This window comes from Kitasatospora sp. NPDC038210 (assembly GCF_055600605.1).
Genome location: NZ_JBVJYK010000002.1, coordinates 1 through 457562, shown reverse-complemented (window position 1 = coordinate 457562; position 457562 = coordinate 1). Strand labels below are relative to the sequence as shown.

Here is a 457562-nt window from a genome sequence, read left to right as displayed (position 1 = left end):
GCCGGCCTCGGTGAGGCGGCCGGTGAGCCGGAGGCGGGCGAGGCCGCCGTCCGGGTAGACGTTGATGCGCACGTGGGTCACCGGGCGGCCGGTGTCGAGCCGGAAGCGGTGCCGGGTGTCGGGCTGGAGCCGGGTGCGCGGCAACAGCTCGAACCACTCGCCGTCGGCCGGGTCGGCCCCGGTCGAGGCGTCGAAGCCGATCAGGTCGGCCCAGCCGGGGGCGTTGGCGACGAAGTGGGACGTGTCCACCTCGGCGGCCAGGACCTCGCCGCCCCCGGCCAGGGCGATCTGCACCCAGTCGTTGGCCTTGTCGCGCCGACGCCGGGTCTCCCAACCGTCGCCCATGACGGAGGCGCGGCCGGGAGCGTTCAGGTTGTGCGGGGAGGAGAAGTAACGGTCGGACGCCGCCTCGGCCACGCCGCCGTACTCCTGGGCGGCCAGGTCGAAGGTGAGGCCGTCCAGCTCGCGCGGATCGGGCAGCACCTCGCCGTGCACGCGCAGCCGGGCGACGCCGCCGTCCGGGAAGATGTTCAGCCGTACGTGGGTGTAGCGGGCGTCGTCCTCGACGGCGAACTCGTGCGCGGTGTTCCCGCGCAGCGGGGTGCGCGGCACGATCGTGGTCCACCGGGCGGCCTGCAGCTCCTCCGGCGAGGGGTGGCCGGGGACGGACACGGCCTCGACCGAGCCGGATTCCGGGTAGTTGCCGGTGAAGTGGGCGGTGTCCACGATCACGCCGCGGATCGCACCGGCGACGCCGAGCCGGACGATCGCCCAGTCGTGGTCCTGGTCGGTGGGGTGCGGCTGCTCGGCGGAGACGCCGCGGCGGCGCTTGGACTCCCAGCCGTCCATGATCTGGCCCTTGTGGCCGAAGGTGTGCGGGCGGAACTCGGCCGGCTTGGCGACCAGCAGGTTCTCGGCGTCCGCGAAGGTGTCCTCGTTGGTGGCGACGACGCCCGCGCCGAGCAGTCGGGAGGCCAGGTCGACCAGCTCGGTGAACGGAGTGCTCGGGGTGTCGGCAGTGGTCACTGACTCTCCTTCAGGAGCGATCGGACGGGGTGGCGGTGGGCGCGGCGGTGCGGTCGTTGACAGGAGCGGCGGCCGGGGCCGCGGGCCGGGCGAGCTGCCGGCCGAAGGGGCGGGCCGCGGTGTCCACCTCGCGGCCGCGCAGCCAGGTGGTGCGCACCGCGCCGGTGAGGGTCCGGCCCGCGTACGGGGTCACCGGGTTTCGGTGGTGCAACCCGCTCGCCCGGACGGCGAACTCGCCGTCGGGGTCGAAGGCGACCAGGTCGGCGTCGTGGCCGGGTGCGATGGCGCCCTTGGTGCCGGTGAGGCCGGCCAGTTCGGCCGGTCCGGCGGACATCCAGCGCACGACGTCGGACAGGGTGTGACCGCGGCGGCGGGCCTCGGTCCAGACGGCCGGCAGGCCGAGTTGCAGCGAGGCGATGCCGCCCCAGGCGGCCGCGAAGTCCCCGCTGCCGCCGTACTCGGGCAGCAGCTTGAGGTCGGGGGTGGACGGCGAGTGGTCGGAGACGACGGCGATGAACTCGCCGTTCGCCAGGGCCTCCCAGAGGGCGTCCCGGTTGGACTCGTCGCGGATCGGCGGGCAGCACTTGAAGGCGGTGTCGCCGTCGGGCACCTGCTCGGCCGCGAGGGTCAGGTAGTGCGGGCAGGTCTCGGCGGTCACCCGGACGCCGTCCCCGCGCGCCCGGCGCAGCAGGGGCAGCACGGCGGCGGAGGAGACGTGCAGGATGTGCACCCGGGCGCCGGTGCGCCGGGCGGTGTCGAGCAGGTGGGCGACGGCCGCGGTCTCGGCGTCGGCGGGGCGGGAGGCCAGGAAGTCCCGGTAGTGGACGCCGGGTTGCTGCGGGGCGGCGGCGAGGACGGTCGGGTCCTCGGCGTGGATGATCGCCAGCGCCCCGATCCGGGCCTGCTCGGCCAGCGCGGCCTCCAGGTCGGCGGCCTCGACGTGCGGGAACTCGTCCACCCCGGAGGGGGCGAGGAAGCTCTTGAAGCCGAACACGCCCTCGCGGTGCAGGGGTTCGAGGTCGGCGACGTTGCCGGGGACGGCCCCGCCCCAGAAGCCCAGGTCGACCCAGGCCTGGCCCTCGGCGGTCTTCCGCTTGACCGTCAGTCCCTCCACCGTGGTGGTGGGCGGGATCGAGTTGAGCGGCATGTCGATGATCGTGGTGACGCCGCCGGCCGCCGCGGCCCGGGTGGCGGTGGCGAAGCCCTCCCACTCGGTGCGGCCGGGCTCGTTGACGTGCACGTGGGTGTCGACCAGGCCGGGCAGCAGGGCGGTGTCGCCGAGGTCGGCGAGCTCGCGGTCGCCGGCCGGGAGCGAGCCGTGCGCGGCGACCTGCTCGATCTTCCCGTCCCGGATCAGCACGTCCGCGGGGCGCTCGCCGTCGGGCAGGACCGCCCGTCGGGAGCGGATCACCGTCGGCTGACTGAAAGGCATGGGAGACCTCCGGGACCAAGGAGTCGGGGGTGGTGGTTGGGGGGCGCTTCGCAACGGTTCGCCGGGAAGGGTTCGCGGGAGGGGCGAAGGAGGGGGCGAGGGAGGAGGCGGGGATTGCGGGGAGCCTAGGCCCGCCTTCAACAAAACGTCAATGGATGAACCTACGAGGGTTCAGCGCGGCAGCAGCACACCGGCCAACCGCTCCCCCGCGACCTCGGCCAGCTCGGCGGCCCTGGCCATGCTGTCCCCGGGCTGTTCGGCCAGGTCGGTCAGCGCGATCGCGGCGGCGAAACCGGCCGCCCGCCACTGCGGCTCGGCGAGTTCCAGCCGGCCCGCCACGGCAGCCACCCGAACCCCCGCCCGGGCGGCCGCCGCGGCAACCCCGGCGGGGGCCTTGCCGTGGAGCGTCTGCGCGTCCAGGCAACCCTCGCCGGTCACGACGAGGCGTGCCCCACGCACGGCCTCGTCGAAGCCCAGCAGGTCGAGCAGCAGCTCGATGCCGGGTCGCATGGTGGCGCCGAGCAGGGCGAGGGCGGCGAAGCCCACCCCGCCCGCGGCGCCGGCGCCGGGGGCCTCCCGGACGTCCCGTCCGGTGGCTTCGGCGACGAGGTCGGCGAACCGGGTCAGTCCTTCCTCCAGGACCACCAGGTCGTCGCCGTCCGCGCCCTTCTGCGGGCCGTAGACGGCGGTGGCGCCGCGCGGCCCGAGCAGCGGGTTGTCCACGTCGCAGGCCACCACGATCTCGACACCGCGCAGCGCGTCGGCCAGCGGGCCGAGCTCGATCTCCGCGAGCCTGCGCAACGCGGCACCGCCGGGCGGGAGTTCGGCGCCGTCGGCGTCCCGCAGGCGCACCCCGAGCGCCTGCACCATGCCCGCACCGCCGTCCGTACAGGCGCTGCCGCCGAGCCCCAGCACGATCCGCTTGACGCCGAGCGAGACGGCCCGGGCGATCAGCTGGCCGACCCCGAAGGACCCGGCCGCGAGCGGGGCGGTCCGGCCGCCGGGCAGCCGGGCGAGGCCGGAGGCCTGCGCCAGTTCGACGACGGCGGTGTCGCCCCGGACGGCGAGCGCGGCGTCCACCGGCAGACCGGTCGGACCGGCCACCTTGGCCGGGACGCGGTCGAAGCCGGCCGCGAGCGCGGCGGCCAGGGTGCCCTCGCCGCCGTCGGCGACGGGCAGCTCGCGCACCTCGGTGCCGGGCGCGGCGCGGCGGATGCCGGCGGCGATCCGGGCGGCCACCTCGGCGCCCTCCAGGCTGCCCTTGAACTTGTCGGGAGCGACGACCACATGGCCCTGGCGGGGGGTGGGGGGCATGGTGCGGTCCTCGCTTCCGTACGGGTGTGGCGGTGGTACTGCGACGTGCGTCAAGCATGTGCCCGGAGGCCTGGGGGTGCGAGCCCCTCGGCCGGACCGGTGTGAACGGGCCCTGCCCGGACCGGTGTGAACGGGCCCGGCGTGAACGGGCCCTGCCCCGGGAGGGTGCGGCCCCCTCCCCGCCGTTCCCCCCGTCCCGCTTCCGACGTACGGGGGGCTCCCCTCGGCGGGGAGGGGGCCGGGCGACGCGCAGGCACGACCGAAGTGCCCCCTGGTGGGAGTGCGCATCACCGGCTGGATCGACCGGCGGGCGGGCGGATGAGCCCCAGCCCGCACGCCGGTCGGGTTCGACCTCCTGGCGGCGCGGGCACGACCGGATGGGTACACGCCGCCAGGAGGAGTTCGGGACGGGGGCTCCGCGCGGGAGCCCCCGAGGGTGTTACGCGACCTCGCGGCCGGAGAGCCGCTCGACGCCGCGCAGCAGCGCCGAGTGGTCGAGCGAGCCGTCGCCGTTGGCCCGGGCGGAGGCGACCAGCTGGGCCACCACGGCGCCGACCGGCAGCGCGGCGCCCACGGCGCGGGCGGCGTCGGTGACGATGCCCATGTCCTTGTGGTGCAGGTCGATCCGGAAGCCCGGGGCGAACTCGCGGTTCAGCATGTTCGCCTTCTTGCGGTTGAGCACGGTCGATCCGGCCAGGCCGCCGCCGAGCACGTCCAGCGCGGCCTGCAGGTCGACGCCGGCGTTCTCCAGGAAGACCACGGCCTCGGCCAGCACCTGGATGTTGACGGCGACGATCAGCTGGTTGGCGGCCTTGACGGTCTGGCCGGCGCCGGCCGGGCCGACGTGGATCACCGTGGTGCCCAGCGCGTCGAACAGCGGCTTGGCCTCGGCGAAGTCCTCGGCGGCACCGCCGACCATGATCGACAGGACGGCCTCGACGGCACCGGCCTCGCCGCCGGAGACCGGGGCGTCCAGCGTGCGGACGCCCTTCTCCTTGGCGGCCGCCTCGACCTTGATCGAGGTCTGCGGGGTGATCGAGGACATGTCGATCACCAGGGTGCCGGGCTTGGCGTTCTCCAGCACACCGCCCTCGCCCAGGATGACCTGCTCGACGTGCGGGTCGGCCGGGACCATGGTGATGACGACCTCGGCGTCCCGCACCGCGTCCGCGATGGAGGCGGCGCCGTGGCCGCCGGCCGCGACCAGGGCGTCGATCTGCGGCTGGGTGAGGTTGAAGCCGGTGACGTGGTGGCCGGCCTTGACCAGGTTGGCGGCCATCGGGCTGCCCATGATGCCGAGGCCGATGAAGGCGATCTTGCGGCTCATCGCGTCGAGTTCCTTACGTGTGCGGGGTTGGAGGGTGGGTCGGCGGCGCGTCGCGTCGCGGCTCGGCGAGCGTTACCCGGCGGCGCGCAGCTCGCGCGGCAGCCACCCGAAGCTGTCGGCGCTGACGCCGGCGGAGGGGCGGTACTCCAGGCCGATCGGGCCGGTGTAGCCGGCGGCGGTGAGCCGGGCGAACAGGTCCTCGAAGTCCAGGCCGCCGGTGCCGGGCTCGTTGCGGCCCGGGTTGTCGGCGATCTGCACGTGGCCGATGCGGTCGGCGTACGTGTCGATGACCTGCGCCAGGTCCTCGCCGTTCTTGGCCAGGTGGTAGAGGTCGCACAGGAACCGGGCGTTGCCCAGGCCGGTGGCGGCATTGACCTTGTCGACGACCTCGACCGCCGCGGCGGCGGAGACCAGCGGGTAGTCCGGGGACTCGGCCCCGTTCAGGGCCTCGATCAGCAGGACCGCGCCGATCCCGTGCGCCGCCCGGGCGGCGAGCACCAGGTTCTCCAGCGCGAGGGCGTCCTGTTCGGCCGCCTCGACGCCCTTCACCCGGTTGCCGTACAGCGCGTTGAGCGCCTTGGTGCCGAGCGAGCCGGCGATCCCGGCGGCGACCGGGACGTTGGCCCGGAAGCGGTCCCGCTCGGACGGTACGGAGACCGTCCCGCGGGCGCCCCTGCCCAGGTCGTCCAGGAAGTTGAGGCCGGTGAGCCGCACCCCGGCGTCGGTGAACGCCTTGCGGAGCGCGTCGATCTCGGCCTCCGAGGGGTCGTGCTCCTCGCCGAAGGGCCACCAGAGCTCGGCGGCGGTGAAGCCGGCCGCGGCGGCCGCGGCGGGGCGCTCCAGGAGGGGCAGCTCGCCGAACAGGATCGACAGGTTGACCGTGAAGTGGTGCTTGGCAGCGGCCGTCACGTCAATCACCTCTCATCTCTCTTCCGTCATCCGCAACTTCCACGATCCGGAAGAGGGATTCTGTGTGGTGGAAGCATCTCCGGACGGCGAAGCGAGTGTCAAGGGCGTCGCAACAATTTGTTGAAGACGCTCGGAGCGCACTCCGCCACCCCGGACCCGGCTGTTCGATCACCCAGCCCCTGCCCGCCCGCACCCCCGCTCGATACAGTGATCCCGTGCGATTGATGGTGGAGTTCACGACAGAACCGTTCGAACTGGACACGTTCCCGGAGCACGCCGCGGCGGCCCGCAAGGCGGTCGACGACGCCGGCCTGGCCGTGTCGGTCGGCCCCTTCGGGACCGGCGCCGAGGGCGAGGCCGACCAGGTCCTCGCCGCGGTGACCAAGCTGCTCCGGGAGACCCTGGACGCGGGCGCGACCCGCATCTCGGTCCAGGTCAGCGTCCTGGACGAGGAGGGCGGTACGCCGTGACCGAGCACGTCGAACACCCGCTCGCCGCGGCGATAAAGCCGCTGCTGGACGCGGTCGGCGCGTCGCCCGTCCCACTGGACGAGGCGAAGCCCGAGGACGTCGTCCTGGAGTGGGAGGGCACGCCGGCACTGGCCGTCCGGCTGCCCCATCTCAGCAGCGCGCTGGACCGGCTGCTGGCCGAAATGACCCGCCAGTTCGACGGCCGCCCGCTGGCCGAGCTGGACCGGCTGGAGAAGCAGCGGGTCGTCGCCCTGCTGGAGGAGCGCGGCGCCTTCACCGTCCGCCACGGCGTCGAGACGGTCGCCTCGGCCCTGGGCGTCAGCCGCTTCACGGTGTACAACTACCTGAACCGCCAGGACGGCTCGAAGTCCTCCTGACGAGCTCCCCGAAGCCCCTCGCGGGGGCTTCCGAACGGGTGACCCCGTCGGTGCGGCCAGTCTGGACCGGCCCGCGACGGGGCACACTTGGCGAATCGCACACGAAAGGGCCCGGCACGGCTGGCCGGTTCAAAACGTAACCACCAACCGTTCAACAAAGTGTTGACGGCCGGGTGGGGTCGATCTAGCTTTTCCGGGTGGCACCACTCTTCAGGAGGTCCACCCGTGACCAACCACCCCCACGCCCTTGACGCCCTGGCCGCGGCCGACGCCGCCGAGCTGGAAGCGATCCTGCTGGAGGTATGCTCCAGCCCCCGCTGGGCCGCCGCCGTGGCGGAGGCCCAGCCCTGGTCCGACCGCGGGGCCCTGCTCGCCGCCAACGCGGCGGCCATGGCGTCGCTGACGGCCGAGGACCTGCGCGACGCGATGGCCGGCCACGCCCGGATCGGCACGCCCAAGCCGGGCGACGCCACCTCCGAGCGCGAACAGGCCGGGATCCAGGGCGTGGACCAAGCGGTCCTCGACGAACTGCGCGAGGCCAACGCCGCCTACGAGGCGAAGTTCGGCCACGTGTTCCTGATCTGCGCCACCGGCCGCACCGCGACCGGCATGCTCGCCGCCCTGCGCGAGCGCCACCCCAACGACGCCGCCACCGAGGCGGAGATCGTCCGCGGGGAGCTGCGCAAGATCAACGACATCCGGCTCAACCGTCTGATCGACACCGCCTGATCGACACCGCCTCATCGGCACCCCCGATCGACACCGCCCGATCGACACCGGCCCGACAGCTCCTGATCGTCCGTCAGCCCGTGTCACTCCCGCACCCGGACAGGCCGGCATGTCACAAGGAAACTGACGCGCCATCACCTCTGCCATCAGTAAGGTCACTTCACCCATGACTGGCATCTCCACCCACGTGCTCGACACCAGCCTCGGCCGCCCGGCCGAGGGTGTCCCGGTCGAGCTCGCACTGCACACCGAGGGTGGCTGGCAGGTGCTCGGCACCTCCGCCACGGACTCCGACGGCCGGGTCAAGGACCTCCCGGCCGTGGAGGCGGGCTCGGTCGTCCGGCTGCTCTTCGACACCGGCGCCTACTACGCGCTCAAGTCCGCGGAGCCGCCGTTCTTCCCCGAGGTCTCGATCGTCTTCACGGTCGCGCCCGAACAGCACCACTACCACGTGCCGCTGCTGCTCAACCCGTTCGGATACTCGGTCTACCGCGGAAGCTAGTAGACCGACCTGGAAGCTCTAGGAGCCACGTCATGGCCCACGTGCTCGGTCAGAACCAGTACGGCAAGGCGGAGAACCGCATCGTCCGGATCTCCCGCGACTCCACCCGGCACGAGATCAAGGACCTGAACGTCTCGGTCTCCCTCCAGGGTGAGTTCGAGGACGTCCACCTCACCGGGTCCAACGCCAACTGCCTCCCCACCGACACCACCAAGAACACCGTCTACGCCTTCGCCAAGGAGTACGGCATCGAGTCGGCCGAGGCCTTCGGCATCGTCCTGGCACGCCACTTCGTCGACGACACCGAGCGCGGCGTCGTCCACGGCGCCCGGATCCGGATCGAGGAGTACTCCTGGGACCGGATCAAGACGCCGGACAGCTCGGCCCGCTTCATCGGCTCGGAGGAGGTCGGCCACTCCTTCGTCCGCAGCGGCCAGGAGGTCCGCACCACCGAGATCTCCTACGACGGCGAGACCGTCCGGGTCATCTCCGGCCTCAAGGACCTCGTGGTGATGAACTCCACCAACTCGGAGTTCTGGGGCTACATCAAGGACAAGTACACCACCCTGCAGGAGGCGTACGACCGCATCCTCGCCACCCAGGTCACCGCCCGCTGGAAGTACGGCTACAGCGGCAGGGAGGGCGAGGCCCAGCCCAACTGGAACCGCTCCTACGCCCACGTGAAGCGGCACATGCTGGAGGCGTTCGCCGAGACCTACTCCTACTCGCTGCAGCAGACCCTGCACGCGATGGGCACCCGGGTCCTCAACAACCGCGCCGAGGTGGACGAGGTACGCCTCGAACTGCCCAACAAGCACCACTTCCTCGTCGACCTGGAGCCCTTCGGCCTCAAGAACGAGAACGAGGTCTACTACGCCGCGGACCGCATGTACGGCCTGATCGAGGGCACCGTGCACCGCGAGGGCGTCGTCCCGGTCATCCCGGTCGTCTGACCTCCTCCACCCGTGGACACCGCCCGGAATCGCCGCACCCTCCGGCCCTCGCAGGCCGGTCGAGCCCGGGCGGGCAGGTCCGCGCGCACCACCCGCACCACCCGTTTCTCCACCCGCACCACCAGTTTCTCCACCCCCACCCACCGGAGTTCGTGTCTGCCTCGCGGCGGCCGGCCCGGGGCACTGGAGAAGCACCCCGAGGAATCCTTGCTCCGCCGTCCCGTCCTCGGGGGGTCTCCAGCGCCGCGGGCGCGCCGGGAGCCACGGGCACAAGAGGGGCTCGACATGGCACCCAGCAACACCAGCAGTACAGACGGCGGTTCCACCCCTGCAAGAACCCACGGCCCGGAGGACTCACCGGCACACCTCGCCGGTGATCCCTCCGGCCACGGGCCCCACCCCGTGGACGAGTTGCTGCCCCCGGTGAAGCTGGTCTCCACCGGCCTCCAGCACGTCGCCGCGATGTACGCGGGAGTCGTCGCACCCCCGCTCATCGTCGGCGCCGGCGTCGGGCTCTCCCCCGCCGAACTCGCCCTGCTCATCTCGGCCAGCCTGTTCACCGCCGGACTGGCCACCCTCCTCCAGACGCTCGGCGTCTGGAAGATCGGCGCGCGGCTGCCGTTCGTGAACGGCGTCTCCTTCGCGGGGGTCGCGCCCATGATCGCCATAGCGAAGGAGCACGGACCGAAGGACGCCCTCCCGGTGATCTTCGGAGCGGTGATCGTCGCGGGGGTCCTGTGCTTCCTCGCGGCGCCGTACTTCTGCAAGCTCATCCGGTTCTTCCCCCCGGTCGTCCAGGGCACCGTGATCACCCTCATCGGGGTGTCCCTGCTCCCGGTGGCGGTCAACTGGGCGCGCGGCGGCTCGCCGAGCGCCCCCGGGTACGGCTCCATGCGGGCCATCGGCCTCGCCGCGACCACCCTCGTCGCGGTGGTGCTCTGCAACCGGCTGCTGCGCGGCTTCTGGCAGCAGCTGTCCCTGCTCATCGGCCTGGCGTTCGGCACCCTGATCGCCCTCCCGCTGGGACTGGCCGACTTCGGCGCGGTCCGGGACGCGAAGGTCTTCGCGCTCCCCTCCCCGTTCCACTTCGGCGCGCCGATGTTCGACGCTGCCGCGATCGCCTCGCTCTGCATCGTCATGGTGGTCTCGATGACCGAGTCCACCGCCGACATGCTCGCGCTCGGCAAGATCGTCGACCGCGAGGCCGACGAGCCCACCCTCGCCGCCGGCCTGCGGGCCGACGGCCTGGCCACCGCGCTCAGCCCCGTCTTCAACGGCTTCGCCGCCAGCGCCTTCGCCCAGAACATCGGGCTGGTGGCGCTGACGAAGATCCGCAGCCGCTTCGTGGTCGCGGCCGGAGGCGGCATCCTCGTCCTGCTGGGGCTGTTCCCCGTGCTGGGCTCGGTCGTCTCCCTGGTGCCGCAGCCCGTCCTCGGCGGCGCCGGGATCGTGCTCTTCGGCACGGTCGCGGCGAGCGGCATCCGCACCCTCGCGGAGGCGGGCATGGAGTCCAGCTCCCACACCATCCTGGTGTCGGTCTCCCTCGGCGTCGGCATCATCCCGATCGCGGTGCCGACGTTCTACGACTCCTTCCCGGAGGCCGTCCGGACCCTGATGCACTCGGGGATCTCGGCCGGCTGCGTGATGGCCGTCCTGCTCAACCTGCTCTTCCACCACGTCGGAACCACCCGCCGGTCCAGATCCGGCCAGGCCTCCGGCGCGACGGTGCCGACGGCGACACCGTCCTGACCGGCCCGGGAGGGGCGCGTGCCACCCGCACACGCCCGACGCGCACCCCTCCCGGCCCTCCCCCCTAGGAGTGACACCATGGCAGTCCAGCCCCCACCCGCCGACCAGCGGATCGTGATCGAGAACGTCGCGATCGCCACCGTGGACGCGAACGACACCGAGTACGCCCGCGGGCACGTGGTCATCCTCGGCAACACGATCGAGGCGGTCGGCTCCGGCCCCGCCCCCGCGTGGCTGGACAACGTGGTGCGCCGGATCAACGGCGAGGGCCACCTGGTCACACCCGGCCTGGTCAACACCCACCACCACTTCTACCAGTGGATCACCCGCGGCCTCGCCCAGGACGACATCCTGTTCGACTGGCTGGTCGCCCTCTACCCGACCTGGGCCCGGATCGACGACAAGCTCGTCCACGCCGCCAGCCAGGGCTCCGCCGCCGCCCTGCTCAAGTCCGGCTGCACCACCGCCTCTGACCACCACTACGTGTTCCCCAGGGACGGCGGCGACATCCTCGGCGCCTCGATCGAGGCCGTCCAGGAGCTCGGCCTGCGCTTCACCGCGCTGCGCGGCTCGATGGACCGCAGCAAGAAGGACGGCGGCCTGCCGCCGGACCACGCCGTCGAGGAGCTGGACGACATCCTGGCCGCCTCCGAGGCCGCCGTCGACCGGTACCACGACTCCTCCTTCGGCTCGATGCTGCACGTCGCCATCGCGCCCTGCTCGCCCTTCTCGGTCTCCACCGACCTGCTCCGCCAGTCCGCCGAACTCGCCCGCCGCAAGGGCGTCCGGCTGCACACCCACGGCTCGGAGACCGCCGAGGAGGAGCAGTTCTGCAAGGAGCTGTTCGGCATGGGCCCGACCGACTACTTCGAGTCGGTCGGCTGGCTCGGCGAGGACGTCTGGATGGCGCACTGCGTCCACATGAACGACTCCGACATCGCCAAGTTCGCCGAGACCGGCACCGGCGTCGCCCACTGCCCGTCCTCCAACGCCCGCCTCGCCGCCGGCATCGCCCGCGTACCCGACATGCTCCGGGCCGGCGTCCCGGTCGGCCTCGGCGTGGACGGCACCGCCTCCAACGAGTCCGGCGAACTCGGCACCGAACTGCGCAACGCGCTGCTCATCAACCGGCTGCACGGCTCCCCCAAGGCCCTCACCGGGCGGCAGGCGCTGCGCCTCGGCACCATGGGCGGCGCCCGGGTGCTCGGCCGGCAGGACGAGATCGGCTCGATCGAGGTCGGCAAGCTCGCCGACCTGGCGCTCTGGAAGATCGACGGGGTCATGCACTCCTCCATCGCCGACCCGGTCGCCGCCCTCACCTTCGGCGCGCTGCCGCCCCTGTCGGTGCTGTTCGTCAACGGCAACGCGGTGGTCGAGAAGGGACAGCTGACCACCGTCAACGAGGACCGCATCGCCCGCGACTGCGCCCGTGCCGCCAGGGAGCTCGCGGCCCGGCCGGTCTGACGCACCCTCGGACTCCGGGGCGCCCAGGGACGGTGCGCACCCGGACTCCGCGCACCCCGCCGCGGGTGCGCGGACCGCGGCCCCGGACCCACGGCGAGGGTCCGGGGCCGCGGCGCGCCCGGCCCGGCCGGCTCCCACCCCCGTGGGGAACCGGCCGGACGGTCTCAGGAGGGCTCCGGAGCGCTCCCGGGGTCACTGGACTACGGTCGGCCGCTCCCCGCTCCCCGCTCGCCGCTCCTCGCTCCCCGCTCCTCGCTCCTCGCTCCGACTTCGGGTCCGGGTCCGGCTCAAGCTCCGGCCCCGGCCCGGCTCCGGGTCCGTGTCCGGGTGACGGCCGGGAGCGCGGCACCCGCGAGGGCGAACACAGCCGCCAGGACCGCCCAGCCGACCGCACCGTGGTCCACCACCGTCAGGCCGACCACCACCGGACCGAGCACGTGCGCCGCCGCCTGGCCGCTCATGAAGACGCCCTGGTACTCGCCGTGGGACCGCGGATCGGCCAGGTCCAGGCTCAGCGTCCAGCCGCCGGCCGAGGTGAGCAGCTCGCCGAGGCTGTGGACCAGGGCGCCGAGCAGGATCGCCGCCGTGGCCACCGCCGCCGGGCCGAGCTGCGCCGCCGCGTACAGCAGGCAGCCGCCCGCCAGCAGCAGCGCACCCCGCAGACAGGCCCGCGCCGCCGACGGGACGTCCACGACGCCCCGGCTCGCCCGCACCTGGAACACCACCACCAGCAGGCAGTTGACCACGTTGACGGCGGCCACGACGGCCGCGGGCGCATCCGTCGCGAGGACGGTCCAGAGCGGTATCCCCACGCTGAGCAGCGCGAGCTGCAGCTCCAGGACGGCGTGCAGCGCGGCCACGAGCAGGTAGCGGCGGTCGCGCAGGGCTGCGCCCCGGGTCCGCACCGGAGCGCCGGCGCCGGCGTCCCGACCGTCCGTCACGTCGGCGACGGGCAGCCCCGCCAGGAGCACCGCGGCACCGAGGAAGCTGACCGCGTCCAGGACCATCACGGTCACGTACCCCGCGTAGCTGTCCGCCTGCAGGGCCAGGGCCGCGCCGCCCGAACCGACCACCAGACCGGCGTTCATCACCGACCGCAGCAGCGCCCGCGAGTGGACCTGCCGCTCCGCCGGGAGCACCCGGGCGATCAGCGCGCTGCGCACCGCCGCCGCGCCGCGCTCCAGCAGCGTCGCCACGCAGGCGAGCGCGACGAAGGCGGCGAAGGAGTGCACGAAGGCGTAGCCGAGGACGGCGACGGCCTCCAGCGGCCCGACCACGAGCAGCAGCCGCTTGCTGCCGACCCGGTCGGCGAGCCGCCCCGCGGGCACCCCGGCGAACACCCCGCAGACGCCGGCCGCGGCGAGCCCGAGCGCCGTCCGGCCCGGGGTCAGGCCGACGGAACGGGTCAGGAACAGCACGCTGACCGTCACGAACAAACCGTTGCCGATGTTGGTCACCAGGCTCATCAGGGCGAGTCGGCGCACCAGCGGGTCATGACGGAGGAGGCGTCCGGAACTGGCCGGACGCGCGGCGGTCGTAGTCATGGCAGAAGGAGACCGGGGTTCCCGAAGCCGCGGAACTCTTTTACCGTTGCGGTCAATGTTCGAGTTCCGCTTGGGCGTCGACGACCTCGCCGCCACCTGGTTCGGCTACTCCGCCCTGCAGGAGGCGGTGTTGAGCATGCGCGCACGCCTCTGGCCGGGCCGCTACCCGGAGCAGCAGCCGTGGATCGCGGGCTGGCAGGAGCGCTACCAGACGCTGGACACCGCACTGTTGGAGTCGATGATCGCGCCGGTCGGCTTCGTGCCCGACTTCCTCACGCCACGTCCGCTCGGCCCCCGCCCGGACTTCGCGACGGAGGTGGAGCGGCTGGCGGCCACGCCCGCGGAGGTGGTGCGGGCCGACGTGCTGGAGGCGTACCGGGGCGGCGGGAATCCGAGCCCGCTGCCGCCGGTGCTGACCTCGCTGATCGACGACCCGGCGGCCCTGGCCGTCCGGCTGGCCGAGGCGCTGGACGACTACTGGACGCACTGCCTCGCCCCCGCCTGGTGGCCGCGCGCCCGGTCGGTGCTGGAGGCGGACATCGCCTACCGGGGGCGGATGCTCTCGGAGCGCGGGGCGGAGGGGCTGTTCGCGGACCTCGACGCCCGGCTGACCTGGCACGCCGGGGTGCTGCGACTCGTCGACCCGCACCCGGCCGTGAAGGCGGTGGGCACCACCGTGGACGTCGCGGGGCGGGGGCTGGTGCTGATCCCCACGCTGTTCGGGCTCGGCGCGCAGACCGACGTCACCCAGGCGGGGCCGCCACTGGTCTGCTACCCGGCCCGCGGCAAGGCGACGATGGCGGAGGGGCTGGGTGCGCAGCTGCCGTCGGCGCGGGCGGGCGCGGCGCTGGTGCGGCTCATCGGGGCGCCGCGGGCGCGGCTGCTGGTGATGCTGGAGACCCCGGCGAGCACGACGGAGCTGGCGCAGCGGCTCGGGGTCACCCCGGGTGCGGTCAGCCGCCACCTGGGCGCGCTCGCCGCGGCGGGCCTGCTGGACCGCACCCGGCACGGCCACCGCGTCCTGTACCGGCGCAGCCGGCTGGGCAACGCGCTGGTGGCTGGCGGGGACGGGTGACAGGGGCCGGCGAACAGGGTTCAGCTGACAACTTTCATCATCTGTCAGCTGTCATTCGTCGGTCGTCATCCGTCGGTCGTCGGTCGTCGGTCGTCGGTCGTCGGCTGAAGGCTGTCGGCCGCCGACTGCTCCGTCTCCGCCCCCCGCCGCCGTCAGGCCGAGCGCCCGATCGTCGCCAGGTAGGCGCGCCAGCCGCCGTGATGGGTGATCTCGCGGTGCACCCCGCGCTCGACCTCCCCCCGGGCGAGCAGCATGGAGAAGCAGGCGGAGCCGTCCGCCAACGTGATGACGCCCAGCTCCAGTTCGCGCGGCTCGCCGGGCAGGATGACGTCCCGCAGCCGCTCCAGGCTGACGTCGTACAGCTCACCCTCGATGGCGGTGTCGACGTTCGGGTCGGGCAGCAGCCCCGGGCAGACGTCCGTGCCGCCGCTGTGGTCGATGGAGAAGAAGCGGTAGCCGGGTGCGGTCCGTACGGGCCCGATCAGCGCGTCGGCGACCTTGGCGTGGAACGGGCCGCCGACCATCGCCTGGCCGTTGAAGAAGATGCGCGGCATGGGTGGACTCCTCGTGGGAAAGGCCGTTCCGTACGGCGACGAGAGGACAGGTGGATTCGTCGCCGTACGGAACGGAGTAACGGGCCGCCGGAGTGCTACAGCCTGGCAGGCGTCGGCGCCGGCGGCGGCGGACTACGTTGGTCTCAGCCCAGCAGGGGCAGCGCGGGGAGGGTCAGGAAGTCCGCGAACTCCTCGGCCAGGGCGACCTGTTCGAAGAGCTTGGCGGCCTCGCGCCAGCGGCCGGCGCTGTAGGCGTCCTCGCCCAGCTCGGCGAGGAGTTCGGCGAGCTCCGTGGCGACGAGCGCGCGGACCAGCTCGGCGGTGGCCTTCTCGCCGGTGTCGGACAGCACGACCCCGTTGTGGATCCACTGCCAGATCTGCGAGCGGGAGATCTCGGCGGTGGCGGCGTCCTCCATCATGTTGAAGATGGCGACCGCGCCCAGCCCGCGCAGCCAGGCCTCGATGTAGCGGATGCCGACCTGGACGGCGTTGTGCAGCCCCGCGTGGGTGCAGGTGCCACCGGCGCCGGCGATGTCGAGCAGCTGGGCGGCGGTGACCGGCTCGGACGGGCCGGGGTCGTCCTTCTGGTCGGGCCGCTCGCCGAGGACCGCGTCGAAGGAGGCGCGGGCGACGGGCACCAGGTCGGGGTGGGCGACCCAGGACCCGTCGAAGCCGTTGCCGGCCTCGCGGTCCTTGTCGGCCTTGACCTTCTCCAGTGCGGCCGCGTTGACCTCGGGGTCCTTGCGGCTGGGGATGAACGCGGCCATGCCGCCGATCGCGTGGGCGCCGCGCCGGTGGCAGGTCTGCACCAGCAGGCGGGTGTAGGCGGCCATGAACGGCGAGGCCATGGTGACGCTGTTGCGGTCCGGCAGGATGTAGTGCTCACCGGCGTCGCGGAAGTTCTTGACGATCGAGAACAGGTAGTCCCAGCGGCCGGCGTTGAGGCCGGCGGCGTGCTCGCGCAGCTCGTAGAGGATCTCGTCCATCTCGAAGGCGGCGGTGATGGTCTCGATCAGGACGGTGGCGCGGATGGTGCCGTGCGGGATGCCGAGTTCGGCCTGGGCGTGGGTGAACACGTCGTTCCAGAGCCGGGCCTCCAGGTGGCTCTCGGTCTTCGGCAGGTAGAAGTACGGCCCGGAGTTGGGGTCGTCGGCGCCCTTGGCGAGCAGCCGGGCGGCGTTGTGGAAGAAGTACAGGCCGAAGTCGAGGAAGGCGCCGGCGACCGGGGTGCCGTCCACCAGCAGGTGGTTCTCGTCCAGGTGCCAGCCGCGCGGGCGGACCACGACGGTGGCGAGCTCGGCGGCGGGCTTGAGGGTGTAGGCCTTGCCGGCCGGGGTGGTGAAGTCGATCCGGCCCTCGTAGGCGTCGATCAGGTTGATCTGGCCGCTGACCACGTTCTCCCAGGTCGGGGAGGTGGCGTCCTCGAAGTCGGCGAGCCAGACCCGGGCCCCGGAGTTGAGGGCGTTGATGACCATCTTGCGGTCGGTCGGGCCGGTGATCTCGACCCGGCGGTCCTGGAGCGCGCGCGGCGCCTCGGCGACCTTCCAGTCCGCGGCCCGGATGTCGGCGGTCCCGGGGAGGAAGTCCAGCGTGCCGGCCGCCGCGATCTCGGCGCGTCGGGTCTTGCGCCTGGCCAGGAGTTCCTGCCGGCGGCCCTCGAAGGTGCGGTGGAGGCCGACGACGAAGGCCACGGCCTCCGGAGTGAGCACCTCCTCCGCCCGATGGACGCGCGGACCGGCGACAGTGACGACCGGAGCGGCGGGGGAGGTGCCGACGGGCCCCTGATCTGCAGCCATGAGCAGGACACTCCTAAGACGGTTGAGCCTGGCGAAGGGAGCTCCGGTGGGAACTTCCTCGGGTACTTCCTCGATCGATTCCCGCCTGTCGGCGAGATCGATTCTGTAAGGTGGAGACTAGTTTCCGCGATACAGAATTTCAACGGTTTGTTGAAGAGGTCGCCGGGACTCTACTCCTCCCCGACAGCGAAGGGAACGCCGGTGGTTGCGACCCCCGACACAGCATCGACGACGGGCGCCGACCGCGCGAGCGGCGGCGTGCAGTCCGTCGAACGCGCCTTCCAACTCCTGGAGGCGCTGGCCGACTCGGGCGGCGTGGCCACGCTCAGCGAGCTCTCCACCAGTTCCGGCCTCCCGATGCCGACCATCCACCGCCTGGTTCGTACCCTCGTGCAGCAGGGCTATGTCCGCCAGGACACCGCCCGCCGCTACACCCTCGGCCCCCGGCTGATCCGCCTCGGCGAGACCGCCGGCCGCCTGCTCGGCAGCTGGGCCCGCCCCTACCTGGCCGAACTCATGGAGGCCACCGGCGAGACCGCGAACCTGGCGGTACTGGAGGGCGGCGAGGTGGTGTACGTCGGACAGGTGCAGTCGCGGCGCTCGATGCGGATGTTCACCGAGGTCGGACGGCGGGTGCAGCCGCACTGCACCGGCGTCGGCAAGGCGCTGCTCGCCCAGCTCCCCGAGGAGGAGGCGCGCGCCGTACTCGGCCCCAACCCGCTGCCGGCGCACACGGAGTACACGGTCACCGACCCGCAGGAGCTGATGCGCCAGCTCGCCGAGGCGCGCGAGCGCGGCTACGTCGTCGACGACCAGGAGCAGGAGATCGGCGTCCGCTGCATCGCGCTCGCCGTCCCGGGCGCCCCGACGCCCACCGCCCTCTCGGTCTCCGGGCCGGAGGCACGCATCCGGGCGCTGGAGGAGCAGGCCGGCGCCGCCTCGCTGGTTCCGGTGATGCACCAGATCGCCACCCGGCTCGGGCAAGTCCTGGCACCCTGACCCTCCGTCAACCCGCCTGGGGGTCAGGCGAGTCGGGACGATCTCGGCGGGCGGGGAAGGACCGGTGCGGCGGGCGGGGAAGGACCGGCGCGGCGGGCGGGGCTGGGTCGTCTCGCAGGACGGGGCGACCGTTGCGGAGCGGGCAGGACGACCGCCGCCCCGCAGGGCAGGGCGACGGCCGGGCGTCCTCCGTTCGAGCGCACGGCGGGCGGGGCGGGTCGGGTCGCGCCAGGTCACGGCAGCGGCTCGGCCACCCTGGTGCCGACGCGGCCCGCGACGGTGCCGGCCGCCGGAGCACGAGAGCAGGGTGACCGGGATGAGACACCGGGATGTTCGGGGTGGCGCGGACCCGCGGCGCGGCGCGAGGGCCGGGGGGTTCGGCGGGGTCGGGGGCTTCGGCCGGGTCGGGCTGGTCGCGGTCGTGACGGCGAGCTGCGCGGCGACGGTGCTGATCACCGGCCCGTCCTGGGCGCTGCGTCGGCCTGAGCCACGCCCGGCGGTGGATGTCGTCACGCCGAACGCGCCGAACGCGCCGGTCGTGCCGGTCGTGCCCGTCGTGCCGGTCGCACCCGGCGGGTCCGCCGGCCCCGGGGCGTCGACGCTGCCGGCCCTGGTCGCCCAGCCGTCCCACTCCCGCCTGCAGGTCGTCCGGCTCGACCCGGAGGCGGCAGCGCCCGACGGCACCACGACGATCCACGCCTTCGTCGCCAACCGGGGCCCGGAGACCACCGCCTCCCCGTTCACGGTCGTGGTCACCCTGCCGCCGGGGGTGACCCCGGAGGGCCCGTTCTTCCCCGAGGACTGCGAGGTGTTCCAGGGCGGCCACCGGGTGCGCTGCGTCTTCGGCCCGGGCCTGAAGGAGGGGCGCAGCGCGACCGCCCTCGTCCCGGTCCGGCTGGACCCCGACCTGCCCGTGGGCACCCTGAGCGGCGGCTGGGTCGCGGTGCGCAGCGCGGACGACCAGGACGAGAGCAACCACCGGCAGCCGTTCGACATCACGGTCGTCAAGCCGGCCGACGGCTCCTGAACCGCGTCGTCCCACCGGTCACCGGCCGCCGGTGAGCGGCTGCCGGCTTCCGGTGACCGGTGGGACGTCCTACCCGACTACCGGTAGACGCGGACGTAGTCGGCGGCCATGGTGATCGGAGCGGTCCCCTGCGGCGCGGGGTGGTACTGGCCCGCGCACACCGAGAGGTTGAGGATCAGGTACGCCGACCAGTTGGCGCCGACGCCCTTGCCGTCCGAGAAGACCTTCGCGCCGTTGACGTACCAGTCCACCGAGTTGGCGCCGTAGTAGGTGCCGATGGTCACCCACTGGTCCTTCGCGACGGCGCTCGCGTCGGTGTAGTACTTCGCGTTGCCGGGGTTGACGTGGTTGGTCAGCTCCAGCAGGTTCGGGTTGTCGGGGTGGTACTCGAAGGAGTCGACCTCGCCGTTGCCGTTCTTCCAGGTCCACAGGGCGGGCCAGGCGCCGGTGCCGGCGGGCAGCTTGACCCGGGTCTCGGCGTAGTCGCCGGTCTTGACCTGGAAGCCCTCGCCGGAGCCCTCGGTGGTCAGGAAGCCGGTGTTCCAGGACTGCTTGCCGTTCTCCAGGACCGGGCCGCCGGAGGTGGCGGTGAAGGTGGCGACCCCGTTCGCGACGCTGACGTTGTTCTTGTTCAGCCAGTCCAGCTTGTTGTCGTCCGGGTTGTGGTTCCCGTACTTGTAGGCGGTGCTCTTGTCGCCGACCCAGCGCTGGCCCCAGGAAATGGCGCTGTTGAACTCGTCGGACCAGGTCAGCGACTTGCCGGCGACCGGGGAGGACGGCGCGGGGGTGGTCGGGCTCGCCGTGGCGCTCGGGGTCGGCGCGGGGGTCGCGGTGGCGCTCGGGGTCGGCGTGGCGCTCGGGGTCGGCGCCGGGGTGGCCGTCGGGGCCGGGGCCGGGGCCGGGGTGGCCGTCGGGGCCGGGGCCGGGGCCGGGGTGGCGGTGGCCGAGACCACCAGCTGCTGCGAGGGCAGGTTGTGCCAGACGCCGCCGAGGTCCTGCCAGAAGCCGAACTGGGTGTACGTCCCGGCCGGCAGGGTGCGCGTGCCGCTGGTGAAGTTCACGCCGCTCGGGCAGATCTGCACGTTGGAGGCGTTGCCGGGGAAGTCGAGGTTGGTGCCGCGCGCGTCGCGCACGCCCACGCCCACGGTCTTGGCGGTGAAGCAGGCCGAGGAGTGCAGGCCGAGCGAGGCGGTGGCGGCCTTGCCCGCGACCATGGTGGCGGGGGCGAGCCGGTCCTGGGTGACGGTCGGCGCGGTGGCCGCCTGGGCACCGGTGACGGACGGCATGCCGAGCAGGCCGGCGCCGCTGATGGCGAGCGCCCCGGTGGCGGCGAAGGCCGCGTTGCGGCCGCGGTGGGAGGGGCGGGCGTGACGCGGTGCACGGCGCCGGGCAGCAGGCTTGGGCATGAGGTGACCTCTGCGACGCCTGCGAGGTTAGCTGTCGGGTTCGGGCTGCAGTTGCCCGGCCGCCTGTGGAGCGGCTTCACCCCTAGCCTCGACCCGTACGCGCGAGCGCACGGGTCGGGCGCCGACCTTGGTTTCCCCGCTCCCGTCCGCTTTGGTGCTCGGTGACCCGCCGACGGGTGGACGGGACTCGGCGTCCCGGCGGCGGGGTCCGCCAGGGGCGGACGACCGTTGCAGGCTAGGCAGGCCGTACGTGAACGGACAACTCCGGCGGACGGGTTGTCGCGCAGCTCACAGTGGTGTCGATCAACGACGCTGTGTGGCGGCGGAGTTGATCAGTTCACGTGGCCTGGAACGATGCCCGGCGGGGTGGCTCTGCGGGTGTCCGGCCGGGCGTTCCGGTTGCGCGCTCCGGTTGCCCGTTCCGGTCGGGCGTTCAGCCGAGCCAGGCGTCCACCTGGCTCTCGGCCTCCGGCGCCCACCCGAGCTCCAGGTGGTCGAGGCCGCTCAGCAACCGGGTGCCGCCGACCGTCGCGATGCCGGTGGTGTCCAGGGCGCTCGCCGTGAACACGATGCCGTCGCTGGGCCCGCGGTTCTCGTTGAGCACGCCCGGGATGTGCGCCGACCCGCCGGCCAGCAGGTAGGTGCGCACCGCGGCCGGGATCCCGGCCTGCTGGAGCGGGGCGATCAGGGAGCCCGCGTCGATCGCCGCCTGGATGCCCTGTCCGGAGGTGTAGAACCCCTGGCCGCCGTAGTAGGTGGTCCACCAGTCCTGGGCGCTGCCGTCCACTCCGTACCTGCCGTCCCAGCGGGCGAGCAGCTGGCGCTGGCCCGGGTAGCAGTCGTACCCGCCGGCCGGCAGCACGCCGAGGCAGGGTTGCGCGGTGTACGTGCCGTAGCAGGTCATGTACAGGTGCGGGGACGGCGCGTTGGCGGTGCCGCCGCAGGCCGGCCACGTCGCCAGGTCGAACGACCAGCCGTGGGCGTAGACGTAGTCGAGCCCGCCGTTCGGCCCGCCGAGGGTGACCAGACGGCGCACGTCGCCCGCGTACGCCCGCCCCCAGGACGGCCGCACCGAGGACACGTACGCCCTGGCGGCGACCTCGCCCTTGCTCCAGGCGACCACGTCGACCTGCGGGGCCCCGAGGCGGGCCCGGATCAGCGCGATCGCGTCGCCGACGGCCTGCGCCTGGAGCAGGTTGTCACCGTGTTTGTGGGCGAAGCCGATGGCGAAGACCCGGTGGCCGGTGCCGGCGAGGTACTGGGCGAGGCCGGTGGACGGGCACGTCGCGGCGCCGCAGGTGCCGCTCTCCCCCGGGTTCGCCCAGGCGCGGTCGGCGTTGTCGTTGGCGCCGTGGACCAACAGGACGGGCGTGGCCCGGCTGCCGGTGTCCCAGCCGGTGGCGGAGTAGAGCAGGAAGCGGCCGGAGGAGGGCTCAGCGGTACCGAAGTACGTCCGGCGGGCTCCGTCCTGGTCGCCGCGGCCGTCGGACGGGAACTGCTCGGTGCGGAAGCCGGGGGTGGTGTCGAGGTAGCGCTCGACCTCGGCCCAGCCGTTGCCGGGGGCGGGGAAGGCGGCTTCCAGGGTGAGGGCCGCGGTGGCGGTCCCCGCTCGGGCGGGGGCGGTCTCCGCTCGGGCGGGTGCGGTCTCCGCTCGGGCGGGTGCGGGGGTGGAGGTGCCGAGGAGGAGGGCGGCGAGGGCCAGTAGGACGGCGGTGAGCGTGGTGGGGGTGCGTCTCACGCGGGCGTGTCTCGCGCTGGTACCGGTCGTGGGGGTGCGTCTCATGGCCGGACGGTAGGACCGGTGCGCGACGGGTGCCCATGTGCCGGTCGCACACCCGGTGGGCAGCGCGGTGGCGATCCGTACCGTGGCAAAGCGATGACCGTGTGCACCCGGTCGGATAAATTGGAGGTCCGACATCTTACGCAGTGCACAACACCACCACACCGGAAACGAGGAGCCGCCCCACCATGACCGCGTCCCTGCCCGCCTTCGCCGGCCGTACCTACGTCTTCCGGGCCGACAACGGCGCGGCCTTCCGCAACACCTACTCGGCCGACGGCACGCGGCTGCGCTGGGAGGGCCTCGGCGAGTCCGCGGGCCAGTGGGAGGACGTGCGTCTGCACGTCGCGGAGGTCGCGCCGGAGATCTACTTCGTCAGCTGGACGGAGCAGAGCGGGATCACCGTCAGCCACGTGATGGACCTCAACGAGCTGACGGTCCGGGCGTTCTGGACCTTCGAGGGCGAGGGCGGACGGGTCGGGCAGCTGCACACCGGGACGCTGGAGCGCGTGGCCTGAACCGCGGGACGACCGAACCCCCGGGGCCTGCGTTCAGGCCCTGGGGGTTCGGTCGTTCGGACGGTCCTCAGGCGGTCGGGTTCGGGACCCTGAGGTGCTGGGACAGCCACTCCAGCGAGGACGGCAGCAGTGCGCTCCAGGTCTCGAAGTTGTGGCCGCCGTTCTCCAACATGCTGTACGAGACGTTCATCGGGCTCCGCGCGGCGTCGACGAAGGCCTCGGTCTCCCGCCGGTAGTCGCCGTCGCCCTTCTTGGTCCCGGCCAGCAGCAGGGACACGTTCGGCTGGGGCAGGTTCTTCAGCCGCCACATCAGGTTGGCCTCGTCGCGGCGCTGCTTGCTGCCGCCGAAGAGGTCACCGGTGGTCGGGTCGTCGGCGGCGTCGTAGTAGGCCGAGAGGGCGACTGCCGTCGGGAAGACGTCCGGGTGGCGCATGGCCAACTTGAGCGCGCAGTAGCCGCCGGTCGAGTTGCCCATGAAGGCCCAGGCCTGCGGGTCCGAGGAGACCCGGAAGCTGGCCTGGATCGCCGCAGGCACGTCCTTGGTGAAGTACGTGTCGGACTGCGGGCCGTTCGGGACGTCCTCGCACTCGGTGTCCTGCGGCAGCGCGGGCGAGGGGCGCATCAGGACCATGACGGTCGGCTGCATCCGGCCCTCCTGCAGCAGCTTGAGCGCCGCGCCCGGGTAGTTGAACCGAGTGATCAGGTTCTCGGCGATTCCTGGGAATCCGGTGCTGACGATGACGGCCGGGAACTGCTTGTGCGCGTACTCCGGCTGGAAGTACTGCGGGGGCAGGTAGACGTAGCCCTCGGTCGACAGCCGGCTGACCGCGCCGTCGATCCGGACCTTGCGGATCTCGCCCGACTGGCCGGGCTCACGGCCCATCGCGCCACCGCCCTTGACCGAGGCGTGGCCGATCGTCTCCACCAGGAGGCGCCCGGAGGCGTCCGCCTTGTTGTGGATCACCACCGGGCCGGTGTCGCCGGTGCCGAGCAGGTCGTCCCAACTGCTGTAGAAGGCGAAGTAGTTGTTCGCCACCAGGCCCAGGGCCGAGAGCACCGCGAGCTGGGTGACGAGCAGTGCGCCGATCCGGCCGATCACCGCCTGCCAGGTCTTCCTGGCCAGCCTCGGCCACAGCCAGACCGTGCCCCCCATCGCCACGACGGCTATCAATACGGTCAGCGCCAACATCTTGTGGCTCGTCAGACCCATGTCCTGCTTGCTCCCACGCCTCGAACTCCAGTCCCCTCCGCTGGGGACATCCGAGGAGGTCACCCCGGTTCCCCCGCCGGGGCGCGATCACCAACCCTAGCGCCAGCTGGGAGAAGCCTGATGACGGCTGGGAGGTTGCGGGGAACGGCCGGACTTCAGGTTTCAGATGACAGACAACAGATGACAGATTTCGAAATCTGTCATCTGTCATCTGTTGTCTGAAACCCTTCTGGCACCTCTCCCCCCGCCCGCCCCGCGTCGAGGCCCGCACGGGCTCAGGACACCCGCTCCCAGAGCCGCAGCCCCGCCGTGAGCTCGCGCATGCACCGTGCGCCCAGGTCGTGCGGGGACCCGGGGCCGGTGGCGGGGGCGTCGGAGGAGGCCCACTGCTCCAGCGCCACTCGGATCGCCGCGGTCGCGGCGGCGGCGGCCAGCCGGATCTCCAGCGGGTCGGTGCCCTCCGGGCAGCGCTCGGCGAGGACGGACCGCAGGCGCGCCTCCGAGCCGGCGTGGACGCGCTGCCAGGCGCCTTCCAGACGCGGGTCGCGGAGCAGACTGCGGGTCCACCGCATCATCTCGGCGCCCGCGTCGTCGGCCGGCGTCAGCGAAGCGACCGCTGCACTCTCCAGCGCCTGACGCAGCGGCAGGTCGGCGGAACTCTCGGCGAGTTGCTCGACCCACTGCCGTCCGCCCGCGGCGAGCAGCGGGGCGACGGCGTCCTCCTTGACCGAGAAGTACCGATAGAAGGTGCGCAGCGAGATGCCCGCGGCGAGGGCGATCTCCTCGGCGGTGGTGGCGTCCGCCCCCTTGTCGGCGAACAGTGCGGCGGCGGTGCGGGCGATCTCCAGCCGGGTGGCGTCACGGCGGCGCTGATTCAGGGTCGGGCGTCCGGTCACGGGGTCAGCCTACGCGGCCGAGTGCCACTGTGGCGCATCATGCCCGCATGACACTTCGAGACTTGTTGGCACGACGTGCCACTTGGGCGTACCGTGCCTCTTGAGGTCGAGAGACCACGAACGAACGGAGTACCACCATGGAGCGCTTCAGCGGACGGAACGTCCTGATCACCGGCGGCGGCTCGGGCATCGGCCAGGCGACCGTGCACCGGATCCTCGCCGAGGGCGGGAAGGTCGTCGCCGTCGACGTCAACGAGGACGGCCTGAAGAAGTCCCTGGACCGCGCGACCGCCGACGGCACCGCGGACCGCCTGACCCTCCGGGTCCTGGACATCTCCGACGAGGCAGCCGTCGTCGCGGGCGTCGGCGCGGCGGTCGCCGAGCTGGGCGGCCTGGACGTCCTGGTCAACGCGGCCGGCATCCTCCGCGCGTCGCACACCCACGAGACGACCCTGGACTTCTGGAACAAGCTCCTCGCGGTGAACCTGACCGGCACCTTCCTGATGACCCGCGAGGCGCTGCCCGCGCTGCTCGCCGGCGGCAAGGGCGTGGTGGTCAACTTCAGCTCCACCTCCGCGACTTTCGCCCACCCCTACATGGCCGCGTACGCCGCGACCAAGGGCGGCATCCAGTCCTTCACGCACGCCATCGCCTCGGAGTACTCGAAGCAGGGCCTGCGCGCGGTCTGCGTCGCCCCGGGCAGCATCGACAGCGGCATGACCAACAACCCCGGCCTGCCCGCCGACACCGACCTCAGCCTGCTCGCCAAGCTCTCCCCCGCCCTCGGCCAGGGCTTCGCGGGCCCGGAGACGGTGGCCGGTGTGATCGCCATGCTCGCCTCCGACGACGGCGCCTTCGTCACCGGCACCGAGCTCCGCATCGACGGCGGCACCCACATGTGACCGCCGCCCCCGAACCGCGGGGTCTGTGCCGGCCCCCGTACGGCACAGGCCCCGCTCGTGTTCGGCCCCCTGTCTCGGGCGGCGTGCCGCGGCTCAGTGGAGGGGCTTGGCCAGGACGATCTGAGCGGCTGCGGCTGCGGCAGCGGCAGTGGTTGCGGCTGCGGCTGCGGAAGGGGCTTCGGCTTCGGCTTCGGCTTCGGCTTCGGCTTCGGCAGAAGCCTCGGCCGGCGTCAGGGGCATGAAGCCGTGGCGTCGGTACAGGGCGAGGGCGGGGGCGTCGGCCGGAAGGACGGCGAGACGGAGGACGCGCCAGAGCGGCCAGTCGGCGGTCGTGAGGGTTCGCAGCGTCACCATGGTCAGCACCGCAGGCAGCGCGTCCGGTGTCCGTCAGCCCGTTCCGGCACGGGCGTGACGGCCCCCGGGGATCGCTCCGTCGCCGGCGTCCCGGCGTGCGGCCAGGGCGTTGCCCAGCGCGGCGACGGCGGCCCCGAGCAGGACGAAGGCCGCCGCCGTCAGGACGCAGGCCCCGGACACCCGACGGTAGCCGCCGTGCCGGCCGGGGTCGAGGAACACGTACGGGTACCAGTCGATCGCGTAGCCGCGCAGCAGCGCATAGGTCAGGTACACCAGCGGGAACGCCATCCAGCCGAGCGCCGCGACCGGGCGGATGCGCCGGGTGGGCGGGTCGACCAACCAGTCGGCGAGCACGACGAGCGGCAGCACGCGGTGCACCACGTCGCTCACCCACGGGATCGTCTGCTGCTCCGGATACGTCGCGAGGTGCGTGCCGTAGAACAGCCCGGCGACCACCAGGTAGAGCACGACCGCCCCGCGCACCTCGTCCGGCACCGGGCGGCGTCCGGTCAGGCCCGCCCAGCCGCCGTATCCCAGGACGGCGGTGCCGGCGAGGGCGCTGAGGTTGGTGAAGTAGCTGAAGAAGTTCACCACCCCGGGGGAGTCGGTCGCCGCACGGTAGCCGGAGAAGCAGAGGGCGACGGCGACGAGGGCCGCCACGGCGAGCCGGGCGGGTGCGAGCCACGAGTGGGCCGGTTGTGCGGGCATCGTCGGGACCGCCTCTCTGGGGGCGCCCCTCATCCGGCTGGAGGGCTATTCGGATTCAAACCCGGGCGGGAGGAGTCGGCCACAGGAGCGCGGGCGAGCGGCGCGCCTCCTGCCCGGGTCTGCCGAGGTCACGGCGTGCGCCAGTCCGCGGCGAAGGCGGCCGCCGGGTTGGCGGTGAGGAGCAGCTCGGGCAGCTCGGGACCGAAGGTGCGGGCGAGGCGCGGGGCGAGGTCGGTGAGCAGACGGGTCGGGCCGCCTGCCTGTCGTGCGGTACGGGTCGTGGTGTCGGCGCCCAGCAGCAGCTGGCCGGCGTGCCCCGCCTCGACCAGGTCGGCGATCACGTCGAAGGCCTGCAGGTCGGCCGGGTGGCCGGAACGCGAGGGACTGTCCAGCGCGAGGTGGACGCCCTCGGCGGCGAGACTGCGGTACACGGCGCGGTCGGGGAAGCGGGTGAGGTGCCCGAGGATGATCCGGTCGGGCCGGACTCCGTTCCGGCTGCTGAGCCGGAACAGGACCTCGTGCGGATCTCCGTCGGGTTCGAGGTGGACGGCGATCGGCGCGCCGGTGGCGTGGTGGGCCTCGGCGGCTGCGGCCATCGTCCCGCGGGTGTGCGGGGTGGCGGGGCCGGCGTCGTCGGCGACCTTGATCAGCCCGGCCCGGACGGCGCGGGATGCGGTGGATGCGGTGGATGCCGTGGATGCCGTGGATGCCGTGGATGCGCCGGGCATGGCGGGCACGCCGGATGCACCGGGCACGCCGACGGTGTCCGGGGACGGCTCGGCGCCCGGCAGTCCGGTGGTGAGCTCGGCGACGAACCGTGCGGCGAGGTCGTCGGGGGCGGGGTCGGTGCCCGGCGGGTAGTGCACCGCCTGGTGCGCGCCCGTGGCGGCGACGACGTGGACGCCGGTCCTGCGGGACAGGGCGGCGAGGGCGGCCGCGCCCCGGCCCATGCCGAACGGGGTCCACTGCACGAAGGCCCGGCCGCCGACGGCCGCGTAGGCGCGCAGGACGTCCTCGGCGGCAGCCGGATCGTCCAGTTCCTGTCCGGGGAGCAGCGGGCTGCGGATGAACAGGTGGTCGTGCGAGTCGGTGATGCCGAGGCGGGCGGGATCGAGGTCGCCGAGGACGGTACGGACGGTGCGGCTCATGCTTCGTCCTCGGGGGTCTCGGGGGCGGGCGCCGGGTCGGCGGCGGCTTCCGCGAAGGTGGCGGTCGCGACGCGCAGGCCGGCCAGGGCCTTGGGGAGCCCGACGTAGGGGGCGAGGTGGAGGATGACCTCGGTGACCTCCTCCCTCGTCATGCCGATCCGCAGGCCGTAGCGGACGTGGTCGGCGAGCTGGGGATCCACGCCGCCGAGGGCGGTGAGGGCGGCCAGGTTGGCGATCTGCCGGTCGCGCAGGGCGAGTCCGAGACGCTGGTAGGTGCCGCCGAAGAGGCTGGTGACGATCCAGTCGGGGAAGCCCGGGGCGAGCGCGTCCAGGCCCCGGAGGGTGGCGGCGGCGCCCGGGCCGGCGAGTTCGGCGAGCAGGGCGTAGCCGGCTTCCCGGTCGAGTGGCGCGGGGGTGAGCGGGGCATTGGTGAGCGGGGCATTGGTGAGCGGGGCGGAAGTCATCGGGGTGTCCTGGCCTTTCACCAGTGGCGACCGGTCGGCAGCCGGTCGAGTTCGGGGCGGGAGAGGTGCAGCACCTGGTAGCGGATGCCGGGCGCGTCCTGCGGGGCCGGGCCGCGCCACAGGGCGAGGCGGAGCAGTTCCCAGCGGCTCGGGTCCACGGCGACGGCGGCGGTGTGCAGGGCGGGGTCCGCGGGGAGTTCGGCGAGGGCCCGCTCGACGGCCTCGGCCGGGTCGACGGCTTCCGGCAGCCGTACGGTGTCGCGGGTGGCGGTGGTCGGGTCGGCCTCCCCCGCGACGCCCGCTCCGCCGCGCGCCAGCCCCGATCCGAGCCAGTGGTGGACGACCGGGCGGCCGAAGTCGGCGCTCAGACCACGGAAGCCCGGGCCCCAGAGGAAGCCGTTCATGCCCTCGGCGGTGCGCCAGAGGTAGAACGGCGCGTACTGGTTGACCGCGGAACCGTCCCGGCCGCGCTCGCGGACCAGGTACGCCTTGAGGCCGAGGCCCGGGTGGGCGTCGAGCAGGTGGCCCTTGTCGGCGACGCGCTTGCGGATGATGCCCATGTCGTAGTCGGCGGGGAGGGTGATCTCGTACTGCATGGCGTGCACGGCGGGGCTCCTCGGGGTCGGTGGGGCGACGTCGGGCCGTCGGCCGGGTGCGTTCGGTCGGTCCGGTTCGGCCCGCTCATGGGGGCTCGGCCGGCTCATGGGGCTCGGCCCGTGCCGTCAGGCCGTCCGGTGTGCCACCAGCAGGCCGAGGGCGCCGCGGACGGCCTGGTCGAAGGGCTCGGCGCTGTCGGCGGCGCGCGCCAGCACGTAGCCGCCCTGGACGACGGCGACCACGGCGGCGGCGGTGTCGGCCGGGTCGACCCCGGGGGCGAACTCGCCGCCCGCCTGGCCTTCGGCCACCAGATCGGCGATCCGGCCGCGCAGCCAGTCGAAGGTCTCCTCGACGGGGGCGCGCAGCTGCGGGTCGGCGATCACGTCCGGGTCCTGGGCCATCCGGCCGATCCGGCATCCGCGCAGGACGTCGCGGTCACGGCGCAGGTACGAGGCGATCCGGTCGTAGGCGCTGCCGGGGGCGGCGAGGTCGGCCTCGGCGATGCCCCGGATCTCCCCGGCGCTTCGGCGCAGGGCGACGGCGGCGAGGTCGGGCTTGCCGGTGAAGTGGTGGTACATGCTGCCCTGGCCGATGCCGGAGCGCTGCTGGATGGCCTTCGGACTGGTGCCGACGTAGCCGCGCTCCCAGAGGAGGGCCTGGGTGCTCTCGATGAGGCGGTCCTGAGTGCTCATGCAGGCACTGTACATACCAGTAGGTACAAACAGCCAGCCCTCTTCCGGATCTGGCTTCCGGCTCGTTCCGAACAACAGGCTTCCGACTTTCGGCTTCCGGCTCCCGACTTCCGAGACGAACCTCCGCGACGAGCCCCGGCGGCTCCTCGGGCGGGCTTCCCGGGCGACTTCCGGGGCGATTCCCGGAAGCGCCTTCGGCCGCCGAACGATTGAGGGCCGTGCGCCGCCCCCCGGCGGCCACGGCCCCTCGACCGTTCGTCATCCCCCGTACCACCGAGGGGCATTCCGGCCCGGCCGGTGGCGCGCGTCACGTCACGCACGGTTGTCGGCATCACGCCCCGCAGGGGGTGCACGGCGCGCTGCGCGGGCGGACGGCGGAGCGTCAGCCGAGGGCGCTCGCGCCGGATCGCGGGAGCCACCCCGCCCGCGGGCAGCTCCAGTTGCTCGCGCCGCGCTCCACTGGCGTGCGCACCGACGGTCCTCCGCCCGGACGGGCAGCGGCCGGAATCGGGCCGAAGCCTTGATCGATCGGGGGCGGCTGGCAAGATGTCCGGCATGAACTACCTCGCCGCGGATGACCGCTATGCCTCGATGACCTACCGGAAGGCCGGGCGCAGCGGCGTCCAGCTGCCCGCCGTCTCGCTCGGGCTCTGGCACAACTTCGGTGACGCCCAGCCGCTGGAGGTGCAGCGGGCCGTGCTGCGCCGGGCCTTCGACCGGGGCGTCACGCACTTCGACCTGGCGAACAACTACGGCCCGCCGTACGGCAGCGCCGAGCGCAACTTCGGCTACCTGTTCGCCCAGGACTTCCGGCCGTACCGGGACGAGCTGTTCATCGCGACCAAGGCAGGCTGGGACATGTGGCCCGGCCCGTACGGCAACGGCGGCAGCCGCAAGTACCTGCTGGCCAGCCTCGACCAGTCCCTGGAGCGGATGGGGCTGGACTACGTCGACGTCTTCTACTCGCACCGCTACGATCCGGACACCCCGATCGAGGAGACGATGGGGGCGCTGGACAGCGCGGTGCGCTCGGGGAAGGCGCTGTACGCGGCGATCTCCAACTACCCGGCGGAGCAGCACCGGGAGGCGGTCGCGATCCTGCGGGAGCTGGGGACGCCGGTGCTGATGAACCAGTCGGCGTACTCGATCCTCAACCGGTCCGTCGAGGAGGGCGGCGTGCTGGACGCGGTGGGCGACACCCAGACCAGCCTGATCGCCTACTCGCCGCTGGCCCAGGGGCTGTTGACGGACCGCTACCTCACCGGTGACGTGCCGGCGGGCTCGCGGATGTCGGTCGGGAAGTTCCTGACCGAGGAGGCGCTGACCGGGCAGAAGCTGGAGCAGCTGCGGGCGCTGAACAAGATCGCCGAGGGGCGCGGGCAGTCGCTGGCACAGCTGGCGCTGTGCTGGGTGCTGCGGGACCCGCGGGTGGTGTCGGTGATCATCGGCGCCAGCAGCGTGGCCCAGCTGGACCAGAACCTCGACGCACTCGCCGGTGGGCCGCTGACGGCGGAGGAGCTGGCGGAGATCGACCGGCTGAGCCGGTGAACCGCCCGGAGGTCCGGTCGCCGGCCGCTGCGGCGGCGAGCGGCAGCTGACGGCGAGCGGGCAACAGATGACAGCTGACAGATTTCAACATCTGTCAGCTGTCATCTGTTCTCTGTTCTCTGTCATCTGTCATCTGTTCTCTGTTCTCTGTCATCTGTTCTCTGTTCTCTGTCATCTGTCCGTGATGACGTGCCCGAGGCGCCGATGAGTTCGGCATCCTTCAGGGTGAGCCCGGCGAGCGCAAGTGCGCCATGGAAGCCGGCCAGGCCGCGCACCCACCGGACGCCGATGACGATTCCACGATGCGGGACAATGCGCCGCATTCCGCACAGGCGCCCGGGTGCGGAGGACGCGGGCCTGGCGACGACGCGCGCCGGAAGCGGCAGCGCTCCACAGCAGCCGAAGCGGAAGCGGAACGTTGCCACATCATGGGATCCGCTGCTCGTCGATGCCATTCCATTCGCAACGTCATCGACACATTCCCGCAGCCCTGGCTGCCCTACGCTGAGACTCCCTCCGGCGGCCCGCCGGAGTTCCGAATCGAAACGCGAGGTGTCATGGCCGAGGCCGCCACCGCCGTCCAGAGTCCGCCGGCCGGTGCGCAGGCCGTTCAGCGCGCGCTCGGGCTGCTGCACTGCTTCCACGACAACGGCCCCGACCTGAGCGCCTCCGACCTGGCCCGCCGCATGGGACTCTCGGTGTCCACCGCGCACCGGCTGGCCCGTACGCTGGTCAGCGCCGCCTTCCTGGAACAGAACGAGCGGACCGCCCGCTACCGGCTCGGCCCGGCCGTCGCCGAGCTCGGCCAACTCACCTTCCACCAACGCGGATTGCACCTGGCCGTGCCGGAACTGGAGGTGCTCTCCCGGCGCACCGGCGCGACGGCCGACCTCGCGATCCGCAGCGGCCCGCACGCGGTGATCCTGGTCGGCGGGTCCGTCCGCCCGGACACCGGACTGGGCCTGCGCCGCCCACTGCACTCCACGGCACTCGGCAAGGTCCTGCTGGCCTGGCCGCGCCCGGGCGAGGCGGCGGCGTACGCGCTCGGGCCGCTGCAGCCCTTCACCCACCGCACGATCACGGAACCGGCGCTCCTGGAGGAGGAGTTGGCGAAGGTCCGGGTGACGGGGCACGCGCTCAACGACGGCGAATCGGCCGCCGGGGTGCGGACGGTGGCCGTCCCGGTCCTGGACCGCGCCGGACGCGCCCGCTTCGCGCTGGCGGTCCGCTCGACCCCGGCACACCTCACCGACGACCGGCTGGACTGGTTCCTGGGCCACGCCCGCACCTGCGCCGACGCCCTCGCGGTACTCCTGCTGCCGCCCGATCAGCGCGCCTGACCCATCGTCATCACTCGTGCAGCGACGGGCCCCCGTCCGTTTCGAGGACACGGGCGGCCCGCCGCTGCGGTCGGCGGTCAGCGGCCACAGGTCAGCCGTCAGACACCGGCCGGGGTGTACTTGTAGCCGACCCGGCGGACCGTAACGATCGTGTCGCGGTAGGCCGGTCCGAGCTTGCGACGCAGTCGGGCGACGTGCACGTCGACCGTCCGGCCGTCCCCGACATGGCCGTAGCCCCAGACCGCGGAGACCAGGTGGTCGCGGGTGTGCACTCGCTGCGGGTGTTCGGTGAGGTGGGCCAGCAGCTCGAACTCCAGGTAGGTGAGGTCGAGCAGCTGCCCGTCGACGTGGGCGTTGCGTCGCTCGGTGTCGACGCTGACGCCCTTCCCGGCCGGACGACCCTGCCGGACGCCCGCCGACGCGGGGGCCCCGGACGACCCTGCGGTCCCGGGCGTGCCGCCAGTGACAGCAGTGACAGCAGCGGCACCGACTCCGGGCAGGCCGGCAGTCCCGACCGGCCCAGTCGCCGCCACCGGACTCTCGGCCGGCACCAGCACCAGGTACCCGACCATCGGGCTCCCGTTCGCGCCGCCGAACTGCGTGCCGAACTGAGTGCCGTACTGGGCGAGCAGCCCCTGCGGCAGCACACCCTGCGGCAGGGCGGCGACGACGGCCGCCCCCTCCGGCAGCGCGGCGAGCAGCGCCGGCGGGGCCGGCGGGACGACCGCCCCCGACTGCGGCGCGGCGGCCGTCGGGGCCGCCGCCGAACGCGCCGAGCCGGTGTGCGACGGGCGGACGGCCGCGGGCCACCGGTCGCCGACCGAGCCGGGAACAGCCGGAGGAACGGACGGAGCGGAGGGAACGGAGGAAACGGACGGGCCGGAGGGGACGGTCGGCACCGTGCGGACCGCGCGCAGGTGCGGGGTCGCGGTGGGCAGGGGGAGGGTGGCCGTGGAGGAAGGAGACATGGTGTGCCGCTCATTTCGCGCGTGACGGACGGGGTGGAGTCGTCTGCGCGTCGACCGGGCGTACTGCCGGGGCTGGACCGGACGGAACCGGGTCAGCGGGCGGAGAGCCGGGACGCGCTGGGCGAACCCGGACACGTCTGATCGAACAGGTGCGGCTGCCGGGACGGCCAGAAGGGCTCCAGGTCGTGGCGACCCCGTCGGCTGTCCTCGGCGCGGCTCGCGCGCCCGTTCCACCGTCCGGTCCGTCGACCGCCCGCGCACATCGCGGTGGCCGCAACACTCGTTCGGGTACGGCCGACGGCGGCGGGTGCAGGTCTGGGGCAGACGATGTTCACTGGTGGTCTCTCCGCTGGGCGGGTCCGGTTGGTCGGCCGCGGCACGCCGGAGGGCGGTCCGCTACGGCCTGGTCGACGGGATCGACGGTGCGCCGGGCGGTGGCTGGTGGGCCGGGAGCGCCGGGGACGTACCGGGACGGGACAGGCCGGTCAGCGACAACACGCGCTGCAGATCAGCGCGTGGTCGATGTAGCGGCGGACGGTGAGCACCGGACCGGCAGCGCCCGAACGGGCGGAGCCGGGCATGAGGGGCCCGGACAAGACGCTGACGGTGCGTCGTCGGCCGACGGTCGTCATGCTGCCCTCCCCCTCGTTCTGTGCGCGGTCCGCACCGCTGCCGGTGCGCACCGGCGGTGCCTCGCCGGATCGTCGAAGGCCGTCCGCCGATCGGCCACGCCCGTGTGAACGGAGCGTGTCCGGGGCTCCCGACGGCACGGCCGGGCGGCCTTCGTCCACAGAGCCTTCCACGGCCGGGCGGGTCTAGGCAACCTTCCGCACACCGCCCGTCCGGAATGCGGACGACGGAATGAGACACCGGTCGAGGCGGGGTGCCCGCGAACGCCGTCGCCCGAGGCTCCCTCAGAGTCGGTCGGCAGCACGGGCCGACCCCCTACGACGCGGCACGGACGGGCCGAGCCCGCAGGTCAGGCGAGCGAGCCACCGTTCCGAGGGAGCCGACCACGGGAGCCACCGGGCCGAGGGAGCTAGCGGGCCGAGGGAGCCAGCGGGCCCGAGCTGCCCGGTGCTGCCCGGTGCTGCCCGGTCAGACCCGCGCGGGAGCGTGGCGCCGGCGCGCCGCCGCGTGCTCGACCAGCGCGACGAGCAGTTCCTTCCCGTCCTCGCGCAGCCGCACGTCGCAGAGCACCACCGGGATGTCCGGGTCGAGGTCGAGCGCGTCCCGCACCTCGTCCGGCGCGAACCGATCGGTGCCGTCGAAGCAGTTCACCGCGACCACGAACGGGATGCCGCGCTGCTCGAAGAAGTCGACGGACGGGAAGCAGTCGGCCAGCCGCCGGGTGTCCGCGATGACCACGGCGCCGAGCGCGCCGCGCGCCAACTCGTCCCAGACGAACCAGAACCGGTCCTGCCCGGGGGTGCCGAACAGGTAGAGCGCGAGACCGGGGCGCAGGTCGATCCGGCCGAAGTCCATCGCCACCGTGGTGGTGCTCTTCGCCTCCACGCCCGAGGTGTCGTCCACCGGGCGGCCCAGCTCGCTGAGCTCCTCCTCGGTGCGCAACGGCCGGATCTCGCTGACCGAACCGACCAGGGTGGTCTTGCCCGCGCCGAAGCCGCCCGCGACCAGGATCTTCACCGCGACGGCCGGACCGCCGCGCCACCGCGGGTCGTTGGGGCTCACCGGGTGGGACACGGCACCGTCCGGGCGGAGGTGGTGGTCAGAGCGCACGGAGTCCATTGATCACGTCTCGCAGCAGGCGCTCGTCCGGCAGCTCGGCGAGCGGAACGGGTCGGGTGACGCTGATCAGGTCGGCGTCGTAGAGGTCGCCGAGCAGCACGCGCACCACGCTGACCGGCAGGTCGGTGAAGGAGCCGAGTTCGGCGACGGAGAGCGGCTCGTTGCGGCACAGGGCCAGCAGCGTCTGGTGTTCCGGGTCGAGGACGTGCGCGGGCACGGCCCCCGCGTCCGGCCCGGGCTCGGCGGCGGTGATCAGCGAGATCAGGTCGAACAGGCCCTCCTCGACCGGCCGGGTGCGACCGCGCGTCATCGAGTAGAGCCGCACCACCGGGCCGGCCTCGTCGTCGAACCAGCGGTCGTCGACCGGGGTGCGCGGACGGAAGAGGTCGACCTCGGGTCCGTCCGGGTCCACCTGCTCCACGTCCGCCGGAGCGTCCGTGCCCGGGGGCGCCCCCGCACCCGGGGACGCGTCCGCGCCGGACGGCCCGTCCGCGCCCACCGGCACGTCCGGGCCGTCTGGCACGTCGGCCTTCGGATCCGCCATCGGCCCGCTCATCTCCCCGGCGGGGCGGTTTCGGTGCGCGGCTCGGCGGCCATGTGCTCGCCGACCCGCTTGACCAGCAGGGCCATCTCGTAGGCGATCTGGCCGATGTCGGCCTCGGCGTCGCTCAGCACGGCGAGGCAGCTGCCGTCGCCCGCGGCCGTGATGAACAGGAACGCCTCGTCCAGCTCGACCATGGTCTGCCGGACGCCGCCGACCTTGAAGTGCCCGCCGGCCCCCTTGGCCAGGCTGTGGAACCCGGCCGCGACGGCGGCCAGGTGCTCGGCGTCCTCGCGGTCGAGCTCCCGGGAGGCGCCGGTGGCCAGGCCGTCGCTGGAGAGGATCACCGCGTGCCGCAGGGCCGCGACGCGCCCCACGAGGTCGTCCAGGAGCCAGTTGAGGTCCCCGGACGGCTGCGTCGAAGTGGTCATGAATCAGTTCCTTCCGCTGGAGCGGGTGGTGCAGGTGATGCAGGTCGTACTGGTGGTACAGGCCGCACGGGTGGTACCGGTCGCACGGCCGGTGCCGGTCGTAGGGGTGGTACCGGCTGTGCCGATGAATCGGGTGTGCCGGGTTGTCCGGGCAGTACGGGTGAGCCGGTGCCCGGGCCGCGACGGACCGGCGGTCCGGACTGCGGCCGACGGGCGAGCGGGGCCAGCCCGGTGTCCGTGGGGGCGGTCAGCGCCGCCGGGGCGGGTGCCGGGGCGATCGCCCGGCGGGACGGGTCCGGCGGCTGCCAGGGCAGTACGGCTGCCACCCGGTCGCGGGACGATCCCCCGCGGCCCTTCGACGCCTTCTCGCGGCCCTCCGACGTGCCGTCGCGGTCCTTCGAGGCACCGTCGCGGCCCTCCGTCGAGGCGTCGCGGTCCTTGGCGGCACCGGCACGGCCCACCGGGGCGGTCGCGCCGCGCCCGCGGGTGAAGCCGCGCTGGAACGAGGCGAAGGTCGCCCGGGCCTCCTCGGGAGAGCGCTCCCGCACGTCCGCGGCGTCCGGAACGGATCCGGAGTCCCCGGTCGTACCGTCCCGCCCGTCGGCGCTGCGGAATCGTTCCTTCAGCTGCTCCGTGCGCTGCTCCCTGAGCTGCGGCGCCAGGTTCGCCTGCCGGACCCGACGCGGCAGGCCGCCCGCCGTCCGCGGCGCGGCGTCGGCCGAGGGCACCTCGGCGCCGACAGCGGGGCCGGTGGCACCGGTGGCACCGGTGGCACCGGTGGTCCCGGCAACCTCAGCCGTCCCGGTCGTCCCCGCAGCCGCGGCCGTGCCGACAGCGCCGGTCCCGGCGGTTTCAGCGGCTTCGGCAGCTTCGGCGGCCTCGGCGGCCTCGGCGGCCTCGGCGGCCGCGAAGGCCTCCTCGGCCGCGGCCACCACCAGGTCGTCCCGCCGGTGTCGCCCCGTCCCCGGCGCCTCCCCGGCGTCCGCCCCGGGCCCGGGGACCAGGACCGGTCCGCCCTTGCCCCGCGAGGCCCGGCGCGGCAGACCGCCCGCCGTACGCCCCGCCTCGGGCACGGAGGGCCGCGGACCGCCCGTCCCCCGGTGCCGACCGCCCGCTCCGGCACCCGTACCGACACTGGATCCGACACTGGATCCGGCACTGGCACCGGCTCCGACAGCGGTGGACGAGCCGGACGCGGAGCCCGTCGAGGCCCCGGAGGAACGCCCGGCCAGGGTCCCGGTCGAAGCCCCCGCGCCCGGCCCCGGCACCGCGACGAGGTCCCGCTGCCCGCGACGGCCGCCACCGCCGGCCGGGCGCCGCCCGGCCGAGTTCGGCTCCGCCAGCCCGTCCGGCGCCTCCGCGAGGAGTTCGCGCGGGATGAGCACCACCGCCGTCGTCCCGCCGTACGGGGACGGCCGCAGGTGCACCCGGATGCCGTGCCGCCGGGCCAGCCGACTCACCACGAAGAGGCCGAGCCGGTCGGTGTCGGCGAGGTCGAACTCCTGCTCAACGGCGAGGCGTTCGTTGATCTCGGCGAGCAGCTGCTCGCTCAGCCCGAGCCCGCGGTCGTCGATCTCCAGGGCGAAGCCGTGCGCCACCACCTCGCCCTGGACGGTGACCTGGGTGGTCGGAGGGGAGAACACCGCGGCGTTCTCGACGAGTTCGGCGACCAGGTGGGTGACGTCCGCGACGGCACTGCCGAGCAGTCCGGTGCCGGGGAACGGCCGGACGGTCACCCGGGCGTAGTCCTCGACCTCGCCGACCGCCGCCCGGACCACGTCCACCATCCGGACCGGCTTGCGCCAGGCGCGCCCGGGCGAGCCGCCGGCCAGGATGATCAGGCCCTCGGCGTGCCGGCGCATGCGGGTGGTGAGGTGGTCGACCTTGAAGAGGTCCGCCAGCTCCGCAGGGTCCTCGGTGCGGCGCTCCATGGTGTCGAGCAGGGTGAGCTGGCGGTGCAGCAGCACCTGGCTGCGCCGGGCCAGGTTGACGAACACCGCCGAGACGCCGCGCCGCAGGTCCGCCTGCTCGACGGCGGCCTCGACTGCGGCGCGCTGCACCGCGTTGAAGGCCTGGCCGACCTGCCCGATCTCGGCGTCCCCGAAGTGCAGCTCGGGCGCCTCGGTGGCCACGTCCACCGGCTCGCCGCGGCGCAGCCGCAGCATGACGGAGGGCAGTCGGGTGCCGGCCAGCTCGTTCGCCGCGTTGCGCAGTCCGATCAGCTCACGGGCCAGGCCCCGGCCGATCCGGAACGAGATCAGCACCGACAGCACGACCGCCACCAGGCCGACCGCACCGGCGATGCCGCCGCGCCAGAGCATCCCGATCGCGGCGGACCGGGCGCGGTCGTCCAGTCCGGCGGCGATCCGGGTGTTGATCTGGGAGAGGTCGCCGAGCGCCCGGTCCGCGGTCTCCCGCCAGGAGTCGCTGTTGAGCGCCTGGACGACCCGGTCGGGGCCGCCGGCACCGACGAAGTCGGCCTCGGCCCGGGCCAGGGCGCTCCAGGCCTCGCCGCCGCGGAGGGCCGCGTAGTCGGACTGGTCGGCGGGTTCGAGCTCGGCGATGTAGACGGTGAACAGCGCCTGCTGGTTGTGCAGGGCGTCCAGCGCGATCTGGTACTGCTCGGCGGTGGGCTTGGTGACGCTGGTGCGCAGCCCCTCCATCGCCGCGTCCTCCTGCGCCAGGTACTCGCGGGCGCGTGAAAGCTCGATCAGGATGGTTCCCTGACGCGGGAGTTGCCCGCTCTGCCGGGCGACGTACGCGGAGCGGAAGCCGAACACCGGCTTGACCAGGTCGCTGTACTGGTCCAGCGCGAACTCCCAGTTGAGCGCCAGACGGCCGACCTGGGAGCGCAGCGGCCCCATCTGGTCGGCGGCCGCGATGATCTGCACGAAGCGGCCGCGCTGGGCGGTGGAGAGCTTGTTCCCGGAGCCGTCCTTCTTCTGCCGCAGCACGGTGAGGCTGCGGTCGGTGGCGGCCTTGGCGTGCTCGTAGGCGTCCCGGGCGACGGGTGAGCGCGGGTCGGCCAGGCGCTGGACGGCGGCGCGGCGCTCGTTCTGCAGGTCGGCGGCGTACTGGTCGACCGGGCCCGAGAACTCCTTGTACGTACGACTGTTCCTCAGCTGGCTCCAGACGTCCCCGGTGGTGGCGAGGGTGGCGTACACCCACAGGGCGGTGAGCGCCACGATGGGCACCAGGAGCAGCGCGATGATCTTCGCGCGGATCGAGCTGCTGCGCAGACGCATGGAGTCCTCGGTCGGGAAGTGCCAGGCGCGGACGGGGAGGGTGGGAGCCGTGGAAGCGGTGGGCGCGGCGGGAGGGGAGCGGCTCGGCGGGAAACGGTGGGGAACGGTACGGGGAACGGTGAGGAGGGTGCGGAAGGGGCTCCCGGCCACGGGTCTGCGCGACTCTACTACGCCCTGACCACTCGTTCGAGGGGCGAACCACTCCACTTCTCCACCTTGCCCCGCACACGTCAAAAACCGGTCCCAATCACCCCCTCTTCGTGTCCGGATCATCCGCAGACGTCCGTCTTTTCCGGTCGGTCCGCACGCCGCTCCCCCGCCCCGCACCCTCGCCGGCTCCTCCCCGAGTCCTTCCTGGGTCCTTTCTGGATCTTCCCTGAGTCCTCCGCCGACCCTCCTCCGCCCCCCTCCCGGCCTCCCCGATCACGACACCATCCGAGCGGACCCGTGCCGATCTCGTCGCGTCACCGGTGCAACCCTGGGCAGTGACGGAGCGATCCGATAGTTTCGCTCCACCCGCACAACCGGGCGCCGCCGCCCAGGCGGCCGGAGGACGGGCGGGCCGGGCCGGCAGGAGCCGCCGGGACACGCGAACTGGGGAGGACCGTGCGCGAGTTCACCACCCCCGCCGCGGCCGTACCCGAGGTCGCCGGAGGACTCGCCGACTCCCTGTACGACACCGCCGAACGCACCCCCAACCTGGTCCAACTGTCCTGGCGGGCCGCCGACGGGCAGTGGCAGGACGTCACCGCCCGGGAGTTCCGGGACCAGGTGCTCGCCCTGGCCAAGGGACTGCTCACGCACGGCGTGCGCTACGGCGACCGGGTCGCCCTGATGTCCCGCACCCGCTACGAGTGGACGCTCTTCGACTACGCGCTCTGGTCGATCGGCGCGATCACCGTCCCGGTCTACCCCACCGCCGCCCCCGAGCAGGTCCGCTGGATCCTCGCCGAGACGCAGGCGGTGGCCTGTCTGGTCGAGGACGAGGACGCCGCGATGACCGTCGGCGCCGTCTGCGACGCACTGCCCGACCTCACCGGCATCTGGCAGCTGGACCGCGACTGCGTCGCCGCGATCACCGAGGACGGCCGCGGCGTGCCCGACTCCCTGGTGCACCGCCAGCGCCTGGGCGTCGCCGCCGGGAACATCGCCACCGTCGTCTACACCTCGGGCACCACCGGCCGCCCCAAGGGCTGCCTGCTCACCCACGCCAACCTGGCCTCCGAAGCCGACGCACTGCTCGCCGGCTGGGGGGACGTCCTGCGCGACACCGGCGGCAACCAGCCCGGCACCCTGCTGTTCCTGCCGCTCGCCCACGTCTACGGGCGGGCCGTGCAGATCGCCGCACTCCGCGGCGGCTTCCGGATCGGCCACGTCCCCGAGGTCTCCACCGACGCGCTGCTGCCCGCGCTGGACACCTTCCGGCCGACCTTCCTGCACGCCGTCCCGTACGTCTTCGAGAAGATCTTCCAGCAGGCACGGCGCACCGCCGAGGACTCCGGGCGCGGCGAACTCTTCGAACAGGCCCGGCAGGTGGCCGTCGACTGGGCCGCCGCCCGGGAGCAGAAGGCCTTCGGGCGCGGCCCCGGACCGAGCACCGCCCTGCGACTGCGCCACCTCGCCTACGAGCGGACCGTCTACCCGAGACTGCGCGCGGCACTCGGCGGCCGGGTGCGCAGCGTGATGTGCGGCGGCTCCTCGCTGCGGCGCGAGCTGGGCCTGTTCTTCACCGGCGCCGGCCTCCAGCTGTACGAGGGGTACGGTCTGACCGAGACCTCCGCGGCGATCACCGCCAACCCCACCGGGCGGCAGAAGCTCGGCACCGTCGGGCAGCCGGTGCCGGGGGCCACGGTGGCGATCGCCGACGACGGCGAGGTGTGGGTACGCGGCGGATCGGTGTTCGGCGGCTACCTCAACCACCCGCAGTGCACCGCCGAGTCACTGGTCGACGGCTGGTTCGCCACCGGCGACCTGGGCCGGCTGGACGAGGACGGCTACCTCACCATCACCGGCCGCAAGAAGGACCTGATCGTCACCAGCAGCGGCAAGAACCTCGCACCGTCGATCCTGGAGGAGCGGGTCGAGGCGCATCCACTGGTCTCCCAGTGCCTGGTGGTGGGCGACGACCGCCCGTACGTGGCCGCGCTGATCACGCTCGACCCGGCGGCCCTGGCGCACTGGCTGAAGTCCCACGGCCGGGAGCAGCTGGACGCCTGGGCGGTGCTCGCGGACGAGGAGCTGCACACCGAAGTCCAGCGCGCGGTGGCGGCGGCCAACACGGCGGTGTCGCGGGCCGAGTCGATCCGCGCGTTCCGGCTACTGCCACGCGAGTTCAGCCAGGAGCAGGGGCTGCTGACGCCCTCGCTCAAGCTGCGCAGGGGCGCCATCGCGGAGTACTACGCGGAGGACATAGAGGAGCTGTACCTCTCCTGATCGGCGTGTCCGCGCGGGGTTCCGGCGGATTCTGACAGTCCGTCTTGTCGCTTGCGGCGGCGACTCGGTGGCGGACCGGTTCACCTGCCGTTCCCTTGACGGGCCGATTGGTCCAGTCCATTGTTTCTCTTCGGTCCGAGTGCGACGTACCACCACCCCCTTTGCGCACGCCCCCTTGCTCACGCTCACTCCTGCTCGTGCTCACTCCTGCTCACGTCTGCTCCTGCTCACGTCTGCTCCTGCTCACGTCCGCTCTTGCTCACGCCCTCCCCACGGGCGTCCCCCACTCGCTGGAGTCCTCACGTGTCGATGTCCACGCGCCCTTCTGCGCGCTTGTCCGCGCGCCTGTCCGCACTCGCCGCCTCCGTCGCGCTGCTCACCGCCTTCGCCGTGCCGGCAGCCTCCGCCGACGGCGCGACGGCGCCCGCCACGCGCGCCGCAGCAGGCGCGACTGCGGCGACAGTCAACCTGGCGACCGACCCCGGGTTCGAGGCGCCCGCCCCGAACCTCGCCGACTGGGGCAGCATCCCCGGCTGGAGCTGCACCGGCGGCCCCGCCGAAGCGGCCGTCACCACCACCGCCCCGCACTCCGGTGCCTCCGCACTGACCGTCACCCCGGCGGACGCCGACTCCACCGGCGAGTGCGTCCAGACCGTCGCGGTCCGGCCGGACACCACCTACACCGCCTCCGCCTGGGTCCGCGGCGACTTCGTCCACCTGGGCGTCACCGGCACCGGCAGGGACCTCCCGCCCGCGTGGACGGAGAGCACCGGCGGCGGCTGGCAGCGGCTGACCACGCGGTTCACCACCGGTCCCGCCGCGCGCAGCGTCCGGCTGTACGTCCACGGCTGGTACCAGCAGGGCCCCTTCTCGGTGGACGACGTCCGGGTGGACGGCCCCGCGCCCGCCCCGGCGGTGGCGGCGAGCTCGGTCCCGACCAGCGACAAGGTCGTCTTCTTCACCGTGGACGACGGCTGGCAGCGCACCCCCGAGGCGGAGCAGTTCATCGCCGACCACCGGCTGCCCATCACCGCCTTCCCGCTGCCGATGCCGGCCGGCACCGCCCCGGCCTTCTTCAAGCGGGTCACCGCCGTAGCCGGCTCCTCGGTCCAGGACCACACGGTCTCCCACTCCGACCTCAGCAAGCTCCCCCTGGACCAGCAGCAGGTCGAGGTCTGCGACGCCCGGGACACCATGACCCGCCTCTTCGGCACCACGCCGGTGGTCTTCCGCCCGCCGTTCTTCGCCTGGAACGCCGACACCCTGCAGGCCGCCGCCAACTGCGGCATCCGCACCGTGCTCACCGCCGACGCCGACTTCAGCTGGGGCGCCGCCAACATCTGGCACCCGGGCCCGCTCCAGCCGGGCGACGTCATCATCATGCACTGGACCGACACCCTGGCCACCGACCTGCAGCGCGCCCTCGCCGCCGCCGACGCCGCCGGCCTCAAGCCGGCCGGCCTGGTCGACTACCTGCGCTGACCCGCCGCCCCCCATTGCCCGCCCTGGCCGCCGCACCGCCGCTTCCCCACCGGGGAGCTGCGGTGCGGCGGCGCGGGCGGCACGGGCGGCACGGTTCGAGGAAGTGACTGGTGATCATGTCCGTTGACAGTGCACCCGCGGCATGGCTCTAATGGGGGCGTGCAGCGCGGCGCCGGCCAAAGAGCAGTGGGCCGGCCGGTGGCCGAGCGAGCACCTTTCCGAAGGGACGACGCGCGATGAGCACGCTCTCCGTTTCCCTGATCTGACGCCGGGCGGTCACCCCGCGGTGTCCGCGTGCGCGATGCGCCGCCCCTTACTGTCACCGCGGTGGTGCCGCGACTCCTCTTCACTTCCGGAGACTTCACCACACACGCATGCCAATGTCCTTCAATCTGAATGTCATCGAAGAGTTCCGCGCCAACGGCGGGCGGGTCGGCGGCCCGTTCGAGGGCGGCGACCTGCTGTTGCTGACCACCACCGGGGCCCGCTCCGGGCGGCCGCACACCGTGCCGCTCGGGTACGTCCGGGCGGAGGGGCTGCTCCTGGTCGTCGCCTCGGCCGCCGGAGCGCCGGAGCACCCGCAGTGGTACCGCAACCTGCTGACCCACCCCGTGGTCCGGGTCGAACTCGGCACCGACACCTTCGACGCGGTCGCCGTGCCCGCCGAGGGCGCCCGGCGGGAGCGGCTGTTCGCCGCCGCCGTCCGGAAGGCTCCGGGGTACGGCGACTACCAGGCCCACACCGAAAGGGAGTTGCCGGTCGTCGTCCTGGAACGGGAGCGGCCCGGAGCCGCACCGACCGGCGAGGCACCGGTCGTGCGTACCCTCGCCGACAAGCTGCTGGAGGCGCACGGCTGGCTCCGCGCCCAGCTGCACCACGTCCGGGAGGAGGCGCGCGCCCACGTCCCCGGCCTACCGGCCGGACTCGGGCTGCAGCTGCGGCAGCACTGCCTGGCGTTCTGCGACGGGCTGGCCCATCACCACACCGGCGAGGACACCGCGGTCTTCCCCGCCCTCGCCCGCAGCCACCCGGAGCTGGCCGACGTGCTCGCGCGGCTCGACGAGCAGCACAGGGCGATCGGACGGATCAGGGACGAGCTGGTGGCGCTGCTGGCCGGGATCGAGGTCAGCGAACCGGAGCGGCTCCGCACCGAACTGGACCGGATGTCGGCCGAGCTGGAGGCGCACCTCGACCACGAGGAGGCCGAGCTGCTGCCGGCCCTCGCCGGCATCCCCTTCCCCCCGACCGGACCCGCCCGCGCCGGGAGCGCTCCGGACAGGTAACCGAAGCGCTGCTGCCGCCGTCCCCTCCCCGTGCCTCCGGAGGGGGCGGCGGCAGCCGCTGCGCTGCGGTGGTCGAACGGCTCCCGACGAGCCGTTACGACTGCGAGAAGACCGGCAGGTAGCCGCCGGCCTGGCCGGAGGCCTTGGGGTGGTAGCTCTCGTCGATCGGCAGGGTGGTGCTGTTCAGCCAGGTGGTCAGGCTGCCGCAGATCTCGTGGTTGGTGAAGATGTTGCGGACGTCACCGAACGCGAAGCCGGCATTGGCGGCGCGCTTGGCGAGGACGCCGTCCAGAGTGTCGGCGGCGCCGTTGATGGCGGCGCGCTTGGTGTCGCCGATGCCGAAGACGCAGTCGCCGCCGACCTTGTAGATGTGCGGGTAGCCCATCACCACGACGTGGGCGTTGGGCGCCTTGGCCTTGATCGCGGAGTACACGGCGTCGAGCTGGCCCGGCAGGGTGTTGAGGGCGTAGTTCTTGGCCGTGTTGACGGCGTTGAGGCAGGAGCTGTCGGAGCCCAGGACACAGGTCTGCATCGTGTCCGCGAAGCCGGCGTCGTTGCCGCCCACCGAGATGCTGACCAGCGTGGTGCCGGCGTCCAGGGCCGAGATCTGGCTGTTGAGGATGTCACCGGTCCTGGCGCCCGAGCAGGCGACGAACTTGAAGGAGGACGGCGAGTGCGCGTTCTTCCACAGGTACGCGTACGCGTTGGTGCTGCGCTTGCAGCTACCGCTGTCGCTCAGGTAGCTGCCGGCGCCGACACCGGAGGAGTACGAGTCGCCGAGGGCCACGTAGTTCACACCGGCCGCGTTGGCGGACGAGGCGGCGAAGAGCGTCGTCATGGTGAGGCCTGCCGCAATCGCGGCAATGGACAGGGCACGGGCAGGGCGGGGCATGACACCTCCAGGGTGGGGGTGGAGAGTGGGGGGCGTGGCGTGGGTCACAGAAGTGATACCAGGCGGTAGGGGAACCCGGAAGCGCTCATGCCAAGGATATTGACGGAGCGTCTGATAGCTCAGAGGTGAACTGCCGCCAACAGTCCGTGAGTTCGCACTGGTCAGTGCGGGTGGGTTTTGACGCGCGTAGCGTTTTGCGCGCGGACCGGCAACTTGCGGAAGTTCAGGGCGCGGTAAACCTGGAGTCGATGTCCGACCACCGTTGAGTCAGTTTCGACCCGGTCGGCAGTCCGGGCGAGAGCGCGCCGACGGGCGCGCGGGGACCGCGGCGGGCGTGGGAAGGCCGCAGGCGCGAGCGGACGGGCGGACGGGCGGACGGGCGGACGCCGACAAGCCGACAAGCCGACGAGCCGACGGGCGGGCCGACACGCTGACGGACCGACGAGCGCGAGCGGGCCCTGGACGAACGCTGCCGTGAGTCGCGTTCAGAACCGGGCGCCGGGCGCGGGCCACGGGACGACGGACACCGCTCGGGCCCCGGGCGCGACGGTCTAGCGACCCGGGTACACGGTGCCCGGCGAGACCGTGCAGCCCCCGACCGGCAGCTCCTCGATCGCCTCGTTCGCAGCCTCGGGCACGCCGAGCCAGCGGACGGCGGTGGCGACCGCCGCCCGGGCCTGGCGCAGCCCGGGCGCGCCCCAGCCCAGCAGCTCGACGGCGAGCCCGGGCGCGACCAGCAGCCGCCGGTAGTGGCGGCCCGAGGCCGGGTCGGCGACGCTCGGACCGACCGCCCTCAGTGCCGCCGCCATCCGGACCCGCGCGCACTCGTGCCCGCCGTTCGCCGAACCGACCCGGTCGTAGAGGTACCCGAGGTAGTACGGCCGGCCGATCACCGCCTGCGCCTCCTCGGCGGCCTCCCTGGCCAGGGCGGCCGCGGGGTCCCCGGCGTCCTCCGGTTCCAGCGAGCCGCCGGGAAGCGAGCAGATCCCGTCCCTGGGGTTCACCAGGGTCAGTACCCGCCCGTCCGGGGCGAACAGCCACCCCCAGGACTGCTTGACCGGCAGTCCGTCCGGCACCTGCTCGCCCGGCCGCCACGGCCAGCCCGCCGTGGGGCGGCGCCGGACCTTCCCGAGCAGCTCGGCGATCTCCGCGCTGTACTCGATCGGGCTCATGCTCTCGCCTCGCGGCGCTCGACGGGGGCGTCGGACCACCGGGTGGAGGCCTCGACCCTGCCCGGGGTCACGCCCCCGCCCGAGGCCGCGGCCCCACCCGAGGCGCTGACCTCGCCGGAGGCCTTGCGCTCACCCGGGGCATTGACCTCACCGGAGCCATCGCCGGAGACACCACCGGAGCCGGCGGCGGTGGCGTGCGGCTGCGCGCGTCCTCCGGCGCCGAGCTCGCTCCGCTCGCTCATGCGTCCCCCTCTCGCTGTCGGGCTCGCCGGACCGGCGGTGCGCGGAGAGGACCTGCAGGGCGCGGTACGGAGCGGAGCGGCCGGAGCGTCGGCGTGGGGTACCGCACGCTCCTGCTGTTGATCTTCTCCGAATCTTCCCCGAACAGGCGGTCGATGAACAGTCCCCAGCGCCGCATGGTGGACGCGGAGGCGGTGAACACCCCTGATCATCCCAGCGGCCCACCTCCTCCCCGGGGGCCGGGGAAGCCGGGCAGCGGGAACCCCGGCCGCGGGTCCACGCCCGGCGGGAAGGGCAGCCCGCGGGCGGCGTCGTCCGCGAGCTCGTCGAACACCTCGTGCGCGGTCATCGGCCGCAGCCGCCCGTCGGCCAGCGCCCAGCCGCGAACCGGCGGCCGGACTCCGGTGTCACCGGTCGGCGGGCCCGCCGGGCCGCCGGTCGGCGGGTCGGCCTGGCTGCCCGCCGACGGATCGCCGTGCAGCAGCAGCGCCCCCTCGCCACCGGAGGCCACGCCCGCCGCCAGGGTGACGCAGAACGCCTCGGCGTCCCGCCCGGCGGGGTACAGCTGCCCGTCCTCGACGCAGACGTCCACCGCCGAGGTGAGCTCCTCGCCGTCCTCGGGGCCGTGGCAGCGCAGCGTCAGCAGGTGGCAGCCCTCCCCCGCGCCCTCGGCCAGCGCCAAGTACACCGACGTCACGTACCTCATCACCGCCGCCATCCGGCGCTGCCCGTCCGGATCGTCGCCGACGGCGTCCAGCAGGGCCAGACAGGCCACGGACATCCGCACCCGCGCCCGGTGGTCGTCCATCAGCACCGGCAGCAGCTCGGCCAACCGCTCGCCCGCGTAGACGAACGGCTCCCCGGCAAGCTCGGGATCGCCCGCGTAGGCGACCCGGGCCGTGGGCATCCGGGGGTCGAGGCCGAACGCCTCGCAGTAGTCCTCGAAGTCGTCCGCCTCCAGGACCCTCAGGTGCACCTCCAGACCCTGCCGGTACAGGGCCGTCAGCTGCTCCTCCGCCCGCCGCAGGTAGCCCTGGTGGTCGAGCCCGCCGAACAGCCCGTACCGCGCGAGCCCGGCGAAGTCCCCGGCCCGGACGGCCAGCGCCAGCGCGACCGGCTGCGGGGGCGCACCCCGGGCCCGCCCGCCGCGCCGGGCCCGCGCACCGCCCCCTCCCGCGCGCCCACCGGGCGGCCGCCCACCCGGCGGCGCCGCCCCACCGGGCCCGCCGCCAGGAACACCACCGGGCGCCTCACCGGCACCGCTCCCCGGCTTCCGCCCCGCCAGCACCAGCACCCGTCGGCGCCCCCGCGATGTCCGCACGCCCGCAGCGCCCACCACGCCGCGCAGCAACTCCCGCACAGCAGCCATGGCTCCTCCTGTTTCCTCACCTGCTCGATCTCCGACAGCGCCGACCGCTCCGAACGACGGAGCCGTCGACGTCGAGGAACATACACACAGCCACTGACAACTCACCCCGAGTAATCGAACAGGGGGCCCGCGAGACCCGGGAGGCCCCGCGCAGGCGAGGACGGGGGCGGGCGGAACAAGCGCGCCGACCCGTCCACACCCCCGCGGGACGGGACCCCCGGTGCCCGTGAGACGCACGCCTCCACGGATCCGGGTGGGATTGTCAGTGCCGACGGTTAGGGTCGGGGACCATGCGACTGCTGCATACCTCCGACTGGCATCTCGGGCGTTCGTTCCACCGGGAGAGCCTGCACGACGCCCAACGGGCCTTCCTGGACCACCTGGTGGACGTGGTCCGGGCCGAGGACGTGGACGCCGTGCTGGTCGCGGGCGACGTCTACGACCGGGCGCTGCCCGGGCTGGAGGCGGTCGCGATGTTCGACGAGGTGCTGCACCGCCTGGCGGATCTCGGCGTGCCGACGGTGTTCATCAGCGGCAACCACGACTCGGCCCGTCGCCTGGGCGTCGGCGCAGGGCTGATCGGGCGGGCCGGGATCCATCTGCGGACGGATCCCGGCGAGTGCGCCACGCCCGTGGTGCTGGCGGACGAGCACGGGCCGGTGGCCGTGTACGGGCTGCCGTACCTGGAGCCCACGCTGGTGCGCGAGCGGTTCGGGCTGGCGAAGGGCGGGCACGCCGCGGTGATCGGGGCCGCCATGGACGAGGTGCGGGCCGACCTGGCGGCGCGCCCGGCCGGTACCCGCGCGGTGGTGCTCGCGCACGCGTTCGTCACCGGCGGCGCGCCGAGCGACAGCGAGCGGGACATCGCGGTCGGCGGTGTGGCCGCGGTGCCCGCCTCGGTGTTCGAGGGGGTGCACTACGTCGCGCTCGGCCACCTGCACGGCTGCCAGACCCTCGCCCCGCACCTGCGCTACAGCGGCTCCCCGCTCGCCTACTCCTTCTCCGAGGTGCACCAGCGCAAGAGCATGTGGCTGGTCGACCTCGCGGCCGACGGCTCGGTGGCCGCCGAGCGCGTGCCCTGCCCCGAGCCGCGCCGGCTCGCAACCCTGCGCGACAGCCTGGACGCGCTGCTCACCGGCGAGCAGTACGCCGAGCACGAGCAGTCCTGGGTGCAGGCCACGCTCACCGACGCCGTCCGCCCGAGCGAGCCGATGGAGAAGCTGCGCCGCCGCTTCCCGCACACCCTGCAGCTGCTCTTCGACCCGGACGAGGCCGACGCCGGGGCCTCCCCGTCGTACGCGGCGCGGGTGAGCGGCCGGGACGACCTGGAGATCGCCGAGGGCTTCCTGCGGCACGTCCGCCCCGGGGCCGAGCCGGAGCCGGACGAGCTGGGCTGGCTGCGCGAGGGCTTCGAGCGCGTCCGGCAGACCACCGACCGGAAGGCGGACCTGCCCCGATGAGGCTGCACCGGCTCACCGTCACCGCCTTCGGCCCGTTCGCGGGCTCCGAGACGGTCGACTTCGACGCGCTCGCCGCCGGCGGGCTGTTCCTGTTGCGCGGCGCGACGGGCGCGGGCAAGAGCAGCGTGCTGGACGCCGTCTGCTTCGCGCTGTACGGCGAGACTCCGGGCGCCCGGCGCGCCAACCGGCTGCGCAGCGACCACGCCGACCCCAAGCGGCTCACCGAGGTGCAGCTGGAGCTGACCCTCGGCGGTCGGCGGCTGCAGATCACCCGTCTGCCGGAGCAGCAGCGGCCGAAGAAGGTCGGCACCGGCACCACCGTCGAACGGGCGCAGACCCTGCTGCGCGAGTGGGTCGCCGACACGGGCGACGGCACGCCGGGCTGGCGGGGGCTCAGCAAGTCGCACCAGGAGGTCGGGGAGGAGGTCCTCGGGCTGATCGGCCTGAACCGGGAGCAGTTCTGCCAGGTGGTGCTGCTGCCGCAGGGCGACTTCGCCCGCTTCCTCAAGGCCGACTCGGAGGAGCGCGGCAAGCTGCTGCGGCGGCTGTTCGACACCGAGCGGTACCGGCACGTCGAGGACTGGCTGGCCGAGCAGCGGCGGGCCCAGGAGGCGGCGGTCCAGGCCGGGCGGCGCCGGCTGCGCGACCTCGCCAGCAAGGCCGAACAGGCGGCGGGCCCGGGCGCCGAGCCCGCGGAGGACTGGGTCCCGGCCGAGGACGGTGACACCGGGCTCACCGCCGGGGTGCTCGGCTGGGCGGCGGTCCTGCGCAGCGGCGCGGCCGAACGGCTCGCCGTCGCGGAGTCGGCGCTCGCGGGCGCCGGGGCGGCGCAGCGCACCGCCCAGCGGCACCGCGAGGCCGCCGAGGAGCTGGCCGGGCGGCAGCGCCGGCACCGGGAGGCGCGGGAGCTGGCCGGGCGGCTGGCCCGGTTCGAGCCCGAGGCGGCGCTGGACCGGCAGCGGCTGGCCGCGGCGCAGGAGGCCGTCGGGGTGGAGGCCGCGCTGCGGCTGCGGGAGAGCGCGGCCGAGGCGCTGCGGCGCGCGCAGACGGCGGAGCTCCGGCACCGGGAGGTGCTGGCCGCCGCGCCCGGCGGTGAGGGCCGGCGGCTCGACGGGGCCGGCGCCGCCGAGCTGGCCGAGGCCGAGCTGCGGCTGCGGGCCGAGGTGGTCCGGCTGGAGGCGGCCCGGGCGGACGAACTGCGCTGTGCCGAGCTCGCACGCGAGCAGGGATCGTTGACGGCGGACCGGACCGCCGCCGAGGCGCTGGCCGAGGAGGCCGAGGACTGGCTGGCCGAGTTCGAGGGCGAGCTGAGCCGCCTGGAGGAGCAGCACACCCGGGCCCGGGAGGCGACCGCCAGGGTCGAGCAACTGGACGTACAGCGCGCCGAGTCGACCATCCGACTGGACGCGGCCCGGGAACGCGACGGCCTGCGGGCCGAGATCACGGCGGCCGAGCTGCGGGTCGTCGAGCTGCGCACCGCCGCGCTGGACGCCCGTGAGCACAGCCTGGACCTGCGGGACCGGCGGCTGGCGGGCATGGCCGCCGAACTCGCCGAGCAGCTGCGCAGCGGTGAGGCCTGCCGGGTCTGCGGCTCCCCCGAACATCCGGCGCCGGCCGAGGCGGCGCCCGGCAGCCGGGTCGCCGCCGAGGACGAGGAGCGGGCCCGCCGCGCCCAGGCCGTCGCCGAGCAGGCCTGGACGGTGGCGGACCAGGCGCTCACCGCGCTGCGGGTGCGCGAGGCCACCGCCGCGGGAGCGGCCGGGCCGGAGGGCTCGGACGCGCTCGCACGGGCCCTCGCCGAGCTGGAGCGCGAGCACCGCGAGGCGCGGCACACGGCGGAGGCGCTCGGCCGGGTCGAGCAGGAGATCGCCCGGCTCTCCCAGGACCGCGCCCGCCGTGACGCCGAGCTGCACGAGGCCAAGGAGCGCGCCGCCGTCCTCACCGACCGGCTGCTGAAGCTCGACACCGAACGGGACGCGCTGACCGCCCGGGTGGCGGCCGCCCGCGGTGAGGCGGCCTCCGTCGCCGACCGGGCAGCTGCCCTGACCCGGACCACCGAGCAGGTCGCCGCCACGGCCGCCGCCGCCCGCGCCCGCACGGAGGCCGCGGCCCGGCTCGACGAGGCCGAGGGCGAGCTGGGCGGGGCCGCCGCCGCGGCGGGCTTCCCGGACGCCCGGGCGGCACTGGCGGTGCTGCTGCCGCGGGACGAACGCGAGCGGCTGGAGGCCCGGCTGGAGCGGCACCGCGCGGAGACCGCCGCCGTCCGGCGCGAGCTGGACCTGCCGGAGCTCGCCGAAGCCGCGGCCCGTCCACCGGTCGACCTGCCCGCCGTCGCGGCCGCGCTCCGCGCCGCCACCGACCGGCTCGGACAGGCGCACGCCGCCCGCGCGGCGGCCCACGAACGGTGCGGGGCTCTGGCCGCGATCGGTCGGCAGCTGGCCGGGCTCGCCGCCGAGCTGGCGCCGGCCCTGGACCGGTACGGGCGGATCAACCGGCTCGCCACGCTGACCGCCGGCACCTCCGCCGAGAACCGGCTGCGGATGCGCCTGGAGTCGTACGTGCTGGCGGCCCGGCTGGAACAGGTCGCGGCGGCGGCCAGCGACCGGCTGGTCCGGATGTCCGGCGGCCGCTACACCCTGGTGCACAACGACGGCCGGGGCGCCGGCACCAAACGCTCGGGTCTGGCCCTGCGGGTGGTGGACGCCTGGACGGGCACCGAGCGGGACACCGCGACCCTCTCCGGGGGCGAGAGCTTCTTCGCCTCGCTCTCCCTCGCCCTGGGCCTGGCCGACGTGGTGACCGACGAGGCGGGCGGCATGCCGCTGGACACCCTGTTCATCGACGAGGGCTTCGGCACCCTCGACGAGCAGTCCCTGGAGGAGGTGATGGACGTCCTCGACGGCCTGCGCGAGCGGGACCGCGCAGTCGGCATCGTCAGCCACGTCGCCGACCTGCGCAGCCGTGTCCCGGCCCAGCTGCTGGTCCGCAAGGGGCGGCGCGGCTCGACGCTGGCCCTGGCCGGACGGGAGGACGCGTAGGGGCAGCCACCACCCGGCCACGGACGGACCACCGGGACGGCCGCCGGGCGGGCCTCGGACCGGCCGCCGGACGGGCCTCGGGACGGGCCTCGGACGGGCCTCGGACCGGCCGGGATCAGCCCGAGCAGGCGATCCGCTGCGCCTGCTGCCAGGCGCACACCGGGCAGAGCGTGCTGCCCGGCTGATCGGCGGGCAACTCGGTCGGTTCGCCGCACAGCACGCAGTCGGCGCGCGGCCCGGACGCCGCCGGGTCGTGCCCGAGCGCCGCCTCCGTGCTGCCGCCGTCGGAGGCGAGTTCGCAGACCGCCGTGGGATCGTTCGTCGTGCTGTCGCTCATGCCGCCTTCCTACTCCGCCACTCCGCCCCGGGGCAAGACCACCCGGCCCGCTCCCGGCTCCCGGCTTCACGTGGTTGCGGTCGAGGTCTGGCTCGCAGGCGCGTTGGCGGTCGAGGTCGTGGCCGACTCGATCATGGCGGCGACGCCGTCCAGCAGTGGCTTCAGCCCGAAGGCGAACAACGCGTCCAGGTCCAGGTCGTAGTCGTTGCCGAGGCTGCCGGCCATCAACGGCGATCCCCTGGACATAGCTGTAGAGCAGGACGTGCAGGTCGAGCACGGTCGCGGCGTCGTGGCCGTCGAGCGCCGCGAGCGCGACGTTCCACTCACGGACGATCCGCCGCGTCGAGGGCACCCGCTCGCCCGGCGCGAGCGTGCCCTCGGCGATCCGCCCGGCGATCTCGTCGGCGATCCGCAGGCGCAGCGGGCGGTCGTCGCCGAGCGGATGGCGGCGCTGTGCTGGGAGACCCCGAGGCTGCTGAAGGCGCTGACCGAGGCACCCGACCTCTACTGCGACACGATGACGCAGATCCGGATGGACCGCTGGTCGCAGGGTCGGGTCGTCCTCCTCGGGGACGCGGGCTACTGCGCCTCCCCGTGGTCGGGCCAGGGCACCAGCCTCGCCCTGGTCGGTACTCGACCAGGACCTGGCGACCGAGAACCCGGGCGGTCCGGCCGCCGAGGAGTCGGTGGAGCGGGCCAAGAACGCGATCTCGCTGGACGGCTGACCAGGACGGGCGGCGGCGACAGGCAGGGCGCTCAGGGCGCGGATGGCGGCGGGCGGGTGACAGCGGGCAAGTGGAAGCGAACAGATTTCAGCGAACAGATTTCAGCGAACGTTTGCTGAAATCTGTTCGCTGAACCCTGTCACCTGTCACCTGTCACCTGTCCGCCGTCCGCCGCAACCCGTTCGCCGACGCCCTCCACAGCCGTCGGCCCGCCGACCGGGCGTTCCCGGCCGGTGGTTACCGTGTCCGACATGGCCACCGATCTCCGCCGACGCCTACTCGCCGCCCACGCCACCGCCCCGTCGTACGCCGAGGTGGGAGCCACCCGGGGCGGGCGCCTGCCGGCCGGGTACGCGCACCTGCGGCGCCGCGTGCACCTCGGGCACGGGGCGGAGGTGCTGCAGCGGGCCGGGCGCTACGTGCTCGACTGGGGCACCCAGTTGGGCACCGGCTTCGCGGTCCACCCCGGCGGCCCGGCCCGGCCCGGGGCGACGGTCCTGCTGCGGCTGAGTCTGCCCGGGCGCCGGTGGCCACGGCTGGTGATCCCCTGCCGGGTGGTGTGGACGGTGGACGAGCCGGACCGGGTCGGGTTCGCGTACGGCACGCTCCCCGGGCACCCGGAGTGCGGCGAGGAGGCGTTCCTGGTGTCGATGGACGCCGACGGCGAGGTGTGGTTCGAAGTCACCGCGTTCTCCCGGCTCTCCGCCTGGTACGCCCGCCTGGGCCGCCCGGTCGCGCTGCTCTGCCAGCACCTGGCGATCGAGCGCTACCTCACGGTCGTGGCCGCACACGTCAGCCGCTAGCCGGGAAGCCACCGGAAGTCGACCCACCCGACCACAGCCCCCCGGCCCCGCACGGCCCCGCCCCGGCACAGCACGGGCCGGGGCGAGCCGGGCCGCGGTCAGCCCAGGAAGGACAGCCGGACGGTCCGGCGCGGATTGTCCCCGTTGGTGTCGATGAGCACCACCGACTGCCAGACGCCGAGCGCCAGTTGGCCGCCGAGCACCGGCAGGGTGGCGTGCGGGGCCACCAGTCCGGGCACCACGTGGTCCCGGCCATGACCCGGGCTGCCGTGCCGGTGGCGCCAGCGGTCGTCGGCCGGGAGCAGCTCGCGCAGGGTGGCGAGGAAGTCGTCGTCGCTGCCGGAGCCGGTCTCCAGGACGGCGATCCCCGCGGTGGCGTGCGGCACGAAGACGTTGAGCAGGCCGTCGCGTCCGGCAGCCCGCTCGTCCAGGAACGCGGCGCAGCGGTCGGTGATGTCGAGGGCGACCTCGCGGCTGCCGGTGGTGATCTCGAAGGTGGTGGTCCGGAACCAGCCGGTCGGGGTGGAGTTGTTGTCGTGGTTGTCCGCCATGGCGCCATCCTGGCCCAGCTCAGGTGGCCGGGCGTACTGCCTCGCCGACTCGGCTTGCCAGGGAGGCAAACTCGCATAGGGTGAAAGGTTCAGACCACCTCACGGCACGCCGGACCCCGCCACCGCCCAGCGCCGTGGACCCAGCACGCATCCGCCCACGCCCCTGCGCGGACCCGCCGGGACCTGCCCCCGTGGCACACTCATGAGCGCCACTCGTAGACCCCCGGACACGCCGAAGACCCGATGGACCGGAAGTCCACCGGGCCTGTTCCCGCCCAGGACGGTACGACGACCGGCCGACGCCCGACGCGGCGACCGGGGACGAACCCCTAGCCGCGCCCGCCGAAGAGGCTGCGACGCAGCCGACGCAGCGGCGTCAGCAGCGAGATCCTGGTGTGGCGACGACGGGTCGTCGGGGCCTCGGCGCCGCGCGGCGTCAGCTCCCTTATCAGCCCGAGCGCCTCGGCGGTGTCCACCGCCGGGAGTGCGGGCGCGCCGAGCACGGCCAGGTGTCGCTCGATCCGGCGGCCGGTCGTGCCGACGCCGCACTGGATCGCCGGCACACGGGGCCGAGTCCGCACTTGCATGTGTTCCATCAGTTTTCCCACCCCTACGAGGCGCCAGGGCCGTGAGGCGAAGACTATCCGTGACGGACGGCCTTCGCGCAACCGTCCTTGGCGTTGTGCCACCGTATCGTGCGGCGTCAACTGACGATGCACCAGGGGCCGCCCGGCCGGTCACGACTAGGCATCAATGATGGTGCACGACCCGCCGTTCGTCAGCAGGGCAGAGAGGTGCGGCCCCGCGCCCGTGTGCGCGGCACGCGCCCGGCGCACCGGGGCGCTTTCGTGACGTCCGACACAGCCGCGGTCGAGGCGCCCGCGCACACCCCCCGGGGGCCCGCAATGTGGACCCCCCATATAGGGGACAGCAGTCAGGTCGACAAAGTGATCTTCGGGACGCCGACCGCCACCGAGTGTGACGCCCCGCTGCCACCCGCGATCACCGATCGCCACCGGGGGCCCTCCGCTGTCCACGACCTGCCGTACGCGTGATGTCATGAAGTGGCCGACTTCATGAAGTGAACACATTCGGGGGATTGACTCCCGCCGAACCTCCAAGCAATATCTGTTGCACACGTCGGTGCCCGCACCGCACCCAGGCGTGTGTTCGAGTGATGAAGAACTCCGGCTCCCGCGAGCCACTGCCCGGCCGCCTCGACGCTGCGGTGGCCAGGCTCGCGCGGTGCCCGGACCGGCGGTCGGCCGTAGAGGGTCGGCCGGGCCGCCACCTGACTGCCGGTGCCGCCCCGTGAGGGGCCCGGCACCGGCGGTCCCGGGTCCCACCCCTCAGATCGTCGACAAATCCCCCGGACCCGCCCAGGCCTCAGCCCCGGCCCTGGCCCTGCCGCCCCGCTGCCGCCGCCCCGCCGCCCCCACCACCGGGCCCGGCCCCCGGTGAGGCCGCCGGATCCCGGGGCGAGCCCCCGTACCGGACGTCCACGCAGGTCGCGCCCGGTGGATCGGTAGACTCGGCCAGCGTGTCCCTCCTCCTCAGCATCGTGCTCCCGGTCCACGGCGTGGAGCGGTACCTGCCGCGCTGCCTCGACTCGATCCTCGGCGACACCCCCGCCCTGGAATCCCGCTTCGAGGTCATCGCGGTCGACGACCTCTCCCCCGACGGCTCCGGCGCGATCCTGGACGCCTACGCGGCCCGCGACCACCGGCTGCGGGTGCTGCACCTCACCGAGAACCAGGGCCTCGGCGGTGCCCGCACCGCCGCCCTGCCGCAGGCCCGCGGCGAGTACGTCTGGTTCCTCGACAGCGACGACTGGGTGCCCGAGCGGACCGTCAGCGTGATCCTCGACGAGCTGGCGCAGGAGCGCCGCCGGGAGACCCCCGCCGACGTGCTGATCACCGACTTCACCCACGTCTATCCGGACGGCGGGACGGAGTCCAACCCCTGGCGCCACGTGCTGACCGGCTCCCCGCTGGTCGAGGGCTGCACCCTGGCCGAGCACCCGGCGCTGTTCCAGACCGTGATGTCGGTCTGGAACAAAGTGTTCCGCCGCGCGTACCTGGACGGCCTCGGCGTCTCCTTCGGCCGCGGCTACTACGAGGACATCTCGGTCACCTACCCGGCGCTGCTCGCCGCCGAGCGGCTGCGCTACGTCGACCGCCCGTGCTACAACTACCGGCGCGGCCGGGACGGCGCGATCACCGCCACCGCCTCCCCCAAGCACGCCGACGTCTTCGCCCAGTACGACGCGATCTTCGCCTTCCTGGACCGCCCGGACCGCCCCGGCCGGCCCGTCCCGGAGTCGCTGCGCACCCTGGTCTTCGACCGCACCGTCCGCCAGGCGCTGAACGTCTACGACACCCCCGGGCTGGTCCCGCCCGGCCTGCGCAAGGAGTTCTTCCAGCGGATCGCCCGGCACTTCGACCGCCACCGCCCGGCCGGTTACCACTACCCCGGCGGGGTGCGCGGCGTGCAGTACCGGCTGGCCGCGCGCGGCGCCCGGATCGCCTACGCCGAGCTGCGCCGCACCGGCCGGCTTCCGCGCGAACTCAAGCGCGGGGCACGGGCGGTGGCGCCCGCGGTGAAGAAGGGGGTGCGCAGTGGCGCCCGGTTCACGGCGTACAACGCCTTCCGCCGGCTGCCGCTGGACGAGCACCTGGCGGTCTACGCCGCGTACTGGCACCGGGGTTACGCGTGCAGCCCGGCGGCGATCTACGAGAAGGCGAAGGAACTCGCGCCGCGGATCCGGGGCGTGTGGGTGGTGGAGAACCGCCGGCAGGCCGCCACGCTGCCGCCCGGGGTGCCGTACGTGATCGTCAACACCCCCGCGTACCTCAAGACGATGGCGACCGCCAAGTACTTCGTCAACAACGTCAACTTCCCGCGCACGATGGTCAAGCGGCCGGGCTCGGTGCACGTGCAGACCCAGCACGGCACCCCGCTCAAGGCCATGGGCATGGACCTGCGCGACCGCCCGGCGGCGGCGGAGGGGATGGACTTCGACCTGCTCCAGGAGGCCGTCGACCGCTGGGACTTCCTGGTCTCCCCCAACCCGCACACCAGCGAGCACTTCGCCCGCGCCTTCCCCGGCCGGTACGAGATGCTGGACACCGGCTACCCGCGCAACGACCGGCTGGCCGACGCCGCCCCGGACGAGGTGCGCGCGATGCGCGAGCGCCTGGGGCTGCGCCCGGGCACCCGGGCGGTGCTGTACGCGCCGACCCACCGCGGCGGCAAGGGCGGCTACGTGCCGCTGCTCGACGTGGCCGAGCTGGCCCGCCGGCTGGGCCCGGACTTCACGCTGCTGGTGCGCACGCACTACTTCCACACCGGCGGGCCGGGCGACCTGACGGCCGACGGGCAGGCGGCCGAGATCGTTGACGTCTCGTCGCACCCGACCGTCGAGGACCTCTACCTCGCGGCGGACGTACTGGTGACGGACTACTCGTCGATGATGTTCGACTACGCGGTGCTGGACCGGCCGGTGGTGATCTTCGCCCCGGACTGGGCGGAGTACAAGCGGGAGCGCGGCGTCTACTTCGACCTGTTCGCGGAGCCGCCGGGCGCGGTCACGGAGACCGCGGACGAGTTGGCGCGGGCGCTGCTGGCGGGCGATCCGGCACCCGGGGCGCGGGCGCGGTTCCGCGCGAGGTTCTGCGTCTGGGACGACGGCGGGGCGGCGGAGCGGGTGGTGCGCCGGGTGTTCCCGGTGAACGGCGGGCGGTAGCCGGGCGGCAGGCGGGCGGCAGGGCCCGCGGCGGGAGGCGGCGGACCCGACGACCGGGGCCGGGCGCCGAACGGGGCCGGGCGCCGCCGGTACGGCGCCCGGCCCCGTTCGGTGCGGGCTCAGCGCTGGCGGGCGGCCAGGAACTCCTCGAAGGTCAGGACGCCGTCGTGGTTGGTGTCCATGCTGTGGATCAGGGCCTCGGCCATCGAGAGGGTGACGTCGTGGTCGCCCATCTCGTTCGCGGCCAGCGCGTACTCGGCCGCCGTGATCTTGCCGTCGCCGTCCTTGTCGAAGCGGTCGAAAAAGGCCTTGATCGCCTCGGTGGTCTCCATCGTGCCCTCCTGGGTACTGCGGGGTGTTGCTCTGTTCGGACGGCCGTACCCTACCCGCCCGTGGTGCGCACCACGGGCGGCGGGAGTGGACGGGCGCGGGGGTGGGTGTCGTAGTCTGCGGATCTGATCGTGGCCCGGGCACCTCCCGGGCGGTAGTTCGTCCAGGGAGGGAATCGTGCTCGACCTCGTCACCAAGCTGGTGCTGAAACCGGTTTCGCGGGGAATCTGGCGGCCGGTCATCGAGGGGGTCGAGAACGTCCCGCGCAAGGGCGGGGTGATCCTGGCCAGCAACCACCTGTCGTTCATCGACAGCGTGGTGATCCCGCTGACCTCCCCGCGCCGGGTCCACTTCCTCGCCAAGGCCGAGTACTTCACCGGCACCGGGCTCAAGGGCAGGCTCTCCAAGGGCTTCTTCGAGGCGATCGGCGCGGTGCCGGTCGAGCGCGGCACCTACCGTTCCGCTCAGGCGTCGCTGGAGTCGGCGCTGGAGATCCTGGAGGACGGCAAGGCCTTCGGCATCTACCCCGAGGGCACCCGCTCCCTGGACGGCCGCCTCTACCGGGGGAAGACGGGCGTCGCCTGGCTCGCGCTCACCGCGGGCGTCCCGGTGGTGCCGGTGGCGCTGGAGGGGCCGGAGCAGATCCTGCCGGTGGGCAAGCGGGTGCCGCGGCTGAAGAAGGTGACGGTCCGCTTCGGCGAGCCGCTGCACTTCGACGAGCTGCACGGGCAGGCCCGCTCGTTGAAGGCGCGTCGGCAGGTGACCGACGAGGTGATGGCGGCGATCCAGCGGCTCTCCGGCCAGGAGGTCGCGGAGAGCTACAACGAGGTCCCGAAGGCGGCCTAGCCGACGGCGGGCCCGACGGGCGCCGCCCCCGAGGGACCCGGTCCGGCCGGCGGGTTCAGCCCGACGGGATCAGGCCCGACGGAGGGCGGCCTCCGTGAGCAGCGCCTTGCCCGCCGGCGGCACCTCCCCCGACAGGACGTCCTCCACCGGACCGGACTCCACAAGACCGACCCCCTCCGGCCGGGCCGCCGCCTCCGGCGCTTCCCGGCGCAGCAGGGCCGCGTACCGGCCGTCCAGCTCCACCAGCTCCTCGTGGTTGCCGAGTTCCACCACCACCCCGTGGTCCAGGACGGCGATCTGGTCGGCGGCGCGGACGGTGGAGAGCCGGTGCGCGATGGTGATGGTGGTGCGGCCGGCCGCGAGGGTGTCCACGGCCTGCTGGACGGCGCTTTCGGTGCGGTTGTCGAGCGCGCTGGTGGCCTCGTCGAGGATGAGCACCGGCGGGTTGCGCAGGATCGTCCGGGCGAGTGCGAGGCGCTGCTTCTCGCCGCCGGAGAAGCGGTAGCCGCGCTCGCCGACCAGGGTGTCGTAGCCGTCCGGCAGGGCGGCGATGGTGTCGTGGACCTGTGCGGCCCGGGCGGCCTCGACCAGTTCGGCGTCGGTGGCGCCCGGCTTGGCGAAGCGCAGGTTGTCGGCGACCGAGGCGTGGAAGAGGTAGGTCTCCTGGGAGACCACGCCGACCGCGCGGGCCAGGGTGTCGAAGGAGAGCTCGCGGACGTCGACGCCGTCCAGGGTGACCCGGCCGCCGGTGACGTCGTACAGCCGCGGGACGAGGTAGCTGAGGGTGGTCTTGCCCGAGCCGGTCTCGCCGACCACGGCCAGTGAGCTCCCGGCGGGGACCGTGAGGTCGAGGCCGGCGAGGGTCGGGCGCTCCTGCGCGGGGTCGTAGCGGAAGTCGACGCCCTCGAAGCGGACCTCGCCGCGGGGGGCGGCGAGCGTGACCGGGTCGGCCGGTTCGGCGATCTCCACCGGAAGGTCGAGGTACTCGAAGATGCGCTGGAAGAGCGCGAGCGAGGTCTGGACGTCCACGCCGGTGGACAGCAGGCTCACGGTGGGGCGGAAGAGGCCCTGCTGGAGGGTGACGAAGGCGACCAGGGTGCCGACCGAGACGATCGGCGCTCCGGCGGCGGAGGTCAGTCCGGCGGCCCAGTAGATCAGTGCGGGCATGGCGGCCATCACGATCTGGATGGTGTTCATCCGCCAGCGCCCGGCCATGCTGGCCCGGACCTCCAGGTCGGCGAGCCGGTCGGACTGCTGGGTGAACTCGCGGGCGAGCGAGTCGGAGCGGCCCATCGTGCGGCCGAGCAGGATGCCGCTGACCGAGAGCGACTCCTGGACGGCCGAGCTCATCGCGGCCAGCTGCCTCTGCCGCTCGGTGGTGATCTTCTTCCGCTCCTGGCCGACCCGGCGGCTGATCCAGACGAACAGCGGGAGCAGGAGGAGGGAGACGACGGTGAGCCGCCAGTCGAGGGCGACCATGGCCACGACGGAGGCGACCACCGCGGTGAGGTTGGAGACCAGGCTGGTCGCGGTGGACGTCACCGTGGACTGCATGCCGCCGATGTCGTTGGCGATCCGGGACTGCACCTCGCCGGTGCGGGTGCGGGTGAAGAAGGCCAGCGACTGCCGCTGCAGGTGCCCGTAGACGGCGGTGCGCAGGTCGTGCATGACGCGCTGGCCGACGGTGGTGGAGATCAGCGTCTGCAGGACGTTGAAGATGCTGTTCACCACGGCGGTGAGGATCATCCCGAGCGCGAGCAGGCTGAGCAGGCCGGTGCGGCCCTGCGGGATGGCGGTGTCCAGGACGGCCCTCAGCAGGAACGGCGAGACGACCGAGACCACCGCGGAGGCGGCGACCAGCAGCCCTACGGTGGCGAGACGGCCGCGGTAGGGGCGGAAGAGGGCGAGGATGCGCCGCCACGGGGCCGGCGGGCGGGAATCGCCCTCGGCGCGCGCGGGCGGCGTCCAGTCGATGGCGGCTTGCCTCAAGGGCGGGCCTCCCTGGGTCGGTCGGACCGGCGCCGGGACGAGCGCCCGGACGGGCGGTCGGACGCGCGGTGTGACGGGTGGACGGGATGGATATAGCGAGGATAGCTCATAGTTAGACAAGCTAATAGTGAGATTCGCTCCATTCCCGTCGGGCCCGAGTCGCACGGCCGACCGCCCGGGGCGCCGGCGTCAGTCGGTGCGGTACGTGCGCGCCGCCTTCGAGGAGAGGCCGCCCAGTCCGCCGGGCGGCAGCAACCGGGCGATCGCCACCGCGACCTTGTACCGCTTGCCCGGCACGGACAGCGACCGGCCGCGGGCCAGGTCGCGCATCGCCTCGTCCACCACCCGCTCGGCGGAGAGCCAGGACCAGGACGGGATGTTGCCGGTGCCCATGCCCGCGCGCTCGTGGAACTCCGTCCGGGTGAAGCCCGGGCACAGCGCCATCATCCGCACGCCCGTACCGCCCAGGTCGCGCAGCACGCCCTGGGTGAAGCTGACCACCCACGCCTTGCTCGCCCCGTAGGTGCCGCGCGGCAGGAAGGCCGCCACCGAGGCGACGTTGACGATCGCACCGCGGCGGCGCTCGCGCATCCCGGGCAGTGCGGCCGTGGTCAGCCGCAGGATCGCCTCGATGTGCACCTTCACCATGTCCAGCTCGTCCTGCAGCGGGACGGCCCCGAAGGCGCCCTTGTTGCCGAAGCCGGCGTTGTTGACCAGGAGGTCCACCGGGCGGGCGGGGTCGGCGAGGCGGGCCTCGACGGCGCCGATGCCCTCGTCGGTCGCGAGGTCGGCGATCAGCACCTCCGCCTCGACGCCGTACTTCCCGTGCAGGTCGGCGGCGGCGCGCTGCAGGCGCTCGGCGTCCCTCGCCACCAGGACGAGCTGGTAGCCGCTGCGGGCGAGCCGGCGGGCGAACGCGGCTCCGATGCCGGCGGTCGCGCCGGTGATCAAGGCTGTGGTCATGCCCCCGACCGTACCGACTCGCCGCAGTCGAGCCCACACCGAGTGCAACGTCCCAGCTCACAGGACTGCGGATGCAGGTGCCCGATCGTGCACGTAGTGTCGGACAGGGGCACCGCCCGACCGGACGGTGAAAGCCAGACGAGGAGGCACATCTGATGCTTACTCAGTTCCGGACCGAAACCGCCTCGGCGTCACGCACCGCGACGTCGTCCGAGGCCGACACCCTAGCCAGCCTGATGGTGGAGGACGAGGCCGTCGTGTCCGACGCGCCCACGTATCTGCCCGAGGCCGCTGGTGGCCTGCTGTTGCTCGGCCTGCTCCTGCTGTCCCCGAAGGGACCCAAGGAGAAGCCGACCCGGTAGCCACGCTCCGTCCGCAGGGCCCCGTCCCCACGGGGCCCCGCGCCCACGCCCGACCTCCTGAAGGAGGACCTCACCACCATGCCATTCGCCGAGACCCCTCTCCGTGACGAGTACGCCGCGGCGGTCGAGCGGGTGGCGGGCCGTACCCTCGACGCCCTCCGGGGCGGCGGGGGTACGGCCGCGCTCGCGGACCCGGACACCGTCGTCCCCCGCCCGCTGCTGGCCGCGGTCCGCGTGCTCGGCGCGGACCTCTTCGCCCCGCAGCTGCTCACCGGAGCCGAGCCCGACGGACCCACCGCCGCGCTGCTCGCCGAGGCCCGGCGGGCGTTCCCCGCGCCGGTACCGGCCTCCCCCGAGGCCGCGCAGGCCATCGCGTGGCAGGACTGGGCCGCCGGCCGGGTGCTCGCCCGCACGCCGTACGCGGACACCGCGCCTGGTTCCGTACCGGGTTCGGCGTCGGATCACGTGCCGGATCACGTCCCGGGTTCCGCGTCGGATCACGTGCCGGGTCCTGCTCCGGACCACGTGCCCGACCCGCTGCCCGGACCGGCGGAGCTGGGCTGGCAGGCCTGGTCCGTCCGGATGGCACAACTGTCCGTGCTCGCACTGCCGGGGTTGGACGGCCCGGTCCACGACGCCGCCCGCACGGACCACCTGGCACTCGCCCGCGGCGCCGTCCGCGCCATGCTCCGGCGCGACTTCACCACCGCCGTACGGCTCGCCCGCTGGCTCGCCTGGGCCGGCGCCGAGGACCGGCCACCGCACCTGGAGGTCGCGCCGATCCTGGACCGGATCCGCCTCGTCGGCATCGGCGCCGTCCGCACCCGGCTCGAACTCGCCATCGCCGAGCGCCTGTCGGAGGGGAACCCGAGATGACCACCGACACCGAGGTGCTCGCCACCGCCCAGCAGCTCGGCACCCGCGCGCTGTCCTGGCTGCACACCTGCTACCAGGGCGGCTGGGGCAGGATCGCCGACAACACCATCATCGACCTCGCCGAACCGAACGACGTCTACAAGCCGCTCTGCGAGGCCGCGATGGCCTCCTCCCTGGTGCTGCGCGACGGCGTCGCCGGACCGCAGGACGCCCGCGCCGCGCGCGACATGCTCGACGGCGCCTGGCAGCAACTGCGCGAGGGCGACATGCTCTACGAGCGGCAGCTGCGGCACGTCACGGTCACCGACCCGCTGGAGACGTACGCCCACTTCGCCCGGGTCGGCTACCGGCACGCCGCACTGGAGGAGCTGCTCGAATCGATCAGCCGGCTGCGGGCCGTCCACGCGGTCGAGATCCAGGGCAGCCGACAGCTCGCGGTGGCGAACGCGCGGCGGGTCATCGGGCTCAGCCACCGGCCGGACTGGGCCGAACTCGCCGCCCGCACCTGGCTCGGCGCGCTCCCCGAACCGTGGACCATCGCCTGGTCGATCGCCTACCAGGTCACCCACACCGTCTTCCACCTCACCGACTGGGGCGCGCGGCCCGAGGACCTGCCCGAACCGATGCGCGACTACCTGCGCGCGTGGCTGCCGGTCTGGCTCGACATCTGGATGGAGATCGGTCAGTGGGACCTCGTCGGCGAGCTGCTGATCGTCGACGCGTGCATCGGCCGTCCCATGCTGGGGAGTTCCGGCTGGGAGGCCTTGGCCGCGGTGCAGCGGGCGGACGGCCTGGTCCCGCGGGACGCCGAACCGGTCGAAGAGGAGCCCGAGTCGGCGATCCGGGCACACGAACACACCGCCGTGGTGGCGGTCGTCGCCGCGACGGTCCTGCTCTCCCGGGCGCTCGGCGGCGCCGGTGCGGCCGCCGGGTGAACGAGCTCGACACGGCCGCCCGGGCTGCGGTCCGGGCGGCCGCGCCGTACGCCACCGCCGTCACGGTGGCCGTGGCACGCGAGGATCGGGACCAGGTGCGCTGCCACGGGCACCTCGGGCACGAGCGGTCGGCCCCGTGCACGCCGGACACCGTCTTCGAACTCGGCTCGGTCAGCAAGACGTTCACCGCACTGCTGCTCGCCGAGCTGGCCGCCCACGGTGAACTCGCCCTGGACGACCCGGTGGAGCACCTCCTGCCGCCCGACTGGCGCCCGGTGACGGTCCGTTCGCCCGAGCCGATCCGGCTGCTGCACCTGGCCACCCACACCTCCGGGCTGCCCCGGCTGCCGCCCGGGCTGCTCGCAGGAGCCGTCCCGAACTGGTCCGGCAACCCGTACGCCGCGTTCGGCGAGGAGAAGCTGCGCGCCGCACTGCCGCGAACCACCGTACGGAGCAGGCCCGGTAGCCGGTACCGGTACTCCAACTACGGCGTCGGACTCCTCGGCCGGGTGCTCGCCGAGACGGGCGGACTGCCGTACGGGGACCTGCTCGCCGAACGCGTCTGCCGGCCCCTGGGCCTCGCCGACACCGACTGCTCCCCGGACGCGCCGGACCGGGCGGTCGGGTACCGGAACGGCCGGGCGACACCGCCGTGGAGCATCCCCGGCCTGCCCGGGGCCGGCGCCGTCCGGTCGAGCGGAACCGACCTGCTGCGCTACCTCCGGGCACACCTCGACGGACCGCAACCCGGTGACGGGGGAAGCGCGTTGAAGGAAGCCCTGGACGAGGTCCAGCGGGCCCGGCTGCGGCGGCCGCATTCCTCCGACGAGCTGTGCCTGGTGTGGAACCGCCGCCGCTCGGGCCGGCGCGAGCTGTACTTCCACACCGGCGCGACCCGGGGCTTCACGGCCTTCGTGGGCTTCTCCCGGGAGACGGCGAGCGCGGTCGCGGCGCTGGCCAACACCGGGCCGACCCTGGACGGCCGGTTCGTGCAGGCCGCGTACGAGGTGCTGCGGACGGCGGCCGGCTGCCGGGCCGGTCACTGACGGACCACAGGCCCGGGCCGGCGATCCGGAGGGCGTCGCTAGACCACCACCGCCTTGGCGCGGTCGGCGGCGATGCGCACGGCGAGACCGGCCAGGACGGTGCCCATCACGTAGCGCTGGACCCGCAGCCAGGCCGGACGGCGGTTGAGGAAGGTGGCGATGCTGCCCGCGCTCATCGCGATCAGGCCGTTGACGGTGATCGCGACAAGGATCTGGGTCAGGCCCAGCAGCAGGCTCTGCAGGGCGACATGACCCCGCTCCGGCGCCACGAACTGGGGCAGCAGCGAGATGTACATGATGGCGATCTTGGGATTGAGCAGGCAGGTCAGGAAGCCCATCGTGAAGAGGCGGCGCGGCGGGTCCGGCGGCAGCTGCTGCGGGGCGAAGACCGCCGTACCACCGGGCTTGACCGCCTTCCAGGCCAGCCAGAGCAGGTAGCCGGCGCCGGCCAGCTTGATCGCGGTGTAGAGCGCGGGAACCACCGAGAACACCGCGGCCACCCCCGCCGTCACCGCGACGAGGTACACCAGGAAGCCGGTGCCGACCCCCAGCAGCGAGATCAGCCCGGCGCGACGGCCCTGGGCTATCGAGCGTGAGACCAGGTAGATCATGTTGGGCCCCGGCGACAGCACCATGCCCAGCGCCACGGCGGCGATCCCGAGCACGGCGTGGCCGTCCACGGCGGTAGTCAACGCGTCCATGGAGGGAGGCTAGGACGGGTGACCGACTCGATGCAATGATGGCTTTGCGCTCGGTGCAATGTGCCCCGAGGACGGTGCGGCCCATGGGCACGGCGCAGCCTGGGGGCGCCGCGCTCGGGTGGGGCCCGGGAGCAGGGCGCACCGGTACGGCACACGGAGGGCCCGCCACCGATGGACGACTACCGCCTGATCGCCGACCGGGTCGCCGCCGACATCGCCGACGGGCGGCTGCGGCCGGGACAGCAGCTGCCCACCCAGCGTGCGTTCGCGCGCAGCCGGGGCATCGCCGCCTCGACGGCCGGACGGGTCTACCGGGAACTGGCCCGACGCGGGCTGACCGTCGGGGAGGTCGGGCGCGGGACCTTCGTCCGGGCCGGACGGGGGGCGGACGGCGCGCGGATCGCTCTCGCCGAACCCGCCGCCGGGCCCCTGGACCTGGAACTCAACTACCCCGTCGTACCCGGACAGGCCGAGCTGCTGGCGGACGGACTGGCTCCACTGCTCCGCGCGGACGCACTCGGGGACGCCCTGCGGCCGATCGGCGCGGCCGGAACGGGCGCGGCCCGGCGGGCCCTCGCCGGCCTGCTCTCGACCGGCTCCTGGGAGGTCGACGCCGCGGACCTGCTGTTCGCGGGCAACGGGCGGCAGGCCATCGCGGGGGCGCTCTCCGCGCTGGTGCCGCCCGGGCAGCGGCTGGGGGTGGAGGCGCTCACGTATCCGGTGGTCAAGGCGGTGGCCGAGCGGCTGGGCATCCGGCTGGTGCCGCTGACCACGGACGAGGACGGGCTGGTGCCGGACGCCGTCGCGGCCGCCCACCGGGCCGCGCCGCTGCGCGCCGTGTACCTGCAGCCCCGGCTGCAGAACCCGCTCGGCACGAGCATGCCGCACGAGCGGGCGGCGGGGCTCGTGGAGGAGCTGCGGCGGCTCGACCTGCCGGTGGTCGAGGACGCCGTCTGGTCGTTCCTGCGGCCCGACCTGACGCCGTTGGCCGCGCTGGCGCCGGAGCGCACCGTGCTGGTGGACAGCCTCTCCAAGCGGCTGGCCCCCGGGCTGACCAGCGGGTTCGCGGCCGTCCCGGCTGCGCTGCGGGAACGGATGGCGGGCGCGCTGCGCTCGGGTGGGTGGACGCCGAGCGGGTTCGCGCTGGAGGCGGCGGTGCGCTGGATCGGGGACGGCTCACTGGCCGCGGTCGAGGCGGCGAAGCGGGCTGACGCGGCGGCCCGGCAGCTGCTGGCGCGCGAGGCGCTGACGGGGCAACGCCTGCGGGCCGACCCCTGCTCGTACTACCTGTGGTGGGAGTTGCCGGGGGCCTGGCGGGCAGAGGCCTTCGTCGCGGCGGCGGCACGCGCCGGGATCTCGGTCACGCCCGCGACGGCGTTCGCGGTGGATCCGCGGCGCTCGCCGTCCGCCGTCAGGGTCGCGCTCGCCTCGCCGCCGCTGCCGGTCCTGGCACGGGCGCTTGAGACGCTGGCGCGGATCGCGGCGGAGGGGGAGGGCGGACGGTGACGGCGTGACGGGCGACGGGCAACAGGCAACAGGCAACAGGCAACAGGCAACAGGCAACAGGCAACAGGCAACAGCGAACGACGAACAGCTGACAGATTTCATCATCTGTCAGCTGTCGCCTGTCGTCTGTTACCTGCTATCCGTTACGAGCCGTCGACTGCCGACGGTCAGCTTCCCGAGCCGTTGTGGCTCCCCCGGGCCGCGGTGTCCGCCGCGCCCCCGGCGCCGACGGCGCGCAGGCGGCTGCCGGCGGTGGCGGCGAGCTGGGGGGCGAGCCGGGCGACGTCCCGGGAGCCCACCACCGCGATCAGGCTCGGCAGCAGCCAACGGACCGGCTGCATCCCGCGCAACCAGGCCTGCGCGTAGACGTGGGCGGACCGGCGCGCGATCCCGGCGACGATCCGGTCCACCGCGGGCTCCAGCGGGTACGTCTTGTTCGCCGGCCACGGCAGCCGCGACCGCATCTGCTTCAGCACGGCGTCCTCGTCGGCCCCCCGCACCATGTCGGTGTCGGTCCAGCTCAGGTACCCGACGCCGACCTTCACCCCCTGGTAGGCGACCTCGCCGCGGAGCGAGTGGGCGAAGGCCTCCACCCCGGACTTGCTGGCGCAGTACGCACTCATCAGCGGGGCCGGCGTCAGCGCGGCGAGCGAGGCGATCTGCAGCAGGTAGCCGTGGCTCTCGATGAGCGCCGGCAGGAACGCCCGCGCGGTGGCGACGCTGCCGAGCAGGTTCACCTCGATGACCCGGCTGAACGCCCGGTGGTCGCTGTCCGCCAGCGGTCCGCCGATGGCGATCCCGGCGTTGGCGACGACGGTGTCGATCCGGCCGTAGTGCTCCTTGATCCGGCGGGCGGTGTCGTCGAGCGCGTCGAGGTCGGTGACGTCGACGTCCCAGCTGGTCGCGTGCGGCCCGCACTGGGCGGCGACGGCCTTGAGCTCCTCCGGCTCCAGGCCCAGCAGGGCGACCTTGGCCCCGCGCCGGGCGAGCTTGCGGGCCAGCGACGCGCCGACCCCCCGGGCGGCCCCGGTCACGACGACGACCTGCGCGGACAGCGGCGGGATGGCGTTCATGCGACGGCGGTCCTCTCGTCGGTGGAGTCAACAGCAGGATCAACGGTGGAGTCGGCAGTCGCGACTGCTGCGGCTGCGGCCGGAGCGGGCGCGGCGCCGGCAGTCGCGACTGCGGCGGGCGCGCCGACCAGGTGCTCGGCGGCCATCCGATGGATCTCGCCGGCGACCTCTGCCGGGCGTTCCAGCGGCGACATGTGCCCGACTCCGGGCAGCAGCAACAGCCCCTGCGGGTCCTTGAGCCCGGCGATCATCCGGTGCGCGTGCACCGGCGGGGTCAGCCGGTCGTCGGTGCCGACCACCACCGCCGTGGGCGCGGTCAGCTGGGCGAGCCCGGCGCGGACGTCCAGCCGGTCGAGCACCGCGGCCCAGTTGGCGCGGACCGCGGTCGGGCAGGCGTGCACGATCCGGGCCGTCGCCTCGACCTGCCCGGCGGGCGAACCCGAGCCCATGGTCGCATACTTGAGCGCCACCCGGCTGACCGGCGAAACCGGTCCGAGCGGCATCCGGGAGCGCAGCAGCTGCCGGTGCAGGAAGCGGCGCAGGCCCGGGGAACGCACGCCCGGGGGAAGGACGGTGAGTTCGGCCACCAGCTCGCTCGGCCCGGTGGAGATCAGGACGGCGGCGGCGGTGCGCTCGGCGACCTCGGGGCGGCCACCGGCGGCCATGATGGTCATGCCGCCCATGCTGTGCCCGGCCAGGACGGCCCGCTCCCCCGCCGGAACGGTCCGGGCCAGCACGGCGGACAGGTCCTCGGCGAGCGCCCGGGTCGAGTAGCGGGCCCGGCTCGGCGGGATCTCGCTGTGCCCGTGGCCGCGCTGGTCGTAGGCCACCACCCGGTAGCGGTCGGAGAGTTCGCGGATCACCGGGGCCCAGAAGGCGGTCGAGCATGTCCAGCCGTGCGCCAGCACCACGGTGGGCGCGCCGGGTTGGCCGTGCACCTCGACGTGCAGTCGGATGCCGTCGGCCGAGCGGACTGTCAACTCCTCGGCAGGCGTCGGGTGTTCGTACTCGGCGGGCATGACGGCGGCGCTCACGCGGAGACCTCCTGGACGGTGCGGGCGGCGGCCGGCGCCGCGCGCATGATCAGCTCGTACTCGCCGAGGTCCACCTTGCGGGTGGCGCGACGGAAGGAGGCGGTGGAGCCGGGCCACAGCACGGTGTTCCTGCCGCTCGGGTCGAGGTACCAGCTGCGACAGCCGCCGGTGGTCCAGACGGTGCGGTCCATCCGGTGCTGCAGTTCGAGGTTCCACTGCCGCTGGGCGCGTACCGTCGGCTGCATCGCGGCGGCGCCGATCGAGCCGAGCGTCGTCAACGCGTCGATCATGTAGTTCAGTTGGGACTCGATCATGAGGATCATCGAGCTGTTGCCGAGGCCGGTGTTGGGCCCGATGACGAAGAAGAGATTCGGGAAGCCGCGCACGGTCGAGCCGCGCAGCGCCTCCATGCCGTCCTTCCACTCCTCGGCCAGGCTGGTGCCGTCGACGCCGAACACCCGGGCCCCGATGGGCATGTCGGTGACGTGGAAGCCGGTGCCGAAGACGATGGCGTCCACCTCGTGCTCGCTGCCGTCGGCCGCGACCAGCGTGGAGCCGCGCACCTCGCGCAGGCCGGAGGCGACGACCTCGGTGTTGGCGGCGGCGAGTGCCGGGTAGTAGGTGTTGCTGAGCAGGATGCGCTTGCAGCCGATCCGGTAGTCCGGGGTGAGCTTGGCGCGCAGCGCCGGGTCCGGGATGCTCTGCGCGATGTGCCGCTCGGCGAGCTGCTGGACCATGCGCAGCAGCCCGGGGCGGCGGACGAAGGCGTCGACCTGGAGCTCACGGAGGGCGAACAGGGTGCCGCGGCGGATCTTCGCCGTGAGCGGCAGGCGGCCGTGCAGCCACTTCTCCAGCTGGGTGATCTCACGGTCACGGCGCGGCAGGACCCAGGCCGGGGTGCGCTGGAAGACGGTCAGCTTGCCGACCTCGGGCTGGATCGACGGGATGATCTGGGCGGCGGAGGCGCCGGTGCCGACCATGGCGACGCGCTTGCCGGTCAGGTCGAAGTCGTGGTCCCAGCGGGAGGAGTGGAACACCTTGCCGGTGAAGCCGCTCAGCCCGGGCAGGTCGGGGATCTGCGGGTCGGCGAGCGGTCCGGCGGCGGAGACGACGGCGTCGGCGGTCCACTGCCCGGCCGAGGTGGTGATCCGCCAGCGGGCCCCGTCGCTCTCCCAACGCGCCTCCAGCACTTCGGCGTTGAACCGCAGGTGGGGTCGGAGCCCGAAGACGGTGGCGACCTTCTCCAGGTAGGCGCGGATGTCCGGCTGACCGGAGAAGCTGCGCGGCCAGTCGGGGTTGGGGGCGAAGGAGAAGGAGTAGAGGTGCGAGGGCACGTCGCAGGCGCAGCCGGGGTAGCTGTTGTCGCGCCAGGTGCCGCCGACGGAGTCCGCGCGCTCCAGGACCACGAAGTCGGTGATCCCGGCGCGGCGCAGCCGGACCGCGGCGCCGAGGCCTCCGAAGCCGGAGCCGATCACCGCCACCCGGACGTGCGGCACGGCCTCCTCCGCCGCGCGGGCCCCGGTCCCGGACGACCCCTCGGCCGTACGGGGCGCGCCGGGCGTGCCGTTGACGCCGGACGCGCCGGACGCGCCGGAGCGGGGGCGCTTGCTGCTGGATGCCATGCGGCCTCCTCCTGAGGGTGGGGCGGTGATCGTCGCACTCTCCCGGGGCCTGCCCCGGAACCCTTCCAATCGCGCCAGTAATCACTGGCATGATTGGCAGGGTAGCCCTTGCTGACACCGGATGGAAGAAGCGCGACGACTCCGGTTCCGGGAGCCTTCCCAGCCGACGGACCTATGCTGATCGCCGTGGACAAGGTCAGAGCTGCTGCGGGCGACAGAAAACGCCAGTACCGGGTGGAGGAACTGGCCGAAGCGGCCGGCATCACCACCCGCACCCTGCGCTTCTACCGTGAGCGCAAACTGCTCCAGGCACCCCGCAAGGAGGGCCGGATCGCCTGGTACGGCGAGGAGCACCTGGCCCGGCTACGGATGATCGGCGAACTGCTGGAACGCGGCCACACCCTGGGCGGCATCGCCGAACTGATCGGCGCCGGCGAGAGCGGGCGGGACGTCGCCGAGCTGATCGGCCTGGAGGCGGCGATCGTCGCGCCGTGGTCGGACGAGACCCCGGTGCGCCTCGACTGGGAGGAACTCAAGGCCGCATTCGGCGACCAGCTCACCGAGGAGAACACCGCCGAGTCGATCGAGCAGGGCTACATCACCGTCGAGGAGGACGGCATCACCCACGTCAGCCGTCGGCTGATGGACGCCACCACCGAGCTGGTGGCGGAGGGAGTGCCGCTCTCGGCGGTGCTGGACGCCAGCCGACGCACCCGGGAGCACGTGGACGCCATCGCCGAGATCTTCATCGAGGTGGTCACCGAGCACCTGCTCAGCGCACTGGCCGCCGACACCCCGCTGCCACCCGGCGAGGCGGTCCGGCTCACCGAGCGCATCCTGCGGGTACGACCGCTGGCCCGCACCGTGGCCGACGCCCAGTTCACCCTCGCGATGGACCGCCGGGTGCACGCCGAGTACGACGAACTCCTGCGCCAGCGGCGGGAGAACGGATCCGAGACGTGACGAGCCGCCGCGACCCGGGGGCGTGACCGGTCCGTTGCGGTTCGAGGCGTAGGCGGGTGGCCGTACGGGCAGGGATTCCCGCACCCAGCCCGCCCGTTGGAGGTGCCGCAATGCCCAGACCCCTCAGCCGCCGCGCCGCGCTCGGCCTCGCCGCCGGGCTCGCCCCGGGCCTGGCGCTCACCGGCTGCGGACCGAACTCCTCGTCCCCGACGGCCGGTTCCTCCGTCGGTGGCGGCACCCGGACCGTCCGGCACGCGCGCGGCGAGAGCATCGTCCCCGCACGGGCCGAGCGGGTCGTGGCACTGGACACGGACGCCCTCGACTCGGCGGTCACCCTCGGCCTCGCCCCGGTCGGCGCCACCACCGTGAGTGCGGGCGCGCCGTTCCCGAGCTACCTCCCCGCCGATCGGCTGGCCGGGACGAAGGTCGTCGGCACGATCGGCCAGCCCAGCCTGGAGACGATCGCGGCACTGCGACCGGACCTCATCCTCAGCAACCAGGTCCGCGACGACAAGCGGTATGACGAACTGTCCAAGATCGCGCCGACCGTCCTCTCCAAGACCACCGGCCCGACCTGGAAGGAGAACGTCCGCCTGCACGCGGAGGCGTTGGGCCGCCAGAGCGAGGCCGCGGCGGCGGACGCGGCCTACCAGGCGAAGCTGCGGGACCTGGTCACCGCGCTGGGCGGGCCGGCCAGGGCCGGGGCCACCCGGGTCGAGATAGCCCGCTTCCTGGCGGGCGCGCCCACCAGGCTGTACCTCAACGACACCTTCGTCGGCTCGCTGTTCAAGGACCTCGGGCTCGGCCGACCAGCCAACCAGGACAAGCCCGGCTTCTCGATGGAGATCAGCCCCGAGCAGGTGGACCAGGCGGCCGCGGACGTCGTCTTCTACTCGGCGTACGGGGACGCGGCCAAGTCCGACCAGGGGAAGATCACCGAGGGCGCGCTGTGGAAGAACCTGGACGCCGTCCGCAACGGGCGGGTGTTCCGGGTGGACGACAACCTGTGGATGCTCGGCATCGGGTACACCGGGGCCGGTCTGATCCTGGACGAGATCCGCAAGGACCTGGCGCCGACGGGTGGATGAGGGGCGGCAGGCAACAGGTGACAGCTGACAGATGTTGAAATCTGTCAGCTGTTCGCCGTCATCCGTCAGCCGTCAGCCGTCACCAGTCCGCCACCCGCGGACGGTCGAGTCCTCCCGTGCACCGCGGCCGACCGGACGCGCTACCCCTCGTCGTCGTCCGACGCGCCCGGCGCCAGGGCCGGGGACGGGAAGACCCGGCGCGCCTCGCCGCCGGACCACCAGACGCCGATCGCGAAGACGGCAGTCGCCTCCAGCAGCCCGGCCCGGTCGAGGCTCCCGCAGTGCACGGGCACGCAGTCCATCGAGGACACCAGATCGGCGACCAGTGCGGCGGTGGCCGGGTCCTCGGCGCAGTACGGGACCCCGAGCGGCGCGCCGCCCTCGAAGGCCGGCCGCGGCAGGGTCCAGATGCTCTCGTGGCAGATCCCGAACACCTTGGCCACCCGGGCCGCCGGAGCCGCGGCGGCGAGCCGCACGGCGACGGAGTCCGCGGCGCCCGTCGTGGTCAGGCGGGGGCCGTCCGCGCCCGGGGCCATCGGCACGGTGCAGTCCAGGAGGGTCCGCCCGACCAGGTCGGCTGCCAGCGGCCCGACCACCGGCACCGCCGCAGCGGCCGGCACCGCCACCAGGACGGCCTCGCCGAACCTCGCCGCCCGCGCCAGGTCGCCACCCTCCGACGCACCCGTCTCGGCGGCCAATCGGCGAGCCGCCCCCGGGTCGCGCCCGCCCACCACCACCTCGTGCCCGGCTCGCACCCAGGCCCCGCCGAGGGCCGCCGCCATGGCGCCCGTTCCGAGAATGCCGATCCTCATGTCCACTCCTCGCTTCGTCGCCCGACCGGGGTCGGCGCGAACTGCTGTGCCCGGCACGCTAGGCGGGCCGATGCACACCACCCGGTAGGCATCGACCCGGGCAGGATGGCCGTATGGACACCACGGGCCGGCGCAACGAGGACGGCATGAACAGCAACGACGGCGACGACCTGGGCGGTGCCGTCTTCGCCGCCGACTGCCGTGCCCGGCTGGCCTTCGAGGTGATCGCAAACCGCTGGGACAGCGTGGTCGTCCACGTCCTCGGCGAGCGGGGTCCGATGCGCCCGCGGGCGCTGCTCGACCGGATCGGCGGGATCAGCCCGAAGGTGCTCAACGAGGCGCTGCGGCGGCTGGAGTACAACGGCCTGGTGGAGCACCGGCGTTACGCCGAGGCGCCGCCGCGGGTCGACTACGCCCTCACGGTGGCGGGCACGGCCCTGCTCGCTCCGATCCGCGCACTCGGCGCCTGGGCCGCCGAACACGGCGACGCCGTCCTCGCCGCCCAGGAGTCGCACGACGCGCGCCGCAGTCGACGCAGCCGAACGAACTGACGTGGCGTCATATCGCGTGCATGCGGCGGGGGCGCCGGTGGTCCGCACACCGGTTCCCCCGCCGCCTACGACCCCTCCGGCCGGCACCCACGGCCCGGCAGGGCCTCGTTCGGACGCGTCCCCGGGGCCGGGCCGGCCGGCTCGGCCCCGGGGACGGCTCGCTCGCCCCGGCTCAGTTGACGTTGACCGCCGTCCAGGTGGCGGCGACCGCGTTGTACTCCGCGCCGCCCGAGCCGTACAGGTCCGCCGCCGCGCTGAGGGTGGCCGCACGGGCGCCCGCGTAGTCGGTGGTGGAGGTGAAGTACGTGGTCAGCGCGCGGTACCAGATCTGCGCCGCCTTGTCCCGGCCGATGCCGGCGAGCGTCGAGTTGTCGTACGTCGGGCTGTTGTAGTCGAACCCGTTGATGCTCTTCGCTCCGCTGCCCTCGGCCAGCAGGTAGAAGAAGTGGTTCGCCACGCCGGACGAGAAGTGGACGTCCAGGTTGCCGACGTTGGCGTCCCAGTAGTCGGCGGACTGGCCGTCCTTGCTCGGCTGGTCCATGTAGCGCAGCGGGCTGCCGTTGCCGTTCAGGTTGATCAGTTCGCCGATCCAGTAGTTCGGCGGGTTGGAGGGCAGGTTGGCGGACCACTCGACCATCGTGCCCATGATGTCCGAGGTGGCCTCGTTGAGACCGCCGGACTCGCCGTCGTAGTTGAGGTTGGCGGTCGCGGCGGTCACGCCGTGGGTCATCTCGTGGCCGGCCACGTCGATTTCGGTGAGCGGGGCGGCGTCGCCGCTGCCGTCGCCGTACGACATGCAGAAGCAGTCGTCGCTCCAGAACGCGTTGACGTAGTTGGAGCCGTAGTGCACCCGGCTGAGGGCGCCGACGCCGTCGTTGCGGATGCCGTTGCGGCCGAAGGCGCTCTTGTAGAAGTCCCAGGTGGTGGCGGCACCGAACTGGGCGTCCACGGCAGCGGATTCGCGGTTGCCGGCGGTGCCGTCACCGAAGCTGTTGCTGGTGTTCGCGAACAGCGAGCCGCTGCCCGAGGTGCCGTTGCTCATGTCGGTGGTGGACTGGCCGCCGCGGGTGTCGTCCTTGAGCTGGTACTGCCCGCCGCTCTGCGCGGTGGTCAGCGGGACCTGGCCGACGAAGACGCCCTTGCCGCTACCGGCCGCCGTCTGCACCTTCTCGTGGGTGGAGAGCACCCGGCCGCTGGCGGCGTCGGTGACCAGGACCTGGCTGCTCGGGGTGCCGTCGGCGCGCACGCCCTCGACGGTGGTGCGGTAGGCGAGGCGGGGGCTGCCGTCGGTGGCCCAGACGACCAGCTGGGGCGTGCCCGTCTGGTGGACGCCGGCGAGCGGGGACTGGTCGGCGTCGAGGGTCACCCCGACGGTGGCCTTGACCGCGCCAGTGGCCTGCGCGGCGGCCTGGTCGGCCGGGACCGCCGGGGTCACGCTCGGCAGGTCGATCCGGGCGGAGACCGCCTTGGAGACCGACTTCACGTCACCGTCGGCCTTCTGGTGGACGACCAGGTCACCGCCGATCACCGGCAGGCCGGCGTAGGTGCGCTCGAAGCGCAGGTGGCGGGTGCCGTCCTTGTCCAACACGGCGTCCTTGGCGACCAGTTGTTCCTTGGCGCCCAGGCCGAGCACCTTGGCGAGCGGGCCGGACTGGCCGCTCGCCACCGCGAGCACAGTGGCGTGCTGCCGGGCGGCCTGGGCCGGCGACGAGTCGACGGGGGCGGCCTGGGCGGCGGTGCTCACCTGGATCACACCGGTCAGGAGGGCGGTGGCCGAGAGTACGGCGACAGCCGCGAGCTTTCGCTTCACGTACGAGTCCTTCCGGGATACCGCGTCTGGGCGCGGTCGCACCACGTCCCGGGGGCCGGGTCGGCACCTGTGGGGCGGAACGGGCGCTGACGTGCTGAGATCCCGTGCAGTCGGGCGGCTCGCCACCAAGGGGTGGGGGTGGGGCTGCCGCCGGGGGATGCCAGAAGCATGACAATCCATCAGGAGAAATGACAGGTCCGCCTCAGGAGTTGGCCAGGTCCCGCCATGTGGTGAAGAGTGTGGAGTCGACGGCCGGACCGGGAGAGTTCACAGCAACGCGCATGCCGTTCCCGTCCGAACCATGTCCGACCGCCAGCGCCGACGACCGCCCGCCCGCCGGAGCGATGGTCGGCGGGCGGATCCGGTCGACCGGCAATCGACTTTTACATCTGTGTAGAAGATTCCACACGCCCCTCGGCCCCGGACTGGCGAGGTTCCGCCATTCCCTCGCCCTTGCCCGGATCACCAGGAGCTGCTACCGATCCTCGAACCGTCGCCGCTACTGGAGGCGCCACTCCTGCGCGGTGTTGCCGGGGGTACAGGCCACCATGGTGATCGCGTTGCCCACGCCGTTGTCGGTCATGCAGACCGAGTTCATGTAGTCGGCCAGCGTGTACGAGCCCGGGGTGGAGCCGTTGCGGACGGTCCAGTTGGTGAGGAAGCTGAACCCGTTGCTCAACACGACCCTCCCGTCCGTGGTCTGGACGAGCTGCGGGCCGCCGTTGTTGCAGGCGTTGAACAGGATCCACGAACCGGGGTTGGTCGAGCGCACCCAGCCGTACTGCGCGGCGCCGCCGAGCACGATCGGGTTGTCGCCGTTCAGGTTGTCGTTGCGCATCCCGATCGGCCGCTCGTGCTTCACGCTGACGATGGTGCTCCAGCTGTTGCCGCCGCAGGACGCGGGGCGGCTCGGGCTCTGCGGCGGCGCCGCGGTGGTGCCGCCGCCCGAGGTCTGGGCCGGCGGCTGCGGGTTCTGGTTGGCGGGCGGGGCGGGCGGGTTGCCGCCGGCGGCACCGCCCGGCTGGTTCGCCTGACCGCCCGCGCCACCCGAGCCGGAGCCGGACCCTGCCCCGGACCCGCCCGAGGCCGCGCCGCCGCCGGAGGACGCACCCGCACCGCCGTTCCGACCGCCGCCCGACGCACCACCGCCACCGGCCTGACCCGGAGCCGGAACGGGGGCCTGCTGCTGGTCGGCGGCACCCGGGGCCGGCTGGTCCGGGTTCGGGGCGGCCGTCGGGGTGTCGGTCGGCGGCGGGGTGGCGGGCGCGGTGCCGGTCGCCGCGGCCGGGGTGCCGGTGACCGGGTTCGCGGGGACGGTGACCACGACGGTCGGCTGGGCGGCGGGCGGCACGGTGGCGTCGGAGCCGCCGGGACTGCGGTCGATCAGCAGGGCGGTGGCGGTGCCCGCCGAGATGATGACGGGGATGATCACGGGCACCAGCAGGGTCCGGCGGGACCTTCGCCGGCCGGGCTCGGTCTGCGCCTCGGGCTGCGGCTGCGGCTGCGGCTGCGGCTGCGGCTGCACCTTAGCGACCTCGGCGGGCGCGGGGGTGTCACCGGCGGCGGGATCCACCACGGCCCCGGGCTCGGCCTTGCCCGCTTCGGATCCGCCTGCAACAGGTCCACCCGGCTCGGTTCTGCCCGCCTCGGGTTCCGTCGATCCGGCCTCAGCCTTCGCCGCCGGACCCGCGCCGGGCCGGAGGGCGATCGTCGGGCTGTCGGCTGCCGCGGACCCCTTCCCGGTCCCACCGCCCGCCGCTCCTGCCGCCCCGACCCCGCCGCCCTCGCCGCGCCCGGCACCGTCGCCGCCGAGTGCCGCGCGCACCGCAGCCGCCATCTCGGCGGCGTCCGCGAACCGCTCCTCGGGCTTCTTCGCCAGCGCCCTGGCGACCAGCGCCCGAACCGCCGCCGGGAAGGCCTCCGGCAGCTCCGGCACCGGTTGGTTGACGTGCTTGAGCGCGATCTGCAGCGGCCCGTCCCCGGAGTACGGCGGCGCTCCGACCAGCAGTTCGTAGCAGACCACGCCGATCGAGTAGAGGTCGGTGGCCGGCCCCAGGGACGATCCCTCGGCCTGCTCCGGGGACATGTAGAGCGCGGTGCCGATGATCGCGAACGGGGCGGTGAGCTTGGTGCTGGCGATCGCCCGGGCGATGCCGAAGTCGGTGATGGCGACCCGGCCGTCGGTGCGCAGCATGAGGTTGGACGGCTTGATGTCCCGGTGCACGATGTCCCGCTGGTGCGCGGCGTGCAGCGCGTCCAGGGCGCCGGCCACCAGGTCGAGCGCCCGCTCGACGGTCATCGGGCCGGTGTCCGCCAGCACCCGGTCCAGCGGGCGGCCGTCGATCAGCTCCATGACGATGTACGCGCAGCGTTCGTCACCGTCCGCGCCGCTCTCGCCGTAGTCGTGCACGTCGACGACGCCCGGGTGGTCGATCGCGGCGACCAGCTGGGCCTCCCGGCGGAAGCGCTGGGTGGCGGTGCTGTCCTCGAACAGCTCCGAGCGCAGGATCTTGACCGCCACCCGTCGCGCCAGCACGGTGTCCTCGGCCCGCCAGACCGAGCCCATCGCGCCGCCGCCGATCCGCTCGACCAGCCTGTACCGCCCGCCGAGCACGGTGCCCACCCCGCTCATGCCGCTGTCCCCCCGTGTGTCGTGACCCGCCCCGCCGGGTCGCCGGCACACAGTGTGCCAGAGCGTGTCGTGTCCTCAGCAGAGCGGATGCGGCCAGGAATTGAGCACGACTGTCGCCCGTCCGTCAGGCCTTCCGGATGTACCGGGCGTGATCGGACACCTCCAGGACGGCGGCGATGACCGCCCTGGGCCGGTCGGCGTGGACGGCGTGGCCGGACTCGCGCACCACGATGTGCGTTCCCCTGGTGGCGCGGGACGCGATCTGCGCCTGCACGGCGGTCCACCGGGAGCGCATCCTCCCCGGCAGCCCCTCGGTCGCACTCAACACGGCCACCGGCACCTCGGGCAGTCGCGCGGAGGCGCGGCGCCGCCGGATCTCCGGGACGACGACGGTGGTCAGCCGGTTCTCGGCGAGGACGGTCCACCGCTGGTGGTGGTGCGCGACCACAGCCGCCTCGGCCCGGGCGAGCGGATTTGCAGGTCCGTGCGACGAGTTCACCGGTGCCGCACCCGCCAGTGCCGCACGGAGCATCCCCAGCCGGTTCAGCGCGGTCTCGGCGACGCGGACGGCCGGCGGCTGGAACTCCTCGTGCGCCGGATCCACCAGCACCAGCCCGGCCACCAGCTCCGGCTGCTGCCAGGCCAGGAGTTGGGCCAGTTGGCCGCCCCAGCTGTGCCCGACCAGGACCACCGGACCGGCGTCCAGGCGGCGCACCAGCGTGGCGAGGTCAGCGAGTTGACCGTCCAGCGTCGGTGTCACGATCCCGGCCCGGCCGGTGCTGCGGCAGGGGTCGCTGGCGCCGATCCCGGCCCGGTCGTACGCCACCACCCGACCGTGCCGGGCGAGTTCGGGCAGGACGGGCGTCCAGGTGAGCGACGAGGTGCCACAGCCCGCGATGAGGACCACCGGGACACCGGCCCCTTGCCCGGCCTCCACCCAGCGCAACGCCCGTCCGTCGCAGTCGAGTTCGCCCGGCCGCACCCCGCCGGGCGTGCACTCGGCGAATGCCCGCACGATGGCTTCCTGGACGCCGCGCAGGCCCGTCCCCCCGGTTCGCGTCCCCCACTTGCCTTGCATGCTGTGCACGTACGGCCCCCTGGATCCATCACTCGGCCCCGTTCCCCCGATGCCCGCGTCCGCTCCCCCGACACCCTCGCGACCCGGCCCGACTTGCCGTCAGGTACCCGACGTTGTCCGGCCGGTGACTCAGGTGTCCGAACTCCGTCCGTCCGGACCATGAACCGCAAACCAACAGATCGAGCGCGGACCGCGCCGTCGGACCGCGCCCGCAGGCGGGGACGACCGGGCGGGGGCGGCCCGGCGAGGGCAGCCGGACTGACAGTCCAGCAGCCCGGTGGCCGGGTGGCCGGTGCCCGGTGGCCCGGCCTCAGGCCGGCAGGACGCGCTTCAGCAGGCCGAGCAGCGCCTCCCAGTGCCGTTCGTCGGCGACCGCGTCGTAGCGGGTGGTGTCGGCCTGGGTGTAGCCGTGCGGGGCGCCGGTGTAGACCTCGGCCCGGTAGCGGACACCGGCCGCGGTGAGGGCCTCGGCGAGCCGGTCGATCTGCTCCGGCGGCAGCGCCTCGTCCTGGTCCGCGTGGCCGAAGTACAGCTCGGCGGTGATCCGTTCGGCGCCCAGGTGCGGGCTGTCGGGGCGCTCGGTGGCGAGGTTGCCGCCGTGGAAGCCGGCCGCGAGGGCGATCCGGTCGGGGTGGCTGGCGGCCGTGCGCAGGGCGAGGAGGGCGCCTCGGCAGTAGCCGGTGAGGCCGACCGGGCCGTCCTGGACCAGCGGCGACCCGGCGAGCCAGCGCAGGTAGGCGTCCGCGTCGCGCTCGGTCACGTCGGGGGTGAGGGTGGCGAGCAAGGGGCCGAGCCGGTCGAAGACCGGGTCGTCGCTCTCAACGTCGATGAGTTCCGGCAGTTCGACGACCGGGGCGCGGCCGTTCCGGTAGTAGGCGTTGGGGACGAGCACGGTGTACCCGGCCGCGGCGAGGCGGTCGGCCATGCGCTTCAGGTGCGGCCGGAGCCCGAAGGCGTCCATGTAGAGGATGACGCCCGGGTGGGCCCGGCCGTCATCGGGATGGGCGAGGTAGGCGTCGGCGGTCCCGTCCGCCGTCCGGATGTCCACGAGGGTTCCGCGCACGGTCATGGTGAGGGTGCTCCTTCCGTTGGTGTGGCAGCGTATCCGGCGGGCGCGGCCCGGCCCGAACGAGCCTCCGGGAACGGCCCCACCCCGGTCCGGCGTTGGGCGGGCATGGGGCTGATCGTGGGTGTGGTGGCGACGGTGGCGGCGTTACTGGGGCTGGCCGCACTGGCGGTGTGGCAGATCCGGGACGAGGCGTCGCCGCGTCCGCGGCAGCGCGGCCCCGGGGTCGCGGGGTTGGGCGCCGGCGGGCTGGACGAGTTGCACGCGCTGTTCAGCCCGGGGAAGCGGATCCAGGTCGAGCAGAAGAAGGAGCGGCTCGCTCTGCGGGACGACGCGCAGGCCGGATCGCCCCCGCACTTCGGCGTGGACCTGGACCGGGGCGTGGCGGTGCTGCGCGGCGCGGCCGGAGAAGGCCTGTTCGGCCCCGCACCGCGCGGCGGGGCAGGGGAGTCCGCCCCCGGCCCGGCACCGCGCGACTGGAGCGGAACGGGCCCGGCCGGTCAGGCCCCCCAGGTGCGGGAGCAGAGCACCAGCCGGTAGCCGTCCGGGTCGGCCACCGTCACGCCGAACTCCTCCCAGTACGGGTTGTGGGCCTCGACCCGGGTGCCGCCGGCCGCCTCCAGCCGGGTGACCAGGGCCTCGTCCACCGGCGCGCCGAGGTAGACGACGAACAGGTCGTCCACCGTCGGGGTGGGCTCCAGCGGCCGCTCCGGGTCGTGGGTCAGCTCGAAGTGCCAGGCGCCACCGGGCGGGCCGACCATCAGCAGGTCGTGCTCGCCGGAGACCCGCTCGGTGGTGCGCCACAGCACGTCGAGCCCGAGGCCGCCGACGTAGAAGCGTTCGGCTGCCGCGAGGTCGCGCGAGGGGCGGGCGATCCGGACCCGCACGGTGGAATCGATCATGCGGGTGACCATAGCCGACGGCACTGACAACGAACCACGTTCCCCCGTACCGCTGTGGACGGTGCGTCAGCTTTCCGGCGGCCCGGCTCGCCTCCGTTCGCGGTCGGGGTCGCTGCCGCCGTTCGCGGTCGGGGTCGCCACAGCCGTGCGCAGCCGGAACCGCCGCCGTTCGCGGTCAGAGCCTCCGCAGCCGCTCCTCGTCGGAGGTGCGCGGGCAGGTCAGACAGGCGACGGCCTCGGGCCCGACCGCGTAGTAGAGGCAGCAGCCGAGCCGGGTGCGGGTGTGGTGGGTGCGCCCGTCGGGGGCGTGCAGGCGGCGGAAGTCGGCGGCGCCCGGCAGCGGCTGGGTGCCGCCGGGCAGGACGGCCCCGGCGGCGGTGACGGCGGTGTCCTCGTCGCCGAGCATCCGGCCCAGGTACCAGACGGCGGAGGCGAGGTCGTCCGTCACCATGCCCCAGAGCGCCCGGTCGTGGCGCCGGGTCGGCCCGGCGAAGGCCGCGAGCAGCGGCTCGACGTGCGCGACCACGGCGGCCCGCAGTTCGGCGCGGAGCTCGTCGTCACCGGGGAGGGTCACGTGGCCGCGCGGGCGCAGCGCGAGCGCACCGGTGGGAGCGTGCAGCCAGAGGTCGGCGGGGTCGACGACCGGCACCCTCCGGGTGAGGTGCCAGGGGCCGGCGACGATCAGGCAGGCCGACCAGACGTAGTGGTGCAGCAGCCGGGAAGCGGTCACGTGCGACCGCGGGGCGCGGCCGTGCTCGGCCGCGATGCGCGACTCCTCGCCGGCCAGGACGGCGGCCAGCGCCCGTTCGTCGGTGGCGATCCGGGCTCCGGAGTACCAGCCGTCGGCGGCGCGCGGAGCCGGTTCGACGGCGTCGAGCAGCCGCAGGTCCAGCACCGGACACAGCTCCAGCAGCCGCCGGTAGTCACCGACGAGCGCGGCGGACGCGGTGGACCCACCAGCCGCGACGGACCCACCAGCCGCGGCGGACGCGGTGGACGCGGCGGACCTACCGGACACGACGGACGCGCCGGGCGGCAGGGCGCCGCGAGGCGCGACGGGCAGGGGTGTTCCGGGAACCATCGGCACTCCCGAGATCGATTCCGTATGATCGATTAAGGTGAGGCTCACCTTACAATGCCTCATGTCGTCCGGCGACCAGGGGCGATCGGAGGCGATCACGGGCCGCCACCCCACTCGGCCGACCGGTCGACGGGGGCGGCCGACGGGCCGGTCGACACATCGGGCCAGTCGAGGGCGAATCACCCAAACCCTTGACGAACTTAGGTAAACCTAACCTAAGATATCGCTTCGTGCTGAGAACCGACCCGCCCGCCTCCACAGTCCCGCCGACGCCTCGCGCCTCGGCGGCCCGGCAGCTCCTGGTGCTGCTCGCCGGCGTGTGCGCGCTCGTGCTGTGTGCGGCCCTGAGCCTTGCGCTGGGCTCCCGATCCATCCCGCTGTCGACCGTCGTCGACGCCCTCACCGGCGCCGCCCACGGCGGTGACGCCGACGTGGTGACGGGCCTTCGGGTCCCGCGCACGCTCATCGGACTGGCCGTCGGGGCGGCGCTCGGTGTCGCCGGGGCGGTCGCCCAGGGCGTCACCCGCAACCCGCTGGCCTCCCCGGTCACCCTCGGCATCAACGCGGGCGCGAGCCTCGCCGTCGTCGCCGCGATCTACACGCTGGGCCTCTCCCGCCCGGTCGAGTACCTCTGGTTCGCCTTCGCCGGAGCGGCCGTCGCCGCCGTCGCCGCGTACGCGATGTCCCGGCGCGGCGGGGACCTCGACCCGGTCCGGCTCGCGCTCGGCGGCACCGTGCTCACGGTGGTGCTCACCTCCTGGACCTCGGCGCTGATGCTGGCCAGTCACCGCACGCTGGACGAGGCCCGCTTCTGGCTGGCCGGATCGATCGCCGGACGGCACCTGGACACCCTCACCCCCGTCCTGCCCTTCCTCGCACTCGGCCTGATCGGTTCCCTCGCCATCTCCCCCGCGCTCAACGCGCTGGCCCTCGGCGACGAGACCGCGCAGTCGCTGGGCGTGCCGGTGGCCCGGATCCGGGTGGCCGGCGGGCTCGCCGTCGTCCTGCTCGCGGGTAGTGCGGTGGCGGTCGCCGGACCAGTGGCGTTCATCGGACTGGCCGCCCCGCACCTGGTCCGTCCGCTGCTCGGCAACGACCACCGCCGGCTGCTGCCCGGCTGCCTGATCGCCGGTCCGCTGCTGCTGCTCACCGCCGACGTGCTCGGTCGGCTGGTGGTCCGCCCGTCCGAGATCGAGGTCGGCATCGTGACCGCGTTCCTCGGCGCGCCGCTGCTCGCGGTGCTGGCCCGGAAGGTGGCCCGGTGACCGCGCTCGCCCTCCCCGCCCGGGCCCTGGCCCGCCGCCGGACCCGTACCGCCGCCTGGTCGCTGGTCGCCGCCGCGCTGCTGGTGCTGCTGACCGGGATCGCGCTCGGCACCGGGCAGCTCGACATCCCCGTGTGGGACGCCCTGCGCGCGCTCGTCGGCCAGGGCGAGCCCGGCAACGTCCTGGTGGTGCAGCAGTTCCGCGCGCCCCGCGTCGTCTCCGCCCTGATCGCGGGCGCCGGGCTGGCGGTGGCCGGCTCGATGCTGCAGCGGCTGTTCCGCAACCCGCTGGCCGCCCCCGACACCATCGGCATCACCGGCGGCGCCTCCTTCGGCGCCGTCCTGATGCTGGCCACCGGCGCCTCCCAGCAGCTGATCCCGCTGGCCGCGGTCGGCGGCGGGCTGCTCGCGGCGCTGCTGCTCGGCGGCTTCGCCTGGCGCTCGAAGATGGCCGTCACCCGCCTGGTGCTGGTCGGCCTGGCGGTGCAGCAGGGCCTCGCCGCCGCCGTGAACCTGATGATCGTACGGTTCCCGGCCGAGCTTGCCTCCTCGGCACTGCAGTGGACCACCGGCTCGCTCTACGGCCGCAACTGGACCGAGGTGTGGATCGGCGGCTCCGCCATCGGGCTGACCGCGGTCGGCGTCCTGCTCAGCCAGCGGCGGGTCGCCGTGCTCGACCTCGGCGACGACTCGGCCGGCGGCCTCGGCCTCACCCCGGCGCGCGACCGGCTCACGCTGCTGCTGCTCACCATCACCCTCGCCTCGCTGGCCGCCGCCCTCACCGGGCCGGTCGCCTTCGTCGCGCTCGCCGTCCCGCACCTGGTCCGGCTGCTCGCCGGACCGCCCACCCTCGGCACCCTCGGTCTCACCGCGCTCACCGGCGCCGTGCTGCTGCTCTCCGCCGACCTCCTGGTGCTCCACGTGATCCCCGTCCACGGCCTGCCGGTCGGTGCCGTCACCGCCACCCTCGGCGCGCCCTGGCTCCTGGTGCTGATGATCCGCCAGAGCCGGCTTCCCCAGAGGAGCAGCTGATGACCTCCGCCGAGACGTCCGCCGAGACCGCGACCGCGACTGCCGCCACCCCTGCCGCGGCTGCCGGCCGGACCCCTCCGGCAGCCCCCGGCGCAACCGCGAACCGGCTCGCCACCCGGGGCCTCGGGCTGCGCTACGGCGACCGGACCATCGTCGAGGGGCTCGACCTCGAACTGCCCGGCGACGCCGTCACCGCGATCGTCGGACCGAACGCCTGCGGCAAGTCGACGCTGCTGCGCGGGCTCGTCCGACTGCTCGACCCGGCCGCCGGCACCGTCACCCTGGACGGCGCCGACATCCACCGGATGCCCGCCCGGGCGCTCGCCAAGCGGATGGGCCTGCTGCCGCAGCAGCCGGTCACCCCGGAGGCGGTCACCGTCGAGGCGCTGGTCCGGCTCGGACGGTACCCGCACCAGCGGGTGCTCAGCCCGTGGTCCAAGGCCGACCAGGCCGCCGTCGAGGACGCGCTGGAACGCACCGGCACCGCCGAGCTGCGCGACCGGCAGGTCGACCGGCTCTCCGGCGGGCAGCGCCAGCGGGTCTGGATCGCGCTCGCGCTCGCCCAGGAGACCGACCTGCTGCTGCTCGACGAGCCGACCACCTTCCTGGACCTGCGCCACCAGCTCGACGTGCTCGACCTGGTCGCCGACCTGCACGCCGAGGCCGGACGCACCGTCGTGATGGTGCTGCACGACCTCGGACAGGCCGCCCGGTACGCCGACCACCTGGTGGTGCTCAAGGACGGACGGCTCGCGGCCGCCGGTCCGCCGTCGGAGGTGCTGACCGCCGAGCTGGTGGAGGCCGTCTTCCAGGTGCCCTGCCGGGTCGTGCCCGATCCGGAGACCGGCACGCCGCTGGTCGTGCCGCGGGCACGGGTGCGCGGCTCCGTTGCCGCTGACGGCGCGGGTGCCAGTGCCGCTGCCGCTGTCGCTTTCGATGGCGGTGCCGGTGCCGGTGCCGTCGGCTGTACAGCTGCCACCGCCGTCTGAACTTCCCACCCCCGTAAGCCTGTTCGACCCGATCCAAGGAACCCTGATGAACCGCCGACTCCCCGTCGCCGTCCTCGCCGTCGCCCTCTCGACCGCCCTGCTCGCCGCCTGCGGCAGCAGCGGGGACGGTGTCAAGTCGGGCGGCGACTCCGCGTCCGCCGCCTCGGCCGGCACCGCCGCCGGCTTCCCGCGCAGCGTCAAGCACGCGGCGGGCACGGCCGAGCTCAAGAGCCGGCCGAAGCGCGTCGTCGTCCTCGACAGCGGCGAGCTGGACGACGTCACGCTGCTCGGCATCACGCCGGTCGGCGCGGTGTCCCCGCACATGAAGACCGAGGGCGGGTTCCCGAACTACCTCAAGGACAAGATCAAGGACACCAAGGACGTCGGCCCGATGAACGAGCCGAACCTGGAGCTGATCGCCTCCCTCAAGCCCGACCTGATCCTCTCCTCCAAGGTCCGGCACGCCAAGGTGTACTCCCAGCTGAACGCCATCGCCCCGACCGTCCTGGCCGAGACCACCGGGTTCCCGTGGAAGGAGAACCTGGCGCTGTACGCCCAGGCGCTCGGCAAGGAGGACGAGGCCAAGAAGGCGCTCGCCGACTACGAGGCGCGGGCGAAGAAGCTCGGCGAGGAGATCCGGACCAAGTCCAACGGGACCATGCCGACCGCGTCGGTGGTCCGCTTCGTGGCCGGCCCGACCCGCCTGTACGCCAAGTCCTCCTACAGCGGTGTGGTGCTCAAGGACGTCGGCCTGACCCGCCCGGCCGCGCAGGACGTGGACCAGAACATCATCGAGGTCAGCGCCGAGCAGATCAACCAGGCGGACGCCGACCTGGTGTTCGTCACCACCGCCGACGACCCGACCAAGACCAAGGAGAGCGAGGTCCAGCAGACCCCGGTCTGGCAGGGCCTGAACGCCGTCAAGAACAACAAGGTGTTCAACGTCCCGGACGAGACCTGGATGTCCGGCATCGGTGTCCAGGCCGCCGACGCGATGCTCGTCGACATCGCCAAGGCCGCGGGCGTGGACGCGCCCAAGTAGCCGTCCCGGTCGTCATCCGGCGAATGTCCGCCCGCGCCCCGGCCCCATGTCGGCGAACGGATGACAACCGACCACTGACGGCCGACAGCTGACAACTGACAGATTTCGAAAGTTGTCCGCTGTCAGCCGTCCGCCCCCAGCCTCCGCCATCCCCTGAGGACACCCATGCGGCTCTACCTGCTCGCCCTGAACCCCACCGACTCGGTCACCACCGGATTCCTCCCCGCCGCCGCCCGGCTCGGGCTCGACGTCACCGTCCTCACCGACTGCGCCGAACCCCACCGGCAGGCCTACGCCGCGCTCCCCTTCTCCGCACCGGAGATCCTGGAGTGCGACGTCCGCGACTTCCGCGCCGTGGTCAGCCTGATCTCCCGCCTCACCCTGTCCTCCCCGGGCCACGCACCCGACGCGGTCTTCAGCAACAGCGACCACCTGCAGACCCAGACCGCCCTGGCCGCCGAGTACTTCGGCCTCCCCGCCAAGGACTGGAAGGCCGCGCTGCGCGCCAAGGACAAGGGCCAGCTGCGCCGCCACCTCACACTGACCGGCCAGGACACCGTCTGGTCAGCCGAGTTGGCGCCGGGACAGGACCCTGCCGAGCTGGACCCCCCGTTCCCCTGCGTGGTCAAGCCCCGGGAGGGCGTGGCCAGCGAGGACGTCACCCTGGTCACCGACACCGCGGAACTCCTCGCCCGCTGCAAGGAGATCCAGCACCGCAGGGCCGGCGCCACCCTGGTGGTCGAGGAGTTCCTGGACGGGCAGCTGTACACCCTGGAGACCCTCGGCGACGGCCACCGTCGCCACGTCCTCGGCGGTTTCCGCACCCGGATCTCCCCGCCGCCGGACTTCATCGAGGAACTGCTCACCTTCGTCCCGGCCCACCCGCGGCCCGTGGTCGACCAGGTGATCGCCCAACTCGACGCGCTCGGCGTCGGGTTCGGTGTCTGCCACACCGAGTTCGTGCTGCAGCCGGACGGCCGCGCTCGGATCATCGAGGTCAACTACCGTGCCATCGGCGACCAGTGCGACCTGATGCTCGCCGAGATCCTCGACATCCCGCTCTTCGAGCTCGTCCTGGGCGTCCACCTCGGCCACGAGCTGCCCGCCGACCTGACGGAAAGGTGCGCCGCCACCCTCCGCCGGGCCCGCAACGAGCTGGTCTGCGCCGACCGCGCCGGTGTCCTCACCACCGCCCCCGGCCCGTACGACGAGGAGCGCGACGGCGTCCGGCTCGCCTACCGACCGCTGCGCCCGCTCGGCGAACGTCACGAGCTCTACCGCACCAACCGCGACTACCTGGGCGTCATCTGGGCCGTCGGCGCCGACCAGGGCGCCGTGGACACCGCAGTCGCCCGCTTCCTCGCCGCCAACCGCTGGGAAATCACCCCATGACCCCCGCAGACCGGCCGACAGCCGAGGCGCGCACCGCAGCCACCACGGCCACGGCCATTGCCGCCACCGCCACCGCCACCGCCACCGCCACCGAGCAGCTCACCCTGCGGGTGCTGTCCGCCCTGCTGCGCGAGGACGTCCTCGGCCTGCGCAGCCGAGGCACCGTCGAGACCCGTCCGGACGGCCCCTGGCTGACCGTCCCCGAAGCTCGGCTCGCCCTGCCGGTGGCCCCGGAGGGCTTCCAGTGCGAGTACGCCGCCCGGCTGCCGGCGCTGGAGCTCGACGGACGTCGGATCACCGGCCCGGACACCGTCGTGGCGGCGCTCGCCGAACTGGCCGAGGCCGAGGACCGGCCCGGCTGGGCGGCCTTCGCCGAGGAGTGCCGCCAGACCCTCGCCACCATGGAGCTGCACGAGCGGGTCCGCACCGAGGTGCACGACCGGCTGACCGACCTGTACGGCCCCGACCCGGCCGACTGGACCGGCCTCGCCGCCGCTCTCGCCCACGACACCCTGGCCGCCCACATCGACCATCCGGTCTACCCGACGGCACGCGGCCGCTCCGGGCTCTCCGAGCCCCAACTGCGCGCTCATGCGCCAGAGTTCCACCCGGCCTTCGAACTGCGCTGGCTGGCCGTGCCGACCGACGCGCTGACCGTCCACGGCGAACAGCCCCTGCCCAGCTGGTGGCCCACTCCGGCCTGGCTCGGCCTCGCCGACCGGTGCCCCGGCGACGGCTGGGCCACCCTGCCGGTCCACCCGCTCACCGTCGGCGCGCCGCTGGACGAGGCGCTGGCGGCCACCGGCCTGACCGACCGTGCGGTGCTCGCCGACCGGCCGTACCTGACCGTCGTCCCGACCCTGTCCATGCGCACCGTCGCCGTCGCCGACGACCCCGGGTGCCACCTCAAGCTCCCGCTCGCCACCGCCACCCTGGGCCGGCTCAACCGCCGCACCATCAAGCCCGGGACACTGCTCGACGGCGCGGCCGGCCAGCGGCTGGTCGAGGCCGTCCTGGAGCGCGAGCCGCGGTTCGCCGGCCGGATCCTGCACGCCGACGAGCAGACCTGGGCGCACGCCGGACACGAGCTGCTGGCCGTCCTGCTGCGCCGCTACCCGGCGGGGCTGGAGCGGGCCGCCACCGTCCCGCTGGCCGCCCTGCTGGCCCCCGCGCCCGACGGCCGCCTGGTCATCGACCACCTCGCCGACCGCTACCACGATGGCTCCGTCCTGGCCTGCTACGACGCCCTGCTGGAGCTGCTGCTGGACTGGCAGACCACGCTGTTCGGCTACGGCATCGCCCTGGAGTCGCACCAGCAGAACACCTCGCTGGTGCTCGACGGCAACGGTCTGCGGCTGCTCTACAAGGACGACGACGGCCCTCGCGTGCACACCGCCCGGATGACCGCCGCGCTCGGCGAACTCGCCCCTTCGGTGGACGAGTTCGACGATGCGCGGATCTTCTGCGAGGACGACCGGGCCCTGGTCGACCTCTTCGCCACCATCACCGGCCACCTGTGCACCGGCTCCGTCGCCTTCGGTCTCGCCGACCACGGCAGGGCCGAACTCACGGACGTCCTCACACTGTTGCGCAAGCGCACGGCGGAGGCCGTGGAGCGGCTGGGACCGGTGGGCGAGCCGCTTCGGACGGCCCTGCTGGACGCCGAGCGCCTTCCGGTCAAGGCCATGGTCACCGCCGGGACGCTGCTCAGCAAGCAGCGCTCGGGCGCCGCCGACATCAACAAGCACTACACCACCGGCCCGAACTACCTGCGCGACGCCGCACGCAGCCCCGCGCACACTCCCGCACTCAGTCCCGCACTCAGTCCCGCGCCCAGCTCCGCACACAGTCCCGCACACGAGCCAGGACACGGCACCGCGCACGGCGACGGGACCGCCCGATGACCGTGGAGGCGCTCCCGCAGCACTCGCAGCCCGCGGCCGCGCACCCCGAAGGGCTCGGTCGGCGCCAGGTGCACGCCGTCGCGGCCTGCTACTTCGTCGCCTCCTTCGCCGCGCTCGGCCTGCCGCCGTACCTCACCGCGATCCTGCCCGGTCTCGGCGACCCGCAGGCCCGGTGGGCGGGCGTCCTGTACATCGTGCCGACGGTGTTCAGCGGGCTCGGCGCGCCGCTGTGGGGCCGACTGGCCGACCGCTTCGGCCGCAAGCGGCTGCTGCTGCGCGCCCAACTCGGGCTGACCGTCTCCTTCCTGCTCGCCGGCGCCGCCGACAGCCTGCCCGCCTTCACCCTCGCACTGGTCCTCCAGGGCTTCCTCGGCGGCACCTTCGCGGCCACCAACGGCTACCTGGCAGCCGCACTCGACGGCAGTCGGCTCTCCCGTGCGCTCACCCTGATGCAGGGCAGCGCACGGGCGGCCCTGGTGGCCGCGCCGATCCTGGTCGGGGCGCTCTCCCCGTGGATCGACCCGCACCGCCAGTACCTGGTGATGGCCGTACTCCCGCTCACCGCAGCGGTGTTCCTCTCGCTGCTGCCCGAGCCGACGCTCCCCGAGGCACCCGAAGCTGCCGCGGGCCGGGCGCCCGCGAAGGCCGCCTCGGCGCCGCTCCTGACGCTCTACGCCTTCGAGTTCGTCTTCGTCTTCGCGACGGTCATCTCCTTCCCCTACCTCATCGCCCTCGCCGAGCAGCGCCTGCCCGGCGTGGACGGCACCACCACCGGCGCGCTCTTCGCCCTGCCGCACCTGTGCTACCTGGTGTTCGCCTCCCGCACCCACCGGGCGTTCGACTCCCGTCCGCACACCGGCATCGCGCTCGGCTTCGGCTTCGTCGCGCTCGGTCTGGCCGGGCACGCCGTCGCCTACTCCCTGCCCGTGTTCATCGCCGTCCGGCTGCTGCTCGGGGCCGGGCTCACCCTGGGCCTCGTCTGCCTCGCCGTGCTCGCCGCCGACGCCGCCAAGGGGCGCCCGCCCGGCCGGATGTTCGGCACCCTCGAACTCGTCTCGAAGGGTGGCGCCGTCGCCGCCGGCGCCGTCGCCGCGCTGGCCAACGGGCGGTTCGGTGCCGCCGCCCCCGTGGTGGCCGGAACCGCCGCCGCCCTGCTGGCCGCCGTCGTGGCCGCCGCCCTCACCCTCCCGTCCCTCCGCCAGCGCTGGAGTCGCCGATGACCGCCGAGCAGATGACCACCGCGCAGCCGACCAGCGCGCAGCCGACCACCGGGCAGACGACCACCGGACAGACGACGGGCGCGCAGACCACTGCCGTACGGACGTCTGCCGTACGGGCGCCTGCCGGCCGGCCGGCCCGCGAGCCGAACCCGCGCGAGCCCGTGAACCACGAACTTCCCACCTCCGACGAGGTGGTGGCCCACACCCTGCTGAACTGCCTGCTGCGCGAGGTCTCCGGCCCCGAGCACCAGACCGCCGCCGACGGCGGCCGCCTGCTGCTGCGCCTGCCCCGCCGCGGCGCCCTGCTGCGGGTCGCCCTGCGCCGCACCTCGCTGCTCGGCGCGCACCGCTTCACGGGGCCGGTCGAGGTCGAACGGGACGGCGACTGGGCCGTGTTGGGCTGGCCGGAGCTGGCCGGGTACGTCCGGGACGAACTGGAGCTGCGCACCGGCACGGTCAACGAGGAGTTCCTCGCCCAGGTGGCGTCCAGCCACGACGGCGTCCGCCAGGGTCTGGAGCGCCGCCCGGCCGCCGGAGCCGACCGCTACCTGGAGTCCGAGCAGGCCCTGCTGTTCGGCCACCGCTTCCACCCGGCCCCCAAGTCCCGTTCCGCCGCCCGCGGCGACTGGCGCCGCTACGCCCCGGAGTCCCGCGCCGGCTTCCGGCTGCGCCACCTCGCGGTCCGTGCCGAGCTGCTGGCCGAGGAGTCGCTGGACGGGAGCGCCACCGCCCTGCTCGACGGTCTCGGCGAGGTGCCGGACGGCTACCGACTGCTGCCCGCCCACCCCTGGCAGTACCAACTCATCGGCGACCACCCGCTGTTGCGCAACGCCATGGTCAGGGCCGACGTCCTCGACCTCGGCCCGCGCGGCGAGCGCTTCACCGCCACCGCCTCGGTGCGCACCCTGCACGGCGCCGGCGCCTTCCTGAAGTTCAGCCTCAACGTGCGCATCACCAACTGCCTGCGAAAGAACGCCGCTTACGAACTCACCGGCGCCGTCGCGCTCACCCGGCTGCTCGCACCGGCACTCGCCGACCTCGCCCGGCGCTTCCCCGACACGGCGATGCTCCGCGAACCGGCCTTCCGCACCCTCGCCCTGCCCGGCACCGACGGCCACCCCGACCGGGCGCTGTACGAGGGCTTCGGCCTGATCGTCCGCGAGGGCTTCGCCGGCGTGCTGCGCCCCGGCGCCACCCCGCTGCTCGCGGCCGCCGTCGCCGACGAACACCCGACGAGCTCCGCGCACATCTCCCGCCTGCTGGAAGCCGGTTCGGGCGGCAGCGCGGACGGCGCGGCGGCGCTCGACTGGTGGCGCGCCTACCTGCAGCTGCTCGTCCCGCCGGTCCTCGCCGCCTACTTCGACCACGGCGTGGTGCTGGAGCCCCACCTGCAGAACGTGCTCGTCGGCGTGGACGCCACCGGACACCCCGTCCAGGTGCTCTTCCGCGACCTGGAGGGCACCAAGCTCGTCCCCGAGCACAACGCCGACATCCTCGCCGCCCTCCCGCCCGAGGTGGCCGGCCCGATGACGTACGACGCCGAGCGCGGCTGGGATCGCGTGGTCTACTGCCTGCTGGTCAACCACGTCTCCGAGCTGCTCGCCGCCCTCGCGGACCGCCACCCCGAGCTGGAGTGCGCGCTGTGGCAGGCCGTCCGGGACACCCTGGAGGAGTACGCCGCCACCCACGGCTGCCCGCCCCGGCTGCGCGCCCTGCTCGCCGGTGTCCCGCTGCCCGCCAAGGCCAACCTGCTGACCCGCTGGGAGCGCAAGGCCGACCGCGAGGCCGGCTACGTCCGGCTGCCCTCCCCGCTGGCCGGCTCCGTCCTCGCCGAGGCCGCCCGCATGCCCGTCCGCCTTCCCGCCGGGAGCACCGCCCGATGACCGAGACCGTCCGCAACCACGTCGCCGCCCTCGCGTCCGACGAACTACCCGCCTACGTCTACGACCTGGCCGCGCTGCACGAGCACGCCGCCGCCGTCCGGGCCGCGCTGCCCGAGCGGGTCGAGCTGTACTACGCCGCCAAGGCCAACCCGGAGACGCCACTGCTCACCGCGCTGCGCGACGCGGTCGACGGCTACGAGGTCTCCAGCGGCGGCGAGTTGGCGCACGTTCGGGCCGCCGTACCGGACGCGCCGCTGGCCTTCGGCGGGCCGGGAAAGACCCCGGCCGAGGTCGCCGCCGCGGTGGCGGCCGGGGTGCACCGCTGGCACGTGGAGAGCGAGCAGGAGCTGCACCGGCTCGCCGCCGTGCTCGCGGAGCAGCCGGGGGCGGTCGTGGACGTGCTGCTGCGGGTCAACCTGGCGGTCACCACGGACGCGCTCGACGCGGTGCCGCTCGCGATGGGCGGACGGCCCACGCCGTTCGGCCTGGACCCGGAGCAGGCCGAGGAGTGCGTCCGCCTGCTCACCGGCCACGGCTCGCTGGGGCAGCAGCTGCGCCTTCGCGGCGTGCACGCCCACCTGGCGAGCGGCCTCGACGCGGCGGAGCAGCTGTCGGTCGCTGCGCAGATCGTCGCATGGTCGGCCGCGCTCGCCGAACGGCACGGCTTCCCGCTCGACGAGGTCAACATCGGCGGCGGGATGGCCGTGGACTACGAGGACCCGGCCGCGCGCTTCGACTGGAAGGCCTTCGGCGAGGGGCTGGCCGGACTGCTCGACGCCCACCCCGCACTCACCCTGCGGATCGAGCCGGGCCGGGCGCTGACCGCCCACTGCGGCTGGTACGCGACCGAGGTGCTGGACGTGAAGCGGAGCCACGGCGAGGACTTCGCGGTGGTCCGCGGCGGCACCCACCACCTGCGCACCCCGGTGACCCGGGGGCACTCCCAGCCCTTCGCGGTGCTCCCGGTGGACCTGTGGCCACACCCGTGGCCGCGCCCCGCCGTGACCACCGGCCGCGCCACCCTGGCCGGGCAGCTCTGCACCCCGAAGGACGTCCTCGCCCGCGCGGCCGACGGCGCGGCCGGGCTGCGGGCGGCGGACCGCGTGCTGTTCGCCATGGCGGGCGCGTACGCCTGGAACATCTCGCACCACGAGTTCCTGATGCACCCTCGCCCGGGCTTCCACTACCTGGGCGGGTGACCAAGGACAACGAACAGATGACAGATGACAGCTGACAGATTTCGAAATCTGTCAGCTGTCGGTTGTCATCTGTCGACTGTCGACTGCTCCACGCCCCCGTCCGCCGCCGCCCCCTTCCCGCTCTCGTGGGAGAGTGGTACTCGGCGAAGGGAGCGCGAACGTGCTGATGGACAAGGTGGCGGAGATACTCGCCGAGGCATCGGCCGAGGCGGTGGAGCCGCGCTTCCGGGCGCTGGCCGCCGGCGAGGTGATGGAGAAGGCGCCCGGCGAGGTCGTGACGATCGCCGACCGCGAGGCCGAGGCCATCATCGCCCGCCGCCTGCACGAGCTGCTACCGGTCCCCGTGGTCGGCGAGGAGGCCGTCGCCGCCGACCCCTCGCTCGCCCGGGCGCTCCACGACGAACCCGCCGCCTGGCTGGTCGACCCGGTCGACGGCACCGCCAACTTCGTCGCCGGCCGCCCCGAGTACGCCGTGATGTGCTCCCTCGTCCGCAGCGGCCGCACCGTGGCCTCCTGGATCTGGCAGCCCGCCACCGCCACCGCCTACCGCGCCGAACTGGGCTCCGGCGCCTGGCGCGACGGCGAACGCCTCACCCGCCCGCCGGCACCGCGGGACGCCGCCGAGCTGCGCGGTTCGGTGAAGAGCCGCTTCCTCGACCCCGAGCACCGCCGCCGCCTGCTGGCCAACGCCACGGCCTTCGGCGAGGTCTCCCCCGGCCGGCACGCCGCCGGGATCGAGTACCCCGACGTGATCGAGGGCCGCTTCGACTTCCTCCTCTACTGGCGCACCCTCCCCTGGGACCACGCCCCCGGCTCCCTCCTCGTCACCGAGGCCGGCGGCGTCTCCGCCCGCCTGGACGGCACCCCGTACCGCCCCGAGGCCCCCGGCTGCGAGGACGGCCTCCTGGTCGCAGCCGACCCCCACACCTGGAAGCTGGCCCACGAGGTCCTCCTGGGCACCTGACCCGCCCGGCGCGCCCGGCCTCCGCCCGTACAGGCCGGCGCGACGCCCGCACGGACCCGCGCGACGCCCGCACGGGCCGGCACAACGCCCGCACGGGCCCGCGCGACGCTTCGTACGGCGCCCGGGGGCGCCGCGCTAGCCCGCCCGCTCCCCCGCCACCTTGCGGCCCGCCCCCACCACCTCGCACAGCAGCGTCCCGACCTCCCCCACCGTCGTGTGCGGGTTCAGCAGCGTCAGCTTCAACCGCACCCGCCCCGGACCGTCCCCCGGCAACTCGGTACGCCCGACCACCGCCCGCCCGCTGCGCAGCAGCAGCCGCCGCAGCCGACCGTTCGTCTCGTCCAGCGCCGCCCCGTCCGTCACGCCCGGCGGACGGTAGCGGAAGAGGACGGTGGTGAGCACGGGGTCGGCGTGCAGTTCCAGGGAGGAGTCGGCACGGACGGCGTCGGCGGCGGCGCAGGCGAGGTCGTGACAGGCGTCGACGAGGCGGCCGAGGCCGTCGCGACCGAGGGTGCGCAGGGTGACGGCGAGTTTGAAGGCGTCGGCCCGGCGGGTGGTGCGCAGGGAGCGGCCGAGCAGGCTCGGGTAGCCGGCCTGCTCGTCGTCGACCGGGTTGAGGTACTCGGCGCGGCGGGCGAGCGAGACGTACGTCTCGGCGCGACGCACCAGGAAGACCCCGGCGGCGGCCGGCTGCCAGCCGAGCTTGTGCCAGTCGAGGGAGACCGAGTCGGCGCGGGCGATGCCGTCGAGCAGCGGGGCCAGCCGGTCGGAGAGCAGCGCCCCGCCGCCGTACGCGGCGTCGACGTGCAGCCAGGCACCGTAGCGGCGGGCGAGGTCGGCGGCGGCGGTCAGCGGGTCGACGGCTCCGGTGTCGGTGGTTCCGGCGGTGGCGACGACGGCGATCGGGGTCCGCCCGGCCCAGCTGGCCTCCGCCAGGGACCGCTCCAAATCCTCCTCCCGCATCCGGAGTTGCCGGTCGACGGGCACGGTGAGGACGGCCCGCTCGCCGAGCCCGAGGAGTGCGGCGGCGCGCTGGACGGAGAAGTGCGCGGCCTCGGAGGCGAGGATGCACGGCCGGACGCCCTCCGGGATCCCGTCCAACTCCACGATGCCGTCGAGCTTCTGGTCGCGCGCCAGCATGAGCCCCATCAGGTTGGACTCGGTGCCGCCGGAGGTGAGGACCCCGGCGGAGCGCTGCGGGTCGTAGCCGACCAGCTCGGCGAGTTCGGCGAGCAGCGCGGTCTCCAGTGCCGTGGCGGCGGGGGCCTGGTCCCAGGAGTCCTGCGACGGGTTGAGGGCGCTCACCGCGAGGTCGGCCGCGGCGGCGACGGCGAGCGGCGGGCAGTGCAGGTGGGCGGCGCAGGCCGGGTCGGCGGGGTCGGCGGCTCCGTAGGCGAGGAGTTCGGTGAGCCGGGCGAGCGCGCCGCGGCCGGCGGTGGTGACCAGGGCGTCGGCCACCAGGGCGGCGATCTCGGCGGGGCTGCCGGCCGGCAGCGGTCCGGAGCGCATGGCGATGCCCGTGTCGAGGGCGTCGAGGACGGTGGCCAGCAGTGGCCCGAGCGCCCCGGGCCCGGCTGCGCCGCCGGCCAGGGCGTCGGACGCGACCTCGCCTCCCGGCATGCCGATCGGTCCGGGCCCGGGGCCGCTCACCGCTCCGCCCGCCACGCACCACCGGCAGCCGACCCAGCTGCCGACGCCGACGGCGGGGCAGCGGCCCCGGACACGGACCCGGGCTCGGACCCGGACCCGGACCCGCGCTCGGACCCGGACACGGACGCGATCGCGTCGGCGAGCCGCTCCAGCACGGCCGCCACCTGCTCGTCCGTGACGGTGAGCGGCGGGAGCAGCCGCAGGACCGCGTCGTGGCGTCCGCCGAGTTCGACGATCAGACCGCGCGCCAGGCACGCCTCCCGCACCCGTACGGCGAGCGCCGGATCGGCCGGCCGGGCCCCGCAGGCGTCGGGCTCGGCCGTCGGGTCGACCAGTTCGACGCCGAGCATCAGCCCCCGGCCGCGCACGTCGCCGATCACCGGCAGTTCGCCCGCGAGGTCGCGCAGCCGGGCCGCCATCCGGTCGCCGACGACGGCCGCCCGCTCGGCCAGCCCGTGCGCCGCGACGTAGCGGAGGGTCGCCGCCCCGGCGGCCATGGCGAGGGTGTTGCCGCGGAAGGTGCCGGTGTGGGCGCCGGGGCGCCAGCCGTCGTAGTCCTCCCGGTAGACGACGACGGCGAGCGGCAGGCTGCCGCCGATGGCCTTGGAGAGCACCATCGCGTCCGGGACGATGCCGCTGTGCTCGATCGCCCACATCGCACCGGTGCGGCCGACCCCGGTCTGCACCTCGTCCACGATCAGCGGGATGCCGCGTTCGGCGGTGATCCGGCGCATCGCGCGCAGCCAGCCGTCGGGCGCGGGGACGACGCCGCCCTCGCCCTGGACGGCCTCCAGGACCATCGCGGCAGGGGGCACCACGCCGCCCGACGGGTCGTCCAGCAATCGCTCGACGTAGGTGGCGGCGAGATCGGCACCCGCGTCGCCGCCGACCCCGAACGGGCAGCGGTAGCCGTACGGGTAGGGCAGCCGGACGACCTCGCCGCCGCTCGGCAGCGGCTCCTTGACGGCGACGTTGCCGGTGAGCGCGAGGGCGCCGGCGGTCATGCCGTGGTACCCGCCGGTGAAGGCGAGCGCGCCGGTGCGGCCGGTCGCGGTCTGCATCAGTTTGAGCGCGGCCTCGATGGCGTCCGTGCCGGCCGGGCCGCAGAAGTGCACCCGGGCGCGGCTCGCGAACCCGGCCGGGAGGCTGTCGAACAGCGCGCTGGTGAAGTCGTCCTTCTCCGCGGTGGCGAGGTCGAGCAGGTGCAGCGGGGCGCCGCTGTCGAGGGTGCGGCGGATGGCCTCCAGCACCACCGGGTGGTTGTGGCCGAGGGCCAGCGTGCCGGCACCGGAGAGGCAGTCCAGGTAGCGCCGCCCGTCGGCGCCCTCGACGGTCATGCCGTTGGCGCGGACCGGGACGATCGGGAAGGAGCGGGCGTACGTTCTGGCGGCGGACTCGCGGACGCGCTGGCGCCGCAGGATGGCCTCACCGGCGGCCGGGGCCGGGGTTCCGGAGGCGGCCTGGGCAGGTACGGCAGCGAGCGACACGACAGACCCCCAGGAGAAGTTAGGTAAGCCTAACTTTATCGCCCCTAACCTGGCGGAATGCCCGCAGGGCACCGAGAACCACCCGAGTGGGTGAACTTTCCCCGATACCGCTCCACACCCTCCATCGAGCCCCCGGTCCTTCCAACGAGCGTCGCGCCGAAAGGTCACGCGCCCCGTTCCCTGAATCGCTGCCGCCCGTCGCGCGTCCCCGTCGCCCGTCTCCGGCTACCGCCAGCGCCACCGCCAGCGCCACCGCCGTCACGGCTTCGCCTTCCAGCGGTAGCACAGCTCCGGCCGCCCGACGTTGCCGTACTGCGGCTCCCGCACCGCCCGCCCGGTGTCCACCAGGTGCTCCAGGTAGCGCCGCGCGGTGATCCGCGAGACCCCGGCGGCGGTTCCGGCGGCCGCCGCCGACAGCCCGGTCGCGGCCTCCCTGAGCACCGAGGCGACGGTGTCCAGGGTGGGCGCGCTCAGCCCCTTCGGCAGCGCGCTGCGCTCGGGAGTCCGGAGCAGGGCGAGCGCCTGGTCGACCTCGTCCTGCCCGGTGGCCTCACCGGTGCGCCCGAGGCTGTCGCGGTACCGGGCATAGCGCTCCAGCCGGTCGTGCAGGGCGGCGGCACTGAACGGTTTCAGCAGGTACTGCACGACCCCGGCCGAGACCGCCTGCCGGACCATCGCGAGGTCGCGCGCCGAGGTCACCGCGATGACGTCGGTGGTGTGGCCGGCGGCGCGCAGCGTGCGGCACAGCTGCAGCCCGTGGCCGTCGGGCAGGTAGAGGTCGAGGAGGGTGAGGTCGACAGGGGTCCCGGCGGCGCGGGCCCGGTCCAGGAAGCGCAACGCGTCGGCGCAGCTGTGGACGGTGCCGACCGCGCGGAAGCCGGGTTCGCGCTCGACGTACAGGGTGTGCGCGGCGGCCGCCACCGGGTCGTCCTCGACGACCAGCACGGAGATCCCCGCGGGATCCGCTCCACGGTACGTGGTCATGCCAGGGCCTCCTCGGGCTCGCGGCCTCCCGGCTCCCGCCGCTCTCCGCGATCCACCGGCTCCCCCGGTTCTCCGCGTTCCCCCGGCTCCTGACGGTCCTGCGGCCGACCTGCCAGCGGCAGCCGGACCGTCAGCACCGCGCCGCGCTCGCGCCCGACCTCGACGGTGCCCCCGTTGCGCCGGGCGGCCTGGGCCACCAGCGCCAGGCCGAGGCCGTGCCCGCGGCCGTCCTGCTTGGTGCTCCACCCGCGCCGGAACACGTCCTCGACGGCCGAGGGGTCGATGCCCGCGCCGGTGTCGGCGACCCGCAGCAGCAGACAGTCGCCGTCCCCGCTCACGCCGGAGCCCGTACCCACGCCGGAGCCCGTACCCACGCCGGAGCCCGCACCCGCACCGGAGCCCGCGCCCGCACGGGAAACCGCAGCGGCGCCGGCGCCCGGGGCTCCGCCACGCTCGATCCGCGCCGTGACGGTCACCTCCGGCGGGGCGGTGCTCTGCGCGGCCCCGGCGATGGCGGCGTCCACGGCGTTGTCGACCAGGTTGCCGAGCACGGTGATCAGGTCCCGGGCGGAGAGCCCGGGCGGGAGCACCCCGTCGTCGATCCTGCTGTCCTCGGCGAGGGTCAACTCCACGCCCCGCTCGGCGGCCTGGGCGGCCTTGCCGAGCAGCAGCGCGGCCAGTACCGGCTCGCTCACCGCCGCGACCACCCGGTCGGTGAGCTGCTGGGCCAGTTCGAGTTCGGCGGTGGCGAACTCCACCGCCTGTTCGTGGCGGCCGAGTTCGATCAGCGAGACGACCGCGTGCAGCCGGTTGGCGGCCTCGTGCGCCTGGGCGCCGAGCGCCTCGGTGAAACCGCGCACGGAGTCCAACTCGCCGCTGAGCGCCTGAAGTTCGGTGTGATCCCGGAGGGTGACCACCCGGCCGAGGCCGGTGCCGATGATGGAGGTGTTGAGCACCACGACCCGTTCCGCGGTCAGGTGCACCTCGTCCCGGGCCGGCTCCTCGCCCAGGACGGTCGCCACCAGCGCCTCGGGCAGGTCCAGCTCCGCCATCGGTCGTCCGTCCAAGTCACCGGTCAGGCCCAGTAGTTCGCGGGCGGCGTCGTTGCACAGCACGACCCGGTGCGAGCGGTCGAGCAGGACCAGCCCCTCGCGCACCGAGTGCAGCGTGGCCTGGTGGTACTCGTACAGGTGGCTGAGTTCGTCCGGCCCCATGCCGTGAGTGTGCCGCCGCAGCCTGGAGTTGGCGAGGTAGGTGCCGGCGCCGCCGAGCGCGAGCGCGGCCACCGCCACCCCGACCAGGGCCATCAGCGGACCGCTGAGCTGTGCGGAGATCGACTCGACGGTGCGGCCCGCGCTGACCAGTGCGACCACCCGGTGCCGGTCGTCCCACACCGGCGTGACCACCCGCACCGACGGGCCGAGCGTGCCGGTGTACGTCTCGCTGCGGGTCTGCCCGGCGAGCGCCCAGTCGATGTGCCCGAGGTAGCGCTTGCCGATCTGCTCGGGCAGCGGGTGGGTCCAGCGCACGCCGTCGGTGTCCATGACGGTGATGAAGGAGACCCCGGTGTCCGTCCGCACCTGCTCGACGTACGGCTGGAGCACCGCGGTCGGGTCCGGGCCGGTGACGGCGGACCGGACGGACGGCGAGTCGGCGACGGCGCGGGCGACCGCGGTCACCTCGCGGCGGGCCGCGTCCTCGTTCCGGTCGGCGGTGAAGAGGTACGCCAGCACCGCGCCGCCCGCGACCACGGCGGCGACGATCACCACCTGGACGACGAACAGCTGCCCGGCCAGACTGCGGACCAGCCGCCGGGGCAGTCGGCGGGGCAGCCGGCGGGGCAGCCGCCGCGGCAGTCGGCGGGCGGGGCCGTACGGCCGGAGCGGACCGAGCGCGGGGAACCGGGGGAGCCGACGGCGCGAGGTCGTGGGGGCGGTGCGCTCGGACATGCCAGCCAGTGTGCACCACGGGCGGCGCCTGCGACCCGGGTGCGTCGACCGTGAACTCTATGAACGCAAACGTGACCCCCGTCACGCTCCGGCCCATAGTCGGAGCGGCCCACCACCCGGGGCCGCCAGGACTGCAGGGCGAAGGAGCCGCAGATGTCGATCGCTGGAGCCGCAACGGCGGGGGGACCCAGACGCAAGGACCGGACCCACTACCTCTACCTCGCCGTGATCGCCGCGGTGATCGCGGGCGTGGTGGTCGGGCTGGCCGCCCCCGGCTTCGCCGTGGAGCTCAAGCCGGTCGGCACCGGCTTCGTCAACCTGATCAAGATGATGATCAGCCCGGTGATCTTCTGCACCATCGTGCTGGGCATCGGCTCGGTGACCAAGGCGGCGAAGGTCGGCAAGGTCGGCGGCCTGGCGCTCGGCTACTTCCTCGCCATGTCGACCGTCGCGCTGGCCATCGGCCTGGTCGTCGGCAACCTGCTGGAGCCCGGCGGCGGCCTGCACCTGACCGCCGCGCTCGCCAAGTCCGGCCACGCCCAGGCGGCGGCCGGCGGCGCCCAGTCGACCACCGACTTCCTGCTCGGGATGATCCCCGACACCATGTTCTCCGCCCTCACCCAGGGCAAGGTGCTGCAGACCCTGCTGGTCGCCCTGCTCGCCGGCTTCGCCCTGCAGGCGATGGGACCGGCCGGCGCCCCGGTGCTGCGCGGGATCGAGCACGTGCAGCGGCTGGTCTTCCGGGTCATGGCGATGATCATGTGGGTCGCACCGGTCGGCGCCTTCGGGGCGATGGCGGCCGTGGTGGGGGCCACCGGCACGGCCGCGCTGAAGAGCCTCGCCGTCATCATGATCGGCTTCTACCTGACCTGCGCGCTGTTCGTCGTGGTGGTGCTGGGCACGCTGCTGCGCCTGGTCGCCGGGGTCAACGTGTTCGCGCTGCTGAAGTACCTCGGCCGCGAGTTCCTGCTCATCCTCTCCACCTCCTCCTCCGAGAGCGCCCTGCCCCGCCTGATCGCCAAGATGGAGCACCTGGGCGTCAGCCGCCCCGTCGTCGGCATCACCGTGCCGACCGGCTACAGCTTCAACCTCGACGGCACCGCGATCTACCTGACCATGGCCTCGATCTTCATCTCCGAGGCGATGGACAAGCCGATGTCGATCGGCGAGCAGCTCTCGCTGCTGGTGTTCATGGTGATCGCGAGCAAGGGCGCGGCCGGCGTCACCGGTGCGGGCCTGGCCACCCTCGCGGGCGGCCTGCAGTCGCACAAGCCCGCGCTGGTGGACGGGGTCGGCCTGATCGTCGGCATCGACCGCTTCATGTCCGAGGCCCGGGCACTCACCAACTTCGCGGGCAACGCCGTCGCGACCGTCCTCATCGGCCACTGGACCGGCGAGCTCGACGCCGAGCGCGCCCGCCGGGTGCTGGCCGGTGAGGTGCCGTTCGACGAACTGACCCTGGTCGACGGCCACGGCGCCGGGAGCCCGGCGGCCGAGGGCGAACCCGCGAACGCCCCCGAGGCGGTCCCCGCCCGGGGAGCCGAACCCGCCGCCGTCTGACGGCGGCCGCCCCACTCCCCCGGTCCGGCGCCACCCACCAACCCCCGGAAACGGCGCCGGGCCGGGGGCCTTCCGCTCCGTGCGGCTCGGCCCCAATGCGGCCGGAACGCGGCTCCGACGGGCCCGACCGTCCTCAGAGCTCCTGCGAGCCGCCGATCCCCCAGGTCACCCCGCTGGCCGGATCCTCCAGCGCGACGTGCAGGTGGTGCAGCCCGGCCGACGGCTCCTGCCAGGTGAAGCAGCGCATCCGGGCCACCAGCGCGTTCACCTCACCCGACTCCGGCCCGTCCGCCCCGGCCATCGCGGCCAGTGCCCGCCACAGCCCCAGCCGACCGTGCGCACAGCCCTGCGTCCGACCGACGGCCGCGGCCCGCACCAGCGCCGGGTAGACCAGCGCGAACGGCAGGTACCCGCCGGCCACCCGTCGCCCCCGGGCCAGCTGGGCCGCCGCCAGCGGGGCCTGGCCGCGGACACAGACCGCCTCCGCCCACGGCGCCAGTGCGCCCAGCTCGGCCAGCGCCCGGGTGACCCGCCGACCGGCGGGCCGGCCGTCCGCCCGTGTCCCCGGCGCCGGGAGCTCCACCACACCGAGGCCCTCCCGGCTGGGCGGCAGGGTCAGCAGCGCGCTCCGCGCACCACCGCCGGGCAGGTACTCCCGCACCCGCGCCGACTCCTCCCACCCCGAGGCCTCCCAGGGCTCCAGCCGCATCGGCACGCCCTCCGGATCGGGCTCGGCCCCGTACGAGAGGTCCTCGCCGAGCAGCACCCGGGTGTGCGCGACCAGCCGGCGCACCGGGGGCGGGCCGAGGAGCGGGGCCAGGCGCAGCCAGGAGTGCCGGGTCGCCAGCACCTCCCAGAGCGGACCGGCGTCGTGGTCGGCCACCCCGGCGACCGTCCCCTCGCCGCCGTCCCGGTCGAACAGCCGGACGGCCAGCTCGGGAGGCGCCGCGTAGGCGATCAGGTGGCCGAGCGGCGCCGTCAGGGCTGCCGCGGTCTCCTCCCCGGCTTCGACCACGGCGGCGGCCCGGCCCTGCCGGTAGGCGGCGAGCAGCTCGTGCCAGCGGCCGTCCTCGGCCAGGGCGCGCAGGCGGTGGTCCTCGTACGTGATCACGATTTTCAGCGTACGGGCCGGGGCTGCGCATCAGCTGACTTGCCGTCAGTTCGGTGCGTCGGGCCACCGCACGGCGGGGCGGGAGCGGCGGGCAGGGCGGCGGCGGACGGCGGTGGCGGGCGGCGGTGGCGGGCGGCGGTGGCGGGGGCCGCTTCATCCGCACCCCCGCTCGCGCTCCCGTTCGACCACGGCACGCAGCCGCCCGTGCGCGCGACGGCGGGTGACCGCCAGGGTGCTGCGATGCAGCCCCAGCAGCTCGGCGGCCTCGTCGACGCTGTAGCCGTCGAGGTCGACCAGCGCCACCGCGCGGGCCTGCTTGGCGGTCAGGAAGCCCAGCAGCCGGACCACCTCCCAGCGCGCCTGCAACTCGGCCATCCCGCCGGCCCGGGGACCGGACGCGGCGCGGTCCCGCCCGGCCGCGTCCCCCGGCTCCGGCACCTCGGGCACCGGGACCCTCCGCCGCTCCCGGCGCCACTGGTCGCGCAGGATGTTCACCATCGTGGTGAACGCGTAGGCGTACGGCTGCGGATGGCCGAGGAAGCGCTCAGGCCGGCGGGCGATCCGCAGGTAGGCGTCGTGGACGACGTCCCCGGCGGCGACCGGACTTCCGGTGAGCGACACGGCCGCCCGTTGGAGCCGGGGCAGCAGATCGGTGAACACCCGGTTGAACTCCGCCGGTTGCCCGCCGCTCCCGCACGGACCGAAGCCCTTCGCCGGCCCGCCGCCGGCCCGTCGACCGCTGCAATCCGCCATACCGCCCTCCCCGGACACCGGCACCCCGAGCGCCCGATCGGGCCTGGCCACAGTCCGATCCGACCGCTTGTGACACAGATCACATCATAGTTCGTCGTCTCACTGTTCGCAGTCATTCGTGTGCAACACGTCACCAGCCGTACGGGGAACGGGACTTCGCCTCCACCCGGACAACCCGGACGGCCGGGGCGCTCCGCCCGACGAGAACCGTTCAGCAAGGAGAACCACCGTGCGAGGTTGCATCGCCAGGAAGATCGCCACGTTCGGGATGGCCACCGCGGCCGCCCTCGGCACGCTCGGAATCGCCGCCCCGCCGGCCGCGGCGGCGCCCGCCCCGGACCAGACCATCACGCCGGGCTCCGTCCCGGCGTCGAACACCATCGCCGCCGCGCCCTACCACTGCGTCATCACCGCGAACTACGGCTGGCGCTGGGAGGGCTACTGCCACGTCTACTCCGGCCAGCTGCGCACCATCACCTACTGCGCCAACGGCACGCACACCACCGGTCTGTGGATCGGCGCGCGGCCGGAGGCCTGGGCCGTCTGGGGCAACTGCCCGGGGTCCAGCTGGACGAAGATCGTCTTCCAGTGGCGCGGCTGATCGGCGCACCCCGGTACGGGCGACCGCCCGCGGAGTGAGGGCGGCGGACGGCGGGTGACAGCGAACGGGTGACAGATGACAACTTTCAACATCTGTTCGCTGTCATCTGTCATCTGTCCGCCGTCGGCTGCCACCCGCCGTCCGCACGCCCGACTCACCCGGACCCCACCGGCGCCGCGTCCGCGATGAGCCGGGCCGCGCGCAGGCGGCCCGCGTGCTCGACCAGGTTGATCAGCACCTCCTTCCCCGACGACCGGCGGCGCGCGTCGCAGAGCAGCACGGGCGTACCGGCGTCCAGGTCCAGCGCGCGGGCGACCTCGGCCGGGCCGAACTCCCGGGCTCCGGCGAAACGATTCACCGCCACCACGAACGGGATGCCCCGGTGCTCGAAGAAGTCGACGGCCGGGAAGCAGTCGGTCAGGCGGCGGGTGTCGGCGAGCACCACCGCACCCAGGGCCCCCTGCGCCAGTTCGTCCCAGAGGAACCAGAACCGGTCCTGCCCCGGGGTGCCGAAGAGGTAGACCGCCAGACCCTCCCGAATGGTGATCCGCCCGAAGTCCATCGCCACCGTCGTGGTGCTCTTGCGCTCCACGCCGTCGAGGTCGTCCACCCCGCGCCCGGCCTCGGTCAGCCTCTCCTCGGTGCGCAGCGGCCGGATCTCGCTGACGGCACCGACCAGTGTCGTCTTGCCGGCTCCGAAGCCGCCCGCCACCAGGATCTTGAGCGCGAGCACGGTGTCGTCCGGGTCCCCCGCCGCGCACGGCCCGTTCGGGCCGGACGGGCGGGACAAGCGGGACGGGCGGTGCGAGCCGGGCGGGTTGGACGTGCGGGACCGTTCGGTCCGGTGGTCAGAGTGCGCGGAGTCCATGGATGACCTCCTGGAGGATGCGCTCGTCGGGGAGCAGGGCGGGCGGGACGGGACGCTTGACCCGGATGAGCCCGGCCGCCAGCAGGTCGCCGAGCAGTACCCGCACGACACCCACCGGCAGGTCGAGTTCGGCGGCGAGCTCGGCCACGGACAGCGGGGTGCCCCGGCACAGCGCGAGGATGCGTGCCTGTTCGGGGCCGGCCGGCGGCTCGGGCGCGTCCGGGGCGAGCGCCGGATCGGGCAGGTCGCTGACGACCACGGCGATCAGGTCGAGCTGCTGCTGGCCGGCCCCGGTGCGCCCCCGGGTCATGGTGTACGGACGGACCAGCGGGCCGGCCTCGTCGTCGTACCAGCGGGCCCGGTGGGCGGCGGCGAGCGGGTTGCGGGGGTGCGGGCCGGGGTCGGCCCGCGGGTGTTCGGGACGTAGCCCGGCCGGCGTCCCCCCGGGGGACGGTCGGGGCACCCGGCTCACCAGCCGTCCGCCGCGCGCGGCGGGGTGCTCAGGTGCTCGCCGACCCGGCGGACCAGTCTGGACATCTCGAAGGCGATCAGCCCGAGGTTGGCCCGGGCGGTGGCGAAGACGGCCAGGCAGGTGCCCTCCCCGGCCGCCGCGACCAGCAGGTAGCCGCCCTCCAACTCGACCATGGTCTGGCGGACTTCACCCGCGTCGAAGTGCCGGCCGGCGCCCTTGGCCAGGCTGTGGAAGCCGGAGGCGACGGCGGCCAGGTGCTCGCCGTCCTCGCGCGGCAGTCCGGCCGAGGTGCCCATGGCCAGTCCGTCGGCGGAGAGCATCACGGCGAAGCGGACCTCGGGCGCTCGCTTGACCAACTCGTCCAGGAGCCAGTTCAGTTCTCCTGCGCGGTGGGTGGTGCCGATCACGGTCGCTCTCCTTCGGGTCGGGGTGGGGACAGGGGGCCGCGCGGGTCCGGTGGCGGGGGGAGGTCGGCGGGCTGCCGGGCGGCGGGTCGGTCGGTGGACGGGTCGTGCGGTCCGCCGCCGGCGTGCAGGCCGCGTGCCCACCCGTTCCGGAAGGCCGCCATCGTCGCCCGCGCCGCCTCGGGGCTACGGCCCGCACGGCTACGGCCCTCGGAGGTGCCGGCCGCGGGGCCCGCCCCCGGTGCCGGGGCAGGATCTGCGGTGCCGGCGGAGGCCCTGCGACGGGTGCGCGGTCCCGGTCCCGCCGGGGCCTCGCGCAGCTGCGGTGCGAGGCTCGCCTGGCGGGTCCGGCGCGGCAACTCCTCGGGCCCCGGGTCGAGTCGGCGATCGCCGGAACCCTGAGCCGAACCCGAACCCGAACCCGAACCCGAACCCGGCACCGTCACCGAACCCGGCACCGTCACCGAACGCGGGCCCGGGACCGGCGCCGAACGCGGAGCCGGGCGGTACGACTGCGGCGGCCCGGACTGCGGACGGACGGCGGCACCCGGGCCCTCGTCCGCAGCCGGGCCGACCGCCCGGGCACTCGATGCCCGGAAGGGGGTGCGGCGCACCGGCCCGGGGTCGTTCCCCCGGTCGCCGAACGGCAGCAGCGCCCCACCCTCCGGCGGCGGCCCACCCACCGCCGGAAGTCCTTCGTTGCCCGCGTCGCGCGGGCGGCACCCGTCCGCCGACCCGGGCTCCCGCGTCGGACCGGGCTGCCCCGCCGGCCCGAACTCCCGCACCGACCCGAACTCCCTTGCAGGCCAGCCGGGTTGTGCCCGTCCTCCCGGAGCGTCCTCGTCGGCATCGAGCAGCACGACGTCCGACTCGGGCACCGGATCGTACGGCTGCGACAGCCCGTCCGCGACCCCGTCGGCCAGCAGCACGGTGGGCAGCAGGACCACCGCGGTGGTGCCGCCGTACGCGGAGGTCACCAGCGAGACCTTGACGTCCTGCCGCCCGGCGAGCCGGCTGACCACGAACAGCCCGAGCCGGTCACTGTCGAAGAGGTCCGTCTGCTCGGCCGCGGCGATCCGGCGGTTGGCGGCGCACAGGGCCTCCGGGCCCATCCCGAGGCCACGGTCCTCGATCTCCAACGCGTAGCCGGCGCCGACCCGTTCGCCCCGGATGTGCACCCGGGTGTGCGGCGGTGAGAAGCCGGTGGCATTCTCGACCAGCTCGGCGACCAGGTGGGTGAGGTCCGCGACGGCGTGCCCGGCGACGGCGGCGCGCGGCAGCGGGTGCACCTCGACCCGGGCGTACTCCTCGACCTCCGAGACGGCCGCGCGCACCACGTCCACCAGCGGGACGGGCCTGCGCCAGGCCCGTCCGGGGGCGGCGCCGGAGAGGATGATCAGCCCCTCGGCGTGCCGGCGCATGCGGGTGGTGAGGTGGTCCAGCCGGAACAGGTCGGCCAGCTCGGACGGGTCCTCGGTGCGGCGCTCCATGGCGTCCAGCAGGGTGAGTTGGCGGTGCACCAGGACCTGGCTGCGGCGCGCGAGGTTGACGAACACGCCGGAGACCCCGGACAGCACCTCGGCCCGCTCGACCGCCGCGGTGACGGCCGCCCGCTGGACGGTGCCAAGCGCCCGGTGCACCTGGCCGATCTCGTCGTCCCGGCCCGCCGGCCGCGGCGCCTCGACCTCGATGTCCACCTCCTCGCCTGCCCGCAACTTCCGCATGGTGGAGGGGAGTTTGCTGCCTGCCAGCTCAAGTGCCGAGTTGCGCAGGTCGTTCAGCTCGGTCACCAGGCCGCGCCCGATCTGCACCGAGATCACCAGCGAGGCGACCACGCCGACCAGGCCGAGCAGCACGGCCGTCCCTGCCGGGGTGAACAGGCCCAGGGCGTACGGGTTCCGACGCTCGGCGGCGACCTGCCCGGCCTGGTCCTCGACGGCGCGCAGGCCGCTCGCGACGTTCCCGGCGACCATCGCCCACCGGTCCGCCGGCACCGCGGTGACGGCCGACCGGCTGTCGGCGGCGGACCGCACCTCCTCCTCGTAGTCGACCAGCTCGCGGTGGTCCCGGCCGCCGGTGACGGCGAGCAGCGCGGCCCGGCCGGCGGGGCTCAGGTCCGCTGCCACTTCCGCCTCGAACTCCCGCCGGGCGAACGCCGTGCCGGAGAACTCGCGCAGCCGGTCGTCGTCGAGCGTGCCGGAGAGCTGCGCCGCGCGCAGCAACGCGTCCTCGCGGGCCAGCAGTTCGCGGGAGCGGGCGAGTTCGAGCAGCACCCGCGCGTCGGCGTCGGACGGGTGGTCCTGCCGCGGTGCGACGGCCCCGGCCACGGCGAGCGCCCGGTCCACCGCCTCGCCGTACGCGGCGTACGCCTCGGGCCAGCCGACGCTCCGGGCCAGCACCCGGCCGCGCAGCTCGGGCAGGTCCGCGAGGGCGCCGGCGAGATCGTCCAGCCGGGCGGTGGCGTCGGCGCCGAGGCCCTGGGCGTCGGCGCGGTCGTAGCCCCGGTCGGGGTGCCGGGGATCGGGGAACAGCGGGGTGACCGCCCGGTCGGTGGCGGCCGAGGCGTCGCGCAGGGTGCTCTCCCGGGCGGCGGTGGGGACGGTCCCCGGGGAGGCCAGCAGTTGCCCGGCGGCGGTGCGTTCGGCCTGCAGTCCGGCGACCGTGCCGGCGACGGGGGTGAGCACGGCGCGCTGGGCGTCGCGCTGGCGCAGCAGGTCCCGGACTCCCTGGGCGGCGGTGACGGTGGCGAACCCCCACAGGGCGATGATCGAGACGACCGGGACCATCAGCAGGGCGATGATCCGGGCGCGGACCGTCCGGGGGCGCAGCCAGCCCGACCGGGAGCCGAGGCGCGCCGGGCGTGCGGCCGGCCCGACGTCGGCACCCCGGCGGGCACCGGGGGCGGCGCCGCGGTCTTCGCGCATGTGTGAGGAGCCTTTCGGGCTGTGGCTGTGGCTGCGGCTGCGGCTGTCGCTGAGGCTGCGAGGGTTCAGGGCCAGAGGGCCAGGGGCCAGGAGGCCAGGGGCGACGGTGGGGGCGGACCGGTGCGCTCAGCCGGCGCGTTCGGCGGCCGGACCGCGCAGCGCCGGCGCAGCCCGAGGGCGGCGCCGGCCGTCAGGTGCGACAGGGCGGGGGTCAGCCAGCCGAGGCTGAGGGGGGTTGAGGGTGCCCATGGGACCTCCGGTCGACCGGTCGGGCCCGGGGCGGTACGCGGTGCGCCCGGGCTCCCCGGGCCGGGCGGACTCCATGCGATCGGCGGCGAGGGGGCGTCGGGTCCGCGGGTGTCGTCAGGCCCGCGGGACCGGTCCCGTCATATGCCGGCCGCACGTGCGCTTTCGGCCTGGGGTGCGTGGGACGCTATCGAGGGGCCGGAAACGGCTACCCGAAGATCTGAAAAACAGCCCGCAGGCGACGGGCGGTGTGTTCGAATGTCCCGGTCGTGTGCCCGGACGACGGGCTGCGCCGGCCCCCGTCAGCCTCCGGCCGTCACCCGGATCCGCATCGGGCTCGCCGCCCGCAGCGTGATCCCCTGGGCGATCGCGACCCGCCGGTCCACGGCCTCCACGTCGAAGTCCCGCAGCAGCACCCCAAGGGTCAGCACCGACTCCAGCATCGAGAAGTGCTGCCCGATGCACGCCCGCGGCCCGCCCCCGAACGGGAACCAGGCGTAGCGGTGCCGGGCCTTCTCCTCCTCCGGCAGGAAGCGGTCCGGGTCGAAGCGCTCCGGGTCCGTCCAGTGGTCGGGGTGCCGGTGGGTGACCAGCGGCGCCACGATGACCTGCGCCCCCGCCGGGATGACGTACCCGTCGATGACGGTCTCCTCGACCGCCCTGCGGCCGACCAGCGCAGCCGCCGGGTAGAGCCGCATCGCCTCCTTCAGCACGCGGGTGATGTACGGCAGCGCCTCCAGGTCCGCCGCCGTCGGCGCCCGCCCGGCCAGGACGGTCCGGGCCTCCTCCCGGGCGAGCTTCCGGTGCTCCGGGTGCTTGGCCAGCAGGTGCAGCGCGAAGGCCAGCGAGGTGGCCGTGGTCTCGTGTCCGGCGAGCAGGAACACCAGCACCTGGTCCCGGAGTTCGGCCGGATCCAGCCGCTCCCCGTCCTCGCCGCGCGCCCGTCCGAGCAGCGTGAGCAGGTCGTCCGCGTCCTCGTGGCCGCCGCCGCGCGCGGCGCGCTCGGCGATGATCCGGTCGCAGACCTCGTACAGCGCCCCCTGGGCCGCCAGCCCGCGCCGGTTCCCCGGCGTCGGCCAGTTGCGCGGGAGGCGGACCGGGGCGAAGCCGCGCTCCTTGACGTACTCGCCGAGCAGGGGGAAGTTGCGGTGGACCACGGCCACCGCCTCCTCCACGTCCGCACCGAAGAGGATCCGCGCGACCGCCCGCAACGCGAACCGGGACGTCTCCTCCGCCGCGTCCACCACGCCGTCCGGCGCCGCCCGCCAGCGCTCGGTGAGCGACTGCGCCTCCTGCGCGACCGCGCCCGCGTACCCGTCCACCCGACGACGGGTGAACAGCGGCTGGACCAGTCGGCGCTGGCGCTGGTACTCGCCGTCCTGGCTGGTCAGCAGCCCGTTGCCGACGCTGGTCCGCAGCTCGTCGTAGAAGGCGTTCTCCTTGCGGAAGTTGGCTGCCTCGCCGCCCAGCACCTGCTGGACCCCGTCCGGGGAGAACACCGCGTAGAAGTCGGCCCGCAGCCCGGGCGGGCCGACCCGGAGCCGCACCACGTCGCCGTGGTCGCGGCGGGCCGCCAGGTAGGTGCGCAGCGGCTGGCGGGTGAGGTCGAACAGCGATCCGACCAGTGGATTGCCGACCGGGCCGGGTACGGCAGTTCTGGTGGCCATGGACGACTCCTTCTGCACGGGAATGCGCACCTTCGACTTTACTGACGAGTAGTCATTTCCGGAAGGTGCGCGTCCCGTCCCCCGCCCACGGGCCTATTCGTACTCGGTGCCGCCCTTGCGCGTCAGGTAGGCGTCGCTGACCACCTTGGCGATCGCCCGGCCGCCGAGCACCGGGCTCCAGCGCTCGGTCACCGGCCGCACCACGACCCCCTCGCGCAGGTGGAGTTCACGCCCGGAGAAGGTCTCCCTGCCCCGGGCGTGGCCCAGCACGGTCTCCGGGTCGAACGGCCCGCGCCACACCTCGGGCGCCAACGGCAGCTCGCCGTCCAGCAGTTCGGGCGCGGACAGCCAGACCAGCTGCCCGTCCACCACGGCCGACACGTCGAACGCCGCGTACCCGGGCCGGTCGGTGCGCGCGGAGGCGCCGTAGCCGAGGTCCTGCACGCCCTCGCCGAAGACCTCGCCGAAGACGCCGACCCGCTCGGCCCCGAGCCGCTCCGCCAACCGGGCCGCCACCGCCGGGATGTCGTACGCCCGCACCGCCCGCCAGTAGAGGTTGCGCTCGTCCTCGACCAGCGCCAGCCCCTGCGCGCCGATCCCCTTGGAGGAAACCTGCACCTCGCCCGTCCCGGCGGTGTACGTGACCAGGCAGCAGCTGCCGTGCAGCTTCTCGGTCAGCACCACCGGCTCGCCGGGCTCGAAGATCCCGGGGTAGCGCTTGAGGTTCTCGATGTCCACCCAGGGCAGCAGGTCCGGGGCGCCGACCACCTCGCCGCTCATCGACGTGGGCACCGGCGGCTGCCACTTGACCACCCCGAGCAGGCCGGCGAAGTCCTCGCCCTGCTCGGCCGCGGCGGCCAGGTCGGTGTCGGCGAGCGCGGCGGGCCGGCAGACGATGCCCTGGGACAGTTCACCGCGCAGCCGTACCGCCTTCACCCGGTTCGCCCCGGAGCCGGCCAGCTTGCCGGTCAGCCCCAGTTCGGCGATCAACTCTTCGGGGAGGACGGACTGTTCGGGGATGTAGACGGCGTAGTCTCCGGTCCGGTACACGCCCCTGGCGACCACCGCGCGGTAGAGGCCGACCTGTGCGAGCTCCAGGGCATCGGCGTTCGGGTGCTCCAGGACGGTCAGCTTCTCGGCGGTGACGCGCAGCATGGACATGGACGGACTCCTCCCCTTGGCTCGACCGTGGCGGCACACTTCCGCCGCCCGGTCGCAGGTACGAACGTACGGACGGCGACCACTCTGACCGCTCGCACCGCCCCGACGCGACGCATTTTCCGCAGGCCCGGGCACCCGGCTCACACCCGACGCGGCACCCGACGCGGCACCCGACGCGGCACCCGCCCCGCCGTACCCCGGCGGCCCCGACCCCACCCCTGGACGCACCCCCGGACATGCCTGCGCGCACCGCGGGTACACCCGTTTGAGCCATCGCACAGCAGGCCCGAGGCCCGCACCAGCCCCCGCCTGTGCGAAGCAACAGAGGATTTATCGCTCGCATTTGCGGCACTATGATCGCCGTAATGGCCGCAGCTGCGGTCAGTCCCTCGCGCCCAGTCCGGCGCGCGCCCCGGAGGGGAAGCCCCGATGAGCACCCGTACGACCGGCACCACCCGCAGACTCGCCGTCGCCGCCGCAGCGGCCCTCGTCCTCAGCCTCGGGGTCACCGCCTGCGGCAGCGACGGCGGCAAGTCCTCCGGCTCCGCGGCCTCGAACTCTGCCTCCTCGTCCGGCTCCGCGGCCCCCGCGGCCGGTGGCAGCGTGCCGAAGGCGAGCGGCACCGTCACCGTCTTCGCCGCCGCCTCGCTCAAGGAGACCTTCACCGAGCTGGGCAAGAGTTTCGAGGCCGCCAACCCGGGCAGCAAGGTCACCTTCAACTTCGGCGGCAGCTCCAGCCTCGCCACCAGCATCAACTCCGGTGCCCCGGCCGACGTGTTCGCCGCCGCCAGCCCGGCCACCATGAAGACCGTGACCGACGCGGGCGGTGCGAGCGGCCAGCCGGCCGTCTTCGTGAAGAACACGCTCACCATCGCCGTCCCCAAGGGCAACCCCAAGCACGTCGCGGGCCTCAAGGACCTCACCGCCTCCGGCGTGAAGGTCGCCCTCTGCGCGAAGGAGGTGCCCTGCGGCGCCGCCGCGCAGACCGCGCTCAAGGCCGCCGGGGTCGACCTCACCCCGGTCACCCTGGAGCAGGACGTCAAGGGCGCGCTCACCAAGGTCGAACTCGGCGAGGTCGACGCCTCTCTGGTGTACAAGACCGATGTGCAGGCCGACGCTGCCAAGATCGACGGTGTGGACTTCCCCGAGGCCGACAAGGCCGTGAACGACTACCCGATCGCCGCGCTCGCCAAGGCGCCCAACAAGGACGGCGCAGCCGCGTTCGTCGCCTACGTCCAGTCGCCCGAGGCCAAGCAGGTGCTGACCGCGGCGGGCTTCCAGGCACCGTGAGCGACCGCACCACCGGTTCCGGGGAGCGCCCGTCGGGCCGGCCCAACCACGACCGGACCGCCGACGGCGCGGCAGGCCCCGCGAAGGCCCTGCCGCGCCGCCCCCGGCGCCGGTCGCGGACGCAGCGCGTCCCGGTCACCCTGCTGCTCCCGGCGCTGCTCGGGCTGGCGTTCCTGATCCTCCCGCTGGTCGGCCTGCTCGTCCGGGCGCCGTGGAGCGCCCTGTCCGACGAGCTGACCAGCCCCGCCGTCTGGGACGCGCTGCGCCTGTCGCTGATCAGCGCGACGGCGGCCACCGCCGTGTCGCTGGTCCTCGGCGTGCCGCTGGCCTGGCTGCTCGCCCGCACCGAGCTGCCGGGCCGGCGGGTGATCCGGGCGCTGGTCACCCTGCCGCTGGTGCTGCCGCCCGTGGTCGGCGGTGTGGCGCTGCTGCTGGTGCTCGGCCGGCGCGGCATCGTCGGCACCTGGCTGGACTCCGCCTTCGGCCTCACGCTGCCCTTCACCACCACCGGGGTGGTGATCGCCGAGGCCTTCGTGGCGATGCCGTTCCTGGTGATCAGCGTGGAGGGCGCGCTGCGGGCCGCCGACCCCCGCTACGAGGAGGCCGCCGCGACCCTCGGCGCCTCGCGGCTGACCGCGTTCCGGCGGGTCACCCTGCCGATGATCGCACCGGGGATCGCCGCCGGTTCCGTCCTGGCCTGGGCCCGGGCGCTCGGCGAGTTCGGCGCGACGATCACCTTCGCGGGCAACTTCCCGGGCCGCACCCAGACCATGCCGCTGGCCGTCTACCTGGCCATGGAGTCGGACCCGCAGGCCGCGATCGCGCTGTCGCTGGTGCTGCTGGCGGTCTCCGTCGCCGTCCTGGTCGGCCTGCGCGACCGCTGGCTGTCGACCCCGTGACGCCGCCGGCCCCCGCCCGCGTCTCCCCGGACGCCCACGACTCCGCGGACACCCGCGACTCCTCGGACGCGCGCGTCTCCCCGGACGCCCGCTCGACTGCCCGATCGAACGTCTGGACGCCGCCCCGATGAGCACCGAACGCCTCCCGAGCACCGCCCTCGACGCCCGACTGCGGGTCGAACGTGCCGCGTTCACCCTCGACCTCGCCCTCACCGCCGCCCCCGGCGAGGTGATCGCGCTGCTCGGGCCCAACGGCGCCGGCAAGTCCACCGCACTGCGCGCCCTGGCCGGCCTGCTCCCGCTCACCGGCGGCCACCTGCGCCTGGACGGCCGCACCCTGGAGGACCCGGCCGAGCGCGTGCACACCGCGGCCGAGGAACGGCCGGTCGGCGTGGTGTTCCAGGACTACCTGCTCTTCCCGCACCTCAGCGCGCTCGACAACGTCGCCTTCGGGCCGCGCTGCCAGGGCCGCTCCAAGCGGGACGCCCGGGCCGAAGCCGCCGCCTGGCTGGAGCGGATGGGTCTGGCCGACCACGCCTCCGTCCGCCCGGGCAAGCTCTCCGGCGGCCAGGCGCAGCGGGTGGCGCTGGCCCGGGCCCTCGCCGTCCGCCCCCGGCTGCTCCTGCTGGACGAGCCGCTGGCCGCCCTGGACGCCCGCACCCGCCTGGACGTGCGGTCCCGACTGCGGCGGCACCTGGCCGAGTTCGAGGCCGTCGCGGTGCTGGTGACCCACGACCCGCTGGACGCGATGGTGCTCGCCGACCGGCTGGTGGTGATCGAGGACGGGTACGAGGTGCAGTCCGGCAGCCCGGCGGAGGTCGCCCGGCGGCCGCGCACCGACTACATCGCCCGCCTGGTCGGGCTGAACCTGTACCAGGGCCGGTCCGAGGGCACGCACGTGACGCTCCCGGACGGCACCGTGCTGGTCACCACCGAGGAGCTGGACGGCCCGGCGTTCGTCGCGTTCCCGCCGTCCGCGGTGACCCTCCACCGGGAGCGGCCGCAGTCCAGCGCGCGCAACCTGTGGCAGGCCGAGGTCACCGGCCTGGACCTGCACGGCGACCGGGTCCGCACCGAGCTGGCCGGCCGCCTGCCGATGGCCGCCGACCTCACCCCGGCCGCCGTCGCGGAGCTGGAGCTTTCGCCGGGGGTCACGGTCTGGGCCTCGGTCAAGGCCACCCAGACCCACGCCTATCCGGCCTGAACCGGGGCCGGTCGGGAGGCCCGACCGCCGGCCCCTGCCTCCTGCCTCCTGCCGGTCCCGGGGCTACTCGGACGGCTCGACGAACCCCGACTCGTACGCGGCGATCACCGCCTGGGTGCGGTCGCGCGCGCCGAGCTTCGCCAGCACGCTGCTGACGTGCGTCTTCACCGTCTGCACGCCGAGGAACAGCTGCTCCGCGATCTCCCCGTTGCTGAGGCCCCGGGCGACCAGCCGCAGCACCTCCGCCTCGCGCTCGGTCAGCGCCGCCCGCTCCATGGCGGCTCGGGCGGCCGGGTTGCCGTGCCCGGCGGCGAGGCGGCGGATCGCGGCCGGGAACAGCAGCGACTCGCCGGCCGCGACCAGCCGTACCGCGTGGGCGATCTCGGACGGGCGGGAGCGCTTGAGCAGGAAGCCGTCGGCGCCCGCGCGCAGCGCCTGGTAGACGTAGTCGTCGTTCTCGAAGGTGGTCACGACCAGGATCCGCGGCCGCCGCTCCCCCGGGGCCCCGGGGCGCAGCAGCTCGCGGGTGGCCGCCAGGCCGTCCATCACCGGCATCCGGACGTCCATCAGCACGACGTCCGGGCGCAGTGTCCGGGCCATCGCCACCGCCTCGGCGCCGTCGGCGGCCTCACCGACCACCCGGAGGTCCCCCTGCGCCTCCAGGACGGCCCGCAGCCCGAACCGGACCAGCTCCTCGTCGTCGGCGAGCAGAATGTCCGTCATCACCGCACCACCCTCCCCACGGTCCCCGTGCCGCCTCCCGCCGGACCCGTCTCCGGCAAGATCATCCGTCACGACCCCAAGCGTAGGGGCAGCCGGACGGCCAGCACCCACTCCCCGCTCCCGTCGGCCGCCGCCCCCGCCGTGGCCTCGCCGCCGAGCAGCATGGCGCGCTCGCGGATGCCGCGCAGGCCCTTGCCGCCCTTGCGCCCCCCGCCCGCCCGGCGCAGCACGCCCCCGGCGCCGCCCGCACCACCGGCCCCGCTCGCCCCGCCCGCACCGCCCGCTCCGCCCGCACCGTTCGGTGCCCGGTTGGTGCAGCGCAGCTCCAACTGCCCGTCCCGGACGGCGATCCGGACGCTGAGCGGCGCGCCGGGCGCGTACTTGAGCGCATTGGTGACGCCCTCCTGGACGATCCGGTAGGACTCGCGGGCGAGCACCCCGGGGAGCGTTCCGGCCGGTACGTCGATCCACGCCTCGACCGGACTGCCGGCCGCGCGGGCGGTGTCGAAGAGCACCGGCAGCTGCTCGATCCCAGGCTGCTCGGTGGCCGTGCCGTTCACCCCGGGCGGGGTCTCCCGCAGCAGGACGAGGGTGCGTTCGAGGTCGTCCATGGCCCGGCGCCCGGTCTCCTCGATGACTTCCAGCGCCTTGGCGACGAACGCCGGGTCCCCGACCTCGCGCGCCGCGCCGGCCTGAAGGACCGTCACCGTCAGTGCATGGCCGATGGAATCGTGCAGCTCGCGGGCCAACCGGTTGCGCTCCAGCAGCCGTTCGGCCCGCAGCTCGGCCTCCGCCAGCCGCTCCGCCGGTGACGGACCCAGCAGTCGGACAGCCATGGCGAGTTGGAGGCGTCCGGCAGCCACCACCAGCCAGCCGTAGGCGAACAGCGCCACCGGCAGGAGCAGGAGGTAGCTCGGCCCCTGCGGCCCCGCCAGCAGGCCGCCGCCTTCGTTGACGCCGACCACGGTCGTCATCCCGACGGCCGAGCCGAGCGCGACCCGGCCGATCAGCCAGAGGGCGGTGCGCCACCGGTCGGCCCAGCCGCGGGAGGAGTCGGCGGCGATGTCCTCCTCGCGGTCGGGCACCAGCAGCAGCCGGGCCTGGACCCCCTCCGCCCGCCGCGTCGCCGGGATGAGGGCGACCAGCATCAGCAGGACGGCGTCCACGGCGACGCACTCCGCCACGATCCGGGGGAGCGTCAGCCCCACCGCCCCCGGATAGATCAACAGGACGACGCCCATGAAGATCCATCCGACCAGGAGGTGCAGCAGGCGCGCGTAGGTGGCACCGGCCAGCAGCGGCGCGAGGATCCTGGGCACAGCGATCTTGGTCACCGCGCCATCCTGCCAGTTCAGCAGCGGTTCCCGGCTCCCGCCCCGGGTGTGAACCGGCTCCCTCCCGAGAGGGAGCCGGCTCCACTCCGCTGCGGGATCCGCCGCTCCGGCCCGATCCGGTCGAATGTGACCACCGGCCGGAACCACTGGCCGGGACCACCGGCCGGGACCACCGGCCGCAGCACGCCACCGAACGAGCCGAAGGGAGCACGGCAGTGATCGAGATCCAGGGCCTGACCAAGGAGTACGACGGCCGACGTGTCGTCGAGGACCTGTCCTTCGAGGTCCGCCCCGGTGTGGTGACCGGCTTCCTCGGCCCGAACGGCGCGGGCAAGAGCACCACCATGCGCCTGGTCCTCGGCCTGGACCGGCCCACCGCCGGGCACGCCCTGATCGACGGCCGTCCGTACACCGAACTGGCCGACCCACTGCGGCAGGTCGGCGCCCTGCTGGACGCCCAGGCCCTGCACGGCGGCCGGACGGCGCGCGGTCACCTGCGCTGGCTCGCCGCGAGCAACGGCCTGCCGGAGCGCCGCGTCGGCGAGGTGCTCGCGCAGGTCGGCCTGACGGACGCCGCCGGGCAACGGATCCGACGCTTCTCCCTGGGCATGCGCCAGCGCCTCGGAGTGGCGGCCGCACTGCTCGGCGATCCGGCGGTGCTGCTGCTGGACGAGCCGGTGAACGGCCTCGACCCCGAGGGCATCCGCTGGATCCGCACCACGCTGCGCGAACTCGCCGCCGAGGGCAGGGCGGTGCTGGTCTCCTCCCACCTGATGAGCGAAATGGCCCTCACCGCGGATCACTTGGTGGTGATCGGCCGCGGCCGGCTGCTGGCGGACGCAGCCACCTCCGACTTCATCGACCGGCACGGCCGCACCCGGATCCGGGTGCGTGCCGTGGACCCGACCAAGCTGGTCGCCCTGTTCGCCGACCCCGACCACGGCCTCGACGCCACCCAAGTCGACGGCGGCGCCTGGGAGGTGACCGGCGCCGAGCCCGAGCGGATCGCGGCGCTCGCCGCCGCCCGGGGTGTGGTGCTGTACGAGATCGCGGTCCGACAGGACTCGCTGGAGGACGCGTTCATGCGGATGACCGCCGACAGCGTCGAGTACCGCGCGGAGGTGGCGGCATGAGCACCGGCCACCCGGTCCGCCCGACCCTCCCGGTCCTGCGCGCCGAGCGCATCAAGTTCACCACCCTGCCCTCGCTCTGGCTCACCCCGCTGCTCGCCCTGCTGCTCAGTGCCGGAATCACCACGGCCGTGGGCGCCTGGCTCGGCGGCGCGGACCCCAGCATCGTCGACGACCCCGGCGTGGGCGTCTTCTACGGGCTCAACTTCGGCCATGTCGCGCTGGCCTGCTTCGGCATCCTGCTGATCGGCCAGGAGTTCAACACCCGCATGATCGAAGTCTCGCTCACGGCCGTCCCCCGCCGCGCCCGGCTGTACGGCGCGAAGCTCACGCTCGGCGCGCTGGTCGGCCTCGTCGTCGGCGCGGCCGGCACCGCGGGCGCCTTCGCGGGGTACGCGGCGACCGTCCCCGGCGCCTGGCACGGCCCCGCGTTCACCCGGGCCGCCGTCGCCGGGGTGCTGTACCCGCCGCTGCTGGTGGTGTTCTGCCTCGGGCTGACCACGCTGTTCGGCAACCTCACCGCCGCCATGGGCCTGGTCACCCCGACCGTCTTCCTGGTCTCGCCGGCCCTCGGCGGCCTGCCCGGCGCCCGGGTACTTGCGCAGTTCCTGCCCGACCGCGCCGGCCAGTACGCCCTGCACTACGTCGACGACCCGCACGTCGTGTACGGGCACTGGACCGGACTGCTGATCATGGCGCTCTGGGCCGCCGCAGCCTCGTACGCCGGACTGCGCGCCCTGCGCCGCACCAAGTGACCACGGACGAAGGGACGATGGGCATGAACCCCGGACCGACCGCCAACGCCCTGCGCGCCGAACGGATCAAGTTCACCACCCTGCCCTCGCAGTGGGCGGCCCCGCTGGTGGCTCTGGTGCTGACCGTCGGCATCACCGCGGCGGTCAACGCCGCCTACGGGGTGAAGGACCACACCCCCGGCGAGGACCCGGCCGGCGGGATCTACTACGGGCTCCTGTTCGGCCACGTCGCCGTGGCCTGCTTCGGAATCCTGCTGATCGGGCAGGAGTTCAACACCCGCATGATCAGCGGCTCGCTCACCGCCGTCCCGCGACGCGGCCGGCTGTACGGCGCCAAGCTCGCGATCGGCGCCGGGCTCGGCCTGCTGCTCGGGCTGCTCTCGACGGCGGGCTCGTTCCTGGCCGTCGACGCCACCGTCGGCCTGGACCTCTCCACCCCGGGCCTGACCCGCAGCTTCCTGGCCGGTGTGCTCTACCACCCCATGATGGTGCTGATCTGCCTGGGACTGACCACGATGCTGGGCAACCTCAGCGCCGCGCTCGGCCTGCTGACCCCGATGGTCTTCCTCGGCACGACCTGGCTGGCCGCCATCCCGGGCGTCCGCGAGGTCGGCCAGTTCCTGCCCGACCGGGCCGGCCTGTACGCGATGCGCACCCAGCCGGAGCCGGGCGTCCACTACGGCTACTGGACCGGGCTGCTGATCATGGCGCTCTGGACCACCCTGGCCGTGTACGGAGGCCTGCGGGCACTGCGCCGGCACGAGGCCTCCGGCGGGTAGCCCGGGCGGCAGCCGCCGGCGGACCGATGACAGGTTTCAGGTGACAGCGGACAAATAACAGCGGACAGATGACAGATTTCGAAATCTGTCATCTGTCCGCTGTTCGCAGGAACGCGCCGCTCTCACCGCAACGCCGGATGCTCCGCGATCACCGTGCAGCTGCCCGGGGCGATCTCCGTGAAGCCCGCGTCCCGGACCACCGGCAGCCCGCTGCGGACGAGCTCCTCCCACCGCTCCGGCCCGGCCGTGCGCACCGCCAGCGCGAAGCCGGACTCGGCCCACACCTTGCGCTGCGCCTCGTCCAGCCGCCACCACGCGAGCTGCGCGGCGTGGCCGGTCTGCGCCATCGTCTTGCCCGCGCTCATCTCCAGCTCCGGGTTGAGCCACAGCACCGGCAGTCCCGCCTCGGGCACGCCGACCTCGGCCGTCTCCTCCAGGTCCGTCCCGGAGACCTGCAGCTTGGCGAGCTCCTTGGGCCAGCCGTCCAGCGGAACCGGCGGGAACACCCGCACCTCCGCCTCCCGCCCCCGCACGGTGACGCCCGGCAGCTCGCCCGCCCGACGCCACTCCCCGCCCCGGGCCCGCCGGACCACCTTGCGGATCCGGGCGTCCTCCCAGGCCGCGACCCGCTCGGCCCACTCGCCGTCCACCGCGGTCACCCGCGGGTCGGCCAGCAGGGTGAGCACCGCACGGGCCGAGGTCTCCAGCGCGTCCGTCCGCCCCGGCGGCGTGGCCCGCTCCACCCGGACGACCAGCGGGAGCACGTACTGCGGGCGCGCGTCACGCTCCTCCGGGGCCGGGGAGTCGCCCGAGCCCGGGTCGGCGGGCGAGGGCGGGGTGGACGAGGCGGGCGAGGACGCGGCGGCCGGGGCATCGAACGGAGAAGTCACCCGTCCAGCATGCCAGCCCCGCTCGGCCCGGTCCGGCCCGCCCCGTCCGCTCCGGCCCGCCCCCACGCCCGGCCTCGCCCGACCGCGCGCGCAGGCCCTCCCGACCCACCGCTCGGCCTCGCCCGACCCCGCGCAGCCCTGCCGGACCCCTGGTCAGCGCAGCCGCTGCCGCAGCTCGTCGACGGCGGCCCTGATACCCGCGCTGTAGACGTCCTCGGGCAGTGCGTCCAGGCTGCGCACCGCCCGCTCCAGCTGCTCGCGGGCGAGGTCGGGCTCGCCGAGCTTGAGGTGGTCCGAGGCCAGGTTGAGGTGCAGTGAGGGATAGAAGGCGCGGACCTGGAGGGCCGGTTCGTAGGTCTGGGCGCGCTCGGCGGTCAACGAGTCGGCGGCGGCCAGCGCCCGCCGGTCCCACTCCAGCTCGGCCCTCGGATCGTCCTGCAGATCGGCCAGATAGTGCGCCAGCACGCAGCGGTGGAAGACGTCCTGCTCCCCCAGCTCGTCCCAGAGCGCCTCGAAACCGGCCCGCGCCTCGGCCGTCCGACCACGCTGCGCCGCCCGCACACCGTCCAGGCCGAGCGCGATCCGGTCCAGCGCCGACTCGTCCCCACCGGCCGGAGACTCGTCCGCCCGGCCGGAACCCTCCGGGGCCACATCGCGCATACCAGACACATCGGACATGCCCGCAGCCTAGCCGCCCACCCACCGGACCGCGCCGCCCGGCCGAGGACCCCGGCCGAGAACCCCGGCCGGCAGCCCTCGACCGACGACCCCGGCGGACAGCCCCGGCCCGGCCCGTGCCCCGACCTCAGCCCGGGCCAGGCCCGGACGCCCGGTCAGCGCCGGTAGCCGCGCTGCGGGTCCCGCTCCTCCGCGTCCTCGTACATCAGGAACCAGCCCTCCGGGTGCGTGGCCGCCAGCAGCACCTCGGTCCGCTGTTCCGCGCCGAGCTCCGGGTCGCCGTCGTCGGGCCCGTAGACGCCGAACAGTTCGTCGTTGCAGCCGTCCCAGTCGTAGTCGTAGAGGTCGGCCGGCAGGTCGCCCATCATGTCGGCCACCGACTCGGGCTGGGCGCCGAGCAGCGCCCTGGCGTCCACCAGCGCCATCCGCAGCGCGATCTCCTCGGCGAGGCAGCGCGGCAGCGGCCACTCGCCGAGCGCGAGGTCGTCGGCCAGGTCGTCGAAGGCCCGGGCCATCGCGCGGCGCCAGCCCCGGTGCATCCCCCAGGTGCGCTGGGGCAGCCGGGCGAAGACCGTCCAGTCGATGTCCTCGCCGTCGGCGACCGCCTCGTCCCCGTGCTCGTCGAGGTCGTCGTAGGCGGCGTCGGCCAACCCGAGCAGCTGGGCGTGGAGCAGGCAGGCGGTGCGCGGGGTGAGCGTCCAGTCCGCGCCCGCGCCGCCGTCCTCGTCGTCGCCGTCCAGCGGGAACAGCTCGGCGAAGTCCGGTGTGAAGTCCTCGGTCACGCTGATCTCCAGCGTGCCGCCCATCGCCTCGACCCCGGGGATGGCGGCCACCAGCCGGTCCGGGTGCAGCAGCGCGCCGAGCGCCGCATTGGCGTCCTCGGCGACCTCGCGCAGCAGCTCACGGCGCTGGCCCGCCGGGTCGATACCCTCGAAGTCCAGCTCCTCGACGGCCCTGATCGCGGCCGCGCGCAACGCCGGCCAGTCGGTGATCCGCAGGCCCAGCACCACCGTCGCCTCGATCTCCTGCGCGCCGGAGTCCTCCGCCGCGCCCGGCCCCTGTGGATGATCGCTTCGCTCGCCCATGGGGCTACGGTACGGCCTTTCGGCCGCCCGATCACCGGTCCGGACCAGCTTCCGGAAGCCTTCTCGGCCACCTACCGGCCCGGCCTCTGTCACCCGGACACCCGACATGGGCAGGATGAGTCCCATGGCTGACATCAACGAGTACGGCGGCGGGCAGGGCCCGAACGCCGATGTCCTGGTCGTGACCACCAATGACGTCCCCGGATTCCGCGTCGATCACGTGATCGGCGAGGTCTTCGGACTGACCGTGCGCAGCCGCCACGTCGGCAGCCAGATCGGTGCCGGACTGAAGTCACTGGTCGGCGGGGAGCTGCGCGGTCTGACGAAGACCCTGGTCGAGAGCCGCAACGAGGCGATGCAGCGGCTGGTGGAGCAGACCAGGGCGCGCGGCGGCAACGCCGTCCTGATGATGCGCTTCGACGTCACGGAGGCCGCGGACGTCGGCACCGAGGTCTGCGCCTACGGCACCGCCGCCGTGATCTCCCCGACCAGCTGACACCCGGAGGCTCCGCCCACGGGACCAGCGGGGACCAGCGGGGGCAACGGGACCAGCGGAGCCAGCGGGGCCAGCGGGGCCGCCAGCAGAGGCAGCACGAACCGCGGCAACGGCGGGAACAGGCGCCGGGCCCCCGATGTTTCACGGGCGTGACTGTTTACGGTACAACGATCTCGGGCGCAGCGGCCCCTGCTGCAGAGGCCGACGGCGCTACGAACGCAAGCGCGACGGACGGCCTCGCTACGGACGGAAGCGCGACGTTCGGAAGCACGACGGACGGCACGCCGCAGCGCGTGGACGTCCTGGTGGTGGGCGCGGGGCAGGCGGGACTGTCCGCCGCCTACCACCTGCGCCGCCGCGGCTTCGCCCCGTACCGGCCCGGCACCGACGGCGGCTTCGTCGTGCTCGATGCCAACGCCGAGCCCGGCGGCGCCTGGGCGCACCGCTCGCCGTCCCTGCGGATGGCCACCGTGCACGGATTCCACGACCTCCCGGACGCCGAACTCCCGCCGGTCGACCCCGAGAGCCCCGCGCGCGCCGTGGTGCCGGGGTACTTCGCGGCGTACGAGGCGCGGCACGCGCTCCCGGTCGTACGCCCGGTCGTGGTGCGCGCCGTACGCGCCGAGTCCGAGCGTCCCGACTCCCGCCTGCGGGTGGAGACCGACCGCGGCACCTGGTCCACCCGCGCGCTGATCAACGCCTCGGGCACCTGGACCCGCCCCTTCCTCCCGCACTACCCGGGCCACTACGCCGGCCCGCAACTCCACTACGCCGACTACCGCGGGCCCGAGGCGTTCGCGGGCAAGCGCGTCCTGGTGGTGGGCGGCGGCGCCTCGGCGATCCAGGTGCTGTCCGAGGTGGCGGCGGTCGGCGAGACGGTCTGGGTCACCCGCTCCGAACCCGTCTACCACGACGGGCCGTTCACTCCCGAGTACGGGCGCGCGGTGGTCGCCATGGTGGAGGAGCGGGTCCGGCAGGGCCTGCCGGTGCGCAGCGTGGTGAGCGTGACCGGGCTCGGCCCGTCCGTCGCCTACCGGCGCGCCGAGGAACTGGGCGCGCTGCACCGGAGGCCGATGTTCGACCGCCTCACCGAGCACGGGGTCGCCTGGGGCGACGAGGAGCTGACGGTGGACGCGATCGTCTGGGCCACCGGCTTCCGGCCCGAGGTCGGGCACCTCGCCCCGCTCGGACTGCGCTCCCCGGGCGGCGGCATCGCGCTCACCGGCACCCGCGCCACCGCCGATCCACGCGTCCACCTGGTCGGATACGGCCCGTCCGCCAGCACCGTCGGTGCCAACCGGGCCGGGCGCGCCGCGGTCAACGACCTGGTCAAGCTGCTCGGCGACCCGGCGCGGCAGCCCGCCCCGGCCGCAGTCTGACGGCGCCCTGATCGTCCTCGGCCGCCTCGACCACCCCTGGCCGCCCCGACCGCACTCAACCGTTCGCGACCGCGCTCAACCGTTCACGACCGCACGCGACCGCAGGCCGCCGCCGGGCCGCGCACCGGATGGGCGTGGCCCGGCGGCCCCGGCTCAGCGGTCGTAGTCGACCGTCACCCGGTCGGTGAGCGGGCGGGCCTGGCAGGTGAGGACGTAGCCGGCGGCCAGTTCCTTCTCCTCCAGGGCGAAGTTGCGGCGCATCTCCACCTCGCCCTCGGTGACCAGGGCGCGGCAGGTGCCGCAGACCCCGCCCTTGCAGGCGAACGGCAGATCGGGGCGGGAGCGCTGGGCGCCGTCCAGGATCGTGCGGTCGCGCGGGAGGGAGAGGGTGCTGCCGCGGCCGTCGAGGACGACGGTGACCTCGCTGTGCTCCCCGCCCGGCTCGGCGTCGGACGCGGTGTCCGCCCTGTCCCAGTCCTCGTCGCGCTCCGGGAGCGGCTCGTCCTCCGCGTGGAACAGCTCCTGGTGCACCCGCTCTCCCGGGACGTCCAGCTCGGCGAGCAGCTCCTTCGCCCCGGTGACCATGCCGAACGGGCCGCACAGCCACCAGTGCCCGATGCCGTCGACGTCCACCAGCGCCGCCAGCAGCGCCCGCACCCGCTCCGGGTCCAGGCGGCCGCTGAGCAGCTCGGCGTCCCTGGTCTCCCGGGAGAGCACGTGGACCAGCTGGAAGCGGCCGAGGTAGCGGTCCTTCAGGTCGGCCAGCTCGTCCGCGAACATCACGGTGTCGCTGCGCCGGTTGCCGTAGAGCAGGGTGACGGTGGAGCGGCGGTCGGCGGCCAGCACGGAGCCGGCGATCGACAGCATCGGGGTGATGCCGGAGCCCGCCGCGAGCAGCACGTGGTCGGCGGGGACGCCGAGTTCGGGGGTGAAGAGGCCCGACGGCGTCAGCACCTCCACCTCCTCGCCGGGCCGCGCCTCGCGCACCAGCCAGCGCGAGAACAGCCCGCCCGGCACCTCCCGGACGGCGATCCGCAGCGGGCCGCCGACGGGGGAGCAGATCGAGTACGAGCGGCGCTCGTCCGTGCCGTCCACCAGCTTGCGCAGCGTCAGGGTCTGCCCGGGGCGGAAGGCGAACTCCTCCGCCAGCTCGTCCGGCACCTCGAAGGTCACCGCCACGGCGTCCTCGCAGAGCCGCTCCACCCGGTCGATCCGCAGCCGGTGGAAGGTGGGGCGGCGGGCCGGGCGGATGCCGGTCGCCCGGGTGTCGGCGGCGGCGGACGGGACGGCGGCGGGCATTCAGATCTCCTTGACGCGTTCGAAGGGCTCCCGGCAGGCGCGGCAGCGCCAGAGCGCCTTGCAGGCGGTGGAGCCGAAGCGGGACAGCTCCTCCGTCTCCGTTCCGCCGCACTGCGGGCACGGCACGGGGGGCGCGGCGGTGACCGCTCCGGCGCCCGTACGGGTCGGGCCGAGGACGAGCGCGACCGGTCCGGCCGCGGCGACGGCGGACGTCGGACGCGGCGGGGCGATGCCCGCCTCGGCGAGCTTGCGGCGGCCCTCGGCGGTGATCAGGTCGGTGGACCACGGCGGGTCCAGCCGCAGCCGCACCCGGACGTCCGGGTAGCCGGCCGCGCGCAGCCGACGGTCCACGTCGCCGGCCATCTCGGCGACGGCGGGACAGCCCGAGTAGGTCGGGGTCAGCCAGGCCGTGACCGCGCCGGTGGCGTCGTCCACCTCGACGTCGGCGAGGACGCCGAGGTCGGCCAGGGTGAGCATGGGCAGCTCCGGGTCCGGGACGGCCGAGGCGACCGCCCGGGCCAGGTCGCGGGTGGTGCCCGCGACCCCGGTACCCGTCGTGCCGGTCCTGGCAGTCGGGCCGGTCGTGCCGGTCATGCCGGTCATGCCGGTCATGCCGGTCATGCCGGTCATGCCGATGGCTCCCGTCACCACGTCGCCCCCGGGTGTGCGCGGGCCACCACCTGCAGTTCGGCGAGCAGCGGGCCGAGGGCCTCGGTGTGCACGCCGTCGCGGCCGGCCAGGCCGAGGACGGTGGCCAGCGGCGCCACGTCCGGCACGGTCAGCCCGGCCTCGGCGAGCACGGCGGCGAGCGAGCGCAGCACCGGTTCGCGCAGGGTCGCCGGGTCGACGCCCACCCGCAGCTCCACCGGGTGGGCCGTGAACAGCTCCTCCAGCAGCGGCCAGACGGCGTCCAGCCCGGCCTGCATCCGCTCGGCGGAGTACGGCGTTCCGTCGCCCAGGCGCAGCGTCCAGGCGGTGGCGTACTCACGGTGGTACGCCAGCTCCTTGACGCCCCGGGCGGCCACCGCCGCGAGCACCGGGTCGGGGTGCGCGCTCAGCGCCTCGTACAGGGCGCCGCGGGCGGTGGCGAAGAGCAGCAGCCGGGCGATCGAGTGCGCGAAGTCGCCGTTCGGCGTCTCCACCAGCCGGACGTTGCGGAACTCGTGCTCCTCGCGCCAGTACGCCAGGTCGTCCTCGCTGCGGCCGGTCCCGTCCGCCTGGCCGGCCCGGGTCAGCAGCAGGCGGGACTGGCCGAGCAGGTCGAGGCCCAGGTTGGCGAGCGCGACCTCCTCCTCCAGCTCGGGCGCCCGGGTGCACCACTCGATCAGCCGCTGGGAGAGGATCAGGGCGTCGTCGCCGAGCATCTGGCAGTAGGCGGCCAGGTCCGCGCCGTCCGTCCCGGCGGGCAGGGTGGTGTCCACGCCGAGCAGCGGGTCGGCGAAGCCCGTCCCGTACGCCCAGCGGCCCTCGCCCTCGGGGCCGGGGGTCGCCTCGGCAAGGCTGAGGTAGACGTGGTCGTCGTGACCGTCGTGACTGCCGTGGCCGTCGTGGCCGGTGCCGGTCGCGGTGTGCCCCGGTGCGGCGGTGTGGTCCTGCATGGCGGTTCCCCCGTCAGATGTGCGGGACATCCTCGGGGATGTCGTAGAACGTCGGGTGGCGGTAGACCTTGTCGCCGCTGGGCTCGAAGAAGGGGTCGCGCTCGTCCGGGGTGGAGGCGGTGATCGCGTCCGAGCGGACCACCCAGAGGCTGACGCCCTCGTTGCGGCGGGTGTACAGGTCGCGGGCGGCGAGCAGGGCCATCCGGTCGTCGGCGGCGTGCAGCGAGCCCACGTGGACGTGGTTCAGGCCGCGCCGGGGACGCACGAACACCTCGTACAGCGGCCAGCCGGCCTTGGACCCGGTCGTGGGCGCGGCCTCGGACTCGGCCTTGGGCTCGGTCACTTTCCGTTCTCCTGTTCGGTGGCGTGCTGTCCGGCGCCGTCAGGCGCGGCGACGTGCTGTTCGACGGGCTGTTCCGCAGTGGGCTGTTCCGCGGCGCGCTTTTCGGCGTAGGCGACGGCGGCCTCGCGGACCCAGGCGCCCTCCTCGTGGGCGGCGCGGCGGCGATCGATCCGCTGGGCGTTGCAGGGGCCCTGGCCGCGGATGACCCGGTTCAGCTCGGACCAGTCCGGCTCGCCGAAGTCCCAGCCGCCGCGCTCCTCGTTCCGGCGCAGCTCGGGGTCGGGGAGCGTGACGCCCAGGTGCTCGGCCTGCGGGACGGTCATGTCGACGAAGCGTTGGCGCAGGTCGTCGTTGGTGTGGCGCTTGATCCGCCAGGCCATCGAGCGCGCGGTGTTCGGCGAGTCCGCGTCCGAAGGGCCGAACATCATCAGCGACGGCCACCACCAGCGGTCCACGGCGTCCTGGACCATCCGGCGCTGGGCCTCGGTGCCGCGCATCAGCGTCATCAGGAGTTCGTAGCCCTGGCGCTGGTGGAAGGACTCCTCCTTGCAGATCCGCACCATCGCACGGGCGTACGGACCGTAGCTGCAGCGGCAGAGCGGCACCTGGTTGCAGATCGCCGCGCCGTCCACCAGCCACCCGATCACACCGACGTCGGCGAAGGTGAGGGTCGGGTAGTTGAAGATCGAGGAGTACTTCTGGCGGCCGGAGATCAGCTTCTCGGTGAGCTCGGCGCGGTCGACGCCGAGGGTCTCGGCGGCGGCGTAGAGGTAGAGGCCGTGGCCGGCCTCGTCCTGGGCCTTGGCGAGCAGGATGGCCTTGCGGCGCAGCGACGGGGCCCGGGTGAGCCAGTTGCCCTCGGGCTGCATGCCGATGATCTCGGAGTGGGCGTGCTGGGCGATCTGGCGGATCAGGGTGGCCCGGTAGGCGTCGGGCATCCAGTCCCTGGGCTCGATCCGTTGCTCGGCGGCGACGACCGCCTCGAACCGGTCCTCCGGCGCCTGCACGGGGCCCGCCTCGGCCACCTCTGCTGTCACCACGGTCCCCTCTCGTGTCCTGCGCCGTCGGCCCGCCCGGAGCTCGGGCACCAACCGACTGACCGTTCGGTCGGTACCATTCTGCGCGGCGGGGCGGAGAGATGGCAAGGCACGAAACAGATAACAGCTGACAGATTTCGAAATCTGTCAGCTGTTATCTGTTACCTGCTACCTGTCACGCGGTTCCCGTGACCTGGTGCTCGCCGTCGGCCGCGCTCCGTCACCCCGGCCGCGCTCCGTCACTCCGGCCGCGCTCCGCGCTCCGCCCTCCACTCCGCCGTCCGCTCACCCCTCCGCGCGATCACGCAGTCGCGGCAGCGGTACGGCGAGCAGCGCCGCCAGCAGGGCGATCCGGGGGGCGAGCTGGTCCAGCCGGATGTGCTCGTGCCGGGCATGGGCCCCGGCACCCACCGCACCGAAGCCGTCCAGGGTCGGCAGCCCGCGCGATCCCGGCAGGTTGGTGTCGCCTGCCCCGCCCGCCGGAGCGCCGTCCAACTGCTGCCCGAGCACCGCGGCGAGCGAACGCACGTGCCGCAGCAGCGGGTTGCCGGTCCGCTCGGGCCACGCCGGACGGCTGGACAACACCTCCGTCCGGACCCGGGCACCCGGGCGCAGCGCGGTGAGCCGGGCGAGGTGGTCGAGCGTGCGGCGCTGAGCCTCGGCGGTGGAGAACCGCAGGCCCAGTTCGGCCTCGGCCCGGCCCGCGACCACGTTGGCACGCGAACCACCGCTGATCCGACCGGCGTTGAGTTCCGTACCGGGCTGGCCCGCGAGGCCGCGGACGAGCACGAGCTGGTCCACCAGCTCGTCGACCGCCGACACCCCGTCGTGGGCGTCGTTGCCCGCGTGCGCCTCGCGACCGGTCACGGTGAGCCGGACCCTGGTGCTGCCGCGCCGCGCGGTCTTCAACCGACCGTCCGGGTGCGGCGGTTCCAGGCCCAGCACCGCTGCTGCTCCGCGCAGTTGGCGTTCGACCAGGCGACGCCCGTCCGGGCTGCCAACCTCCTCGTCGGAGACCACCACCAGGCGCACGGTCCGGTGCGGCCGCTCGCCCAGGTCCGCGAGCAGCGCCAACGCACCCTCCAGGATGGCGAGTCCGCCCTTCATGTCGACCACGCCGGGGCCGGTGAGCCGACCGTCCTGCTCGGCGACGGGCCAGTCCGCCAACGTGCCGACCGGCCAGACGGTGTCGTGATGGCCGACGATCAGCAGGTGCGGAAGGGACTCGTCCCGGCCCTCCCACTCCAGGACGAGGTGGTCACCGGCCGGACCGGGTTCGCGGCGGGCGGTCGCACCGGTGGCGCGGAAACCGGCGGCCAACTCCTCGGCGAGGGCGTCGAGTCGGGGCGCGTCCCCGCTGGGTGATTCGATCCGGGCCAGGTCCGCGCAGCGACGTCGGACGGCGCCGGCGAGCGTACGGGCGCGGGTGCTGAGCGCCTGCGGCAGACCGGGCAGCGCCGCCGTGACCGGGGCTTTGGCGGCGGGGGTCGCGGGGGCGACGGGGGCTGCAGTGGCCGGGTTCGCAGCGGCGGCAGTGGCCGGCTTCGCAGTGGCCGATGCCGGGGGTGCGACGGCTGTGACAGTCACGGCAGTGGCACTGGCTGCCGCCACAACTGTGGCTGTGGCTGCTGCGGCGAGGGCTTCGCCGTCGGCAGCGGCCGGAACGGGGAGCTGGTTGCTGTCGGGTTCCGCGGCGGCCTCCGGTGCGGCGGGCGGCCCGACGATCTGGGGACTCAACGCTCGCCTCCGCGGCCGCCGCCGGTATTCAGCGGTCGGGCCGGCCGACCGCCCCCGCCCGGGTACCCGGCCCGGCCGGAAAGCACCGTTCTGCCCGTATGGTCGGCGGCCCGCCGGAACGGCCCGTCTGGCCCAAGTGCGGTGGAACGGCTGGGCGGCGTGCTTGGCATTGCGTCCTCCTCGCTCGATCCGGTGGCCCCGGTCCGCCCGGAGCCCCGTGGACGGCGGCCTCCTCACGGCGGCACGGTGGCCGGGCCGTCGCAGGGAAGCCGAGATGTGAGCCTAGAAGAACCGTTCGGTTTCCTGCGAGGTGGCCCTGCTCCCAGCGTGCCGGTTCCGGGCCCAGCCTCGGACACCCGTCGGGGAACGGCGGCGGGCGCACGGCGCGCGGGCCTGGATCGGCGCGCGGGCGCGGTCGCCGGATCGCGCCCATCTCCACCATGGACCCGCCGCCCGAGTTCGGCAGCGCAAACCGCCAAGGCACGGCATTTCCACGCCGGATGGGTGACAGCGGCTCAGCATGCGGTACGAACCGGGAGCACGCGACGGCTCAGGGAAGCCCGCCCGGCCTCCCGGCCCGACTCCACCGGAACGTCCGGGGAACACCCGCGTGAACACCGGCCGATGCGGTGCCCCGACGAGCCCCGCCGTGCGCCGCCACCGAGTGCCACGAACACCGCGAACGCCCATGAGCTCCATGAATGCCATGAAAGCCGCGAACAGTCATGAGCACCATGAAAGCCGTGAGCGTCATGAAAGCCATGAACACCGTGAATGGTCGTGAATGCCACGAACGCCACCGAGCACCGCACCGCCGCCGTGCCCAACCGCTCCGGACCGCGCGGCCGCCGCCCTCAGGCGCCGTCCCCGACCAGCCCGGCATCGCGTGCCAGCAGCGCGGCCTGGACCCGGTTGCCGACGCCGAGCCCGGTCAGGATCCGGCTGACGTGTGCCTTGACGGTGCTCTCACGCATCCCCAGCACGCCCGCGATCTCGGCGTTGGAGAGCCCGTCGGCGAGTTCGCGCAGCACGTCGGTCTCACGCGGGGTGAGGCCGGCGACCCGGCTGCGGGCGGCGACCGACCTGGGAGCGCCGACGCGGTGGTAGCGGTCGATCAGGCGTCGCGCAGCCGTCGGGTGCAGCATCCCCTGGCCGCCGGCCACGACGTGCACGGCCCGGGCGATCTCGGCGGGCGGAGTGTCCTTGAGCAGGAAGCCGTCGGCCCCGGCGGCGAGCGCTTGGTACACGTACTCGTCCAGGTCGAAGGTGGTGAGCGCGATGACCCGCGGGGCGTCGGGCAGTTCGCGCAGGCGACGGGTGGCGGCGATGCCGTCGAGCCGGGGCATCCGGATGTCCATCAACGCCACGTCGATCCGCCGGCTCCCGGCGAGTTCGACGGCCTGGAGCCCGTCGGCGGCCTCGGCGACCACGGTGAGCGCCGGGTCCTGGGCGAGCAGGTCGACCAGGCCGAGGCGGACCAGGGCGTCGTCGTCGACCACCATCGTTCGGATCACGCGGCCCCCTTCGGCTGCTGCGTCGGTTGCCGGAGCTGTTCGGACTGCGCTCCCCGCTCGGACCGCTTCGGCAACCACGGCCGGTTCGGTCGGTCCGGCTGGTCCGGCGGGTCCGGGTCCGGGAGCGAACCGTCGGTACGGGCGGGAGCCGGTTCGGGAGCCGCGTCGGGCACCCGTTCGGGCACCGTCTGCCGCAGGCCGCCCGACCTGGGTGACCGGGCGGGCAGGCGGGCGGAGAGCCGGAAGCCGCCCTCCCCGTCCGGGCCCGCGTCGAGCTGACCGCCGAGCGCGCCGACCCGCTCGCTCAGCCCCACCAGGCCGTACCCGCCGCCGCTCCCCGGACCGTCCGGTGGCACCCCGCCTGGGCCGTTGCGGACCTCGACGACCGTGGCCGGCTCCCCGTAGCCGACCCGGACGGTGACCGACGCGGCCGGCGCGTGCTTGCGGGCGTTGGTCAGGGCCTCCTGGACCAGCCGGTGCACGGCCAGCCGGTGGGTCGTCGGGACGGACCCCGGGTCTCCGGCCAGGGCCAGTTCGACCTGCTGCCCGGCCTGGGTCGCCTCGCCGACGAGCTCGGTGAGGTCCCGCAGGGCCGGCCCCGGGACGGGCGCGGCCGTGCTCAGCGGCACGGGCCCGCCCCCGGCGGCGGGGCGGGCCGGAGCGTCGGCGCGCAGCGCTCCCAGGACGTCGCGCAGGTCGTCGAGCGAGCGGGCGGCGGTGGTGCGCAGCAGTTCGAGCCGGTCGGCGAGCCGGTCCGGGTCGGCCGCGACGGTCCCGGCCCTGGACTGGTCGCGCAGCACTCCGGCGTGCAGCACCAGCAGGCTGAGACGGTGGGCCAGCACGTCGTGCATCTCCCGGGCGATCCGGGCGCGTTCGGCGGCCCGGGCCTGTCCGGCGCGCAGCTCGCGCTCGCGGCGCAACGCGTCGACCTGCTCGTGCAGGGTACGGATCAGCACCCGCCTGCCGTGCAGCCACAGGCCGACCGCCAGGGTGGCGGCCTGGACGAGGAGTTGGGAGCCGAACGCACCGGCCCAGCCGGCCGGCGAGTCCGCGTCGGACGCGCTGACCACGGCGATGACCGCGCCCCCGACCGACGCCGGCCCCGTCCGGCCGAGGTAGGCGAGGTGGAAGACGCTGAACATGCCGGGGAAGGCCCGGTCGAACAGCCCTGCGGTGAGCACCGGCAGGACCGCGGAGGCGACCGGGTGGCAGCGGGCGAAGAGGAGGGAGAGCGAGGCCAGCGCGGCCACGACCGTACGCGGTACGCGCAGCGGGCCCTCCGCGCTCAGCCACTGGACCAAGGCCTCCTCTACGGTCAGGGCGAGCAGGCCGAGCAGCAGCGACGTCTCGATCCAGGGCCGGTGGTCCGGGCCGTACCAGCCGAGCGGACTCCTGCGCATCGGGCTTCCCCCTTCCTCGTTCCGACGTCCTGCCGGCCGTCCGCCGCTCGGACGCGAGCACGGTCTCGGGTGTGCGCCACGGCCTCTGACGTGACCACCGGCCCGGGCGTGAACCCGGGCTCGATGCTAGGCGCGCCCGGCTCCGGGTTGCCTCTGTCTTCCGGCCAACCGCACCCTCGACTTTCGTCGGGGGTGCGCGTCGCCGACCGGCCGATCCGCCGCACTCCCGCCCTTCCTACCGTCGAAGACATGACGAACGACCAGCTCCGGCTTCACCCCGACTCGTCGCCCTCAAACCACGGTTGGCCCTCCGGTGGGGACGGCCTGCTGTTCCTCTCCGAGGCCCTGCGCACGTTCCACGACACCGGCGCGCTGGCCCCGAGCGGCCCGGAACTGGTGAACGCGCTGGTGGTGCCGGTCACCAGCCGCCCGAACCACCCGATCTCGGTGCTCGAAGTCGGCGCCGGAACGGGTGTGGTGACCCGCCGTCTGGTCCGAGCGCTGCGCCCGGGCGACCGGTTGCACGTCGTCGAGGCGAACCCGCGGTTCGCCGGCAGGCTCCGGGGCGACCCGGTGCTGGCCGCCCGCCACCCAGGGATCGGGCTGCGGCTCTCGGCCTGCCGGGTCGAGGAGTTGGCACACCGCCGCCCCTCGGCGTCGGCATCGGCACCGACGGGGACGGAGGCGGGGGCGGGCCCGGCGGATCCGGAGGAGCGGTACGACGCGATCGTGTCCGGGCTGCCGTTCACCAACTTCCGCCCCGCGCAGGTCCGCGAGATCCTCGACCTCTACCTGCGCCTGCTGACGCCCGGCGGTGAGCTGACGTACTTCGGGTACCTCGGCACCACGACGGCACGCACCCTCGCCTCGGGCCCGCGTCGGGGCGCCCGCCACCGGACGGTGGTGCGGCTGCTGCGGCAGTTCGAGGCGGCGTACGGGCTGGGCGAGCGCACGGTGTGGCGCAATCTGCCGCCTGCCCGCGCCCACCTCCTCCGCTCCCCGGACCGACGGGCGGGGCATCCCCGACCGCTCGATGATGGACCGGGCACAGGACCGGGGCCGGGCCCGGCTCCGGCCAGGCCGTACGGCGACCGATCCGGGGTGTGCGACAAGCCTTAACAGATGACAATCGACAGATTTCAACTTTCAGATAACAGACGACAGCGAACAGATTTTGAAATCTGTTCGCCGTCGTGCCACAGTGGCACCTGGGCCACCCTGCCCCACCACCCCTCCGGGAGTACGCATGTCCTCCACCACCCGCCCCGCACAGCACCGCCTCGGCACCACCGGGCCCGTCACCTCGACCCTCGGCCTCGGCTGCATGGGCATGTCCGACCTGTACGGCCCGGCCGACGAGGCCGAGAGCATCGCCACCATCCACGCCGCCCTCGACGCCGGGATCACCCTCCTCGACACCGGCGACTTCTACGGCATGGGCCACAACGAGCTGCTGATCCACGAGGCCCTGCGCGGCCGCGACCGCGAGAGCGTGCAGATCAGCGTGAAGTTCGGTGCACAGCGCGACCCCGACGGCCAGTGGCTCGGCTACGACGCCAGCCCCGCCGCCACCAAGACCGCGCTGACCTACACCCTGCGCCGCCTGCGCACCGACCACGTCGACGTCTACCGGCCGGCCCGCCTCGACCCGAAGGTCCCGATCGAGGAGACCGTCGGCGCCATCGCCGACCTGGTGAAGGGCGGCTACGTCCGGCACATCGGCCTCTCCGAGGTCGGCGCCGACACCCTGCGCCGCGCCGCCGCCGTCCACCCGATCAGCGACCTGCAGATCGAGTACTCCCTGCTCAGCCGCTCGATCGAGGCCGCCGTGCTCCCCGCCGCCCGCGAGCTGGGCATCGGCGTCACCGCGTACGGCGTGCTCTCCCGCGGCCTGCTCAGCGGCCACTGGAACCCGGACCGCGACCTCGCCGGCACCGACTTCCGCAGCCACAGCCCGCGCTTCCAGGGCGACAACCTGGCCCACAACCTGGCGCTGGTCGAGGCGCTGCGCACGATCGCCGCCGCGAAGGACGCGAGCGTGGCCCAGGTCGCCATCGCCTGGGTGGCATCGCGCGGGCAGGACGTCGTCCCGCTGGTCGGCGCCCGCCGCCGGGAGCGCCTGACCGAGGCCCTCGGCTCCCTCGACCTCACCCTGACCGAGGCCGACCTCGCCGCCATCGAGGCGGCCGTCCCCGCCGGCTCCGCCGCAGGTGACCGGTACGCTGCCGCCCAGATGGCCCACCTGGACAGCGAGCGCTGACCGGCCCGGGCCGGAACAGCGACAGCGACAGCGACAGCGACAGCCGCGAACGACCGCACCGCCGGACCACAGCACCACAGCACCACCGCACCACCGCACCACCGCACCGCCGGACCACCGCACCACCGCACCACCGCACCAACCGGACGACCCTAAGGACGGACCTCCCCCGTGACCACGGACACCACACTCACCGCCGAGCAGATCCTCATCGCGGCGGAGGACGTCCTCCGGCGGTTCGGCCCGGCCAAGGCCACCGTCGTGGACGTCGCCCGGATCCTCGGCGTCAGCCACAGCAGCGTCTACCGCCACTTCCCGAGCAAGGCCGCGCTGCGCGAGGCGGTCACCCAGCGCTGGCTCGACCAGGCGCACCACCGACTCGCGGCCATCTCCACCGAGGGCGGCTCCGCCGCCGAGCGCCTGCACCGCTGGCTGACGACACTGTTCGCGGCCAAGCGGAAGAAGGCGCTCGACGACCCGGAGCTGTTCGCCACGTACATGGTGCTGGTCGAGGAGAACAGCGGCACCGTCGACGCGCACATCGACACCCTGGTCAAGCAGATCGCTCAGATCGTCCAGGACGGCATCGACGGCAAGGAGTTCAAGCTGGCCCACATCCTGAACACCGCCCGCGCCGTCTTCGACGCCACCGCCCCGTTCCACGACCCGGCCTACGCGGCCACCTGGTCGGCGCCGGAGGCCGACGACCGCTTCGAGGCCGTCTGGAAGCTCGTCCTCGGCGGCCTCAGGGCCAAGTGACGCACCACCCCGAACGACCAGGGCGCCGACGCCCGGAGGGATATCCGGTCGCCGGCGCCTCGGCCGTCCGGCAGACTGCCCGCACAATCGATCTCACTCGGAGGACGACATGCGTGCGGCCGGCCCGGTCCTGGACAGCCTGCAGGGGCTCGCCCTCGGCGATGCCTTCGGCGACCGCTGGTTCTCGGTCCCGGTGGACGAGGCGCCCGCCGCCCTCGCCGCGCGGCTGCCCCGCCCCGCCCCCTGGCACTGGACCGACGACACCGCGATGGCTCTCGTGCTGGTCCGCCACCTGGCCGCCCACGGCGAGGTCCGACAGGACGCGCTGGCCGGGGAGTTCGCCGCCGAGTACGCCCGCGAGTACGGCCGCAAGTACGGCCCGTCGATGCACCGGGTGCTGCGCGGGATCGGGGCGGGCGGGGACTGGCGCGCCATCACCGCGGGCCAGTTCGAGGGCCAGGGATCGTACGGGAACGGTGCCGCGATGCGGGTCGCCCCGCTGGGCGCCTGGTTCGCCGACGACCTGGACGCGGTGGCCCGGCAGGCCGAACTGCAGGCGCTCACCACGCACTTCCACCCGGAGGCGGTCGTCGGCTCGGTGGCAGTCGCCCTCGCGGCCGCGTTCGCCGTGCGGAGCCGGGACGGGACCCCGCCCGGCCGGGCCGAGTTGCTGACCGAGGTCGCCGGACGGCTGCCGGACAGCGACGTCCGCTCCGGCCTGCGGATCGCCGCCCGGCTGCCCGAGCACACCAGTGTCCGGCACGCCGCCGGCGTGCTCGGCTCCGGGGCCCTGATCTCCGCCCCGGACACCGTCCCGTTCGCCCTGTGGTCCTCCGCCGGGCACCCGGACTCGCTGCCCGAGGCCCTCTGGCACACCCTGGAGGGCTGGGGCGACCAGGACACCACCTGCGCGATCGCCGCCGGTGTGGTCGCCGCCCGTACCGGGCTCGCCGACGTCCCGGCCGCCTGGCTGGACGCCCGCGAGGCGCTGCCGGCCTGGGTCACGGGCACCGCGGACGGGCCGGACGCGTCAGGCGACCAGCAGGGCCGCCGGCCGAGCGGTCAGCGCCGCACGATGCGCAGCAGCACCCCGTAGAGGAACAGCAGCACCACCGCGCCGCCGATCGCCGACACCCAGGTCGTCAGGTCGAGGAAGCTCACCTTCACCGACCCGTGCATCCAGTGCGAGACGATCCAGGTGCCGACGTAGGAGCCGGCGATGCCGATCAGGGTGGTCCCGATCAGACCGCGCTCGCCCTTCCCCGGCATCGCCATCCTGGCCAAGGTCCCCGACACCAGGCCCAGCACGATCCACGCCATCCAGCTCATCAGTCGCCCCTCGCGTCATCGGCGTGACGGCCCCGTCGAGACACCGGGTCCGGTCCGAAGGACGCCGGAGGGGACTGCTTGGTTTCCGGTACCCGCGACGACCGACCCGAACCGGCCACCGGACGACCCCGCGCCGGAACGCCGCCCCGCCCGTTCTTCGGGCGGACGACGGCGGCTTGAAGACAGGCCCTAGCGGCGCGAGTTGCCGAACAGCAGCCGGTAGCCGATCAGCAGCACCAGGGCTCCGCCGATCGCCGACGCCCAGGTCGCACCGTCGAAGAAGTGCGCATTGATCGACCGGTGCATGAAGTGCGAGGCGATCCAGCCGCCGACGAAGGATCCGGCGATGCCGATCAGGGTGGTCACGATCAGGCCGCCCGGGTCCTTCCCCGGCAGCAGCAGCTTGGCCAGCGCACCCGCCACCAGGCCCAGCACGATCCACGCGACGATGCTCATCCGTCTTCCTTCCCGTCCCGGCGTGACGTCCCCGTTCCGTCCGCTCTGCCCCGAAGGACGCCGCCTCCGGCCGCGCGGTTCCGACGGTGCGGGGCGCTACGCCCGGGACCGGCCATCGCCCTTCCCCGCCCCACCCTGCGTGGTGTCCTTCCTGCGGGCCGCCCGCGCCGGAATACTGCGGCCATGCGCATCCTGATCGCCACCGCCGGGTCCCGCGGTGACGTGGCCCCCTTCACCGGGCTCGGGGTCCGTCTGCGGGCGGCCGGCCACCGGGTGGCCGTCGCCACCCACACCACCTTCGCCGAGTCCGTGCGAGCGGCCGGACTGGAGTTCCGGGCGTTGCCGGTCGACCCGCGCGCCGAACTCGCCTCCGAACAGGGGCGGCGACTGCTGGAGGCCGGCAGCGGACCGCGGGCCGTCCTCCAACTCCTGCGACTTGGCCGGAAGTTCATGCCCGCACTCGGCGACGGCATCGCCGAGGCCGTCGCGCTCGGCACCGACCTCCTGCTGACCACCAGCACCACCAGCGCGCTCGGTCAGGTCGTCGCCGAGGCCGCCGACGTCCCCACCATCGGACTGTTCCTCCAACCACTCGCCCCCACCAGGGAGTTCGCGCCCGCGGTCACGGGCGCCCGGTCGCTCTCCCGACCCGGCAACCTGCTCGCCGGGCACGCCGTCCAGGCCGCGACCGACCAGTTGTTCGTCCCGGCCGTACGCGGGCTGCGCCGTCGGCTCGGGCTGCCGTCGCTCGGCATCGCCCGGGCCCGGCTCAACCACCCCGTCCTGCACGGCTTCTCGCCGACGGTCGTCCCCCGCCCGACCGACTGGCACCCCTGGCTGGACGTGGCGGGCTACTGGTGGCCGGCCGCACAGCCGGACTGGCACCCCCCGGCCAGGCTCCTCGACTTCCTCGCCGCAGGTCCGCCGCCGGTCTTCGTCGGCTTCGGCAGCCTGGTCGTCCCGGATCCCGAACGGCTCACCGCCACCGTCCTCGCGGCGGCTCGCAGCGCCCGGGTGCGGCTCCTCCTGCAGGCGGGCTGGAGCGGCCTGGCAGCCGAGGACTCGGACACCGTGCTGACCATCGGCGACACCCCGCACGACTGGCTGTTCCCCCGCACCGCCGCGGTGGTCCACCACGCCGGCGCCGGCACCACGGCCGCCACCCTCCGTTCCGGGACGCCCACCGTGCCCGTCCCCGCCCAGCTGGACGCCCCCTTCTGGTCCGCTCGGCTCGCCGCCCTCGGGGTCTCCCCCGGCTCCGTACCCCTCCGGGCCCTCACCCCCGACCGGCTCGCCGCCGCCCTCCGCCGCGCCCTGGACACCCCGCACCACCGCGCCCGCGCCCGCGCCGTCGCCGCCACCCTCGCCGCCGAGGACGGCGCCGCAAAGGTCCTCGCCGCCGTCGAGCGGGCGGCAGCAGGCTCGTGACGAGCGGCAGGCGGCAGGCGGCACGCGGCACGTGGCACGCGGCAGATGACAACGAACAACGATCAGCAAACAGCGAACAGCTGACAGATTTCGAAATCTGTCAGCTGTTCGCCGCCACCCGTCCGTCCGCCCGCCGCCCTCAGGCCTCAGCCCCGGGCTCGGACCCAACCCCGGCCTCAGCCCCGGCCCCGGCCCGCCGACCGAGATTGAGGAGCACATAGAGGCTCGCCGCAGCCACGAGGCCCACGGCCCAGCCGTAGTCGGCGAGCGGCTTGAGGAAGGGGATGAGGCCGTCCGCCGGGAACGGGCCCTGTGCGACACCGTGGGCGTCCACCGTGGAGTAGGAGCCCCCGACGGCCAGCAGGCCGCCCACCAGCAGGGCCACCACGGCCCGCCAGTTCCACCCCGCCGCGTACCAGTACGCCCCACCCGGCCGGTACAGCTCGGCGAGCCGGAGGCGGGTGCCGCGCAGCAGCCAGTAGTCCGCGATCAGGACGCCGGCGACGGTGCCCAGCAGCCCGCCGACCACGCCCAGCCAGGTGTAGATGTAGACGTGCGGGTCGGCGATCAGCCGCCACGGGAAGATCGCGATCCCGACCACGCCCGTGATCAGCGCCCCGGTGCGGAAGTTCACGAACCGCGGCAGCAGGTTGGTGAGGTCGTAGGCCGGCGAGACGACGTTGGCGGCGATGTTCACCGACAGCGTCGCGACCAGGACGGTCAACAGCGCGAAAAGGATGCCCGCCGGGTTCTCCATCTTCGCGGCGAGCTGGATCGGGTCCCACACCGGTTCGCCGTACACGGCCTGGGAGCCCGAGGTGACCAGCACGGACAGGAGCGCGAAGAGCGTCATCGTGGTCGGCAGGCCGAGCGCCTGCCCGCGGATCTGCGCCCGCTGACTGCCGCCGAAGCGGGTGAAGTCCGGGATGTTGAGCGCCAGGGTGGACCAGAACCCGATCATGCCCATCAGCGCCGGGAAGAAGACCCTCCAGAACTCGCGGCCCCACCCCAGCGCGGACGGCTGGTCGAGCAGCGGCCCGAACCCGCCCGCCTTGACGGTGATCCACCCCAGCAGCGCGAGCGCGCCGACGATGACGAACGGCGCCGCCCAGTTCTCGAAGCGCCGCAGTGCCTCCATCCCTCGGGCGATGATGAGCATCTCGATCACCCAGAACACCAGGAAGGACAGCCACTGCGTCCACGGGTACCCACCCAACTCCCCTGCGGTCCGCCACGATTCACCGAACAGCTTGCCCGCGAGCAGGAAGATTCCCTCCCCGCCGATCCAGGTCTGGATGCCGAACCAGGCGCAGGCGACGGCCGCCCGGAGGAGCGCGGGCAGGTTGGCACCGCGCAGCCCGAACGAGGCCCGGGCGAACACCGGGAACGGGATGCCGTACTTGGTGCCGGCATGCCCGGTGAGCAGCATCGGCACCAGCACGATCAGGTTGGCGAGTGCGATGGTCAGCACCGCCTGCTTCCAGTCCATGCCGATCGCGACCAGGCCCGAGGCCAGGGTCCACGAAGGGATGTTGTGGGCCATGCCGACCCAGAGCGCGAGGAAGTTGTACGTGGACCAGGTGCGCCGCGCCACCGGGACCGGTCGCAGATCGTCGCTGGTGAAGCCGTTGTCGGGCAACTCCCCTGCGGCCGGGTCGAGTTCGACCCGCCCGTCGGGGTGCTGCCACTGCCGTCCGTCGCCGGTCGCGGTGTGGGCCATGGGCAACTCCCGTCTGCTGCACCTGGATTCACAGGCAGGTCACAAGTGGGGGATGACGTCCGTCCCGTAGGCGTCGATGGTGCTCTCGATCGCGTCGTGCATGGCGTAGACGGCGAACTGGTCGACGCCGAGCGAGCGGAGTTCCGCCAGGCGCTCGCGCTGCACCTCGGCCGGGCCGATCAGGCAGAAGCGGTCCACGATCTCGTCCGGGACGAAGGCCGTGTCCGGGTTCCCGGCCCGGCCGTGGTGGCTGTAGTCGTAGCCCTGGCGGCCCTTGATGTAGTCGGTGAGCGCCTCCGGCACCAGATCGGAGTGCTCGCCGTAGTGGTCGACCAGGTCGGCGACGTGGTTGCCGACCATCCCGCCGAACCAGCGACACTGCTCCCGCGCGTGGGCGAGGGCGGCGGGCGAGTCGTCGGCGGTGACGTAGGCGGGGGCGGCGACACAGATGGTGACCGAGTCCGGGTCCCGGCCCGCCTCGACGGCGGACGCCCGCACCGCCTTGATCATGAACTCGGTGAGGTAGGGGTCGGCCAACTGCAGGATGAAACCGTCGGCCTGACGTCCGGTCAGCGCGAGTGCCTTGGGCCCGTAGGCGCCCATCCAGATCGGCAGCGAGGCGCCCTCGCCGACCCACGGCAGGTGCATCTCGGTGCCGTCCACCTCGACGGTCCGCCCCTCCGCCAACTCCTTGATGGCGTGCATGGCTTCGGAGAGCCGGGCGAGCGTGGCCGGGTGGCGTCCGGCGACCCGCATGGCGGAGTCACCCCGGCCGATCCCGCAGACCGTACGGTTGCCGAACATGTCGTTGAGAGTGCCGAACAGGGAGGCGGTGACCTCCCAGGTGCGGGTCGAGGGGTTGGTGACCATCGGGCCGACGGTCAGGCGCTCGGTCTCGGCGAGGATGCGGCTGTAGATGACGAACGGCTCCTGCCACAGCACGCAGGAGTCGAAGGTCCAGCCGTGGCTGAACCCGGCCCGTTCGGCGCGGATCATCCGGTCGATGAGCAGGCGGGCGGGCGGGTCGGTCTGCAGGACGAGGCCGATGTCCATGACTTGCTCCAATGACAAGGGTGGGACCGCCGCCCGACCGCCGGTCGGGCCCGGGCGGCGGCTGGTCGACAAGAGGACGTGCGGTTGCGGAAGGACGTGCAGGAACGGAAGGACGTGCGGGAACGGCAGGACGTGCGGGAACGGAAGGGAGCGGACCTGCGAAGGGCGCGGACCCGCGAACGCAGCGGACGTACGAAGGGAGCGGACGTCCGCACGGCGCAGGGCCGCGGATCAGAGCAGGTACTGGCAGGTGTCGCGGCGCAGGAAGGTCCCGTGCCCGGCCCGGCCGAGCCAGGTGTCCCCGTCCAGCACGACGGTGCCCCGCGAGAGCACCGTCCGTGCCCGGCCGGTGAGTTGGCGGCCCTCGTACGCGGAGTAGTCCACGTTCATGTGGTGGGTCGCGGCGGAGACGGTCTGCACCGCCGTGGGGTCGTAGACGACGAGGTCGGCGTCGGCGCCCGGCGCGATGGTGCCCTTGCGCGGGTGCAGCCCGAACATCCGGGCGGGCGTGGTGCAGGCGATCTCGATCCAGCGGCGCCGGGTGATGCGCCCGTCCACGACGGCCTGGTGGAGCAGGTCCATCCGGTTCTCCACGCCCGGTAGGCCGTTGGGGATCTTCGAGAAGTCGCCGCGCCCGAGCTCCTTCTGTCCGACGAAGCAGAACGGGCAGTGGTCGGTGGAGACCACCTGGAGGTCGTTGGTGCGCAGCCCGCGCCAGAGCGCTTCCTGGTGCTCGCGCGGTCGCAGCGGTGTGCTGCACACGTACTTGGCGCCCTCGAAGCCGTCCGCGCCCTCCTCGGCGAGGTTGTCGGTGGAGAGGAAGAGGTACTGCGGGCAGGTCTCGCCGAAGACGTTGAGCCCCTCGTCGCGGGCCCGGGCGAGCTCGGCGAGGGCGGCGGCCGCGGAGACGTGCACCACGTAGAGCGGACTGCCGGCGACCTGGGCGAGCTTGATCGCCCGGTGGGTAGCCTCGGCCTCCAGCAGTTCGCGGCGCACCTCGCCGTGGTAGCGCGGGGCGGTGCGTCCGGCGGCGAGCGCCTGTTCGACCAGGACGTCGATGGCGATGCCGTTCTCGGCGTGCATCATGATCAGCCCGCCGTTGGCGGCGCCGCGCTGCATGGCGCGCAGGATGCGGCCGTCGTCGCTGTAGAAGACGCCGGGGTAGGCCATGAAGAGCTTGAAGGAGGTGGACTCGCCGGAGTCGACGAGGGCGTCCATCTCCTTGAGCACGCCGTCGTTGACGTCGGAGACGATGGTGTGGAAGGCGTAGTCGACGGCGCAGTTGCCGTCGGCCTTGGCGTGCCAGCTGTCCAGGCCCTCGCGCAGCGAGCCGCCGACCGGTTGGACGGCGAAGTCGACGATGGTGGTGGTGCCGCCCCAGGCCGCGGCCCGGGTGCCGGTCTCGAAGGTGTCGGAGGCCGCGGTGCCGCCGAACGGCAGCTCCATGTGGGTGTGGGCGTCGACACCGCCCGGGATGACGTAGTGGCCGGTGGCGTCGATGACGGTGTCGGCGGTCCAGGCCTCGGCGGCGGAGCTGCCGGTGGCGGCGAGGGCGGCGACGCGCTCGCCCTCGATCAGGACGTCGGCGTGGAGTTCGTCGGTGGCCGTGATGACGAGGCCGCCGCGGACGACGGTGCGCTGCTGCGGGTCGCGGGTGGTCATCGCGCTGCTCCTCAGGCCTCGGCGAGCGGTCCGTAGGCGTCGGGGCGGCGGTCGCGGTAGAACGCCCACTGCTGTCGGACCTGTTCGATCAGGCCGAGGTCGAGGTCGCGCACGACGAGTTCCTCCTCCTTGTCGGAGGCGACGTCGCCGACGAACTGGCCGCGCGGGTCGACGAAGTAGGACGTGCCGTAGAAGTCGTTGTCGCCGTACTCCTCGGTGCCGACCCGGTTGATGGCGGCGACGAAGTACTCGTTGGCGACGGCGGCGGCGGGCTGTTCGAGCTGCCAGAGGTAGGCGGACAGCCCGCGGCTGGTGGCGGAGGGGTTGTAGACGATCTGCGCGCCGGCCAGGCCCAGCGCGCGCCAGCCCTCCGGGAAGTGGCGGTCGTAGCAGATGTAGACGCCGACCTTGCCGACGGCGGTGTCGAACACCGGCCAGCCGAGGTTGCCGGGCTTGAAGTAGTACTTCTCCCAGAAGCCCTTGACCTGCGGGATGTGGTGCTTGCGGTACTTGCCGAGGTAGCTGCCGTCGGCGTCGATCACGGCGGCGGTGTTGAAGTAGACGCCGGTCTGCTCCTCCTCGTAGACCGGAACCACGATCACCAGCCCGAGTTCGCGGGCGAGGTCCTGCATCCGGCGTACGGTCGGCCCGTCCGGGACGGCCTCGGCCCACCGGTAGTGCTCGGGTTCCTGGACCTGACAGAAGTACGGGGAGTTGAAGACCTCCTGGAAGCCGATGATCTGCGCTCCCTGGGCGGCGGCCTCGCGGGCGTACCGCTCGTGGAGGGCGATCATGCTCTCCTGGTCACCGGTCCAACGCGTCTGGACGAGGGCGGCACGGACGATCTGCGACATGGGGAACCTCCGCAACTCCGCGGCCCGGCCGTACGGTCGGGCCCGCGGTGAGATGGTTGACGGGGCGGGTCTCACCTGCGGGTCCGCTCGGGGATCCGCAGGGGTCTACGTGCGTAGAAAGCGATCTGTTGACGGTAGGCCGGGCCTTGGTGGCCTGACAATACGTCGGCGGAAACGCGTCTGGGGCGATCTCGTTGTGCGGACACGCGGGCGGCCGTGGGTGGGATGAAAAGCTCATCTACCCCGTCCGTAGCCTCCTTACTCATTCGAGCCGCCGCGTTCCCGCCGACCGCCGCGGCGGCGGTCGGCGAGCGGGCGGCCGAAGACCGGCGAACGGAAGACCGAAGACCGACGGACGGACGGCGGAAGGCCGACGGGGAGACCGCGGAAGAGCGGCGGACAGCGCACGGCGGAAGATCGACGGACGTTCGGCGCGGCTTGACTTCGTCCGGTTCGCTCGGCAAGGATCCCGGGCATGGACTCCGGCACCACTCTGGTCTGCCGCCTGCACGTCGATCTGCGACGCCAGGCGAGTTCCATCTGTGCCCGTTGACCTCGCACTCCCCCGCCGGTCCCGCCCTGTGACGTCTGCCAGGGCCCACGCCGCGCACCCGCACCCGCAGTCCTGACCTTCCCGCCCGCACCCCGGCGCACCCCGTGCGTACCGGGCCGCTCCGTCGGCCCGCGCCCGCCGACCAGCGCCGCCCACGGGCACACCCCGCCGACGTTCCCGCGCACCCGAGGACGCCTTGATGAGCCTGCACACCGGCCCGGCCCCCGTCTCCGAGCCCCCGACGACCACGCCCCCCGCGGTGGACGCCCGCGCCCCGCTCAGCCCCGGCACCCTGCGGACCATCGTCCGCGAGCTGGCCGAGCAGCCCGACCGGTGGATCCACCACGTCCGCCTCGCCACCGAGGAGCGCTGGTACCGGCGCCTGGTGGCCGAGGACGACCACGAGGTGTGGCTGATCAGCTGGCTCCCCGGCCAGTCCACCGGCTTCCACGACCACGGCGGCTCCCGCGGCGCGTTCACCGTCGCCCTCGGCGAGTTGGAGGAGCTGTCCCTCGGCGGTCCGGACCAGGGCCTGCTGATCCGCCGGGTGCCGGCCGGCACCGCGCGCGCCTTCGGCCCCGAGTACGTGCACGACGTGCGCAACACCGCGTCCGGCCCGGCCGTCACCCTGCACGCCTACTCGCCCCCGCTGGGCTCGATGGCGCACTACGACCTGCGGGCCGGAGGGCTCGTGCGCACGTCGGAGGAAGGACCGGAGCAATGGTGACCACGATCGACGACCTGGTGGAGCGGGCCCGCGAGGGCGTCCACCGTCCGCGCGCCCGGGAGGCGTACCAGGCGCAGCTGGACGGCGCACTGCTGGTGGACATCCGCCCGGCGGCGCAGCGGGCGGCCGAGGGGGAGATCCCGGGTTCGCTGATCATCGAACGCAACGTGCTGGAGTGGCGGCTCGACCCGACGGGCAGTCACCGGATCCCCGAGGCCGCGGGCTACGACATCGAGGTGATCGTGGTCTGCTCGGAGGGCTACGCCTCCAGCCTGGCCGCCGCCTCGCTCCGTGAACTGGGCCTGCACCGGGCGACCGACCTGGACGGCGGGTTCGTCGGCTGGGCGGCGGCCGGTCTGCCGACCCGTCCGGGCGCCTGACCCGGGACCACCGCGGCTGCCGGGACTCCCCGGGGCCCCGGGCTCCCCGGGCTCCCGACTGCGGACGGGAGCCCGGGACCCGGCCACGGTGTCGGTCCTGGCTCTGGCCCCCCACGCCGGACTCGGCCTCAGGCTCGGCCGCACGGCACGCGCCCGACGGTAAATCAGAGACAGGAGATGATGCAGGTCATAGTCTGATCGGAGTTTCCGCCGGTCCGAACCTGGGCAGCCACGCGGGCGGAGGATTGCCCGGGGCGGTTGGTACGACAAGCGCCACCGGCACCGATCCGCACCGCCGTTTGTCGACAAACCGCCAACAACCGAAAGACCGACCGACACAGGCGCCGCCTCCTCCGGGCGCCCTGACGAGGAAACACCCCGTGATCAGATTCGAGGGCGCCGGAAAGCGCCACCCCGACGGCACAGTCGCCGTCGAGGGCCTGGACCTTGAGGTCCCGACCGGTCGGATAACCGTCCTGGTCGGACCGTCCGGCTGCGGCAAGACCACCCTGCTGCGCATGGTCAACCGGATGGTCGAGCCCACCTCGGGCCGCGTACTGCTGGACGGCACCGACGTCGCCGAGCTGGAGCCCGCCAAACTGCGGCGCGGCATCGGCTACGTGATCCAGCAGGCCGGGCTGTTCCCGCACCGCAAGGTGATCGACAACATCGCCACCGTCCCCTACCTGCTCGGCTGGGACCGCAAGAAGGCCCGCGCGCGGGCCGCCGAACTGCTCGAACTGGTCGGGCTCGCACCCGAGACCGCCAAGCGGTACCCGTTCCAGCTGTCCGGCGGGCAGCAGCAGCGGGTCGGCGTGGCGCGCGCCCTGGCCGCCGACCCGCCGGTGCTGCTGATGGACGAACCGTTCAGCGCCGTCGACCCGGTCGTGCGTGCCGGGCTCCAGGAGGAGCTGCTGCGGCTGCAGTCCGAGCTGCACAAGACGGTGCTGTTCGTCACCCATGACATCGAGGAGGCCGTCCGGCTCGGCGACCAGGTGGTGGTGCTGCGCGAACGCGGCCGGATCGCGCAGCTGGCCGACCCGCACACGCTGCTCACCACCCCCGCCGACGACGGCGTGGCCGCTTTCCTCGGCCGTGACCGCGGCCTGCGCGGCCTCGGCCTGCGCCCCGCGCACGCCGTCGTGCTGCGCCCCCTGGGCAACGGGCTCAAGGACGGCTCAGGGGCCGGCGTCACGAACGGCGCAGGAGGAGGCGTCACGAACGGCTCCGGTGGCGGACTCAGGTACGGGGGCTGGGAGTTGGCGCTGGACGACGAGCGCCGCCCGATCGGCTGGATCGACCGCGCCGCGGTCACCGCCGAGCTGCACCCGGCCGCCGGATTCCGCCCGGACACCGACACCCTGCGCACCGCGCTGGACGCCGCCGTCCTCTCCCCCGCCGGGGTCGCGGTCGCGCTGGACGCCGAGGGCCGCGCCACCGGCACCGCGAGCCGCGAGGCCGTCCTCGCCGCGCTCCGGCCGGGCGCCGACGGCGCCGTCCGCACCGACGGGCCCCACGCCGCACCCCCCTCGAACAGCAGCAACGGGGACGGCGGCGGAAAGGACGGCGCCACCGGGAACGGCGGCCACGCACACGGCACCACCGGGAACGGCACCACCGGGAACGGCGACGGTCAGGACGGGGCCTCCGGTGGACGATGAACCGATCGTCCGCTGGTACTGGATCGGCGACCACCTCGGCTACCTCGGCCACCTGCTCGCCGACCACGCCGTGATCGCCCTCGTCCCCGTGCTCATCGGCCTGCTGCTGGCCGTCCCGCTCGGCCTCGCCTGCACCCGCTTCCCCCGGCTCTACCAGCCGCTGTCCGCCGTGTTCAACATCGTCTACGCACTGCCCTCACTGGCCGTGTTCGTGGTGCTGATCCCGTACACCGGGCTCGCCACCCAGGCGACGGTGATGATCCCGCTCACCTTCTACGCCCTCGCCGTCCTGCTGCCGACCACCGTGGACGGGCTGCGCGCCGTCCCGGACGCCGTCCGGCAGGCCGCCACCGCGATGGGGTACGGGCCGTGGCACCGGCTGACCTCGGTCGAACTGCCCGCCGCCGTCCCGTACCTGATCGCCGGACTGCGGGTCGCGGCGGTGTCCAGCATCTCGCTGGCGAGCGTCGGGGCGCTGGTCGGGCGCGGCGGGCTCGGCTACCTGTTCATCGACGGCTTCCAGCGCACCTTCCCGACCCCGATCGTGGCCGGCATCGCGCTGATCGCCGTCCTCGCGCTGGCCGTCGACCTGGTGCTGGTGGGGGCCCGGCGGGTGCTCGCACCCTGGGCCGTCCGGGAGAAGGGGGCGGGCTCGTGAACTGGCTCGACTGGCTGGGCGACTTCTTCACCTCCCCGGACCACCGCAGCGGCCCGGACGCGATCGTGCACCGGGTCTACGAACACCTGCTGCTCTCCGGCGAGGCCGTGCTGTTCGCGGCGCTGCTCGCCGTCCCGCTCGGGCTGCTGATCGGTTACACCGGGCGCGGTGTCACCGTGGTGACCGCGCTGGCCGGGGCCGCCCGCGCCCTGCCCACCCTCGGGCTGGTGACGCTGGCGGTGCTGCTCGCCGGGGTCGGCGACACCGCGGTCCTGATCCCGCTGGTCGCGCTCGCCGCGCCGCCGCTGCTGGTGGCCGCCGTCGAGGGGGTGCGCGGCACCGACCCGGACGTCCGGGACGCCGCGCGCGGCATCGGCCTGACCCACCCCCAGGTGCTGACGCAGGTCTGCCTGCCCTCGGCCGCGCCGACCCTGCTGGCGGGCTTCCGCACCGCGACCGTCCAGGTGATCGCGACCGCCACGGTCGCCGCCTACGTCGGGCTGGGCGGGCTCGGCCGCTACGTCATCGACGGGCTGGCGACCCGCAAGTACGCCGTGACCGTGGGCGGGGCGCTGCTGGTGGTGCTGCTCGCGGTCGGCGCCCAGTTGTTCTTCGCCCTGCTCGCCCGGTTCGCGCTCCCGCCCGGGGTGCGCGCCCAGCAGCGGGCCGGCTGAACCACCTCTCCCCATCCTCCCGGAAGGACATCTGTCACCATGTCGACAATGAAGCGAAGCCGACGTGCGGTCGTGATCGGCACGCTCGCCGCGCTCGCGCTCGGCGCCACCGCCTGCGGTTCCTCCGGCGGCGACCCGCTCGGCGGGGGTTCCAGCGCCTCGGCGGCATCAGGCGCCCCGGCGGCGGGCGGTTCGGGCGGCGGCTCCGGTTCGACGGTGGTCGTCGGCTCCGCGAACTTCCCCGAGAACGTGCTGCTCGGCTCGATCTACTCGCAGGCCCTCAAGGCCAAGGGCGTCAAGGTCGAGGAGAAGTTCAACATCGGCAGCCGCGAGGTGCTCTACGGCCAGCTGCAGAGCGGCAACCTCACCGTCCTGCCCGAGTACAACGGTGCGCTGCTCGCCTACCTGGACGCCAAGGCCACCGCCGTCACCACCCAGGACGTGAACGCGGCGCTCGCCAAGACACTGCCCGCCTCGCTGGGGATCCTCGACTCCTCCCCCGCCGAGGACAAGGACTCGCTCAGCGTCTCTCAGGAGACCGCCACCAAGTACAACCTCAAGAGCATCGACGACCTGGCCGCCAAGGCCGGCGAGTTCACCATCGGCGGCCCGCCGGAGTTCAAGTCCCGCCGCGAGCAGCAGTTCAAGGACGTCTACGCGCTGACGTTCAAGGAGTGGAAGCCCACCGCCGACACCACCGCGAACGCGCTCAAGGACGGCGGCGTCCAGGTCGGCAACGTGTTCACCACCGACCCGAAGATCGTCCAGTACAAGCTCGTTCCGCTGGCCGACCCGAAGAACGTCTTCGGCGCACAGAACATCACCCCGCTGGTCAACAAGGCCGGCGTGGACGCCACCGCGACGGCGGCGCTCGACGCGGTGTCGGCCAAGCTCGACACCGCGGGGCTGACGGCGCTGATGAAGCGGGTCGCGGTGGACAAGGAGGACCCGTCGACGGTGGCCAAGGACTGGCTGAAGTCCAACGGCCTGGGCTGACGACCGGCCCGGCCCGGCCGACCGCCCGCCCGCACGCCCGCCCGCACGACGGGCCGGTACGAACGAACATCCCGCACGACGAACGGCGGCCCGGGGACTCGCTCCCCGGGCCGCCGTCCGCCGTTCCCGGCGCCCCCGCCCGCACTCCCCGGGGACCTTCCCTTCCGCGCCGCGAACATGACAGTCTGGGCGCCATGCGCACTCGACTCCTCGCCGCCACCCTCACGGCACTCGCCGCGGTGAGCCTCGCTGCCTGCTCCAGCTCCGGATCGAGCTCGGGCAAGGCCACCTCCGCGGCCGGCTCCCCCACCGCCACCGCCGCCTCCACCACTTCGGCCGCCGCACCCTCGGACGCCGCCACGACGCCGGCGGCCCCCGTCCCCGGCACGGCCGCCCCCACGGCCGACGGCTCGGCGGGCACGCCCGCCGCGCCCGCCGACGCCGGCGCCTCGGGAGCCCCCGCACCGGCCAAGCCCGCCCCGCCCGCCGACGCCGGGCTGCCCACCAAGCCGGGCGCCGACCTGACCGGCAAGCTGGTCGCCGCACTGGACGCGATCGACCCGGCGATCGTCGGCGGCAAGCCGGACCAGGCCGTGGACCGGGCGCGCAACCAGTGCCAGTCGATGTACCAGTTCCCCAAGGACAAGGGGAAGCTGGTCGAGCTGGCCAACCAGCGCTTCACTTCGCCCGACCACCCGCAGGGCTTCGGGCCGGACACCGCCGCCAAGATCAACGACGCGCTGCGCGCCACGCTCTGCCCCGCCACGCGCTGACCCACGCGTCACACCACCCCCGCTCGCGGCGCCCGCGCCGCGACGCCCCGAACCGCCCGGTGTCCTGAGCGCCGGGCCGCCGTGGCCGCGCCCCACCCACCGGGTGCGCGGCCACGGTCCCCTTCCGCCCGGTGACGCTCCCCCGGGCGGCCCCTCCATCCCGGCCGCCAATCCGCGCCCTACGCCCGCGCGGGCCGTATGCTGACGAACTGTCAGGTCTCTTGACAGACCAGTGGTCTAGTCCAAACATAAGCATGTCGATCCGACCGGGATGCACTGTGGGGGTGTGACCACCGGCGGCTGAGGCACTGCCCTGCCCTGTTCCGCTCCACCCCCGCTCCGTACGGCCGCGTGCACACGCACCGCCGCCCGCCTCCACGCGAGTCGGTGGGCCGCCGCACGCCCGCACACCGCACGCTCCCGAACTCCGCCCCGTCCCGCTCCACCCCGCTCCACCCGGTCCCGAACCGGAACGCACCGCACCGCACCCGATCCGATCCCCGGGCCAGGGCTCACCCGGCCGCTCCCCACACGGCCGCCCGCGATCGATCGCACCTCCCCAACGTCCAGCCCCACCAAGTCTGTTGGAGAATCCATGCGTCTTCGCAGAACGATCCAGGCCGCCCTGACGGCCTGCGCCACCCTGGCCGCCTCGGCCGGCCTGGTCGCGGTCGGAACGGCCTCCGCCCAGGCCGCCACCCCGCTCCCCAGCCGGGTCTTCGCCCCCTACTTCGAAGCCTGGACCGGCCAGAGCCCGGCCCAGCTGGCCGCGCAGTCCGGCGCCAAGCACCTGACCATGGCGTTCCTGCAGGCCGCCACCAAGGGCTCGTGCACGCCGTACTGGAACGGCGACTCCTCCATGCCGGTCTCCTCCTCGACCTTCGGCGCCGACATCGCCACCATCCGCGCCAACGGCGGAGACGTGATCCCGTCCTTCGGCGGCTACACCGCCGACAACACCGGCACCGAACTGGCCGACAGCTGCACCGACGTCAACCAGATCGCGGCCGCTTTCGAGAACGTCATCACGACTTACGACATCAGCCGGATCGACCTCGACATCGAGGACAACTCGCTGACCAACACCGCCGGGATCGACCGCCGCAACAAGGCGATCAAGCTGGTGCAGGACTGGGCCGCCACCAAGGGGCGGAGCATCCAGTTCTCCTACACCCTTCCGACCACCACCGGCGGGCTCGCCGACAGCGGCCTCGCGGTGCTGCGCAACGCGGTCAGCAACAACGCGCGGATCGACGTCGTCAACATGATGACCTTCGACTACTACGACGGCGCCACCCACGACATGGCGGCCGACACCCAGACCTCCGCGCAGGGCCTCTACAACCAGCTGGCCAGGCTCTATCCGTCCAAGACCCCCGCCCAGCTGTGGGGTTCGATCGGGATCACCGAGATGCTCGGCATCGACGACTACGGGGCGGCCGAGACCTTCACCGTGGCCAACGCCACCACCGTGTACAACTGGGCGGTCTCCAAGGGCATCAACACCCTGTCCTTCTGGGCCCTGCAGCGCGACAACGGCGGCTGCCCCGGGACGGCCGGGAGCGACTCCTGCTCCGGGATCAACCAGAACACCTGGGACTTCACCCACATCTTCGCGCCGTTCACCAGCGGCTCGACGGTGAGCAACGACTTCTCGGTCTCCGTCAGCCCTAACTCCGGTACGGTCAGCGCCGGTTCGTCCACCTCGGCGACCATCGCGACGGCCGTGACGGCGGGCTCGGCGCAGAGCGTCAGCCTCTCGGCCAGCGGCGCACCGGCCGGCGTCACCGCCACCGTCACCCCCGGCAGCGTCACCGCCGGGAACAACGCCACGCTCAACATCTCCACCACCTCGTCGGTGGCGCCCGGCAGTTACCCGATCACCGTGACCGGCTCGGCGGCCTCCGGCAGTCACACCGGCGTCTTCACGCTGAACGTCACCGGCACCCAGCCCGGCAATGACTTCTCGGTCGCGGTGAACCCGAACTCCGGTACGGTCAGTGCCGGTTCGTCGGCATCGGCGACCATCGCGACGGCCGTGACGGCGGGCTCGGCGCAGAGCGTCAGCCTCTCGGCCAGCGGCGCACCGGCCGGCGTCACCGCCACCGTCACCCCCGGCAGCGTCACCGCCGGGAACAACGCCACGCTCAACATCTCCACCACCTCGGCCGCGGCGGCGGGCACCTACCCGCTGACCGTGACCGCCACCGCGCCGTCCGGCACCCACACCACGACCTACTCGCTGACGGTCACCGGGACCACCCCGACGACCGGCGTGGTCAACGGTGACCTGGAGAGCGGCACGCTCGCTCCGTGGACCTGCCAGAGCGGCGGCGCCGTGGTCTCCACGCCGGCCCACTCCGGCACCCACGCGCTGCAGGCCGCGGCCACCGCGAGCCAGACCGGCCAGTGCTCCCAGACCGTCACGCTGAAGCCCAACACGAGCTACACGCTGACCGGCTGGGTGCAGGGCAACTACGCCTACGTCGGGGTCAGCGGCGGCGCCAGCGCCGCCACCTGGGCCAACTCCGCCGGCTGGACCAAGCTGTCCGTCCCCTTCACCACCGGCACGTCCGGCACCGTCACCGTGTACCTGCACGGCTGGTACGGCCAGGGCAACGTGTTCGGGGACGACTTCTCGATCGCGTAGCGGGTGGCACCGGACGGATGACGGCCGGCGGACGCCGAATGACGGCCCACGAATGACAGCCCACGAATGACGGCCGCCGAACGACGGCCGACAAGTAACAGATGACGGATGACAGCTGACAGATTTCAACATCTGTCAGCTGTCATCCGTTCGTCCTCTCCCGCCCGGCTTCGCCTCAGGCCCCCGCCGCCCGCATCCGCGCCGGCCGGCACAGCGCCAGGTACGCCGTGCTCGCCAGCAGCCCGCAGACCAGGACCACCACGGCCAGCAGCACCGCGGACGGCCGCCCGCCGAGGCTGCTCAACGGGGCGACCACCGCGCCGACCAGGAAGTTGCCCGTCCCGAGCAGCGCCGACGCGGTGCCCGCGACCTGCGGCTCGACCAGGCCGAGCGCCTGCGCGGCGGTGTTCGGCAGGAGCACCCCCAGGCTGCCCATCATCACGAACAGGGGCGCACAGAACCCGACCAGCCCGAAGTCCCACACCGTCGTCAGCAGCACCAGCGCCGCCCCGGCGGCGACCGCCACCGCGAGGCTGCCCAGCATCAGCGCCCGCGCCGTGCAGCGCGGCGCCAGCACCCGCCCGTTCACCTGCGTCATCACCACGATCGCCACCGAGTTCAGCCCGAACAGCAGGCTGTAGGTCTGCGGCGAGACCTGGTAGACGTGCTGGAGCACCGTCGAGGACCCGCTGATGTAACCGAACAGCGCACCGAAGGCGAGGGAGCTGGTCAGCGCCAGCCCGAGGAACGGCAGGTTGCGCAGCAACCGCCCCATCACCCGCAGGGTCGCGCCCACCCCGCCGGCTTCCCTGGTCTCCGGCGGCAGCGTCTCGCGCAGCGCGCCGAACGCGGCCAGGGTGAGCAGCAGGCCGAGCGCGGTGAGCGTGCCGAAGGTGCCGCGCCACGAGGTGAACCGCAGCAGCTGCGCGCCGATGATCGGGGCGAGGATCGGCGCCAGTCCCGATATCAGCGCGATCGAGGCGAGGAAGCGCAGCAGCGCGACGCCCTGGAAGCGGTCCCGGGAGACGGCGCGCCCGATGACCAGCCCGGCCGATCCCGCCGCGCCCTGGACGAAGCGAGCGGCGATCAGGACCGACAGGTTCGGCGCGAGCGCGCACACCACGCTGGACAGGGTGTAGACGACGAGTCCGGCGAGCAGCGGCGGGCGGCGCCCGAAGCGGTCACTGAGCGGTCCGAAGAGCATCTGCCCGGCCGCGACCCCGAACATCGAGAAGGTGAGGGTCAGCTGGACGGCGGCCGGTTCGGCCACCAGGTCGTCGGCGATCGCGGGCAGGCCGGGGAGGTAGAGGTCGGTGGTGAGCGGTCCCAGTGCGGTGAGGCCGCCCAGGACGGCGATCGTGGCCCAACCGGTGCCGGCCTGGCCGGTGGCGGGTGTGGTGACGGCAGCGGTCGACGTGTCATCGGTGGGGCCGACGGTCGGGCCGGGCATGGCTCTCCTCACGGACGGGGCGACGGGGGTCGTTCGCGCTCCGTCCTATCGCAGCCCGGTCCGGTTCCGACAGCAGGGGGCGCACCCGAGTGCGGTCGCCGCTCCCGCACACCGACGTACCGTACACGCACGAGGGCGACCCGCCCGCACCTCTCGGTGCCCGGCGGGCCGCTTGGTGGTCCGTCTGTTTCCCCGGCCCGACCGGCCGTTCCGCGGCCTCCGGGCCGGTCGACGCCCCGTACCCTGCCGGCGCTCAGGCCCGGTGGCTGCTCAGGCCCGGTCGGAGCTCGGCGCTCGGCGCCCGGTGGGGGTGCTCAGTGCTTGGCGGCGTGCTCGGCGCGAAGGGCTGCCTGCACCGCCGCGCCGTCCTGCCAGGCGTAGAGCTGGTTGCCGGTCAGCGTCACGTTGTAGTGCCCGCAGGTGCCGCTGGCCTTGGCCGCGACGCCCTCCGGGAACCAGCCGGCCTTGAGCGTCATCGGCACCGGGTGCGCGGACTTGCCCGGCAGCCCGGTGGTGCAGCCGACGGGCAGCCGGCCCTCCGGGAGGGTGGCGCGCAGCAGGCGGTCGTCGCCCGTGGTGGACATCAGGTACTTCACGCCGGAGGCGTTGTCGGGCAGCCAGGCCGGCATCGAGCGGCCGTCGGCCTTGGCCTGGGTGCCGGTCTCGTACGAGGCCTGCTCCTGGTGGCGGCCGTCGTACCAGTCGGACACCCTCGGACCCACTGCCACGGCCGCCACGGCCACGGCCATGCCGGTACCCGCGACTCCCAGCGCGACCTTGCTCACGATGCCCTTCATGCCCGACTGTCCTCTCCGTGTCCGTGTCCGTGGCCGGTGCTCTCGGCCGGTGTCCGTGCCCGGTTCCGTCGCCCCGCGTCCGCCGTCGGCAGCCATGTGGATCCGCTCGGATCCGCGCCGCCGGCCCGGCCGACGCACTGCGCCATCCGGTGCAACCATCGTGGCCCGTGCCGCTCCGGCGGAGCGTCACCACCAAGTCGCGATCTTGTCTCCAACCCACGGGGTACCGTCTCCACCTTCAGGCGTATGCCGTCCGGCAGAGGCGCTGAGCTCCGGAAACCCGGCACGTGCCGGTCCGGCGCTCAGGTTGGCACACCCGGGTCGAGCGCCGCCCGAGCCCCGATCGAGCTTCGCTCAAGCCCGGCACCCCCGCAGCCGGGCCTGCTGCACCCGGGGCATCGGGCCCCGGGCGTCAGGTCGCCGTCGGGTCCGGCCGCGTTCGGCCGGGTCCCGCGGATCGCCGCGGACCTGCGGATCGGCGCGGGTCGGCGCGGGCCCAGCGGTCCGCGCCGCGGGGTCGGACGACCACGGGTCGGACCGCCACGGGTCGGACCGCCACGGGTCAGACCGTCACGGGCACCGGGCGGGCGACCGGGAAGGGGCGTCCGTCGAGGGTCCAGTGCGGGTCGATCGGGCGCAGCAGGGAGGCGTACACCTGGGCGGCGACGTCCGGGTGGCGGATCTCCCCGGCGGGCGGTCCGGCCGGAATGCCGTGCCCGGCGCAGGCGACCCAGGCCGTCCGCTCCTCGACCGTGCGGCCGCCGTGGCCACCGGCGTCGACGTGGCCGTGGTCGGTGACGACGATGACGGTCCACTGCTCCTCGGCGTACGTGGCGCGTCCGCGGACGGCGTCCAGGAGGCGGCCGAGGCGCTCATCGGCTGCGCGCATGGCGGCGCGGTACCCCTCGCCGCAGCCGAGGAAGTGGGCGGTCTCGTCGACGGCGCCGAGGTAGACGAAGGAGGCCTCGGGGTCGGCGGTGCCGAGGACGTGGACGGCCTCCCGGGTGACCTCCTCGTCCACGACCTCCCAGGCCTCGGGGGTGTCCTCGGCCGGGGCGATGTAGGAGAGCCGGCCGGGGGCGCGGAAGAGCGGGCCGCCGGACTCGTTGATCATCAGCGGGTCCCAGCCGGCCGCGACGAAGGTGCGGCGGCGGTCGCCGCGGTTGAGGCGCGTGGCGAAGTCGGGGAACACGTCGAGCCGGTTGCCGGCCAGGTGGTTGCCCCAGACGCCGTGCTTGGCGGGCTCGACGCCGGTGACGATGGTGGCCCAGCACGGGCCGGACATGGTCGGCGTGGTGTCCGCCACGGTGACCGGCACCAGGAACCCGGCCTCGGCGACCTCCTGGAGGCGCGGCATCGGCACCTGCGCGAGGTAGTCGTGGCGGACGCCGTCGATCCCGACGACGAGCACCCGGGGGCGGGGCCACTGGACAGCGGACATGGCGGGGGTTCCTTTCGGTCGTGCACGCGCTCGGCCGCGCCCGTCAGGGGCCGCCGCCGACCGCGCCATGCTTCACCGGCCGCCGTACCGTCCGGCGTCGCACCGTCGAACGGCAGGTGTCCGCCGGGTGTCGGGAGATCGCCGATCGGCCGTCCGACGGCCGTCCCGACCGTTCCGGGGCGGAGGACCGTCCGGATCGCCCCGGGGCCGGAAGGCCGTCCGGACCGCCCCGGGACCGGAGGACCGGCCGGACCGCCCCGGGACCGGAGGACCGGCCGGACCGGCCTGCGGTCAGGCGACCGCGCGGACGAAGCGGCGGTCGGTCGCCGCGAGTTCGGCGGCCGGGCCGGCGGCACGCAGCACGACGTCCAGGACGCGCTCCGGGTCGGCGGCGTAGCAGTGCGCGAACCACGGCAGGTTGGCCTCGACCACGGCCCACCGCTCGGCCGGGTCGTACGGGTCGGCGATCGGGCCGACGTCCAGGGCGACCGCCCCGGGCAGGGTGTCGCCGACGGCCGCGAGCAGCCGGCGGGCGAAGGCGACGGCCTCGGAGGTGGTCGGCGCCGGGTCGAGCCATCCGAAGCGGGCGTAGCGGCTGCCGGTGAGCACCTCGCCGTCGCGGACGAACAGCCGGTACTCGGCGGCGAACGTCACCGGCTCGCTGACCAGCACGGGCGTGTCCGGGCCGATCCGCTCCCCGGTGCGCGGCAGCCGGGAGCCGTCCGGGTAGACGGCGGGCGGCAGCGACTTGTCGGCCGGCGGCTTGACGAACGCCGGGTGGCGCAGCGTCCAGGCCTCGGCGAGCGTGGTCAGCTCGATCCGGCGGCGGGTGAACTCCTCGGGGAGCCGGGCGAGCCAGTCGTCCTCGGGTTCGAGCAGGGCCAGGCCCAGCGGCGCGGCGATCCGGGCGGCGGCGAGCGGCCCGCCGTACCAGTGCACGGGCCGCCCGGCGAGCCGCCGGACCGTCTCCGGGCCGTGCAGGACGGCGGTGGTGAGACCGCGTCGGGCGGCCGCCTCGACGAGCAGGGCGGTGGTGCTGGTCGGCTGGGCCGAGGTGAGCAGGACGCGGTCGCCCGCCCCCGCGGCGGTCGGCCCCGTCACGGCGCGGGCCGGAACTCGTGGACCACCTCGATGCGGCCGACGACGTGCCGGTTGAACTCGTCCAGCTCCTCGGCGGGCACCCAGAGTTCGAGGATCGTCCGGCCGCCGGCCTGCCGCACGGGGTAGCGGGCCAGGAACCCGGTCTCGACCTCGAAGCGGGTGACGTAGCCGACGCCCGAGGCGGGGACGTTCCAGTCCCGGGCGATCCGGATCGCGTAGTCCTCGTCGAGGACGGGGTAGAAGATCGGCTGGTCGGGCAGGCGGGCCGGCCAGGCACGCCAGTCGGCGGCCTCGACCAGCGCCAGCTCCTGGGGCCCGGTGGGGCGCCAGAGGGTGGTGGTCCGGGGTGTCCGGGCGTGCTGACTGGTCATGGCAGGGAACGGTAGCCGGGTCGTCGCGGGCCCGGCCACCGGATTTCTCCTGCTCAGGCGGGGTGGACGGCCGGTCAGCGGTACGCGGGCTCGCCGGTGATGGCCTCGCCGAGGACGAGGGTGTGGATCTCGCTGGTCCCCTCGTAGGTGAGCACCGACTCCAGGTTGTTGGCGTGCCGCAGCACCGGGTACTCCGTGGTGATGCCGTTCGCCCCGAGGACGGTCCGGGCGCTGCGGGCGATCTCCAGTGCGGCGCGGACGTTGTTGAGCTTGCCGAAGCTGACGTGCGGCGCGCGGGCCGCTCCGTCCTCCTTGAGCCGGCCGATCCGCAGCGCCACCAGATAGGCCTTCTCGACCTCCAGCATCATCTCGACCAGCTTCTGCTGGGTCAGCTGGAAGCCGGCGATCGGACGGTCGAACTGGATCCGGCTCTTGGCGTAGTCCAGCGCGGCGGTGTAGCAGTCGCGGGCGGCGCCGACGGTGCCCCAGAGGATGCCGTAGCGGGCCTCGTTGAGGGAGGAGAGCGGCCCGCGCAGGCCGACCACCCCGGGGAGCACGGCGTCCGCGGGCAGGACCACCTCGTCGAAGGCGAGCTCGCTGGTCACGGAGGCGCGCAGGGAGAGCTTGCCGTGCACGTCGGTGGTGGTCAGGCCGCGGGTGCCGCGCTCGACCAGGAAGCCGCGCACGCCCTCCTCCGTCTGCGCCCAGACCACGGCGACGTCGGCGATGCTGCCGTTGGTGATCCACATCTTGCTGCCGGACAGCACCCAGTCGCCGCCCTCGCCGCCCTTGCGGACCGCCCGGGTGCGCATGTTCGCCGGGTCCGACCCGAAGTCCGGCTCGGTGAGCCCGAAGCAGCCGATCAGCTCGCCGGCGGCCATGCCGGGCAGCCAGCGCTGCTTCTGCTCCTCGGAGCCGAAGGCGTGGATCGAGCGCATGGCGAGCGAGCCCTGGACGGAGACGAAGCTGCGCAGCCCCGAGTCCGCCGCCTCCAGCTCCATGCAGGCCACGCCGTAGGCCACCGCGCCGGCGCCCGCGCAGCCGTAGCCGTCGAGGTGCATGCCGAGCACGCCGAGGGCGCCGAGTTCGGGGGCGAGTTCACGTGCCGGGAAGACGCCGCGCTCGAACCAGTCGCCGATGTGCGGGCGGATCCGCTCCTCGGTGAACCGGCGGACGGTGTCGCGGATCAGCCGCTCCTCGTCGGTGAGGAGGTCGCCGACGGCGAGCAGGTCGGACGGGTCGATCCGGGTCGGCTTCGTCATCGAAGCTCCTTGTGGTCTCGGCGGAGTACCGGTCTCGGCGCCCGGTCCCGGCGTGGGTCTGCGGAGTACCGGCGAGTATTCCGCACGTGGCCGGGCCGTGGTGGGTGCGAGCGAGTGAGGAAAGCGACATGGACGGCTTCGTGGCCGACGACGCGTACGCGATCGGCCTGGTGACGGCGGAGGAGCTGCCCGGCGTGGCGGCGGAGCCGGCCGCGCTGCTGGTGGACACCGTGCACGCCGGCGCCTCGCTGGGCTTCCTCGCACCGCTGGCTCACCCCACCCCGCACAGCCGGAGCACCGCCGTCGTCGCCGCGCCCGCGACGACCACCAGCGGGAACGGCGCCCGGCGCACGGCGAGCACCCCGGCGACCAGCACCCCCGCCGGGCGGGCCCACCCCGCGAAGCCGTGCCCCTGGGTCAGCGCCCCGGTCGCCACCAGGGCGACCAGCAGCACCGCCGCGGCGACCGCCAGCAGGTGCCGCAGCCGGTCGGAGAGGGTGAGCCGACCACCGAGCAGCGGCCCGGCGAGCCGGAAGGCGTACGTCCCGACGGTCAGCAACAGCACGGCGTAGAGCGGCATCATCGGACCGCCTCCTTCATCGTCATCGGCGGATCCGCCCGGACCACCCGGCCGGCCGGCACGGGAGCCTTCCCCTCGGACGCCTCGCCCGCAGGTGGCTTCCCGTGGGATGCCTCGCCCGCGGACGCCTCGTCCGTGGGCACCTTCCCGTCGGAGGGGTCCACCGCGCCCGGCCGGCCGGCGAACAGCAGCCCGACGAGGGCGAGTAGCACCGGCAGCCCGCCCGGTACGAACGGTGTGACCGCGACCGCCACCACCGCGCCCACGACCGCGGCCGTACGGGTGCGGCGGTCCGTGAGCGAGGGCAGCACCAGCGCGAGCAGCACCGCGGGGAAGGCGGCGTCCAGGCCCAGGGCGTCGGTGTCGCCGATCAGCCCGCCCGCGACGGCACCGAGCAGCACCGAGACGTTCCACACCGCGTACAGGGCGGTCCCGCAGAGCCAGAACACGGCCCTGCGCCGCCGCGGCCCGCCCTGCTGCAGGACGAAGGCGGCGGTCTCGTCGGTGATCAGCTGCGCACCGACCAGCCGGCGCCACCACGGGCCGTCGAGGACGTCGGCGACGGTGAAGCCGAAGGGCAGCAGCCTGGCGTTGAGCACCAGGCCGGTGGCGACGGCCGCGAGCACGCCGCCGCCGGACAGCACCACGCCGACCGCCGCGAACTGGGAGCCGCCCGCGAACACCAGGACGGAGAGCACGATCGGCACCCACAGGGGCAGACCGCCGGAGACGCTGATCGCGCCGAAGGAAGCGCCGACGAGGGCGTCGGCCAGGCAGACCAGGGCGATGTCACGAAGAGTGGCACGCTCCAGTGTTCGGAGTAGCGAACGCATGTCCATTAGAGTGAACCCGCCCCCCTGGGTTCGTCAAGGCGAACGATGGGACCGACAAGCCGAACGCCGGTCGATCCGAGCATGCCCGCAGGCCCGGGCGGTCGTGGCAGCATGAACGGCACCGGTCGTACGGGCCATACGGGTCGTACCGGCGGTCCGGCAGGTCCGGCAGGTCCGGCGGCCCGGCGGTCCGGCAGGTCCGGCGGGCAGTGAAGGAGCCAGAGGAGAGCGTGAGTGGCGAGCATGAGTGACCAGACCACCCCGGCCGTCGCCGCCGGCGGCTCCGGAACCGAGCTGATCGGCCAGATCGCCGCCTCCATCCGGCGCGAGCGCGAGCGCAGCGGGCTGTCGATGGCCGAACTGGCCCGGCGCGCGGGGATCGCCAAGTCGACGCTCTCCCAGCTGGAGTCGGGCGCGGGCAACCCCAGCGTGGAGACGCTCTGGGCACTCGGGGTCGCACTGAACGTGCCGTTCAGCCGCCTGGTCGACCCGCCGCGCCCCGCGGTCAAGGTGATCCGGGCCGGCGAGGGCCCGGTGACCCACTCCGAGCGCGCCGACTACGCCGCCACCGTGCTCTCCTCCTGCCCGCCCAACGCCCGGCGCGACATCTACCGGATCGAGGCGCAGCCGGGCGAGACCAGGGCCTCCGACCCGCACATGCCCGGCACCGTCGAGCATGTGATGATCGGCTCCGGACGCGCCCTGGTCGGGCCGACGGAGGCGCCGGTCGAGCTGGGCCCGGGCGACTACGTGAGCTACCCTGGCGACTCCCCGCACGTCTTCCGCGCCCTGGCTCCGGACACCCTGGCGGTGATCGTGATGGAGCACACCTGACGCAGCATCAGCCGGCGCCCCGGCCGGCTGGCCTCACTTCAACAGGCCGTCCAGGAAGGGGTTTCCGAACACCCGGTGCGGGTCGTGCCGGTCCAGGACGGCGACCGCCTCGTCCCAGCCCGGCCCGCCGCCGGCCCGCAGGCCGGCGGGGATGACCCGGTCGATCATGTCGCGGTCCGACCAGGCGGCGTCGGCGGTGTAGGCCCAGCCCTTGGACCACTCGACCCGCAGGCCCGCCCGGGTGCCGTCGAAGGTGCGCAGCAGCCACTGCTCCAGGTCCCGGGCGAAGCGCTCCAGTCCGGGCGTGCCGGGGAAGGCGAGGACGTCGAGCCAGACGGCGGTGTCCCACTCCGGGCGGTCGGCGCGCGGGCGCAGCGCGGACAGCAGCGGGGGCCGGGCGCCGGGGACGCCGGAGTACGCCGGGTCGTCCAGGCCGGTGACCCTGATCTCCACCGCGCCGTTCACCGGGTACTCGCCCCGGGCCTGGTACTCGGCGAGCAACTGCCGGTAGTACGCGGCGAATTCGCTGACCACCCACTGCAGGTCGGCGCGCCGGGCGAGGACCGCGTAGCCGTTGGCGGTGACCCGCAGGGTGGTGGGGCGGACGTACTGCAGCAGGGTGCGCGAGGGGCCCCAGAGGTCGGAGCGCAATCCGCCCGCGAGCAGGTGGGTGAGGACGTCGCCGGTGAGCAGACTGCGGATCAGCCCACCGGAGAGCAGGACGTCCGTGACGTCGCCGGTGAGACCCACCTTCGCCACGAGGTACTGGAGTTGGCCGAACAGTGGGGCCGATCCCCAGGCACCGGCGACGATCTGCCCGGCGAGCCGGGCCACCGGCTCCGGAACGTTGTCCGAGAAGGGGAAGTTGTAGGGGTGGTCGACGGCGAGCGCACCGAGCGGCTCGGTCGGGGCGACGCTCCAGGTCTTGAGCCAGGGGTAGTCGGTGTAGGCGAACCAGATCGCCTCGGCCCGGCCGTCGCGCTCCACGAACTCGGCGAAGGTCCGCGGGCCGCCACCGCCCAGCAGTCCGCCGAGCAGCCCTCCGAGCAGCCCGCCGCCTCCGCCCGCCCCGGTGCCCCCGGCGGAACCGGCGGAACCTCCGGCTCCCGGCGGGGCGAAGAGCTCGCTCGCCGGGATGTCGAGCCGGCTGACGCAGCGCAGCGGCCGGTCGGCACCCGCCCTGAGGACGACCTCGGTGAGGAAGGCGCGGCCCAGGTGCACCAGGAACGCGGCGCTGTCGGCCTCGGAGCGGTCGAAGGTGCGCAGCGCGTAGCGGCCGGTGGCGGGGTCGAGGACGACGGCGGTGAGCCGGACGACCTGGTTGCTCACCGAGCCGTAGCCGTGCCCGTCCGCCCGCACCTCCCCCGCCGCCGGGACGGCGGTGCCGTGGCCGCCGATGGCGAGCACCCCGCCCACGGTGATCTCGCCGGGGGCCGGACAGGCGGTCAGGCCGAGGCCGCGGTCGGCCAGGTGGGCGAGCAGGGCCTCCATGGTGGTGCCGGTCTGCACCCGCACGGTGGTGGGCGAGTCCGCGGTGACGGCGGTGAGGTGCCGGCTGGTGTCCACGAGCAGGACCCGGGCGCTCTCCGGGGTCCGGTCGGCGACCGTGAGCGGTGCCCAGGTGTGCCGGTAGCCGGTGGCCCGCAGGCGCCAGCCGTTGGCGTGCGCCCAGTCCGCGAGGACCGGGACCTCCTCGGGGGTGCGGGGCGCGCAGGTCCACAGCTGGTCCGTGCGGACCTCGCCGGACCAGTTCTCGAAGACCCGCTGGTAGAGCTCGGTGCCGGCGGGGAGTCCGGGCGGTACGGGCGCGGCGGCCCGGGCGCTGTCCGGCCCGACGGTGCCGCGCAGTATCCAGGCCGCGCCGCCGAGCGCGGCCGAGGCCCCGAGCAGCTGCCGGCGGGTGAGGCCGCTCCCGGCGCCGCTCCCCCGGTGCGGTGCACCACCGCTTCTGCCCGCCGCGGCCGCCCCGCCCGCTGTGCCCGCCGTGCCCGCCGTGCCGTGTCCGCTGGTCATCCGTCCGTCCGCCCCTCGTGCTGGTCCCCCCGGGCCGAGCTACGGCTGTCCGGGCCGGGCCGACCGTCGGTTCGGCCCGGGGAGGAGCGTACGAAGCACCGTGCGCCGGTTTGAAGCGTCCACCCGGTGACTCACTCGTTCGAGTGAGTTCGGCCCGATCGGCCCGGGGCCTCGGCGCGGGGCGTACGGGGGCGGCGACAGGAAGGCGGAACCGGCCGAGAACCCGACCGGTCGTGTCGGAAATACCCGGGCCCCGCTCGCGGCTGTCGTGATCGGAGATCCGTTCCGGGCCGACCGGCCCGTACAGGAGGTGCAGCGCGCGATGGGTGACGAGCAGGCGAAGCCGCGGGAGTACCGGGTCGAGCACGACTCGATGGGCGAGGTGCGGGTGCCGGCCGCCGCGAAGTGGCAGGCGCAGACGCAGCGGGCGGTGGAGAACTTCCCGGTGTCCGGCCAGCGGCTGGAGCGCGCGCACATCGCCGCGCTGGCCCGGATCAAGGCGGCCGCGGCCCGGGTGAACGCCCGCCTGGGGGTGCTGGACGAGGAGACGGCGGAGGCGATCGTGGCGGCGGCCGAGGAGGTCGCGGAGGGGCGCTGGGACGACGAGTTCCCGGTGGACGTGTTCCAGACCGGCTCCGGCACGTCGTCCAACATGAACACCAACGAGGTGATCGCCACCCTGGCCGGCGAGCGGCTGGACCGGCCCGTCCACCCGAACGACCACGTCAACGCGAGCCAGTCGTCCAACGACGTCTTTCCCTCCTCGATCCACATCGCCGCCACCGCCGCCGTGACGCACGACCTGATCCCGGCGCTGGAGCACCTGGCGGAGGCGCTGGAGCGCAAGTCCGTCGAGTTCGCCGAGGTGGTCAAGTCGGGCCGCACGCACCTGATGGACGCCACGCCCGTCACACTGGGCCAGGAGTTCGGCGGCTACGCGGCGCAGGTGCGGCACGGGCGGGAGCGGCTGCTGGCCACGCTCCCCCGGGTGGCCGAACTCCCGCTCGGCGGAACGGCGGTGGGCACCGGCATCAACACCCCGCCCGGCTTCCCGGCCGCGGTCATCGCGGAGGTGGCCCGCGTCACCGACCTGCCGCTGACCGAGGCCCGGGACCACTTCGAGGCGCAGGGCGCGCGGGACGCCCTGGTCGAGCTGAGCGGCCAACTGCGCACGGTGGCGGTCGGGTTCACGAAGATCGCGAACGACCTGCGGTGGATGGGCTCCGGCCCGCGCACCGGGCTCGGCGAGATCAACCTGCCGGACCTGCAGCCCGGTTCGTCGATCATGCCGGGCAAGGTGAACCCGGTGCTGCCCGAGGTGGTGCTGATGGTCGCCGCCCAGGTGGTCGGCAATGACGCGACGGTGACGCTGGCCGGCGCGAGCGGCAACTTCGAGCTGAACGTGATGCTCCCGGTGATCGCCCGCAACGTGCTGGAGTCGGTCCGGCTGCTGGCAAACAGCGCCCGGCTGCTGGCGGACCGGACGGTGGACGGCATCACCGCCAACGTCGAACGGGCCCGGGAGTACGCGGAGTCCTCGCCGTCGGTGGTGACCCCGCTGAACCGGTACATCGGGTACGAGGAGGCCGCGAAGGTCGCCAAGCAGTCGCTGGCCGAGCGCAAGACCATCCGTCAGGTGGTGCTGGAGCGCGGCTACGTCGAGCAGGGCAAGCTCACCGAGGAGCAGTTGGACGAGGCGCTGGACGTGCTGCGGATGACGCGCCCGTAGCCGCCCCGGAACACCCGGTCGCCCGGGGACGGCCCCGAGGTGCGCGGGAGGTGCGTGGGACGTGCGCCGGGGCGCGGCGGGAGGGTGCTCCCGCCGCGCCCCGGACGAGGGGCTGCGGGGAAGATCAGCCCCTGGTTCCGCCGGCCCGACCGGCCCGGCCGAGCCGCATCGCCGCTCCGTTCGCCGTGATCGTGGCCATCGAGATCGCCGCGAGTCCGAGCAGGAACATCACTGCACCGACGATGATGCAGGTGACGATGTTCTTGCCCCGGGCGACCGATCCGGAGATGACCCAGGGGGAGATGATCGTCCAGGCGCCGAGCGCCGTGGCCGCCCAGGCCCTCGCGTGGGTGCGTTCGTAGGCCGTGCCGTAGCCGGCCATCAGCACCGTGTAGGCCAGTCCGACGATCAGGCAGGTCACGGTCAGGGTGCTGAACGCGGTGAAGCCGACGATCCACGGCGATGCCGCCAGGAAGAGGCCGGCCAGTACGGCCAGGGCTTCGACGCCCTGGGCCCGGGGGGTCGAGGTGACCCGCTCGTAGTGTTCTCTCAGTTCGACGATGTCCGGATGGTGCTCCATGCCCGTCGGGATATGGGTTGCCACCGATACCACCTCCTGTGGTCCGGAATCTGCGGGGTGCATTGTCCTCCGTCACCCGGAAGGCGCATGCCCCGTACCCATTCTGTCCCTTCTCTACTGTTTTGCACCCGATAGTCCGGAATGACCGATAACCATCCGATCACGCCGGTGACCTGCGTCTCAACCAGGCGGGGCGTCATTGCCTATGCAACTCGTTGCATAGCAGGATGCGGGGCATGGCACTGGAGCACGCGATCCTCGTCTCGCTGCTGGAGCGGCCCGGCTCCGGCTACGAGCTGGCCCGGCGCTTCGACCGCTCCATCGGACGCTTCTGGACCGCCACCCACCAGCAGATCTACCGGGTACTGCGGCGCATGGAGGCGGACGGCTGGGTGGCCGCGGAGGAGGTCGCCCAGGACGGGCGCCCGGACAAGAAGGTCTACTCGGCCGCCGAGGCCGGGCGGGCCGCACTGGCCGGCTGGCTGCGGGAACCGGTCGAGCCGGAGACCGTCCGGCACGAACTCGCGGTCAAGATCCGGGCCGCCGCCTTCGACGACCCGGCGGCGCTGATCTCCGAGGTCGAACGCCACCGCGAGGGGCACGCCGCCCTGCTCGCCCGCTACCTGCACGGCGAGCAACGGGACTTCCCCGACCTCGACGCGCTCGACGCCCGCCGGGAGCTGCAGCACGTGGTGCTGCGCGGCGGCATCGAGTACGAGCGGATGACCCTCGCCTGGCTCGACGACGTGCTCGCCACCCTGCGCCGCCTCGCCGCCGACCGGCCGTCCTGACCCGTCGGCGCCGGACCCTCCACCCGCTTCACACACCCTCGACCCCAGGGAGCCCTCGATGCTCTTCAACCCGCGCACCTACGACCCCGCACAGTTCGACGAGCCGACCCGCCGGCTGCTGCGCGCGACCGTGGACTGGTTCGAGTCCCGCGGCAAGAAGGCGCTGATCGACACCTACATCGACCGCAGCTGGTACGCCGACTTCCTCGAATTCGCCGCGAAGGAAGGCCTGTTCGCGGAGTTCCTGACCCCGTCCGCGGCCGACCCGGACAAGCGCTGGGACACCGCGCGGATCGCCGAGCTGAACGAGATCCTCGGCTTCTACGGCCTCGGCTACTGGTACACCTGGCAGGTCACCATCCTGGGCCTCGGCCCGGTCTGGCAGAGCGAGAACGAGGCCGTCCGGGCCCGCGCCGCCAAGCTCCTGGCGGAGGGCCACGTCATGGCGTTCGGCCTCTCCGAGCGCACCCACGGCGCCGACATCTACTCCACCGACATGATCCTCACCCCGGACGGCGAGGGCGGCTTCACCGCGACCGGCTCCAAGTACTACATCGGCAACGGCAACGTGGCCGGCCTGGTCTCGGTGTTCGGCCGCCGCTCGGACGTCGAGGGCCCCGAGGGCTACGTCTTCTTCGCCGCCGACAGCCGCCACGAGGCGTACCACCTGGTCAAGAACGTGGTGAACGCGCAGATGTACGTCAGCGAGTTCCGCCTGGAGGACTACCCGGTGCGCGCCGAGGACGTGCTGCACACCGGCCAGGCCGCCTTCGACGCCGCCCTGAACACCGTCAACGTCGGCAAGTTCAACCTCTGCACCGCCTCCGTCGGCATCTGCGAGCACGCGATGTACGAGGCCGTCACGCACGCCCACAACCGGGTGCTGTACGGCCGCAAGGTCACCGACTTCCCGCACGTCAAGCGGGAGCTGACGGACGCGTACGTCCGCCTGGCCGGGATGAAGCTGTTCAGCGCGCGGGCCGTGGACTACTTCCGCACCGCCTCCCCCGAGGACCGCCGGTACCTGCTGTTCAACCCGATGACCAAGATGAAGGTCACCACCGAGGGCGAGAAGGTCATCGACCTGATGTGGGACGTCATCGCGGCCAAGGGCTTCGAGGCGGACACCTACTTCGACAAGGCGGCGAAGGACATCCGCGGCCTGCCGAAGCTGGAGGGCACCGTCCACGTCAACCTGGCGCTGATCCTCAAGTTCATGGGCAACTACCTGTTCGCCCCGGCCGACTACGCCCCGGTGCCGACCCGCCTGGACGCGGCCGACGACGCCTTCCTGTTCCGCCAGGGCCCGGCCCGCGGCCTCGGCGCGATCCGCTTCCACGACTGGCGCGCCGCCTACGACCGCCACGCGCAGCTGCCCAACGTCGCCCGCTTCCGCGAGCAGGCCGACGGCTTCTGCGAGTTGCTGCTCAGCCACGCGCCGAGCAAGGAGCAGCAGGCGGACCTGGACTTCCTGCTGGAGATCGGCCAGCTGTTCGCGCTGATCGTCTACGGCCAGCTGGTGCTGGAGCAGGCCGAGGCGACCGGCCTGGACGCGGACGTCCTGGACCAGCTCTTCGACGCCCTGGTCCGCGACTTCTCCGCGCACGCCACCGAACTGCACGGCAAGGCCTCCACCACCGAGGAGCAGGCCGCCTGGGCGCTGGCGAACGTGCGCCGACCGGTGTCCGACGCGGCGCGGGCCGCGCGGGTGTGGGAGCAGGTCGCGGCGCTCTCGGGCGCGTACGAGATGCAGCCGTAACGACGGCGGGAGCGCCCCGAGGAAGCGCGACTGCGGGAGCGCTACTGAGAGAACGCTGCTGCGGGAGCGCAACTGAGAGAACGCGACTGCGGCAGCAGTCATGGGAAGGACCCCGGGGGTGCCGGTCGGCGGACCGGCACCCCCGGTTCGGAGTCGGCGGGTCCGCCCCGCGGGTCGCCCCGTCCGGGAGGCTCAGCGCTCGCCCCGGGGCCTCGTCCCGGGCCTCGTCCCGGGCCTCGTCTTGGCCACCCGCCCGGTCGTCGCTGTCTCAGCCGTCGCCGAGGCCCATGTCTCGGGCCCGGGCGACCGCCTCGGCGCGGGTGGCGACGTGCAGCTTCTCGAAGATGTGCGTGATGTGGTTGCGCACGGTCTTCTCCGCGACCACCAGCTCCCGGGCGATCCGCCGGTTGTCGAGCCCGCGCGCCACCAGGTCCAGCACCTCCGCCTCGCGGGCGGTGAGGTCCGGGAAGAGCTGCCCCGCCTCGCGCATCCGGGCCCCCGCCAACAGGGCCGTGATCCGTCCGGCCACCTCGCCGCCGAACACGGCACCGCCCGCGGCGACCGTCCGCACGGCGTGCAGCACCTCCTCCCGCCCGGCCCCCTTGACCAGGTAGCCGCGCGCGCCCGCCTGGAGCGCGGCGAGCAGGTTGCCGTCGTCGTCCGACATCGTCAGCATCAGCACCGGCGGCGGCGCCTCCTGGGTGGCGAGCCGGCGGACGGCCTCCAGCCCGGACCCGTCGGGCAGCGAGAGGTCCATGATCACCACGCTCGGGCGGTGCCGGGCGACCGCCTCCGGCACGTCGGCGACCCGCTCGGCCTCGGCCACCACGAGGACGCCCGCGGCGCTCTCCAGTGCCGCCTTGAGCCCCTCCCGGAAGAGGGGGTGATCGTCGACGATCAGTACACGGACAGGCGGTGCGCCGCCCGGGCCCGAGGGTGCCAACGGCTGTTCTTCATCCACACGGCCGACACTACCAGCAGCAAATCGGCTACTTTCCGTGACATGCTCGGAAGTCGTCCGCGTGGCGGGCGGTGCGGGAACCGATCCGGCACCGGAACCGAGGACCGGGGGCAGGATCCGAGACCACTGCCTCAGGCGCCCGGGACACCGGGCCGTCGAGACTGGAACCCGGCTCGGTTCGCGCCGCCGGTCGGCTCGCCGACCGGGAATCCGTACCGCCGGGGGGTTCGCACCACCGGAGTCCGCCCCACCGGCCCAGCCCGACTGCGAGGTGGTGCCATGACCACGGTGACCTCCGTCCGGCGCCGTACACCGGCCCAACGGCAGCTGACCGCCGCCGCGTTCGCCACGGCGCTCTGCGTCGTCGCCTCGACGGTGTGGATCTGCTACGTGCTCGTCCACCTCGGCGATCCGGGCGTGCACCAACCGCGCGACGAACTCGGCAACCTGATCTACGCCCTCCCGACCGCGGGGGCGGGCATGCTGCTGCACGCCCACCGCCCCGGCAACCCGCTCGGCTGGGTGCTGCTCGTCTACGCGTTGACCGAGATCCTGCCGGACGCCGCGGCCGCACCCGTCTCGGTCGAGATCGCCGACCCGGGCATCGTCGGCGCCGTCGCCGCCTTCGCCGCGCTCTGCAGTTCGGTGAACGTGACGATCTTCTACGTGTTCCCGCTCTGGCTGCCCGACGGCCGCCTGACGACCCGGCGCTGGTGGTGGTACATCGGCGCCGTCGCGCTGTTCGTGGTCCCGGAGATGTCCCAACGGCTCGACCGCCCCATGCAGTTCGGGCGGCCCAATCCGCTGGCCGGCAACCCGCCCGCGCACTTCTTCGGCGTCGTGACCGACGCCCTCGGCGGACGCGACCTGCTGGTCAGCGAATGCCTGATCGGGATCGTGACCGTCGTCCTGCTGACCCGTCTGCTGCGTCCGCGCCACCGGGCGGGCGACGAGGGCGAGATGCGTCGGCACCGGCTGCGGGTGGCGGCGATGCTCGGCGCCTACCTGCTCTGGGCCGGCATGCAGGACCTGTACTCGCGGAACTTCGAGGAGCACTACTGGCTCAGCTACTCGCTGTTCGCCGCCGCGGGACTGGTCTGGGCGGTCGCGGTGGCCGTCCTGGTCATCCGGGACCACGGCTGGCGGCTCGACCGGGCGGCCCGCAGCGTCCTGATCGGGCTGCTGCTGGGCACCGGGGTCACCGGGCTGTTCGTGGTGGCCGCCGCCGTGCTCTCCACCTGGCTGCTGCCGGGGCGCGGCGGGGCGGCGCTGCTGCTGATCGCCCTGGTGTACGCGCTCGGCGCGGCCCTGCCCCGGGCGGCGCGGCGGGTCGTCGCCCTGGTGGACCGGCTGTACTACGGCGAGCGCGCGCAGCCGTACCAGGTGCTTCGGACGCTCGCGGGGCGGGTGCGCCAGGTCGTCGACCCGGCGCGACTGCCGGAGGCGCTGTGCGCGACGGTCGCCGAGGAACTGCGGCTGCCCGGGGTCACCCTCGCCGTCACCACCCGGGCCGGTCGGCGCACCCTGGCCACCGCCGGACGCCTGGACGGGCGCAGCCAGGACTTCGCACTGGTCCACAACGGGCTGCCGATCGGCGATTTGACCGTCGGACTGCGCGCCGGCGAGGAACGGCTGGAGGCCAGCGACATCGACATCCTGCGCTCGCTCGCCGACCAGGCCTCGCCCGCCGTCGCCTCGCTGCGGCTCCAGGAGGACCTGCAGGCCAGTCGGGAGCAGATCGTGGCCGCGCGGGAGGAGGAGCGGCGGTGGCTGCGGCGGGACATCCACGACGGGCTCGGTCCGGCGCTGGCCGGGTTGCGGCTGCGGGTGGACAACGCGGCCACCTCGGCGGCCGACGGGCTCGCGGACACGCTGCGCGGGGTCTCCGACGGCCTGGGCCTGACGATCAAGGAGGTCCGCCGGATCACCGACCGGCTCGGACCGGCGCCGCTCGGCGAGTTCGGGCTGACCCGGGCGGTCCGGCAGCTGGCGGACACCTTCGGCGGGGCCGGGTTGACCGTGACGGCGGAGCTCTCGCCGGACCCGCTGCCGGAGCTTCCGGCCGCGGTGGAGGTCGCGGCGTACCGGATCACGGCGGAGGCCCTGAACAACGTGCTGCGGCACGCCCGGGCACGGACGGCGCGGATCACGCTGCGGGCGGACGAGGAGGCGCTGACGCTGACCGTGCAGGACGACGGGGTGGGGTACCGGACGGACGGCGGCTCCCCGGCCGACAGCAGCGGGGTGGGCCTGCGGTCGATGGCGGACCGGGCGGCGGAGATCGGCGGGCACTGCACCGTCCGCGCACTTCCGCCGAACGGGGGCACCCAGGTGCTGGCGGTGCTGCCGCGCTCGGCGGCGGACCGGTGACGGGCGGTGACGGGCGGTGCCGGGCCAGCGGTGCCGGGGGGCGGTGCCGGGGGCGGGCGAGGAGGTGCAGACATCCCGCGAACAGGTAACGCCGAACAGGTAACGCCGAACAGGTAGCACCGAACAGATGACAGGGAACAGATGACAGATTTCGAAGTCTGTCATCTGTTCCCTGTCATCTGTTGTTCGTTGTCCGTCGGTCGCCGCCCGTCGGATGTCAGCCCCGACGAGTCACCCGAGAGCGAGCCGGGTCAGGCGTCCGGTCCGGGCGGGGTGGGCGGCACTCCGCAGTTGCCGAGCTTGCAGCCGATGCCACCACCGCCGTCCGGTGTCACGACGGGAGACAGGGCGGAACGGCGACGGGATGCCGAGGCGGAGGCGGAGGCGGAACACGCGCTGCGCAGCGCCATGGCCGCCGCGATCAGGCCTGCCAGCACGCCGGCCGCGCAGATCGCCGTGGTCGTGGTGTTGGTTGCCATGAGGAGGTACTCCCGATTCTTCCGAGTGACCGGTCGTGGTCGATCGATCACGTTCAACTCTGCGGACGAACACGCCCCGAGCGCATGGGCTTGATGTCCCATTCCGGTCCCGACTCGGCGCCGGGGGCACCGATCCGGCCCAGCACGACGGTCACCGGTTCGCGCGATCCGGCCCGCAGGCCGTACCGCTCCTGCGCCCTGACGTAGACCAGGTCGCCGGTGCGCACGGGCACCTCGCCGAGCTCGCCGAGGAAGGCACCGGCCCCGGACAGGACCAGCAGGAAGGCGTCGGCCGCACGGTCCTCGTACGGCCCGCAGAGGCCGCCGGGGTCGAGGTCCACGACGCCCACGTCGACCTGTCGCCAGGCCTCGGCGGACTCCGGGCCCGAGCGCTGGGCCGGGATGGCGCCCCGCGACGGGGTGGGACGGACGGTGAGCACGGTGGTCGGCGCGCCCCGGACGGCCGTGAGTCGGCAACTGCTGCCGGGCCGGTGGTGCATCGCCTCGCCCGGGGAGAGGATCCGGCCGGCCGCATCCAGCCGGCCGGAGAGCACCACGGTCACCGACTCGGCCGACTTGAAGGGGAGTTGGTCGACCCGGACGCCGGGCGGCAGGGTCTCGACGGTCAGCCCGGCGCGGACCGCGGGCCGCTGGTCCGGGTCGATCAGCCGCCGGAGGACGGGCGCCGTGCGGGGGACGGCGGCGGGTACGACGATCACGAGAGGTCTCCTCGGACGGAGGACGTACGGTCCGGGACGGGCAGGAGGGTCAGGGCCGGTCACGGCGGGTGGCGCGGCGGCGGGCCGGGACGGCCCCGGTGCCGGCACCGCGCCGGGGAACGGCGAGGGTGAGGCAGAGCAGTTCGGCGCCGAGCGGACCGGCTTCGAGCTGCAGCGTGCGGCCCCGGCGGGCCAGCAGCAGATCGCCTTCCGAGGCCAGGTGGTCGGGCTCGTCGGAGAGCCGGCCGACGACGGCGGCGCCGCGCAGCACGTGCAGGACGGTCTCGGCGTCGGGCCGGCCGGTCAGCACGTGGTGGGCGCCCGGGCTCAGCCGCAGGTGGTCGAAGGCCTCGCAGGCACTGGTGAGCATCGAGCGGCGGGCCAGGGAGCGGATCCGGACGCGTTCGCCGTTCGGGCCGAGGACGACCATGGCGGCGCCGGTGTCGGTGGTGACGATCATGCGGGTTCATCTCCGCTGGTGGAGGTGCGGATGCCGGCGGGAACGGTCAGGACGGCGTGGAAGTACTCCATCCCGGCGGTGCCGGCGGTGAGGACGGTCCGGGTGCCGAGCGGGAGGACGACGGCGGTGCCCTCGACCAGCGGGATGCCGGCGTCGCGCGGCTCGGGGTCGTACGGCTCGGGGTCGTGGTCCTCCGGCGAGGCGTCCCGCCGTACCGCGTACTCGGGCGGTTCGGCGAGGCCGGATCCGGCGGTGACGTAGAGCGCGTGCTCGACGCCGTCCGCGGCCACCTCGATGCTGTGGCCCGGTTCGAGCCGCTGCAGGCCGACGCCGCGCAGCGGTCCCGCGAGCAGGCGGCCGGGGTCCACGGCGCCGCGTCGGCGGAGATCGGTGATGACGGTGCCCGGCATGTCGGGCGCTCCTTCCGGTCACCGGCGGACCCTTCGGTCCGCCTCTGCGACCCACGGTGCGCCGCCCGCTGTCCCGCCCACACGGGGGTCGCGTCCCGTCCCGCTCCCGACCGCATCCCGGCCCGGTCCCGGCGCCCGCCCGGCCCGATCCCGACCCCGGCCCGGCGCGATCCCGGTCGGATCCCGGGCTGCTCCTGCCCCGTCCCGGGTCGCTCCCGCCCCGGTCAGGGGCCTCTCCCGGTGCGCGCCCGGCCCGACCTGCCGACTGCCGTCCGCGCCGTCCCGCCCGGGCCGCACGCGTCCGTGGCCGGAACCACGCGTGCCGCCCGGAACGACGTACGGTGGAACCGGAGGCCGTGTCATGCACGTCACCGGAACCCACTTCACGCACTTCGCCGACCGCACCGACGCCGGCCGGCGGCTGGCCGCACGCCTCGGTCACGTGGGCGGCCCCGGGACCGTCGTCGTGGCGCTGCCGAGGGGCGGGGTGCCGGTCGCCGCCGTGGTCGCCCGGGCGCTCGACGCGCCGCTGGACATCTGCGTGATCCGCAAGCTCGGCGTGCCCTACCAACCCGAGCTCGGCATGGGGGCGATCGGCGAGGACGGCGTGCGGGTGCTGAACGAACAGGTCATCCGGCTCGCCTCGGTCACCGACGGTCAACTGGCCGAGGTGGAGCGGCGCGAGCGCGCCGAGCTGGAGCGCCGGGCCCGCCGCTACCGGGGCGACCGCCCGAGCGCGGACGTCCGCGGACGCACGGTGGTCGTGGTGGACGACGGCATCGCCACCGGGTCCACCGCCCGGGCGGCCTGCCGGATCGTCCGGGCACGGGGCGCGGCCCGGGTGGTGCTCGCCGTACCAGTGGCGCCCCGGGACTGGACGGACCGCCTGGAGGAGGTGGCCGACGAGCTGGTCTGCGTCGACACCCCGTCCCCGTTCTTCGCGATCGGCGAGTTCTACGCCGACTTCTCGCAGACCGAGGACACGGAGGTGCTACGGCTGCTCTCCGAGGCCCGGGAGCGGGAACGGGAGCGGGAGCGGGAACGGGAGCGGGAACGGGAGCGGGAGTCGGACCCGGGGAGCGCTGCTGCGGCCTCCGCCGGGGTCGACCGCGAGCTGGTCCTGCCCGCCGCCGGGGTCCGGCTCGCAGGCCGGCTGACCGTACCGCCGGACGCGCGTGGCGTCGTGGTCTTCGCGCACGGCAGCGGCAGCGGGCGGCGCAGCCCGCGCAACCGGTACGTCGCCGCCTACCTGAACCGTGCCGGGCTGGCCACGCTGCTGTTCGACCTGCTCACCGAGGCCGAGGAAGCGGACCGCCGCAACGTCTTCGACGTGGGACTGCTGGGCTCCCGCCTGACCGCCGTCGCCCGGCAGCTGAACCCCCGGAGCGACGCCCCGCCCGAGTCCGCCACCGTGCCCGAGACCCGCGGCCTGCCGCTCGGCCTGTTCGGCGCCAGCACCGGGGCCGCCGCCGCGCTGCACACCGCCGCCGAGCTGGGCCCGGCCGTGCGCGCCGTGGTCTCCCGGGGCGGTCGCCCGGACCTCGCCGGGGCCGAGGTCCTGGGCCGGGTGAGCGCCCCGACGCTGCTCGTCGTCGGCTCCCTGGACACCACCGTGCTCGACCTCAACCGGCGGGCCGGGAGTCGGCTGCGCTGCGAGAGTGAACTGTCGGTGGTGCCGCACGCGACCCACCTCTTCGAGGAGCCCGGGACCCTCGACCAGGTCGCTGAGCTGGCCCGGAACTGGTTCCTGCGCCACCTCCCCGAGCGCGGTTCCGGGGCCGGGAACCCGTGAACGACCCCTCGACGGTGATTGCGCAGACTTCGTGTATCCCCGGGAAGCAGCAGCACATTTTGCGCAGTGCGAGGCGGGAAATCCTGACCAGCTTGTACACATTGAGCAGTGAAAAACCGACCTGTTGCCCAACCACCCCGACAGGAGCAAGCTCTCCGCAACCACACCGCCCACCCGTACGCGGTGCGGCCGCGATCCAGCGGAAGCCTCGAAGACGAGGCCCGAAGTGGAGGAACGAGCGATGACCACGCAGTCCCACGCCCTTGAGTTGACCCCCGAGGAGCGCGAGGCCGGTCTTGACGCCGACCAGCTGCGCCGCCTCGTCGGCCTCGTCGAGCACGACCCGGCCACCGACCCGTTCCCGGTGACGGCCCAGGACGCGGTCGTCTTCGTGGTCGGCAACGCCACCCAGACGGCCCAGTTCTACCAGGTCGTGTTCGGCATGGAGCTGGTCGCCTACTCCGGCCCGGAGACCGGCCGCCGGGACCGCAAGGCGTACGTGCTCCGCTCCGGCTCCTGCCGCTTCGTGATCAAGGGCGGCGTCCAGCCGGACAGCCCGCTGCTGGACCACCACCGCCGCCACGGCGACGGCGTCGTCGACCTCGCTCTGGAGGTCCCGGACGTCGACAAGTGCATCGAGCACGCCCGCGCGACCGGCGCCACCGTCCTGGAGGAGCCGAACGACGTCTCGGACGAGAACGGCACCGTGCGCCGCGCGGCCATCGCCACCTACGGCGAGACCCGCCACACCCTGATCGACCGCTCCCGCTACCACGGCCCGTACCTGCCGGGCTACGTCGTCGCGCAGAGCAAGGTCAAGCACCCGGAGGGCTCGCCGAAGCGCCTCTTCCAGGCCCTCGACCACGCCGTCGGCAACGTCGAGCTGGGCCGCATGGACGAGTGGGTGTCGTTCTACAACCGCGTCATGGGCTTCGTGAACATGGCCGAGTTCGTCGGCGACGACATCGCCACCGAGTACTCCGCGCTGATGTCCAAGGTCGTCGCCAGCGGCAACCACCGGGTGAAGTTCCCGCTCAACGAGCCGGCCATCGCCAAGAAGAAGTCCCAGATCGACGAGTACCTGGAGTTCTACACCGGCCCCGGCTGCCAGCACATGGCGCTCGCCACCAACGACATCCTCACCACGGTGGACGTGCTGCGCTCGCGCGGCGTCGAGTTCCTCGACACCCCGGACGCCTACTACGACGACCCGGAGCTGCGCGAGCGGATCGGCAAGGTGCGCGTGCCGATCGAGGAGCTGAAGAAGCGCGGCATCCTGGTCGACCGCGACGAGGACGGCTACCTGCTGCAGATCTTCACCAAGCCGATCGGCGACCGCCCGACCGTCTTCTACGAGTTCATCGAGCGGCACGGTTCGCTGGGCTTCGGCAAGGGCAACTTCAAGGCGCTCTTCGAGTCGATCGAGCGCGAGCAGGAGCGACGCGGCAACCTGTGAGCGTCGGAGAGCTCTGACGGACGGTCGAGGAGGACCACGGAGATGGCGTACTACCGGCAGCTGGGCAGCATCCCGCCCAAGCGGCACACCCAGCACCGCACCCCCGAAGGCGGGCTGTACTACGAGGAGTTGATGGGCGAAGAGGGGTTCTCCTCGGACTCCTCGCTGCTCTACCACCGGGGCATCCCCTCGGCCGTGGTCAACGCGGTGCCCTGGGAGCTGCCGGACCAGTCCACGGTGCCCAACCACCCGCTGCTCCCCCGTCACCTCAAGCTGCACGAGCTGTTCGCGGGCCAGGAGTGGAAGTCCGCGGACGTCGTCGGCAGCCGTCGGCTGGTCCTCGGCAACGGCGACGTGCGGATCTCGTACGTCGCCGCCGGGGCCCCCAGCGAGCTGTACCGCAACGGGCTCGGCGACGAGTGCGTGTACGTGGAGTCCGGCGCGGGCACGGTCGAGACGGTGTTCGGCTCGATCGAGGTCGGCCAGGGCGACTACGTGATCATCCCGCGCGCCACCACCCACCGCTGGGTGCCGACCGGCGACGAGCCGCTGCGCGCGTACTGCATCGAGGCGAACAGCCACATCACCCCGGTGAAGCGGTACCTGTCCAAGTACGGGCAGCTGCTGGAGCACGCGCCGTACTGCGAGCGGGACTTCCGCGGGCCGGTCGGCCCGCTGGTCGTGGATGCGCCCGGGGACGTCGACGTGCTGGTCAAGCACCGCGGCCCGAACGGCATCGCGGGCACCCGCTACACCGTTCCGCACCACCCCTTCGACGTGGTCGGCTGGGACGGCTGCCTCTACCCGTACGCCTTCAACATCAGCGACTTCGAACCGATCACCGGCCGGATCCACCAGCCGCCGCCGGCCCACCAGGTGTTCGAGGGCAACAACTTCGTGATCTGCAACTTCGTCCCGCGCAAGGTGGACTACCACCCGCTGTCGATCCCGGTGCCCTACTACCACGCCAACGTGGACAGCGATGAGGTCATGTTCTACTGCGGCGGCGACTACGCGGCGCGCAAGGGCTCGGGCATCGCCCAGGGCTCCATCTCGCTGCACCCCGGCGGGCACACCCACGGGCCGCAGCCGGGCGCGTACGAGCGCAGCATCGGCGCGGAGTTCTTCGACGAGCTCGCCGTCATGGTGGACACCTTCCGCCCGCTGGAGCTCGGCGAGGGCGGGCGGGCCAGCGAGGACGCGAACTACGCCTGGACCTGGGCCGGTCGGGGGCCCGGACGATGAGCGGACTGCCGTCGGGGGGTGTCATCCCCGAGCTGTTCCACGGACTCTTCGACGACGCGGCGGTGTTCCCACCGGGGAACCTGCCGATCGCCGAGGCCGTGCCCGCACACCGCCTCCACCGCGCGGCCTGGTACGCCGAGGCCGTCGGCCCGCTCCTGTGCGGGGCGGGCCGACTGGGCGAGTTGGCCGCGGCGGTGGCTGCCGCGGGCGGGCCGGCGGGCGCGGGCGGCGACTCGCGGCTCAGGGTCGGGCTGGTGCTGCCGGGGGGCAGCGCCGAGCTCGCCCAGGCGCTCGCCGCCGCCGCGCCGTTCGACCTGGCCGGTGTCGAACTGGCCACCCGGGACGCCGCCGAGGCGGTCGCCGAGCTGGACCGGCTGCTGCCGCCGGACGTCCCTGCCGCCGTCGAACTGCCGCGCGAACTCCTGCGCGGGGACGACCTGGACGCCGTCCTGGACGTGCTGGTGGACAGCCCGTACCGGGCGAAGTTCCGCACCGGCGGGCTGGTCGCCGAAGCGTTCCCGGACGAGGCGGAGCTGGCCGCCTTCCTCACCGGCTGCGCGCAGCGCGGACTCCCCTACAAGTGCACCGCCGGACTGCACAACGCCGTCCGGCACACCGACCCGGAGACCGGCTTCGAGCACCACGGCTTCCTGAACGTGCTGCTGGCCGCGCAGGAGACCGACCGGGCCGCGGCCGCGGAGGTGCTGGCGGAGCGCGACGGCGAGGCCCTCGCCAAGGCGGTGCGCACACTGACGGATCGTCAGGTTACGGTGATCCGCAACTCGTTCACCGCGTTCGGCACCTGCAGCATCGCCGAGCCCCTGGGCGACCTGGCCTCGCTCGGCCTGCTGTCGTCGCCCACTCCACCGCACCAGGAGGACCGTTGACCACCCCCCGCAGCTGGCTCGCCAGCGCCCAGGACTCGCCGTTCGGCGTGCACAACCTGCCGTACGGCGTCTTCACCGCCGCCGACCAGCCCGGGCGGCGCCGGATCGGCGTGCGCGTCGGGGACTTCGTCCTGGACGCCGGGGCGGCGGCCCGCGCGGCCGGTGCACCCTCCGCACTGCTGGACGCGGACTCGCTCAACCCGCTGATGGCGGCCGGGCGGCCGGTCTGGACCCGGGTGCGGGCGGACCTCACCACGTGGCTCACGGACGAGTCCTTCCGCGAGGCCCTGTCACCGGCACTGCTGCCGGTGGCCGAGGTCGAACTGCACCTGCCGTTCGAGGTCGCCGACTACGTCGACTTCTACGCCTCCGAGCACCACGCCACCAACCTGGGCCGGATCTTCCGCCCGGGCTCGGAGCCGCTCACGCCCAACTGGAAGCACCTGCCGATCGGCTACCACGGGCGGGCGGGCACGGTCGTGGTCTCCGGCACGCCGGTGGTGCGGCCGCACGGGCAGCGCAAGGCGCCCGCCGACCCGGCGCCGAGCTTCGGGCCCTCGCGCCGGCTGGACATCGAGGCCGAGGTCGGCTTCGTCGTCGGCACGCCGTCCGAACTGGGCAAGCCCGTCCCGCTGGCCGACTTCCGCGAGCACGTGTTCGGCGTCTGCCTGCTCAACGACTGGTCGGCGCGCGACATCCAGGCCTGGGAGTACGTGCCGCTCGGCCCGTTCCTCGGCAAGTCCTTCGCCACCTCGATCTCGCCGTGGGTCGTCCCGCTGGACGCCCTGCAGCACGCCCGCGTCACGCCGCCGGAGCGCGACGTCGAGCCGCTCGCGTACCTGGACGACCGGGGCGGCGAGCCGTGGGGCCTGGACCTGGCGATGGAGGTGCGGCTGAACGGGCACCCGGTTTCGCGCCCGCCGTTCGCCGCCATGTACTGGACGGCGCAGCAGCAGCTGACCCACATGACCGTCAACGGCGCCTCGCTGCGCACCGGGGACCTGTTCGCCTCAGGTACGGTCAGCGGGCCCGAGCCGGAGACCCGGGGTGCGCTGATCGAGCTGACCTGGAACGGCGAGGAGCCGCTGAAGCTCCCGGACGGCACGACCCGGACGTTCCTGGAGGACGGCGACGAGGTCGCCATCACCGCCACCGCACCCGGGCCGGACGGGGCCGTGGTCGGCTTCGGCGAGGTGACCGGGCGGGTGCAGGGGTAGCGACGGCTGCCGCACCCGGCACGTGACGGACGACGAGTGACAGCCGGCAGGCGACGGATGACAGCTGACAGATTTCATCGTCTGTCAGCTGTCATCCGTCTGCGGCCCGTCGTCTGTCGCCTGCCGTCATCCGCTGTGCCGCACCGCGCCGGCGGCCGCGGGCGGGAACGATCTCCGGCCAGGTGATCACAACGGCCCGCCCTCCCCGGTACGGTGGGCGGCGGAAGTCCATCACCGAGGGGACGGGAGCGGGCCCGATGAGCGCAGAGGTGGCAGAGGTCCAGGCATTCCTGGAGGGCGGGGTCGGGCGGATCGTGCTGAACCGTCCGCGGGCGCTCAACTCGCTGACCCACGGCATGATCGGTGCCCTGCGCGCGACGCTGGACGACTGGGCCGCCGACGACCGGGTGCGCGCCGTGGTGCTGACCGGCGCGGGCGAACGCGGCCTCTGCGCGGGCGCCGACATCCGCGCCATGCACGACGACGCCAAGGCGGGCGGAGCCGGCACCCGGGCGTTCTTCCGCGACGAGTACCGGCTGAACGCGCTGATCGCCCGGTACCCGAAGCCGTACGTCGCCGTGATGGACGGCATCACGATGGGCGGTGGCGTCGGCCTGTCCGCCCACGGCGCGATCCGGATCGTCACCGAGCGCTCCACCGTCGCGATGCCCGAGACCCGGATCGGGCTCGTCCCGGACGTCGGCGGCAGCCGCCTGCTCGCCCACGCGCCGGGCGAGTTGGGCACCCACCTCGGGCTCACCTCGGCCTCGGTGGGCCCCGGAGACGCGCTGCTGTGCGGGTTCGCGGACCACTACGTGCCGTCGGCCCGGATCCCGGAACTGCTCGACGCCCTCGCCCGCAGCACCTCCGCGAACGCCACGGCCGACGGCACCACGGCCGGTGACACCACCGCCGATGCCGCCGCCACCGCCGCCGTCAGGGCGGTCGTCACCGCGCACACCGAGCCCGCACCGCCCGCCGCCCTGACCGGGCAACGCGCCTGGATCGACGCCTGCTACGCGGCCGACACCGTCGAGGAGGTCGTCGAACGCCTGCTGAACTCCGGTGTCGCGGAGGCGAAGGAGGCCGCCGGGCTGGTGCTGGCGAACTCCCCCACGGCGGTCAAGGCCACCCTGGCCGCGCTGCGCCGGACCCGTACGCTCCCCTCCCTGGAGGCCGTGCTCGACCAGGAGTACCGCGTCTCCTGCGCCGCGCTGGACGGCCACGACCTGGTCGAGGGCATCCGTGCCCAGGTCGTCGACAAGGACCGCAACCCGCGCTGGGAGCCCGCCACGCTCGCCGGGGTGACGGACGCGGCCGTCGCCCGCTTCCTCGCCCCGCGCGACGGCGACGAGCTGGGCCTGGCCTGACCCCTCCGGGCCGTCTCCCGGCCCCCGTGACCGGCGTCTCGCATGTCAAGACTGGCGCGGAACAGGGCACGTCGTAGATCGTTGGGTGGTCAGGGAGCGCCCGCGCGGCGCCGAGCAGCAGACATGGGAGTCGACGGCGATGACCGAGACCTACGAGACGATCCTGGTCGAGCGCAAGGGCCGGGTGGGGCTGATCACGCTCAACCGGCCCAAGGCGCTCAACGCGCTGAACACCCAGCTGATGAACGAGGTGGTCGCGGCCGCCACCGCCTTCGACCGGGACCCGGAGATCGGCTGTCTGGTGATCACCGGCTCGGAGAAGGCCTTCGCGGCCGGCGCCGACATCAAGGAGATGCAGGGCAACCGGTTCCCGGACGTCTACCTGGACGACTGGCTGGGCCCGTGGGACCGGCTCGGTGCGCTGCGCAAGCCGGTCGTCGCGGCGGTGGCCGGGTTCGCGCTGGGCGGCGGCTGCGAGCTGGCGATGCTGTGCGACATCCTGCTGGCCGCGGACACCGCGAAGTTCGGGCAGCCGGAGATCAAGCTCGGTGTGATCCCGGGCATCGGCGGCTCGCAGCGGCTCACCCGGGCGGTCGGCAAGGCCAAGGCGATGGAGCTGTGCCTGACCGGCCGGATGATGGGCGCCGAGGAGGCCGAGCGGGCCGGCCTGGTCTCCCGGATCGTCCCCGCCGACCAGCTGCTGGCCGAGGCCCTGGCCACCGCCGAGACCGTCGCGGCGATGTCCGCTCCGGCTGCGGTCATGATGAAGGAGAGCGTCAACCGGGCGTTCGAGACCACCCTCGCCGAGGGCGTCCGCTTCGAGCGCCGGCTCTTCCACGCGGCCTTCGCCACGGCGGACCAGAAGGAGGGCATGGCGGCCTTCGCCGAGAAGCGCCCGCCGTCCTTCACCAACCGCTGACCGACGGCGGACCGCTGACCAGCGGCGGACGAACGACGGACGACGGACGACGGACGACGGACGACAGCTGACAGATTTCAGATGATGAAATCTGTCAGCTGAAGTCTGTCGACCGTCACCCGTCTCCCATCACCCAGCACACCCGCCACCGCCCCTCCCACCCGTCACCACCCGTTCCGCGCAGTCATTCCTCCAGCGCCGCCGTGTTCAGCCGGGCGAGCCCGCTGCGGGTGGCGGCGACCACGATGCGGTCGCCGGGCGCGAGCTGCCGGGTGCGGTCGGGGAGGCCCCACTGCAACTGCGCGCCGCGGGCGAAGCGGACGGCGATCACCCGGACGCCGCCCGGGTCCTCCAGATCGTGCCGGTTCAGGCCGATCAGCCCGCTGCCGTCCTCCACCGTCAGCTCGGCGATCAGCAGCGCGTGCCGGAACACCGAGAGCGTCCCGCGCACCTCGCGCCCCATCAGCGCCGCGGCGAAGGCCGGCGCGGCCAGGTAGGAGACCGACCGCGAGGCCGCGTTGTCCAGGGTCTTGTAGAAGTGCCCGGCGAAGTCGTCGTCGAACAGCCGCACCACCACCCGGACTTCGGGATTGCCGTGCCGCGCCTCCAACGCCGCTTCCAGGTTGGTGGCGTCGTCGCCGCTGACCGCCACCAGCACCCGGCTGTGCTTCAGTCGGGCCCGGCGCAGCTGTTCCTCGAACGGGCCGTCGCCCATCACCACCGGGATCCCGAGCGCCCGGACGGCGGCGACCCCACGCGCCTGCGGGTCCCGTTCCATGCAGACCACCGGCACGCCCAGGTCGTGCAGCTGGGTCGCGACCCGGGTGCCGACGTTGCCCAGCCCGACGACGATCACGTGGTCCCGGGTGCCCGCCCCGGGGTTGCGCGGCTGGCCGCGCCGTCCGGAGCCGAGCACCTCGACCGCGATGGCGGTGGCGACCGGTGCGAAGGTGATCCCGCAGATGGTGATCACCACCTGCGCGACCCGCTGCCAGAACCCTCCGGTGCCCGTCCCGGCGGCGATGTCGGCGAGCTGGTCGGGCTGGGCCGCACCGGCCAGGTCGAGCAGCGAGACGTAGACGGTCCATCCGAAGTCCCGGTTGAGGTACCAGAGCACGCCGAAGGACATCAGCACGGCGGCCAGGGCGGTGAGCAGCACAAGCCGCATCCGGGCGCTGGTGAAGAAGCGCATGGTGTCGAGCAGCCGCCAGCGCAACCGCCGCCGCCAGTCGATCGGCTCCCGGGGCTCGATCGGCAGCACCTGCAGCGCGGCGGTGCCGCCGGGTTCCTCCTCCGGTCCGGGGGCGGACTCGGGCACCGGTTCGTGCCGTACGCCGCCGGGGCGGATCGGTCCGTCGTCGCCGAACTCACTCGCGAGCCGGACGAATTCGGCCGAGTCGCCCTGCTGCGCGGGCAGCAGCCTGATCCTGCTGAGGTCCTGCCGGTCGATCTGGTCGGCGACCACGCAGATCCGGTCGGAGGTGATGGCGTCGTCGAAGGCGATGTGCAGGTAACGTCCTTCGATCTCGACCGAGTTGGGCCGCCCGAGCGCGGCGGCGGCGAACGCCGGGGCGGCGGTGGCCGATCCGGAGAGCGCGGCGCCGTTCCTGAGCAGCCGTTCGATGTTCTCGCCGAGCCGCTGGTTGAACATCCGGAACACGATGCGGATGTCCGGGTTGTGGTTCTGGGCGCTGAGCGCGGCGTGGATGTTCTCCTGGTCGCCGCCCTCGACCAGGGCGAGTCCGCGGGCGGTGCCGATGGACACCGCACGCAGGGCCTCGTCGGTGATGCTGGCGAACTCCACGACCGCGGCGACGCCGTCGAGTTGCTCGATCCGCGGCGCGTGGTCGCGGGTCCGGTCGACGACCAGGACGACGACCGGGACCTCGTAGTGCTCGACGAGCTCCAGGACCAGTCGGTGTGCCAGCGCGTTGCCCCCGCAGACGATGTAGTGCTGGCTGATCGGCTCGACCGGAGGGGTCCCCCACCCTTCAGAAGTCATACCGCCGGATGATATCGACGGCAAGTGTCCGGAGGATGTCATTCCGGTGGCCGCGACGGATCCCCCGAACGGCCGTATCCGACACCCCTGAACGGCCGAATCCGGCGCGCGGCGGGGCGCCGGCGCGCAGAGGCTGGGGCTCGTCCTCTACCGCCGCCCGAGGAGTTACACCACCGTGGTCTCTCCGATCATCACCCCCGACGGTTCCCCGGTCCAGGGCCCGCTCGGCATGCTCGCCAAGGCCGCTTGGCAGGTCCTGCTCGTCGCCGGGCTCGTCTCGCTCGCCCTCGGGATCGTGGTCTTCGCCTGGCCCGAGGAGACCCTGAGGGTGGTGGGCGTGCTGTTCGGCCTCTACCTGCTGGTCATCGGCATCGTGCAGTTGGTCGCCGCGTTCGGCACCCACGCCGCCACCGCGCTGCGGGTGCTGGCCTTCATCAGCGGCGCGATCTGCGTGATGCTGGGCCTGCTCTGCTTCCGCAGCGCGGCGGAGTCGCTGCTGCTGCTCGCGCTCTGGATCGGGATCGGCTGGCTCTTCCGCGGCATCACACAGTTGGCCGCCGCGATCTCCGACCCGCAGATGCCGGCCCGCGGCTGGCAGGCCTTCGCGGGCGTGGCCAACACGCTGGCCGGCGTCCTGCTGATGGTCTGGCCGGTCGGGTCGATCAAGGCGCTGACCGTCCTGGCCGGATGCTGGCTGCTGATCCTGGGCCTCATCGAGATCGTGACGGCGATCCAGATGCGCGGCCGCGCCAAGCACATCCCGTCCGGGGTCTGAGCCCACGGACCTCCGATCGGCGGATCGCAGGGGCCGCCGCTTCCGGCCGGGGCCGCCCCCGGGCGCCGTTACGGGCGCGGGGCGTAACCGAGCCGGAAGGTGGCGGCCTCCAGGCGTTCCGGATCGAGCCGGACGTCGGTCAGCCGCTCGGCCAGGGCGAACGCGGCCTCGGTGTGCAGCTCGTACCGCTCACCGCCGAGGTCGAAGCCGCAGGCCGTCAGCAGTTCGGGGATGCCGGAGGCAGCGGCGTCCGAGCCGTGCCGCTGGTCGGCGAAGAGCGGTTCGAAGTGGAGGCGGCAGCTGCCGTGCTCCCACCAGTGGAAGCTGTCCGCGGCGTTGACGTTGCGGTAGTGCGAGACCAGCCGGGTGTCGTCGGAGAGCCCGGGGACGAGGTCGTGGAGGCTGCCGAGGTACCCGTAGGGCTCGACCGCGAGGGCCCAGCCGTCCAGCTCGGTGACGGCGACGAACAGCCGGTCGTCGCCGTCACCGAGCAGGGCCGCGGCGTCCTCGTCCTCGCCGTCATCGAACGTCTCCCAGGCCTCGATCACCGCGTCCAGGCCGGAGACCTCGCGACCGGGCAGGGCGTCGAAGCGGCGCAGCAGTTCGTCGGCGGGGATCCCCTGGACGTGGGTGAGGCAGTGGGCCTCGCCCAGGACGGGGTAGCGCTGCTCGAACCAGGTGTAGTCGGTGGCGTGTGCGGCGGTCATGCCCCGATGATGCCGGACCTCACCGACACCACCGGGGCCGGGCCCTCGGTCCCGGGTTCGTCCCGCCCCCGCCCGCCGTCCCCCGGGCCGTCTCCGGGCCGTCTCCGGGCTGTCCCGGGCTGTCCCGGGCTCGCCGGGGCCGCCCCCGGCTCAGAGCCAGACCGGAGCGTCCGTCCCCCAACGCCCGGGCGGGCGCGACCAGTCGGCGGGAGCGCCCTCGTAGCCGATCGGCGGCAGGGCGTGGCGAAGCCTCCCGTACGCGGAGTCGGTCTCGGCGAGCCACCCCGACGGGTCGTACGACTCGGACGGGACCTCGCCCGGGACCTCCGACGGGGCCTCCCGTTCGATGCCGTGCAGCAGCCAGGAGGCCGTGCCGGCGAGGGAGAGGCGCAGGTGTCGGCCGCCGGGGCGGCCGGTGTGCCGGTCGGAGACGGCGCGCAGTACGGCGGCGGCGATGAGGTAGCCGGTGCCGTGGTCGAGTGCCTGGGCGGGCAGGACGCCGGGGCGGCCGTCGTCGGCGGCCTCGTGGGCGGCGATGCCGACACCGGCCTGGACCAGGCTGTCGAAGCCGCGCCGCCCGGCCCACGGGCCGGTCCAGCCCCAGGCGCAGAGCTGGACGACGATCAGGTCGGGGCGCCGGGCGAACAGTGCGTCGGGGGCCAGGCCGTGGGCGTCGAGGGCGCCGGGGCGGTAGGCGCTGACCACGACGTCCGCGGTGGCGAGCAAGTCCTCGAAGACGGCCCGATCGGCGGGCTCGGCGAGGTCGAGGCGGGCGGAGCGCTTGCCGAAGCCGGTGTCCGCGTGCGCGTCCTCGGCCTCGGGCAGCCGGGGCGAGTCGATCCGCAGGACGTCGGCGCCGAGCAGGGCGAGGGTGCGGGTGGCGACCGGTCCGGCGATCACCCGGGTGAGATCGAGGACCCGGAGCCCGGCGGCGGGCCGGTCCACCGGGGCCGCGCCGTGCGGACGGGCGGAGGCGGAGGCGGCGCCGGCAGTGCCGGTGGTGCCGACGCTGCCGGTGGTGCCGACGGCGACGCCCGCGACGGCGCCGGGGGCAACGACTTCCCGGTGCTCCACCAGGGGGTGCACGGTCTCGCTCACCGGCGCGACCGCGACCGCCAGCGCCCCCGCCGCGTACGCACGCTCCTGGACCTGCTCGGCCGGCAGACCGGCGAGCACCTCCGCCAGTCGATCGGGCCCGGCGTCCGCGGCGAGGCCGAGGGCCGACAGCAGCCGGGTGCGGTGGTGCGGGTAGTTGGCGTGGGTCCGGACCCAGCCGTCGGCGGTGCGCCAGAAGCCGGAGTGCGGAGCGAAGCTGACGGGCGTCCGGCCGTCGACCGTCAGGTGCCGCTCGCTGACGAAGGCGGTGGCCACCGCGCCCTGGTCCACCCGGACGGCCGGAACCGGACCACCGCTGCGCAGGGCGGCCAGCTCGGCGGCGGCGAGCGAGCAGACGGCCACGGTGGCCCGGGCGAGGCGCCGCACCGGCAGCCGGGAGGGCAGGACGCCGTCCGGGCCGTGGAAGCTCACCCGTGACAGCAGGTCGGCCGGGCCGCCGAGGGCCGCCCAGGCGTCGGCGGTGGGGCGGTCGGCGGGCCCACCGCCGCCCGGTCCGGTGGGTCCGACGGTTCCTGCGGGCAGCGGATGATCAGTCATGTCGGCATTGTGCTCCCCTTCTTGGTCGCTCGCCGTGACGCCAGTCACCAGCGCCGGTGGCCGCTCCGGAACCTCGGCGACCGGCGCGCGGCGCGCAGCACTGCCGGATCCGGCGCCCGGGCACCGGGAGCGCGGACCCGGCCCGCCGGTCGGCGGGTGGCGGGTGGCGGGCGGGTGAGCGGCGGGTAGGGTGCGAACGCGGGCCGACGGGAGGCCGACGGTAAGCCGACCGGGGGACGAACGGGAGCCGCCCGTCCGGGGCCGCCGGTACCCGGGCAGAGCGACGCACCGCGACATGGGGGAATGACGTGCACGTGATCCGGCGCCTCGACCTGGGGTACTTCGTCCGGCCGGCCTCCGAGGTGGGCGGCCCGGAGCCGCGGGTGGAGCCGGTGCTGGCGTACCTCGTCCGGCACCCGGAGGGGCTGCTGCTGTTCGACACCGGGATCGGCGGCTGCGACCCGGAGACCGAGGCGCACTACCGCCCGGTCCGCCGCCCGCTGCCGGAGGCCCTCGCCACGGCCGGGGTCTCCGTCGCCGACATCGACCTGGTGGTCAACTGCCACCTGCACTTCGACCACTGCGGCGGGAACCCGCTGCTGGCCGGCACGACCGTCCTGGTCCAGGCGAGCGAGCTGGCCACCGCCCGGCGCGGCGGCTACACCATCGACGCACTGGTCGACTTCCCCGGCGCCGACTACCGGGAGCTCGACGGCGAGGCGGAGATCTGGCCCGGCGTCCGGGTGCTGCCCACCCCCGGCCACACCGCGGGTCACCAGTCCCTGCTGGTCGAACGCCCGGGCGGCGGACCGGTCCTGCTCGCCGGGCAGGCGTACGACTTCGCCTCCGAGTACGGGCAGGCACTGCTCGCCCGGCGGGCGGCGCGCGAGGGCGTGGCGGCACCGCTGCCCGGCTACCGGGCCTGGCTCGACCGGGTGGCCGAGCACCGTCCGCGCCGGGTGCTGTTCGCGCACGACCACGCGGTGTGGGAGCCGGGCGGGTAACGGTGCCCGGCGCCGGGGTGTCGGGGTGCCGCGTGCCGGGGCGCGTGGGCGCCGCAGCCCCGAGGAGCGCCGGGGACGTTCAGCAGGTGAAGCGCAGCGAGCGGACCCGGTGGTCGAAGCTGGACGGGACGAGCTCCGGCTCGCCGACCGAACGCGTGTCGGGCAGACGGGTGAACAGCTCCCGGAACAGCGCCGTCATCTCCTGCCGGGCCAGGTGCGCGCCGAGGCAGTAGTGCGGGCCTCCGCCGCCGTAGCCGAGGTGGGGGTTGGGCGTGCGGGTGATGTCGAAGGCGTCCGGATCGGGGAAGACCGCCTCGTCGCGGTTGGCCGACCCGTAGAACAGCGCGACCTTCTCCCCCGCGCGCAGCAGCGTGCCACCCGGGCCGCCGAGCTCGTGGTCGACGGCGACGGTCCGGTGGAACTGGATGATCGGCGTGGCGTGACGGACCATCTCGTCCACCGCTCCGCCGAGCCGCCCGTCGAGGTCGGACAGCAGCAGGGCGCGCTGCTCGGGGTGGACGGTCAGGAGGTGCAGACCGTGGGCGAGCGCGTTGCGGGTGGTCTCGACCCCGGCGACCAGCAGCAGGGTGAAGAAGGCGCCGAGCTCGCGGCCGGTGAGCCGACGGCCGTCCACGTCGGCGGTGACCAGCGCGGAGATCAGGTCCTCGGCCGGCCGGCGGCGCCGCTCCCGACCGATCCCGGCGACGATGGCCTGCATCCGGGCGAGCGCCCGCAGCCCGCGCCCGGGCGCCCGCAGCCGGTGGCGCAGCGTGCGGGCCACCCCGATGTCCGCCGAGGTGCGGTTGACCAGGTCGAGGATGGCGCGGCGCGGCTGCTCGGGGATGCCCATCATGGTGCAGATCACCTGGAACGGGAGTTCGGCGGCGACCGCGGACACGAAGTCCTCCGGCCGGTCCCGCTCGACCCGGTCGACCAGGGCGACGCTGATCCGCTGCACGTCGTCCTCGACCCGGCCGAGCAGCCGCGGGGTGAACGCCCGCGAGACGATCCGGCGCAACTGGGCGTGGCGCGGGTCGTCCAGATTGACCATCGAGTCGCCGAACAGCAGCCGGACCCAGCGGGCGGGGGCGGGGGTGGTCACGCCGGGGCCGCTGAGGAAGACGGCCGGGGTTCGGCTGGCCTCGACCACGTCGGCGTGGCGGACCAGGGCGTGGAAGCCCTTGCCGGTGGCGCGGTCGCCGAAGAACCGCGGGCCCGGGAGGCGGCGCAGCTCGGCGAAGGCGGCGGCGCGGGCGGGGGCGGGCAGCCGCCAGAAGCCGGGGTCGGCGAGGTCGGGGATCCCGGGCGCTCCGGCGGTCCTGGGGGTGTCGGCAGGACCGGCGGGCGCCGCCTGTTCGGCCTGTGCAGCCGGCGCTTCGGGGCGGCCGGCCGGCTCGGCACGGTCGGCGGTGGGCTCGGCGGCCTGCGTCGGGGTCTCCACGGCCGGACCTCCCTGCTTCTGGACGGCATCGCTCCGACACGCCCGCACGGAACGCACCGGATCGTGACATCTAGTGAGCATGCGGTGACCACTTGTCAAACCGTGCGGATGGTCGTACGAGCGGTTGTTCGGGCCGGTGCAGTGAGCGGGACGGCAGCCGGGCAAGCCTCCGCACGGGCCGCCGGGCCGGTCACCGGGCGAGCGGCCGGGCATGGTCTCACGGGGCGGAATCGGCCATGACCGGAGGGTGCGGTGCGCACCGGGCGGGGTGGGTGCGACGATGAGTGCCATCGTGATGACCGACCGGATCCGCCTGCTGCGCGCCGTGGTCTTCGCCGCGCTGTGCGTGGCAATGGCCGCCACCGCGCACGTCGCCATGGCCGGGTCCGGTGTCTCGCCGACCGTGCTGGCCGGTGCGTTCGGGGCGGTCCTGGGCTTGACCTGGCTGCTCGCCGGGAAGCGCCGCGGGCTCGCTGTGATCAGCGTCTGGATGGTCGCCGCGCAGATCGCGCTGCACCAGCTGTTCGAACAGGCCGGGGCCCTCGGCCGAGGGAGCGGCGGCGGCCTCGGCCGGCTCGCCACCACGGACTGGGCCGCCCTGCTGCTCTGCAACCCGGACCGGGTGCCCGACGGGCTGTCACCGGTAGAGCTGGCGCGGATGGCGGGCATCGACCCGGACGTCCCGCCGTCCACCGGCGGACTGCGCCCGACGGCCGGGGTACCCGGGATGCACGGGATGCACGGGATGCAGCACGGGGCTGCGGCCGCAGGAGCCGCCGCCGACGGGACGGGCGTGGACCTGAGCCTGCCCGGGACGACGGGGATGCCCGGCACGTCCCACCCGATGTCCGGCGGGATGCCCGACGCCACGACGGGCGGCCTGCCCCCCGGCGCCTCCCACGGGATGGCGCACGGAATGTCCCACGCCATGTCGCCGGGGATGGCCGTCGCGCACGTGCTGGCCGCCCTGGCCTGTGCACTGCTGCTCTGGCGCGGTGACGCTGCGCTGGTCCGGCTCTTCGAGCTGCTCGGTTCGCTCGGCGCCGTCGTCGCGGGAGCCTTGCTGCTTCCCCTGCTGGCGCTCTTCGCCCGGCCGTTCGGCTACCGCGCCCCGGCACCGCCCCGGCCCGTCCCGGACACGGCCCGGCCGCCCCGGTCGGTGCTGCTCACGCATGCCGTGGTCCGGCGCGGGCCGCCGGCGTTCGCCCTCGCCTGCTGACGCGCCCGCCGCTGCATCCCCGGCCTCCCCCGGTTTCATCCGGCCACCGGGGCCCCGCGACGGGCAGGTCGCCCCGCCGTACGGCCGCGCCTCCCGCCGCCGTGACGCCGGGGTTCGGGCCCGCGCCGCCCGCCGCCGCTCCCCCGGTTTCCCCGGGAGGTGTGGTGAGCCGCGCGCACGGCCCATGGACGCCGACGGTGCCGCCCCGAGCGGTGCCGTTCCCAGCCTTCCCTCGGGACCCTTCCATGTCTGACCACGACGACGCGCCGGCTGCGGCCGGCGCCACCGTCCTACCGCTCCGCGGCCTGCGGGCCCTCCGGAGCGCGGCCGTCCGCCCCCTCGGCCGGACCGGCACCCTTCGGCCCGAAGCCCTCCGGCCCCGCCGGCAGGCGGACGTACCACTCCGGCGACGGCCCGACGACGGCGGCCGCCCGGACGTGGCCGCCCAGCCGCTCCGCCCGCTCCAGCCACTCCCGGCAACCGGTGCAGCGCGCGACGTGCTTGTCCAGCCGGGCCTCCGGGAGGCCGCTCGGTTCGCCGTCGAGGCGGGCGGACAGAGCGGTACGGAACTGCGCGCATCTCATGTGACCATCGTCCCGCACGGCCACCGCGGCGGGACCGGCCGGCCCGGAGGCCGCCGTGGATGACGAGCAGCTCACCGCACTCGCACTGACCGCCCGCTCCGGCCGGGCGGCGGACGTCGAGGCCTTCGTCCGCGCGACCCAGCGCGACGTCTGGCGCTTCGTCGCCCACCTGACCGACGTGCAGTCCGCCGACGACCTCGCACAGGAGACCTTCCTGCGCGCGCTGCGCGGCCTGCCCGCGTTCGCGGGGCGCTCCTCGGCCCGCACCTGGCTGCTGTCGATCGCCCGGCGCACGGTGATCGACCGGTACCGGATGGCCGCCGCCCGCCCTCGCTGTGCGGCGCTGCCGGACTGGCAGGAGGCGGCGGAGCGACAGGGCGGCGGCCCGGCGGCCGGGTTCGAGGACGGCATCGCGCTCGGCGACCTGCTCGACCGGGTGCCCGCCCAGCGGCGGGAGGCCTTCGTCCTGACGCAGGTGGTCGGGCTGAGCTACGCCGAGGCGGCCGAAGTCGCCGGGTGCCCGGTCGGCACCGTCCGCTCCCGGGTCGCCCGGGCGCGGGAGGAATTGGTGGCGCGACTGCGGGCGGCCGAGGCCGGGGAGCTCGCGGCCGCCTGCTGAGCGGTGCCGGCAAGCGGGCGGCAGGCGGACGGCAGCCGGCGACCGATGACACGCGGCGGATGACGGGGAACAACTGACAACTGACAGATGACAGCTGACAGATTTCAACATCTGTCAGCTGTCACCTGTCATCCGTCACCCGCCGCCCGGACCCCGCCATCCGAACCTCACCGCCCGAACCCCGCCGAAAAAAAATTCCCCCAAGTGTTCGGAACCGGAGCCGCCGCGCCCCCGACTGCTGTACCGGACCCCGCCGCCGAGGCGGTGTCCGGCACGGCAACCCGGGAACGGAGGGACTCCATGGCAGCACAACAACCGACGTCTGCCGTCGAGCTGACGAGCAGTCAGCCCGAGTCGGTCGACCGCTGGAGCCTGGTCGTGGCCGCGGGCCTGCTCTCCTTCGTCGCGATGCTCGACATGAACGTGGTCAACCTCGCGCTCACCGACATCTCGTCCGGCCTGCACGTCTCGCCCGGCCTCGCCCAGTGGGCCGTCCTCGGCTACCAACTCCCGCTCGTGGCCCTCCTCCTGCCCGCCGGTCGGTGGCTGGACCAGGTCGGCACCCGGTCCGCGCTGCTGCTCGCGGTCGGCTGCTTCGCCGCCTGCAGCGTGCTGGCGGCCGCCGCCCCCTGGGCCGGATGGCTGATCGCGGCCCGTATGCTGCAGGGCGCCTTCGGGGCCGTGCTCTTCGTCCTGATGCCGGTGCTCGCCGCGACGTCCGTCCGGCCCGGGCTGCGCGGGCGGGCGATGAGCGTGCCGGCCACCCTCGGCCCGCTGGGCGCCGTGACCGGCCCGGTCATCGGCGGACTGCTGCTGGACCACCTCGGCTGGCGGGCGGTCTTCCTGGTCAAGCTGCCGGTCTGCCTGGCCGCCGTCCTGCTCGTGCTCCGCCACGCCCCGCGGCGCGGCGGACTGCGCCCACCCGACCGGGCTTCGCTCGGCGACGCCGCCCTGATAGGCGGCGCCGTGGCAGCCGTCCTGCTCGGGCTCACCCTGGCCCCGGAGGCGCCGCAGTGGCTGCTGCTGACGCTGCCCGCCGCGCCGCTGGTCCTGCTGTGGCTGCGCCGCCCCGGCGGCCGTCCGGTGGCCGAGGTGCTGCGGACCGCCGGGACCGCCGGGGTCAACGCCTCGGTGCTGTCGCTCGCCGCGGGCTTCGCGGCCTGCCACTACCTGCTCGCCCAGCACCTGCGCGGCCCCCGGGGCGAGAGCGCCACCACCACGGCGCTGACCATGCTGGCGTTCCCGCTCGGCATGGTGCTGGCCGGACGGGTCGGTGGACGGCTGGCCGACCGCTGGGGCGCCCGGCCGACGGCGCTCACCGGCGCCGCCGTCACCACCCTGGGCCTCGCCCTGCTCATCCCGTCGGACACCGGCTGGTCCACCCTGGACATCGCCGCCCGGCTCGCCCTCGCCGGGGCCGGGATGGGCCTCAACGGCGGTCCCACCCAGGCCCTGGTGATGGCCGCCTCCCCGCCCGGGAAGCTCGCCACCGCGGGTTCCGCCGTCCAACTCGCCCGCAGTCTCGGCTTCGCCCTCGGCCCGGCCCTCGCCACCGCCGCCGCCTCGACGGCCGGCGGCGGGGCCGCGAGCGGCACCACCACCGGGACCGGCACGGGAACCAGCGCCGGGATCGCCCTGGCCGCCCTGGTCGCGGCGACCGCCGTCGCCCTGCTCGCCCTGCACCGCCGCCCCAGGCCCTGACCGTCCGCACCCCACCGAAGGACCACCCCGGATGACCGACACGATCCCCTCCCCGGCCGCGACCGACGACCCGACGGCGAACCCCGCCCCGGCCGCGACCGACGACGCCCCGCGCTGCCCGTACGGCCACGACCGCCTCCCCTCCCCCGTCCCGCTGTACGGCCCGGCGTACAAGAGCGACCCGTACCCGCTGTACCGGCAGATGCGCGAGGCGGGGCCGGTGCACCGGGTGGAGTTCCCCAGCGGCATCCACGCCTGGCTGGTCACCGGCTACCGGGCCGCCCACGCAACCCTCAACGACCCTCGCCTGGGCAAGAACCACGCGCTGGGCAACGAAGGTTGGCGCCGACTCGCGTCGATCATGCCCGAGCCGCAGCACTCGCAGCTCCAGGTCCACCTGCTCCACCAGGACCCGCCCAAGCACACCGCGATGCGCCGGCTCGTCCTGGACGCCTTCGCCCCGCGCCGGGTGGAGACCCTGCTCCCCCGCCTGCAGGAGCTGGCCGACGCGCTGGTGGACGAGCTGCCCGAGACCGGCGGCGCCGACCTGGTGGCCGGCTTCGCCGCCCACTACCCCTTCCGGGTGCTCGCCGAAGTCATCGGCCTCCCGGTCGACTTGGTGGGCCGCTTCGACCGCGACTGGGGCAAGGTCGTCCAGCCCGTCGGCCCGCAGGACCCCGGCCGGCCGGCGTACGAGGCGCGGCTGCGCGGCCTGCAGGCCTACATCGCCGACGTCGTCGCCCGCAAGCGCGCCGACCGCCGGGAGCCCGGATGGACGGACACCGAGGACCTGCTCGGCCGGCTCGTCGCCGCCCACGACGCGGACGAGTTGAGCCGCGAGGAGCTCGACTCCATGGTGTTCCAGCTGCTGGTCGCCGGACAGGAACCGGTGACCAACCAGATCACCACCATGCTGATCGCCCTGCTGCGCCACCCCGAGCAGCTCGCCTGCCTGCGCGACGGCCTCGACGAGCCCGGCCGGCTCGCCCGGGCGGTGGAGGAACTGCTGCGCCACGACGCCGCGTTCGAGCTCACCACCTGGCGCTTCTTCGCCGAGGACAGCGACCTGTTCGGCACCACCGTGCCGGCCGGCGACTCCGTGATCGTCTCGCTCTGCGCCGCCAACCGCGACGACACGCAGTTCACCGGGGCCGACCGCCTCGACCTCGACCGCTCCCCCAATCCGCACCTCGCCTTCGGCCACGGCGTCCACTACTGCCCCGGCGCCGCCCTGGCCCGGGCCGAACTCCGGATCGCCATCGGCACCCTGCTCACCCGGCTGCCCGGGCTGCGCCCGGCCGAGGCCTCCGGGGACGGCCTGGCCGACCTCGCCTGGATCCCCGCCGTGCTCGCGCGAGGGGTCAACCGACTGCCCGTCGCCTACGACCGCCGCCGCTGACCCCGGGACACCCGCCGCCGCGAACCGCCCGGCCGCGCCCACCCGAAGCCCGCACCAGACCACCATCCGTGGAGGACCCACCATGCCGCCCGTCGGCACCGCCACCGCTCCCACTCCCGTCACCGACGCCGTGACCGGGCCCGCCACCTCCTCCGGGCCCGAACGCCTGGCCGCCCGCGTCCTCGGACTCCTGCTGCCGCACCGCCGCGCCGCCGACCCGGAGTTCGCCGCCCGCCCGGAGCACTTCCCGCTCCAGCTCGCACAGTTGGCGGACTTCATCGCCGCCGGTGAGCCCATCGTGTTCACCCTGCCCGGCTTCCCCTGCAAGTCGCCGAACCCGGCGAAGGTGCTGGGCCACCTGCCCGACGAGGGCGAACGGCTGTCCCTGACCTTCCTCGACCGGCTCTGCGCCGAGATCGGACGCCTCCACGAGCCCGGCGCCCGGATCCTGATCTGCTCCGACGGGCACATATTCGGCGACCTGATCAACGTCCCGGACGACCACATCGACGCCTACTCGGACGAGTTGACCACGATGATCGCCCGGGAGGGCCTGCGCCACCTCGCCACCTTCGACCTGCGGGCCGTCCTCGGCGACCTCCCGTACGACGAGAAGCGCGCCCGGGTGCACGAGCGCTACGCCCCCACCGTCGAGGAGTTGCGCGAGCAGGTGCTGACCGAGGAGGAGGCCCTGCGGCTCTACCGCGGCATCACCCGTTTCCTCACCGAGGACGCCGTGGGCTTCACCGGCACCCGCTCGGCCCTGCAGCGGGAGTGCCGCCGCCGCGCCTACGCCGTGATCCAGCGCAGCCGCGCCTGGGGCGAGTTGATCGCCGAGCACCACCCGCGGGCCGTACGGCTGTCCATCCACCCGCAGCCGGCCGGGGTCGCCAAGTTCGGCATCCGGCTGCTGGCGGCAGCCGACGCCTGGACCACCCCCTGGCACTCCGCGGTGCTCCACCGACCGGACGGCAGCTGGGAGTTGCTGCGCAGCGAGGAGGCCGCACGGCTCGGCCGCGCGGTCCTGCGCGACGGCCGGCCGAGCCACTACGAGGGCCACGAGCTCGTCCCCGGGAACGGTCGCTCGGGCAGCGCCGGCGGCCACGCGGACAGCCACGCCGGTCGCTGAGCCTCCCCCTCCCCCTCCCCCTCCCCCTCCCCCTCCCCCTCCCCGAGGGCCTGCTACGTCACCGCCACGGAGGCCACCGCACCGGCCGGGGTGCGGTGGTCGAAGGCGATCAGCGGATCGCCGGTGAGCGGGTGATCGATCACCGCCGCCCGGACGCCGAAGACCTCCGCCATCAGCTCGGGGGTCAGCACCTGGCGCGGAGCGCCGGAGGCCACCAGGGCGCCGCGGTGCAGGACGTGCAGCCGGTCGCACACCGAGGCGGCGGCATTCAGGTCGTGCAGGGCGACCAGGGTGGTCCGGCGCTGCTCGCGCAGCAGGGCGAGCAGTTCGACCTGGTGCCGGACGTCCAGGTGATTCGTCGGTTCGTCCAGCACCAGGACGTCCGGCTGCTGCGCGAGCGCGCGGGCCAGCAGCACCCGCTGCCTTTCCCCGCCCGACAGTTGGCCGAACCGGCGGTCGGCGGCGTCCGCCATGCCGACCCGGTCCAGCGCCCCGGCGGTGATCCGGTGGTCCTCGGCGTCGTCGGCGGCGAACGCCCGCTTGTACGGGGTGCGACCCATCGCGACCACCTCGCGGACGCTCAACTCGAAGTCCCCGCCGCGCTCCTGGGGCAGCGCGCCGATGTGCCGGGCGGACTGCGCGGGCCGCAGCTCCGCGAGGTCCCGCCCGGCCAGCAGCACCCGGCCCGCGCTCGGCCGCAGGTGCCGGTAGACGGTGCGCAGCAGGCTGGACTTGCCGCTCCCGTTGGGCCCGACCAGCCCGGCGATCTCCCCCTCCTCGGCGACCAGGTGGACCCCGGCCACCACCGTCCGCCCGGCCAGGGTCACGCTCAGGTCCTCGACGGCGATCCTCACGTGCGCTCCAGTCGTCGGTCCAGCAGGTAGAGCAGGGTGGGGGCGCCGAGGACGGCGGTGACCACACCGATCGGCAGTTCCTGGCCGTCCAGGGCGGTGCGGGCGACGGTGTCGACGACGACCAGCAGCAGCGCCCCGGTGAGTGCGGACAGCGGCAGCAGACGCCGGTGGTCGCCGCCCAGGAGCAGCCGGCACACGTGCGGCACCATCAGGCCGACGAAACCGATCGCGCCGGAGACGGCGACCAGCACACCGGTCAGCACGCTGGTGACGACGAACACCTCGCGGCGCAGCCGGGCGACGTCCACGCCGAGCCCGGCGGCCGTCTCGTCGCCCATCAGCATCGCGTTGAGCCCCCGGGCGCGGGCCTGCAGCAGGGCCAGGCCGAGAACCACAGCGACGGTGGGGACGGCGAGTTGGGCCCAGACGGCGCCGCCGAGACTGCCCATGAGCCAGAACAGCACGCCCCGGGTCTGCTGCTCGTCGCGGGTCTGCAGGACGAGGTAGCTGGTGATCCCACCGAGGAACTGGGCGATGCCGATGCCCGCGAGGACCAGGCGCAGCGGGGAGAAGCCGCCGCCCCGCCGGGCCGTCAGCCAGACCAGCGAGAACGCGGCGAGCGCGCCGGCGAACGCCGCCAGCGAGACGGTGAGACCGAGCGCGCTGCCGAAGGAGAGCTGGAGCCCGAAGGTGGTGCCGAGGACGATGGCGGCGACCGCCCCGAGGGAGGCCCCGGAGGAGATGCCGAGCAGGTACGGGTCGGCGAGCGGGTTGCGGACCAGGGCCTGGACGGCGGTGCCGACCAGGCCGAGTCCCGCACCCACCACAGCCGCCAACAGGGCTCTCGGCACGCGTAGTTGCCAGACGATGAGGTCGCGGGTGCCCGGTTCGGCGGCCCGACCGGTGAGTCGGCGGGCGACCACCGACCAGACCTCGCCGGGCGGGATGTCCACCGCGCCGAGCGAGACGGCTGCGGTCAGCGCGAGCACCAGCGCGACGGCGAGGACGGCGGCCGTCGGCCCGGCCCGCAGTGTGCGGGCCGGACGGCGGGTTACGGCGGCCTCCGTGTGAGCGGCCGGAGTCACGTTCTACTGGCCGTTCTTGACGAGGTCGGGGTGGACGGTCGCGGCGATCTGCCGGACGGCGTCCGCGTTGCGCACACCCGCGATGGTGGTCACCTCCGAGCCGAGGCGGACGAAGTGCCCCTCCTGGACGGCCTTCAGGCCCTGGGTCGCGGGGAAGCTCCTGAGGAACGCCTCGGCGTCGTCGAAGGCCTTGCGGGTGGCCTCCTCACTGCCCCGGTTGCGGACGGCGAGCTGGATCCAGTCCGGGTTCTTGGCGACGACGTCCTCCCACGAGCCGGGCTTGAAGTCGGCGTCGCAGTCGGCGAACACGTTGCGCGCCCCGGCCTGGGTGATCACCGCGTTGGCGACCTGCCGGCCGCAGACCGCCACCGGCTGCTTGGTGCCCGCGTCGAAGTCGAAGACGAAGTAACTCGGCCGCTGCCCCTCCGGCACGGCGGCGAGCGCGGTGCGCACCTCGCCGATCTGCCGCTCCATCCCGGCCACCAGTTCCTCCGCCCGGGCCGAGGTGCCGGTGACGGCGCCGAGCCGGCGGATGTCGTCCTCGATCCCCGCGAGGTCGGTGCGCGGCGCCTTGGCCGCCTTCGGGGTCCCGGCGCAGGCGGTGGAGAGTAGGTAGACGTGCTGGATGCCGGCCGCCGCGTACTCCTCCTCGCTCGGCCCGGTGGCTCCCCCGCCCATCATCGGCATCGCGCTGAAGGTGTCCACGTAGAGGTCGGCGCCGGAGCCGAGCAGCTTCTCCTTGGGGATCACCTTCTCCCCCAGGACCGGCACCTTGGCGCCCTGGTCGGCGAGGTCCGCCGGCAGGGTGCCCTTGCCGGGCGGGAAGCCGGTCCCGATCACCCGGTCGCCGGCACCGAGCCGGAGCAGCATCTCCAGGCTCGACGCGTTGCTGGTGACGATCTTCGTCGGCGCCTTGGCGACGACGGTCTCCTTGCCCGCGCAGTCCTCGACCTTCACCGGGTGGGCGCCGGCCGGGGCCGCCTGGGCCGCGGCGGTGACGGAGGCACGCTGCGGGCCCCCGCTTCCGCAGGCCGTGGCGAACAGGGCGACGGCGGCCGCGATTCCGCAGACAACGCGTGGGCGCATGACAACTCTCCTGGTCGGTGGTCCGTGCTCGGGCCCGTGCAGCGGACCCGGACCAGGTAGTCGGACGCCCCGGGCGTCGGGTTCCCGGGAATCCACCTGGAAGGGCGCCACCGGCCGCGGCAGCACGGACGTAGGCTGACCGGATGGCCGACCCCACCGCCCCGCGCGACGACCTCGACCTCCCCGTCCGGCTCGGGTCGCGCCCGCCCCGCCGCGTGGTCTCCCTGGTGCCCTCGCTGACCGAGGCGGTCGCCGCCACCGCGCCCGGACTGCTGGTCGGCGCCACCGACTGGTGCACCCACCCCGCCGATCTCGCCGTCACCCGGATCGGCGGCACCAAGAACCCCGACGTCCCCGGTGTCCTCGCGCTCGAACCCGACCTCGTCATCGCCAACGACGAGGAGAACCGGCGCCCCGACCTGGACGCGCTGCGCCAGGCAGGCGTCCCCGTCTGGGTCACCGACATCCGCACCCTGGACGACGCCTTCCGGTCCCTGGACCGGCTGCTCACCGTCGCCTGCCGACTGCCGCGCCCCGACTGGCTGGACGAGGCGGAGGCGGCCTGGGCGCCGCACGGACCGAGCCCCGACGACTCCGAGAGCTCCGACACCTCCGAAGGCCCGACGGCGGTCGTGCCGATCTGGCGCCGCCCGTGGATGGTCCTCGGCCGCGACACCTTCGCCGGGGACCTGCTGCGCCGCCTCGGCCTGCGGCTCGTCCACGCCGACCACCCCGAGCGGTACCCCGCCGTCCCGCTGCCCGAACTGCTCGACTGTCGAGCAGAGTTGGTGGTCCTACCGGACGAGCCGTACCGCTTCACCGCCGAGGACGGCCCCGAGGCCTTCCCCGGCACGCCGGTCGCGCTGGTCAGCGGGCGACACCTGACCTGGTACGGACCGTCCCTCGTCACCGCACCGACCGTCCTGCGGCAGGCGATCGACCACCCGTTCACACCAGGCGCGGCCGACGCCTGACGGACGGAGATCCGCTCGACGCCGCGGGACCACCGACGACATGGAAGAGCCCGGGACGCGAATTCGCGTCCCGGGCCCTGTGGGGCAGGCGAGGTCAGCCGCGTGCGGCGGAGACGGCGGCGCCCAGCGCCTCCTTGATGCGGGGGCCGAGACGGGCGAAGCCCAGCTCCTTCATGGCCGCGCGCAGCAGCTCCTCGTCACTCCGCTCGACCCCGTCGCCGTCCACCCACCGCACGACGGCGAGCAGCTCGTCGGCCGAGTAGGCGGTCACGGGACGACCGGGCGTGAAGTCCGGCTTCACGGGACCGGCAGCGGGCTCGGCCTCGGCCGCGGAGGTCTCCGCCTCGACGACGGGCTCCTCGACGGCCGGCTCCTCGACGACGACCTCGGCGACGGGCTCCTCGGCGACGGGCTCCTCGGCCACGACCTCGGTCACCGGCTCAGCCTCGACAACCGGCTCCTCGACGACGACCTCGGCGACGGGCTCCTCAGCAACGACCTCGGGCTCGACCTCGGCAGCGACCTCCTCGGCCACCGGATCAGCCAGCGCGGCCTCGGCCTCGACGGCCGGCTCGTCGGCGACAACCTCGGCCACCGGCTCAGCCTCGACAACCGGCTCCTCGACGACGACCTCGGCGACGGGCTCCTCAACAGCGGCCTCGGGCTCGACCTCGGCAGCGACCTCCTCGGCCACCGGATCAGCCAGCGCGGCCTCGGCCTCGACGGCCGGCTCGTCGGCGACAACCTCGGCCGCCGGCTCAGCCTCGGCGACATCGTCAGCAGCCGCGGCCACCTCGACAGCCGGCTCCTCGACAGCGGCCTCGGGCTCGACCTCAGCCTCGACCTCGGGCTCGGCCACCAGGGCCTCCGCCTCGGCGGCGGGTTCCTCGATGACGGCTTCGGTCTCCGTCACGTCGGCCTCGGCGGCGGGTTCCTCGACCTCGACGGCCGACTCCGCGTCCTCGGCCGCCGCCTCCTCCACCGCTGCGACCTCGGCCAGGGCGGCGGTCGCCGCGGCGACCAGGTCGTCGGCGGCCGGGGAGGGGGCCGGGAGGGAGACCACGGCAGCCGGGGTCTCGTCCGTCAGCTCCTCCGCGGCGGCCGTCTCGACGGCGGCGGCGTCCGTGTCGGAGTCCGAGCCCGACACCGCCTCAACACCGGTTTCAGCCTCGGTCACGTCCTCGACCTCGACCTCGACGGTCTCCCCGGCGGGAGCGGTCACCGGGGCCGGGACCTCCTCCACGAGACCGTCCCGCTGCCCACCGGCGAGCGCCTGACGCGCAAGCGCTTCAGCGTCGGCCTCGACTCCGGCCTCGGACTCGACCTCGACCTCGACCTCGGCAGCCGATTCCTCGAAGGCCGGCTCTTCGACCGCCGACTCCTCGACCGTCGGGTCCTCGGCGGCGGCCTTCTCCGCCAGCCCGTCCCGCTGCCCGCCCGCGAGCGCCTGGCGGGCCGAGTACGCGGCCTCGGCGGCGCGGCGGTCGGCCTTGGCGGCGGCGAGTTCGGTGAGCAGTTCGCCGAGACCGGCCTCCTCCAGCGTGGCGCGCAGGCCGCGGATGGTGGGGAGGCGGTAGAGGGTGCCCTCGTCGGCCGCGAGCCGCTCGACCAGGTCGATGAGCTCGGCGAAGGGCAGCCCGTCCAGGTCGTGGTCGGGCAGGAGGCGGGAGAGCTCGCGCAGGCCGGCGTTGATCGCCTCGAAGGCCTGGGCGGTGCGGTCGATGAGGGCGCCGTCGGCGGGCGCCGCCGGGAGGCTGCCGGCCGGGGCGAGGGCGGCCCAGGCGCGGCGCTCGATCTCGGCGGAGGTGAGTGCCTCGTGCAGGTCCTCGCGGCGGACGCGCCGGTCGGTGGCGAGGGCGGCGGCCTGCTTGCGCAGCGAGCGGCCGCGCAGCCAGGAGAGCTTGACGCCGTTCTCGCGGCGCCAGGCGCTGTCGGCGGTGGCGGCGGCGAGGGCGCCGAGGTCGGCGTCGTACGCGGCGGTGGTGAGGGTGGCGGAGGTGCGGTGCACCCGCTGGAGCATCTCGACGAGGAGCGCGGTCTTGGCGACGGTGTCCGGCTCGTCGAGCTTGACCTCGGCGGCCAGGGCGGTGACGGCCTCCCAGGTCTGCTGCAGGTCGCTGCCGCGCAGCTCGGCGAGCGCGGTGGAGGCGGCGCGGGCGTCCTCCGGGGTGGCGACGGTGTCGACGGCCGCGTACCAGGCGTGGGTGTCGGCGGTGAGGGTGAAGGCCCCGAGTTCGGCGTAGCGGCCGAGGTCCTCGCGGAGGTCGGGCTCCGCGGCGGCGTCCTGGGGGTCCTTGACGTCTGCGGCGTCGGCGACGTCCGCCGGGTCGGCTGCGTCGGCGTTGCGCGAGTGAAGCACTGTCATGTGAGGTCCGGTTCTGGGCGACGACGGCGGGGCTGGCGGCGAGGGGGCGGCGGACCGGTTGCGCGGGGGTGCCCCGGGGAGGGGCGAGGGGGCGCGCGGGCGGGCTGCCGGTGTGGAGGCCCAGAATACGGGTGCCCGTTCGAGCCATGCACGCACCCACCGCCCCGACGGGCCGGTGTCGTGTGCCATACCGCCCGCCTGGCCGCTACTCGGGGGACCCTCCCGGGTGGTCCGGCGCTGGTCCGGACGGGTGTCCCGGTCTCCGAACGGTGGACGGACCGGGGCGGCGGCCGGGCCGTCGCAGCCGTTCCAGCGGGACCTCGCGGACGCCGCGGCGCGGCCGGCCGAGCGGTGGCCGGTACCCGGCGCGGCCGAGGGCGGACAGGTCGACCGGCGCGAGGTACTCGCTCAGAGCGGTGCGGCGCCACCACGCGCCGGTTTCCCGCAGTTCGCGCCAATCGGTGAACCGGTAGAGGTAGAGGGTCGCCCGGACGTGGGTCGGTGGGGCGTCCGGAAAGGGGTTGTGGCGCAGCAGCCGGAGCGTGGCCGGGTCGCCGGCGAGCAGGCGGGCGACGAGGGGCAGGAACCAGGGGCGGGCGTAGCCGGGCGAGATGCCGGCGAACCACATCAGCCAGTCCAGCCGCAGGTGGTAGGGGGCGTACTGACGGGGCAGGCGGCGCACGTCGCCGGGTTTGCCCTTGAAGCCGTACTCCCGCCACACGGTGCGCGGGGTGAGGACCGCCTCGTCGGTGCCCTCGACCACGACCTCCTGGCGCAGGCGGTTGACGCTGCCGAAGGCGCCGTAGGTGTTGACGAGGTGGAGGCGGTTGAAGGAGCGGTTCATGACCTGGCCGCTGGAGACCATGTTCCGCACCGGCCAGTAGCTGAGGACGAGGACGGCCGCGGTCAGCGCGATCACCAGCGCCTCGTACCAGAGCGGGGTGCCGGGGTAGGCGCGGGCGTGGACGGGCAGGCCGAGGCGGGCGGGTTCCACGGCGGCGATGGCCAGGGTCACGGTGAGCCAGTTGAGCCAGGCGAAGTTGCCGGAGGCGATCAGCCACAGCTGGGTGGCGATGACGGCGCAGGCCGCGTAGCTCGCGACCGGCTGCGGGAGCAGCAGGGCGAGCGGTACGACGAGTTGGACGAAGTGGTTCGCGGCGACCTCGACCCGGTGCAGCGGGTCGGGCAGGTGGTGGAAGAACCAGCTGAGCGGTCCGGGCATCGGCTGGGTCTCGTGGTGGTAGCGGAGGCAGGTCAGGTCGCGCCAGCAGCTGTCGCCGCGCAGTTTGATCAGTCCGGCGCCGAACTCGACGCGGAGGACCAGCCAGCGCATCAGCCACAGCACCGGGGCGGGCGGTGCGGTGTCGGCGTTGCCCAGGAAGGCGGCGAGGAAGCCGGCTTCCAGCAGCAGGGACTCCCACCCGAAGGAGTACCAGGTCTGTCCGACGTTGACGATGGAGAGGTAGAGGGTCCACAGCACGGCCCAGAGGAGGATCGAGGCCCAGAGCGGCACCGCGTCGCCGAGCCCGGCCGTGACGGCGGCGGCGAGGGCGGCCCCGCTCCAGGCGACGGCGGCGAAGAAGCGGTCGCTGTAGTGGAGGTGGAAGAGGCCGGGTGACTGCCGGAAGGGGACGCGCGCGGTGAAGCGGGGCACCGGCAGCATGCCGTTCTCGCCGATGAGGGCGCGGAACTGCGCGGCGGCGTTGAGGAATCCGATCAGGTAGAGCGCGGCGAGCAGGCGTTGGACGAGCAGCCGGCTCAGCCAGTAGTCGGGGGCGGCGAACCAGTCCATGCGGCCCATGCCTACCACCGCCGTCCGGCGGGCGGGCCCGGCCGGGGCGCGGGCGGCGGACGGTTCACCCGCTCGGCCCGGCCGGGGCGCGCGGCGCCGCGGGGGGGCGGAGTTCCGGCGGTGCCCGGACGGCACTGCGGCGGGGAGCCTCTCATCGGGGGTGAGAGGCGCCCCGCCACGGTGGTGGGCGGTGCGGGTGACGCTGACGGCGCGGGTGGTCCGAATGGTGCGGATAGTGCGGATGGTACAAGTCGCGCAAGTGGCGCAAGTGGTGTGAGCAGTACGACTGGTGGACGGACTGCGCGTAGTGCCTGTCGTGCGGGGGACGTGGGCAATGCGGGTGATGCGGGTGATGCGGTGATGCGGTGATGCGGTGATGCGGGCGATCCAGGCGAATCACCTGCACGGCCGGTTCGGGCGCGGGCCTCGGTGCCGCACGCGGGCGACCGGTCGGCGGCTCAGCCCGGCAGGACGAGTCCGGCCCCGCCGGCGATGCCCGGACGGCCGGTCGCGGTCGCGGCGCCGTTCTGCTGCAGCCGGTCGACCAGCAGCGCGGCCAGCGTGCCGAGCTCCTCCTCCGTGCGGGACTGCGCGGTGACGTCCATGCCGACGGTGAGGACACCGTTGACCTGGCCGGTGCGCGCGGCCCGCAGCGGGGTGCAGGTGAAGCTGAAGATCTGCTGGATGCGCTGGGCGTCGGGGCTGGTCGACTGCACCCGGACGTCGTTGAGGACGGTGGTGCGGCCGGTGCGGTACGCCTCCGAGACGGCCTGCTGCAGGCCGGCCACGCCGAGTTGCGGGTAGGCCTGACCGATCGCGCCGTACGCCACCGGGGCGCCGAAGGCGCCGGCGTGCTGGGCGTTGGCGTAGCGGATCTCCTGGCCGGGGCCGTCGGTGAGCATGATGGGGAACGGGGAGCCGTCGAAGGCGGCGAACATCTCCTGCTGCTGGGCGAGCAGGTTGTCGCGCAGCCGGATCTCGGAGAGCAGCGCCTCGGCGAGGTGCTGGATGTCGCGCAGCCGCTCGCGGCCCCACTGCCGGGGTTCCCGGTCGAGGACGCAGACGGTGCCGATGACGGTGTTGGTGTCGTCGACGAGCGGGGCGCCGAGGTAGGCCCGGACGCCGAGTTCGTCCACGACGGGGTTACCGGCGAACCGGGGGTAGGCGAGGATGTCGTCCAGCGCGAGGGGCGAGCGCTGGGCGACCACGTGCGGGCAGAAGCCGTGGCTCATCGGCATCTGACGGGTCGGAAGGTCGAAGGCGATGCCCCGGTCCGCCCACGAAGCTCCCTCTTCGGCCGCGATCTCGGCCGAGTTTGGCGGAATGTAGAGCCCCCGGAACATCTGGCGCTCGTCGTTGATGAAGTTGACCATCGCGATGGGAGCGCGGGTGATGCTGGCTGCCAGGTGCGCGAAGCGGTCGAAGGCCTCGTCCGCGGACGGTTCGTTCAGACCCAGGCTGCGCAGCCTGCGGGTCCGCTCGGACTCCCCGGCGGCACCCGGGAACTGGCCTTGAGTGCTCATCACATCAGTCATGGCGCACATGTAATCAGACATCCGGGCCCTTCGGTGCTACCGGTACCGGTCACCAGCGTTGCTGATGCACAGTCAAAGCCGCATGTGAACGGGCGCTCAGCCGGGTTGCAAGGAGGGGAAAGATCATTCCCCTACCCACGCGGGAGCGAAACCCGCGAGTAACCACGACGCGCCGAATCTCGCCATTCCAAGATCAACTAGGCGTGAAGGGGGTGTTCACATATGACAATGAGCCCTGCCGGAGACACGGACGGTATTCCTCTCCCCCCGGGAAACCGCGCCAAGGTCCGCATGCACCGATTGCAAGGGAGCGATCGGCCGCCACACCTCCACACCCCCACCCGATATCCCCGGGGCGCGGCCGGAGCGGCATCGACGGCATGAACGGAGGCACGACACCCACTGGAACGAGAGGACCAAGCATGGCTATGGACTACTTCACCGACGAGCGACACGAGAGCCTCCGGGCGGAGGTCCGTGAGTTCGCGGAGAAGGAGGTGCGTCCGCAGGTCGCCAGAATGGAGGCCGACCGGGAGGTCGAGTTCGAGCTCTCCCGGGAGATCGCCCGCCGCGGCTGGATCGGCGTGACCATCCCCAAGGAGTTCGGCGGCCTGGGGCTGGGCCACCTGGCCAAGACCATCATCGTGGAGGAACTCGCCCGCGTCAGCGGCGCGATGGGCGCCATGGCGCAGGCCTCCCAGCTCGGCGTCGCCAAGGTCATCCACTTCGGCTCGGACGCGCAGCGGCGCGAGTGGCTGCCGAAGTTCGCCTCGGGCGAGTCCCTGCCGACCATCGCGGTCACCGAGCCGGAGTCGGGCGGGCACGTGCTCGGCATGGCCGGCACGGCCCGCCGCGAGGGCGACGAGTACGTGATCAACGGCCGCAAGTGGTTCGTCGGCAACTCCCACATCGGCGACGTGCACGGTGTGGTCTTCCGCACCGACAAGGGCAGCGGGGGGCTCTCCGCCTTCCTGGTCGAGAGCGACCGGCCGGGCTTCCGCACCGGCACGCTCGGCACCCAGGGCGGCCTGCACGGCTTCAGCTTCGGCGAGCTGATATTCGAGGACTGCCGCATCCCGGTCGGCAACCGGCTGGGCGAGGAGGGGCAGGGCCTGGACGTCGCCTACTCCTCCTCCACCCTCTACGGCCGCCTCAACCTGGGCGCCGTGGCGCTCGGCATCCACGTCGCGATCGTCGAGGACGTCGTGCGCTACGCCGAGGAGCGCGTCCTGTACGGCAAGCCGCTCAACCAGCTGAACAGCGTCGCGCTGAAGCTGGGCGAGCTGCAGTCCAAGCTGATGACCGCCAAGCTGGCCGCGTACCACGCCTCGCACCTGCTGGACAACGGCAAGCCGTGCGACGCCGAGCTGATGAACGCCAAGCTCATCAACACCGAGTACGCGATGGACTCGGCGCGCAGCGCGATGGAGATCCTGGCCGCCCGCGGCACCCAGGAGGAGTTCAACATCATCCGCTACCTGCGGGACGCGACCCACATCTACGCCCCGGCCGGCACCTCGGACGTCCAGAAGCTCCGGCTCGGGCAGGTCGCCTCGGGCACCTACGGCAAGCAGTGGTCGGCCGAGCTGTCCGACCTGGCGAGCTGGGCGTGGACCGAGCTGAACCAGCTGGAGACCGAGGGCCGCGACGAGAAGGACGGACGGGTGGCGCCGATCTCGCTGGCGGGCTGATCACCGGCACCGGTCCGGGCGCCCCCCGCACCTGACCGGGCTGATCAGCGGCACCCGACCTCCGGCCAGGGCCCGGCCGGGGCGGACGGTGGCGATCCTTCGGCATACGATCGTTTGACCTGTTCCTGACGGCTCTCCGGGAAGCGCACCCCGCCTCCCGGAGGGCCGTCCGCATGTCACGACGAAGCCGCTGAGCTGCGGCGATCCGTCGGCGAACGCTCCGGCCGCCGAGAACCTCCCGGGCCATCAGCCGTTCACATATCGTCAGTTGATGTTGCGATGAGGCCACCTGGGACTGATAGGTTTCCTGCCGTCGGCGGCCGTGGCTGTACACCGCCCGGACGGTGACACCGCGTCACCCCGTCCGGCGGCCCCGGCCTCGGCGCCCTGAAGCCCGCCCGGGCCGCACGGGCCGATCCGTCGTTCGGACCCGCGACCCGGCCTGCAACTCGGCCCTGCAACAAGGAATCAGATGCCAGGCATATCGGCCCCCCGCACGGGCCACCGCGCCGGCCGGTCCGGCTCCCTTCGCAGCTCGCTCCTCGCCCTCGTGCTGGTCCCCAGCCTGGGCCTCGCCGCAGCCTGGGGCTACGCCGCCTACCTGCTGCGCGACGCCGGAAACCGCACCGCGCTGCTGATCGGCACCGCCGTCGTCGCCGTGGTCCTGCTGTTCAGCCTGATCCGCGGCATCCGGGCCGCCCGGGTGCTGTCCGGCCGCCTCTCCGGGCTGCGCGCCGACACCCTCGCGCTCGCCCAGCAGGAGATCCCCGAGGTGGTCGGGCGACTGCGCGCCGGCGAGCCGGTGCCCACCCCGCCCGCCTGGGCGCCCTCCCGTCGGATCGGCGACGAGGTCCAGCAGACCGCCGACGGCCTCGCCGCCGTCCGCCAGGCCGCCGTCGCCGCCATCGTCCACCAGGCCCAGGGCCGCGAGGGGACGAAGAAGGTCTTCCTCAACATCGCCCGCCGCACCCAGATCCTGATCCACCGCCAGATCAGCATGCTGGACGCGCTGGAGCGCGAGCACGAGGAACCCGAGCTGCTGCGCGAGCTGTTCGCGGTCGACCACCTGGCCACCCGGATGCGGCGCAACGCCGAGAACCTGGTCATCCTCGGCGGCGCGCTGCCCGCCCGCCGTTGGCGCAACGCCGTGCCCATGGTCAACGTGCTGCGCAGCGCCGTCTCCGAGACCGAGAACTACGCCCGCGTCGTCGTCCAGGGCGTGCCGCGCGCCTCGCTCAGCGGACAGGCCGTCGCCGACGTCATCCACCTGATCGCCGAGCTGATCGAGAACGGCACCACCTTCTCCCCGCCGTACACCCAGGTGCAGGTCTCCGCGCAGGAGGTGCCCAAGGGCCTGGCGGTCGAGGTCGAGGACCGCGGCCTCGGCATGGGCGAGGAGGAGTACGAGCGGCTCAACGAGTACCTGGCCAACCCGCCGGAGCTGGACGTCTCCGCGCTCGGCGACGACCTGCGCCTCGGCCTGTTCGTCGTCGCGCGGCTGGCCGCCCGGCACGACATCCAGGTCACCCTGCGGCCCTCGCCGTACGGCGGCACCCGGGCCGTGGTGCTGGTGCCCTCGGCCCTGCTGGAGCAGGCCGAACAGCCGGCCGCGGTGCCCGGACTGCCGTCCGGCGCCCGCGTCACCCGCACCCCGGTGCCCGACGCCCGGGCGGCGGCGGACGGCGACCTCGGGGATGTCGACGAGGAACTGTCGGGCGCGCTCGCCGGAGTGCTCAGCGGGCTGCTGGGCAACGGGCCGACCGGACCCACCGGGCCGGCCTCCCCGGAGACCGGGCTCGACGGTGCTCCGGGAACGGCCACCGGCGCCGTGATCGCCGGCGAGCTGGTCGACCCGCGCCCCTCGGACGGCGGCCGCGCGGACGGCCACCTGCCGGACGGCGGTGTCCTCGACGGCGGACTGATCGACGGGGGGCTGCTGGAGGGCGGTCTGCTGGAGGGCGGTCTGCTGGACAGCGGGCTGATCGACGGCGGACTCCTCGACAGCGGGCCGCGGGACGGTGCTCCTGCGGCACCGGCCAACGGCGGTCTGCCCGTCGGCGCCCGGATCCCCGGACTGCCCGGTGCCGTGGTCGTCCCGCGGCCCGCCCTGCCGCGCCCGTACGACGTCCCCGGCGGCGCGGGTGGCGACGTCCCCGCGGACGCCCTCGCCGGGGGCCCGTCGGCGGGCCACTACGGCACGGAACTCGCGGGCGAGCCGGCCGCGGCGCCCTTCGACCCGGTGCCCTTCGACCCGGCGCCCGCCGACCACTCCGCGACGACCCACGAACGCCCGCAGGAGGACCGCGTGGAGCACGGCCCGGACGGCGAACTGCGCACCCCGCGGGTCCTGCCGCAGCGGGTCCGCAACGCCAGCCTCGCCGAGCAGCTCCGCGAGGCCAACGCGCCCGGCGCCCTGCTCCCGCCGTCCCTCGGCCGCCCCGGCCATGCGGGCCCCGCCGGCGCCGGCCGCCCTGCCGCGCCGGGCACCCCGGCGGCTCCGGCCGCCCCGCTCGCGCCCCGGTACGGCGGTGCCGAAGCCGACGCCCAGGCCGAGGACCCGTCACCGCAGCGCTCCCGCGCCACCATGGCCGCCATCCAGCGCGGCACCCGGACCGCCCGCGCGGCCGCCACCGAACCGGGCGCCCCGGCCTCCCCCGCGCCCGCCAACCCCCGCACCCCGGCCGCACCTTCCGCCGCTCAGGAAGCCTCCGCCGCTCAGGAAGCCAAGGAACAGCAGTGATGACGCAGCACACCGAAACCCAGCGCGACCTCAACTGGCTGCTGGACCAGCTGGTCGCACGGGTCCCCGAGACCCGGCACGCCATCGTCCTCTCGGAGGACGGCCTGCTGGTCGGCATGTCCCAGGGCCTCGACCGGGCGGACGCCGAGCACCTGTCCGCCGTCGCCTCCGGACTGCAGAGCCTCGCCCGCGGCGCCGGGCACCGCTTCAACGGCGGACGGGTCCGGCAGACCGTGGTCGAGATGGACCAGCTGTTCCTGTTCGTCACCACCGCCGGGCAGGGCGCCCGGCTCGCCGTCCTGACCAGCGAGCAGGTGGACGCCGGACTGATGGCCTACGAGATCAACATGCTGGTCAAGCAGGTCGGCCAGTACCTCACCGCGGCGCCGCGCAGCGATGCCGGCCAGGTCGGCGCGGGTGGCGGTGCGTGACCACCGCCGACACCGACGAGGGCTGGTTCTACGACAAGGACGCCGGCCACCTGGTCCGCCCCTACGCGATCACCAACGGGCGCACCGGGCCGGTCCGTGACGGCTTCGCGCTGATCACCCTGGTGGTCACCGCCGACCCGCGCACCGACACCACCCGGCTCTCGCCCGAACCGGCCGCGATCATCGACCTGTGCCGCGAACGCCCGTTGGCCGTGGCCGAGATCGCGGCCACCCTCGACCTGCCGGTCAGCGTGGTCAAGGTGCTGCTGGACGACCTGGCCGAGGCCCGGCTGATCCTCACCCGTGCCCCGGTCCAGCTCGCCGAAGCGCCCGACATCTCGCTGATCCAGGCCGTGATCGAGGGAGTCCGCAGACTCTGAGGGGCGGTGCCCCCGCCGCGGCCGTACCGACGGCCGGCGGGGGCACCGCCCGACGCGGCTCCGGTCGCGCCGGCGGCCCGGTTCCCCGGTCGGCTCCGGTCGGCTCCCGTCAACCCGGGCGGCCCGGCGGGCCCCAGGCGGACCGGCTGCCGAAGTTGCCCCCCCCGCTCTCCCAGTTCCCTTCCAGGAGACCCGAATTGACGACCAAGAGCCTGGTGCCCGGCGCGGTCAAGATCCTCGTCGCCGGCGGCTTCGGCGTCGGTAAGACCACCATGGTCGGCTCGGTCAGCGAGATCGAACCGCTGCAGACCGAGGAACGGATGACCCGCGCCAGCATCGGGGTCGACAGCCTCGACGGCATCCAGGACAAGTCCACCACCACGGTGGCCATGGACTTCGGGCGGATCACCGTCCGCGAGGACCTGGTGCTCTACCTCTTCGGCACGCCGGGGCAGTTCCGCTTCTGGTTCATGTGGGACGACCTGGCGCTCGGCGCCCTCGGGGCGATCATCCTCGCCGACACCCGACGGCTCGAATCCAGCTTCGCCGCCGTGGACTTCTTCGAGCAGCGCGGCATCCCGTTCGCGATCGGCGTCAACTGCTTCCACGGCCGCCGCGACGCCACCCCCGACGAGGTGCGGCGCGCCCTCGACCTCGGGCCGGAGGTCCCGGTCGTGCTGTGCGACGTCCGGGAGCGGGCGTCCAGCAAGGAGCTGCTGCTCGCGCTGCTCGACCGGGTGCACCGCAACGCCCTGGCCTCCGGGCGGCGGTGAGGGCGGTCGCCCGCCCCGCGGGCGGCCCTGGCTGCGCGGGCGGCCTTGGCTGCGCGGGGGGGTCGGTCCCGACTGCGGAGCCGGGCGGCTAGGCGTGCGCCGGGTCGAGCACGGCGAGCGAGCCCACCAGCGGAGCGAGTTCGGGGACCTCGGTGGCCCGGGCCAGGGTCGCCTCCAGGACGGCGTCGTGCACGGGCCGGGCGACCGCCAGCAGGTCACGGCCCGCCGGCGTCAGCTCGGTGTAGATGCCGCGCCGGTCGTCCGCGCAGAGGTAACGGCCCAGCAGGCCCCGGTCCTCCAGCCGGCTGACCAGCCGGGTGGTCGCGCTGCTGCTGAGCGCCGCCGCGCGGGCCAGCTGCTGCATCCGCATGTGCCAGCCGTCCTGGCGGGAGAGCGCCTCCAGCACGGTGTACTCGACCACCGAGAGCTTGCACTCGGCCTGGAGCGCCTTCTCCAGCGCGGTGTCGATCATCCCGTGCAGGGCGGCGAGCGTGCGCCAGCCGCGGGCCCGGATCTCGGCCGCGTCGTCCCGGATCCCCATGCCGCGCCGTCCTTTCCGCTGCACCGCGTGGTCGGTGCCTCCTGGGCGACAAGTATGCCAGTCAGCGCGGATTACCGGTCCCTGCAAGCAGTTCGGTCCATGGCTCACTCGTCCCCGGTCCAGGCCGCCGCGCAGAGCGCCGTGGCCAGCTCCTCCGTGTACCAGGCAGCCGCCAGCCAGGCGACGGCGAAGGCGTCATGGTCGTCCGCGACGACCCGGCCGAACACGTCACGCCGCTGGTCGGCCGCGGCGGCCCGCAGGCCGTCCAGCAGCTCGGCGGCGGTGGTCAGCCCGGCGGCGCGCAGCAGGCCCCGGTCGGCCGCCGCCGTGGCCCCGCTCGGGCCGAGGGCGTGGCGGCCGGTGGTGACCGTCTGCTCCACCCGTCGGCCGAGAACGTGCACGGGCGGACCGTACGGCGCGGGGGCGTCGGAGTACTCGGAAGCCGTGCGGTCCGTCACGCCGGGGAGCGCGCCGGGGGTCGTACGGTCCGTCGCATCGGGGACGGTGAGGTCGGCGGTCTGCAGGCGTTCGAGGCCGAGGTTGACCCGGCCCGCGCCGTCGGCCACGGCCAGCGGGTCGGGCGCCTGCGGCGGCGTGCCGATCGCGAGCAGGCGCAGCTCCGGGCGGTCCGTGCGTTCCAGCCGGCCGACCACCCGCAGCCGCAGGCCGGGCACGGTGGCGAGCAGCGCGAGGTTCGCCCGGAACGGCAGGTCGGGGTGCTCGTGCGCCGCGCCCAGGGCGATCACCGGCCCGTCCTCCGTGCACCGCGCCAACAGCTGCGGCGCCCCGCCCGGCCCGGTGGGTGCCGGGCCCAGCAGGGTGACGTCCAGGAAGAGCAGGTCGCTCCCGGCCGGCCGGCTCTCGTACGGGAGGTCCTGCGCCGCGAGTGCCCGTGCCACCTGGGCCGCTGCCGGTTCGGCCCAGAGCCGGGCCGCCGGCTCGGCCGTCCACGCCGCGCCCGCCGCGCGGACGGCCCGGACGGCTGCACCGGCCCCCAGCCGCCCGGAGGCGGACCGGGTCGCGCCCTGGACGACCAGCCCGGCGCGGCTGAACTCGCGGTGGCTGAGCGCGGCGTCGCCCAGCCGGACCGTCCGGTTGCCGGCCCCGACCGCCTGCGGAGCGGCCGCCGCCGCGTCGTCGTGCGGCATGACCTCCGCGATCGTGCTGAGGCGCCCGTCCGCGTCCACCGCCCAACTGACCGCACCCGCGTGGGTCGCCGTCAGCACCGGCTCGGCGAACAGTCCGTAGAGCCGCAGGCCGCCCTCCTCCCGGTAGGCCTGGCGCGCGGTGCCGCGCAGCTCGGCGACCGGGCCGACGCCCGCGGTCAGCGCGGTGGTGAGGCCGAGCAGCTCGCGCAGGCCGGCCGCCAGGTCCGCCAGCCGGTGGTCGGGCGCGCCGGTCCGGGCCGCCCGGACCCCGGTCACCACGGCGACGGCCGCCGCGGCCGGTCGGTGCAGGCCGGCGAGCCGGGCCCGGTGGCCGGCGCGCAGGAGTTCGGCCTGGGAGACGGCGCCCGCACCGCTCACCCCGGCGGCGAGGACGGCGGCCGCGGCCCGGTGGAGGTGGTGGGCGGCGTCGAGCTCGGCGGTGGTGAGCGGGGTGAGGGGGGTGACGGGGGCCTGCGGTTCGACGGGCGCCGGGCCTGCGGGCGCGGCTCCCGCCGAGGCGGGTGTCCCGGGCTGTTCGGTCGTCCCGGGCGGCTCCTCCTCCGCGGTCGGCTCGGCAAGCGGGCAGAGGGTGACGGCCGCGGCCCGGTGCACGCAGGCCGGGGCGAGCAGGCAGCCGCAGCGGACGTCCGCCTGGTCGGCGACCGTACCGCCCGGCGCGTGGAGGACGAGCACCGTCTCCTCGTCCACCTCCACCCGCCACTCGTCGCCCTCGCGGGCCACGGGACGCTCCGCCAGCTTCGCCGCCGCACCGTCCAGTCGTTTCTGCAGCCGGGCGCTCAGCCCCGCCACCACCTCGGCGACCACCTCCGGCCGCACACCCGGCCAGTCACTCGTCCGCGCAATCACGCTCATCGCACCTTCTCCCCCACCCAGCGGGCCAGTTCCAGCGGGCTCAACGCCGCCACGGGCATTCCGGCCGCGACCAACCGGCTCGCGACCGCCTTCGAGTAGCGGGCCGTCCCGGTGTCGTCCAGCGCCGCGCAACCCAGCAGGTGCACACCGGAGTCCACCAGCGCCCGGGTCTGCGCCAGCAGCCCGGCCACCGGCCCGCCCTCCTCGAAGTCGCTGACCACCGCGACCAGCGTGCGGGACGGCACCGTCACCAGCTTCCGCGCGTGGCGCAGGCCGCTCGCGATGCTGGTGCCGCCGCCGATCCGCACCTCCAGCAGCAGGCTCAGCGGATCCTCGACGCGCTCCGTGAGGTCGACCACCTCGGTGGAGAACGCGACGAAGTGGGTGCTCAGCGAGGGCACCCCGGCCAGGATCGAGGCCGTCAGCGCCGCCCAGACCGTGGAGGCCTCCATCGATCCGGAGACGTCCACGACCAGGATCAGCCGCCAGTCGTTGGCCTGGCGCGCCCTCGTCCGGAACACCGGGCGCTCGGGCACGATCAGGGTGCCGCCGTCGGGCGAGGGACGGGCGGTGGCCAGGTTGGCCCGGATGGTCCGGTCCAGGTCCAGCCCGCCGCCCGGCCGCCGGGACGGGCGCGGTACCGCGATCCCGGTCAGCGCCGGGCGCAGCGTGGTCGCCAGCTGCCGGGTCAGCTCGTCCACCAGCCGCCGCACCAGCGGGCGCAGCCGCGCCAGCCGTGCCTCGGGCAGGCCGCCCGCGTGCTCCAGGACGGTGCGCAGCAGGTCGACGGACGGGCGCACGGCGGACGGGTCGATCGCCTCCAGGACGTCGGTGCGGCCCTGCGCGACGGCGGTGGCCAGCACCTCCTCCCGCAGGCCCGGTCCGAACAGCGACTCCAGTTCCTCGGCCCACTCCCGCACCCCGGGGTAGGGGGCCTCGCGGCCGCCCCGGCCGCCCCGGCTCTCCAGTCCGGGGCCGGAGCCCTCGCCGTGGCCACTGCCGTACAACTCGTCCAGGGCGGTGGCGATTCGGGCGCTCCGGCCGCTCAGGCCGCCGCTGCCGGGGCGGCCGAGGAGCAGCCGCCAGCGGTCGGCGGGGGCGAGGGTGTGCCGGGCCGGGTCACCCACCACGGGGGTGGGCCCCGGCTCGTGGGCCCGCTCGGGGTCCCGCTCGGGGTCCCGCTCGGGGTCCCGCTCGGGGTCCCGCTCGGGGGCCGGCGGCGCCGGCAGCAGGCCGCGGCGGGCCAGCGCGGAGCGGGCCGCGAGGTCCGCCCGCACCCAGCCGGCGACCACGGCGGGGCCGGCCTCCTCCGGCAACGCGGTGAGGCGGGTGCCCAGGCGCTCCTCGACCAGGGCCAGCAGCCGGTCGCGGGCGGCCGGGCTGAGCGTGTCGAAGCCGCCGCGCAACGCGGGCAGCCGGTCCAGGAAGGCGTCGTCGGGCAGCGAGGTGACCCGCTCCAGCACCGGCTCCAGCGCCTCGGGAGCGGAGTCGAACAGTCCCTCCGCCGCCGTCAGCAGCCCGACCAGCGCCCGGCCGAGCGCGTGCCGCGCCTCCGGGCCGGTCGCGCCGTCGACCCAGGAGGCCGCCCGGCCGCCCAGCTCCCCGGCCGCGTCCTGCCCGAGCAGCACCCGCACCGCGCCGGCCGCGCCCCGCACCAACGGGCTCCCCCGCTCGGCGAGTTCGGCCAGCACGTACGCCAGCCGCACCCCGCCCAGCCGGTCCGCCCGCCGCACGAGTTCCACCAGGGCCCGGGCGTCCTGCGGATCGTCGGACCCGCCCAGCCCCTCCAACTGTCGTACGGCAGCGACCGTCAGGACCTCCCCGGCGGCTGCCAGGGGGGCGGCCGAGAGCGGATCGGCCGAGAGGGGGGCGGAGGATCCGGACTCCTGGGCGCGATCGGCGTCGAGCGCGCCGCCGGAGGACTCGAACTCCCCCGACGGACCGGCGGTCGGCAGCTCGCCCGCGGTCCGCGGAGACGCAGCTCCGCCCCGCGCACCGGGGACCGGCGCCTCGGCCGTGACGCCTCCGGCCTCGGCCGCGGGGACGTCCGCCGCGACGGCGGCACCACCGGTGCGGGCGACCGCGGCCGCCGCCGGTGCCGTCCCCTCGCTCGGGGCGCAGCCCGGGAAGTGGCCGGCGGCGAGGCGGTCCAGGAGGGAGAGGGCGTCGAGGAGCTCGGGGAGGGTGGCCGAGGTGGGGAGGGTGGTGGTGAGTCGGGTGAGGCGGGTCGCGGTGAGGGCGGGAAGGGCGCAGGAGGCGGCGGCGGTGAGGCCGTCGATGATCTCGCGCGGGGACGGGTCGGCGGTGAGGCGGCTGCGCAGGGCTCCTTCGGCGGCCTGGGCGGGGGTGACGCCCCGGGTGCCGGCGACGGTGAGCATGGCGGCGGTGGCGGGGGTCCAGTGGAGGTTCCAGCGGGTGCCGAGGGCTTCGGTGCCGCCGGCGCCGGTGGTGGCGACGGGCTCCGCGTAGGGGACGTCGCAGGCGGTGAGGCGGTGGAGGAGGATCTCCCGGCGGCGGTCGAGGGGGCTGCGCAGCGGGTCGAGGCGCAGGTCGCGCGGGCCGGGGTCGCCGGGGCCGGGGAGGCCGAGGTCGGCGAGGAGGGTCTCGACGGCGGGGGCGAGCCCGCTGCGCGGGGCGGCGGGGGTGGGACGGCCGGTGCGGGTGCCGATCAGGACCTGTTCGAGGGCACGGGCGACGGCCCGGCCGCGGCCGAGGGGTTCGCCCTGGGCGAGGACGGTCTGCACCGCCTCGACCAGTTCGCCGCGGCCGGGGGCGGCGTGGCCGCGCAGCCGGGCGAGGTCGCCGGCGAGGCGGACGATCTCGCGGGCGTCCGCCGGGCCGCTGGGGTGGTCCTGGGCGCGCAGGGCGGCGCAGATCCGGACGGCGGTGGTGGTGAGTGCCTCGGCGAGCCGTTCGGGGTCGCCGCCGGCGTCGAGGACGGTGTGCTGCCACTCCGGGTCGCGGATGCCCGCCGGGTAGCCGGAGCGGGCGTCGAGCAGCGGGTAGGTGTACGGGATCAGGGACAGGACGTGGCCGGGGTCGTCGGGCGTCGCTTCGTCGGCGGCGACCGGACCGTCCAGCAGGGCGGGGGCGTGGAAGGCGCCGATGACGGCGGCGATCCGGCGCCCGCCGGCCGAGGCGGCACGGATGCGGGCGCGCATCCAGGCCTCGCGGCGCAGGTCGTACGGGTCGACGCCGGGACCGGTCTGGGCGTCGTGGCGCAGCGCCCAGCCCACGAGCAGGGCGGCGCGCCGGACGGCCTCCGGGCTGGAGCCGGGGGCGGCGGTCTCGACCAGGCGGTCCCACAGGTCCTCGTCGGAGTCCCGGCCGGTGAGGCGGCGGCGCAGCGCGTCGGCGACGCCGGGCGCACCGGCCGTGCCGGACTCGGCGGTACCGGGCCGGCCTGCCGCGGCCCGGGCGGAGCGGTGGGCGAGCGGGAGGTCGCAGGCGATGGCCTCCACGCCGTTGCGCCGGGCCCACCGCAGGGCGGCGAGTTCCGGGGAGAAGTCGGCGAAGGGGTAGAAGGCGGGCCCGCCCGCCTCCTCGGGCCCGGCCGGGGCGGCCGCGAGGGCGACCGGGGCTTCGGTCGCCTCGTCGGCGAGCCAGTCGAGCCAGGGTTGGAACTCGGCGGGCAGTTCGACCAGGACCGCCTCCGGCCGGGCGGCGTCGAGCAGCGCGGGGACGGCCGCGCTGAGGGACGGCGCGTGGTGGCGCACGCCGATCAGGTAGGGCCCCGGTCGGCCGGTGCCGGAGGCGGCCAGCCGGTCGGCCTCGGTCCGGACCGTCCGGTCCGCGTCGTCCGGGGCGGGTGTCACCGCGCTGCTCGTGCTCATCGGCTCAGGCCTCCAGTGCCGAACGGAGGTCCCACAGGGTGCGCCAGGTGGCGGCACCCTGCTCGGCGCGGCGCCGCACCGGCCCGTCCCAGTAGCCGAGCAGGCGGGCCGCGTCGGCCGGGTCGTCCTTGCGGACCACGCCGAGGAGTTGGCCGGGGAGGCGGCCGAGGAGGTCGCCGCCGTCGGGCAGGTACGCGGCGGTGACGCCGAGCGCGGTGGCGACGGAGACGGCCTCGGCGGTGCTCATCACGGTGGACGGGCGCTCGACGTCCCAGCCCTCGGTGGAGCGGCCGCTGCGCAGGTCACGGAAGGCGGTGACCAGGGCTTCCAGGACGGCGTCGTCCACCGCGTAGGCGGCGCCGGCCCGGGTGACGGCGACGGTGGACTGGCGGCGGACCAGCTCGACCTCGGCGGTGAGGCTGCCGATCGGGCCGACCGTCTCGAAGTTGAACCGCCGCTTGAGGGCCGCGGACATCTCGCTGACGCCCTTGTCCCGCAGGTTCGCGGTGGCGATCAGGGTGAAGCCGGCGGCGGCGTGCAGCTGCCCGTCCGGGCTGCCCGCCAGCTCGGGGACGGCGACGCGCCGCTCGGAGAGCAGGGAGACCAAGGCGTCCTGCACCTCGGGCAGGCAGCGGGTCACCTCCTCGACCCGGGCGACCGCGCCGGTGGTCATCGCGGTGAGCACCGGGGACGGGACGAGGGCGTCGCGGCTGGGGCCCTTGGCGAGCAGCAGGGCGTAGTTCCAGCCGTACTTGAGCTGGTCCTCGGTGGTGCCGGCGGTGCCCTGGACGGTGAGCGCGCTGGTGCCGCAGACGGCGGCGGCGAGCAGTTCGGAGAGCATCGACTTGGCGGTGCCGGGCTCGCCGACGAGCAGCAGGCCGCGCTCCCCGGCGAGGGTGACGACGCAGCGTTCGACCAGGGCGCGCTCGCCGACGAACTTGGGCTCGATGGCCAGGCTCCTGCGCCCGGCCTTGAGCTTCTCGCCGGCGCTGCCCATCACGAAGGTGACGACGGCGCGCGGGGTGAGCCGCCAGCCGGGCGGGCGCGGGCCGCTGTCGTGCGCGGCGAGGAACTCCAGTTCGGCGGCGTACTTCTCCTCGGGCGGGACGATCTGCCGCTCCGCGGGAGCGGGGACGGTGGTGGTGCTCATCGGCGGGCCTTCCTGCGCTTGCTGGTCTGGAGCTCTTCGTAACCGGGGGCGTCGCCGTCGAGGGTGCGCTGCCAGGCCCGGGCGAACAGTTCGGGGACGGGCAGGGGCACCAGTACGGGCCGGTGGGTGGGCAGTTCGTACAGGGCGGCCTTCCAGGTCTCGGCCGGCAGGGCCGGAGACTTGGCCTCCTGCCAGCCGCCGGGCAGGAAGAGGCTGCGGCCGGCCCGGGAGCGCTTGGCCTCCAGCACCAGCGCGGTGGCGGCGAGTTCGGCGCGGGCCCGCTTCAGCCGGGCGGGCTTCCAGCCCGTCCAGCGGGCGACGTTGCGGTCGGTGGGGTCGGGCAGGGCGAGCAGTTGGAGGTAGAGCGCGGCGGCGTCCTCGCCGAGGCCGTGGGTGCGGGACACCTCGGTGACCAGCTCGGGGGCGGACAGCTGCGGGTTCTGCAGCCAGGCCGGGCCGTCGCCTCCGCTGCTGTCGCCGCCGGCCGTCGCGGCGGCCGAGGCGGCCAGTCGCTCCGGCTCGCCGCGCAGGACGGAGGAGATGGCGGCCCGCTCGCTGCTGAACCAGTAGCTGACGGCGAGCCCGTCGAGCAGGTCGAGCAGCGGGTCGTCCGGGCCGGTGAGGGCGGCCGGTCGCAGCCAGACCCGCTCGTACGCCTCGTGGTTCGGGGTGAGGACCAGCGCCGGGCCGCAGCGGACCACGCCGTCCGGGTCGGCGCCGCCCTCGGCGGGCAGGCCGAAGTGGGTGCGCAGCACGGGGGCCAGCGGGGTGTTCTTGGTGGTGCCGAGGAGGTCGAAGTCGAGCAGCAGCTCCGGGTCGGCCAGGCGCTCGCGCAGCGCGGTGGCGGCCCGGGGCAGCAGCGCGCGCAGTGGACTGTCCGCGGGCAGGTGGTAGGCGAGCCAGCGGATGGCGTCGATGGTCTGGTGCAGCGCGCCGGAGTCGGGCAGCGCCGTGACGTCGTCGGCGACCAACCGGGGCGTGCCCTGGGCGTCCTTGTGGATCCGGAAGGCGGTGGTGCGGGTCAGCCACGGGGTGTGGGAGGGGTTGAGCACCGCCTCGACGGTGTCGATGGACACGCCCTGGACGGTGGTGTGGGCCTCCTCGGGGAGGGTGACGAGCCGTCCGAAGCGACGGATCCAGGCTTCGGCGCCGGCCGCGAGGTCGGGGCCGTCGGTCCACAGCGTCTTCGGGTCGTCGGGCAGCAGGGCGCTCCAGACGTCGGCGACCCCGGCGTGGTCGTGTCCGCGCAGCCAGCGCTGGGCGGCCCTGACCGCGGCGGGCTTGGCGCCGTACTCCTCGGGCAGCTCGGCGTTGCCCCAGTGCAGCAGGCCGGGGGGCGGGCTGAGCAGCAGGGTGGCGCGGGTGGTGCCGATGCCGGTGAGTTCGGAGAAGGCGGCGGCGCGGGCCGCGTCCCACGGGACGCTGCCGTGCAGGGCGGCGACCCGCCAGAACGTCGCGATCCAGGCGGCGGAGACCCGCTCCTCGGTGCCGCGCTCCTCGACGGTGGTGAAGTGCGCGACGGGGCCGAACTCCCCGCTCGGGTCGTGGTCGACGGCGAGCCAGTGCACCGTGCCGTCGGTGAACTGGCGCCGGTGGCCGAGGATGACGACGGTGCGCTCGCCGTGGCGCAGCACCTCGCCCTGGCGGTGGGTGACCGGCCGGTCGCCGGCGGCGCTGTCCGCCGGCTCGCTGAGGACGATCTCGCGCAGGGTGGCACCGCGGTCGGCGAGCGGCCCCTTGGTGAGCTCGCCGAGCAGCAGGACCAGCGTGGAGCGGTGGTCCGGCTGGGTGAGCGGGGCGGCCACCGCGTGGGCCAGGACGTCGACCCGGCCGAGCAGGTGCAGCCAGCCGTGGTTGGCGTCGCCGCCGTGCAGGGCGACGCTCGCCGGGCTGCTCCAACCCTCGCCGGTCGCGGCGGGCGGGGCGGCGAGGACGGCGCTGACGGTGCGCAGGTTGTTGAGCACCCAGCAGCGGTCGGAGGTGCCCCAGCTGTTGCCGAAGCCGCCGATCTCGGGCAGGACGTTGCGGACGGCGTCGCGCAGCTCGTCGTCCCGGCCGTGCTCGGGCCGCCACTGGGCCGCCTCCGCCTTGCTGGGGCGCTCGGCGTCCGGCTGCGGGAGGAAGCGGGCGATGCGGTCCAGCAGGTCGGCCGCGGCGCGGGCGAATCCGGCGACGCCTGCGAGCAGCAGCGGGTCGGCGATGCCGGGCAGGGCGGCGCCGACCGCCTCGACGGGCAGGCTGTTGCGGGCCTCACCGCGCTGGGCGAGCGGGCGCCGGACGCCCTGGACGGTCAGCCAGCGCTGCTCGTCCTCCGGGACGGGCTCGGTGTCGACGGGCCAGGCGAGGTCGATCAGCCGGGCCGCCTGCTCGGTGGTCACGCCGCGCAGCGCACGGGATCCGGCCTCGTCCCGCGGCCGCAGGGCGTGCCAGTGGTCGAACGGCGGGACGAGGGCGGTGCCGGCCGCGGAGAGCTCGCCCGACCGGCAGGGGCGCAGGTCGGCGGTGCGGTCGCCGCGGTCGGCGAGGTCGGGCAGGTTGAGGGACAGGTGCTCGCCGCCCGGGCGGCTGACCACCGGGCGGCCCTCGCCGGGCAGGGCGAGCCGGCCGACCGGGACGGTGTCCGGCTGGTGCCGTCCGTCCAGCGGCAGGACGATGCGCTGCCCGTCGGCGGTGAAGGTGGTGACGGCGCGCCCGGGCTCGGTGCGCACCCAGCTGCCGAGCACGGTGCCGTCGGTGCCGAGCGGGGTCCGCTCCAGACCGGGCTGCAACGGCAGCAGGCGGGTGCGGCCCTCGACGAGCCGGCCGGCCGCGGCGGTGGCGGCGATCACGGGCGGCTCGGCGGCGCGGCCCAGGGTGCCGGTGACCGGGTCGAGTTCGCGCAGGACCGGGCCGTCGCTGCCGTGGCGCAGCGTCCAGTAGCCGGTGCCGTCGCCGAGGACGGGGTGTTCGTTCGGCATCCGGGTGTCGCCGGGGTGCAGTGGGCGCTCGCCGGTGGTGCGGCCGCCGCCGGGCAGCGGCAGGGACGGTTCCTCGGGGAACCGCTCGCCGTAGTGGTAGCCGGCGATGGTGCGGCCTTCGAGCTCGAAGGTGTGGTCCGGGCGGCCGGACCAGTAGGCCGTCTGCTTGCCGTCCTGGTACCAGGCGACCAGGAGCTCGCCGTCGACCAGGCGCAGCCGGGGCCGGTTCCAGTTCTCCGTCAGCTTGGGCAGGCGCAGGGTGTGGTCCAGCAGGATGCCCTCGGGGCCGACCACGACGGCGCGGTCCAGGCGGGCGAGGATCAGGTACGGCCAGGCGTCCTCGACGATCAGGCCGGTCAGGCCCTTGGTGCGCAGGCCCGGGGCGGTGGTCGGCGGGGCGTCCGCGGCGGGCGGGTCGGCGAGCTTGGCGAGCGCGTCCTCCAGGGCGGGCCAGCCGAGTTCGTCCAGGATGCCGGCCCCGAGGGCCCGGGCGAGCAGGCCGCTGACGTCGAGTGCGGCGATCTTCTCGGCGGCGGCCGGGGCGACCGTGCGGATGGCGGTGCGGTGCTGGCTCAGCGCGCGGACCAGGTCGGCGGCGCCGGCCAGACCGCGGGCGGCGGTGACCTCCTCGGCACGGGCCTCGGCCCACTCCGCGAACAGCTCGTCGAGCAGCGGCTGGACGGACACCTGGCCCTTGACGGCCGTCTCCCAGGCGGCCGGGGCGGCGCGGCGCAGCAGCGGCCGGTAGCGGGCGTCGGCGGCGACGGCGGCGAGGTCGGCGCTGTCGGGGCCGAACTGGCCGACCCAGTCCCGCAGGTCGAAGCCGAGGCCGGCCGGCGGGTCGGCCACGGGGATGCCCTCGGCGAGCAGGAGGTCCAGCAGGTCGAGCCGGGTGTGGCTGGCACGGATGCCGGTGAAGAGGTCGACCGGGACGGCGTCGGCGCGCAGCCGCTCGACCATCCGGCCGGCCAGGGCGAGGGTGGCGGGGCAGCTGGGCCGGCTGCGCCAGCCGCGGCCGAGGTGGTTGCACCAGCGCTGGAGCCAGGCGGCGGCGGGCTCGGCGCCCTCGGCGCGGGGGCCGGTGAGCAGGCTCTCGGCGCCGGTCTCGGCGAGGACCGCCAGCCAGGCGGTGTCGTGCGGGGCGGAGTCGGAGCCGGAGGCCGCCGGGTCGGGCAGCAGCTCCAGCAGGCGGGTGCGGACCTCGGCGTCGCGGGTGCCCAGCTCGACCAGCGCGCCGTGCCAGGACTTCCAGAACGCGGCCGGCGCCCGGTTGACCGCCGGGGAGGCCAGCAGTTCGGCGAGCAGCGCCTGTTCGTGCTCGACGCGGTCCAGCCCGGCGGCCCGGACCAGCGCGCGGGCGTCCTCGGCGACCCCGGCGTAGGGGGCCATGCCAGCCGCGGAGCGCTCGGTGCACAGCTGGCGGAAGCGCTGCCAGGCGGTCTCCGGGTCGAGCCGCTGGGCGAGCTCCTTGACGTACTGGCGCAGCGACTTGACGGTGAGCGCGCCGGCCAGGGCGAACTCCAGGAAGACGGCGCGCAGCCGCTCCTCGTCCACCGTCAGGCCGTGGGTGCGCTCGGCCTCGCGGGCCTTGCCGAACCAGGCGGCGGCGTAGGTCTGGTTGCCGTGGCCCAGGAAGATCCGGCCGACCTCCTCGCAGAAGGTGGGCAGGAAGTGCGGGACGGCGCGGCCGAGGCGGGTGGCGAGCGCGTCGAAGCCGTCCTTGGCGGCGCCCGGCTTGGAGGCGGCCTGGCGGGCCAGTCGCTCCATCTCCTTGACCAGGGCGAGCGCGTGGTGGCCGTTGGCCGGGTCGTGGACCAGCGCCCAGGCGGGGAAGCCGAGCGCCTCCTGGCGGACCTGGCCGACCTCGGCGGGCGCGGCGTCGGGCGCCAGGCCGAGGAAGTCGAGGGCGAGGTCCTCGGCCCCGCCGAGCGCGCCGGGGACCAGTCGGACGATCCGGCGGCCGTCGAGCGCGGGGTGGGTGTAGCTGCGGGCGGTGAGCACGTCGGCGGCGCTGTCGGGGCGGCCGGCGCCGGCCAGGGTGCCGGCCGGCAGCACGGCGCCGGCGTCGAGCAGGGCCTCCGGTGTGGCGGGCGTGGCCGTGGTGGTGGTGTCGGTGTGCGAGCCGGTGGCGGTCATGCGGCGTCCTCCCCTTCGAGCGTGCGGCCGGCGTACAGGGCGGCGGCCATCCGCATGCCCTCGGACCAGGCGACCGGTCCGACCTCGGTGAGCGGCAGGGCCCGGCCGTCGGCGCCCGCCCAGGTGAGTGCTCCGGTCTCGCACTCGTCGTAGTCGTAGTAGTCGCCGACCCACACCCGGGCCTCGACGGTGCGCCCGCCCTCGGTGATCGACTGGACGGCGGAGCCGCCGCGGACCCGGCAGCCGAGCCGGTTGCAGCGGCCGACCAGCTCGCGCAGCTCGCGGTAGCGGCCGCCGGCGTAGGTGGTGACCTCGGTGCCGCCCGGCAGCTCCGCCGGCCGGTGCCAGACCTCGCGGTACAGCTGCTGGACGCGCTGGGAGACGCCGAGTTCGACGGCGAACTCACGCAGTTCGTCGAGGTCGTCGAGGAGGACCGGGTGGGGTATCAGGACCTCGCCGTCGGTGAGGCGTACGGTGTCGCCGTCCAGGTCGACCAGGCCGAGGCCGCGCCCGGCGTCCGCGCCGCGCAGGAAGCCGGCGACCGAACCGTCCGCGCCGGTGACCACCAGGTCGCGCAGCACGGCCTGCCAGGCCTCGTCCGGCCACACCGCGGTGATCACCGCGGCGGGCACCGGCAGCGAGCGCACCATCCAGCGCTCGACGTCCTCCCGGCAGCTCCGCTCGTGCGCGGACAACCACTCGGCGAGCTGCCTGAGCTGGGTGACCACCGGGTCGTCACCGAGCTTCGACGGAACGGACTTGAGCTCGCGGCCCGCCGCGTTGCGGCACACCACCCTGCCCTCCCCGTCGAGCGTGACGCGGTACCCTCCCGCGCCCGTCTCCACCCATGCCACGGCCGTACTCCTCCCACCCGGGGAGCACCCGGGAACCACGTCGAGATCGCCTGCTGACCAGCGATGCGAGGAACGTAGCGAGGCCCACTGACAACGCGACGGGCGGGGGCGGGTGGTCGGTGGCCGGCGGGGCCCAAACCCCTCGAACGAGTGAACGAACTCGCTCGGGCCCCGACTCCGGCACGGCCCGGGACACCGGCACGGCTCAGGAACCAGGCACGGCTCAGGACGCGGGCACGCCGAGCCGCAGGATGCGGTCGTCACCCGGGCGCGGGTCGCCGCGGCCGTCGGTGTTGCCGGTGGCGAGCAGCAGCGTGCCGTCCCGGTCGGTGACGACCGTGCGCAGCCGTCCGTATGCGCCGTCGAGGTAGGACTGCGGGCTGCCCGCCAGGTGGTCACCCACGATCGGGACGTACCAGAGCCGGGTGCCGCGCAGGGCGGCCGTCCACAGGGCGCCGCCGGCGTACGCGAGCCCGCTCGGCGAAGCGTCGGCGGGGTGCCACTGGGCGACGGGGTCGAGGAATCCGGGGCGGTGGCCGGACCCTTCGACGGTGGGCCAGCCGTAGTTGCCGCCGGGCCGGATCAGGTTGAGCTCGTCCCAGGTGTCCTCGCCGAACTCGCTCGCCCAGAGCCGTCCTTCGCCGTCCCAGGCGAGACCCTGCACGTTGCGGTGGCCGTAGGAGTAGACCGGCGACCCCGGAAAGGGGTTGCCCGGGGCCGGGGCGCCGTCGGGGGTGAGCCGGAGGATCTTTCCGCCGAACGAGCCCTTGTCCTGGGCGAGTTCGGGGTCACTGCTGTCACCGGTGGTGACGTAGAGCATGCCGTCCGGGCCGAAGGCGATCCGGCCGCCGTTGTGTCGGGGGCCGCGCGGGATTCCGCTCAACACGTCGACCGGTGCTTCGAGTCGGGAGCCGACGGGCCGCTCCGGGTGGTAGCCGGTGCGCACGACGCGGTTGTCCTCGGCGGTGCTGAGGTAGGCGTAGACCAGGTGGTCGTCGGCGAAGGACGGGGAGAGGGCGAGGCCGAGCAGCCCGCCCTCCCCGCCGGCCGTGACGCCGGGTACGACACCCTCCCCGCTCGTCGTGCCGCCGGTCGCGGCGACCCGCACGATCCGCGCGGTGTCCCGTTCCGAGACCAGCAGGTCCCCGTCGGGCAACACGGCCACGCCCCAGGGGACGGCCAAGCCCTCCGCGAGGGTGGCCCGCACCACCGGCCCGGCGGACGCCGGGGCGGAAGCGGTGGCGGAGGAGGCGGAGCCGCGGACGGGAGCGGAGGAGCAGGCGGGCAGGAGCAGTGCGCCCAGCAGCAGGACGGCGAGACGACGACAGCGCACCGGGGGACCTCTCGGCGGACGGGATGCCCAGCACACCACATCCGCCCAGCCTTGCCCCGCTGCCCCGCCGCCGGGCACGCCTCGGACCACCACCCCCACCGCCGGGCCCGCCTCAGACCGCCGGGCCCGCCTTCAGACCGCCGGCGCCCGGGGCACGATGACCGGCGCGCCGTCGCCCGGCGCCGTGAGGACGTGGCTGTCGATGTCGTACAGCGCCCGCACCAGCGGCGCGTCCACCACCTCGCGCGGCGGCCCGCAGGCCACCACCGCGCCGTCCCGCAGGGCGACCAGCAGGTCCGCGTAGCGGGCCGCCCCCGCGAGGTCGTGCAGCACCATGACCACGGTCCGGCCGCCCGCGGCGACCTGGCGCACGAGTTCCAGCACCTCGACCGCGTGCCCGAGGTCGAGCGCACTGGTCGGCTCGTCGAGCAGGACGACCGGCGTGTCCTGGGCGAGCACCATGGCGAGCCAGCAGCGCTGGCGCTGGCCGCCCGAGAGGCGGTCGAGGCGGCGCTCGGCGAGGCCCTCGACGCCGGTGGCGCGCAGGGCCTCGGCGGTGAGCCGTTCGTCGTCCGCCGACCACTGGCGGAACAGGCCCTGGTGCGGGTGGCGGCCGTAGCGGACGAGCCCGGCGACGGTGACCGCCTCCGGTGCCTGCGGGCTCTGCGGCAGCAGGGCGATGCGGTGGGCGGCCTGCCGCGGCCGCAGCCGCCAGACGTCCTCGCCGCCGACCAGGACCCGCCCGCCGTCCGGGCGGTGCAGCCGGGCGACGGCCCGCAGCAGGGTGGACTTGCCGCAGCCGTTCGGCCCGACCACCGCCACCACCTTCCCGGCCGGGACGGTGAGGTCGACCCCGCCGAGCACGGGGCGACCCGGGCCGTAGCCGGCGGTGAGCCCCTCGATCGTCAACTCCACGGCGTCAACTCCCCTGTCTCCCCTCCATGGCGGCTCCCCGGTCCGGTGCGCGCTCAGTTGCCGGCGAGCGCCTTGCCGATGTCGCCGATGACGGCGTCGGCGGCGAGCGGGCCGCCCCGGGTGGACCAGACCGAGCCGTCCACCGTCACGACGTGGTTGTTCTTCACGGCGTTCAGTTCCTGGTAGGCGGGCTTGGACTGGACGTCCTTGAGCGCGGACTTTCCGTCGTCGGTGAGGGTGGACAGGAACAGCCAGTCGCCGTCGATCTCGGAGAGCTTCTCCAGGCTGAGCGCCGCGCTGTGCGCGTTGCCGTCCTTGTCCTGCGCGGCCGGGCGGGTGAGGCCCATGTCCAGCGCGACACCGCTCGCGAACTGCTTCTTCTCCATCCAGCTCGGGCCGGTGGGGTTCCAGCGGACGATGGAGACGGCGGCGCCCTTGTTCCGGGTGAGTTCCCCGCCGGCCTTGACGGCCTTGGCCTCGTAGTCGCCGATCACCTTGTTGGCCTGGTCGAGCTTGTTGACGGCGTTGCCGATGCCCCGGAAGGCGAGCTTCCAGTCGTCGGTGGGCGCCATGGTGACCAGGGTGGCCGGGGTGATCTCGCGCAGCTGCTTGAGCACCTGCTCGTCCTGCATGTCACCGGCCAGGATGAGGTCGGGCTTGACGGCGATCACCTTGTCCATCACCGGCTGCAGCAGGTTGCCGACCACCGGCGCGCCCTGGACCTTGTCCTTCAGGTACGCGGGCGGCTCGTTGAGGCCCTGGCCGTTGGTGATGCCGGCCGGCTTGACGCCGAGGGCGAGCACCGCGTCCAGGTCCTCCTGGGTGAGCGTGACGATCCGCTTGGGCTCGGCGGGGACCTCGACGGCCCTGCCGGTGGCGTCCTTGACGGTCCGCTTGCCGCCGTTGCCGCCACCCGCGGCGTCCGCCGCCGGGGATGAGGCGGCGGAGGAGGAGGCGGAGGTGCCCGAGGAGCCGCAGCCCGTGAGCAGCAGGGCGGCCGCCCCGGTGACGGCCAGCGCCTGGGCCGCGCGGCGGCGGACGGGGCTGAGCGGGCGACGGGCGAACGGCATGGTTGCCTCCGGGCAATGGTGGTACGGGAGTTGAGCGACGTGCGGGCAGCCCGACAGGGCGGAGGTGCCCTGCCGGGCGCCCTGCGGGGCGGCTCGGCCATTAGGTTAGCCTTACCTTATGACATTGTCGCAAGCGGGCGCCCACGAAGCGTCCCCCGCCGCCGCGCCGGACACGTCGCCGACGGGGGAGTCACACCGCTCCGAACCGCACCGGTCCGAGCCGAACCGGCCCGATCCGAACCGGTCCGGGCCCCGCCGGTCCGGATCCGACCGGCCCGGGTCCGCCCGGCCCGAGCCCCGGCGCCCCGCCTGGCCGGTCCTCCTCGGGGCGCTGGCACTCCTGCTCGCGCTGGCCGCACTGTCCCTGTCGATCGGCGCCGGCGAGGTCGGCCCCGGACGGGTGCTGGACTACCTGCTGAACCGCGACGGCGCCCGCGCCGACGGCCGACTCGCCCTGGTCGTCGGCGACCTGCGGCTCCCCCGCACCGTCACCGCCCTGCTGGTCGGCGCCGCGCTCGGCGTCGCCGGGGCACAACTGCAGTCCGTCACCCGCAACCCGCTCGCCGAGACCGGACTGCTCGGCGTCAACGCCGGCGCCTCCCTCGGCGTCGTGCTCGGCATTGCCGTGCTCGGCGTGCAGACCTCCTACGGGCACCTCGCCTACGCCTTCGGCGGCGCCGTGCTCGCCAGCACCCTGGTACTGCTGATCGCGGGCAGCCGCGGCGGCGGATCGCCGATGCGGCTGGTCCTGGGCGGCTCCGCGGTCGGCGCGACCTTCGGCGGCCTCACCGGCGTGCTGATCGTCAACTCACCCGAGGCATACGACCGTTACCGGGAGTGGGTACTCGGCTCGCTGTCCGGGGTGGAGGGCTGGACCACCCTGCGCCAGCTCGCCCCCGTCCTCGGCGCCGGCTTCCTGCTCGCCCTGCTCACCACCCGGCCGCTCACCGCGCTGGCCCTCGGTGACGACCTCGCCCGCGGCCTCGGCCACCGGCCCGGCGCCACCCGCGCGGCGGTCGCCGCCGCCGTCACCCTGCTCACCGCCTCGGCCGTCGCCCTGGCCGGGCCGATCTCCTTCCTCGGACTGCTCGCCGGATTCCTCGCCCGGGCCGTCGCCGGGCCCAGGGTCGGCCGACTGACCCTGCTGGCCGGCCTGTTCGGCGCCGCCGTGCTCACCGGCGCCGACGTGCTGGCCCGGGTGGTGGCCCGGCCGTTCGAGGCGCCGGTGTCGGTGATCGTCGCCCTCGTCGGCGCCCCGGCGCTGATCGCCATCGTCCGCTCCCGGCGCTCCGCCGCCCTCGCCATGACCGACCCGGCCGAGGCCGCCGCCCCGCCCGTACGGCACGCCGAACCGCCCGCCCCGAAACCGGACACGGCGCTGCGGTACGGCAGTTGGTCGCTGCTGATCCCCCGCCGGGCCCTGGCCGCCTCGCTCGGCCTCGCCGCGGCACTGCTCGGCGCCGTCGTGGTCTCCGCGCACGCCGGGCAGAGCGAACTCGACCTCGGACGCACCTTCCAGGCCGTGTTCGGCTACGGCGACCGCCTCGACGTCCTGCTGGTGCAGAAGTTCCGGCTCGGCCGGATCGTCGCCGGGCTCGCCGCCGGGGCCGCGCTCGGCCTGGCCGGCTGCCTCACCCAGACCCTCGCCCGCAACCGCCTCGCCACCCCCGAACTCCTCGGCGTCAACGACGGCGCCACGGCCGCCGTGCTGGTCTCCGCCACCGCCTCGGGCACCTTCGGCGCCTGGTGGGCCGGGCCGCTCGGCGCGCTCGCCGCCGTCCTGCTCGTCACCCTGGTCTCCGGCGGGCTCGGCGCCCGCGGCTACCGGGTGCTGGTCGTCGGGCTCGCCATGTCCGCGCTCGCCTCCGCGGTGATCCAGGTCGCGCTCGCCCGCCGCTCGCTCAACTCCGCCGGCTCGCTGTACGTCTGGACCTCCGGCAGTCTCAACGGCCGGGACTACGCCATCGCCACCCCGGTCCTGATCGGGCTCGCGGTGCTGGTGCCGCTCGCCCTGGCGGCGGCCCGGCGGCTCGCCGTGCTGCGCTTCGACGACAACGTCGCCTCCGCGCTCGGCGTCGACCCCGGCCGGGTCCGGCTGGCCTGCCTGCTGCTGGCCGTGGCACTGGCCGGGCTGGCGGTCGGCGTCTGCGGACCGGTCGGCTTCGTGGCACTGGCCGCGCCGGTGATCGCCGGACGCCTGGCCGGGCCCGCCCGCGTCCCCGTCCTCGGCTCGGCGCTGACCGGCGCCCTGCTCGTCGTCCTCGCGGACACCCTGGGACGCGTGCTGATCGGCGGGGTCGAGATCCCCGTCGGCATCGTCACCACCGTCCTCGGCGGCCCCTTCCTGCTCTGGGTGCTGCTCGGCCGCAACGGCCGCACCGCGTAAGCCCCTTCGCAAGCCTCTTCAGGAGACCACGACCATGGAAACCCCTCCCCTCGTCGCACCCGACCCGCACGACCCCGCCCACCGCCTGGTCACCTTCACCCACCGGGACGACGAGTGCGACGGCGTCCTCGCGCTGCTGCACACCGTAACCGACAAGGACCGCCACGACGGCGACCTCACGCCGCACCTGATGGCACGCCGGGACGACGGGACGTGGTCGATCACCTACCGGCTGCGCGCCGACCACCGGGCCTCCTACCAGCTCCACCCGTTCCGCGGCGACGCCCCCGGCACGACCCGCTCCGACTGGCTGCGCGTCCTCGACCACGCCCGCCCCGACCCGTACGACACCGAACCCCGGCTGCCCGCCCGCGACGGCCGCCACCCCGCCTCGGTGCTCAGCCTGCCCGACGCGCCGCCACAGCCGTACGTCCGGCGGCGCGAGGGCGTGCCGCGCGGCCGCACCGTGCCGCACACCGTCGCCGGGCGGCGGGTGGACGTCCACCTGCCGGCGGAGCACGGGGACGGCCCCCACCCGGTCGTCGTGCTGCTCGACGGCGAGATGTGGGGCGAGGTGCTGTCCGTCGGCGACACGCTGGACAACCTGGCCGCCGCCGGCGCGATCCCGCCCACCGTGGCCCTGCTCGTCCACACCATGGGCCCCGAACGGCCCGCCGACCTCAGCTGCAACCCGGCCTTCGTCGACCTGCTCGCCGACCGCCTCCTCCCCTGGGCCGCAACGGAGTTCGGCGCGACCACCGACCCGGCCGGCACCGTGATCGCGGGCCAGAGCGCGGGCGGGCTCACCGCCGCCTACGCCGCCTACCGCCGGCCGGACCGCTTCGGCAACGCACTCTCCCAGTCCGGCTCCTTCTGGTGGCCGGACGAGACGGAGTTCGACGAGGGCAGCGAGTGGCTGACCCGGCAGTTCGCCACCGGGGAACGCCGCGCGGCCCGCTTCTACGTCGAGGTCGGGCTGCAGGAGTGGATGCTGCTCACCCAGAACCGACACCTGCGGGACGTGCTGCGGGCGCGCGGCTACGACCTCGCCTACCGCGAGTTCAACGGCGGTCACGACTACGCCTGTTGGCGCGGCGGACTCGCGGACGGGCTGGCACACCTGCTGGGGAACGGCACGCCGCCCGGGACGGCGACGTAGCACGGAGGGGGCCCGGTCGCCCGGCGGCCGGGCCCCGGCGTTCGGCGCCCGACGGATCCGTACGGTGGCGGGTGCCGTCAGTCCCGGTAGGGGACGAGCCGCGACAGGTCCAGCTCGAAGTCGAAGGGCTCCGGGATGCGCAGGCGCTCGCCGAACTCCCGCTCCGTCCTGGTGTGGTAGCGGTCTCGGTTCGGCTCGGAGAAGAGCGTCACGGTCTTCTGTCGCGGGTCCACGATCAGGTACAGCGGGAAGCCCATCCGCGGGTAGTCGCGGACCTTCCCGATCCAGTCGTTCTCGGGGTTGGAGGGCGAGACGATCTCGACCGCGATCAGCGCCAGTTCGGCCGGGATCTCACGCCCCAGCTCGATGACGTCCTCGGGCAGGTAGGTGAGGTCGGGGTTCCGGACGGAGCCGACCTCGGGCGAGGAGAGGTCGCTGTTCCCGGTCGGGAAGTAGCCGGGCGGGCAATGCGCTTCGAACTGACGCTGGACGATCGCCAGGTTCAGCTGGTGGATCGACGACGGTGACGCCTGCATGACGATGATGTCGCCGGACAGCTCGACCTTGTAGCCGTCCGGGAGCCTGCGGCGGGCCTCCTCCAGCAGGCGGTAGTGCTCAGGGTTCATGCGGACTCCTCCGGTGCTCCGACCACCGTACGGCAGCCGGGGCACCAGAGGCACCGTGCCCGCGCCGGTGTCAGCCCTCTGGGGGCGGGCCCGGGGCCTCGGCCGGGAGGCGCGCGGCGAGGACGGCTCCGGCGGCGACCAGCAGGGCCGTCAGGAGGAGGGCGAGCCGGTAGGGCGCGGTGGCGGAGTCGGCGGGGAGGGCGCCGATGAGGGCGGCGGCGGCGCCGATGCCGAGGGCGCCGCCGAGGGTGCGGAGGATGGTGAACAGGCCCATCGCCCGGCCCATCGCGGGCGGCGGGACGTCGGCGAAGCCGGCGATCTGGACGGTGAGGACGGCGGTGCCGAGGATCAGGCCGACGCCGAACATCAGGGCCCGGACCAGCCACGGGTCCTCCGCGAAGCCGAGTGCGGCGAGCACCGCCGCGGCCAGCAGCAGCCCGGGCAGGGCGAGCCGGCGCGGCCCGAGGCGGGGCAGCAGGCGGTCCACCACCTGGGAGGCGGCCATCAGGCCGATCGCCTCGGGGAAGACGCTGAGCCCGGCGTCGAGGGCGGAGGCGCCGAGGGCCGCCTGGTAGAGCAGCGGCAGGGCGAACAGCGCGCCCATCAGCCCGGCCGAGGTGAGCAGGGCCAGTGAGCTCGCCGCCCCGAAGGTCCGGTCGGCGAGCAGCCGCAGGTCCACCAGCGGTTCTTCCGTGCGGAGTTGGTGCCGCACGGCAACGCCGAGCAGGACCATGCCCGTCACCCCGCTGAGGGCGACGCCCGGGGAGGACCAGCCGTGCGCCGGGCCGAAGCCGAGGGCGTAGGTGAGCAGGCCGAGGCCGGGGGTGGCGAGCAGGAAACCGGTGGTGTCGAAGCGTCCGGCCGGGGGTTCCTCGGCTGCCCGCAGGCCGAGCAGGCCGATCGCGACGGCCGCGGCCCCGATCGGCACGTTGACCAGGAACAGCCAGTGCCAGGAGAGGTGTTCGGTGAGGAAGCCGCCGAGCGGCGGCCCGAGGGCGGGCATCAGCGCGGTCGGGACGATCAGGATCCGGCCGAGGCCGGCCCGTTCGTGCGGGGCGAAGGCCCGGAACAGCAGGGTCATCCCGACCGGGGTGAGCAGACCACCGGCCACGCCCTGGACCGCCCGTGCGGCGGCCAGCGGGCCGAGCCCGGGGGCCGCGGCGCACAGCGCGGAGGCGAGGGTGAAGGCGGCGAGCGCGCCGAGGAAGACCCGCTTCACGCCGTACCGGTCGCCGAGCCAGCCGGCCACCGGCAGGCCGAGGGCGAGGCCGACCAGGAACGCGGTCTCGACGGCGTTGGCCGCCGAGACCGGGCGGCCGAAGTCCTCGGCGATGCTGAACAGCGCGGGGTTGACGATGGTCGAGTCCAGGCCGTTCATGCACATCGCGGCCGTGTAGACGACGACCACCGCGGCGCGCCCCCTGAGCAGGGGACGCGCCGGGCCCCGGGCACCGGGTGCCCCGGGTACTGCCTCGGCGGCGGCGTCGGCGGCGGCCCCGGGAGCGGCGTCGGGCGCGGCCCCGCGAGCGGCGTCGGGAGGGGTCACAGGGCGGTCCAGTGCGCGGTGATCCACTCCAGGGCGGCGGCCCGCTCGCACGGGCCGTGGGCGACGCTCCAACCCGCCGGGACGGCGGCGAAGGCGGGCCAGAGGGAGTGCTGCCCCTCGGGGTTGACGAGCGCCAGGAACTCGCCTTCGGCGTCGAAGGGGTTGACGGGGGCGTCACTCATCGGAGGTCTTCTCCAGGTGGTCGGCGATCACGCTCGCGATGTGCGCGATCGGGGCGGGCAGGGTCATGTCCTTGTGGGAGCAGGCCACGTCGGTGTCGGCGATCCGGCCGGTCACGTACGGGGCCCACAGCTCGGGCACCAGGGCGTCGTCGATGGTGTCGACGGTGGCACGGAAGAACAGCACGTCGCCGACGTAGCGCCGGTGGTCGTAGCCGCGCACCAGGTGGTTGGTGTTGAGGTAGATCCGGTTGAGCGCGGCCACGGTGGCGTCGTCGAGACCGGCGAGCGGGCTGCCCTCGCGGCGCAACAGCTCGGTGACGGCGTCGAGTTCGAGCGGCCGGCCGTCGAGGTCCGCGGGGCCGAAGCCGCAGATGGTGAGCAGCGCTTCGAGGGCCTCGGCCTGGTCGGGCACGGGCAGCTCGCGGAAGCCCTCGGCCGGGTAGGCGTCCAGGATGGCCAGCAACTCGACGTCCTGGCCGAGTTCCTGGAGCCGGACCGCCACGGCGTGCGCGATGATCCCGCCGGTGGACCAGCCGAGCAGTCGGTACGGTCCTTCCGGCTGGACCTCGCGCAGCCGGTCGACGTAGTGCGCGGCGAGCTCCTCCATCGTGCCGGGCAGCGGTTCGGCCGCGGTGGCGGCACCGACGCCCTGGGCCTGGAGGCCGTAGATCGGGACGTCGCCGGGCAGGTGGCGGATCAGGCCGGTGTAGCACCAGCTGAGGCCGCCGGCCGGGTGGACGGCGAAGAGCGGGCGCTGCCGTTCGGGGGCAGCAGGTCGCAGCGGGAGCAGGACGTCCAGCGCGTCGGTCGACTCGGCGCCGGCCGCGAGCGAGGCGTCGAGGGCGGCCGGCGTGGGGGCCTGGAAGAGCGTGCCGATGCCGACCTCCAGCCCGAGCACCTCGCGGATCCGCCCGGCGAGGCGCACCACCAGCAGGGAGTGCCCGCCCAGGGCGAAGAAGTCGTCCTCGACGCCGACCGCGGCCACGCCCAGCACCTCGGCGAACAGTTCGCACAGCTGCTGCTCGCGCAGGGTGCGCGGGGGCCGGCCGGCGCCCGCGGACGGCGCCTCGGGGGCGGGCAGGGCGCGGCGGTCGAGCTTGCCGTTGGCGGTCAGCGGCAGGCGGTCGAGCAGGACGACGGCGGACGGCACCATGTGGACGGGCAGTTCGGCGGCGGCGTGGGCACGCAGCTCCTCCGGCTGCGGAGCGCCGTCCGCCTCGCCGCCGGCCACCGCGTAGGCGACCAGCCGCTTGTCCCCCGGCGTGTCCTCGCGGACCACGACGGCGGCGTCGGCGACGGCCGGGTGGGCGGCCAGCACCGCCTCGATCTCGCCGAGTTCGATCCGGAAGCCGCGCAGCTTGACCTGCTGGTCGGCGCGACCGAAGTACTCCAGGACGCCGTCGGCACGGCGGCGGGCGAGGTCCCCGGAGCGGTACATCCGGGTGCCGTGCTCGCCGAAGAGCTCGGCGTACGGGTCGGCGACGAAGCGGGTGGCGGTGAGCTCGGGGCGGCCGAGGTAGCCGCGGGCGAGGCCCGCCCCGGCGACGTACATCTCGCCGGTGACGCCGGGCGGGACGGGCTGCAGGTGCCCGTCGAGGACGTAGACGCGCAGGTCGGGGATGTTGACGCCGATGGTGCTGCTGCTTCCGGCGGCGGCGCTCGCCCGGTCGAGGGCGATGTGGGACACGTGCACGGTGGTCTCGGTGATGCCGTACATGTTGACCAGCGTCGGCGTGTCCTCGGCGTGCCGGGAGTACCAGTCGTCCAGGCGGGCGAGCTCCAGGGCCTCACCGCCGAACACCACGTAGCGCAGGGCGAGTTCGCTGCCGTGGCGGTCCCGGTCGGCGGCGCTCAGCTGGTAGAACGCGGACGGCGTCTGGTTGAGCACGGTGACGCGTTCGCGGGCGAGCAGGTCGAGGAAGGCGGCCGGGTCGCGGCTGACCAGGTGCGGGACGACGACCAGCCGGCCGCCGTGCAGCAGGGCGCCCCACAGCTCCCAGACGGAGAAGTCGAAGGCGTAGGAGTGGAACAGCGTCCAGACGTCCTCGGAGCCGAAGCCGAACCAGTGGTCGGTGGCACCGAACAGCCGGACGACGTTGTGGTGGGTGACGGGCACGCCCTTGGGACGGCCGGTGGAACCGGAGGTGTAGATGACGTACGCGGTGTCGTCGGCGCGCAGCGGGCGGGTGCGCTCGTGCCGGCCCAGCGGGACGGCGGGGTACCGCTCGGCCTCCGGTCCGTCGACGAGGATCTGCGGTACCTCGTGGGCGGGCAGCCGGGGCGCGGTGGCGCGGTCGGTGAGCAGGGCGGCGGGGGTGGCGTCGGCCAGCATGTAGGCGAGCCGGTCGGCCGGGTAGTCGGGGTCGAGCGGCAGGTAGGCGGCACCGGACTTGGTCACCGCCAGCAGGGCGACGACGAGTTCGACCGAGCGCGGCAGGGCGAGGGCGACGATGGTGCCGGGGCCGATGCCCTGGGCCGCCAGCAGGCGGGCCAACCGGTCGGCGCGGGCGCCGAGTTCGGTGTAGTCGAGCCGGTGCCCCTGGTAACTCACGGCGATGGCCTTCGGGTTGGCCTCGGCCGCCGCTTCGAACAGCTCGGGCAGGGTGGCGCCCGGAGCGGCGCCGGCCCGGCCCGCCGGTGCCGGCGCGGTGTTCCACTCCACCAGGGCGCGCAGCCGCTCCTCCCCGCTGATCAGCGGGAGCCCGCCGATCGGGGTGTCGGGCGTGGTGGCGGCGGCGGTGAGCAGCCGGGCCAGGCGCTCCCCGAGCGCGGCCACGGTGGCGGCGTCGAAGAGGTCGGTGCGGTACTCCAGGAAGCCGCCGATGCCGCCACCGGGCAGTTCGCCGGCGTTGAGGGTGAGGTCGAACTTGGCGGTGCCGCTGGGCACGGCGGCGATCTCGGCGGTGAGGCCGCCGCCCAGGTCGATGGGCTCGTCGGGGCGGCTCTGCCAGGCGAGCATCACCTGGAACAGCGGGTGGCGGGCGAGTGAGCGCGCCGGGTTGAGCTCCTCGACCAGGCGGTCGAAGGGCAGGTCGGCGTGCTCGTGGGCGTCGAGGTCGGCGGCGCGCACGCGCGCCAGCAGCTCGCGGAAGGTCGGGTCGCCCGACGTCGGGGTGCGCAGCACCACGGAGTTGACGAAGTAGCCGACCAGGTCCGCGGTTCCGTCGTCCTCGCGGCCGGCCACCGGGGTGCCGATGGGGATGTCGGTGCCGCAGCCGTGCCGGGTGAGCAGGGCGGCGAGCCCGGCCTGGACGGCCATGAAGACCGTGCTGTCGGCGGCCCGGGCGAGGGCGGCGAGGGCGGCGTGTGCCTCGGCGCCGAGGGCGAAGGGCACGGTGGCGCCGCGATGGTCGGCGACGGCCGGGCGGGGGCGGTCGGTGGGCAGCTCCAGCTGGTCGGGCAGCCCGGCGAGCGCGGTACGCCAGTACTCCGCCTGCCGGACGGCGAGCGGGCTGGGCGCGTCGGCGGTGCCGAGGCGCTGCCGCTGCCAGACCGCGTGGTCGGCGAACTGGACGGCGAGAGGCGGCAGTTCGGGCTCCTCTCCGGCGAGCCGGGCGGCGTAGGCGGCGGCGAGGTCGCGGATCAGCGGGGTGGTGGAGGCGCCGTCGCCGGCGATGTGGTGGAGCAGCAGGAGGAGGGTGTGCTCGGTCGGCCCGGCGGAGAACAGCGTGGCCCGCAGCGGCGGTTCGGCGGCCAGGTCGAAGGCGTACCGGACGGCGTCGGCCAAGTCCCCGGAACCGTCGTGCAGTTCGAGGGGCGCGGCGGGCAGGATCCGCTGGTACGGCGTGCTGTCCGGCTCCTCGCCGTAGACGGTGCGCAGGACCTCGTGCCGGGCGACGAGGTCGCCGAGGGCGCGGGTGAGCGCGGGTCGGTCGAGCGGGCCGGTGAGGGTGAGCACGAGCGGGATGTTGTAGGTGGGGCTGGGGCCTTCGAGCCGGTGCAGGAACCAGAGTCCGCGCTGGGCGGGCGAGAGCGGCATCCGCTCGGTGCGCGGGACGGGCACGAGGGCGGGGCCGGGGCCGAGGGCGGGGCCCGGTCGGGGGGCGCCGCGGCGGCCGGCCCGGTCGAGGGCGGCCCCGTCGGAGGCGGCCCCGTCGGAGGCGGCCTCGTCCTGGGCGGTTCGCTCGTCGAGCAGGGCGGCCAGCCCGGCCGGGGTCGGGTGGCGGAACACGTCGGCGAATCCGACCGGCGTGGCGAAGGTCTCGCGCAGCCGGGCGGCGAGTCGACCGGCGAGCAGCGAGTGGCCGCCGAGGTCGAAGAAGGAGGCCTCCCGGCCGGGTGCCCGTGGCAGGTCGAGGACATCGGCGAACAGACCGCAGACCAGCCCCTCCTGCGGTGTGGCCGCGGCGGTGCCCTCGGTCTCCGCAGCCGGCTCGGGCAGGGCCCGGTGGTCGAGCTTGTCGTGGGCGGTGCGCGGCAGTTCGTCCAGCAGCAGCACGGCCGACGGGACCATGTGCGCGGGCAGCCGGGCGGCCAGCGCGGCACGCAGTCCGGCCGGGTCGGGGGCGCCGCCGGCGGCGGGGACGGCGTAGCCGAGCAGGCGCGTGCCCTGCGGGCCGGGGCGGGCGATCACCACCGCCTGGGCGACGCCGGGCAGTTCGGCGAGGACCGCGGCGATCTCGCCCGGCTCGACGCGGAAGCCGCGGATCTTCACCTGGTCGTCGGCGCGGCCGAGGAACTCCAGGGTGCCTCCCCCGGCCTCCGGCCGGGGGGACCCCCATGAGCGGCGGCGGGCGAGGTCGCCGGTGCGGTACATCCGGCTGCCGGGCGGGCCGAAGGGGTCGGCGAGGAAGCGTTCGGCGGTGAGGTCGGGGCGGCCGAGGTAGCCGCGCGCCAAGCAGGCGCCGGCGACGTACAGTTCGCCGGTGACACCGTCGGGCACGGGGCGCAGCGAGCCGTCCAGGACGTAGGCGCGGGAGCCGCGCACCACCCGGCCGACCGGGGCGCCGTCCGGGCCCGGGGTCCAGGCGTAGGCGTCGACGGTGGTCTCGGTCGGGCCGTAGAGGTCGACGGGGTGCAGGCCGGGGACGGCGGTCAGGCGCTGCCAGAGGGCCGGCGGGGTGGCCTCGCCGCCGACCACCAGGACGGACGGGCGGTGCCGGTCCTCGTCCAGGATCCCTTCGGCGATGAGGACTTCGAGGTAGGAGGGGGTGAGGTCGAGGTAGTCGATGCGCTCGCGGTCGAGGTGGGCGGCGAGGGCGGCCGGGTCGCGGTAGGTGGCCTCGTCCAGCACGTGGAGCTCGTGGCCGTGGACCATCCAGAGCACCGGGTCCCAGGAGGCGTCGAAGGCGAACGAGGCGCTGTGGGCGACGCGCAGGCGCTCGCGGCCGGTGCGGCGCAGCGCGGGGGCGATGTGGTCCTCGCCGAGGCCGGCGTGCAGGTTGGCCAGTGAGGCGTGGGTGACCACCACGCCCTTGGGGCGGCCGGTGGAGCCCGAGGTGTGCAGCACGTAGGCCGGGTCGGCCGGTCGGGGTGCCGGCGGGGCGTCGTCCGGCTCGCCGTCCGCCTCCCCCGGCCGGACCGCGGGCAGGTCGGCGGGCAGGTCGAGCCCGGCGAGGGCCTCGGCGGTGCCGACCGCGCAGACCGGACGGGCGTCGGCCAGCACGGCGGCGAGCCGCTGCCGCGGGTGGGCGAGGTCGAGGGACACGCAGGCGCCGCCGGCCTTGAGGACGGCGAGCATCGCGACGAGCGTGTCGGCGCCGCGCGGCAGGGCGATCGCGACCGGCGCGCCGCCCCGTACGCCGAGGGCGGCCAGGCGGTGGGCCAGCCGGTTGGCGGCGGTGTCGAGCTGCCGGTACGTCAGGGCGACCGCGCCGCTGCGGACGGCGACGGCCTCCGGGGTGCGGGCGGCGCGGGCGGCGAACAGCTCGGGCACCGTCGACTCGGCCGCGGGTTCGGTCCGGCCCGCGGTGGCCCGGCCCAGGGCGTCCGCGTCGAGCAGGTCGATCCGGGCGATCGGGGTCTGCGGGGCGGTGAGCAGCAGGTCGGCGAGGGCGTCGAGGTAGCGCAGCAGGCCGTCGCGGTGGGCGGCGACGGAGGCGGCGCCGTGGCGGGCCGGGTCGGCGTCGATGACCAGGCGCAGCGCGCCGTCCGGGCTGGGCGAGACGTTCAGGGCGAGGTCGTCCACGGGGCCGGCGGCGAGGTTGCGGACGGTGCCGGGCAGACCGGCCAGGTCGAGGTCGCCCTCGAAGGCCTTGATGTTGACCATCGGGCCGAACAGGGCGCGGCCGTCGGCGGTGCGGCCGAGGTCGCGGCGCAGGTCCTCCAGCGGGTAGCGCTGGTGGCGGCGGACGGCGCGCAGTTCGCGGACCACCTGGCGCAGCAGGGCCTCGGCGCTGTCGGCGGGGCGGACGGCGAGGCGCAGCGGCAGCACGTTGGCGGTGGCGACGGGGGTGCGCAGGGCGGCCGGGCCGCGGCGGTTGGCGAGCGGCAGGCCGAGGACGACGTCGCGGCTGCCGGAGAGGCGGTGCAGGTAGCCGGCGGTGGCGGCGAGCAGCAGCTCGGCCCAGGTGGCGCGGACGGCGCCGGCGGCGCGCTCCAGGCGGTCCCGGGTGCCGGCGGGGAGGTCGGCGGTGTGGCGCAGCGGGGCCGGGCGGGGGTCACGGGCGGGGGTGCCGGCGAGGGTGCTGGGGAGGATGTTGGGGAGGGTCGGCGGGGTGTCGGCGTCGGCCATCCGGGCGGTCCAGTAGGCGCGGTCGGCCCGGTAGTCCTCGCCGGCGCGGTAGGCGGCCTCCTCGGCGGCGGCCTCGGAGAGGCGCGCGAACGGGCTCGGGGCGGGCTCGGCACCGGCAGGCTCGGCACCGGCACCGGCGGCGGCGGCGGTGGCGGCGCGGTACAGCTCGGCGATCCGGTCGCCGAGGAGGGTCAACGCGTAGGCGTCGACGGCGAGGTGGTGGATCCGCCGGTACCAGAGGCGCCGGTCGTCGGCGAGACGGATGAGCGCGTGGGTGAACAGGGGGCCCTCGGCGAGGTCGACGGGGCGGGCGAGGTCGGCGCGCATCCAGACCTCGGCGGCCCCGTCGGGGGCGGCGGCGGCGCGCAGGTCGAGCCGGTGCAGCGGCCAGTGGCGGCCGGGCTGCAGGCGCTGACGGGGCGTGCCGTCGGGGCCGGTGGCGACGACGGCGCTCAGTGCCTCCGCCTCCTCCACCGCCTGCCGCAGGGCCCGTTCGAACCGGTCCTCGTCCAACGGCCCAACGATCTCGACGGCGTCGCCCGTGTTGTAGACCGGGCTGGCGGGGTCGAGTTCCTGGGCGTACCAGATGGCGGCCTGGGCGGCGAGCAGCGGGACGTCGGCGGCCAGGATCTCGACGGTCCCCGTGTCGACGGTGGCTCCGGGCTGGGTGTCGCCGGTCTGGGTGTCGCCAGGGTGGGTCTCGGCGGCGGGCATGGTTCGGAAAGCTCCTCGGGATCCGGAACGCCTTACTTAGGTTAGCCTAATCTAACTTCATATGATCTGGTCAACGGCCCGGGACCATCCGGGCCCTGACACCCCGGAGGCGCCACCCATGCTCCTGTCCGCACCCCCGCCCGGAAGCGCGACCACGCCGCCCCCCGACGCGACCAAGCAGGCCGTCCGCGAGCGCGTGCACGCACACCGGGAGGAGCTGCTCGCCCTCAGCCGACGCATCCACGCCCACCCCGAGACCGCCTTCGAGGAGCACCGCGCCGCCGCCTGGTGCGCCGAACTGCTGCGCGGCCACGGCTTCACCGTCACCGCGCCCGCGCACGGCCTGGCCACCGCGTTCAGCGCGACCCTCGGCAGCGGACCGGTCACCGTCGCCCTGGTCTGCGAGTACGACGCGCTGCCCGGTCTCGGGCACGCCTGCGGCCACAATCTGATCGCCGCCGCGGGCCTGGGCGCGGCCATCGGGCTCGCCCCGTACGCCGACCGGCTCGGGCTCACCGTACGGGTGATCGGCGCGCCCGCCGAGGAGCGCGGGGCCGGCAAGGCGCTGCTCCTGGAGGCCGGGGCCTTCGCCGGAGCTGACGCGGCGATGATGGTGCACCCCTGCCCGGTCGAGGTCGCCGACTTCCGGTCCTTCGCGCTCGGCACCCTGTCCGTCCGCTACACCGGGCGCGCGGCCCACCCCAGCCTCAACCCGCACGACGGCCGCAACGCCGCCGACGCGCTCACCGTCGCCCAGGTCGCGATCGGGCTGCTGCGCCAGCAACTCCCGCCGCACTGGCGGGTGCACGGCATCACCACGGCGGCCGGCACGGCGCCGAACCTGATCCCGGACAGCGCGAGCGCCGAGTACGAGATCCGGGCCTCGGCGGCCGAGGACCTCGCGGAGCTGCGCTCCCGGGTCGAGGACTGCTTCCGCGCCGGAGCGGTGGCCACCGGGTGTGAGGTGGAGCTGTCCCGTCCCGAGCCGGACTACCTGGACATGCGGTCCGACCCGGGACTGCTGGCTCTGTGGCGGGCCAACGCGGCGGCCCTCGGCCGGCCGGAGCCGGTCGAGAGCGGGCCGTTCGCCTGTACGGACATGGGGAACGTGTCGCACGTGGTGCCCTCGATCCATCCGGTCCTGGACATCACCGGCGGTGCCTGCGCCCCGCACGAGGCGGCGTTCGCGGAGGCGGCGCTGGGCGAAGAGGCGGAGCGTGCGGTGCTGGACGGCGCGGTCGCCATGGCCTGGACGGCGGCGGACCTGGCGGCCTCGGCTGCGAGCTCGACTGCGGCGAGGGCGCACACATGACGGTCGACAACTTTCAGCGAACAGATTTCATCATCTGTTCGCTGAAAGTTGTCATCTGAAACCCGTCCGCCGTCACGCGCCCAGCAGGGCGGCCGGTGCCACCCGCACCGCCGTCACACCCAGCTCCCGGACCACCGCCCCGACGTCCCCGTCCCGCTGCGGGTCGGCGAGCACCACGGCCGCTCCCGTCCGCAGCGGCCAGAGGAACTCCCAGAGCGGCAGCCCCAGCTGCAGCACCCGGTCGCCCGGGCCCAGCGGGTGCTCCGCCTGCAGCTCGCGCACCCGGCGGTCCGCCTCGGCATGGGTGAACCGGACGGCCGTCGGGCGCCCGCCCGGGCCGTACCCGACGCACAGCAGGTGCTGCGGGGTGAGCGCCCGCGGCGGGTCGACGGCCGGTGCGCCGTCCACCTCCAGCCCGGCGAGCGCTCCCGGCACCCCCTCCCCCAGGACGCACACCGGCGCGTTCTCCGCGAGCAGCCGCTCCCGCCGCCCGGGCGCGTCCGCCGGGTCCAGCGGCAGGTACGCCGCGCCCGACTTCACCACCGCCAGCAGCGCCGTCAGCAGCTCGGCCGGGTGGCGGAACGGCGCCAAGCCCACCACCGTGCCGGGTCGGGCCCCACGGGCGGCCAGAGCGCGCGCCAGCCGGTTGGCGGAGGCGTTCAACTCCCCGTACGTGACGGTCCGCCCGCCCGCGAGCACCAGCGCCGGCGCGTGTGGCGTCCGGGCCGCCTGCGCCTCCACCGGCCCGACCAGGGTGGTTGCCGGATAGGTCACCGTACGGCGGGGCAGGGACGGCACCGGGGTCGGCGCCTCCTCCCGCACCGCCCCCCGGACGGCCTCCCGCTCCGGCTCCCGGACGACCATTCCCGCCGGCTCCTGAACCGGCTCCCGGACGACCATTCCCGCCGGCTCCTGAACCGGCCCCCGGACGGCCTCCCGCACGGCCCCCGGGGCCGCCTCCCGCACGACCGCCTCCATCAGACCGCGCCCAGCAGCTCGGCCCAGGCCTCGACCGCCGGCCGCTCCGCGAGCCGGACGAACGCCACCTCGGCGCCCTCCGCCCGCCAGCGCTCGGCGAGCGTCATCAGCCGGATGGAGTCCAGCCCCCAGTCCACCAGGTCCTCGTCCAGCGGGATGTCCGCCGGGTCCTCGCCGAGCACGTCGGCGACCTCGGCCCGGATCCGCTCCACCGTGAAGCCCATGCCCGTCACTTCCCCGCCACCTCGTCCGTCCCGTCCACAGCGTCCGTCCTGTCCACCACGAGCGTCCCGTCCAGCGCGTCCGCCCCGTCCAGCGCGACCGGCCCGCCCGTGCCACCGTCGAGCATCGCGAGCACGGCCGCCGTCGTGGTGACCACCCCGCAGCGCCCGGCCACCCAGGCCAGCGCGGCGCGGTGCTCCGCCGGGCCGAAGTCGGCGACCGCGTCGGCCACCACGAAGGCCTGCACGTCCCGCATCCAGGCGTCGCAGGCGGTGGCCTGCACGCCGATGTGCGCGTACACCCCGGTGATCACCAACTGGTCCCGGCCGTGTTCGTGCAGCAGCCGCTCCAACTCGGTGCGCACGAACGCGCTGTACTTCCACTTGGTCAGCACGGTGTCGCCCGGCGCCGGCGCGACGGCGTCGGCGATCGCGGTGGCCCGCGGGTCGTCCGGGATGCCCGGCCCCCAGAAGTCCTGCTGCAGGCCGCGCTCGGCCGGGCTCTGTCCGCCCGGCTGGGCCGAGTAGACGACCGGCACACCGGCGGCGCCGGCCGCCTTGGCCAAGTCCGCTACACCGTGCAGGAGTTCGGGAACAGGAGCGGCCGCGGTGTCGAAGGCGTCGAGGAAGTGGTTCTGCAGATCGTGGACCAGCAGGACGGCGCGTGCCGGGTCCACCGTCCAGGCGACCCCGTTTGCGGGCAGCTCCTCGGCGGCGGGCATGGGATAGGAGGGAATGCGGGGCAGGCCCACGATGGTCGTTCCTTAGCAGTCGGGGGGGGAATCAACGGGCGGCGGTCAGGGAGGCCGCGATGGCGGCGCGCAGGTCCTTCTTGCTGACTTTCCCGATGCCGGTGGCCGGGAAGGCCTCGACGAACTCGACCCGGTCCGGCACCTTGTAGTCGGCCAGTCCGCGCTGTCGCACGAACCTCTTCAACTCGACGCCCTTCGGGGGCTGTTCGCGGTGCTCGGCGCGGAGCACCACGTACGCGCAGGTGCGCTCGCCCAGGTAGGGGTCGGGCATCGAGACCACCGCGGCGTCGTGCACTGCGGGGTGCGCGAGCAGGTGGTTCTCGATCTCCTCGGCGGCGACCTTCTCGCCGCCCCGGTTGATCTGGTCCTTGGCCCGTCCCTCGACCACCAGGTGGCCGGTCGGGGTCCGCCGGACCAGGTCGCCGGTGCGGTAGAAGCCGTCCGCCGTGAAGGAGGCGGCGTTGTGCTCGGGCGCGTTCCAGTAGCCGCGGATGGTGTACGGGCCGCGGGTGAGCAGGTGCCCGGTGGCGCCGTCGGGCAGGTCGCGGTCCTGGTCGTCGACGATCCGGACCTCGTCGTCCGGGGAGATCGGACGGCCCTGAGTGGTGGTGATCAGCTCCTCCGGGTCGTCCAGCCGGGTGTAGTTGACCAGCCCCTCGGCCATCCCGAACACCTGCTGGAGCGTGCAGCCCAGCACCGGCCGCACCCTGCCGGCGGCCTCCGTGCTGAACTTGGCGCCGCCGACCAGCAGTACCTCCAGGCTCTCGTACCCCCGGGCGCCGCGCTCGGCGGCGTCCAGCCAGAGCAGGGCGAGCGGCGGCACCAGGCCGGTGACGGTCGCACCCTCGCGTTCGATCAGCGGGAAGGCCGTCTCCGGACTCGGCTGCGGGCAGAGCACCACCCGGCCACCCGCATACAGCGCGCCGAGCGAACCCGGCGAGCTGAGCGGGAAGTTGTGGGCGGCGGGCAGGACGCACAGGTACACGCTGTCCGCGTCCAGCGCGCACAGCTCGACCGATCCGCGCAGCGAGTAGATGTAGTCGTCGTGGGTGCGCGGGATCAGCTTCGGCACGCCGGTGCTGCCGCCGGAGAGCTGCAGGAAGGCGACGTCACCCGGCCGGGGTTCGTCCGAAGGGCCGGGACCGTCGCCTGGCACGTCGGACAGCCGGACGTGCTCGCCCGCGTCCTCCCCGGCCACCAGCACCAGCCGCAGCGCGGGGTTCTCCGCCCTTACCCGGGAGGCGAGTTCGCGGTAGTCGAAGCCGCCGTCGACGGCGGCCACTACGTACGCCGCCGCCCCGGTGAAGGAGCAGAAGTACCCGATCTCGGTGTACCGGTGCGCGGGCAGCGCGAAGACCGGCAGCGCGCCGATCCGGAACAGCGCGAAGACGACCTCGAAGAACTCGGCGGCGTTGGGCAGTTGGACCACCACGCGGTCCCCGGCCCGGATGCCCCGGGCGAGCAGCCCGGCGGCCATCCGGTCGGCCCGGCGGTCGAGTTCGGCGTACGTCCAGCGGCGCTCCTCCCCGGCCGCGCCGTGTCCGCCCGGGTCGACGACGGCGATCCGCTCGCCGTGCGCGGCGGCCCGTTCGCGCAGCATCCGCCCGAACGTCTCGCCGCGCCAGTACCCGGCGGCCCGGTAGCGCTCGGCGAACTCGGCGGGGTACGGGGTGAACCCGTCCGCCGGCGTCACCGGGACACCCCCGCGGCGTCCAGGAAGGTCCGGAACTTGGCGCTGGTCTCGGCGAGTTCGGCCTCCGGGAGGGAGCGGTCGACCACCCCCGCACCGGCGTACACCCGCAGTGTCCGTTCGTCCGCCTCCGCGCACCGGATGGTGACCACCCACTCGCCGTCGCCCGTCGCGTCCTCCCAGCCGACCATGCCGGTGTACAGCCCGCGGTCGAAGGGCTCGACCTCGCCGATGACGCGGCGCGCGACGTCGGTCGGCGTGCCGCAGACGGCCGGGGTCGGGTGCAGCGCGCAGGCGAGCTCCAGGGCCGATACCGCAGGGTCGGCGAGTTCGCCGCGGATCGTGGTGGCCAGGTGCCACATCGCGGCCGTCCGCACCAGGGTGGGCCGTTCGGGCACCTCCAGGGTGCGGCAGTACGGCGCCAGCGCCTCGCGGATGGCGTCCACCACCACGGCGTGCTCGTGCAGGTCCTTCGGTGACTCCAGCAGGGCGGCGGCGCGCCTCACGTCCTCGCCGAGGTCCTCGCTGCGCGGGACCGAGCCGGCCAGCGGGTTGGCCAGCACGGCCGTTCCCCGGCGGGAGAGCAGGAGTTCGGGGCTGGCACCGATCAGGGTCCGGCCGCCGCCGGCCGGGACGGCGAAGGTGTAGCCGCCCGGGTCGCGCCGGGCCAGCCGCTGCAGGATGGCCGGCAGGTCGAGCGGCTCGGCGGCGCTGAGCTCCAGCGTCCGGGCGAGCACCACCTTGCTCAACTCGCCGCCGCGCAGCCGCTCGACGGCCGCCGCGACGCCGGCGCCGTACGCCTCCGGCTCGGGCACCGGGCGGATCCGCCAGTCCACCCGCTCGGCCGGCGGCGCGGGCAGCGCGATCAAAGGGTCCTCACCCAGCGCACCGGCGGTCCGGACCCGCTCGGGCACGGCGAGTTCGACCCTGCCGTCCCGGTCGAAAGCCACGGCGCCGACCACCAAAGGCCGTTCGCCCCCCGTGCGGCCGGCCTCGGCCAGCGTCTCGGCGACCCGCAGGGGCAGCGGCCGCCCGTCCTGCGGCACCCGGGCCCGCACGCCGGAGGTCAGCAGGGTGCGGGTCGGCGAGGCGAAGAACGCGTCGTCGAAGGCGGCCCGGTACTGGCCGAGCAGTCCGCTGGCCGCGCCGATGACGGCGTGGTCGGGGCCGCCGGCGAGGGGGGCCGCCGGGGCGTGGTGCACCGTGGTCACGGTGGAATCTCCAGTCTGGGACGGGTCTGCGGGGGGGTGATCGCAGCTCTACGGGAAGTCGGCGGATCCCGGGGGCCGGCTTGTCATTCGGGGACCGGCATGTCTTCGGGGCCGCGGAGCTCGGCGCGCCGGCGGAACCGTGGGCGCCGACCGAAGTCGGGGCCGACAGGACTCGGGGCCCACGGAACCTCGGGGGCCGACAGGGCTTGGGACGCGGGCGGAACCGCGCGGAGACAGCGGTTCGACGGGGCCGGCGGTCAGGCGCGCAGGGTCGCGCCGCCGTCGACGTACAGGTCGTGCATGGTGATGTGCCGCGCCCGGTCGGAGGCCAGGAACACCACGGCTTCCGCGACATCGGCGGGCGCGGCGATCCGGCCGAGCGGGATGCCGACCCGCCAGGCGGCCAGGTCGCCCTCGATCACCCGCTGTTCGGCCGCCGCGGCGTCCTCGCCCCACAGCGCGCGCTGCATCTCGGTGTCGGTCGACCCGGGTGACACGACGTTGCACCGCACCCCGGAGCGGGCGAGCTCCAGCCCCAGGCAGCGGGTGAACATGGTGGCCGCGGCCTTGGACGCCGCGTAGGCGGCCATCCCGGCCCGCGGCACGCCGGCGGCGTTGGAGCCGACGGTCACGACGGCTCCGCGCCCTCGGCCGGCCATGCGCCGAGCGACGGCGCGACCGGCGTGGAAGACGCCGGTGGTGTTGACGGCGAAGGTGTCCGCCCAGTCGGCGTCGGTGAGTTCGACGACAGGTGCGGTACGCAGAATGCCCGCGACGTTCACGAGCGTGGCGATCGGGCCGAGTTGACGTTCGATCAGTTCGACGGCGTCGTCGACGGCTTGGGCATCGGACACGTCCAGCACGTACGGTCTGACGGCCGGGAGCTCCGCCACCAGCGCGTCGAGCGGACCGGCACGGCGGTCCACCGCCGCGACGACGGCTCCTTCGGCCACCAGCGCCCGCACCACGGCCGCGCCGATGCCCTGCCCGGCTCCGGTGACCATCGCGACGGTACCGGCGAATTCGGACTGCTGCTGCACAGGACATCCCCTCCGACCAGCAAGATTAGGCAAGCCTAACCTAACACAGTTGTTCGCCTACGCCGAGAGCCTGTGCGACCGTCAATTCGAATGCCGACGCCCGAGGTGCACGCCAAGACGAGACGGTTCGTCCTGCTGGATCCTCGCGCCACCCCGCGAACCCGAACCACCGCACGGGACCGCCGCGGCTACCAGCGGTCGCCCGCACCACCCTCGCCATCGGCACCACCGGCACCACCGGCACCATCGGCACCACCGGCACCACCCGCGCCGCCGGCCCGCAGGACCGCGTCCGTGTACAGCTCGCCGGTCACATCCGCGTCGCCCACGCCGAGTTCGCCCAGGACCGCCCGCACGGCGGCCAGCGCCGGGGCCAGTTCGTCCACCCGGGCGGCGGCCGTCTCGACCTCCAGGAACACCCCGGCCAGCTGCGGCACCCGGACCAGCGTCGCCAGGAACCGGCGGCCGTCGCGCTCCAGCGCGTAGTTCCGGCAGTGCTTCTCGAAGGCGAGCCGCGGGAGGTACCCGAGGCCGCGGAGGATCGCGTGCGCCGCCCCGGCGTCCGCCACCGCGGTCTCGTGCTCCGGCTTCGAGCCGGACGCGTCGTCGACCCGCGCACCCTTGTGGGTGAGCAGCGCACGTCGACCACCGTCCGCGGACTCGATCTCACGGATGCGCAGCTCGCGGTCGGTGGCGAGGAGGCTGCCGTCGGGGACGTCGTAGTAGGTGTCCCGGTACACCTCGGCCCGACCGGGGCCGTACAGGCCCTCCAAGCGGCGCAGCAGCACACCGGGTTGGCGCACCAGCGCCTTCAGCTCCGCCTCGATCACCGCTCCGCCCCGATCATCGTGCCGCCCCGATCACCGCTCCGCCGCGATCACGGTGCGTCCTGACCTCACGGCGAGGCCGAGGGCTCCGCCGACGCCTTCGGTGCGGGGGAGAGTCCCGCGCAGCCGCGCAGGCCGTCGCGGCGCTTGAGGGCGGTGGCTGCGGCGGCGCCGGTGACCGGCTCGGGGATGCCCTTGTCGTCGATGGTGGCCGGGGCGAAGGCCTCGCCGGTGACCTTGCCGTCGGCGGTGAGCGTGAGGGTGGTGACGCCGGTCTCGTTGGAGTTCGGGTAGTCGGAGGTGCCGTACCAGAGGAAGTTGCCGAAGCCGTACCCGACGTAGGTGTTGCCGAGCATGCCCGAGCCGACCATGGTGTGCGCGTGGGTGCCGACCACCGCGGTGGCGCCGGCGGTGGCGAGCTTCTTGGCGATGGTGGTCTGCGCGGCGGTCGGGCAGGCCTTGCCCTCCTCGCCCCAGTGCAGGTAGACGAGGACGACCGGGGCCTGCTGCTTCGCCTCCTCCACCGCCTTGACCAGCGCCGGGACGTCCAGGGCGGAGGCTATGCCCGGCTTGTTCGCGCCGGCCCGCCACTTCTGGTTGGTGAGGTCCTCGACCTGGCTGGCGGCGACCACGGCGACCTTCACCCCGCGCACGGTGGTGACGTACGGGGCGTACGCCTCCTTGGCGTTGCGGCCGACGCCGACCACCGGGATCGGCGAGGAGTCCTTGGCGGCGAGGGTGTCGGCCAGGCCGTCGGCGCCGAAGTCCACGGCGTGGTTGTTGGCCATCGACACCACGTCGACGCCCGAGTCCTTGAGCACCGACAGCGCCTTGGGCTCGGTGCGGAAGGTGTAGAGCTTGGGCTCCGGGGCGCCGCGCCCGGTGATCGCGGTCTCCAGGTTGAGGACGGAGAGGTCGGCGTCGGCGAGGTTGCGGGAGATCGGGCCGAGCGCCGGCTCGGGCGGGTGGACGGCCAGCCGGGCCTCGGTGCGCCCCTCGAAGTGGACGTCCCCGGCGAAGGCGACGGTGATGGTGCCGTCCGGCCGGGGCGCGGCGCTCTTGCTCGGGGCCGCGGCGGCGGTCGGGGCGCCCGTGGTCGGGGACGCGGCCGTGGGAGCCGGGGCGGCGCCCGCCGGGGCGGGGTCGGGGTCGTCCGGACCACAGGCGGCGACGGCGGTGAGTCCGACGAGCAGCGCGACGGCGGCCGCGGCACGGCGCATGAGTGGTTCCCCCCGAGGACGGTGCAAGAGCGGTCAGCCTACGCCACCGAATCACCACCACTTGAGCCCGCAGCCGCAACTTTCCGGCCACAAGAGGGCGCCGACGGACCCACCCCTGGCCCGCCCGTCCCAATCACCCCACCCGTCCCGGCCACCGTGTCCCTGGTGCGGCGGCGGGGAGGGCGCGCAGCGTGGTGGTAAGGGGAACCGGTCCCGCGCGGGAGGTCCGGAGGTGTGACGTGATGGACAGCAACGTGAGCGGCGCGGCGCACGGCGACACGGGCGACACCCTGCGCAGCGACACGGGCGGCGGCACGAGCGGCGCCACGCCCGGCGACACGAGCGGCGCCACGCCCGGCGACACGAGCGGCGGCACGCCCGGCGACACAGGCGGGGCCACGGCCACCGGGCCGGTCGGCACCCCGGTCGGCAGCCGCCCCTCCCCCGCCCGGCAGCGCCTGATCGTGGTCGGCATCGACGGCTCCGCACCGTCGAAGGCCGCCCTGCGCTGGGCGGTCGGTCAGGCCGCGCTGACCGGGGCGACGGTGCACGCGGTGGCGGCCTGGGAGTACCCGTCGCTGTACGGCTGGTTCGCGCCCATGGTGGACGACGGCTTCGAGCGCACCGCCGGTCGGGCGCTGAGCGCCGAGATCAGCGAGATCCTCGGCCCGGAGCGCTCCGTGGAGGTCCGGGAGAGCCTGGTGCTCGGCCACGCGGCCGAGGTGCTGCTGGAGGCGGCCGAGGACGCCGACCTGCTGGTGCTGGGCAGCCGCGGCCGGGGCACCTTCGCCCGGACGCTGCTCGGCTCGGTGAGCACCCGCTGTGCGGTGCACGGCAGTTGCCCGGTGGTGATCGTCCGTTCGGACGGCACGGCCACCGTGCCGTCGGGGGCGGCGGCAGCGGCAGAGGCGGCGGCGACGACAGCAGTGGCAGCGGAGTCGGCGGCGAGCGGTGGTGGGGGCGGCGGGCGGGCCGTCCGCACCAAGGACTGGCAGCTGAGCCTGCACGTGGTCGAGGACCGGGACACCACCCGGGTGCACGCCGTCCTGGACGCCGACGGCAACGTCCTGCACAGCGACGCCCGTTCGCGCCGCAACCCGCGCGACACCCCGGCCCCGCAGGTCGGCGACGAGTTCGCGGTCGGCCGCGCCCTGGTGGACCTCGGCCACCAGCTGCTGCGCGCGGGTGTCCACGGCGCCACCGGCCCCGCGGAGGAGTGACCGGCACCCGGCTGGAGCGCGCCGCGGCCGCGCCCGGCGCAGGAGTGCGCACCGCCCGTCCGGTACGCCATGCTGAACCGCGACACCCGACCGGAACACCGGACGACCGGAAGAGCCGTACCCCGCCCATGGACACCACCCCCGACCGACGGCCCACCCCTGGCCCTGACGCGGACCCGGCCCCCGGCCCTGCCTCCACGTCCGCCTCCACGTCCGCCTCCGCGTCCGCCTCCGCTCCGGGCAGCCCGGCCGCGTCCCCCGATCCCACGCCCGACTCCGCCGACCGCACGCCCGGCTCCGACGCCACACCCGACACACCCGGCCTCTCCCCCGACTTCACCCCCGCCGAGCGCGCCCGGGGCCGCGCGCTGCGCCGCGCCCAGCTGCCGTGGGCGCTGGGCGGCCGGCTGGCGGGCCTGGCGCTGACCCTGCTGCTCGGCCTCACCCCGGCCGGCGCCGCGCTGGTCACCGCCGTGGGCGACTGGTTCGGCGGTTCCCGGACGGCCACCGTCCTGGCCGGCGCGGCGGCCCTGGTGGTCCTCGGCCGACTGCTGCAGCTGCCCTTCGACGCCCGGGTGCGGTCGGTCCGGGCCCGGTACGGGCTGGTGACCCAGGGGTGGGCCGGCTGGGCACTGGACGCCCTGCGCGGACTGCTCCTCACCCTCGTCCTCTTCCTCCCGCTCGCCCTCGGGCTGTTCGCGCTGACCGCACGGTCGCCGCAGCGCTGGTGGCTGCCGGCGGCGGGCGCGGCGGCGCTGCTGACCGTCGCCCTCTCCTTCCTCCACCCGCTGCTGATCGAGCCGGTGTTCAACCGCTTCGCCCCGATGCCGCCGGGCGAGCTGCGCACCGCGCTGCTGGCGCTGGCCGAGCGGGACGGCGTCCGGGTGCGGGACGTCCTGGTGGCGGACGCCTCCCGCCGGACCAGCGCGCTCAACGCGTACGTCTCCGGGTTCGGCGCCACCCGCCGGATCGTCGCGTACGACACGCTGCTGAGCACCGCGGAGCCGAGCGAGGTGGAGCTGGTGGTCGCGCACGAGCTGGGCCACGTCAAGCACCGGGACGTGCCGCTCGGCACGGCGCTGGGCGCGGTCGGGGCGGCCGTCGCGGTGGCCGTCATCGGCCTGTCGGCCGACTGGCAACCGCTGCTGGACGCGGCCGGCGCGACCGATGCGGCGGACCCCCGGGCGCTGCCGCTGCTGGCGGCGCTCGCGGCGCTGCTGGGTGCGCTGTCGGGCCCGGTGCAGTGCGCGGTGAGCCGCCGGATCGAGGCCCGGGCCGACCGGCACGCGCTCGAACTGACCGGCGATGCCGAGCAGTTCGTGGCGATGCAGCGCAGACTGGCACTGGCGAACGTCTCCGATGTCGACCCGCCCAGGCTGCTTGCACTACTGTTCGCCACTCACCCGAGTGCGACCCGAAGGATCGCCGCCGCCCGCGCCTGGCAGGCCGCGCGAGGACGGCCGGCGTCGGAGCGTCGCGCCACCCCGGGCGAATCCGTTGTATAGTGCAACAAATATCAAGGAGGTAGGAACGCCGTGCCCGGCCGCGAGTCGTCCATCGACACCATCCAGCGCGAGCTGACCGCGTTCGCCCGCCGCGCCCGGCACAAGGCCTCCCAGCTGCACCCCGACCTCTCCCTGGTCACGTACAGCATCCTCGACCTGATCACCGAGCGAGGCGGCTGCCGCGCCGCCGACGTGGCCGCGCACTTCATGCTCGACAAGTCCACCGTCAGCCGTCAGGTCACCGCCCTGGAGAAGCTCGGCCTGCTGGCCCGCGAGGCCGACCCGGATGACCAGCGCGGCCAGATCCTGCGCGCCACCGAGGCCGGGCTGACCCTGCTGCGGGACGCCAACGAGCAGCGCCGGCTGGCCTTCACCACCCGCTTCACCGACTGGTCCGACGAGGACATCGCCCGGTTCGCCGCGTACCTGGCCCGCTACGGCGAAGAGGGCTGACGGAACACAGCCGACGGACGGAGCCGCCGGACGCGGCCCGACGGACACGGCCGACCGACGCGGCCCGAGGACGGAGCCCGACGGACGCCGACCGGCTGCGCGCCGGGGGCGGCCGACGACGGAACGCTCCCGGCGGTCGACGGTGGCGGACCGACGGCCGTCTCGGGGTGCGCCCCGCCGCCCCCACGGTGTACAGAGGAGAGGTGCCCCTCCGGCAGCGTCCCGATGCGCCGTTCCCGCCGCACGCGCCGCATCCCCCCGACCGCCGCCGCACCTGGCGGCCCGACCCCCGGGTGCTGACGGCGCTGACGCTCGCGCTGATCGCGCTGATCACCGTCGTCGACATCCTCGCCCCGCCGGACATCCACCTCGGCCCGCTGCTGATCGTCGCCCCCGCCCTGACCGCCTCGTTCGCCGGCCCCCGGGCCACCGCCGCGGTCGCCCTGATCGCCTTCGCCGCGCTGACCGCCATCGGCTCCCTCCGGGACAGCCTGACCAGCGCCAACATCGAGACCCAGCTCAGCGCGCAGGCCGTCGTCTCCGCACTGATCATCGGCCTGCGGGTGCTGCGCGAGCGGCACGAGCGGGAGCTGGCCCGCGTCCGGTCCGTCTCGGAGGCCGCCCAGCGGGTGCTGCTGCGCCCGCTGCCGGACCGGATCGGCCCGCTGCACCTGGCCTCCGTCTACCTGGCCGCCGAGGCCGAGGCACAGGTCGGCGGCGACCTGTACGCGGCCTCCCGGACCGCCACCGGTACCCGGCTGCTGGTCGGGGACGTCCGCGGCAAGGGCCTGTCATCGCTCGGCGACGCGGCCCTGCTGCTCGGCGCCTTCCGCGCCGCCGCCCACCTGCACGCCGAGCTGCCCGACCTGGCGGCCTACCTGGACGGCAGCGTCAGCTGGGACCTCGCCCAGCTCGCCGAGCAGTCCCGGCAGGCCCGCCGGACGCCGCAGGATCGGCGCTCCCTGCCCCGGGCGTCGTCCCGCGGCGCCGACGAGGAGCCCCACGAGTCGGGCGAGGCCAGCGAGTCCTTCATCACCGCCGTCCTGCTCGACATCCCCGACGACGGCTCACCCGTCCGCCTGATCGACTGCGGCCACCCGCCCCCGCTGCTGCTGCGCCCCGAGGGCATCACCACCCTCGCCGCCCGTCAGCCGTCGCCGCCCCTGGGCCTCGGCGACCTCGCCCCGGTGCGGTACGAGGTGGAGACCTTCCCGTTCCGCCCGGGCGACCGGCTGCTGATCTACACCGACGGCGTGATCGAGGCCCGCGACGCCCAGCGGCGCTTCTACCCGCTCACCGAGCGGGTCACCGCCTGGCGCGCCGACCGCCCCACCGTCCTCCTCCACCGCCTCCGCCGCGACCTGCTCGCCCACGTCGGCGGCCGGCTGGACGACGACGCGGCCATGGTCGTGGTCGAACGGCTCCCGGACGACGACGGACCGCAGCACGGCAGCCGCTCCACCGCCCACCTCGGCGCCCCGGCCGGCCTCGGCACTCCGGCCGGGCTCGGGAGTGCGGCCGGGGCGGGGGCCGCCGCAGGGCTCGGGTCGACCGCAGGGCTCGGCCCGGCGGCCACCGGGTCGGGGCCCACCGACTCGGGGGCGGCCGGGGCGGGGTCCGCCGGGCCGGGGTCCGGCGCCGGCGGCGCTACGGCTGGTACGGCAGCTGCGGCACGTCATAGCAGTTCGTCGTCATCGACGGCACCTGGGTGACCCAGCCGCCCAGCCCGCCCTGCGCCGAGTCCTGCCAGCGGGCGGCGTTCAGGCAGGCGCGGGTCGGGCCGGACGGCGGCGGCTGCGGGACGAAGGAGGCCGGCAGGATCAGGCCGTGCGCGTCGTACGGCTCGGAACGGTTCATGAAGACCTCGACGCAGGAGCGGGCCGGCGCGGCGCCGCAGGAGTCCAGTGCGTCGGTCAGCCACTGCGCGCCCGCCCAGCCCTCCAGCTCCCAGGCGGACAGCTGCCCGGCGCGGTCCGGGTAGTAGCGGGCCATCGCCGTCCGGAAGTCGTGCACCGCCGGGTACTGCTGGTCCTCGTAGTTCAGGCTCGACGAGGTCGCCCAGAGCACGTTGCGGCAGTTCGGCGAGGCCTGGTAGTCGCTGCGCACCGACTCCGACCAGTTCTGCACGTTGGTGACCTTCGCCTCGACCGTCACCCCGGACTCGTCCAGCGCCCGGCACAGCGCCGCGTTGCCCCGGGTGTCCATGGCGTCGAACAGCAGCTGCGAGCCGTCGGCGCGCACCGCCGCCGCCACCGCCTGGAAGTTCGGCAGCGCGAAGTCCACCGTCTGCAGCAGCACCCGATAACCCTCCGCCTCCAGCCCCGCCTTCAGCTGTCCGGCGTAGCGTGCCGAATCGGCCTGGTTGTACGCGACCACGGCGGCACTGCTCGCACCCAGGCGCTGCTTGAAGAAACGGAACACCTCGGTGCTCTGGTAGAGCGTGCCGTTCCAGCCGACCGAGCGGCCGTCGCGCGGCGCGGCGTTGCCGTAGATCTCGTAGAGGTGCGGCCAGCGGTCGTACGCCGTGCCGATCGGCTGTCCGCCGACGTCCGGCACCGCCTTGCCGCTCACGTACGGTGCGCCCGCGTAGTCGAGGACGCTCCCGCTGACGAAGGCGAAGACGTGGTCCTGGTCGATCAGCCGGTGCACGCAGTCCTGGTTGCCGACGCCGCTTCCGCCGTCGTCGCAGGTCACCACCCGGACGGTCCGCCCGCGCAGGCCGCCGCGGTCGTTCAGGGAGCGGAAGAAGGCCAGGGCGCCGTACCGGGGACCGCTGAACACCTCGCTGCCGACCGGGCTGGTGAGGGAGGTGACGATGCCGATCACGATCTCGCCGGCGGTGACCCCAGTGTCGGAAGTGGCATTGGTGCTGCCGGTGCCCCCGCTCGCCCCCGGGGTGGGGGTCGCACGGGCGGTGAAGGCGTCGGCGGGCAGCCGGGTGCCGCAGCCGGCCGGCAGCGCGAGCAGGAGGAGGGCGAGCACCGCCGCCGCGACGCGGCCGGGCCGCCGGCGCGCGAACGCGTCGGCGGCCCGGCAGCACGAGCGGGGCGTCAGCTGCATCCGGGGACCGGCGTGCCACTGGCACCGCCGGCCTGGGTCAGCAGGCCGCACAGCGTGGAGCGCGACACCTTCCAGGTGCCGTTCTCCAGGACGGCCTGACCGGACGCGCTCGGCTCGACCACCGTGCCCTGGAGGGACAGCGAGTAGGTGACGGTCGCGGTGGAGGCGTCGGCGAACGAGACGTCGGTGACCTTCGCCTGCACCTGGCCCACCCGCGGATCCTGCGAGAAGCCCTGCAGCACCGGGAGCAGCGCGTCACCGCCCTGGAGCAGCGCGGCCTTGTCGGCGATCGGGGTGGCGGGGTCGAAGAACTTCTCCCAGTTGGTGGTGATCGCGGTCTTGGCGGCGGCCTGGTCCGCCGGGGCGGTGCCGGTGGCACCCGGGCTCGCGGTGCCGGTCGCGGTCGGGCTCGGGCTCGCGGTCGGGCTCGCCGGGGAGGCTGCCGGGGAGGTCGCCGAGGAGCTGGACTTGCCGCTGCTGCTGCACCCGGCCGCCGCACCCGCCAGCACCAGCGCGAGCAGCGCGCTCGCCGTCCGCAGGGCCCGGCCGCCGCCCGTGGGGGTGCTGCTTCGCGTCACGTGCATGGTGTTCCCTCTCGACTGCGCCGCCCGGGCCGGTGTCTCGGTGTCCCGGATGCTGTTCCAGGCCGATCCTGGAAACGTCTCAAGTGACACCATGAAGGCGGATCCATGGACGAATCGCAATCCGGCGGAGAAATCACCCGTAACGCCCCAAAGGGTTCCCCCGTCCGGGGCGGCGTGCTCCGGGGCAGCCCGGCGGGCGGCCGCACCTCGGGGCGTGGCGCCTCCCGGGGTGCGCGCGAGTGGGTCGGCTGGCTGCTCGTCGCGGCCGGGGCCGTGCTGTGCGTGCTCGGCTGGTACGGGGTCTCCGGAGAGCGCTTCGTCGAGCAGCAGGTCCCCTACCTGGCCTCCTCCACCGTCCCGGGCGCGGCCCTGATCGTGGCCGGGACCCTCCTGGTCGCGCTCCGACCGCCGCCCCCGCCGGAGCGCGAGGACCTGACCGACCGACGGGTGGAGCGGCTTTACGAGCTGCTCGTCGAACCGTCCGGCACGGCACCGCCCGACGCAGGGCCGGACGCCGAGCCCGACGCAGGGCCGGTCGCCGAGCCCGACGCCGGTTCCCGTGCCGGACCTGGCGCCGGACCTGGCGCCGGACCGGGCGCCGGACCCGCCGCGGCGGATCGGGCGGGAGGGGGCGCCGGGGGGTGGCTGGCCGTTCCCGAGGGGAGCCGCTACCACCGCCCGGACTGCCCGCTGGTGACCGGCAAGGCACGGGCCGAACCGGTGGGCCGGGGCGCCGTCCGGGACCGGGGGCTGACGCCCTGCCCGCTCTGCTCACCGCCCGCGATCGGCCCCGACCCGGGCCCCGGTCGCGATCCCGACCCCGGCCGCGATCCCGACCCCGGCCGCGGTCCCGGCCCAGACCCAGGCCCTGGCCCCGACTCAGGCCGGGGCCCCACCACCCGTCCGGGCGAATCCGCCCCGCCGACCGGCTGACCGCCCATGGTCACCACCGCGATGCTCACGGCCGCACCCGAATCGTTCGACCTCACCGTCGACCTCGCCCTAGCCGGGCTCACCGTCGGCAGCGCCGCCGCGCTCAGCGGCATCGGTCTGGTCGTCTGCCACCGCGCCACCGGCGTGCTCAACATCGCCCAGGGCGCCCAGGCCATGGCCATCGCCTACCTGCTGCGCGACCTCGTCGTGGTGCGGCACTGGCCGGTGTGGCCCGCCGTCGCCTGCTGCCTGCTGGTCGTCGCCCCCGCGCTGGGAGTCCTGCTCGACGTCCTCGTCTACCGCCCGCTGCAACGGCGCGGCGCCGGACCGGCCGAAACCGTGGTCGCCGGGCTCGGCGTCTTCGTGCTGCTCATCGGCGTGGCCGTGCTGCTGTGGGGCCCGGCACCACTGGCCGGCGCGCCCTCCCCGCTCGGCGGCACCCCGATCCACCTGCCCGGCGGGCACAGCCTCCGGCCCGACACCGTCGCCCAGCTCGCCGCCATCCTCGTGCTCGGCCTCACCGTCTCCGCCGTCACCCGGTGGACCGGCTTCGGCCTCCAGCTGCGCGCCGTCGTCGACGACCGCCACCTCGCCACCCTCGCCGGGGTCGACGCCGACCGGCTCTCCGCCACCGGCTGGGCCTTCGGCACCTTCACCGCCGGGCTCGTCGGCATCGCCCTCGCGCCGTACCTGCTGCTCGATCCGTACGGGCTGCCGCTGCTGGTGATGGAGACCATGGCGGTCGCGGTCGCCGCCCGGCTGCAGAGCATCCCGGTCGCCGTCGCCACCGGACTGGCCCTCGGCGTCGCCCAGTCGGAACTCACCCGGCTGCACTCGTCCGGGCAACTGCTACCGCTGGTGCAGGCGGTGCAGTCCAACCTGTTCGTGATCGCGCTGCTCGCCACCGCCCTGCTCGCCGGGCCGCGCATCGGCGGACCGGGAACCGGCGGGCCGCACACCGGAGGGGACCGGGCCGGCACGGCGCCGCTGGACCTGCGCCGTGCCGGAAGCGGGGGCGGACGGCTCGCGGGGGCCGTCTGCCTGGTGCTGCTCCTGCTGCCGCTCGGCTTCCGGGGCAACGACCTGCGCAGCGCCCTGCTCGTCCCCGCGCTCGCGCTCGTGCTGCTGTCCATCGTCGTGGTCACCGGCTACGGCGGGCAGATCTCGCTCGGCCAGGCCGGCTACGCGGGCCTCGGCGCGCTCGGCACGGCGCTGTTGATGTCCGGCCGCATCCCCGGCATCCCGGCCATGCCCTCCGTACCCGCGCTGCTGATCGCGGTCCTCGCCACCGCGCCGCTGGGCCTGCTCACCGGTTGGCCCGCGATCCGGCGACGCGGGCTCGCCCTGGCCCTGGTCACCTTCGCGGTGGGGATGGCGATGAGCCGCTTCGTCTTCCAGCAGCCGTACGCCACCACCGGGCTGGTCCTCGACCGCCCGTCCTTCCTGGCCGGCGACCGCGTCTTCTACCTCGCCGAACTCCTGCTCCTCGGCCTCGGCCTGCTCGCCGTACGCGCTCTGCACCGGGGCCGCCTCGGCCGGGCCCTGACCGCCATGCGGGACCACGAACCGGGCGCGGTCGCGGCGGGCGTGGACGTCCCCGGCCTCAAGCTCTTCGCCTTCGTCGCGGGCGCGGCGCTCGCCGCCCTCGGCGGCGGCCTGATCGGCCTCGCCGGACGCGCCTTCGACCCCGCCGACTTCGACCCGGTGCGCGGCCTCCTCTGGTTCGCGGCCGTCGTCGTCGCCAGCGCCGACAGCGCCCTCGCCGCCGTCCTGGCCGCCGCCCTCCTCATCGGCCTCGACGCCGGCACCGTCGCGGGCGTCTCCGCCGTCGCCGTCGGTGCCCTCGCCGCCGTCATCGGCCGCCTCCCCGGCGGCCTCGCCTCCCTCCCCCTGCACCCCCGCCGCGACGTCCGCCCACCCCCGCCCCTTCCCCCGGCCCGCCTCTCCCCGACGGGACGCCGGGTACGAGCGGCCATCGCGGCACGGCAGGCCGGCGAGGAGCGAGCATCATGAGCAACTCTCATCCCGCCTGCGGGGCGAGGAACCATGAGCAACACGCATGTCGACCCGCCGAGCTGCTCCGGGCGAGAGGTCATGAGCAACTCTCATGCCACCTCGCCGACCATGCGGAGGAGCAGCCATGAGCAACACTCATCCCACCACCCGCGCGACAAGCCATGAGCGCCTCTCATGCCATCGCCCGTCCCATGACCGAGCGGCACTCCTCGGTGCACGGACCGGACAGCCATGAGCGACCCTCATGGCCGCCACGCCGCCTCCCACGCCGTGAACCACCCCGCCACCCACCCCGCTGCCCGGCTCACCGCCCGGGGCATCGTGCGGCGGTACGGAGGGATCGAGGCGGTGGCCGGGGTGGACCTGGTGGCGTTGCCGGGGCGGATCACGGCGTTGGTGGGGCCGAACGGGGCGGGTAAGAGCACCCTGTTCGACTGCCTCGCCGGCACCGCGCGTCCGGACGCCGGGCGGGTGCTGCTGGACGGGCGGGACGTCACCGGGTTGCCCGCTCACCGGCGGGTGCGGCTCGGGTTGGCGAGGACCTTCCAACAGATCGCCGTCTTCCCCACCCTCTCGGTGGCCGACAACGTCCGGGTCGGCGCCGAACAGCGGACGGAACGACGGGCGGAACAACCGACAGGACGACGGACCGAGCAACCGGCAGGACGACGGACCGATCAGCGACCCCGCCGGCCCGGCCAGCCCCGGCGGAGCGGGCGGGTCGAGGCCCGGGTCGTGGCCGAGCGGACGGCCGGGGCGCTGCGGCTGTTCGGGCTGCAGGACGTCGCCACCGAGCCCGCCGGGGCGCAGCCCACCGGCGTGCTGCGGCTGGTGGAGCTGGCGCGGGCGCTGGCGGGCGAGCCCCGGGTGCTGCTGCTGGACGAGCCGGCCGCCGGACTCGACGCCGCGCAGACGGCCCGTCTGGTGTCCGTGCTGCGGAGCCTGGCCGGGCGCGGCATGGCGCTGCTGCTGGTCGAGCACGACGTCGAGCTGGTCGCCGAACTCGCGGACTCCGTCTACGCCATGGCCGAGGGCCGGATGGTGGCGGCCGGCCCGACCGCGACCGTCCTGGCCGATCCGCGGGTCACCCGGGTCTGGGGGGCGGTGACCTGATGCCCGTCGAAGCCGCGCTCCGCGCCGCCCGGGTCCGGTACGGCCCGCTGGAGGCACTGCACGGGGTCGACCTCGCCTTCCCCTCCGCCGCACTCACCGTCCTGCTCGGCCGCAACGGCGCCGGACGGACGAGTGCGCTGCACGCCCTCGCCGGGGTCGTACCGCTGTCGGGCGGGCAGGCTCTGTGGCGGGGGCGGGACATCGGCGGGCTGTCGGTGCACCAGCGGGTACGGCGGGGGCTGGCTCTCGTCCCGGCCGAGCGCGGGGTGTTCGGGTCGCTGACCGTCGCCGAGAACCTGGCCCTGGGCGGCCCGGGCCCGGCCGAAGCACTTGAGCTCTTCCCCGAGTTGACCGCGCTGCTGGACCGCCGGGCCGGCAGCCTCTCCGGCGGCCAGCAGCAACTGGTCGCCGTCGGAAGGGCGTTGGCGGCCCGGCCGACGTTCCTCCTGCTCGACGAGCCCGAGCGGGGCCTCGCCCCCGCCGTCGCCGCCCGGCTGCACGCCCGCCTGCTGGCGGACGCCGCCGCCGGCCGCACGGTGGTGCTGGCCTCGCAGTCGCTGCCGCGCACGCTCGCCGGGGCAGCCGTGGTGCACGTGCTGCACCGGGGCGAGGTGGTCTTCTCGGGTGAGCCCGGGGAGCCGTTCCCGGGGCGGTTCGCGGTCACCCGGTGACCGGCGCGGGCCGGGTCCACCACCCCCAGCAGGGAGGGGGCCGTCCCACTCCGCACAGACGGTCCAACTGCCCTCCCCTGCCGGTACGCTGAGGAACCGTGTGGGACGAGGTTCACGACGGTGCCCGGGGCAGGGTGAAGCGGAGCGTGACGTCCAACCGGTTCTCCGGCGGACAGGCGCGCACCGTCCACCAGGCCGAGGTGATCAACCTCTACGGCGGGCCGCAGCCCACGACCGCCGACCCCGACGCCCGCCGACTGGCCCTCGCCGTCGCCCGCCAGTGGCGCGACGAGGCGGCGGCCCGGGGGCTGTTCGGCCCCGTGCCGCTGCCGGTGCCGTGGCGGGCGGACCGGCACCTCGCCGACCGTACGGAACTCGCCGGAGCCCTGCCCGAGGGGTCGTCCGCCGACCTCACCGCGTTCGCGGAGGCCTTCCTGGCACTGCCGGAGCGGCGCCTGGTGGTCCTCGGGGACGCCGGCTCCGGCAAGACCTCGCTCGCGGTCCTGCTGCTGCTCGCCCTGATCGACCGGCTCGGCCCCGACGGCCCCGTCCCGGTCCTCGTGCCGCTCGCCTCCTGGAACCCGGCCCGGCAGGGTCTGCGCGACTGGCTCGCCGAACGGCTGCGCAAGGACCACCCGTCCCTGCCGGTGCCCCGGCTGCTCGCCGAGGGCCGCGTGCTGCCCGTCCTGGACGGCTTCGACGAACTCCCGCCCGCCCAGCAGGCACCGGCGCTCCGGCTGCTGAACCGGACCCTCGCCGCCGGCGACCCCCTGGTCCTCACCAGCCGCACCGACGAGTACCGGCGGGCCGCCAAGGAGGCCCGGATCCTCAACTCCTCCGCCGCCGTCCGGGCCCGGCCGATCACACCGGCGGGCGTCGCGGAGACCCTGCGCGACCACGCCGGGCCGCACCACCTGCCGCGTTGGCAGCCGCTGATCGACGGGATCACCGCCGACCCCACCGGTCCGCTCGCCCGCACCCTCGCCAACCCCCTCCTGCTCGCCCTCACCCGGGAGATCCACGACCGTGCCGGCTCCGACCCGGCCGACCTCCTGCGGTTCGACGACCACACCGCGCTCACCCGGCACCTGCTGGACCGCTTCGTCCCCACGGTGATGCCGGACGCCGTACGGGTGCTCGCCGAGATGGCCCGCGCCGACGGGCCCGACCTCGCCTGGTGGCGGTTGCACCGCCGACTGGTCCGCCCCAGCGACAACAGAGCCAACTTCTTCGGCTCCATGCTGGTCGCAGGCTTCTTCTGGCTGCCCTTCAGCGCCTTCGTCCCGGGTCGGGCTCCGCTGCACCACCCGCTCCTGGCGGTACTGCTCGGTGCCGCGTTCGGCCTGAGCAGTGGCGGTTACGAGCACCTGGGCCGGACCCCGGGGACCCGCAGCAAACACCCCTGGCCCGACCTCCGCAAGGGACTGCGCTTCCTGATCCCCATGGCGTTGATGAGCACGGCGGCCACCCTGGCCGCCAGGACCCACGGCCTCGTCATGGCGGCCGCCCTCCCCGGCGCCCTCCTGGCCGCCTACCTGACAGCGTCCGGTCTGAAGAAGCTGACCGCCCTCCGGATCCGCGGGGTGGCCCGTTCCCTGTCGGCCGCGCACGACAGCGGCCCCGCCGCGGCACTGGCCGGCGGCCGCCGCCGGGCCGTCCTGACGGCGCTGCCGGTGGGGGCCGCCGTCGGGCTCCTCGTCGCCGTGACCGCCTCCGGGGACCGGCCGCCGGAGGCGGTCGGCGCGGCGTACTTCCTCGCCTACGCCCTCACGATCCTCCTCGCCACCGAGTGGGGCGCCTACTCCCTCGCCCGGCTCCTTCTCGCCGCCCGCGGCCGGATCCCGCTGCGCTACGCGGCGTTCCTCGCCGAGGCCCGCGCCAGGGGCGTCCTGCGGCAGGCCGGTTCGGTGTACCAGTTCCGCCACGAGGCCCTGCGCGCACGGCTGGCACACCGGGGTGAGGCGCAGGAGTAGGGCCGGTCGTGGGAGGCGGGTCGACGCGTGGACCGACGAACGGACCGACGACTGCCCTCACCCCTGACGCGGCGGACCGAGCCGGGCCCCGTCCTTGAACTCGGCGGGGACGTCGTCCTCCCAGGATCGATCCCGATGCTCGCCGTGCCGCCGTCGTGGATGACCAGCCCGTACTCCCGGAGCCTGGCACTGCACCGGATCAGTGCGTCCGGGCAGGCGAAGGGATCGTCGTGCCGGTCGCAGTGCCGGTCCACCTGACGGGTCATCGTCCCGCAGCAGTGGTCGGCCCGGTCCGCCACGGCCTCGGCTCCTCCTCGGCTCCTCGTTGATCAGGGGGGAACGACCGGAAGTGGATCACGGGCCGGGATCACCGTCCGGGACGGCCTCCCGCCCGGCGGCCGGGCCGGGAGATCCGCGATCCGACGCACGCGCCGCGGACCGGGCCCTACGGCCGGTACACGTACGGCGTCGTCGTGCTCAGCCGGACGAAGCCGAGGCGCTGGAGGATGGGGCGGCTGTCGTCGCTCGCGTCGACCTGGAGGTACCGGTAGCCGTGGTCGGCGGCGACGCGGGCGCGGTGGGCGACGAGGGCGCGGTAGATGCCCCGGCCGCGCCAGTCGGGGGCGGTGCCGCCGCCCCAGAGGCCGGCGAAGCCGGTGCCGGGATTCAGTTCCATCCGGGCCGCCGACACCGGGCGGTCGCTGGCCAGGGCGACGACCATGCTGACGGTGTCGCTGCCGTGCCGCAGGTGGCCGAGCATCCGCTCGCGCAGGCCCGGGAGGTCGGTGCCGAAGGCCTGGGCGTGGGCCTCCACCATCAGGTCCACCCCGGCCGGGTCGGTCACCGGGTGCAGCCGCACGCCTTCGGGGAGGACCACCTCGGTCGGCAGGTCGGTGATCCGGGCGACCATCAGCGCCTCGTCCGGTTCGGGCTCGAAGCCGGCCGCGAGCAGCCGCTGCCCGAGGTCCGAAGGGCGGTCGTGGGAGTAGGCCTTCCACTCGAACTCCAGGCCCAGTTCGGTGAAGTGGCGCACCTGTGCGGCGATCGCCGCGTCCGCCCCGGCCTCGTCCAGGCCGGACCACACCACGCCGTTCCAGTCGCCCGGCCCGCCCACCAGCCGCACCACCGCACCGTCGTGCTCGGCCCGGACACCGGGGCCGTCGGACTGTGCGTTGCGCCGGATTCGCTCGTCGAACAGGGCGAGCACCTCGTCATGATCCATCCGCTCACTCCAGCACGGCGCGGCGGCGCACGCCACCGGGTTTCCGCCCGACCGTCCACGCGGCCACACCCGACCGTCCGACCGTCCGCGCGGCTCCGCGAAGGCGCTACTGCGCCAGGTACCCGCCGTCGACGGGCAGGACGACACCGGTGATGAAGGAGGCGTCGTCGGAGGCCAGGAAGAGGACGGCGGCGGCGACCTCGTCCGGGGCGCCGAGGCGGCCCATCGGGTGGAGCTTCTCGATCGCCGCGAGGTACTCGGGGCCGCCGGGCTCGTCGCGCAGACGGGCGACGCGCTCGGTGGTGATGGTGCCGGGGGCGACGGCGTTGACCCGGACGCCGCGGTCGGCCCACTCGACCGCGAGGTGCTTGGTGAGGCCGGAGGCGACGAACTTGGCGGGCCCGTAGACCGCTTGGCCGCGCTGGCCGGCCTCGCCGGAGATCGAGGAGAGGCAGACGATCGCGCCGCCGGGCCGCTCCTGGGCGGTCATCGCCCGGATCGCGTACTTGCAGGTGAGGAACATGCCGCGGCCGTCCACGGCCATCACGCGGTCCCAGTCCTCCGCAGTGGCCTCGGTGATCTCCATCAGCGGGATCACCCCGGCGTTGGCGACCAGGACGTCCAGTCGGCCGTGCCGCTCGACGGCGGCCGCGACCATCCGGCGGGCGTCCTCGTCGTCGGCCACGTCGCCGACCACCGTGCTGACGGCGCCGGGGAGTTGCCCGGCCAGCCGGTCCAGCCCCGCGGCGTCGACATCGGCGGCGACGACCGCCGCGCCCTCGCGGACGAACCGCTCGGTGACGGCCCGTCCGATGCCGCTCGCCGCACCCGTCACCACGCAGGAGCGGCCGGCCAGCCGACCGGCCGCAGGGCTTCCCGCCGCGTCCACCGTCACCATGGCCGTGACTCTACCGACCGGAGCGGGTGGAAGCCGGGCTTCCGCCGCCGCGCACGGTCGGCGCGTCGGCGTTCCGCCCCACGACGTTGCGGCGCGCCCCGGCGCCGGAGCGTCACCGGGGCGGCACGCCCCCGGCGGGGCGACCTTGAGGTCAACGTCCCTACTGCCGAACGCCCTTGCCGCCCGCACCCGGTCCACACCCCCGACCCCGCGCCCCCGGCCCCACCCCGGCCCCACCCCGGCCCCACCCCGGTCCAGCCCGGGTCCACCCCGGTCCAGCCCGGGTCCACCCCGGGGGACCGGCACCTGCCGCTCCGCACAGGTGCGCGAGGGCCGGGGTACGGGCGGCCGCCGGACCCGGCGTCAGACCGTGAGGACGATCTTGCCGCGCAGGTGCCCCCGCTCGCTGACCCGCTGCGCCTCGGCCGCCTCCGCCAGCGGGAACACCCGGTGCAGCGGCAGCCGCAGCGTCCCGGCCTCGTGCAGGGCGAGCGCGGCGGCGTAGGCCCGCTGGTGGTGGAACTCGACGTCGCCGCCGCCGGAGACACGGACGCCGTACTGCTGCGCGCCCGCGAAGTCGGCGATGGTCAGGACCCGGTCCGCACCGCCCGTCAGCTCGATGGACAGCGGCAGCACCCCGCCCTGCCCGACCGCGTCCAGGGCCCGGTCCACCCCGCCCGGGGCGGCCTTCCGCACCCGCTCGGCCAGGCCCTCGCCGTACGTCACCGGGATCGCACCGAGCTCGCGCAGGTGGTCGTGGTTGGCCTCGCTCGCGGTGCCGATCACGGTGATCCCGCGCGCCCGGGCGAACTGCAGGAGCACCGTGCCGACCCCGCCGGCCGCGCCGTGCACGAGCAGGGTCTCGCCCGACCGCGCACCGAGGATGTCGAGCGCCCGCTCGGCCGTCTCGGCCGCCACCGGGATCGCCGCGGCCTCCTCCCAGCCGAGCGAGGCAGGCTTGTGGCCCAGCTGCTCGGCGGGCACCAGCGCGTGCTCGGCGTAGCCGCCGCCCATCACGGCGCCGAACACCTCGTCGCCGGGCGCGAATCCGCTCACGCCCTCACCGACGGCCTCCACCACACCGGCCACCTCGTAGCCGTTCACGGCCGGGAAGACGACCGGGAAGAAGTCGGCCATCGCGCCGCTGCGCACCTTGTGGTCCAGCGGGTTGACGCCCACCGTGCGGACCGCGACCCGCACCTGGCCGGGGCCGGGGGCGGGCAGCTCGATGTCGATCGGGCGCAGCACGTCCGCGCCGCCGTACTCGTGGAAGGCGATCGCCTTGGTCATGGAGGCTCCTCGGGGTTTCGGTGATGTGGCACTTCCTACGGTTCCCATCGTGGTCCCGGGCCCCGGCCCGGGACCCTGCCCGTTCGGACGGTTCGACCTGTCCGAACGGCCAGGCGGATCCGATCGCGACCGGACTAGGCTCGACGGCATGGATGGTGTGGACGGCGTGCGCGGGACGAGCGGCAGGGACGGCCAGGTCGGCACGGGCGGCGCCGGCGGCGCGGACGAGGGGTGGCGGGAGGCCTGGGGCCGCCCCGAGGACGCACTGGCGCGGGCCGTGGAGGTGCTGCGCACGCCGCGGCCGGAGCTCCTGCTGCGCCTCTCCACGATGCTCGGCACGCTCGTGCCGCACGTGGCGGTCGCCCAGCTCAGCGGCGTGTGCACGCTCTCCCCCACGTACGCGTACGGCCTGCCGGAGCTGACCGAGGGGGTCAGCAGCCTGGAGCTGTCCCGACTGGCCGAGCGCACCACCGCGACCACCTCGGCCGGCCGGCCCTGGCAGGGCGAGGCCGAACTCGCGGGCCGCATCCGACCGGTGGTCGTCGTCTCGACCAGCACGGGCGGCGGCGCCTCACCCGTGGCCGGCACCACCTCGACCACGAGCGGCATCACCCCGGCCCCGAGCGGCAGCACCCCGGCCCCGAGCGGCAGCAGCAGCTCGGACGGCGGCACGTCTGGCGCCGGCCACGGCGCCGTCCTGGTGCTCGTCCGGGCGAACGCCGACCCCGTGGCGCCGGGGGCCCTCGCCGTCCTGCAGCAGCTGTGGGACCTGGTCATCGCCCACTCCGACCACCGCGCCACCGACGCCGGCCCCAAGCACGCGGCGGCCTCCCGCGCCTCCGCCAACGCCCGCGCGCGGGCGATCGCCGAGTTCACCGGCACCCACAGTGCGGCGCTCAGCGCCATCCTGGCGCCGCTGCGATCGACCGACCTGGACGACGCGACCGCGCGCCGCACGGCCACCGAACTGGCCGTCACCGCCCTGCTCGACCTGCGCCGGGGCGCCGACCTGGACCGCACGCTCAGCGAGGAGCCGGCCGACGCGGCCTTCGCCCGGCTCGCCCGGGAGCTGCGCCCGCTGCTGCGGCACACCCGGGTGCGGCTGGACGCGGCGCCCCCGGCGGAGGCCGGCCGCTCCGTCCCGGCGGACGCCGCGCACACCGCCCGGGACGCCGTCCGGGTGACCGTCCTGGTGATGCTGGAGCATGACAAGCCGAGCCGCCTGCACGTCAGTTGGCAGTTCACCCCGGACGGCGCCGCCCTGCGGTCGGTGGTCCGCGGCGACGGCCTGGGCGTGCTGGCCGCCGACGCCCTCGCCGTGCACCGCACCGCCGACCGCATCACCGCGCTCGGCGGCCGCTGCACCGTCGAGGCCGTCCCCGGCTGGGGCACCACGGTGACGGTCGACCTGCCGCTCGCCCTCCCCGAGCCCGCCCTCGCCACGGACCCCCTGGACGGCCTCCAGCCGCGGGAGCTGGAGGTCCTCGACCAGCTCGCCCAAGGCCGGCGCAACCGCGACATCGCCGCCGCGCTGCACATCAGCGAGTCGACGGTGAAGTTCCACGTCGCCAACATCCTGGCGAAGCTGGGCGTGGCCTCGCGCGGCGAGGCGGCGGCGCTGGCCCACCGCGCCGGGATGCCGGGCGGCCCGCTGGGCCTGTACGCGGCGTCCTGAGCCGGGCGCCCGCACCCCGCCCCGCCCGTCCCACCCGGCCGCACGGCCGCCGACTCCCCGGAGAGCCACCACATGACCGACCCGACCCACCCGACGCACCCGGCCGACGCCTTCGACGCCTCCGACCCGACCCTCCCCGCCGGGCCGCCGACCTCCTGGGCGCCCGGCACCCCCGGTCTGCTGCGCCTGCCCTCCGGCCGCCTGCTGCGCGGCCGCGGCCTGAGCCTCCCGCTGCCGCCCGGTCCCCGACCCACCTTCGGCCTCTACCTGTTGGGCCGGCCGCCGACGGGCATCGCGTGGGAGCACCGCTGGGTGCGCTGGCCCGACTTCCGGCTGCCGGGCGATCGCGCGGACGCGGCCGACGCCTTCCGTGAGGCCTGGGAGCGCGCCGCCACCGGGCGGGTCGAACTCGCCTGCGCCGGCGGGCGCGGCCGCACCGGCACCGCGCTCGCCTGCATCGCGGTGCTGGACGACGTCCCGGCGGCGGAGGCGGTCGCGTACGTGCGCGAGCACTACAGCCGGCACGCCGTCGAGACGCCGTGGCAGCGGAAGTTCGTGGAGCGGCTAGCCTAGGCGGCATGGGTGGGGATCCTGAGGTTTCGGCGGTCAACCGGGTCACCGTCGACACGATCACCGGCGACGTCTACCAGGCCGGGACGATCAATCTGACCCGCACCGACGGGCCGGAGGTCACCGCCGGGTCGACGACGGCCGCCTGCGCCGCGTACGCCCGCCGGGTGCGGGAGACGTACGGCCGGCTGGACCTTGAGGTGCTCACCCCGCTGTCCGAACAGGGCGAGCACCCGGCCGTGGAGCTGCGGGAGGTGTTCGTCACCCCGCAGGTCCGGGAGGACCCGCCGCCGGTGGAGCTGCCCCGTGAACTGGTCCAACGGCTGGCGGCGTACGGCGAGTTCGCCGGGGACGCGCTCCCGCCCGGGCTCGGCCGGCCGGCCGTCGAGCAACTGTGCGACGACTACCTGGACCGGCCGACCGAGGACGCGCTGGCCGTCCTGACCGGACCGCGCGGCCGTCGGGTCGTCCTGCTCGGCGACCCCGGCTCCGGGAAGTCCACCCTCGCCCGGTACCTGGCCCTCACCCTCTGCCAGGGTGCTGCGGGGCCGCTCGCCCCGTTGGACGGGCTGGTGCCGCTGGTGGTCGAGCTGCGCCAGTACGCCGAAGGGCACTGGCGCGACGGCACGTTCGAGGACTTCCTCGACCACCGCCACCGCGTCGCGGGGATGTCCCTCCCCCGGCCCGAACTGCTGCGGCTCCTCGACGAGGGCCGGGTGGTGATCGTCTTCGACGGCCTCGACGAGCTCTTCGACCCGGGGGTGCGCGCCGCCACCGCCGAACGGATCGCCGCCTTCGCGGCCCGCTACGAGCGGGCGCGCGTCGTCGTCACCTCGCGGGTCATCGGCTACCAGCGCGCGGCCCTCGGCGGCGCCGGCTTCACGCACTTCATGCTGCAGGACCTCGACCACGGCCGGATCGCCGACTTCGCCCGCCGCTGGTACGCGATCGCCTGCCCGGCGGACCCCGAACTCGCCGCCCGGCTGGTCGAACGCATCACCGACGCGGTGGACGCCTCCCGGCCGATCCGCGAACTCGCCGGGAACCCCCTGCTGTTGACCGTCCTCGCGATCATCGGCCGGCGCCGTACCCTGCCCAGGGACCGCCGGGGCGTCTACGAGCACGCCGTCCGGGTCCTGGTCGCCCACTGGGACCGCGACACCAAGCACCTGAGCACCCCGCTGAAGCCCGGCGCCGCCGAGGCCATCGACCTCCTCGACGACCGCGAGCGCCTGGAACTGCTGCGCCTGCTCGCCCGCCGGATGCAGGAGGGCACCGGAGGCATCGCGGGCAACCACATCCACGCCGAGGAGCTGGAGTGCGTCTTCCGGGACTACTTCGGCCAGTTCGGGCTCCCGGTGCACCAGTGCCTCGCCGCCGCCCGCGCCCTGCGGGACCAGCTGCGCGAGCGCAACTTCATCCTGGCGAGGTACGGCGGCGAGGTGTACGGCTTCGTGCACCGCGCGTTCCTGGAACACCTGGCGGCGGAGGACATCGTCCACCGCTACACCGTGCAGCGCGAGTGGACGCCGGAGGGCCTGATCGAGGAGGTCTTCGCGCGCAGGGCCGACGACCCGGCGTGGCACGAGGTGCTCCTGCTGGTGGTCAACCACCTGAGCGAGCACGACGCGGCGACGGCGATCGACCACCTGCTCGACCGGGGCGACGACACCTCACTGGTCCTGGCGATCCGGTCCCTGGCCGAGGTGCGGAAGGTCGGACTGCTGCGGGCCCAGAGCGACCGGGCGATCGACGGCCTCACCAGCCGGCTCTCGGGGTACACCACCATGGCCTTCAAGACCGATCCGCTCCTGGCGCCGCTGGCCGCGCTGAGCACGGTTCCCGGCTGGACGGGGCGCGAGCGCTACCTCCGCTGGTTCCACCTGCACGGGCAGTTCACCTCGTCGACCAGTGCGAGGGTCACCGTGGCGGTCGCCCTCCACACCGACATCGAGACCTCCCTGGCCCTCGCCGCGTTCGGCCCCGGGGACAACACGCACGCCGCCGTCACCGCACTGGCCCGCCGGTGGAGCGCTCATCCCCGCATCGTGCCGGCGCTGCTGGCGATCGCGGCCGAGCAGTCCTTCTTCCCGCTCCGGATGAGGGTGCTGTTCGAGCTGGCGGACGGATGGCCCGATCACCCGGACGTCGTGCCACTGCTGCCGGAGGTCGAGGCGGCCCGGGCCACGCCGATGTTCGTCGGCCGCGACGTAGTCAACATCCCGCCCATGACCCCGCTTCCCGGCGCCACGGGTGACCCGGTGCAGCTGCTGGACCTCGCCGCCAACGGCACGACGGGGTCCGTCCGGTGCGACGCCCTCCAGTCCCTCGCCCGGTCCTGGCCCGCGCACCCCGAGGTGCTGCCGCTGCTCCTCGACCGCGCGGCGGGCGACCTGCAGATCAGCGTCCGGGAGACCGCCGTCCGCGAACTGGCGCGCCGGCGGACCGACACCCGGGCCGTCCTGCCGGTGCTGCACGATCGGGCGCTGCACGACCGCAGCCCCAGCACCCGCCGCCGCGCCCTCGAAGGCCTCGCCCACCTGGACGCCGACAACCCGGCGACCGTCGAACTGCTCACCCGGTTCGCAACCGGCCCGGAGAACTCCGAACTGAGGCTGAAGGCGGTCAACCTCCTGGCCCAGTACCGGGGTTCGCACCCCGAGACGGTGCTGCTCCTCCTGGACCGGGCCACGGCGGACCCGGACCAGGGAGTCCGTGGCGCCGCACTGGGCCACTACGCGGTGCTCGCCCCCGACGACGCCGAGTCCGTCGTCCACGCGCGGGCGCAGGACGATCCCGGCCGGGAGGTGCGCCGCCGGGCGCTGACCATGCTCGCCTGGCAGTGGCCCGACCGGCCCGGGACCCGGACCGTCCTGGAGCACGCGGCGGCCGCGGACACCGAGCAGGCCGTCCGCGACACCGCCCGGTCCGGCCTGGCCGCCGTCGCCCGCCTCACCTCCGCCTGCGCCTGAGCCGCAGCACCTCCTCCAGCGGCACCCCGCCCTCCGCCCAGGCCGCCAGCCGCGCCCGGTCCAGCCAGTGGACGGCGTGCCGGTCGCCCCAGGCCTTGGCGTCCCGGGTCAGACCGCCGTTGGTCACCACCACGGCCACGTCGGCGCCGTGGACCGGGCCGGCGGTGCCCTTCACCTGGTACATCACGTGCACGCCGACCTTGGCCGCGACCCTGGTGTGCTTGGCCTGCAGCACGATGCGGCCGAGCCGCGGGTGGTGGCCGATCACGTCGGCCGCCTGGTCGCCGTGCCGGCCGACCTGCCGCGCGCTCCAGCCGTCCCGGACCAGCAGGTCGCGCAGCGCGAACTCGAAGGCCCGGTCGTCCATCGCGTCGACGGCGGCCAGCGGTATCCGCAGGGCGGCGAGCCGCTTGGTCCGGGCCCGGTCGAGGGCGGGACCCCGGGCGGCGGACAGCAGACAGCCGGCCGAGACCACGGCGAGGAACACCCAGGACCGCAGCAGCGACTGGAGCACGCCGACGACGAGCACGGCGGCCGCCACCGCGACCAGGGCGGCGCCCAGCCGCTCCCCCGCACCGCGCGGGCGGCGGACGCGGACGGCGCGGGCCATCAGGGCGCGCCGATCTCGGCGGGTGCGGAGGCCGTGGACGCGGAGGCCGTGGGCGCGGACGCGGTCGGCGCGCCGGTCGACACCGCCCCCGGCGCGGCGGTGGACGCCGGGGTCGGCGGCGGGGCGGCGGGCGGGGTGTCGGAGAACCCGACGAAGCGGCTCCAGAGCCACAGTGCCGCCACCACCCCGGCGATGAGCCAGCCGCCGCCCCGTGGGGCGGCCCCGCCGCCCGGTCGCGGCCGACGGCGGAGGTGTGCCCGTACGAAGACCCGGTCGTCCCGGCCTGCCACTGCGCCTCCCGAGCGGGGGACGGCACCCGGTGCGCCGCCGACCCGTCCCTCGATGTAGCAGCGGTTCCTCGGCACACGCACGACCGCACCGTCCGGAACCGGACACCCGACACTCCGGCCGGCTCCCGGCGGAGGGCCCCGGCATCCCCGCCGAGCAGCACCGGTACCGTGCCGTCAGGTTGGCGCGAAGGCACCCGGCTCGTACGGTGCACTTTCCGGCGCCCGTCGGCCGTTCACTCCTCCCGGTGGAGCGTGAAGTCGGCCGGCCCGCCGTCCATGGTGAAGCGCCGTGGCGCGCCCGGCTGCTCGGGCCGCCAGCCGGCGGCGAGGCCGGCCCGGACCAGGGCGGCGGTCAGGGCGGGGGTGACCGGGGCGAGTCTGAAGACCTCGGCGATGCGCTCGGCGGGGGCGGTCAGCAGGACACCGTAGTGGAGCCAGGGGTCGTCGAAGCGGAGGGTGACCTCCAGCGGGCGGCCGGCGCCCCCGGCGCGGCCGAGGCGGCTGTGGCTCCGGCCACCGGCGTCCTCGGAGCCCTCGCAACGCTCGGCGCACTCGGGGGTGTTCGGCCAGACCCGGACCACGACGTGACCGGCGTCCCGGGAGCGGACGGTCCAGCGGTAGTCGCGGCCGTCGACGTGGATCCTGCGCGGTGTCCTGCGGGCCATCCCGCCACGGTACCCGTCAGAGGTCCCACGTCCGGGCGGCGGCCCAGGCCTCCAGCGGCTGCCAGTCGATGTCCGGGTGGGCGGTGTGCAGGCCGTCGGTGTCGATGTCGAGGCCGGACTCCTGGAAGTAGCGGAACATCGCGGCGAGGTCCTCGGAGTAGGTCTCGACGACGGTCAGCGGCACCTCCTCGCAGCGGATCGGGCGTCCGCTGGCGGCGGCGATCGCGGCGGCGATCTGATCGCCGGTGCACCACTGGGAGGCGATGTCGATCCGGCGGCCCGCGTACGCGTCGGGGTGGGTGAGGACGTGGGCGGCGAAGGCGCCGATGGTCTCGACGGCGATCACCGGAATGGGGACGCCGGGCGGCATGGGGAGGTGGAAGACGCCCTCGCGCAGGGACCGGAGGGTCCAGTCGTTGTCGTAGTTGTCCAGGAAGGCGGCCGGGCCGATGACGGTCCAGGGCAGGTCGAGACCGGCCAGGTGCTGTTCGATGCGCTGCTTGGAGTCGAAGTGCGGGATGCCGGTGGAGCGGTCGGCGTTGGTGGCGGAGGTGAGGAGCACGTGCCGCACACCGGCGGCGGCCGCCGCGTCGAGCAGGGCGATGCCCTGGCGGACCTCGGTGTCGAGGTCCGTGCCGAACGGGGTGGACATCGCGAACAGCGCGCCCGCGCCGTCCAGTGCCGCGGCCAGCGTGGCCGGGTCGTCGAAGTCGGCGTGCACCACGTGGGCGCCGAGCGCGGCGAGCCGGGCGGCGGCCGGCGATCCGGTGTCGCGGGTGAGGGCGCGGACCGGACGGCCGGCGCGGAGCAGGGCGCGGGCGGTGGCACCGCCCTGGGCGCCGGTGGCGCCGGTGACGGCGACGGGGAGTTCGGAGACCTCGGGGAACTCGGAGGACTTGGGAAGGTCATTTACCTGCGTCATGCAGACAACATAGAAAGAGATATCTGCGCTACGCAACCAATTATCCGGCGGGCTGCCGCCGACGCACGGCCGGTTACCCTTCCCCCATGACGACCCGAGACGAACTGATGGCACGACTGTGGCCGGTCTCGCGCCGCTACCTGGCCTCCTACGTGCTGTTCAACCAGGCCGTCGCCGACCACCTCGGCATGCACCCCACCGACGTCCAGTGCCTCAACCTGCTCACCCTGGAGGACGGCCCGGTCACCACCGGCCGGATCGCCGAGCTGACCGGCCTCACCAGCGGCTCGGCCACCCGCCTGGTCGACCGCCTGGAGAAGGCCGGCCTGGTCGCCCGCCGGCGGGACGAGGCCGACCGCCGCCGCGTCCTGGTCGCCGTCCGCCCCGAGGCGCTGGAGCGCTTCGGAGCGGTGTGGCGCACCCTGGGCGCCGACTGGGCGGCCGCCTTCGCCGAGGACAGCGAGGACGAACTCGCCTTCCTGCTCCGGCACATGAACCGCACGGTGGAGCTCAGCCACCGCCAGATCGCCCGCCTGACAGGGAGCGACGACGCTCCGGCCGCCGACTAGGTCTTGCGGAGCTCCGGCGCCGGGGCCCCGATCAGCAGCCGGCGCACCGCGTCCCAGGCCGAGCGCAGCGCGGCCGCGCAGGCGCGGGTGTCCGAGCCGAGCAGGCGCAGCCAGGCGCCGCTCTCCTCGGGGAGCACGCTGACGCCGTACAGCAGGCCGGAGCCGGCCAGCGCCTCGTGCAGGGCGTCCGCGACCAGCGCGGGCGGCGCGAGCGGGGTGAGGACGTAGAGGCTGGACATCACGCCGTGGCCGGCCAGCACGGCCGGACCGTCGACGCCCGTTCCACCACCGGCGGACCGCGCGGGTTCCAGCCGTACGGCGTCCAGGGCCACCAACCGGCCGTCCGGGCGGCGCACTTCGAGGTCAGAGGCGAACACCCGGTAGGCGTTGCGCTCGCCCCGCGCGAGGCGGCCGGCCAGCACCGTCTCGCTCGCCAGCACCGTCGCTCCCGGGTCGACGGTCAGGACGGTCCGCTGGTAGAGGCGGGAGTCGACGAAGGGGATCACCGGCTCGGGCAGGTACTCGACGTAGGCGCCCGGGCCGGCCGCCAGGGACAGGAGCTGCGTCGCGTAGTCGTGCTCCATCCGGTAGACCTTGGTGGCCGCCTGGGTGGTGAGGTGGACGGCCGTGTCGGCGCCGCAGCACACGTCCGTGCGCAGCCGGTCGGCCTGCAGGACGCCGCCGCCGGTGGACATCAGGAAGGTGACGGCGAGGTCGGGGCGGGCCGGGTCGAAGTACAGCGGGCGCATGATCTGCAGCGGCGACTTCTGGTAGTGGCCGGTGAGTTCGGTGCGGCCGCCGATCCGCTCGAAGGCCAGTTCCAGCAGCCCGACCTTGCCGGGGCGCCCGACCGCGAGGGTGTCGGGCGCCCCGGCGTGGCGGCGGACCTCGTACGGGACGCGGGCGGGCTCGTAGTGCCGGGGGTCGAGCCGGGGCACCGCCGGCGGTGCGACGCGCGACCGCGCCCCGGTCACGCCGGCACCTTCCGGAAGGTCTCCAGGAACGCGGCGATCTCCTCCAGCCCCTCCCCCGTCAGGCAGTTGGTGAGCACCACGGGGCCGCCCTCGCGCACCCGGCGGGCGTCGGACTCCATGATGCCGAGGTCGGCGCGGACGTACTGGGCGATGTCGATCTTGTTGATGACCAGCAGCTCCGACTCGGTGATGCCCGGGCCGCGCTTGCGGGGCATCTTCTCGCCCTCGGCGGTGTCGAGGACGAACAGGAAGAGGTCGACCAGCACCGGGCTGAAGGTCAGCGTGAGGTTGTCGCCGCCGGACTCGAACAGCAGGGTGTCGACGTCCGGGAAGCGTTCCAGGAGTTCGGCGCCGGCCGCGAGGTTCATCGTCGGGTCGTCCCGGACGGCGGTGTGCGGGCAGGCGCCGGTCTCCACGCCGACCACCCGCTCCGGGTCCAGCAGCCCGGCCAGGGTGCGGCGCACGTGCTGGGCGTCCTCCTGGGTGTAGATGTCGTTGGTGACGACGGCGGGGCGGTGGCCGCGCGCGATCAGCACCGGGACGAGCGCCTCGATCAGCGCCGTCTTGCCGGAGCCCACCGGCCCGCCGATGCCCACGCGGAGCACGTTCTCGGTCAACTCTCCTCCTCTGGTGCGACGTTGTGTACGTCGCGCTGTGTACGTCAGGTTGTGGTCGTCACGTCGTGCACGTCCGGTGGTTCAGCTCGCGAACAGCCGCGCCTCGGCCCGTTCGTGGCGTCCGGACATCGCGTCGGCGACCGGCACGCAGCCGCCCAGGTCGTCCGACTCCCGCACCAGGGCGGCCGAAACGACCTCCCGGATGACCGGCGCGACCGCCCGCAACACCACCTGCGCCCGGCGGTGGTCGGTCAGCCGCAGCCTCAGCGCCGCGCCGACGAAGCTGCTGCAGAACGCGAACAGGTCGCCGGTGACGGCCTGTTCGACGGGAACCGCGGCCGAGGCGTAGGCCACCCCGGCGGCCACCGCCTGGCAGCCGGGCGCGCGTTTGTCCGCGACCAGCGCGGCGTACCGCTCCAGCGGCTCACCGCCCACCGACTCCCGTGCGATGTCCAGGAGCTGGCGCCCGGTCCGGGTCGCGGCCAGCCGCAGCTCCCGGTTGAGCTTGGTGGCGTGCAGCCGCTGGTCGGTCTCGGAGAGCAGGTCCCAGTCGCCCGCCGAGGCGGCCCGGTGGGCGAGGGCGAGCGCGGTGGCATCGGACGGTCCGACGCCGTGCCGCAGCAGGTCGGCGAGCAGTTCGGGCAGCGTGTCCGGGGTGACGGCCTTGGCCTGGGCGTAGCCTTCGAGGCCGTGCGAGAGGGTGTAGAAGCCGCTGGGGAAGGCGGAATCGGTCAGCTGGAGGCAGACCAGCAGGGCGTCCAGCCGGTCCTCGGGAACGCCGCCCGGGCCCCCGGAGTCGGCGCTCACGCGAGGTAGAACAGGTGGTTGAGCGGCAGTTGGCGGGCCGGCTCGATGGTCGCCGGCTCGCCGTCCAGGGTGACCCGGTAGGTCTCCGGGTCGACCGCGATCTTCGGCAGCGCGTCGTTGCGCACCATGTGCTGCTTGCCGACCGACCGGCACCGCCGCACCGGCAGCACCCGGCTGTCCAGCCCGAGCCGGTCCGGGACGCCGAGGTCCACCGCCGCCCGGGACATGAAGGAGACCCGGGTGGCCTGCTTGGCCCGCCCGTACGCGCCGAACATGGGCCGGTAGTACACCGGTTGCGGGGTGGGCAGCGAGGCGTTGGGGTCGCCCATCAGCGCCCAGTTGATCACCCCGCCCTTGATCACCATCTTGGGCTTGGCGGCGAAGGAGTTGATCGGCCACAGCACGATGTCGGCGAGCTTGCCGGGCTCCAGCGAGCCGATGTGGTCGGCGGTGCCGGAGGCGAGGGCCGGGTTGATGGTGAGCTTGGCGAGGTAGCGCAGCACCCGGACGTTGTCGTGGCGTTCGCTGTCGCCGGCGAGCTTGCCGCGCTGGTCCTTGCAGTGGTGGGCCGTCTGGAAGGCGCGGGTGAAGGACTCGCCGATCCGGCCCATCGCCTGCGAGTCGGAGGAGAAGATCGAGATGACGCCCTCGTCGTGCAGGACGGTCTCGGCGGCGATGGTCTCTGCGCGCACCCGGGAGTCGGCGAAGGAGACGTCCTCGGGGATGTCGTGGCTGAGGTGGTGGCAGACCATCACCATGTCCAGCAGTTCGTCGACCGAGTTGACGGTGTAGGGCAGCGTCGGATTGGTCGAGGACGGCAGGACGTTGGGCTCGCCGGCGATCCGCATGATGTCCGGGGCGTGGCCGCCGCCGGCGCCCTCGGTGTGGAAGGTGTGGATGGTGCGGCCGTCGATCGCCGACAGGGTGTCCTCGAAGTAGCCGGACTCGTTGAGGGTGTCCGTGTGGATGGCCACCTGGACGTCGTACTCGTCGGCGACGCTCAGCGCGCTGTCGATCACGGCCGGGGTGCTGCCCCAGTCCTCGTGCACCTTGAGGCCGCACACGCCCGCCTCGACCTGTTCGCGCAGCGCGCCCGGGAGCGAGCCGTTGCCCTTGCCGAGCAGCCCGACGTTGACCGGCAGGTCCTCGACGGCCTGGTACATCCGGCCGATGTTCCACGGGCCGGGGGTACAGGTGGTGCCGTTGGTGCCGTCGGAGGGGCCGGTGCCGCCGCCGATCAGGGTGGTGATGCCGTTGCTCAGCGCCTCCTGCACCTGCTGCGGGGAGATGAAGTGGATGTGGGTGTCGATGCCGCCGGCGGTGGCGATCAGGTGCTCGCCGGAGATCACCTCGGTGCCGGGGCCGATCACCAGCTCGGGGTGCACGCCGCTCTGGGTGTGCGGGTTCCCGGCCTTGCCGACGGCGGTGATGAAGCCGCCCTTGACGCCGATGTCGCCCTTGACCACGCCGAGCACCGCGTCCATGACGACGACGTTGGTGATGACCAGGTCGAGCGCGCCCTGGACGGAGGTGGCGGCGGGGTCCTGGGCCATGCCGTCGCGGATGCCCTTGCCGCCGCCGTAGACGGCCTCGTCGCCGTAGTGACCCTGGTTGAAGTCCTGCTCGACCTCGACCACCAGGTTGGTGTCGGCGAGGTGGAAGCGGTCGCCGACGGTGGGGCCGAACAGGTCGGTGTACTGCCTGCGGGAGAGGATGGCCATCAGCGGGCGCCTTCCTGGTGGGTCGCCGGGTGCGTTTCCGGGTGGACCTTCGCGTGGACCTTCGCGTGGACGTTCGTGTGGATCTCGGCGTGGAGGTCCGGGTGGATCTCCGCGTGGGAGTTCGGGTGGACCTCCGTGTGGAGGTCCGGGTGGGGGTCCCGGGGCCGGTCCTCCTTGAGGTCGAGGTTGGTGCCCTTGAAGCCGAGGGCGAGCGCCCGGTCGATGGCGCGGGCCCGGGTGGCGGGCGCGGTGATGCCGCCGTCCACCAGGTTGCTGAAGCCGACCAGGCGGCGGTGGCCGCCGAACTCGGCGAGCGTGACGTCCTTGGTGTCGCCGGGCTCGAAGCGGACGGCGGTGCCGGCCGGGATGTCCAGGTGCTTGCCGAAGGCGGCGTTGCGGTCGAAGTCGAGCGCGCGGTTGGCCTCGAAGAAGTGGTAGTGGGAACCGACCTGGATCGCCCGGTCTCCGGTGTTGCTGACGGTGATGGTGGCCTTGGCGCGGCCGGCGTTGATCTCCACCGGGTCGTCGCCGTACAGGTATGCGGCGCCGCCAGACATGGCTGGCCTTCCTCTCTGCCGGTTCAGTGGGGGGTGTGTGCGGGTGCGTGGGGGTGGTGCCGGTGGGGGTGCTGACCGGGGTGCGGGTGGCCGTGGGGGTGGTGGGCCGCGCCCGGTCCGTGGCTGTGCGGGTAGCCGTGCCCGTGCTCCGCGTCCAGGCCGGCCCGGATGCCGTCCTCCCCGTGCCCGAGCGTGTGCAGCGCGGCCGCCGTCCGCGCCGCGATCACGCCGGCGATCGCCGACGGGCGCAGCAGCGGGCCTCCGTCGCGGATGCCGGCGGGCGCCTCGCGCGTGCCGTCCCGCGCGCCGTCCCGGACGTCGGGCAGCGCGGCACGCAGGGCCGGGCCGAAGGAGGCCGGAACGGCCGTCACCTCGCGGGCGCCGAGCAGGCGGCAGCGTTCGGCACCCTCGGCCGGGTCGGGGTCACCGCCCTCGAAGGCGACCTCCACCCAGCGGTGCCGTCCGTACTGGCGGACCAGTCGGGCGATCCGGAACAGTTCGGCGTCCTCGAAGGGACCGGCCGCCGGGGCGGTGACCAGCAGGGCGCCGTCGGGGGCGGTGCGGGCGGCGGCCCGCAGCCAGCCGATGAGGTGCTCGGCGGCGCCGAAGGGCGCGGCCAGCGCGAGCCGGCCTCGGCCCTCGCCGGCGGCGAGCCAGCGCAGTGCCCGGGCGGTGTCGGCCACCAGCCGGGGGTCGCGGCCGAGCGTCATCGGCACGACGCAGACCGGCCGGTCGTCGGCGGCCAGTGCGCGGCGGACGGCCTCGGCGAGCGGGCGGCCCGCCGGGGCGGCGGCGTGGACGGCGGGGTCGGCCGCCACCAGCGGGGCGAGGTCCCGGCCGCCGTCGCTCTCGTGCCCGCCGGCCAGCACCACGGTGGCGGACTGCGGTCGCGTCATGGCTCAGGCACCCACCGGGTCGTGGCAGGAGACGAGCTTGGTGCCGTCCAGGAACGCGGCCTCGACCTGGAGCAGCGGCAGCATCTCGCGCACGCCGGGCATGACGTCGGCGTTGCCGACGACCTGCTTGCCGATCTCCATGCATTCGGCGACGGTGCGGCCGTCCCGGGCGCCTTCCATGATGGCTTCGCTGATGAGTGCGCAGGCCTCGCTGTAGTTCAGCTTGACGCCGCGGTCCCGGCGTTTGCGGGCCAGATCGGCGACGACGTAGATGTACAGCTTGTCCATCTCACGGGGCGAGAGATTCACGGGAATCACTCTTCCTTTCCGAGGATCCGATGAAATACAAGGGAGTTGGACGGACAATCAGACCCGGCGCAGGCGGGGAACGGCCGGCACGGCCGCCAGGAACAGCATCGTGGTCAGCACGAACGGCCAGGTGAAGGCGTGGCCGCCGAACGGCGCGCAGATCGCCGCGAGCGCCGGGGTCAGGACGGTGGCGGTGGCCGCCCCGAGCAGGGCGTAGCCCGCGCTCCAGCGGCTCGGGGCGACGAAGACCCCGCACAGCGCGAGCGCCGCCAGCACGCCGCTGTAGCCGAGCAGCCCCTGCCCGACCGCCTCGGCGGGTGCACCGAGGCCCCAGGCGGTGAGCAGACCGGTGGCGCTGCCCGCACAGGCCATCAGGCCCGCGAGGCGGCTCGCGGCGAAGAGGCCGGCCAGGAACAGCAGGCCGACGTACCACTGGGGCATGAAGAAGATCTGACCGATGTTCGCGAAGAAGCCGCGCCAGAGCTCGTCCCACCCCAGGCCGGCCTCCCCGACGGCGGCCGCGGGCAGCGTGGCGGGCGCCTCGGCGCCGCGCCACAGCCGCCGGAACCCGGGGGCGGCGACCGTGAGGCCCGTCGCGACCAGGCAGAACGGCGCGGTCAGCGCCGGGAGCCGCCACGCCGCCAGGACCGTCCCGAGCCCCGCCGTGACCACCACGGCGACGGCCGAGCCGAGCACCGCCACCGCGACCGTCGCCGGGTGCCCGGCCCCGAGGAGGACGGCGCACCCCAGCGCCACCAGGCACCCGTTGTACCCGTGCAGCCCGGCCCGGACGGCCCGCCGGTCGAGCCCCAGCCCGTACGCGACGGCGGTCGAGACGGCGGTGCCGAGCAGACCGTAGAGCCCGAACTGCGGGCCGGCCGCGAACAGTGCGGCCACGAAGAGGAGCCCGCACAGGGCGGACGGCATGAAATCGACCTGAGCGACGCCGCGCAGGACTTCGGCGACCAACCTGACGGATATCGGACGAGCCGGCGCGACCGCGCTCTCCCCACCCTCGTACTGACCCATGCTTCGCACCAATTCCCGGTACGGCCGGTGGGTTTGGAGACAGCCCCCGGCGATTCCTCCGGAACCGTACTCCTACGGATTGCGAAGTCGGTCACATACGGGCCGTTACGTCAAATCGACGAAGCGTGACCACAGGGCCGTTGAACTGCAACATTTTGTTGAAGGAAGCGGGGGTCGGCCTCCCCGGAGGGGGGAATTCTTTGCGAAGTTTTACTCAGGGATGCCCAAATGCCGGACCAGGAACCCCTCCGAGGCCTCCACCTCGAAGTCCGGCACCTCCAGATGGCCGCCGGGATTGGCGTGCAGCGTCTTCTCGCGCGAGCCGAACGCGCCGAACAGCGCCAGCGCCCCCTCGCGCGGGACCAGCTCGTCGTCCCACTGCAGGACGAACTCCAGCGGCACGCCCACCCGCTCCGCCGCCTCGGTCTGCGCCGTGTGCCCCGTCAGCCCGAACACCGCGGCGGTGATGCGGGGTTCGGCCGCCGCGAGCGGGATCCCGACCACGCTCCCCAGCGACAGCCCCCAGAACCCGACCGGCCCGTACGGGGCGTCCGGGGCGTCCGGCCCCCGTAAGGCGTCCAGCACGGCCACCCACTCCGGCACCGCCCGCTCCGCGAGAGCCGCCGTGTGCCGTGCCACCCACGCACTGATCGGCCGCCGGGCCGCCAGCAACTCCCCGATCTCCGTGACGAACCGCTCGTCCTGGGCGCTGCGCGGCCGCTCCCCGTGCCCCGGCGCGTCCAGCGCCACCGCGGCGTAGCCGTACCGCACGACGCACCGCCGGGCCCGCTCCTCGACCGTCCGGCTGCTCCCGCCGCCACCGTGCCCCAGCAGCACCAGCGGCCGCCCGCCGAGCGGCGGTCCGGGCGGCTGCCAGAGCACACCGGGCACGCCGTCGAGGGTGAAGCCCCGTTCCGAGACGCCGTCCGTGTCGATCTCCGAGGTGAAGTCCACCCCGCCATCATGGCCCCCGACACGCGTTCGAGTCCGGTCAATGCCCCGGTCCGCCACCGCACGGGCTCCATCGCCGGGCGGCGAACGGCGGGTACGGCAGCGGGGAGAGGGGCGGACAGCGGCGGACGGCAGCGAACAGCGGGGAGGGGACGTCGGATCCGCCGACGTCCCCTCCCCCGTGTCCCCGTCCCCGTCCCCGTCCCCGTCCCCGTCCCCGTGCTCGCGCTCGCGCTCGCGCTCGGTGCGGACCGGCCGCTACCGGGCCGCCGCGTGCTCCTTCAGGAAGTCCAGCAGCAGCGCGGTGGTCTCCTCCGGGCGCTCCAGGCTCGGCAGGTGACCGGCCCACGGCAGCTCCAGGTGCCGGGCGTTCGGCAGGACGGCCGCGAGGGTCGCGGCGATCTCCCGGAAGTCCGGCAGGTCGTGCGCGCCGCCGACGGCCAGGGCCGGGACGGTGACCGACGAGAGGTCGACCTCCTCCTTGTCCGGACCGACCGTCGCCTCCATCTGCACGTCGAACGCGTGCCGCTGCATCCGCCGGACGTCCTCGCGCACCTCCGCGGTCGCCTCCGGGCCCAGCCAGGTGTCGACGTTCAGCGCGACGGCGCCGTCGATGTCACCGGCCTCGATCAGCTCCTCCTCGCGGTCGCCGAACGCCCGCAGGGTCTCGCGGGGCTCGTGCCCGGGCATGCCCGCCGCCAGCAGCGCCAGCGCGGTGACGGCCTGCGGCCGCAGCGCGGCCACCGTCAGGGCGATCCGCCCGCCGTGCGAGGCGCCGACCAGGGCGGCGGACTCGATGCCCAGGTGGTCCAGGAGCGCCAGGACGTCCCGGGAGTCGCTGTACGGGACCTCCGAGAGCGGCGACTCGCCGAACCCGTGGAAGTCCGCCCGCACCACCCGGTACCCGGCGTCGAGCAGCGGCTGCCACTGCGCGTCCCACATCCGTCGGTCGCACACCGAGGAGTGCAGCAGCACCACGGCGGGCCCACTGCCTGCTACGTCATGAGAAATGATCATCGAGCGGATGCTAACCGTCCAACCGCCGGTTCCCCAAGCGATTTCCGCAGCTCACGACGAACCCGGCCGCACGAATCCCCCGGATCCCCCCGGATCCTCCCGGATCCCCCCGGGCACGCCCGCATCCACCACCTCCCCCGGCCCCCGGCCCGCGGCCCGCGGCCCGCCAACCGTCCACCCCACCGATCCCCACCGCGCCCACCGCCCGTGACACCGGACGAGGGGCCCGCACCGGAGTAAGCGTTTCCGGCCGCCCGTGGGCTCCGGGTGGGTGAGGAGGTGCTCATGGGAGAAACGAAGAGCGGGCGGGACGACGAGTTCCAGACGTTCATCGTCGCGGTCTGGCCGCGTCTGGTCCGCACCGCGTACCTGCTGGCCGGCGAGCAGTACGCGGCGGAGGACCTGGTGCAGTCCGCCGCGGAGAAGGCCTGCGCGGCCTGGTCGAAGGTGCGGCGGGCGGACGATCCGTACGCCTACGTGCGGCGGATCCTGGTCAACCAGCACGCCCGCCGCTGGCGGCGGCGCCCGCCGGAGCTGCTGGTGGACGCGGTGCCGGACACGGCCGGTCCGGAGGACGGGTTCGCCCGGTCCGACCGGCGCGGGCCGCTGCTGACGGCGCTGGCGGCCCTGCCGCCGCGCCAGCGGGAGGCGGTGGTGCTGCGGCACTGGGAGGACCTCAGCGACAGCCAGACCGCGGCCGCCATGGGGTGCTCGGTGGGCGCGGTGCGCAGCCACGCGGCGAAGGGCATCGCGCGGCTGCGGCAGGCCACCGAGCTGGTGGCGCTGAAGGACACGACACACATCGGAGGAACGGTATGAGCAGGGACGTGACCGCCGACAAGGACCCGTGGATCGGGCTCGGCATGGCCGAGGCGGCAGCGGGCGCGAAGGTCGGCCCGGTACCGGTGGCGGACATCCTGGCGGGCGGCCGTCGCCTGCGGCACCGCCGCCGCGCGGCGGTCGGCGCGGTGGCGCTGGCCTCGGTGCTGGCGCTGACGGGCGGGGCGCTGGCGGAGCTGCGCCCGGATCCGGCGGCCGGCCGGCTCGCCCCCGCCGGGTCCGGCGCGGCATCCGTCGCGCCGACGCCCGCCCCGACGGCCGCCACGGCCGGACCCGCGGTGCGCGACCCGTTCACGCCGGTCCGGGTCCGGATCGGGCAGGGCGTCTCCAACGGCAGGACCTGGGAGCTCTGGCAGGCCCTCTGGCCGGTGGCGCCGAAGGAGCGGGCGTACGAGCAGGCGCTGGCGGTGTGGCAGGAGCGCGCCCCCTTCGACCCGGCCGTCTCCAAGCCGACGGAGGACTTCGTCGCCCACTACTGGGACCCGGACGCCGACGTCGTCAACACCTACCTGGTCGTGGACGGGGTGCGCCTGCAGCACGACTCGGAGGGCACCACGCCGTCCCCGGGAAAGCTCGACCCGCGCGCTGCGACCGACGTCGGCGGCGGCCTGGTCGGCCGCAGCACCAAGGACGGCATCGTGCCCCCCGTGGACGTGGTGCTGATCTCCGTCGGCCCCGACGTCGGCCGGGTGGTGGTGACCTGGACGGACGGCACGACCACCGAGCCCCAGCCGGTCACCGTCGGCGACTCCCCCACCCGACGCCTGGCGGTCGCCCGTCCGGGCACGATACGGGCGAAGTCGTGGCAGTTCTTCGACAAGAACGGCAAGGAGCTCCCGAACAACGACGCCAAGTACCTGACCGAGGCGTCGCTCTGACCGTGCGGGTGATCGCCGGAGCCGGTCTCCCGGCGGGGTGACGCTCGGGGAGCGCCGGTGCGGACGGGCGCGGGCCGGTGGGGGGGCGTGCCCGGTGGGGGTGGGACCGGCCCGGCGGGGGTGAGGCGTGCACGGGCTCGGCCTGCCCCCGGCCGGGCGCCGTCAGCCCGCCGCGGCTTCCAGCAGCAGCTTCGCCGCCGACGCCGCCCCGTCCGTGCGGATGTCGCCCGCGAGGGCCGCGGCCCGGCGGGCGGTCTCCGGGGTGAGGGCCTGCCGGAGAGCGGCGGACAGGGTGTCGGTCGTCGGGGTCGGCCCGTCGTGGGCGACCCCGATGCCCAACTCGGCCACCCGCGCGGCCCAGTAGGGCTGGTCGACGATCTGCGGAACGAGGACCTGGGGCACACCGGCCCGGGCAGCCGTGGTGGTGGTGCCCGCGCCGCCGTGGTGGACGACGGCGGCGACCCGGCGGAACAGCGCCTGCTGGTTGACCTCGCCGACGGCGAAGCAGTCGTCCGCGCCGTCGGCCTCGGCCAGTCGGGCCCAGCCGCGCCCGAGCAGGACCCGGCGGCCCTGGGCGCGGACGGCGTCGACGGCCACCCGGGCGGCGCCCGCCGCGTCGCGCAGCGGCATGCTGCCGAAGCCGACGTACACCGGTGCCTCACCGGCCGTCAGGAAGGCCTCCAGGTCCGCGGACAGCGGGCGGTCGTCCGGCAGGATCCACGCGCCGGTCTGCACCACGTCGCGGTCGGCCGGGAGCCGCCACGGGTCGAGCGTCGGGTCGGTGGCCAGCCAGGGGCGGTCGGTGAGGACGTGGTCGCGGACGTTGTCGACGACCGGCAGCCCGACGGCCGCCCGGTGGGTGTTGACCGGTTCGCCGAACAGCGCGTTCATCGCGCCGATGTTGAGCTCCCACAGCTCCCGGTTGTCGGTCACCCCCGCCGGGTACGGCTGCATCGGGTACTCGAACGGCCGGTGGTGCGGGGAGGGCAGCACGGTCGGCTGCAGGGCGACGCACACGAAGTGGGCGCCCAGTTGCTCGGCCGCCGCCTGCGCGCCGGCCACGGCCGGGAACAGCCCGGTCGCCACCACCACACCGCCCGGTTCGGCCGCTGCGAGCACCGCCCCGTGGAACTGCTCGACCAGCCGGGCCGCCCGCGCGGGGAGCTCCGACGGCGCCGGCGGCGGCCCGCTCACCAGCGAGCGCACCGCCTGCCCGACCGGCACCAGGTCCACCCCGGCCTCGGCCAGTCGCGCTGCGAACTCCTCGTCCGGCGGGGCGCACACCCGCACCGCGGCGCCCGACGCCTTCAACTGCAGCGCCAGCCCCGCCAGCGGCTCCACGTCCCCGCGCGACCCGTACGTCGACAACACCACTCGCACGTCGTGACTCTCCTGTCAATCGCCGTTCCCGCCCTTGAGTCGGTGATTCTGCGGCACCACCGGGGCCTTGCGGCAAGGCCCCCCGTGCGCTATACGTTGAGAGTGGCGAGGAGTGAGTGCACCTCCTCGGCCGCTTCCTCCCCCTCTTCCAGGCCTCGCAGCCGCGCAGGAGTGCAGCCGTTCCGACGGACTGTCAAACTCTGTCCATGCGAACGATCATCGAGGGCATGGCCGAGCAACTGACCAGCGTGCCGGGCGTGGTGGGCGTGATGCTCGGGGGCAGCCGGGCGCGGGGCGAACACGACGCGGGCTCGGACTGGGATCTCGGCGTGTACTACCGGGGCCGGGGCGACGGACTCGACCTGGCGGCGCTGCGCGCGCTGGCCGGGCCCGGAATGGAGGTGGCCGGACCGGGCGGGTGGGGTCCGTGGGTGAACGGCGGTGCGTGGCTGCGGGTCGACGGGGTCGCCGTGGACTGGATCCTGCGGGACCTGGACCGTGTCGAGCGGGTGTGGGCGGACTGTTGCGAGGGGCGCTACGAGGTGGGGGTGCAGCCGGGGCATCCGCTCGGATTCTGGTCGCCCTGCTACGCCGGCGAGGTGGCCTGCGGACAGGTTCTCGCCGATCCCACCGGCGAGTTGACGAGGCTGAAGCACCTGACCGAGGTCTATCCCGAGCCGCTCCGTACGGCCCTGACGGGGGCGGCCTGGGAGGCCGGGTTCCTGCTGGACCTCGCCGCGAAGGGCGCCTCCCGCGCGGACACCCTCTACGTCTCGCTCTGCCTGTCCCGGGCGTTCGGCGTTCTGGTGCAGGCCCTCCACGCCCATGACCGCCGCTGGTGCCTCAACGAGAAGGGCGCCCTGGCCGTCGCCGACGGGCTTCCCGCGGCGCCCCGGGACTTCGGCCGACGGGTCCGCACCCTCCTGGCCGCGCCCGGCGGGTCGCCGGACGCCCTGGCGGCGACGGTCGCGCGGGCGCGGGGGCTGACCCGGGAGACCGTCGCCGTGCTCGACCGCTGAGCCCGCCCCGGGCTCCCGGGCGGGCGGCGGGCGGGGCCTGACCGCTCGGGCCCGGCGGCGGTGAGCACGGCCAGGGCGGTCCCAGGCGGTCCGGGCGAAGGCCTCCTGGCAGGACGGTCCGGCGACGGGCCGGCGATGGGCCGGCGGGCGTAGCGGGCCTCGGGCAGGTCGAAGGCGTCCACCAGGGCGGGCGGGTGCTCCGCCAGCCGTGCGAAGGACCGTTCCTGCAGACCGGGGCAGCTGCGCGGCCCGGTCGGGTGTCAGCTCCCCGGCGCCGACCAGCGGCGTTCCGTGCGCGTCGATCCGGCACAGGGTGAACAGCCGGTGCAGGTCGTGCAGGAGGGCGCGGGCGGTGTCGTCCCGGGCGGCCGCGGCCCAGGCGACGAGGGTGGCAGCCGCGTCGTGTTCGGCGTGCGCGGGCGGCGAGCCGATGCGGGTCGGCGGCGAGGCCGGCCGGATCGGTGTTCTCGTTCACGCGCTTCAACCACCGTTCCCGATCTCCCGCTCCGCGGCGCACGGGGACCGGCCGCTCACCGCGACACGCCTCGATCGGAGGGCAGCCCGCCCCGCGGCGACGGGCTGCCCTCCCCGGATCATTCGGGCGTGACGGGTGACGCGGTGCCGGCCGTCACCCGCAGCAGTTCCTCGTACGACATCGGAACCACCGTGTGCGGGTGCCCGGCGGCTGCCCACAGCACCTCGTACTGCTGGAGCGCGGTGTCGACCACCGTGCGCAGCGGGGCCGGGTGGCCGGTCGGGGCGACCCCGCCGATGGCCTGGCCGGTGGCCTCGCGGACCCGGCCGGCGCTCGCCCGGACGATCTCGCCCGAGCCCAACCGGGCGGCCAGGTAGACGGTGTCGACCCGGTGGGCCCCGCTGGTCATCACCAGCAGCGGCGCGCCGTCGCACAGGAACACCAGACTGTTCGCGATGGCCCCGACCTCGCAGCCGAGGGCCGTCGCGGCCTCCGCCGCCGTACGGGCGGAGTCGGGCAGGACGACGATCTCACCGGCGATGCCGGCCGCTGCCAGCGCCTCGGCGACCGCCTGGCTTCGAGTGGGAAGAGAAGGGGACGTCATCGACCCATCATGCCGCCCGCTCATGACGTGGGCTCATGTCGTGTACTCATGACGTGCGCTCATGACGTGCGCTCATGACGTGTGCTGCGCTGAGCCCCATGAGCTCCTCGCATGACTCCGGTGCCATGAGTTCCGCTCATGACCCCGACCTCATGAGCCCCTCTCATGACTCCGCGCCATGACTTCCCCTCATGTCCTCACCCCGTGAACCCCACTCATGTCCTCCCCCGCCTCGACGCCAGGGCCGGTTCCGGAAGCGGCGCCAGGGCCGGAAGCGCAACCGGCCCCCGCCCGACCGGCCGCGCTCAGGACCGCCCGTACGCCCGCGGTGAGGACGGAGGTGTCCCGGCCTACGCCCCAGACGACCGGGCCGCCGGCTCCCCCGATCCGCGCCTGGACGTAGGCGACGGCGTCCGGACCGGAGCGCACCGCGTGCTCGCTGAAGGAGAGGATCTCCGCCCCCACCGCGTTCGCGACCGCGTCCAGCGGCCCGGCGCCGGTGCCCCGCCGGCCGTCGACCTCGGCCCAGTCGTCGCCGACCCGCCAGGACCGCGAGGATCCCTCGTCGAGGTACTCCGCCCGGAACAGCCCGTACAGTTCCTCGCCCGTCATCTCCCTCCCGCTGTCGTCCGTCGCCCGCTGCACGACCCGCGCGAACTCGATCTGCAGCCGCCGGGGCAGCTCCAGCCCCTCGCCGGCCTGCAGCAGGTAGGCGATCCCGCCCTTGCCGGACTGGCTGTTGACCCGGATCACCGCCTCGTAGTCCCGGCCGAGGTCGGCCGGGTCGATCGGCAGGTAGGGCACCGACCAGGGCGCTTCCCGTTCGGTGACGCCCAGCTCGGCGGCGGTCCTGGCGTGCTGCGCGAAGCCCTTCCCGATGGCGTCCTGGTGGGTGCCGGAGAAGGCGGTGTGCACCAGGTCCCCGGCGTAGGGGTGCCGCTCGTGGACGGGCAGCCGGTTGCAGTGTTCGACGGTGCGCCGGATCCCGTCGATGTCGGACAGGTCGAGCATCGGGTCGACGCCCTGGGTGTGCAGGTTGAGCGCCAGGGTGACCAGGTCGACGTTGCCGGTGCGCTCGCCGTTGCCGAACAGGCAGCCCTCGATCCGCTGTGCGCCGGCCAGGACGGCGAGTTCGGCGCAGGCGACGCCGGTGCCCCGGTCGTTGTGCGGGTGGACGGAGAGGATCACCGAGTCGCGCCGCTCCAGGTGGCGGTCCATGTACTCGATCTGGTCGGCGTAGACGTTCGGGGTGGCGATCTCGACCGTCGCCGGCAGGTTGTGGACGACCGGGCGGTCGGGGCACGCGTCCCACAGCCGGGTCAGCCCGTTGCACACCTCCAGGACGTAGTCGGGCTCGGTCAGGTTGAACACCTCGGGCGAGAACTGGAACCGCAGGCCGTCCCGGCCGTCTCCCAGTCGGGCCATGTGCGTGGCGGCCTCGGTGATGAGTGCCCGCAGCTGTGCCCGTTCCTTGCCGAGGACGACGTCCCGCCACAGCGGCGCGGTCGCGGTGTAGAGGTGGACGACGACGCGCGGCAGGCCGGCGACGGCTTCGAAGGTGCGCTCGATCAGGTCGGCCCGGGCGGCGGTGAAGACGACGACCGTGACGTCCTCGGGGACGGCGCCGGGGGTGGTGGCCAGCTGCCGGACGAAGTCGAAGTCGGTCCGGCTGGCGGAGGGGTAGCCGACCTCGATCTCCTTGAAGCCCATGGCCAGGAAGAGGTCGAACATGCGCTGCTTGCGTGCCGGGTCCATCGGTTCGGCGAGCGCCTGGTTGCCGTCCCGCAGGTCGACGGGCACCCACAGCGGAGCCCGCTCGATGCGCCGGCCGGGCCAGCGCCGCAGCAGGGCGGGGACGTGGACCCGCCGGTGGGCGGGGAGGTAGCGGTGGGAGGGCATGGCGCCGCCGCGTTGCGGGTTCCAGGCGGGGGCGTCGGCCGGGACGGGCCCGGCGGGGGCGTGCAGGGTCGGGAAGATCATGCGAGTTCCTCATGACGCGTACCGGTGACCGGCAGGTCGGCGCCCCGCAGCGGGGTGCCGGTCCGGTCACGCCCCGCTGCGGCCACCAAGAAGAAGGCCCCCCAGGGGCGGGATCCGCGGCTGCATGCCGGGTAGGGTAACCATGACAGAAGTCCTCAGACAACCTGACAGGTGAGCCCGATGACCCCGCTCCGCCCCTCCCCCCTCGCCGAACAGGCCGCCGCGCGGATCGAGGAGCAGATCCGGACCGGCCGGTGGCCGGTCGGCGGGAAGCTGCCGGGCGAGGTGGCGCTGGCCAAGGAGCTGGGCGTCGGCCGTTCGACGGTGCGGGAGGCGCTGCGCACGCTCGCCGCGGCCGCGATGGTGCAGAGCCGCCAGGGCTCCGGGGTGTTCGTCACCGCCGACCGCCCCGCCGGGGACTGGTCCGCCCGGCTGCACCGTGCCGAGCTGGCGCACGTCTACGAGGTGCGGACGATGGTCGAGGTGCAGGCCGCCCGCCTCGCGGCCACCCGCCGCACGGAGGCGGACCTCGCCGCCCTCGACGCCGCCCTGGCGGCCCGCCGGGCGGCGGGTGCGGCCGACGACACCGCCTTCGTGGACGCCGACATCGCCCTGCACACGGCCGTCGTGGCGGCTGCCCACAACCCCGTCCTGGATGACCTCTTCACCCAGTTCGCCCCCGTCCTGCGGGAGCAACTGGTGTCCCTGGTGGGCTTGTTCGACGTCCGGGCCGACGATCCGAACCAGGGCTACGACGCGCACGCGGCCCTCGTCCGCGCCGTCCGCGACGGCTCGCCGGAGGCCGCCGGGCGGGTCCTGGCGGCCGAGTTGGAGGCCACCCGCTCCCGTCTCCTGGCGGACTGAGCGCCGCACCCGGGCCGCGATGAGCCCCCCGTGGCAGGCCTCCGGGGTGGCGTCACACAGTTTTCACACGGCGGCCATCCGCCGGCCGCGCGGCTCGTTGACACTGTGTCAAGCAAGCCCGGAACAGCCTGCTCCGCATACAGACAGTCAACGGCCGGATGACATTGTGCCGACGGCGTGTGCAAGCACCGCTCAGGCAGCGAACGGGCTTTCACTCCAATCACACGGTATGACTAATATCGCTTCATCAAAAGCCCGTGCCCGGACGGCCCGCCCCTCACCGGCCGGCCGCCAGCCCCAAGGAGTCTGCTCTGCGCGCGCGTGCGAATCGGCGGCCCCCGACGCCGAAGGGCCCCCGCAGGCGTCCACGCCTGTCCCTGCGGGCGGCGCTGCTCGTCCTGGCCGTCGTCCCCAGCCTCGCCCTCGTCCTCCTCTGGGCGGTCACCAGCGGCGAGACCGTCTTCGACTTCCAACGGCTGGCCGACCAGGGCCTCCTGGCCAAGAAGGCCGGACAGCCGTCGAACATCGTCTACTACAACCTCCAGGAGGAGCGCCGGCTCAGCGCCGAGGCGCTCGCCCGCCCCGGCGCCGGCACCGACCAGCTGCGCCGCCAGCGGCAGGCGACCGACGACGCCGTACGCCAGTTCCAGGTCCTGTCCGGCGAGACCGCCGACAGCGCCCCCGAGGAGGTGCGCACCGCCGTCGCCGAGGCCCGCCAGGCCATGGGCAAACTGGCCGAGCAGCGCGCCGCCGTGGACCGCGGCGCCATCGACCAGCAGACCGTCTACGCCTACTACACCGACCTGATCGCGGTGGACCTCCGGCTGTTCACCGCACTCAGCCACGTCGACACCGGCGAGGTCACCTGGATCTCCAAGACCCTCGTCAACGCCTTCTGGGCGAAGGAGATGCTCGCCCGCGAGGACGCCATCCTGGCCCGCGGCTGGCCCGCCGGCCGCCTCAGCACCGCCGACTACCAGGCGGTCCAGCAGGCCATCGGCGCGCAGGACCACCTGCTCACCGTCCAGGTCGTCCCGTACGTCCCGGACGCCGAGGCACCCGCCTGGCACGACCTGATGAACAGCCCCGCCTGGCAGGCCAAGGCCGCCGTCGAGCAGCAGCTCACCAGGCCCACCGCCGCCGACTCCAACGGCACCGTCAAGCTGCCGGCCGCCCAGGACCAGTGGCGCCAGGCCGTCGACCAGCTCAACCCGCCGCTGGTCAAGGCGATCGAGACCCGCACCAGCGGCGTCGTCGACGTCGGCAAGGGAGCGATCCTGGGCCTGCTGACCCGGGTCGTGCTCACCACCGTCATCGGCCTGATCACGGTCGTCGCGGTGATCATCGCCTCCTGGCGGATCAGCCGCTCGCTGCGCCGCCGCATCGAGGAACTGCACAGCCAGGCCGAGGAGATGCAGCGCACCCTGCCCGAGGTGGTCGAACGCCTCGGCCGCGGCGAACAGGTGGACGTCGAGGCCGAGACCCGCACCATCAGCGCCGGCCCGCACGGCAACGGCACCGACGAGCTGGCCCGCCTCGGCCAGGCGCTCAACCTGGCCCGCTCCTCCGCCCTGCAGGCCGCCGTGGGCCAGGCCGAGCAGCACCGCGGCTTCGAGCGGCTGCTCCAGCGCATCGCCCGCCGCACCCAGCTGCTGATCGGCCGCCAGCTGCGCAAGCTGGACGAGCTGGAGCGCAAGCACGAGGACCCGGAGGTCCTGGAAGGCCTGTTCGACCTCGACCACCTGACCGCCCGTCTGCGCCGCTACGAGGAGAACCTCGTGATCATGGCCGGCGGGCAGCCGCAGCGGCGCTGGCGCAAGCCCGTCCCGCTGCTGGACGTGCTGCGCGCCGCGCAGGGCGAGGTGCAGGACTACCGCCGGATCGTGCTCGACGTCGAGGGCCACCCGTGGCTGTCCGAGCGGGCCGTCGGCCCGGTCGCCCACGTGCTCGCCGAGCTGATGGAGAACGCCACCACCTTCTCCAAGCCGCCCACGCCGGTCGAGGTCCGGGCCGCGATGGTCGGCCGCGGGCTCGCGATCGAGATCGAGGACCGCGGCCTCGGCATGGACCCGGAGCAGTACGACGCGGCCAACGAGCTGATGAGCCGCCCGCCGCGCACCGACGTGCTGGCCCGGGCCGACGACATCCGCCTCGGCTTCCACGTGGTGGCCCGGCTCGCCGCGCTGCACGGACTGAGGATCGAGTTCCGCCCGTCGGCCTTCGGCGGCACCCGGGTGGTCGTGCTCGTCCCGGACGAGCTGGTCATCGAGGGCGACACCGGGCTGCCGGACGGCGCCGTGGGCACGCCCGCCGAGCCGATCCCGCTGGTCCGGCGCTCGCGCCGGGCGGTGCGCTCGGCCTCCGACGAGGCACCCGCCCAGCCCCCGGCCGGGCCGCCGGTCGCGCCGGTGGAGGCTTTCGGGCCGGGCGACTTCGCGCCGCAGGCTGCGCCGGTGCCGCTGCCGGTGCCCGGGCTGGCGCCGGTGGCCCAGGTGCCGCCGACACACGAGGTGCCGGCGGCACAGGGAGCGGAGCCGGCTCAGGGAGTGGAGCCGGTGCAGGACTGGCCGCAGGAGGTACCGCAGGCGCCGGTCCAGGAGCCCCCGTACCTGCCGGCACCGCTCCAGGAGACCCACCCCGCTCTCCCGCTGGACCGGCCGCACGCCCCCGTGCAGCACCCCGCCCAGCCGACCGGGCGGCACCCCCGCCGGGCCGAGCAGCCGATCGAGCACAGCTCCCCGGCCGAGCCGACCACCGCCCACGAGACCCCGGTCTACCCGGACATCGCCTACGCCCTGGTCACCGAGGCCGAGGCCCCGTACGCCGACGAGCAGTACCGCCCGGCCGACCACTACCGGCTGGCCGAGCGCCGCGGCACCCGCGAGTACCCCACCTCGGTGCCGTACAGCCCCGCCGAGGGCGGGCAGCCCCCGCTGCCGCAGCGCGTCCGGCAGGCCAGTCTGGCCGCCGAGCTGCGGGTGCCGCCGGCCCACCCGCAGTGGGTCGAGCGCCAGGCCGAGGGCGCCGCACCGCCGCCCGCGGGCCCGTTCCAGCGCTCCGACCGCCCGGTGCGGCGATCGGGTGCGGCGATCGGCGCCTTCCAGCGCCAGTCCCGTGCCGCCCGGGCGCAGGACAGCGGCGAGCACCGGCTGCCCGCCGTCCACGTCCCGTCGGCTCCCCCCGCCCCCGCCGGCCCCCCGGCTCCCGCGCCCGCGCCCGGCCCCTCCCCCTGGGCCGTGCCCGCCGCGGACCCCCGAACCACACGAACGGATGACCAGTGATGAACCGCACGATCGCCACCCACCAGGACCTGGACTGGCTGCTGGACGGACTCGTCGACTCCGTACCCGGGACCAGGAACGCCGTCCTGCTCTCCGACGACGGCCTCGTGGTCAGTCACTCCCGCACCATCGAGCGGGCCGACGCCGAGCGCCTGGCCGCCGTCGCCACCGGCCAGCAGAGCCTGGCCCGCGGCGTCGGGGTGCTCTTCGACGGCGGACCGGTGCACCAGGTGATCGTCGAGCTCGCCGAGTGCTGGCTGTTCGTCATCGCCGCCGCCCAGGGCACCCACCTGGCCGTGGTCGCCTCCCAGGAGGTGGACGCCGAGGTGATGTCCGTCGCGATGCACACCCTGGTGCAGCAGGTCGGCCAGAAGCTCACCACCCCGGCCCGCACCGACAGCCCGTCCGGCGCCCCCGCCGCGCCCGCCGGGTTCGACGTCTTCGCCACCCGGAACCGGGGCTGACGCGGGTGGGCCCGGACCGGAACGACGCCTGGGGGGACGGCCTCGACGACGGTCGGCGGCGCGACGCGCTGCCGCACTGGAGCGAGCTGGAGGACGAGGACGCGGAGGACGGGACGGGCACCATGGTGCGCCCGTACACCATCACCCGCGGCCGGACCGCGCCCGAACGGGACGACCTCACCCTGATCACCGTGCTCACCACGGTCGGGGAGGAGGCCGCCGCGGCCCCGGCGCGGGGCAGCCGCACCGGTGCCCGCGGCCTCCAGCCCGAGCACCGCATGATCCTCGAACGCTGCCGGCGCCCGGCAGCCGTCGCCGAGGTGGCGGCCGGCCTGGACCTCCCGGTCTCGGTCACCAAGATCCTGCTGGGCGACCTGGTCGCCCAGGGCCTGCTGAAGGCCCGGGCGCCGCTCTCGGTGGCCCGCGCCGCCGGGGGCGTGGACCTCGGCCTGCTCACGGCCGTACGCGAAGGACTCCGGAGACTCTGAACATGGCAACACCCCGCTCCGCCACCGGCGGGCCCACCACCGCCGCCACCGCCCCGGCCGCCGTCAAGATCCTCATCGCGGGCGGCTTCGGCGTCGGCAAGACCACCCTGGTCGGCTCGGTCAGCGAGGTCACCCCGCTGCGCACCGAGGAGTACCTGACCCGGGCCAGCATCGGCGTCGACGACCTGTCCGGCGTCGACCAGAAGGACACCACCACCGTCGCCCTGGACTTCGGCCGGATCACCGTCAGCCCCGAGCTGGTCCTCTACCTGTTCGGCACGCCCGGCCAGGAACGGTTCTGGTTCATGTGGAACGACCTGGTCAACGGGGCGCTCGGCGGGATCGTCATCGCCGACACCCGCCGACTGGACACCAGCTTCGCCTCCATCGACTTCTTCGAGAGCCGGGGCATCCCGTTCGTGGTCGCGATCAACTGCTTCCACAACACCAACACCCGCACCCCCGACGAGATCCGGGCCGCGCTCGACCTCGACCCGCAGGTCCCGATGCTGCTCGGCGACGTCCGCGAGCGCGCCTTCGGCCGGGACCTGCTGCTCGCCCTGGTCGACCACCTGATGGAACTCGCCGCCGCCTCCCCCGCCGGCTGATCCCGCCTCCCGCCCCGACCCGCTCCGACACGACCCGACCTGGCCCGGCCCGACCCCACCCGGACGTCCCCACCCGGCCCACTTCCCAGCCTCACCCGTCCCCCGGTTGAACCGCACTTCTCTGGGAGCACCACCATGACCACACCCCTGCGCGTCCTCGTCCACGGCGGCGGCATCGGCGGCCTGACACTCGCCACCGCCCTCGCCCGGCGCGGCCACCACGTCGACGTCGCCGAGCTGCGCGAGCAGCCGGAGGCGCTCGGCGTCGGCATCATCCAGCCCTCCAACGCGCTGCACGTGATGCGTGAGATCGGCGTCCTGGACGAATGCCTGGCCGTCGGCTTCGCCTGGGAGGTGCTGACCATCTGCGACCCGGCCGGCACCACCCTCGCCACGATCCCGCAGCCCCGGATGGGCGACGCCCCCTCCAACAACGGCATCCCGCGCCCCGCGCTCGCCCGCGTCCTCGCCGACGCGGCCGCCGGGGCCGGCGCCACCGTCCGCTTCGGCACCAGCATCGCCTCGATCGCGGACGACGGCGACGGCGTCGACGTCGCCCTCACCGACGGCCACAGCGACCGCTACGACCTGGTCGTCGGCTTCGACGGCATCGGCTCCCCGCTGCGCCGGCACCTGTACGGCGACGCGTACGCTCCCGAGTACACCGGCTTCGCCAACTGGCGCGTCACGCTGCCGCGTTCGCCCGAGGTGCAGGGCGTGGTGATGTCCTCCGGCAACCTCAGCGCGAAGGCGCTGCTCACCCCGATCAGCGCGGAACTGATGTACCTGGGCTCGGTGTTCGCCGAGGCCGAGGACTTCCGCCCGGACCCGGAGCACGCCCACGAGCAGTTGCGCGAGCGCCTGGCGGGCTTCGGCGGCCCGATCGCCGAAGCCCTCGCGCAGGTCACCGACCCGGCCGCGGTGGTCCACTCGCGGATCTCCCAGGTCACCGTCGAGGAGCCCTGGCACGTCGGCCGGATCGTGCTGGCGGGCGACGCCGCCCACGCCTCCACCCCGCACCTGGCCCAGGGCGCCGCGATGGCCGTCGAGGACGCCCTGGTGCTCGCCCAGAGCCTGGACGCGGCGGACGACGTCCCGTCCGCGCTCACCGCGTGGGAGGCCAGGCGCCGCCCGCGCGCCATGTGGGTGCAGGCCCTGTCCCGGGCGATCCTCAAGCAGGAGACCGGCAGCCCGACCACGGCCGAGGAGGACGAGCTGCTGAAGGTCGGCATCCCGGGCGCGGCGCACGTCCTCGTCCAGCCGTACTGAGTCAGTCGGGGGAGCCCGGCACCATGGCCGGCTCCCCCGACGGCTCGGCCACCACGACGAACACGCCCGAGCCCGGCGGGTCCTCCTCCGACGCCCGGCGCATCCGCTCGGCCCACCCCGGCGGCCACCGGGTGTCGGTGTCCCACCGGACGCCTTCCAGCCGGACGTGGTCCAGCGTCCCCATCGCCCGCAGGTCCGCCCCGAGGAAATCGTCGGCCACCGACGCCAGGAGGGCGGCCCCCCGGGCGAACTCCCGCACCGTTGCCCGCGCCCGGTCCGCCACCGGCTCGAACCACAGGTCGTTGACGACGCCCCAGGGAACGCCGCGGCGCCGGAGGATCTCCTGCGCGTCGAGCGTGAAGCGCTCCAGCAGGGCGGCGCCCTCCCCCGCGGGAAGGTCCGGATCGAGGATCCGTCGCAGCAGGGCGCGGGCGTGCAGACCGAAGTCCACGACCCGCTCGTCCCCTCCCGCGACCGCCGGACCGATCAGCAACGTCGCCTCGGCCACCAGCGGCCGGACCGACGCCAGGACGTCGCAGAGCAGTCCGCGGCGCGCCAGGCGCTGCGCCGGTGTCCGCAGGATCCACCGGTCCGCGAGGTCCGCCAGCGTCGGCGCCTGCGGACGCTCCTTCCTCGGCCGGGCCTGCGGCGGCGCCGAAGCCAGCGGGCCCAACGGCAGGTTGAACAGCGAGGCCCGCAGTCGCCGGCCCAGCGAGTAGCCCTGCCACCGCCGTTCGGGCACGCCGACGCCCCGGCCGGCCAGCGCGGCCAGACAGCGCGTCGCCAGCGAGCCGATCACGGGGTCCTCCGCTCCGCGGCCTTCTGCGGTTCCTGACCGTCGGCCCCGGTGGCGGGCCGCTCCGGCTCCTCGCTCTCCGTGAGCCCGTGCCCGAAGAGCAACGGCAGCCGTTGCAGGAACTCCATCCCCGCGTAGCCGGTCGCCACGATCGGCAGGACCCCGTTCACCTGACCGTGCACCAGCAGACCGGCCCCGGCCCCGATCAGCCCGCGCAGCGCGGCGGCCAAGGGATCCGCCACCGGATCGAAGTACCGCTTGAACGGCGGGAGTCTGCGGCCCGCCGCCCGTGCCGCGTGCCGCTTGCGCTGCCAGGTCAGTACACGTTGGAAGCCGATGCACAACTCCGCGATCAGCCCGCCGGCCGCTCCCCAGCCGGCCGCCGACACCAGGTCCACTCGCCGCCCCTCCACGCATCGTGGTCGCCGGCCCATGAGTCTCGCAGATCGTCCACGGATTCGACGGAGGGTTTACCGGCTACCGGTTGCCGGTCCACCGTTACCGGTTTGCCGGCTACCGGTCTACCAGTAACCGGCGAACCGGACCCGCGGGCTTTCCGGTGGCGTCGGGACCGGACCCGCGATGACCCGGAACGACGGAGTGGGAAGTCGGGCCGGCCGACTTCCCACTCCGTTCGTCAGCCGTCGCCGCGGCCCGCCCGGCCGCGTTCGCGCAGCGAGATGCGGTTGCCGTCCGGGTCCACGGCCTCGATGCGCAGGCCGAACCCGTACTCCTCCGGCTCGTCCGCGTCGAAGACCACACCGCGCGCGCGGAAGACCTCGAAGTCCGCCCGCAGATCGTCCGATTCGAGGATGACCGGACCGGGCGCGCCACTCGGACCCACCTCCACCGGCCGGCCCGCTGCCGCGGCGAGCGCCCACAGGACGATCTCCACCGGGCTGCCGGGGGCGCCGACGGTGAGGAACCGTCCGCCCGGGTTCGGGAAGTCGATGCGCTTCTCCAGGCCCAGTTGCTCCGTGTAGAACCTCAGCGCGCGGTCCTGGTCGGTGACGTAGAGCGTGACGTACATGACGGTGGTCAGCATCGCGCCGTCCTTCCGTGTGTCGGTGTGTGTTGCTTCACCGACGGATCCCGGGCGGGAAGTGTGACGGGCGGAGCGGTTCTCCCACCGGTCGTCGACAGTCGGATGACCGATGCGGCCGGCCCCCCGTGCACGGGAAGGTGGTCCCACTCGCCGACACCACCCGCTCCGGCCACCCACTCGTACCATCCGCCCGATGCCACCCGCTCGTGCCACCCGTCCCGCCCGAGGAGGACCGATGTCCGCACCCACCGACCCGCACACCGATCCGGCGGCGAGCCACCGCGCCGTCGAGAACCTGATCGCCCGCTACGCCGAACTGGTCGACGACGGCGACTTCGCAGGCCTGGGCACCCTCCTCGCCGACGCCGCCTTCACCGGAAGCGGCGCACCGGTGCGCGGGAGCGAGGCGATCGAGCGGATGTTCCGGGACACCCTGATCGTCCACGCCGACGGCACCCCGCGCACCCAGCACGTCACCACCAACACCGCCGTCGGGATCGACGAACCGGCGGGCACGGCGGTCGCGCGTTCGTACGTCACCGTGCTGCAGGCCCTGCCCGACTTCCCCCTGCAGACCATCGCCGCCGGCCGCTACCACGACCGGTTCGAACGCCGGGACGGCCGGTGGCGGTTCACGGAGCGCCGGGTCCGCATCACCCTGATCGGCGACATGAGCCGCCACCTGCGCCGGGCCACGGCATGACCGTTCGTCATGCCCCGTGCGGGGATGAGCGGATCTCATGGCGTCGCCGCCACACCGCTGCCGAGATCCGTGCCAGCAGGCGGGCAGCCGGGTCCGCCCGATCGGCACCGTTGGCGAGCGGGCCGGTGTAGCAGACGGCGAGCAGGTAGGGCGGGCAGTCGTAGGGGTGGACGAGGCCGACGCAGTGGCGGGCCCCGGGGATCCAGCCGTTCTTGAAGGCGATCCGGGTGCTCGGGGGGAGGCCGGCCGCGAGGTCCACCCGGAAGTCGTTGTCTTCGAGGAGGGCGAGGAGTTCGGGCTCGCCGGCGAGGGAGTGCAACAGCCGAACGAGGTCACGGGCGCTGACCAGGTTGTTGACGCCTGCGGCCCGCGCCGCGTGGTCCTCGATTCCGCGCAGGGTGGAGCTGCGGGTGGCTCCGGCCCGGCGCCACACCTCGGCGATGGACTGCGGGGTGGTGCGGGCCAGGCAGAGGTTGGTCGCGAGGTTGGAGGAATGGGTGATCATCCGCTCGGCGAGCAGGCTGAGCGGAACGTGCGCGCCCAGCAACTCCCAGGGAAGCGGGTCGCTGTCGTACTCCGGGTCGTTGCGGAACTCCCCGCCGACAGCGGACGTGAAACGGTTCACCACCGGAACCTCGGCACCGAGGTTCACCCCACCGCGACAGAGCGCTGCGAGCACGGCGACCTTCATCGTGCTCGCCGCGTCGTGCAGGACGTCCGGGTTGCGCACGAACACCGGCTCTGCCTCGCCCGCCCAGGGGGCCACCACCACAGACAGCATGGAGGAAGGGTAGGGGAGATTCCCCCGGACCTCCGCCGCCCTTCCGACATGAGCCGGGCTCATGGGAGGGCCGACATGAGCCGCGCTCATGAGACCCGACATGAACCGGCCTCATGGGCAGGAGGACATGAGCCGGGCTCATCGGCCGACTGACATGTGACGAACTCGTACGCGGGCCGACATCGACGGAGCCGGCCCGGGGGTCGGGTCAGCTGCCCGGGGTCGGGTCAGCGGCCCGGGTCCTCGAACTGCCGGATCTTGTCACCCGCCGAGAAGACCGGCCGGCGGCGGAGTCGAGGGCCGTGAGGTCGGTGGCGGATCCCGGCCGCACCGAGCAGGCGAAGAACCTCCGCCCGCCGGGCGCGGCCGTGAGGACGACTTGCTGCGGTGCGCCCGTGCTGTTGTGGGCGTGCACCGCGGGAAGAAGCTGCGGGAGTGCACCCTGCGGCCCCCGGCGGGCCTCAGTGCACGTGTGCGGCTGTCGCCAGGCGGGAGATCTCGGCGGCGACGGCCTCCGGATCGGGCGCGACGGTGACCCTGGCGACGCCGTCCAGGCCGGGGTGGGCGCCCACCCGCACCGAGTGGCGTGCGTGGCGCAGCAGGTCGAGGTCGTTGATGTCGTTGCCGAAGGCGTTGTACGCGTCGACCCCCAGCGAGGCCAGCGCCTCCCACTTCGTCGTGGTACCGGGAGCGAAGTCGATGATCGCCTCGTCGAGGTGGTGGTTGACGGTCATGCCGAGGGCGCGGCCCGCTTCGGCCAGGGCCGGCAGGTCGGTCGCGCCGACCACGAGGAACTTCACCACGGCCGGGAGGTCGGCGAGTTCGACCTTGCGGGCGAGGTTGCCCTGGTCGACGCGGCTGCGGATCGGGTGGTCGGCCGGCCCGGTGTAGGCGTAGTCCCAGGGTCCGTCGGCGAGGTACTCCGCCCGGTACCGCTCGACCTCCGCCAGCAGGTCCGCGAGTTCGCCGCCGAACGCCGTCCGCGCCCGCGCCCGGCCGTCCACCGAGACCAGGCTGCCGTTCCCGCCGATCAGCACGGCGGAGGGGAAGGCCCCGTCGAGGACGGGCAGGAGGTCCCGGACCGGCCGGGCGGAGGCGAAGACCAGCTGGTGGCCGGCCCGCTCGCAGGCCTCGATGGCGGCGATGATCCGGCCGTCGATGGACCGGCCGTCGAAGCAGAGCGTGCCGTCGATGTCGAAGACCGTGGTACGAGCGCTGGAAGTGATCATCGGGTGATGATATCCAGCCTGCGCCGTACACGATGGATGAGGCGAACTCATGGCCTCCGGCTCGCCATCGGCTACTTGGCGTGCGAGGCGTCCACCCGCAGGTTCCCGCCGTACGTCGACCCCGTCACGGTGATCACGTGCGTCACCGCCACCCCCGGCGGCGCGTGCCGGGAGGCGTGGTCGCGGACCCGGCCGCCGAACGTCGTGATGCCGCTCAGGTCCACCGCGACGCCCGGGGGCAGCAGCAGCCGCACGTTCCCGCCGTGCAGGTCGATGCGGATCGCACTGTGTCCGCCCCCGGGCAGCCGCGCCAGGGTGTAGTCCAGCCGCGCCGAACCCCCGTACACCTCCAGCTCGATGGTGCGCGGCACCGCCCATGCGCCCTCCCGGCGCAACCGGTGACCGGTCACCTGCCACCGCTCCGCGTCCCCGCCCGCCGCGGTCGGCACGGACGCCGGCATCCCCGCCGGCGCCACGGGAAGCGAAGCGTGGTCCTGCGCGGCGTGGAGCCGGGCGGGCGCCGCCGTCGGCACCGTCGGCGGGACGAGCGGCGCGACCGGCAGGTCCTCCGTCAGCGGCGCCAGGTCCGCGAAGGTGCGCGCGGTGAGCGCGCGCTCCAGCCGCTCCTCCAGCTCCGCGGCGTCCAACCGGCCGTCCGCCGCCGCGTCCCGCAGGATCTCCACCATCCGGTCCCGCTCCGCGTGCGAGACCCGCAGCAGACTCGGATCCCGCTCGACTCGGCCGCCCGGCTCCTCGATGCTCATGGTCACGTACCCTACGACCCGCCCGGCCCGTCCCACACCCCCAACAGGGAGCGAACTGTCCTACTGCATCTGACACTTGACTGATCGCCCGGAGCCGGGCCGCACCCACGCCGGCCCGACACCGGCGCGGACGGGCTCAGAACGTCAGCGGTCCGTACGTTCCGTCCCGGAAGGTGATGCCGTTCGGCTCGGTGTCGAACTCCTCGCGGACGTGGCCGCCGTGGCCGGGTTCCCGGACGTGCGGCGCGATCAGGTCCAGGAGCGTGGCGAGGTCGCCCATCATGTCGTCGAGCCAGAGGTTGCGGCTGAACAGGCCCCAGGCTTCCTGCGGACCGTCGGCCGTGAAGCCCCGGCCCTGGAGCCGCAGGGCGGCGAAGTCCCCTCCGGGCAGGCGGCTTTCCGGATCCGGGTCGAGCATCCGGTACTCGTGCTCCTCCGGGTCGAGCCCGGCCGGGCGCTCGTCGGCGAGGCCGAGGTGCCACCGCAGGGCGTCCAGGACCTCACCGGGGGTGTCGTCCCGCAGGAAGCAGCCGAGGACGACCTCGTAGTGGTAGCTCATGCCGCCGATTCTGCCCGCCCGGTCCGACCGGTCCGACAGACACGACAGACCCGACCGGCACGGCGGGCCGCCGGACGGCGCGCGACAGCAGACGGCCGGGCCCGGAGCGGGGCCCGCGCGCAGGACCTACGTGCCGCGCCGGAAGGCGTCCACCAGGTAGGTGCCGTCGGACTGCCGCTGCAGGATCAGCTGTCCGACGAACAGACCCGGGCCGCTCCGCGACCACCCGTCGTCGGCCCGGTAGGTGACCTCCACCGCCGTGCGCACGGTCGCGCTCGGCCCCGGCTTCTGCCCGGTGAGGTGCCTGTCCGCCACCACCAGGGCCGCCGAGGCGGAGGAGACCGCCGACCAGCCTCGGCGGGCGGTCACCTCGGGCGGCCAGTCCGGGTTGTCGGGCTTCGGCCCGCCGGCCGCCTCCGCCTGTGCCTCCTGCGCCGCCCTCGGCGTCATGTACGGCCGCAGTCGGGGCAGGACGGCGCCCGGCCCGGTGTCACCGCGCCGCACGTCGAAGCTGTTGGCGGTGACGATCCAGGCGAGGGCGACGGACTCCGGGTCCTGCGGGACCACGGCCAGCGGGGGTGCGGGCGCGCTCGGGCGTCCGGCCGGAGCGGCCCACGGGGGCGGCGAACCCGGCGACGGCGCCGATCCCTTCGGCGCCGCGGGCACCGAGGTGCCCGGAACCGGCGCACCGTCGCTGGAGCACGGGTTGCAGCGGAAGGGCGGGGGGACGTGCACGCCGTACTCGGTGACCCAGACCGTGGCGTCGCCGCGCAGGTCGGAGGGGAGGTCGGTGCGGATTCCGGTGACCCGGAACGGCCGGCCGCCGTCCTTGAGGGTCCAGGTCCGGGGCTTGCCGTCCACCGAGCCCTCGACGGTGAGGACGTACTCGTAGCTCTTGCTCGCCGCGAGGACGCCGAGTTCCACCTCCTCGGGCTTCCGGTCCTCCAGGTACAGGTACTTGTCCCTGAAGAACGGCGCGTACGAGGTCTCGCCCGTGGCCGTGCCGATCAGGGCGACCCGGTCGGCGGAGTCCAGGTCGATGCCCAGCTCCAGTGCGGCACCCAACCCCTGCGGGGGGCAGTAGGCGATGGTTCCGGCCGGCGGGTCCTGCGGCGCGCCCACGACGGAGGCCTTCAGGGACCGGATGACGACGGTGTGTCCGCGGCCGCCGGTCGCCTCGACCACCAGGTGCGAGGTGCCCACGTCGAGGCCGCCCTGCGTGTGCAGCCAGGCCCAGGTGGCCGGGCAGCCGGAGACCGAGGCCGGCACGGCGGTCGGACCGAACGACCGGGGCAGCATCATCGCCGCCGTCTCCGTCCGGGCCGAGTCGTAGCGGGCGGTGAGGGTCGGCTCGGCGCCGTCGTCCCGGCCCAGTACCAGGTACGTGGTGACGGCGGCGATCAGCGCCATCACCGTCGCCAGGACCACCAGCGGCCCCTGCCCGGAGCCGAACAGCATCCACACCTTCCCGGCCTGGACGACGGGACCGTGGAACGTCCCGTTGTCGATCGCGTTCTCGACCCGGTGCCGCTCGCCCCGTTCGCCCCGTTCGCCCCGCTCGCCCATCCCCACCCCGTCAGACCGTTGCGGCCATCAGGATGCAGGTGGACGGTGGCGATGGGAAGAGCCCCGCGCGACTACGCCCGGTGGGTCGGAGGGCCGTCGGCCGGTCGGCCGTCGGTCCGGCCGCAGGCGGGCGCGCACCGCGGCGGCCGACACGGAGCGAAATGGCCCCCCGGCCGGGACCGGCCAGGGGGCACGGACAACATGGCGCTGCGTCAGCTCGCGCTGGGCTTCGGCGCCGGCAGGGTCGCCGAGCCGCCGATCAGCGGCCATTCGCGGTGGAACGGCGGCAGCGGCAGCTTGCCCTCGATGATCGGGGTGCCGAAGACCTTCAGGTGCGCGGTGAGCGCCCCGTTCAGGTCGACGCCGCCGACCAGCGACCAACTTCCCTGCACCTGCGGCGGGTTGCCGGAGGAGTCGGCGACCAGCGAGCCCTCGGCCTGAGCCTTCAGATAGGGGGCGACGGTGGTCTCCACGCCGACGGTGTCGTACAGGCCGACGCTGATCTCGGCGCCGAGCGCGGCCCGCACACCGGCCTTGCCGTTGAGCCGCACGTGCACCGGGGTGACCTTGGTGTCGGCGTTGGTGACCGGGGTCCAGCCCTTGCCGCCGGTGTAGTCCGCGCGCACGGCCCAGGTGCCGGCGGCGTCCTGCTCGGCCTCCAGGTGGACCTGGCCGTCGGCGCTGACCTCCAGGTAGCAGGTCAGGCCGAGGTTGACGACCACCGGCAGGCCGGCGACGGTCAGGACGGGGCTGGCCTGCAGCTTGGCGAAGGGCACCCGGATGGGCGCCGCGCCGGTGTTGCGGGCGACGTCGCCGGTGACCTTCCACTCGGCGTGGGCGCCCAGGTCGAAGCCGATCGACGCGGTGCGCGGGCTGCCCGCGGCGGCGCCGTGGTACGCGAAGTGGACGGCCGGGTGGAGCTGGAGCGAGCCGGAGGCGTCCAGGCTGGCGCCCTCGGGCAGCGGCACGGGGGCCTTGACGTTCACCTCCAGGGTGCCGGAGGCGTCGGCCTTCACACCGTTCAGGTCGGCGCCGACGGTCGCCTTGAGGTCCTTGACCAGCGGGGTGACCGTGATGCCGTGCGGGTCGACGGGCACGTTGCCGTCGGCCTCGGTGCCACCCAGCAGTTCGGCGATGGTGGCCGGACGGGTGGTCAGGTTGACGGTGTTGCCCGCACCGGGGTGAACGGCGGTGACGGCGACCAGCGCGCCCTGCGGCGCGGCGGCGGTGGGCGGGCTGGCGATCAGCTGGCCGGGCTGGACCGCGGCGGCCGCGGCCGAGGCGGCAGCGCCGGGCGCGGCGCTCGGGGAGGCCGGGGCCGCCGTGGCACCCGGGGCGGTCGGGGCCGTCGTAGCGGTCGGGGCCGGACCGCCGGCCGCCGTCAGGACGGCCGTGCCGCCCGCCGGGTCGTACGCGGTCAGCTGCAGGCTCTTCGTCGCCGCGGTGACGGCGGCGCCGTCCTTGCCGGGGCTGCCGATCGCGGCCTGCTTGTCCCCGGCCGGGGCGGCGGTGACGGGCACCGACGCACCAGCGGTCGGACGGCCTGCGGCGGGCGAGGCCGCCTTGGCACGCGGGGTGCCGGCGGCTGCGGCCGCCGCGGCCGGGCTGCCCCCGGCGGCGGGCGTACCGGCGTCGGCGGCGGTGGCGGCCGCGGGGGCGGCGCCGGTCTGGGAGGGGCCGGGGCTGGTCGGCCCGCACGCGGCGGCCCCGGCGAGGATGAGGGTGAGGACGGCGGGGCCCGCGGCCCTGCCTATCGAACTCTTGAACACGCGGCGCCATGTTACTGACGAGGAATAACTTTGTCGAAGACAGGCCAAACCCCCGGCCGACGCCGGTTTGACCGCAGGTCACCCGAGCCGCGACACCGGGAGCGGCTCGGTCGGCAACAACCCCGCCGGTCGCCGGCCCGCTCCGACCCGGCCGGCCTCCCCGACCCCGGAAACCGCCCCGGCCCCGCCGGCCGCGCCGATCGCGTCGCCCGCCGCGTGCGCCCCCGTCGCGCCGGCCAGCTCCGCGAGGTAGCGCGAGCGCGCCATCGGCTGCGCCCCCAGGCTGCGCACGTGCGGACCGTCCCACTGCACGTCGAGCAGCCGCCCGCCGACCGCGCCGAACCGGGCGCCGAGGTCGGCGACGGAGACCCTGGCGGCGTCCGGGCGGCGGTGGAACATCGAGTCGAGGCTCAGCACCGCACCGACCGCGACCCCGAACACCCCGCCGATCAACTCCTCCCCCTCCCACACCTCCCCGCTGTGGGCCGCCCCGAGCGCGTGCAGGCGCGTCAGCGCTGCCATCAACTCCTCCGTGAGCCAGGCCGGTTGACGCCGTTCGGCGCAGTTCTCCAGCACCCGGCCGAAGGCCCGGTCCGCGCTCGTCCACCACGCCGACCGGTTGCGCAGCCGCCGGGCCAGCCGGCTCCCGATCCGTACGCCGTCGGCGGCGATCACCGGCCGGGGGTCGGGCGACCACCACGCCAGCGCGTACGGGTCCTCCCCGCCCGGCAGCAGCGGCACCTGCCCGGCCTCGACGGCGTCGCCGTACACCGCCTCGTTGTACGCGCTCGCGTACACGTCCGCTGCCGGCAGCGGGAACAGCCCGCGCCGGTACGCCGCCAGCAGCTCCCCCGGCCCGAGGGTGCCGCCGAACGCCACCGGGCCGTCGCCGGGGGCGAGTTCGGCGCCGAGGGCGTCGAAGGCCGAGGCCCGGTCGAGGACAGCGGCCGGGTCGAGAGCGGAGGCCGGGTCGAGGGCGGGGGCTGAACCGAGGGCGGAAGCCGGAAGGGGGGCGTCGCCGCCGGCCGGCTCGTGGACGCCGCTCACCGCGCCGCCCCCAGGAACCCCTCCCGTTCCAGCTCGGTCAGGTAGTGGTCGATCAACACCTCGTCCACGGACGGCAGTTCGATCCCGCTTCCGGTCAGCGCGGCGTCCGTGTTCGCCCGGTCGAAGAGCGGGAACGTCGGCCGGAAGTACATCTCGCTGATCGACAGCTCCGATCCCGGCGCGCGGTCCACGAACAGCGGGACGAACGGCGCGATCGGGTGCGTCGGCCTCCCGGCCGCGAACCGGACCAGCCCCTGCACCCAGTCCCCGTACGACAGCCGGTTGATCCGGTGGCCGCGCGCCCGCAGCCGGTCCGCCAGGTCGGCGAGGATGCCCGGCTGCGGGGAGGTGAGGTGGTAGACCTCGCCGTCGGCGGGTGCGTGGGCGGCGATGTGGGCGACGGCGAGGCTGAAGCGGTCGGCCGGCACGAAGTCGAGCAGCAGCCGCACGTCCGGGCACGTGCCGCTGTCCGCCAGGTACTTGATCAGCGCACACAGCTCGGTGCCGGTGTTCATCACGCCGTTCGCGAGGTCCCCGGTGACGTCGTTGGTGCGCAGCACGGTGACCGGCAGCCCGGCCGCGGCCGCGTTGTGCAGCAGTTGTTCGGCCACCCACTTGCTCTCGACGTAGCCGACGCCGATCCGTTCGGGGTAGGCGAGCGGGGTCCGTTCGGTGACCTTGTCGACGCCCGCGGCGCCGAAGCCGGCGAGCACGGCGAGGGTGGAGAGGTAGTGCACGGGTATGCCCCGGCTGTGCCCGGCGAGCCGGACGACCTCCCGGGTGCCGCCGACGTTGGCGTCGCGCAGCTGGTGGTACGGGTAGAGGAAGTTGACCTGCCCGCCGAGGTGGTGGATCGAGTCCAGGTTGCCCGCCATCCACTCGAACTGACGGTCCGTCAGGCCGATCCGGGGTTCGGTGAGGTCGCCCACCAGCGGCACCACCCGGCTGTCGGCGAGGTCGTGCCGCAGGAAGCGCTGCTGGGTGGCTCGTAGCCGCTCCAGTGCGTGCTCCTCGTCGGGTGCCCGGACCAGGCAGTGGATCCGGGCCCGGGTGGTGGCGAGCAGCGCGTGCAGCATGTGCGCGCCGCAGAAGCCGGTGGCGCCGGTGAGCAGGATCTCGGCGGGTTCCGCCCGGGAGGGCGCGGGGCTCCAGGACTGCCCGACGGGGTCGGTGAGCCGGGCCTCCTCGAACCAGTCGACCGCGGTTTCGCCGCGGACCGCGTACGCGCCGGGGCCGGTTTCGGTGCGGGCCCCGGCGGCCGTGCCGGGCCCGGCGCCCGCACGCGCCTCCTGCAGCGCCTTCGCGAAGGCCCGTAGCACGGGCTCGCGCAGCAGCGCCCGGGTGAGCGCCCGCACCCGGCCGACGTCGATGCCGAACATGATCCGGGCGCGCGCCAGCATCTCCATGGCCAGCAGCGAGGTGCCGCCGAGCGCGAAGAAGTCGCCGTCCGGGCCGACGGTCTCGACGCCGAGCAGTTCCGCCCACAGGTGCCCGACCGCCTCCTCGACCGCTCCGCCACCGGCCGGTCCGCCGGCCGCGGCCGCTCCGGCACTCCCGCCCGACTCCCCGCTCCCGCCCGACTCCTCGTTCCCGGTCTGCTCCCCGTCACCGGCGGATCCCCCGCTCGTGTTCGCGCCCCCGCCCGCCGCCCGCGACGCCGTCCGCACCGGGGCGTGCGGCAGCCGGCGCCGGTCGATCTTCCCGGCGGGGGTGAGCGGCATCGCCTCCAGCGGCACGAACTCGGCCGGCACCAGGTACTCCGGCAGCCGTTCGGCCAGGAACGCCCGGATCCCCTCGGCGCCGTCGTCCGCCCCGGCCGCGAGCGTGTAGTACGCGGTGAGCACCCGGCTGCCGTCCGCCGCCGACCCGTCGGCCGCGACCCGGGCCTGCCGGACGTCCGGGTGCGCGGCCAGCACCGCCTCGATCTCCGCCGGGTCGACCCGGTGGCCGCGCACCTTCACCTGGTCGTCGAAGCGGCCGAGGATCTCCAGCTGCCCGTCCGCCCGCCAGCGCCCGGCGTCGCCGGTGCGGTACATCCGCTCGCCGGGCAGCGGCGCGTACGGGTCGGGCAGGAAGGACTCCGCGGTGAGCCCGGCCTGCCGCCAGTAGCCCCGGGCGAGGCCGGGCCCGCCGAGGTGGATCTGCCCCTTCTCGCCGGGCCGGACCGGGCGCAGCTGCGCGTCCAGCACGTGCACCCGCACGCCCGGCAGCGGCCGCCCGATCGGCACCGGGGCGGCGGCCGGGCTCCCGCCCGCTCCGCCGCCGTCCAGCAGCTCCGTCGTGACCTCGCAGAGCGTGGAGGTGACGGCCGCCTCGGTGACCCCGTACGCGTTGAGCAGCTGCACGCCCGGAAGCCGCTCCAGGCCGCTGCGGCAGTCGCCGGTGTGCACGACGTCCCCGCCGACCAGTACCAGGCGCAGCCCGTCGGGACCGGGACCGCCGGGTGGGAGCAGGTCGAGCACGTGGTGCCAGTAGGCGGGGGTGAAGTCGGCGACGGCGAGGCCGAGCCCGGACAGCCGGCCGACCAGTTCGGTGGGCGCCCAGGTGCCGCCGCCCCCGCTCCCGCCGCCCAGGACGACCGTGGCGCCGGCCAGCAGCGTGCCCAGCAGCTGCTCCAGTGCGGTGTCGGAGCCCAGCGCGGCCAGTTGCAGGACGCGTTCGCCGGGCGACAGCCGGTAGGCGTGGACGATCCGGTCGAGGGTGAACACCAGCGCACGGTGGGTGACCGGAACGCCCTTGGGGCGGCCGGTCGTGCCGGAGGTGTAGATCAGGTACGCCAGGTCGTCCGGCCCGGCGCCGTCGTCCAGCCGGTACTCTCCGGGGCCGGCGCCCCCGCCCGGCCGGGACTCCGCTCGCGCGGACCGGTCCTCGGGCTCGCCCCCGCCGGTGCCGCTCCGGTCGTCCACCCGCTCGTCCACCCGCACCACCGCGACCCCGGGAAAGCTGTGACCGTCGGTGACCACCACCCGCGCTCCGGAGTCCTCGACCAGTCCCGCCAGCCGCTGTTCCGGGTGCGCCGGGTCCAGCGGCAGGAAGGCCCCGCCCGCCTTGAGCACGCCCAGCCAGGCGGTCACCAGCTCGCCCCCGCGCTCCAGGCAGACCGGGACGACCTGCTCCGGCCCGGTCCCGTGCGCCCGCAGCCGGGCCGCCAACCGGTCGCTGCGCAGGTCGAGTTCGCGGTAACTCAGCGTGGCGTCCTCGGCGATCACGGCGAGCGCCTGCGGGTCGTGCGCCGCCCGCGTGCGGAACAGTCCGTGCACCGTGTCGGCGAACCCGGCCGAGACCCGGCGGGGGCTCGCGGGGCCGGCGAACCCCAGCCCGGCGGGCCGCCACTCCCGCTCCACCCAGGCCCGGCAGTCGGCCCTCGTGGCCGGTCCGTACACCTGCCGCCACCCGGCCGGAACGGTCAAGTCCGCGGGCCAGAGCGCGTACTGACCGTTGTCGTTGCGGACCACGGCGTGATGTCCGGAGCTCACATCCGCCGGTACGCCCTGTGCGCTGTCTGCTGCGTCATCCACCGGCTTGACCTCGTGCTGTGGCGGCAGAATGCTTGGGAGTGCGACATTTCCGACTATACGCACTCACGGCACATTGAGAACGTCCGGCCGCACACCGACCGGGCGCCGCACACGCGCGCGAGGAAGCGGCCGCCCCGAACACGGTCGCACGCCCGCCCCGGGCACCGGCCCTCGCGCGGAGTCCCCGTCCGGGGACCCCGGTGACACCCGGAGCCCCCGGATCCCGCCCTCGCCCGAACTCCCCCGTCCGACCGGCGGGGTGACGTCGTGGAGGAGGTAGCCTCGTTGACACGCCGGCGACAACGCCTGATGGTCTGTTACCTGCTCTGGATGGTGCTGTTCACCGGCATCTACTACGCCAATCCCAGCCAGCGGATCATCTGGTGGACGGGCATCGGCCTCGGTGGCGTCGCCGCCATCGTGCTCGGCGTCCGCCTCAACCGCCCCGCGCACGCACGCTTCTGGTACGTGCTGGCGCTCGCCAACCTGAGTTTCACCGCGGGCGAGGTGGTGCAGGCCATCCAGCTGGACATCCTGCACCTGGCCAACCCCTTCCCCTCCATCGCGGACGGCTTCTACCTCGCCGAGTACGTGCTGTACGCGATCGGCCTGCTCGGTTTCATCCGATGGCGCACGGCCCGTCAGGACCGCGCCGGGCTGCTGGACGCGCTGATCCTCACGATCGGCCTGGCGCTGCTCTCCTGGATCTACCTGATCGTCCCGTACACCCAGAACCCCGACCTCACGTGGTTCCAACGGGCCGTCTCGATCGCCTACCCCCTCGGCGACGTGGTCGTCCTCGCCCTGCTGCTGCGCCTGCTGACCCCGCGCGGCGGCAGCTCCCGCTCCCTGCAGCTGCTCGCCGTCGGCACCGTCGGCCTGCTCGTCTCCGACGTGCTGTACGGGCTGATCCAGCTGCACGGCACCTGGCGCATCGGCACACCCGTCGAACTCGGCTGGGCCGCCTACTACACCGCGTGGGGCGCGGCCGCGCTGCACCCGTCGATGGTCGAGCTGACCAAGCCCGTCCCCACCCAGGAACCGGACCTGAGCACCGCGCGGCTGGTCCTGCTCACCCTCGCCTCGCTGATCGCCCCGGCGATCCTGATCATCGAGGCGCTGGCCGGGAACACCGACAACGCGGGCGTGATCGGCGCCTTCTCCGCGGTGCTGTACCTGCTCGTGCTGGCCCGCCTCGCGGTCGTGGTCTCCGCCCGCAGACAGGCCATCGCCCGCGAGCGGGCGCTGCGCGAGGCGGGCGGCCGGCTGACCGCCGCCGTCAGCGTGGAGGAGGTCGCGGACGCCGTCCAGTCCGCCGCCTCCGCCCTGATGCCCGCCGAACCGGGGCACGTCGCCCTGCTCGCCGTCGCCGAGGCGGGCGTGCTGCACGTCCGGCACGCCGAGCACGGCACGGCCCGGCACCGGCTGGGCACGGCCTCCGACTCCGACCAGGTGCTGGCCCTCGCCGCCTACCGCGAGAGCCGGCTGCTGCCCGTCGAGTCCGTCGACCTGCCCGCCAGCGAGCTGACCGGGCACCTCGACGGCATGTCGTACGCCCTGATCTGCCCGCTCACCCTCGCCGAGCGCCCCTTCGGCGACCCGCTGATCGGCGCGCTCATCGTCACCGGCACCGAGCAGGAGCTGGCCAGCCTCTGGAGCTCGCTGGAGATCCTCGCCGCGCAGGCCGCCCTCGCCGTCGAGCGGGTCGTGCTGAGCAAGGAGGTCAACCGCCGCAACAGCGAGCTCTACTTCCGCACGCTCGTCCAGAACGCCAGCGACGTCATCCTGATCCTCGACGCCGACGGCGGCGTGCGCTACGCCTCCCCCTCCGCGACGGCCGTGCTCGGCAACTCCGCGCTGGAGGGCGCCCAGCTCACCGATCTCGTCCCGCCCGAGGACAGCCGGGCGGTCGGCAAGGCGCTCTCCCGGATGCGCGACACCCCGTCCCCGTCCGCCGGCGAGCAGCCCCGCGAGCACTGGCGGCTGCTGCGCCAGGACCGCACCCCGATCGAGGCCGAGGTGCGCTTCAACGACCTGCGCGCGGACCCGACCGTCGGCGCCCTGGTGCTCACCCTGCGCGACGTCACCGAGCAGCGGCAGATGGAGCGCGAGCTGACCCACCGGGCGTTCCACGACTCCCTCACCGGCCTCGCCAACCGGGTGCTGTTCCAGGACCGGGTCGGCCACGCGCTGTCGCGCGGCGAACGCAGCGGGTCCGTCACCGGGGTGCTCTTCATCGACCTGGACGACTTCAAGGTGGTCAACGACACCCAGGGGCACGCGGTCGGCGACGAACTGCTGGTCGCGGTCTCGCTGCGGATCTCCACCGCGCTGCGCTCCTCCGACACCGCGGCCCGGCTCGGCGGCGACGAGTTCGCGGTACTGGTGGAGGACGCGCTGGCGCCGGCCGACGTGGACACCATCGCGGCCGGCGTGCTGGAGGTCTTCAACGAGCCGTTCAAGCTCAAGGCCGGCGCGGTCCGGGTCAGCGCCAGCATCGGCGTGGCGACCACCGAGGACAGCGTCGACGCCGCCGAACTCCTCACCCACGCCGACCTCGCGCTCTACTCGGCCAAGGCGGCCGGCCGCCGCCAGTGGTGCCACTACCGGCCGGCCCTGCAGGCGGGGCTGGTGGAACGGCACGAGCTGAACGAGCACCTCGATTCCGCGATCGCGGAATCGGCCTTCCAGCTGTACTACCAGCCGATCGTCGACCTGCGCACCGGCGACCTGGTGGCCTTCGAGGCCCTGGTCCGCTGGCCGCACGACCGGCGCGGCATGGTGCTGCCCGACGAGTTCATCGCCCTCGCCGAGGAGAGCGGCCAGATCGTCCCGCTCGGCGCCTGGGTCCTGGAACGCGCTGCCCAGGAGGCCGCCGCCTGGCACGCCGCGAGCTCCACCTCCCGCACCGCGGGAGGCCGTCCCCCGCTGCGCGTCAACGTCAACGTCTCCGCCCGGCAGTTCCGCGACGCCGGCTTCGTCGACGTCGTCCGCCAGGCCATCGCCACCTCCGGCATCGACCCGCACACCCTCGTCCTGGAGCTCACCGAATCCGTCCTGATGCGCCGCGACGACCGCATCCACGCCGACATGGCCACACTGTCCGGCCTCGGCGTCGGCATCGCCATCGACGACTTCGGCACCGGCTACTCCTCACTCTCCTACCTCCGCGAGTTCCCGATCTCCCTCCTCAAGATCGACAAGTCCTTCATCGACGGCCTCGGCCACTCCCGGCAGCAGTACGCCCTGGTCGAGGGCATCGCCCGGATCGCCGACACCCTCGGCGTCCAGGTCATCGCCGAGGGCATCGAGCACCCCGAACAACGGGACCTGCTCGCCGCCATGGGCTGCCCGCTCGGCCAGGGCTACCTCTTCGCCCACCCCATGGACTCCCCGCACGCCCGCTCCCTCGTGCGCAGCACCGCCCTGCGGGCCGGTGTGACGGGCGCGTGAGTGCCGGCGGCGATCCGCGTGCGGGGCGGGTGCGGGCCGGGTCCGGGTGCGGGTACCGGTGCCTGCCGGCAATAGGCGCGCGGGTGCGCGAGCCCGTCGGCGACAGGTGTGCGTGAGCCCGCCGATGGCCCGCGTGCGTGAGGCCGCCGGTGGTCCGCGCGCGTGGACCCGCCTGCGATGCGCGCGCGTGCTCGCCGGCGACCCGCGCGTGAGCCCGCGGGCGATCCGCAACCAAGCGGCGGTCAAGGAAACTTGACCTCCGCTTGCCCCACGGGCTTTCCGGCCGCGTGCCAGACTGTGCGGCCCCCACTCGCCGACGAGGAGTTTCGGTGGACCACGCGCGCCCCCTGATCGAGGACTTCCCCGCCCACCCCGACGGCGACCCGGCCGCCGCGCTGGCCGACGCCGTCCGCGAGCGCCGCACCGCCCTGGGCCTCTCCGTCCCCGACCTCGCCGAGCGCTCCGGCCTCTCCGAGCGCCAGGTCCGCGCCGTGGAACTCGGCCACGCCATGCCCACCCTGCCGCTGCTGACGGCCCTCTCCGCGGGGCTGAAGCCGACCCCCTGAGCTCACGTCAGGGGGTCGGGCGGATCGGGACGGGGGCCCACTGGCCGACGTGCTGCGCACGTGGTTCGGCGAACCGCGGCCCGGAGCGTGAGGAGGGGCGATGCCGGTCCTCACGCTCGGGGCCGCGCGCTGGCCTCACCCTAGGCGAAACGATTCTGCAGGTCGCCGGCGTCCTGGCCGGTCCGGGTCAGGTGCACCCGGGCGCGGGCGATCTGCTCGTCCTCCTGCATCATGGCGATCTCGAACGCGACGGTGTCGGCCGCGGGCGGGTCGACGACCCGCACCACGCAGTCGGTCGGCAGCTCGAACTCGCCGAAGCGCGTGAACTCCGTCTGCACCCGGGAGAGCAGCAGGCCGCGCGGCGACCACCCGAACAGCTCATGAGCCGCGTACATGGCCGACTGCCGGAACCCCTCGAAGATCACCGCGCCCGGGATGTGGTCCAGCGGGTGGTCGAAGAACGCCGGGTTGTCCTGGTCGACCACGACCTGGGTGCGGACCTCGCGGTCGCCCACCTCCGCCCCGGCGAGCACGACGTTCTGCACGACGGTGCGGCCGACGGTGACCGCGGCGACCCGGCCGCCGGTCCGGTGCGGCCGGGCCGGGGCGAGGTCGAGCGCGGCGCGGCCGCTGCGGCGTATCCGGTCCCAGGCCGCGACCGGCATCCACTGCGCGAAGGTGCGCATCGACGCGGCCTCCCGGCCGTCGACCGACATGACCAGGTCGAGGGTGCTGCCGGTGACGACGCCACCCCGCTGCTTCAGCCCGGCCACCCGGACACGGAGCTCGGCGTGCCCGGGGCGGGCACCGATGACCAGCGCCGCCGGGTCGGTGACCTCCAGCTCCCCGCTGATGAAGACGAACTTGTTGTCGAGCGGCGCACCGAGGAAGGTGTGGTCGACGTAGATCGACGCCTGACGGAAGACCTCGATGAGCAGCATCGAGTCGTACGTGGCGGGCGCGCTGCCGTGGTCGCTGTAGTAGCTGTGGACGCGCGGCAGCTGCGCGGCGACGAGGAACTCCTCGCCGGAGACCTGCACGGAGTCGGTGAGGAAGACCTCACAGATGGCGGCCCGGTGGACCGTGCCGCGCGGGACGGTGTTCGAGTAGGTCAGAGCACGATCAAGGATTACGGACATGGCTGAGCTTCCCCCTAGCACTCCTGCGTGTGCGTACCCCTCCGATCCGAGGTGCGGGCGTGAGCGTACCTCCGTTCCCCGCGAAGCTACTACTGTCACACCGGCCACGCGGGGCGATCACGTGCACGGAGCGCCCGAATGCTCCTTATTACGGGGATTGCCCAGGTCAGCAGCCCGACGGCGGGCACGGCAACGGCCCGCCGCGGGTGCGACGGGCCGTTCGCACGAGGTGCGGCCGGGATCAGCCGAGCGGCAGCTCCAGGACGGCCTCGTCCCCGCGCGGCGAGGAGACGGTGGTCGTGCTGTCCTTCGTGCCGGAGAAGGCGTACAGCTTGTCGCAGCTGTTGACCACCAGGGCGAGGCGGTGGCCGTCCGGCAGGTCGTAGGCGGCGGGCTGGAGCGTCCAGCCGACCGTCCGGTCCTCGGCGGGTGCCAGGTCGGCGGCGGTGTACGGCTCGTGGGTGATGATGCGCGCCGTGCCGTCGGGGGCGACGTCGAAGAGGTACGCCACCAGCGTGGCCGGCCCCCCGGTGTTGCGGACGGTCAGCCGCACCTTCGCGGCGCCCCGGATCCGGCGCGCCACACCACCGGTTCCGGTCAGCGCCTCGGTGGACCACATCAGCAGCCGCGGCCGCTCGAACCCGTCCGGGTCGTAGGACTTGGGGTTGCCGAACCACTCCTTCTGACCGGTCTTCATGATGTCGTCCATCGCGGTGGCGGCCGTCTCGTGACCGGCCGTGAAGTCACGGCTCCAGCCGGAGGACTGCTTGTCGGACAACTCGCCGTCACCGCCGTCGGCGGCCCCGGTGAGGTACCAGGAGTCGGTGCCGGTGGTGACGTCGCCCCAGGACGGGCTCTGCTCGCGACGAGCCGGAACGGTGATCCGGTCGAGCTGGCCGATCACCTTGGTGGTCTCGTAGGTGAACATGACCTGGTTGTTCACGTCCTGCCAGGTCGGCACCTCGTTCGCGGCGTCGAGCAGGTAGTGGTCCAGCCAGGCGTTGGCCTCCTGCATCGGATCCTTCAGCCCGGGGAACGGCACGCCGCCGATCAGGCCGGCCAGGCCCGGGCCCTCGGGGGCGCCGTGGTCACCGATCCACATGTTCAGGTGCTTGGGCACGGTGAGCTTCTCGAACGTCCGGATCGTCTGACCGGCCGGGAACAGGCTCTCGTGCCAGGTGTTCGAGATGAACGTCGGGATGCCCCGCGCGTTGGTGATGTCGACGTACGACTCCGGGGCGCGCTCCGTGCCCCAGGCGACGACGGCGTCGAGGTTCACCCCGTCCTCGAAGTCCTTGAGGATCTTCCGGGACTCCGTGTCGAACTTCTCCTCCAACGTGCCACCGGTGAAGGCGATCAGCGCGGCCACGGCCGCGGTGTGGCGGGTCCCGTTGTCGTACAGCGCAGTGGCCAGGTTGCCCCAGGTGCTCAGCGCGACCACGACGTCGACGCGGTCGGCGTCGTCGTGCGCGGCGACCAGCTGGCTGATCCCCGAACCGTACGACTCGCCGAGGAAGCCGATCCTGCTCGGCGCGAAGTACGGCTGCGCGTAGTCGAGCACCTTCGAGCCGTCGAGCCAGTCCTTGGGCCCGGCGACGTCGATGTGCCCCTCCGAGGTGGAGATCCACCCCGGGAGGCCGATGCCGCGCGGGGTGTAGGCCAGGACGTGGTAGCCGCGCGCCGCCAGCGAGAGGTAGGCGTACATGAACGGCAGCCAGCCGTACGGGTTCCAGCCCGCGGGCACGACCACGAGCGGACGCGGTTCGTCCCCGTTCAGCTTGATGGTGAACGCCGACAGCTGTGTCCCGCGCTCGCCGTCGATGCGCAGGACGTCGAAGGTGGCGCGACCACGGACCCTCGACGCCAAGTCCGCCAGCTCGGACGGAAGTGCGGCCCCCGCCTCGCCCCGGACGGCCGCGAGCAGGGCCTGCGCCACGGCGAGCACCGCCGGGCTCGGGTTGAGACCGGCGCCCGCCCAGATGCCGTTGGTGGCGATGTCGTTGAGTGTCGCGTCAGTGACCGAAGCGCTGGAGTCGCCGCCGGCAGAGGTCATACGAACCACCCTTGTCATGAGGTAGGAACACGCCCTGTCGGGCGCCGTCCTGCATCCTGGTCACAAGGCGCGGGAGAGGGACTGATGACACATCAGATACAATCCGTACGAGTGAACTTGAGCCCACTGCTCCCGGATTCTCATGTCGGCACGGGGAAAACGACATGAGCTCCGCTCATGCGTGGGGATGCACGATCGAGGACGACAGCGCGCTGTAGCCGGTCATCTTGGCCAGGTCCCGCTGCGTGAGGCCCGCCAACGCCCGGTCCGGACGCGGCCTCACCCTCATCGACGGCCCCTGCGACCGCTGGGGCACCATCCCGCGCCACCCCGGCTCCAAGACCCTCTGGGCCGAACTCGACCTCGCTGCCGACCTCGCCGCCGCCTCCGACACCCCCGATGCCGCCGACGCCCCGCACGCCCACACCCAGCGCGTGGAGGGACGAGGAGCGGGAAGTCGGCCGGGCCGAGTTCCCACTCCCTCTGCCGCGTCACTCATGCGGGTGAGATGCCGTGTTGCCGCCCCGGATTGGTTCGTCCCGGCCGGAAGACTGACCGCGCCAGTAGGACGCACCGAAGGACTTGCCATGGCAGAAGAGCTGTACGCGACGCTGAAGACCGACCAGGGCGACATCGTGATCCGGCTGCTGCCGAACCACGCCCCGAAGACCGTCAAGAACTTCGTGGAACTCGCCACCGGCGAACGGCAGTGGATCGACCCGAACACCGGCCAGCCGAGCAACGCGAAGCTGTACGACGGCACGGTCTTCCACCGGGTCATCGAGGGCTTCATGATCCAGGGCGGTGACCCGCTGGGCAACGGCACCGGCGGGCCCGGGTACAAGTTCGCCGACGAGTTCCACCCGGACCTGGCGTTCACCAAGCCCTACCTGCTGGCCATGGCCAACGCCGGGCCCGGCACCAACGGCTCCCAGTTCTTCATCACCGTCGGGCCGACGGCCTGGCTCACCGGCAAGCACACCATCTTCGGCGAGGTCGCCGACGAGGCGAGCCAGCGGGTCGTCGACGCCATCGCCACGACGGAGACCGACCCCCGCAACGACCGGCCGGTCAAGGACGTCGTCATCGAGTCGGTTCTCATCGAGACCCGCTGACCCGCACGGGCCCGCCCGCCCCTCGGAGTGGGAAGTCGGTCCCGCCGACTTCCCACTCCCGCCCCGCTACGGCTGGTCAGGGGCCGGCCGAGCGAGCGCCAGCCCGGTCCACCGTTCCCGCTCCGCCGCGTGGCTGCCGGTCGCCGTCGCCCGCGCGACCTCGGCGGCCCCGTCGGCCCCGTCGCCAGCCGGCTCACCGGCACGGAACAGCAGCGCCAGCGGCCAGACCGGCGCACCCGAGGCCTCCCCGTCGAAGGCGTGCCAGTCCCACGCCCCGTCGAAGCGCCAGGCCCGCCCGTCCCGGTCGACGACCTCGTCACCCGGTTCGAGGAACGCGTACGGGCGGAAGAGCAGTTCGATGCCGATCGGCTCACCCCCGGCCGGATCGAACGCGTAGCCCTGGTCCTCCAAGCCGGGTTCGTACACCTCACCCTGTCGCAGCACCTCGACGTAGCACGCGGGCCGCGGCAGCAGGCCGGTGACCAGCGGCGGATCGTAGTGCTCCACCGACTGGACGTGCACCACGGTCGGGGGCATCCCCACCCGGCACGTGTCACCCGGCCTGAGCTCCGTCTCCGCCGGCTCCGTCCGGAAGACCTCCCACTCCCGGGCGGCGGGCAGCGGCATCGCACGGTCGCCGTTCCAGCAGATGCCCTCGGCCTGCGGGTCCGCCGCCAGCCACGGGCACCGCACCGAGACGTGGCAGCGGGAGACCGCGGTGACCGTCGTCTCGGTGAAGTCGCACGCCAGCCGCAGCACGTCACCCGGTCGGTAGTCATTGATCACGGGCGGCATTCTGCCCGCCCCCACCGACAGCGGCCGCCGGCGGTTGCCAGCCGTCACTGCACCCACCAGGGCTCCCCTAGTGCTCGGTGCCGTGGTAGATCCGCTCGATGACCGCGGCCGCGATCTTCGGGTCCCGGCCGACTCCGCTGACGACGATCACGTACGTGTCGTCGAACCAGACGCACCGCGACGGGTCACTCTCGCTCACCCCGCGGGAGGAGGCGGAGCAGTACATCTTCCCCGGCAGCGACGTCGGCACCTCACCGCCCGAGCTTCTCGTCGAGTCGCCGTCGACTCGGCGAACGTCCGCCGGAAGGTCCCTGTCGAGTCGGCGATGACGACCTCCCACCGTGCCGTGTGATCGTCGCCCGCCAGCACCAGGTAAGTGAAGTCGTTGGGGATGCTCCCGTACGCGGCCGTCCGGGGGCTCTCCATGCCGTCCCTGGTGAGCGAGGCCCGGTACTTCTCCCAGTCGCCGTCGGAACTCGCCCTGCGCTGCTCGCCCTCCACGGAGGCAGGCAGCCGCGGCGCGGACCCGAGGCTCTTGGACCCGCCGAGGAAGTGGATGCCGACGGCGATCAGGGCCGCCACCACGACCAGGACGGCGATCAGGAGTCCCGTGTTGCCGTTCCTGTTGACGACCTTGTCGTGGATGTCCCCGCCGACGAGCACATTGTTCGCCCCCAGCGCCGTCTGCCCGCCGGCACCGCCGACGACGGCGCTCGCCCCGACCGTGACCGTCGTCGGCGCCGCTGGCGGCGGCGCCTCGGCCGGCTGAGCGGCCCGCTCCGCGCGGCGCTCCTCCAACGACTCCGCCAACGCGGGATGTCAGCAGCTCGCCCACGGCCTCCGCCAGCCCCTGCTGCGCACCGTCGTCCTGCGGCGCCGAGCCGGCCAGCTCGGCCGCCCGGGCCCAGCGCGGCAGCTGCCCGAGCCCGGCCTGCACCCAGCCGAGGCCGTCCTCACCGAAGGGCGTCCCCGCTGCACCGCCCGCACCGGCCACGCCGGTCGCCGCCTGCAGCAGCGCTGCGACGACCGCCGCGACCAGGTCACCACCGTCCCCCGAGCTCATCCTCAACCCCCAGGATCCGAGCAGCGATTCGCCGTCCAATGTGACAGCAGTTCGTCAGGCCGGGCAGGGGAGGCGCGAATGGAGACTGAACCGCAACCACCCCGATCCGCCACACCGACCGGCCGGCCCCGGGGCCGAGCGCCCGGGCGGTCGGCCCCGGACCCGGGCGCGACGCGGGACGTCAGTGCTCCATGCCGCGGTGGACCCGCTCGATGACGGCAACCGCGAGCGTCAGCCCCAACCCCCGCTGACAGCAGTCGACTTGCCGCCCAGCGTGACAGCAGTTCGTCAGACGGCGATCCGGGTAGGACAGACGGAACCAAGACCGAACCGCACCGCTCCCCGGACGGTGAACCCGCCAACGCCGGGGCCGCGTTCGGACTGAAGGCACAGTGCACCTCCCAGCCGACCGGAACGCCGAAGGAGCCACCTCATGGGCATCGCACGTCGTGATCTTCTCAAGTGGGGCGCGGGAGCCGGCGGAGCAGCCGTCCTGGGCAGCGGGCTCGCCCTGCCGCCGTCCACCGCCCGGGCCGCCGTACGGACCACCCCGCGCGGGCTGCCGACGGACAGCTGGATGGGCCGCCTGAACGGGAACCTCTCCCTCCTCGACCTCACCATCCCCGGCACCCACGACTCGTGCTGCGAGAACCCGGCCTACGGCACGGAGTGGTCGCACACCCAGAACTGGGGCATCCCACAGCAGTTGGAAGAAGGCGTCCGCTTCCTCGACATCCGCTGCAACGGCCTGCAGGGCGCGCCCGACGAGCTGGGGATCTACCACTCCGACGCCTACCAGCACCTCCGGTTGCAGGACGTGCTCGACCGCTGCCGCTCCTTCCTCCAGGCACACCCCGGCGAGACCATCGTGATGCGCCTGCGCAACGAGCGGGCGGGCGGACAGGCCCTCGGCGACGACGAGTTCATGCGACGGGTCAATCACTACTTCGATGCGCTGGGCTACCGGAGCCTGTTCCACTTCTACGGCTGGCCGACGCTCGACGCCGCCCGCGGCAAGGTCGTCCTGCTCGCGGACTTCGCCAATCCCTGGGGCCTGATCAACTGGTCCAGCGGCCAGAACGAGTACTTCGACGCCCAGGACGCCTGGCAGATCGGCGGCCTCGACCCGCTGGGCACGAAGGGCCGGTACATCGTCGCCCAGTTCGACAAGGCCTTCGGCAACCCGAGCTACCCGAGGATGTTCGTCAACTTCCTCAGCTACGCCGGCGGTTACTGGCCCAAGACCAGCTCGCAGAGCATCATGGACCGCTCCGTCTGCCCGTACCTGAACGCCCGCACCCAGCAGCGCGCCCGCTTCGGCATCGTGCCGATGGACTTCCCGGACTTCCACGTCAACGTGCTGCAGATGCTGATCGACAAGAACGTCGTCTAGCGGCCCGGCTCCCTCCTCCTCGCTCCCGACCGGGCCACCGCCGCGCGGTGCACATCGGCCCCGAGGCGTAAACCCGTGGGCCAGTTCCGGGTGACGGTAGATCAGTCGGCAGGCCAATGCCGCCCACCCGCCCCGCGTGACAGCGTTCGGGGCATGGACTCCACGCCGCTCGCAAGCCCCGCCGGACCCACCGGAAGCTCCACCGGCCCCGCCGGCGGCCTCGCCGGAAGCCCTGCCGGAAGCCCCGCCGGACCGACCCGCCGTCGCGTCCTGGGCGCTGCGCTGGCCATGGGCGCCGCCGCGCCGATCGGCCTCGCCGGCACCGCCTGGGGCGCCCCGGGACGATCCGCGGGCGCCACCGGCACGGGCTCCGCCGCCCCCGCACGGCTCACGCTGCCGGCGCCCACCGGGCCCTGCCCGGTGGGCACGGTGCCGCTCCATCTGCGCGACACCGCCCGCCCGGACCCGATCGCCGGGCCGGGCCGCTTCCGCGAGCTGATGGCCACCGTCTGGTACCCGGCCCGGGGAGCGGACGCCGACGCGTACCCGATCGCCCCCTGGATGACCGCGGGCGCCCTGAAGGCCTTCCTCGACGACGTCGGCTTCCCGCTCGACCCCTCCCTCGCCCCGCTCACGTCCGGCCACCAGGGCGCGCCCGTCCACCGGACCGGCCACCGGCTGCCCGTCGTCGTCTTCTCGCACGGCGCGGGCAGCCACCGCGCCGACCACACCGTCGTCTGCCAGGAGCTCGCCAGCCACGGCTACGCCGTCGTCACCGTCGACCACACGCACGACGGGTTCACCGAGTTCCCCGACGGCACCGTCCTCACGCCGGACGACCGCGTCGCGGCATACCCCAGGGACTACGCCGCCGACCTGCGCTTCCTGCTCGACTGCGTCGACGACCTCGCCGCCGGCCGCAACCCCGACGTCGACCGCCGCACCCTGCCGGCCGGCTTGCTCGGCGGCCTCGACCCCAACACCGTCGGCGCGTTCGGCTGGTCGAAGGGCGGCACCGCCACCGCCCTCGCCATGGCCGCCGACCGGCGCATCCGCGCCGGGCTCGCCCTCGACGGGCCGATGATCTCCAACCCGCCCCCGAGCGCCGACCTCGACCGGCCCTTCATGCTGATGACCGCCGTCTGGGCCCGGGCCGGCAACCCCGCCGCCGAGACGTTCTGGGGCCACCTGCGCGGCTGGCGCCTCGACGTCCAGGCCACCGGCGCCGTCCACGGCTCGTACGGCGACAACATGACGCTGATCCCTCAGGCGGGAAAGCTCCTCGGCATGACCGAGGAGCAGATCCAGTCCCAGGTCGGCACCCTCGACCCCGACCGCGGCATCCGCATCCAGCAGGCCTACCCCCTCGCCTTCTTCGACCTCCACCTGCGCCACCGCGGCCGCCACCTGCTCGACGGGCCGTCGAAGGCCTTCCCGGAGGTCGTCTTCCACCCGTAGGGCCCGGCACGGCGGCGGGGGCCGCCGCTGTGCGCGACGGACTGCGCGGGAGGGAGGGGAGGGACAGCACGGTCGTAGCAGGGGACCGGCCGCCCCGCTCACCTGCGTGCGTCCACCAACCGCGCACCCGTGCGGTACAGCTCGACCAGCAGCGGGCGGAGCGCCCGCCCGGCGGGCGTCAACCGGTACGAGGTCCGCACCGGGAAGCCCGCCAACCGCTCGCGGACCACCAACTCCCGCTCGGCCAGGGTTTGCAGGCGCTCGGCGAGCACCTTCGAGCTGATCTCCGGAAGCCGCGCCCGCAGCTCCCCGTACGAGGCGGGGCCGTGCATCAGCTCCCGCAGCACCAGCGTCGTCCACCGGCCCGCCACCGCGGCCAGCGCCACCTCTACCGGGCAGTCCGTCTCGGGCCGCACGGTACGACCGCGCTCGTCCGGCACCAACTCCCCGTCCCAGTCGCGGCCTTCGACCCGTCCGTCATCGTCACTTCCCGTTTGGTGACCTACGGCGCACCCGTCTTCACTGCTCACATGACTCATCCCACCAGCCTCCCCGCGAGCACCGACCCGGCACAACAGCCGGCCGTCTTCGCCGCCGCCTTCAACTCCGGTGACCCTGCCCGCCTCGCACAGGTCTACGAACCCGGCGCCGTCTTCGTCCCGTCCCCCGGGAGCGCGACCACCGGAGCCGAACTCCACCGCGCCAGCGCGGAGTTCCTCGCCCTCGGGCTGCCGATCACCGTCCGCCCCCGGCACACCTACGTGGCCGACGACATCGCCCTGCTCATCGTCGACTGGGAGATCACCGGCACCACCCCGGACGGCATCGCCGTCCACCTCACCGGCACCGCCACCGACGTCGCCCGGCGTGACGCCTCCGGCCACTGGCGCTACGTGATCGACAACCCGTTCGGCACGGCGGGGCCCTGAGTGCGGGATCAGTCGGCCCGCTCCGTCGGGTTGACCGTGCAGAAGTGGACCAGGCCGGCCCGCCGGTCGAAGGAGAAACCGCCCTGGTAGTGGTCCCCGGTGACCGACCGGTCGAACACCTCGCTGTGCAGCCAGTCCCCGGGCTCGCCCAGCTCGGCCGCGAGCGCCGACGGGACGCGGCAGCCGATGCGCTCCTCCTTCAGGGGCCGGTCGACGTGACGGCCTCCGCGACCCAGGTGCTGGCCCTGGCCCTGGCCTTGCCCTTGGCTCCGGTTCTGACCTTGATTCAGATTCGCATGTCCTGGGTGGCGGAGGCGGTCGCGGTGGCGACGGCGGTGGGCGGGGTGGTGCTGCCGGCAGTGGTGCCGAGCGTGCGCTCGACCTTGGAGACGGCGGTGCGGTACTGCATCGAGGCCGTCTGCGAGTCAGCTCCGTCACGCTGGAAGTAACCGAAGGCCATGGCGACCGTGCCGAAGCGCTCGATGCCGACGAAGGCGTTGAGTTGGACACCGGCCAGGGTGCCGTCGAGGCGGACCGCCGGGGCGTCCTGCCGGTCGCCGAGCGTGACCGGGGTGACGGTGAAGGTCACGGTGTCCTCGGTGCCGGCGTTGAAGGTGATGGTGTGACAGCTCCGGAGGGCGTCGGCCGCCGAGTTGAAGTCCGAGGTGAGCTGGTCGGACGCCTCTGCGGCCAGGGCCTCGGTGACCATCGGGTTGCCGTCCGGGCCGTCGAGTTCGGTCTCGGCGCGCGAGTTCGCGAGGCCTGGCTGGGTGGCGTGCATGTTGATCAGGGCGCTGAGCGCGTCACAGCCGCTGACCGGGCTCGGGTTCTCACCCGGACTGGGGCTCTCGGTGGCGGGCACCTCGGTGAAGTCGGGACCGAGGTCGGCCGCGGTGAGCAGGGCCGACTTCAGCTGATCGGCGGAGGGCAGGTCCTGGGCGGGCGCGGCCGACGCCAGCTGCGTCGGGCCGAGTGCGACCGCCGCGACGACGGCTGCGGCGATGACGGCGTGGAGCGGCCTGGGAAGAGACATGCGGGCCCCCGGTCGAGAGTTCGGGCAGGGACAGGCAACCAGTGTCCCACCGGGGGCCGGGAGCGGCGCGCGGGGAGGGCATCGCCGCAGGTCAGGATGGGCGCGAGCGCGGGAACGGCGCTGCGCCGGCCTCGGCCGGGGGCGGTCAGGGCGCTGTCCGGGCGCCGTCCGGGTACGGTCCGGGACCGGCTCGGGTACGGTTCTGGCTTGCTCCGGGACCGGCGCGGGCGAGGCTTCAGGCGTGGTTCGGGGAGAGGGATTCGAGGGTCTCGGCGAGCCATTCCACCCAGAAGGTCTCCAGCCCGATCCCGGCACGCAAGACCGCGTGCTGGAGCCGGTTCTCGCCGTCCTCCTTCTCGGCCGGGAAGTCGCGCCGTTCGATCTCCAGGTAGTCGGCCAACTGCGCGCGGTGAAGCGCCAGGTGGCGTTCCAGCTCGGCCGCCAGACCGTCCGTGCCGACCACCGCCGCGGCCCGGAGACGCAGCAGCAGCGGCTCCCGGACGGCGCGCGGCGGGGCGCCCTCGGCCGTCCAGCGGGCCAGCTCGGCACGGCCCTCCGGCAGGACCTCGTACTCCTTCTTCTGCCCGCGCACCGGCCCGTCCGGCTGGAGGGCCCGGATGTGACCGGAGGCCTCCAGCCGGCCCAGCTCGCGGTAGATCTGCTGATGGGTGGCGGGCCAGAAGAAGCCGATCGACTTGTCGAACCGCCTGGTCAGCTCCAGCCCCGAGGACGGCTTCTCCAGCAGGGCGGTGAGGATGGCGTGCGGCAGCGACATGCCGACGATCCTAGAGGCGCGTGAGCAGGTCGGATGGCCAGGCCATGAGCGAACCTCATGGGGCGAGGCCATGAGCAGGTCTCATGGAGCCAGGCCATGAGCGGACCTCATGGGGCGGAGTCATGGGCGGGTCTCATGACCCACCCGTCATGAGAAGGTCTCATGGCCACTCCCATGAGCAGACCGCAAGGCCGCGCACATGAGCAGGTCTCATGCGCGCGACCGCGTGGGTACAGCCCCTCAGAGCGAGGCGGCCAGCTCGGTGCCCTGCTTGATGGCCCGCTTGGCGTCCAGCTCGGCGGCGACGTCGGCGCCGCCGATCAGGTGCACCGCCAGCCCGCGTTCGCGCAGCGCCTCGTACAGATCGCGGCGCGGCTCCTGCCCGGTGCAGAGCACCACGGTGTCGACGGGCAGCAGCTGGCGCTCGCCGTCCACGGTGATGTGCAGGCCGGCGTCGTCGATCAGGTCGTACGTCACGCCGGGGACCATCACGACGCCGCGGTGCTTGAGCTCGGTGCGGTGGATCCAGCCGGTGGTCTTGCCGAGCCCGGCGCCGACCTTGGTGGTCTTGCGCTGCAGCAGGTGGACGCTGCGCGGGGGCTTGGGACGCTCGGGGGCGCGCAGGCCGCCGCGCTCGCGGTACTCCGCGTCGATGCCCCACTTGGCCTGGAACACCGGCGGGTTGAGGCTGGCCTGGTCGCCCTGGTCGGTGAGGAACTCGGCCACGTCGAAGCCGATGCCGCCCGCACCGAGGATGGCGACCCGCTCGCCGACGGGCGCACCGTCGCGCAGCACGTCGAGGTAGCCGACGACGCTGGGGTGGTCGATCCCGGGGATGTCGGCGGGGGTCCGCGGGGTGACGCCGGTGGCGATGACGAGTTCGTCGTAGCCTTCCTCGGCCAGTTGCCCGGCGGTGGCGGTGGTCCCGAGGCGCAGCGTGACGTCCAACTCGGCGAGGCGGGTGCGGTAGTAGCGCAGGGTCTCCTCGAACTCCTCCTTGCCGGGGATGCGCCGGGCCACGTCGAGCTGTCCGCCGACCGCCTCGGCGGCGTCGTAGAGCGTGACGTCGTGGCCGCGCTCGGCGGCGGAGACGGCGAAGGCGAGGCCGGCCGGGCCGGCGCCGACGACGCCGACGCGCTTGCGCAGCCTGGTCGGCGCGAGGACGAGTTCGGTCTCGTGGCAGGCGCGCGGGTTGACCAGGCAGGAGGTGATCTGGAGGTTGAAGGTGTGGTCCAGGCAGGCCTGGTTGCAGCCTATGCAGGTGTTGATGGCGTCGGCGCGGTCGTCGCGCGCCTTGGCGACGAAGTCGGCGTCGGCGAGCAGCGGGCGGGCCATCGAGACCAGGTCCGCGTTGCCCTCGGCGAGCAGGCGCTCGGCGATCTCGGGGGTGTTGATGCGGTTGGTGGTGACCAGCGGGATGCCGACCTTGCCCATGACCTTCTTCGTCACCCAGGCGAAGGCGCCGCGCGGCACCGAGGTGGCGATGGTCGGGATGCGGGCCTCGTGCCAGCCGATGCCGGTGTTGATGATGCTCGCCCCGGCGGCCTCGACGGACTGGGCGAGCTTCACGACCTCGTCCAGGGTGGAGCCGCCCGGCACCAGGTCGAGCATGGAGAGGCGGTAGACGATGATGAAGTCCTCGCCGACCCGCTCGCGGACCCGGCGGACGATCTCCACCGGGAAGCGCATCCGCCGCTCGTAGGAGCCGCCCCACTCGTCCTCGCGGTGGTTGGTCGCGGCGACGATGAACTCGTTGATCAGGTAGCCCTCGGAGCCCATGATCTCGACGCCGTCGTACCCGGCGCGGCGGGCGAGTTCGGCGCAGCGGGCGAAGTCCTCGACGGTCTGCTCGACCTGCTCGGCGGTGAGTTCGTTGGGGACGAAGGGGCTGATCGGGGCCTGGAGCGCGCTGGGGGCGACCAGGTCGCGGTGGTAGGCGTAGCGGCCGAAGTGCAGGATCTGCAGGGCGATCTTCCCGCCGGCGGCGTGCACCGCGTCGGTGACCTCGCGGTGCTTGTCGGCCTCCTCCTCGGTGGTCAGCATCGCGCCGCCCTCCCAGGGGCGTCCGGCCTCGTTGGGGGCGATGCCACCGGTGACGATGAGGCCGACACCGCCGCGGGCGCGTTCGGCGTAGAAGGCGGCCATCCGCTGGTAGCCGTCGGGGGCTTCTTCGAGGCCTACGTGCATCGAGCCCATGATCACGCGGTTGGGCAGGGTGGTGAAGCCGAGGTCGAGCGGGCTGAGCAGGTGCGGGTAGCGGCTGCTGCCGGGGGTGGCGCTCATCGACGTCTCCTGGGGCGCGGGCTGGGTGTCGTGGTTACCGCAGGGTAGGGGACAGGTCGAGCACTATGCAACTAGTTGCATAAAGACCTGGCGGCGCCCCGTACCCGAAGCGGCCGAACGCCGGGCGGACGGTGGGGCGCCCGCGTATCGTCGTGTCCCGGACGTCGTGGAGGTCGCGGACGTCCCGGACGTCGCAGGCTCGGGAGAGGGGGCAGCCGTGCGCGGTGGCTCGGTGGCCGTGGTCGGGGGCAGCATCGCCGGGAGCGCGTTCGCCGGGGCGGCCGCCCGGCTGGGCGCGGAACGGGTCGTGGTGCTGGAGCGCAGCCCGGGCCGACTGGAGGACCGCGGTGTGGGCATCTGCACCCACAACGACCGCTTCGACGAGCTGGTCCGCGCCGGGCACCTCACCGCGGACACCCGCCGCCACCGCCTCACCGTCCGCCGCTGGACCACCCGCGGACCGGCCGGCGAGGGCGACGGCCCGCACGGGCGCGGCCGGGTGCTCTGGGACCAGCCGTTCCCCTTCCACTCCCACCACTGGGCCGTCCTGTGGCAGGCCCTGCGCGAGCGGACGCCCGAACGGGTCGAGTACCGGCTGGGCACCACCGTCACCGCGGTCGGCGGCGACGAGCAGGCCGCCTGGACCGAGGACGCCGACGGCGGCCGCCAGTCCCACGACCTGGTGATCGGCGCGGACGGCTACCGCTCGGTGGTCCGCGAGGCCGTCTGCCCGCAGGCCGCGCCCGAGTACGCCGGGTACGTGTGCTGGCGCGGCAGCTACGACAGCGCGCTGCTGGACGAGCTGCCCGGCGGGGCGGCGGTCTGGCCGGAGGAGCAGTGCATCACCGTCTGCTACCGCGACGGGCAGGTCGTGATCTACCGCATCCCCGGACTGGAGCCCGGCCGCACCCAGGTCAACTGGGTCTTCTACGCGCCGACCCCGGACTGGCTGCGCCTGGACGGCCCGACCAGCATCCCGGCCGGCGCGCTCACCGACGGGCGGCTGGACGAGCTGCGACAGCTCGCCGAGCGGCACCTGCCGCCGTACTGGGCCGGGCTGGTCACCCTCACCCCGCCCGAGCGGACCTTCCTGCAGCCCGTCTACGACCTGGCGGCCCCGCGCCGCACGGCCGGACGGTTGCTGATCGGCGGGGACGCGGCCACGGTGGTCCGGCCGCACAACACCAGCGGCGCGGTGAAGGCCCTGCAGGACGCGCACGCCTTCGAGCAGGCCGGCCGGGCCGCCGGCTCCTGGTCCTCCGTGCTGGCCGCGTACGACCGCGAACGGAGCGCGGCCGGGCGGGAGTTGGTGGACCTGGGCCGGACGCTCGGCCGGGCACAGGTCACCGCGGCGCCGGACTGGTCGACGATGGACGAGCCCGCGATGACCGCGTGGTGGCAGCACCAACTCACCGGGAGCGGCGGCTTCGGCGGCCACGCACTCGGGCGGACCGAGCCTTCCGCGTGACCGCCGAGACCGCCGACTCCGTCGAAGCCGCCGGAACCGCCGACTCCGCTGCGAGAATCAGACGTTGACGCCGTAATCGGTCGCGATGCCGCGCAGACCGGAGGCGTAACCCTGGCCGATGGCGCGGAACTTCCACTCGGCGCCGTTGCGGTACAGCTCACCGAAGACCATCGCGGTCTCGGTGGAGGCGTCCTCGGTCAGGTCGTAGCGTGCGACCTCCTGGCCGTTGGCCTGGTTGACGATCCGGATGAACGCGTTGCGGACCTGGCCGAAGTTCTGCAGCCGGGCGTCGGCGTCGTAGATCGACACCGGGAAGACCACCTTGGCCACGTCGGCCGGCACCCGGTCCAGGTCGACCTTGATCTGCTCGTCGTCGCCGTCGCCGCCACCGGTCAGGTTGTCACCACTGTGCTCGACCGAACCCTCGGGGCTGCGAAGGTTGTTGAAGAACACGAAGTGCTGGTCCGAGATCACCTTGCCGAGCGCGTTGCACAACAGCGCACTGGCGTCCAGGTCGTAGTCGGCCCCGGTGGTGGTGCGAACGTCCCAGCCGAGGCCCACGATCACGGCGCTCAGACCGGGCGCCTCCTTGCTCAGCGAGACGTTGCCGCCCTTGGCCAGCGAAACTCCCACAATGCCCTCCTCGATCTCTCCCTGCGGACGAATCTACAACACTGTAGAGATCACGAGAATCCGTCTGAAGGCGGGCTCCACCCCGGGAATTCCTCAGGGGTCGTTCCAGGGCTCCGACGGGAACCGATCGCCCCCGCCCGAGAGTCCGTCGGCGTCACACCGGCCCGTCGATCGAGATCCGCAGGGCGCCGCCCTCGGCCCGGGCGCGACGGCCCCCGTCCGGCAGCACCCGCAGGAGCACGCGCTCGTCCTCCGGCAGCCGCGCGAGGTCCACCTGCTCGGCCTCCCGGACCAGCGCGGCCGGCGCCGAATCCTTGATCCGGACGGTGTCGTCGATGTCCGGCTCGTACCGGGCCGGGGTCGGCAGGCTCCGCGCGCCCAGGCGTCGCAGGACGGCGCGCACCGCGCCGCCGTCCGCGTCACGTTCCAGCGACCCGGCGCCCGCACCCCTCCGCACCCCGATCACCGTACCGCCGGCCACGCCGGACGGACCTGGCCACGCCGGGCCGGGCCGAGCCGGGGGCGGCCGGGGCGCCCGGGTGGTGCCGCCGACCTAGACTGACGGTGGACCGCCGGTTCCGGGTTCCGGGCCCCCGGGCCCCACCCCGGCCCCGGCTGCGGCGCCCCCGCGGGAGGTACCCATGCGCCAGCGGTACAGCTTCCACGTCGACCAGGGCGGGCACTCCGTCACCGTCAACGTCCGCTCCGGCTGGATCACCGAGACCGAGCTGCTGGTGGACGGCAAGGAGTGCGCCTTCCACCGCGTCCACGGGCACGGCAGCTACCCGATGACCCTCTCCTCCCAGCTCGCCGATGAACCTCCCCGGCCGCTCGCGGTCACCCTGGACCGCACCGGCAAGGCCGAGCACCCGCTCTCCTGCGTCCTGGCGCTCGCCGGCGCCGAGCTCCCGATGCCGGAGCGCACGGCCCGCTGAAGCCCCTCGCGGGGACCGGCTTGCCCACGGATACTACGAAACCGTATTGTCCGAATACGTGACACCCGAGAACGCAGCCGCCCCCGACCGGTCCGCCCTGCTGGCGCTCCAGCGCACGACGCACGCCACGCTGCAGCTGATCGCCGCCGAGCTGGTCGCCCTCGACCTGACCGCCTCCGAGATCAACGCGCTGGCCAACCTCGCCGACGGACGCGGCCGGACGGTCTCCGAACTCGGCGCCGCCGTCGGCACCCGGCCGACCACGCTGACCGGCATCCTGGACCGACTGGAGCGCCGCGGCCACATCACCCGCGGCGCCCGCGCCGGGGACCGCCGCTCGGTACTGATCGAACTCACCGCCACCGGGCGGCTCATCGCCGACACCATCCGGCGGACCATGACCGACCTCGAACGCCGAGCACTCGGTGACCTCTCCCCCGCCCAACTGGACGGCTTCCACGCCGTGCTGCAGGCCCTGACGAAGGCTCCCGCATGACGCCCCCCATCCCCGCCCCCGGAACGGACGACGCGAACAGCAAGACCGGCACGACCGGCGGGACCGACACGACCGGTACGAACGGCATGAACAGCACGACCGGAACGACCGACCCGTTCGGCGCGTTGCTGCGCGAGGCGATGACCGGCGCCGAGCGCTTCGGCCACCGCCAGCACGTCCGGCTCACCTGGCTCGCCGTACGCCGGCACGGCGCCACCACCGCCCTCGACCTGATCGCCGACGGCATCCGGCGCACCGCCACCAACGCGGGGGCCCCGCAGAAGTTCCACGTCACCATGACCCGGGCCTGGATCGAGCTGGTGGCCCACCACGCCGATGACGCGCCGGACTTCGAGGAGTTCGCCGCCCGCCACCCGGAGCTGCTCGACAAGGAGCTGCTCGCCCGCCACTACCGGCCCGGGACGCTCGCGGGCACGCAGGCCCGGACCACCTGGGTGGAACCGGACCTGGCGCCCATCCCGCGGGCCGATCAGCGCCCCTGACACTCCGCCAGGATCTCCTCGACCGCCTTGCGCGCCCGCTCGGCGTCCTGGGCGACCAGCCCGATCCGGGTGCGGCGGTCGAGCACGTCGGCGACGTCCAGCGCGCCCTCGTGGGTGACCGCGTACGCGATCTCGGCGCGCGTCACGTCCAGGCCCTCGGCCACCGGCGCCGACTCGCCCGCGGCCAGCACCTCGTGGGCGGCACCGCCGTGGCGGGCCAGCAGCGAGGCGGGCGCCCCCCTCGCGGGCAACGGCCGGCTGTCCCGGTGCCCGGGGGCGCCGACCAGCGGCAACCGGGTGGTCCAGCAGGTGCGGGCGGGCAGGCCGCGCAGCCGGACGGCGGCGTCCACCGCGTCCTCGGCCATCCGGCGGTAGGTGGTGAGCTTGCCGCCGACCACGGTGACCAACCCGGACGGGGACTCCAGCACCGCGTGCTCGCGCGAGATGTCGGCGGTGCTGCCGCCTCCGGTGTCGATCAGCGGGCGCAGCCCGGCGTACGCGCCGCGCACGTCCGCCCTGGTCAGAGCGGTGGCGAGGGCGGCGTTGACGGTGTCGAGGAGGAAGGTCAGCTCGGCCTCGGTGGGCTGCGGCTCGTCCGGGACCGGGCCCGGGGCGTCCTCGTCGGTCAGGCCGATCGCGACCCTGCCGAGCTGCTGCGGCAGCGCGAAGACGAAGCGGCTGGTCGACCCGGGCACCGGCACGGTCAGCGCCGCGGTCGGGTTCCCCAGCGCCGCCGCGTCCACCAGGACGTGGGTGCCGCGGCTGGGACGCAGCGTGATCGAGGTGTCCACCTCGCCCGCCCAGACGCCGGTGGCGTTGACGACCGCGCCCGCCCGGACGTCCAGCGCCTGCCCGGTCAGCGTGTCGACCAGCCGGGCGGAGGAGCCGGTCACCGCCTCGGCCCGCGCCCTGGTCAGCACGGTCGCGCCGTACTGCGCGGCGGTGCGCGCCAGGGCGACCACCAGCCGGGCGTCGTCGACGAGTTGGCCGTCGTGTGCGACGAGCGCGCCGCGCAGGCCGGCGGTGCGGACGCCCGGCACCAGCTGCCGGGTGCGGGCGGCGTCGATCCGGCGCACCCGGGGCAGCAGCGTGCCCGGGGTGCCGGCGCTGACCCGCAGCGCATCGCCGGCGTGGAAGCCGGCGCGGATCAGCGCGCCCTGCCCGGGGCGCAGCAGGTCCGGGAGCAGCGGCACCAGTTGGGGCAGTGCGCGGATCAGGTGCGGGGCGGTGCTGGTCATCAGCACGCCGCGCTCGACCGCGCTCTCCCGGGCCACCTTGATCCGGCCGGAGGCGAGGTAGCGCAGTCCGCCGTGCACCAGCTTGGAGCTCCAGCGGCTGGTGCCGAAGGCCAGGTCGCGGGACTCGACCAGCACGGTGCGCAGGCCGCGCGCGGCGGCGTCCAGGGCCACCCCCGCGCCGGTGACACCGCCGCCGATCACCAGCAGGTCGATGTGCGGGTCGTCGCCGAGCGCCTCGAACTCCAGCTGGCGGCGTACGGCGTTGAGTCGGCTCGTCCCCGCGAAGGGGCCGGCGGGCGTCGTCATGGTGCGAGGTATCCGTTCAACGCTCTGGCCAGTTCGCGCCGCCAGGCCGCCTCGGGGAGCAGGGCGGCGACCATGCGGTGCGACTGGACGGTGGACTGGGCGATCAGCAGGACCATGGCGGCCAGTTCGAGCGGCTCCCCGGCCCGGATCGAGCCGTGCGCCTGGCCCTGCTCGATGCCGTTGCGCAGCGCTTCCAGCAGTCCTCGCTGGCTGGCACCGAGCCGCTCGACGACGTATTCGAGCAGGAGGTCGGAGTCGTCGGAGCGGAGCAGCGCGCCGAGCACCCGGTGGTCGCGCAGCCGGACGGAGACCTCGACGACCCGGTCCACGAAGGTCTCCCGGTCCGCCACGTCCAGCGTGGTGTCCTGCAGGGTGGCCAGGATCTCCCGGGTGAGCAGCGCGCCGATCACCGCCCGGACGTCCGGCCAGCGCCGGTAGACCGTCGGCCGGCTGACCCCGGCGCGGCGCGCGATCTCGGCCAGTTGCGTGCGGCGCATGCCGAGGTGGACCAGCAGGTCGGCGGCGGCGTCCAGGATCGCGTCGTCGGTGCTGCGGGGCTGCCCGGCCTCCGCACGGCGCGACGGCACGGCCTCCGTGCTGCCGGGCTGCGTGGTTTCCGCGCTGCGGGGCCGCGCGCCTGGGGTCGCCGACTCGGCGTTACTACTTGACATGATGTGTGAAACTGTAACGCATGGCACCTGAGACGCAAGCGGAACCGGCGGGCGCCGCGCTTCCGCTCCCCCCGATGAAGTGGAACGCCTGGGGCGACCCGGCCCTGGCCAAGGAGCTGTCGGCCGACATCAAGGGGCTGCTCGCCGCCGCCCTCGGCGTCACCGGCGACGCCGACCCCGGGCCGGGCGCCGACGAGGTCGTGCTCCACCCGTCCCGGATCTCCGCCGACGACCTCAAGGCGCTCGCCGCCGCCGTCGGCGACGACCACGTCAGCGCCGCCGACGCCGACCGCCTGCCGCGCGCCGGCGGCAAGTCCACCCCCGACCTGCTGCGCCGCCGCAGCCGCGAGCCGCAGGACGCGCCCGACGCCGTCGTGCTGCCCGGCAGCGAGCAGGAGGTCGCCGCCGTCCTCGCGGTGTGCGCCGAACGCCGCATCGCCGTCGTCCCGTTCGGCGGCGGCACCAGCGTCGTCGGCGGCCTCGACCCCGAACGCGGTGGCCTCCAGGCCGTCGTCTCCCTCGACCTGCGCCGCTTCGACCGGCTGCTCGACCTGGACGAGACCTCCGGCGAGGCCGTCCTCGGCGCCGGCCTCACCGGCCCCGCCGCCGAGGCCCTGCTCGCCGAGCGCGGCTGGGAACTCGGCCACTACCCGCAGAGCTTCCGCTACGCCACCATCGGCGGCTTCGCGGCCACCCGCTCCTCCGGCCAGGACTCCGCCGGGTACGGGCGCTTCGACGACATGGTGCGCGGCCTGCGGGTGGTCACCCCCGCCGGGCAGCTCGACCTCGGCCGCGCCCCCGCCTCCGCCGCCGGCCCCGACCTGCGCCAGATCTTCCTCGGCTCCGAGGGCACCCTCGGCGTGATCACCGTCGTGCGGCTGCGCGTCCACCCCCTGCCCGCCGTCAAGGCGTACGAGGCGTGGAGCTTCCCCGACTTCGCCACCGGGACGGCGGCGCTGCGCGCCGTCGAGCAGCAGGGCACGGGCCCGACCGTGATCCGCCTCTCCGACGAGGCCGAGACGATGGTCAACCTCGCCACGACCGAGCAGATCGGCGGCGCCCCGGCGGTCACCGGCTGCCTGGCGATCACCGTCTTCGAGGGCGACGCCGAGCAGGTCGCCGCCCGGCACCACGCCACCCGCGAGACGCTGCTCGCCGCCGGCGCCACCTCGCTCGGCGAGACCGCGGCCCGGGGCTGGGAGCACGGCCGGTTCAACGCGCCCTACCTGCGCGACTCGCTGCTCAGCGCCGGCGCGCTGTGCGAGACGCTGGAGACGGCCGCCGAGTGGAGCCGGCTGCCCGCCCTGCGGGCCGCCGTCACCGAGGCGCTGACCGGCGCGCTGCCCGGTGCGCTCGTGCTCTGCCACATCTCGCACGTCTACCCGACCGGCGCCTCGCTCTACTTCACCGTCGTCGCCGCCCTCGGCGAGGACCCGCTCACCCGCTGGGGTGCCGCCAAGCGCGCCGCCGGGGACGCCATCGTCGGCGCGGGCGGCACCATCACCCACCACCACGCCGTGGGTGTCGACCACCGGCCCTGGATGACCGACGAGGTCGGCGACCTGGGCGTCCGCATCCTGCGCGCCGTCAAGGCCGAGCTCGACCCGGCGGGCATCCTCAACCCCGGCAAGCTGATCCCATGAGCGGGCCTCATGGGATGAGCGGACCTCATGGGGAGACCGGTCCGAGAACCGTCCGCCGGGTTGCCGTCCTCAGCAACCCGGCGGCGGGCGCCGGCCACGCCGGCCCCGCCGCGGAGCGGGCCGTCGCCCGCCTGCGCTCCCTCGGCATCGACGTCGAACCGCACACCGGGAGCTCCGCCGAGGACGCCCTCCGCCTCGCCCGCGAGGCGGCGGCCGGCGGCGCGGACGCGGTCGCCGTGGTCGGCGGCGACGGCATGATCAACCTCGCCCTCCAGGCCCTCGCCGGCACCGCCGTCCCGCTCGGCGTCATCCCGGCCGGCACCGGCAACGACCACGCCCGCGCGTACGGCCTGCCGCTCGGCGCCCCCGAGGCCGCCGCCGACGTCATCGCCGCCGGCCGGGTCCGGACCGTCGACCTCGGCCGGATCACCGGGCCGGACGGCTCCGTCCGCCGGTTCGGCTCCATCCTCGCCACCGGCTTCGACTCGCTGGTCAGCGACCGCACCAACCGGCTGCGCTGGCCGCGCGGACGGATGCGCTACAACCTCGCCATCCTCATCGAGTTCGCCAACCTGCGCCCCCTCCCGTTCCGGATCACCCTCGCCGACGGCACCGTCATCGAACGCGACCTCACCCTCGCCGCCGTCGGCAACACCCGCAGCTACGGCGGCGGCATGCTCATGTGCCCGGACGCCCTCCCGGACGACGGCCTGTTCGACGTCACCCTCGTCGACGCCATGCCCCGCCTGCGCATCGCCCGTTTCTTCCCCACTCTCTTCAAGGGCACCCACACCACCCGCCCGGAAGTCACCACCCTGCGCACCCGGTCCCTGCGCATCGACTCCCCGGGCATCACCGCCTACGCCGACGGCGAGTTCATCGCGCAGCTGCCGGTCGAGGTCACGCTGGAGAAGAACGCCCTGCACCTGCTGGTGCCGTGACGCACCGGTGCCGCGGCCCGACCGGCAGTGTCGGTCGGGCCGCGGCACCGGCCGCGTCCGGCCCGCTCAGCCGCCCAGGCGGCGGCGCCAGAGCAGGGGGCGGACCTCGATCGCGTGCGACGGGTCACCGTTCCAGACCGTGGGCAGGCCGGCCGCGGCGAGGGCGGCGACCACCTCGTGGCCGACGGCGGTGGTGGCCGACGGGGAGCCGTCGAAACCGCCGTAGAGCAGGGACAGGCCGTGGCCGGAGGCGGCGGACTCGGTGCACTGGGAGTGGAAGTAGACGAAGCCGCGGGCGTCCGGGTCACCGGCCGCACCGATCTCGGCCTCTCCGCAGGACCGGCAGCAGGTGAAGTTCTCCCGCGCGGTGATGCCGATCTCCTCCAACGCCGCGAAGGCGCGGGTGAGGCGATCCGGGTCGCCCTCGCCGATCCAGCCGGTCTGCTCGCCGACCCGCTCCAGCCAGAGCCGGTCGGCGAGTTGCTCCGCCTGGGCGCGCGAGAGCGGACGGCGGTCACCCGACACCAGGTACTCCTCCGCCTCCTCGGCCAGCCCGGCCCGGTCGGTGTAGCCGCAGGCGAGGGTCAGCCGCAGCCGGTCCTCCAGCTCCTGCCGCTCGCCCGCGCCCAGCTCCAGCGGCGGCACGGGCTCCGGCGCCGGGCCCATGTCCAGCGGCTTCCAGTCCAGCGCGTCGCCCCAGCCCGACTCGCCGCGCGCCCAGGCCGTCATCGCCTCGGCCACCGGCTCGGGCCCGGCGAGCCGCACCTCGAAGTGCCGCCCGGCGGAGCCGTCGCGGTGCTCCAGCGTGTAGTCCTCGCCGTCGGCGTGCCACACCTGGATGTACACGTCCGGCAGGTCCGGTATGCGCTCCACGACGAGGAAGCGGTCGTCCTCCGCGCCGATGCGCCGGACCAGCCCCGCCAACTCGTCCGCACCCGGCCGGGAGCGTCGCTTCCCGTCGTTCGTCTGCACCGTGATCGCCAGCATGGGGTCACCCTGCCACACCCCACTGACAACCACGCCGCCCGATCCCGCAGCTCAGCCCCGGTACGGGCGCAGCCGGCCGGCCGGGTACGGCGGCGGCCTCGACCGGGGCCCGGTCCGCGGACGGCACCGGTTCGCCCACGGGCGCCTCGACCAGCCACAGCCCTGACCGGCCGCCACCTCGAAGGGCCGCTGTCCGTCCGGGCTCCCCTCGGCCGGCTCCGGGGAGGAGCACCGCCGCGGGAGCACCTCCCGAGCCGGCTGCGCCCCCGGCGGCGGACGTCGAACCGTCCGCCGCTAGGAGCCCCGAACGGTGCCGACGCTGCCGGTGAGCGTGGGCTCGCCGGTGTCGGGGGCGACGGTGAAGACCCGTGAGCCGGTGTCCGTGGTGACGGTGATCCGGTCGGGCGCGGTCCAGGCGGCCGACTCGAACGCCCCCTCACCCGGGAACTGCTCGCGCACGGCGAGGAGGTGCCAGCTGCGGGCCCACCAACCGGTGCCGGTCTCCAAGCGGATCTGCCGACTCCGGGACTCCGCCTCCGCTCCCGGAAGGCCGTGGTGGATCACGACCAGCACGTGGTCCGCGCGCCCCGGCGAACCCAGCCGGGTCTGCTCGGAGGGCTCCTGGCCCATCGTCCGGAGAACGAGGACGTCCGGCGCGCAGATCAGCCCGAGGCTCCCGACCGCCGCCGTCGCCCGTCCGACGAAGTCCCACCGCCGACGCACCCGGACCGCAGCCACGAGCAGCGCCGCGGCCGCGCCGAGCGGCAGGACCTGCCGGCCAGGACGCCGCCGACCCTCGCTCGGCACCTCATCGATCCCCCGCCGCTCCGGACGGCCCCCACCGCCCGTTCCCGTCACCCTAGGCGGAGCGGTCCTCCCTGCTCAGCCGGAAGACGACGTTGCGGCGCAGCGGCCCGTCCGGAGCGGCGGGGTCGTCGAAGTCCTCGGCCGGGTCGTGGGTCATGCCGAGGCGGCGCATCACCGACTGGGAGCGGTGGTTGGCGGCCGTGGTGATGGCCAGGACCTCGGGGAGGCCGAGGGTGTCGAAGGCGTGGCCGAGGACGGCGCGGGCCGCCTCCGTGGCGTAGCCGTGTCCCCAGGCGGAGCGGGCCAGCCGCCAGCCGATCTCGACGCCGTCCACCGGGTCCGTCTCCTCGATGTCGTCCAGGCCCGCGAAGCCGACGAACTCGCCGCTCTCCCGCACCTCGACGGCCAGCCAGCCGTATCCCCGCCGCTCGATCGCGGCCTCGAAGCGTGCCACCGAGGCGTCGCTCTGCTCACGGGTGAGCGGGCCGCCCAGGTGCTCGCGGACCTCAGGGTCGGCGTTCATCGCGGCCCACGGGGCGAGATCGGACTCCCGCCAGCGACGGATCAGCAGGCGTTCGGTGCGCAGACCGTCCGGCGGCCCGTCCAGCGGTTGGGCCGGCGGCGTGGTCTGTGGCTCCTCCTGCGGATGGGCCGGCGGTTGGGCCGACGGTCGGTTCAGCGGTCGGTTCAGCGGTCGGTTCAGCGGCTCGTTCATGCGGCCAACCCAACGGCAACCCCGGCCGCTCGGGCAAGCGGATAAGGCCCCCGTGGCGGGCCCGACGTTTCCCGGCACGGCCTCCCGGGCGCCCGCTCCCCGGCCCGGCCATTCCCGGGCGGGAATTGTCCGGTGGCGGGACCGCTCCGAGGATGGGTCCACCGACACCGAGCGACCCCACCGAGGAGTCCGTCATGACCACCGGCACCCCCACCACCGGTACCCCCACCACCAGCACGCCCACCACCAGCACCCCCACCACCGGCACGCCCACCACCAGCGCCCAGCAACTCGCCGACCGCTACGCCGCGTTGTGGACCGAGTCCGACGCGGCCGCCCGGCGCGGGGCGATCGAGCGGCTGTGGGCCGAGGACGGCACGCACCTGCTGCACCCGCCCGTCGAGGCCCGGGAGGCGGCCGCGCGGGTCGGTTTCGCCGAGCCCGTGCTCGAAGCGCGCGGCTACGAGGAGTTGGAGTTCCGCGTCGCCCGCGCCCACGAGGAGTTCGTGGCGCCCGGCGAGTTCACCTTCCGTGCCCGGCCGGACGCCGTGCGGCTGCGGGACGTCGTCCGCTTCACCTGGGAGATGGTGCCCGTGGGCGGCGGCGAACCGGTCGGCAGCGGAACGGAGTTCGTCGTCCTGGACGCCGACGGCCGGATCACCGCCGACTACCAGTTCCCGGGGGTCTGAGCAGCGGCCGCCCGCAACGCCTCGGCGGTCGCCGCGTCGGCCGGCAGGAAGGCCTCCAGTTTCAGTTCGGCGAGGGTGACGTCCACGGCGGTGGCGAAGGTGGTGACCGTCGTCATCAGGTGCAGCTCGCCGAGGGAGGTGCGCAGCTCCAGCGGGACGGCGAAGCCCAGGTGCTGCTCCCCCACCTCCACGTCGGACACGTACGAGCTCAGCTCCTCGTGCAGGTCGGAGAGGTGCCGGGTGCGCTCGACGATGTGGCGGGCCCAGGCGGCGAAGTTGAGGATGCGCGGGGCGAGGCCGTCCGGGTGCAGGGCGAGCCGGTAGGCGTTGGTGCCGGGGCCGACGAGCCGCGGGTCCGCGCCCTCGGTGATCACGTCCAGGGCGGCGTTGGCGGCGACCACGTCGCCCCGGTGGTTCACCACCACCGCCGGGTACGGGAGGTGGCCGGCCAGGATGTGGCCGATCGCCTCCCGCACCGGGGCCAGGGCCGGCCCGTCCAGTGGCGTCTCGGGGTAGGCGGGCGCGTAACCGGCCGCCAGCAGCAGCTCGTTGCGTTCCCGTAGGGGCAGGTCCAGTGACTCGGCGAGCCGCACGACCATGCCCCGGCCCGGCGCGGAGCGGCCGGACTCGATGAAGCTGAGGTGCCGCTGGGTCGTGCCCGCCCGGGTGGCGAGGTCGAGTTGGCTCAGGCGGCGGCTGGTACGGCGCTCACGCAGCGCTCGGGAGAAGTCCACGCCACCAGCCAACCCCGGGCGGGCGCGGTCCGCCATTCCCCCGGGGGAATTGAGCCCGTTCGCCCGCGCCGCCACCATCGACGTCATGGACAACATCGGCGTCTTCCTCCCCACCGGCCAGGACCAGTGGGCCGCGCACGACCCCCGCGACCTGATCGGATTCGCCCGCCGCAGCGAGGAGTTGGGCTTCTCCTCGCTGTTCGTCAACGACTCCCTGCTGAGCCCGCGGATCGAGCCGCTCACCATGCTGGCGGCGATCGCCCCGGTGACTGAGCGGATCCGGCTCGGCACCGGTGCCCTGCTGCCGGTGCTGCGCCGCCCGGTGCTGGCCGCGCAGACCCTGGCCTCGGTGGACCAGCTCTCCGGCGGCCGGCTGACGGTCACGGTCGGAGCCGGCTTCCCAGGGCGTTTCGGCCGTCCGCTGCACGAGCTCTCCCAGGTGCCGTGGGAGCGCCGTTTCGCCCGGCTGGACGAGACGGTCGCCCTGTGGCGGGCACTCTGGGCCGGGGCGAAGGAGTTCCACGGCGAGTTCCACTCCTTCGCCGAACTCCCGCCCGCGACGCGGCCGTTCCACGAGCAGGGCCCGCCGGTCTGGCTCGGCGGCGGGACCCCGGCTGCGCTGGCCCGCATCGGGCGCCACTACGACGGCTGGCTGCCCTACCCGCCGGACCCGGCCGACTACGCCACCGGGCTCGACGCCGTCCGGTCGGCGGCCCGTGGGGCCGGACGCTCACCGGAGGCCATCGCCCCCGCTCTGTTCGTCAACGTCCGGATCGACCGCAGCGCGGAGGACGCCCGCCGGGTCATGGACGCCTACACGCGCGCCAACTACGGCCTGCCGCTGGCCGGGACGGAGCAGATCCAGGCCTTCGCCGTCGGCACCCCGGACGTGGTCGCCGCCAAGCTCGCCCGGTACACCTCCGCCGGCGCCCGGCACCTGGTGGCCCGCCTCGGGGCACTCGAACTGTCGGACCAGCGGGAGCAGTTGGAGCGGCTGGCCGCTCTCACACTCCCGTCGTCGCCTTGATCCGCCCGTCCTCGATCGCGGTGGTCAGCTCCCGGTGGTCCTCCTGCGTCCGGTCCGCGTACCGCACCGCGAACTCGGCCACCGCGTCCGCGAAGGTGTCCGCGCGGCCGAGGTAGCCGGCGATGGCGAGGCGGTCGCCGGTGCGGGCGTGGGCGCGGGCGAGGGTGCGGCCGCAGAGGTCGGCGTAGGCGCGCAGGCCGGAGGGCCGCATCTCGGCCACCTCCACCGATCCCTTCATGTCGCGCAGTTGGCGGCCGTAGAAGTGCCGCCCGGCGGGACCGGTGGTCCAGCCGAGGAAGATGTCGCTGGACGCCTGCATCAGGTGCTGGCCGGTGACCACCCGGCGGCCGCCGTGGTGGGCGGCGACCTCGGCGTCCACCCGGGCGGGCGGCAGGTGGTCCTCCAGGACCGACCGGCCGGCCTCCTTGATCTGCAGGAACAGCGGGTCGCGGCCGTCCCGGCCCTCCAGCAGGACGATGAAGCAGCGGGTGCCGACGCTGCCGACGCCGACCACCTTGGTGGCCGCGTCCACGAAGCGGTAGCGGTCCAGCAGCACCCGGCGGTCCTCGGCGAGGGTGGCCCGGTAGTCGCTGTACACCTTCCCGACGCCCTGCAGTTCGTTCTCCTTCAGCGGCTCGATCAGGGGCGGCGCACTGATGATCCGCCGCTGCCCGTCCCGTTCCTCGGTGAGCTTTCCGAAGGCCTGCAGGCTGGTGCGGCGCCGGGCGTGGGCGAGCCCGGCCTCGAAGCGCTTGCGCTGTCCGTGCTTGCGGAGCAGCGGCACTAGGTCGGCGGTGTCCACCCGGGCGTACCAGACGTCGAGTTCGCCCATGCCCGCCAGCCGGTGCATCGCGGCCGCGTAGCCCGTGACGGCGATGCGGGCGCCGAGACGCACGCGCTCCTCGTCCAGCCCGATGGAGCGGGCGGCGACGGCGATGCTGGCCGCGAGGCGTTTGACGTCCCACTCGAAGGGGCCCGGGTAGGTCTCGTCGAAGTCGTTCACGTCGAAGAGCAGGGCGCGTTCCGGCGAGGCGTACACGCCGAAGTTCAGCAGGTGGGCGTCGCCGCACAGCTGGACGGTGAGGCCGGTGTCGGGCACGGCGGCGAGGTCGGCGGCCATCACGGCGGCAGCGCCGCGCAGGAAGGCGAACGCGCTGTCGGCCATCCGCCCGTAGCGGATCGGCAGCAGCCGGGTGACCCTGTCGGCGGCCTGCCGTTCCAGCACGCCGAGCGGGTCGGGCCGGTCGGCGGCGGCGATCCACCGGCCGTGCTCGGAGCGGGAGACGCGTTCGCGGGCGGCCCGGCCGCGGCGGCGGCGTTCGTCGGGGGTGGTCATGCGGCGGCTCCGTCCGTCGGCGGGTCCTCCCCGCGGTGCCGGAAGGACGCGGGTGCCCTCTCCGCGACGCTAGGACACGACTGCCGGAGGGCGCAGCGCACGCCCTCCGGCAGTCGGCCGTCCGGGTGAGACCGCTGGTTCGCCCGGGGGGCGGCTCACTGCACCGTGAAGTCCGCCATCATCGCCATGTCCTCGTGCTCCAGGTTGTGGCAGTGCAGCATGTACGCCCCCGCGTAGTCGGTGAAGCGCACCAGCACCTCCACCGCCTCCGCCGGACGCAGGTCCACGGTGTCCTTCCAGCCCGCGTCGTACGGGCCGGGGTCCGCGCCGTTGCGGCCGATCACCTGGAAGTGGTCGAGGTGGACGTGCACCGGGTGGTGCAGGTCGGTCGAGAAGCGCCAGCGCTCGACGGCCCCGAGGGCGGGCGTGGCGATGTTCTGGCCGGGCTGGTAGGGCTCGCCGTTGATGGTCCATCCGTCGCCGCGGCTGCGGCGGAAGGTGAAGTCGCGGGTGGTGACGGCGGCGGAGGGGTCCAGGGCCTCGACGGTGGCGAGCCTGTCGGGCACCGTCGCGTCGTCGTTCACCTGCTTGGCGGACACGTCGAACCGCATCACCTCGGCCGTCCGGCCGCTGCCGAACCGGTTGACCAGGCGCACCCGGGTGCCGGGCGCGTAGCGGGAGAAGTCGACCACGACGTCGAAGCGTTCGGCGGGGGCGATCTCGATGCCGTCGTGGGCCACCGGGGCGGCGAGCAGGCCGCCGTCGGACCCGATCTGGACCAGGGCGTCGCCGCCGGAGGGCTGCGGGTCGAGTTCGAGCCGGTAGGGGCGGGCGTTGGAGGCGTTGAGCAGGCGCAGCCGGTAGCGGACGCGGTCGACGTCCAGCCGCGGCCAGGGCGCGCCGTTCACCAGGATGACGTCGCCGAGCACGCCGTTGGCGTAGGCGGCGGTGACGCCCGGCTCACCGAGCGAGGGGTCGACGGAGGGGTACCGGAAGGACCCGTCGGCGGCGAAGGACCGGTCTGCGATCATCAGCGGCAGGTCGCGCTCGCCGCGGGGCAGCGGCAGGGCGCCCTCCTCGTCGTCCTGGACGAGGTGGAAGCCGGCCAGGCCGCGCCAGACGCCGGGGCCGGTGAAGCCCATCCGGTGGTCGTGGTACCAGAGGGTGGCGGCGCGCTGCTTGCCCGGATAGGTGTAGGTGCGCTCGCCGACGACGCTGCGGCCCGCCGCGTGGCGCATCCCCGGCATGCCCTGCATCCCGGGCATCCCGCCGCCCTGGGCGGCGTCGGCGGACGACCCGACCGGCAGCAGCAGGTCCACCGGGTAGCCGTCGCTGTCCGCCGGGGTGTGGCCGCCGTGCAGGTGGGTGACGGACGGGGCCGGCAGCTCGTTGCGGTGCTTGACCGCCGCCGCCCGCCCGGAGCGGGTGACCAGGGTCGGTCCGGGGAAGCTGCCCCCGTACGTCCAGGCCTCGGTCCGCACACCGGGGACGATCTCCAGCTTGGCGACCTGCTGGGTGATCTCGAAGTAGTCGGTGGTTCCGTCGGTGCGCACCGGCTTCAGCACGGGCGGCACCGGCAGCGGGACCCGGAACGCCTCGGGCAGGTCGAGTTCGCTGGCCAGCAGCCGCCCGGGGCGGCCCGCGGTGAAGAGCAGGGCGGCCGAGGGGACGGCGACGGCGGCCAGCGCGCCGGCGCCGAGGACGGAGGCGCCGATGCCGAGGAACCGGCGACGGTTCACTTGGACACCTCCACCGGCCCGCCGGGGCGCGGCAGTCGTCCGCTGCCGTCCACGCCCGGCGCGGGCAGTCCGACCCGGGCCGGCAGCGGCAGCCGCCAGGCGCCGACGAGGCCGAACAGGATGCCGCTGACCAGCAGCACGCCGAGGGTGACGTGCACCCCGAGGGCCCGGGCGTAGCCGGCGGTGATCTGGCCGATGACCGCGACGGTGAGCAGGAGCGTGGTCCACAGCGGCCAGAGCGGGCCCCGGCCGGGCCACCGCACCGCGACGGCGACCGCCAGCTGGAGCACCACCACGGTGGCCAGCATCATCGCGTTGCCCTCGTGGTCCTTCAGGGAGTCGTACGTGCCGTTGAGGAAGCTGCCGGCCAGCATGACCTGGAGCAGGGCCAGCAGGGCCAGCGTGGTGGCGGTGGTACGCAACAGGATCAGCGGCCAGCGGGACGCGGGCGTGGCAGGGGGACTGCTCATGTCGGGCTACTCTCTGCTTCGGCGGTCGGGCGGGGCGGGCGAGAGCGTAGCTGATCCGACATCACGATCAGCTCCAATAAAGCCATTTGGGCCACCCTGTTACCCCATTGCGCCTGCTCGGCGTGTGTTTGTCACCCGGACGAGCGATGCCCTTGAGCGGTCCTCAAGGGCACCCGTCATGAGCTCCGTTCCAGTACGTCTCATGGGGCTGCCGCCGGGGCGGATCATGAGGCGGCTTCATGCGGGGGATCATGCAGCGGCCTCATGGGGGTGGGCCATGAGCCGGCTTCATGGGGTAGGCCATGAGGCCGCCTCATGGGGCCGCGGTGTCCCCTAGACCGCTTCGGGGGCGATCCCGAGGTAGGCCGCGCGCAGCTCGGCGAGCACCGGGTGGAAGGGGTCGAGGACGGTGCCGTCGACGGCAGCCAGCGGCCGGATGCCGACGCCCGCGTTCACCGCGAACGCGGCGCCGAAGCGGCCCAGCTCTGCGGCGGACAGCGGCTCGCGTGACTGCGGTCCCCGGTACGCCCCGGACAGCAGGGCCTCGGTGGTGCCGGGCAGGCTCGGGCCCTGCGGCCAGACCAGCTCGTCCTCGTCCAGGAAGCCGACGTTCCAGGTCGCCCCCTCGGCCACCCGGCCCTCCGGGTCGACCAGCAGCGCGTCGTCGTAGCCCGCGAGCTGGGCCTGACGTCGCTGGTGGACCAGGCCGAACAGGCCGACGTGCTTCACCTCCGGCAGCTCCCGCCGGTGCACCACGGTGCGCACCCGCAGCGGGGCGGGCGCGGCCGCGGCGGCCGGGCGGGTGGTGACCAGCAGGGCGGGCGCGGCCGGGGCGGCGGGGCGTTCCAGGCCGAGCGCCGGGTCGTACACGGTGACCCGGACGATCACCGGCGCGCCGTCGGCGGGCAGCACCGCGCGGACCCGCTCCCGTACCGCCGCCCGGTCCAGCTCCACGGCGAACAGCGTCCGGCAGTCCCGGACCAGGCGGTCCAGGTGCAGCGTCAGGCCGCGGACCCGGCCCGACTCGGCCCGCATCGTGGTGAAGTGCCCGTAGTTGAGCAGCCCCAGCGCGGCCAGCCGCGCCGGGTCCGCGGGGGCGCCGTCGATCTCGATCTCAGCCATCCCCCGAGTCTGCCAGCTGCGGTGACGGCACCGCGGCCTGCTCGGCGGCCTGCTGCGGGGCCCCGGCCATGCCCGGCGGCGGGGCCTGCGCCGGTTCCCGAACCACGCCTGAGGCCGCGCCCCGAGCCCGGTCCTGGTTCCGCGCCTGCGGAGCGGGCACCGGCGCGGACACCGGGCGGTACGGGGAGGACACCGGACGACGCGCGGCCCGCTCGAACTCCTCGATCCGGTACGCCAACCCCTCCGGCTCCCCCACGTCGCACCACCGCCACGCCTCCGCCCACCACTGCGGGCCGCGCACCATCGGGAAGCCCGCCAGCGCCAGGTGCAGGGCCAGCGTCGAGCGCGCGTAGTCGTGCACCCAGCCGTCGGCGCCCCGGTAGTCGGCCGTCTCGTCCAGTCGCAGCCAGCGGCCCTCGCGGCCGGCGGTCAGTATCGGCACCCAGCCGCGCAGCCGGTCGGCGACCAGCAGGAGCAGCCGCCCGTCCTGCTCGCGCACCCGGTAGGCGGGGAGTTGGGGCATCCGCGCGAGGGAGAGCGAACGCTTCCAGCCGACCACCCACAGCCCCCGGCGCAGGTGGTAGCGGACGGCCGGCTGCCAGCTCCAGTGCGCCTCCAGCCGGAAGCCGGGCAGGCCCTCGGCGGTGGCCGCCGCGTACACCTCGTCCAGCGTGGCGGCGGCCAACCCTCTCCCGCGCGCGGCCGGGCTCACGTAGAGGGAGGAGACGGCGAGTTGGCCCGGGCCCTTGGTCCAGTTGTCCACGGCGACGGTGCCCACGACGGCGCCGCCGTCCCCCCGGATCCAGTACCGGCGGCGGTACAGCTCCCCGCCGGGCCACTCCCGACCGCTCTCGCCCAGCCGCTCGCGCCACCCGCGCTCCGCGAGCGGCGCCAGCCCGTCCGGGTCCACCAGCTCGCCCAGCTCACCCTCCACCAGGGACGCCAAGTCCCACAGCGCGAACCGCCGTTCGTCCCCCTCGGCGACCGCCCGCAGCCGCGGCCCCGCCGCCAGCCGGTCCTGCGCCCGCTCCACCGCCGCATCCCACGACCTCACCACGTCGCCACCCTAGCGGGGCCCGCGGACATTCCGTAATTCAGTGGACACCGAACGTCAGATCGGGTACGAATGCGCCTGTCCGATCAGCCCGGTTCCCCCGGCTTGTCCCGGGAGGGGCCGTTCGGGAAGGAGATCCCCATGCGTGGCATCTTCGTACGCACCGTCATCGGGGCCGCACGCGCCCTAACCGACGGACTGGCGCGCCTTCGGAGCCTGGTCCGCCGAGCCGGTCGCGGCGCCGGGGCGGGGACGGGTCAGCGCCACGGCCGCGATCACCAGGGCGCCGCCGGCCAGGGCGTTCCAACCGACCGGCTCCGCGAGGAACAGCGCGCCGATCGCGGTGGACCACAGCGGCATCACGTAGGTGACGGCCGAGGCCACCGTGGTGCCCGCGGTCCGGACGACACCGAGGTTGAGCAGGTACGCGAAGCCGGTGCCGACCATGCCGAACACCAGCAGGGCGACGGCCGGGCCGGCCCCGGGCCAGTGCGGGGCACCCGCGGCGAGCGGCGCGATGACGGCCAACTCGGCCGCGGCGCAGCCGATCTGGAGCACGGACAGGGTGGTGACGGACTCCGGCCGACCGGACAGGAAGCGCCGCAGGTAGACGAAGCCCGCGCCGTAGCAGCAGGCGGCGGCCAGGCAGGCGAGGCCCCCCACGGCCTCGCCGGAGCCGATGCCGTGCCAGACGCCGAGCACGGTGAGCACGCCGAGGAATCCCAGGCCGAGGCCGGTCAGCCGCCGCGCACCCGGACGGCGCTCCTCGGGCACGGTGAGCACCGCGAAGAGCAGGGTGAACAGCGGAGTGGTCGCGTTCATCACCCCGGCGAGCACCGAGCTGACCCTGGTCTCCCCGAACGGGAACAGGATGAACGGCACGGTGTTGAGCAGCACCGCGACCACCGCCGAGTGCCCCCACAGCGTACGGTCACGCGGGATCCGCTCACCGCGCAGCACCAGGACGGCGCCCAGCGTGACCGCACCCAGCAGGCACCGCCACAGCGCCACCCAGACCGGGGGCACCCCCGCGTCGACCGCCACCTTGATCAGGGCGAAGCTCGCACCCCAGATCGCCGACAGTGCCACAAAGCCCGGCAACCAGCGTCGCACCGCAACCACCCCCGCATTCCTCCGGTGTTCCCTTCCTCTGGACAGAGGGTGGCCGGGCGACCGACCATGAGTCCAACAAGTGGCACTCCTACATGGATGAGGAAGTCTCATGGCCCCAGGTCACACGCCCCGGGACGACCGATGACGACCGAGATCAACCTGGCCCAGCTCAGGGCCCTGGTCGCGGTCGCCGACACAGGCGGCTTCGGCGCCGCCGCCGACGAACTGGGCATCAGCCAGTCCGCCGTCTCCCACGCTGTCGGCGCCCTGGAGCGGGCCCTCGGCGCACCCGTCGTGATGCGCGGCACCCCGTGCCGGCCGACGCCGCTGGGTGAGCAGGTCCTGCCGCACGCCCGAACGGCCGTCGCCTCCGTCGCCGCCGTACGCACGGTCGCCACCCAACTCACCGGCGGCCTGGCCGGCACCGTCCGGCTCGCCGCGCCGGCCACCGTGTGCCAGGCACTGCTGCCCGGGCTGCTGCGGGACTGGAAGGCCGCGTACCCGGAGGTCACCGTCCGGGTCTTCGAGGGCGAGGACGCCGAGCTGCCCGCATGGCTGGAGGCCGGCACGGTGGACGCCGCGGTCCTGGTGGACGCCGGGCCGCTGCTGCCGGGGGCGGTCGCGCTCGGCGCGGACTCGATGCACGCGCTGCTGCGCCGCGACCACCCGCTCGCCGGTCAGGAGACGGTCCACGTAGCCGAGTTGGAGGACGACGACTTCCTGCTCTCCGAGGGCGGCTGCGAGCGCCACATCCGCGAGGCCTACCGGCGGGCCGGCGCCCGCTTCGCGCCCCACCACCGGATCCGTGACCTCAACACGCTGATCGGCATGGTGCACGCGGGCGTCGGGATCTCGGTGATGCCCGCGCTGGCGCTGACCATGCTCCCGGCCGACTGCGTCCTGGTGCCGATCCGGCCCGCGGTCCACCGAACGCTGACGCTCACCGGACCGGCCGGCCGGCCGTGGTCCCCGGTGGTCAGCGGGCTCCTCGCGGGAGTGGGGGCGATGACCAAGGGCCGGGCCCTGGCCGGGGCACCGGCCTGAGTGGAGCTTTTCGGCTCCGAGGGCGGGGCCGGTGGAACTTCCCGTCGATCCGGGCGGCAGCGGCTGGTCGGCGCGGGCATGCGGCCGGAGTGTGGACGGCATTCCGGCCGCATCCCCGAGGGAGGACCCGTTGTCCGCACACCCGCTGCCCCCGCCGTCCGCGCCATCCGCGCCGTCCACGCCGTCCACGCCGTCCACCAGCCGTCGCCCGGTCGCCGGGCAGACCTCAGCCGAGCGGTCCCCGGCCGTACACCCGCACCGCTGGTGGGCGCTCTGCGCGCTGCTCACCGCCGAGGCGATGAACCTGCTGGACGCGACGATCGTGCAGGTCGCCGCGCCGCGCATGCGTGCCGACCTCGGCGGGCCGGCCGCTGCCGTGCCCTGGCTCACCACCGCGTACACGCTCCCGTTCGCCGTCCTGCTGCTCACCGGCGGACGGCTCGGTGACCGGGGCGGGCGCCAGCGGGTGTTCCGGATCGGCGTCGCGGGCTTCCTGCTCGCCTCGCTGGCCTGCGCGTGCGCGCCCACACTCGGCGCGCTTCTCGCCTTCCGAGCCGTCCAGGGCGCAGCCGCGGCCGCGATCGTGCCGCAGACCATCGGCCTGATCAAGGCCATGTTCCGCGGCCCGGAGACGGCCCGGGCGCTCGGCACGATCGGACCGGTCATGGGGCTCGCGGCGGTCGCCGGCCCGGTGCTCGGCGGTGTGCTCACCCACGCCGACCTCCTCGGCTCCTCCTGGCGTGCGGTCTTCCTGGTCAACCTCCCGCTCGCGCTCGCCGTCCTCGCCCTCGCCCCACTGCTCACCGAGGACCGCGCCCCTCGCCGTCCCGGCCTCGACCCGGCCGGCAGCGCGCTGGCGGCACTCGCCACCGGGCTGGTCGTGCTGCCCCTGCTGGCCGCCGGCACCACACCGCTGCCGTGGACAGCCGTCGGGGCGGTCGCCGCCGTGGCCTTCGCGGTCCACCAGCGGCGTGGGGCGCGGCGCGGCGCCGACACCCTGGTCGAGCCGAGCCTGTTCGCCTCCGTCCGGTTCCCGGCCGCGCTGGCCGCCCTCTCGCTCGCCTTCGCCGCCAGCACCGGGCTCAGCCTCGTCGTCGTCCTCCAGCTCCAACTCGGCAGCGGCGCCGATCCCTTGGCCGCGGGCCTGACCCTGCTGCCGATGTCGGCCGGGCTGGCAGCCGGCTCCCTGTGGGCGGGCGCCTCATTGGTCCGGCGGTACGGCGCACGGGTGATGCCCGCCAGCCTGGCCGTGATGGCGCTCGGGGTGCTCGCCGCCATCGGCACCTACCGCACCGGCGAACGGCCGGAGGCGCTGCCGTACGCGCTCGCCGTGGTCGGGCTCGGGCAGGGACTGTTCACGCCCGCCTTCTTCACCACCGCGCTGAAGCCGCTGCGGCCTCAGGAGACCGGCTCGGCGGCCGGACTGCTCAACGCCGTGCAGCAGCTCGGGTCCACGCTCGGCGTCGCCGGGCTCGGGCGGATCTACCTCGCGGCCCCGGACGCGGCCGGGGCGCAGCGCGCCTGCTGGGTGACGGTGGGTGTGCTGGCGGCCGTCGGCGTCGCGGGGAGGCTGATGAGCGACTCCCGTGGCGCCCGCACCGCCACCCGCGCGACAGAATCGGACGGTGTGTCCGACCACCACCGGGAACCCACGCATGCTCGATGACCTCGACCGCGCGCTCGTCCACGCCCTGCGCGTCGACGGGCGCGCCCCGTTCAACCGGATCGCCGCCGTCCTCGACGTCTCCCCGCAGACCGTCGCCCGCCGCTACCGGCGGCTGCGGGCCGAGGCCGGGCTGCGGGTGGTCGGGCTCGCCGACCCGCACCGGGCCGGACGGGCCCAGTGGCTGCTGCGCCTCACCGCCGGCCCGCACACCGCCCAGAACCTCGCCGGGGCACTGGTCCGCCGCCCCGACACGGCCTGGGTGAAACTCACCTCCGGCGGCACCGAGATCACCGCCATCGTGGACACCGGCCCCGGCTCCGACGGACACGGCCTGCTGCTGCGCGACATCCCCCGCACCGCCGCCGTCACCGACGTCTCCGCCCACTGTCTGCTGCACACCTACCGGGGCGGCCCGTCCGCGTGGCCGGTCAGCACCGAGGCGCTCGACGAGGAGCAGCAGGCCCACCTCCGTCCGACCGCGGTTCCGCTGCCGTCCGGTGGCCTGGACGCGGCCGACCACGCCCTGCTCGGCGCACTCCACCGGGACGGCCGCACACCCCTCGGCGACCTCGCGGCGGCCACCGGCCGCACACCGGCCACCGTCGCCCGCCGGCTCGCCGAACTGCGGGCGGACGGCACGGTCTTCCTCGACGTGGAACTCGATCCCCGGCTGCTGGGCGCGAACATGCAGGCGCTGCTCTGGCTGAGCATCGCCCCCGCCCGCCTCGACCGGGTCGGCCGCGCCCTCGCCGCCCACCGCGAGCTCGCCTTCGTCGCCGCCACCACCGGCCCCAGCAACCTCGTCGCCCTCGCCCTGTGCGCCGACCCGGCCGACCTTCACCGTTACGTGACAGAGCAGTTGGGCGCCGTCAAGGAGATCACCGCACTGGAGTCGTCCCCCGTCCTGCGCACCCTCAAGTCCGCAGGGCCGATCCCGGCACCACCGGGCCCCGGGCGATCCTGACCCGGCCGTCCGGAAGCTCCAGGACACCCAGGAGATCCAGGAGGTCGCGCGGCCGGCGGAGACGGCGGAGGCCCGGGGCGGGGCGGCCGGGCGGCCGGGCGGCCGGGCCGACACCACCGTGTCCTGGTGGCCGAAGGCGCGCAGGGTGCACAGAGCAGGGTGCGCAGAGCCGACCGACCGTTCGAGAGCCCGCCCAGACCGGGTTCGAAGGCCGTCGACACACAGACGTCCGGAATGCCCTGCTCCCCCTCGACGGCACCCGGACTCCCCCGCCGCCGGGTCTTGACCCACCCTCCGAGACAGGTCTATACCAGTGGGAGCCCGCGGTAACCACCCAACGCCCCAGGGCCGTTCGGCCTGCCGCCGCGCCACCCCCACCTCCGGCGCGAACAGGCACTTCCCCCACCGCCGTTTCCTGGAAGGCTTCCGATGGAACGCGCTCTTCCCCCACGCCCCACCGATCCGCACCACCCCACCAGCCCGCATCACCCCACTGACTCGCGCCACCCCACCGATCGGCACCACCCAACCCGCCCCGAACAACCGGTCGGCCCGACCGCCCCCGGACACCGGCGCCGCTCCGGCCGGGCCGCACTCGCCGCGGCCGCCGTGCTCGGCCTGGTCGCCGGGGGCCTCGCCGCCCTGGCCGGCACCGGCTCCGCCTCCGCGGACACCACCGCCACCACCGCGGCCGGACTGGGCAGCAACTGGTACGCCTCGGCCCCGTACCTGATGCCCGAGGACAACAGCCCGCCGGACGCCGCCGCCGTCATGGACGCCACCGGCCAGAAGGCCTTCCAGCTGGCGTTCATCCTGGCCCAGGGCAACAGTTGCTCCCCCGCCTGGGGCGGCACCTCCTCGATCGACACCGACACCACCATGCCGAACGTCATCCAGACCGTCCGGGGCAAGGGCGGGGACGTCTCGGTGTCCGTCGGCGGGTACGGCGGTACCAAGCTGGGCCAGGTCTGCGGCACGCCGGAGGCGACCGCCGCCGGGTACCAGAAGGTGATCACCAAGTACCAGCTCAAAGCGATCGACTTCGACCTGGAGGAGCCGGAATACGAGAACACCGCGGCCATCCACAACGAGATCGGCGCGGCGAGGATCCTCCAGCAGAACAACCCCGGCCTGTACGTCTCGATCACCACCGCCGGCACCAACGCGGGCACCGGCTGGTTCGGCACCCAGATGCTCAACGAGGCCAAGTCCCAGGGCTTCACGCCGAACAACTACTCCATCATGCCGTTCGACGGCGGCTTCAACGGCGCGGCGGCGCAGACCGACGCGCTGGTGAAGTTCAACCAGATCCTGCAGACCACCTTCGGCTGGAGCGAGGCCACCGCCTACGCCCACGAGGGCGTGTCGATGATGAACGGCCGCACCGACGCCGCCGAGTACTTCCGCCAGGCCGACTTCCAGACCGTGCTGGACTTCGCCACCGCGCACGGTCTGGCCCGGTACACCTACTGGTCGGTCAACCGGGACCGGCAGTGCCAGGGCCCGGTGGACCCCGGGCTGTCCGGCTCCTGCTCCAGCGTGGTGCAGAACGACTGGGACTTCACCAAGTACACGGTGAAGTTCGCCGGCGCGACCCCGCCCACCACACCGCCCACCACACCGCCCACCACGCCGCCGACCGGCCCGGGCACCTGCACCGCCCCGGCCTGGAGCGCGAGCACCACCTACACCGGCGGCGCCAAGGTCTCCTACAACGGGCACAACTACCACGCCAAGTGGTGGACGCTGAACGAGGTGCCGAGCGCCAGCGGCCAGTGGGGCGTCTGGGCCGACGACGGCCCCTGCTGACCCAGACGGCGGAACCCCACACGCAAGGGAGCCCCGGGGTGGTGCACAACCCCGGGGCCCCTCACATCACTCCGACGCCCGAGCCGGTCCGACGCCTGCACCACCCCGACGCCTGCACCACCCCGCCGCCTGCACCACCCCGCCGCCTGCGCCGCCCCGATGCCACGCCACCCCGACGCCACGCCGCCCGCGTCAGTCCGACGAGGCGAACCGCTCGCGCAGCTCCGCCAGCACCTCCGCCGCCTCCGGCAGCCCGGCCGCCTCGCAGCGCGCGATGCCGGCGGTCAGCCGGGCCACCGCCGCCGCGGTGCGGCCGAGGTCGCTGCCCTCGATCAGCGCGGCCAGGCGGACGGATTCCGCCCGCGGCGCCTCGGCCCGCTCGCCGCCCTGCTCGTACACCGCGACGGCCCGCTCGGCCTCCGCCAGCGCCTCCTCGTACCGCTCGGCGACGGCCAGGCAGCGCGCCCGCTCGTAGTGCGATCCGCCGCGCAGGTACCAGGCGTTGTACTCCTGGCCGCGCTCCTCGGCGGTGGCGCCGACCGCGTCCGCCTCGGTCAGCAGCGCCAGCGCGCGGTCCAGCCCGTCGGCGCCCTGCGTCCGCATCGTGATGCGGGCCAACTCGCGCAGTGTCGCGGCCAGTTGGTCGACCTGGGGAGCCTTGCCGTGGGCCTCGCGGGCCCGCGCGAGCGCTGCTTCGGCGGCGTCCCGGCGGTCCGCCTGGGCGAGCGCCAGGGTGGCCTCGCAGGCGACCATGGTGTGGGTCTCCTGGTCCTCCCAGTCGGCCACCAGGTCGGCCAGCCGGAGGTACTCCTCGGCGGCGTCCCGGTACTCCTCCAGGTCGGCCAGGCCCCTGGCGAGGTCCAGCCGGGTCTGGGCGAGCATCCTGACGTCCAGCCGGGCCGCCGACGCGTCCAGCAGCACCGACTCCAGGACGGCGACCGCGTCCGTCGCCCGACCGGTGTCGCGCAGCACGTCGGCCAGCTGCAGCCGCACCTGGGCCGCCTCCTCGGCAGCCTCCGGGCCCTTGCGGTCGTAGCGCGCGGCGGCCTCCGACAGCGCACGGACCGCGCCGCCGAGGTCCCCCACCTGCATGCAGGAGTGGCCGAGCATCATGTACGTCGGCGCGTACGGGTAGGAGTCGTCACCCCAGCGGGCGGCCTCGGCCAGCGCCCGGTGGAACACCTCCACGGCCTGGGCCGGCTCGCGGCTCTGCAGCAGCACCTGGCCCAGCAGGCCGAGCACCCGCGGGGTGTGCCACGGCAGGTCGGACCGGTCCAACTGGGCCAGTACCTCGCGCAGTTCGGCGGCCGCCTCGGCGAGCCGGCCCTGCCGGGCGGCGGCATCGGCGGTGTACTGCCGGGAGGTGGCGGCCCGCCGGGCCGAGCCCAGCTCGACGGCGGTCCGGTGGTAGCCGCCGACCGCCGCCTCGAAGCGCGCGACGGTCTCGGCGGAGGATTCGGGAAGCGACTCGACCAGGTCGTGGTGGGCTGCGTAGGCGCGGGTCTGCAGCACGATCAGGTAGTCGTCGTCGGTCAGCTCGCCCGTCGCCCGCAGCTCCTCGGCCCGGACCATCGCCGCGTCGAGCGCCGCCCAGTCGGCCGTCCTGCCCGCGCCTGCGCCGGTTCCTGCACCGTCACCCTCACCGACGCCGTCACCCGTGTCCGCGCCCGCACCGGCCCCGCCGGCCCCGCCGCCCGCACCGGCCCCGCCGGCCCCGCCGCCGGACGGCTCGTCGAGCTCGATGATCAGCGAACGGGTGCGGACCATCAGCGCCGCGCCGGGCATCCCCGCCTGCTCGAACAGCTCGGCTGCGGCCAGCAGCCCGACCCTGCCCTCGGCGTGCTCGTCGCGCTCCAGCGCCCCGTGGGCGCGCTGCTCGGCGAGCTCGGCGCGCAGCCGCTCGGGGCTGCCTACCTCCGTGCCCTCGGGGTGGACGAAGTCCGCGGCGGCGGCGCGCTCGGCGATCCGCTTCCAGAGCCGGTCGGAGTCGGGGTGCCCGAGCACCTCCAGCTCCCGGGCCCGGACCACCAGGGCGGTGAAGTCCTCCGGTTCCGCCTCGACGGTCCGGCGCGGCGCGGGCGCGACGGCCGGGGCGGCGGCGGACAGCTCGGGCGCGGCGACGGCACGCACGCCCAGCGCCAGCGGCTCGGCCAGCAGCGGCTCGACGGCCAGCCGGGCCCGCCGCGCGGCGCCGACCGCACCGGTGCCGTTGCGCGCGTCGAAACGGGCGGCCAGCGCGTCCGCCTCGGTGCGCAGGTGGGCGAGCAGGGTGTCCACCGTCCACGCGGTGCCGGCCGGGCCGCTGACCGCGAGGTCGCCGTGGCCGGCCCGGGCGAGGGCGGCGATCAGGACCTCCACACCGGTCAGGAAGTCCAGCCGGGAGGCGGCCTCGCCGGTGACCGCGAACAGGTCGCGGTTCTCGGCGAGCAGTTCCAGGCCGCGCGGCTCGTTGCCGGACAGCGCGCAGAACTCGATGTGCCGGGCCACGGAGCCCATCATCGAGGACTTGCCGCGCGCGAAGCGGTACCCGGTGAGGTGCGCGGAGCGGGCCTCGTCCGGTCGGCCCCGGCGCAGCAGCGGCAGCAGGGCGACGGACTGGCTGAGGTAGGGCTCCAGCTCGCAGGCGCTGCGGCCGCTCAGCACCGGCTCCAGCACCTCCAGTGCCCGCGCGTCGTCGCCGAGGTCGAGGAAGTGCCGGGCGCGGGCCCGGGTCTCGCAGGCCGGGCAGTCGCTCATCTCGGAGCGCGGGCGGGCCGCCCACAGCTCGTAGGCCTCCTGGACGCCGACGCCGATGACCTCGGCCAGGTGGTAGCGCTCGGCGTAGTAGGGCTGGAGGCCGAAGCCGGCCGCGCGGTAGCGGTCGCGCAGTTCGGTGAGCCAGCGCTCGACGGCCGCCAGCGGTACGTCCGGGTTGTCCCGCAGCGCGCCGGCCACCCACTTGAAGCGCCAGAACACCTGGTGGCGGGCCCACTCGCCGAACCCGTCCGGGTCCGTGTCCCACAGCTTGAGCACGCGGGCGAAGACGACCGGGGTCTTGTTGCGCTCGCCGTCGTACTCGTAGGCCTCCATCAGTTCCAGCAGGGCCATCGAGCGGACCTTGGTGTCGTCGAACTGCTCGGCGGCGTCGACGAGTTCCTCGGCGGTGACGGTCCGGGTGCGACCGTACGGGCGGGCGTCGTTCTCGTGCAGCGCGGCCATCACCGCATCGGGGGTGTCCAGCATCACGCGTCCTTCTCGTCGTCGCGGCCCCGGCCACCGGCCGCGCCCGGCCCGCCGGCCTCGTGGCCCAGCATGGCGTGGTCGAGCAGGCTGATGAACGAACGGTTGAGCAGGGCGGACTCGCTGGCCTTGAGCGGGCGGCGGGTCATCAGCACGGCCTGCCCGTACAGCGCCTCGACGGCGGTGACGGCCAGCTCGCGGTTGGTCACCGTCGCGGCGCGGCGCACCAGCGGGTTGAGGTGATTGAGCACCAGCTGGGCGCGGGGCACCTCGGCGCGCAGCGAGCCGAGGATGTCCGCCCACAACCCGTCGGCTTCGTCGGCCAGTTGGGCGCGGGTGCGCTCGTGCCGGGCCTCCCGGTTGTCGAGCAGCAGGGCGGGCGCGTTGGTCGGGTGGAAGCTGCGCAGGGCGACGTCGCAGTCGAACCGGCCGACCACCTCGCGGGCGATCGCGAGGAAGGCGTTGGCGGCGAGTTCGGCGGCCGGGTCGACGGTGTCCAGGTGCGCGGTGACGGTGCCCGGGTCGAGGTCGGAGACCGAGACGCCGGGGCGGATCTCCGGCAGCCGGTGCACCAGGTCGCGGTCGTAGGTGTAGCCGCCGTTGACCACGCCGAGCCCGGCCGCGCCGGCGATCGGGGCGACCTGGCGGAACTCCTCGACCGTACGGGTCACCAGCACCACCGGGTGGCTGCGGGCGAACTCGTCCAGGGTGACGTTGCCGTCGGTGGTCTCGAACGGCAGCCAGGGCAGCATCATCCGCAGCAACTCGTCGTCGTAGCGCGCGAGTTCCTTGACCGCCAGGTGGTGCACGGAGAGGAAGCGGTGCAGCAGCGCGGGGTCGCTCGCGGACAGGCCGGTCAGCCAGTCGCGGATCCGGGCGCCGAGCGCGTCGCGGACGGCGGCCAACGTCTCGTCGGCGTACAGGCCCTCGCGGGAGGCGGTCGGGCGCAGGCCGTCGGTGTCGACGACGCAGCGGACGAAGAAGGCCCAGTCCGGCAGCAGTTCGTCGGCCTGGTCGGAGAGCAGCATGCCCTTGAGGTGCACCCGGTGTCCGTTGCGGCGCGAGGGCGGAGCGGCGTCCGGCAGCACGTACGCGACGCCGCGCAGGCCGACCAGCGGCAGGTCCAGCTCGATGGTGTCGAGCGGGGTGAAGTCGAAGGTGGCGCGGCAGTACTCGCCGAGCGCGTCGCGCTTGGCCAGCGGGGAGGGGTACCGCTCGGCCCACGGCGGGGTGCGGTTCACCCGGTGCTCGGTGCCGCCCGCGTCGATCACGGTGACGTCGTGACGCAGCAGGCTGCCGAAGTCCCGGGCGAGGGTGAGCACCCGGGCGGGGCGGGTCCACTCGGCGGCGTCGGCGCGCGGCGCCAGGGTGACGGTGGTGCCCGGCTCGGGCTTGGCCTCGGCGGGCAGGGTGCGGATGGTGTAGCTGCCGTCGGAGCTGCCGCGCCACTCGATCACCGGGGCGTCCGGGGCGGCGGCGGAGCGGGTGACCACGGTGATCTCGTCGGCGACCACGAAGCAGGCGAGCAGGCCGATGCCGAACTGGCCGATGAAGTCGCCCCGGGCCTTGGCCAGTCCGGCGCCGTCGAGGCGGCCGTCGGCGTCGCGCTTGGAACTGCGGCCGATGGTGGCGAGGAAGGTGTGGACGTCCTTCTCGGTCAGGCCGACGCCGGTGTCGGTGACGGACAGCTCGTCGTCGGCGCGGACGGTGATCCGGGCCGGCGCGTCGGGGTCGAGGGCGCGGCGGGCGGAGATCGCGTCCACCGCGTTCTGCAGCAGCTCGCGCAGGTAGACCCGCGGGCTGGAGTAGAGGTGGTGGGAGAGCAGGTCCACCAGGCCGCGCAGGTCCACCTGGAAGGTGTGCTGCGCACTCGTCGGGTTGTCGGTTGGGGACACCGGAGGCTCTTTCGATCGCGGGGTGGGTGACGTTTCAGGGGGCGCAGCCGGGAGCAGGGGCGCGGCTGGGAGCAGGGGCACGGTCGGCGGCGTCGGGCGGCCGGCATCGGCAGGCGGTCGGTGGCGTCGGCAGGCGGTTGGCGCCGGCGGGCGCTAAGGCGTCGTGATGCGACCCGGCATCAGGACACCGGCGGTGTCGGACACGGTCGGCCCTGGTGCATGCGCGGCCGTCCTCAGTACGCGGCGCAGCGGTCGCGGTGGGCGCGGAAGGCCTTGACCGGGTTCCCCGAGAGGTAGTGCCAGGGCGACTCGGTGACGGCCCCGTCCAGCGCGTCGAACAGCATCCGGGCGGTCTTGCGCTGGTCGGCGAGCGAGAAGGCCATCGCGAAGCTGTTGAAGGCGCCCTGCCAGCCGCGCACCGGCTGGAAGTCCGGGTGGAGGACGGAGCGGAAGGCGGCCTCCTGCATCTCGGCCAGCACCGTCGGGCTGGTCAGGTAGGCGTGGTCCTCGCCGTCCGGGAGGTCCAGCCAGTGCTCCAGGTGCGCGAGCACCACCAGTTCGCCGAGGTGGCTGCCCTCGGGCGCGGCCAGCATCGCCGAGCGGGCGAACGCGTGCATCTCCTCGTGCGAGCCGCCCCACTTGGCGCACAGCTGCTGCAGCCGCTGCCGGTGCGAGCCGGCGTGTCCGGGTGCGCGGCGCACGGCGGCCTCGAAGCGGCAGGTGGCGATCTCCGGTCCGAGCGAGGCGCCGCGGGCGCTGATCTGCAGGAAGTACCAGGGGGCGAGCCAGGCGGGCTCGCGCTCGGCGACCTCCAGCAGTTGCTCCTCGGCGGTGTCCAGCCGCTGGTGGAACAGCTTCCACTGCTCCTCGGTGACGTTCTTGGCCCGGGCGCCGGTCCGCGCCTCCCAGGCCCAGGTGACCTGCCGGGCGCCGGAGAGCAACAGCGCCACCGTGTCGTCCGGGGTCTCGGCGAGGACGCGGCCCGTCCACTCCTCGGCCCCGGGCACGTCGGCGATCGCCCCGGCGAGGTGGGTCAGCTCGGCGCCGTCCTCGACGGCCGCCAGCGCGGGGCGCAGCGCGGCCCAGTCGCCGGCCGCGGCCTGCGCGAGCACCAGGCGCACGGACTCGTCCCCGAAGGCCGGGTCGAGCCGGGGCTCGGTGGCGCGGGCGGCCGCCTTCGCCCCGGCGGAGCGCCGGCCGAACCCGAACCCGCGCCGCCCGGTCCGGTCCTGCGCGCCCTCCTCGCCGGAGCGGCGTCGGAACAGCGGCATGTGGTGGCCCCCTCGAACGTCATCGGCATCTTTCGCACGGCCGGCCGCACGGCGGCCACCCGAGATGAGTACATATCACGCGCGACTGACATCCGTTTCCCCAGCCCAGCGCCCTGCGGACTCCGTGACGGGTCGGGAGGTGAAACGGGGGCGCAGCGGGAGCGGCACGGCAGCGGTACGGGAGCGTCCCGGAGGCGACGACGAAGGTGACGACCAGGGCGGCACCGAGGCGGGACGAAGGCGGCACCGAGGCGGCACGCACGGGCCTCGGGGGTGACATGTTGCCGCCTGACAGTGATCTGCCACGGCCCGCCGCCGCCGCACGAACCGACGATCCGTCAGTCTTGGACCGTGCACGCCATCCGCTTCCACCTGCGCGCTCCCGGCGGCCCCCACGGCGCTGACCGGCCGACCCCCGAGGCCGTACGGGAGGGGCTGGAGCACGGGCTGCTCGGCCCGGTCCGGATCGAGCACGCCCGGATCCTGGCCGGGCCGGGCACCGTGGACGCGGTGGTCTTCACCCTCGCCGACCACCCGCTCACCGCCGAGGCCGCCCTGGCCGTCGCCTGCGCGGAGCTGACCGGCGCGGCAGGCCCGCTGCGCGGCTGGCGGGTGGCGCACTGCGCACTGGACAGCTGGGTCGCGCTCGGCCTGCACGAACCCAGCCACCACTGACGGACGGGCACCACCCGGCCGACCGACGGGACGACCGACGAGGCGACCGACCAGCCGGCCGTCCAGGTCCGCGCGTCCGGTTCAGCGCACCCGGCCCGCCACACCGCCCTGCCCCGCCGCCCGTCAGGCGCCGTCGCCCGTCAGACCGCCGCCCTCGTCAGGCCAGGCCGGGCCCGGCGTCCGGCGTCCGCCCCGACTGCGCCTGCTCGATCCGCTTGACCAGCATCACCGCGAACCGCCGCGTCGCGGCCACGTCCACCGGACCGCCCTCGGTCGTCACACTGGCCACCACGGTGCCCGAGCGCACCACGATGCCGACGCCCTCGCCCTGGGCCAGCGGCCCCTGGAAGGCCTGGCTCTCGCTGCCCAGCGCCGGGGTGTCGATCTTCTTGAACGGCCCGGCGGCGTACGAGGCGTACGTCTCCTTCAGCCGGTTCCTGGCCGCGTCCCGGCCGGGCAGGGTCTCCACGATGAAGCGGGTGACCACGTCGCCCGAGGAGAAGCGGACCGACGCGCTCAGCGGCTTGCCCGTGCAGGGCTTGGCGGCGGTGCAGGTGACGGTGTGGTCGGCGGTGTCGACCTGGCGCTTCTCCTCCTCCCACCCGGCCATCACCGCGGCGTCCGGCAGCACCTGGCCGACCAGCTTGTCGTCCAGCAGCGGTGCCTCCAGGTCCGCGGAGGGCGCCGCCGCGGCGGCCGGCGCGGACGGGGCCGCCGGTGCGGTCGCCGGTGCCGGAGCCGCCCCGGACGCGGCGGCCGTCGGTGCCGCAGAAGGCGCGCCCGGGTCCGCGGGCGCGGATGCCGCGGCCGTGCCGGCAGCCGTGCTCGCCGCCGCGCCCGGCGCTCCCGACGCCGTCCCGGCGGCGCCCTTCGACCCCCCGGACGAGCATCCGGCCAGCACCGCTGCCAGCACCCCGGCCGCCACCCCGGCGGCCATCCGCCGACCACCCATCCCCATTGCCCGCTCCCTCCGGCTGTCCGTGACCCCTCAACATAGCCGCAGCTCCGCCCCCGCCCGTCGCCGCCCCCGCACCGGGCGTCACCCGCCCGCCGCTCGGCCCCGCCGCCCCGTCCAGTACCGTCCACCCGGGGCGACGACCATCGACGGGGGACGGCATGACGGACGCGGACGGCCGACGACCGGACCTCGCCCCGCTGGTCCGGGCCGCCCAGCAGGGCGACGCGTTCGCCCTGGACGAGGTGGTGGGCCTGCTCATGCCGTACGTCGGCCGGGTCTGCGCGCCGATCGCCCTGCAGGACGCTCCCGACGCCGCCCAGGAGGCGATGATCGCGATCGTCCGGAACCTGCACCGGCTCACCTCCCCCGAGGCGCTGTTCGGCTGGGCCCGGGTCATCGCCGCCCGCGAGGCGGTCCGGTTCGCGAGCCGCGCCCCGTCCGCTCCGGGGCGCCGTGCGCCAACGGCGCCCGGCGCCACCGCGGACGAGCAACCCGACGCGCGGGACGGCGAGTTGGCCGCCGACATCCGCGACGCCCTGGAACGCCTGCCGCCCGACCACCGGGCAGTCCTGACGCTCCGTCATGTCGCGGGCCTGGACGAACAGTCGGTGGCCGCGATCCTCGACCTCCCGCTCGGCACCGTTCGTTCACGACTCTTCCGCGCCCGCCGGGGCTTCCGCACCGCCTGGACCGCCGAGGACGGCTAGAGCCACGAGAATTCCGCCGGCCGCGGGGATTGTCCGGCCGCTTTCCGCCCTCTCCATTCCCGAGGGGACCACCCGTCCCCTCCCGGGAACACCACCCGGCACCCGGAACGAGGGACCGAGATGGCCGAGACGACCAGGAAGACCGAGCCGACCGACCGCACCGACCAGACCACCCGCGCCACCCGCGCCACCGGCACCGCACCCCGCCCGTTCCCCGAACTCCCCGGCGTGCGCCACCACTTCGTCGAGGGCGCGGACGGCGTCCGACTGCACCTCGCCGAGGCCGGGCCCGGGGACGGCACGCCCCTCCTGCTCCTGCACGGCTTTCCGCAGCACTGGTACGCCTGGCGGCACCTCCTGCCGCTGCTCGACGGGGAGTTCCGCCTCCTCTGTCCCGACCTCCCCGGCTTCGGCTGGTCGTCGGCCCCGCGCCGGACGGGTTACACGACCGACGACCGCGCCCGTCTCGTCCTCTCCGTGCTCGACCGGCTCGGCCTGGAGCGCGTCGGCCTGGTCGGCCACGACTGGGGTGCCTGGACCGGCTTCGAGCTGGCACTGCGCGCACCCGAGCGGTTCACCGGCCTCCTCGCACTCAACATGACCCACCCGTGGCCGCGGCAGCGCGCGCTGCTCGGGACGGCCTGGCGGTTCTGGTACACCGCGCTGCTGGAGTACCCGGGCATCGGCCGCCGGGTCGTCCGCCACCACCCGGGCCTGCTCGCGCACCTCCTCCGGCGCGGCGTGACCGCCGGAACCCCGTGGAGCGAGGCCGAGTCGGCCGAGTACGTGGCGGCCGGCAGCACGCCCGACGCCGCCTACGCCGCCGAACGGCTGCACTGGGGCTTCGTCGTCCGGGACATCCCGCGCCTGGCCCTCGGCCGGTACCGGCACCGTCGGCTGACCGTTCCCACCCGGCTGCTCGGCGGCGCGCTGGACCCGGTGATCCGCCCCGCGCTGCTCTCCGCCGCCGGCGCTCCCGCGGACGACCTGACGGCCGAAGTCCTCCCCGGCTGCGGGCACTTCCTGCCGCACGAGCGTCCCGAGGAGGTGGCCGGCGCCGTCCGCCGGCTATTCGCCGCCGGAGTCCGCCCGTGACCCGACCCTCCGCTCCAGCCGGTCCAGCAGGACCTCGCCGCGCCGGTCCACCAGCGAGCCGAAGAACCGCTGCACCGGCCCCGCACCGGGCACCCGCAGGGCGGCGAGCAGGGCGAAGCGCGTCCCGTCGCCGTCCGGCACGGCGGCCATCCCGCCGAGCAGCACCTTGCTCTGCATCAGGCACCAGCCGCTGCGCAGCACGATGTCGAAGCGCTCCCGGTGCCCGAGCACGCTCACCGCGAGCCCCACCAGCCGGTCCCCGCCGCCGGGTCCGCCCCCGTCACTTCCGGCCCCTGGACCGGGACCGACCTCGAAGGAGCGCAACCCGCTGACCAGTCCGGGCAGTTCACCGGACAGGTCACCGGCGACCGACCACACGTCGTCGAACCCGGCCGCGAGCCGCCGCTCGGCGAACAGCGGACGCGCGGTCCCGGCCGCCGCCAGCACCCGTAGCCGCCGCACCGGGTCCAACTCGACCGTCGGCCATCCGTCCGTCATCCCCGTCCCTCCCGCCGTCCGGAGCCCACCGGGCCCGGCGCCGACCGCCCGCAGCGCACCGAGCACCGTACCGCCCCGGAAACGCCGGCGGGGCGGTGACCAGCCGGTCACCGCCCCGCCGCACGCACCGTCCGGAGGATCAGACCGCCGGAGCCGGGTAGGTCGGGTACTCGACGCCCGAGATGTACTGCACGACCCGGACGACCTGGCACGAGTAGCCGAACTCGTTGTCGTACCACAGGTACAGGATCGCGTTGTCGCCCTCGACCTTGGTCGCGCCGGCGTCCACGATCGAGGCGTGGCGCGAGCCGATGAAGTCGCTGGAGACCGCGTCGGGCGAGTCGATGAAGTCGATCTGGCGCTTCAGCGGCGAGGTCAGCGAGACGTTGCGCAGGTACTCCAGGACGTCCTCGCGGTTGGTCTCCCGCTTCAGCTGGAGGTTGAGGATCGCGATGGAGACGTCCGGCACCGGCACGCGGATCGAGCTGCCGGTGATCTTCGCCTTGAGGTCCGGCAGGGCCTTGGCGACGGCCGAGGCGGCACCGGTCTCGGTGATCACCATGTTCAGCGGCGCCGAGCGGCCGCGGCGGTCGGCCTTGTGGTAGTTGTCCAGCAGGTTCTGGTCGTTGGTGAACGAGTGGACGGTCTCCACGTGGCCGCGGACCACGCCGTACTCGTCCTCCATCGCCTTCAGCGGCGGGACGATGGCGTTGGTGGTGCAGGAGGCGCAGGAGATGATCTGCTCGTCCGGCTTGATCATGTCGTGGTTGACGCCGTGCACGATGTTCGGGACGTCGCCCTTGCCCGGAGCGGTCAGCACGACCTTGGCGATACCGGGGCGCAGGTGCTTCGACAGGCCCTCGCGGTCACGCCACTTGCCGGTGTTGTCGATCAGGATCGCGTCCTTGATCCCGTACTCCGTGTAGTCGACCTTGGTCGGGTCGTCGGAGTAGATCACCGTGATCTCGTTGCCGTTGACGACGATCTTGTTGTTCGCCTCGTCGACGGTGATGGTGCCCTGGAACTGACCGTGGATGGAGTCACGGCGCAGCAGCGAGGCGCGCTTGACCAGGTCGTCGCCGCCGCCGTTGCGCACGACGATGGCCTTCAGCCGCAGCCCGTTGCCCGAGGCCTTCTCGATCAGCAGTCGCGCGACCAGGCGGCCGATGCGGCCGAACCCGTACAGCACGACGTCCTGGGCGGACCGGCGCTCCAGCTTGTTCTCACCGGTGGCACCCGCAACGGCCTGGGCGGTGAACTCCTCCACCGACAGACCGCGGTCGTCCGCCTTGTACGTGGCGGCGAGCATGCCGATGTCGATCTGCGAGGGGCCGAGGTCCAGGGCGGTCAGCGCGCTCAGGAACGGCATCGTCTCGGTGACCGAGAGCTCCTCGCCCGCTATCTGCCGGGCGAAGCGGTGCGTCTTGAGGATGCTGATCACCGACTTGTTCACCAGGGAACGGCTGTGGCACAGGACGGTGACGTCCCGCTCCCGGTGCAGCCGCCCGATGATCGGGATCATCGACTCCGCGATCTCCTCGCGGTTCTTCCAGTCCGTGAACACGTCGTCGTTGACAGTCACAAGTCCATCTTTCGAGCTGAGGGTGTTGCCCACATGGTAGCTTCGCCCGCCCGCGCCCCCGCGGCCGGTCCCGCCTCCCGCCGGTTCGCCAGAGGCTCCGACCTGCGCTTTCCCCCACCGCCCCGCCCCAGAAGGTGATCACCGCCACCCTCGGGCCCCGCCCGCGCGCACCGCTTGCCGGGCCGCCGGGCCCCGCGGTCGTCCGTACGCGGCCCGGTGATCGTCCGTACGCGGCCCGGTGATCGTCGGGCCAGTACAGTGATCGGACTGCCCGACCGGACAGAGGCACGAGGGGGCCCGCGTGGCGACGCTGGGGATGCACCGCGACTTCCTGATGGAGTTCGCGGGCTTGGAGAAGTCGGTGCAGCGGAGGGTCTACGAGACCTTCGAGAAGTTCACCGGCGCGACGCACGCCGGCACGCACCTGGAGAAGCTCACCAACCAGCGGGACCCGAGGATCCGGACCATCCGGATCACCGACTTCTGGCGCGGCGTGGTCCTCAAGGCCGACCGGGGCGACGGCTACCTGCTGCTGAAGGTCCTCCCCCACGACAAGGCCAACGACTGGGCGTGCAAGCACCGCGCCTCGGTCAACGCCGCCACCCAGGGCGTCGAGATCCGCAACGACGTCGCCCTGGAACGCGCCACCGCCTCCCTGCGGACCCGGGCCTCCGACGAGCCCCGGCGGCTCTTCGCCGACCGCTCCGACAAGGTCCTGCGCAGTCTGGGCATCGACGAGGAGATCCTGCCGATCATCCGGCTGCTGCCCGACGAGACCCACCTGGAGGCGCTCCACCGGGTCCTGCCGGAGCAGCAGTTCGACGTCCTGGTGGGCCTCGCCAGCGGCATGGAGCCGGCCGACGTGGACCGCGAGATCGTCCAGGCGTACGCGCGGGCGGCGGCTCCGGTGAGCACCGCGCAGCCCGGGGACGGGCTGGTCTCGGCGATGGCGCACGCCCGCGGCCGGGTCGCCCTGGTGTCCTGCCCCGAGGAGCTGCTGGAGATCCTGGAGCGCCCGTTCGACGCGTGGCGGATCTTCCTGCACCCGGCCCAGTACCGGATCGCCTACCGGGACTCGTACAACGGGCCCGCCCGGGTCAGCGGCGGCCCGGGGACCGGCAAGACCGTGGTGGCCCTGCACCGGACCTACCACCTGGCGCGCCGGCTGCCGCCGGACGCCCCCGACGGGTCGGTGCTGCTCACCACCTACACCAAGGACCTCGCGGCGGAGCTGGAACGCTGCCTGGCCCTGCTCGTCACGGACGAGCGGATCAGGGCGAAGGTCCGGGTGGTCACCGTCGACGCGCTGGCCAACGAGGTGCTGCGCCGCTCCCGCGGCGGCGCCCCGCTGAAGATCGTCTTCAACCAGCGCGCCGTCCTGGCCCGTTGGGGGCGGGTCGCCCGGCGGCTCGGGGTCGACTTCACCGACGTCTTCCTGGACCAGGAGTGGCGACAGGTCGTCCTGGCCCAGGCGATCGACGGCCCCGAGCAGTACCTGAGGGCCTCGCGGGCCGGCCGGGGCACACCGCTCGGGCCCCTGAAGAAGGCCCGACTGTGGCGCGCCGTGGCCGCGTTCGAGGAGGAGCTGCGGGAGGCCGGGGAGTGGACGTTCCTGCAGGTCTGCGCGCAGGCCGCGCGGGTGCTCGACGAAGGGGGCGACCGCCCCTTCCGGCACCTGGTGGTCGACGAGGCGCAGGACCTGCACCCCGCGCAGTGGCGGTTCCTGCGCGCACTCGTCGCGCCCGGACCGGACGACCTGTTCCTCGCCGGCGACCCGCACCAGCGGATCTACGGCAACGGGAACAAGGTCTCACTCCGCGCCGTCGGGATCCAGGTGGTCGGGCGCTCGGCCCGGCTGCGGGTCAACTACCGCACCACGCAGGAGATCCTCGGCTGGTCCGCCTCCCTGCTCACCGGCGAACGCCCGGACGACATGGACGGCGGGGAGGAGTCCCTGGTGGGCTACCACTCGACCCTGCACGGCGCGCACCCCGAGACGCACGGGCACGTCGACCGGCCGGAGGAGATCCGGGCGCTCGTCGAGCGGATCGGCGAGTGGACCGCCTCCGGCGTGGACCCGGATGACATCGGCGTCGCCGTCCGGACCGTCCAGCTCGGCCGCGACATCGCCCGGGCCCTGGAGCACGCCGGGACGCCCGCCTGCATGCTCGGCAGCGCGCCGGCCCCGGGCGTGCGGATCGGGACCATGCACCGGATGAAGGGACTGGAGTTCCGCTGCGTCGCCGTCGCGGGCGTGAGCGACGGTGTGGTGCCCATGCGCTCCGCGCTCACCCCGGAGGAGACGGACCCGCAGCAGTACCGGGAGGACCTGAACGGCGAACTGAACCTGCTCTTCGTGGCGTGCACGCGCGCCCGGGAGGCCCTCGCGGTCTCCTGGCACGGGACGCCGAGCGAGTTCCTCTCGCCGGTCGTCGCGCAGCTGCCGCCGCAGGGGCGGCGGGACGACGCACTCGCTCGGTGACGTGCCCGCCGGTGACCGGTCGGCGCCGCTCCGCCGTCCCATGACCGGCCGGCACCGCCCCCCCCCGGGGGGGGACAAAGTTGCCCGGGGCCCGGCGGGGTGGGCTAATGGGAGGCGTCCGGTGTTTGAGCATTTCGCGAGAGACCCGGGAGCAGGCATGACCGGTGGTCCCGAACCCATCAGCGCCGAGGGCCTGCGTGCGGCGCAGGAGGAATTGGCGCAACTGCGGGCGGATCGGGGGGAGGTGGCCGCGACGCTGCGCGGGGTGGAGCCGGTCGGGGACCGGGCGGACGCCGCGGACGAACTGCAGCGGGCGTCGGAGGTGACGCGGCTGGACCGGCGGATCGCCGAGCTGGAGGGGCGGCTGCGGGAGGCGGCCGTCGCCGGGGCGCCGTCGACGGAGGTGGTGGGGGTGGGGTCCACCGTGACCGTGCGGTTCGGGGACGGGGCGGAGGAGACCGTCGAAGTCTCGGAGATCGCCGAGGAACGGGAGCAGACCCTGGTGACCTTCGACAGCCCGCTCGGGAAGGCGCTGCTCGGATGTCGTGCCGGGGAGACGGTGCACTACGAGACGCCGGGCGGCGCGGCCAGCGCGGTCGTGCTGTCGGTGGGGCGCGGCGCGGACTGAGCCGGGACCGCGGCGTCGCCGCCGTCCCCGGAAATCCCGCGCCGGAATGCCGGGGCCCGTTCCGGATCGCCCGGCCGCCGACATCCGTGAATCCGCACGGAATTCCGCGACCTTCCTCGACGTTCCTCGACTTTCCTCGAAAATCCTCGACAAGCCTTGATAAATTCCGCCTATCACGCCACAGGAATCACCTCTTTGACGCCCGACGGCCTCGGCCGACACAGTGGGATCGAGAAATCCAGGAAGCCCCGAAAAGGCGAAAAGGCGAACGGCGGAACATGAGGACCATCGACGATCCGGTCGACGAACTCCCCGCCGGTCCGTCCGGACGGATGCCCGCCCGTGGTGTCCCGACGGCGCCCGCCCGCTGGGTCCCGGCGGCGGCCGCCGTGGCCGTCGCCGCCTGGGGCGCGAACCAGTTCACCGCCCTGGCCACCGTGTACCGGGAGCGCACCGACTGGTCGGCGCTGTCACTGGCCGCGATGTTCTCGGTCTACCTGGTCGGGCTGGTCCCCGGCCTGCTGCTGGGCCGTGCCGCCGCCGACCGGCACGGCCGTCGTCGGGTGGTGCGCGGCGCACTGGTGCTGTCCGCCGCGGCGAGCACCGTCCTGGCCGCGGCGGACGAACCGGCCGTGTACGCCGCCCGGGCGGCCACCGGCTTCGCCGCCGGGCTGGTCTTCGTCGCCGGGACGGCCTGGCTCCGGGATCTCTCCGGGCCGTCCGTCCCCCCGGTCGTCCCGGCCCGCCGTGCGATGTACGCCACCGGGGCCGGGTTCTCGGCGGGCGCACTGGTCTCCGGGGTGCTCGCCGAGTGGCTGCCCGGCCCGATGGTGCTGCCCGCGCTCGCCCACGCCCTGGGCTGCCTGCTGGTGCTGCGCGCGACCCGGCGGCTGCCGGAGACCGCGCCGGGCCGCCACCCGGGGCCGCCGGCGGGGGCCGCCGCCGGACACGGCGACCCCGGCGACCACGGCGACTACGGCAACCTCGGCGATCCCCGGGGCCTCGGCGGTCTCGGCGGTCTCGGCGCCCCCGGCGACGAGCACCGCAGGGCCGTCCGGCACCCCCGCTTCCGCTACGTCGTCCTCCCCGCCAGCCCGGCCGTGCTCGGCTCCGCCACCGTGGCGTACGTCGTGCTGCCCCCGCTGGTCGCCGACCGCGTCCCCGGTTACGCGCCGCTGTTCGGCGGCCTGGTGGCGGCACTGACGCTCGCCGCGGGCGTCCTCGCCCAGCCCCTCGCGGCCCGGCTGGACGACCGCGGCAGTGCACGGGCCACCCTCACCGCGATGGCCACCGTCATCGCCGGGCTGCTGATCGGCGCCCTCGCCGCCGGGCGCGACTCGGTGGGGCTGGTCGTCGCGGCCGCCGTCGTCCTGGGCACCGGGTACGGGCTGACGCTCGGTGCGGGGCTGCACGAGGTGGAGCGGCTGACGCCGTGGACCGCCGAGCGGCCCGACCGCACCGGGCGGCCGGAGCCCGCCGTCCCTGCCGGCCCGTCCGCCGCTCCGAGCGCCGCCTCGCTCTACCAGAGCACCACGTCCAGCGGCTTCCTCACCCCGCTGCTGCTCGCCGGGACGGCCGGCCACGCCTCCTACCCGGCCCTGCTGACCGGCATGGCCGCGGTGGGCCTGCTCTGCCTGGCCGTGACGGCCGCGCACAGCCGCCGTCACCTGCCCGATTCGGACCGCGCTGCGCACCCCGGCCGCCGGAGGAGCGAGGATTCATCCGTAGCGTCCGCCACGACGGCGTCCACGACCCGGCCCACGACGTGCCCCATGAGATGACACGCCCGGTCCGCGACACCGTCCACGGCGCAGCCCGCACCGACCGATCCGAGGAGCCGACGACCATGGGCCGAGTGACCGTACAGCGCAGGGTGCTGCGCCTGCGCCAGGGCACGCCCACGCACCGCCCCGACACCCTGGCCGCCGAGGAGCCGATGGAGATCCGGGTCGGCGGGCGCCCGCTGACGGTGACCATGCGCACCCCGGGCAGCGACTTCGACCTGGCGGCCGGCTTCCTGGTCAGCGAGGGTGTGCTACACGCCGCCCACCAGGTGGCCGGGATCCGCTACTGCGCCGGCGCCACGGCGGACGGCGGCAACACCTACAACGTCGTGGACGTCGTCCTCGCCCCCGGCGTGCCCGCCCCCGACGCCTCGCTGGAGCGCAACTTCTACACCACGTCCTCCTGCGGGCTGTGCGGCAAGGCCAGCCTGGACGCGGTGCGCACCACCGCGCCCTGGAGCGTCGCCGAGGACGGGCTGCGCGTCACCCCCGCGCTGCTCTCCGCCCTGCCCGACCGGCTGCGCGCCGCCCAGAAGGTCTTCGACAGCACCGGCGGCCTGCACGCGGCCGGCCTGTTCGACGCCGACGGGCGGCTGCTGTGCCTGCGCGAGGACGTCGGCCGACACAACGCCGTGGACAAGGTGGTCGGCCACGCCCTGCGCGAGGGCCTGCTGCCGGCCCGCGGCACGGTGCTGATGGTCAGCGGCCGGGCCTCCTTCGAGCTGGTCCAGAAGGCCGTGATGGCGGGCATCCCGATGCTGGCGGCGGTCTCCGCACCCTCCTCGCTGGCCGTGGACCTCGCCGAGGAGACCGGCCTGACCCTGGTCGGCTTCCTGCGCGGCGACTCGATGAACGTCTACACCCGCACCGACCGGATGGACACGGGCCCGGACGGCTCCGCCCGGGAGGCCGACTAGATGCTCTTCCGCCAGCTCGAATACCTCGTCGCCCTCGCCCGGGAGCGCCACTTCGCCCGCGCCGCCCAGGCCTGCCACGTCTCCCAGCCCGCGCTCTCCGAGGCCGTCCGCAAGCTGGAGGACGAGCTGAAGGTGCTGCTGGTCCGGCGCGGCCGGGCCTACGAGGGGCTGACCCCCGAGGGCGAGCGGATCGTGCTCTGGGCGCAGCGGATCCTGGCCGACCGGGACGCCCTGCGGGACGAGGTGGACGCGCTGCGCACCGGGCTGAGCGGACGGCTGCGGATCGGCTCGGTGCCGACCGCCTCGGGCGCCGTCTCCCTGCTCACCGCACCGTTCTGCGCCGCCCATCCGCTGGCCGCCGTGCAGCTGTCGACCGACCTGCGCGCGGAGGAACTCCTGCGCCAGGTCCGGAACTTCGAGATCGACGCGGGCATCACCTACCTGCCCGGGCCGGACGCGGCCGAGCTGCGCGCGCTCCCGCTGTACGAGGAGCGGTACGTCCTGCTGACCGGTCCGGCCGACGAGCTGGCCCGCCACCCGAGGGCGACCTGGGCGGAGGCCGCCGGGCTGCCGCTGTGCCTGTTGCACACGGGCATGCACGGCCGGCGGGTGCTGGACGAGGTGTTCGCGGCGCTCGGGCTGGCGCCGACCCCGCGGGTCGAGACGGACTCGGTGGCCTCGCTCTTCGCGCACGTGCGGACCGGCCAGTGGGCGAGCATCGTGCCGTACGCCTGGCTGCACGTGTTCGGCGTGCCGCACGGCATGCGGGCCGTCCCGCTGGTGGAGCCGGTGCACAGCGCGCCGATCGGCCTGGTGATCGCCGCCCGGGAGCCCGGTTCGGTGATGGCCCGCGCGCTGCTGGAGGTCGCCCGGCGCACCGGGATCGCCGCCGTCCTCGGCAGCCTGCCGGCGGCCTGGCCCCCGCCCGGCGGCGCGGGCGGTGGCCCGGGCGGTGGCCCGGGTGGTGGCCCGGGTGGTGGCCCGGGTGGTGACACGGACGGCAGCGCGGGCGGTGACACGGGCCGTGACCCGGATGGTGGCAGGGGCGGCAGCGCGGGCGGCCCCGGTCCTGCTCCGCTCGCCGGTCCCGACCACCCGGCGTAGCCTCGACCCGAGCGGCGGGTGTCCGCCGGGCTCCGAGCCGGCCCCCGAGTGCCCGAGCCCGGCACGCTGGCGCTCGGCACGATGCGCTCGCACGACCAGTGGAACACCACCATCTGCTCGGACGACGACCGCTACCGGGGCGTCAGGAACCTGCGCGCCCTGGTCTTCCTCGACAAGGACGACATGCGCGAGCGCGGCATCGCCGAGTTCGACCGGGTGGACGTCACCAGCACCGCCCGGGACGGCAGCACCCGTTCGGTGACCGGCTACCCGGCCGTCCCGTACGACATCCCGCGCGGCTGCGCGGCCGGGTAAATGCCGGAGATGAACGTGCTCTGCGCGCTCGGCGACCACAGCACCCAGAGCGACCAGCCGATCATGAAGCACCTCAGGGTGACGGTCACGAAGTCCTGAGCGCACTCAGTCGGTCGGCTGGGGCGTCCAGCGGTGCAGGCCCTTGCGGTCGTAGTAGCGCGTCATCCCGAAGCCGAACAGCAGGGCCAGGGCCACGCCGATCGCGATCATGACCCAGCCGCGGGTCAGGCCCGCGTCGCCCCGGGCGTCGAAGAACAGGATCGCCCGGATGCCGTCGCTCAGCTGGCGCATCGGCTCGAAGACGCCCAGGAAGCGGTAGAAGCCCGGCACCGCCTGCAGCGGGACGGTCGCGCCGGAGGAGGGCAGGGCCAGCGCGATGAAGACGAACATCGACACCAGCTGCCCGATCCCGCCGAACGCGGCGTTGATCGCCTGCACCCCGAGGCCGACGGCGAGGCTGGCGCAGTAGGCGAAGAGCCAGAGCATCGGCTGGTGCGGGGCGTCCATGCCGAGGATGCCGACCGTGCAGAGCAGCACCAGCGACGTGGTGATCAGCATGATCCCGGCCGTCATGACCATCTTGAGCAGCAGCGTCTGGGTGCGGTCGATCGGGACGGTCGGGCGGCGGGTGTGCCAGGGGCCGATCTCGCTGTCGCTGTAGCCGAGCGCGCCGTCGACCCCGCTGTGGATGATGTTGCCGCCGATGAACCCGGTCAGGACGGCCAGCAGGGTGTAGTAGAAGGCGCTCAGGCCGAGTCCGCTGTGGCCGCCGATCGGGTGGCCGACCTGGGTGGCGACGGCGATCGGGTCGGCGAGCAGCAGGCGCGCGGTGGAACCGGTGTCCGGGCCCGGTGTGGGTGCGGGCGGGACGGCGGCGAGCAGGTCCCGGCCGGCCGCCTGGGAGGCCTGGTGGACGGCGTTCTGGGAGATCTGCGCGGCGATCGAGGAGCCGAGGCTGCCCATGCCGGGGTTGGTCAGCACGGTCACCGTCGGTCGCTTGGTGGCGCCGCCGGTGACCAGCGCGGTGACGCTGGCGGTGAAGTCCTCGGGGATGACCAGCGCGCCGTAGACCTTGCCCGAGGCGAGCTGCTCGCGCATCGCGGCCTCGTCCACCTGCCGCCACTCGACGGTGCTGTCGGGCGTGCCGGCGACGATCGCCGCGGCCATCCGGGTCCCGAGGTTCTGCGGCTGTCCGGGCGGCGGCGCGCCCCGGTCCGCGTTCACCAGGGCGATGGGCAGGCTGTGCAGGTGCCCGGTCGGGTTCACGATGCCGCCCATGTAGAGCAGCGAGAGGACGACGGCCAGCAGGCCGCACAGGACGGTGGGGAAGAGCCACAGCTTCGGGTGCCGGGCGAGTGCCAGCGCCCGGGCCTGCCGGGGGCCCTCCTCGGAGCCTGCGGTCGCCATGCCTGCCACCCCTCGGTTCCGGGCACGACCTGGTGCCGCTGCGGGTACGGCGGGAAGTCGTTCCGTGGCGACCGGACGGCCAAACCCGGGGCCACCCGGGTGGGCGCACCCGGGTGACCCCGGGGCCGAAGGTAAAGGTTCAACCAAGTACGCAAGTATCGGCCTCTGCCGGGGCTAAGCTCTGACGAGTTGGGGTGAGCCGGTGGTCGCGTCGCGCGGACCGGTGAACTCCTTGCCGCGTCGATGACTCGCACCACGGGGTGCGCCGGCCGGGAGGAGGCGAGAGACATGGAATGCAGTAGTCCGGGCCACAGTTGCCCCTGCCCCCGCTTGCCCTCGTACACCTCCGGCACGCGGTAACGACCTTCCCTGCTCGTCGCTCCGACGACGCATCGACCCAGCACGCGGCTTCGCCATGCCCGGATGCGCCATGAGGTGCACTCATGGGACGGCTTCATGAGACCGCCTCATGGCCCGGCCCATGAGGCGCGCTCATGGCCGCGGCCCATGAGACCTGCTCATGGGTTCGCCCATGAGGTGCGCCCATGGGCGAACTCATGAGCCTGCCTCATGAGGCTGCTCCACGAGCCCGCTCATGAGCCTCCCTCATGGGCCTGCCTGCCCATGAGGGAGGCTCATGGGCCCGCGCCGCCGCGCGCCGATGTGCCGCGCCCGCCTGCAGGGAATCACCACCGCGCGCCTCCGGCCCGCCCCGCCCACGCGGGGCCCACAGGAGGAACTCATGACCACGACCACCCGCACCACAACCGGCCCCGCCACGACCGGTCCCGCCACCCACGACTCCGGCGCCACGGTGCCCGCGCCGCGTCCGGCCGTCCTGGACGACGCCCACGTCGGCGACATCAAGGGTGCGTTCGGCACCGTCCGCCTCGATGACACCGCCCCCCGCCAGGGGCTCTCGGCCCGGCTGAAGACCCTGCTCGCGATCGTCGGCCCCGGGCTGATCGTGATGGTCGGCGACAACGACGCCGGCGCGTTCTCGACGTACGGCCAGGCGGGGCAGAACTACGGCACCCAGCTGCTGTGGACGCTGCTGATGCTGGTCCCGGTGCTGTACGTGAACCAGGAGATGGTGCTGCGCCTGGGCGCCGTCACCGGCGTCGGGCACGCCCGGCTGATCCTGGAACGCTTCGGGAGGTTCTGGGGCGCGTTCAGCGTGATCGACCTGTTCCTGCTGAACGCGATGACGCTGGTGACGGAGTTCATCGGTGTCACCCTCGCCGCCGGCTACCTGGGCCTGCCGAAGGCGGCCGCGGTGGTGCCGGCCGCGGCGGTCATCATCGCGTCCGCGTTCACCGGGTCGTTCCGGCGCTTCGAGCGGGTCGCGGTGACACTGTGCGTGGGCTCGTTGCTGCTGGTGCCGATCTACTTCCTGGTCCACCCGAGGACCTCGCAGATGGCGCACGACTTCGTGACGCCCGCCGTACCCGGCGGCGCGGGGCAGTTGGCCGCCGTGATGCTGGTGATCATCTCGATCGTCGGCACCACCGTCGCCCCCTGGCAGCTGTTCTTCCAGCAGTCGTACGTCATCGACAAGCGGATCACCCCGCGCTTCATGAGGTACGAGAAGGCCGACCTGTGGATCGGCATCGTGATCGTGATCGTCGGCGCGGCCGCCATCTTGGGCATCACCGCCGCCACCTTCACCGGCACCGACGGCTTCGGGCAGTTCTCCGACGCGGCCGCCGTCGCCAGGGGCATCGAGGCGAAGGCCGGCCACCTCGCCGGCGTGCTGTTCGCGATCGCGCTGCTGGACGCCTCCGTCATCGGCGCGTTCGCCGTCTCCCTGTCCACCGCGTACGCGATCGGCGACGTGTTCGGCATCAAGCACTCGCTGCACCGCGGGGTGAAGGGCGCCAAGGGCTTCTACGGGATCTACGCGGGGCTGGTGGTCACGGCGGCCGCGATCACCCTGCTGTCCACCGACTACACCCAGGGCCTGATGACGCAGTTCGTGCAGGTGCTGGCCGGGGTGCTGCTGCCCTCCGCGACCGTCTTCCTGCTCCTGCTCTGCAACGACCGCGCGGTGCTCGGGCCGTGGGTCAACGGGCCCAGGACCAACGCCTTCACCTCGGCCGTGGTCGGCGTCCTGGTGACGCTCTCGATGGTCCTCACCGCGGCCGTCGTCTGGCCCGGCATCAGCTCCGGGGCGATCCTGTGGATCATGACGGGCTGCGGCGTCGCGGGCGTCCTGGTCGCCGGGTACTCCTTCACCGCCGGTCGCACCGCCACCAAGGAGGACCCCGTCGACCGCACCGACCGGGAGAACTGGCGGATGCCCCCGCTGGAGACCCTCGACAAGCCGGTCACGTCCACCGCCCGCAAGGTCGGCATGGGCGCCCTGCGCACCTACCTGCTGGTGGCGATGACGATGGTCATCGTCAAGATCGTCCAGACCGGGCTGAGCCACTGAGCCGCCGGTCCGGGCCGCGGGGCGCGCCCATGCACACTCGCGCGCCCTGCCCCCGCCCCGCCCGTACCCGCTTGCCCGTGTTCCTGTCCTCTGCCCCCTGCCCCCTGCGCCCTGCCCCGTCACGGAGGTGACCTGCCATGACCATCCTCGCCGTTCTCCGGCCCACCCGGCCCACCCGTCCGTCCACCGACCGGGGTCGCCGACGCGCCGGGCTCACCGCCCTCGGAGCCCTCGCCGCACTCACCGCCGTCCGCCGACGGCTGGCAACGAGCCCGCTGGACAGCACCGTCCTGCACGCCGTCGGGGCGCCGTCCACCGCTCCGACGAGCGGCCGCACGGGCGGGCTGCGGGCCCGCTGGCGGACCACCACCGCCCCGGACGGAACCACCCGGCTGGAAGCCACCTGGCACCCCGGCCGCTGACCGCCCACGCCACCCCGCCCCGGCCCCAACCCGACCCCAACCCACCGAGGGAGCATTCACCATGGCCGTGCGCCACCCCAGGCTCGACGCCGTCTTCTCCGATCACCCCGCCCCGGTCACCATCCTCGTCCCCGCCTCCGTCCCCGCCTCCGTCCCCGCCCCCGCCTCCGCCTCCGTCGCCCCCGCCGCCACCGGCCTGGTGGTGGACACCGAGCAGCGGACCGTCACCGTCGACGGCAACCGGCTCACACTGCCTCACCTGGAGTTCGAACTGCTCGCCCACCTGGTCGGCAATCCCCGGCGGGTGCACTCCCGCAGCCAGCTGATGGAGACGGTCTGGGGCCGCCCGGACACCGGCACCAGCCGGACCGTCGCCACCCACATCGCCCGGATCCGCCGCAAGCTCGGCCCCGGGCACCGGCAGGCGATCGCCACCGTCCGCGAGATCGGCTACACGTACGACCCCCGGCGGGCCCACGTCGGCTGAAAACGGCCGGCTCGCCGGCCCGCCCGCCCGCTCCCGGCACCACCGAAGGAGGACCCCCGCCATGGCCCGAACCGTTCAGCTCGCCCGGATCGTCCCGCTCCCCCGGAGCGCCCACTCCTCCCGGTCCGGCCGGGCGACCGCGCTGGGCGGGGTCCTCCTCCTGCTCTCCCTCCAGGGCCTCGCCGTCGGCCTCGCGCCCGGCCCGCTGCGGCTGTTCCTGTCCGGGGCGCTCATCGGTTCCTCGGTCGCCGGGCTGCTGCTCGCCCTGCTGCTGGCCACCAGCCGGCAGCGGGCGGGCGCGACCCGAACGGCGACCGACCCGACCACCCTGACCGACCCGGCCGACCCGAGGCACCCGCGGGGCGCGGGGCCCGAACGGGCCACGCGGCGCCCGCCGGGCGAGGACGACACGCAGTGGTTCAACGCCCGCTCCCTGGAGGGCTTCCCGATGGAGCAGGTCCGCCCGCTCCTGCTCGCCCCCGGCGCCCCGGGCCTGAACCGGCTCTACACCGCCTGGATGTTCGCCACCCACGGCCACGACCCGCAGTGGATCGCCCACCACCTGCACCTGCCGGCCCGGACCGCCCGGCTGCTGGTCAGCGCGGCCCGGAACCGCCCCTCACCCCGGACGTAGGGGTCCATTTGCACACGGACGTCCGAACGGAGCAGACTGCCGGGGTTGCGCCGGAGGTACCGCCATGCCCTTGTCGAAGCCCGCCCCGGGCACGCCCCCGGGCCGACCCCTCGGCACGCCCCCGGGCTCACCCCCCGGCACGCCCTCGCGACCGGGCCCGTTCCCGGACACGCCCACGGCCCCGAACGCGGCGCCCACGGCCCCGCCCACGCCCCCGCCCCCGGCCCGGTCCCGGATCCTGCCCCGCCGTCCGCGCTCCGCCTCCCGCGCGGCCCGCCGCCTCGGCCGGGGGCTGTGGGTGGACGTGGTGGTCGCGGCCGCCGTCCTGGTCCTGCTCTACCTCGGGCTGAGGCTCGGCCGGGACACCACCGTCCGGTTCGCCACCGCCCGGGACGCCGTCGTCGACACCGACCCCGCCCGGCTGCCGTACGACGCGGCCCGCACCCTGCTGCGGATGTTCGCCGCGCTCGCCGTCTCGATCGTCTTCACCTTCGGCTACGCCTACGCCGCCGCCCGCAGCCGACGTCTGGAACGCGTGCTGATCCCGGCGCTGGACATCCTCCAGTCGGTCCCGGTGCTCGCCTTCCTGACCGTCGCGGTGACCGGCTTCCTCGCCCTCTTCCCCGGCTCGGTGCTGGGCCTCGAATGCGCGGCCGTGTTCGCCATCTTCACGTCGCAGGCGTGGAACATGACCTTCGCCTTCTACCACTCCCTCGTCTCCCTTCCCCGCGAACTCGACGAGCTGTCACGCTCGTTCGGGTTCAGCCGGTGGATGCGGTTCTGGAAGGTCGAGCTGCCCTCCGGCATGATCGGCCTGGTCTGGAACGGCATGCTGAGCTTCGGCGGCGGCTGGTTCTTCCTGGTCGCCGCCGAGGCGATCAGCGTCGACAACCAGCGGTACGCGCTGCCCGGGGTCGGCTCGTACGCGGGCGCGGCCGTCGCCGCCGGGGACCTCGGCCGGGTCGGCTGGGCGATCGCCACCATGGTCGTCCTGGTGGTCGGCGTGAACTTCCTCTTCTGGCGGCCGCTCACCGCCTGGGCCGAACGCTTCCGCAACGAGCAGTCCGAGGCCACCGAGGCCCAGCGCTCCGTGGTCCTCGACCTGCTGCGCCGCTCGCACCTGCCCGCGCTGCTCGGCCGGGCGCTGCGGCCCGTCGGACGGGCGCTGAACCGGGCTGGCCGGCTGTTCGGCACCGACGGCCACCCGTCAGCCGGCCACGCCACACACCCCGGCCACGCCACACACTCCGCACACCCCGCCCACCCCGGCCACCACCCCCGCCGACAGCGGACCGGCGACGTGGTCTTCGCCCTCGTCGCGGGTGGCATCGTGCTCTGGGGCCTGGTCGACCTCGGCCGCTACCTCGCCGACCGCACCGGCCTCGGCGTGTTCGGCGAACCGCTGCTGCTCGGCCTGGCCACCCTCGCCCGGGTCGTCGTCCTGGTCGCGGTGGCCACCGTCGTCTGGGTGCCGATCGGCGTGAAGATCGGCTTCTCGCCCCGGCTGACCAGGATCGCCCAGCCCTTGGTCCAAGTGCTGGCGAGCTTCCCCGCCAACTTCCTCTTCCCGCTGGCGGTGTGGCTGCTGCTGCGCACCGGGGTGTCGATCGACCTCGGCGGCATCCTGCTGATGGCCCTCGGCGCCCAGTGGTACGTCCTCTTCAACGCCATCGCCGGAGCCATGGCCATCCCCACCGACCTGCGCGAGGCCATGGACGACCTCGGCGTGCGCGGTTGGCAGCGCTGGCGGCGGCTGATCATCCCCGGCGTCTTCCCGGCGTACGTCACCGGTGGCATCACCGCCTCGGGCGGTGCCTGGAACGCCTCCATCGTCTCCGAGGTGGTCACCTTCGGCGGCACCACGCTCACCGCCACCGGCCTCGGCGCGTACGTCGCCCGGGCCACCGAGCGCGGCGACCACCCGCACCTGCTCGCCGGCGTGGCCGTGATGAGCCTGTACGTCGTCGCCCTCAACCGCCTGTTCTGGCGCCGGCTGTACCGGCTGGCCGAACGCCACTACTCGCTCTAGTCCGGAGTCCCCGCCGATGCGCTTCCCCTTCTCCCGTGCCGCCGCGCCCACGGCTCCCCCGGCCGTTCCCGCCCCGTCCCTTCCCGCCCCGTCCCTTCCCGCCCCGTCCCTTCCCGCCGCGGCCGTCCCCGTCCCGTCCCTTCCCGCCGCGGCCGCCGAGGAGGACGAGGTCCTGCTGGAGACCGTCGGCCTGACCAAGTCCTACGCCGGGGCCGACGGCGAACTGCCGGTGCTCTCCGGCATCGACCTCACCGTCCGGGCGGGCGAGATCGTCGCGCTGCTCGGCCGCTCCGGCTCCGGCAAGTCCACCCTGCTGCGCTGCCTGGCCGGCCTCCTGCCGCCCAGCTCCGGCACCGTGCGCTACCGCGGCACCCCGCTCAGCGGCGCCAACCCCGGCACCGCGCTGGTCTTCCAGACCTTCGCCCTCCTGCCCTGGCTGACCGTCCGGCAGAACGTCGAGCTCGGCCTGGAGGCCCGCGGGGTGGCGCCCCGCGAGCGCGCCCGGGCCGCCGCCCAGGCCATCGACCTGATCGGCCTGACCGGCTTCGAGTCCGCGCACCCCCGGGAGCTGTCCGGCGGCATGCGCCAACGGGTGGGCTTCGCCCGGGCCCTGGTCGTCGAGCCCGACGTGCTGCTGATGGACGAGCCGTTCTCCGCGCTCGACGTGCTCACCGCCGAGCACCTGCGCGGCGAGCTGCTGGAACTGTGGGACTCCGGCCAGTTCCCCACCCGGGCCGTCGTGCTGGTCACCCACAACATCGAGGAGGCGGTGCTGATGGCCGACCGCATCGTCGTCCTCGGCTCCCGCCCGTACGGCACCATCCGGGAGACCGTCGAGGTCGGCCCGGAACGGCCGCGCGACCGCGACTACGCCGCCTTCGCAGAACTGGTCGACCGGGTCTACCGGATCATGACCGGCCGCCCCAAGGACCCCCGCCCCGGCGGCCGTTCCGACGACCACGGGACGGACAGCCGTACGGCGGACCACGGCACCGACCGCCGCACGGCGCACGACGGGACGGACCACCGCACGACGGACGACGGCCCGGAACGCCGTACGGTCGCCAACACCCCGCTGCCCGCCAGCGGCGTCGACGGGCTCTCCGGCCTCGCCGCGATGATCGCCCACCGCGGCGGGCGCTGCGACCTCGTCGACCTCGCCGACGAACTCGGCCTCGACATCGACGACCTGCTCCCCCAGGTGGACGCCCTCGACCTGCTCGGGCTGGCCGCGATCCACGGCGACGACCTGGTGCTCACCCCGGACGGCGCCGCGTTCGCCGACGCCGACCCCCGGGACGCCCGCGCCGTCTTCGCCGCCGCCGCCCTCGACGTCCCGCTGATCAAGCTGATCGTCAACAGTCTCGGCGACCGGCCGGGGGCCACCGTCCGCACCGGTTTCCTCCGCGACGTACTCGCCCGCCACCACACCCGCGAGCAGACCGACCGGCAACTGGAGACCGCCACCGACTGGGGGCGCTACGCCGGCCTCTTCGCCTACGACGCCGGGCGGCAGGAGTACCGGCTGGAACCGCCCGCTCCGGCCCGCTGAGGAATCGGTCAGCCGGCCTGACCGGCAGCCGGGCGCCGGCGCACCGCCCGTACGGCGCGGGCGAAGGGCTGCGGCGCGGTCGCCCCGGCCGGGGCCGCGCCGTCGTCACCGCCGTCGCCGCCGGCACGGCGGGAGGGCAGGTCGTGGGCGATCAGCGCGGCCTCGGCGAGCAGGCCGCGCACCTCGGTGGCCCGGTAGAAGATCCGCGTCCCCTCCCGTCGTGCCACCACCAGCCCCGCCGCCCGCAGCTTCGCCAGGTGCTGCGAGGTCGCCGCCACGTGCGCCCCCAGCAGCTCGGCCAACTCGCTCACCGGCAGTTCCCGCCGGCTCAACGCCCACAGCAACCGGTACCGCGACGGATCCGCCACCGCCTTCAACACCGCGACGGCCCGCTCCGCCGCCTCGGCGTCCCAGGCCTCCTGTTCCGCACCACCCATACACCGATCGTACCGACGCCGTCCCGCCCCACCCACGGCCGACCTCCGCCCCGGCCCCGGCCCGACGTGGGACACCCCCGGCCCGGCGCGGGCCCCGTCGGGGGCGGGGAGTCGGCGCCCGGCCGCGGCCGCGGGGACGGCTCAGCGCACGTCGACGGTGAAGTGCCGCTCAGCCTGGTCGGACTCGCCCGGATGGCCCGCGTGATTGGGATCGTGCAGGATGATGGTGGCGTGGCCCGGGTTGGGGCCGGCGCGGAAGACGAAGTAGTAGCGGCCGCCGGAGCCCGCCGAGCCGGTGGCGCCGACGAGGTCCCGAAGGCCGACGTTCTTGACGTACTCGTCGCCCACGGTCTGCACGGCGGCGGGGTCGGGCGCCGGGTCGGCGACGGTCCAGACCTGGCCGGTCACCCGGTGCGCGCTGACCTCGACGGAGAACAACTCGCCCGGCTTGACGGCCAGTTCACCGGAGGCCACGGTGAACACCGTGCCGTGGTCGAGCTTGCCGGCGCTCATCCGGTGGACCACCACCGCACCCGCCGCGCCCGCGACGGCCAGCAGGGCGACCGCCGCGATCAGGACCCGACGCCAGGTCACGAGGTCGCCTCCCGGTGGGTGACCCGCAGGGCCAGGACGGTGGCCACGGCGTCCAGCCAGCGGGCGACCAGCAGGTCCCCGGTCGGATCGCCGACGACCATCGAGGCGGCCTCCAGCCAGCCGCGCGCCACCGCCGCCGCGGGGCCGGGCAGCGGCTCGGGCAGCGCGGCGGCGTAGCGGGTGCCGCCGGAGCGGACCACCTCGCCGAGGAAGACCAGGGCGCGCGGCAGGACGCCGAGCCGGTCGACGGTGATCGCGGCGGCCACCGCGCCGTCGCCGAACAGCGTGGCACGGTGCGGGCCGGCGGCCGGCAGGCCGAAGCGCAGCAGCACCTCGACGTCCAGCTCGGCGAGATGAGAGTCGCTCATGGGGGGTGGGGTGGTACTCACTTATGTCCTCACTTGGGCATCTGGACGTGGTCGGCGATCGGCATTCCGCCGCCCTGCGCCGCACCCTCCATGTGGTTGTTGATGAAGTCGCTCTCGCTGACCCAGACGGTGTAGCCCCAGGGGTTGTAGATCTCCAGCTGGTCGCCGCGGTGCCCGATGATCATCATCTGGTGGCCGTCCGGCCGGAACCAGGTGTCCTCCTTGACCCCGATCGGCACCGGCTTGCCCTGGTCCACCGCCGACTCGACCTGGGCCAGCACGTCCTTGCGCTGCTCCGGACCCTCCAGGTCGACGGTGTGGTAGCCCGCCCCGGTGTGCTTGCCGATCTCGTCGTTGGCAACGTCCTTGGAGTCCCCGTCGGTCATCCCGTCCGCCCACTCGTTGTACCAGGACTTGTTGTCGTAGACGCGGTCGGTCTCCTTGAGCCAGCGGTCGTACGCGGCCTTGCCGTTGTCGTACTGCGGGTCGCCGGGGTGCCCGCCGGTGGTGAGCTGGAAGGCGAACAGCGGGTCGACCATCGCCCGGCCGGTGACGGTCGAGCCGGCCACGCAGGTCGGCTTGTCGCCCTGGTTCCACGGCACGCCCATGTAGGAGGTGTCCCGCTGGTTCGTGGAGGAGGAGTCGATCTGCACCGGGGAGATGCGCTGGGCCAGCCAGGACGGGTCGTCGCCGTGCGCGTGGATCTGGTCGTCGAACGCCTTGATCTCGTCGTAGCTGTGCCCCGCGGCCAGCGCCTTCATCAGGTAGGCGCGCTCCTCGGGGGACTTGCTGCCGGCCAGCAGCTGGTCGAAGCGGGCCCGGTCGGCGTCGCTCATCTTGTCCATGAACTGGCCGGCCCGGTTCACGTCGTTCGCCGTGAGGATGTTGCCGAACTGGTCGCTGCCGGCGACGGACGCGTCCGCGATGACCAGCTTGTCGGCGGCGCCGAGACCCTTGTTCTTGAACTTGCCCGCCAGCGCCTTGCCCGCCAGCGCGTTCAGCTCGCGGACGGCCGCGCGGCCGGCGTCCTCGGCCTTCACCGCCGCGTCGAAGATCGACTTGATGCCGTCCTTCGCCTTGCCGTGCGCGGTGTGCATCTTGTCGTCGTCCCAGTTGAACGGGTCCGGCGCGCCCGAGACGGTGATGTCGTGCAGCAGGCTCAGCGCCTCGCTCAGCGGCGCGTGGCCCTGCCCGTGCAGGGCCTGCGCCTCGCTCAGCGCGGAGGCCAGCGCGTTGAGCTGGTCCCGGCCCTTGCCCAGCATGTCGCGGCAGCGCGTCAGGTCGTCGGCGGAGGCCTTGACCACCTCGGCGGCCTTCTCGCCGACCTGTCCGGTCCAGGCGTCGGGCAGGTGCTGGGCGCCGACCCGCTCCACCTTCATCTGGACGAGGTCCAGCTGGCTGTTCGCCGTGTTGTACGCGGTCGCGAACTCGCCGAGCTTGCCCGGGTCGCCCTTGGGGGCGGGCAGTTGCAGGGCGTCGTGGACGGCGTACTTGAGGTCGCCGGCGCCCCACATGCCGTGGGACTCGTCGATGGTCTTCTTCAGCCGCTCGACCTGCTGGCGCTGATTGCCCAGGTTCGCGAACGGGTTGAGCGGGTCGACGCTGTGATCGGGCACCGGTCAGCCCCCCTGCTGCTGGTACTGCTGCTCGACACCGTGATCGGTGTTGGTGTAGTTCGCCGCGGTGGTGTGCACCTTGCCGCCGAGGTCCTTCAGCGCGTCCACGTTCACGCCCAGCTCGTCCTGCCAGGCCTGCCAGAACGCCTTGGCCGCGTCGCCCGCGCCGTACTCGCCGAAGGTCCCCTCACCGGACATGCCCAGCTTGCCCAGCGCGTCCTTCACCGAGCCGACGTCCGTGCTCGCCGCTATCAGCTGGTCGCCCGCGTCCCCGAGCTTGTCCGGGTGGGCACTGAACCCCGCTCCGGCACCGTCGCTGCCCATGACATCTCCCCCGATACCCCGTCATACAGTCCGAAGATCGCCGGACAGCATACCGGCAGTTCCGCCGCCGCCCCTCCCCCGAGCACCGGCTTCCACCGGCAGTCGCACAACCCGCCCGATCTCCCCGGAACGGTCACACGATCAAGAGGATCCCTTGATGCGCCGACCGGTTCGCCCGGCCACACGGTCCCTTCGGTCGGGCTGCCACGCCGCCAGACCGCCGGGTCACCTGGTCTCCGGGCCTCCGGGCCGGCCCGGTCGTCTCGTCGGGCGGCCTGGCCGGCGTTCCGGCCGGGCGTTCCAGGCTGGTGTCGATGCGCAGGTCAGAGGGGGTGGAACCGTTCCAGCGTCCCGGGTTCACGGGGAGGGCTGGCAGGTGGGACGGACGGCGGACCAGGGTGGTGGTCGGCGGCCGGAGGCGATGGCCCCGCCGCCCGGTCCTCTCCTTTCCTTCACCCACCACTGTTACGGGGGAACCTCCATGCCCGTTCGCCGTGCCCTGTTCGTTCCGGCAGCCCTCGCCCTGGGCGCCGCACTCACCCTGACCGCCTGCCAGTCCGGCGGCGGCACGGGCGATGCGCAGCAGAGCGCCAAGCCCATCCAGGCCGCCACGGCCGGTGCAGCAGGTGCAGCAGGCGGCACCGCCGGTGCTCCCGCCGCCCCGGCCGCCAACCCCACCGGGGCGCCCGCCACGAACGGCACCAAGGCCCGCCCTACGATCCCCGCCGCCAGTTCCTCCCGCGGTGGCGGCGGGGAGGCGGCCGGCGGTGAGGCGTACGCCTACTCGCACCCCTGCGAAGCCGCCAAGCTGTCGGTCCGCGTGACCACCCGGGCCGAGGCGCCCGGCCAGCGGGTGATCGAGGTGCGCAACCAGGGCACGACGGCCTGCGGCCTGAGCTACTACCCGCAGCTGAGCCTCGGGGACTCGCACGCCGCCGACCACGGCCAGGACGTCAGGCCGCTGGTGCCCGGCGGGCTGGGCGGTGCACCGGCGTACCCGGTGGCGGCCGGTCAGACGGCGTACGCGGTGCTCGACCTCAACCCCGGCGGTGCGACGGGCGGCGCGGCTTCCGGCATCGACGAGCTGAACGTGCTGGCCGACGGCGACCACATGGCCAACTCCGACACCCACAACTTCCCGCTCGGGAGCGGCGCCAAGGTGGGCAAGCCGAAGCTGGGCCTGTACCGGGGCAGCGTCGCGGAGGCCGCCGCGTCGGCGGCCGGCGCGGACCGGCAGTCCTGAACAGGGCCGTTGTGCTCCCCCTCCTCCGGGCGCTCGCCCGCCGAACCGGTACCGTGAGCTGCGGATTCGACGGGATCCGCAGCCGGTTCGGGGTAAGGGGTACGCAGCGCATGAGCGTGGAGACCGACGAGTTCGCGGCGATGCTGCGGGAGCTGAAGGAGCGCTCCGGCCGCAGCTACGGCGTGCTGGCGACCCGGCTGCACGTCAGCACCTCCACGCTGCACCGCTACTGCAACGGTGCCGCCGTTCCGGCCGAGTACGCACCGGTGGAGCGCCTCGCCCGGGTGTGCGGGGCGGGCGACGAGGAGCTCGTCGAGCTGCACCGCCGCTGGATCCTGGCCGACGCGGCCCGCCGCCGGGAGGCGGGCCCGAAGCCGGAGGGCGCGAGGACCGACGGCGCGAAGGCGGACGGAGCGAAGACCGAAGGCACGAAACCGGAAGGCGTCGGGACGGAACCGGAGCGCGGACCGGGGTCGGCCTCGGCACCGGAGCCTGCACCGGAGCCCGCGCCGGTCCCCGCTGCGGCTCCCGCGCCGGCCGGGGAGGTGGAGCCCGTGCACCCCGTGACCCCCGCCGCCGAACCCCGCCGCCGAACCCGCACCCGCGTGCTGCTGAGCGCGGCGGCCGTCGCCGCCGTGGCCGTGGTGGTCTCCACCTTCGTCCTGCGCGGCCCCGGAGGCACGCCGGACGCGGCGGGCTCCCCGACGACGGCCGCCACGACCGCGCCGACCGCCTCGTCCGCAGACACCGCGGCCCCCGTGGCGGCCGCCGCACCCACGTCCCCCGCGGGCGCCCCCACCGGCGCGCCCTCCCCGACGGACTCCCCCACGGGCACCCCCACTCCCACGGGCACCCCCGAGGACGTCCAGGCCCCCTTCCACGTCAACGTCCTCACCGACAACTGGGGCAGTCCCTGTGGCCAGTGGTTCCTCTCCCCGCGCACGCCCGGCCAGGTGACCCGCCCGCCGGACACCGCCGCGCGCACCGGCAGCTGGGCGGCCGCGCAGCACGCCGTCCCGGCCGGGCACCTGCGGCTGCAGCTGACCGCCCAGGGCACGAGCGCCACTCCGGTGGTCCTGCACGCCGTGTACGTGCACATCGTCAGCACCCAGCCCGCCCCGAAGTGGAACGCCTACACCCCCGGTGCCGGCTGCGGCGGGGGTCTCACCCCGGCGTCGTTCGCGGTGGACCTCGACTCGGCCGCACCGCACGCGGTCCCCGCCCCCGGCTTGGAGGGCGCGAAGAAGCTTCCGGTCACGGACTTCCCGTACCGGGTCTCGGACACCGACCCGCAGGTGATCGACGTGGACGCCACCACCCGTTCCCAGGACGTCTCGTGGTACCTGGACCTGGTGTGGAGCAGCGGGGACCGCCAGGGCACCCTCACCGTGAACGACAACGGACGCCCGTTCCGCACCGCGGGCCTGCACGGCGCGCCGAGCTACTTCCACAACGGCACCGCCTGGGCACCGGGCCCCGCCGAGGACTGAGCGCCTCGGCGGGGCCGGTCGCGGGGCCCGGCCGACCGGGCCCCGGTCAGCCGAAGGCCGAAGGCAGAAGGCAGAATCAGACGGCCAGGTCAGAAGGGCCAGGTCAGTCGACGTTCTTCTCCAACGCGGCGACGTAGTTGCGCATCAGGTGGTCGCGGATGCCCTCCCCGGTCGGCGCGAAGGCCGCCTCGCCCAGCCCCTTGGCCCTCCCCGCGAGTGCGGCGACCAGTCCGGTGTCCTCCTGGATGCGGCCCGTCGCGTCGAACCGGCGCAGCTCCGGGACGTGGGTGAACGCGGGCTCCGGCGGCAGCTGGGGGACGATGTCGTTGTTGTTGACGAACCGGTGGGTCCGGCCCCGGAGGCCCTTGTCGTAGGCGTCCGCCAGGGCCCGGTCGCAGGTGCGCGGCTGCCCGAAGGTGACCACGCCGTCCGCGCGCAGCCGCGGCTCCTCCAGGTAGAGGCGGGCCGCGACCAGCATCGCGAGCGCGCCGCCGAGGCTGTGCCCGGTGAACCAGAGGTTCTGCCCGTGCGTGCGGAGTTCCCCGATGCTCTTGGCGACGTCGGGGAAGACCGATTCGAGGGCTTCGGCGAAGCCGTGGTGGACGTAGCCGGTCCGCGCGGGGCCGGGCCAGGGCGGGGTGGTGGAGTCGGTGAGCCAGTCGCGTAGTTCGCGCGGCTCGGTGCCGCGGAACGCGACGACGATCATCCGGTCGCTGCTCATGGTGTACGCCTGGGTGTCCTGCAGCGGGAACGGCGGGGTGAAGGCGGTCCGGTGGTGCCGCACGTCGTCGAAGCCCCAGGCGCGGGCCTGCTCGTCGACGACGGCGTCGTCCTGGTAGGCGAGTTCGGCCGCCTTGGCCAGGCAGTAGGCGTGCGGCAGGCTGTAGCCGGCCGCGCTGTGGTCGAAGGTGGTGGGTACGGCCACGGTGGGCGCTCCGTTCGATGAGGGCGAGCGGGCGGCCTGAGCCGGGCCCGCGACGGGGGACTGCCCCTCTTCGTAACCGCCGCCGCCCCGGCTGCCCCCGCGGCGCCACGCCCCACTCACTCGAACGGGCCCCCGGCGGCCGCGGTCCGGCGGCCTCCTGCGACGTCCCCGTGCGACGTATACCGTCCGACTGACGGCCGTTAGCATGACGGGTGAGGCGCCGGAAGTCGGTGTCCGGTGGGCGGATTCCGCCACGGAGCTGAGGAGTTGACGATGGGTCGCGCATTCCCTCTGGTTCGGACGACCACCCCCGTTCCGGAGGCGGAACGACGCGCCGTCCTCGCCGCTCCGGGCTTCGGCAAGCACTTCACCGACCACATGGCCACCGCCACCTGGACGCCGGGCGAGGGCTGGCACGAGCGCCGGGTCGGCCCGCTGGCGCCGTTCTCGCTGCACCCGAGCGCGTCCGTGCTGCACTACGCGCAGGAGATCTTCGAGGGGCTGAAGGCCTACCGCCACGCCGACGGCAGCGTCCGGCTGTTCCGTCCCGAGTTCAACGCGCGCCGCTTCGCCCGGTCCGCCGAGCGGCTCGCACTGCCCGTGCTGCCGGAGGAGGACTTCCTCGCGAGCGTCGAGGAGCTGGTCCGCGCGGACGAGGCGTGGGTCCCGGCGCCCGACGGCGAGGCGAGCCTCTACCTGCGGCCGTACATGTTCGCCTCGGAGGCCTTCCTCGGCGTCCGGCCCGCCGAGGAGGTCACCTACTCGGTCATCGCGAGCCCGGCCGGGCCGTACTTCGCCGGCGGGGTCACCGGCATCACGCTCTGGGTCAGCACCCGGTACACCCGCGCCGGGCGGGGCGGCACGGGCGCGGCCAAGTGCGGCGGCAACTACGCCTCCAGCCTGGCCGCGCAGACCGAGGCGAAGCAGCACGGCTGCGACCAGGTGCTGTTCCTGGACGACACCGGCGGCGAGGGCGGCCTGGAGGAGTCCGGCACGATGAACCTGTGCCTGGTCACCTCGGCCGGGGAGCTCGTCACCCCCGAACTCGGCACCATCCTCGACGGCGTCACCCGGGACTCGATCCTGGCCCTCGCCGCCGAGTTCGGCCTGACCCCGGTCGAGCGCACGGTCGGATTCGCGGAGCTGCGCGCCAGCGCCGCCGACGGCACCGTCACCGAGGTGTTCGCGGCCGGCACCGCGGCGGTGATCACCCCGATCGTCGGGTTCAAGGGCGAGGGCTACGAGTTCACCGTCGGCGGCGGCGCGCCCGGCAAGCACACCCTCGACATCCGCGCGCACGTGCTGGACATCCAGTACGGGCGGGCCGAGGACCGGCGCGGCTGGCTGCGGCGGGTGCTCTGACCGGCCGGCGGCCCGCCGCACCCGCCCCCTTCTCTACGTCAACGTGGTTGGCATAACCTGCGGGCATGACCGATCGCGTGGTCCCCGAACCGCAGCGGAGGCGTCGGCGCCCCACCAAGCAGGGCGTCGTCCTCTCCGCCGAGCTGATCGTCGACACCGCGCTGCGCCTGATCGGGCAGCACGGCGCCGACGCGCTCACCGTACGGCGGCTCGGGGCCGCGCTCGGCGCCGACCCGAGCGCGGTCTACCGCTACTTCCACAGCACCGACGACCTGCTGATCGCCATCGCCGACGAGCTCATCGGCCGCGCCCAGCACGGCTGGCAGTCCACCGGCGACTGGCGGGCCGACCTGCGCGCCATCGGCCTGCGCATCCACTCCGCGTACCAGGCCCATCCGCAGGCCGCCCTGCTCGCCGCCCACCGCACCACCGGGCGCGCCCACGAGACCGCCGCCGTCGAGACCATCCTCGGCATCCTGCGCACCGCCGGCTTCCCCGACCCGGAAGCCGTCCGGATCTACCACGCCTTCGTCGACCAGAGCCTCGGCTTCGCCGCCCTGGACGCCGCGGCCCTCGCTCTCCCTGCTCCCGCGGCGGCCGCGGACCTCGGGGTCTGGCAGGCGTCCTACGCCCGCCTCGACGCCACCACCCACCCCCACATCGCCGCCACCGCCGGCCTGCTCACCCGCGACATGCGCCGCAGCGGCTACCCGTACGCACTGGACCTCCTCCTCGACGCCGCCGAGGCCCGCCTGCGGACGGCGGGGCCCGGCCAGACGGGGCCCGGCCAGAACGGCTGAGCGCTGAGGGCTGAGGGCTGAGGGCTGAGGGCTGACGGCTGACGGCTGACGGCTGACGCGCACCCGTCCTGGCGCGCAGCCGACCGTGAACCGACACCGGCCCACAGCGTTCGCCGGGCACGGCACCGTCGGTGGCGGGCTCCCTGCGCCCACCACCGACGGCCGTCACCCGGCTCAGTCCGCCGCGTGCACCAACTCCCCGCCCACGTACGTCCGCAGCACCCGCGCGCGTGCGATCTCCTCGGCCGGCCCGGTGAGGATGTCCCGGTCCAGCACGACCAGGTCCGCGAGCCACCCGGCCGCCAGCACGCCCGCGTCGTCGTGCCCGTTCACGTACGCGGACCCGGCCGTGTACGCGGCGATCGCGGAGCCCGGGTCGAGCCGCTGCTCGGGCAGGAAGACCCGTCCGTCGGTGGCGTCCGGCTCCATCCGGTTGACCGCCACGTGCAGGCCGGCCAGCGGGTCCGGGCTGCTCACCGGCCAGTCGCTGCCCGCCGCCAGGGTGGCGCCCGCGCGCTGCAGGGCACCGAACGGGTACTGCCAGGCGGCGCGTTCCGGGCCGAGGAAGGGAATGGTCAGCTCGTCCATCTGCGGCTCGTGGGCGGCCCACAGCGGCTGGATGTTGGCGATCGCGCCCAGCTGCGCGAAGCGGGCGAGGTCGTCCGGGTGCACCACCTGGAGGTGGGCGAGGTGGTGCCGGGCGCCGCGCCGGCCGTTGGCGGCGCGGGCGGCCTCGACGGCGTCCAGCGCCTCGCGGACGGCCCGGTCGCCGAGCGCGTGGAAGTGCACCTGGAAGTCGAGCGCGTCCAGTTCGGTGACGTACCCGCGCAGCGCGACCGGATCGACGAAGCTGAGGCCGGAGTTGGCGGTGGCGCAGCCGCAGCCGTCCAGGTACGGGGCGGTCATCGCGGCGGTGAAGTTCTCCGCGATGCCGTCCTGCATGATCTTCACCGATCCGGCCCGGAACCGTCCGTGGCTCAACTCCTCGCGACGCCGCACGAGTTCGGGGATCTGTTCGGCGCCGCGGTCGCGTCGCCACCAGAGCGCGCCGGTCACCCGGGCGGTCAGGGCGCCGGAGCGCGCCGCGGCCAGGTAGGCGTCGGACGGGTCCGGCTGGCCGTTGAACTCGCCGAGCAGGGCGTCCTGCCAGCCGGTGATGCCGAGCGAGTGCAGCAGGCGCTGGGCGCGCAGCAGTCCGTCGAGGCGGTCGGCGGCGGTGGAGGGCGGCAGCAGCCGGGCGACCAGGGCGGTGGCGCCCTCCTGGAGCGTGCCGCCCGGGGTGCCGTCGGCCTCGCGTTCGATCCGCCCGTCGGCCGGGTCGGGGGTGTCGCGGGTGAGGCCGGCGAGCTCCAGCGCCCGGGTGTTGGCCCAGGCGCCGTGGTGGTCCCGGTTGGTGAGGTACACCGGGCGGTCGGGGACGACGGAGTCGAGCAGGTGCCGGGTCGGCAGTCCGCCGTCGAAGCTCTCCATCGACCACCCGCTGCCGGTGATCCACTCCTGCCCGGGGTTCGCCTCCGCGTACGCCCGGATCCGCTCCAGGTAGTCGGCGACGCCGACCGTCCCGGTGAGGTCGCAGGTGGCCAACTCCGTTCCGCCGAAGACCGCGTGGATGTGCGCGTCCTGGAAGCCGGGCAGCAGCAGCTTGCCGGTGAGGTCCACGACCTCGGTCTTGGGCCCGATCAGCTCCCGGACCTCGTCGTGCCCGACGGCGGCGATCCGCTCGCCCACCACCGCCAGGCTGGTCGCCCTGGTCCGGGCGGCGTCACCGGTGTGGACCGGTCCGCGGGTGAAGACCAGATCGGCCTCGGTCATGGGTGGTGCTCCGTTCTCGTGTCGCACGGTCTGTCGTTGCGGGCTTTCCGGCTCCTTCGCCTTCCGCCCTCGCCTTCGTCCTCGTCCTCGCGCTCGCCTTCGCCTTCGCCTTCGCCTTCGCCCACGCTAGGCCTCCTGCGCGGCCGGCGCGTCGCACGCCGTCGGCTCGTTCTGCGGGAAGTACGGCGAACGCCGCCGCCAGCGGGCCCAGGCCGCCGCCGGCAGCCCGGTGACGATCATCAGCGTCACCACGGTCAGCTCGAACCACCCGTTGTCGGCGGCCAGTTCGAAGTGGTCGGTGGAGTCGTAGAAGGTCCAGGCGAGGTAGCCGCCGACGGCGAGCAGCGCGCCCGCGCCCAGCAGCGGGCCGACCACCGCGCGCAGTCCCTGCACCGGGTCGGTGCGCAGCAGTCCGCGGAACCGGACGGCGGCGGCGATGGCGGTGAGCGCGTAGTAGAGCGCGACGATGACGCCGATCGCGTTGACGGCGGCCGAGATCAGGTCGTTGACGGTCGGGATGGCGATCGAGGCCAGGGCCAGGACGACGGCGAGGCCGGTGACCAGCAGGGTGCCGACGGCGGGCGTGGCGTGCCGGGGGTGCAGCCGGGTCCAGACCGGGCCGAGCACCCGGTCGCGCCCCATCGCGTACATCCCGCGGGCGGTCGGGATCACCGAGGACTGCAGGGAGGCCACCGCGGAGAACATCAGCGCGATCAACGGCAGTGCGGCGAGGGGCTGGTGGGCGAGCTTGGTGCCGAAGTAGGTCAGTCCGTGCGCGCCGTTGTCGGCCAGCTCGTCCATCGGCAGCACCCGCTGGAAGGCCGTGCCGGCGAGCAGGAACAGCAGCATCATCACCACCAGGGCGATCATGCCGCCCCGGGAGGCGTCGCGCGGGTCGCGCACCTCCTCGCCGACGCTGAACACCGACTCGAAGCCCCAGTAGCAGAACACCGCCAGCACCATGCCCTGCGCGACGGCGTCGAAGGACGGGATGTCGAAGGGGTTGAACCACTGCGGCGAGAAGGGCTGGTCACCCGCGAACAGCCCGTACCCGCAGAAGCCGAGCAGCACGGCGTACTCGAACACCAGCAGTGCCTTCTGGAGCCGGGCGGCCATGTCGAGCCCGCGCACGGCGACCAGCGCGGCGCCGATCAGGATGACCAGGCCGAGCAGGGTGCACTGGACGGTGGAGTCCGCGTCCAGCCGCAGGCCGGCGACGCTGCGCAGGTGCGCCTCGCCGAGCAGCTGGATGACCGACGAGCCGGTGACGGTGGTGGTGTACGCCATGAACACCACCGTGCCGACCGTGTTCACCCATCCGGTGAGGAACCCCAGCCAGGGGCTGAGGGTGCGGCCGACCCAGCGGTAGCTGGAGCCGGCGTCCGGCTCCACCGCGTTCAGCCGCCCGTACCCGCCGGCGATGGCGAGCACGGGCAGGAAGGCCAGCAGCATGATCGCCGGCAGGTGCAGGCCGACCACGCCGGCCATCAGGCCCAGGCCGATCCCGATGCTGCTGGTGGCGGCCGTGCTGGAGGCGGCGATCACCGCGCCGTCCAGGAGGCCGAGGGACTGTCGCATCACGACGTGGGAACTGCTCGCGTTCGCTCTCGGGCCGCTGCCCGTGTCCTTCACCGTCGATGCCAACGGATCACCGCCTAGGTCGTGGGGGTGCACGTGTGGGGGAAGCACGTGTGAGGGGGACGCACGCGCCGGGAAGGCGTGTGCGGAAGGTGCGAGTCATGAAACCGGCGACGCCGGAACACGTCAATGCTGTTGTCATAAGGCTCGACACGCCGCGGCTTTGCCCTGCGTCCGCCTTCCCGACACCGAGGATTCACGTACGGGCGGAAGCTGCGTTCACCTCGGTTGTCAACGTTCCTTCCGCTCACGGCCGTCGAACCCCGTCGACGGGACCCCGTCGACGAAGCCGTGTCAACGAGAGGCAACCACCGATGCTCCAGCGCAACCGCCGGTCCGCCACCGCCCTCGGCCTGAGCGCGGTCGCGCTGGCCGGCGCCCTGTCGCTCACCGCGTGCGGAAGCGACGACAACAAGACGGGGACCACCACCGCGAACGGTTCCGCGGCCGGCGGCAGCACCCCCACGGTGGCCTGCGGCCAGGGCGGCACGCTCCTCGGCGCCGGCTCCACGGCGCAGGGCAACGCGATCGACCTGTGGAAGACCACCTACTCGGCCGCCTGCCCCGGCACCACCATCAACTACAGCGGCGGCGGCTCCGGCGCGGGCATCCAGCAGTTCACCCAGGGCAAGGTCCAGTTCGCCGGCAGCGACTACGTGCTCAAGCCCGCCGACGTCGAGGCCTCCAAGGCGGTCTGCACCGGCGGCAAGGCGATCGGCCTGCCGATGGCCGGCGGCCTCGTCTCCCTCGTCCACAACATCAACGGCGTCGACAACCTCGTCCTGGACGGCCCGACCGCCGCCAAGATCTTCAACTCTCAGATCACCAAGTGGAACGACCCGGCCGTCGCCGCCCTCAACCCGGGCACCAACCTGCCGGACGCCGAGATCCAGTCCTTCCACCGCTCCGACGACTCCGGCACCACGTACAACCTGACCTCGTACTTCGCCAAGACCTCCGGCGGCGCCTGGCCCGCGGCCCCGGACAAGGCCTGGAAGGGCACGGGCGGCCAGTCCGCCAACGGCAGCGCCGGCGTCTCCGCCCAGATCAAGCAGGTCGACAACTCCATCGGCTACGTCGAGCTGTCCTACGCCCAGATCAACAACCTCAAGTCCGCGAAGATCTCCACCGGCGCCGCCCAGCCCGTCGAGGCCACCGCCGCCAACGCCGCCAACACCTTCGCCACCTCCACCGTCGTGGGCACCGAGGGCGACCTCGCGCTGTCCCTCGACTACGCCACCGAGGCCGCCAACGCCTACCCGATCGTCCTCGTCACCTACGAGGTCGTCTGCGACAAGGGCAACAAGCCCGAGAGCCTCGACACCCTCAAGTCCTTCCTCACCTACACCATCAGCGACAACGCCCAGCAGGCCGCCGGCCAGAAGGGCTACGTCCCCCTCCCCACCGCCATCGCCGACAAGGTCAAGTCCGCCGTCGCCTCCCTCGCCTGACCCACCCCCGCCCGCCGGCCCCGGGGCGCGGCCGGCGGGCGGTTCCGGCGGCCGCGGATGCGGAGGACCGATGTCGGTGCCCGGAGCCAGAATGGGGACATGCCCTCCCTGGAGACCACGCCGAAGATCCGCACCCGGATGAGCAAGCAACGCAGTCACGACACGGGTATCGAGGTCACCCTCCGCAGAAGCCTGCACGCGGCCGGGTTGCGCTACCGCGTCCACCGCAAGCCGCTCAAGGGCGTGCGCCGCGAGGCCGACATCCTCTTCGGCCCGGCGCGCGTCGCGGTCTTCGTCGACGGCTGCTTCTGGCACGGCTGCCCCGAGCACGCGACGTGGCCCAAGAACAACGCCGAGTTCTGGCGGGAGAAGATCGAGAAGAACCGCGCCCGGGACCGGGACACCGACGCCCGTCTCGCCGAGGCAGGTTGGCTGTCGGTCCGCGTCTGGGAGCACGAGAGCGCGGCCGAGGCCGCCGAGCGGATCGCCGCCCTGGTCGACGAGCGGCGGCCCGGGCGCAGCCGGACCGTCGTGGAAGAGACGACCGAGTACATCGCGGGGCCCGTCGCCGGCTAGACTCTGGCCACATGACCAGCTCGGACGCCACGGCCTCATTCCCCGCGACACCACACATTCTGGACCTTTTCGCCGGTCCGGGTGGTCTTGATGTGGCCGCGAGGATGCTCGGCGTCGAATCGCTCGGCATCGAGTGGGACAAGGACGCCTGTGAGACGCGCTACGCGGCCGGGCTCAGGACGTGGCACGCGGACGTCAGCGAGGTCCGGAGCAAGCGCTTCGAGGAACTCGACGCGGATCTGAACGTGCTGGCGGGCGGTCCGCCCTGCCAAACGTACTCGGTGGCCGGCAACGGTGCAGGTCGCAAGGCCTTGGAGAAGGTCAAGAAGCTCATCCACCGGTTGGTGGACGGGGCCGGCGAGGACGAGATCGACGATCAGCTGGAGAAGATGGGCGGCGATCCCCGGACCGCCCTGGTCCTGGAGCCGCTCCGGTACGCCATCAAGGCCCTCGGCTCCCCCAACCGGGACCGGCGACCGTTCGACGTGATCGTCCTGGAACAGGTGCCCGCGGTCAAGGCGCTCTGGGAGGTCTACAAGGAGGCCCTGGAGACGGGCCTGCCGCGGGAGGACGGAACGCGGGTCCGGTACAACGTCGCCGAGGTCAAGACCCTGCACACCGAGGCGTACGGTGTCCCGCAGACCCGTCGCCGCACGATCCTGATCGCGCGGCTCGCCGGGCACGGAACTCCTGCGATTCCTGCCCCCACCCACCACGTCTTCAACCTGCGCAAGCCGGCGCAGGGCGGCCCCGACGACACCCAGACCGCGCTGCCGGTGGACGGGGCCCTGACGCCGCTCAGGCCGTGGGTCGCGATGGGGGACGTGCTCACCGACCGGAAGCCCCCGTTCGTGATCGTGTCGAACTACGGCAGCGGCGGCGACCCCAAGAAGCGCGGCATCCGGACGCACCGGCAGCCGTCGTTCACGGTCACCGGCAAGGTGTCGCGCAACGCCGTCCGGCTCGAACCGGGCGGTCCCGACCTCGACCCGGACCGCCTGACCATCCCCGAAGCCGGCATCCTCCAGACCTTCCCACCGGACTACCCCTGGGAAGGCGGCGACCGGTCGCAGCAGGTGGGCAATGCCGTCCCGCCGTTGTTCGGGATGCACGTGCTGGCGGCGGCGTTGGGCCGCCCGCTCCCGCCGGAGGAGAAGCTCCGGGAGAGTTGGGGCCGGCTCGACCGCGACGACGCGGAGTACCGGAGGCTCCGGACCGAGGGGTGCGACGCCCCGGGCGATTGCGGTCCCGACTGCCCGAAGCCCGAGGATCAGGCCTCCTCGTCGACCCCGTCCGGTTCGACCCGTCCGCGGACCGGCACGTCCGCGAAGAGTTCGGCGAAGTAGTCCGTCAGCAGGCTCACGGAGAGCTCCGGCGCGGGTTCCTCGTCGGGGCCCGTCGGGAGCGCGTTCCGTGACACCTGGCGGGCGGTCTCGGACTCGTCGATCCAGTCGAGCAGCGGACGCGGGTCGCGCTCGGGGTGATCGGGGGCGATCACGTCGTACATCAGCGTCGCGGCGGCAGCGTTGACGGCTCCGGCCAGCGCATTGGCCTCGCGACCACCGGTCACCGTGCCCTTCACGACCAGCCGGACGACCGCCTGGGCGGTGGGCCGGTGGTTGATCACGGACATCCGCAAAGCGGTGTTGAGGATGTCCTGGTTGCCGCAGGCCGTGACTACCGGGCCGTAGTCCGCGCCGTCGCGGAAGAGCTCGGCCGCCCACCAGAGGCGCGCGAATGCCTGCTTGTGGTACTGCCCCCGGAAACGGTCGACCGCCACCTTCCCGGTGGCCTCCGACAGGTGTCGCCAGACCACGTAGTCCGGCGCGACCCCGAGCGCCAGGTAGTTCCAGAAGCCGGGGTCGGCCGCCTCGCGGCGGGTGAGCCGCAGCGCCGCGTGGAGCCGGGGGGCCAGCCAGGAATCGGCCTGGGTGGCCTTGAACCCGTTGTTCCGGCAGTAGGCCATGGCGTCCTCGGCCAGGTCCCGGACGGGCAGCAGTTCGCCGCGCCGGTCGCTGTGCGGGAGCGGTTCGGTGGCCTGGTTGAGTTTGATGCTCGGCACGTCCTCGCGACCGGTGAGCATTCCCTCGGTGAGGAAGTCCGCCACCTCAGCGTTCGGCAGCAGGGCGAGGCGCTCCGGAAGATAGCTGGGCCGGTCGGTCATGCGTCGTCCCCCTGCGTGAGGCGTTCCAGGTCGCGGATGGTGGTGGAGAGCGTCCGGGGGACGCCGGCGCGCCGGGAAGCGGCGAAGTGGATCCGGGACTGGAGTTCCCCCCACCCGGCACCGGAGGATCCGGTGCGCGCCGCGTGGACCTCGCGCAACGCCTGCTCCGGCTCGCGATCGGGGTACATGTCGGGGAGCATCTCCCGGAGCACCTCGCCCTGCCAGCCGTGCGGGAACACCGGGGTGCCGTCCTCCTCGACCTCCAGGTCGCCGACGGCGGAATGGAAGACGGCCGTCCAGACCTCCGAGCACATCTGGGCGAGCAGGAGTTCGCGGACGGTCGCCTCCGGACCGGTGCCGCCGTCGGCGCCGATCAGGTCACCGAGCCCGTCGAAGTCGGTGTTGACGCGGACGGCCGGGATCCGGCCGGTGGTGTCGACCAGCCACGGGGACTCCCTGAAGCGCTGGAGTCTGCTCGCCCCGGCTCCGAAGTTGACCATCCTTACCTCAAGTTCGCGAGCGAGCGAGGGCACGGCCTCGATGACGTCGACGAACCACTCCACGTCGGAGGTGGCGATCACCCGACCCGGCACCCCGTCGACGGTGGCCACCACATGCACGGTGAGGGAGGCTCGATCGAGGAGGTCGCAGCGGTACAGGTACAGCTCGGCGGTCCGCTCGCGGCCGTCCTCGGAGACCGATGAGAACTCCACTGTCGTACGGGTGTTGGTGGCCCGTTCAATCAGGACGGCGACGACCTTGACGTTCTGCCAGGGACCGGCCGGGTCCAGGGCCTTGGCCGGGAGACCGGCGGAGAGTCGGAGCCGGGCCTGGGTCCACTCGGGGCGGTCCTCGTCGGGTCCGAGTGCGACGACCCGCTCCACGGTGGAGAGGTACTTGCTCTCCAGAGCCTCCCAGGGCTCGCCCTCGGCCTTGAGCTGGGCGCTGTCGACGCGCCAGGACACGTTGCCGGTGAGCCGTCGGTAGGGATAGACCTTCACGCCTGCTCCCCCTTTCCACTGCGGAGTTCGACGACGAGACCGGTGAGTTGGGCCCGGACCGGGTGACGGGAAACATCGGTGACGCCCCGGAAGACGGCCTTGCGGCTTCCGGGCGACAGCTGCAGGGCTCCGTCGACGACCTCACAGCCGCTGATGGCGACGAGGTCCTTCCACGGAGCCGCCGGACGGGGGCCGGAGCGCACGTCGAACTTGGCGACCGGCGTGACCGGTCGGTCCGTGTCCACCCCGGGCGACACCCTGAGGTCGACGGTGACCGACCAAGCTCCGGTTTCGTCGATCAACGCGTCCACGTTGTCCAGTTCGGGCAGGGCCGCGGTCGCCGCGGGGCGCGGCTTCTTCGTGCCGCCACCCACCTTGAGCCGACCGGCGATCTTGGCCTCTCCCCCGTTGCGACGCTTGGCCTTGGGCACCGCGACGAGGTCGCGAACGCCGGCGTTCGCCGCAGTGGTCAGGGCCGCGATGCGCCGGTGGGCGGAGGGCGAGTAGGAGAGCCGCAGCTCCTCCGTCTGGCCCCACTTGTTGTGCTCCGGCGGCTCGGAAGCGCGGAGGAACTCCTCGGCGGCCTCGGCCCCGGGAGCATCCGGGCCCGCCGCGCGACCGGTGAGGAGGACGGCCTGGAAGGGGTTGGTGCCGACCGGGATGCTGGTGACGGCGCTGTCCTTGACGGTCATGCGGTTGCCCCGCATGGAGACCAGTCGGTTGGGGCGACCGTCGGCATCCTCGGCGTCGGTGACCAGGAGCACCGCCTCGTGCGGTACGGCACCGCGCACCTGACCGCCGTGGAGCGGCACGTTGAGCTGCACGCCGGCTCGGGCGACCTGGCCCGGGCCGGTGAGCCGGTCGACGGTGGTTCCCTCCAAGAAGGCCCGCAGGGCGCGGGTGCGGGAGGGCTGAGCGACGGCCGGCTCCACGTGCTCCTCGGGGATCAGCACCTCGCCGTTGCGGTACGTGCGGACGGACGCCTCCAGGTGCGGCTTGTGGTCGCCGCCCCCGGTCATCGCCGCCCAGAAATTGCGGCCGAGCGCATCGACCAGCCGGGCGTGCATGCGGTGGACGGAGTCGTCGTCCTCTGTGCTGTCCTCCTGGTCCGCCGCGCCGTGCACAGACACCAGACTGGCCACGTCGTGGGCGCCGACGATGAGGAAGGACGTGCCGGGGGCCGCGCTCTCGCGGGCGAGGTGGAGGCTTTCGACGGTCTCCTCGTCGGCCCACCAGGAACGCACCACGTCCGCGGATTCGGTGGTCGCGTCCGGACGTCCGAACCAGGCCGGGCCGGCGCACGCCCGGCCGTCGACCTCGCGCCACGGAAGGTCGAGCCGGCCGATCAGGCGCCGCTCGGTACGGCCCTCGTAAGGTTCGGAGAGGGTGGAGTTGATCAGCACCAGGCCGAGTCGGCTGGTGGCCCACAAGGTGGCCTTGCCCAGGCCGTACGAACCGCCGGCACCGAGGTCCCGCTTGTGGCTGTCGAGTTGACGACGCACCACGGCGGCGAAGAGCCCGTCCTCGTAGTCGCCGCCGGTCAGGCCGGTGGCGTTGTAGTCGTCGACGCGCAGCAGCACGAGGCGGTCGTGCTGGTACATGTCGCGCAGTCCGGCTGCGATCGTGCGCGAAACCTTGCTCTGCTTACCGCCGTCAGCCGTCAGCGCCTCGTAGTGCGGGCGCAGCTTCTCCCACTCGATGGCCTCGCGGAATCGTGCGAGCGCCTCTCCGGTGAGTTCGTGCAGGGTGTAACGGACCCGGACGGGCTCGGAGGGGTCCAGTCGCGCGTCGAGGCTGTTCTGGGTGGCCTCGCGGGCGAGCACCGAGACGTCGGCCTCGAAGGCGAACGCGGCGGCGTTGCCGTACTCACGTCCGCCGTCGGCGTGGGCCGGCCGGTGGTACCACTGGACGGGCAGACCGAGTTGGGCATCGGAGCTGCGGGTGTGGATGGTCTCCAGGTCGGTCTTGAGGAACGCCGCGATGTCCCGGATCGTCTCGTCCCGGGGCACGGAACGGCCGACGATCCAGGCCGAGACCGCGGCGCGGGTCTTGCCCAGCTCCAGCGCCAGATCGGTCTGGCTCTTCCCTGCGTTCTTGAGCTGGCGCGCCAGCCAGGGGCCGAAGTCCTCAGCCGCCTTCACGTCCCACCTGCTTCCGCTTGGCCTGTCACACAAGGTGAGAGCCACGCTACCGCATCGCAGTTGACAGCGACACCCCGCTGTCAACCAACCTTTGACAGGCCCCGCATCCATCGGAAAACACACCTGGAGCCCTTGGAGAATTCACCCGATTTCACCCCGGAAGTCCGACCCGGCGGAACGCGGGAATACCGCTATCCCCTGTTGCACGGACACCCGGAGGCGTGGTTGAGTATCCGTCAGCTTCGTCGGGCGGAAGCCGAGAGCATGTCAGGGCGTGTTCCATTCAGCCTTCTTTCCCGAGTCCTTGTGGCCTTCCCTCGGCTCATTCCGTCGCACCACCTCCGCACCATTCCATCGTGTACGTCCCCACGAAAGCGAAAGCGCAGGTCGTCTCGGTGTCCCCCCAGAACTCCCCGCTCCACCACATGCGTTCCATCGTCTCGACCTACGACCGGCTCGCAGACGACCCCCAAGCCCTGGGCCTCTTCCTGCACCTGCGCGACATCGACCACGGCATGGTCGCCTCCTACCGGAACGGCATCCGCGACGCCGAGGCCCGAACCCGCCGCCCGCATCCGACCCCGAGCGGCGACCGGCGCACCAAGCGCCGAACCTGCTGCACCGTCATGCAGACGTTGCACCGAAGCCGTTGACGACACCACCGTCCACCCTCCCTCCGCACTCGAAGTGGAATCATTCGTGGCCGATCCGCAGTCCCCGGTGATCCGCACCGTCGTCGAGCAGTCTCTCCGAGTCCTGGAGACCTACGCCATCGACCCGGGTCTGATCCCCGAACACGCCAACGGCGAACGCCGCATCACCCAGGGTGGATACGGCGACCGGCAGCTCTTCGAGCTCGTCCAGAACGCGGCCGACGAACTGCGTGGCGAGCCCGGTGGCCGGATCCACGTCCTCCTCACCGGCACCCACCTGTACTGCGCCAACCAGGGCGACCCGGTGACGCCCGGGGGCGCGGAGACCATTCTGCGCATGAGCACGTCCCGCAAGCGCGGCGGCCAGATCGGCCGGTTCGGCGTGGGGGTGAAGTCGGTCCTGGTGGTGACCGACGCACCCGAGTTCTTCAGCCGCGACGGCAGCTTCGGCTTCGACCGGGCCTGGTCGTACGAGCTGATCCGGAACGTCCCCGGCGTGCGCGAGCGGCTCGGCGAGGAGTTCGGGGCCCCCGTTCTCCGGATGGCCCGCGAGCTGGACATGGCGGCCGAGTGCCTTCGGGACCAGGTTCTGGACGAACTGCTGCACTGGGCCACCACCGTGGTCCGCCTGCCGCTGCTCCCCGGCGCCGCCGACCGACTCGGCAAGGACATGCACGGCCATCAGGGTTCGGCTGGTCACGACTCCCGCGAGGAGTTCCCGTCCGGATTCCATCTGTTCTCGCCGCACGTGGGCCAGGTGGTCCTGGAGGACCGCCGGCTCCGACCGGTCGCGCGCCGGGCTCTGCGGTCCGAGCGGACCGGAAGCCTGCACACGATCCAGGAGGAGCGGGTCGGAAGGCCTCCGGCCACGTCTCGATGGCGGGTCTTCACCCACACCCACGAGCCGACCGAGGCCGCCCGCCGCGACGCCGGCGAACTGCACGACCGGTTGTCCATCGACGTGGCCTGGGCTGTTCCGGCGTACCGCACCGACGAACGGACCGGCCTGCTCGGCGCCGCCGACGCCCGGGGGCGTGGTCGGTTCTGGTCCTTCTTCCCGACCAAGTACGAGATGACCCTCAGCGGCATCCTGAACGGGGCGTGGAAGACCAACGAGGACCGCCAGAATCTGCTGGACTCCTCGCCGTTCAACGTCGAGATGATTCGGGTCGCCGCCCGCCTGGTGGTCGATTCGCTGCCCGAACTCGCACCGACGGAGGATCCCGGTGCGTACCTGCCGCTGCTGCCCGGCCGTTCCAAGGGCGTGGAGACGATCAGTTGGGCCGACCGTCTGCTCACCGAGCAGATCTGGGCCGCCGCCGCGGTGCGCCCGTCGCTGCCCGACCAGGACGGCGTGCTGCGTTCTCCGGGCGAGTTGAACGTCCACCCGGATCTGGGCAAGGACAGCGCCGCGGTCAACCGCTGGTTGCGGACGTGGCATTCCCACCCCGGGCGCCCCCGCGACTGGGTGCACCCGTCGGTCGAGGCCACCGACCTGCGGTCGGGCAAGGTCCAGCACGTCCTGGTGGCGGCCGGACGGCGGCGGGCCTCGGTCGTCGAGTGGTTGGAGGCACTGGTCTCCGACGGCTCCGCGGAGGCCTCGGCTGCGGCCGTCCGGATCGTCGCCGACATGATCGCCTCGAACGCCTCCTGCGCCGGCGAGGCCCGCAGAGCCCGGATTGTGCTCACCGAGGAGCACGGCCTGGTCGCCCCGCTCGGCAGCGTGGTGTACCGGCGCACCGAGGAGGACGGTCTGCGGGAGTCGCTGGTCTACGTCGACCGCGCCCTGTCCGACGACCCGTCGCTCTCCTCCGCCCTCACCACTCTCGGCATCCAGGAAGCCGATGTCCGGGGCCGGTTCGTGAGCGTCCTCGACCAGGGCTTCGACGCTTACGGCACGCAGGAGTGGACCCGCTTCTGGGAGTTGTTCCACCGGGCGGGTGCCTCGGTCGTGGGCCACGAGGTGACCCAGCGGGTGCCGGCGCCGGCGGACACCCTGATGGTGCGGACCGCGGACGGCCGCTTCCGCCTCATGCGCGACTGCATGCTTCCCGGAGCCGTCGTCACCCCGGAGAGCGACCCCGAGATCGCGGTGGACATGCGCTTCCACGCCGACGACGCGGGCTTCTTCCGCGAGTCGGGCCTGCGGGACCGGCCGACCTCGGGTCACAGGCCGGAGTCGGAGCCCTGGTTCGACGAGTACCGCGAAGCTGTGCACAAGGCCTACTGCCGCACGCTCGACGACCAGGCGAGCCGGCCCTCCCTGGCCAGGACCAGGATCGAGGGCTCTCCCGTCGGTGGGCCGCTGCACCTCCTGCCCCGGCTCTCGGACGAGGCCCGGGCGGCCTTCCTCCGGGCGCTGCCCGAGGACGCGGTGATCACGAACTGGACCCTGCAGATCGGGGTCCAGGCCAACACCCGCCGTCCGGTGCTCTCTCCCGTCCGCTGGATGCTCACCCGGCACGGCCGGGTCGAGACCTCGCAGGGCCTCAAGCCCCTCAAGGAGGCCGTGGGGCCGCAGCTCGACGCGTACCGTGACGTGCTCCCGGTGGCGTCGATCGGTTCGGAGAAGGCCCGCAAGCTGGGGCTCCCGGACAGTGTCGAGAAGGTCCGCCCACAGCAGTGGGAGCAGCTGCTGGAGAAGCTGCAACAGAGCGAGGACGACGCGTTCGTCGGCTCCACCTACGCCCTGCTGACCCGGCTGGAGATCGATTTCCCCGAAGGCTCGCTGACCCGCTGTCGGATCGGCGACATCTGGGACACCCGGGAGGACGGCGAGATCGCCGTCGCCGCGGACCCGGAGGAGTACCGCTCGTTGCGCGCCGAACGGGTGCCCGCGTTGCTGATGCCCGACCGGGAGTCCGCCGACCTCATGGTCGAACGGTGGGGCATGCTGCGCCACGACGACGTCGTCAGTCGGGAGACCAGGCACGAGTCGACAGTGGAGCCGGTCCCGCTGGTCGAGGAGTTCCCCACGCTGCGCCAGAAGATGGGCAGCTCGGTCGGCACCTACTCGCTGCTGCGCTGCTCCACGCTGGAGGAGGTCGTCCGCACCCCGCACGGCGCGCGGGCGAAGCCCCTGGAGAGCGCCCGTCAGGGCAATGTGATCAAGGTCGTGGACTCGCTGGACCGGCTCGGCACGCTCCGCGCCGTGGACCGCGAGCTGGGCCTGCGGATGACCGAGGCCGACTGTCGGGCCGTCCTGGACGCCCAGGTTCGTCAGGAGCAGGACGAGAAGGTGCGGTCCGCACTGAAAGCGGTCCGGGAGGCCTCGGATGTGACGGCCAAGCTGGAGCTGCTGATCGGCGCGGAGGCCCTGCGCGACCGGCTCCCCGCGGGGCTGATGGACGCCGAACGCCACGAGCTGGACGGACAGGAGCCCACCGGTCGTCGGATCGCCCAGATGGCGCACAACGCGCACGGCGACACCGTGCTCAAGACCCATGCGCGCGACATCCAGGAGCGGTTCCCGAGCGCCCCGTCGTCCTTCACCGGAGGATCGGCGGCGGTCTCCTTCGTCGCCGAGCTCGGTCTGCCCGCGCCCTTCGCCGGCTACCGGGCGCCCACCCTCGAACAGAGCCTGACCGTGGAGGGCCCCCGGGACTTCCCCCGCCTCCACGAGTACCAGGAGCGGCTCGCCCTGAACATCTTCGAGATGCTGGACCGCTTCACCCCGCAGCGCGCCATGTTGTCGCTGCCGACCGGGGCCGGCAAGACGCGCGTCACCGCCGAGGCGGTCATCCGCTGGGTCAAGCAGACCGGCGCGCTGAAGGGGCCGATCCTGTGGATCGCGCAGACCGAGGAACTGTGCGAACAGGCCGTGCAGAGCTGGCAGTTCGTCTGGAGCAAGGCGGGTGCACAGGACCGGCTGACGATCAACCGGCTGTGGACCTCCAACGAGGCGGCGCCCGTCACCGACGGACCGCAGCTCGTCGTGGCCACCGACGCGAAGCTCCGGGTGTGTCTGGACACCGACCGCTACGCCTGGCTGCGGGAGGCCGCACTGGTCGTCGTGGACGAGGCGCACGTGGCGACAGGCCCGAGCTACACCGCAATCCTCGATCTGCTCGGCCTGACCCAGCACCGCACCGAGCGGCACCTGCTCGGCCTCACCGCCACCCCGTTCCGCGGCCACAACGAGGAGGAGACCCGCCGACTGGTCAACCGTTTCGGTGCGCGCCGCCTGGACGAGGGGGTCTTCCCCTCCGGCGACGCCTACGGTGATCTCCAGGAGCTGGGTGTGCTGGCCCGGGTCGAGCACCGGGAACTGACCGGCGGAACCATCGAGCTGTCCCGCCAGGAGCGGGAGAGCACCCAGCAGTTCAGCCTGTTGTCCAAGGCCGCAGAACAGCGGCTGGCCGACGACCACGACCGCAGCCGTCGCATCGTGGCGGAGATTGCGGCAATGGACGGGAGCTGGCCGGTACTCGTGTTCGCCACCTCGGTGGAACACGCGAAGTACCTGGCGGCCAGGCTGATGGACCAGGGCATCTCCGCTTCCTCGGTGGACTCCACCACCTCGGACAACGACCGCCGGGCCCGGATCCGGGAGTTCCGTGACGGCAGGGTGCGAGTGCTCACCAACTACGGCGTCCTCACCCAGGGCTTCGACGCCCCCGCCACCCGCGCGGTGGTTGTTGCCCGCCCCGTCTACAGCCCGAACGTGTACCAGCAGATGATCGGGCGCGGCCTGCGCGGCCCCCGCAACGGCGGCAAGGACACCTGCCTCATCCTCAATGTCCGCGACACCATCCGGAACTTCGACACCGCTCTCGCCTTCACGAAGTTCGAGCACCTGTGGAGCGCACGGTGACCGCCCCCCATGAGTTCGACCCCGGTCTCACCGGAGAGCAGCAGGCGGTCGTGGACCTGCCGTGGGACACCCGTCTCCTGGTCACCGCCGGGGCAGGCACGGGCAAGACGCACACTCTGGTGCGCCGCATGGACGCGCTCATCGGGCACACCGATCCGGACGAGGCGCTGGAGGCCTCCGAGCTGCTGGTCCTCAGCTTCTCCCGGGCTGCGGTCCGCGAGTTGCGGGACCGCATCGCCCGGCACGGTGAGCACACGCGACGGGTGCGGGTGCAGACCTTCGACTCCTGGGCGTACTCCCTGCTGCTGCAGGCGTATCCGGACCGCGAATGGTCGGCGCTCTCCTTCGACGAGCGGATCCGGGCGGCCACCGACGCGATCGAGAAGGGCGCACTGGAATCCCTGGAGTCCGGCCCGCCCACGCACGTGATCGTCGACGAGGTACAGGATCTGGTGGGTGCGCGCCGGGAAATGGTGGAGTCGCTGCTCGACCGTCTCCAGGACACCTGCGGGTTCACCCTGGTCGGTGACCCCGCCCAGGCGATCTACGACTTCCAGATCGAGGACCCGGAGGAGTTCGCCGATCGCGCCGACCTCTTCCTCCGTTGGGTGCGGATCTCCTGCGCCGACGACCTGGTGGAACTCCGGCTGACCCGGAACTTCCGGGCCGTCACTCCCGAGGCACGCACTGCACTCCCGCTCGGTCCCGCCGTCCAGGGCATCGGCAGCGCACCGGAAGGTGCGGACACCGCGGCCGAGCGCCTCCACGGTGAGTTGCGCGAGCTGCTGCTCGACGTTCCCGACCTGGGCCCGTTCACCGACTCGTTCACGCTGGACTCGCTGCGGTCCTTCCCCGGCACCTGCGCGATCCTGTGCCGCGACAACCGGCAGGCCCTGGTCGTCTCGGAACTGTTGCACGCCCAAGGGGTCCCGCACGCCCTGCGGCGCTCGCTCCGGGACCGGCCCGTGCCGTACTGGGTCGCCGAGGTGTTGCGTCGTACCCGGGCCGCCACGCTCACCGAGGAGCGACTGCGCGACCTGCTGTCCGGGTTGCCCCTGCCCGAGGGCACCGACCCGGACCGGGCCTGGCGGTCCCTGCGGGTCGCGGCGCGCGGCCCGGGTAGGGGCACGCTCGACGTCACACGGCTTCGGGGACTGGTGGCGGAACGGCGGTTCCCCGACGAACTGGCGGATCCGGAACGAGCCCGACTCGTCGTGTCCACGGTGCACCGCTCGAAGGGCCTGGAGTTCGACCGGGTGGTGCTGACGACCCCGCCGGCGATGGCCGAGATACGGCGTCGCACCGACGACCCGGACGTGCCCGGCGAGGCTCGTGCGCTCTACGTGGCGATGACCCGAGCCCGGGAGGACCTGTACCGGATCGCCGCACCGGACACGGCGACGGTGCTCAGGCACAAGCCGACCGGCCGCTGGTACCGGGGGGTCCCGAATCCGCGTCACAGGTGGCGGCGCGACGGTGTCGAGGTGCGCGCCGGGGACGTGGACGCCGTGGAGCCCGCCGACGCCCGGACGGACGCGCCCGGCGCCCAGACGTACCTGCTGGAACGGGTACGACCGGGGGACCCGGTGACGTTCCGGCTGCGCGACACCCTCGCCATGGGCCCTGAGCAGAGCCCCCCGTACGCCCTGCTGCACGAGGGGCGGGAGATCGGCGACGCCTCCGAGGCCTTCCGGAGCCAGCTGTACTCCGTTCTGAAGGTGGGCGCCGCCTGGGAGGTCCGGTGGCCCGAGGAGATCGTAGGACTGCGGGTCGACTGCCTGGAGTCGGTGGCGGGCAGCCCTGCCGCCGGGACCAACGCGGGCCTGGGCGACCACGGGGTGTGGATCGCCCCACGCATCAGCGGAATCGGACGGTTCCGGCGCGCGGCTGGAACCGAGGAGGAGCAGGAATGACCATCCACGCAGGGCGGCACGCCGGCCACTACGAGGTCCGGGAGGACCTGGTGGCCCGACTCCGCCGGGAGCTGCTGGGCCCCGACGTCGACGCCCCCGCCGAGGAGCGCGTCGAGGTCCTGGACCAGGACGCTCCGATCACCCGCTACCCCGTCGGCGTGCTCTACCCCCGACCCGCGGACGCCGAGGCCGGCGCCCGTCTCCTGGAGGACGCTGCCGAGCAGGACGGCCTGGACGAGGAACCCGTGACCAGGGCGGACAGCCTCGACGAGTCCGGGACGGCGGTCGACCGCCCCAACTCCGGCGACCGGCGTCCGTCGAGCGTCGGCCTCACCTTCGCGGTCGACCTCGCCGTGTGCCCGGAGATCGTGGTCTCGGCCCGCGCCGCCGTGTACGAGCCGGAGGACGCGGACGGCCGCAAGATCTCCGCCCGCCGCAGCGAGGCCCGCGCCACGTCCGACCAGCGGGAGCGTTGGCGTCGGGTGGAGCTGGACCTGCCGGACACTCGGGTCGACGCCCGTTACCCGGGCCGCGGGGCCTCGCGCGACCTGGTCCACGGCACAGCCCGGCTGGAGGTGCACGTCCGCCGACCGTCGCCGGAGACCGACACGGTTACCGTCACGGTCACCCTCGTCAACATCCAGAAGGTGGGCGAGCGTGAACTCCAGGACGCCTTCGCGCTCTTCCAGACAGGACTGACCGTGCGCGCCGCCAACGGGTCGAGTGCGTTCGTGGAACGCCCGACCGCGCTATCCGCCGTCGATCCCGAGCTGGAGAGCAGCCGACTGCTGCACCGGCATGCCCCCACCTTCGCCGCCGGCCACGGCTGCGCGGCGGTGTGGGACTGGACCCCGTCCCCGATCGGCGTCACCGAGGTGAGGCGGGCGGGCGGCGTGCCCGAGGTGCGCACCGAGTTCGTGCCCACGCACGAGGTGCTGCTCACCGACTCCAATCCGACGATCGACGCCGAGGCCCTCACCATGCTCGGCCTCGCCGAGGCCGCCGACGCCGAGGTGATCGCCTCCTTGGAGGGGCTGGCCACTGGCTACGAACGGTGGATCGAGCGGAAGCGGGACGAGGCCACCGCGCTCGCCGGCACCTCCTACGAGCAGGCCGCGGCCGGGCAGGTCCGCGCCTGCGAGGAGGCCCTGGCACGGATCCGGGAGGGCATCGCCCTGCTGCGCGACAAGCCCGACCTGATGCGTGCCTTCCGACTGGCCAACAGGGCGATGGCGACCCAGCGCGCCCGGGCCGCCTGGGTCAAGGACGGCCGGGTCGGCGAGCCCGACGAGGCCGCCGCCCGCTGGCGTCCGTTCCAGATCGCGTTCGTGCTGCTGTGCCTGGCCGGAGTGGACGGCCCGGAGCACTCCGACCGGGGCGTGTCCGACCTGCTGTGGTTCCCCACCGGCGGTGGCAAGACCGAGGCGTACCTGGGTCTGATCGCCCTGACCGTCTTCCTGCGTCGGATGCGACTCGGCGCGGCGGGCGGCGGGGTCACCGTCCTGATGCGGTACACCCTGCGCCTCCTCACCCTGCAGCAGTTCGAACGCGCCTCGATCCTGGTCTGCGCCATGGAGCGGATGCGCCGCGAGAACCCCGAGCAGCTGGGCCACGAGGAGATCTCCATCGGCATGTGGGTGGGCCGCTCCGCCACACCCAACACCCTGGACGTGGCTTCCCGGCAGCTCGACGTCGCGCGCTCCGGCCGGGTGCTCCAGACGGAGAACCCCGTCCAGCTGCACGCCTGCCCGTGGTGCGGGACCGCCCTCGATGCCCACCACTACGCGGTGGACGAGGAAGCCGACCGGATGGACGTGCGCTGCCCCGGGACGGGCTGCGCGTTCTCCGACGGGCTGCCCGTTCACCTCGTCGACCAGGCGGTGTACGCGGCCCGGCCGACCCTGGTGATCGCCACCGTCGACAAGTTCGCCTCGATGCCGTGGCGCGAGAGGACCGCCGCTCTCTTCAACCGGGACCGGCAGGACGACACCCCTCCGCCGGAGTTGATCGTCCAGGACGAGCTGCACCTGATCTCCGGACCGCTGGGCACCCTGACCGGCCTGTACGAGACGGCCGTCGACGTGCTGGCCGACCGCCCCAAGGTGATCGCCTCCACCGCCACCATCCGTCGAGCCGCGGACCAGGGCAGGGCCCTGTTCTCCCGCGAGGTCCGGCAGTTCCCGCCCGCCGGTCTGGACGCCCGCGACTCCTGGTTCGCCGTGGAGACCCCGGCGAGCGAGAAGGCGTCCCGCCGCTACGTGGGTCTGCTCGCCCCGGGCACCAGCCAGTCCACCCTGCTGATCCGCACCTACGCCACGCTGCTCCACCAGGCGATGCGGTCCGACACCACGGAGCGGGTGCGCGACGCGTACTGGACGCTGGTCGGCTACTTCAACAGCCTGCGGCTGCTGTCCGCCGCCGAACTCCAGGTCCACGACGACGTCGTGGCCTACCTGGACCACCTCGCCGAGCGCGACAAGTGCGAGCCACGCACGGTCGGCAACCACTCCGAGCTGACCAGCCGGGTCGATGCCAGCGACATCCCGGCCAGGCTCAAGCAGATCGAACGCCGCCTGACGGACGGTGACACGGCGGACGTGGTGGACGTGCTCCTCGCCACGAACATGATCGCCGTAGGCGTGGACGTGGACCGGCTCGGTCTGATGGCCGTCATGGGCCAGCCGCAGACCACCGCCGAGTACATCCAGGCCACCAGCCGAGTGGGCCGCGCCCACCCCGGATTGGTCGCGGTGATGCTCAACGCCGGCCGCTCCCGTGACCGTTCGCACTACGAGAACTTCCAGCACTTCCACTCCGCGCTCTACCGCGAGGTCGAGTCCACCTCGGTCACGCCGTTCTCCGCCCGCGCCCGTGACCGCGGCCTGCACGCGGTGATCGTCGCCCTGGCCCGCATTGCGATCCCCGCGGCCCGCAGGGACGAGGACGCGGGAAGGATCCACCTCTTCCGGGACGAGCTCCGGGAGACGATCCGCCCGCTGATCCTCGAACGGGTGGGGAACGTCTCCCCGCAGGAGACCTCCGCCAAGGAGGTGGCCCACGTCGCCGCAGCCTTCGACGAGTTCGTGGACTGGTGGTACGGCGAGGCCGAGAGGCACGGCGGTCTGTACTACGAACCCAAGCGCGGGCGCTCCGTCCCCTCGCTGCTCAAGCCCTACAACGACGCCCTGGAGGACGTCGAGGCGTGGGAGACGCTGTGGTCCCTGCGCGACGTCGACGCCGAGTCCGCCCTGTTCATGGAGGCATCCCGATGACCCCGCCCCCGTCCCGCCGCCGGCGCGGCACCGCCGGTTCCGCCGTACCGGCCCGCACGCTGCCCCGCCGCGGCGCGGTCCGTCGAGCCCAGGCCGTCACCACCTACGGCGTGGGGTCCCTGATCGCCGTCGACCAGGAGTCCTTCATCGTCGCGGGCATCGACGGTGCTGCGGATCAGTGGCCGCGCGACGAGGCCCCGGTGATCCGCGAGCCCCGTCTCGCCCGCGTCCTGGGCGTGCGGCACTTCCGCCTCCCGCCCGCCTCCGGTGACGACAGTCGGGACGGCATCCGGGTGCGCCGCTTCCCGCTGTGGCACCACTGCCCCGAATGCCACGCGCTGGACCACGTGGCGACGTTCAACCCTCCGCCCGGACGCAACGAGTGCGGCGAGTGCGCCGAGCCCCTGGTGCCCTCCCGCTTCGTGGTCGCCTGCGAGGACGGCCACATCTCCGACTTCCCGTACCGGGACTGGCTGCACCGACGGCGGCGAGGCGAGGGTGCGGCCGCCGCCTGTGCCGGCCGGATGAGCTTTCGGTCGACGGGCCGCTCCTCCTCGCTCCGCTCGGTGGTGCTCTCCTGTTCCTGCGGGGTGCCCGAGGTCTCCATGGAGGGCTCCTTCCGCGCGGGCGCCCTGAAGGAGCTGAACATCGGCTGCCGGGGCGAGCGGCCGTGGTTGAAGGACGCCCCAAGGGATAGCTGCCCCCTGACGCCCCGTACCCTCCAGCGCGGCTCCTCCTCCGTCTGGCAGCCGGTGCTCCGCTCCGCCCTGTCCATCCCGCCATGGAGCGACACTCGGGTGAACGCCCTGGACAGGCACTGGGACAAGCTCCGCGGCTGCACCAGCCTCGTCGAGATGGAGATCCACCTGAAGCACATCTTCGACGGGGTTCCCTCCCCGGTGAGCGCTCAGGAGGCCTTGGACCTGGTCGCCGCGATGGAGGCCGAGGACCCGTCCGGAGAGGACGCTCCGGACCGCGACCAGGAGCGGCGCTACCGGGCCCTGCGTGACCTGGAGTACCAGCGCCTGTGCGCCGGGAACCCGGAGGAGTCCGGGCGGCACACCGAGCAGTTCGTCTGCGAGCCGCCGATCGGCGACGAGAAGCCTCTGGTCGGACTGGGCCTCGTCCCCCCGATGCTGGTCAAGAAACTCCGTGAGGTCCGCGCCCTCAAGGCCTTCACCCGGGTCATCGATCCCGAGACCTCCTCCGAGGGCCACGAGGCTCGCCTGTCCCTCACTCCCACTGACTGGCTTCCCGCCATGGAGGTCCACGGGGAGGGGGTGTTCCTCCGGTTCGACGAGGCGAGGGTCGACACCTGGGCCGAACTGCCCGCCGTCGTGGCCCGCGTGGCCCGCATGCGGCACCGCCACCAGCAGGTTCTCACCGCGCGGGCCTCCGATCCGGCTCGGGTCCCGATCTCCCCCGCCGACCCGCGTATGGCCCTGCTGCACACCTTCGCGCACGTGATGATCAACGAGTGGAGTCTGGACTCCGGCTACCCCGCCGCATCGCTGCGCGAACGGATCTACTCAGGCGACGAGATGGCCGGGGTGCTGATCTACACGGCGACCAGCGACTCGGCCGGAAGCCTCGGCGGCTTGGTCGCCCAGGGCGAGATCGACCGGCTCGCCCAGGCCGTGCACTCGGCCGTCCACCGTGCCGAGTGGTGCTCCGCCGACCCGCTGTGCATCGAGACCGAGATCTCCGGCGCGGGTGGCACCAACCTGGCCGCCTGCCACGCCTGCGTGATGCTGCCGGAGACCAGCTGCGAGCACAACAACGGCCTGCTCGACCGGGCCCTGCTGGTCGGCACCCCTGAAGACCCCTCGATCGGCTTCCTCTCACACCTGCTCGCACACTGAGCACCGGGTTGCGAGCCGGGGCGGGACGGAACACCCGATGCCGTCCCGCCCCGGCGTCACGGTCTCCGCGCCGCCCGAGTCACCGACCACCCCCTGCCGCCGGCGCCGACCGGCCCAGCGCGGCCCTGATGGCGAGCCCGAGGGCCCGGGCCACAGGGGGCGGCGATGCGTGGCCCACCTGGCGGTACCTGAGCGTCTTCCCGCCGGCGAAGGACCAGTCGTGGGGGAAGCCCTGCAATCGTGCCGCCTGCTCGACGGTCAGCCTCACCATCTCCGTGCCGTCCGGTGACGGGTCCCAGTGCTCCTCGGGCCCGGGGACCTCATTGGCGACGGTCCCGCCGTTGACCCGCATGCGGGCCCAGGAGCGCTTCGACCCGGTCGGCCCCAGATCCGGTCCGCCACGGTTCCAGGAACCCCCCACCAGGGTCGGGGCGACCTGATCGGCTTGTGCGGCCCAGGCGGCGGCGTGCGGCCACCCACGCGCGGCCATCGTGTCACCCAACGCCTCTCCCACCGTCGGCGGCGGCACGGTGTCACGCGCAGGGGGGACGAAGTCGCGCATGGCACCCCCCTTCAGCGCCACCAGGATCCCCTGCTTGCGGTCCTGGGGCACGCCGTGCCACATCGCATTGACGACGAACCACTCGTACTCGTACCCGAGGTGTTCGAGCTCGGCCTCGACGTCCGAACGGATCGGCTCGTACGCGGGCTTGACGGCCAACTCCGAGACGTTCTCGATGAGCAGGGCCCGCGGCTGCACACCGTGCAGGAGCATCACGGTCGCGTCGAGCAGGCGGAGTTCCTCGTCGCTGTCCTCGCGTCCCACCGCGGCGCTCGACTTCACCCGGGGCAGACCCGCCGCCAGGAGGTCCACGTCGTAGCACTCCCGGTGCTCCTCCGGAACGAAGTCCAGGAGGTCGGTCTCCAGGACGTTCCAATCCGGGCGATTCAGCCGCAGTGTCTCGCAGGCCACGGGCCGGTTGTCGAGGAGCAGCACGGGGTCGAATCCGGCCTGTTCGAGGCCGAGCGCGAGGCCGCCCGCCCCGGCACAGACGGCAAGACAGCTCAGGCGTTCGGGGCGGGACTCTTCCATGATCACCATTTGCGCTCGTCGGAACTCGGCGAAGGCTGACGCCCTGGGCCATCGATGATCGCATCCTCACCGGGAGGAGTCGATGGTCCGGATGCGCACGGCTACGGCCCGGTGGGGGCGGCCGCCGCTCGGGGCAGGGCCCGCTGGATCTCCTTGCGGAGGAGTTCCTGGACCTCGTCGAACGATCCGTTCCCGTCGACCACGACGACATCGGCGAACTCCGGGAGGGAGCGGTAGGCCTCCCGGTACGCGGCCAGGAACTCCAGCGTCTCCTCGTCGATGCCGCGGCGTCTGATCCTCTCCCGGGCGACGACCGGGTCGACGTCCAGGAAGAGGGTGAGGTCGGGCTTCGGGAGGCCCCGGTTGAGGCGCCGCAGGAAGTCCTCGTTGTCCGCTCCCTGCAGGCGGACGGCGGCGTACTGGCAGACGGTGTAGCGGTCGGCGAGCGCGACGGCTCCGGGGGTGCGCAGGACGTCGCCGACAGGGGCGAGCGCGGACAGCCGCGCGCAGGCCGAAATGAGCCTGATCGTGTCCGCCCCGATCATGCCCAGGTGGCCCGGGAAGCCGTCCTCGCGGGCGATCGCGTCCAGGGCCCGACGGACCGGGAGCTGCGACTGGTTCAGGAAGAGCCGGGTCGGGCGCCCCGATTCCTCGAACCATTCGGCCAGCCGCTGCACCTGGCTGGTCTTGCCGGCACCGTCGATTCCCACCACCGCGACCAGACGGCCGTTCCGGATCCCGGACTCCACTCTTCGCCACCTCCACGACGACCCGCACAACCCGCACAACCCGCACAACCCGCACAACCGGACAGGAGTGCCCCTTCCCCGGACGACATCATGCCGACCGGAGCCCCGGAACGCGTCGGATTCCGCGGACCGCCCCGCGGCCGCCGGTGTCCGGTCGCCGTCGGAAAGAGCCGAGACCCGCGCCGGTGTGCGGCGCGGGTCTCCGGAATGCGGGTACGGGGCTCGGGGCGGGCGCGGGTTCAGCCGCGGTGCCGGGCGCTCGGGCGACGGCGCATCCGCACCAGGAACCAGCGGGCGATGACCAGCACCGCCACCACCACGACGCCCTTCGACACCCAGCCGCCGTACTCCTCCACCAGGTGCCAGTTGTCGCCCAGCCAGTAGCCCAGCAGCACGAACACGGTGTTCCAGATCAGGCTGCCGGCGGCGGTCATCGCGGTGAAGGCCAGCAGCGGCATGCGCTGGATCCCGGCCGGTACGGAGATGAGGCTGCGCACCACCGGCACCATGCGGGCGATGAAGACGGCCTTGCGGCCGTGCCGCTGGAACCACGCGTCCGCCTTGTCGATCTCGTGCGCACTGATGAGCGGGATGCGGGCCGCGAGTGCGCGGGTCCGCTCCAGGCCCAGGAGGGCGCCCGCGGCGTACACGATCCAGGAGCCGACGATGGAGCCGATCGTGGTCCAGACGATGACGGCCGGCAGACTCAGCTTGCCCTGCCCGGCCGCGAATCCGGCGACGGGGAGGATGATCTCGCTGGGAATGAACGGCAGGACGGTGTCGACCAGGTTGGTCAGGCCGGCGCCCACGGCACCGAGGGTGGACATGACGTCGACGGCCCACCCGGCGATGCCGCCTACGGGCTCGGCGGAGGCGGTGGCGAGCGACGCGGAAGCCAACGTTGCGATCATGCCGTTCACGCTAGAGCGCGGGAGCGGGGCGCCACCATGAGGTCAACCGCCCGGTCCTGCTGCGGTTTTCCGTAACCATGACCAAAGCCCGGTCGGTGACGTGACGCCGGGCCCGGGTGACCGTCGCCCGCGCGCGGGTCGCGCGCCTGAGATTCTCATGCCCGCCGACGTGACGTACGCACCCGGCCCACGGGAGCCAGGCACTGTTCCCGCGGGCTCCGCGAGCACAGTGTCGGGGTACCACGACAGCGACGTAACGGGGCGGCCTCGATGCAGCGGATTCACTTCACCGGTACCGATCTGACACGCGTCCGGCTCCAGAGCAGCCTGGGGCCCCTGATCGAGGGCGTGTTCGCCCTGCGGCTGCTGACCCGGCCCTGGCGTGACGACGCGAGCGTGCGGTGGTGCGTCGCCGTCCGCAACGCCCTGCGGGCCGGCACCCGGGCGGCGCTGCCGGTGCCGCTCACCCGGGGCGCCGAGAACCTGCCGCTGCGACTGCTCGAACGCGCCGGGCGCGAGGAGACGGCGCAGCGGACGCCCGGCACCCGCGCGGAGGGCACCCGGCTGGCGCTGGACGTGTGGCGCGCCGGGGTGTCCCCGTACTGGGCGCGGATCCTCGAACGGCTGGAGGCGGTGTGCGAGGCGCACGGCAGGGTCGCGGCCGGCGGCGGGGTGGAGCAGCTCCTGTCGACGCTGCACCCGCGGATCTCCTGGAAGGCGCCGGTCCTGGAGGTGGACGACGGGCCGGACGTGGACCTCGCCCTCGACGGGCGCGGCCTGGTCCTCAAGCCGTCGGTGTTCCTGCCCGGGGAGGCCGGCCGGCTGGTGGCCCACGAGCGGGACAGCGGGCAGGCCGTGCTGGTCTTCGCCGCCGCGCCGGGACTCGTCGCCGGGTGGGACGACGCCCCGGCCCCGGACGGCCACGCCGGTGACGACGGCGAATCCCAGGCGCTGAGCGCGCTCGTCGGGCAGACCAGGGCGGCCGCCCTGCGCCTGCTGACCGACACCTCCACCAACTCCCAGCTCGCCGCCCGGCTGGGGGTGTCGCCGGGGGTCGCGAGCCGGCACGCCACCGTGCTGCGGGAGACCGGGCTGATCAGCACCCGGCGGGTGGGCAGCAGCGCCCTGCACACGGTGACCCCGCTGGGCATGGCCCTGCTCGGCGGGCAGTCGCGCAAGGTCCTGCCGTTCACGGCCCCCGGCGGCCCGAACGGCGGTCCGGTCCGGGCCCCGTACGGGGGTCCGGCCGGCGTCCGCTCGGCCTGAGCCGGGCCGCCGGTCGGCCCGTCCGTCGCCCCGCCCCGGCCCGCCCTCGCCCCGTTCGTCGGCCCTCCGGTCGGCCGGCCGGTATGACGTCTTCACACGCCGGAAGTGACCGCAGCACTGTCCCCGCCATTTCCCCGTTTCGCAGAATCTTGGCGCGGGCCCGCAACAGCGTGGGACTCGCAACTGATCGAGAGCAACGACCTAGGAGTTCCGGCAGCTATGAGCACCTTCCTGACCTTCGGCACCGTCACCGGCGACTCCGCCCTCGGCACCGCCTCCACCCCCGGCCTGGTGATCGAGGACGTCGACACCGTCGCGCCGCAGAGCGTGGCCCTGTTCACCGTCTGCGTCATGTCGGCCCAGCCGGCCCCCGCCTCGACCACCGGGGGCCAGCCGGGCGCATGACCGACACACGGGGGAAGAGACTGCAGCTGGTGACCAGCGACACGGACCGGGTGGGCTTCAAGAGCCACCTGCGGCCCGAGACCGTGCCCGGGCAGGCGGTGTACCTGGTCTCCCAACGCGGGCTGACCACTCTGCGCGGAGATCACGCCGAGGTGCTGGCGCCGCTGCTGGACGGCAGCCGCAGCACGGCCGCCGTGCTGCGGGAGGCGGCACCGGCGCTCGCCGCCGAGGAGGCCCTCGGCTCCCTGCGGGCGCTGGCCTCCGCGGGCCTGCTCCGGGTACGACCCGCGCGGGTGGCCGACGACCTGGCCGACGGGAACCGGCCGGACGACGACCGGGCGGACGGGAACCGGGCGGACGGGAACCGGGCGGATCACCGGACCGGGACGGGCACCGAAGGCCGGGCGGGGCACCGCGCGCGGTCCGGCCCGCCGCCATCCGCCACCGACGCCGGCCCCGCCGGCCCCGCCGCCGAGGCGTTCTGGGACCTGCTGGGGCTCGACGGCGGCCGGGTACCGGCCTCGCTCGCCCGCGCTCGGGTGCGGGTCCTCGCACTGACCGGCACCGACACGGACCCAGCCGAGGCCCGCGCGGCCCTGAGCGGCGCCGGGCTGAACCCGGCGGCGGACGGGGACGCGCCCGCGGACCTGTCCGTGGTGCTGTGCGACGACTACCTCTCCCCCCGCCTCGCGGACGTGGACGCCGCGCACCGCCGGGAGGGCACGGCCTGGCTCCCGGTCCGGCTGGGCTGGTCGAACCCGTGGTTCGGGCCGGTGTTCCGCCCCGGCGAGGGCCCCTGCTGGCACTGCCTGGCGTCCCGGCTGCGCGGCCACCGCCACTCGGAGGAGCTGCTCCGGTACTCGCTCGGCCGGCCCGACCCGGTACCGCTGCCGCCCGCGAGCCTGCCCGTGGTCCGCATGCTCGCCCTGCACCTGGCGGCGCTGGAGGCCGCGAAGTGGCTCGGCGGGCTGCGCGGCCCGGAGCACTCTTCCGTCCGCACCCTGGACACCGCGACGCTGGCCACCACCGCCCATCCGGTCTCCCGGATCCCGCAGTGCCCGTCCTGCGGGGACCGGGGCCTGGTGGCGCGGCGGGTCCGGGCGCCCTTCCGTCCGGTGTCGCGCCCCAAGGCCGCCGGAACGGGCAACGGGCACCGCGCCCTGACGCCCGGGCAGATGCTGGAGCGCCACGGACACCTGGTGGACCCGGTCACCGGGATCGTCAAGGAGGTCCGGCGCGCTCCCGGCAGCCCGGACTTCCTCCAGGCGTTCCTGTCCGGGCCCAACCTCGCCATGCCCGGCCGCTCGCTCGCGGGCCTGCGGGCCGGGCTGCGCAGCCTGAGCGGCGGCAAGGGCCTGACCGAGACCGAGGCCCGGGTGAGCGCCCTGTGCGAGGCCGTGGAGCGCCACAGCGGCTCCCGGCACGGCGACGAGCCGGTGGTCCGCGACTCGCTGCGCGGGCTCGGGCCGGCAGCCCTGCACCCCAACGCCGTCCAGCTGTACGGCGAGGAGCAGTTCCGGGAACGGGACCGGTGGAACGCGCGCGGTTCGCGCTTCCAGTACGTGCCCGCGCCGTTCGACCCGGCCCGGCCCACCGAGTGGACGCAGGTCTGGTCGGTGACCGGGCGCACCCACCGGCTGCTGCCGACGTCGATGCTGTACTTCGGCGCGGAGGCAGCGCCCGACGGCCTGTGGGCGGACTCCAACGGCAACGCGGCCGGCAGCACCCCCGAGGACGCGCTCGTCCAGGGGTTCCTGGAGCTGGTGGAGCGGGACGCCGTCGCGCTGTGGTGGTACAACCGCACCCGGCAGCCCGGGGTGGACCTGGCCGCCTTCGACGACGACCACCTGCCCGAACTGCTGGACGGCTACCGCGGGTTGAACCGGTCGGTCCACGTGCTCGACCTCACCTCGGACTTCGGGATCCCGGTCATGGCGGCCCTGTCGCGCCGCACCGACAAGCCCGTCGAGGACGTCGTCTTCGGGTTCGGCGCCCACTTCGACCCGCGACTGGCGCTGCGCCGCGCGCTGACCGAGATGGGACAGCTCCTCCCGGCCGTCGGCGCGGTGACGGCGGAGGGCACCGGGTACCGGATCGACGACCCGGACGCGCTCGACTGGTGGCGCACCGCGACGCTCGCCGGCAAGCGCTACCTGACGCCCGATCCGGCGGTGGCGCCCCGCCGCCCCGGGGACTGGGCGTACGCGCCGACCGGGGACCTCCTGGAGGACGTCACCGCGATCACCGGCCTGGTCCGGGACCGCGGCCTGGAGCTCCTGGTGCTCGACCAGACGAGGGAGGACCTCGGGATCCCGGTGGTGAAGGTGATCGTGCCGGGGATGCGGCAGTTCTGGGCGAGGTTCGCGCCGGGCCGGCTCTTCGACGTGCCGGTGGCCCTGGGGCGGCGGAACGAGCCCCTTCGACGGGAACAACTCAACCCCGTACCGCTGTTCGTCTAGCAGAGCAGGACGGGTGCGCCCGGACGCGTGCACCTGCGGCCCCTGCCGGTCGGGTCTCCCGGAGCCCTCGACCGGCCAGGGGTCGCGTTCGCGTGCCGGGGGTGCCCGTCCCGGGGTCATCGACGACCGCGCGCCGGGCAGGTCATCGGATGTGTTGATTAGTCAACTTTCATCCGTACGCCAAGATATGATCGACGGAAGTGCTCGCAGGGGGATGTGAGCAGAGAAGGCCGCGGAGACAATGCAAGTTCCCGATGAGCTCAGCCACGACGACAGCAGTCGACCGGATGGTAGCGGAGGGCAGGGAACGGAGAGAGGCCAACGCACACCGCCCGCCCCGCGTTTCGCCCTCCTCATCCTGACGTCTGCGCTCCTGAGTTACCTCGGCATCACGGCCCTCAACATCGCGGGCACCGAGCTGGCCCCCGTCAACATGGCGGTCTGCCTGCTCTTCCTGGTCGCCATCTTCTGCCTCCAGTTGAAGCACTCCCGGCCGGGGGCCGAACAGGCTCCCGCCGCGCAGAAGTGGACGACCCTCGGCATCCAGGCACTGCTCACCTACCTGCCGATGCCGGTCTTCAACGCCCAGTGGGGCGCCATGGCGGGGTTCCTGGCCGGATCGCTGCTGCTGCTCCTGCCGCCCCGGGCCGGCTGGCCGCTGTACGGCGTGGTCGGACTCAGCATGCTGGTTCCTCCGGCGATCGACGAACGCCCGCTGCTCGACAGCATCTACCTCTCGCAGTCGACCCTGCTGACCGGCCTCGTCGTCTACGGGCTGTCCCGGCTCGCCGCCCTGGTGCGGCAGTTGCACGAGACGCAGAACGAACTGGCCCGGCTGGCGGTGATCCAGGAGCGGCTGCGCATCTCGCGCAACCTGCACGACCTGCTCGGCTACAGCCTGTCCGCCATCACCCTGAAGAGCGAGCTGATCCACCGGCTCGTCCTGGCCCAGCCGCAGCGCGCCAAGGCGGAGGTCGAGGACGTCCTGACGCTGTCCCGGCAGTCCCTGGCCGACGTCCGCCGGGTCTCACGCGGTCTGCGCGAGATGTCCCTGGAGAGCGAACTCTCCTCGGTCGTCGCCCTGCTGGAAGCCACCGACGTGGAGCTGACCACCAGCGTGCGGCTCGGCGAGCTCGGCCCGCAGGTCAACACGGTGCTCGCGGCCGTCCTGCGCGAGGCGATCACCAACCTGCTGCGCCACTCACGGGCCGGCCGCTGTTCCATCGAAGCCGTCCAGAACGGCGGCCGGGTACGGCTCGTGGTGACCAACGACGGGGTGGACCCGGACTACCGGGACACCTCGCAGCACAGCGGTGCAGGCCTGGAGAACCTCCGGATGCGACTGCACTCCGTCTCCGGCCGACTGACCATCGCCCACGGGTGCGACGGAACGTTCCGGGTCGTCGCGGAGGCCCCGGTCTCCGCCGTCCCCGGGCAGCGGGAGGCCGCGGAGGACACCGAGCCCTGGGAGACCGGGGAGCCGTCCGCACTGCCGCACAGCGGCCCGGCCGCCTGACCGCCCGCCACCCGAGCCCGCTCCGGACCCCCCACGTCCGGATCCTCCCGCCCCCACCCCAGGCCCGCGCGGCCGCAGAGGAGTGTTGTGTCATGGAGATCCGCATCCTGCTGGCCGAGGACATGCACATGGTGCGCGGCGCGCTCGTCGCGCTGCTGGACCTGGAGGACGACCTCACCGTCGTGTCCGAGGTCGCCCGCGGCGACGAGATCGTGCAGGCGGCCCTGGAGCACCGGCCCGACGTGGCCGTCGTCGACATCGACCTGCCCGGCGTCGACGGGCTGACGGCAGCCGCCCGCCTGCGCGAGCGGCTGCCCGAGTGCCGCACCCTGATCCTGACCAACCTGGGACGCCCCGGCACCCTGCGACGGGCCCTGATGGCCCAGGTCTCCGGCTACCTGCTCAAGGACGCGCCGCCCGGTGAACTGGCCAGCGCGATACGCCGGGTGGCGGCCGGGCAGCGGGTGATCGACCCGCAGCTCGCACTGGACACCTGGAACAGCGAGGAGACCCCGCTGACCGAACGGGAGACCGAGGTCCTCCAGCTCGCCTCCGAGGGCCACGACCCGGTCGAGATCGCCAAACTGCTGCGGCTCTCCGCGGGCACCGTGCGCAACTACCTGACGACGATCGTCTCCAAGCTCCACGCGCGCAACCGGGTCGACGCGATCCGCGCCGCCCGCGAGGCGGGCTGGCTGCTGTAGGGCCCGCCCGTCCGTCACCGGGGCGGGCCCGTACGGGCGTCGTCCCGGGGCGGACGGACCGGGTCGGCCGGAACGGCCATCCCGGCCGCCCGCAGGTACCCGATGACGCCCCGGGTGACGCCGGGCGGCAGCGGGAGCGCGGCCACCGCGTCCTCCAGCAGACACGGCCGAGCCAGCATGCCGATGACCCAGAACGCCTCGGGGCGGTGCACCACCACCCGGTACGGGCTGGTCGGCGTCTCCAGCACCACGCCCTCGGTCCGGACCACCAGGGACGCGCCGAGCACCAGCCGCAGGCGCCGCACCGGCAGTCCGACCAGGGTGAAGGCCGCCTTGGGGCTCATCGGGTACACCGACAGCAGCGGGCCCACCAGGTCGTCCATCGCGAGGGTGCGCACCACCAGGTGGGCGACCTGCCGCAGGGCCGGCAGCAGGATCCGGTCCGGCGGCACGCCCGCGCCGGTGCCGGGCGGGTGTTCCACGTTGCTCAGGCGCACCGGCCCCAGCTGCATCCGCCGCAGGGCCTCGCGCACCAGGCCGTAGCCGTCCACCCTGAGCCGTTGGACACCCCACCGACCGCTGAGGACGGTCTCCGTCTCGCCGTCGCCCGAGACGACGGCGACGTCCTCGTCCAGCGACCAGAGGTGCACCACCTGATGCTCACTCGTGTCGCTCACTGGGGCCTTCCCGGCCGAAACTGATGTCGCCGCCAGTATGGCGCGGCCGGTCCCGCGCAGACACCTCCGGGGTCACGGCGTCCGCGTGAAGATTTCACATCCGCCCGCACGGAGCGGGCAGTTCAGGGGCCGGCGGCCGGCTGCGGCGGTCGTGGGGGGCCGCCGCAGCCGGGGGCCGACCGCGGCGGTCGTGGGGGAACCGACGCGGCGGGCGGCCGGCCGCTGCGCCCGAGGCCTTCGCCGTCGTCGGGGGGCGACGGCGAAGGCCTCGGCGATCAGGGGCCCGGCGCTCAGGGCGCGGGGGGAAGGGCCGGCTCCGCCACCGGCACCGACACCGGCAGCGGCTGCGGCACCGGCTGCGGCGCGGCGCTGGTGATCCGCCGGGTGATCTTGCGCCGGCCGTGCGCGGCCGGCACGGCCTTGTGCAGCACCGAGGTGTTGTCCCAGACCAGGACGTCGCCGACCGCCCAGCGGTGCCGGTACACGTTCGCCGGCCGGGTCACCGTGCCGTAGAGCAGCCCGAGCAGGCGCCGGCCGTCGGCCGGCGAGCGGCCCGGGACGTCCCGCAGCCAGTGCTCGTTGAGGACGAGGACCTCCCGCCCCGTGGCGTGGTGCGTCGCCACCAGGGGCCGGACGAAGTCGGTCAGTTCGGCGAGCTTGCGCTGCCGTTCCTCCTCGGACAGCACCACGGTGCGCATCGCCGTCGCCCGCCGCATGTCCTGCTCGGCGATCTGCCGGCACGGGAAGCCGCCGTTCAGGCCGGACACCTCCGCCCGGAGTTCCTCGGGCAGGTCCGCGTACCCGGCACGCAGGTCCGCGAAGAGCGTCTCGCCCTCCTCCTGCGGGGCCTCGTCGCAGGTCAGCAGGGTGACCAGGGAGCGCGTCGGCGCGAAGGACCCGTCGGCGTGCCAGTACTGCCCGCCCGCATTGGCACCCAGCCCGCGGACGTTCGTCTGGAGACGCACCTCGGGGTGGCCGGGCGCCCGGTGCTCGGCGGGGAAGACCGTCTCGGGCTCGCCGAACCAGCGCGCCAGCCCGCTGAACTCCGCCGGGTCGCGCGGGAACCCGGTCAGGTGCAGCACGCCGTACTCCCACAGCAGGGTGCGCAGCATCCGCGGGCTGTGGGAGCCGGGCTCGAAGCCGTCGATCCGCAGCCCGAGGCCGAAGTCCGTCAGTTCCGTCGTCCTCATGACCGCTCCAGCGGGGGCACCCGGATCAGGGTCGTGTGGTAGCCGCGCGGGTACGGCTCGTCGACCGGTTCGCCGTCGACCTCCACCCAGGCGTGCGCCAGGAAGGGGACCACCCGCACGCCCGAGCACCAGGTGGGCCAGTGGCCGTGCAGCCGGCAGAGCAGGGCGGTGGCCAGGGAGCGCTGGACGCAGCCCTCGCCGGCGCAGCTGACGCTCACCGCGACGACCGCGGCGCGGGAGCGGCTCGCCTCCCGGACGGTGGAGGGCCGGGCGCCCCGGCGCAGGAACTCCAGGACCGTACGGATCCGGGCCGGCGGCTGGTGCATCAGGGCCCGGGCCACCACCGTCGCCAGCCACGGCAGCAGGCGCCGGTGCGCGGCCAGCCGGGGGCGGTCGGTGATGGCGACGGGTGAACTCACGGCGTCACCAGCCCGGCCGCGCGCAGCTTGGCGAGGAGGCCGGCGGCGTCCTGCTCGGCCTGCTCGGGCGCGACCCGGGCACTGCCGGCCGCGTCGACGGCCGCCTCCCGGGCGTCGCGCCCGGCGAGCAGGCCCTGGAGGACGCGAGCGCCCGAACCGTTGAGCCGCCAGTAGCGGCCCGACCGCTCGTCGAGCAGCACCGCGCCGTCGTCGGTCTCGGCGATCGACACACCGTCAGCGAGGTTGAGGAACACGGTCGTCCTTCCCGTGGTTCGAATCCGTCGGTTCGGTTGCGGGGGCGTCGGCCGGCGCCAGGTTCCATCGGGCCCGGGCGCGCAGCCAGTTCTCGACGGCCATGGTGGAGTCGAGGGCGCCCCAGGGCAGGCCGGGCGGGTAGGCGGACAGCGCCATGTGGCGCAGCGTCGCGGCGTCGACCAGGCCGAGCCCGGCCAGCAGCGGCTGCTCGAACAGTTCGGCGAGCTGGCCGCGGTGGCGCTGCTGGCCGCGGAAGAAGTCGTCGGAGAACTCGCCCTTGGTCGCCCGGTTGAGCGACCCCTCGGGCATCGTGCCGCGCATCGCCTCGACCATGAGCGGCTTGTACGTCCACGGGGAGCTGCGCTCCTCCGGGCGGACCGCCAGGCAGGCCTCCATCACGCGGTCGTCCAGGTAGGGGGCCTGGAGGACGGCGCCCTCGGCGCCGGTGACGAACTCCGCGAGGCGCACCGCCGCGCCGAGCTGGCGGGCCAGGTCGATGGTGGTGTGCGCGGAGCGGGTCGGGGCGTAGGACCGCGCCCCGTCGGCACGTCGGCGCATCTCGGCGATCAGGCCGGACGCGGCGTCGGCGGTGACCCACGGCGGCAGGCGCAGCGGGTACTCCCAGCCGAACAGCGGCGCGTTGGCCGGCGGGAAGGGCTTGGTCAGGTCCTCGGCCTCGGCGGCCAGCCAGACGCCGTACGGGCGCCGGTCGGCCAGGGCCCGGACGGTGGCGGACGCGGACCAGCGGCGCATGGCGCGCATGCCCGCGAGGTGTTCGCGGGCCAGGCCGGGGCGGCGGCGCGTCAGGTCGTGCAGGTAGCTGGGCTTGACCGCCAGCACTTCGTCGCCGCCGTGTCCGGTGAGGTGCACGCGGGCGCCGACGGCGGCCAGCCGGCGGGCGGTCTCCTTGAGCCTGGCGACCGGGCGGATCCAGCGGGTGGGCTCGTCCAGGCCGGTGATCGGGCTCGCCACGTCCTCGAACATGTCGGGCAGTTCGCCGGGCCGGAAGACGGTGTGCGTGATGTGGTCGCCGTCGAGCAGGTCCTGCGCCTTGGCGGCCCAGATGTGGTCGTCGTGGGTGGGGTCCGCCACCCCGATGCGCACGGTGACGAGGCCGCCGGAGGCGCGGCCGGTGGCTTCGGCGGCGAGGAAGCTGAGGGGGGTGGAGTCGAGGCCGCCCGACAGGTCGGAGCCGACCACGGCGCCGTCCCGGACGCGGACCGCGACCGCCTCGGCGAGGGCCTGGCGCAGGGCGGGCGCGCCCTGCGTGCGGTCCAGCTCCTGCGGCGGCGGCTGCCACCACGGCCGGACCGTGGAGCGGCCGTTCGCGGCGATCAGCAGGCAGCTGTCGGCGGGCACGAGGTCGACACCGGTCCACAGCGGTTCGGTGAGCGACGACGGGGTCATGGCCAGCAGCCGCGCGGTGAGGCGGACCGGGTCCAGCGGGGCGTCGGCCAGGGCGGCGAGCAGGTCGGCGCGGTCGGACGCGAGGGCGCAGCCGTCGACGGTGGCGGTGAAGACGCGGCGCACCCCCGTGGCGGTGCCCTGGACGCGGATCTCGCCGTCGATGCCGGCGACCAGGTGGGCGCTGCCGGCGAGGGAGCGGGCGAGCGCGTCGAGGTCGGCCGGGTGCCGTACGCGCTTGGCCCAGCCCTCCAGCTGATCGGCGGTCAGCGCGTGGGTGCCGGTCACCAGCAGCGCGGTGGTGCCGTGCCGGGCGTGGACGGCCGAGGCGACACCGGTGCTCCCGTCCGGGGCCCGTCCGACCACCCAGGGACGCCCCGAGGCATGGTTCAGGGTGAATCCGACGTGGCCGCCCAGTCGCCGGGCCACCGGGAGCGCGGACGCGCAGTCGGGCAGGACGACGAACCAGGGACCAGGGGGATCCGGGTTCTCTTGCATGGTTCCTCCGCGATTCCGGGAGCAGCGGCGGGCGGAATGCGGGGGGAATCCCCCGCATTCCGCCGCCGTCTGGCACCGTTCAATTCATCCGATCAGCGACCGGCCTTTGTGAGGCTTAGTCGAAGTGGATGAAGAAGTCGGCCAGCGGGAAGCCGACACCACGGGTCAGCTCGTCGTAGTCGCCGAGCTCGGAGAGCTCCGGGGCCTCGTAGACGAGACCGGTCTCGATTTCCTTCTCCATGTCTGACCTCCGGTTGTGAGGGATGGATTCGCTCGAACGAACCGCTCGAACGAGATCCAACGTAGCCCCGGACCGACAACCCGGAAAAGGAAATCCGAGCGGGTTGGCAGGAAAGGGTCAGCGGCGTTTGCCGCGCATTCCGGCGGCCGCGGCGGCCGACCCGGGCCGGGCGCGCGGACCCTCCGGGTTTCCGCAGGACCGGCCCTGCGGAGAACACCACCGGACCGGACGGCAATCCTCATACCGTCGCTGAACAGCGCTTCCTAGGTTGGAGGGGCATCGGGGCAGCCGCCCCGGCCGACCGACCCCGCCGGCCTTGGAGACCACCATGAACCCCATGCTCCTGGCGCTGCCCCAGGAACCCGCGGACGGCATCGCGGGCTGGGCCGCCGACCTCGTCGACACGATGGGCGGCCCCGGGGCCGGCCTGGCGATCGCCCTGGAGAACCTGTTCCCGCCGCTGCCCAGCGAGGTGATCCTGCCGCTGACCGGCTTCGCCGCCGGCCAGGGGGTGCTCAGCCTCGTGTCGGCCCTGTTCTGGACGACGCTGGGCTCGGTCGTCGGCGCGGTGGTCCTCTACTGGACAGGCCTGCTGTTCGGCCGCGAGCGCATGCACGCGATCTGGGCGCGGCTGCCGCTGGTGAAGGTCTCGGACCTGGAACGCACCGAACAGTGGTTCGCCAGGCACGGCACCAAGGCGGTCTTCCTCGGCAGGATGGTGCCGATCTTCCGCAGTCTGATCTCCGTGCCGGCCGGCGTCGAGCGGATGGCCCTGCCGCAGTTCATCATGCTCACCACGCTCGGCAGCCTCATCTGGAACAGCGTGCTGGTGCTGGCCGGCTACTGGCTGGGCGACCGGTGGGACACGGTGGAGACGTACGTCGGCGTGCTGTCCAAGGTCGTCCTGGCCGTGGTCGTGGTGGCCCTGGCCGGGTACCTGACGGTCCGGCTGCGCAACCGCAACCAGTCGCAGCAGCGGCGCAGTTCATGACCGGGACCGTCCTGCCGGAGCGCACCGCCCAGGCCGCCGCGCCGTCCTGGCGATCTTGCCCGGGCTGCGCCGCCGCACTAGGCTCGGGCCTCGTGCGAGGAGATTCAGCGGGCGCGGCATCCCACCACCCGACGGGGTTTCCGGATGGTCAGGGCGTCGCGGAGGACGAGGCCGTCGCACCGGCCCCCTCCTGGCCGCGCCGCAGCCTGGGAGTACTGATCGGCTGTCTGACCGCGATGCTCGGCGCGCTGCACTTCCTCGTCGTCGGCGCCGCCCTCGGCCCCTTCCTGCTCTGGCCGCGCAGCCGGCCGAGCGCCCTGGAGGTGCTGATGGCCGGGGCCCGCCGGCTGACGCTCCTGGAGCGCACCCGCCGCTCCGCCTTCTTCGGCGACCGCTTCCCCGAGCACTACAAGGCGTCCGACCAGAAGCTCCTGCGCTACCTGGCGGTGCGCTGCTACACCGGGCTGCTCTGCGCCGTCGTCATCGGACTGCTCGGCTTCGGCGTCCTCCTGGCCGGGCTGATGGTCAACGGGGCGACCCGCGGGACGCTCGACTGGGACCAACTCCTCACCCAGGCACTGCTGGGCGGTGTCCTGCTCTTCCTCGACCTGCAGGGCCTGTACTCGCTGGCGGCCCTGGACACCCGGATCGCCCGCGAGTGCTTCGGGCCCTCCGAGCAGGAGCTGCTCCGGCGGCGGATCGACGAACTCGCCACCAGCCGTGCCGCGGTGGTCCAGGCCGTGGACGCCGAGCGCCGGCGCATCGAACGCGATCTGCACGACGGCGTCCAGCAGCGGCTGGTGGCGCTGGGCATGCTGCTGGGCAGGGCCCGCCGGGGCCGCAACCCCGAGCAGGCGGGCGCGCTGCTGCTGCAGGCCCACGAGGAGTCCCAGGGCGTGCTGACCGAACTGCGCGAGGTGGCCTGGCGGGTGTACCCGTCGGCGCTCGACAGCCTCGGCCTGGAAGAGGCGCTGGGCGGGGTGGCCGAGCGGTGCAGCATTCCGCTGCGCACGCAGTTCGAGGTCGGCGCGGCGCTGCCCAAGCCGGTGGAGACGGCCGCCTACTTCGTGGTGTCCGAGTCCGTGACCAACGCCGCCAAGCACTCCTCGGCCACCGCCATCTCGGTGCGGCTGACCCTCAGCGGCACCCTGCTCACCGTCCGGGTCGAGGACAACGGGACGGGCTGCGCGGACCCGGCCGGCAGCGGCCTGACCGGGCTGCTCAGCCGGGTGGCCGCACTGGACGGCGTCCTGCATGTCGACAGCCCCCCGGGGGGACCGACCACCATCACCGCGGAGATCCCATGCGCGTAATCCTCGCCGAGGACTCGACCCTGCTCAGGGAGGGCCTGGTCCGGCTGCTCGTCGAGGAGGGCCACGAGGTCCTGGCCGCCTTCGGCGACGCGACGACGCTCCTCCGGGAGGTCGAGGCGCAGAAGCCGGACGTCGTCGTCCTCGACATCCGGATGCCCCCGACCCACACCGACGAGGGGCTGCGGGCGGCCGTGGAGATCCGCGAGCGCTGGCCGGAGGTGAGCGTGCTGGTGCTCTCCCAGCACATCGAGCGCAACTACGCGGCCAAGCTGCTGGCGTCCAACGCGGAGCGGGTCGGCTACCTGCTCAAGGACCGGGTGGCCCAGGTCGAGGAGTTCCTCGACGCGCTGGAGCGGATCCACGCGGGCGGGGCGGCGATCGACCCGGAGGTCATCCGGCAGCTGGTCATCCGCACCACGCACGGCGATCCGCTGGCCCGGCTGACCCCGCGCGAGCGCACCGTGCTGGAGGCGCTGGCGCAGGGGCACACCAACACGGCCATCGCTCAGAAGCTGCACATCTCGCTGAGTTCGGTGGAGAAGAACCTCAACACCGTCTTCGACAAGCTGGAGTTGAGCCACACCACCGGCTACAGCCGGCGGATCCTGGCGGTCCTGCGGTACCTGGAGTCCTGAGGCCCGCCCGCCCGCCCGCCGGAGCCGAAGGCGGACGGCGGGACACGGACGGACCGGACACGGACGAACGGGCGTCCCCGTGCCGGGTCGACGGCGCGGGGACGGCCCGGGTCCGGTGCCGCGGGGTCCGCCGCTACGCGAAGGCGTAGGGGTTCAGCGCGTCCTCGGGCAGGTGCTCGATCTGGACGTGGTCGCCCATCCCGCCCTCGGCGGCGAGCTCCAGCAGGACGTCGAAGGCCACGTGGTCCTCCAGCGCGAAGCCGGTGGAGTCGAAGACGGTCAGGCCGTCCCGGTGGGCCTCGGCGAGGGCCGGGTCCGCGCACAGCTCCATCAGGTCGGGCCCGAGGTCGCCCTCCACCAGCTGCTGGCACTCGCCCTCGCGCAGCGCCTGCCCGCGGTGGTCGGCCGTGACGAAGGCCGACCGCAGGACGTGCAGCGGCACCTCGAACTTGCCGATCAGGTCCGCCCCGATGGCGTTGACGTGCGCGTGCGGCAGCAGGTGCTCGCCGAGCAGCACCGGGCCGCCGCCGACCGCCACCGAGGTGACGGTGCAGATGATGTCGGCGGTGGCCTCGATCTCGGCGACCGTGGCCACCCGGACGTCCAGCCCGAGGAACTCCACGCGCTCGGCGAAGGACCGCGCGTGGGCCGGGTCGATGTCGTGGACGACGATCCGCTCCAGCGGGAAGACCCGGCTGAGGGCGTGGGCCTGGGTGACGGCCTGTGCGCCGGCCCCGACCAGGCCGAGCACCCGGCTGTCCGGGCGGGCCAGCAGCCGGCTGGCGATCGCCGAGGCGGCGCCGGTCCGGATGGCCGTGGGCAGGATCCCGTCGCAGACCGCCAGCAGACGGCCCGTCACGTCGTCGTACCGGGTCATGGACCCGATGATGGTGGGCAGCCGGTGCTCCTCCGGGTTGTACGGCGTGTAGCCCACGGTCTTGATGGTGACGGAGTCGCCGGGCCGGTGGTGCGGCATCCATTCGATGATCGCGGTGTCCCCCGGACCGCGCAGGAATCCCTCCCGGGCCGGGGTCACGCCGCCGTGCCCGCCGGCCCGGAACGCCTCGCCCAGACGGGAGATCATCCGGTCCATGAAATGATCGAAGCCCTTTTCCTTGACGATCTTGGCAATATGCTGCCGGGTGAGGACCACAGTTTCCATTTTTTCCCCTTGCCTAATGCCACGGAGTGGCATCTTCCTGTCGACGGATTTACCGAGCCGTGCGATCCGAAAGGGCGAACCGGAAACTGAAGCTAGCCGCCGGATTCAGTCCGGTCAAGATTTCCGCCGGGCGCATTACGGGAAACCGCACCGCCCGCGTTACGGGAACCCGCAGGCCACGGACTGCGGAAAACTGGGGACACCCCGGCGGTTTACCTCGTGTCCCGGACCGGCGCCCGGAACTAGCGTTTTCCCCATCGCCACGACGGCAGCCGCCCGAGCGGTTTCCGCAGCAATGGAAGGAAGCAGAACGTGCGAAAGAAGCCGGCAACGGTACGGGTCGCGCGGTGGAGTGCCACACATCCGTGGTCCGCCATCGGGCTCTGGGTGGTCTTCGTCGCGGCCTGCCTCTTCCTGGGCGGGGCCGCCGGGAGCAACAAGATCAGCGACCAGGAGTCCGGGGTCGGCGAGTCCGGCCGCTCGGGCAGGATCGTCGCCTCCGGCCACTTCACCGAGAAGCCCGAGGAGAACGTCCTGATCACGGCCGGGGCCGGCGGGGCGCTGGACACCAAGGCCGCCCAGCAGGCGGCCCAGGAGCTCGCCGACCGGATGAAGGCCCTGCCGGAGGTCGAGAGCGTCGGCAAGCCGGTGCCCTCCCCGGACGGCAAGGCCCTGCTGCTCCCGGTGACCATGAAGGGGGACACCGAGAACGCCGACCGGCGCATCCAGCCGCTGCTCGACGCCAGCGCGGCGGTCCAGAACGCCCACCCGGGCCTGCGGGTCGACCAGGTCGGCACCGGCTCGACGGCGAAGGGTCTCACCGAGACCCTGGGCAAGGACTTCCAGAAGGCCGAGTTCATCAGCCTGCCGCTGACCATGCTGATCCTGCTGGTCGTCTTCGGCGCGATCATCGCCGCCGGCGTGCCCGTGGTCCTCGCCATCTCCTGCGTCGGCGCCGCGACCGGCCTGTCGGCGCTGGCCTCGCACGTGCTGCCCGAGACCAGCGCGGTGAGCAACGTCATCCTGCTCATGGGCATGGCCGTCGGCGTGGACTACTCGCTCTTCTATCTCAAGCGGGAACGCGAGGAGCGCCAGAAGGGCGCCTCTCGGATCGACGCCATCGAGATCGCCGCGGAGACCTCGGGCCACACCGTCCTGGTGTCCGGCGCCACCGTGATCGTGTCGATGGCCGGGCTCTACCTGGCCCAGGAGGCCACCTTCGCCTCGCTGGCCACCGGGTCCATCATCGTCGTGGCCGTCGCCGTCCTGGCCTCGCTGACCGTGCTCCCCGCGCTGCTCGCCAAGCTCGGCCGCTGGGTCGACCGGCCCAGGGTCCCCTTCCTGTGGCGGCTGACGATGCGCTCCGGCGAGTCCAAGCTGTGGCGCGCGCTGCTGAAGCCGGCCCTGGTCCGGCCCGTGCTCACGCTCGTGGTGTCCGTCGGCGCGCTGCTGGCCCTGGCCCTGCCCGCCCTCGACATGAGCCTGAAGCAGCCCGGGTCCGACGACCTGTCCCGCGACATCCCGGTCGTCCAGGCGATGGACCGCCTCACCGCGGCGTTCCCCAGCAAGGGCACCACGCACCAGGTGGCCGTCCGCGCCCCCGGTGACCAGGCCGACAAGGTCAAGGCCGCCCTCGGCGGCCTGCTCGCCCGCACCGCCGCCGACCCGCTCTTCGCCCACGACCAGACGCCCGAGGTCCGCGAGTCGCAGGACCGGACCGTGCACGTGGTGCAGGTCGGCACGCCGCACTCGCCGAAGAGCGACGGCGCCCGGCAGTCCCTCGACCTGCTGCGCACCTGGGTGCCCGAGGCCGTCCAGGGCGTGCCCGGCGTCGAGACCGGCGTGGGCGGCAAGGTGGCGCAGGGCATCGACTTCACCGGCCACCTGAAGGACCGGATGCCGTGGGTGGTGGGCTTCATCCTGCTGCTGACCTTCGTCACCATGGCCTACATCTTCCGCTCGCTCGCCGTGGCGCTCTCCGCGATCCTGCTGAACCTGCTGTCGGCCGCCGCCGCGTTCGGCGTGCTCGTCGCGGTCTTCCAGCACACCTGGGCCGAGAAGCTGCTGGACTTCCACAGCACCGGCGCGGTGGTCTCCTGGCTGCCGCTGTTCCTCTTCGTGGTGCTGTTCGGCCTCTCGATGGACTACCACGTGTTCGTGGTGAGCCGGATCCGCGAGGCCGCCCTCGGCGGGGTGAACGTCAAGGAGGCCGTCCGCGACGGCATCACCCGCTCCGCCGGGGTCGTCACCAGCGCGGCGGTCGTGATGGTCGGGGTGTTCGCGATCTTCGGAACCCTGAGCATGGTCGAGTTCAAGCAGCTCGGCGTCGGCCTGGCGGCGGCGATCCTGCTGGACGCCGTGGTCATCCGCATCTTCGTCCTGCCGGCCCTGATGGCGGCGCTGGGCTCGTGGAACTGGTGGCCGGGCGGCCTGCCCGGCGGCCGTCGCGGACAGCGCGCGGCGCTCGCCGGCCGGGGCCACCGGGAGCCGGAGCTGGTGGACGAGCCGCCCTTCGCGGAGCCGTACGTCCCCTACGCGGTGCCGGACCGCGGCGCCGGCGCCTCGAACGGCTACGGCGCCCCGGCGCCGGCCTACCAGCCGGCCGAGCAGTCGTACGGGTCGGGCGGCGACGGCTACGGCCGCCAGCCCCACCTGACGCAGGCGTGGCCCCCGCCGCGGCCCCAGGGCCACGACCGACCTGACACCTACCAGCAGTAGGCAGGTCCCCCGAACGAGGGGGGAGAGGCGCCCGGGCCCCCGTCGGGCACCTCTCCCCCCTCTCCGTGCGCCGCGCACCGCGCCGCACGCACGAGCGTCCGGCCGGCCCCGGTTCTCCCCGGGCCGGCCGGACGCTCGTGTGCGTCCGGCGGATCGCCGCGACCGCCCGGCCGCGCCGGGTCAGTCGCTCCCGCCGTGCAGGAACTCCACCATGAGCTTGTTCACGGTGTCCGGGTCCTCCAGGTAGCCGTAGTGGCCGCAGCCCTCGACGAGCTCGAACACCGCGCCCGGGATCGCGTTCGCGACCTCCCGGCCCAGGTGCGGCGGGGTGACCACGTCGTCCGCGAAGGCGATCACCTGGCAGGGCACGCCGATGCCGCGGTAGGCGTCGAGCCGGTCGTCCAGCCGGCTCACCTCCATCTGGGCCCGCAGGCCGGGGCCGGCGGGCGGCGCCAGCTCGAACAGGTCCAGCCAGTCGGCCAGCGCGGCGTCGTCGTCGAGGGTGCGCGGCGACAGCGACTTCAGGGCGCGCAGCACGGCGGCGTAGCGGGGCGGCAGCGGAACCCCGGAGTCGTGCAGCTCGATCTCGGCCCGGGTGAGGGCCGCCCGCAGGGTGTCGGTGCGGCCGCGGGTGGCCATCAGCACGACCCGGCTCACCAGGTCGGGCCGGGCGAGGGCGAGCTCCTGGGCGACGAAGGCACCCATCGAGGTGCCGACCACCCGGACCGGGCCCAGCCCGAGCCGCTCCACGAGGCCGGCGACATCGCCCACCAGGTCCTGGAGGGTGAAGCCCTCGGGGCACTCCGAGGTCGGCGGGATGCCGCGGTTGTCGAAGGTGATCGCGCGGAACCCGGCGGCGGTGAGCGCGGGCACCTGGTGCAGCTGCCACACGGTGGCGCCGCCGCCCGTCCCCTGGATGAGCACGACCGGCTCGCCCGCGCCGGTGTCCTCGTAGTGAAGGCGTATGCCGTTGACCGGAACGACCGGCATCTGGGATTCCCCCTTGGTGTCGTCTGCAGCGTGCGTCGTCTGGGTCGTGCGTCGTCCGGGACGTGCGCCCGGGCCCGTGCGTGGGCCGTCCGGCGGCGGCCGGCCGCGGACAGCCGTGTGGCCCGCCCCGGGCGCCGAGGAGCGCTCGCGGGCGGGCCACACGGGAGGATCAGGAGGCGTCGGCGCCTTCCATCGCCCGCACCAGGCTGGCGGGGCGCATGTCGGTCCAGTGGGTGTTGATGTAGTCGAGGGCCGTGTCGCGTGCGGTCGCCTCAAGGGCGGTGCTCCACCCCTCGGGCACCTCGATGAACGCCGGCCACAGGGAGTGCTGCCCCTCGTCGTTGACAAGGACGAGGTAGGTGCCCTCGGGGTCCTCGAAGGGGTTGCTGCTCATGCGATCGCTCCTTTTTCGAAGAATTCTTTTTCTTCCGATCGTTTCCACTCGCAGGTCACAGCCGCTCCGCGAGGAAACGCCCGATGCGGGCCGTGTGCCGGGCATCCGTCATCAGATTTCCATGAGTGGACTCTACCGGGCACACCTCGACCGAACCACCCACGAAGGGTTGCCACAAGCTGACATCCAACCGGCCCGAACGGTCGGCTTCCGACTTCTCCTCGGCGGAGACGAAAAGCAGGTCGCCGTCGAAGAATTCGGGCCGGAATCGCCGCATGAGCCGGACATTGTTCACATAGACGTCCTTCAGCGCCAGGATGTCCTGCGCCTCAAGGTGCCGGAGGTTCTGGTTCCCGGACTGCAGGAACTCGCGGAAGCGCAGCAGGACCGCCTTCTCGTCTGCTATGAGCTCCTCGTCGTCGAAGGTGAAGCCCATCGCCCGCAGGTTGTGCGCGACGACCTCGTGCGGCACCGGGTCCTCGGTGACGGCGTCCGCGGCCTGCGGGTAGGCGTCGAGCAGGGCGAGGAGCGAGACCCGCTCGCCCTCCTCCTGCAGCCGGGTGGCCAGGGCGAAGGCGGTCAGGCCGCCGAAGGACCAGCCCGCCAGCCGGTACGGTCCGGCGGGTTGGACGGAGCGGATCAGGGCGAGGTAGTCCTCGGTCATCTCCTCCATCGAGGTCGGCAGGGCGCCCGAGCCGTCGAGCCCGCTGGCCTGGATGCCGTAGACCGGCACGTCGGGGCCGAGGTGGCGGACCAGGCCGGCGTAGCACCAGCTGAAGCCGCCGCCCGGATGCAGGAAGAACACCGGCGCCGCCGTGCCGCGCGCCCTCAGCGGCAGCAGCCCCCGGGTGGCCCGCCCGCCCGCGGCGGCCTCCTCCCCCGGGCCGGCCGCGTCCCCGGCGAGGGCCCGGGCCACGCCCGCGGGCGTCGGGGCGTCGAAGACCGCGCGCACCGGCAGGTCCGCCGCGAGCTCCTCGCGGATCCGGCCGACCAGCCGGGCGGCGAGGAAGGAGTGGCCGCCGAGTTCGAAGAAGTCGTCCTCGGCGCCCACCTCCGCCACCCCGAGGACCTCGGCGAACAGGGCGCACAGCGCGTGCTCCTCGGGCGTGGCCGGCGGCCGCGACCGCTCCTCGTTGCCCTGGTCGGGGGCCGGGAGCGCGGCCCGGTCGAGCTTGCCGTTGGGGGTCAGCGGCAGCGCCGCGAGGACGGTGAAGGCGGCCGGGACCATGTGCTCGGGCAGTCGGCGCAGCAGGTGCTCCCGCAGCCCGGCCGGGTGCGGGAGGGCGCCGTCGGACGCCACGACGTACCCGGCCAGGCGCCGGTCCCCGGGCCGGTCCTCGCGGACCACCACGGCCGCCTGGGCGACGCCGGGGGCGGTGACGAGGGCGGCCTCGATCTCCCCGGGTTCGATCCGGAAGCCGCGGATCTTGACCTGCGTGTCGGCGCGTCCCAGGTAGAGGAGCTGCCCGTCGGCCGTCCACCGGGCGAGGTCGCCGGTGCGGTACAGCCGGGTGCCGGGCGGGCCCCAGGGGTCGGCGACGAACCGCTCGGCGGTGCGGCCGGGGCGGTGCGCGTAGCCGCGGGCCAGGGCGGCGCCCGCGATGTAGAGCTCCCCGGGGACGCCCGTCGGCACCGGGTTGAGCCGGCCGTCGAGCAGCCGGACGGCCGTGTTGTCGACCGGCGCGCCGATCGGCGGCGCGGTGGGCGCCCAGTCGGCCGGGTCGTCGGGGAGCCGGACGGCGGTGACGACGTGCGTCTCGGCGGGGCCGTAGTGGTTGTGCAGGCGCCGCCCGGGCCGGGCCGCGCAGAAGGTCCGGATGGCGCCGTGCGGGGTGAGCGCCTCCCCGGCCTGGACGAGGTCGGTGAGCTCGGGCAGCGGGAGCCGCAGGGCGGTCGCTGCCTCGCACACCGCGTCCAGGACCAGGTTGGGGGCGTACAGCTCGTGGACCCGCTGCTCCTGGAGCCATCCGGCCAGCCGGGCCGGGTCGCGCCGGACGTCCTCCGGGCAGACCACCAGGGTCTTGCCGGCGAGGAGCGCGGAGAGCATCTCCTGCACGGACACGTCGAAGCTGACCGCGGTGAACTGGGCCACCCGGGTGCCGGGGCCGCCCGGCAGCTCCCGCTCGTGCCAGTCCAGCAGGTTGAGCAGGGCTTCGGCCGGCATGGTCACCCCCTTGGGGCGGCCGGTCGAGCCCGAGGTGTAGATGACGTAGGCGGGGTGGGCCGGGTGGTACGGGGCACGGCGCCCGGCCGCGGCGTCGGCGCCGTCGCGCCGGGCGGCGAGGGCGGCCGACACCTCCGGGGAGTCGACCGTCAGCCTCGGCGGCCCGGCCCGGTCCGGAAGGACGGCGTCCAGCTCACGTGTGGTCAGGACGAGCGCCGGCCGGGCGTCTTCGAGCATGTACGCGATGCGGTCGGCCGGGTAGGCCGGGTCCACGGGCAGGTAGCCGGCGCCGGCCTTGAGGACCGCCACGAGGGCGGTGACCAGGTCGGCGGACCGGTGCATCGCGACGGCGACGAGGCTCTCGGGGCCCACGCCGCGCTCGCGCAGCAGCCGGGCGAGGCGGTCGGCCCGCTCGTCGAGCTCCCGGTAGCCGAACGAGCCGGCGGCGTCCTCCACGGCCGTGGCGAGCGGGCTGCGGGCGGCGGCGGCCTCGAAGCGGGCGGCCGGGCCGGTGTCCCGGGCCCGGGGGTGCTCGGCGCCCTTCCCGCGGGCCAGCATCCGGTCCCGTTCGGGGCCGGTGAGCAGCCGCAGTTCGCCGAGGCGGCGCTGCGGGTCGGCGGTCACCTCGTCGAGCAGCCGCAGCAGCCGGTCGACGAGGGCCCGCGCCGTAGCGGGGTCGAACAGGTCGGTGCTGAACTCCAGCCCGGCGCCGAGGCCGTCGGGGGTTCCGTCCGGGCCGTGCCGTTCGGCGAAGGAGAGCAGCAGGTCGAACTTGGCCGAGCCGGTGCCGGACGACAGGGGTTCGGCGGTGAGGCCGGGCAGCCGCAGGCCGCCGTCGGCGGCCGCGCTGCGCTGGTCGGTGTTGTTGAAGGTGAGCATGGTCTGGAACAGGGGGTGGCGGGACTGCGCCCGCTTCGGGTTGACCGCCTCCACCAGCCGTTCGAAGGGCAGGTCCTGGTGCGCGTAGGCGGCGAGGTCCGTCTCGCGGACGCGGGCGATCAGCTCCTTGAACGTCGGGTCGCCGGAGGTGTCGGTGCGCAGCACGAGGGTGTTGACGAAGAAGCCGACCAGGTCGTCCAGGGCGTCGTCGGTGCGGCCCGCGATCGGCGTCCCGAGCGGGATGTCCTCGCCCGCGCCGAGCCTGGTCAGCAGGGCGGCGACGGCGGCCTGGAGCACCATGAACGGGCTGGACTGGGTGGAGCGGGCGAGGCCGCGGATCCGCCCGTACAGCGCTTCCGGGACGTCGTAGAGGACGCGGTCCCCCCGGTGCCCGGCGACCGCGGGCCTGGGCCGGTCGGCCGGCAGTGCCAGCTCCTCCGGAAGGCCGGCCAGGGCCTGCTTCCAGTAGGCGAGTTGGCGGGCCGCCGGGCTGTCCTCGGCGTCCTCGGCGCCGAGCACGGTGCGCTGCCAGAGGCTGTAGTCGGCGTACTGGACGGGCAGTGGCCGCCAGGCGGGGGCGGTGCCGCCGTGCCGGGCGGTGTAGGCGGTGACCAGGTCCCGGGCGAGCAGCGGGACGGACCAGCCGTCGCCCGCGATGTGGTGCACCAGCAGCAGCAGCACGTGCTCCCCTGCGCCGGTGCCGAACAGCCAGGCCCGCAGCGGGAGTTCACGGTCGAGCGCGAAGCCGTACCCGGCCGCCGCGGCGAGCTCCGCGTCGAGGCGCCCGGCCGGCACGTCGGGGACGTGCGTCAGCTCCGGCCGGCCGGCCGCGCCTTCGCGGACGATCTGGTACGGCCCCTCGGCGTCCTCCGCGAAGACGGTGCGCAGCGACTCGTGGCGCTGGGCGAGGTCGGCGAGGGCGGTCCGCAGCGCCTCCCGGTCGAGGTCGCCGGTGAGCCGCAGCGCGAAGGGGATGTTGTAGGTCGCGCCGGGCCCCTCGAAGCGGTGCAGGAACCACAGCCGGCGCTGGGCGAACGAGGCGGGGACGCGCTCCGGGCGGGGCGTGGCCCGCTCCAGGGCCGGCCGGGCGTCCCCGGCCGCGTCCAGGGCCCGGGCGAGGGCCGCCGGCGTGGGGTGCTCGAAGAGCTGCCGGACGGCGAGTTCGGCGCCGAGGACCGAGCGGACCCGGCCGACCAGCCGGGTGGCGAGCAGCGAGTGGCCACCGAGGTCGAAGAAGTCGTCGTCGATGCCGACCTGCGGCACGCCGAGGAGTTCGGCGAACAGCCCGCACAGGATGGACTCCTGCGGGGTGCGGGGCGCGCGCCGGTCCGCCGTGGCGGGCTGCGTCGCGTCCGCCGTCGGCAGGGCTCGCCGGTCGACCTTGCCGTTGCCGGTGAGCGGCAGCGCGTCGAGGAGGAGGAACGCGCCGGGCACCATGTAGTCGGGAAGTTCGGCGGCGACGTGGGCGCGCAGCGCAGCCGGGGACGGCTCGGTGCCCCGTTCCGCGACGAGGCAGGCGACCAGCCGCTTGTCGCCGGGGCGCGGCTCCTGGACGGTGACGACGGCCTGGGCGACGTCCGGGTGGCGGCCCAGGACGGCCTCGATCTCGCCCGGTTCGATCCGGAAACCGCGCAGCTTGACCTGTTCGTCGGCGCGCCCGAGGTAGTCCAGGGTGCCCTCGGGCGTCCACCGCACGAGGTCGCCGGTGCGGTACATCCGGGAGCCGGCCGGGCCGTACGGGTCGGCGACGAAGCGCTCGGCGGTGAGTCCGGGACGCCGCCAGTAGCCGCGGGCGAGGCCCGCCCCGGCGATGTGCAGCTCGCCGGCCGTGCCGGGCGGGACGGGCCGCAGCCCCGCGTCCAGGACCAGCAGCCGGGTGTTGTCCAGCGGGGTGCCGATCGGGACGGCGTCCGGGACGGGGCCGCCGGCCGGCAGCCGGTGTCGGACGGCGAAGGTGGTGGTCTCGGTGGGCCCGTAGCCGTCGACGACGGCCGTCCCGGGGCAGGCGGTCATCACCCGGCGGACCGACGCGGCGGGCACCACGTCACCGCCGGTCCAGACCTCCCGCACGCCGGCGAGGGCGTCCGGGGCCTCGTCCGCGACGAGCTGGAAGAGGCCGGAGGTCAGCCAGAGCCCGGTCACGCCGTGTTCGGCGACCAGTTTGCCGAGGACCTCGGTGTCGAGGTCGCCGGGCGGGGCGACGACGGCGGTGCCGCCGGAGAGCAGCGGCACCCACAGCTCGTAGGTCGAGGCGTCGAAGGCGTGCGGCGAGTGCACCAGGACGCGCCGGTGGGAGCCGCCCGCGAACGACCGGTCGTGGGCGAGTTCGAGCACGTCGCGGTGGGTGACGGCGACGCCCTTGGGCGTGCCGGTCGAACCGGAGGTGTGCATCAGGTAGGCGAGCTGCTCCCCCGGGACGTGCCGCGGCAGCGCCGCCCCGGCGGAGGACGGCTCCGGGCCGTCGTCGTCGACGGCGACCACCGGGCCGGTGCCGAGCTCCGCCGCCCGGCCGGCGTTCTCCTGGTCGGTCAGCACGAGGCCGGTCCCGGCCAGCGAGGCGACCTGCCGCAGCCGGTCCACCGGGTCCCCCTGGCGCAGCGGCACGTAGGCCCCGCCGGACTTGAGGACGGCGAGCACCGCCACCACCAGCTCCGCCGAGCGTTCCATGAGCAGCGCCACCGGCGTCTCGGCCGTCACGCCGAGCCCGACCAGCCGGCGCGCCAGCGCGTCCGAGCGGGCGTCCAGCGCGGCGTAGTCGTACGCGGCGGTGCCGCACCGCACGGCGACGGCGTCCGGGGTCCGCCTGGCCTGGGCCCGGAACGCCTCGGGCAGGCCGCCCGCGGGCACCGGGGTGTCCGCGCCGCGGCCGAGGACCAGGGCGGCCCGGCGCTCGGTGTCGGAGAGCAGGTCCAGCCGGGCCAGCGGCAGGCCCGGCTCGGCGGCGACCGAGCGCAGCACCCGGACCAGCCGGTCCAGCACGGCCCGGGCGGTCGCGTCGGGGACCAGGTCGGGCTGGTGGTCCAGGCGCAGCCGCAGTCCGCCGCGGCCGACCGCCACCAGGGCGAGCGGGTAGTGGGTGGCGTCCCGGTTGCGGCTGCCGGTGACGGTGACGCCGCGGATGCCGCCGGGCCGGTCGTTCTCGGCCCCGATGTCCACCGGGTAGTTCTCGAACACCATGGTGGTGTCGAAGAGTTCGCCGGCCCCGGCCAGCCGCTGCACCTCGGCCAGGCCGGTGTGCTGGTAGGGCTGGAGCCGGGTCTGCTCGTCCTGCACCCGGCGGACGGTGTCCACCAGGGACTCGTCGGACCGCAGGACGACGCGCACCGGCAGGGTGTTGATGAACAGCCCCACCATGGTCTCGATCCCGGGGACCTCCGGCGGCCGGCCGGAGACGGTGCTGCCGAAGACCACGTCGTCCCGCCCGGTGAGCCCGCTCAGGACGACCGCCCAGGCGCCCTGGACCAGCGAGTTGAGCGTGAGGGCCCGCTCGCGGGCGAGCGCGGTGAGCGCCTCGTGGGTGGCCCGGTCCAGCTCCGTCTCCAGCCGGCCCGGTACGACCGGGGCCCGCTCGCCCGCGTGCGGCGCGACCAGCGTGGGACCGTCGAGCCCGGCCAGGGCCTCGCGCCAGGCGCCCAGCGCCGACGCCTTGTCCTGGCCGGCCAGCCACTGCAGGTAGTCGCGGAACGGCCGGACCCGGGGCAGCGCACTGTCGTCGCCCGCGGTGGCGTACAGCGCCAGGAGCTCCCGCACCAGCATCGGCCGCGACCAGCCGTCGAGCAGGATGTGGTGGTTGGTCAGCACGAAGCGGTGCCGCCGCTCGCCGAGGCGCATCAGGGTGAACCGCATCAGCGGCGGGCGGCCGAGGTCGAAGCGGCGCGTGCGGTCCTCCTCGACGGCCCGGTCCGCGGCCGCCGTGCGTTCCCCCTCGGGCAGCCCGGTCAGGTCCAGCTCCTCCCAGGGGAGCCGAACCTCGTACGGGATGAGCTGCACGGGGCGCTGCACGCCCGTGTAACGGAAGGCCGCGCGCAGGTTGCCGTGCCGCCGCAGCAGGGTCCGGCAGGCCGCCTGCAGCGCCTCGGTGTCGAGCGCGCCCTCCAGGTCGATGGCCTGCTGCACGAGGTACACGTCCGGTGCCGCCTCGTCGTACACGCTGTGGAACAACAGTCCTTCCTGGAGCGGGGCCAGCGGCAGGATGTCCTGCAGTCCGGACTGCGTCGCCATTACCAGGTCCTCCACTCGTCTTCCAGCGATTCGATCTCGTCCTGGCTCAGCAGGCTCAGGGACACGTCCGAGACGGTCAGCCCGCCCGCGTCGGGGCGTTCGGCGTGCTCGGTCAGCGCCCGCAGGGCCTGGAACCAGAGGTCGGCCAGTTCCTCGACCTCGGCCCGGCCGAGGATGTCCCGCGCCCACGTCCAGGTGGCGGCCAGCTCGGGCCCGGCGGGCCCGTCGTTGGTGCGGGCGTTGAGCTCCAGCGGGTGCGCGAGCGGCACCCTCGGGTCGGTGCCGCCGGCGCCGGCCGCGGTGGACAGCACGGTCCAGTCGGGGACGGCGGTGCTCCCGGCGCCCTGCGGCCCGGCCGTGGTGAAGCGGCCCAGGTAGTTGAACGCCACCTGCGGTCGGGGCAGTCCGGCGAAACCGGGGGCCGTGGCCGGGTTGAGGTGGCGCACCAGGCCGTAGCCCATGCCCTTGTCCGGCACCGCCCGCAGCTGCTCCTTGACCGCCTTGAGCGCGGCCCCGGCGGCCGGGCCGCCGGCGAACGCGTCGGCCAGGTCGGCGGTGACCGGGTCCAGCCGCACCGGGTACAGGCTGGTGAACCAGCCCACCGTCCGGGACAGGTCCGCTCCGCCGACCACGTCCTCCTCGCGGCCGTGGCCCTCCAGGTCGATCAGGGCCGTGCCGGCCGGGCTGCCCCGCCAGCGTGCCCAGGCCAGCGCGAACGCGCTCAGCAGCACGTCGTTGACCTCCGCCTTGAACACCGAGGCCACCCGGGTGAGCACCTGCTCGGTCACCTCCGTCGGCAGGGTCACCGTCAGGTGCTCCGCCGTGGCGTAGGTGTCCAGCTCCGGGTCCAGCGCCCGCCGGCCGATCCGCGGGTCGCCGGGCCTCAGCACCTGCTGCCACCAGCCGGCCTCCGCCGCCCGGGCGGGCTCGGCCGCCTCGTCGGACAGCCGCTGCGACCAGCGCCGCAGCGAGGTGCCGACGGCCTGCAGCCGGGGCTCGTGCCCGCCGCCCACCGCCCGGTACGCCTCCGCCAGGTCGGGCACCAGGATCCGCCAGGACACCCCGTCGACGACCAGGTGGTGGACGATCAGCAGCAGCAGGCCGGGCAGGTCGCGGCCGCGGTCGAACCAGACGGCCTGGAACACGCTCCCGGAGGCCAGGTCGAGCCGCTCGCGCGCGGCCCGCGTCTCCCGGCCGACCAGCTCCCGCTGCGCCTGCTCGTCCAGCCCGGCCGCATCGACGCGGCGGACCGTCGCGGAGGCGTCCACGGCACCGGGGGCACGGACCTCCAGCCGCCGCTCGGGCGCCGGGGAGAGCCGGGCCCGCAGGGCGTCGTGGTGGTCGAGCAGGGCCCCGACGGCCGCCGCCAGGTGCTCCCGGGTCACGGACGCCGGGACCTGCACCAGCCGGGACTGGTTGTACTGGTCGGCGGGGCCGCCGCGTTCGAGGAACCAGTGCATGATCGGCGTCAGCGGCACCTCGCCGACCCCGGCGCCCGGCTCCTCGGCGCTCGCGCCCCCGGTCTCCCGGACGACCTCGGCCAGGGCCGCCACCGTCCGCTGCTCGAAGACGTCGCGGACCGACAGTTCGAGTCCGGCCCGGCGGGCCCGGCTGACCAGCTGGATCGACATGATGCTGTCGCCGCCGAGGTCGAAGAAGCTGTCGTCGATCCCGGCCTCGTCCAGGCCCAGCACGTCGGCGAACAGCGCGCACAGCGCCTTCTCGCGCTCGGTGCGCGGCCCGCGCCCGCCGGCGCCGTCCCGGTCCGCCCCGTACACGGGAGCGGGCAGGGCCCGCCGGTCGAGCTTGCCGTTCAGGGTGAGCGGCAGCGCGTCCAGCACGACCACGGCCGAGGGCACCATGTAGTCGGGCAGGGCGGCCGCGACCCGGGCGCGCAGGGCGTCGGTGTCGACCGGCGCCCCGGCGGCCGCGACGACGTACGCCACGAGGCGCTTGTCGCCGGGCCGGTCCTCGCGCAGGACCACGGCGGCCTGGGCGACCTCGCCGGGCGCCGCGAGCACCGCCTCGACCTCGCCGGGCTCGATCCGGAAGCCGCGCAGCTTGACCTGGTCGTCGACGCGGCCGAGGAACTCCAGCCGCCCGTCGCCGAGTCGGCGCACCACGTCGCCGGTGCGGTACATCCGCTCGCCGCCGCCCGCGAAGGGGTCGGCCACGAAGCGCTGGGCGGTCAGCCCGGCCCGGCCCAGGTAGCCGCGGGCGACACCGGCGCCGCCGATGTACAGCTCGCCCGCGACGCCCGGGGGCACCGGCCGCAGCCGCGCGTCCAGCACGTGCACCCGGGTGTTCCAGAGGGGCCGGCCGATCGGGACGACCGCCTCGGGCACCTCCTGCGGCGAACGCAGCCGGTTGACCGTGGAGAACACCGTGGTCTCGGTCGGCCCGTACTCGTTGGCCACCACGATGCCGGGGCAGGCCTCCAGGACGCGCCGAACGGCGGCCGGGGACACCACGTCACCACCGGCCCAGACCTCCCGGACGCCCCGGAAGCACTCGGGCCGCTCCTCCGCGAGCACCCGGAACAGGCCGGCGCTGACGAACAGTCCGGTCACCCCGCCCTCGGCGATCGCGGTCGCGAGGTCACCGGCGTCGATCCGCCCGGCGGGGGCGACGACGACGGTGCCGCCGGTCAGCAGCGGGGTCCAGATCTCGAAGGTGGAGGCGTCGAAGGCGTACGGCGAGTGCATCAGCACGCGCTCGTGGTTGCCGTCGCGCCAGAACCGGTCGGCCGCCAGGTGCACCACGTTGTGGTGGGTGTTGCCGACGCCCTTCGGGGTCCCGGTCGAGCCCGAGGTGTACATCACGTACACCAGTTGCTCGGCGTCCGTGGCCACGCCCGGATCGGTGACCGGTCCGGAGGCCGGGTCGAGCACGCCGCCCGGCCCCACCCGCAGCACCGGCACGTCCACCGCGAACCCGACGGCGTCCGGGGCCCGGTCGGTGAGCAGGGCCACCGCCGCGGTGTCCCGCAGGATGAACTCGGAACGGGCGGCGGGCTGGTGCGGGTCGATCGGCACGTACACGCCGCCGGCCTTGAGCACCGCGAGCGTCGAGACGACGAGCTCCGCCGACCGCTCCTGCAGCACGGCGACCCGGCTCTCGGCGCGCACGCCCCGGCCGATCAGGAGGTGGGCGAGCCGGTTGGCCCGCTCGTTGAGCTCCCGGTAGGTGACCGTCCCGTCGGCGCCCGCGAGGGCCACCGCGTCGGGGCGCGCCGCCACGTGCTCCTCGAAGAGCACGTGCACCGGGGTCCGGTCGCGGTGCTCGACGGCCGTGTCGTTCCACTCCACGAGGATCCGGTGCCGCTCGTCGGCGTCCAGGACCTCCACGTCGCCGATCCGGCCGTGCGGGTCCTCCGCGAGGGCCGACAGGACGCGGACGAAACGGTCCGCGATGCCCTGCGCGGTGGCCCGGTCGAACAGGTCGGCGCTGAAGTCCAGCGCGCCGGCCAGGGCGGGCGTGCGACCGGGCGCCGCACCGTGCTCGACGAGCTCGAAGGAGAGGTCGAACTTCGCGGAGGGCGCGCCGAGCGGGCGCCCGGTGACCGTGAGCCCGGCCGGGCCCGCAGCGGCGGGACCGGCAGGACCAGCGGGACCGGCAGCTGCGGCGCGGGCGCCGCTGTCGAAGCTGAGCGCCGTCTGGAAGAGGGGGTGCCGGGCGAGCGAGCGCTCCGGGTTGACCGCCTCGACCAGCCGCTCGAACGGCAGGTCCTGGTGCGCGTACGCCTCCAGGTCGGCCGCCCGCACCCGCTCGATCAGCTCCGCGAACGTCGGGTCGCCGGAGGTGTCGGTCCGCAGGACGAGGGTGTTGACGAAGAAGCCGACCAGGTCGTCCAGGGCGTCGTCGGTGCGGCCCGCGATCGGCGTGCCGAGCGGGATGTCCTCGCCCGCGCCGAGCCTGGTCAGCAGGGCGGCCAGCGCCGCCTGCAGCACCATGAACACACTCGCCCGGTGCTCACGAGCCACCCGGGTCAGGCCGTCGTGCAGGCCGTCGGGGAACGCGAAGGTCACCCGGTCGCCCCGGTAGGAGGCGGTGGCCGGCCGCGGCCGGTCGAAGGGCAGCGCCAGCTCCTCCGGCAGGCCGTCCAGGGCCCTTTGCCAGTAGGCGAGTTGACGCGACACCTCGCTCTCCGGATCGGCCTCGGAGCCGAGCAGCTCGCGCTGCCACAGGCCGTAGTCGGCGTACTGCACCGGCAGTTCCTGCCAGGCCGGGGCCGCCCCGAGGACGCGAGCCGAGTAGGCGGCGGTCAGATCGCGGACCAGGATGCCGCGCGACCAGGCGTCGCCCGCGATGTGGTGGGTCAGCAGCAGCAGCGCGCTACGCTCCCGGCCCTCGCCGTCCGGCTCCGGGGGGAGCCTGAACAGCGAGGCCCGCAGCGGGACTTCCCGGCCCAGGTCGAAGACGTACCCGGCCGCGCGACGCATCATCCGGTCCACGACCGCGTCGTCGTCGTCGACCTGCTCGACGGCCAGCGGCACCTGCACCTGCTCCGGCTCCAGCACCACCTGGTAGGCGGCGCCGTCGGCGTCCTCGGCGAAGACGGTCCGCAGGCTCTCGTGACGGGCGACCACGTCGGCCAGCGCGCCACGGAGCGCCTGCTCGTCGACCGGACCGGTCAGGCCCAGCGAGACCGGCATGTTGTAGGTGTCGCTCGGGCCCTCCAGGTGCTGGAGGAACCAGAGCCGCTGCTGGGCGTGCGACAGCGGCACCCTGGCCGGCCTGACCGCGCGGACCACCCGACTGCGCGAACCGGCTCCCGCATCCAGTGCGGTGGCGAGTTCGGCGACGGTGGACGCCTCGAACACCTGCCGGACGGCGAGTTCCACGTCCAGGACCGACCGGATCCGGCTCACCAGACGAGTGGCGAGCAGGGAGTGCCCGCCGAGCTGGAAGAAGTCGTCGTCGATCGACACCGACTCCGCACCCAGCGTCTCCGCGAACAGACCGCACAGGATCTCCTCGCGCGGCGAACGCGGCGCCCGCCCGGCGGAGTCCGCCCCGTACTCCGGTGCCGGCAG

The 457562-nt window shown here is 74.1% G+C and carries 376 protein-coding genes, 7 pseudogenes and 1 riboswitch (1 of these 384 running past the window's edge); of the genes and pseudogenes, 170 read left to right on the top strand and 213 right to left on the bottom strand.

The features are described from left to right. The 5 genes and pseudogenes from alc to ACZ7KX_RS05520 all read right to left on the bottom strand — a co-directional run. Positions 1 to 1089: pseudogene (gene alc, locus ACZ7KX_RS05540) on the bottom strand (allantoicase); its annotated part reaches 21 nt to the left of the window's first position; the annotation flags it as partial. Next, positions 1037 to 2458 carry an allantoinase AllB gene (allB, locus tag ACZ7KX_RS05535; protein WP_470325421.1) on the bottom strand — a complete coding sequence of 474 codons (1422 nt, stop codon included), beginning with the start codon at positions 2456 to 2458 and terminating at the stop codon, positions 1037 to 1039. The pseudogene alc and the gene allB, both read right to left, overlap by 53 nt. Positions 2459 to 2629: 171 nt before the next feature. Beyond that, complete coding sequence (locus tag ACZ7KX_RS05530; protein WP_470325420.1) at positions 2630 to 3772, bottom strand: glycerate kinase; 1143 nt, start codon at positions 3770 to 3772, stop codon at positions 2630 to 2632. A 439-nt stretch (positions 3773 to 4211) separates the two neighbouring features. Continuing rightward, positions 4212 to 5099 (bottom strand): 2-hydroxy-3-oxopropionate reductase, encoded by an 888-nt coding sequence (locus ACZ7KX_RS05525; RefSeq protein ID WP_470325419.1) that lies wholly within the window; start codon positions 5097 to 5099, stop codon positions 4212 to 4214. A gap of 72 nt (positions 5100 to 5171) precedes the next feature. Then, a complete protein-coding gene (locus ACZ7KX_RS05520; RefSeq protein WP_470325418.1) occupies positions 5172 to 6017 on the bottom strand; it encodes a TIM barrel protein in 846 nt (281 codons plus the stop codon). Between the two features lie 215 nt (positions 6018 to 6232). Between ACZ7KX_RS05520 and ACZ7KX_RS05515 the strand changes: the two genes are divergently transcribed. The 7 genes from ACZ7KX_RS05515 to ACZ7KX_RS05485 all read left to right on the top strand — a co-directional run bounded on the left by ACZ7KX_RS05515 (position 6233) and on the right by ACZ7KX_RS05485 (position 12252). Beyond that, positions 6233 to 6478: a thiamine-binding protein gene (locus ACZ7KX_RS05515; RefSeq protein ID WP_396548013.1), complete on the top strand. Its 246-nt coding sequence runs from the start codon at positions 6233 to 6235 to the stop codon at positions 6476 to 6478. Next, positions 6475 to 6855, top strand: a complete 381-nt coding sequence (locus ACZ7KX_RS05510) for a helix-turn-helix domain-containing protein (protein ID WP_470325417.1) — start codon at positions 6475 to 6477, stop codon at positions 6853 to 6855. Before ACZ7KX_RS05515 ends, ACZ7KX_RS05510 begins: the two co-directional genes overlap by 4 nt. Positions 6856 to 7080: 225 nt before the next feature. Next, the gene (gene uraD / locus ACZ7KX_RS05505) at positions 7081 to 7584 is read left to right on the top strand and encodes a 2-oxo-4-hydroxy-4-carboxy-5-ureidoimidazoline decarboxylase (RefSeq protein ID WP_470325416.1); all 504 of its coding nucleotides are present in this window, start codon (positions 7081 to 7083) and stop codon (positions 7582 to 7584) included. A 166-nt stretch (positions 7585 to 7750) separates the two neighbouring features. Then, the gene (gene uraH / locus ACZ7KX_RS05500) at positions 7751 to 8086 is read left to right on the top strand and encodes a hydroxyisourate hydrolase (protein ID WP_188309321.1); all 336 of its coding nucleotides are present in this window, start codon (positions 7751 to 7753) and stop codon (positions 8084 to 8086) included. A gap of 32 nt (positions 8087 to 8118) precedes the next feature. Beyond that, on the top strand, positions 8119 to 9039 hold the full coding sequence (pucL, locus tag ACZ7KX_RS05495; protein ID WP_470325415.1) for a factor-independent urate hydroxylase: 921 nt from the start codon (positions 8119 to 8121) through the stop codon (positions 9037 to 9039). Between the two features lie 285 nt (positions 9040 to 9324). After that, the gene (locus tag ACZ7KX_RS05490) at positions 9325 to 10788 is read left to right on the top strand and encodes a nucleobase:cation symporter-2 family protein (RefSeq protein WP_470325414.1); all 1464 of its coding nucleotides are present in this window, start codon (positions 9325 to 9327) and stop codon (positions 10786 to 10788) included. A gap of 78 nt (positions 10789 to 10866) precedes the next feature. After that, entirely contained in the window at positions 10867 to 12252 is a 1386-nt protein-coding gene (locus ACZ7KX_RS05485; protein WP_350525491.1) for an 8-oxoguanine deaminase, read from the top strand. 287 nt (positions 12253 to 12539) lie between these two features. Here the strand turns inward: ACZ7KX_RS05485 and ACZ7KX_RS05480 are convergent, their stop codons facing one another. Next, positions 12540 to 13796: an MFS transporter gene (locus tag ACZ7KX_RS05480; protein ID WP_470325413.1), complete on the bottom strand. Its 1257-nt coding sequence runs from the start codon at positions 13794 to 13796 to the stop codon at positions 12540 to 12542. A 55-nt stretch (positions 13797 to 13851) separates the two neighbouring features. Between ACZ7KX_RS05480 and ACZ7KX_RS05475 the strand changes: the two genes are divergently transcribed. Further along, complete coding sequence (locus tag ACZ7KX_RS05475; protein ID WP_470325412.1) at positions 13852 to 14871, top strand: helix-turn-helix domain-containing protein; 1020 nt, start codon at positions 13852 to 13854, stop codon at positions 14869 to 14871. A 152-nt stretch (positions 14872 to 15023) separates the two neighbouring features. On the opposite strand, the gene ACZ7KX_RS05470 is transcribed toward ACZ7KX_RS05475, so the two are convergent. Next, the gene (locus ACZ7KX_RS05470; protein ID WP_470325411.1) at positions 15024 to 15425 is read right to left on the bottom strand and encodes an allophanate hydrolase-related protein; all 402 of its coding nucleotides are present in this window, start codon (positions 15423 to 15425) and stop codon (positions 15024 to 15026) included. Between the two features lie 143 nt (positions 15426 to 15568). Further along, positions 15569 to 17221: a malate synthase A gene (gene aceB / locus ACZ7KX_RS05465; RefSeq protein WP_470325410.1), complete on the bottom strand. Its 1653-nt coding sequence runs from the start codon at positions 17219 to 17221 to the stop codon at positions 15569 to 15571. A 201-nt stretch (positions 17222 to 17422) separates the two neighbouring features. Between aceB and ACZ7KX_RS05460 the strand changes: the two genes are divergently transcribed. Next, positions 17423 to 18220 (top strand): IclR family transcriptional regulator, encoded by a 798-nt coding sequence (locus tag ACZ7KX_RS05460; protein WP_350526237.1) that lies wholly within the window; start codon positions 17423 to 17425, stop codon positions 18218 to 18220. A 316-nt stretch (positions 18221 to 18536) separates the two neighbouring features. After that, positions 18537 to 19247, top strand: coding sequence for a hypothetical protein (locus ACZ7KX_RS05455; protein WP_470325409.1), 711 nt, complete (start codon positions 18537 to 18539; stop codon positions 19245 to 19247). Positions 19248 to 19324: 77 nt separating this feature from the next. Here the strand turns inward: ACZ7KX_RS05455 and ACZ7KX_RS05450 are convergent, their stop codons facing one another. Together ACZ7KX_RS05450 and ACZ7KX_RS05445 are read right to left on the bottom strand one after the other, a co-directional pair. Continuing rightward, positions 19325 to 20653, bottom strand: a complete 1329-nt coding sequence (locus tag ACZ7KX_RS05450; RefSeq protein WP_470325408.1) for a glycoside hydrolase family 16 protein — start codon at positions 20651 to 20653, stop codon at positions 19325 to 19327. 1 nt (position 20654) lies between these two features. Further along, positions 20655 to 20820: riboswitch (cyclic di-AMP (ydaO/yuaA leader) on the bottom strand. Positions 20821 to 21086: 266 nt separating this feature from the next. Next, positions 21087 to 22391 (bottom strand): esterase/lipase family protein, encoded by a 1305-nt coding sequence (locus ACZ7KX_RS05445; protein ID WP_470325407.1) that lies wholly within the window; start codon positions 22389 to 22391, stop codon positions 21087 to 21089. A 230-nt stretch (positions 22392 to 22621) separates the two neighbouring features. Here ACZ7KX_RS05445 and ACZ7KX_RS05440 point away from each other — a divergent pair, with 230 nt between their 5' ends. Next, entirely contained in the window at positions 22622 to 22951 is a 330-nt protein-coding gene (locus ACZ7KX_RS05440; protein WP_350526233.1) for a phenolic acid decarboxylase, read from the top strand. Positions 22952 to 23018: 67 nt separating this feature from the next. On the opposite strand, the gene ACZ7KX_RS05435 is transcribed toward ACZ7KX_RS05440, so the two are convergent. After that, a complete protein-coding gene (locus ACZ7KX_RS05435; protein ID WP_470325406.1) occupies positions 23019 to 24161 on the bottom strand; it encodes an alpha/beta hydrolase in 1143 nt (380 codons plus the stop codon). A gap of 275 nt (positions 24162 to 24436) precedes the next feature. Continuing rightward, positions 24437 to 25057 carry a TetR family transcriptional regulator gene (locus ACZ7KX_RS05430; RefSeq protein WP_470325405.1) on the bottom strand — a complete coding sequence of 207 codons (621 nt, stop codon included), beginning with the start codon at positions 25055 to 25057 and terminating at the stop codon, positions 24437 to 24439. A 137-nt stretch (positions 25058 to 25194) separates the two neighbouring features. On the opposite strand from ACZ7KX_RS05430, the gene ACZ7KX_RS05425 reads away from it, so the two are divergent. Continuing rightward, positions 25195 to 25959, top strand: a complete 765-nt coding sequence (locus ACZ7KX_RS05425; RefSeq protein ID WP_470325404.1) for an SDR family NAD(P)-dependent oxidoreductase — start codon at positions 25195 to 25197, stop codon at positions 25957 to 25959. A 93-nt stretch (positions 25960 to 26052) separates the two neighbouring features. Here ACZ7KX_RS05425 and ACZ7KX_RS05420 read toward each other — a convergent pair whose 3' ends face one another. From ACZ7KX_RS05420 to ACZ7KX_RS05395, 6 genes are all read right to left on the bottom strand, one after another. Then, entirely contained in the window at positions 26053 to 26322 is a 270-nt protein-coding gene (locus ACZ7KX_RS05420) for a hypothetical protein (protein ID WP_470325403.1), read from the bottom strand. A 24-nt stretch (positions 26323 to 26346) separates the two neighbouring features. Further along, positions 26347 to 27021, bottom strand: coding sequence for a Pr6Pr family membrane protein (locus ACZ7KX_RS05415; RefSeq protein WP_470325402.1), 675 nt, complete (start codon positions 27019 to 27021; stop codon positions 26347 to 26349). Between the two features lie 128 nt (positions 27022 to 27149). Then, on the bottom strand, positions 27150 to 28169 hold the full coding sequence (locus ACZ7KX_RS05410) for a phosphotriesterase family protein (RefSeq protein ID WP_470325401.1): 1020 nt from the start codon (positions 28167 to 28169) through the stop codon (positions 27150 to 27152). Further along, on the bottom strand, positions 28166 to 28633 hold the full coding sequence (locus ACZ7KX_RS05405; protein ID WP_470325400.1) for a carboxymuconolactone decarboxylase family protein: 468 nt from the start codon (positions 28631 to 28633) through the stop codon (positions 28166 to 28168). The genes ACZ7KX_RS05410 and ACZ7KX_RS05405 overlap by 4 nt, the downstream gene beginning before the upstream one ends. Positions 28634 to 28650: 17 nt before the next feature. Next, positions 28651 to 29238 carry a DUF4865 family protein gene (locus ACZ7KX_RS05400; protein ID WP_470325399.1) on the bottom strand — a complete coding sequence of 196 codons (588 nt, stop codon included), beginning with the start codon at positions 29236 to 29238 and terminating at the stop codon, positions 28651 to 28653. 117 nt (positions 29239 to 29355) lie between these two features. Further along, positions 29356 to 29922: a TetR/AcrR family transcriptional regulator gene (locus ACZ7KX_RS05395; RefSeq protein ID WP_470325398.1), complete on the bottom strand. Its 567-nt coding sequence runs from the start codon at positions 29920 to 29922 to the stop codon at positions 29356 to 29358. Positions 29923 to 30477: 555 nt separating this feature from the next. On the opposite strand from ACZ7KX_RS05395, the gene ACZ7KX_RS05390 reads away from it, so the two are divergent. Beyond that, positions 30478 to 31470 (top strand): aldo/keto reductase, encoded by a 993-nt coding sequence (locus ACZ7KX_RS05390; protein ID WP_470325397.1) that lies wholly within the window; start codon positions 30478 to 30480, stop codon positions 31468 to 31470. 557 nt (positions 31471 to 32027) lie between these two features. Then, on the top strand, positions 32028 to 32810 hold the full coding sequence (locus ACZ7KX_RS05385; protein WP_350526223.1) for an IclR family transcriptional regulator: 783 nt from the start codon (positions 32028 to 32030) through the stop codon (positions 32808 to 32810). A 98-nt stretch (positions 32811 to 32908) separates the two neighbouring features. Here the strand turns inward: ACZ7KX_RS05385 and ACZ7KX_RS05380 are convergent, their stop codons facing one another. From ACZ7KX_RS05380 to ACZ7KX_RS05355, 6 genes are all read right to left on the bottom strand, one after another. Continuing rightward, the gene (locus ACZ7KX_RS05380; protein WP_470325396.1) at positions 32909 to 33778 is read right to left on the bottom strand and encodes a winged helix-turn-helix domain-containing protein; all 870 of its coding nucleotides are present in this window, start codon (positions 33776 to 33778) and stop codon (positions 32909 to 32911) included. 485 nt (positions 33779 to 34263) lie between these two features. Continuing rightward, on the bottom strand, positions 34264 to 34410 hold the full coding sequence (locus tag ACZ7KX_RS05375) for a hypothetical protein (protein ID WP_470325395.1): 147 nt from the start codon (positions 34408 to 34410) through the stop codon (positions 34264 to 34266). Between the two features lie 466 nt (positions 34411 to 34876). Further along, on the bottom strand, positions 34877 to 35470 hold the full coding sequence (locus ACZ7KX_RS05370) for a GTP-binding protein (RefSeq protein WP_470325565.1): 594 nt from the start codon (positions 35468 to 35470) through the stop codon (positions 34877 to 34879). A 37-nt stretch (positions 35471 to 35507) separates the two neighbouring features. Beyond that, positions 35508 to 35939 carry a DUF742 domain-containing protein gene (locus tag ACZ7KX_RS05365; protein WP_470325564.1) on the bottom strand — a complete coding sequence of 144 codons (432 nt, stop codon included), beginning with the start codon at positions 35937 to 35939 and terminating at the stop codon, positions 35508 to 35510. A gap of 140 nt (positions 35940 to 36079) precedes the next feature. Next, a complete protein-coding gene (locus tag ACZ7KX_RS05360) occupies positions 36080 to 36499 on the bottom strand; it encodes a roadblock/LC7 domain-containing protein (protein WP_350526220.1) in 420 nt (139 codons plus the stop codon). Further along, complete coding sequence (locus tag ACZ7KX_RS05355; protein ID WP_470325394.1) at positions 36496 to 39744, bottom strand: sensor histidine kinase; 3249 nt, start codon at positions 39742 to 39744, stop codon at positions 36496 to 36498. Before ACZ7KX_RS05355 ends, ACZ7KX_RS05360 begins: the two co-directional genes overlap by 4 nt. Before the next feature lie 606 nt (positions 39745 to 40350). Between ACZ7KX_RS05355 and ACZ7KX_RS05350 the strand changes: the two genes are divergently transcribed. From ACZ7KX_RS05350 to ACZ7KX_RS05340, 3 genes are all read left to right on the top strand, one after another. Next, positions 40351 to 42177, top strand: a complete 1827-nt coding sequence (locus ACZ7KX_RS05350; protein WP_470325393.1) for an AMP-dependent synthetase/ligase — start codon at positions 40351 to 40353, stop codon at positions 42175 to 42177. A gap of 333 nt (positions 42178 to 42510) precedes the next feature. Continuing rightward, entirely contained in the window at positions 42511 to 43659 is a 1149-nt protein-coding gene (locus tag ACZ7KX_RS05345) for a polysaccharide deacetylase family protein (RefSeq protein WP_470325392.1), read from the top strand. A 374-nt stretch (positions 43660 to 44033) separates the two neighbouring features. Beyond that, entirely contained in the window at positions 44034 to 44942 is a 909-nt protein-coding gene (locus ACZ7KX_RS05340; RefSeq protein ID WP_470325391.1) for a nitroreductase/quinone reductase family protein, read from the top strand. Positions 44943 to 45036: 94 nt separating this feature from the next. Here the strand turns inward: ACZ7KX_RS05340 and ACZ7KX_RS05335 are convergent, their stop codons facing one another. The 4 genes from ACZ7KX_RS05335 to ACZ7KX_RS05320 form a co-directional block, all read right to left on the bottom strand. Then, entirely contained in the window at positions 45037 to 45780 is a 744-nt protein-coding gene (locus tag ACZ7KX_RS05335) for an SGNH/GDSL hydrolase family protein (protein ID WP_470325390.1), read from the bottom strand. Positions 45781 to 46385: 605 nt separating this feature from the next. After that, complete coding sequence (locus tag ACZ7KX_RS05330; RefSeq protein ID WP_470325389.1) at positions 46386 to 47006, bottom strand: hypothetical protein; 621 nt, start codon at positions 47004 to 47006, stop codon at positions 46386 to 46388. Then, the gene (locus tag ACZ7KX_RS05325; protein ID WP_470325388.1) at positions 47003 to 47248 is read right to left on the bottom strand and encodes a hypothetical protein; all 246 of its coding nucleotides are present in this window, start codon (positions 47246 to 47248) and stop codon (positions 47003 to 47005) included. Before ACZ7KX_RS05325 ends, ACZ7KX_RS05330 begins: the two co-directional genes overlap by 4 nt. A gap of 206 nt (positions 47249 to 47454) precedes the next feature. Beyond that, positions 47455 to 48615, bottom strand: coding sequence for a hypothetical protein (locus ACZ7KX_RS05320; RefSeq protein ID WP_470325387.1), 1161 nt, complete (start codon positions 48613 to 48615; stop codon positions 47455 to 47457). 290 nt (positions 48616 to 48905) lie between these two features. Here ACZ7KX_RS05320 and ACZ7KX_RS05315 point away from each other — a divergent pair, with 290 nt between their 5' ends. Together ACZ7KX_RS05315 and ACZ7KX_RS05310 are read left to right on the top strand one after the other, a co-directional pair. Further along, positions 48906 to 50075, top strand: a complete 1170-nt coding sequence (locus tag ACZ7KX_RS05315) for an exonuclease SbcCD subunit D (RefSeq protein WP_470325386.1) — start codon at positions 48906 to 48908, stop codon at positions 50073 to 50075. After that, complete coding sequence (locus ACZ7KX_RS05310) at positions 50072 to 53113, top strand: AAA family ATPase (RefSeq protein WP_470325385.1); 3042 nt, start codon at positions 50072 to 50074, stop codon at positions 53111 to 53113. Before ACZ7KX_RS05315 ends, ACZ7KX_RS05310 begins: the two co-directional genes overlap by 4 nt. A gap of 115 nt (positions 53114 to 53228) precedes the next feature. Here the strand turns inward: ACZ7KX_RS05310 and ACZ7KX_RS05305 are convergent, their stop codons facing one another. Both ACZ7KX_RS05305 and ACZ7KX_RS05300 read right to left on the bottom strand, forming a co-directional pair. Continuing rightward, positions 53229 to 53450, bottom strand: coding sequence for a hypothetical protein (locus tag ACZ7KX_RS05305; RefSeq protein ID WP_470325384.1), 222 nt, complete (start codon positions 53448 to 53450; stop codon positions 53229 to 53231). A gap of 66 nt (positions 53451 to 53516) precedes the next feature. Then, a complete protein-coding gene (locus ACZ7KX_RS05300) occupies positions 53517 to 53675 on the bottom strand; it encodes a hypothetical protein (protein ID WP_470325383.1) in 159 nt (52 codons plus the stop codon). Between the two features lie 37 nt (positions 53676 to 53712). Between ACZ7KX_RS05300 and ACZ7KX_RS05295 the strand changes: the two genes are divergently transcribed. Next, the gene (locus ACZ7KX_RS05295) at positions 53713 to 54294 is read left to right on the top strand and encodes a hypothetical protein (protein ID WP_470325382.1); all 582 of its coding nucleotides are present in this window, start codon (positions 53713 to 53715) and stop codon (positions 54292 to 54294) included. A 132-nt stretch (positions 54295 to 54426) separates the two neighbouring features. Beyond that, positions 54427 to 54978: a DUF1990 family protein gene (locus tag ACZ7KX_RS05290; RefSeq protein ID WP_350526206.1), complete on the top strand. Its 552-nt coding sequence runs from the start codon at positions 54427 to 54429 to the stop codon at positions 54976 to 54978. 98 nt (positions 54979 to 55076) lie between these two features. On the opposite strand, the gene ACZ7KX_RS05285 is transcribed toward ACZ7KX_RS05290, so the two are convergent. Together ACZ7KX_RS05285 and ACZ7KX_RS05280 are read right to left on the bottom strand one after the other, a co-directional pair. After that, positions 55077 to 55529, bottom strand: coding sequence for a YjbQ family protein (locus tag ACZ7KX_RS05285; protein WP_402801668.1), 453 nt, complete (start codon positions 55527 to 55529; stop codon positions 55077 to 55079). Between the two features lie 329 nt (positions 55530 to 55858). Then, entirely contained in the window at positions 55859 to 56125 is a 267-nt protein-coding gene (locus ACZ7KX_RS05280; RefSeq protein WP_350526204.1) for a hypothetical protein, read from the bottom strand. 944 nt (positions 56126 to 57069) lie between these two features. On the opposite strand from ACZ7KX_RS05280, the gene ACZ7KX_RS05275 reads away from it, so the two are divergent. Beyond that, the gene (locus ACZ7KX_RS05275; RefSeq protein WP_470325381.1) at positions 57070 to 59274 is read left to right on the top strand and encodes a bifunctional glycosyltransferase/CDP-glycerol:glycerophosphate glycerophosphotransferase; all 2205 of its coding nucleotides are present in this window, start codon (positions 57070 to 57072) and stop codon (positions 59272 to 59274) included. A gap of 119 nt (positions 59275 to 59393) precedes the next feature. On the opposite strand, the gene ACZ7KX_RS05270 is transcribed toward ACZ7KX_RS05275, so the two are convergent. Continuing rightward, a complete protein-coding gene (locus ACZ7KX_RS05270; RefSeq protein WP_224282188.1) occupies positions 59394 to 59606 on the bottom strand; it encodes an EF-hand domain-containing protein in 213 nt (70 codons plus the stop codon). Between the two features lie 175 nt (positions 59607 to 59781). Here ACZ7KX_RS05270 and ACZ7KX_RS05265 point away from each other — a divergent pair, with 175 nt between their 5' ends. Continuing rightward, positions 59782 to 60450, top strand: a complete 669-nt coding sequence (locus ACZ7KX_RS05265) for a lysophospholipid acyltransferase family protein (RefSeq protein WP_470325380.1) — start codon at positions 59782 to 59784, stop codon at positions 60448 to 60450. A gap of 69 nt (positions 60451 to 60519) precedes the next feature. Here ACZ7KX_RS05265 and ACZ7KX_RS05260 read toward each other — a convergent pair whose 3' ends face one another. Next, positions 60520 to 62439 carry an ABC transporter ATP-binding protein gene (locus tag ACZ7KX_RS05260; RefSeq protein ID WP_470325379.1) on the bottom strand — a complete coding sequence of 640 codons (1920 nt, stop codon included), beginning with the start codon at positions 62437 to 62439 and terminating at the stop codon, positions 60520 to 60522. A 189-nt stretch (positions 62440 to 62628) separates the two neighbouring features. After that, positions 62629 to 63402 carry an SDR family NAD(P)-dependent oxidoreductase gene (locus tag ACZ7KX_RS05255; RefSeq protein WP_470325378.1) on the bottom strand — a complete coding sequence of 258 codons (774 nt, stop codon included), beginning with the start codon at positions 63400 to 63402 and terminating at the stop codon, positions 62629 to 62631. Positions 63403 to 63557: 155 nt separating this feature from the next. Here ACZ7KX_RS05255 and ACZ7KX_RS05250 point away from each other — a divergent pair, with 155 nt between their 5' ends. The 4 genes from ACZ7KX_RS05250 (at position 63558) to ACZ7KX_RS05235 (ending at position 66621) form a co-directional block, all read left to right on the top strand. Beyond that, entirely contained in the window at positions 63558 to 63764 is a 207-nt protein-coding gene (locus ACZ7KX_RS05250; RefSeq protein ID WP_470325377.1) for a hypothetical protein, read from the top strand. A gap of 78 nt (positions 63765 to 63842) precedes the next feature. Further along, on the top strand, positions 63843 to 64640 hold the full coding sequence (locus ACZ7KX_RS05245; RefSeq protein WP_470325376.1) for a hypothetical protein: 798 nt from the start codon (positions 63843 to 63845) through the stop codon (positions 64638 to 64640). Beyond that, entirely contained in the window at positions 64637 to 65575 is a 939-nt protein-coding gene (locus ACZ7KX_RS05240) for a DUF6895 family protein (protein WP_470325375.1), read from the top strand. The genes ACZ7KX_RS05245 and ACZ7KX_RS05240 overlap by 4 nt, the downstream gene beginning before the upstream one ends. Further along, complete coding sequence (locus ACZ7KX_RS05235) at positions 65572 to 66621, top strand: serine hydrolase domain-containing protein (protein WP_470325374.1); 1050 nt, start codon at positions 65572 to 65574, stop codon at positions 66619 to 66621. The genes ACZ7KX_RS05240 and ACZ7KX_RS05235 overlap by 4 nt, the downstream gene beginning before the upstream one ends. Positions 66622 to 66659: 38 nt before the next feature. Here ACZ7KX_RS05235 and ACZ7KX_RS05230 read toward each other — a convergent pair whose 3' ends face one another. Then, a complete protein-coding gene (locus ACZ7KX_RS05230) occupies positions 66660 to 67322 on the bottom strand; it encodes a LysE family translocator (RefSeq protein ID WP_470325373.1) in 663 nt (220 codons plus the stop codon). Positions 67323 to 67493: 171 nt separating this feature from the next. Between ACZ7KX_RS05230 and ACZ7KX_RS05225 the strand changes: the two genes are divergently transcribed. After that, positions 67494 to 68828 carry an aminotransferase-like domain-containing protein gene (locus tag ACZ7KX_RS05225; protein ID WP_470325372.1) on the top strand — a complete coding sequence of 445 codons (1335 nt, stop codon included), beginning with the start codon at positions 67494 to 67496 and terminating at the stop codon, positions 68826 to 68828. 167 nt (positions 68829 to 68995) lie between these two features. Here ACZ7KX_RS05225 and ACZ7KX_RS05220 read toward each other — a convergent pair whose 3' ends face one another. From ACZ7KX_RS05220 to ACZ7KX_RS05210, 3 genes are read right to left on the bottom strand one after another with little or no spacing between them, the layout of a single operon-like run. After that, a complete protein-coding gene (locus ACZ7KX_RS05220; RefSeq protein ID WP_470325371.1) occupies positions 68996 to 69901 on the bottom strand; it encodes an SDR family oxidoreductase in 906 nt (301 codons plus the stop codon). Further along, entirely contained in the window at positions 69898 to 70920 is a 1023-nt protein-coding gene (locus ACZ7KX_RS05215; protein ID WP_470325563.1) for an alpha/beta fold hydrolase, read from the bottom strand. Before ACZ7KX_RS05215 ends, ACZ7KX_RS05220 begins: the two co-directional genes overlap by 4 nt. An 11-nt stretch (positions 70921 to 70931) precedes the next feature. Continuing rightward, positions 70932 to 72557: a flavin-containing monooxygenase gene (locus tag ACZ7KX_RS05210; protein ID WP_470325370.1), complete on the bottom strand. Its 1626-nt coding sequence runs from the start codon at positions 72555 to 72557 to the stop codon at positions 70932 to 70934. A 174-nt stretch (positions 72558 to 72731) separates the two neighbouring features. Between ACZ7KX_RS05210 and ACZ7KX_RS05205 the strand changes: the two genes are divergently transcribed. Together ACZ7KX_RS05205 and ACZ7KX_RS05200 are read left to right on the top strand one after the other, a co-directional pair. Continuing rightward, positions 72732 to 73520, top strand: coding sequence for a MerR family transcriptional regulator (locus ACZ7KX_RS05205; RefSeq protein WP_402801698.1), 789 nt, complete (start codon positions 72732 to 72734; stop codon positions 73518 to 73520). A 110-nt stretch (positions 73521 to 73630) separates the two neighbouring features. After that, a complete protein-coding gene (locus tag ACZ7KX_RS05200; RefSeq protein ID WP_470325369.1) occupies positions 73631 to 74608 on the top strand; it encodes an ABC transporter substrate-binding protein in 978 nt (325 codons plus the stop codon). A 140-nt stretch (positions 74609 to 74748) separates the two neighbouring features. Here the strand turns inward: ACZ7KX_RS05200 and ACZ7KX_RS05195 are convergent, their stop codons facing one another. After that, positions 74749 to 75420 (bottom strand): NAD(P)-binding domain-containing protein, encoded by a 672-nt coding sequence (locus ACZ7KX_RS05195; RefSeq protein ID WP_470325368.1) that lies wholly within the window; start codon positions 75418 to 75420, stop codon positions 74749 to 74751. Positions 75421 to 75566: 146 nt separating this feature from the next. On the opposite strand from ACZ7KX_RS05195, the gene ACZ7KX_RS05190 reads away from it, so the two are divergent. After that, positions 75567 to 75971, top strand: a complete 405-nt coding sequence (locus ACZ7KX_RS05190) for a winged helix-turn-helix transcriptional regulator (protein ID WP_470325562.1) — start codon at positions 75567 to 75569, stop codon at positions 75969 to 75971. 172 nt (positions 75972 to 76143) lie between these two features. On the opposite strand, the gene ACZ7KX_RS05185 is transcribed toward ACZ7KX_RS05190, so the two are convergent. The 4 genes from ACZ7KX_RS05185 to ACZ7KX_RS05170 form a co-directional block, all read right to left on the bottom strand. Then, entirely contained in the window at positions 76144 to 77781 is a 1638-nt protein-coding gene (locus ACZ7KX_RS05185) for a M4 family metallopeptidase (protein ID WP_470325367.1), read from the bottom strand. Positions 77782 to 78280: 499 nt separating this feature from the next. Beyond that, a complete protein-coding gene (locus ACZ7KX_RS05180; RefSeq protein ID WP_470325366.1) occupies positions 78281 to 80413 on the bottom strand; it encodes a protein kinase domain-containing protein in 2133 nt (710 codons plus the stop codon). 124 nt (positions 80414 to 80537) lie between these two features. Then, complete coding sequence (locus ACZ7KX_RS05175) at positions 80538 to 81428, bottom strand: alpha/beta fold hydrolase (protein WP_470325365.1); 891 nt, start codon at positions 81426 to 81428, stop codon at positions 80538 to 80540. A 373-nt stretch (positions 81429 to 81801) separates the two neighbouring features. After that, positions 81802 to 82560 (bottom strand): dienelactone hydrolase family protein, encoded by a 759-nt coding sequence (locus tag ACZ7KX_RS05170; protein WP_470325364.1) that lies wholly within the window; start codon positions 82558 to 82560, stop codon positions 81802 to 81804. 105 nt (positions 82561 to 82665) lie between these two features. Between ACZ7KX_RS05170 and ACZ7KX_RS05165 the strand changes: the two genes are divergently transcribed. Then, entirely contained in the window at positions 82666 to 83097 is a 432-nt protein-coding gene (locus tag ACZ7KX_RS05165) for a DUF6191 domain-containing protein (protein WP_470325363.1), read from the top strand. Here the strand turns inward: ACZ7KX_RS05165 and ACZ7KX_RS05160 are convergent. Beyond that, complete coding sequence (locus ACZ7KX_RS05160; protein WP_470325362.1) at positions 83058 to 83459, bottom strand: VOC family protein; 402 nt, start codon at positions 83457 to 83459, stop codon at positions 83058 to 83060. The genes ACZ7KX_RS05165 and ACZ7KX_RS05160 overlap by 40 nt on opposite strands. A 175-nt stretch (positions 83460 to 83634) precedes the next feature. Then, positions 83635 to 84477: a (2Fe-2S)-binding protein gene (locus ACZ7KX_RS05155; RefSeq protein WP_470325361.1), complete on the bottom strand. Its 843-nt coding sequence runs from the start codon at positions 84475 to 84477 to the stop codon at positions 83635 to 83637. Between the two features lie 362 nt (positions 84478 to 84839). On the opposite strand from ACZ7KX_RS05155, the gene ACZ7KX_RS05150 reads away from it, so the two are divergent. The 10 genes from ACZ7KX_RS05150 (at position 84840) to ACZ7KX_RS05105 (ending at position 97429) form a co-directional block, all read left to right on the top strand. Then, a complete protein-coding gene (locus ACZ7KX_RS05150) occupies positions 84840 to 85805 on the top strand; it encodes a FecCD family ABC transporter permease (protein WP_402802162.1) in 966 nt (321 codons plus the stop codon). After that, positions 85802 to 86836, top strand: coding sequence for a FecCD family ABC transporter permease (locus ACZ7KX_RS05145; protein WP_470325360.1), 1035 nt, complete (start codon positions 85802 to 85804; stop codon positions 86834 to 86836). Before ACZ7KX_RS05150 ends, ACZ7KX_RS05145 begins: the two co-directional genes overlap by 4 nt. Next, a complete protein-coding gene (locus ACZ7KX_RS05140; RefSeq protein WP_470325359.1) occupies positions 86836 to 87825 on the top strand; it encodes an ABC transporter ATP-binding protein in 990 nt (329 codons plus the stop codon). The genes ACZ7KX_RS05145 and ACZ7KX_RS05140 overlap by 1 nt, the downstream gene beginning before the upstream one ends. Before the next feature lie 46 nt (positions 87826 to 87871). Further along, on the top strand, positions 87872 to 88867 hold the full coding sequence (locus ACZ7KX_RS05135) for an ABC transporter substrate-binding protein (RefSeq protein WP_470325358.1): 996 nt from the start codon (positions 87872 to 87874) through the stop codon (positions 88865 to 88867). Positions 88868 to 89032: 165 nt separating this feature from the next. Further along, positions 89033 to 90259 (top strand): ATP-grasp domain-containing protein, encoded by a 1227-nt coding sequence (locus tag ACZ7KX_RS05130; RefSeq protein ID WP_470325357.1) that lies wholly within the window; start codon positions 89033 to 89035, stop codon positions 90257 to 90259. Further along, positions 90256 to 92163: an IucA/IucC family protein gene (locus ACZ7KX_RS05125; protein WP_470325356.1), complete on the top strand. Its 1908-nt coding sequence runs from the start codon at positions 90256 to 90258 to the stop codon at positions 92161 to 92163. Before ACZ7KX_RS05130 ends, ACZ7KX_RS05125 begins: the two co-directional genes overlap by 4 nt. Beyond that, positions 92160 to 93383 carry an MFS transporter gene (locus tag ACZ7KX_RS05120; protein ID WP_470325355.1) on the top strand — a complete coding sequence of 408 codons (1224 nt, stop codon included), beginning with the start codon at positions 92160 to 92162 and terminating at the stop codon, positions 93381 to 93383. Before ACZ7KX_RS05125 ends, ACZ7KX_RS05120 begins: the two co-directional genes overlap by 4 nt. Next, a complete protein-coding gene (locus ACZ7KX_RS05115; protein ID WP_470325354.1) occupies positions 93380 to 95266 on the top strand; it encodes an IucA/IucC family protein in 1887 nt (628 codons plus the stop codon). The genes ACZ7KX_RS05120 and ACZ7KX_RS05115 overlap by 4 nt, the downstream gene beginning before the upstream one ends. Next, positions 95263 to 96465 carry a type III PLP-dependent enzyme gene (locus ACZ7KX_RS05110; RefSeq protein WP_470325353.1) on the top strand — a complete coding sequence of 401 codons (1203 nt, stop codon included), beginning with the start codon at positions 95263 to 95265 and terminating at the stop codon, positions 96463 to 96465. The genes ACZ7KX_RS05115 and ACZ7KX_RS05110 overlap by 4 nt, the downstream gene beginning before the upstream one ends. 166 nt (positions 96466 to 96631) lie before the next feature. After that, positions 96632 to 97429, top strand: a complete 798-nt coding sequence (locus ACZ7KX_RS05105) for an inositol monophosphatase family protein (RefSeq protein ID WP_470325561.1) — start codon at positions 96632 to 96634, stop codon at positions 97427 to 97429. Between the two features lie 135 nt (positions 97430 to 97564). On the opposite strand, the gene ACZ7KX_RS05100 is transcribed toward ACZ7KX_RS05105, so the two are convergent. The 4 genes from ACZ7KX_RS05100 to ACZ7KX_RS05085 all read right to left on the bottom strand — a co-directional run bounded on the left by ACZ7KX_RS05100 (position 97565) and on the right by ACZ7KX_RS05085 (position 103499). Then, positions 97565 to 99049 carry a pyridoxal phosphate-dependent decarboxylase family protein gene (locus ACZ7KX_RS05100; RefSeq protein ID WP_470325352.1) on the bottom strand — a complete coding sequence of 495 codons (1485 nt, stop codon included), beginning with the start codon at positions 99047 to 99049 and terminating at the stop codon, positions 97565 to 97567. Between the two features lie 26 nt (positions 99050 to 99075). Beyond that, entirely contained in the window at positions 99076 to 100566 is a 1491-nt protein-coding gene (locus ACZ7KX_RS05095) for a diaminobutyrate--2-oxoglutarate transaminase family protein (protein ID WP_470325351.1), read from the bottom strand. A 258-nt stretch (positions 100567 to 100824) separates the two neighbouring features. Then, positions 100825 to 101550, bottom strand: coding sequence for a response regulator (locus ACZ7KX_RS05090; protein WP_470325350.1), 726 nt, complete (start codon positions 101548 to 101550; stop codon positions 100825 to 100827). Next, positions 101547 to 103499, bottom strand: a complete 1953-nt coding sequence (locus ACZ7KX_RS05085; RefSeq protein WP_470325349.1) for a sensor histidine kinase — start codon at positions 103497 to 103499, stop codon at positions 101547 to 101549. The genes ACZ7KX_RS05090 and ACZ7KX_RS05085 overlap by 4 nt, the downstream gene beginning before the upstream one ends. A 153-nt stretch (positions 103500 to 103652) precedes the next feature. Here ACZ7KX_RS05085 and ACZ7KX_RS05080 point away from each other — a divergent pair, with 153 nt between their 5' ends. Next, a complete protein-coding gene (locus tag ACZ7KX_RS05080) occupies positions 103653 to 105059 on the top strand; it encodes a cation:dicarboxylate symporter family transporter (RefSeq protein ID WP_470325348.1) in 1407 nt (468 codons plus the stop codon). Between the two features lie 133 nt (positions 105060 to 105192). Here ACZ7KX_RS05080 and ACZ7KX_RS05075 read toward each other — a convergent pair whose 3' ends face one another. Beyond that, the gene (locus ACZ7KX_RS05075; protein WP_470325347.1) at positions 105193 to 106170 is read right to left on the bottom strand and encodes a hypothetical protein; all 978 of its coding nucleotides are present in this window, start codon (positions 106168 to 106170) and stop codon (positions 105193 to 105195) included. 153 nt (positions 106171 to 106323) lie between these two features. Then, the gene (locus ACZ7KX_RS05070) at positions 106324 to 106830 is read right to left on the bottom strand and encodes an RNA polymerase sigma factor (RefSeq protein ID WP_470325346.1); all 507 of its coding nucleotides are present in this window, start codon (positions 106828 to 106830) and stop codon (positions 106324 to 106326) included. 322 nt (positions 106831 to 107152) lie between these two features. On the opposite strand from ACZ7KX_RS05070, the gene ACZ7KX_RS05065 reads away from it, so the two are divergent. After that, the gene (locus ACZ7KX_RS05065) at positions 107153 to 107524 is read left to right on the top strand and encodes a hypothetical protein (protein ID WP_470325345.1); all 372 of its coding nucleotides are present in this window, start codon (positions 107153 to 107155) and stop codon (positions 107522 to 107524) included. A 154-nt stretch (positions 107525 to 107678) separates the two neighbouring features. Here the strand turns inward: ACZ7KX_RS05065 and ACZ7KX_RS05060 are convergent, their stop codons facing one another. From ACZ7KX_RS05060 to ACZ7KX_RS05035, 6 genes are all read right to left on the bottom strand, one after another. Beyond that, entirely contained in the window at positions 107679 to 108392 is a 714-nt protein-coding gene (locus ACZ7KX_RS05060) for a GTP-binding protein (protein ID WP_470325344.1), read from the bottom strand. Beyond that, positions 108373 to 108720 (bottom strand): DUF742 domain-containing protein, encoded by a 348-nt coding sequence (locus ACZ7KX_RS05055; protein WP_350519268.1) that lies wholly within the window; start codon positions 108718 to 108720, stop codon positions 108373 to 108375. The genes ACZ7KX_RS05060 and ACZ7KX_RS05055 overlap by 20 nt, the downstream gene beginning before the upstream one ends. 140 nt (positions 108721 to 108860) lie before the next feature. Beyond that, entirely contained in the window at positions 108861 to 109271 is a 411-nt protein-coding gene (locus tag ACZ7KX_RS05050) for a roadblock/LC7 domain-containing protein (protein ID WP_350518999.1), read from the bottom strand. Next, positions 109268 to 112192 carry a sensor histidine kinase gene (locus ACZ7KX_RS05045; protein WP_470325343.1) on the bottom strand — a complete coding sequence of 975 codons (2925 nt, stop codon included), beginning with the start codon at positions 112190 to 112192 and terminating at the stop codon, positions 109268 to 109270. Before ACZ7KX_RS05045 ends, ACZ7KX_RS05050 begins: the two co-directional genes overlap by 4 nt. Before the next feature lie 548 nt (positions 112193 to 112740). Then, positions 112741 to 114105 (bottom strand): cytochrome P450, encoded by a 1365-nt coding sequence (locus ACZ7KX_RS05040; protein ID WP_470325342.1) that lies wholly within the window; start codon positions 114103 to 114105, stop codon positions 112741 to 112743. Positions 114106 to 114198: 93 nt separating this feature from the next. Continuing rightward, positions 114199 to 115266: an RNA ligase (ATP) gene (locus ACZ7KX_RS05035; RefSeq protein WP_470325341.1), complete on the bottom strand. Its 1068-nt coding sequence runs from the start codon at positions 115264 to 115266 to the stop codon at positions 114199 to 114201. A gap of 429 nt (positions 115267 to 115695) precedes the next feature. Between ACZ7KX_RS05035 and modA the strand changes: the two genes are divergently transcribed. From modA to ACZ7KX_RS05020, 3 genes are all read left to right on the top strand, one after another. Continuing rightward, positions 115696 to 116556: a molybdate ABC transporter substrate-binding protein gene (modA, locus tag ACZ7KX_RS05030; protein WP_470325340.1), complete on the top strand. Its 861-nt coding sequence runs from the start codon at positions 115696 to 115698 to the stop codon at positions 116554 to 116556. 89 nt (positions 116557 to 116645) lie between these two features. Then, entirely contained in the window at positions 116646 to 117455 is an 810-nt protein-coding gene (locus ACZ7KX_RS05025) for an ABC transporter permease (protein WP_470325560.1), read from the top strand. Between the two features lie 127 nt (positions 117456 to 117582). Further along, positions 117583 to 118659 (top strand): ABC transporter ATP-binding protein, encoded by a 1077-nt coding sequence (locus tag ACZ7KX_RS05020; RefSeq protein WP_470325339.1) that lies wholly within the window; start codon positions 117583 to 117585, stop codon positions 118657 to 118659. A 63-nt stretch (positions 118660 to 118722) separates the two neighbouring features. On the opposite strand, the gene ACZ7KX_RS05015 is transcribed toward ACZ7KX_RS05020, so the two are convergent. Further along, on the bottom strand, positions 118723 to 119382 hold the full coding sequence (locus ACZ7KX_RS05015; RefSeq protein WP_402801764.1) for a response regulator transcription factor: 660 nt from the start codon (positions 119380 to 119382) through the stop codon (positions 118723 to 118725). Positions 119383 to 119450: 68 nt separating this feature from the next. Beyond that, on the bottom strand, positions 119451 to 120716 hold the full coding sequence (locus ACZ7KX_RS05010; RefSeq protein ID WP_470325338.1) for a sensor histidine kinase: 1266 nt from the start codon (positions 120714 to 120716) through the stop codon (positions 119451 to 119453). Between the two features lie 215 nt (positions 120717 to 120931). On the opposite strand from ACZ7KX_RS05010, the gene ACZ7KX_RS05005 reads away from it, so the two are divergent. Genes ACZ7KX_RS05005 through ACZ7KX_RS04995 form a run of 3 tightly spaced genes read left to right on the top strand, consistent with a single transcriptional unit; the run spans position 120932 to position 123380 of the window. Then, entirely contained in the window at positions 120932 to 121849 is a 918-nt protein-coding gene (locus ACZ7KX_RS05005; protein ID WP_470325337.1) for an ATP-binding cassette domain-containing protein, read from the top strand. Next, positions 121846 to 122601 (top strand): hypothetical protein, encoded by a 756-nt coding sequence (locus ACZ7KX_RS05000; RefSeq protein ID WP_470325336.1) that lies wholly within the window; start codon positions 121846 to 121848, stop codon positions 122599 to 122601. The genes ACZ7KX_RS05005 and ACZ7KX_RS05000 overlap by 4 nt, the downstream gene beginning before the upstream one ends. 23 nt (positions 122602 to 122624) lie before the next feature. Beyond that, positions 122625 to 123380: a hypothetical protein gene (locus ACZ7KX_RS04995; RefSeq protein WP_470325335.1), complete on the top strand. Its 756-nt coding sequence runs from the start codon at positions 122625 to 122627 to the stop codon at positions 123378 to 123380. Positions 123381 to 123502: 122 nt separating this feature from the next. Here ACZ7KX_RS04995 and ACZ7KX_RS04990 read toward each other — a convergent pair whose 3' ends face one another. The 3 genes from ACZ7KX_RS04990 to ACZ7KX_RS04980 form a co-directional block, all read right to left on the bottom strand. After that, the gene (locus tag ACZ7KX_RS04990; RefSeq protein WP_470325334.1) at positions 123503 to 124270 is read right to left on the bottom strand and encodes an aminoacyl-tRNA hydrolase; all 768 of its coding nucleotides are present in this window, start codon (positions 124268 to 124270) and stop codon (positions 123503 to 123505) included. Between the two features lie 153 nt (positions 124271 to 124423). After that, entirely contained in the window at positions 124424 to 124948 is a 525-nt protein-coding gene (locus ACZ7KX_RS04985) for a hypothetical protein (RefSeq protein ID WP_470325333.1), read from the bottom strand. 155 nt (positions 124949 to 125103) lie between these two features. Continuing rightward, entirely contained in the window at positions 125104 to 126033 is a 930-nt protein-coding gene (locus tag ACZ7KX_RS04980; protein WP_470325332.1) for a hypothetical protein, read from the bottom strand. Positions 126034 to 126157: 124 nt separating this feature from the next. Between ACZ7KX_RS04980 and ACZ7KX_RS04975 the strand changes: the two genes are divergently transcribed. Then, positions 126158 to 126529 carry a YbjQ family protein gene (locus ACZ7KX_RS04975; protein ID WP_470325331.1) on the top strand — a complete coding sequence of 124 codons (372 nt, stop codon included), beginning with the start codon at positions 126158 to 126160 and terminating at the stop codon, positions 126527 to 126529. 293 nt (positions 126530 to 126822) lie between these two features. Continuing rightward, entirely contained in the window at positions 126823 to 127908 is a 1086-nt protein-coding gene (locus ACZ7KX_RS04970) for an NAD(P)-binding domain-containing protein (RefSeq protein WP_470325330.1), read from the top strand. Positions 127909 to 128061: 153 nt separating this feature from the next. On the opposite strand, the gene paaE is transcribed toward ACZ7KX_RS04970, so the two are convergent. The 8 genes from paaE to ACZ7KX_RS04930 all read right to left on the bottom strand — a co-directional run bounded on the left by paaE (position 128062) and on the right by ACZ7KX_RS04930 (position 136836). After that, on the bottom strand, positions 128062 to 129207 hold the full coding sequence (gene paaE / locus ACZ7KX_RS04965) for a 1,2-phenylacetyl-CoA epoxidase subunit PaaE (RefSeq protein WP_470325329.1): 1146 nt from the start codon (positions 129205 to 129207) through the stop codon (positions 128062 to 128064). Further along, positions 129208 to 129837 (bottom strand): 1,2-phenylacetyl-CoA epoxidase subunit PaaD, encoded by a 630-nt coding sequence (paaD, locus tag ACZ7KX_RS04960; protein WP_470325328.1) that lies wholly within the window; start codon positions 129835 to 129837, stop codon positions 129208 to 129210. A 14-nt stretch (positions 129838 to 129851) separates the two neighbouring features. Then, entirely contained in the window at positions 129852 to 130805 is a 954-nt protein-coding gene (paaC, locus tag ACZ7KX_RS04955; RefSeq protein ID WP_470325327.1) for a 1,2-phenylacetyl-CoA epoxidase subunit PaaC, read from the bottom strand. A 13-nt stretch (positions 130806 to 130818) separates the two neighbouring features. Beyond that, complete coding sequence (gene paaB / locus ACZ7KX_RS04950) at positions 130819 to 131148, bottom strand: 1,2-phenylacetyl-CoA epoxidase subunit PaaB (protein WP_350519018.1); 330 nt, start codon at positions 131146 to 131148, stop codon at positions 130819 to 130821. Next, positions 131145 to 132188, bottom strand: coding sequence for a 1,2-phenylacetyl-CoA epoxidase subunit PaaA (paaA, locus tag ACZ7KX_RS04945; RefSeq protein ID WP_470325326.1), 1044 nt, complete (start codon positions 132186 to 132188; stop codon positions 131145 to 131147). The genes paaB and paaA overlap by 4 nt, the downstream gene beginning before the upstream one ends. A 282-nt stretch (positions 132189 to 132470) precedes the next feature. Beyond that, a complete protein-coding gene (locus ACZ7KX_RS04940; protein WP_470325325.1) occupies positions 132471 to 133772 on the bottom strand; it encodes a M20 family metallopeptidase in 1302 nt (433 codons plus the stop codon). A gap of 1004 nt (positions 133773 to 134776) precedes the next feature. After that, complete coding sequence (locus ACZ7KX_RS04935) at positions 134777 to 135436, bottom strand: response regulator transcription factor (protein WP_350519021.1); 660 nt, start codon at positions 135434 to 135436, stop codon at positions 134777 to 134779. Beyond that, positions 135433 to 136836 (bottom strand): sensor histidine kinase, encoded by a 1404-nt coding sequence (locus tag ACZ7KX_RS04930; RefSeq protein WP_470325324.1) that lies wholly within the window; start codon positions 136834 to 136836, stop codon positions 135433 to 135435. Before ACZ7KX_RS04930 ends, ACZ7KX_RS04935 begins: the two co-directional genes overlap by 4 nt. Positions 136837 to 137085: 249 nt before the next feature. Here ACZ7KX_RS04930 and ACZ7KX_RS04925 point away from each other — a divergent pair, with 249 nt between their 5' ends. From ACZ7KX_RS04925 to ACZ7KX_RS04910, 4 genes are all read left to right on the top strand, one after another. After that, positions 137086 to 137955 (top strand): class I SAM-dependent methyltransferase, encoded by an 870-nt coding sequence (locus ACZ7KX_RS04925; RefSeq protein ID WP_470325323.1) that lies wholly within the window; start codon positions 137086 to 137088, stop codon positions 137953 to 137955. 127 nt (positions 137956 to 138082) lie between these two features. Next, positions 138083 to 139096: an aldo/keto reductase gene (locus ACZ7KX_RS04920; RefSeq protein ID WP_470325322.1), complete on the top strand. Its 1014-nt coding sequence runs from the start codon at positions 138083 to 138085 to the stop codon at positions 139094 to 139096. Positions 139097 to 139267: 171 nt separating this feature from the next. Beyond that, complete coding sequence (locus tag ACZ7KX_RS04915) at positions 139268 to 139855, top strand: TetR/AcrR family transcriptional regulator (protein ID WP_350519025.1); 588 nt, start codon at positions 139268 to 139270, stop codon at positions 139853 to 139855. A gap of 109 nt (positions 139856 to 139964) precedes the next feature. Next, positions 139965 to 140951 carry an ADP-ribosylglycohydrolase family protein gene (locus ACZ7KX_RS04910; protein WP_470325321.1) on the top strand — a complete coding sequence of 329 codons (987 nt, stop codon included), beginning with the start codon at positions 139965 to 139967 and terminating at the stop codon, positions 140949 to 140951. On the opposite strand, the gene ACZ7KX_RS04905 is transcribed toward ACZ7KX_RS04910, so the two are convergent. Both ACZ7KX_RS04905 and ACZ7KX_RS04900 read right to left on the bottom strand, forming a co-directional pair. Beyond that, a complete protein-coding gene (locus tag ACZ7KX_RS04905) occupies positions 140918 to 141184 on the bottom strand; it encodes a GlsB/YeaQ/YmgE family stress response membrane protein (RefSeq protein WP_470325320.1) in 267 nt (88 codons plus the stop codon). The two genes, ACZ7KX_RS04910 and ACZ7KX_RS04905, sit on opposite strands and share 34 nt — an antisense overlap. A 189-nt stretch (positions 141185 to 141373) precedes the next feature. Further along, complete coding sequence (locus ACZ7KX_RS04900; protein ID WP_350519028.1) at positions 141374 to 141640, bottom strand: GlsB/YeaQ/YmgE family stress response membrane protein; 267 nt, start codon at positions 141638 to 141640, stop codon at positions 141374 to 141376. Positions 141641 to 141823: 183 nt separating this feature from the next. On the opposite strand from ACZ7KX_RS04900, the gene ACZ7KX_RS04895 reads away from it, so the two are divergent. Next, positions 141824 to 143068: a glycosyltransferase gene (locus tag ACZ7KX_RS04895; protein WP_470325319.1), complete on the top strand. Its 1245-nt coding sequence runs from the start codon at positions 141824 to 141826 to the stop codon at positions 143066 to 143068. A 139-nt stretch (positions 143069 to 143207) separates the two neighbouring features. Here the strand turns inward: ACZ7KX_RS04895 and ACZ7KX_RS04890 are convergent, their stop codons facing one another. The 4 genes from ACZ7KX_RS04890 to ACZ7KX_RS04875 form a co-directional block, all read right to left on the bottom strand. Continuing rightward, positions 143208 to 144788: an NCS1 family nucleobase:cation symporter-1 gene (locus ACZ7KX_RS04890; protein WP_470325318.1), complete on the bottom strand. Its 1581-nt coding sequence runs from the start codon at positions 144786 to 144788 to the stop codon at positions 143208 to 143210. 39 nt (positions 144789 to 144827) lie between these two features. Continuing rightward, positions 144828 to 145841 (bottom strand): TIGR03842 family LLM class F420-dependent oxidoreductase, encoded by a 1014-nt coding sequence (locus ACZ7KX_RS04885; protein ID WP_470325317.1) that lies wholly within the window; start codon positions 145839 to 145841, stop codon positions 144828 to 144830. A gap of 231 nt (positions 145842 to 146072) precedes the next feature. Next, complete coding sequence (hydA, locus tag ACZ7KX_RS04880) at positions 146073 to 147503, bottom strand: dihydropyrimidinase (protein ID WP_470325316.1); 1431 nt, start codon at positions 147501 to 147503, stop codon at positions 146073 to 146075. Between the two features lie 11 nt (positions 147504 to 147514). Further along, positions 147515 to 148357, bottom strand: coding sequence for a nitrilase-related carbon-nitrogen hydrolase (locus ACZ7KX_RS04875; protein ID WP_350519033.1), 843 nt, complete (start codon positions 148355 to 148357; stop codon positions 147515 to 147517). A gap of 475 nt (positions 148358 to 148832) precedes the next feature. Between ACZ7KX_RS04875 and ACZ7KX_RS04870 the strand changes: the two genes are divergently transcribed. The 9 genes from ACZ7KX_RS04870 (at position 148833) to ACZ7KX_RS04830 (ending at position 157429) form a co-directional block, all read left to right on the top strand. After that, positions 148833 to 148910, top strand: coding sequence for a putative leader peptide (locus ACZ7KX_RS04870; protein WP_374209156.1), 78 nt, complete (start codon positions 148833 to 148835; stop codon positions 148908 to 148910). Positions 148911 to 149109: 199 nt separating this feature from the next. Further along, a complete protein-coding gene (locus tag ACZ7KX_RS04865; RefSeq protein WP_350519034.1) occupies positions 149110 to 149637 on the top strand; it encodes a cysteine dioxygenase in 528 nt (175 codons plus the stop codon). Then, the gene (locus ACZ7KX_RS04860) at positions 149631 to 150017 is read left to right on the top strand and encodes a rhodanese-like domain-containing protein (protein ID WP_470325315.1); all 387 of its coding nucleotides are present in this window, start codon (positions 149631 to 149633) and stop codon (positions 150015 to 150017) included. The genes ACZ7KX_RS04865 and ACZ7KX_RS04860 overlap by 7 nt, the downstream gene beginning before the upstream one ends. A 380-nt stretch (positions 150018 to 150397) precedes the next feature. Continuing rightward, positions 150398 to 151678 carry an ABC transporter ATP-binding protein gene (locus ACZ7KX_RS04855; protein WP_470325314.1) on the top strand — a complete coding sequence of 427 codons (1281 nt, stop codon included), beginning with the start codon at positions 150398 to 150400 and terminating at the stop codon, positions 151676 to 151678. Further along, the gene (locus ACZ7KX_RS04850) at positions 151668 to 152336 is read left to right on the top strand and encodes an ABC transporter permease (RefSeq protein WP_350519037.1); all 669 of its coding nucleotides are present in this window, start codon (positions 151668 to 151670) and stop codon (positions 152334 to 152336) included. Before ACZ7KX_RS04855 ends, ACZ7KX_RS04850 begins: the two co-directional genes overlap by 11 nt. Continuing rightward, positions 152333 to 153010, top strand: coding sequence for an ABC transporter permease (locus ACZ7KX_RS04845; RefSeq protein ID WP_470325313.1), 678 nt, complete (start codon positions 152333 to 152335; stop codon positions 153008 to 153010). The genes ACZ7KX_RS04850 and ACZ7KX_RS04845 overlap by 4 nt, the downstream gene beginning before the upstream one ends. A 48-nt stretch (positions 153011 to 153058) precedes the next feature. Then, the gene (locus ACZ7KX_RS04840) at positions 153059 to 154006 is read left to right on the top strand and encodes an ABC transporter substrate-binding protein (RefSeq protein ID WP_470325312.1); all 948 of its coding nucleotides are present in this window, start codon (positions 153059 to 153061) and stop codon (positions 154004 to 154006) included. Between the two features lie 194 nt (positions 154007 to 154200). Beyond that, positions 154201 to 154779, top strand: coding sequence for a hypothetical protein (locus ACZ7KX_RS04835; protein ID WP_470325311.1), 579 nt, complete (start codon positions 154201 to 154203; stop codon positions 154777 to 154779). Positions 154780 to 155374: 595 nt separating this feature from the next. Then, positions 155375 to 157429, top strand: coding sequence for a glycosyl hydrolase family 18 protein (locus tag ACZ7KX_RS04830; RefSeq protein WP_470325310.1), 2055 nt, complete (start codon positions 155375 to 155377; stop codon positions 157427 to 157429). Between the two features lie 175 nt (positions 157430 to 157604). Here the strand turns inward: ACZ7KX_RS04830 and ACZ7KX_RS04825 are convergent, their stop codons facing one another. The 8 genes from ACZ7KX_RS04825 to ACZ7KX_RS04790 all read right to left on the bottom strand — a co-directional run bounded on the left by ACZ7KX_RS04825 (position 157605) and on the right by ACZ7KX_RS04790 (position 165264). Continuing rightward, positions 157605 to 158879: a multidrug effflux MFS transporter gene (locus tag ACZ7KX_RS04825; RefSeq protein ID WP_470325309.1), complete on the bottom strand. Its 1275-nt coding sequence runs from the start codon at positions 158877 to 158879 to the stop codon at positions 157605 to 157607. A 314-nt stretch (positions 158880 to 159193) separates the two neighbouring features. Then, on the bottom strand, positions 159194 to 159676 hold the full coding sequence (locus tag ACZ7KX_RS04820) for a hypothetical protein (protein WP_350519043.1): 483 nt from the start codon (positions 159674 to 159676) through the stop codon (positions 159194 to 159196). A 562-nt stretch (positions 159677 to 160238) separates the two neighbouring features. After that, positions 160239 to 161117 carry an alkaline phosphatase family protein gene (locus tag ACZ7KX_RS04815; RefSeq protein ID WP_470325308.1) on the bottom strand — a complete coding sequence of 293 codons (879 nt, stop codon included), beginning with the start codon at positions 161115 to 161117 and terminating at the stop codon, positions 160239 to 160241. Between the two features lie 291 nt (positions 161118 to 161408). Further along, positions 161409 to 162218: an ATP-grasp domain-containing protein gene (locus ACZ7KX_RS04810; RefSeq protein WP_470325307.1), complete on the bottom strand. Its 810-nt coding sequence runs from the start codon at positions 162216 to 162218 to the stop codon at positions 161409 to 161411. Beyond that, positions 162215 to 162589, bottom strand: a complete 375-nt coding sequence (locus tag ACZ7KX_RS04805) for a hypothetical protein (protein ID WP_470325306.1) — start codon at positions 162587 to 162589, stop codon at positions 162215 to 162217. Before ACZ7KX_RS04805 ends, ACZ7KX_RS04810 begins: the two co-directional genes overlap by 4 nt. Positions 162590 to 162663: 74 nt before the next feature. Next, the gene (locus ACZ7KX_RS04800) at positions 162664 to 163851 is read right to left on the bottom strand and encodes an acyl-CoA dehydrogenase family protein (protein ID WP_350519046.1); all 1188 of its coding nucleotides are present in this window, start codon (positions 163849 to 163851) and stop codon (positions 162664 to 162666) included. Positions 163852 to 164122: 271 nt separating this feature from the next. Next, positions 164123 to 164431, bottom strand: a complete 309-nt coding sequence (locus tag ACZ7KX_RS04795) for an AzlD domain-containing protein (RefSeq protein WP_470325559.1) — start codon at positions 164429 to 164431, stop codon at positions 164123 to 164125. After that, the gene (locus ACZ7KX_RS04790) at positions 164431 to 165264 is read right to left on the bottom strand and encodes an AzlC family ABC transporter permease (RefSeq protein ID WP_470325305.1); all 834 of its coding nucleotides are present in this window, start codon (positions 165262 to 165264) and stop codon (positions 164431 to 164433) included. Before ACZ7KX_RS04790 ends, ACZ7KX_RS04795 begins: the two co-directional genes overlap by 1 nt. A gap of 243 nt (positions 165265 to 165507) precedes the next feature. Between ACZ7KX_RS04790 and ACZ7KX_RS04785 the strand changes: the two genes are divergently transcribed. Beyond that, positions 165508 to 166098 carry a helix-turn-helix domain-containing protein gene (locus tag ACZ7KX_RS04785; protein WP_470325558.1) on the top strand — a complete coding sequence of 197 codons (591 nt, stop codon included), beginning with the start codon at positions 165508 to 165510 and terminating at the stop codon, positions 166096 to 166098. A gap of 33 nt (positions 166099 to 166131) precedes the next feature. On the opposite strand, the gene ACZ7KX_RS04780 is transcribed toward ACZ7KX_RS04785, so the two are convergent. Then, positions 166132 to 168111 carry a cholesterol oxidase substrate-binding domain-containing protein gene (locus ACZ7KX_RS04780; protein WP_470325304.1) on the bottom strand — a complete coding sequence of 660 codons (1980 nt, stop codon included), beginning with the start codon at positions 168109 to 168111 and terminating at the stop codon, positions 166132 to 166134. 322 nt (positions 168112 to 168433) lie between these two features. Here ACZ7KX_RS04780 and ACZ7KX_RS04775 point away from each other — a divergent pair, with 322 nt between their 5' ends. Then, a complete protein-coding gene (locus tag ACZ7KX_RS04775) occupies positions 168434 to 169840 on the top strand; it encodes a class II fumarate hydratase (RefSeq protein WP_470325303.1) in 1407 nt (468 codons plus the stop codon). Between the two features lie 124 nt (positions 169841 to 169964). Here the strand turns inward: ACZ7KX_RS04775 and ACZ7KX_RS04770 are convergent, their stop codons facing one another. After that, positions 169965 to 170420, bottom strand: a complete 456-nt coding sequence (locus ACZ7KX_RS04770) for an SPW repeat protein (RefSeq protein ID WP_350519052.1) — start codon at positions 170418 to 170420, stop codon at positions 169965 to 169967. A gap of 236 nt (positions 170421 to 170656) precedes the next feature. Between ACZ7KX_RS04770 and ACZ7KX_RS04765 the strand changes: the two genes are divergently transcribed. Together ACZ7KX_RS04765 and ACZ7KX_RS04760 are read left to right on the top strand one after the other, a co-directional pair. Continuing rightward, positions 170657 to 171211, top strand: coding sequence for a PadR family transcriptional regulator (locus ACZ7KX_RS04765; protein ID WP_470325302.1), 555 nt, complete (start codon positions 170657 to 170659; stop codon positions 171209 to 171211). A 58-nt stretch (positions 171212 to 171269) separates the two neighbouring features. Further along, positions 171270 to 172970 (top strand): acyl-CoA dehydrogenase family protein, encoded by a 1701-nt coding sequence (locus tag ACZ7KX_RS04760; protein ID WP_350519054.1) that lies wholly within the window; start codon positions 171270 to 171272, stop codon positions 172968 to 172970. A 268-nt stretch (positions 172971 to 173238) separates the two neighbouring features. Here the strand turns inward: ACZ7KX_RS04760 and ACZ7KX_RS04755 are convergent, their stop codons facing one another. After that, on the bottom strand, positions 173239 to 173931 hold the full coding sequence (locus ACZ7KX_RS04755) for a response regulator (protein WP_470325301.1): 693 nt from the start codon (positions 173929 to 173931) through the stop codon (positions 173239 to 173241). 279 nt (positions 173932 to 174210) lie between these two features. Between ACZ7KX_RS04755 and ACZ7KX_RS04750 the strand changes: the two genes are divergently transcribed. After that, on the top strand, positions 174211 to 176301 hold the full coding sequence (locus ACZ7KX_RS04750; protein ID WP_470325300.1) for a sensor histidine kinase: 2091 nt from the start codon (positions 174211 to 174213) through the stop codon (positions 176299 to 176301). A gap of 251 nt (positions 176302 to 176552) precedes the next feature. Here ACZ7KX_RS04750 and ACZ7KX_RS04745 read toward each other — a convergent pair whose 3' ends face one another. From ACZ7KX_RS04745 to ACZ7KX_RS04730, 4 genes are read right to left on the bottom strand one after another with little or no spacing between them, the layout of a single operon-like run. Beyond that, on the bottom strand, positions 176553 to 176780 hold the full coding sequence (locus ACZ7KX_RS04745; RefSeq protein ID WP_470325299.1) for a hypothetical protein: 228 nt from the start codon (positions 176778 to 176780) through the stop codon (positions 176553 to 176555). A 53-nt stretch (positions 176781 to 176833) separates the two neighbouring features. Further along, positions 176834 to 177499: a cupin domain-containing protein gene (locus ACZ7KX_RS04740; protein ID WP_470325298.1), complete on the bottom strand. Its 666-nt coding sequence runs from the start codon at positions 177497 to 177499 to the stop codon at positions 176834 to 176836. Positions 177500 to 177548: 49 nt separating this feature from the next. Beyond that, on the bottom strand, positions 177549 to 177959 hold the full coding sequence (locus tag ACZ7KX_RS04735) for a hypothetical protein (RefSeq protein WP_470325297.1): 411 nt from the start codon (positions 177957 to 177959) through the stop codon (positions 177549 to 177551). Then, complete coding sequence (locus tag ACZ7KX_RS04730; protein ID WP_470325296.1) at positions 177956 to 178369, bottom strand: hypothetical protein; 414 nt, start codon at positions 178367 to 178369, stop codon at positions 177956 to 177958. Before ACZ7KX_RS04730 ends, ACZ7KX_RS04735 begins: the two co-directional genes overlap by 4 nt. Positions 178370 to 178730: 361 nt before the next feature. Between ACZ7KX_RS04730 and ACZ7KX_RS04725 the strand changes: the two genes are divergently transcribed. The 7 genes from ACZ7KX_RS04725 (at position 178731) to ACZ7KX_RS04695 (ending at position 187255) form a co-directional block, all read left to right on the top strand. Then, positions 178731 to 180161 carry a phosphoribosyltransferase family protein gene (locus ACZ7KX_RS04725; protein ID WP_470325295.1) on the top strand — a complete coding sequence of 477 codons (1431 nt, stop codon included), beginning with the start codon at positions 178731 to 178733 and terminating at the stop codon, positions 180159 to 180161. Between the two features lie 241 nt (positions 180162 to 180402). Then, positions 180403 to 181617, top strand: a complete 1215-nt coding sequence (hppD, locus tag ACZ7KX_RS04720; protein ID WP_470325294.1) for a 4-hydroxyphenylpyruvate dioxygenase — start codon at positions 180403 to 180405, stop codon at positions 181615 to 181617. A 42-nt stretch (positions 181618 to 181659) separates the two neighbouring features. Then, the gene (locus ACZ7KX_RS04715) at positions 181660 to 182862 is read left to right on the top strand and encodes a homogentisate 1,2-dioxygenase (RefSeq protein WP_350519063.1); all 1203 of its coding nucleotides are present in this window, start codon (positions 181660 to 181662) and stop codon (positions 182860 to 182862) included. Beyond that, positions 182859 to 183749 carry a hypothetical protein gene (locus ACZ7KX_RS04710; RefSeq protein WP_470325293.1) on the top strand — a complete coding sequence of 297 codons (891 nt, stop codon included), beginning with the start codon at positions 182859 to 182861 and terminating at the stop codon, positions 183747 to 183749. The genes ACZ7KX_RS04715 and ACZ7KX_RS04710 overlap by 4 nt, the downstream gene beginning before the upstream one ends. After that, positions 183746 to 184966, top strand: coding sequence for a fumarylacetoacetase (gene fahA, locus ACZ7KX_RS04705; RefSeq protein ID WP_470325292.1), 1221 nt, complete (start codon positions 183746 to 183748; stop codon positions 184964 to 184966). Before ACZ7KX_RS04710 ends, fahA begins: the two co-directional genes overlap by 4 nt. 257 nt (positions 184967 to 185223) lie before the next feature. Further along, positions 185224 to 186336: an enoyl-CoA hydratase/isomerase family protein gene (locus tag ACZ7KX_RS04700; protein WP_470325291.1), complete on the top strand. Its 1113-nt coding sequence runs from the start codon at positions 185224 to 185226 to the stop codon at positions 186334 to 186336. A 139-nt stretch (positions 186337 to 186475) separates the two neighbouring features. Further along, on the top strand, positions 186476 to 187255 hold the full coding sequence (locus ACZ7KX_RS04695; protein ID WP_470325290.1) for an enoyl-CoA hydratase: 780 nt from the start codon (positions 186476 to 186478) through the stop codon (positions 187253 to 187255). Positions 187256 to 187439: 184 nt separating this feature from the next. Here ACZ7KX_RS04695 and ACZ7KX_RS04690 read toward each other — a convergent pair whose 3' ends face one another. Further along, the gene (locus tag ACZ7KX_RS04690; protein ID WP_470325289.1) at positions 187440 to 189257 is read right to left on the bottom strand and encodes an NAD-binding protein; all 1818 of its coding nucleotides are present in this window, start codon (positions 189255 to 189257) and stop codon (positions 187440 to 187442) included. Positions 189258 to 189432: 175 nt separating this feature from the next. Here ACZ7KX_RS04690 and ACZ7KX_RS04685 point away from each other — a divergent pair, with 175 nt between their 5' ends. Next, a complete protein-coding gene (locus tag ACZ7KX_RS04685) occupies positions 189433 to 190032 on the top strand; it encodes an HdeD family acid-resistance protein (protein ID WP_396547492.1) in 600 nt (199 codons plus the stop codon). Between the two features lie 68 nt (positions 190033 to 190100). Here the strand turns inward: ACZ7KX_RS04685 and ACZ7KX_RS04680 are convergent, their stop codons facing one another. Together ACZ7KX_RS04680 and ACZ7KX_RS04675 are read right to left on the bottom strand one after the other, a co-directional pair. After that, a complete protein-coding gene (locus ACZ7KX_RS04680; protein ID WP_470325288.1) occupies positions 190101 to 190739 on the bottom strand; it encodes a DUF6461 domain-containing protein in 639 nt (212 codons plus the stop codon). A gap of 150 nt (positions 190740 to 190889) precedes the next feature. Further along, on the bottom strand, positions 190890 to 192392 hold the full coding sequence (locus tag ACZ7KX_RS04675) for a CoA transferase (RefSeq protein WP_470325287.1): 1503 nt from the start codon (positions 192390 to 192392) through the stop codon (positions 190890 to 190892). A 317-nt stretch (positions 192393 to 192709) separates the two neighbouring features. Between ACZ7KX_RS04675 and ACZ7KX_RS04670 the strand changes: the two genes are divergently transcribed. Then, complete coding sequence (locus ACZ7KX_RS04670; RefSeq protein WP_396547527.1) at positions 192710 to 193396, top strand: N-acyl homoserine lactonase family protein; 687 nt, start codon at positions 192710 to 192712, stop codon at positions 193394 to 193396. Positions 193397 to 193475: 79 nt separating this feature from the next. Here the strand turns inward: ACZ7KX_RS04670 and ACZ7KX_RS04665 are convergent, their stop codons facing one another. Beyond that, positions 193476 to 194696, bottom strand: a complete 1221-nt coding sequence (locus ACZ7KX_RS04665; RefSeq protein WP_470325557.1) for a cytochrome P450 — start codon at positions 194694 to 194696, stop codon at positions 193476 to 193478. Positions 194697 to 195117: 421 nt separating this feature from the next. Between ACZ7KX_RS04665 and ACZ7KX_RS04660 the strand changes: the two genes are divergently transcribed. Beyond that, complete coding sequence (locus ACZ7KX_RS04660; RefSeq protein WP_470325286.1) at positions 195118 to 196056, top strand: hypothetical protein; 939 nt, start codon at positions 195118 to 195120, stop codon at positions 196054 to 196056. 290 nt (positions 196057 to 196346) lie between these two features. Here the strand turns inward: ACZ7KX_RS04660 and ACZ7KX_RS04655 are convergent, their stop codons facing one another. Further along, positions 196347 to 196640 carry a zf-HC2 domain-containing protein gene (locus ACZ7KX_RS04655; protein ID WP_470325285.1) on the bottom strand — a complete coding sequence of 98 codons (294 nt, stop codon included), beginning with the start codon at positions 196638 to 196640 and terminating at the stop codon, positions 196347 to 196349. 55 nt (positions 196641 to 196695) lie between these two features. On the opposite strand from ACZ7KX_RS04655, the gene ACZ7KX_RS04650 reads away from it, so the two are divergent. The 4 genes from ACZ7KX_RS04650 to ACZ7KX_RS04635 all read left to right on the top strand — a co-directional run bounded on the left by ACZ7KX_RS04650 (position 196696) and on the right by ACZ7KX_RS04635 (position 201488). Then, positions 196696 to 197259, top strand: a complete 564-nt coding sequence (locus tag ACZ7KX_RS04650; RefSeq protein ID WP_350519074.1) for a sigma-70 family RNA polymerase sigma factor — start codon at positions 196696 to 196698, stop codon at positions 197257 to 197259. A gap of 300 nt (positions 197260 to 197559) precedes the next feature. After that, a complete protein-coding gene (locus ACZ7KX_RS04645) occupies positions 197560 to 198960 on the top strand; it encodes an MFS transporter (protein ID WP_470325284.1) in 1401 nt (466 codons plus the stop codon). 31 nt (positions 198961 to 198991) lie between these two features. Continuing rightward, a complete protein-coding gene (locus ACZ7KX_RS04640; protein WP_470325283.1) occupies positions 198992 to 200359 on the top strand; it encodes a cytochrome P450 family protein in 1368 nt (455 codons plus the stop codon). Positions 200360 to 200441: 82 nt separating this feature from the next. Beyond that, the gene (locus ACZ7KX_RS04635; protein WP_470325282.1) at positions 200442 to 201488 is read left to right on the top strand and encodes an L-tyrosine/L-tryptophan isonitrile synthase family protein; all 1047 of its coding nucleotides are present in this window, start codon (positions 200442 to 200444) and stop codon (positions 201486 to 201488) included. A 53-nt stretch (positions 201489 to 201541) separates the two neighbouring features. Here ACZ7KX_RS04635 and ACZ7KX_RS04630 read toward each other — a convergent pair whose 3' ends face one another. The 3 genes from ACZ7KX_RS04630 to ACZ7KX_RS04620 are packed head-to-tail and all read right to left on the bottom strand — an operon-like array spanning position 201542 to position 204513. Further along, positions 201542 to 202342 carry an ABC transporter ATP-binding protein gene (locus ACZ7KX_RS04630; RefSeq protein ID WP_470325281.1) on the bottom strand — a complete coding sequence of 267 codons (801 nt, stop codon included), beginning with the start codon at positions 202340 to 202342 and terminating at the stop codon, positions 201542 to 201544. After that, positions 202339 to 203427 carry a FecCD family ABC transporter permease gene (locus ACZ7KX_RS04625; RefSeq protein WP_470325280.1) on the bottom strand — a complete coding sequence of 363 codons (1089 nt, stop codon included), beginning with the start codon at positions 203425 to 203427 and terminating at the stop codon, positions 202339 to 202341. The genes ACZ7KX_RS04630 and ACZ7KX_RS04625 overlap by 4 nt, the downstream gene beginning before the upstream one ends. Before the next feature lie 3 nt (positions 203428 to 203430). Further along, on the bottom strand, positions 203431 to 204513 hold the full coding sequence (locus ACZ7KX_RS04620) for an ABC transporter substrate-binding protein (protein ID WP_470325279.1): 1083 nt from the start codon (positions 204511 to 204513) through the stop codon (positions 203431 to 203433). 143 nt (positions 204514 to 204656) lie between these two features. On the opposite strand from ACZ7KX_RS04620, the gene ACZ7KX_RS04615 reads away from it, so the two are divergent. Continuing rightward, positions 204657 to 205487, top strand: a complete 831-nt coding sequence (locus ACZ7KX_RS04615) for a helical backbone metal receptor (protein ID WP_470325278.1) — start codon at positions 204657 to 204659, stop codon at positions 205485 to 205487. A gap of 94 nt (positions 205488 to 205581) precedes the next feature. Here the strand turns inward: ACZ7KX_RS04615 and ACZ7KX_RS04610 are convergent, their stop codons facing one another. The 3 genes from ACZ7KX_RS04610 to ACZ7KX_RS04600 form a co-directional block, all read right to left on the bottom strand. Further along, a complete protein-coding gene (locus ACZ7KX_RS04610; protein ID WP_470325277.1) occupies positions 205582 to 207852 on the bottom strand; it encodes a hypothetical protein in 2271 nt (756 codons plus the stop codon). Positions 207853 to 208057: 205 nt separating this feature from the next. Beyond that, positions 208058 to 209644, bottom strand: a complete 1587-nt coding sequence (locus tag ACZ7KX_RS04605) for a lipase maturation factor family protein (protein WP_470325556.1) — start codon at positions 209642 to 209644, stop codon at positions 208058 to 208060. A 458-nt stretch (positions 209645 to 210102) separates the two neighbouring features. Next, entirely contained in the window at positions 210103 to 211167 is a 1065-nt protein-coding gene (locus ACZ7KX_RS04600) for a GAF domain-containing protein (RefSeq protein ID WP_470325276.1), read from the bottom strand. Between the two features lie 434 nt (positions 211168 to 211601). On the opposite strand from ACZ7KX_RS04600, the gene ACZ7KX_RS04595 reads away from it, so the two are divergent. From ACZ7KX_RS04595 to ACZ7KX_RS04575, 5 genes are all read left to right on the top strand, one after another. Continuing rightward, positions 211602 to 212870: an acyl-CoA dehydrogenase family protein gene (locus tag ACZ7KX_RS04595; protein ID WP_470325275.1), complete on the top strand. Its 1269-nt coding sequence runs from the start codon at positions 211602 to 211604 to the stop codon at positions 212868 to 212870. A gap of 472 nt (positions 212871 to 213342) precedes the next feature. Further along, positions 213343 to 215610: a sensor histidine kinase gene (locus ACZ7KX_RS04590; protein WP_470325274.1), complete on the top strand. Its 2268-nt coding sequence runs from the start codon at positions 213343 to 213345 to the stop codon at positions 215608 to 215610. Beyond that, positions 215610 to 216041 (top strand): roadblock/LC7 domain-containing protein, encoded by a 432-nt coding sequence (locus ACZ7KX_RS04585; RefSeq protein WP_470325273.1) that lies wholly within the window; start codon positions 215610 to 215612, stop codon positions 216039 to 216041. The genes ACZ7KX_RS04590 and ACZ7KX_RS04585 overlap by 1 nt, the downstream gene beginning before the upstream one ends. Further along, positions 216038 to 216421 (top strand): DUF742 domain-containing protein, encoded by a 384-nt coding sequence (locus ACZ7KX_RS04580; RefSeq protein WP_396547468.1) that lies wholly within the window; start codon positions 216038 to 216040, stop codon positions 216419 to 216421. The genes ACZ7KX_RS04585 and ACZ7KX_RS04580 overlap by 4 nt, the downstream gene beginning before the upstream one ends. Positions 216422 to 216618: 197 nt before the next feature. Then, positions 216619 to 217194 carry a GTP-binding protein gene (locus ACZ7KX_RS04575; protein ID WP_350519087.1) on the top strand — a complete coding sequence of 192 codons (576 nt, stop codon included), beginning with the start codon at positions 216619 to 216621 and terminating at the stop codon, positions 217192 to 217194. A gap of 88 nt (positions 217195 to 217282) precedes the next feature. Here ACZ7KX_RS04575 and ACZ7KX_RS04570 read toward each other — a convergent pair whose 3' ends face one another. The 9 genes from ACZ7KX_RS04570 to ACZ7KX_RS04530 all read right to left on the bottom strand — a co-directional run bounded on the left by ACZ7KX_RS04570 (position 217283) and on the right by ACZ7KX_RS04530 (position 234004). After that, positions 217283 to 217735: a MarR family winged helix-turn-helix transcriptional regulator gene (locus ACZ7KX_RS04570; RefSeq protein WP_470325272.1), complete on the bottom strand. Its 453-nt coding sequence runs from the start codon at positions 217733 to 217735 to the stop codon at positions 217283 to 217285. Between the two features lie 104 nt (positions 217736 to 217839). After that, positions 217840 to 219756 (bottom strand): hypothetical protein, encoded by a 1917-nt coding sequence (locus ACZ7KX_RS04565; RefSeq protein WP_470325271.1) that lies wholly within the window; start codon positions 219754 to 219756, stop codon positions 217840 to 217842. Then, positions 219753 to 223589, bottom strand: a complete 3837-nt coding sequence (locus ACZ7KX_RS04560) for a DUF5682 family protein (protein WP_470325270.1) — start codon at positions 223587 to 223589, stop codon at positions 219753 to 219755. The genes ACZ7KX_RS04565 and ACZ7KX_RS04560 overlap by 4 nt, the downstream gene beginning before the upstream one ends. A gap of 4 nt (positions 223590 to 223593) precedes the next feature. Beyond that, the gene (locus tag ACZ7KX_RS04555; RefSeq protein WP_470325269.1) at positions 223594 to 224739 is read right to left on the bottom strand and encodes an ATP-binding protein; all 1146 of its coding nucleotides are present in this window, start codon (positions 224737 to 224739) and stop codon (positions 223594 to 223596) included. Continuing rightward, positions 224736 to 229832 (bottom strand): hypothetical protein, encoded by a 5097-nt coding sequence (locus ACZ7KX_RS04550; RefSeq protein WP_470325268.1) that lies wholly within the window; start codon positions 229830 to 229832, stop codon positions 224736 to 224738. The genes ACZ7KX_RS04555 and ACZ7KX_RS04550 overlap by 4 nt, the downstream gene beginning before the upstream one ends. Beyond that, a complete protein-coding gene (locus ACZ7KX_RS04545; protein ID WP_470325267.1) occupies positions 229829 to 230686 on the bottom strand; it encodes a DUF4132 domain-containing protein in 858 nt (285 codons plus the stop codon). The genes ACZ7KX_RS04550 and ACZ7KX_RS04545 overlap by 4 nt, the downstream gene beginning before the upstream one ends. A 223-nt stretch (positions 230687 to 230909) precedes the next feature. Continuing rightward, complete coding sequence (locus tag ACZ7KX_RS04540; protein ID WP_470325266.1) at positions 230910 to 232019, bottom strand: PQQ-dependent sugar dehydrogenase; 1110 nt, start codon at positions 232017 to 232019, stop codon at positions 230910 to 230912. Positions 232020 to 232151: 132 nt separating this feature from the next. Next, positions 232152 to 232934 (bottom strand): ABC transporter ATP-binding protein, encoded by a 783-nt coding sequence (locus ACZ7KX_RS04535; RefSeq protein ID WP_470325265.1) that lies wholly within the window; start codon positions 232932 to 232934, stop codon positions 232152 to 232154. Between the two features lie 53 nt (positions 232935 to 232987). Continuing rightward, positions 232988 to 234004, bottom strand: coding sequence for an ABC transporter substrate-binding protein (locus ACZ7KX_RS04530; protein ID WP_470325264.1), 1017 nt, complete (start codon positions 234002 to 234004; stop codon positions 232988 to 232990). A gap of 118 nt (positions 234005 to 234122) precedes the next feature. Here ACZ7KX_RS04530 and fhuB point away from each other — a divergent pair, with 118 nt between their 5' ends. Next, positions 234123 to 236390: a Fe(3+)-hydroxamate ABC transporter permease FhuB gene (fhuB, locus tag ACZ7KX_RS04525; RefSeq protein WP_470325263.1), complete on the top strand. Its 2268-nt coding sequence runs from the start codon at positions 234123 to 234125 to the stop codon at positions 236388 to 236390. A 34-nt stretch (positions 236391 to 236424) separates the two neighbouring features. Beyond that, positions 236425 to 237549 (top strand): enterochelin esterase, encoded by a 1125-nt coding sequence (gene fes, locus ACZ7KX_RS04520; protein ID WP_470325262.1) that lies wholly within the window; start codon positions 236425 to 236427, stop codon positions 237547 to 237549. Between the two features lie 77 nt (positions 237550 to 237626). Here the strand turns inward: fes and ACZ7KX_RS04515 are convergent, their stop codons facing one another. The 4 genes from ACZ7KX_RS04515 to ACZ7KX_RS04500 form a co-directional block, all read right to left on the bottom strand. Continuing rightward, the gene (locus ACZ7KX_RS04515; protein ID WP_470325261.1) at positions 237627 to 238175 is read right to left on the bottom strand and encodes a Uma2 family endonuclease; all 549 of its coding nucleotides are present in this window, start codon (positions 238173 to 238175) and stop codon (positions 237627 to 237629) included. Between the two features lie 70 nt (positions 238176 to 238245). Further along, positions 238246 to 239583 (bottom strand): DHA2 family efflux MFS transporter permease subunit, encoded by a 1338-nt coding sequence (locus ACZ7KX_RS04510; protein WP_470325260.1) that lies wholly within the window; start codon positions 239581 to 239583, stop codon positions 238246 to 238248. Positions 239584 to 239717: 134 nt separating this feature from the next. Beyond that, positions 239718 to 239903 carry an MbtH family protein gene (locus ACZ7KX_RS04505; RefSeq protein WP_396547451.1) on the bottom strand — a complete coding sequence of 62 codons (186 nt, stop codon included), beginning with the start codon at positions 239901 to 239903 and terminating at the stop codon, positions 239718 to 239720. Continuing rightward, positions 239896 to 247290 carry an amino acid adenylation domain-containing protein gene (locus ACZ7KX_RS04500; RefSeq protein ID WP_470325259.1) on the bottom strand — a complete coding sequence of 2465 codons (7395 nt, stop codon included), beginning with the start codon at positions 247288 to 247290 and terminating at the stop codon, positions 239896 to 239898. The genes ACZ7KX_RS04505 and ACZ7KX_RS04500 overlap by 8 nt, the downstream gene beginning before the upstream one ends. Positions 247291 to 247408: 118 nt before the next feature. On the opposite strand from ACZ7KX_RS04500, the gene ACZ7KX_RS04495 reads away from it, so the two are divergent. Beyond that, on the top strand, positions 247409 to 248602 hold the full coding sequence (locus tag ACZ7KX_RS04495; RefSeq protein ID WP_470325258.1) for an amidohydrolase: 1194 nt from the start codon (positions 247409 to 247411) through the stop codon (positions 248600 to 248602). Positions 248603 to 248674: 72 nt separating this feature from the next. Here the strand turns inward: ACZ7KX_RS04495 and ACZ7KX_RS04490 are convergent, their stop codons facing one another. From ACZ7KX_RS04490 to ACZ7KX_RS04455, 8 genes and pseudogenes are all read right to left on the bottom strand, one after another. Next, positions 248675 to 249466, bottom strand: a complete 792-nt coding sequence (locus tag ACZ7KX_RS04490; RefSeq protein ID WP_470325257.1) for an AMP-binding protein — start codon at positions 249464 to 249466, stop codon at positions 248675 to 248677. Positions 249467 to 249579: 113 nt separating this feature from the next. Next, positions 249580 to 249804 carry a phosphopantetheine-binding protein gene (locus ACZ7KX_RS04485; RefSeq protein WP_396547519.1) on the bottom strand — a complete coding sequence of 75 codons (225 nt, stop codon included), beginning with the start codon at positions 249802 to 249804 and terminating at the stop codon, positions 249580 to 249582. 131 nt (positions 249805 to 249935) lie between these two features. Then, positions 249936 to 250553: pseudogene (locus ACZ7KX_RS04480) on the bottom strand (isochorismatase family protein); the annotation flags it as partial. 31 nt (positions 250554 to 250584) lie between these two features. Continuing rightward, positions 250585 to 252246: a (2,3-dihydroxybenzoyl)adenylate synthase gene (locus tag ACZ7KX_RS04475; protein WP_470325256.1), complete on the bottom strand. Its 1662-nt coding sequence runs from the start codon at positions 252244 to 252246 to the stop codon at positions 250585 to 250587. Further along, a complete protein-coding gene (dhbC, locus tag ACZ7KX_RS04470) occupies positions 252243 to 253454 on the bottom strand; it encodes an isochorismate synthase DhbC (protein WP_470325255.1) in 1212 nt (403 codons plus the stop codon). Before dhbC ends, ACZ7KX_RS04475 begins: the two co-directional genes overlap by 4 nt. Positions 253455 to 253711: 257 nt before the next feature. Continuing rightward, positions 253712 to 254458: a 2,3-dihydro-2,3-dihydroxybenzoate dehydrogenase gene (locus tag ACZ7KX_RS04465; RefSeq protein ID WP_470325555.1), complete on the bottom strand. Its 747-nt coding sequence runs from the start codon at positions 254456 to 254458 to the stop codon at positions 253712 to 253714. Between the two features lie 224 nt (positions 254459 to 254682). Beyond that, positions 254683 to 255324, bottom strand: coding sequence for a class IV adenylate cyclase (locus tag ACZ7KX_RS04460; protein ID WP_470325254.1), 642 nt, complete (start codon positions 255322 to 255324; stop codon positions 254683 to 254685). A 65-nt stretch (positions 255325 to 255389) separates the two neighbouring features. Continuing rightward, positions 255390 to 256541 carry a CapA family protein gene (locus tag ACZ7KX_RS04455; protein ID WP_470325253.1) on the bottom strand — a complete coding sequence of 384 codons (1152 nt, stop codon included), beginning with the start codon at positions 256539 to 256541 and terminating at the stop codon, positions 255390 to 255392. Between the two features lie 242 nt (positions 256542 to 256783). Here ACZ7KX_RS04455 and ACZ7KX_RS04450 point away from each other — a divergent pair, with 242 nt between their 5' ends. The 4 genes and pseudogenes from ACZ7KX_RS04450 to ACZ7KX_RS04435 form a co-directional block, all read left to right on the top strand. Continuing rightward, positions 256784 to 257761: a universal stress protein gene (locus tag ACZ7KX_RS04450; protein ID WP_470325252.1), complete on the top strand. Its 978-nt coding sequence runs from the start codon at positions 256784 to 256786 to the stop codon at positions 257759 to 257761. A 128-nt stretch (positions 257762 to 257889) separates the two neighbouring features. Then, on the top strand, positions 257890 to 259266 hold the full coding sequence (locus tag ACZ7KX_RS04445; protein WP_470325251.1) for a M48 family metalloprotease: 1377 nt from the start codon (positions 257890 to 257892) through the stop codon (positions 259264 to 259266). 30 nt (positions 259267 to 259296) lie between these two features. Continuing rightward, positions 259297 to 259719 carry a MarR family winged helix-turn-helix transcriptional regulator gene (locus ACZ7KX_RS04440; protein WP_350630433.1) on the top strand — a complete coding sequence of 141 codons (423 nt, stop codon included), beginning with the start codon at positions 259297 to 259299 and terminating at the stop codon, positions 259717 to 259719. 293 nt (positions 259720 to 260012) lie between these two features. Further along, positions 260013 to 261140 (top strand): annotated as a pseudogene (locus ACZ7KX_RS04435) (PP2C family protein-serine/threonine phosphatase); the annotation flags it as partial. 226 nt (positions 261141 to 261366) lie between these two features. Here the strand turns inward: ACZ7KX_RS04435 and ACZ7KX_RS04430 are convergent. Together ACZ7KX_RS04430 and ACZ7KX_RS04425 are read right to left on the bottom strand one after the other, a co-directional pair. Continuing rightward, positions 261367 to 262779, bottom strand: a complete 1413-nt coding sequence (locus tag ACZ7KX_RS04430) for an ABC transporter substrate-binding protein (RefSeq protein ID WP_470325250.1) — start codon at positions 262777 to 262779, stop codon at positions 261367 to 261369. Next, positions 262770 to 263363, bottom strand: a complete 594-nt coding sequence (locus tag ACZ7KX_RS04425) for an MTB12 C-terminal domain-containing protein (protein ID WP_470325249.1) — start codon at positions 263361 to 263363, stop codon at positions 262770 to 262772. The genes ACZ7KX_RS04430 and ACZ7KX_RS04425 overlap by 10 nt, the downstream gene beginning before the upstream one ends. Before the next feature lie 174 nt (positions 263364 to 263537). Between ACZ7KX_RS04425 and ACZ7KX_RS04420 the strand changes: the two genes are divergently transcribed. The 4 genes and pseudogenes from ACZ7KX_RS04420 (at position 263538) to ACZ7KX_RS04405 (ending at position 270069) form a co-directional block, all read left to right on the top strand. Further along, entirely contained in the window at positions 263538 to 264296 is a 759-nt protein-coding gene (locus tag ACZ7KX_RS04420; RefSeq protein ID WP_470325248.1) for a hypothetical protein, read from the top strand. Between the two features lie 21 nt (positions 264297 to 264317). Beyond that, positions 264318 to 267425: pseudogene (locus ACZ7KX_RS04415) on the top strand (ABC transporter permease subunit). Further along, complete coding sequence (locus ACZ7KX_RS04410) at positions 267425 to 268096, top strand: ABC transporter ATP-binding protein (RefSeq protein ID WP_470325247.1); 672 nt, start codon at positions 267425 to 267427, stop codon at positions 268094 to 268096. Before ACZ7KX_RS04415 ends, ACZ7KX_RS04410 begins: the two are co-directional and overlap by 1 nt. Positions 268097 to 268242: 146 nt before the next feature. Further along, positions 268243 to 270069 (top strand): NACHT domain-containing protein, encoded by a 1827-nt coding sequence (locus ACZ7KX_RS04405; protein WP_470325246.1) that lies wholly within the window; start codon positions 268243 to 268245, stop codon positions 270067 to 270069. A gap of 185 nt (positions 270070 to 270254) precedes the next feature. On the opposite strand, the pseudogene ACZ7KX_RS04400 reads toward ACZ7KX_RS04405, so the two are convergent. The 4 genes and pseudogenes from ACZ7KX_RS04400 to ACZ7KX_RS04385 form a co-directional block, all read right to left on the bottom strand. Then, a pseudogene (locus ACZ7KX_RS04400) lies at positions 270255 to 270335 on the bottom strand (DUF6980 family protein); the annotation flags it as partial. 179 nt (positions 270336 to 270514) lie between these two features. Beyond that, a complete protein-coding gene (locus tag ACZ7KX_RS04395; RefSeq protein ID WP_470325245.1) occupies positions 270515 to 271291 on the bottom strand; it encodes a GNAT family N-acetyltransferase in 777 nt (258 codons plus the stop codon). Between the two features lie 106 nt (positions 271292 to 271397). After that, on the bottom strand, positions 271398 to 272189 hold the full coding sequence (locus tag ACZ7KX_RS04390; protein ID WP_470325244.1) for an SDR family NAD(P)-dependent oxidoreductase: 792 nt from the start codon (positions 272187 to 272189) through the stop codon (positions 271398 to 271400). A 363-nt stretch (positions 272190 to 272552) separates the two neighbouring features. Then, positions 272553 to 273479 carry an NADP-dependent oxidoreductase gene (locus tag ACZ7KX_RS04385; RefSeq protein WP_470325243.1) on the bottom strand — a complete coding sequence of 309 codons (927 nt, stop codon included), beginning with the start codon at positions 273477 to 273479 and terminating at the stop codon, positions 272553 to 272555. Between the two features lie 148 nt (positions 273480 to 273627). On the opposite strand from ACZ7KX_RS04385, the gene ACZ7KX_RS04380 reads away from it, so the two are divergent. The 3 genes from ACZ7KX_RS04380 to ACZ7KX_RS04370 all read left to right on the top strand — a co-directional run bounded on the left by ACZ7KX_RS04380 (position 273628) and on the right by ACZ7KX_RS04370 (position 278696). After that, positions 273628 to 275154: a helix-turn-helix transcriptional regulator gene (locus ACZ7KX_RS04380; RefSeq protein ID WP_470325242.1), complete on the top strand. Its 1527-nt coding sequence runs from the start codon at positions 273628 to 273630 to the stop codon at positions 275152 to 275154. 72 nt (positions 275155 to 275226) lie between these two features. After that, positions 275227 to 275727, top strand: a complete 501-nt coding sequence (locus tag ACZ7KX_RS04375; protein ID WP_470325241.1) for a protein-tyrosine phosphatase family protein — start codon at positions 275227 to 275229, stop codon at positions 275725 to 275727. A 5-nt stretch (positions 275728 to 275732) separates the two neighbouring features. Continuing rightward, positions 275733 to 278696, top strand: a complete 2964-nt coding sequence (locus ACZ7KX_RS04370; RefSeq protein ID WP_470325240.1) for an NACHT domain-containing protein — start codon at positions 275733 to 275735, stop codon at positions 278694 to 278696. Here the strand turns inward: ACZ7KX_RS04370 and ACZ7KX_RS04365 are convergent. The 4 genes from ACZ7KX_RS04365 to ACZ7KX_RS04350 all read right to left on the bottom strand — a co-directional run bounded on the left by ACZ7KX_RS04365 (position 278677) and on the right by ACZ7KX_RS04350 (position 281183). Continuing rightward, positions 278677 to 279309 (bottom strand): restriction endonuclease, encoded by a 633-nt coding sequence (locus ACZ7KX_RS04365; protein ID WP_470325554.1) that lies wholly within the window; start codon positions 279307 to 279309, stop codon positions 278677 to 278679. The genes ACZ7KX_RS04370 and ACZ7KX_RS04365 overlap by 20 nt on opposite strands. Then, positions 279306 to 279596, bottom strand: coding sequence for a hypothetical protein (locus ACZ7KX_RS04360; protein ID WP_470325574.1), 291 nt, complete (start codon positions 279594 to 279596; stop codon positions 279306 to 279308). Before ACZ7KX_RS04360 ends, ACZ7KX_RS04365 begins: the two co-directional genes overlap by 4 nt. Positions 279597 to 279829: 233 nt before the next feature. Next, positions 279830 to 280261 carry a hypothetical protein gene (locus ACZ7KX_RS04355; RefSeq protein ID WP_470325239.1) on the bottom strand — a complete coding sequence of 144 codons (432 nt, stop codon included), beginning with the start codon at positions 280259 to 280261 and terminating at the stop codon, positions 279830 to 279832. 16 nt (positions 280262 to 280277) lie between these two features. After that, positions 280278 to 281183, bottom strand: a complete 906-nt coding sequence (locus tag ACZ7KX_RS04350) for an NmrA family NAD(P)-binding protein (RefSeq protein ID WP_470325238.1) — start codon at positions 281181 to 281183, stop codon at positions 280278 to 280280. An 86-nt stretch (positions 281184 to 281269) separates the two neighbouring features. On the opposite strand from ACZ7KX_RS04350, the gene ACZ7KX_RS04345 reads away from it, so the two are divergent. Continuing rightward, on the top strand, positions 281270 to 281752 hold the full coding sequence (locus ACZ7KX_RS04345) for a MarR family winged helix-turn-helix transcriptional regulator (RefSeq protein ID WP_470325237.1): 483 nt from the start codon (positions 281270 to 281272) through the stop codon (positions 281750 to 281752). Here the strand turns inward: ACZ7KX_RS04345 and ACZ7KX_RS04340 are convergent. From ACZ7KX_RS04340 to ACZ7KX_RS04295, 10 genes are all read right to left on the bottom strand, one after another. Beyond that, positions 281749 to 282726, bottom strand: coding sequence for an urease accessory protein UreD (locus ACZ7KX_RS04340; RefSeq protein ID WP_470325236.1), 978 nt, complete (start codon positions 282724 to 282726; stop codon positions 281749 to 281751). The two genes, ACZ7KX_RS04345 and ACZ7KX_RS04340, sit on opposite strands and share 4 nt — an antisense overlap. Then, a complete protein-coding gene (gene ureG / locus ACZ7KX_RS04335) occupies positions 282723 to 283343 on the bottom strand; it encodes an urease accessory protein UreG (protein ID WP_350519127.1) in 621 nt (206 codons plus the stop codon). Before ureG ends, ACZ7KX_RS04340 begins: the two co-directional genes overlap by 4 nt. A gap of 81 nt (positions 283344 to 283424) precedes the next feature. Continuing rightward, positions 283425 to 284150, bottom strand: coding sequence for an urease accessory protein UreF (locus ACZ7KX_RS04330; protein WP_470325235.1), 726 nt, complete (start codon positions 284148 to 284150; stop codon positions 283425 to 283427). Further along, positions 284147 to 285871, bottom strand: a complete 1725-nt coding sequence (gene ureC, locus ACZ7KX_RS04325; RefSeq protein ID WP_470325234.1) for an urease subunit alpha — start codon at positions 285869 to 285871, stop codon at positions 284147 to 284149. The genes ACZ7KX_RS04330 and ureC overlap by 4 nt, the downstream gene beginning before the upstream one ends. Next, on the bottom strand, positions 285871 to 286428 hold the full coding sequence (locus ACZ7KX_RS04320) for an urease subunit beta (protein ID WP_470325233.1): 558 nt from the start codon (positions 286426 to 286428) through the stop codon (positions 285871 to 285873). Before ACZ7KX_RS04320 ends, ureC begins: the two co-directional genes overlap by 1 nt. A gap of 23 nt (positions 286429 to 286451) precedes the next feature. Beyond that, the gene (locus tag ACZ7KX_RS04315; protein ID WP_470325232.1) at positions 286452 to 287324 is read right to left on the bottom strand and encodes a cobalamin biosynthesis protein CbiX; all 873 of its coding nucleotides are present in this window, start codon (positions 287322 to 287324) and stop codon (positions 286452 to 286454) included. Positions 287325 to 287327: 3 nt separating this feature from the next. Next, positions 287328 to 287633 carry an urease subunit gamma gene (locus tag ACZ7KX_RS04310; protein ID WP_363652535.1) on the bottom strand — a complete coding sequence of 102 codons (306 nt, stop codon included), beginning with the start codon at positions 287631 to 287633 and terminating at the stop codon, positions 287328 to 287330. 57 nt (positions 287634 to 287690) lie between these two features. Beyond that, positions 287691 to 288662, bottom strand: coding sequence for an urea transporter (locus tag ACZ7KX_RS04305; protein ID WP_470325231.1), 972 nt, complete (start codon positions 288660 to 288662; stop codon positions 287691 to 287693). 210 nt (positions 288663 to 288872) lie between these two features. Then, complete coding sequence (locus ACZ7KX_RS04300; RefSeq protein WP_470325230.1) at positions 288873 to 289616, bottom strand: alpha/beta fold hydrolase; 744 nt, start codon at positions 289614 to 289616, stop codon at positions 288873 to 288875. Positions 289617 to 289871: 255 nt separating this feature from the next. Beyond that, the gene (locus ACZ7KX_RS04295) at positions 289872 to 290630 is read right to left on the bottom strand and encodes an alpha/beta fold hydrolase (RefSeq protein ID WP_470325229.1); all 759 of its coding nucleotides are present in this window, start codon (positions 290628 to 290630) and stop codon (positions 289872 to 289874) included. A 285-nt stretch (positions 290631 to 290915) separates the two neighbouring features. Here ACZ7KX_RS04295 and ACZ7KX_RS04290 point away from each other — a divergent pair, with 285 nt between their 5' ends. After that, positions 290916 to 291449: a SigE family RNA polymerase sigma factor gene (locus tag ACZ7KX_RS04290; protein ID WP_470325228.1), complete on the top strand. Its 534-nt coding sequence runs from the start codon at positions 290916 to 290918 to the stop codon at positions 291447 to 291449. Continuing rightward, the gene (locus ACZ7KX_RS04285) at positions 291446 to 292348 is read left to right on the top strand and encodes a hypothetical protein (protein WP_470325227.1); all 903 of its coding nucleotides are present in this window, start codon (positions 291446 to 291448) and stop codon (positions 292346 to 292348) included. Before ACZ7KX_RS04290 ends, ACZ7KX_RS04285 begins: the two co-directional genes overlap by 4 nt. Before the next feature lie 162 nt (positions 292349 to 292510). Here ACZ7KX_RS04285 and ACZ7KX_RS04280 read toward each other — a convergent pair whose 3' ends face one another. Continuing rightward, entirely contained in the window at positions 292511 to 293728 is a 1218-nt protein-coding gene (locus ACZ7KX_RS04280; protein ID WP_470325226.1) for a glycosyltransferase, read from the bottom strand. A 206-nt stretch (positions 293729 to 293934) separates the two neighbouring features. Here ACZ7KX_RS04280 and ACZ7KX_RS04275 point away from each other — a divergent pair, with 206 nt between their 5' ends. Further along, positions 293935 to 294747 carry a nucleotidyltransferase domain-containing protein gene (locus ACZ7KX_RS04275; RefSeq protein WP_470325225.1) on the top strand — a complete coding sequence of 271 codons (813 nt, stop codon included), beginning with the start codon at positions 293935 to 293937 and terminating at the stop codon, positions 294745 to 294747. 593 nt (positions 294748 to 295340) lie between these two features. Here the strand turns inward: ACZ7KX_RS04275 and ACZ7KX_RS04270 are convergent. Together ACZ7KX_RS04270 and ACZ7KX_RS04265 are read right to left on the bottom strand one after the other, a co-directional pair. Further along, a complete protein-coding gene (locus ACZ7KX_RS04270) occupies positions 295341 to 295826 on the bottom strand; it encodes a YbaK/EbsC family protein (protein ID WP_470325224.1) in 486 nt (161 codons plus the stop codon). Between the two features lie 189 nt (positions 295827 to 296015). Next, positions 296016 to 297806, bottom strand: a complete 1791-nt coding sequence (locus tag ACZ7KX_RS04265; protein ID WP_470325223.1) for a 2-isopropylmalate synthase — start codon at positions 297804 to 297806, stop codon at positions 296016 to 296018. Positions 297807 to 297986: 180 nt separating this feature from the next. On the opposite strand from ACZ7KX_RS04265, the gene ACZ7KX_RS04260 reads away from it, so the two are divergent. From ACZ7KX_RS04260 to ACZ7KX_RS04235, 6 genes are all read left to right on the top strand, one after another. Beyond that, positions 297987 to 298670 (top strand): FadR/GntR family transcriptional regulator, encoded by a 684-nt coding sequence (locus ACZ7KX_RS04260; RefSeq protein WP_470325222.1) that lies wholly within the window; start codon positions 297987 to 297989, stop codon positions 298668 to 298670. Positions 298671 to 298927: 257 nt separating this feature from the next. After that, complete coding sequence (locus ACZ7KX_RS04255) at positions 298928 to 301951, top strand: sensor histidine kinase (protein ID WP_470325221.1); 3024 nt, start codon at positions 298928 to 298930, stop codon at positions 301949 to 301951. Continuing rightward, on the top strand, positions 301951 to 302415 hold the full coding sequence (locus ACZ7KX_RS04250) for a roadblock/LC7 domain-containing protein (RefSeq protein ID WP_470325220.1): 465 nt from the start codon (positions 301951 to 301953) through the stop codon (positions 302413 to 302415). Before ACZ7KX_RS04255 ends, ACZ7KX_RS04250 begins: the two co-directional genes overlap by 1 nt. A 122-nt stretch (positions 302416 to 302537) precedes the next feature. Further along, entirely contained in the window at positions 302538 to 302903 is a 366-nt protein-coding gene (locus ACZ7KX_RS04245) for a DUF742 domain-containing protein (RefSeq protein WP_350519283.1), read from the top strand. Positions 302904 to 302905: 2 nt separating this feature from the next. Then, positions 302906 to 303511 (top strand): GTP-binding protein, encoded by a 606-nt coding sequence (locus ACZ7KX_RS04240; protein WP_350519144.1) that lies wholly within the window; start codon positions 302906 to 302908, stop codon positions 303509 to 303511. 135 nt (positions 303512 to 303646) lie between these two features. After that, positions 303647 to 304780, top strand: a complete 1134-nt coding sequence (locus tag ACZ7KX_RS04235; RefSeq protein ID WP_470325219.1) for an FAD-dependent monooxygenase — start codon at positions 303647 to 303649, stop codon at positions 304778 to 304780. 1 nt (position 304781) lies between these two features. Here ACZ7KX_RS04235 and ACZ7KX_RS04230 read toward each other — a convergent pair whose 3' ends face one another. From ACZ7KX_RS04230 to ACZ7KX_RS04220, 3 genes are all read right to left on the bottom strand, one after another. Continuing rightward, the gene (locus ACZ7KX_RS04230; protein WP_470325218.1) at positions 304782 to 305579 is read right to left on the bottom strand and encodes a hypothetical protein; all 798 of its coding nucleotides are present in this window, start codon (positions 305577 to 305579) and stop codon (positions 304782 to 304784) included. Then, positions 305576 to 305974 carry a hypothetical protein gene (locus ACZ7KX_RS04225; protein WP_470325217.1) on the bottom strand — a complete coding sequence of 133 codons (399 nt, stop codon included), beginning with the start codon at positions 305972 to 305974 and terminating at the stop codon, positions 305576 to 305578. Before ACZ7KX_RS04225 ends, ACZ7KX_RS04230 begins: the two co-directional genes overlap by 4 nt. A gap of 239 nt (positions 305975 to 306213) precedes the next feature. Continuing rightward, the gene (locus ACZ7KX_RS04220) at positions 306214 to 306621 is read right to left on the bottom strand and encodes a VOC family protein (RefSeq protein ID WP_470325216.1); all 408 of its coding nucleotides are present in this window, start codon (positions 306619 to 306621) and stop codon (positions 306214 to 306216) included. Between the two features lie 235 nt (positions 306622 to 306856). On the opposite strand from ACZ7KX_RS04220, the gene ACZ7KX_RS04215 reads away from it, so the two are divergent. Next, positions 306857 to 307324 carry a nuclear transport factor 2 family protein gene (locus tag ACZ7KX_RS04215; RefSeq protein WP_470325215.1) on the top strand — a complete coding sequence of 156 codons (468 nt, stop codon included), beginning with the start codon at positions 306857 to 306859 and terminating at the stop codon, positions 307322 to 307324. A gap of 7 nt (positions 307325 to 307331) precedes the next feature. Here the strand turns inward: ACZ7KX_RS04215 and ACZ7KX_RS04210 are convergent, their stop codons facing one another. From ACZ7KX_RS04210 to ACZ7KX_RS04175, 8 genes are all read right to left on the bottom strand, one after another. Beyond that, entirely contained in the window at positions 307332 to 308105 is a 774-nt protein-coding gene (locus ACZ7KX_RS04210) for a serine hydrolase (RefSeq protein WP_470325214.1), read from the bottom strand. A gap of 461 nt (positions 308106 to 308566) precedes the next feature. After that, a complete protein-coding gene (locus tag ACZ7KX_RS04205; RefSeq protein WP_470325213.1) occupies positions 308567 to 309334 on the bottom strand; it encodes an HAD hydrolase family protein in 768 nt (255 codons plus the stop codon). Positions 309335 to 309405: 71 nt separating this feature from the next. Further along, positions 309406 to 310098 carry a DUF1707 SHOCT-like domain-containing protein gene (locus tag ACZ7KX_RS04200; protein ID WP_470325212.1) on the bottom strand — a complete coding sequence of 231 codons (693 nt, stop codon included), beginning with the start codon at positions 310096 to 310098 and terminating at the stop codon, positions 309406 to 309408. Between the two features lie 136 nt (positions 310099 to 310234). Continuing rightward, the gene (locus tag ACZ7KX_RS04195; protein WP_470325211.1) at positions 310235 to 310657 is read right to left on the bottom strand and encodes a hypothetical protein; all 423 of its coding nucleotides are present in this window, start codon (positions 310655 to 310657) and stop codon (positions 310235 to 310237) included. Positions 310658 to 310783: 126 nt separating this feature from the next. Beyond that, positions 310784 to 312223 (bottom strand): hypothetical protein, encoded by a 1440-nt coding sequence (locus tag ACZ7KX_RS04190; RefSeq protein WP_470325210.1) that lies wholly within the window; start codon positions 312221 to 312223, stop codon positions 310784 to 310786. Between the two features lie 212 nt (positions 312224 to 312435). Further along, positions 312436 to 313992, bottom strand: a complete 1557-nt coding sequence (locus tag ACZ7KX_RS04185) for a hypothetical protein (protein WP_470325209.1) — start codon at positions 313990 to 313992, stop codon at positions 312436 to 312438. Positions 313993 to 314070: 78 nt separating this feature from the next. Further along, a complete protein-coding gene (locus ACZ7KX_RS04180; RefSeq protein WP_470325208.1) occupies positions 314071 to 315039 on the bottom strand; it encodes a leucyl/phenylalanyl-tRNA--protein transferase in 969 nt (322 codons plus the stop codon). Beyond that, positions 315036 to 318557 carry an amino acid adenylation domain-containing protein gene (locus ACZ7KX_RS04175; protein ID WP_470325207.1) on the bottom strand — a complete coding sequence of 1174 codons (3522 nt, stop codon included), beginning with the start codon at positions 318555 to 318557 and terminating at the stop codon, positions 315036 to 315038. Before ACZ7KX_RS04175 ends, ACZ7KX_RS04180 begins: the two co-directional genes overlap by 4 nt. 285 nt (positions 318558 to 318842) lie before the next feature. Here ACZ7KX_RS04175 and ACZ7KX_RS04170 point away from each other — a divergent pair, with 285 nt between their 5' ends. Together ACZ7KX_RS04170 and ACZ7KX_RS04165 are read left to right on the top strand one after the other, a co-directional pair. Next, entirely contained in the window at positions 318843 to 322010 is a 3168-nt protein-coding gene (locus ACZ7KX_RS04170) for a putative bifunctional diguanylate cyclase/phosphodiesterase (protein WP_470325206.1), read from the top strand. Positions 322011 to 322339: 329 nt separating this feature from the next. Then, positions 322340 to 322576 carry a helix-turn-helix domain-containing protein gene (locus ACZ7KX_RS04165; protein WP_470325205.1) on the top strand — a complete coding sequence of 79 codons (237 nt, stop codon included), beginning with the start codon at positions 322340 to 322342 and terminating at the stop codon, positions 322574 to 322576. Positions 322577 to 322716: 140 nt separating this feature from the next. Here ACZ7KX_RS04165 and ACZ7KX_RS04160 read toward each other — a convergent pair whose 3' ends face one another. Then, positions 322717 to 323715 (bottom strand): ScbA/BarX family gamma-butyrolactone biosynthesis protein, encoded by a 999-nt coding sequence (locus ACZ7KX_RS04160; RefSeq protein ID WP_470325204.1) that lies wholly within the window; start codon positions 323713 to 323715, stop codon positions 322717 to 322719. 241 nt (positions 323716 to 323956) lie between these two features. Beyond that, positions 323957 to 325768, bottom strand: a complete 1812-nt coding sequence (locus tag ACZ7KX_RS04155) for a CocE/NonD family hydrolase C-terminal non-catalytic domain-containing protein (protein ID WP_470325203.1) — start codon at positions 325766 to 325768, stop codon at positions 323957 to 323959. 587 nt (positions 325769 to 326355) lie between these two features. Here ACZ7KX_RS04155 and ACZ7KX_RS04150 point away from each other — a divergent pair. Next, entirely contained in the window at positions 326356 to 326883 is a 528-nt protein-coding gene (locus tag ACZ7KX_RS04150; RefSeq protein WP_470325202.1) for a peptidylprolyl isomerase, read from the top strand. A gap of 66 nt (positions 326884 to 326949) precedes the next feature. On the opposite strand, the gene ACZ7KX_RS04145 is transcribed toward ACZ7KX_RS04150, so the two are convergent. The 3 genes from ACZ7KX_RS04145 to ACZ7KX_RS04135 all read right to left on the bottom strand — a co-directional run bounded on the left by ACZ7KX_RS04145 (position 326950) and on the right by ACZ7KX_RS04135 (position 328488). Continuing rightward, positions 326950 to 327669 (bottom strand): hypothetical protein, encoded by a 720-nt coding sequence (locus ACZ7KX_RS04145; RefSeq protein WP_470325201.1) that lies wholly within the window; start codon positions 327667 to 327669, stop codon positions 326950 to 326952. Between the two features lie 76 nt (positions 327670 to 327745). Beyond that, on the bottom strand, positions 327746 to 327877 hold the full coding sequence (locus ACZ7KX_RS04140) for a hypothetical protein (RefSeq protein WP_470325200.1): 132 nt from the start codon (positions 327875 to 327877) through the stop codon (positions 327746 to 327748). Then, complete coding sequence (locus ACZ7KX_RS04135; RefSeq protein ID WP_470325199.1) at positions 327874 to 328488, bottom strand: hypothetical protein; 615 nt, start codon at positions 328486 to 328488, stop codon at positions 327874 to 327876. The genes ACZ7KX_RS04140 and ACZ7KX_RS04135 overlap by 4 nt, the downstream gene beginning before the upstream one ends. 686 nt (positions 328489 to 329174) lie before the next feature. Between ACZ7KX_RS04135 and ACZ7KX_RS04130 the strand changes: the two genes are divergently transcribed. Then, entirely contained in the window at positions 329175 to 330134 is a 960-nt protein-coding gene (locus ACZ7KX_RS04130) for a phosphatidylinositol-specific phospholipase C (protein ID WP_470325198.1), read from the top strand. Between the two features lie 153 nt (positions 330135 to 330287). Beyond that, entirely contained in the window at positions 330288 to 331592 is a 1305-nt protein-coding gene (locus tag ACZ7KX_RS04125; protein WP_470325197.1) for an alpha/beta hydrolase family protein, read from the top strand. A gap of 98 nt (positions 331593 to 331690) precedes the next feature. Here the strand turns inward: ACZ7KX_RS04125 and ACZ7KX_RS04120 are convergent, their stop codons facing one another. After that, entirely contained in the window at positions 331691 to 332008 is a 318-nt protein-coding gene (locus tag ACZ7KX_RS04120) for a winged helix-turn-helix transcriptional regulator (protein WP_470325196.1), read from the bottom strand. 114 nt (positions 332009 to 332122) lie between these two features. Between ACZ7KX_RS04120 and ACZ7KX_RS04115 the strand changes: the two genes are divergently transcribed. Next, positions 332123 to 332521 carry a YybH family protein gene (locus ACZ7KX_RS04115; protein WP_470325195.1) on the top strand — a complete coding sequence of 133 codons (399 nt, stop codon included), beginning with the start codon at positions 332123 to 332125 and terminating at the stop codon, positions 332519 to 332521. 286 nt (positions 332522 to 332807) lie between these two features. Here the strand turns inward: ACZ7KX_RS04115 and ACZ7KX_RS04110 are convergent, their stop codons facing one another. From ACZ7KX_RS04110 to ACZ7KX_RS04100, 3 genes are all read right to left on the bottom strand, one after another. After that, positions 332808 to 333554, bottom strand: a complete 747-nt coding sequence (locus ACZ7KX_RS04110; RefSeq protein WP_470325194.1) for a hypothetical protein — start codon at positions 333552 to 333554, stop codon at positions 332808 to 332810. 235 nt (positions 333555 to 333789) lie between these two features. After that, positions 333790 to 334329, bottom strand: coding sequence for a PadR family transcriptional regulator (locus ACZ7KX_RS04105; RefSeq protein WP_470325193.1), 540 nt, complete (start codon positions 334327 to 334329; stop codon positions 333790 to 333792). A 240-nt stretch (positions 334330 to 334569) separates the two neighbouring features. Next, positions 334570 to 336612, bottom strand: coding sequence for an oxidoreductase (locus tag ACZ7KX_RS04100; RefSeq protein ID WP_470325192.1), 2043 nt, complete (start codon positions 336610 to 336612; stop codon positions 334570 to 334572). 217 nt (positions 336613 to 336829) lie between these two features. Between ACZ7KX_RS04100 and ACZ7KX_RS04095 the strand changes: the two genes are divergently transcribed. Beyond that, positions 336830 to 338080: an FAD binding domain-containing protein gene (locus ACZ7KX_RS04095; RefSeq protein WP_470325191.1), complete on the top strand. Its 1251-nt coding sequence runs from the start codon at positions 336830 to 336832 to the stop codon at positions 338078 to 338080. 57 nt (positions 338081 to 338137) lie between these two features. Here ACZ7KX_RS04095 and ACZ7KX_RS04090 read toward each other — a convergent pair whose 3' ends face one another. Together ACZ7KX_RS04090 and ACZ7KX_RS04085 are read right to left on the bottom strand one after the other, a co-directional pair. After that, positions 338138 to 338713: a TerD family protein gene (locus ACZ7KX_RS04090; protein ID WP_350519172.1), complete on the bottom strand. Its 576-nt coding sequence runs from the start codon at positions 338711 to 338713 to the stop codon at positions 338138 to 338140. A gap of 154 nt (positions 338714 to 338867) precedes the next feature. Continuing rightward, positions 338868 to 339170, bottom strand: coding sequence for a hypothetical protein (locus ACZ7KX_RS04085; RefSeq protein WP_470325190.1), 303 nt, complete (start codon positions 339168 to 339170; stop codon positions 338868 to 338870). 184 nt (positions 339171 to 339354) lie between these two features. Here ACZ7KX_RS04085 and ACZ7KX_RS04080 point away from each other — a divergent pair, with 184 nt between their 5' ends. The 3 genes from ACZ7KX_RS04080 to ACZ7KX_RS04070 are packed head-to-tail and all read left to right on the top strand — an operon-like array spanning position 339355 to position 340647. Beyond that, the gene (locus tag ACZ7KX_RS04080) at positions 339355 to 339648 is read left to right on the top strand and encodes a hypothetical protein (RefSeq protein WP_470325189.1); all 294 of its coding nucleotides are present in this window, start codon (positions 339355 to 339357) and stop codon (positions 339646 to 339648) included. Positions 339649 to 339706: 58 nt separating this feature from the next. After that, the gene (locus ACZ7KX_RS04075) at positions 339707 to 340144 is read left to right on the top strand and encodes a MarR family winged helix-turn-helix transcriptional regulator (RefSeq protein WP_470325188.1); all 438 of its coding nucleotides are present in this window, start codon (positions 339707 to 339709) and stop codon (positions 340142 to 340144) included. After that, positions 340141 to 340647 carry a hypothetical protein gene (locus ACZ7KX_RS04070; protein WP_470325187.1) on the top strand — a complete coding sequence of 169 codons (507 nt, stop codon included), beginning with the start codon at positions 340141 to 340143 and terminating at the stop codon, positions 340645 to 340647. Before ACZ7KX_RS04075 ends, ACZ7KX_RS04070 begins: the two co-directional genes overlap by 4 nt. Here the strand turns inward: ACZ7KX_RS04070 and ACZ7KX_RS04065 are convergent. Further along, positions 340635 to 342191, bottom strand: coding sequence for a glycerol-3-phosphate dehydrogenase/oxidase (locus tag ACZ7KX_RS04065; protein WP_470325186.1), 1557 nt, complete (start codon positions 342189 to 342191; stop codon positions 340635 to 340637). The genes ACZ7KX_RS04070 and ACZ7KX_RS04065 overlap by 13 nt on opposite strands. Further along, positions 342188 to 342862, bottom strand: coding sequence for a TetR/AcrR family transcriptional regulator (locus ACZ7KX_RS04060; RefSeq protein WP_470325185.1), 675 nt, complete (start codon positions 342860 to 342862; stop codon positions 342188 to 342190). Before ACZ7KX_RS04060 ends, ACZ7KX_RS04065 begins: the two co-directional genes overlap by 4 nt. Before the next feature lie 74 nt (positions 342863 to 342936). Here ACZ7KX_RS04060 and ACZ7KX_RS04055 point away from each other — a divergent pair, with 74 nt between their 5' ends. Together ACZ7KX_RS04055 and ACZ7KX_RS04050 are read left to right on the top strand one after the other, a co-directional pair. Then, positions 342937 to 344505: an FAD-binding oxidoreductase gene (locus ACZ7KX_RS04055; RefSeq protein WP_470325184.1), complete on the top strand. Its 1569-nt coding sequence runs from the start codon at positions 342937 to 342939 to the stop codon at positions 344503 to 344505. 14 nt (positions 344506 to 344519) lie between these two features. Beyond that, positions 344520 to 345446: a diacylglycerol kinase gene (locus tag ACZ7KX_RS04050; protein ID WP_470325183.1), complete on the top strand. Its 927-nt coding sequence runs from the start codon at positions 344520 to 344522 to the stop codon at positions 345444 to 345446. A gap of 66 nt (positions 345447 to 345512) precedes the next feature. Here the strand turns inward: ACZ7KX_RS04050 and ACZ7KX_RS04045 are convergent, their stop codons facing one another. The 3 genes from ACZ7KX_RS04045 to ACZ7KX_RS04035 all read right to left on the bottom strand — a co-directional run bounded on the left by ACZ7KX_RS04045 (position 345513) and on the right by ACZ7KX_RS04035 (position 347955). Next, complete coding sequence (locus ACZ7KX_RS04045; protein ID WP_470325182.1) at positions 345513 to 346433, bottom strand: DUF6891 domain-containing protein; 921 nt, start codon at positions 346431 to 346433, stop codon at positions 345513 to 345515. Positions 346434 to 346727: 294 nt separating this feature from the next. Beyond that, entirely contained in the window at positions 346728 to 347240 is a 513-nt protein-coding gene (locus ACZ7KX_RS04040; protein ID WP_470325181.1) for a hypothetical protein, read from the bottom strand. A gap of 52 nt (positions 347241 to 347292) precedes the next feature. Then, on the bottom strand, positions 347293 to 347955 hold the full coding sequence (locus tag ACZ7KX_RS04035; protein ID WP_470325180.1) for a GNAT family N-acetyltransferase: 663 nt from the start codon (positions 347953 to 347955) through the stop codon (positions 347293 to 347295). 194 nt (positions 347956 to 348149) lie between these two features. Between ACZ7KX_RS04035 and ACZ7KX_RS04030 the strand changes: the two genes are divergently transcribed. Further along, a complete protein-coding gene (locus ACZ7KX_RS04030) occupies positions 348150 to 348644 on the top strand; it encodes a hypothetical protein (protein WP_470325179.1) in 495 nt (164 codons plus the stop codon). Here ACZ7KX_RS04030 and ACZ7KX_RS04025 read toward each other — a convergent pair. Next, on the bottom strand, positions 348623 to 349378 hold the full coding sequence (locus ACZ7KX_RS04025) for a helix-turn-helix domain-containing protein (RefSeq protein WP_470325178.1): 756 nt from the start codon (positions 349376 to 349378) through the stop codon (positions 348623 to 348625). The two genes, ACZ7KX_RS04030 and ACZ7KX_RS04025, sit on opposite strands and share 22 nt — an antisense overlap. A gap of 85 nt (positions 349379 to 349463) precedes the next feature. Here ACZ7KX_RS04025 and ACZ7KX_RS04020 point away from each other — a divergent pair, with 85 nt between their 5' ends. Continuing rightward, positions 349464 to 350405: an LLM class flavin-dependent oxidoreductase gene (locus ACZ7KX_RS04020; protein WP_470325177.1), complete on the top strand. Its 942-nt coding sequence runs from the start codon at positions 349464 to 349466 to the stop codon at positions 350403 to 350405. On the opposite strand, the gene ACZ7KX_RS04015 is transcribed toward ACZ7KX_RS04020, so the two are convergent. The 6 genes from ACZ7KX_RS04015 to ACZ7KX_RS03990 all read right to left on the bottom strand — a co-directional run bounded on the left by ACZ7KX_RS04015 (position 350383) and on the right by ACZ7KX_RS03990 (position 357239). Beyond that, entirely contained in the window at positions 350383 to 351741 is a 1359-nt protein-coding gene (locus tag ACZ7KX_RS04015) for a DUF2252 domain-containing protein (RefSeq protein ID WP_470325176.1), read from the bottom strand. The two genes, ACZ7KX_RS04020 and ACZ7KX_RS04015, sit on opposite strands and share 23 nt — an antisense overlap. 155 nt (positions 351742 to 351896) lie before the next feature. Next, a complete protein-coding gene (locus ACZ7KX_RS04010) occupies positions 351897 to 353480 on the bottom strand; it encodes a multicopper oxidase family protein (protein ID WP_470325175.1) in 1584 nt (527 codons plus the stop codon). Continuing rightward, a complete protein-coding gene (locus tag ACZ7KX_RS04005; RefSeq protein WP_470325174.1) occupies positions 353477 to 353950 on the bottom strand; it encodes a hypothetical protein in 474 nt (157 codons plus the stop codon). Before ACZ7KX_RS04005 ends, ACZ7KX_RS04010 begins: the two co-directional genes overlap by 4 nt. Positions 353951 to 354283: 333 nt before the next feature. Next, positions 354284 to 355072: an aminotransferase class IV gene (locus tag ACZ7KX_RS04000; RefSeq protein WP_470325173.1), complete on the bottom strand. Its 789-nt coding sequence runs from the start codon at positions 355070 to 355072 to the stop codon at positions 354284 to 354286. Further along, the gene (locus tag ACZ7KX_RS03995) at positions 355065 to 356129 is read right to left on the bottom strand and encodes a GNAT family N-acetyltransferase (RefSeq protein WP_470325172.1); all 1065 of its coding nucleotides are present in this window, start codon (positions 356127 to 356129) and stop codon (positions 355065 to 355067) included. The genes ACZ7KX_RS04000 and ACZ7KX_RS03995 overlap by 8 nt, the downstream gene beginning before the upstream one ends. A gap of 183 nt (positions 356130 to 356312) precedes the next feature. Further along, entirely contained in the window at positions 356313 to 357239 is a 927-nt protein-coding gene (locus ACZ7KX_RS03990) for a DMT family transporter (protein WP_470325171.1), read from the bottom strand. 141 nt (positions 357240 to 357380) lie between these two features. On the opposite strand from ACZ7KX_RS03990, the gene ACZ7KX_RS03985 reads away from it, so the two are divergent. The 4 genes from ACZ7KX_RS03985 to ACZ7KX_RS03970 all read left to right on the top strand — a co-directional run bounded on the left by ACZ7KX_RS03985 (position 357381) and on the right by ACZ7KX_RS03970 (position 362722). Beyond that, positions 357381 to 358283, top strand: coding sequence for a LysR family transcriptional regulator (locus ACZ7KX_RS03985; RefSeq protein WP_470325170.1), 903 nt, complete (start codon positions 357381 to 357383; stop codon positions 358281 to 358283). Between the two features lie 130 nt (positions 358284 to 358413). Continuing rightward, entirely contained in the window at positions 358414 to 359949 is a 1536-nt protein-coding gene (locus tag ACZ7KX_RS03980; protein ID WP_470325169.1) for an MFS transporter, read from the top strand. Further along, positions 359939 to 360913 carry an Lrp/AsnC family transcriptional regulator gene (locus ACZ7KX_RS03975; RefSeq protein WP_470325168.1) on the top strand — a complete coding sequence of 325 codons (975 nt, stop codon included), beginning with the start codon at positions 359939 to 359941 and terminating at the stop codon, positions 360911 to 360913. The genes ACZ7KX_RS03980 and ACZ7KX_RS03975 overlap by 11 nt, the downstream gene beginning before the upstream one ends. A 429-nt stretch (positions 360914 to 361342) precedes the next feature. Next, positions 361343 to 362722, top strand: coding sequence for a chitinase (locus ACZ7KX_RS03970; RefSeq protein WP_470325167.1), 1380 nt, complete (start codon positions 361343 to 361345; stop codon positions 362720 to 362722). 192 nt (positions 362723 to 362914) lie between these two features. Here ACZ7KX_RS03970 and ACZ7KX_RS03965 read toward each other — a convergent pair whose 3' ends face one another. The 3 genes from ACZ7KX_RS03965 to ACZ7KX_RS03955 all read right to left on the bottom strand — a co-directional run bounded on the left by ACZ7KX_RS03965 (position 362915) and on the right by ACZ7KX_RS03955 (position 369107). Continuing rightward, positions 362915 to 365944, bottom strand: coding sequence for a hypothetical protein (locus ACZ7KX_RS03965; RefSeq protein ID WP_470325166.1), 3030 nt, complete (start codon positions 365942 to 365944; stop codon positions 362915 to 362917). Continuing rightward, positions 365944 to 367836: an HSP90 family protein gene (locus ACZ7KX_RS03960; protein ID WP_470325165.1), complete on the bottom strand. Its 1893-nt coding sequence runs from the start codon at positions 367834 to 367836 to the stop codon at positions 365944 to 365946. Before ACZ7KX_RS03960 ends, ACZ7KX_RS03965 begins: the two co-directional genes overlap by 1 nt. A gap of 233 nt (positions 367837 to 368069) precedes the next feature. Continuing rightward, positions 368070 to 369107, bottom strand: a complete 1038-nt coding sequence (locus ACZ7KX_RS03955) for a hypothetical protein (protein ID WP_470325164.1) — start codon at positions 369105 to 369107, stop codon at positions 368070 to 368072. A gap of 351 nt (positions 369108 to 369458) precedes the next feature. Here ACZ7KX_RS03955 and ACZ7KX_RS03950 point away from each other — a divergent pair, with 351 nt between their 5' ends. Beyond that, complete coding sequence (locus tag ACZ7KX_RS03950) at positions 369459 to 369782, top strand: hypothetical protein (protein ID WP_470325163.1); 324 nt, start codon at positions 369459 to 369461, stop codon at positions 369780 to 369782. Positions 369783 to 369939: 157 nt separating this feature from the next. Here the strand turns inward: ACZ7KX_RS03950 and ACZ7KX_RS03945 are convergent, their stop codons facing one another. Next, entirely contained in the window at positions 369940 to 370740 is an 801-nt protein-coding gene (locus ACZ7KX_RS03945) for a hypothetical protein (protein WP_470325162.1), read from the bottom strand. Between the two features lie 158 nt (positions 370741 to 370898). On the opposite strand from ACZ7KX_RS03945, the gene ACZ7KX_RS03940 reads away from it, so the two are divergent. Both ACZ7KX_RS03940 and ACZ7KX_RS03935 read left to right on the top strand, forming a co-directional pair. Then, positions 370899 to 371447: an RNA polymerase sigma factor gene (locus ACZ7KX_RS03940; RefSeq protein ID WP_470325161.1), complete on the top strand. Its 549-nt coding sequence runs from the start codon at positions 370899 to 370901 to the stop codon at positions 371445 to 371447. Between the two features lie 120 nt (positions 371448 to 371567). After that, a complete protein-coding gene (locus tag ACZ7KX_RS03935; protein WP_470325160.1) occupies positions 371568 to 372542 on the top strand; it encodes an alpha/beta fold hydrolase in 975 nt (324 codons plus the stop codon). Here the strand turns inward: ACZ7KX_RS03935 and ACZ7KX_RS03930 are convergent. Further along, complete coding sequence (locus tag ACZ7KX_RS03930) at positions 372516 to 373040, bottom strand: hypothetical protein (RefSeq protein ID WP_470325159.1); 525 nt, start codon at positions 373038 to 373040, stop codon at positions 372516 to 372518. The genes ACZ7KX_RS03935 and ACZ7KX_RS03930 overlap by 27 nt on opposite strands. Before the next feature lie 139 nt (positions 373041 to 373179). Further along, a complete protein-coding gene (locus tag ACZ7KX_RS03925; protein ID WP_470325158.1) occupies positions 373180 to 374622 on the bottom strand; it encodes a glyceraldehyde-3-phosphate dehydrogenase in 1443 nt (480 codons plus the stop codon). Between the two features lie 301 nt (positions 374623 to 374923). Here ACZ7KX_RS03925 and ACZ7KX_RS03920 point away from each other — a divergent pair, with 301 nt between their 5' ends. The 6 genes and pseudogenes from ACZ7KX_RS03920 to ACZ7KX_RS03895 form a co-directional block, all read left to right on the top strand. After that, positions 374924 to 377104, top strand: a complete 2181-nt coding sequence (locus ACZ7KX_RS03920) for a UvrD-helicase domain-containing protein (RefSeq protein WP_470325157.1) — start codon at positions 374924 to 374926, stop codon at positions 377102 to 377104. A 157-nt stretch (positions 377105 to 377261) separates the two neighbouring features. Beyond that, positions 377262 to 377732: a GreA/GreB family elongation factor gene (locus ACZ7KX_RS03915; protein ID WP_470325156.1), complete on the top strand. Its 471-nt coding sequence runs from the start codon at positions 377262 to 377264 to the stop codon at positions 377730 to 377732. A gap of 278 nt (positions 377733 to 378010) precedes the next feature. Continuing rightward, complete coding sequence (locus tag ACZ7KX_RS03910) at positions 378011 to 379513, top strand: MFS transporter (RefSeq protein WP_470325155.1); 1503 nt, start codon at positions 378011 to 378013, stop codon at positions 379511 to 379513. A 65-nt stretch (positions 379514 to 379578) separates the two neighbouring features. Beyond that, positions 379579 to 380433, top strand: a complete 855-nt coding sequence (gene fdhD, locus ACZ7KX_RS03905; RefSeq protein ID WP_350519206.1) for a formate dehydrogenase accessory sulfurtransferase FdhD — start codon at positions 379579 to 379581, stop codon at positions 380431 to 380433. Continuing rightward, a pseudogene (locus ACZ7KX_RS03900) lies at positions 380434 to 381348 on the top strand (LysR family transcriptional regulator); the annotation flags it as partial. It lies immediately after the preceding gene. Between the two features lie 237 nt (positions 381349 to 381585). Further along, positions 381586 to 381951, top strand: a pseudogene (locus ACZ7KX_RS03895) (molybdopterin dinucleotide binding domain-containing protein); the annotation flags it as partial. A gap of 6 nt (positions 381952 to 381957) precedes the next feature. Here ACZ7KX_RS03895 and ACZ7KX_RS03890 read toward each other — a convergent pair. Next, positions 381958 to 383259 carry a YhgE/Pip domain-containing protein gene (locus tag ACZ7KX_RS03890; RefSeq protein WP_470325154.1) on the bottom strand — a complete coding sequence of 434 codons (1302 nt, stop codon included), beginning with the start codon at positions 383257 to 383259 and terminating at the stop codon, positions 381958 to 381960. Positions 383260 to 384001: 742 nt separating this feature from the next. Between ACZ7KX_RS03890 and ACZ7KX_RS03885 the strand changes: the two genes are divergently transcribed. The 6 genes from ACZ7KX_RS03885 to ACZ7KX_RS03860 all read left to right on the top strand — a co-directional run bounded on the left by ACZ7KX_RS03885 (position 384002) and on the right by ACZ7KX_RS03860 (position 390817). Beyond that, positions 384002 to 385693 carry an NRAMP family divalent metal transporter gene (locus ACZ7KX_RS03885; RefSeq protein ID WP_470325153.1) on the top strand — a complete coding sequence of 564 codons (1692 nt, stop codon included), beginning with the start codon at positions 384002 to 384004 and terminating at the stop codon, positions 385691 to 385693. A gap of 137 nt (positions 385694 to 385830) precedes the next feature. Continuing rightward, entirely contained in the window at positions 385831 to 386115 is a 285-nt protein-coding gene (locus tag ACZ7KX_RS03880; protein ID WP_470325152.1) for a hypothetical protein, read from the top strand. Between the two features lie 61 nt (positions 386116 to 386176). Then, on the top strand, positions 386177 to 386602 hold the full coding sequence (locus tag ACZ7KX_RS03875) for a winged helix-turn-helix domain-containing protein (RefSeq protein WP_470325151.1): 426 nt from the start codon (positions 386177 to 386179) through the stop codon (positions 386600 to 386602). 61 nt (positions 386603 to 386663) lie between these two features. Then, positions 386664 to 387236: a hypothetical protein gene (locus tag ACZ7KX_RS03870; RefSeq protein WP_470325150.1), complete on the top strand. Its 573-nt coding sequence runs from the start codon at positions 386664 to 386666 to the stop codon at positions 387234 to 387236. Between the two features lie 298 nt (positions 387237 to 387534). Beyond that, positions 387535 to 389265 (top strand): ABC transporter permease, encoded by a 1731-nt coding sequence (locus tag ACZ7KX_RS03865; RefSeq protein WP_470325149.1) that lies wholly within the window; start codon positions 387535 to 387537, stop codon positions 389263 to 389265. A 16-nt stretch (positions 389266 to 389281) separates the two neighbouring features. Then, the gene (locus ACZ7KX_RS03860; protein ID WP_470325148.1) at positions 389282 to 390817 is read left to right on the top strand and encodes an ABC transporter ATP-binding protein; all 1536 of its coding nucleotides are present in this window, start codon (positions 389282 to 389284) and stop codon (positions 390815 to 390817) included. An 8-nt stretch (positions 390818 to 390825) separates the two neighbouring features. Here ACZ7KX_RS03860 and ACZ7KX_RS03855 read toward each other — a convergent pair whose 3' ends face one another. The 5 genes from ACZ7KX_RS03855 to ACZ7KX_RS03835 all read right to left on the bottom strand — a co-directional run bounded on the left by ACZ7KX_RS03855 (position 390826) and on the right by ACZ7KX_RS03835 (position 394156). Beyond that, positions 390826 to 391254 (bottom strand): ArsR/SmtB family transcription factor, encoded by a 429-nt coding sequence (locus ACZ7KX_RS03855; RefSeq protein WP_470325147.1) that lies wholly within the window; start codon positions 391252 to 391254, stop codon positions 390826 to 390828. Between the two features lie 141 nt (positions 391255 to 391395). Further along, positions 391396 to 391848 carry a protease inhibitor I42 family protein gene (locus ACZ7KX_RS03850; RefSeq protein ID WP_470325146.1) on the bottom strand — a complete coding sequence of 151 codons (453 nt, stop codon included), beginning with the start codon at positions 391846 to 391848 and terminating at the stop codon, positions 391396 to 391398. Further along, entirely contained in the window at positions 391845 to 392216 is a 372-nt protein-coding gene (locus tag ACZ7KX_RS03845; RefSeq protein WP_470325145.1) for a hypothetical protein, read from the bottom strand. The genes ACZ7KX_RS03850 and ACZ7KX_RS03845 overlap by 4 nt, the downstream gene beginning before the upstream one ends. Before the next feature lie 29 nt (positions 392217 to 392245). Further along, positions 392246 to 393832 carry a cysteine peptidase family C39 domain-containing protein gene (locus ACZ7KX_RS03840; protein ID WP_470325144.1) on the bottom strand — a complete coding sequence of 529 codons (1587 nt, stop codon included), beginning with the start codon at positions 393830 to 393832 and terminating at the stop codon, positions 392246 to 392248. A gap of 3 nt (positions 393833 to 393835) precedes the next feature. Beyond that, positions 393836 to 394156: a hypothetical protein gene (locus ACZ7KX_RS03835; RefSeq protein WP_470325143.1), complete on the bottom strand. Its 321-nt coding sequence runs from the start codon at positions 394154 to 394156 to the stop codon at positions 393836 to 393838. Positions 394157 to 394637: 481 nt separating this feature from the next. Between ACZ7KX_RS03835 and ACZ7KX_RS03830 the strand changes: the two genes are divergently transcribed. Both ACZ7KX_RS03830 and ACZ7KX_RS03825 read left to right on the top strand, forming a co-directional pair. Then, on the top strand, positions 394638 to 395399 hold the full coding sequence (locus ACZ7KX_RS03830) for a DUF4232 domain-containing protein (protein WP_470325142.1): 762 nt from the start codon (positions 394638 to 394640) through the stop codon (positions 395397 to 395399). A gap of 110 nt (positions 395400 to 395509) precedes the next feature. Beyond that, positions 395510 to 396889, top strand: a complete 1380-nt coding sequence (locus ACZ7KX_RS03825) for a helix-turn-helix domain-containing protein (protein WP_470325141.1) — start codon at positions 395510 to 395512, stop codon at positions 396887 to 396889. 103 nt (positions 396890 to 396992) lie between these two features. On the opposite strand, the gene ACZ7KX_RS03820 is transcribed toward ACZ7KX_RS03825, so the two are convergent. Next, complete coding sequence (locus tag ACZ7KX_RS03820; protein ID WP_470325140.1) at positions 396993 to 397814, bottom strand: lipase family protein; 822 nt, start codon at positions 397812 to 397814, stop codon at positions 396993 to 396995. 273 nt (positions 397815 to 398087) lie between these two features. Here ACZ7KX_RS03820 and ACZ7KX_RS03815 point away from each other — a divergent pair, with 273 nt between their 5' ends. Together ACZ7KX_RS03815 and ACZ7KX_RS03810 are read left to right on the top strand one after the other, a co-directional pair. After that, positions 398088 to 399176 carry a branched-chain amino acid aminotransferase gene (locus ACZ7KX_RS03815; RefSeq protein ID WP_470325139.1) on the top strand — a complete coding sequence of 363 codons (1089 nt, stop codon included), beginning with the start codon at positions 398088 to 398090 and terminating at the stop codon, positions 399174 to 399176. Between the two features lie 65 nt (positions 399177 to 399241). Next, entirely contained in the window at positions 399242 to 399976 is a 735-nt protein-coding gene (locus tag ACZ7KX_RS03810; RefSeq protein ID WP_470325138.1) for a TetR/AcrR family transcriptional regulator, read from the top strand. 174 nt (positions 399977 to 400150) lie between these two features. Here ACZ7KX_RS03810 and ACZ7KX_RS03805 read toward each other — a convergent pair whose 3' ends face one another. Both ACZ7KX_RS03805 and ACZ7KX_RS03800 read right to left on the bottom strand, forming a co-directional pair. After that, positions 400151 to 401788, bottom strand: coding sequence for an amidohydrolase (locus ACZ7KX_RS03805; protein ID WP_470325137.1), 1638 nt, complete (start codon positions 401786 to 401788; stop codon positions 400151 to 400153). A 126-nt stretch (positions 401789 to 401914) separates the two neighbouring features. Beyond that, positions 401915 to 403366, bottom strand: a complete 1452-nt coding sequence (locus ACZ7KX_RS03800) for an APC family permease (RefSeq protein WP_470325136.1) — start codon at positions 403364 to 403366, stop codon at positions 401915 to 401917. A gap of 374 nt (positions 403367 to 403740) precedes the next feature. Between ACZ7KX_RS03800 and pstS the strand changes: the two genes are divergently transcribed. The 3 genes from pstS to ACZ7KX_RS03785 all read left to right on the top strand — a co-directional run bounded on the left by pstS (position 403741) and on the right by ACZ7KX_RS03785 (position 406799). Next, positions 403741 to 404877 carry a phosphate ABC transporter substrate-binding protein PstS gene (gene pstS / locus ACZ7KX_RS03795; RefSeq protein ID WP_470325135.1) on the top strand — a complete coding sequence of 379 codons (1137 nt, stop codon included), beginning with the start codon at positions 403741 to 403743 and terminating at the stop codon, positions 404875 to 404877. Positions 404878 to 404976: 99 nt separating this feature from the next. Beyond that, complete coding sequence (locus ACZ7KX_RS03790) at positions 404977 to 405453, top strand: very short patch repair endonuclease (protein WP_470325134.1); 477 nt, start codon at positions 404977 to 404979, stop codon at positions 405451 to 405453. An 11-nt stretch (positions 405454 to 405464) separates the two neighbouring features. After that, positions 405465 to 406799, top strand: a complete 1335-nt coding sequence (locus tag ACZ7KX_RS03785) for a DNA cytosine methyltransferase (protein WP_470325133.1) — start codon at positions 405465 to 405467, stop codon at positions 406797 to 406799. Here the strand turns inward: ACZ7KX_RS03785 and ACZ7KX_RS03780 are convergent. From ACZ7KX_RS03780 to ACZ7KX_RS03770, 3 genes are read right to left on the bottom strand one after another with little or no spacing between them, the layout of a single operon-like run. Next, positions 406724 to 407617, bottom strand: coding sequence for a DUF6339 family protein (locus ACZ7KX_RS03780; protein ID WP_470325132.1), 894 nt, complete (start codon positions 407615 to 407617; stop codon positions 406724 to 406726). The two genes, ACZ7KX_RS03785 and ACZ7KX_RS03780, sit on opposite strands and share 76 nt — an antisense overlap. Next, a complete protein-coding gene (locus ACZ7KX_RS03775; protein ID WP_470325131.1) occupies positions 407614 to 408618 on the bottom strand; it encodes a hypothetical protein in 1005 nt (334 codons plus the stop codon). The genes ACZ7KX_RS03780 and ACZ7KX_RS03775 overlap by 4 nt, the downstream gene beginning before the upstream one ends. Next, positions 408615 to 410759 carry a helix-turn-helix domain-containing protein gene (locus tag ACZ7KX_RS03770; protein WP_470325130.1) on the bottom strand — a complete coding sequence of 715 codons (2145 nt, stop codon included), beginning with the start codon at positions 410757 to 410759 and terminating at the stop codon, positions 408615 to 408617. Before ACZ7KX_RS03770 ends, ACZ7KX_RS03775 begins: the two co-directional genes overlap by 4 nt. A 425-nt stretch (positions 410760 to 411184) precedes the next feature. On the opposite strand from ACZ7KX_RS03770, the gene ACZ7KX_RS03765 reads away from it, so the two are divergent. The 5 genes from ACZ7KX_RS03765 to drmB are packed head-to-tail and all read left to right on the top strand — an operon-like array spanning position 411185 to position 423272. Next, on the top strand, positions 411185 to 411412 hold the full coding sequence (locus ACZ7KX_RS03765) for a hypothetical protein (protein ID WP_470325129.1): 228 nt from the start codon (positions 411185 to 411187) through the stop codon (positions 411410 to 411412). A gap of 46 nt (positions 411413 to 411458) precedes the next feature. Next, positions 411459 to 416225, top strand: coding sequence for a DEAD/DEAH box helicase (locus ACZ7KX_RS03760; protein WP_470325128.1), 4767 nt, complete (start codon positions 411459 to 411461; stop codon positions 416223 to 416225). Beyond that, complete coding sequence (locus tag ACZ7KX_RS03755) at positions 416222 to 418138, top strand: UvrD-helicase domain-containing protein (protein ID WP_470325127.1); 1917 nt, start codon at positions 416222 to 416224, stop codon at positions 418136 to 418138. Before ACZ7KX_RS03760 ends, ACZ7KX_RS03755 begins: the two co-directional genes overlap by 4 nt. Next, on the top strand, positions 418135 to 421410 hold the full coding sequence (locus tag ACZ7KX_RS03750; RefSeq protein WP_470325126.1) for a helicase-related protein: 3276 nt from the start codon (positions 418135 to 418137) through the stop codon (positions 421408 to 421410). Before ACZ7KX_RS03755 ends, ACZ7KX_RS03750 begins: the two co-directional genes overlap by 4 nt. Next, positions 421407 to 423272: a DrmB family protein gene (gene drmB / locus ACZ7KX_RS03745; RefSeq protein WP_470325125.1), complete on the top strand. Its 1866-nt coding sequence runs from the start codon at positions 421407 to 421409 to the stop codon at positions 423270 to 423272. Before ACZ7KX_RS03750 ends, drmB begins: the two co-directional genes overlap by 4 nt. Positions 423273 to 423351: 79 nt before the next feature. On the opposite strand, the gene ACZ7KX_RS03740 is transcribed toward drmB, so the two are convergent. From ACZ7KX_RS03740 to ACZ7KX_RS03730, 3 genes are all read right to left on the bottom strand, one after another. Further along, on the bottom strand, positions 423352 to 424374 hold the full coding sequence (locus ACZ7KX_RS03740) for a DNA cytosine methyltransferase (protein ID WP_470325124.1): 1023 nt from the start codon (positions 424372 to 424374) through the stop codon (positions 423352 to 423354). 92 nt (positions 424375 to 424466) lie between these two features. Continuing rightward, positions 424467 to 425114: a dTMP kinase gene (locus ACZ7KX_RS03735; protein ID WP_470325123.1), complete on the bottom strand. Its 648-nt coding sequence runs from the start codon at positions 425112 to 425114 to the stop codon at positions 424467 to 424469. Positions 425115 to 425353: 239 nt separating this feature from the next. Beyond that, on the bottom strand, positions 425354 to 426025 hold the full coding sequence (locus tag ACZ7KX_RS03730) for a DedA family protein (RefSeq protein WP_470325122.1): 672 nt from the start codon (positions 426023 to 426025) through the stop codon (positions 425354 to 425356). Between the two features lie 270 nt (positions 426026 to 426295). On the opposite strand from ACZ7KX_RS03730, the gene ACZ7KX_RS03725 reads away from it, so the two are divergent. From ACZ7KX_RS03725 to ACZ7KX_RS03705, 5 genes are all read left to right on the top strand, one after another. Next, positions 426296 to 427291 carry an ArsR/SmtB family transcription factor gene (locus ACZ7KX_RS03725; protein ID WP_470325121.1) on the top strand — a complete coding sequence of 332 codons (996 nt, stop codon included), beginning with the start codon at positions 426296 to 426298 and terminating at the stop codon, positions 427289 to 427291. 219 nt (positions 427292 to 427510) lie between these two features. Continuing rightward, on the top strand, positions 427511 to 427696 hold the full coding sequence (locus tag ACZ7KX_RS03720; protein WP_470325120.1) for a hypothetical protein: 186 nt from the start codon (positions 427511 to 427513) through the stop codon (positions 427694 to 427696). A gap of 29 nt (positions 427697 to 427725) precedes the next feature. Continuing rightward, a complete protein-coding gene (locus tag ACZ7KX_RS03715; RefSeq protein ID WP_470325119.1) occupies positions 427726 to 430155 on the top strand; it encodes a TOMM precursor leader peptide-binding protein in 2430 nt (809 codons plus the stop codon). A 241-nt stretch (positions 430156 to 430396) separates the two neighbouring features. Further along, positions 430397 to 431671, top strand: coding sequence for a sensor histidine kinase (locus ACZ7KX_RS03710; RefSeq protein ID WP_350519247.1), 1275 nt, complete (start codon positions 430397 to 430399; stop codon positions 431669 to 431671). A 92-nt stretch (positions 431672 to 431763) separates the two neighbouring features. Continuing rightward, entirely contained in the window at positions 431764 to 432375 is a 612-nt protein-coding gene (locus ACZ7KX_RS03705; protein WP_470325118.1) for a response regulator, read from the top strand. A gap of 14 nt (positions 432376 to 432389) precedes the next feature. Here ACZ7KX_RS03705 and ACZ7KX_RS03700 read toward each other — a convergent pair whose 3' ends face one another. The 6 genes from ACZ7KX_RS03700 to ACZ7KX_RS03675 all read right to left on the bottom strand — a co-directional run bounded on the left by ACZ7KX_RS03700 (position 432390) and on the right by ACZ7KX_RS03675 (position 437059). Beyond that, positions 432390 to 433052, bottom strand: a complete 663-nt coding sequence (locus tag ACZ7KX_RS03700) for an NADH oxidase (protein ID WP_470325117.1) — start codon at positions 433050 to 433052, stop codon at positions 432390 to 432392. Positions 433053 to 433342: 290 nt separating this feature from the next. Next, positions 433343 to 434242, bottom strand: a complete 900-nt coding sequence (locus ACZ7KX_RS03695) for a TauD/TfdA dioxygenase family protein (protein ID WP_470325116.1) — start codon at positions 434240 to 434242, stop codon at positions 433343 to 433345. Beyond that, the gene (locus tag ACZ7KX_RS03690; RefSeq protein ID WP_470325115.1) at positions 434239 to 434661 is read right to left on the bottom strand and encodes a lasso peptide biosynthesis B2 protein; all 423 of its coding nucleotides are present in this window, start codon (positions 434659 to 434661) and stop codon (positions 434239 to 434241) included. The genes ACZ7KX_RS03695 and ACZ7KX_RS03690 overlap by 4 nt, the downstream gene beginning before the upstream one ends. Next, entirely contained in the window at positions 434658 to 434915 is a 258-nt protein-coding gene (locus ACZ7KX_RS03685) for a lasso peptide biosynthesis PqqD family chaperone (RefSeq protein WP_470325114.1), read from the bottom strand. Before ACZ7KX_RS03685 ends, ACZ7KX_RS03690 begins: the two co-directional genes overlap by 4 nt. Then, positions 434896 to 436818 carry an asparagine synthase-related protein gene (locus ACZ7KX_RS03680; protein WP_470325113.1) on the bottom strand — a complete coding sequence of 641 codons (1923 nt, stop codon included), beginning with the start codon at positions 436816 to 436818 and terminating at the stop codon, positions 434896 to 434898. Before ACZ7KX_RS03680 ends, ACZ7KX_RS03685 begins: the two co-directional genes overlap by 20 nt. Before the next feature lie 115 nt (positions 436819 to 436933). Continuing rightward, positions 436934 to 437059: a lasso RiPP family leader peptide-containing protein gene (locus tag ACZ7KX_RS03675; protein WP_350519254.1), complete on the bottom strand. Its 126-nt coding sequence runs from the start codon at positions 437057 to 437059 to the stop codon at positions 436934 to 436936. 328 nt (positions 437060 to 437387) lie between these two features. On the opposite strand from ACZ7KX_RS03675, the gene ACZ7KX_RS03670 reads away from it, so the two are divergent. From ACZ7KX_RS03670 to ACZ7KX_RS03660, 3 genes are read left to right on the top strand one after another with little or no spacing between them, the layout of a single operon-like run. Beyond that, on the top strand, positions 437388 to 438050 hold the full coding sequence (locus ACZ7KX_RS03670) for a DedA family protein (protein WP_470325112.1): 663 nt from the start codon (positions 437388 to 437390) through the stop codon (positions 438048 to 438050). After that, on the top strand, positions 438047 to 439363 hold the full coding sequence (locus tag ACZ7KX_RS03665) for a sensor histidine kinase (RefSeq protein ID WP_470325111.1): 1317 nt from the start codon (positions 438047 to 438049) through the stop codon (positions 439361 to 439363). The genes ACZ7KX_RS03670 and ACZ7KX_RS03665 overlap by 4 nt, the downstream gene beginning before the upstream one ends. After that, positions 439354 to 439998 carry a response regulator transcription factor gene (locus tag ACZ7KX_RS03660; protein ID WP_470325110.1) on the top strand — a complete coding sequence of 215 codons (645 nt, stop codon included), beginning with the start codon at positions 439354 to 439356 and terminating at the stop codon, positions 439996 to 439998. Before ACZ7KX_RS03665 ends, ACZ7KX_RS03660 begins: the two co-directional genes overlap by 10 nt. Positions 439999 to 440131: 133 nt before the next feature. Here ACZ7KX_RS03660 and ACZ7KX_RS03655 read toward each other — a convergent pair whose 3' ends face one another. Next, positions 440132 to 441160 (bottom strand): ornithine cyclodeaminase family protein, encoded by a 1029-nt coding sequence (locus ACZ7KX_RS03655; protein WP_470325109.1) that lies wholly within the window; start codon positions 441158 to 441160, stop codon positions 440132 to 440134. Between the two features lie 312 nt (positions 441161 to 441472). Between ACZ7KX_RS03655 and ACZ7KX_RS03650 the strand changes: the two genes are divergently transcribed. Continuing rightward, entirely contained in the window at positions 441473 to 443878 is a 2406-nt protein-coding gene (locus ACZ7KX_RS03650; RefSeq protein ID WP_470325108.1) for an MMPL family transporter, read from the top strand. Between the two features lie 180 nt (positions 443879 to 444058). Here the strand turns inward: ACZ7KX_RS03650 and ACZ7KX_RS03645 are convergent, their stop codons facing one another. The 4 genes from ACZ7KX_RS03645 to ACZ7KX_RS03630 form a co-directional block, all read right to left on the bottom strand. Then, positions 444059 to 444868 (bottom strand): alpha/beta fold hydrolase, encoded by an 810-nt coding sequence (locus tag ACZ7KX_RS03645; RefSeq protein WP_470325107.1) that lies wholly within the window; start codon positions 444866 to 444868, stop codon positions 444059 to 444061. Between the two features lie 169 nt (positions 444869 to 445037). After that, positions 445038 to 445262, bottom strand: coding sequence for an MbtH family protein (locus ACZ7KX_RS03640; protein ID WP_470325106.1), 225 nt, complete (start codon positions 445260 to 445262; stop codon positions 445038 to 445040). A 55-nt stretch (positions 445263 to 445317) separates the two neighbouring features. After that, entirely contained in the window at positions 445318 to 452526 is a 7209-nt protein-coding gene (locus tag ACZ7KX_RS03635; RefSeq protein WP_470325105.1) for an amino acid adenylation domain-containing protein, read from the bottom strand. Further along, positions 452526 to 457562, bottom strand: a 5037-nt coding sequence (locus tag ACZ7KX_RS03630; protein WP_470325104.1) for an amino acid adenylation domain-containing protein, incomplete at its 5' end; no start/stop codon positions are given. The genes ACZ7KX_RS03635 and ACZ7KX_RS03630, both read right to left, overlap by 1 nt.

Bases quoted from the DNA above. Each gene is read 5' to 3' on its own strand.
- allB (WP_470325421.1), bottom strand. From the start codon at position 2,458: ATGCCTTTCAGTCAGCCGACGGTGATCCGCTCCCGACGGGCGGTCCTG.
- ACZ7KX_RS05530 (WP_470325420.1), bottom strand. From the start codon at position 3,772: ATGCCCCCCACCCCCCGCCAGGGCCATGTGGTCGTCGCTCCCGACAAG.
- ACZ7KX_RS05525 (WP_470325419.1), bottom strand. From the start codon at position 5,099: ATGAGCCGCAAGATCGCCTTCATCGGCCTCGGCATCATGGGCAGCCCG.
- ACZ7KX_RS05515 (WP_396548013.1), top strand. From the start codon at position 6,233: ATGGTGGAGTTCACGACAGAACCGTTCGAACTGGACACGTTCCCGGAG.
- uraH (WP_188309321.1), top strand. From the start codon at position 7,751: ATGACTGGCATCTCCACCCACGTGCTCGACACCAGCCTCGGCCGCCCG.
- pucL (WP_470325415.1), top strand. From the start codon at position 8,119: ATGGCCCACGTGCTCGGTCAGAACCAGTACGGCAAGGCGGAGAACCGC.
- ACZ7KX_RS05490 (WP_470325414.1), top strand. From the start codon at position 9,325: ATGGCACCCAGCAACACCAGCAGTACAGACGGCGGTTCCACCCCTGCA.
- ACZ7KX_RS05485 (WP_350525491.1), top strand. From the start codon at position 10,867: ATGGCAGTCCAGCCCCCACCCGCCGACCAGCGGATCGTGATCGAGAAC.
- ACZ7KX_RS05480 (WP_470325413.1), bottom strand. From the start codon at position 13,796: ATGACTACGACCGCCGCGCGTCCGGCCAGTTCCGGACGCCTCCTCCGT.
- ACZ7KX_RS05475 (WP_470325412.1), top strand. From the start codon at position 13,852: ATGTTCGAGTTCCGCTTGGGCGTCGACGACCTCGCCGCCACCTGGTTC.
- ACZ7KX_RS05470 (WP_470325411.1), bottom strand. From the start codon at position 15,425: ATGCCGCGCATCTTCTTCAACGGCCAGGCGATGGTCGGCGGCCCGTTC.
- aceB (WP_470325410.1), bottom strand. From the start codon at position 17,221: ATGGCTGCAGATCAGGGGCCCGTCGGCACCTCCCCCGCCGCTCCGGTC.
- ACZ7KX_RS05455 (WP_470325409.1), top strand. From the start codon at position 18,537: ATGAGACACCGGGATGTTCGGGGTGGCGCGGACCCGCGGCGCGGCGCG.
- ACZ7KX_RS05450 (WP_470325408.1), bottom strand. From the start codon at position 20,653: ATGCCCAAGCCTGCTGCCCGGCGCCGTGCACCGCGTCACGCCCGCCCC.
- ACZ7KX_RS05440 (WP_350526233.1), top strand. From the start codon at position 22,622: ATGACCGCGTCCCTGCCCGCCTTCGCCGGCCGTACCTACGTCTTCCGG.
- ACZ7KX_RS05435 (WP_470325406.1), bottom strand. From the start codon at position 24,161: ATGGGTCTGACGAGCCACAAGATGTTGGCGCTGACCGTATTGATAGCC.
- ACZ7KX_RS05425 (WP_470325404.1), top strand. From the start codon at position 25,195: ATGGAGCGCTTCAGCGGACGGAACGTCCTGATCACCGGCGGCGGCTCG.
- ACZ7KX_RS05415 (WP_470325402.1), bottom strand. From the start codon at position 27,021: ATGCCCGCACAACCGGCCCACTCGTGGCTCGCACCCGCCCGGCTCGCC.
- ACZ7KX_RS05410 (WP_470325401.1), bottom strand. From the start codon at position 28,169: ATGAGCCGCACCGTCCGTACCGTCCTCGGCGACCTCGATCCCGCCCGC.
- ACZ7KX_RS05405 (WP_470325400.1), bottom strand. From the start codon at position 28,633: ATGACTTCCGCCCCGCTCACCAATGCCCCGCTCACCAATGCCCCGCTC.
- ACZ7KX_RS05395 (WP_470325398.1), bottom strand. From the start codon at position 29,922: ATGAGCACTCAGGACCGCCTCATCGAGAGCACCCAGGCCCTCCTCTGG.
- ACZ7KX_RS05390 (WP_470325397.1), top strand. From the start codon at position 30,478: ATGAACTACCTCGCCGCGGATGACCGCTATGCCTCGATGACCTACCGG.
- ACZ7KX_RS05385 (WP_350526223.1), top strand. From the start codon at position 32,028: ATGGCCGAGGCCGCCACCGCCGTCCAGAGTCCGCCGGCCGGTGCGCAG.
- ACZ7KX_RS05380 (WP_470325396.1), bottom strand. From the start codon at position 33,778: ATGTCTCCTTCCTCCACGGCCACCCTCCCCCTGCCCACCGCGACCCCG.
- ACZ7KX_RS05375 (WP_470325395.1), bottom strand. From the start codon at position 34,410: ATGACGACCGTCGGCCGACGACGCACCGTCAGCGTCTTGTCCGGGCCC.
- ACZ7KX_RS05360 (WP_350526220.1), bottom strand. From the start codon at position 36,499: ATGACCACTTCGACGCAGCCGTCCGGGGACCTCAACTGGCTCCTGGAC.
- ACZ7KX_RS05355 (WP_470325394.1), bottom strand. From the start codon at position 39,744: ATGCGTCTGCGCAGCAGCTCGATCCGCGCGAAGATCATCGCGCTGCTC.
- ACZ7KX_RS05340 (WP_470325391.1), top strand. From the start codon at position 44,034: ATGCCAATGTCCTTCAATCTGAATGTCATCGAAGAGTTCCGCGCCAAC.
- ACZ7KX_RS05335 (WP_470325390.1), bottom strand. From the start codon at position 45,780: ATGACGACGCTCTTCGCCGCCTCGTCCGCCAACGCGGCCGGTGTGAAC.
- ACZ7KX_RS05330 (WP_470325389.1), bottom strand. From the start codon at position 47,006: ATGAGCCCGATCGAGTACAGCGCGGAGATCGCCGAGCTGCTCGGGAAG.
- ACZ7KX_RS05325 (WP_470325388.1), bottom strand. From the start codon at position 47,248: ATGAGCGAGCGGAGCGAGCTCGGCGCCGGAGGACGCGCGCAGCCGCAC.
- ACZ7KX_RS05320 (WP_470325387.1), bottom strand. From the start codon at position 48,615: ATGGCTGCTGTGCGGGAGTTGCTGCGCGGCGTGGTGGGCGCTGCGGGC.
- ACZ7KX_RS05315 (WP_470325386.1), top strand. From the start codon at position 48,906: ATGCGACTGCTGCATACCTCCGACTGGCATCTCGGGCGTTCGTTCCAC.
- ACZ7KX_RS05310 (WP_470325385.1), top strand. From the start codon at position 50,072: ATGAGGCTGCACCGGCTCACCGTCACCGCCTTCGGCCCGTTCGCGGGC.
- ACZ7KX_RS05305 (WP_470325384.1), bottom strand. From the start codon at position 53,450: ATGAGCGACAGCACGACGAACGATCCCACGGCGGTCTGCGAACTCGCC.
- ACZ7KX_RS05300 (WP_470325383.1), bottom strand. From the start codon at position 53,675: ATGGCCGGCAGCCTCGGCAACGACTACGACCTGGACCTGGACGCGTTG.
- ACZ7KX_RS05290 (WP_350526206.1), top strand. From the start codon at position 54,427: ATGGCCACCGATCTCCGCCGACGCCTACTCGCCGCCCACGCCACCGCC.
- ACZ7KX_RS05285 (WP_402801668.1), bottom strand. From the start codon at position 55,529: ATGGCGGACAACCACGACAACAACTCCACCCCGACCGGCTGGTTCCGG.
- ACZ7KX_RS05280 (WP_350526204.1), bottom strand. From the start codon at position 56,125: ATGGAACACATGCAAGTGCGGACTCGGCCCCGTGTGCCGGCGATCCAG.
- ACZ7KX_RS05270 (WP_224282188.1), bottom strand. From the start codon at position 59,606: ATGGAGACCACCGAGGCGATCAAGGCCTTTTTCGACCGCTTCGACAAG.
- ACZ7KX_RS05255 (WP_470325378.1), bottom strand. From the start codon at position 63,402: ATGACCACAGCCTTGATCACCGGCGCGACCGCCGGCATCGGAGCCGCG.
- ACZ7KX_RS05250 (WP_470325377.1), top strand. From the start codon at position 63,558: ATGCTTACTCAGTTCCGGACCGAAACCGCCTCGGCGTCACGCACCGCG.
- ACZ7KX_RS05245 (WP_470325376.1), top strand. From the start codon at position 63,843: ATGCCATTCGCCGAGACCCCTCTCCGTGACGAGTACGCCGCGGCGGTC.
- ACZ7KX_RS05240 (WP_470325375.1), top strand. From the start codon at position 64,637: ATGACCACCGACACCGAGGTGCTCGCCACCGCCCAGCAGCTCGGCACC.
- ACZ7KX_RS05230 (WP_470325373.1), bottom strand. From the start codon at position 67,322: ATGGACGCGTTGACTACCGCCGTGGACGGCCACGCCGTGCTCGGGATC.
- ACZ7KX_RS05225 (WP_470325372.1), top strand. From the start codon at position 67,494: ATGGACGACTACCGCCTGATCGCCGACCGGGTCGCCGCCGACATCGCC.
- ACZ7KX_RS05220 (WP_470325371.1), bottom strand. From the start codon at position 69,901: ATGAACGCCATCCCGCCGCTGTCCGCGCAGGTCGTCGTCGTGACCGGG.
- ACZ7KX_RS05215 (WP_470325563.1), bottom strand. From the start codon at position 70,920: ATGCCCGCCGAGTACGAACACCCGACGCCTGCCGAGGAGTTGACAGTC.
- ACZ7KX_RS05210 (WP_470325370.1), bottom strand. From the start codon at position 72,557: ATGGCATCCAGCAGCAAGCGCCCCCGCTCCGGCGCGTCCGGCGCGTCC.
- ACZ7KX_RS05205 (WP_402801698.1), top strand. From the start codon at position 72,732: ATGCTGATCGCCGTGGACAAGGTCAGAGCTGCTGCGGGCGACAGAAAA.
- ACZ7KX_RS05200 (WP_470325369.1), top strand. From the start codon at position 73,631: ATGCCCAGACCCCTCAGCCGCCGCGCCGCGCTCGGCCTCGCCGCCGGG.
- ACZ7KX_RS05195 (WP_470325368.1), bottom strand. From the start codon at position 75,420: ATGAGGATCGGCATTCTCGGAACGGGCGCCATGGCGGCGGCCCTCGGC.
- ACZ7KX_RS05190 (WP_470325562.1), top strand. From the start codon at position 75,567: ATGAACAGCAACGACGGCGACGACCTGGGCGGTGCCGTCTTCGCCGCC.
- ACZ7KX_RS05180 (WP_470325366.1), bottom strand. From the start codon at position 80,413: ATGAGCGGGGTGGGCACCGTGCTCGGCGGGCGGTACAGGCTGGTCGAG.
- ACZ7KX_RS05170 (WP_470325364.1), bottom strand. From the start codon at position 82,560: ATGACCGTGCGCGGAACCCTCGTGGACATCCGGACGGCGGACGGGACC.
- ACZ7KX_RS05165 (WP_470325363.1), top strand. From the start codon at position 82,666: ATGGGGCTGATCGTGGGTGTGGTGGCGACGGTGGCGGCGTTACTGGGG.
- ACZ7KX_RS05160 (WP_470325362.1), bottom strand. From the start codon at position 83,459: ATGATCGATTCCACCGTGCGGGTCCGGATCGCCCGCCCCTCGCGCGAC.
- ACZ7KX_RS05140 (WP_470325359.1), top strand. From the start codon at position 86,836: ATGACCTCCGCCGAGACGTCCGCCGAGACCGCGACCGCGACTGCCGCC.
- ACZ7KX_RS05135 (WP_470325358.1), top strand. From the start codon at position 87,872: ATGAACCGCCGACTCCCCGTCGCCGTCCTCGCCGTCGCCCTCTCGACC.
- ACZ7KX_RS05130 (WP_470325357.1), top strand. From the start codon at position 89,033: ATGCGGCTCTACCTGCTCGCCCTGAACCCCACCGACTCGGTCACCACC.
- ACZ7KX_RS05125 (WP_470325356.1), top strand. From the start codon at position 90,256: ATGACCCCCGCAGACCGGCCGACAGCCGAGGCGCGCACCGCAGCCACC.
- ACZ7KX_RS05120 (WP_470325355.1), top strand. From the start codon at position 92,160: ATGACCGTGGAGGCGCTCCCGCAGCACTCGCAGCCCGCGGCCGCGCAC.
- ACZ7KX_RS05115 (WP_470325354.1), top strand. From the start codon at position 93,380: ATGACCGCCGAGCAGATGACCACCGCGCAGCCGACCAGCGCGCAGCCG.
- ACZ7KX_RS05110 (WP_470325353.1), top strand. From the start codon at position 95,263: ATGACCGAGACCGTCCGCAACCACGTCGCCGCCCTCGCGTCCGACGAA.
- ACZ7KX_RS05105 (WP_470325561.1), top strand. From the start codon at position 96,632: ATGGACAAGGTGGCGGAGATACTCGCCGAGGCATCGGCCGAGGCGGTG.
- ACZ7KX_RS05100 (WP_470325352.1), bottom strand. From the start codon at position 99,049: ATGCCGGGAGGCGAGGTCGCGTCCGACGCCCTGGCCGGCGGCGCAGCC.
- ACZ7KX_RS05090 (WP_470325350.1), bottom strand. From the start codon at position 101,550: ATGACCACGTACCGTGGAGCGGATCCCGCGGGGATCTCCGTGCTGGTC.
- ACZ7KX_RS05085 (WP_470325349.1), bottom strand. From the start codon at position 103,499: ATGTCCGAGCGCACCGCCCCCACGACCTCGCGCCGTCGGCTCCCCCGG.
- ACZ7KX_RS05080 (WP_470325348.1), top strand. From the start codon at position 103,653: ATGTCGATCGCTGGAGCCGCAACGGCGGGGGGACCCAGACGCAAGGAC.
- ACZ7KX_RS05060 (WP_470325344.1), bottom strand. From the start codon at position 108,392: ATGGACTCCGCGCACTCTGACCACCGGACCGAACGGTCCCGCACGTCC.
- ACZ7KX_RS05045 (WP_470325343.1), bottom strand. From the start codon at position 112,192: ATGCGCGAAGACCGCGGCGCCGCCCCCGGTGCCCGCCGGGGTGCCGAC.
- ACZ7KX_RS05040 (WP_470325342.1), bottom strand. From the start codon at position 114,105: ATGGCCACCAGAACTGCCGTACCCGGCCCGGTCGGCAATCCACTGGTC.
- ACZ7KX_RS05035 (WP_470325341.1), bottom strand. From the start codon at position 115,266: ATGTCCATGCTGCGCGTCACCGCCGAGAAGCTGACCGTCCTGGAGCAC.
- modA (WP_470325340.1), top strand. From the start codon at position 115,696: ATGAGCACCCGTACGACCGGCACCACCCGCAGACTCGCCGTCGCCGCC.
- ACZ7KX_RS05020 (WP_470325339.1), top strand. From the start codon at position 117,583: ATGAGCACCGAACGCCTCCCGAGCACCGCCCTCGACGCCCGACTGCGG.
- ACZ7KX_RS05015 (WP_402801764.1), bottom strand. From the start codon at position 119,382: ATGACGGACATTCTGCTCGCCGACGACGAGGAGCTGGTCCGGTTCGGG.
- ACZ7KX_RS05000 (WP_470325336.1), top strand. From the start codon at position 121,846: ATGAGCACCGGCCACCCGGTCCGCCCGACCCTCCCGGTCCTGCGCGCC.
- ACZ7KX_RS04995 (WP_470325335.1), top strand. From the start codon at position 122,625: ATGAACCCCGGACCGACCGCCAACGCCCTGCGCGCCGAACGGATCAAG.
- ACZ7KX_RS04985 (WP_470325333.1), bottom strand. From the start codon at position 124,948: ATGTCCGATGTGTCTGGTATGCGCGATGTGGCCCCGGAGGGTTCCGGC.
- ACZ7KX_RS04980 (WP_470325332.1), bottom strand. From the start codon at position 126,033: ATGGGCGAGCGAAGCGATCATCCACAGGGGCCGGGCGCGGCGGAGGAC.
- ACZ7KX_RS04975 (WP_470325331.1), top strand. From the start codon at position 126,158: ATGGCTGACATCAACGAGTACGGCGGCGGGCAGGGCCCGAACGCCGAT.
- paaE (WP_470325329.1), bottom strand. From the start codon at position 129,207: ATGCCCGCCGCCGTCCCGTCCGCCGCCGCCGACACCCGGGCGACCGGC.
- paaD (WP_470325328.1), bottom strand. From the start codon at position 129,837: ATGACCGGCATGACCGGCATGACCGGCATGACCGGCATGACCGGCACG.
- paaC (WP_470325327.1), bottom strand. From the start codon at position 130,805: ATGCAGGACCACACCGCCGCACCGGGGCACACCGCGACCGGCACCGGC.
- ACZ7KX_RS04930 (WP_470325324.1), bottom strand. From the start codon at position 136,836: ATGCGCAGGAGTCCGCTCGGCTGGTACGGCCCGGACCACCGGCCCTGG.
- ACZ7KX_RS04925 (WP_470325323.1), top strand. From the start codon at position 137,086: ATGACGAACGACCAGCTCCGGCTTCACCCCGACTCGTCGCCCTCAAAC.
- ACZ7KX_RS04920 (WP_470325322.1), top strand. From the start codon at position 138,083: ATGTCCTCCACCACCCGCCCCGCACAGCACCGCCTCGGCACCACCGGG.
- ACZ7KX_RS04910 (WP_470325321.1), top strand. From the start codon at position 139,965: ATGCGTGCGGCCGGCCCGGTCCTGGACAGCCTGCAGGGGCTCGCCCTC.
- ACZ7KX_RS04905 (WP_470325320.1), bottom strand. From the start codon at position 141,184: ATGAGCTGGATGGCGTGGATCGTGCTGGGCCTGGTGTCGGGGACCTTG.
- ACZ7KX_RS04900 (WP_350519028.1), bottom strand. From the start codon at position 141,640: ATGAGCATCGTCGCGTGGATCGTGCTGGGCCTGGTGGCGGGTGCGCTG.
- ACZ7KX_RS04895 (WP_470325319.1), top strand. From the start codon at position 141,824: ATGCGCATCCTGATCGCCACCGCCGGGTCCCGCGGTGACGTGGCCCCC.
- ACZ7KX_RS04890 (WP_470325318.1), bottom strand. From the start codon at position 144,788: ATGGCCCACACCGCGACCGGCGACGGACGGCAGTGGCAGCACCCCGAC.
- ACZ7KX_RS04885 (WP_470325317.1), bottom strand. From the start codon at position 145,841: ATGGACATCGGCCTCGTCCTGCAGACCGACCCGCCCGCCCGCCTGCTC.
- hydA (WP_470325316.1), bottom strand. From the start codon at position 147,503: ATGACCACCCGCGACCCGCAGCAGCGCACCGTCGTCCGCGGCGGCCTC.
- ACZ7KX_RS04875 (WP_350519033.1), bottom strand. From the start codon at position 148,357: ATGTCGCAGATCGTCCGTGCCGCCCTCGTCCAGACGCGTTGGACCGGT.
- ACZ7KX_RS04870 (WP_374209156.1), top strand. From the start codon at position 148,833: ATGGACTCCGGCACCACTCTGGTCTGCCGCCTGCACGTCGATCTGCGA.
- ACZ7KX_RS04865 (WP_350519034.1), top strand. From the start codon at position 149,110: ATGAGCCTGCACACCGGCCCGGCCCCCGTCTCCGAGCCCCCGACGACC.
- ACZ7KX_RS04860 (WP_470325315.1), top strand. From the start codon at position 149,631: ATGGTGACCACGATCGACGACCTGGTGGAGCGGGCCCGCGAGGGCGTC.
- ACZ7KX_RS04840 (WP_470325312.1), top strand. From the start codon at position 153,059: ATGAAGCGAAGCCGACGTGCGGTCGTGATCGGCACGCTCGCCGCGCTC.
- ACZ7KX_RS04835 (WP_470325311.1), top strand. From the start codon at position 154,201: ATGCGCACTCGACTCCTCGCCGCCACCCTCACGGCACTCGCCGCGGTG.
- ACZ7KX_RS04830 (WP_470325310.1), top strand. From the start codon at position 155,375: ATGCGTCTTCGCAGAACGATCCAGGCCGCCCTGACGGCCTGCGCCACC.
- ACZ7KX_RS04825 (WP_470325309.1), bottom strand. From the start codon at position 158,879: ATGCCCGGCCCGACCGTCGGCCCCACCGATGACACGTCGACCGCTGCC.
- ACZ7KX_RS04820 (WP_350519043.1), bottom strand. From the start codon at position 159,676: ATGAAGGGCATCGTGAGCAAGGTCGCGCTGGGAGTCGCGGGTACCGGC.
- ACZ7KX_RS04815 (WP_470325308.1), bottom strand. From the start codon at position 161,117: ATGTCCGCTGTCCAGTGGCCCCGCCCCCGGGTGCTCGTCGTCGGGATC.
- ACZ7KX_RS04805 (WP_470325306.1), bottom strand. From the start codon at position 162,589: ATGACCAGTCAGCACGCCCGGACACCCCGGACCACCACCCTCTGGCGC.
- ACZ7KX_RS04800 (WP_350519046.1), bottom strand. From the start codon at position 163,851: ATGACGAAGCCGACCCGGATCGACCCGTCCGACCTGCTCGCCGTCGGC.
- ACZ7KX_RS04795 (WP_470325559.1), bottom strand. From the start codon at position 164,431: ATGCCGCTCTACGCCGTGCTGTTGCTGACCGTCGGGACGTACGCCTTC.
- ACZ7KX_RS04790 (WP_470325305.1), bottom strand. From the start codon at position 165,264: ATGCGTTCGCTACTCCGAACACTGGAGCGTGCCACTCTTCGTGACATC.
- ACZ7KX_RS04785 (WP_470325558.1), top strand. From the start codon at position 165,508: ATGAGTGACCAGACCACCCCGGCCGTCGCCGCCGGCGGCTCCGGAACC.
- ACZ7KX_RS04780 (WP_470325304.1), bottom strand. From the start codon at position 168,111: ATGACCAGCGGACACGGCACGGCGGGCACGGCGGGCACAGCGGGCGGG.
- ACZ7KX_RS04775 (WP_470325303.1), top strand. From the start codon at position 168,434: ATGGGTGACGAGCAGGCGAAGCCGCGGGAGTACCGGGTCGAGCACGAC.
- ACZ7KX_RS04770 (WP_350519052.1), bottom strand. From the start codon at position 170,420: ATGGAGCACCATCCGGACATCGTCGAACTGAGAGAACACTACGAGCGG.
- ACZ7KX_RS04765 (WP_470325302.1), top strand. From the start codon at position 170,657: ATGGCACTGGAGCACGCGATCCTCGTCTCGCTGCTGGAGCGGCCCGGC.
- ACZ7KX_RS04760 (WP_350519054.1), top strand. From the start codon at position 171,270: ATGCTCTTCAACCCGCGCACCTACGACCCCGCACAGTTCGACGAGCCG.
- ACZ7KX_RS04750 (WP_470325300.1), top strand. From the start codon at position 174,211: ATGACCACGGTGACCTCCGTCCGGCGCCGTACACCGGCCCAACGGCAG.
- ACZ7KX_RS04745 (WP_470325299.1), bottom strand. From the start codon at position 176,780: ATGGCAACCAACACCACGACCACGGCGATCTGCGCGGCCGGCGTGCTG.
- ACZ7KX_RS04735 (WP_470325297.1), bottom strand. From the start codon at position 177,959: ATGATCGTCACCACCGACACCGGCGCCGCCATGGTCGTCCTCGGCCCG.
- ACZ7KX_RS04730 (WP_470325296.1), bottom strand. From the start codon at position 178,369: ATGCCGGGCACCGTCATCACCGATCTCCGCCGACGCGGCGCCGTGGAC.
- ACZ7KX_RS04725 (WP_470325295.1), top strand. From the start codon at position 178,731: ATGCACGTCACCGGAACCCACTTCACGCACTTCGCCGACCGCACCGAC.
- hppD (WP_470325294.1), top strand. From the start codon at position 180,403: ATGACCACGCAGTCCCACGCCCTTGAGTTGACCCCCGAGGAGCGCGAG.
- ACZ7KX_RS04715 (WP_350519063.1), top strand. From the start codon at position 181,660: ATGGCGTACTACCGGCAGCTGGGCAGCATCCCGCCCAAGCGGCACACC.
- ACZ7KX_RS04710 (WP_470325293.1), top strand. From the start codon at position 182,859: ATGAGCGGACTGCCGTCGGGGGGTGTCATCCCCGAGCTGTTCCACGGA.
- ACZ7KX_RS04700 (WP_470325291.1), top strand. From the start codon at position 185,224: ATGAGCGCAGAGGTGGCAGAGGTCCAGGCATTCCTGGAGGGCGGGGTC.
- ACZ7KX_RS04695 (WP_470325290.1), top strand. From the start codon at position 186,476: ATGACCGAGACCTACGAGACGATCCTGGTCGAGCGCAAGGGCCGGGTG.
- ACZ7KX_RS04690 (WP_470325289.1), bottom strand. From the start codon at position 189,257: ATGACTTCTGAAGGGTGGGGGACCCCTCCGGTCGAGCCGATCAGCCAG.
- ACZ7KX_RS04680 (WP_470325288.1), bottom strand. From the start codon at position 190,739: ATGACCGCCGCACACGCCACCGACTACACCTGGTTCGAGCAGCGCTAC.
- ACZ7KX_RS04675 (WP_470325287.1), bottom strand. From the start codon at position 192,392: ATGACTGATCATCCGCTGCCCGCAGGAACCGTCGGACCCACCGGACCG.
- ACZ7KX_RS04660 (WP_470325286.1), top strand. From the start codon at position 195,118: ATGAGTGCCATCGTGATGACCGACCGGATCCGCCTGCTGCGCGCCGTG.
- ACZ7KX_RS04655 (WP_470325285.1), bottom strand. From the start codon at position 196,640: ATGAGATGCGCGCAGTTCCGTACCGCTCTGTCCGCCCGCCTCGACGGC.
- ACZ7KX_RS04645 (WP_470325284.1), top strand. From the start codon at position 197,560: ATGGCAGCACAACAACCGACGTCTGCCGTCGAGCTGACGAGCAGTCAG.
- ACZ7KX_RS04640 (WP_470325283.1), top strand. From the start codon at position 198,992: ATGACCGACACGATCCCCTCCCCGGCCGCGACCGACGACCCGACGGCG.
- ACZ7KX_RS04635 (WP_470325282.1), top strand. From the start codon at position 200,442: ATGCCGCCCGTCGGCACCGCCACCGCTCCCACTCCCGTCACCGACGCC.
- ACZ7KX_RS04620 (WP_470325279.1), bottom strand. From the start codon at position 204,513: ATGCGCCCACGCGTTGTCTGCGGAATCGCGGCCGCCGTCGCCCTGTTC.
- ACZ7KX_RS04615 (WP_470325278.1), top strand. From the start codon at position 204,657: ATGGCCGACCCCACCGCCCCGCGCGACGACCTCGACCTCCCCGTCCGG.
- ACZ7KX_RS04610 (WP_470325277.1), bottom strand. From the start codon at position 207,852: ATGACAGTGCTTCACTCGCGCAACGCCGACGCAGCCGACCCGGCGGAC.
- ACZ7KX_RS04605 (WP_470325556.1), bottom strand. From the start codon at position 209,644: ATGGACTGGTTCGCCGCCCCCGACTACTGGCTGAGCCGGCTGCTCGTC.
- ACZ7KX_RS04600 (WP_470325276.1), bottom strand. From the start codon at position 211,167: ATGAGCACTCAAGGCCAGTTCCCGGGTGCCGCCGGGGAGTCCGAGCGG.
- ACZ7KX_RS04595 (WP_470325275.1), top strand. From the start codon at position 211,602: ATGGCTATGGACTACTTCACCGACGAGCGACACGAGAGCCTCCGGGCG.
- ACZ7KX_RS04590 (WP_470325274.1), top strand. From the start codon at position 213,343: ATGCCAGGCATATCGGCCCCCCGCACGGGCCACCGCGCCGGCCGGTCC.
- ACZ7KX_RS04585 (WP_470325273.1), top strand. From the start codon at position 215,610: ATGACGCAGCACACCGAAACCCAGCGCGACCTCAACTGGCTGCTGGAC.
- ACZ7KX_RS04570 (WP_470325272.1), bottom strand. From the start codon at position 217,735: ATGGGGATCCGGGACGACGCGGCCGAGATCCGGGCCCGCGGCTGGCGC.
- ACZ7KX_RS04565 (WP_470325271.1), bottom strand. From the start codon at position 219,756: ATGAGCGTGATTGCGCGGACGAGTGACTGGCCGGGTGTGCGGCCGGAG.
- ACZ7KX_RS04560 (WP_470325270.1), bottom strand. From the start codon at position 223,589: ATGAGCACGAGCAGCGCGGTGACACCCGCCCCGGACGACGCGGACCGG.
- ACZ7KX_RS04555 (WP_470325269.1), bottom strand. From the start codon at position 224,739: ATGAGCACCACCACCGTCCCCGCTCCCGCGGAGCGGCAGATCGTCCCG.
- ACZ7KX_RS04550 (WP_470325268.1), bottom strand. From the start codon at position 229,832: ATGACCGCCACCGGCTCGCACACCGACACCACCACCACGGCCACGCCC.
- ACZ7KX_RS04530 (WP_470325264.1), bottom strand. From the start codon at position 234,004: ATGCCGTTCGCCCGTCGCCCGCTCAGCCCCGTCCGCCGCCGCGCGGCC.
- fhuB (WP_470325263.1), top strand. From the start codon at position 234,123: ATGACATTGTCGCAAGCGGGCGCCCACGAAGCGTCCCCCGCCGCCGCG.
- fes (WP_470325262.1), top strand. From the start codon at position 236,425: ATGGAAACCCCTCCCCTCGTCGCACCCGACCCGCACGACCCCGCCCAC.
- ACZ7KX_RS04515 (WP_470325261.1), bottom strand. From the start codon at position 238,175: ATGAACCCTGAGCACTACCGCCTGCTGGAGGAGGCCCGCCGCAGGCTC.
- ACZ7KX_RS04505 (WP_396547451.1), bottom strand. From the start codon at position 239,903: ATGAGTGACGCCCCCGTCAACCCCTTCGACGCCGAAGGCGAGTTCCTG.
- ACZ7KX_RS04500 (WP_470325259.1), bottom strand. From the start codon at position 247,290: ATGCCCGCCGCCGAGACCCACCCTGGCGACACCCAGACCGGCGACACC.
- ACZ7KX_RS04495 (WP_470325258.1), top strand. From the start codon at position 247,409: ATGCTCCTGTCCGCACCCCCGCCCGGAAGCGCGACCACGCCGCCCCCC.
- ACZ7KX_RS04490 (WP_470325257.1), bottom strand. From the start codon at position 249,466: ATGGTCGTCCGGGAGCCGGAGCGGGAGGCCGTCCGGGGGGCGGTGCGG.
- ACZ7KX_RS04485 (WP_396547519.1), bottom strand. From the start codon at position 249,804: ATGGGCTTCACGGTGGAGCGGATCCGGGCCGAGGTCGCCGACGTGCTC.
- ACZ7KX_RS04465 (WP_470325555.1), bottom strand. From the start codon at position 254,458: ATGGTCACCGGAGCCGGGCAGGGCATCGGCGCGGCCGTGGTGCGGGCG.
- ACZ7KX_RS04455 (WP_470325253.1), bottom strand. From the start codon at position 256,541: ATGCGCCGTGCCGCGGCCGCCGTCGCGCTGCTCGTCGGACTCACCGCC.
- ACZ7KX_RS04450 (WP_470325252.1), top strand. From the start codon at position 256,784: ATGGACAGCAACGTGAGCGGCGCGGCGCACGGCGACACGGGCGACACC.
- ACZ7KX_RS04445 (WP_470325251.1), top strand. From the start codon at position 257,890: ATGGACACCACCCCCGACCGACGGCCCACCCCTGGCCCTGACGCGGAC.
- ACZ7KX_RS04430 (WP_470325250.1), bottom strand. From the start codon at position 262,779: ATGCAGCTGACGCCCCGCTCGTGCTGCCGGGCCGCCGACGCGTTCGCG.
- ACZ7KX_RS04425 (WP_470325249.1), bottom strand. From the start codon at position 263,363: ATGCACGTGACGCGAAGCAGCACCCCCACGGGCGGCGGCCGGGCCCTG.
- ACZ7KX_RS04410 (WP_470325247.1), top strand. From the start codon at position 267,425: ATGCCCGTCGAAGCCGCGCTCCGCGCCGCCCGGGTCCGGTACGGCCCG.
- ACZ7KX_RS04395 (WP_470325245.1), bottom strand. From the start codon at position 271,291: ATGGATCATGACGAGGTGCTCGCCCTGTTCGACGAGCGAATCCGGCGC.
- ACZ7KX_RS04390 (WP_470325244.1), bottom strand. From the start codon at position 272,189: ATGGTGACGGTGGACGCGGCGGGAAGCCCTGCGGCCGGTCGGCTGGCC.
- ACZ7KX_RS04385 (WP_470325243.1), bottom strand. From the start codon at position 273,479: ATGACCAAGGCGATCGCCTTCCACGAGTACGGCGGCGCGGACGTGCTG.
- ACZ7KX_RS04380 (WP_470325242.1), top strand. From the start codon at position 273,628: ATGGATGGTGTGGACGGCGTGCGCGGGACGAGCGGCAGGGACGGCCAG.
- ACZ7KX_RS04375 (WP_470325241.1), top strand. From the start codon at position 275,227: ATGACCGACCCGACCCACCCGACGCACCCGGCCGACGCCTTCGACGCC.
- ACZ7KX_RS04370 (WP_470325240.1), top strand. From the start codon at position 275,733: ATGGGTGGGGATCCTGAGGTTTCGGCGGTCAACCGGGTCACCGTCGAC.
- ACZ7KX_RS04355 (WP_470325239.1), bottom strand. From the start codon at position 280,261: ATGGCCCGCAGGACACCGCGCAGGATCCACGTCGACGGCCGCGACTAC.
- ACZ7KX_RS04350 (WP_470325238.1), bottom strand. From the start codon at position 281,183: ATGACGCAGGTAAATGACCTTCCCAAGTCCTCCGAGTTCCCCGAGGTC.
- ACZ7KX_RS04345 (WP_470325237.1), top strand. From the start codon at position 281,270: ATGACGACCCGAGACGAACTGATGGCACGACTGTGGCCGGTCTCGCGC.
- ureC (WP_470325234.1), bottom strand. From the start codon at position 285,871: ATGGCCATCCTCTCCCGCAGGCAGTACACCGACCTGTTCGGCCCCACC.
- ACZ7KX_RS04320 (WP_470325233.1), bottom strand. From the start codon at position 286,428: ATGTCTGGCGGCGCCGCATACCTGTACGGCGACGACCCGGTGGAGATC.
- ACZ7KX_RS04315 (WP_470325232.1), bottom strand. From the start codon at position 287,324: ATGACGCGACCGCAGTCCGCCACCGTGGTGCTGGCCGGCGGGCACGAG.
- ACZ7KX_RS04305 (WP_470325231.1), bottom strand. From the start codon at position 288,662: ATGGGTCAGTACGAGGGTGGGGAGAGCGCGGTCGCGCCGGCTCGTCCG.
- ACZ7KX_RS04295 (WP_470325229.1), bottom strand. From the start codon at position 290,630: ATGATCATTTCTCATGACGTAGCAGGCAGTGGGCCCGCCGTGGTGCTG.
- ACZ7KX_RS04290 (WP_470325228.1), top strand. From the start codon at position 290,916: ATGGGAGAAACGAAGAGCGGGCGGGACGACGAGTTCCAGACGTTCATC.
- ACZ7KX_RS04285 (WP_470325227.1), top strand. From the start codon at position 291,446: ATGAGCAGGGACGTGACCGCCGACAAGGACCCGTGGATCGGGCTCGGC.
- ACZ7KX_RS04275 (WP_470325225.1), top strand. From the start codon at position 293,935: ATGCGAACGATCATCGAGGGCATGGCCGAGCAACTGACCAGCGTGCCG.
- ACZ7KX_RS04270 (WP_470325224.1), bottom strand. From the start codon at position 295,826: ATGACGTCCCCTTCTCTTCCCACTCGAAGCCAGGCGGTCGCCGAGGCG.
- ACZ7KX_RS04265 (WP_470325223.1), bottom strand. From the start codon at position 297,806: ATGATCTTCCCGACCCTGCACGCCCCCGCCGGGCCCGTCCCGGCCGAC.
- ACZ7KX_RS04260 (WP_470325222.1), top strand. From the start codon at position 297,987: ATGACCCCGCTCCGCCCCTCCCCCCTCGCCGAACAGGCCGCCGCGCGG.
- ACZ7KX_RS04250 (WP_470325220.1), top strand. From the start codon at position 301,951: ATGAACCGCACGATCGCCACCCACCAGGACCTGGACTGGCTGCTGGAC.
- ACZ7KX_RS04245 (WP_350519283.1), top strand. From the start codon at position 302,538: ATGGTGCGCCCGTACACCATCACCCGCGGCCGGACCGCGCCCGAACGG.
- ACZ7KX_RS04240 (WP_350519144.1), top strand. From the start codon at position 302,906: ATGGCAACACCCCGCTCCGCCACCGGCGGGCCCACCACCGCCGCCACC.
- ACZ7KX_RS04235 (WP_470325219.1), top strand. From the start codon at position 303,647: ATGACCACACCCCTGCGCGTCCTCGTCCACGGCGGCGGCATCGGCGGC.
- ACZ7KX_RS04220 (WP_470325216.1), bottom strand. From the start codon at position 306,621: ATGCTGACCACCGTCATGTACGTCACGCTCTACGTCACCGACCAGGAC.
- ACZ7KX_RS04215 (WP_470325215.1), top strand. From the start codon at position 306,857: ATGTCCGCACCCACCGACCCGCACACCGATCCGGCGGCGAGCCACCGC.
- ACZ7KX_RS04210 (WP_470325214.1), bottom strand. From the start codon at position 308,105: ATGCTGTCTGTGGTGGTGGCCCCCTGGGCGGGCGAGGCAGAGCCGGTG.
- ACZ7KX_RS04205 (WP_470325213.1), bottom strand. From the start codon at position 309,334: ATGATCACTTCCAGCGCTCGTACCACGGTCTTCGACATCGACGGCACG.
- ACZ7KX_RS04200 (WP_470325212.1), bottom strand. From the start codon at position 310,098: ATGAGCATCGAGGAGCCGGGCGGCCGAGTCGAGCGGGATCCGAGTCTG.
- ACZ7KX_RS04195 (WP_470325211.1), bottom strand. From the start codon at position 310,657: ATGAGCTACCACTACGAGGTCGTCCTCGGCTGCTTCCTGCGGGACGAC.
- ACZ7KX_RS04190 (WP_470325210.1), bottom strand. From the start codon at position 312,223: ATGGGCGAGCGGGGCGAACGGGGCGAACGGGGCGAGCGGCACCGGGTC.
- ACZ7KX_RS04160 (WP_470325204.1), bottom strand. From the start codon at position 323,715: ATGTCCGTAATCCTTGATCGTGCTCTGACCTACTCGAACACCGTCCCG.
- ACZ7KX_RS04155 (WP_470325203.1), bottom strand. From the start codon at position 325,768: ATGACCTCTGCCGGCGGCGACTCCAGCGCTTCGGTCACTGACGCGACA.
- ACZ7KX_RS04150 (WP_470325202.1), top strand. From the start codon at position 326,356: ATGGCAGAAGAGCTGTACGCGACGCTGAAGACCGACCAGGGCGACATC.
- ACZ7KX_RS04130 (WP_470325198.1), top strand. From the start codon at position 329,175: ATGGGCATCGCACGTCGTGATCTTCTCAAGTGGGGCGCGGGAGCCGGC.
- ACZ7KX_RS04125 (WP_470325197.1), top strand. From the start codon at position 330,288: ATGGACTCCACGCCGCTCGCAAGCCCCGCCGGACCCACCGGAAGCTCC.
- ACZ7KX_RS04115 (WP_470325195.1), top strand. From the start codon at position 332,123: ATGACTCATCCCACCAGCCTCCCCGCGAGCACCGACCCGGCACAACAG.
- ACZ7KX_RS04110 (WP_470325194.1), bottom strand. From the start codon at position 333,554: ATGTCTCTTCCCAGGCCGCTCCACGCCGTCATCGCCGCAGCCGTCGTC.
- ACZ7KX_RS04105 (WP_470325193.1), bottom strand. From the start codon at position 334,329: ATGTCGCTGCCGCACGCCATCCTCACCGCCCTGCTGGAGAAGCCGTCC.
- ACZ7KX_RS04100 (WP_470325192.1), bottom strand. From the start codon at position 336,612: ATGAGCGCCACCCCCGGCAGCAGCCGCTACCCGCACCTGCTCAGCCCG.
- ACZ7KX_RS04080 (WP_470325189.1), top strand. From the start codon at position 339,355: ATGCGCCAGCGGTACAGCTTCCACGTCGACCAGGGCGGGCACTCCGTC.
- ACZ7KX_RS04070 (WP_470325187.1), top strand. From the start codon at position 340,141: ATGACGCCCCCCATCCCCGCCCCCGGAACGGACGACGCGAACAGCAAG.
- ACZ7KX_RS04065 (WP_470325186.1), bottom strand. From the start codon at position 342,191: ATGACGACGCCCGCCGGCCCCTTCGCGGGGACGAGCCGACTCAACGCC.
- ACZ7KX_RS04060 (WP_470325185.1), bottom strand. From the start codon at position 342,862: ATGTCAAGTAGTAACGCCGAGTCGGCGACCCCAGGCGCGCGGCCCCGC.
- ACZ7KX_RS04055 (WP_470325184.1), top strand. From the start codon at position 342,937: ATGAAGTGGAACGCCTGGGGCGACCCGGCCCTGGCCAAGGAGCTGTCG.
- ACZ7KX_RS04050 (WP_470325183.1), top strand. From the start codon at position 344,520: ATGAGCGGACCTCATGGGGAGACCGGTCCGAGAACCGTCCGCCGGGTT.
- ACZ7KX_RS04045 (WP_470325182.1), bottom strand. From the start codon at position 346,433: ATGCTGGCGATCACGGTGCAGACGAACGACGGGAAGCGACGCTCCCGG.
- ACZ7KX_RS04035 (WP_470325180.1), bottom strand. From the start codon at position 347,955: ATGAACGAGCCGCTGAACCGACCGCTGAACCGACCGCTGAACCGACCG.
- ACZ7KX_RS04030 (WP_470325179.1), top strand. From the start codon at position 348,150: ATGACCACCGGCACCCCCACCACCGGTACCCCCACCACCAGCACGCCC.
- ACZ7KX_RS04020 (WP_470325177.1), top strand. From the start codon at position 349,464: ATGGACAACATCGGCGTCTTCCTCCCCACCGGCCAGGACCAGTGGGCC.
- ACZ7KX_RS04015 (WP_470325176.1), bottom strand. From the start codon at position 351,741: ATGACCACCCCCGACGAACGCCGCCGCCGCGGCCGGGCCGCCCGCGAA.
- ACZ7KX_RS04005 (WP_470325174.1), bottom strand. From the start codon at position 353,950: ATGAGCAGTCCCCCTGCCACGCCCGCGTCCCGCTGGCCGCTGATCCTG.
- ACZ7KX_RS04000 (WP_470325173.1), bottom strand. From the start codon at position 355,072: ATGGCTGAGATCGAGATCGACGGCGCCCCCGCGGACCCGGCGCGGCTG.
- ACZ7KX_RS03985 (WP_470325170.1), top strand. From the start codon at position 357,381: ATGACGACCGAGATCAACCTGGCCCAGCTCAGGGCCCTGGTCGCGGTC.
- ACZ7KX_RS03975 (WP_470325168.1), top strand. From the start codon at position 359,939: ATGCTCGATGACCTCGACCGCGCGCTCGTCCACGCCCTGCGCGTCGAC.
- ACZ7KX_RS03970 (WP_470325167.1), top strand. From the start codon at position 361,343: ATGGAACGCGCTCTTCCCCCACGCCCCACCGATCCGCACCACCCCACC.
- ACZ7KX_RS03965 (WP_470325166.1), bottom strand. From the start codon at position 365,944: ATGCTGGACACCCCCGATGCGGTGATGGCCGCGCTGCACGAGAACGAC.
- ACZ7KX_RS03955 (WP_470325164.1), bottom strand. From the start codon at position 369,107: ATGCCGCTGTTCCGACGCCGCTCCGGCGAGGAGGGCGCGCAGGACCGG.
- ACZ7KX_RS03945 (WP_470325162.1), bottom strand. From the start codon at position 370,740: ATGGGGATGGGTGGTCGGCGGATGGCCGCCGGGGTGGCGGCCGGGGTG.
- ACZ7KX_RS03940 (WP_470325161.1), top strand. From the start codon at position 370,899: ATGACGGACGCGGACGGCCGACGACCGGACCTCGCCCCGCTGGTCCGG.
- ACZ7KX_RS03935 (WP_470325160.1), top strand. From the start codon at position 371,568: ATGGCCGAGACGACCAGGAAGACCGAGCCGACCGACCGCACCGACCAG.
- ACZ7KX_RS03930 (WP_470325159.1), bottom strand. From the start codon at position 373,040: ATGACGGACGGATGGCCGACGGTCGAGTTGGACCCGGTGCGGCGGCTA.
- ACZ7KX_RS03915 (WP_470325156.1), top strand. From the start codon at position 377,262: ATGACCGGTGGTCCCGAACCCATCAGCGCCGAGGGCCTGCGTGCGGCG.
- ACZ7KX_RS03910 (WP_470325155.1), top strand. From the start codon at position 378,011: ATGAGGACCATCGACGATCCGGTCGACGAACTCCCCGCCGGTCCGTCC.
- fdhD (WP_350519206.1), top strand. From the start codon at position 379,579: ATGGGCCGAGTGACCGTACAGCGCAGGGTGCTGCGCCTGCGCCAGGGC.
- ACZ7KX_RS03890 (WP_470325154.1), bottom strand. From the start codon at position 383,259: ATGGCGACCGCAGGCTCCGAGGAGGGCCCCCGGCAGGCCCGGGCGCTG.
- ACZ7KX_RS03885 (WP_470325153.1), top strand. From the start codon at position 384,002: ATGACCACGACCACCCGCACCACAACCGGCCCCGCCACGACCGGTCCC.
- ACZ7KX_RS03880 (WP_470325152.1), top strand. From the start codon at position 385,831: ATGACCATCCTCGCCGTTCTCCGGCCCACCCGGCCCACCCGTCCGTCC.
- ACZ7KX_RS03875 (WP_470325151.1), top strand. From the start codon at position 386,177: ATGGCCGTGCGCCACCCCAGGCTCGACGCCGTCTTCTCCGATCACCCC.
- ACZ7KX_RS03870 (WP_470325150.1), top strand. From the start codon at position 386,664: ATGGCCCGAACCGTTCAGCTCGCCCGGATCGTCCCGCTCCCCCGGAGC.
- ACZ7KX_RS03860 (WP_470325148.1), top strand. From the start codon at position 389,282: ATGCGCTTCCCCTTCTCCCGTGCCGCCGCGCCCACGGCTCCCCCGGCC.
- ACZ7KX_RS03855 (WP_470325147.1), bottom strand. From the start codon at position 391,254: ATGGGTGGTGCGGAACAGGAGGCCTGGGACGCCGAGGCGGCGGAGCGG.
- ACZ7KX_RS03845 (WP_470325145.1), bottom strand. From the start codon at position 392,216: ATGAGCGACTCTCATCTCGCCGAGCTGGACGTCGAGGTGCTGCTGCGC.
- ACZ7KX_RS03835 (WP_470325143.1), bottom strand. From the start codon at position 394,156: ATGGGCAGCGACGGTGCCGGAGCGGGGTTCAGTGCCCACCCGGACAAG.
- ACZ7KX_RS03830 (WP_470325142.1), top strand. From the start codon at position 394,638: ATGCCCGTTCGCCGTGCCCTGTTCGTTCCGGCAGCCCTCGCCCTGGGC.
- ACZ7KX_RS03825 (WP_470325141.1), top strand. From the start codon at position 395,510: ATGAGCGTGGAGACCGACGAGTTCGCGGCGATGCTGCGGGAGCTGAAG.
- ACZ7KX_RS03815 (WP_470325139.1), top strand. From the start codon at position 398,088: ATGGGTCGCGCATTCCCTCTGGTTCGGACGACCACCCCCGTTCCGGAG.
- ACZ7KX_RS03810 (WP_470325138.1), top strand. From the start codon at position 399,242: ATGACCGATCGCGTGGTCCCCGAACCGCAGCGGAGGCGTCGGCGCCCC.
- ACZ7KX_RS03805 (WP_470325137.1), bottom strand. From the start codon at position 401,788: ATGACCGAGGCCGATCTGGTCTTCACCCGCGGACCGGTCCACACCGGT.
- ACZ7KX_RS03800 (WP_470325136.1), bottom strand. From the start codon at position 403,366: ATGCGACAGTCCCTCGGCCTCCTGGACGGCGCGGTGATCGCCGCCTCC.
- pstS (WP_470325135.1), top strand. From the start codon at position 403,741: ATGCTCCAGCGCAACCGCCGGTCCGCCACCGCCCTCGGCCTGAGCGCG.
- ACZ7KX_RS03790 (WP_470325134.1), top strand. From the start codon at position 404,977: ATGCCCTCCCTGGAGACCACGCCGAAGATCCGCACCCGGATGAGCAAG.
- ACZ7KX_RS03785 (WP_470325133.1), top strand. From the start codon at position 405,465: ATGACCAGCTCGGACGCCACGGCCTCATTCCCCGCGACACCACACATT.
- ACZ7KX_RS03780 (WP_470325132.1), bottom strand. From the start codon at position 407,617: ATGACCGACCGGCCCAGCTATCTTCCGGAGCGCCTCGCCCTGCTGCCG.
- ACZ7KX_RS03765 (WP_470325129.1), top strand. From the start codon at position 411,185: ATGCGTTCCATCGTCTCGACCTACGACCGGCTCGCAGACGACCCCCAA.
- ACZ7KX_RS03750 (WP_470325126.1), top strand. From the start codon at position 418,135: ATGACCATCCACGCAGGGCGGCACGCCGGCCACTACGAGGTCCGGGAG.
- drmB (WP_470325125.1), top strand. From the start codon at position 421,407: ATGACCCCGCCCCCGTCCCGCCGCCGGCGCGGCACCGCCGGTTCCGCC.
- ACZ7KX_RS03740 (WP_470325124.1), bottom strand. From the start codon at position 424,374: ATGGTGATCATGGAAGAGTCCCGCCCCGAACGCCTGAGCTGTCTTGCC.
- ACZ7KX_RS03730 (WP_470325122.1), bottom strand. From the start codon at position 426,025: ATGATCGCAACGTTGGCTTCCGCGTCGCTCGCCACCGCCTCCGCCGAG.
- ACZ7KX_RS03725 (WP_470325121.1), top strand. From the start codon at position 426,296: ATGCAGCGGATTCACTTCACCGGTACCGATCTGACACGCGTCCGGCTC.
- ACZ7KX_RS03720 (WP_470325120.1), top strand. From the start codon at position 427,511: ATGAGCACCTTCCTGACCTTCGGCACCGTCACCGGCGACTCCGCCCTC.
- ACZ7KX_RS03710 (WP_350519247.1), top strand. From the start codon at position 430,397: ATGCAAGTTCCCGATGAGCTCAGCCACGACGACAGCAGTCGACCGGAT.
- ACZ7KX_RS03705 (WP_470325118.1), top strand. From the start codon at position 431,764: ATGGAGATCCGCATCCTGCTGGCCGAGGACATGCACATGGTGCGCGGC.
- ACZ7KX_RS03695 (WP_470325116.1), bottom strand. From the start codon at position 434,242: ATGAGGACGACGGAACTGACGGACTTCGGCCTCGGGCTGCGGATCGAC.
- ACZ7KX_RS03680 (WP_470325113.1), bottom strand. From the start codon at position 436,818: ATGCAAGAGAACCCGGATCCCCCTGGTCCCTGGTTCGTCGTCCTGCCC.
- ACZ7KX_RS03675 (WP_350519254.1), bottom strand. From the start codon at position 437,059: ATGGAGAAGGAAATCGAGACCGGTCTCGTCTACGAGGCCCCGGAGCTC.
- ACZ7KX_RS03670 (WP_470325112.1), top strand. From the start codon at position 437,388: ATGAACCCCATGCTCCTGGCGCTGCCCCAGGAACCCGCGGACGGCATC.
- ACZ7KX_RS03665 (WP_470325111.1), top strand. From the start codon at position 438,047: ATGACCGGGACCGTCCTGCCGGAGCGCACCGCCCAGGCCGCCGCGCCG.
- ACZ7KX_RS03660 (WP_470325110.1), top strand. From the start codon at position 439,354: ATGCGCGTAATCCTCGCCGAGGACTCGACCCTGCTCAGGGAGGGCCTG.
- ACZ7KX_RS03655 (WP_470325109.1), bottom strand. From the start codon at position 441,160: ATGGAAACTGTGGTCCTCACCCGGCAGCATATTGCCAAGATCGTCAAG.
- ACZ7KX_RS03645 (WP_470325107.1), bottom strand. From the start codon at position 444,868: ATGCCGGTCGTTCCGGTCAACGGCATACGCCTTCACTACGAGGACACC.
- ACZ7KX_RS03640 (WP_470325106.1), bottom strand. From the start codon at position 445,262: ATGAGCAGCAACCCCTTCGAGGACCCCGAGGGCACCTACCTCGTCCTT.
- ACZ7KX_RS03635 (WP_470325105.1), bottom strand. From the start codon at position 452,526: ATGGCGACGCAGTCCGGACTGCAGGACATCCTGCCGCTGGCCCCGCTC.